General features: G+C 65.5%; 426 protein-coding genes, 6 tRNA genes and 1 pseudogene (2 of these 433 only partly in view). 181 read left to right on the top strand and 252 right to left on the bottom strand.

What is annotated here, in order from left to right; translation table 11 throughout:
* The 4 genes from ispG to ACED67_RS02925 form a co-directional block, all read right to left on the bottom strand.
* Positions 1–6: the 5' portion of a flavodoxin-dependent (E)-4-hydroxy-3-methylbut-2-enyl-diphosphate synthase gene (gene ispG / locus ACED67_RS02940; protein ID WP_395540034.1), read on the bottom strand. 1,119 nt of this gene lie to the left of the window's left edge; the window shows 6 of its 1,125 coding nt (coding positions 1–6); it begins with the start codon at positions 4–6; its stop codon lies off the left edge, out of view.
* Between the two features lie 173 nt (positions 7–179).
* Positions 180–1,388: a helix-turn-helix domain-containing protein gene (locus tag ACED67_RS02935; protein ID WP_395540033.1), complete on the bottom strand. Its 1,209-nt coding sequence runs from the start codon at positions 1,386–1,388 to the stop codon at positions 180–182.
* 133 nt (positions 1,389–1,521) lie between these two features.
* Complete coding sequence (hemA, locus tag ACED67_RS02930; RefSeq protein ID WP_395540032.1) at positions 1,522–2,751, bottom strand: 5-aminolevulinate synthase; 1,230 nt, start codon at positions 2,749–2,751, stop codon at positions 1,522–1,524.
* A gap of 129 nt (positions 2,752–2,880) precedes the next feature.
* Positions 2,881–3,279, bottom strand: coding sequence for a hypothetical protein (locus ACED67_RS02925; RefSeq protein WP_395540031.1), 399 nt, complete (start codon positions 3,277–3,279; stop codon positions 2,881–2,883).
* A 110-nt stretch (positions 3,280–3,389) separates the two neighbouring features.
* Here ACED67_RS02925 and ACED67_RS02920 point away from each other — a divergent pair, with 110 nt between their 5' ends.
* Both ACED67_RS02920 and ACED67_RS02915 read left to right on the top strand, forming a co-directional pair.
* Complete coding sequence (locus tag ACED67_RS02920) at positions 3,390–4,775, top strand: dipeptidase (protein WP_395540030.1); 1,386 nt, start codon at positions 3,390–3,392, stop codon at positions 4,773–4,775.
* An 11-nt stretch (positions 4,776–4,786) separates the two neighbouring features.
* On the top strand, positions 4,787–5,272 hold the full coding sequence (locus ACED67_RS02915) for a GNAT family N-acetyltransferase (RefSeq protein ID WP_395540029.1): 486 nt from the start codon (positions 4,787–4,789) through the stop codon (positions 5,270–5,272).
* Positions 5,273–5,324: 52 nt separating this feature from the next.
* Here the strand turns inward: ACED67_RS02915 and ACED67_RS02910 are convergent, their stop codons facing one another.
* From ACED67_RS02910 to ACED67_RS02875, 8 genes are all read right to left on the bottom strand, one after another.
* Positions 5,325–5,582, bottom strand: coding sequence for a DUF1344 domain-containing protein (locus ACED67_RS02910; protein WP_395540028.1), 258 nt, complete (start codon positions 5,580–5,582; stop codon positions 5,325–5,327).
* A gap of 358 nt (positions 5,583–5,940) precedes the next feature.
* Positions 5,941–6,017, bottom strand: a tRNA-Asp gene (locus ACED67_RS02905).
* A gap of 487 nt (positions 6,018–6,504) precedes the next feature.
* Complete coding sequence (locus tag ACED67_RS02900; protein WP_395540027.1) at positions 6,505–7,443, bottom strand: pirin family protein; 939 nt, start codon at positions 7,441–7,443, stop codon at positions 6,505–6,507.
* A 160-nt stretch (positions 7,444–7,603) separates the two neighbouring features.
* Positions 7,604–8,236 carry a VPLPA-CTERM sorting domain-containing protein gene (locus ACED67_RS02895; RefSeq protein ID WP_395540026.1) on the bottom strand — a complete coding sequence of 211 codons (633 nt, stop codon included), beginning with the start codon at positions 8,234–8,236 and terminating at the stop codon, positions 7,604–7,606.
* Positions 8,237–8,542: 306 nt separating this feature from the next.
* A tRNA-Val gene (locus ACED67_RS02890) sits at positions 8,543–8,618 on the bottom strand.
* A gap of 229 nt (positions 8,619–8,847) precedes the next feature.
* Entirely contained in the window at positions 8,848–9,858 is a 1,011-nt protein-coding gene (locus ACED67_RS02885) for a DUF4339 domain-containing protein (RefSeq protein ID WP_395540025.1), read from the bottom strand.
* A gap of 225 nt (positions 9,859–10,083) precedes the next feature.
* Positions 10,084–10,158, bottom strand: a tRNA-Val gene (locus ACED67_RS02880).
* Positions 10,159–10,182: 24 nt separating this feature from the next.
* Positions 10,183–10,563 (bottom strand): HU family DNA-binding protein, encoded by a 381-nt coding sequence (locus tag ACED67_RS02875; RefSeq protein ID WP_395540024.1) that lies wholly within the window; start codon positions 10,561–10,563, stop codon positions 10,183–10,185.
* Between the two features lie 228 nt (positions 10,564–10,791).
* Between ACED67_RS02875 and ACED67_RS02870 the strand changes: the two genes are divergently transcribed.
* The 3 genes from ACED67_RS02870 to ACED67_RS02860 are packed head-to-tail and all read left to right on the top strand — an operon-like array spanning position 10,792 to position 12,356.
* The gene (locus ACED67_RS02870) at positions 10,792–11,223 is read left to right on the top strand and encodes a tail fiber domain-containing protein (protein ID WP_395540023.1); all 432 of its coding nucleotides are present in this window, start codon (positions 10,792–10,794) and stop codon (positions 11,221–11,223) included.
* 57 nt (positions 11,224–11,280) lie between these two features.
* Positions 11,281–11,817, top strand: coding sequence for a dihydrofolate reductase family protein (locus ACED67_RS02865; protein ID WP_395540022.1), 537 nt, complete (start codon positions 11,281–11,283; stop codon positions 11,815–11,817).
* Complete coding sequence (locus tag ACED67_RS02860) at positions 11,814–12,356, top strand: TetR/AcrR family transcriptional regulator (RefSeq protein ID WP_395540021.1); 543 nt, start codon at positions 11,814–11,816, stop codon at positions 12,354–12,356. Before ACED67_RS02865 ends, ACED67_RS02860 begins: the two co-directional genes overlap by 4 nt.
* Before the next feature lie 48 nt (positions 12,357–12,404).
* Here ACED67_RS02860 and lon read toward each other — a convergent pair whose 3' ends face one another.
* A complete protein-coding gene (gene lon / locus ACED67_RS02855; protein WP_395540020.1) occupies positions 12,405–14,810 on the bottom strand; it encodes an endopeptidase La in 2,406 nt (801 codons plus the stop codon).
* A 291-nt stretch (positions 14,811–15,101) separates the two neighbouring features.
* On the opposite strand from lon, the gene ACED67_RS02850 reads away from it, so the two are divergent.
* Positions 15,102–16,223, top strand: a complete 1,122-nt coding sequence (locus ACED67_RS02850; RefSeq protein WP_395540019.1) for a hypothetical protein — start codon at positions 15,102–15,104, stop codon at positions 16,221–16,223.
* On the opposite strand, the gene ACED67_RS02845 is transcribed toward ACED67_RS02850, so the two are convergent.
* On the bottom strand, positions 16,220–17,308 hold the full coding sequence (locus tag ACED67_RS02845; RefSeq protein ID WP_395540018.1) for an alkene reductase: 1,089 nt from the start codon (positions 17,306–17,308) through the stop codon (positions 16,220–16,222). The genes ACED67_RS02850 and ACED67_RS02845 overlap by 4 nt on opposite strands.
* A gap of 109 nt (positions 17,309–17,417) precedes the next feature.
* Positions 17,418–18,548 (bottom strand): tRNA guanosine(34) transglycosylase Tgt, encoded by a 1,131-nt coding sequence (gene tgt, locus ACED67_RS02840; protein ID WP_395540017.1) that lies wholly within the window; start codon positions 18,546–18,548, stop codon positions 17,418–17,420.
* Positions 18,549–18,706: 158 nt separating this feature from the next.
* Here tgt and ACED67_RS02835 point away from each other — a divergent pair, with 158 nt between their 5' ends.
* Genes ACED67_RS02835 through ACED67_RS02825 form a run of 3 tightly spaced genes read left to right on the top strand, consistent with a single transcriptional unit; the run spans position 18,707 to position 23,899 of the window.
* Entirely contained in the window at positions 18,707–19,345 is a 639-nt protein-coding gene (locus ACED67_RS02835; protein WP_395540016.1) for a TetR/AcrR family transcriptional regulator, read from the top strand.
* 3 nt (positions 19,346–19,348) lie between these two features.
* Positions 19,349–20,551 carry an efflux RND transporter periplasmic adaptor subunit gene (locus tag ACED67_RS02830; protein WP_395540015.1) on the top strand — a complete coding sequence of 401 codons (1,203 nt, stop codon included), beginning with the start codon at positions 19,349–19,351 and terminating at the stop codon, positions 20,549–20,551.
* A 9-nt stretch (positions 20,552–20,560) separates the two neighbouring features.
* Positions 20,561–23,899: an efflux RND transporter permease subunit gene (locus ACED67_RS02825; RefSeq protein WP_395540014.1), complete on the top strand. Its 3,339-nt coding sequence runs from the start codon at positions 20,561–20,563 to the stop codon at positions 23,897–23,899.
* A gap of 4 nt (positions 23,900–23,903) precedes the next feature.
* On the opposite strand, the gene ACED67_RS02820 is transcribed toward ACED67_RS02825, so the two are convergent.
* The 13 genes from ACED67_RS02820 to ACED67_RS02760 form a co-directional block, all read right to left on the bottom strand.
* Positions 23,904–25,586 (bottom strand): hydantoinase B/oxoprolinase family protein, encoded by a 1,683-nt coding sequence (locus ACED67_RS02820; protein ID WP_395540013.1) that lies wholly within the window; start codon positions 25,584–25,586, stop codon positions 23,904–23,906.
* A gap of 74 nt (positions 25,587–25,660) precedes the next feature.
* On the bottom strand, positions 25,661–27,691 hold the full coding sequence (locus tag ACED67_RS02815; RefSeq protein WP_395540012.1) for a hydantoinase/oxoprolinase family protein: 2,031 nt from the start codon (positions 27,689–27,691) through the stop codon (positions 25,661–25,663).
* A 121-nt stretch (positions 27,692–27,812) separates the two neighbouring features.
* Complete coding sequence (locus ACED67_RS02810; protein WP_395540011.1) at positions 27,813–28,508, bottom strand: ABC transporter ATP-binding protein; 696 nt, start codon at positions 28,506–28,508, stop codon at positions 27,813–27,815.
* The gene (locus ACED67_RS02805) at positions 28,498–29,226 is read right to left on the bottom strand and encodes an ABC transporter ATP-binding protein (protein ID WP_395540010.1); all 729 of its coding nucleotides are present in this window, start codon (positions 29,224–29,226) and stop codon (positions 28,498–28,500) included. Before ACED67_RS02805 ends, ACED67_RS02810 begins: the two co-directional genes overlap by 11 nt.
* Complete coding sequence (locus ACED67_RS02800) at positions 29,223–30,164, bottom strand: branched-chain amino acid ABC transporter permease (protein ID WP_395540009.1); 942 nt, start codon at positions 30,162–30,164, stop codon at positions 29,223–29,225. Before ACED67_RS02800 ends, ACED67_RS02805 begins: the two co-directional genes overlap by 4 nt.
* Entirely contained in the window at positions 30,161–31,042 is an 882-nt protein-coding gene (locus ACED67_RS02795) for a branched-chain amino acid ABC transporter permease (RefSeq protein WP_395540008.1), read from the bottom strand. Before ACED67_RS02795 ends, ACED67_RS02800 begins: the two co-directional genes overlap by 4 nt.
* A 75-nt stretch (positions 31,043–31,117) precedes the next feature.
* Positions 31,118–32,389, bottom strand: coding sequence for a substrate-binding domain-containing protein (locus ACED67_RS02790; RefSeq protein WP_395540007.1), 1,272 nt, complete (start codon positions 32,387–32,389; stop codon positions 31,118–31,120).
* Positions 32,390–32,475: 86 nt separating this feature from the next.
* Positions 32,476–33,852, bottom strand: a complete 1,377-nt coding sequence (locus tag ACED67_RS02785; RefSeq protein WP_395540006.1) for a hypothetical protein — start codon at positions 33,850–33,852, stop codon at positions 32,476–32,478.
* A complete protein-coding gene (locus tag ACED67_RS02780; protein ID WP_395540005.1) occupies positions 33,849–34,430 on the bottom strand; it encodes an amino acid synthesis family protein in 582 nt (193 codons plus the stop codon). The genes ACED67_RS02785 and ACED67_RS02780 overlap by 4 nt, the downstream gene beginning before the upstream one ends.
* Positions 34,423–35,268 (bottom strand): UPF0280 family protein, encoded by an 846-nt coding sequence (locus ACED67_RS02775; protein ID WP_395540004.1) that lies wholly within the window; start codon positions 35,266–35,268, stop codon positions 34,423–34,425. Before ACED67_RS02775 ends, ACED67_RS02780 begins: the two co-directional genes overlap by 8 nt.
* The gene (locus ACED67_RS02770; protein WP_395540003.1) at positions 35,265–36,701 is read right to left on the bottom strand and encodes a 6-hydroxynicotinate reductase; all 1,437 of its coding nucleotides are present in this window, start codon (positions 36,699–36,701) and stop codon (positions 35,265–35,267) included. The genes ACED67_RS02775 and ACED67_RS02770 overlap by 4 nt, the downstream gene beginning before the upstream one ends.
* Positions 36,698–39,367, bottom strand: a complete 2,670-nt coding sequence (locus ACED67_RS02765) for a molybdopterin-dependent oxidoreductase (protein ID WP_395540002.1) — start codon at positions 39,365–39,367, stop codon at positions 36,698–36,700. Before ACED67_RS02765 ends, ACED67_RS02770 begins: the two co-directional genes overlap by 4 nt.
* On the bottom strand, positions 39,364–40,179 hold the full coding sequence (locus ACED67_RS02760) for an FAD binding domain-containing protein (protein WP_395540001.1): 816 nt from the start codon (positions 40,177–40,179) through the stop codon (positions 39,364–39,366). Before ACED67_RS02760 ends, ACED67_RS02765 begins: the two co-directional genes overlap by 4 nt.
* A gap of 137 nt (positions 40,180–40,316) precedes the next feature.
* Here ACED67_RS02760 and ACED67_RS02755 point away from each other — a divergent pair, with 137 nt between their 5' ends.
* Positions 40,317–40,745 carry a MarR family winged helix-turn-helix transcriptional regulator gene (locus ACED67_RS02755; protein ID WP_395540000.1) on the top strand — a complete coding sequence of 143 codons (429 nt, stop codon included), beginning with the start codon at positions 40,317–40,319 and terminating at the stop codon, positions 40,743–40,745.
* 89 nt (positions 40,746–40,834) lie between these two features.
* Positions 40,835–42,886 carry an oxidoreductase gene (locus ACED67_RS02750; protein WP_395539999.1) on the top strand — a complete coding sequence of 684 codons (2,052 nt, stop codon included), beginning with the start codon at positions 40,835–40,837 and terminating at the stop codon, positions 42,884–42,886.
* A gap of 40 nt (positions 42,887–42,926) precedes the next feature.
* Here ACED67_RS02750 and ACED67_RS02745 read toward each other — a convergent pair whose 3' ends face one another.
* Positions 42,927–43,715, bottom strand: coding sequence for a helix-turn-helix transcriptional regulator (locus ACED67_RS02745; RefSeq protein ID WP_395539998.1), 789 nt, complete (start codon positions 43,713–43,715; stop codon positions 42,927–42,929).
* Positions 43,716–43,789: 74 nt separating this feature from the next.
* Here ACED67_RS02745 and ACED67_RS02740 point away from each other — a divergent pair, with 74 nt between their 5' ends.
* On the top strand, positions 43,790–44,545 hold the full coding sequence (locus tag ACED67_RS02740; protein ID WP_395539997.1) for a nitrilase-related carbon-nitrogen hydrolase: 756 nt from the start codon (positions 43,790–43,792) through the stop codon (positions 44,543–44,545).
* Positions 44,545–46,632 carry an oxidoreductase gene (locus tag ACED67_RS02735; RefSeq protein ID WP_395539996.1) on the top strand — a complete coding sequence of 696 codons (2,088 nt, stop codon included), beginning with the start codon at positions 44,545–44,547 and terminating at the stop codon, positions 46,630–46,632. Before ACED67_RS02740 ends, ACED67_RS02735 begins: the two co-directional genes overlap by 1 nt.
* Before the next feature lie 52 nt (positions 46,633–46,684).
* Here the strand turns inward: ACED67_RS02735 and ACED67_RS02730 are convergent, their stop codons facing one another.
* A complete protein-coding gene (locus tag ACED67_RS02730; protein ID WP_395539995.1) occupies positions 46,685–47,077 on the bottom strand; it encodes a Fur family transcriptional regulator in 393 nt (130 codons plus the stop codon).
* 170 nt (positions 47,078–47,247) lie between these two features.
* Between ACED67_RS02730 and ACED67_RS02725 the strand changes: the two genes are divergently transcribed.
* Genes ACED67_RS02725 through ACED67_RS02705 form a run of 5 tightly spaced genes read left to right on the top strand, consistent with a single transcriptional unit; the run spans position 47,248 to position 52,061 of the window.
* The gene (locus ACED67_RS02725; RefSeq protein ID WP_395539994.1) at positions 47,248–48,183 is read left to right on the top strand and encodes a metal ABC transporter solute-binding protein, Zn/Mn family; all 936 of its coding nucleotides are present in this window, start codon (positions 47,248–47,250) and stop codon (positions 48,181–48,183) included.
* A 2-nt stretch (positions 48,184–48,185) separates the two neighbouring features.
* Complete coding sequence (locus ACED67_RS02720; protein WP_395539993.1) at positions 48,186–48,965, top strand: metal ABC transporter ATP-binding protein; 780 nt, start codon at positions 48,186–48,188, stop codon at positions 48,963–48,965.
* A gap of 10 nt (positions 48,966–48,975) precedes the next feature.
* The gene (locus ACED67_RS02715) at positions 48,976–49,809 is read left to right on the top strand and encodes a metal ABC transporter permease (protein ID WP_395539992.1); all 834 of its coding nucleotides are present in this window, start codon (positions 48,976–48,978) and stop codon (positions 49,807–49,809) included.
* Positions 49,806–50,984, top strand: coding sequence for a metal ABC transporter permease (locus ACED67_RS02710; RefSeq protein ID WP_395539991.1), 1,179 nt, complete (start codon positions 49,806–49,808; stop codon positions 50,982–50,984). Before ACED67_RS02715 ends, ACED67_RS02710 begins: the two co-directional genes overlap by 4 nt.
* 54 nt (positions 50,985–51,038) lie before the next feature.
* The gene (locus tag ACED67_RS02705) at positions 51,039–52,061 is read left to right on the top strand and encodes a TonB family protein (protein ID WP_395539990.1); all 1,023 of its coding nucleotides are present in this window, start codon (positions 51,039–51,041) and stop codon (positions 52,059–52,061) included.
* 82 nt (positions 52,062–52,143) lie between these two features.
* Here the strand turns inward: ACED67_RS02705 and ACED67_RS02700 are convergent, their stop codons facing one another.
* The 5 genes from ACED67_RS02700 to ACED67_RS02680 all read right to left on the bottom strand — a co-directional run bounded on the left by ACED67_RS02700 (position 52,144) and on the right by ACED67_RS02680 (position 60,640).
* Complete coding sequence (locus tag ACED67_RS02700; protein ID WP_395539989.1) at positions 52,144–53,352, bottom strand: ABC transporter permease; 1,209 nt, start codon at positions 53,350–53,352, stop codon at positions 52,144–52,146.
* Complete coding sequence (locus ACED67_RS02695) at positions 53,349–54,056, bottom strand: ABC transporter ATP-binding protein (RefSeq protein ID WP_395539988.1); 708 nt, start codon at positions 54,054–54,056, stop codon at positions 53,349–53,351. Before ACED67_RS02695 ends, ACED67_RS02700 begins: the two co-directional genes overlap by 4 nt.
* Positions 54,057–54,060: 4 nt before the next feature.
* A complete protein-coding gene (locus ACED67_RS02690) occupies positions 54,061–55,329 on the bottom strand; it encodes an efflux RND transporter periplasmic adaptor subunit (protein ID WP_395539987.1) in 1,269 nt (422 codons plus the stop codon).
* Between the two features lie 257 nt (positions 55,330–55,586).
* Positions 55,587–59,285, bottom strand: a complete 3,699-nt coding sequence (locus tag ACED67_RS02685; RefSeq protein WP_395539986.1) for a vitamin B12-dependent ribonucleotide reductase — start codon at positions 59,283–59,285, stop codon at positions 55,587–55,589.
* 455 nt (positions 59,286–59,740) lie between these two features.
* Positions 59,741–60,640 carry a DMT family transporter gene (locus tag ACED67_RS02680; protein WP_395539985.1) on the bottom strand — a complete coding sequence of 300 codons (900 nt, stop codon included), beginning with the start codon at positions 60,638–60,640 and terminating at the stop codon, positions 59,741–59,743.
* A gap of 161 nt (positions 60,641–60,801) precedes the next feature.
* Between ACED67_RS02680 and ACED67_RS02675 the strand changes: the two genes are divergently transcribed.
* Positions 60,802–61,722: a DMT family transporter gene (locus tag ACED67_RS02675; protein WP_395539984.1), complete on the top strand. Its 921-nt coding sequence runs from the start codon at positions 60,802–60,804 to the stop codon at positions 61,720–61,722.
* Between the two features lie 33 nt (positions 61,723–61,755).
* Positions 61,756–63,033, top strand: a complete 1,278-nt coding sequence (gene eno / locus ACED67_RS02670) for a phosphopyruvate hydratase (protein WP_395539983.1) — start codon at positions 61,756–61,758, stop codon at positions 63,031–63,033.
* A 54-nt stretch (positions 63,034–63,087) separates the two neighbouring features.
* Here eno and ACED67_RS02665 read toward each other — a convergent pair whose 3' ends face one another.
* Entirely contained in the window at positions 63,088–63,741 is a 654-nt protein-coding gene (locus ACED67_RS02665; RefSeq protein WP_395539981.1) for a ZinT family metal-binding protein, read from the bottom strand.
* Between the two features lie 149 nt (positions 63,742–63,890).
* Between ACED67_RS02665 and ACED67_RS02660 the strand changes: the two genes are divergently transcribed.
* From ACED67_RS02660 to rarD, 4 genes are all read left to right on the top strand, one after another.
* Positions 63,891–64,427 (top strand): pseudouridine synthase, encoded by a 537-nt coding sequence (locus ACED67_RS02660; RefSeq protein ID WP_395539980.1) that lies wholly within the window; start codon positions 63,891–63,893, stop codon positions 64,425–64,427.
* On the top strand, positions 64,424–64,843 hold the full coding sequence (locus tag ACED67_RS02655) for a cupin domain-containing protein (RefSeq protein WP_395539979.1): 420 nt from the start codon (positions 64,424–64,426) through the stop codon (positions 64,841–64,843). Before ACED67_RS02660 ends, ACED67_RS02655 begins: the two co-directional genes overlap by 4 nt.
* A complete protein-coding gene (locus ACED67_RS02650) occupies positions 64,836–65,729 on the top strand; it encodes a fatty acid desaturase (protein WP_395539977.1) in 894 nt (297 codons plus the stop codon). The genes ACED67_RS02655 and ACED67_RS02650 overlap by 8 nt, the downstream gene beginning before the upstream one ends.
* A gap of 68 nt (positions 65,730–65,797) precedes the next feature.
* Positions 65,798–66,694, top strand: coding sequence for an EamA family transporter RarD (gene rarD, locus ACED67_RS02645; protein WP_395539976.1), 897 nt, complete (start codon positions 65,798–65,800; stop codon positions 66,692–66,694).
* Here rarD and ACED67_RS02640 read toward each other — a convergent pair.
* The gene (locus tag ACED67_RS02640; RefSeq protein ID WP_395539975.1) at positions 66,691–67,668 is read right to left on the bottom strand and encodes a DUF808 domain-containing protein; all 978 of its coding nucleotides are present in this window, start codon (positions 67,666–67,668) and stop codon (positions 66,691–66,693) included. The two genes, rarD and ACED67_RS02640, sit on opposite strands and share 4 nt — an antisense overlap.
* 208 nt (positions 67,669–67,876) lie before the next feature.
* On the opposite strand from ACED67_RS02640, the gene gap (ACED67_RS02635) reads away from it, so the two are divergent.
* The 4 genes from gap (ACED67_RS02635) to ACED67_RS02620 all read left to right on the top strand — a co-directional run bounded on the left by gap (ACED67_RS02635) (position 67,877) and on the right by ACED67_RS02620 (position 70,477).
* Entirely contained in the window at positions 67,877–68,878 is a 1,002-nt protein-coding gene (gene gap / locus ACED67_RS02635) for a type I glyceraldehyde-3-phosphate dehydrogenase (RefSeq protein WP_395539974.1), read from the top strand.
* A gap of 9 nt (positions 68,879–68,887) precedes the next feature.
* A complete protein-coding gene (locus tag ACED67_RS02630) occupies positions 68,888–69,031 on the top strand; it encodes a hypothetical protein (RefSeq protein ID WP_395539973.1) in 144 nt (47 codons plus the stop codon).
* A gap of 91 nt (positions 69,032–69,122) precedes the next feature.
* Positions 69,123–70,124, top strand: a complete 1,002-nt coding sequence (gene gap / locus ACED67_RS02625) for a type I glyceraldehyde-3-phosphate dehydrogenase (protein ID WP_395539972.1) — start codon at positions 69,123–69,125, stop codon at positions 70,122–70,124.
* 185 nt (positions 70,125–70,309) lie between these two features.
* Positions 70,310–70,477, top strand: coding sequence for a hypothetical protein (locus tag ACED67_RS02620; RefSeq protein WP_395539971.1), 168 nt, complete (start codon positions 70,310–70,312; stop codon positions 70,475–70,477).
* Positions 70,478–70,529: 52 nt separating this feature from the next.
* On the opposite strand, the gene coaD is transcribed toward ACED67_RS02620, so the two are convergent.
* From coaD to ACED67_RS02605, 3 genes are all read right to left on the bottom strand, one after another.
* Positions 70,530–71,024, bottom strand: coding sequence for a pantetheine-phosphate adenylyltransferase (coaD, locus tag ACED67_RS02615; protein ID WP_395539970.1), 495 nt, complete (start codon positions 71,022–71,024; stop codon positions 70,530–70,532).
* Positions 71,025–71,132: 108 nt separating this feature from the next.
* Entirely contained in the window at positions 71,133–71,567 is a 435-nt protein-coding gene (locus tag ACED67_RS02610; RefSeq protein WP_395539969.1) for a CBS domain-containing protein, read from the bottom strand.
* A 76-nt stretch (positions 71,568–71,643) separates the two neighbouring features.
* Entirely contained in the window at positions 71,644–72,540 is an 897-nt protein-coding gene (locus ACED67_RS02605) for a LysR family transcriptional regulator (protein WP_395539968.1), read from the bottom strand.
* A gap of 94 nt (positions 72,541–72,634) precedes the next feature.
* Between ACED67_RS02605 and ACED67_RS02600 the strand changes: the two genes are divergently transcribed.
* Both ACED67_RS02600 and ACED67_RS02595 read left to right on the top strand, forming a co-directional pair.
* Complete coding sequence (locus tag ACED67_RS02600; RefSeq protein ID WP_395539967.1) at positions 72,635–74,134, top strand: CoA-acylating methylmalonate-semialdehyde dehydrogenase; 1,500 nt, start codon at positions 72,635–72,637, stop codon at positions 74,132–74,134.
* Between the two features lie 536 nt (positions 74,135–74,670).
* Positions 74,671–74,880 carry a YgaP family membrane protein gene (locus ACED67_RS02595; RefSeq protein WP_395539966.1) on the top strand — a complete coding sequence of 70 codons (210 nt, stop codon included), beginning with the start codon at positions 74,671–74,673 and terminating at the stop codon, positions 74,878–74,880.
* On the opposite strand, the gene ACED67_RS02590 is transcribed toward ACED67_RS02595, so the two are convergent.
* From ACED67_RS02590 to recA, 4 genes are all read right to left on the bottom strand, one after another.
* Positions 74,877–75,674 (bottom strand): class II glutamine amidotransferase, encoded by a 798-nt coding sequence (locus tag ACED67_RS02590; RefSeq protein ID WP_395539965.1) that lies wholly within the window; start codon positions 75,672–75,674, stop codon positions 74,877–74,879. The genes ACED67_RS02595 and ACED67_RS02590 overlap by 4 nt on opposite strands.
* Before the next feature lie 123 nt (positions 75,675–75,797).
* Positions 75,798–76,088, bottom strand: a complete 291-nt coding sequence (locus tag ACED67_RS02585; protein WP_395539963.1) for a DUF1330 domain-containing protein — start codon at positions 76,086–76,088, stop codon at positions 75,798–75,800.
* Between the two features lies 1 nt (position 76,089).
* Complete coding sequence (gene alaS / locus ACED67_RS02580; RefSeq protein ID WP_395539962.1) at positions 76,090–78,744, bottom strand: alanine--tRNA ligase; 2,655 nt, start codon at positions 78,742–78,744, stop codon at positions 76,090–76,092.
* A gap of 146 nt (positions 78,745–78,890) precedes the next feature.
* The gene (recA, locus tag ACED67_RS02575; protein ID WP_395539961.1) at positions 78,891–79,961 is read right to left on the bottom strand and encodes a recombinase RecA; all 1,071 of its coding nucleotides are present in this window, start codon (positions 79,959–79,961) and stop codon (positions 78,891–78,893) included.
* Positions 79,962–80,165: 204 nt separating this feature from the next.
* Here recA and ACED67_RS02570 point away from each other — a divergent pair, with 204 nt between their 5' ends.
* A complete protein-coding gene (locus tag ACED67_RS02570; protein WP_395539960.1) occupies positions 80,166–80,759 on the top strand; it encodes a hypothetical protein in 594 nt (197 codons plus the stop codon).
* 167 nt (positions 80,760–80,926) lie between these two features.
* On the opposite strand, the gene ACED67_RS02565 is transcribed toward ACED67_RS02570, so the two are convergent.
* From ACED67_RS02565 to guaB, 3 genes are all read right to left on the bottom strand, one after another.
* Entirely contained in the window at positions 80,927–83,212 is a 2,286-nt protein-coding gene (locus tag ACED67_RS02565; protein ID WP_395540462.1) for a hybrid sensor histidine kinase/response regulator, read from the bottom strand.
* A 164-nt stretch (positions 83,213–83,376) separates the two neighbouring features.
* On the bottom strand, positions 83,377–84,525 hold the full coding sequence (locus ACED67_RS02560) for an RsmB/NOP family class I SAM-dependent RNA methyltransferase (protein WP_395539959.1): 1,149 nt from the start codon (positions 84,523–84,525) through the stop codon (positions 83,377–83,379).
* Positions 84,525–85,973 carry an IMP dehydrogenase gene (guaB, locus tag ACED67_RS02555; RefSeq protein WP_395539958.1) on the bottom strand — a complete coding sequence of 483 codons (1,449 nt, stop codon included), beginning with the start codon at positions 85,971–85,973 and terminating at the stop codon, positions 84,525–84,527. The genes ACED67_RS02560 and guaB overlap by 1 nt, the downstream gene beginning before the upstream one ends.
* 133 nt (positions 85,974–86,106) lie before the next feature.
* On the opposite strand from guaB, the gene ACED67_RS02550 reads away from it, so the two are divergent.
* A complete protein-coding gene (locus ACED67_RS02550) occupies positions 86,107–86,811 on the top strand; it encodes a type 1 glutamine amidotransferase (RefSeq protein WP_395539957.1) in 705 nt (234 codons plus the stop codon).
* A gap of 24 nt (positions 86,812–86,835) precedes the next feature.
* Here ACED67_RS02550 and ACED67_RS02545 read toward each other — a convergent pair whose 3' ends face one another.
* Together ACED67_RS02545 and ACED67_RS02540 are read right to left on the bottom strand one after the other, a co-directional pair.
* On the bottom strand, positions 86,836–87,849 hold the full coding sequence (locus ACED67_RS02545; protein WP_395539956.1) for a TDT family transporter: 1,014 nt from the start codon (positions 87,847–87,849) through the stop codon (positions 86,836–86,838).
* Between the two features lie 94 nt (positions 87,850–87,943).
* Positions 87,944–88,732 carry a phytanoyl-CoA dioxygenase family protein gene (locus ACED67_RS02540; protein ID WP_395539955.1) on the bottom strand — a complete coding sequence of 263 codons (789 nt, stop codon included), beginning with the start codon at positions 88,730–88,732 and terminating at the stop codon, positions 87,944–87,946.
* A gap of 85 nt (positions 88,733–88,817) precedes the next feature.
* Between ACED67_RS02540 and ACED67_RS02535 the strand changes: the two genes are divergently transcribed.
* Positions 88,818–89,738, top strand: coding sequence for a LysR family transcriptional regulator (locus tag ACED67_RS02535; protein WP_395539954.1), 921 nt, complete (start codon positions 88,818–88,820; stop codon positions 89,736–89,738).
* Positions 89,735–90,697, top strand: coding sequence for an agmatinase (gene speB / locus ACED67_RS02530; RefSeq protein ID WP_395539953.1), 963 nt, complete (start codon positions 89,735–89,737; stop codon positions 90,695–90,697). The genes ACED67_RS02535 and speB (ACED67_RS02530) overlap by 4 nt, the downstream gene beginning before the upstream one ends.
* Before the next feature lie 74 nt (positions 90,698–90,771).
* On the opposite strand, the gene ACED67_RS02525 is transcribed toward speB (ACED67_RS02530), so the two are convergent.
* From ACED67_RS02525 to ACED67_RS02505, 5 genes are all read right to left on the bottom strand, one after another.
* Positions 90,772–91,857: an ABC transporter ATP-binding protein gene (locus tag ACED67_RS02525; protein WP_395539952.1), complete on the bottom strand. Its 1,086-nt coding sequence runs from the start codon at positions 91,855–91,857 to the stop codon at positions 90,772–90,774.
* 13 nt (positions 91,858–91,870) lie between these two features.
* Positions 91,871–93,484 carry an alpha-amylase family glycosyl hydrolase gene (locus ACED67_RS02520; protein WP_395539951.1) on the bottom strand — a complete coding sequence of 538 codons (1,614 nt, stop codon included), beginning with the start codon at positions 93,482–93,484 and terminating at the stop codon, positions 91,871–91,873.
* Between the two features lie 7 nt (positions 93,485–93,491).
* On the bottom strand, positions 93,492–94,631 hold the full coding sequence (locus ACED67_RS02515) for a carbohydrate ABC transporter permease (RefSeq protein WP_395539950.1): 1,140 nt from the start codon (positions 94,629–94,631) through the stop codon (positions 93,492–93,494).
* 13 nt (positions 94,632–94,644) lie between these two features.
* Positions 94,645–95,868: a carbohydrate ABC transporter permease gene (locus tag ACED67_RS02510; protein ID WP_395539949.1), complete on the bottom strand. Its 1,224-nt coding sequence runs from the start codon at positions 95,866–95,868 to the stop codon at positions 94,645–94,647.
* Positions 95,869–95,934: 66 nt separating this feature from the next.
* A complete protein-coding gene (locus tag ACED67_RS02505) occupies positions 95,935–97,281 on the bottom strand; it encodes an ABC transporter substrate-binding protein (protein ID WP_395539948.1) in 1,347 nt (448 codons plus the stop codon).
* 263 nt (positions 97,282–97,544) lie between these two features.
* Between ACED67_RS02505 and ACED67_RS02500 the strand changes: the two genes are divergently transcribed.
* From ACED67_RS02500 to ACED67_RS02490, 3 genes are read left to right on the top strand one after another with little or no spacing between them, the layout of a single operon-like run.
* Positions 97,545–98,570, top strand: a complete 1,026-nt coding sequence (locus tag ACED67_RS02500) for a LacI family DNA-binding transcriptional regulator (protein WP_395539947.1) — start codon at positions 97,545–97,547, stop codon at positions 98,568–98,570.
* Positions 98,571–98,591: 21 nt separating this feature from the next.
* On the top strand, positions 98,592–99,923 hold the full coding sequence (locus ACED67_RS02495; RefSeq protein WP_395539946.1) for a GH1 family beta-glucosidase: 1,332 nt from the start codon (positions 98,592–98,594) through the stop codon (positions 99,921–99,923).
* Positions 99,924–99,930: 7 nt separating this feature from the next.
* Positions 99,931–100,905, top strand: coding sequence for a glucokinase (locus tag ACED67_RS02490; protein WP_395539945.1), 975 nt, complete (start codon positions 99,931–99,933; stop codon positions 100,903–100,905).
* Here ACED67_RS02490 and ACED67_RS02485 read toward each other — a convergent pair.
* Positions 100,902–101,555, bottom strand: a complete 654-nt coding sequence (locus ACED67_RS02485; RefSeq protein ID WP_395539944.1) for an alpha/beta hydrolase — start codon at positions 101,553–101,555, stop codon at positions 100,902–100,904. The two genes, ACED67_RS02490 and ACED67_RS02485, sit on opposite strands and share 4 nt — an antisense overlap.
* Complete coding sequence (locus tag ACED67_RS02480) at positions 101,552–102,181, bottom strand: DNA-3-methyladenine glycosylase family protein (RefSeq protein WP_395539943.1); 630 nt, start codon at positions 102,179–102,181, stop codon at positions 101,552–101,554. The genes ACED67_RS02485 and ACED67_RS02480 overlap by 4 nt, the downstream gene beginning before the upstream one ends.
* An 80-nt stretch (positions 102,182–102,261) precedes the next feature.
* Here ACED67_RS02480 and ACED67_RS02475 point away from each other — a divergent pair, with 80 nt between their 5' ends.
* Positions 102,262–103,467, top strand: coding sequence for an MFS transporter (locus ACED67_RS02475; RefSeq protein WP_395539942.1), 1,206 nt, complete (start codon positions 102,262–102,264; stop codon positions 103,465–103,467).
* Positions 103,468–103,562: 95 nt separating this feature from the next.
* On the opposite strand, the gene ACED67_RS02470 is transcribed toward ACED67_RS02475, so the two are convergent.
* The 4 genes from ACED67_RS02470 to cysS form a co-directional block, all read right to left on the bottom strand.
* Positions 103,563–104,333 (bottom strand): squalene/phytoene synthase family protein, encoded by a 771-nt coding sequence (locus ACED67_RS02470; protein WP_395539941.1) that lies wholly within the window; start codon positions 104,331–104,333, stop codon positions 103,563–103,565.
* A 40-nt stretch (positions 104,334–104,373) separates the two neighbouring features.
* A complete protein-coding gene (locus tag ACED67_RS02465) occupies positions 104,374–104,814 on the bottom strand; it encodes a hypothetical protein (protein WP_395539940.1) in 441 nt (146 codons plus the stop codon).
* A gap of 11 nt (positions 104,815–104,825) precedes the next feature.
* On the bottom strand, positions 104,826–106,448 hold the full coding sequence (gene cimA / locus ACED67_RS02460; RefSeq protein ID WP_395539939.1) for a citramalate synthase: 1,623 nt from the start codon (positions 106,446–106,448) through the stop codon (positions 104,826–104,828).
* Positions 106,449–106,637: 189 nt separating this feature from the next.
* Positions 106,638–108,053, bottom strand: coding sequence for a cysteine--tRNA ligase (gene cysS, locus ACED67_RS02455; RefSeq protein ID WP_395539938.1), 1,416 nt, complete (start codon positions 108,051–108,053; stop codon positions 106,638–106,640).
* A gap of 272 nt (positions 108,054–108,325) precedes the next feature.
* Between cysS and ACED67_RS02450 the strand changes: the two genes are divergently transcribed.
* Complete coding sequence (locus ACED67_RS02450) at positions 108,326–108,811, top strand: hypothetical protein (protein WP_395539937.1); 486 nt, start codon at positions 108,326–108,328, stop codon at positions 108,809–108,811.
* A gap of 32 nt (positions 108,812–108,843) precedes the next feature.
* Here ACED67_RS02450 and ACED67_RS02445 read toward each other — a convergent pair whose 3' ends face one another.
* Complete coding sequence (locus tag ACED67_RS02445; protein WP_395539936.1) at positions 108,844–109,458, bottom strand: outer membrane protein; 615 nt, start codon at positions 109,456–109,458, stop codon at positions 108,844–108,846.
* A 211-nt stretch (positions 109,459–109,669) separates the two neighbouring features.
* Positions 109,670–111,472 carry an ABC-F family ATP-binding cassette domain-containing protein gene (locus tag ACED67_RS02440; protein ID WP_395539935.1) on the bottom strand — a complete coding sequence of 601 codons (1,803 nt, stop codon included), beginning with the start codon at positions 111,470–111,472 and terminating at the stop codon, positions 109,670–109,672.
* Positions 111,473–111,663: 191 nt separating this feature from the next.
* Between ACED67_RS02440 and ACED67_RS02435 the strand changes: the two genes are divergently transcribed.
* From ACED67_RS02435 to ACED67_RS02400, 8 genes are all read left to right on the top strand, one after another.
* Positions 111,664–113,712 (top strand): ASKHA domain-containing protein, encoded by a 2,049-nt coding sequence (locus tag ACED67_RS02435; RefSeq protein WP_395539934.1) that lies wholly within the window; start codon positions 111,664–111,666, stop codon positions 113,710–113,712.
* A gap of 52 nt (positions 113,713–113,764) precedes the next feature.
* Entirely contained in the window at positions 113,765–114,307 is a 543-nt protein-coding gene (locus ACED67_RS02430; protein ID WP_395539933.1) for a sigma-70 family RNA polymerase sigma factor, read from the top strand.
* Positions 114,304–114,960 carry an anti-sigma factor gene (locus ACED67_RS02425; protein ID WP_395539932.1) on the top strand — a complete coding sequence of 219 codons (657 nt, stop codon included), beginning with the start codon at positions 114,304–114,306 and terminating at the stop codon, positions 114,958–114,960. The genes ACED67_RS02430 and ACED67_RS02425 overlap by 4 nt, the downstream gene beginning before the upstream one ends.
* A 118-nt stretch (positions 114,961–115,078) precedes the next feature.
* Positions 115,079–115,621 carry a fasciclin domain-containing protein gene (locus ACED67_RS02420; protein WP_395539931.1) on the top strand — a complete coding sequence of 181 codons (543 nt, stop codon included), beginning with the start codon at positions 115,079–115,081 and terminating at the stop codon, positions 115,619–115,621.
* 426 nt (positions 115,622–116,047) lie between these two features.
* Positions 116,048–116,121: transfer RNA gene (locus ACED67_RS02415), tRNA-Gly, on the top strand.
* A gap of 27 nt (positions 116,122–116,148) precedes the next feature.
* Positions 116,149–116,442 carry a hypothetical protein gene (locus ACED67_RS02410; protein WP_395539930.1) on the top strand — a complete coding sequence of 98 codons (294 nt, stop codon included), beginning with the start codon at positions 116,149–116,151 and terminating at the stop codon, positions 116,440–116,442.
* A 95-nt stretch (positions 116,443–116,537) separates the two neighbouring features.
* On the top strand, positions 116,538–116,777 hold the full coding sequence (locus ACED67_RS02405; RefSeq protein WP_395539929.1) for a PA2433 domain-containing protein: 240 nt from the start codon (positions 116,538–116,540) through the stop codon (positions 116,775–116,777).
* 107 nt (positions 116,778–116,884) lie between these two features.
* A complete protein-coding gene (locus tag ACED67_RS02400) occupies positions 116,885–117,238 on the top strand; it encodes a RidA family protein (protein ID WP_395539928.1) in 354 nt (117 codons plus the stop codon).
* A 59-nt stretch (positions 117,239–117,297) separates the two neighbouring features.
* Here ACED67_RS02400 and pgi read toward each other — a convergent pair whose 3' ends face one another.
* The 11 genes from pgi to ACED67_RS02345 all read right to left on the bottom strand — a co-directional run bounded on the left by pgi (position 117,298) and on the right by ACED67_RS02345 (position 130,569).
* The gene (gene pgi, locus ACED67_RS02395; RefSeq protein WP_395539926.1) at positions 117,298–118,899 is read right to left on the bottom strand and encodes a glucose-6-phosphate isomerase; all 1,602 of its coding nucleotides are present in this window, start codon (positions 118,897–118,899) and stop codon (positions 117,298–117,300) included.
* Between the two features lie 11 nt (positions 118,900–118,910).
* Positions 118,911–119,585, bottom strand: a complete 675-nt coding sequence (gene pgl, locus ACED67_RS02390) for a 6-phosphogluconolactonase (RefSeq protein ID WP_395539925.1) — start codon at positions 119,583–119,585, stop codon at positions 118,911–118,913.
* Positions 119,585–121,036, bottom strand: a complete 1,452-nt coding sequence (zwf, locus tag ACED67_RS02385; protein ID WP_395539924.1) for a glucose-6-phosphate dehydrogenase — start codon at positions 121,034–121,036, stop codon at positions 119,585–119,587. Before zwf ends, pgl begins: the two co-directional genes overlap by 1 nt.
* Before the next feature lie 138 nt (positions 121,037–121,174).
* Positions 121,175–121,759, bottom strand: coding sequence for an HNH endonuclease (locus ACED67_RS02380; RefSeq protein WP_395540461.1), 585 nt, complete (start codon positions 121,757–121,759; stop codon positions 121,175–121,177).
* Between the two features lie 280 nt (positions 121,760–122,039).
* Entirely contained in the window at positions 122,040–122,825 is a 786-nt protein-coding gene (locus ACED67_RS02375) for an FAD binding domain-containing protein (protein ID WP_395539923.1), read from the bottom strand.
* A 12-nt stretch (positions 122,826–122,837) separates the two neighbouring features.
* Positions 122,838–125,210, bottom strand: coding sequence for a xanthine dehydrogenase family protein molybdopterin-binding subunit (locus ACED67_RS02370; protein WP_395539922.1), 2,373 nt, complete (start codon positions 125,208–125,210; stop codon positions 122,838–122,840).
* 59 nt (positions 125,211–125,269) lie between these two features.
* Entirely contained in the window at positions 125,270–125,752 is a 483-nt protein-coding gene (locus tag ACED67_RS02365) for a (2Fe-2S)-binding protein (RefSeq protein WP_395539921.1), read from the bottom strand.
* Positions 125,753–125,807: 55 nt separating this feature from the next.
* A complete protein-coding gene (locus ACED67_RS02360) occupies positions 125,808–126,344 on the bottom strand; it encodes an SRPBCC family protein (protein ID WP_395539920.1) in 537 nt (178 codons plus the stop codon).
* A gap of 81 nt (positions 126,345–126,425) precedes the next feature.
* Positions 126,426–128,618, bottom strand: coding sequence for a hybrid sensor histidine kinase/response regulator (locus tag ACED67_RS02355; RefSeq protein ID WP_395539919.1), 2,193 nt, complete (start codon positions 128,616–128,618; stop codon positions 126,426–126,428).
* Complete coding sequence (locus tag ACED67_RS02350) at positions 128,615–129,748, bottom strand: FIST N-terminal domain-containing protein (RefSeq protein ID WP_395540460.1); 1,134 nt, start codon at positions 129,746–129,748, stop codon at positions 128,615–128,617. The genes ACED67_RS02355 and ACED67_RS02350 overlap by 4 nt, the downstream gene beginning before the upstream one ends.
* Positions 129,749–129,870: 122 nt before the next feature.
* Positions 129,871–130,569, bottom strand: a complete 699-nt coding sequence (locus ACED67_RS02345; RefSeq protein ID WP_395539918.1) for a response regulator — start codon at positions 130,567–130,569, stop codon at positions 129,871–129,873.
* Positions 130,570–130,758: 189 nt separating this feature from the next.
* Between ACED67_RS02345 and ACED67_RS02340 the strand changes: the two genes are divergently transcribed.
* Complete coding sequence (locus ACED67_RS02340; protein ID WP_395539917.1) at positions 130,759–131,223, top strand: transglycosylase SLT domain-containing protein; 465 nt, start codon at positions 130,759–130,761, stop codon at positions 131,221–131,223.
* Positions 131,224–131,229: 6 nt separating this feature from the next.
* On the opposite strand, the gene ACED67_RS02335 is transcribed toward ACED67_RS02340, so the two are convergent.
* The 7 genes from ACED67_RS02335 to ACED67_RS02305 form a co-directional block, all read right to left on the bottom strand.
* Entirely contained in the window at positions 131,230–132,759 is a 1,530-nt protein-coding gene (locus ACED67_RS02335) for a trimethylamine methyltransferase family protein (protein WP_395540459.1), read from the bottom strand.
* Positions 132,760–132,906: 147 nt separating this feature from the next.
* Positions 132,907–134,532 carry an alpha-D-glucose phosphate-specific phosphoglucomutase gene (locus ACED67_RS02330; RefSeq protein WP_395539916.1) on the bottom strand — a complete coding sequence of 542 codons (1,626 nt, stop codon included), beginning with the start codon at positions 134,530–134,532 and terminating at the stop codon, positions 132,907–132,909.
* Positions 134,529–136,643 (bottom strand): glycogen debranching protein GlgX, encoded by a 2,115-nt coding sequence (gene glgX, locus ACED67_RS02325; protein WP_395539914.1) that lies wholly within the window; start codon positions 136,641–136,643, stop codon positions 134,529–134,531. Before glgX ends, ACED67_RS02330 begins: the two co-directional genes overlap by 4 nt.
* Positions 136,640–138,076: a glycogen synthase GlgA gene (glgA, locus tag ACED67_RS02320; RefSeq protein WP_395539913.1), complete on the bottom strand. Its 1,437-nt coding sequence runs from the start codon at positions 138,074–138,076 to the stop codon at positions 136,640–136,642. The genes glgX and glgA overlap by 4 nt, the downstream gene beginning before the upstream one ends.
* 80 nt (positions 138,077–138,156) lie before the next feature.
* Entirely contained in the window at positions 138,157–139,428 is a 1,272-nt protein-coding gene (glgC, locus tag ACED67_RS02315; protein WP_395539912.1) for a glucose-1-phosphate adenylyltransferase, read from the bottom strand.
* Between the two features lie 24 nt (positions 139,429–139,452).
* Entirely contained in the window at positions 139,453–141,627 is a 2,175-nt protein-coding gene (glgB, locus tag ACED67_RS02310) for a 1,4-alpha-glucan branching protein GlgB (RefSeq protein WP_395539911.1), read from the bottom strand.
* 37 nt (positions 141,628–141,664) lie between these two features.
* Positions 141,665–144,055, bottom strand: coding sequence for a glycogen/starch/alpha-glucan phosphorylase (locus ACED67_RS02305; protein ID WP_395539910.1), 2,391 nt, complete (start codon positions 144,053–144,055; stop codon positions 141,665–141,667).
* A gap of 279 nt (positions 144,056–144,334) precedes the next feature.
* On the opposite strand from ACED67_RS02305, the gene ACED67_RS02300 reads away from it, so the two are divergent.
* Positions 144,335–144,769, top strand: coding sequence for an RrF2 family transcriptional regulator (locus tag ACED67_RS02300; RefSeq protein ID WP_395539909.1), 435 nt, complete (start codon positions 144,335–144,337; stop codon positions 144,767–144,769).
* Between the two features lie 4 nt (positions 144,770–144,773).
* On the opposite strand, the gene ACED67_RS02295 is transcribed toward ACED67_RS02300, so the two are convergent.
* On the bottom strand, positions 144,774–147,158 hold the full coding sequence (locus ACED67_RS02295) for a heavy metal translocating P-type ATPase (RefSeq protein ID WP_395539908.1): 2,385 nt from the start codon (positions 147,156–147,158) through the stop codon (positions 144,774–144,776).
* A gap of 100 nt (positions 147,159–147,258) precedes the next feature.
* On the opposite strand from ACED67_RS02295, the gene ACED67_RS02290 reads away from it, so the two are divergent.
* From ACED67_RS02290 to ACED67_RS02280, 3 genes are all read left to right on the top strand, one after another.
* The gene (locus ACED67_RS02290; RefSeq protein WP_395539907.1) at positions 147,259–147,453 is read left to right on the top strand and encodes a heavy-metal-associated domain-containing protein; all 195 of its coding nucleotides are present in this window, start codon (positions 147,259–147,261) and stop codon (positions 147,451–147,453) included.
* A gap of 178 nt (positions 147,454–147,631) precedes the next feature.
* Entirely contained in the window at positions 147,632–147,763 is a 132-nt protein-coding gene (locus ACED67_RS02285; RefSeq protein WP_395539906.1) for a hypothetical protein, read from the top strand.
* A gap of 83 nt (positions 147,764–147,846) precedes the next feature.
* Positions 147,847–148,185 (top strand): TfoX/Sxy family protein, encoded by a 339-nt coding sequence (locus tag ACED67_RS02280; RefSeq protein ID WP_395539905.1) that lies wholly within the window; start codon positions 147,847–147,849, stop codon positions 148,183–148,185.
* 49 nt (positions 148,186–148,234) lie between these two features.
* On the opposite strand, the gene ndk is transcribed toward ACED67_RS02280, so the two are convergent.
* Positions 148,235–148,657 (bottom strand): nucleoside-diphosphate kinase, encoded by a 423-nt coding sequence (gene ndk / locus ACED67_RS02275; protein WP_395539904.1) that lies wholly within the window; start codon positions 148,655–148,657, stop codon positions 148,235–148,237.
* A gap of 206 nt (positions 148,658–148,863) precedes the next feature.
* Here ndk and ACED67_RS02270 point away from each other — a divergent pair, with 206 nt between their 5' ends.
* The 4 genes from ACED67_RS02270 (at position 148,864) to ACED67_RS02255 (ending at position 152,563) form a co-directional block, all read left to right on the top strand.
* Positions 148,864–150,711, top strand: coding sequence for an ABC-F family ATP-binding cassette domain-containing protein (locus ACED67_RS02270; protein ID WP_395539903.1), 1,848 nt, complete (start codon positions 148,864–148,866; stop codon positions 150,709–150,711).
* Complete coding sequence (locus ACED67_RS02265) at positions 150,711–151,172, top strand: DUF2267 domain-containing protein (RefSeq protein WP_395539902.1); 462 nt, start codon at positions 150,711–150,713, stop codon at positions 151,170–151,172. Before ACED67_RS02270 ends, ACED67_RS02265 begins: the two co-directional genes overlap by 1 nt.
* Positions 151,173–151,286: 114 nt before the next feature.
* Positions 151,287–151,919 (top strand): MarC family protein, encoded by a 633-nt coding sequence (locus ACED67_RS02260; protein ID WP_395539901.1) that lies wholly within the window; start codon positions 151,287–151,289, stop codon positions 151,917–151,919.
* A 71-nt stretch (positions 151,920–151,990) separates the two neighbouring features.
* The gene (locus tag ACED67_RS02255) at positions 151,991–152,563 is read left to right on the top strand and encodes a retropepsin-like aspartic protease family protein (RefSeq protein ID WP_395539900.1); all 573 of its coding nucleotides are present in this window, start codon (positions 151,991–151,993) and stop codon (positions 152,561–152,563) included.
* Positions 152,564–152,567: 4 nt separating this feature from the next.
* On the opposite strand, the gene ACED67_RS02250 is transcribed toward ACED67_RS02255, so the two are convergent.
* Together ACED67_RS02250 and ACED67_RS02245 are read right to left on the bottom strand one after the other, a co-directional pair.
* Positions 152,568–153,023 carry a DNA polymerase III subunit chi gene (locus ACED67_RS02250; protein ID WP_395539899.1) on the bottom strand — a complete coding sequence of 152 codons (456 nt, stop codon included), beginning with the start codon at positions 153,021–153,023 and terminating at the stop codon, positions 152,568–152,570.
* Between the two features lie 31 nt (positions 153,024–153,054).
* Positions 153,055–154,527 carry a leucyl aminopeptidase gene (locus tag ACED67_RS02245; RefSeq protein ID WP_395539898.1) on the bottom strand — a complete coding sequence of 491 codons (1,473 nt, stop codon included), beginning with the start codon at positions 154,525–154,527 and terminating at the stop codon, positions 153,055–153,057.
* A 153-nt stretch (positions 154,528–154,680) separates the two neighbouring features.
* On the opposite strand from ACED67_RS02245, the gene lptF reads away from it, so the two are divergent.
* The 6 genes from lptF to rsmA all read left to right on the top strand — a co-directional run bounded on the left by lptF (position 154,681) and on the right by rsmA (position 162,256).
* Positions 154,681–155,811, top strand: a complete 1,131-nt coding sequence (gene lptF, locus ACED67_RS02240; protein ID WP_395539897.1) for an LPS export ABC transporter permease LptF — start codon at positions 154,681–154,683, stop codon at positions 155,809–155,811.
* Complete coding sequence (gene lptG, locus ACED67_RS02235; RefSeq protein ID WP_395539896.1) at positions 155,808–156,905, top strand: LPS export ABC transporter permease LptG; 1,098 nt, start codon at positions 155,808–155,810, stop codon at positions 156,903–156,905. Before lptF ends, lptG begins: the two co-directional genes overlap by 4 nt.
* Positions 156,905–159,061, top strand: coding sequence for an LPS-assembly protein LptD (locus tag ACED67_RS02230; protein WP_395539895.1), 2,157 nt, complete (start codon positions 156,905–156,907; stop codon positions 159,059–159,061). The genes lptG and ACED67_RS02230 overlap by 1 nt, the downstream gene beginning before the upstream one ends.
* A gap of 77 nt (positions 159,062–159,138) precedes the next feature.
* Positions 159,139–160,383: a peptidylprolyl isomerase gene (locus tag ACED67_RS02225; RefSeq protein WP_395539894.1), complete on the top strand. Its 1,245-nt coding sequence runs from the start codon at positions 159,139–159,141 to the stop codon at positions 160,381–160,383.
* Between the two features lie 2 nt (positions 160,384–160,385).
* Entirely contained in the window at positions 160,386–161,357 is a 972-nt protein-coding gene (gene pdxA / locus ACED67_RS02220; protein ID WP_395539893.1) for a 4-hydroxythreonine-4-phosphate dehydrogenase PdxA, read from the top strand.
* A 65-nt stretch (positions 161,358–161,422) separates the two neighbouring features.
* A complete protein-coding gene (rsmA, locus tag ACED67_RS02215; RefSeq protein WP_395539892.1) occupies positions 161,423–162,256 on the top strand; it encodes a 16S rRNA (adenine(1518)-N(6)/adenine(1519)-N(6))-dimethyltransferase RsmA in 834 nt (277 codons plus the stop codon).
* 1 nt (position 162,257) lies between these two features.
* Here the strand turns inward: rsmA and ACED67_RS02210 are convergent, their stop codons facing one another.
* The 8 genes from ACED67_RS02210 to ACED67_RS02175 form a co-directional block, all read right to left on the bottom strand.
* Complete coding sequence (locus ACED67_RS02210; protein WP_395539891.1) at positions 162,258–163,169, bottom strand: DUF4167 domain-containing protein; 912 nt, start codon at positions 163,167–163,169, stop codon at positions 162,258–162,260.
* 255 nt (positions 163,170–163,424) lie between these two features.
* On the bottom strand, positions 163,425–164,267 hold the full coding sequence (prmC, locus tag ACED67_RS02205; RefSeq protein ID WP_395539890.1) for a peptide chain release factor N(5)-glutamine methyltransferase: 843 nt from the start codon (positions 164,265–164,267) through the stop codon (positions 163,425–163,427).
* Positions 164,264–165,319 (bottom strand): peptide chain release factor 1, encoded by a 1,056-nt coding sequence (prfA, locus tag ACED67_RS02200; RefSeq protein ID WP_395539889.1) that lies wholly within the window; start codon positions 165,317–165,319, stop codon positions 164,264–164,266. Before prfA ends, prmC begins: the two co-directional genes overlap by 4 nt.
* 124 nt (positions 165,320–165,443) lie before the next feature.
* Positions 165,444–165,884 (bottom strand): DUF1499 domain-containing protein, encoded by a 441-nt coding sequence (locus ACED67_RS02195; protein WP_395539888.1) that lies wholly within the window; start codon positions 165,882–165,884, stop codon positions 165,444–165,446.
* A complete protein-coding gene (speB, locus tag ACED67_RS02190) occupies positions 165,881–166,846 on the bottom strand; it encodes an agmatinase (RefSeq protein ID WP_395539887.1) in 966 nt (321 codons plus the stop codon). The genes ACED67_RS02195 and speB (ACED67_RS02190) overlap by 4 nt, the downstream gene beginning before the upstream one ends.
* A gap of 198 nt (positions 166,847–167,044) precedes the next feature.
* Entirely contained in the window at positions 167,045–168,463 is a 1,419-nt protein-coding gene (locus ACED67_RS02185; protein WP_395539886.1) for an aminotransferase, read from the bottom strand.
* Between the two features lie 156 nt (positions 168,464–168,619).
* On the bottom strand, positions 168,620–169,255 hold the full coding sequence (catB, locus tag ACED67_RS02180) for a type B chloramphenicol O-acetyltransferase (protein ID WP_395539885.1): 636 nt from the start codon (positions 169,253–169,255) through the stop codon (positions 168,620–168,622).
* Between the two features lie 199 nt (positions 169,256–169,454).
* Positions 169,455–169,856: a DUF6636 domain-containing protein gene (locus ACED67_RS02175; protein WP_395539884.1), complete on the bottom strand. Its 402-nt coding sequence runs from the start codon at positions 169,854–169,856 to the stop codon at positions 169,455–169,457.
* A 51-nt stretch (positions 169,857–169,907) separates the two neighbouring features.
* On the opposite strand from ACED67_RS02175, the gene ACED67_RS02170 reads away from it, so the two are divergent.
* A complete protein-coding gene (locus tag ACED67_RS02170; protein ID WP_395539883.1) occupies positions 169,908–170,360 on the top strand; it encodes a hypothetical protein in 453 nt (150 codons plus the stop codon).
* On the opposite strand, the gene ACED67_RS02165 is transcribed toward ACED67_RS02170, so the two are convergent.
* Positions 170,281–171,450 carry a M20 aminoacylase family protein gene (locus ACED67_RS02165; protein WP_395539882.1) on the bottom strand — a complete coding sequence of 390 codons (1,170 nt, stop codon included), beginning with the start codon at positions 171,448–171,450 and terminating at the stop codon, positions 170,281–170,283. The two genes, ACED67_RS02170 and ACED67_RS02165, sit on opposite strands and share 80 nt — an antisense overlap.
* Before the next feature lie 133 nt (positions 171,451–171,583).
* On the opposite strand from ACED67_RS02165, the gene mazG reads away from it, so the two are divergent.
* The gene (gene mazG, locus ACED67_RS02160; RefSeq protein ID WP_395540458.1) at positions 171,584–172,381 is read left to right on the top strand and encodes a nucleoside triphosphate pyrophosphohydrolase; all 798 of its coding nucleotides are present in this window, start codon (positions 171,584–171,586) and stop codon (positions 172,379–172,381) included.
* Between the two features lie 89 nt (positions 172,382–172,470).
* Positions 172,471–173,475, top strand: coding sequence for a Fe(3+) ABC transporter substrate-binding protein (locus ACED67_RS02155; protein ID WP_395539881.1), 1,005 nt, complete (start codon positions 172,471–172,473; stop codon positions 173,473–173,475).
* Positions 173,476–173,544: 69 nt separating this feature from the next.
* On the opposite strand, the gene ACED67_RS02150 is transcribed toward ACED67_RS02155, so the two are convergent.
* Positions 173,545–174,591 carry a beta propeller repeat protein gene (locus ACED67_RS02150; protein WP_395539879.1) on the bottom strand — a complete coding sequence of 349 codons (1,047 nt, stop codon included), beginning with the start codon at positions 174,589–174,591 and terminating at the stop codon, positions 173,545–173,547.
* A 123-nt stretch (positions 174,592–174,714) separates the two neighbouring features.
* Here ACED67_RS02150 and ACED67_RS02145 point away from each other — a divergent pair, with 123 nt between their 5' ends.
* A complete protein-coding gene (locus ACED67_RS02145) occupies positions 174,715–175,656 on the top strand; it encodes a nucleoside hydrolase (protein ID WP_395539878.1) in 942 nt (313 codons plus the stop codon).
* A gap of 4 nt (positions 175,657–175,660) precedes the next feature.
* On the opposite strand, the gene ACED67_RS02140 is transcribed toward ACED67_RS02145, so the two are convergent.
* The 6 genes from ACED67_RS02140 to ACED67_RS02115 all read right to left on the bottom strand — a co-directional run bounded on the left by ACED67_RS02140 (position 175,661) and on the right by ACED67_RS02115 (position 183,204).
* Positions 175,661–176,677 (bottom strand): ATP-binding protein, encoded by a 1,017-nt coding sequence (locus ACED67_RS02140; RefSeq protein WP_395539877.1) that lies wholly within the window; start codon positions 176,675–176,677, stop codon positions 175,661–175,663.
* Between the two features lie 60 nt (positions 176,678–176,737).
* Positions 176,738–177,550, bottom strand: coding sequence for a 5-deoxy-glucuronate isomerase (gene iolB / locus ACED67_RS02135; protein ID WP_395539876.1), 813 nt, complete (start codon positions 177,548–177,550; stop codon positions 176,738–176,740).
* 69 nt (positions 177,551–177,619) lie between these two features.
* Positions 177,620–178,516 (bottom strand): myo-inosose-2 dehydratase, encoded by an 897-nt coding sequence (iolE, locus tag ACED67_RS02130; protein ID WP_395539875.1) that lies wholly within the window; start codon positions 178,514–178,516, stop codon positions 177,620–177,622.
* Positions 178,517–178,526: 10 nt separating this feature from the next.
* Positions 178,527–180,353: a 3D-(3,5/4)-trihydroxycyclohexane-1,2-dione acylhydrolase (decyclizing) gene (iolD, locus tag ACED67_RS02125; RefSeq protein ID WP_395539874.1), complete on the bottom strand. Its 1,827-nt coding sequence runs from the start codon at positions 180,351–180,353 to the stop codon at positions 178,527–178,529.
* Positions 180,350–182,257, bottom strand: coding sequence for a bifunctional 5-dehydro-2-deoxygluconokinase/5-dehydro-2-deoxyphosphogluconate aldolase (locus tag ACED67_RS02120; RefSeq protein WP_395539873.1), 1,908 nt, complete (start codon positions 182,255–182,257; stop codon positions 180,350–180,352). Before ACED67_RS02120 ends, iolD begins: the two co-directional genes overlap by 4 nt.
* Before the next feature lie 122 nt (positions 182,258–182,379).
* Positions 182,380–183,204 (bottom strand): MurR/RpiR family transcriptional regulator, encoded by an 825-nt coding sequence (locus tag ACED67_RS02115; protein ID WP_395539872.1) that lies wholly within the window; start codon positions 183,202–183,204, stop codon positions 182,380–182,382.
* A gap of 77 nt (positions 183,205–183,281) precedes the next feature.
* Between ACED67_RS02115 and ACED67_RS02110 the strand changes: the two genes are divergently transcribed.
* Complete coding sequence (locus ACED67_RS02110; protein ID WP_395539871.1) at positions 183,282–184,412, top strand: Gfo/Idh/MocA family protein; 1,131 nt, start codon at positions 183,282–183,284, stop codon at positions 184,410–184,412.
* A gap of 48 nt (positions 184,413–184,460) precedes the next feature.
* Here ACED67_RS02110 and ACED67_RS02105 read toward each other — a convergent pair whose 3' ends face one another.
* The 3 genes from ACED67_RS02105 to ACED67_RS02095 are packed head-to-tail and all read right to left on the bottom strand — an operon-like array spanning position 184,461 to position 186,513.
* On the bottom strand, positions 184,461–184,979 hold the full coding sequence (locus ACED67_RS02105) for a gamma carbonic anhydrase family protein (RefSeq protein WP_395539870.1): 519 nt from the start codon (positions 184,977–184,979) through the stop codon (positions 184,461–184,463).
* Positions 184,976–185,608 carry a guanylate kinase gene (gene gmk / locus ACED67_RS02100; protein WP_395540457.1) on the bottom strand — a complete coding sequence of 211 codons (633 nt, stop codon included), beginning with the start codon at positions 185,606–185,608 and terminating at the stop codon, positions 184,976–184,978. Before gmk ends, ACED67_RS02105 begins: the two co-directional genes overlap by 4 nt.
* Before the next feature lie 11 nt (positions 185,609–185,619).
* Positions 185,620–186,513, bottom strand: a complete 894-nt coding sequence (locus tag ACED67_RS02095; protein WP_395539869.1) for a YicC/YloC family endoribonuclease — start codon at positions 186,511–186,513, stop codon at positions 185,620–185,622.
* 237 nt (positions 186,514–186,750) lie between these two features.
* On the opposite strand from ACED67_RS02095, the gene ACED67_RS02090 reads away from it, so the two are divergent.
* Positions 186,751–187,422, top strand: coding sequence for a PAS domain-containing protein (locus ACED67_RS02090; RefSeq protein WP_395539868.1), 672 nt, complete (start codon positions 186,751–186,753; stop codon positions 187,420–187,422).
* Positions 187,423–187,515: 93 nt separating this feature from the next.
* Here ACED67_RS02090 and ACED67_RS02085 read toward each other — a convergent pair whose 3' ends face one another.
* Complete coding sequence (locus ACED67_RS02085) at positions 187,516–188,886, bottom strand: class II 3-deoxy-7-phosphoheptulonate synthase (RefSeq protein WP_395539867.1); 1,371 nt, start codon at positions 188,884–188,886, stop codon at positions 187,516–187,518.
* Positions 188,887–189,100: 214 nt separating this feature from the next.
* Between ACED67_RS02085 and ACED67_RS02080 the strand changes: the two genes are divergently transcribed.
* On the top strand, positions 189,101–190,123 hold the full coding sequence (locus ACED67_RS02080) for a GlxA family transcriptional regulator (protein ID WP_395539866.1): 1,023 nt from the start codon (positions 189,101–189,103) through the stop codon (positions 190,121–190,123).
* Positions 190,124–190,160: 37 nt separating this feature from the next.
* Here ACED67_RS02080 and ACED67_RS02075 read toward each other — a convergent pair whose 3' ends face one another.
* Positions 190,161–190,565, bottom strand: a complete 405-nt coding sequence (locus ACED67_RS02075; protein ID WP_395539865.1) for a DUF805 domain-containing protein — start codon at positions 190,563–190,565, stop codon at positions 190,161–190,163.
* A gap of 100 nt (positions 190,566–190,665) precedes the next feature.
* A complete protein-coding gene (locus ACED67_RS02070; RefSeq protein WP_395539864.1) occupies positions 190,666–191,784 on the bottom strand; it encodes a PQQ-dependent sugar dehydrogenase in 1,119 nt (372 codons plus the stop codon).
* A 201-nt stretch (positions 191,785–191,985) separates the two neighbouring features.
* Here ACED67_RS02070 and ACED67_RS02065 point away from each other — a divergent pair, with 201 nt between their 5' ends.
* The 8 genes from ACED67_RS02065 (at position 191,986) to ACED67_RS02030 (ending at position 200,958) form a co-directional block, all read left to right on the top strand.
* Positions 191,986–193,176 (top strand): ABC transporter substrate-binding protein, encoded by a 1,191-nt coding sequence (locus tag ACED67_RS02065; protein ID WP_395539863.1) that lies wholly within the window; start codon positions 191,986–191,988, stop codon positions 193,174–193,176.
* 103 nt (positions 193,177–193,279) lie between these two features.
* Positions 193,280–194,071, top strand: coding sequence for an ABC transporter ATP-binding protein (locus tag ACED67_RS02060; RefSeq protein ID WP_395539862.1), 792 nt, complete (start codon positions 193,280–193,282; stop codon positions 194,069–194,071).
* The gene (locus ACED67_RS02055) at positions 194,064–194,777 is read left to right on the top strand and encodes an ABC transporter ATP-binding protein (RefSeq protein ID WP_395539861.1); all 714 of its coding nucleotides are present in this window, start codon (positions 194,064–194,066) and stop codon (positions 194,775–194,777) included. The genes ACED67_RS02060 and ACED67_RS02055 overlap by 8 nt, the downstream gene beginning before the upstream one ends.
* 1 nt (position 194,778) lies before the next feature.
* Positions 194,779–195,174, top strand: a complete 396-nt coding sequence (locus tag ACED67_RS02050) for a hypothetical protein (RefSeq protein WP_395539860.1) — start codon at positions 194,779–194,781, stop codon at positions 195,172–195,174.
* A complete protein-coding gene (locus ACED67_RS02045) occupies positions 195,174–196,178 on the top strand; it encodes a branched-chain amino acid ABC transporter permease (RefSeq protein WP_395539859.1) in 1,005 nt (334 codons plus the stop codon). The genes ACED67_RS02050 and ACED67_RS02045 overlap by 1 nt, the downstream gene beginning before the upstream one ends.
* A gap of 1 nt (position 196,179) precedes the next feature.
* Positions 196,180–197,526 (top strand): branched-chain amino acid ABC transporter permease, encoded by a 1,347-nt coding sequence (locus ACED67_RS02040; protein ID WP_395539858.1) that lies wholly within the window; start codon positions 196,180–196,182, stop codon positions 197,524–197,526.
* Between the two features lie 217 nt (positions 197,527–197,743).
* A complete protein-coding gene (locus ACED67_RS02035) occupies positions 197,744–200,164 on the top strand; it encodes a GcvT family protein (protein ID WP_395539857.1) in 2,421 nt (806 codons plus the stop codon).
* A gap of 191 nt (positions 200,165–200,355) precedes the next feature.
* Complete coding sequence (locus ACED67_RS02030) at positions 200,356–200,958, top strand: nucleotidyltransferase family protein (protein ID WP_395539856.1); 603 nt, start codon at positions 200,356–200,358, stop codon at positions 200,956–200,958.
* Here the strand turns inward: ACED67_RS02030 and ACED67_RS02025 are convergent.
* The 5 genes from ACED67_RS02025 to ypfJ form a co-directional block, all read right to left on the bottom strand.
* A complete protein-coding gene (locus tag ACED67_RS02025; RefSeq protein WP_395539855.1) occupies positions 200,955–204,278 on the bottom strand; it encodes a Hint domain-containing protein in 3,324 nt (1,107 codons plus the stop codon). The genes ACED67_RS02030 and ACED67_RS02025 overlap by 4 nt on opposite strands.
* Before the next feature lie 151 nt (positions 204,279–204,429).
* Positions 204,430–208,371: a Hint domain-containing protein gene (locus ACED67_RS02020; RefSeq protein WP_395539853.1), complete on the bottom strand. Its 3,942-nt coding sequence runs from the start codon at positions 208,369–208,371 to the stop codon at positions 204,430–204,432.
* A 286-nt stretch (positions 208,372–208,657) separates the two neighbouring features.
* Complete coding sequence (locus tag ACED67_RS02015; RefSeq protein ID WP_395539852.1) at positions 208,658–210,478, bottom strand: Hint domain-containing protein; 1,821 nt, start codon at positions 210,476–210,478, stop codon at positions 208,658–208,660.
* Positions 210,479–211,277: 799 nt separating this feature from the next.
* Positions 211,278–211,361, bottom strand: a tRNA-Leu gene (locus tag ACED67_RS02010).
* Positions 211,362–211,504: 143 nt separating this feature from the next.
* Positions 211,505–212,401: a KPN_02809 family neutral zinc metallopeptidase gene (ypfJ, locus tag ACED67_RS02005; protein WP_395539850.1), complete on the bottom strand. Its 897-nt coding sequence runs from the start codon at positions 212,399–212,401 to the stop codon at positions 211,505–211,507.
* Positions 212,402–212,537: 136 nt separating this feature from the next.
* Between ypfJ and ACED67_RS02000 the strand changes: the two genes are divergently transcribed.
* The gene (locus ACED67_RS02000) at positions 212,538–213,008 is read left to right on the top strand and encodes a disulfide bond formation protein B (RefSeq protein WP_395539848.1); all 471 of its coding nucleotides are present in this window, start codon (positions 212,538–212,540) and stop codon (positions 213,006–213,008) included.
* Between the two features lie 30 nt (positions 213,009–213,038).
* On the opposite strand, the gene ACED67_RS01995 is transcribed toward ACED67_RS02000, so the two are convergent.
* Positions 213,039–214,223, bottom strand: coding sequence for a deoxyguanosinetriphosphate triphosphohydrolase (locus tag ACED67_RS01995; protein ID WP_395540456.1), 1,185 nt, complete (start codon positions 214,221–214,223; stop codon positions 213,039–213,041).
* 99 nt (positions 214,224–214,322) lie between these two features.
* Here ACED67_RS01995 and ACED67_RS01990 point away from each other — a divergent pair, with 99 nt between their 5' ends.
* The 3 genes from ACED67_RS01990 (at position 214,323) to xth (ending at position 216,304) form a co-directional block, all read left to right on the top strand.
* Entirely contained in the window at positions 214,323–214,649 is a 327-nt protein-coding gene (locus ACED67_RS01990; protein ID WP_395540455.1) for a HesB/IscA family protein, read from the top strand.
* A gap of 96 nt (positions 214,650–214,745) precedes the next feature.
* Positions 214,746–215,465, top strand: a complete 720-nt coding sequence (locus ACED67_RS01985; RefSeq protein ID WP_395539846.1) for a hypothetical protein — start codon at positions 214,746–214,748, stop codon at positions 215,463–215,465.
* Positions 215,466–215,521: 56 nt separating this feature from the next.
* Positions 215,522–216,304: an exodeoxyribonuclease III gene (gene xth / locus ACED67_RS01980; RefSeq protein WP_395539844.1), complete on the top strand. Its 783-nt coding sequence runs from the start codon at positions 215,522–215,524 to the stop codon at positions 216,302–216,304.
* A 21-nt stretch (positions 216,305–216,325) separates the two neighbouring features.
* Here the strand turns inward: xth and ACED67_RS01975 are convergent, their stop codons facing one another.
* The 5 genes from ACED67_RS01975 to ACED67_RS01955 form a co-directional block, all read right to left on the bottom strand.
* Positions 216,326–216,682, bottom strand: coding sequence for an Mth938-like domain-containing protein (locus tag ACED67_RS01975; protein WP_395539842.1), 357 nt, complete (start codon positions 216,680–216,682; stop codon positions 216,326–216,328).
* 13 nt (positions 216,683–216,695) lie between these two features.
* Entirely contained in the window at positions 216,696–217,670 is a 975-nt protein-coding gene (gene secF, locus ACED67_RS01970) for a protein translocase subunit SecF (protein ID WP_395539840.1), read from the bottom strand.
* Positions 217,671–217,684: 14 nt separating this feature from the next.
* Entirely contained in the window at positions 217,685–219,352 is a 1,668-nt protein-coding gene (gene secD / locus ACED67_RS01965; protein WP_395539838.1) for a protein translocase subunit SecD, read from the bottom strand.
* A 10-nt stretch (positions 219,353–219,362) separates the two neighbouring features.
* Positions 219,363–219,698 carry a preprotein translocase subunit YajC gene (gene yajC / locus ACED67_RS01960; protein ID WP_395539837.1) on the bottom strand — a complete coding sequence of 112 codons (336 nt, stop codon included), beginning with the start codon at positions 219,696–219,698 and terminating at the stop codon, positions 219,363–219,365.
* Between the two features lie 161 nt (positions 219,699–219,859).
* Positions 219,860–220,810, bottom strand: coding sequence for an acyltransferase (locus ACED67_RS01955; protein WP_395539835.1), 951 nt, complete (start codon positions 220,808–220,810; stop codon positions 219,860–219,862).
* Between the two features lie 400 nt (positions 220,811–221,210).
* Here ACED67_RS01955 and serS point away from each other — a divergent pair, with 400 nt between their 5' ends.
* Together serS and ACED67_RS01945 are read left to right on the top strand one after the other, a co-directional pair.
* Positions 221,211–222,500, top strand: a complete 1,290-nt coding sequence (serS, locus tag ACED67_RS01950; protein ID WP_395539833.1) for a serine--tRNA ligase — start codon at positions 221,211–221,213, stop codon at positions 222,498–222,500.
* Between the two features lie 133 nt (positions 222,501–222,633).
* Positions 222,634–224,379: a glycosyltransferase family 92 protein gene (locus tag ACED67_RS01945; RefSeq protein WP_395539831.1), complete on the top strand. Its 1,746-nt coding sequence runs from the start codon at positions 222,634–222,636 to the stop codon at positions 224,377–224,379.
* A 30-nt stretch (positions 224,380–224,409) separates the two neighbouring features.
* Here the strand turns inward: ACED67_RS01945 and der are convergent, their stop codons facing one another.
* From der to ACED67_RS01920, 5 genes are all read right to left on the bottom strand, one after another.
* The gene (der, locus tag ACED67_RS01940) at positions 224,410–225,882 is read right to left on the bottom strand and encodes a ribosome biogenesis GTPase Der (RefSeq protein ID WP_395539830.1); all 1,473 of its coding nucleotides are present in this window, start codon (positions 225,880–225,882) and stop codon (positions 224,410–224,412) included.
* 60 nt (positions 225,883–225,942) lie between these two features.
* Positions 225,943–227,271: an outer membrane protein assembly factor BamB family protein gene (locus ACED67_RS01935; protein ID WP_395539828.1), complete on the bottom strand. Its 1,329-nt coding sequence runs from the start codon at positions 227,269–227,271 to the stop codon at positions 225,943–225,945.
* A gap of 47 nt (positions 227,272–227,318) precedes the next feature.
* The gene (locus tag ACED67_RS01930) at positions 227,319–228,005 is read right to left on the bottom strand and encodes a tetratricopeptide repeat protein (protein WP_395539826.1); all 687 of its coding nucleotides are present in this window, start codon (positions 228,003–228,005) and stop codon (positions 227,319–227,321) included.
* A gap of 96 nt (positions 228,006–228,101) precedes the next feature.
* Positions 228,102–231,461, bottom strand: coding sequence for a caspase family protein (locus tag ACED67_RS01925; protein ID WP_395539825.1), 3,360 nt, complete (start codon positions 231,459–231,461; stop codon positions 228,102–228,104).
* Between the two features lie 108 nt (positions 231,462–231,569).
* A complete protein-coding gene (locus ACED67_RS01920) occupies positions 231,570–233,483 on the bottom strand; it encodes an ABCB family ABC transporter ATP-binding protein/permease (RefSeq protein ID WP_395539823.1) in 1,914 nt (637 codons plus the stop codon).
* Between the two features lie 95 nt (positions 233,484–233,578).
* On the opposite strand from ACED67_RS01920, the gene ACED67_RS01915 reads away from it, so the two are divergent.
* Positions 233,579–233,971, top strand: a complete 393-nt coding sequence (locus ACED67_RS01915; protein WP_395539821.1) for an ArsR/SmtB family transcription factor — start codon at positions 233,579–233,581, stop codon at positions 233,969–233,971.
* On the opposite strand, the gene ACED67_RS01910 is transcribed toward ACED67_RS01915, so the two are convergent.
* Complete coding sequence (locus ACED67_RS01910; RefSeq protein WP_395539820.1) at positions 233,949–235,493, bottom strand: LysM peptidoglycan-binding domain-containing protein; 1,545 nt, start codon at positions 235,491–235,493, stop codon at positions 233,949–233,951. The genes ACED67_RS01915 and ACED67_RS01910 overlap by 23 nt on opposite strands.
* 107 nt (positions 235,494–235,600) lie before the next feature.
* Here ACED67_RS01910 and ACED67_RS01905 point away from each other — a divergent pair, with 107 nt between their 5' ends.
* The gene (locus ACED67_RS01905) at positions 235,601–236,152 is read left to right on the top strand and encodes an LOG family protein (protein WP_395539818.1); all 552 of its coding nucleotides are present in this window, start codon (positions 235,601–235,603) and stop codon (positions 236,150–236,152) included.
* Positions 236,153–236,280: 128 nt separating this feature from the next.
* Here the strand turns inward: ACED67_RS01905 and ACED67_RS01900 are convergent, their stop codons facing one another.
* From ACED67_RS01900 to ACED67_RS01870, 7 genes are all read right to left on the bottom strand, one after another.
* Entirely contained in the window at positions 236,281–236,880 is a 600-nt protein-coding gene (locus ACED67_RS01900; RefSeq protein WP_395539816.1) for a superoxide dismutase, read from the bottom strand.
* A 156-nt stretch (positions 236,881–237,036) separates the two neighbouring features.
* Positions 237,037–237,516, bottom strand: a complete 480-nt coding sequence (locus ACED67_RS01895; protein WP_395539814.1) for a hypothetical protein — start codon at positions 237,514–237,516, stop codon at positions 237,037–237,039.
* Between the two features lie 36 nt (positions 237,517–237,552).
* Positions 237,553–238,116, bottom strand: coding sequence for a sarcosine oxidase subunit gamma (locus ACED67_RS01890; protein WP_395539812.1), 564 nt, complete (start codon positions 238,114–238,116; stop codon positions 237,553–237,555).
* Positions 238,109–241,120, bottom strand: a complete 3,012-nt coding sequence (locus tag ACED67_RS01885; protein WP_395539810.1) for a sarcosine oxidase subunit alpha family protein — start codon at positions 241,118–241,120, stop codon at positions 238,109–238,111. The genes ACED67_RS01890 and ACED67_RS01885 overlap by 8 nt, the downstream gene beginning before the upstream one ends.
* Positions 241,117–241,440 (bottom strand): sarcosine oxidase subunit delta, encoded by a 324-nt coding sequence (locus ACED67_RS01880; RefSeq protein ID WP_395539808.1) that lies wholly within the window; start codon positions 241,438–241,440, stop codon positions 241,117–241,119. Before ACED67_RS01880 ends, ACED67_RS01885 begins: the two co-directional genes overlap by 4 nt.
* A 93-nt stretch (positions 241,441–241,533) precedes the next feature.
* Entirely contained in the window at positions 241,534–241,887 is a 354-nt protein-coding gene (locus tag ACED67_RS01875) for a hypothetical protein (RefSeq protein ID WP_395539806.1), read from the bottom strand.
* Between the two features lie 103 nt (positions 241,888–241,990).
* Positions 241,991–243,238: a sarcosine oxidase subunit beta family protein gene (locus ACED67_RS01870; protein WP_395539805.1), complete on the bottom strand. Its 1,248-nt coding sequence runs from the start codon at positions 243,236–243,238 to the stop codon at positions 241,991–241,993.
* A gap of 261 nt (positions 243,239–243,499) precedes the next feature.
* Here ACED67_RS01870 and ccmI point away from each other — a divergent pair, with 261 nt between their 5' ends.
* The 3 genes from ccmI to ACED67_RS01855 are packed head-to-tail and all read left to right on the top strand — an operon-like array spanning position 243,500 to position 245,450.
* Positions 243,500–244,732 carry a c-type cytochrome biogenesis protein CcmI gene (gene ccmI / locus ACED67_RS01865; RefSeq protein WP_395539804.1) on the top strand — a complete coding sequence of 411 codons (1,233 nt, stop codon included), beginning with the start codon at positions 243,500–243,502 and terminating at the stop codon, positions 244,730–244,732.
* Positions 244,729–245,214, top strand: coding sequence for a Holliday junction resolvase RuvX (ruvX, locus tag ACED67_RS01860; RefSeq protein WP_395539802.1), 486 nt, complete (start codon positions 244,729–244,731; stop codon positions 245,212–245,214). The genes ccmI and ruvX overlap by 4 nt, the downstream gene beginning before the upstream one ends.
* On the top strand, positions 245,211–245,450 hold the full coding sequence (locus tag ACED67_RS01855) for a DUF1289 domain-containing protein (RefSeq protein WP_395539800.1): 240 nt from the start codon (positions 245,211–245,213) through the stop codon (positions 245,448–245,450). Before ruvX ends, ACED67_RS01855 begins: the two co-directional genes overlap by 4 nt.
* Before the next feature lie 96 nt (positions 245,451–245,546).
* Here ACED67_RS01855 and ACED67_RS01850 read toward each other — a convergent pair whose 3' ends face one another.
* A complete protein-coding gene (locus ACED67_RS01850) occupies positions 245,547–246,362 on the bottom strand; it encodes a sulfite exporter TauE/SafE family protein (protein ID WP_395539798.1) in 816 nt (271 codons plus the stop codon).
* An 80-nt stretch (positions 246,363–246,442) separates the two neighbouring features.
* Positions 246,443–247,435: a tRNA dihydrouridine(20/20a) synthase DusA gene (gene dusA / locus ACED67_RS01845; RefSeq protein WP_395539796.1), complete on the bottom strand. Its 993-nt coding sequence runs from the start codon at positions 247,433–247,435 to the stop codon at positions 246,443–246,445.
* A 180-nt stretch (positions 247,436–247,615) separates the two neighbouring features.
* Between dusA and ACED67_RS01840 the strand changes: the two genes are divergently transcribed.
* Positions 247,616–248,668, top strand: a complete 1,053-nt coding sequence (locus ACED67_RS01840) for a PstS family phosphate ABC transporter substrate-binding protein (protein ID WP_395539794.1) — start codon at positions 247,616–247,618, stop codon at positions 248,666–248,668.
* Positions 248,669–248,925: 257 nt separating this feature from the next.
* Here the strand turns inward: ACED67_RS01840 and ACED67_RS01835 are convergent, their stop codons facing one another.
* The gene (locus tag ACED67_RS01835) at positions 248,926–249,519 is read right to left on the bottom strand and encodes a TetR family transcriptional regulator (protein ID WP_395539792.1); all 594 of its coding nucleotides are present in this window, start codon (positions 249,517–249,519) and stop codon (positions 248,926–248,928) included.
* A gap of 343 nt (positions 249,520–249,862) precedes the next feature.
* Between ACED67_RS01835 and surE the strand changes: the two genes are divergently transcribed.
* Genes surE through ACED67_RS01820 form a run of 3 tightly spaced genes read left to right on the top strand, consistent with a single transcriptional unit; the run spans position 249,863 to position 252,582 of the window.
* The gene (gene surE / locus ACED67_RS01830; protein WP_395539790.1) at positions 249,863–250,648 is read left to right on the top strand and encodes a 5'/3'-nucleotidase SurE; all 786 of its coding nucleotides are present in this window, start codon (positions 249,863–249,865) and stop codon (positions 250,646–250,648) included.
* Positions 250,645–251,331, top strand: coding sequence for a protein-L-isoaspartate(D-aspartate) O-methyltransferase (locus ACED67_RS01825; RefSeq protein ID WP_395539789.1), 687 nt, complete (start codon positions 250,645–250,647; stop codon positions 251,329–251,331). Before surE ends, ACED67_RS01825 begins: the two co-directional genes overlap by 4 nt.
* Positions 251,332–251,388: 57 nt before the next feature.
* Positions 251,389–252,582: a peptidoglycan DD-metalloendopeptidase family protein gene (locus ACED67_RS01820; protein WP_395539787.1), complete on the top strand. Its 1,194-nt coding sequence runs from the start codon at positions 251,389–251,391 to the stop codon at positions 252,580–252,582.
* Between the two features lie 84 nt (positions 252,583–252,666).
* Here ACED67_RS01820 and ACED67_RS01815 read toward each other — a convergent pair whose 3' ends face one another.
* From ACED67_RS01815 to ACED67_RS01795, 5 genes are all read right to left on the bottom strand, one after another.
* A complete protein-coding gene (locus ACED67_RS01815; RefSeq protein WP_395539786.1) occupies positions 252,667–253,941 on the bottom strand; it encodes a hemolysin family protein in 1,275 nt (424 codons plus the stop codon).
* Between the two features lie 112 nt (positions 253,942–254,053).
* Positions 254,054–254,854 (bottom strand): ATP-binding protein, encoded by an 801-nt coding sequence (locus ACED67_RS01810; RefSeq protein ID WP_395540454.1) that lies wholly within the window; start codon positions 254,852–254,854, stop codon positions 254,054–254,056.
* A gap of 62 nt (positions 254,855–254,916) precedes the next feature.
* Positions 254,917–255,798 carry a twin-arginine translocase subunit TatC gene (tatC, locus tag ACED67_RS01805; RefSeq protein WP_395539784.1) on the bottom strand — a complete coding sequence of 294 codons (882 nt, stop codon included), beginning with the start codon at positions 255,796–255,798 and terminating at the stop codon, positions 254,917–254,919.
* On the bottom strand, positions 255,795–256,460 hold the full coding sequence (gene tatB / locus ACED67_RS01800) for a Sec-independent protein translocase protein TatB (RefSeq protein WP_395539782.1): 666 nt from the start codon (positions 256,458–256,460) through the stop codon (positions 255,795–255,797). Before tatB ends, tatC begins: the two co-directional genes overlap by 4 nt.
* 27 nt (positions 256,461–256,487) lie before the next feature.
* The gene (locus ACED67_RS01795; RefSeq protein ID WP_395539779.1) at positions 256,488–256,694 is read right to left on the bottom strand and encodes a twin-arginine translocase TatA/TatE family subunit; all 207 of its coding nucleotides are present in this window, start codon (positions 256,692–256,694) and stop codon (positions 256,488–256,490) included.
* Positions 256,695–256,874: 180 nt separating this feature from the next.
* Here ACED67_RS01795 and ACED67_RS01790 point away from each other — a divergent pair, with 180 nt between their 5' ends.
* Positions 256,875–257,240, top strand: a complete 366-nt coding sequence (locus ACED67_RS01790) for a helix-turn-helix transcriptional regulator (RefSeq protein ID WP_395539777.1) — start codon at positions 256,875–256,877, stop codon at positions 257,238–257,240.
* A 52-nt stretch (positions 257,241–257,292) separates the two neighbouring features.
* The gene (locus tag ACED67_RS01785) at positions 257,293–258,663 is read left to right on the top strand and encodes a dipeptidase (RefSeq protein WP_395539776.1); all 1,371 of its coding nucleotides are present in this window, start codon (positions 257,293–257,295) and stop codon (positions 258,661–258,663) included.
* Between the two features lie 7 nt (positions 258,664–258,670).
* On the opposite strand, the gene ACED67_RS01780 is transcribed toward ACED67_RS01785, so the two are convergent.
* Both ACED67_RS01780 and ACED67_RS01775 read right to left on the bottom strand, forming a co-directional pair.
* Complete coding sequence (locus ACED67_RS01780; protein WP_395539775.1) at positions 258,671–259,756, bottom strand: ABC transporter ATP-binding protein; 1,086 nt, start codon at positions 259,754–259,756, stop codon at positions 258,671–258,673.
* Positions 259,757–259,825: 69 nt separating this feature from the next.
* Positions 259,826–260,608 (bottom strand): SDR family oxidoreductase, encoded by a 783-nt coding sequence (locus ACED67_RS01775; RefSeq protein ID WP_395539774.1) that lies wholly within the window; start codon positions 260,606–260,608, stop codon positions 259,826–259,828.
* Positions 260,609–260,770: 162 nt separating this feature from the next.
* Between ACED67_RS01775 and ACED67_RS01770 the strand changes: the two genes are divergently transcribed.
* A complete protein-coding gene (locus tag ACED67_RS01770; RefSeq protein ID WP_395539772.1) occupies positions 260,771–261,829 on the top strand; it encodes a Hint domain-containing protein in 1,059 nt (352 codons plus the stop codon).
* Here ACED67_RS01770 and ACED67_RS01765 read toward each other — a convergent pair.
* Positions 261,784–262,740: a hypothetical protein gene (locus ACED67_RS01765; protein ID WP_395539771.1), complete on the bottom strand. Its 957-nt coding sequence runs from the start codon at positions 262,738–262,740 to the stop codon at positions 261,784–261,786. The two genes, ACED67_RS01770 and ACED67_RS01765, sit on opposite strands and share 46 nt — an antisense overlap.
* Before the next feature lie 246 nt (positions 262,741–262,986).
* Between ACED67_RS01765 and ACED67_RS01760 the strand changes: the two genes are divergently transcribed.
* Entirely contained in the window at positions 262,987–264,585 is a 1,599-nt protein-coding gene (locus ACED67_RS01760; RefSeq protein WP_395539769.1) for a peptide chain release factor 3, read from the top strand.
* A gap of 71 nt (positions 264,586–264,656) precedes the next feature.
* Here the strand turns inward: ACED67_RS01760 and ACED67_RS01755 are convergent, their stop codons facing one another.
* Together ACED67_RS01755 and ACED67_RS01750 are read right to left on the bottom strand one after the other, a co-directional pair.
* Positions 264,657–266,009, bottom strand: a complete 1,353-nt coding sequence (locus ACED67_RS01755) for an esterase-like activity of phytase family protein (protein ID WP_395539768.1) — start codon at positions 266,007–266,009, stop codon at positions 264,657–264,659.
* Between the two features lie 128 nt (positions 266,010–266,137).
* A complete protein-coding gene (locus ACED67_RS01750; RefSeq protein ID WP_395539767.1) occupies positions 266,138–266,983 on the bottom strand; it encodes a transglutaminase-like domain-containing protein in 846 nt (281 codons plus the stop codon).
* 215 nt (positions 266,984–267,198) lie between these two features.
* On the opposite strand from ACED67_RS01750, the gene ACED67_RS01745 reads away from it, so the two are divergent.
* Together ACED67_RS01745 and ACED67_RS01740 are read left to right on the top strand one after the other, a co-directional pair.
* Positions 267,199–268,005, top strand: a complete 807-nt coding sequence (locus ACED67_RS01745; protein WP_395539766.1) for a hypothetical protein — start codon at positions 267,199–267,201, stop codon at positions 268,003–268,005.
* Positions 268,006–268,152: 147 nt separating this feature from the next.
* Positions 268,153–269,790 (top strand): DEAD/DEAH box helicase, encoded by a 1,638-nt coding sequence (locus ACED67_RS01740; RefSeq protein ID WP_395539764.1) that lies wholly within the window; start codon positions 268,153–268,155, stop codon positions 269,788–269,790.
* A gap of 116 nt (positions 269,791–269,906) precedes the next feature.
* Here the strand turns inward: ACED67_RS01740 and ACED67_RS01735 are convergent, their stop codons facing one another.
* From ACED67_RS01735 to ACED67_RS01595, 29 genes are all read right to left on the bottom strand, one after another.
* Positions 269,907–271,580 (bottom strand): ribonuclease J, encoded by a 1,674-nt coding sequence (locus ACED67_RS01735; RefSeq protein WP_395539762.1) that lies wholly within the window; start codon positions 271,578–271,580, stop codon positions 269,907–269,909.
* Complete coding sequence (locus ACED67_RS01730) at positions 271,577–272,350, bottom strand: type III pantothenate kinase (RefSeq protein WP_395539760.1); 774 nt, start codon at positions 272,348–272,350, stop codon at positions 271,577–271,579. The genes ACED67_RS01735 and ACED67_RS01730 overlap by 4 nt, the downstream gene beginning before the upstream one ends.
* Positions 272,351–272,369: 19 nt before the next feature.
* Positions 272,370–273,110, bottom strand: a complete 741-nt coding sequence (locus tag ACED67_RS01725; RefSeq protein ID WP_508436214.1) for a biotin--[acetyl-CoA-carboxylase] ligase — start codon at positions 273,108–273,110, stop codon at positions 272,370–272,372.
* Positions 273,100–274,536, bottom strand: a complete 1,437-nt coding sequence (gene nuoN, locus ACED67_RS01720; RefSeq protein ID WP_395539759.1) for an NADH-quinone oxidoreductase subunit NuoN — start codon at positions 274,534–274,536, stop codon at positions 273,100–273,102. Before nuoN ends, ACED67_RS01725 begins: the two co-directional genes overlap by 11 nt.
* A gap of 10 nt (positions 274,537–274,546) precedes the next feature.
* Positions 274,547–276,085: an NADH-quinone oxidoreductase subunit M gene (locus ACED67_RS01715; protein ID WP_395539758.1), complete on the bottom strand. Its 1,539-nt coding sequence runs from the start codon at positions 276,083–276,085 to the stop codon at positions 274,547–274,549.
* Between the two features lie 14 nt (positions 276,086–276,099).
* On the bottom strand, positions 276,100–278,313 hold the full coding sequence (nuoL, locus tag ACED67_RS01710; protein ID WP_395539757.1) for an NADH-quinone oxidoreductase subunit L: 2,214 nt from the start codon (positions 278,311–278,313) through the stop codon (positions 276,100–276,102).
* Positions 278,314–278,318: 5 nt separating this feature from the next.
* Positions 278,319–278,624, bottom strand: coding sequence for an NADH-quinone oxidoreductase subunit NuoK (gene nuoK / locus ACED67_RS01705; RefSeq protein ID WP_395539756.1), 306 nt, complete (start codon positions 278,622–278,624; stop codon positions 278,319–278,321).
* Between the two features lie 67 nt (positions 278,625–278,691).
* Positions 278,692–279,270 carry a hypothetical protein gene (locus ACED67_RS01700; RefSeq protein ID WP_395539754.1) on the bottom strand — a complete coding sequence of 193 codons (579 nt, stop codon included), beginning with the start codon at positions 279,268–279,270 and terminating at the stop codon, positions 278,692–278,694.
* Between the two features lie 45 nt (positions 279,271–279,315).
* Positions 279,316–279,924 (bottom strand): NADH-quinone oxidoreductase subunit J, encoded by a 609-nt coding sequence (locus ACED67_RS01695; protein WP_395539753.1) that lies wholly within the window; start codon positions 279,922–279,924, stop codon positions 279,316–279,318.
* A complete protein-coding gene (locus tag ACED67_RS01690; protein ID WP_395539751.1) occupies positions 279,921–280,331 on the bottom strand; it encodes a carboxymuconolactone decarboxylase family protein in 411 nt (136 codons plus the stop codon). The genes ACED67_RS01695 and ACED67_RS01690 overlap by 4 nt, the downstream gene beginning before the upstream one ends.
* Complete coding sequence (locus ACED67_RS01685; RefSeq protein WP_395539750.1) at positions 280,328–280,855, bottom strand: hypothetical protein; 528 nt, start codon at positions 280,853–280,855, stop codon at positions 280,328–280,330. The genes ACED67_RS01690 and ACED67_RS01685 overlap by 4 nt, the downstream gene beginning before the upstream one ends.
* Positions 280,856–280,864: 9 nt before the next feature.
* Positions 280,865–281,359: an NADH-quinone oxidoreductase subunit NuoI gene (nuoI, locus tag ACED67_RS01680; RefSeq protein WP_395539748.1), complete on the bottom strand. Its 495-nt coding sequence runs from the start codon at positions 281,357–281,359 to the stop codon at positions 280,865–280,867.
* A 5-nt stretch (positions 281,360–281,364) separates the two neighbouring features.
* Entirely contained in the window at positions 281,365–282,402 is a 1,038-nt protein-coding gene (nuoH, locus tag ACED67_RS01675; RefSeq protein ID WP_395539747.1) for an NADH-quinone oxidoreductase subunit NuoH, read from the bottom strand.
* Positions 282,403–282,412: 10 nt separating this feature from the next.
* On the bottom strand, positions 282,413–282,814 hold the full coding sequence (locus ACED67_RS01670) for a YNQ4 family lipoprotein (RefSeq protein ID WP_395539745.1): 402 nt from the start codon (positions 282,812–282,814) through the stop codon (positions 282,413–282,415).
* Between the two features lie 5 nt (positions 282,815–282,819).
* Complete coding sequence (gene nuoG, locus ACED67_RS01665) at positions 282,820–284,838, bottom strand: NADH-quinone oxidoreductase subunit NuoG (protein ID WP_395539743.1); 2,019 nt, start codon at positions 284,836–284,838, stop codon at positions 282,820–282,822.
* Between the two features lie 4 nt (positions 284,839–284,842).
* The gene (locus tag ACED67_RS01660) at positions 284,843–285,343 is read right to left on the bottom strand and encodes a DUF3291 domain-containing protein (RefSeq protein WP_395539741.1); all 501 of its coding nucleotides are present in this window, start codon (positions 285,341–285,343) and stop codon (positions 284,843–284,845) included.
* Positions 285,340–285,744, bottom strand: coding sequence for a DUF5333 domain-containing protein (locus ACED67_RS01655; RefSeq protein ID WP_395539740.1), 405 nt, complete (start codon positions 285,742–285,744; stop codon positions 285,340–285,342). The genes ACED67_RS01660 and ACED67_RS01655 overlap by 4 nt, the downstream gene beginning before the upstream one ends.
* Before the next feature lie 155 nt (positions 285,745–285,899).
* A complete protein-coding gene (locus tag ACED67_RS01650; RefSeq protein ID WP_395539739.1) occupies positions 285,900–286,274 on the bottom strand; it encodes a hypothetical protein in 375 nt (124 codons plus the stop codon).
* Positions 286,271–286,630, bottom strand: coding sequence for a hypothetical protein (locus tag ACED67_RS01645; RefSeq protein ID WP_395539737.1), 360 nt, complete (start codon positions 286,628–286,630; stop codon positions 286,271–286,273). Before ACED67_RS01645 ends, ACED67_RS01650 begins: the two co-directional genes overlap by 4 nt.
* Entirely contained in the window at positions 286,630–287,925 is a 1,296-nt protein-coding gene (gene nuoF, locus ACED67_RS01640) for an NADH-quinone oxidoreductase subunit NuoF (RefSeq protein ID WP_395539735.1), read from the bottom strand. The genes ACED67_RS01645 and nuoF overlap by 1 nt, the downstream gene beginning before the upstream one ends.
* A gap of 9 nt (positions 287,926–287,934) precedes the next feature.
* On the bottom strand, positions 287,935–288,165 hold the full coding sequence (locus ACED67_RS01635; protein ID WP_395540452.1) for a DUF5337 family protein: 231 nt from the start codon (positions 288,163–288,165) through the stop codon (positions 287,935–287,937).
* A 13-nt stretch (positions 288,166–288,178) separates the two neighbouring features.
* A complete protein-coding gene (locus ACED67_RS01630; RefSeq protein WP_395539734.1) occupies positions 288,179–288,973 on the bottom strand; it encodes a helix-hairpin-helix domain-containing protein in 795 nt (264 codons plus the stop codon).
* A gap of 37 nt (positions 288,974–289,010) precedes the next feature.
* The gene (locus ACED67_RS01625) at positions 289,011–290,285 is read right to left on the bottom strand and encodes an NADH-quinone oxidoreductase subunit E (protein ID WP_395539732.1); all 1,275 of its coding nucleotides are present in this window, start codon (positions 290,283–290,285) and stop codon (positions 289,011–289,013) included.
* Positions 290,285–290,728 carry a hypothetical protein gene (locus ACED67_RS01620; protein ID WP_395539730.1) on the bottom strand — a complete coding sequence of 148 codons (444 nt, stop codon included), beginning with the start codon at positions 290,726–290,728 and terminating at the stop codon, positions 290,285–290,287. Before ACED67_RS01620 ends, ACED67_RS01625 begins: the two co-directional genes overlap by 1 nt.
* A complete protein-coding gene (locus ACED67_RS01615; RefSeq protein WP_395539729.1) occupies positions 290,725–291,966 on the bottom strand; it encodes an NADH-quinone oxidoreductase subunit D in 1,242 nt (413 codons plus the stop codon). The genes ACED67_RS01620 and ACED67_RS01615 overlap by 4 nt, the downstream gene beginning before the upstream one ends.
* Positions 291,967–291,969: 3 nt before the next feature.
* Positions 291,970–292,398: a GFA family protein gene (locus ACED67_RS01610; RefSeq protein ID WP_395539728.1), complete on the bottom strand. Its 429-nt coding sequence runs from the start codon at positions 292,396–292,398 to the stop codon at positions 291,970–291,972.
* A complete protein-coding gene (locus ACED67_RS01605; protein ID WP_395539727.1) occupies positions 292,398–293,000 on the bottom strand; it encodes an NADH-quinone oxidoreductase subunit C in 603 nt (200 codons plus the stop codon). Before ACED67_RS01605 ends, ACED67_RS01610 begins: the two co-directional genes overlap by 1 nt.
* Before the next feature lie 4 nt (positions 293,001–293,004).
* A complete protein-coding gene (locus ACED67_RS01600) occupies positions 293,005–293,538 on the bottom strand; it encodes a NuoB/complex I 20 kDa subunit family protein (protein ID WP_395539726.1) in 534 nt (177 codons plus the stop codon).
* Entirely contained in the window at positions 293,529–293,894 is a 366-nt protein-coding gene (locus ACED67_RS01595; protein ID WP_395539725.1) for an NADH-quinone oxidoreductase subunit A, read from the bottom strand. The genes ACED67_RS01600 and ACED67_RS01595 overlap by 10 nt, the downstream gene beginning before the upstream one ends.
* Before the next feature lie 293 nt (positions 293,895–294,187).
* On the opposite strand from ACED67_RS01595, the gene ACED67_RS01590 reads away from it, so the two are divergent.
* The gene (locus ACED67_RS01590) at positions 294,188–294,604 is read left to right on the top strand and encodes a hypothetical protein (RefSeq protein WP_395539723.1); all 417 of its coding nucleotides are present in this window, start codon (positions 294,188–294,190) and stop codon (positions 294,602–294,604) included.
* Between the two features lie 87 nt (positions 294,605–294,691).
* Here the strand turns inward: ACED67_RS01590 and ACED67_RS01585 are convergent, their stop codons facing one another.
* Positions 294,692–295,924 (bottom strand): DegT/DnrJ/EryC1/StrS family aminotransferase, encoded by a 1,233-nt coding sequence (locus ACED67_RS01585; protein ID WP_395540451.1) that lies wholly within the window; start codon positions 295,922–295,924, stop codon positions 294,692–294,694.
* Positions 295,921–297,174, bottom strand: coding sequence for a TCR/Tet family MFS transporter (locus ACED67_RS01580; protein ID WP_395539722.1), 1,254 nt, complete (start codon positions 297,172–297,174; stop codon positions 295,921–295,923). The genes ACED67_RS01585 and ACED67_RS01580 overlap by 4 nt, the downstream gene beginning before the upstream one ends.
* Positions 297,175–297,305: 131 nt before the next feature.
* Here ACED67_RS01580 and ACED67_RS01575 point away from each other — a divergent pair, with 131 nt between their 5' ends.
* Together ACED67_RS01575 and ACED67_RS01570 are read left to right on the top strand one after the other, a co-directional pair.
* The gene (locus ACED67_RS01575) at positions 297,306–297,476 is read left to right on the top strand and encodes a hypothetical protein (RefSeq protein WP_395539721.1); all 171 of its coding nucleotides are present in this window, start codon (positions 297,306–297,308) and stop codon (positions 297,474–297,476) included.
* Between the two features lie 10 nt (positions 297,477–297,486).
* Positions 297,487–297,840 carry a hypothetical protein gene (locus tag ACED67_RS01570; protein ID WP_395539719.1) on the top strand — a complete coding sequence of 118 codons (354 nt, stop codon included), beginning with the start codon at positions 297,487–297,489 and terminating at the stop codon, positions 297,838–297,840.
* 32 nt (positions 297,841–297,872) lie between these two features.
* On the opposite strand, the gene ACED67_RS01565 is transcribed toward ACED67_RS01570, so the two are convergent.
* The gene (locus ACED67_RS01565; protein WP_395540450.1) at positions 297,873–298,553 is read right to left on the bottom strand and encodes an HAD-IA family hydrolase; all 681 of its coding nucleotides are present in this window, start codon (positions 298,551–298,553) and stop codon (positions 297,873–297,875) included.
* 117 nt (positions 298,554–298,670) lie between these two features.
* On the opposite strand from ACED67_RS01565, the gene glmU reads away from it, so the two are divergent.
* From glmU to ACED67_RS01540, 5 genes are all read left to right on the top strand, one after another.
* Positions 298,671–300,020: a bifunctional UDP-N-acetylglucosamine diphosphorylase/glucosamine-1-phosphate N-acetyltransferase GlmU gene (gene glmU / locus ACED67_RS01560; RefSeq protein WP_395539718.1), complete on the top strand. Its 1,350-nt coding sequence runs from the start codon at positions 298,671–298,673 to the stop codon at positions 300,018–300,020.
* Between the two features lie 5 nt (positions 300,021–300,025).
* Positions 300,026–301,843: a glutamine--fructose-6-phosphate transaminase (isomerizing) gene (gene glmS / locus ACED67_RS01555; RefSeq protein WP_395539716.1), complete on the top strand. Its 1,818-nt coding sequence runs from the start codon at positions 300,026–300,028 to the stop codon at positions 301,841–301,843.
* Positions 301,844–301,903: 60 nt separating this feature from the next.
* A complete protein-coding gene (locus tag ACED67_RS01550) occupies positions 301,904–302,455 on the top strand; it encodes a pyridoxamine 5'-phosphate oxidase family protein (protein WP_395539715.1) in 552 nt (183 codons plus the stop codon).
* Complete coding sequence (locus ACED67_RS01545) at positions 302,452–303,123, top strand: DNA alkylation repair protein (RefSeq protein ID WP_395539713.1); 672 nt, start codon at positions 302,452–302,454, stop codon at positions 303,121–303,123. Before ACED67_RS01550 ends, ACED67_RS01545 begins: the two co-directional genes overlap by 4 nt.
* A 71-nt stretch (positions 303,124–303,194) precedes the next feature.
* On the top strand, positions 303,195–303,968 hold the full coding sequence (locus ACED67_RS01540) for an L-fucose dehydrogenase (RefSeq protein WP_395539712.1): 774 nt from the start codon (positions 303,195–303,197) through the stop codon (positions 303,966–303,968).
* A gap of 24 nt (positions 303,969–303,992) precedes the next feature.
* On the opposite strand, the gene ACED67_RS01535 is transcribed toward ACED67_RS01540, so the two are convergent.
* Positions 303,993–305,891, bottom strand: coding sequence for a heavy metal translocating P-type ATPase (locus ACED67_RS01535; RefSeq protein WP_395539710.1), 1,899 nt, complete (start codon positions 305,889–305,891; stop codon positions 303,993–303,995).
* A gap of 137 nt (positions 305,892–306,028) precedes the next feature.
* Here ACED67_RS01535 and alr point away from each other — a divergent pair, with 137 nt between their 5' ends.
* From alr to ACED67_RS01470, 13 genes are all read left to right on the top strand, one after another.
* Positions 306,029–307,078 (top strand): alanine racemase, encoded by a 1,050-nt coding sequence (alr, locus tag ACED67_RS01530; RefSeq protein WP_395539707.1) that lies wholly within the window; start codon positions 306,029–306,031, stop codon positions 307,076–307,078.
* Positions 307,079–307,088: 10 nt separating this feature from the next.
* A complete protein-coding gene (locus ACED67_RS01525; protein ID WP_395539706.1) occupies positions 307,089–307,865 on the top strand; it encodes an MlaE family ABC transporter permease in 777 nt (258 codons plus the stop codon).
* Positions 307,862–308,608: an ABC transporter ATP-binding protein gene (locus ACED67_RS01520; RefSeq protein WP_395539704.1), complete on the top strand. Its 747-nt coding sequence runs from the start codon at positions 307,862–307,864 to the stop codon at positions 308,606–308,608. The genes ACED67_RS01525 and ACED67_RS01520 overlap by 4 nt, the downstream gene beginning before the upstream one ends.
* Before the next feature lie 9 nt (positions 308,609–308,617).
* Positions 308,618–308,995, top strand: coding sequence for a hypothetical protein (locus tag ACED67_RS01515; protein ID WP_395539701.1), 378 nt, complete (start codon positions 308,618–308,620; stop codon positions 308,993–308,995).
* A gap of 85 nt (positions 308,996–309,080) precedes the next feature.
* Positions 309,081–309,503 (top strand): paraquat-inducible protein A, encoded by a 423-nt coding sequence (locus tag ACED67_RS01510; RefSeq protein WP_395539700.1) that lies wholly within the window; start codon positions 309,081–309,083, stop codon positions 309,501–309,503.
* Positions 309,504–309,788: 285 nt separating this feature from the next.
* On the top strand, positions 309,789–310,331 hold the full coding sequence (locus ACED67_RS01505; protein ID WP_395539699.1) for a VPLPA-CTERM sorting domain-containing protein: 543 nt from the start codon (positions 309,789–309,791) through the stop codon (positions 310,329–310,331).
* 179 nt (positions 310,332–310,510) lie between these two features.
* Positions 310,511–311,512: an LLM class flavin-dependent oxidoreductase gene (locus ACED67_RS01500; protein ID WP_395539697.1), complete on the top strand. Its 1,002-nt coding sequence runs from the start codon at positions 310,511–310,513 to the stop codon at positions 311,510–311,512.
* A gap of 98 nt (positions 311,513–311,610) precedes the next feature.
* Entirely contained in the window at positions 311,611–312,969 is a 1,359-nt protein-coding gene (gene radA, locus ACED67_RS01495; RefSeq protein ID WP_395539695.1) for a DNA repair protein RadA, read from the top strand.
* A gap of 15 nt (positions 312,970–312,984) precedes the next feature.
* Positions 312,985–313,596 carry a CvpA family protein gene (locus ACED67_RS01490; RefSeq protein WP_395539694.1) on the top strand — a complete coding sequence of 204 codons (612 nt, stop codon included), beginning with the start codon at positions 312,985–312,987 and terminating at the stop codon, positions 313,594–313,596.
* Positions 313,597–313,606: 10 nt separating this feature from the next.
* Complete coding sequence (locus tag ACED67_RS01485) at positions 313,607–314,410, top strand: endonuclease/exonuclease/phosphatase family protein (protein ID WP_395539692.1); 804 nt, start codon at positions 313,607–313,609, stop codon at positions 314,408–314,410.
* Positions 314,411–314,555: 145 nt separating this feature from the next.
* Positions 314,556–316,031, top strand: coding sequence for an amidophosphoribosyltransferase (gene purF, locus ACED67_RS01480; protein ID WP_395539691.1), 1,476 nt, complete (start codon positions 314,556–314,558; stop codon positions 316,029–316,031).
* Positions 316,028–316,459: a DUF1284 domain-containing protein gene (locus ACED67_RS01475; protein WP_395539690.1), complete on the top strand. Its 432-nt coding sequence runs from the start codon at positions 316,028–316,030 to the stop codon at positions 316,457–316,459. Before purF ends, ACED67_RS01475 begins: the two co-directional genes overlap by 4 nt.
* A 140-nt stretch (positions 316,460–316,599) precedes the next feature.
* A complete protein-coding gene (locus tag ACED67_RS01470; protein WP_395539688.1) occupies positions 316,600–317,262 on the top strand; it encodes an SDR family NAD(P)-dependent oxidoreductase in 663 nt (220 codons plus the stop codon).
* A 4-nt stretch (positions 317,263–317,266) separates the two neighbouring features.
* Here ACED67_RS01470 and tspO read toward each other — a convergent pair whose 3' ends face one another.
* Both tspO and ACED67_RS01460 read right to left on the bottom strand, forming a co-directional pair.
* Entirely contained in the window at positions 317,267–317,710 is a 444-nt protein-coding gene (tspO, locus tag ACED67_RS01465; protein ID WP_395539685.1) for a tryptophan-rich sensory protein TspO, read from the bottom strand.
* 52 nt (positions 317,711–317,762) lie between these two features.
* Positions 317,763–318,299 carry an isopentenyl-diphosphate Delta-isomerase gene (locus ACED67_RS01460; protein ID WP_395540449.1) on the bottom strand — a complete coding sequence of 179 codons (537 nt, stop codon included), beginning with the start codon at positions 318,297–318,299 and terminating at the stop codon, positions 317,763–317,765.
* Positions 318,300–318,532: 233 nt separating this feature from the next.
* Between ACED67_RS01460 and ACED67_RS01455 the strand changes: the two genes are divergently transcribed.
* The 21 genes from ACED67_RS01455 (at position 318,533) to hypE (ending at position 338,766) form a co-directional block, all read left to right on the top strand.
* Positions 318,533–318,880, top strand: a complete 348-nt coding sequence (locus ACED67_RS01455; protein ID WP_395539684.1) for a hypothetical protein — start codon at positions 318,533–318,535, stop codon at positions 318,878–318,880.
* A gap of 151 nt (positions 318,881–319,031) precedes the next feature.
* Positions 319,032–320,321 (top strand): sensor histidine kinase, encoded by a 1,290-nt coding sequence (locus ACED67_RS01450; RefSeq protein ID WP_395540448.1) that lies wholly within the window; start codon positions 319,032–319,034, stop codon positions 320,319–320,321.
* Entirely contained in the window at positions 320,318–321,307 is a 990-nt protein-coding gene (locus ACED67_RS01445) for an NADH-quinone oxidoreductase subunit B family protein (protein WP_395539682.1), read from the top strand. The genes ACED67_RS01450 and ACED67_RS01445 overlap by 4 nt, the downstream gene beginning before the upstream one ends.
* Positions 321,304–322,737, top strand: coding sequence for a nickel-dependent hydrogenase large subunit (locus ACED67_RS01440; protein ID WP_395539679.1), 1,434 nt, complete (start codon positions 321,304–321,306; stop codon positions 322,735–322,737). Before ACED67_RS01445 ends, ACED67_RS01440 begins: the two co-directional genes overlap by 4 nt.
* Before the next feature lie 46 nt (positions 322,738–322,783).
* Positions 322,784–325,018 (top strand): carbamoyltransferase HypF, encoded by a 2,235-nt coding sequence (gene hypF, locus ACED67_RS01435; RefSeq protein ID WP_395539678.1) that lies wholly within the window; start codon positions 322,784–322,786, stop codon positions 325,016–325,018.
* A gap of 203 nt (positions 325,019–325,221) precedes the next feature.
* The gene (locus tag ACED67_RS01430; protein ID WP_395539677.1) at positions 325,222–326,307 is read left to right on the top strand and encodes a hydrogenase small subunit; all 1,086 of its coding nucleotides are present in this window, start codon (positions 325,222–325,224) and stop codon (positions 326,305–326,307) included.
* A 3-nt stretch (positions 326,308–326,310) separates the two neighbouring features.
* Entirely contained in the window at positions 326,311–328,110 is a 1,800-nt protein-coding gene (locus ACED67_RS01425) for a nickel-dependent hydrogenase large subunit (RefSeq protein WP_395539675.1), read from the top strand.
* Between the two features lie 12 nt (positions 328,111–328,122).
* Positions 328,123–328,695: a HupE/UreJ family protein gene (locus ACED67_RS01420; RefSeq protein WP_395539674.1), complete on the top strand. Its 573-nt coding sequence runs from the start codon at positions 328,123–328,125 to the stop codon at positions 328,693–328,695.
* A gap of 4 nt (positions 328,696–328,699) precedes the next feature.
* Positions 328,700–329,440 (top strand): Ni/Fe-hydrogenase, b-type cytochrome subunit, encoded by a 741-nt coding sequence (gene cybH / locus ACED67_RS01415; RefSeq protein ID WP_395539672.1) that lies wholly within the window; start codon positions 328,700–328,702, stop codon positions 329,438–329,440.
* A gap of 293 nt (positions 329,441–329,733) precedes the next feature.
* A complete protein-coding gene (locus ACED67_RS01410) occupies positions 329,734–330,348 on the top strand; it encodes a HyaD/HybD family hydrogenase maturation endopeptidase (RefSeq protein ID WP_395539671.1) in 615 nt (204 codons plus the stop codon).
* Positions 330,348–330,668 carry a HypC/HybG/HupF family hydrogenase formation chaperone gene (locus tag ACED67_RS01405; RefSeq protein ID WP_395539670.1) on the top strand — a complete coding sequence of 107 codons (321 nt, stop codon included), beginning with the start codon at positions 330,348–330,350 and terminating at the stop codon, positions 330,666–330,668. Before ACED67_RS01410 ends, ACED67_RS01405 begins: the two co-directional genes overlap by 1 nt.
* Before the next feature lie 3 nt (positions 330,669–330,671).
* The gene (locus ACED67_RS01400; protein ID WP_395539669.1) at positions 330,672–331,046 is read left to right on the top strand and encodes a thioredoxin domain-containing protein; all 375 of its coding nucleotides are present in this window, start codon (positions 330,672–330,674) and stop codon (positions 331,044–331,046) included.
* Between the two features lie 13 nt (positions 331,047–331,059).
* Positions 331,060–331,890, top strand: a complete 831-nt coding sequence (locus ACED67_RS01395) for a hydrogenase expression/formation protein (RefSeq protein ID WP_395539667.1) — start codon at positions 331,060–331,062, stop codon at positions 331,888–331,890.
* On the top strand, positions 331,887–332,657 hold the full coding sequence (hybE, locus tag ACED67_RS01390; protein WP_395539665.1) for a [NiFe]-hydrogenase assembly chaperone HybE: 771 nt from the start codon (positions 331,887–331,889) through the stop codon (positions 332,655–332,657). The genes ACED67_RS01395 and hybE overlap by 4 nt, the downstream gene beginning before the upstream one ends.
* Complete coding sequence (locus tag ACED67_RS01385; protein ID WP_395539662.1) at positions 332,654–333,571, top strand: hypothetical protein; 918 nt, start codon at positions 332,654–332,656, stop codon at positions 333,569–333,571. The genes hybE and ACED67_RS01385 overlap by 4 nt, the downstream gene beginning before the upstream one ends.
* Complete coding sequence (hypA, locus tag ACED67_RS01380) at positions 333,564–333,905, top strand: hydrogenase maturation nickel metallochaperone HypA (protein WP_395539660.1); 342 nt, start codon at positions 333,564–333,566, stop codon at positions 333,903–333,905. The genes ACED67_RS01385 and hypA overlap by 8 nt, the downstream gene beginning before the upstream one ends.
* 1 nt (position 333,906) lies before the next feature.
* Positions 333,907–334,794, top strand: a complete 888-nt coding sequence (gene hypB, locus ACED67_RS01375; protein ID WP_395539659.1) for a hydrogenase nickel incorporation protein HypB — start codon at positions 333,907–333,909, stop codon at positions 334,792–334,794.
* Positions 334,791–336,272: a sigma-54-dependent transcriptional regulator gene (locus ACED67_RS01370; RefSeq protein WP_395539658.1), complete on the top strand. Its 1,482-nt coding sequence runs from the start codon at positions 334,791–334,793 to the stop codon at positions 336,270–336,272. The genes hypB and ACED67_RS01370 overlap by 4 nt, the downstream gene beginning before the upstream one ends.
* 3 nt (positions 336,273–336,275) lie before the next feature.
* Entirely contained in the window at positions 336,276–336,557 is a 282-nt protein-coding gene (locus ACED67_RS01365; protein ID WP_395539657.1) for a HypC/HybG/HupF family hydrogenase formation chaperone, read from the top strand.
* Positions 336,554–337,690: a hydrogenase formation protein HypD gene (gene hypD / locus ACED67_RS01360; protein ID WP_395539655.1), complete on the top strand. Its 1,137-nt coding sequence runs from the start codon at positions 336,554–336,556 to the stop codon at positions 337,688–337,690. The genes ACED67_RS01365 and hypD overlap by 4 nt, the downstream gene beginning before the upstream one ends.
* Before the next feature lie 53 nt (positions 337,691–337,743).
* Positions 337,744–338,766, top strand: coding sequence for a hydrogenase expression/formation protein HypE (gene hypE, locus ACED67_RS01355; protein WP_395539654.1), 1,023 nt, complete (start codon positions 337,744–337,746; stop codon positions 338,764–338,766).
* Here hypE and ACED67_RS01350 read toward each other — a convergent pair.
* The 20 genes from ACED67_RS01350 to pyrH all read right to left on the bottom strand — a co-directional run bounded on the left by ACED67_RS01350 (position 338,763) and on the right by pyrH (position 360,381).
* Complete coding sequence (locus ACED67_RS01350; protein WP_395539653.1) at positions 338,763–339,635, bottom strand: dimethyl sulfoxide reductase anchor subunit family protein; 873 nt, start codon at positions 339,633–339,635, stop codon at positions 338,763–338,765. The two genes, hypE and ACED67_RS01350, sit on opposite strands and share 4 nt — an antisense overlap.
* Positions 339,635–340,375 carry a 4Fe-4S dicluster domain-containing protein gene (locus ACED67_RS01345; RefSeq protein WP_395539652.1) on the bottom strand — a complete coding sequence of 247 codons (741 nt, stop codon included), beginning with the start codon at positions 340,373–340,375 and terminating at the stop codon, positions 339,635–339,637. The genes ACED67_RS01350 and ACED67_RS01345 overlap by 1 nt, the downstream gene beginning before the upstream one ends.
* On the bottom strand, positions 340,372–343,173 hold the full coding sequence (locus tag ACED67_RS01340) for a molybdopterin-dependent oxidoreductase (protein WP_395539651.1): 2,802 nt from the start codon (positions 343,171–343,173) through the stop codon (positions 340,372–340,374). The genes ACED67_RS01345 and ACED67_RS01340 overlap by 4 nt, the downstream gene beginning before the upstream one ends.
* 232 nt (positions 343,174–343,405) lie before the next feature.
* Positions 343,406–344,152 (bottom strand): TSUP family transporter, encoded by a 747-nt coding sequence (locus ACED67_RS01335; RefSeq protein WP_395539650.1) that lies wholly within the window; start codon positions 344,150–344,152, stop codon positions 343,406–343,408.
* Positions 344,149–344,952, bottom strand: a complete 804-nt coding sequence (phnX, locus tag ACED67_RS01330; RefSeq protein ID WP_395539649.1) for a phosphonoacetaldehyde hydrolase — start codon at positions 344,950–344,952, stop codon at positions 344,149–344,151. The genes ACED67_RS01335 and phnX overlap by 4 nt, the downstream gene beginning before the upstream one ends.
* A complete protein-coding gene (locus tag ACED67_RS01325; protein WP_395539648.1) occupies positions 344,952–346,079 on the bottom strand; it encodes a TIGR03364 family FAD-dependent oxidoreductase in 1,128 nt (375 codons plus the stop codon). The genes phnX and ACED67_RS01325 overlap by 1 nt, the downstream gene beginning before the upstream one ends.
* Entirely contained in the window at positions 346,079–347,857 is a 1,779-nt protein-coding gene (gene xsc / locus ACED67_RS01320; RefSeq protein WP_395539647.1) for a sulfoacetaldehyde acetyltransferase, read from the bottom strand. The genes ACED67_RS01325 and xsc overlap by 1 nt, the downstream gene beginning before the upstream one ends.
* A 66-nt stretch (positions 347,858–347,923) precedes the next feature.
* A complete protein-coding gene (gene lpxB, locus ACED67_RS01315; protein WP_395540447.1) occupies positions 347,924–349,102 on the bottom strand; it encodes a lipid-A-disaccharide synthase in 1,179 nt (392 codons plus the stop codon).
* Positions 349,103–349,124: 22 nt separating this feature from the next.
* Positions 349,125–349,934: an LpxI family protein gene (locus tag ACED67_RS01310; protein WP_395539646.1), complete on the bottom strand. Its 810-nt coding sequence runs from the start codon at positions 349,932–349,934 to the stop codon at positions 349,125–349,127.
* Positions 349,931–350,737, bottom strand: coding sequence for an acyl-ACP--UDP-N-acetylglucosamine O-acyltransferase (gene lpxA / locus ACED67_RS01305; protein WP_395539645.1), 807 nt, complete (start codon positions 350,735–350,737; stop codon positions 349,931–349,933). The genes ACED67_RS01310 and lpxA overlap by 4 nt, the downstream gene beginning before the upstream one ends.
* 3 nt (positions 350,738–350,740) lie before the next feature.
* On the bottom strand, positions 350,741–351,202 hold the full coding sequence (gene fabZ / locus ACED67_RS01300; protein WP_395539644.1) for a 3-hydroxyacyl-ACP dehydratase FabZ: 462 nt from the start codon (positions 351,200–351,202) through the stop codon (positions 350,741–350,743).
* 115 nt (positions 351,203–351,317) lie between these two features.
* A complete protein-coding gene (locus ACED67_RS01295) occupies positions 351,318–352,040 on the bottom strand; it encodes an OmpH/Skp family outer membrane protein (protein ID WP_395539643.1) in 723 nt (240 codons plus the stop codon).
* A 1-nt stretch (position 352,041) separates the two neighbouring features.
* A complete protein-coding gene (gene bamA, locus ACED67_RS01290; RefSeq protein WP_395539642.1) occupies positions 352,042–354,390 on the bottom strand; it encodes an outer membrane protein assembly factor BamA in 2,349 nt (782 codons plus the stop codon).
* A 211-nt stretch (positions 354,391–354,601) separates the two neighbouring features.
* Positions 354,602–354,739 (bottom strand): hypothetical protein, encoded by a 138-nt coding sequence (locus tag ACED67_RS01285; RefSeq protein WP_395539641.1) that lies wholly within the window; start codon positions 354,737–354,739, stop codon positions 354,602–354,604.
* Positions 354,740–354,838: 99 nt separating this feature from the next.
* Positions 354,839–356,164: an RIP metalloprotease RseP gene (gene rseP, locus ACED67_RS01280; RefSeq protein ID WP_395539640.1), complete on the bottom strand. Its 1,326-nt coding sequence runs from the start codon at positions 356,162–356,164 to the stop codon at positions 354,839–354,841.
* A 2-nt stretch (positions 356,165–356,166) separates the two neighbouring features.
* Positions 356,167–357,354 carry a 1-deoxy-D-xylulose-5-phosphate reductoisomerase gene (gene dxr / locus ACED67_RS01275; RefSeq protein ID WP_395539639.1) on the bottom strand — a complete coding sequence of 396 codons (1,188 nt, stop codon included), beginning with the start codon at positions 357,352–357,354 and terminating at the stop codon, positions 356,167–356,169.
* Positions 357,355–357,367: 13 nt separating this feature from the next.
* Positions 357,368–358,165, bottom strand: coding sequence for a phosphatidate cytidylyltransferase (locus tag ACED67_RS01270; RefSeq protein ID WP_395539638.1), 798 nt, complete (start codon positions 358,163–358,165; stop codon positions 357,368–357,370).
* The gene (gene uppS, locus ACED67_RS01265) at positions 358,162–358,902 is read right to left on the bottom strand and encodes a polyprenyl diphosphate synthase (protein ID WP_395539637.1); all 741 of its coding nucleotides are present in this window, start codon (positions 358,900–358,902) and stop codon (positions 358,162–358,164) included. The genes ACED67_RS01270 and uppS overlap by 4 nt, the downstream gene beginning before the upstream one ends.
* Before the next feature lie 9 nt (positions 358,903–358,911).
* Entirely contained in the window at positions 358,912–359,475 is a 564-nt protein-coding gene (frr, locus tag ACED67_RS01260) for a ribosome recycling factor (RefSeq protein ID WP_395539635.1), read from the bottom strand.
* A gap of 171 nt (positions 359,476–359,646) precedes the next feature.
* Complete coding sequence (pyrH, locus tag ACED67_RS01255) at positions 359,647–360,381, bottom strand: UMP kinase (protein WP_395539633.1); 735 nt, start codon at positions 360,379–360,381, stop codon at positions 359,647–359,649.
* 154 nt (positions 360,382–360,535) lie between these two features.
* Here pyrH and miaA point away from each other — a divergent pair, with 154 nt between their 5' ends.
* The 6 genes from miaA to ACED67_RS01225 all read left to right on the top strand — a co-directional run bounded on the left by miaA (position 360,536) and on the right by ACED67_RS01225 (position 368,924).
* The gene (gene miaA, locus ACED67_RS01250; protein ID WP_395539632.1) at positions 360,536–361,411 is read left to right on the top strand and encodes a tRNA (adenosine(37)-N6)-dimethylallyltransferase MiaA; all 876 of its coding nucleotides are present in this window, start codon (positions 360,536–360,538) and stop codon (positions 361,409–361,411) included.
* Positions 361,412–361,578: 167 nt separating this feature from the next.
* Positions 361,579–362,382, top strand: coding sequence for an AraC family transcriptional regulator (locus tag ACED67_RS01245; RefSeq protein ID WP_395539631.1), 804 nt, complete (start codon positions 361,579–361,581; stop codon positions 362,380–362,382).
* Between the two features lie 268 nt (positions 362,383–362,650).
* The gene (locus tag ACED67_RS01240) at positions 362,651–364,297 is read left to right on the top strand and encodes an ABC transporter substrate-binding protein (RefSeq protein ID WP_395539630.1); all 1,647 of its coding nucleotides are present in this window, start codon (positions 362,651–362,653) and stop codon (positions 364,295–364,297) included.
* Between the two features lie 197 nt (positions 364,298–364,494).
* The gene (locus ACED67_RS01235) at positions 364,495–365,580 is read left to right on the top strand and encodes an ABC transporter permease (RefSeq protein WP_395539629.1); all 1,086 of its coding nucleotides are present in this window, start codon (positions 364,495–364,497) and stop codon (positions 365,578–365,580) included.
* A gap of 12 nt (positions 365,581–365,592) precedes the next feature.
* Complete coding sequence (locus tag ACED67_RS01230) at positions 365,593–366,756, top strand: ABC transporter permease (protein ID WP_395539628.1); 1,164 nt, start codon at positions 365,593–365,595, stop codon at positions 366,754–366,756.
* 89 nt (positions 366,757–366,845) lie between these two features.
* Entirely contained in the window at positions 366,846–368,924 is a 2,079-nt protein-coding gene (locus ACED67_RS01225) for a dipeptide ABC transporter ATP-binding protein (protein ID WP_395539626.1), read from the top strand.
* A gap of 99 nt (positions 368,925–369,023) precedes the next feature.
* Here the strand turns inward: ACED67_RS01225 and ACED67_RS01220 are convergent, their stop codons facing one another.
* The 5 genes from ACED67_RS01220 to fabD form a co-directional block, all read right to left on the bottom strand.
* On the bottom strand, positions 369,024–369,962 hold the full coding sequence (locus tag ACED67_RS01220; protein WP_395539625.1) for an arginase family protein: 939 nt from the start codon (positions 369,960–369,962) through the stop codon (positions 369,024–369,026).
* Positions 369,963–370,034: 72 nt separating this feature from the next.
* Complete coding sequence (locus ACED67_RS01215) at positions 370,035–370,526, bottom strand: DUF3592 domain-containing protein (RefSeq protein ID WP_395539624.1); 492 nt, start codon at positions 370,524–370,526, stop codon at positions 370,035–370,037.
* 115 nt (positions 370,527–370,641) lie between these two features.
* The gene (locus ACED67_RS01210) at positions 370,642–370,875 is read right to left on the bottom strand and encodes an acyl carrier protein (RefSeq protein ID WP_225029692.1); all 234 of its coding nucleotides are present in this window, start codon (positions 370,873–370,875) and stop codon (positions 370,642–370,644) included.
* A 169-nt stretch (positions 370,876–371,044) separates the two neighbouring features.
* Positions 371,045–371,782, bottom strand: coding sequence for a 3-oxoacyl-[acyl-carrier-protein] reductase (gene fabG, locus ACED67_RS01205; protein ID WP_395539623.1), 738 nt, complete (start codon positions 371,780–371,782; stop codon positions 371,045–371,047).
* 106 nt (positions 371,783–371,888) lie between these two features.
* On the bottom strand, positions 371,889–372,824 hold the full coding sequence (fabD, locus tag ACED67_RS01200; protein ID WP_395539622.1) for an ACP S-malonyltransferase: 936 nt from the start codon (positions 372,822–372,824) through the stop codon (positions 371,889–371,891).
* 159 nt (positions 372,825–372,983) lie between these two features.
* Between fabD and ACED67_RS01195 the strand changes: the two genes are divergently transcribed.
* A complete protein-coding gene (locus ACED67_RS01195) occupies positions 372,984–374,186 on the top strand; it encodes a cytochrome b/b6 domain-containing protein (RefSeq protein ID WP_395539621.1) in 1,203 nt (400 codons plus the stop codon).
* A gap of 85 nt (positions 374,187–374,271) precedes the next feature.
* Here the strand turns inward: ACED67_RS01195 and ACED67_RS01190 are convergent, their stop codons facing one another.
* The gene (locus ACED67_RS01190; protein WP_395539620.1) at positions 374,272–374,847 is read right to left on the bottom strand and encodes a YceI family protein; all 576 of its coding nucleotides are present in this window, start codon (positions 374,845–374,847) and stop codon (positions 374,272–374,274) included.
* A 360-nt stretch (positions 374,848–375,207) separates the two neighbouring features.
* Between ACED67_RS01190 and rpsF the strand changes: the two genes are divergently transcribed.
* The 3 genes from rpsF to rplI are packed head-to-tail and all read left to right on the top strand — an operon-like array spanning position 375,208 to position 376,482.
* Entirely contained in the window at positions 375,208–375,642 is a 435-nt protein-coding gene (gene rpsF, locus ACED67_RS01185) for a 30S ribosomal protein S6 (protein WP_395539619.1), read from the top strand.
* Between the two features lie 29 nt (positions 375,643–375,671).
* A complete protein-coding gene (rpsR, locus tag ACED67_RS01180) occupies positions 375,672–375,899 on the top strand; it encodes a 30S ribosomal protein S18 (protein WP_002720283.1) in 228 nt (75 codons plus the stop codon).
* A 13-nt stretch (positions 375,900–375,912) separates the two neighbouring features.
* Positions 375,913–376,482, top strand: coding sequence for a 50S ribosomal protein L9 (gene rplI, locus ACED67_RS01175; RefSeq protein WP_395539618.1), 570 nt, complete (start codon positions 375,913–375,915; stop codon positions 376,480–376,482).
* Positions 376,483–376,587: 105 nt separating this feature from the next.
* Here the strand turns inward: rplI and hisI are convergent, their stop codons facing one another.
* A complete protein-coding gene (gene hisI / locus ACED67_RS01170) occupies positions 376,588–376,947 on the bottom strand; it encodes a phosphoribosyl-AMP cyclohydrolase (protein ID WP_395539617.1) in 360 nt (119 codons plus the stop codon).
* Between the two features lie 61 nt (positions 376,948–377,008).
* Here hisI and ACED67_RS01165 point away from each other — a divergent pair, with 61 nt between their 5' ends.
* On the top strand, positions 377,009–377,458 hold the full coding sequence (locus ACED67_RS01165; protein WP_395539616.1) for an iron-sulfur cluster assembly scaffold protein: 450 nt from the start codon (positions 377,009–377,011) through the stop codon (positions 377,456–377,458).
* A 243-nt stretch (positions 377,459–377,701) separates the two neighbouring features.
* On the opposite strand, the gene ACED67_RS01160 is transcribed toward ACED67_RS01165, so the two are convergent.
* The 5 genes from ACED67_RS01160 to sciP all read right to left on the bottom strand — a co-directional run bounded on the left by ACED67_RS01160 (position 377,702) and on the right by sciP (position 383,368).
* Entirely contained in the window at positions 377,702–377,824 is a 123-nt protein-coding gene (locus ACED67_RS01160) for a hypothetical protein (RefSeq protein ID WP_395539615.1), read from the bottom strand.
* Between the two features lie 175 nt (positions 377,825–377,999).
* Entirely contained in the window at positions 378,000–380,081 is a 2,082-nt protein-coding gene (gene recG / locus ACED67_RS01155) for an ATP-dependent DNA helicase RecG (RefSeq protein ID WP_395539614.1), read from the bottom strand.
* Positions 380,082–380,088: 7 nt separating this feature from the next.
* A complete protein-coding gene (gene ligA / locus ACED67_RS01150; RefSeq protein ID WP_395539613.1) occupies positions 380,089–382,200 on the bottom strand; it encodes an NAD-dependent DNA ligase LigA in 2,112 nt (703 codons plus the stop codon).
* A 77-nt stretch (positions 382,201–382,277) separates the two neighbouring features.
* A complete protein-coding gene (ctrA, locus tag ACED67_RS01145) occupies positions 382,278–382,994 on the bottom strand; it encodes a response regulator transcription factor CtrA (protein ID WP_395539612.1) in 717 nt (238 codons plus the stop codon).
* Positions 382,995–383,089: 95 nt separating this feature from the next.
* Positions 383,090–383,368 carry a CtrA inhibitor SciP gene (gene sciP / locus ACED67_RS01140; RefSeq protein WP_395539611.1) on the bottom strand — a complete coding sequence of 93 codons (279 nt, stop codon included), beginning with the start codon at positions 383,366–383,368 and terminating at the stop codon, positions 383,090–383,092.
* Between the two features lie 136 nt (positions 383,369–383,504).
* Between sciP and mnmA the strand changes: the two genes are divergently transcribed.
* Positions 383,505–384,644 (top strand): tRNA 2-thiouridine(34) synthase MnmA, encoded by a 1,140-nt coding sequence (mnmA, locus tag ACED67_RS01135; RefSeq protein ID WP_395539610.1) that lies wholly within the window; start codon positions 383,505–383,507, stop codon positions 384,642–384,644.
* A gap of 48 nt (positions 384,645–384,692) precedes the next feature.
* On the opposite strand, the gene ACED67_RS01130 is transcribed toward mnmA, so the two are convergent.
* The 7 genes and pseudogenes from ACED67_RS01130 to ACED67_RS01100 form a co-directional block, all read right to left on the bottom strand.
* On the bottom strand, positions 384,693–385,805 hold the full coding sequence (locus ACED67_RS01130) for a cystathionine gamma-lyase (protein ID WP_395539609.1): 1,113 nt from the start codon (positions 385,803–385,805) through the stop codon (positions 384,693–384,695).
* 65 nt (positions 385,806–385,870) lie between these two features.
* Complete coding sequence (locus ACED67_RS01125) at positions 385,871–386,770, bottom strand: NAD(P)-dependent oxidoreductase (RefSeq protein ID WP_395539608.1); 900 nt, start codon at positions 386,768–386,770, stop codon at positions 385,871–385,873.
* 78 nt (positions 386,771–386,848) lie between these two features.
* Positions 386,849–388,279 (bottom strand): aldehyde dehydrogenase family protein, encoded by a 1,431-nt coding sequence (locus tag ACED67_RS01120; protein ID WP_395539607.1) that lies wholly within the window; start codon positions 388,277–388,279, stop codon positions 386,849–386,851.
* Between the two features lie 173 nt (positions 388,280–388,452).
* The gene (locus ACED67_RS01115; protein WP_395539606.1) at positions 388,453–390,006 is read right to left on the bottom strand and encodes a trimethylamine methyltransferase family protein; all 1,554 of its coding nucleotides are present in this window, start codon (positions 390,004–390,006) and stop codon (positions 388,453–388,455) included.
* Positions 390,003–390,853: pseudogene (locus ACED67_RS01110) on the bottom strand (isocitrate lyase/PEP mutase family protein). The gene ACED67_RS01115 and the pseudogene ACED67_RS01110 overlap by 4 nt, the downstream one beginning before the upstream one ends.
* Before the next feature lie 61 nt (positions 390,854–390,914).
* Positions 390,915–393,350: a GcvT family protein gene (locus ACED67_RS01105; protein WP_395539605.1), complete on the bottom strand. Its 2,436-nt coding sequence runs from the start codon at positions 393,348–393,350 to the stop codon at positions 390,915–390,917.
* 64 nt (positions 393,351–393,414) lie between these two features.
* Complete coding sequence (locus tag ACED67_RS01100) at positions 393,415–395,841, bottom strand: GcvT family protein (protein WP_395539603.1); 2,427 nt, start codon at positions 395,839–395,841, stop codon at positions 393,415–393,417.
* Between the two features lie 174 nt (positions 395,842–396,015).
* Between ACED67_RS01100 and ACED67_RS01095 the strand changes: the two genes are divergently transcribed.
* Entirely contained in the window at positions 396,016–396,921 is a 906-nt protein-coding gene (locus tag ACED67_RS01095) for a LysR family transcriptional regulator (RefSeq protein WP_395539602.1), read from the top strand.
* Here the strand turns inward: ACED67_RS01095 and ACED67_RS01090 are convergent.
* Entirely contained in the window at positions 396,918–397,841 is a 924-nt protein-coding gene (locus ACED67_RS01090) for a CehA/McbA family metallohydrolase (RefSeq protein ID WP_395539601.1), read from the bottom strand. The genes ACED67_RS01095 and ACED67_RS01090 overlap by 4 nt on opposite strands.
* A gap of 274 nt (positions 397,842–398,115) precedes the next feature.
* On the opposite strand from ACED67_RS01090, the gene ACED67_RS01085 reads away from it, so the two are divergent.
* Positions 398,116–398,397 carry an ArsR/SmtB family transcription factor gene (locus tag ACED67_RS01085; RefSeq protein WP_395540446.1) on the top strand — a complete coding sequence of 94 codons (282 nt, stop codon included), beginning with the start codon at positions 398,116–398,118 and terminating at the stop codon, positions 398,395–398,397.
* Between the two features lie 14 nt (positions 398,398–398,411).
* Here the strand turns inward: ACED67_RS01085 and ACED67_RS01080 are convergent, their stop codons facing one another.
* The 5 genes from ACED67_RS01080 to ACED67_RS01060 form a co-directional block, all read right to left on the bottom strand.
* Entirely contained in the window at positions 398,412–399,149 is a 738-nt protein-coding gene (locus ACED67_RS01080) for an SDR family oxidoreductase (RefSeq protein WP_395539600.1), read from the bottom strand.
* Positions 399,146–400,819: a glycosyltransferase gene (locus tag ACED67_RS01075; protein ID WP_395539599.1), complete on the bottom strand. Its 1,674-nt coding sequence runs from the start codon at positions 400,817–400,819 to the stop codon at positions 399,146–399,148. The genes ACED67_RS01080 and ACED67_RS01075 overlap by 4 nt, the downstream gene beginning before the upstream one ends.
* Complete coding sequence (locus ACED67_RS01070; RefSeq protein ID WP_395539598.1) at positions 400,816–401,619, bottom strand: hypothetical protein; 804 nt, start codon at positions 401,617–401,619, stop codon at positions 400,816–400,818. Before ACED67_RS01070 ends, ACED67_RS01075 begins: the two co-directional genes overlap by 4 nt.
* Before the next feature lie 343 nt (positions 401,620–401,962).
* Positions 401,963–402,038: transfer RNA gene (locus ACED67_RS01065), tRNA-Thr, on the bottom strand.
* Positions 402,039–402,081: 43 nt separating this feature from the next.
* Entirely contained in the window at positions 402,082–403,737 is a 1,656-nt protein-coding gene (locus ACED67_RS01060) for an ABC transporter permease (protein ID WP_395539596.1), read from the bottom strand.
* A gap of 103 nt (positions 403,738–403,840) precedes the next feature.
* On the opposite strand from ACED67_RS01060, the gene ACED67_RS01055 reads away from it, so the two are divergent.
* Complete coding sequence (locus tag ACED67_RS01055) at positions 403,841–404,713, top strand: hypothetical protein (RefSeq protein ID WP_395539595.1); 873 nt, start codon at positions 403,841–403,843, stop codon at positions 404,711–404,713.
* A 162-nt stretch (positions 404,714–404,875) separates the two neighbouring features.
* Here ACED67_RS01055 and ACED67_RS01050 read toward each other — a convergent pair whose 3' ends face one another.
* Positions 404,876–405,130: a DUF2312 domain-containing protein gene (locus tag ACED67_RS01050; protein WP_395539593.1), complete on the bottom strand. Its 255-nt coding sequence runs from the start codon at positions 405,128–405,130 to the stop codon at positions 404,876–404,878.
* 172 nt (positions 405,131–405,302) lie between these two features.
* On the opposite strand from ACED67_RS01050, the gene ACED67_RS01045 reads away from it, so the two are divergent.
* Complete coding sequence (locus ACED67_RS01045; RefSeq protein WP_395539592.1) at positions 405,303–405,518, top strand: hypothetical protein; 216 nt, start codon at positions 405,303–405,305, stop codon at positions 405,516–405,518.
* Between the two features lie 17 nt (positions 405,519–405,535).
* Here ACED67_RS01045 and ACED67_RS01040 read toward each other — a convergent pair whose 3' ends face one another.
* The 3 genes from ACED67_RS01040 to ACED67_RS01030 form a co-directional block, all read right to left on the bottom strand.
* Positions 405,536–407,383, bottom strand: a complete 1,848-nt coding sequence (locus ACED67_RS01040; protein ID WP_395539591.1) for an enoyl-CoA hydratase-related protein — start codon at positions 407,381–407,383, stop codon at positions 405,536–405,538.
* Positions 407,384–407,511: 128 nt separating this feature from the next.
* A complete protein-coding gene (locus ACED67_RS01035; protein WP_395539590.1) occupies positions 407,512–407,733 on the bottom strand; it encodes a hypothetical protein in 222 nt (73 codons plus the stop codon).
* Between the two features lie 46 nt (positions 407,734–407,779).
* Entirely contained in the window at positions 407,780–408,109 is a 330-nt protein-coding gene (locus tag ACED67_RS01030) for a TraR/DksA family transcriptional regulator (RefSeq protein ID WP_395539589.1), read from the bottom strand.
* Between the two features lie 210 nt (positions 408,110–408,319).
* On the opposite strand from ACED67_RS01030, the gene ACED67_RS01025 reads away from it, so the two are divergent.
* On the top strand, positions 408,320–409,195 hold the full coding sequence (locus ACED67_RS01025) for an MBL fold metallo-hydrolase (protein WP_395539588.1): 876 nt from the start codon (positions 408,320–408,322) through the stop codon (positions 409,193–409,195).
* 88 nt (positions 409,196–409,283) lie between these two features.
* Positions 409,284–409,709, top strand: coding sequence for a protein tyrosine phosphatase family protein (locus ACED67_RS01020; protein ID WP_395539587.1), 426 nt, complete (start codon positions 409,284–409,286; stop codon positions 409,707–409,709).
* Between the two features lie 5 nt (positions 409,710–409,714).
* On the opposite strand, the gene ACED67_RS01015 is transcribed toward ACED67_RS01020, so the two are convergent.
* The 10 genes from ACED67_RS01015 to ACED67_RS00970 form a co-directional block, all read right to left on the bottom strand.
* Positions 409,715–410,770, bottom strand: coding sequence for a FliM/FliN family flagellar motor C-terminal domain-containing protein (locus ACED67_RS01015; RefSeq protein ID WP_395539586.1), 1,056 nt, complete (start codon positions 410,768–410,770; stop codon positions 409,715–409,717).
* Positions 410,771–410,879: 109 nt separating this feature from the next.
* Positions 410,880–413,567, bottom strand: coding sequence for an ATP-binding protein (locus tag ACED67_RS01010; RefSeq protein WP_395539585.1), 2,688 nt, complete (start codon positions 413,565–413,567; stop codon positions 410,880–410,882).
* A gap of 3 nt (positions 413,568–413,570) precedes the next feature.
* Positions 413,571–413,852, bottom strand: a complete 282-nt coding sequence (locus tag ACED67_RS01005; RefSeq protein WP_395539584.1) for a hypothetical protein — start codon at positions 413,850–413,852, stop codon at positions 413,571–413,573.
* The gene (locus ACED67_RS01000; protein ID WP_395539583.1) at positions 413,849–414,241 is read right to left on the bottom strand and encodes a response regulator transcription factor; all 393 of its coding nucleotides are present in this window, start codon (positions 414,239–414,241) and stop codon (positions 413,849–413,851) included. The genes ACED67_RS01005 and ACED67_RS01000 overlap by 4 nt, the downstream gene beginning before the upstream one ends.
* 103 nt (positions 414,242–414,344) lie before the next feature.
* Positions 414,345–415,631: a helix-turn-helix domain-containing protein gene (locus ACED67_RS00995; protein ID WP_395539582.1), complete on the bottom strand. Its 1,287-nt coding sequence runs from the start codon at positions 415,629–415,631 to the stop codon at positions 414,345–414,347.
* Positions 415,632–415,733: 102 nt separating this feature from the next.
* The gene (locus ACED67_RS00990; protein ID WP_395540445.1) at positions 415,734–416,723 is read right to left on the bottom strand and encodes an ABC transporter substrate-binding protein; all 990 of its coding nucleotides are present in this window, start codon (positions 416,721–416,723) and stop codon (positions 415,734–415,736) included.
* A gap of 51 nt (positions 416,724–416,774) precedes the next feature.
* Positions 416,775–417,629: an ABC transporter permease gene (locus ACED67_RS00985; RefSeq protein WP_395539581.1), complete on the bottom strand. Its 855-nt coding sequence runs from the start codon at positions 417,627–417,629 to the stop codon at positions 416,775–416,777.
* Positions 417,626–418,492 (bottom strand): ABC transporter permease, encoded by an 867-nt coding sequence (locus ACED67_RS00980; protein ID WP_395539580.1) that lies wholly within the window; start codon positions 418,490–418,492, stop codon positions 417,626–417,628. Before ACED67_RS00980 ends, ACED67_RS00985 begins: the two co-directional genes overlap by 4 nt.
* Positions 418,489–418,755: a hypothetical protein gene (locus ACED67_RS00975; RefSeq protein WP_395539579.1), complete on the bottom strand. Its 267-nt coding sequence runs from the start codon at positions 418,753–418,755 to the stop codon at positions 418,489–418,491. Before ACED67_RS00975 ends, ACED67_RS00980 begins: the two co-directional genes overlap by 4 nt.
* A gap of 38 nt (positions 418,756–418,793) precedes the next feature.
* Positions 418,794–419,591 carry an ABC transporter ATP-binding protein gene (locus tag ACED67_RS00970; RefSeq protein ID WP_395539578.1) on the bottom strand — a complete coding sequence of 266 codons (798 nt, stop codon included), beginning with the start codon at positions 419,589–419,591 and terminating at the stop codon, positions 418,794–418,796.
* Between the two features lie 140 nt (positions 419,592–419,731).
* Between ACED67_RS00970 and ACED67_RS00965 the strand changes: the two genes are divergently transcribed.
* Both ACED67_RS00965 and ACED67_RS00960 read left to right on the top strand, forming a co-directional pair.
* Positions 419,732–419,947 (top strand): hypothetical protein, encoded by a 216-nt coding sequence (locus ACED67_RS00965; RefSeq protein ID WP_395539577.1) that lies wholly within the window; start codon positions 419,732–419,734, stop codon positions 419,945–419,947.
* A gap of 65 nt (positions 419,948–420,012) precedes the next feature.
* Positions 420,013–420,438 (top strand): cupin domain-containing protein, encoded by a 426-nt coding sequence (locus ACED67_RS00960; protein WP_395539576.1) that lies wholly within the window; start codon positions 420,013–420,015, stop codon positions 420,436–420,438.
* A 14-nt stretch (positions 420,439–420,452) separates the two neighbouring features.
* Here the strand turns inward: ACED67_RS00960 and hydA are convergent, their stop codons facing one another.
* Both hydA and ACED67_RS00950 read right to left on the bottom strand, forming a co-directional pair.
* Positions 420,453–421,904, bottom strand: coding sequence for a dihydropyrimidinase (hydA, locus tag ACED67_RS00955; protein ID WP_395539575.1), 1,452 nt, complete (start codon positions 421,902–421,904; stop codon positions 420,453–420,455).
* A gap of 88 nt (positions 421,905–421,992) precedes the next feature.
* Positions 421,993–423,243 (bottom strand): Zn-dependent hydrolase, encoded by a 1,251-nt coding sequence (locus ACED67_RS00950; RefSeq protein ID WP_395539574.1) that lies wholly within the window; start codon positions 423,241–423,243, stop codon positions 421,993–421,995.
* Positions 423,244–423,385: 142 nt separating this feature from the next.
* On the opposite strand from ACED67_RS00950, the gene ACED67_RS00945 reads away from it, so the two are divergent.
* From ACED67_RS00945 to ACED67_RS00935, 3 genes are all read left to right on the top strand, one after another.
* On the top strand, positions 423,386–424,042 hold the full coding sequence (locus tag ACED67_RS00945) for a TetR/AcrR family transcriptional regulator (RefSeq protein ID WP_395539573.1): 657 nt from the start codon (positions 423,386–423,388) through the stop codon (positions 424,040–424,042).
* A gap of 22 nt (positions 424,043–424,064) precedes the next feature.
* On the top strand, positions 424,065–424,520 hold the full coding sequence (locus tag ACED67_RS00940) for a heme-degrading domain-containing protein (protein WP_395539572.1): 456 nt from the start codon (positions 424,065–424,067) through the stop codon (positions 424,518–424,520).
* Positions 424,521–424,584: 64 nt separating this feature from the next.
* A complete protein-coding gene (locus ACED67_RS00935; protein ID WP_395539571.1) occupies positions 424,585–425,193 on the top strand; it encodes a TetR family transcriptional regulator C-terminal domain-containing protein in 609 nt (202 codons plus the stop codon).
* On the opposite strand, the gene ybiA is transcribed toward ACED67_RS00935, so the two are convergent.
* Positions 425,180–425,662, bottom strand: coding sequence for a riboflavin biosynthesis intermediates N-glycosidase (gene ybiA, locus ACED67_RS00930; RefSeq protein WP_395539570.1), 483 nt, complete (start codon positions 425,660–425,662; stop codon positions 425,180–425,182). The genes ACED67_RS00935 and ybiA overlap by 14 nt on opposite strands.
* A gap of 220 nt (positions 425,663–425,882) precedes the next feature.
* Between ybiA and ACED67_RS00925 the strand changes: the two genes are divergently transcribed.
* Entirely contained in the window at positions 425,883–426,188 is a 306-nt protein-coding gene (locus tag ACED67_RS00925; protein WP_395539569.1) for a hypothetical protein, read from the top strand.
* A 225-nt stretch (positions 426,189–426,413) separates the two neighbouring features.
* Here ACED67_RS00925 and preA read toward each other — a convergent pair whose 3' ends face one another.
* From preA to ACED67_RS00910, 3 genes are all read right to left on the bottom strand, one after another.
* The gene (gene preA / locus ACED67_RS00920; RefSeq protein ID WP_395539568.1) at positions 426,414–427,706 is read right to left on the bottom strand and encodes an NAD-dependent dihydropyrimidine dehydrogenase subunit PreA; all 1,293 of its coding nucleotides are present in this window, start codon (positions 427,704–427,706) and stop codon (positions 426,414–426,416) included.
* A 111-nt stretch (positions 427,707–427,817) separates the two neighbouring features.
* Positions 427,818–428,354: a DedA family protein gene (locus ACED67_RS00915; RefSeq protein WP_395539566.1), complete on the bottom strand. Its 537-nt coding sequence runs from the start codon at positions 428,352–428,354 to the stop codon at positions 427,818–427,820.
* Between the two features lie 66 nt (positions 428,355–428,420).
* A complete protein-coding gene (locus ACED67_RS00910; protein ID WP_395539565.1) occupies positions 428,421–429,734 on the bottom strand; it encodes an NAD(P)-dependent oxidoreductase in 1,314 nt (437 codons plus the stop codon).
* A 227-nt stretch (positions 429,735–429,961) separates the two neighbouring features.
* On the opposite strand from ACED67_RS00910, the gene accB reads away from it, so the two are divergent.
* From accB to aat, 3 genes are all read left to right on the top strand, one after another.
* Positions 429,962–430,462, top strand: coding sequence for an acetyl-CoA carboxylase biotin carboxyl carrier protein (gene accB, locus ACED67_RS00905; protein WP_395539564.1), 501 nt, complete (start codon positions 429,962–429,964; stop codon positions 430,460–430,462).
* 11 nt (positions 430,463–430,473) lie between these two features.
* Entirely contained in the window at positions 430,474–431,820 is a 1,347-nt protein-coding gene (gene accC, locus ACED67_RS00900; protein WP_395539563.1) for an acetyl-CoA carboxylase biotin carboxylase subunit, read from the top strand.
* 144 nt (positions 431,821–431,964) lie between these two features.
* Positions 431,965–432,624, top strand: a complete 660-nt coding sequence (aat, locus tag ACED67_RS00895; RefSeq protein ID WP_395539562.1) for a leucyl/phenylalanyl-tRNA--protein transferase — start codon at positions 431,965–431,967, stop codon at positions 432,622–432,624.
* Here the strand turns inward: aat and ACED67_RS00890 are convergent.
* Genes ACED67_RS00890 through ACED67_RS00880 form a run of 3 tightly spaced genes read right to left on the bottom strand, consistent with a single transcriptional unit; the run spans position 432,558 to position 433,827 of the window.
* Positions 432,558–432,974: a DUF2155 domain-containing protein gene (locus ACED67_RS00890; RefSeq protein WP_395539561.1), complete on the bottom strand. Its 417-nt coding sequence runs from the start codon at positions 432,972–432,974 to the stop codon at positions 432,558–432,560. The two genes, aat and ACED67_RS00890, sit on opposite strands and share 67 nt — an antisense overlap.
* Positions 432,971–433,456, bottom strand: a complete 486-nt coding sequence (mlaD, locus tag ACED67_RS00885; RefSeq protein ID WP_395539560.1) for an outer membrane lipid asymmetry maintenance protein MlaD — start codon at positions 433,454–433,456, stop codon at positions 432,971–432,973. Before mlaD ends, ACED67_RS00890 begins: the two co-directional genes overlap by 4 nt.
* The gene (locus ACED67_RS00880; protein ID WP_395540444.1) at positions 433,453–433,827 is read right to left on the bottom strand and encodes an NADH:ubiquinone oxidoreductase subunit NDUFA12; all 375 of its coding nucleotides are present in this window, start codon (positions 433,825–433,827) and stop codon (positions 433,453–433,455) included. The genes mlaD and ACED67_RS00880 overlap by 4 nt, the downstream gene beginning before the upstream one ends.
* A gap of 124 nt (positions 433,828–433,951) precedes the next feature.
* On the opposite strand from ACED67_RS00880, the gene ACED67_RS00875 reads away from it, so the two are divergent.
* A complete protein-coding gene (locus ACED67_RS00875; RefSeq protein WP_395539559.1) occupies positions 433,952–434,248 on the top strand; it encodes a DUF2218 domain-containing protein in 297 nt (98 codons plus the stop codon).
* A gap of 9 nt (positions 434,249–434,257) precedes the next feature.
* Here the strand turns inward: ACED67_RS00875 and ACED67_RS00870 are convergent, their stop codons facing one another.
* The 4 genes from ACED67_RS00870 to ACED67_RS00855 all read right to left on the bottom strand — a co-directional run bounded on the left by ACED67_RS00870 (position 434,258) and on the right by ACED67_RS00855 (position 437,467).
* Positions 434,258–434,641, bottom strand: coding sequence for a RidA family protein (locus ACED67_RS00870; RefSeq protein WP_395539558.1), 384 nt, complete (start codon positions 434,639–434,641; stop codon positions 434,258–434,260).
* Positions 434,642–434,718: 77 nt separating this feature from the next.
* On the bottom strand, positions 434,719–435,978 hold the full coding sequence (gene clpX, locus ACED67_RS00865; RefSeq protein WP_395539557.1) for an ATP-dependent Clp protease ATP-binding subunit ClpX: 1,260 nt from the start codon (positions 435,976–435,978) through the stop codon (positions 434,719–434,721).
* Between the two features lie 136 nt (positions 435,979–436,114).
* Positions 436,115–436,747: an ATP-dependent Clp endopeptidase proteolytic subunit ClpP gene (gene clpP / locus ACED67_RS00860; protein ID WP_395539556.1), complete on the bottom strand. Its 633-nt coding sequence runs from the start codon at positions 436,745–436,747 to the stop codon at positions 436,115–436,117.
* Positions 436,748–436,861: 114 nt separating this feature from the next.
* Positions 436,862–437,467 carry a CDP-alcohol phosphatidyltransferase family protein gene (locus tag ACED67_RS00855; RefSeq protein WP_395539555.1) on the bottom strand — a complete coding sequence of 202 codons (606 nt, stop codon included), beginning with the start codon at positions 437,465–437,467 and terminating at the stop codon, positions 436,862–436,864.
* Positions 437,468–437,639: 172 nt separating this feature from the next.
* Here ACED67_RS00855 and ACED67_RS00850 point away from each other — a divergent pair, with 172 nt between their 5' ends.
* From ACED67_RS00850 to ACED67_RS00835, 4 genes are all read left to right on the top strand, one after another.
* Positions 437,640–438,860: an ABC transporter substrate-binding protein gene (locus ACED67_RS00850; RefSeq protein WP_395539554.1), complete on the top strand. Its 1,221-nt coding sequence runs from the start codon at positions 437,640–437,642 to the stop codon at positions 438,858–438,860.
* 35 nt (positions 438,861–438,895) lie between these two features.
* Positions 438,896–440,503 carry an ABC transporter permease gene (locus tag ACED67_RS00845; protein ID WP_395540443.1) on the top strand — a complete coding sequence of 536 codons (1,608 nt, stop codon included), beginning with the start codon at positions 438,896–438,898 and terminating at the stop codon, positions 440,501–440,503.
* A complete protein-coding gene (locus tag ACED67_RS00840; protein ID WP_395539553.1) occupies positions 440,500–441,144 on the top strand; it encodes an ATP-binding cassette domain-containing protein in 645 nt (214 codons plus the stop codon). Before ACED67_RS00845 ends, ACED67_RS00840 begins: the two co-directional genes overlap by 4 nt.
* A gap of 137 nt (positions 441,145–441,281) precedes the next feature.
* The gene (locus ACED67_RS00835; protein ID WP_395539552.1) at positions 441,282–441,797 is read left to right on the top strand and encodes a CAP domain-containing protein; all 516 of its coding nucleotides are present in this window, start codon (positions 441,282–441,284) and stop codon (positions 441,795–441,797) included.
* 39 nt (positions 441,798–441,836) lie between these two features.
* On the opposite strand, the gene ACED67_RS00830 is transcribed toward ACED67_RS00835, so the two are convergent.
* Positions 441,837–443,636: a divergent polysaccharide deacetylase family protein gene (locus tag ACED67_RS00830; protein WP_395539551.1), complete on the bottom strand. Its 1,800-nt coding sequence runs from the start codon at positions 443,634–443,636 to the stop codon at positions 441,837–441,839.
* A 232-nt stretch (positions 443,637–443,868) separates the two neighbouring features.
* On the opposite strand from ACED67_RS00830, the gene ACED67_RS00825 reads away from it, so the two are divergent.
* The 8 genes from ACED67_RS00825 to lexA all read left to right on the top strand — a co-directional run bounded on the left by ACED67_RS00825 (position 443,869) and on the right by lexA (position 450,341).
* A complete protein-coding gene (locus ACED67_RS00825) occupies positions 443,869–444,456 on the top strand; it encodes an anthranilate synthase component II (RefSeq protein WP_395539550.1) in 588 nt (195 codons plus the stop codon).
* A complete protein-coding gene (trpD, locus tag ACED67_RS00820) occupies positions 444,453–445,466 on the top strand; it encodes an anthranilate phosphoribosyltransferase (RefSeq protein WP_395539549.1) in 1,014 nt (337 codons plus the stop codon). Before ACED67_RS00825 ends, trpD begins: the two co-directional genes overlap by 4 nt.
* Positions 445,467–445,631: 165 nt before the next feature.
* A complete protein-coding gene (locus ACED67_RS00815) occupies positions 445,632–446,192 on the top strand; it encodes a hypothetical protein (RefSeq protein WP_395539548.1) in 561 nt (186 codons plus the stop codon).
* Between the two features lie 34 nt (positions 446,193–446,226).
* Positions 446,227–446,922, top strand: coding sequence for a uracil-DNA glycosylase (locus ACED67_RS00810; RefSeq protein WP_395539547.1), 696 nt, complete (start codon positions 446,227–446,229; stop codon positions 446,920–446,922).
* A gap of 98 nt (positions 446,923–447,020) precedes the next feature.
* Entirely contained in the window at positions 447,021–447,833 is an 813-nt protein-coding gene (gene trpC / locus ACED67_RS00805; protein WP_395539546.1) for an indole-3-glycerol phosphate synthase TrpC, read from the top strand.
* 4 nt (positions 447,834–447,837) lie between these two features.
* On the top strand, positions 447,838–448,326 hold the full coding sequence (gene moaC / locus ACED67_RS00800) for a cyclic pyranopterin monophosphate synthase MoaC (protein WP_395539545.1): 489 nt from the start codon (positions 447,838–447,840) through the stop codon (positions 448,324–448,326).
* A complete protein-coding gene (locus ACED67_RS00795; RefSeq protein ID WP_395539543.1) occupies positions 448,323–449,486 on the top strand; it encodes a molybdopterin molybdotransferase MoeA in 1,164 nt (387 codons plus the stop codon). Before moaC ends, ACED67_RS00795 begins: the two co-directional genes overlap by 4 nt.
* 165 nt (positions 449,487–449,651) lie before the next feature.
* Positions 449,652–450,341 carry a transcriptional repressor LexA gene (gene lexA / locus ACED67_RS00790; protein WP_395539542.1) on the top strand — a complete coding sequence of 230 codons (690 nt, stop codon included), beginning with the start codon at positions 449,652–449,654 and terminating at the stop codon, positions 450,339–450,341.
* 23 nt (positions 450,342–450,364) lie between these two features.
* Here lexA and ACED67_RS00785 read toward each other — a convergent pair whose 3' ends face one another.
* A complete protein-coding gene (locus ACED67_RS00785; RefSeq protein ID WP_395539541.1) occupies positions 450,365–452,479 on the bottom strand; it encodes a ComEC/Rec2 family competence protein in 2,115 nt (704 codons plus the stop codon).
* A gap of 163 nt (positions 452,480–452,642) precedes the next feature.
* On the opposite strand from ACED67_RS00785, the gene gltX reads away from it, so the two are divergent.
* Positions 452,643–452,744 carry the start of a glutamate--tRNA ligase gene (gltX, locus tag ACED67_RS00780; protein ID WP_395539540.1) on the top strand. It continues 1,308 nt past the right edge of the window, so the window shows 102 of its 1,410 coding nt (coding positions 1–102); the start codon lies at positions 452,643–452,645; its stop codon lies off the right edge, out of view.

Raw genomic sequence — 452,744 nt, 5'->3', positions numbered from 1 at the left:
GGTCATGGCGCGGAACTCCGTCTGGAAGCTGCGCGGACCATAGTCCCGCGGCCGGTCAACGGCAACCGGGCGACGCCAAAGTCAGCAGAAGGTGAAACGGCCCCCTGCCCCTTCACCGATGTTCAAACGCTCTCTGGGGTCCCGGCTGCACGGCGCAGCCGCGGCATATGGCCAGCCAGTCAGGGCGCGACGGTTCCTGCCGAGGCATCGGCGGTCATATAGGTCGCCAGATCGCCATCCTTGGCCATATCGGCCAAAGTGAACTTTTGCGACAGCGCCTCGGGCGAGAGCGCGATGTCCTTGACCACCTGCGCGCCCGGCGCGGCGGGGCCATAGGTCTGGCCATTCACCACGAAATAGACCGAACCGGAATTGCCGGTGCGGAAGACGGCGGCGCTTTCCAGCGGCGGCACGGCATAGCGTTCGCCCGCATCGAGGATCTTCTCGAGCAGCACCGTGCCATCGGCGGAACTGACCCGCACCCAAGAGGGGCGCACGGCCAGAACCTCGACGCCCGGCTTGGCATCGGCCACCACTTGCACATCGGTTCCCAGCGCTTCGGCAAGGGCCGCGTCGATTGCGCCTTCGCCCGAAGCGGCGGTTTCGGACGGAACAGGGCCACGATCGGGCTTGATCGCGGCGATCGGCCCGTCACGCGACACCAGGACCGGCACGTCCAGCGCCTGCGGTCGATAAAGCCGGTCCATCAGATCGCCATTTTGCGCCGTGGCATCGGCCAGCTTCTCTTCGGTCTGCCCTTCGGTCGCGGGTGCAGCCGGGCGCGGCGCGGTGGCCGGCGTCAGCGGATCGATTTCGGCAACCACGACCGGGGCCTCATCCACGGGGGCAAGCTGGACACGCTGCACTTCGCGCAGGATCGACCAGCCGCCATAACCCAGCGCGCCGACCAGCACGGCCAGAACGGCCAAGGACCCAACGGCCGCAGGTTCGATCCGGCTCAGCCAGCTTTCGCCGCGCGGCACGAAGGCGGCATTGGGATTGGCCAGAGGATCGGCGAATTCAACCCGCGCCCGCGCTTCGCGCACCCGCTGCGGTGACGCGGCAGCGGCCATGCCATGGGCGACGGTGAAATTGGCTTCATTGCAGAAACGCGCAAAGGCCCAGTCCGGGTCCATGCCCAGATAGCGTGCGTAAGAGCGCACATAGCCCGCGACGAAGCCCGGCGTCTCGAAGGCCGAGACATCGGCATTCTCGATAGCGGCGATATAGGTGGCCTTGATCTTCAATTCGCGCTGGACGTCCAGAAGCGACTTGCCCAGCGTGGCCCTTTCGCCGCGCATGACATCGCCCAACCGCAGTTCGAAATCGTCGAAGCCCTTTGGCTTCTCCTCTTCCGTTGCGTGAGGTTTGGACCTCCAGCCGATCATCAGAACCCTGTCCCCTTGGCGCCTGTTTTTGTGGCCCGTCGCTTGGCGCGAGTCGCCCCCAAAGCGACTCACCCGGGCTTGGTATTGCGTTTACGCTAGCACAGGGCAAGGCCCTTTGCACATGCGAGAAACCTCAGGCCGAGGCCTCGGCGCGATTCAGCGCACAATGCTGCCAGAGCGCATCCATCGCCTTCACCAGCGTATCGATCTCTTGCGGACCATGCACCGGCGAGGGAGTGAAACGCAGCCGCTCCGTGCCGCGCGGCACGGTCGGGAAATTGATCGGCTGGACATAGATGCCATAGTGATCCAGCAGCATGTCCGACAGCATCTTGCAATGGATGGGGTCGCCGACGTGGACAGGCACAATATGCGAGTTTTCGTCGATGATCGGCAGGCCCAGACCCTTGAGCCGCAGCTTCAGGATCTTTGCCTGGGTCTGGTGCTTTTCACGCAGGGCGCGGCCGCCCTCGCCCTTGAGGAAGCGCACCGAAGCCGCAGCCCCCGCGGCGACCGTGGGCGGCAGCGAAGTGGTGAAGATGAAGCCCGGCGCATAGGACCGGATCGCATCCACCATCTTCGCAGATGCAGCAATATAGCCCCCGAAAACGCCGATGGCTTTCGCCAAAGTCGCGTTGATCAGGTCGATGCGGTGCATCTGCCCGTCGCGCTCGGCCACCCCTGCGCCACGGGGGCCGTACATGCCGACGGCATGAACCTCGTCGATATAGGTCAGGGCGCCGAACTCCTCGGCCAGATCGCAGATTTGCTTGATCGGCCCGAAATCGCCATCCATCGAATAGACCGATTCAAAGGCGATCAGCTTTGGCGTTGCCGGATCGTCGGCTTCCAGAAGCGCCCGCAGATGCGCCAGATCATTGTGGCGGAAGATCCGCTTCTCGCCACCGCCGCGCCGCACACCTTCGATCATCGAGGCATGGTTCAGCGCGTCGGAATAGATGATCAGCCCGGGAAAGATCGCCCGCAGGGTCGAAAGCGTCGCGTCATTGGCGATATAGGCGCTGGTAAAGACCAGCGCGGCCTCCTTGCCATGCAGATCGGCCAGCTCGGCCTCAAGCCGCTTGTGATAGACCGTGGTGCCCGAGATGTTGCGCGTGCCGCCCGAACCCGCGCCCGTCGCGTCCAGCGCCTCATGCATCGCTGCCAGCACCACGGGATGCTGGCCCATGCCCAGATAGTCATTGCCGCACCAGACGGTGATCTCTTTTTCGGTCCCGTCCGGACGGGTCCAGACCGCATGAGGGAACTGACCCTGCCGACGCTCGATGTCGATGAAGGTGCGGTAGCGCCCTTCCTCGTGCAGCCGGTTCAGCGCAAGATCAAGCTGGGCCTCGTAATTCATCCGGTCGTCTCCTGGCGTATACGCTTGGGCTGACCTAGCCCCTTCCTCGCATTGTGGCCTTGATATGCGTCAAATCCGGGCGCAAAGGCAGGGGACGAATTGTCACCCCCCGTCCTCTTCTATCCCCTCTCAGGGGGCCGGGGCAATCTCAAGAACGGTCACACAGGCCGCGCCTTCCTTGCGCGCCGCCTCGCAGCCCTTCAGCGCCGCGTCGCGCGCCTCTTCGGCACTGGCCAGCCCGGCGATCGCCACGGCCGAAGCGACGGGCTTGCCCTCGCGGATGAAGCCCTCGTCCGGGGCCGCGGCCATGGCGGCAAAGCCCTTGGCGGCATCCGGCACGAAAATCGCCAGCGCCTGCTCATTGGTCATCACCAGCCGCAGCGTCGTCAGTTCCTCGGGCGTAAGGAAGGGCTGGACATGCAGCGTGATCGCCGATCCGGCCAATGCACCGGTTTCGACCGGCACCTCCTGTGCCTGCGCCGCCGTGATCCCCGCGACAAACGCGCCCATCACCAGAATTGCCCGCATCCGAAATCCTCCGTGCCGTTCTCTCCCCTCCCTACCCCAAGCCGCCCGCTCTGGACAGTCCCCGGCCGCCTGCTAGGCTGACCGCCGCATAACAAGATGGAGAGCGCGCCATGTCCGCCAACCCGCAACTCGACCCCGTCCTCGCCCGCATCGACGCCGATCTGCCGCAGGCGCTGGATCGGCTGATGGACCTTCTGCGCATCCCCTCGATCTCGACCGATCCGGCCTACAAGCCCGATTGCGCCCGCGCCGCCGACTGGCTGGTCGCGGATCTGAAGGGTCTGGGCTTTGACGCCCGCGCCGCCGCAACGCCCGGCCATCCGATGGTCGTGGCCCATGGTGGCGAAGGCCGGCGCCATATCCTTTTCTACGGCCATTACGACGTGCAGCCGGTCGATCCGCTGGCGCTCTGGACCCGCGATCCCTTTGACCCGGCCATCGAGGACGGCCCGAAAGGCAAGGTGATCCGTGCCCGTGGTGCCTCGGATGACAAGGGCCAGCTGATGACCTTCATCGAGGCCTGCCGCGCCTGGAAAGCCGTCCATGGCAGCCTGCCCGGCAATCTGACCATCTTCCTGGAAGGCGAAGAGGAATCGGGCTCGCCCTCGCTGATCCCCTTCCTTGAGGCGAACAAGGAAGAGCTGTCCTGCGACCTTGCCCTGATCTGCGACACCGGGCTTTTCGACAGCGCCGTGCCCGCGATCACCACCATGCTGCGGGGCCTGTGCAAAGCCGAGTTCACCATCCGCGCCGCCAGCCGCGACCTGCATTCCGGCATGTATGGCGGTCTGGCCCGCAACCCGCTGCATGTGATGTCCAGGCTGCTTGCTGGCCTGCATGACGAGACGGGCCGCGTGCAGGTGCCGGGCTTTTATGACGATGTCGAGGAACTGCCTGAAAGCCTGCGCGCCCAGTGGCAGGCGCTTGCCTTCGACCATGGCCGGTATCTGGGCGATGTCGGCCTGTCGGTTCCGGCGGGCGAACAGGACCGCACGCCCTTGGAAAAGATCTGGTCGCGGCCCACGGCCGAAGTCAACGGCATGTGGGGCGGCTATACCGGCGCCGGGTTCAAGACCGTTCTGCCCTCCGAGGCCCATGCCAAGGTCTCGTTCCGCCTCGTCTCGCACCAGGACCCGGTGAAAATCCTCACCGCCTTCCGCGCCTGGGCCGAGGCGCAGATGCCGCCAGACGTGACCATCACCTGGCATGACGGGGTGGAAGGCGCGCCAGCTTCGGTCATGGCGATCTCGGACCCGGCATTCGAAGCGGCGCGTCAGGCCCTGACCGACGAATGGGGCCGCCCGGCGGCCTTTGTCGGCGCTGGCGGTTCGATCCCGGTCGCAGGCTATTTCAAGTCGATCCTCGGCATGGATGCAGTGTTGATCGGCTTTGGCCGCGACGATGACCAGATCCATTCCCCGAACGAGAAATACGATCTTGCCAGCTTCCATCACGGCATCCGCAGCTGGGCGCGCGTGCTGGCGCGGATCGCGTGATGGCGGTGCAGATGGATTCAGCGAGTGTTGATGTCGGGATGATTGGCGTGGCGCAGCAATGCGAAATCCGCTGGATCGCGGCGGGCGACAAGCCTGCCTTCCTGGGCCTCTGGCGGCACTATCTCGATTTCTACGACGTCACCCTGACGCCCGATGTGACCGAGGCGACTTGGCAGCGCCTGCTCGATCCCGCCTCGGCTTTGGGCGGGAGGGTGGCGCTGCGCGAGGGGCGGCTCGCCGCTTTCGCGCTGCATGTCAACCATGCCTCGACCTGGGTCACGGGGGATGACTGCTATCTGGAAGACCTTTTCGTCGATCCCGCGCTGCGCGGATCGGGTCTCGGCCGGGCGCTGATCGACGATCTGATTGCGCTGGCCCGCGCGCGGGGCTGGCAGCGCCTGTACTGGCACACAGCGCAGGACAATGCCCGGGCGCGGCGGCTGTATGACAGCTATGTTCTGAGCGACGACCATATCCGCTACCGCATCGCGTTGTGATGCAATGAAAAGGGGGCCCGGAGGCCCCCTTTCCCGCAGCATGTGCATGGTGTCAGCTCGCGGCCTTGATCGTATCGATCTGATGCTGCGTGCCGACCAGCGTCCAGGTCAGCGTCACCTTCTCGCCCACCTTGAATTGATCCGCCTTGTCGCCCTTGGGCAGGACATAGACCGAGCCATCGGCCAGCGTGATCGTCATCGCCGCCGGATCGATCGCCTTGATGGCGCCCGAGGCCTGCATCGCGCCGGCCAGTGCGGCAGTGGCGGTCAGTCCGGCCAGGGCCAGGGCGGAAAACATGCGGAATTTCATGATCGTTCCCCGAATTGGGGCCGGTGGCACGCAGCCGTTCCGGCCTTCCTCCTGCACGGGACGCCGGGCCTGTCGCGTCGGCGGTCTGGCATCTCGGCGCGACCACCCGGCAGGCTCTGTACCGTGCGAGGCAGAAGCTAGCGCGGCGGCGCGAGTCGCGAAATCCCCCCTCCGTCGGGCTTGATCTGCCGCGAGGCGGCGGGAGAACGGCGTGAGGTTTTCGTGATCACCTAAGTGAGGGCAGGCAGGTTAAGAATGTGTGAATCCCTCGCTGGCAAGCCATTGAAATCACACAATGAAGCCTAATGTCCCTGCGTGGGACAATCCGGGCGGATCATGTTTCAAAGGGGAAGGAAAGTGGCGCGGTTGACGGGGCTCGAACCCGCGACCCCCGGCGTGACAGGCCGGTACTCTAACCAACTGAGCTACAACCGCACATCCCATCCCGGCTGCCCGGGCGTGGGGGGCTAGATACGCGGGGGGGCGGGCGCCGTCAAGCGCGGGAACGCCAAAATAATCAGTCCCGCGAAAATTCCCTGCGCTCCGGTCCCGCGCGGTGCCGTGACGGCGAAAAGCGCGGCCATTGCGCCCGCCGCCTTGCGGCCTTCGGGCACGCGAGAGCCGTGCTTGCGTGCGTGCCAGAGGCGCCGGGGACGCGTGGAGCGAAGGCGGCGACAAGCCCCCCGAATCCACCGGGAGGCGCGCGATCCCGGCGCAAGAGGCCGCTCATTGGGGCCGCCGTGGGGCGACAGGATCGGCGCGCCCTGCCCGCCAGCCGCGCCGTCGATGACGATACCGTTCGCGTAGATGCGGAAGCCGCAGGCTCTTCGGCCCGCCGTCCCGCTTTATCCAGGCGCAAAATACGCCGCAACAGAGGCCTGCGTAGCCCTCATCGGCGGCAGCGCCCTCTCCGCCCCGACCCCTACTTCTCCGGCGCCGGGATGAATTCGCCATCATCCCCCGGCGGCAGACGGAATCGCCCATGTTGCCAGTCGCCCGCGCGCCAGGCTTCTTTGGCGGCGTCGATCTTCTCGCGCGAGGAGGCGACGAAATTCCACCAGATGAAGCGCGGTCCGGCCATTGTAGCCCCGCCCAAGAGCATCACCCGCGCGCCCTGCGCCCCGGCCCGCACCGAAACCCTGTCACCCGGACGGAAGACCAGCATCCGCCCCGCCTCGAAGGTCTGGCCGCCCTGGCTGACCGTGCCTTCCAGCACATAGACGCCGCGATCTTCATGGTCATCAGGCAGCGGGATCGCCGCGCCGGGGGCCAAGACCGCATCGGCATAGAAGACTTCCGAGGGCATCTCGAGTGGCACTTTCTCGCCCCAGGCCGTTCCGAGGATCAGCCGCACCTGCTTGCCCTCACCCTCCAGTTCGGGCAGCGCCTCGCGCCCCACATGGATAAAGCCAGCCGCATCCTCTTCGCGGGCCTCGGGCAGCGCCAGCCAGGTCTGCAGGCCGAACATCGACAGGGGCGCCTTGCGCGCCTCGCCATCGGTGCGTTCGGAATGGGTGATCCCCTGCCCCGCCATCATCCAGTTTACCGCGCCCGGCTCGATCCATTGGTCCGTGCCCAGGCTGTCGCGATGATGCAAGCGGCCCTTCATCAGATAGGTCACGGTGCCAAGGCCGATATGCGGATGCGGCCGCACATCGATCCCCTCGCCTGTCAGGAACTCGGCCGGGCCCATCTGGTCGAAGAAGATGAAGGGGCCGACCATCTGACGCTGGGCCGAAGGCAGAGCGCGGCGCACCTCGAATCCGCCCAGATCGCGCGCGCGCGGCACGATCACGGTCTCGATCGCATCGACCTGATCGCCGATCGGAATGGTGGGGTCGAGAATGGGATTCCAGCTCATCGCAGCCTCCTGTCATCTGCCCCCAAAGATCGTGCGCCAGCGCAGGAAAGACAATCGTCATCTCCGCACATAGCCTGCGCATCTGGGCCAAAACCAAAACAGGCAGCCCGGGGGCTGCCTGTCTATGGTCATTCAATAGGATCGTTCTATCGGATCAGGATCAGGCAGCCTTGCGGCGACGCAGAGCGGCAAGCCCGGCGAGACCACCCAGCAACAGCGCACCGCCAGCGGGCAGCGGCACCGGCGAGGGCGGAGTTTTACCATCGTCATAGGTCAGTTTGATGTCGTCAATCAGGCCAGTGCCTGCGCAAGCAGGGCCGTTCTTCTTCTTCTTGTCGTCATCGGGCGGGCAGGACATGATGAACTGCACCCACTTGATACCCTGGAAGAAGGGGTTCCCACTCACATCAGCGACCTGGCCGTCATCGTTGTGGCCGTAGACCGCATCGAGAAGGGACAGGCTGCCCTTGTCGGTCGTCACCAGCATATCATCGCCCTTGCCGATGAGCAGGAACCAGAAGGACTTGATGGAGAACGTCATAGAAGCCACAATGGAAAGCTCGGCCGGTCCCTGAGTATTGACCTTCAGGCACGGCTTCATCGACTCGGACCCGTTGCACTTCGAGTCATTCACAACCCCAGGCGTGTCCTCGTCGAACGAAAACGGAGCGATGACATAGGGCTTGTCATCGAAAGTCACGGTCATATCGACCGGCGCGGCGTGAACTGCCGCCGCCCCCGCCATGAGGGCCGCAGAAAAAACTGTCGGCGCGGCAAATTTGAAATTCATCATTGTGGCTACTCCTGGCACACAGAGCGTCTATAAATTCCTTCCTCCTATAGTCGCATAGGACGCAATCCAGATCAAATTGCGTCACAGTTTGGCCATATTTTTGCAGCCCTGCGCATACTTCCAACCTTTCAGTACAACCCAAAATTGCGCCGACCTTGCAGTAAGCGAACAATGCCTCTCGCGGTTTCCAAATCATCGACAATCCTGCACCGGGCTGCGGCGCGAATCACTTGCGACGGGCATTGCCGTAAGTGGTCAATAGGGTACGTGAGCGTTACCCTGGACAGATCGACACGGTTTGGAGGATGGTGGGTGGTGAGGGGCTCGAACCCCCGACATTCTCGGTGTAAGCGAGACGCTCTACCAACTGAGCTAACCACCCGACGCATCGCGAGATAGCGCTCTGACGCCCGTGATGCAAGCCCGCCTCGGGCCGGTGCAGCAGGGCCGTCCCAATCCCGTCCGGGCCTTGCCTCAACAGTCTGGCGCACGCGCTTGACGGTGCGGGGGATGGATCAGGATGCGTGCTTGCAGCCCGGGCAAATCCACTGCCCGCAACGGCAAGGCCCCGGCCCTTGCGGACCGGGGCTTTCGTGCCGAAGCGGGGCCTGTCAGGCAGTCAGGCGCGTCCATTCGCTGCCATCGACGATCAGCGTTTTGCCATCAATCACCTGCACGACGAAACTGTCCGTGCCGGTATTGACCTGGGCGGGAAAGCCCATCGACGGGATCGAGACATAGGTGGTGGCGATCACCGTCACTTGGCCCTGCCCGTTCGGTCCTTCCTCCACGGTCCAGCGACCCGCCGTGCTGACCACGATCTCGACCGGATAGGCACCCATGCCCGGAACGACGGCGAGGATCGTGCCATTGGCAGTGTAGGTCCCATCGGGGTTGAAGACCTGGATGATCTCGGCATCGCCCATGCCGAGACCGTCGACCGGGATCATGCCGTCGATCTCCCAGGTGCCGGGCAGCGCCGCCGCGACAGTGACAGGCGCAGGCACCGGAGCGGCAACCGGCGCGGCCGCAGGGGTCTTGCCCTCGTCCTTGCCGGTGCCCAAGGCAGCCGATTTCGGCGCGGTCTCCAAGAGCTTGTCCAGCTCCGCCACATCCGCGGCCTTGATCCAGTTGGCCATACCCTCGGTCCAGACCAGGGATTCTTCGGTGAGCGTGCCCTTTGCCACCATCTCGCGCAGCTCCGCCTCATCCAACGGGCCGACGGGCTTGCCGTCGATGCCGACATAATAGGCGGGCATCTGCGGCAGCGGGGGCGGCGTCACCTCGACCGGCAGGGCGGGCGGCACGGCGATCGGCGCGACAAGCGCGGGAACGATCACGGCAGGCGCTTCCGCAGGGGTTTCGGCGGCGGGTTCGGTTGCGGCGGCGACCACCTTCAGCGTATCGCCCTTCTCATCCGCCTTGGCCGCATCGGCGATGATCGCCGGGGCGCCCAGAACCGGCGTGACCACGCCGATGACAGCCGGGGCCTCTGCCACAGGGATCGCGCCGTCCATATCGCCCGCAGGCCGCTGGGCGCCGATATCAAGCGCAAGAGACGGGGTGCCAAGCACAGCGGCAATGGCGAAAACCGAAGCGCGAAGGGTGTATGCAACTTTCATCTGATCCTCTCCTGTGTGTCGATTGCCCCGCTGTTCCGGTGGGGCGGTAAAGCTGTGGAGAGAGAGATGCGCCGGTCGGGGGATTCCTTCAAATGACAAGGGCTGTCATCTTTCGGGCGCCGTGCAATCCGTTGAACCGACTATGATTTTTTACCGAAGAATCGAAAGGGCCGGTCCTGATTTCGCAGAGCCGGCCCCCTGATCCAGCCATCTGGCCGGAAAGAATGGTGGGCGATAACGGATTTGAACCGCTGACATCTTCGATGTGAACGAAGCGCTCTACCGCTGAGCTAATCGCCCGAACCTGAATTCGGTGCGGTGCTTCTAGCTATCCTCGCCGTCCTCTGCAAGAGGCTCATGGACATGTTTCGCGCGATGTGCGCCGCGTCTGACTTTCATCGTCAGATGCGCCGCGCCGTCCTTCTCGGTGGTGCGGGTGATGCGGGTGCGGCCGAAGCCCGGAAGGTTCATGTCCTCGCCCTTGGCCATGGCATCGCCCAGGACCTTGAGCGTGGCCTCGACCATCTCCTTCACGTCCTTACGCTTGCCGCCCGTCGCTTCGGTGACGCGGGTCACCAGGTCCTTGATCTTGAGGCCCGGACCCTTCTCCGCCACTGCTGGCGGGTTGGCTTGCGCTGCCTCGGGGGAAGCCGCGGGGTCGGCTTCGGCACTGGCTTTGGCTGCGCTCGATTTCTTGGTTGCCATCGGAAAGGTCCTTCTTTTCCGGCTTTTTCGGAAAGATTATCGACGCTCTGGAAGCAAAGCCACAGGAAACATGCTTCTGTCTCCGGCCGCGCAACCCGATCTGTCTGGAAAGACTTGATCGGCGCGGTCTTCGCCGCAAAACTGGCCAATGGCACGCCATCCGCATCGTCGGACCACGCGCCCGCCGGATTTCAGCACAACACCTGTTGCCTATAGGGGAGAGAATACATGAAGAAGTCGCTGTACTTGTCTTCGGCCCTGGTTCTGGGCGTCCTGTCGCACCCCGTCAGCGCGGGCGGAATGGCCGAACCGGTGATGGAACCCGAGGTGGTGCGCAGCGAGACAGCCTTGTCGGGCAGCCATGATTTCCTGGTGCCCCTGATGGCGTTGATCATGTTTGCTGCGGCCGCGAGCAATGGCAATGCCCCCGTTCCCGTGGTCAGCGACCGGCGCTGCAAGACGGATATCCGTGCGGTCGGCATGACGCCGCAGGGCCTCGCCCTTTATCACTGGCGCTATCCGGGCCTTGACGGGGTTTGGCAAGGCGTGATGGCCGACGAGGTCGCCGTCCGCCGCCCCGAGGCGCTGGTCCGGCTTCCCTTCGGCATCAAGGCGGTGGATTACCGCCGCCTCGGCCTGGAGTCGCGCCGCGTCACCTGAGGCTTGCTTCGCCGCACCCTCCCTTTATTATACTATGTATATTAAAGGGAGGGTGCCGTGACAGGGGGCTACGTCTTCATCGCGACCAGCTTGGACGGGTTCATCGCCCGGCAGGATGGCGACATTTCCTGGCTGCTCGCCCGCGACGATCTGGCCGAGGATCATGGTTTTGATCCCTTCATCGGCCGGATGGACGCGATGGTGATGGGGGCGGGAACCTGGGCGGCGGTACAGGAACTCGATCCCTGGCCCTATCCGGTTCCTGTCCTTGTCCTTTCGCGCCGTCTTGCCGGACAGGCGCCCCCGGCACGGCTGGAAGGCAGGGTCCGGTTCGTGGATCTTGCACCCGAGGCCGCGATGGAGATGCTGGCGGCCGAAGGGGCGCAGCGCGTCTATGTCGATGGCGGCCAGGTGATCCGCAGCTTTCTGCGGAAAGGCCTGATCGCCGAGATCATCCTGACCCAGGTGCCGGTCCTCTTGGGTCAGGGCTTGCCGCTGTTCGGCCCCCTGCCCCACGACATCGACCTGAAGCTGCTGGCCAGCCACGCTTTCCCCTCGGGCCTGGTCCAATCGCACTATCGGGTGGCGCGATGACATCGCGCGGGCGCCCGCGCAAAGAGGGGCGCGAAGACCTGCCCGACCGCATCCTCGCCACGGCCCTTGCGATCCTTGATGCCGATGGTTGCGAAGGACTGACCCTGCGGCGCCTCGCGGCGGCGCTTGGCCTGACGCCCATGGCGCTGTATCACCACCACGCCGACCGCGCCGCCCTGATCCGCGCCCTGGCTGACCGCGCCTATGCGGGCGTCGACGCCCCGGCAGAAGGGACGGCCCGGCAACGCCTTGCCGGGCTGATCGCCGCCTATCATGCGGCGGTCCAGGCCCACCCTGCCCTGACGCTGGAGATCTTCCGCGACCCCGCCGCCTTTCCCGCTGAGGCGCAGCGCATCACCGACCGGCTGGAGAACCTGCTGCGCGAGGCAGGGCTCCATGACCCCGCCGTGCTGGCCTGGCGCGATATCCTGATCGACTTCACCCATGGTGCCGCTCTGGCGCTTGCCGCCCATCCGGGCGCCACAGCCACCCCCGGCGCGCTTGATCACCTTCTCGCCGCCCTGCCCCTTGCGCAATGAAAACGGGCGGCCCCGAAGGACCGCCCGCTTCAACGCTTTCCTGGAGGATCAATGCGCGATCTGCGCCGGGGCCTCGCCCCCTGCCTTGCGGGCGGCGGCTGCGGCTTCCTCGGCCGCTTCGTCCCAATCGACCGGCTCGGGCTGGCGCACCAGCGCCTGGGCCAGAACCTCGCGTACATGCGTGACCGGAATGATCTTGAGCCCGGTCTTCACGTTCTCGGGGATTTCGGCCAGATCCTTGGCATTCTCCTCGGGGATGAACACCGTCTTGATGCCGCCGCGCAGGGCTGCCAGCAGCTTCTCCTTCAGGCCGCCGATCGCCATCGCATTGCCGCGCAAGGACACCTCGCCCGTCATGGCAATGTCCTTGCGTACCGGGATCCCGGTGATCACCGAGACGATCGAGGTCACCATGGCCAGACCGGCCGAAGGCCCGTCCTTGGGCGTCGCGCCATCCGGGACGTGGACATGGATATCCATCGTCTCGAACTTGGGCGGCTTGACGCCAAGCTGCGGGCTGATCGAGCGGACATAGCTCGACGCCGCCTCGATCGATTCCTTCATCACCTCGCCCAGCTTGCCCGTGGTCTTCATCCGCCCCTTTCCGGGCAGTTTCAGCGCCTCGATCTGCAACAGATCGCCCCCAACACTGGTCCAGGCCAGACCCGTCACCACGCCGACCTGATCCTCCTTCTCGGCCAAGCCATAGCGGTGGCGCTGGACACCAAGGTATTCCTCGGCCTTTTCCGGCGTGACATCGACCTTCTTGGTCTTGCCCTTCAGGATATCGGTCACCGCCTTGCGCGCCAGCTTGGCGATTTCGCGCTCAAGGTTCCGCACCCCGGCTTCCCGCGTATAGTAGCGGATCACATGGGTCAGCGCCTGGTCCGAGACCACGAATTCGCCCTTCTTCAAACCATTGGCCTTGACCTGCTTGGGCAGGAGATGGCCCTTGGCGATCTCGCGCTTCTCGTCCTCGGTATAGCCCGCGACCGAGATGATCTCCATCCGGTCAAGAAGCGGGCCCGGCATGTTGTAGCTGTTGGCCGTGGTGATGAACATCACGTTCGACAGGTCGTATTCCACTTCAAGATAGTGATCGACGAAGGTCGAGTTCTGTTCTGGATCCAGCACCTCCAGCAGGGCCGAAGCCGGGTCACCGCGGAAATCCTGCCCCATCTTGTCGATTTCATCGAGCAGGATCAGCGGGTTCGTGGTCTTGGCCTTTTTCAGCGACTGGATGATCTTGCCGGGCATCGAGCCGATATAGGTCCGCCGGTGGCCGCGGATTTCCGATTCATCACGCACGCCGCCCAGCGAGATGCGGATGAATTCGCGCCCCGTCGCCTTTGCGACCGAACGGCCAAGCGAGGTCTTGCCCACGCCGGGCGGGCCAACGAGGCACAGGATCGGGCCCTTGAGCTTGGTCGACCGCGCCTGCACGGCGAGATATTCGACGATCCGCTCCTTGACCTTGTCCAGACCGTAGTGATCGGCATCGAGCACCTTCTGCGCGGCGCCCAGATCCTTCTTCATGCGGCTTTTGACGCCCCAGGGCACGCCCAGCAGCCAGTCAAGGTAGTTGCGCACCACGGTCGCCTCAGCAGACATCGGCGACATGGTCTTGAGCTTCTTGACCTCGGCCTCGGCCTTCTCGCGAGCTTCCTTGGACAGTTCGGTCTTGCGGATGCGCTCTTCCAGCTCGGCGACCTCGTTCTGGCCCTCCTCGCCATCGCCCAACTCGCGCTGGATCGCCTTCATCTGTTCGTTCAGGTAATACTCGCGCTGCGTCTTCTCCATCTGGGTCTTGACGCGCGACTTGATCTTCTTCTCGACCTGCAGGACCGACAGTTCGCCCTGCATCTGGCCATAGACCTTCTCAAGCCGTTCGGCGACGGTCAGCGTTTCCAGAAGCTCCTGCTTCTGCGCGACCTCGATGCCCAGATGCCCCGCGACCAGATCGGCCAGACGCGCCGGTTCGCGCGTTTCGCTGACCGCCGACATCGCCTCTTCGGGGATGTTCTTCTTCACCTTGGCATAGCGTTCGAATTCCTCACCCACGGCGCGGACCAGCGCCTCAACCGAGGCGCTATCGCCGGTCTGTTCGTCCAGACGAACGGCATTCGCCTCGAAGAAAGAGGGGTTTTCCAGGAATTCGGTGATCTTCACGCGGGCCTTGCCCTCGACCAGCACCTTCACGGTGCCATCGGGCAGTTTCAGAAGCTGGAGAACATTGGCCAGCACGCCGACGCGGTAGATCCCGTCGGCTTCGGGGTCATCGACCGTGGGGTCGATCTGGCTGGACAGCAGGATCTGCTTGTCATCGGCCATCACCTCTTCCAGCGCCCGCACCGATTTCTCGCGACCCACGAACAGCGGCACGATCATATGGGGGAAGACCACGATGTCGCGCAGCGGCAACACGGGGAAGCTGGAGGACAGGGGTTCGTTCATCTTGTCATCCTTCATAGGCGGCAGACGGGACCGGACCCCGACCATCGGCAATCCGGTCGTCCCCGCGGACTGATTAACTTGTGTACCCGCATCGGGGGTTTCAAGCGCGGCCCGGGACGCGGGACCCGGGCCTTGGTCTTGGCCCGCCAATGTGAACCTGCGCGCTTGCCGCTGCAAGAGTGGATCGTCACACGGGGTTGATGCCGGGTCGGGGTAACCATCCTTGCCAGCCCTCGTGTCGGCCGTCACCTTACGGTCGAACTTGTCATCGCGACCAAGATCGAGAAGCTGATGCCGCAAGACCCGTTTTCCCCGCTGTGCCGCCGCGAGATCCTTGCCGGGCTCGCCGCGTTTCCCCTGGTCGCGGCTTGGTCCGCCGACCGCGTTGCGGCGCAGACCGGCGCGCCGGCGGGCTCTCTCCTGACCGACCTGGGGCTTTTGCCCGAAGCGGTGTTGCTGCATCCCGGCCCAAACGCACCTCCGTGGGAGATCGCCTGGGGCGATCCAGAGACCTGCGGCGCGCTTGGCCTGGGCGCGAAAGGCCCCTTCCCGTCGTGGTCGCGCTTTCAGACCGGCTTCGCACTCGATTCTCTTGCCGCAGGGTTTGACGGGGGATGGGCGCGGACGATCGGTGCCACGGCGGCGCAAATGCGCCGTTTCGTGACCGTTGCCGCGCCGCCGGTCACCGGCGCGATCCTCGAACTTGTGCCCGCTGCGACAATGGCGGTCGGGCCTGCCCTGGCTGCGCGGGGCATCGCGGAAACCACCGTGCAGGGCGTAACCGCCTGGGCGCGGGGTGAAGACAACGCCATTTCGCTGGCGCTGCGCTATCTGGCCGATCCTTTCGGCGGCGCGATCGGCAAGTCATCGCGGGTTCGACTGGAAGGCCAGCGCTTGATCCAGGCTTCGGAATGGCCGCTCCTGGCTGGGCTTGCAGGTGCGGCGGGACCGCAGGGCCATGCCGATCTCGCCGCCCTTTGCGCGGCGCTGGAAGACCCCGCCTTTGCCGGCGCCCGGCAGGTGCAGGCCATCGTCCTCACCGATCAGGCCTCGCTCTCGGCAGAACCTGCGGGAGCGGGGCTCCTGCCCTGGAGGTTGGGTATTTTCGTGGATCTTTCCGATGGGAAGACAGACCACACCGCCGCCGTCTTCAGCTATGCGACCCGCGCCGAGGCCGAAGCGTCCGCCCGCCGCCTGACCGCCGCCTGGCCTGACGCGCGAAGCCGGATGGTCGAGAGCGCATTCGAAACGCGCCTACCGCTCAAGGCGATCCGGGTGACCGGCGATACCCCCGCGATCCTGACCTTTCATGCCCACGGAGAAAACGGCGGCGACCCGGGTTTTGGCAACCCGAGCTACCGTTTTCTCCTGCAGGCCCGCCAGGCGCGCGACCTTGCGCCCTTTGGGCTTTAGGCGCTGACCTCGGCCAGGGTCGGATAGTCGGTGTAACCTTCGGCGCCACCACCATACAGCCCCTCGGTCGGCAGGGGGTTCAGCGGCGCATTCGCCGCCAGACGCTCGGCCAGATCGGGGTTCGAGATATACAGCTTGCCGAAAGCGACGGCATCCGCAGCCCCAGAGGCAACTGCCTTCACCGCCGTCTCGCGCGTGTAGCCGTTGTTGGCGATCCAGACTCCCTTGAACCGTGCCCGCAGCGCCTCGATCCCCCCCGCAGGCCAGTCGCGCGGGCCGCCGGTCTGGCCCTCGACCACGTGAAGGAAGGCGATTCCGACCGCGTTGAGAATGTCCATCACCGCGCCGAACAGGGCGGGCGTGTCGCTGTCAATGCCGACATTGTTGGCGTTCGACCAGGGCGAGAGGCGGATGCCGGTGCGGTCGGTGCCGATCTCATCGGCCACCGCCGTCACCACTTCGCGCAGGAAGCGGGTGCGGTTGGAGATCGGACCGCCATAGCCATCGGTGCGGGTGTTCGAGGTGTCGCGCAGGAACTGGTCGACCAGATAGCCGTTCGCGCCGTGGATCTCGACGCCGTCAAAGCCCGCGCGGATCGCATTGGCGGCAGCCTTGCGGTAATCCCGCACCGTCGCGGCAATCTCGGCCTCGCTCAGCGCACGCGGCGCGCCGGTTTCCAGAAACTGGCCGTTGACGAAAGTGCGCGAACCCGCCGGAATGGCGGAGGGTGCGACCGGAGTGCCGCCATCCAGAAGGTCCGGGTGGCTGATGCGGCCCACATGCCAGAGCTGGATCACGATCCTGCCGCCCGCCGCATGGACGGCATCGGTCACCTTCTTCCAGCCCTCGACCTGTGCGTCCGAATAGATGCCGGGCGTGTCGGCATAGCCCTTGCCCTGCGGCGATATCTGCGATCCTTCGGTCACGATCAGCCCGGCCCCGGCGCGCTGGCGGTAATATTCCACATGCAAATCGCCCGGCACATCGCCCGCATAGGCACGGTTTCGGGTCAGGGGGGCCATGACCACCCGGTTCTTCATTTCGATCTTGCCCGCCTTGAGCGGTGTGAAAAGCGTGTCGGACATTGAACGTCTCCCGTTGGGTTGGAGACATGACCTAGGCGCTGCCCGGCGCCGGGCAACCCCGGCCACTGTGCAAAGCCGCCCTGCACCCTGTGCAAGGCTAAAGGCGAGACTAAAGGGGCTCGATATCGCCTTCGGCGCGGCGGGCATGGAAGGCCGCGACATGGGCCTTGAGGTTGCCGGACGCGATGGCCGCGCGCAGGCCGGACATAAGCTCTTGATAGTAATGCAGGTTATGCCAAGTCAGCAGCATCGAGGCGATAATTTCCTGTGCTTTGAAGACATGGTGCAGATAGGCGCGGCTGTAATTGCGGCAGGCCGGACATTTGCAGTTTTCGTCCAAGGGCCGCGGGTCGTCCATGTGACGGGCATTCTTGATGTTGACCTGACCGCGCCGGGTCCAGGCCTGACCGGTGCGGCCCGAGCGGCTGGGCAAGACGCAATCCATCATGTCGACGCCGCGCTCTACCGCGCCCACGATATCGTCGGGCTTGCCGACGCCCATCAGGTAGCGTGGCTTGTCTTCGGGCAGAAGGCTGGGTGCATAGTCGAGCACGTCGAACATCGCGGCCTGCCCCTCGCCCACCGCCAGCCCGCCGATGGCATAGCCGTCAAAGCCGATCGAGCGCAGTTCCGCCGCCGATTCCGCCCGCAGCTCGCGGGTGACGCCGCCTTGCATGATGCCGAACAGCGCATGGCCGGGCCGGTCGCCAAAGGCTTGCCGCGACCGCCGCGCCCATCGCATCGACAGCCGCATCGACTTTGCCACGGTTGCCTCGTCGGCGGGCAGTGCGGGGCATTCGTCGAAACACATCACGATGTCGCTGCCCAGAAGTGCCTGGATTTCCATGCTGCGCTCGGGCGTCAGATGGTGCTTCGAGCCGTCGATATGGCTGGAGAAGACAACGCCCTCCTCGGTCAGCTTGCGCAGAGGTCCCAGGCTCATCACTTGGAAGCCACCGGAATCTGTGAGGATCGGCTTCTGCCAGTTCATGAACTTGTGCAACCCGCCCAGCCGGGCAATGCGTTCGGCGGTCGGGCGCAGCATCAGGTGATAGGTGTTGCCCAGAAGGATATCGGCCCCGGTCGCGGCCACACTGTCGGGCAACATCGCCTTGACGGTCGCCGCCGTGCCCACGGGCATGAAGGCGGGGGTGCGGATCTGGCCACGCGGCGTGTCGATCACGCCGGTGCGCGCCTTGCCATCCACTGCCGCCACGCGGAATCCAAAGCCCTTGGCCATTGACGACCCTCCTGCCGAAACCGCCCGTTCCTGCACCAATCGCAGCGAAATGCCAAGGGCGCACAGCTTTCGTACCTACAGAAAGCAGGAAGGACTTGACGCAATGTAAAAACCGTGTACTTGCGTGAATGAACGTTCATTCCCCGCCTGCGGCCGCCATGACCTTTCCCTCTCCGATAAGTCCGGCCCATGTCGGACCCGTCCACAATCCCGTGTCCGACCGCTCGGCCGAGATTCTTGGCCGGATCCGTGAGGTTTTTGCCGAAAAGGGGTTCGACGGGGCCTCGATGCAGGATCTGGCCCGGGCTGCGGGGATGAGCGTGGGGAATTTCTACCGCTATTTTCCCTCGAAAGCCGCCATCGTCGAAGGCATGGTCGCGCTCGACATTGCCGAGATCGAACAGAAATTCGCCGAGATCCGCACCGCGGACGACCTGATGGGCGCCGTGCGCGGCAAGATCGCCGGAGAAGTTTGCACCCGCCACAAGGACAAGGGGCGGCTCTGGGCCGAAATCGGGGCCGCGGCGCATAGGAAGACCGAAGTGGCGGCGATTTGCGGCGATATGGAGAACCGCATCTGCGCCAATATGTTGGGCGTCTTCGCGCGCGTCTCGGGCCTGTCCCCGGAAGCCTGTCACCAGCGCTTCGGCGCCCATGCCCGTTTTGTCGTGATGATGGTCAAGGCCGCGGCCACCCGTCAGAGCGATGCCCTTGAGCCCGACCTGAACGCCTTGATTCTGCAAAGCATCAACCGCGTGCTTGATGATGTAACCGACGCCGCTTCAGAAAAGAGCTGATCCATGCGCCCGTATTTCCAGGTTTCCGTTTCTCTTGCCGCCCTGCTCGCCGTCATGCCCTTGCCTGGCCCCGCCCTGGCCGAAACCGCCGCTGCCGCCGAGACCTCGCCCGCAGCCGCATCGGCCCCGGTTTTGCCCGCGATCACCGTGGCCTCGGTGGCGACGCGCCACATGGTCGCCCGCGTGATCGCGACCGGTTTCGTCAATCCGGTCGAACAGGTGAATGTCCAGCCGCTGATCGAGGGCCAGCCGATCGAGCAGCTTCTGGCCGATGTCGGCGATGTGGTGACCGAGGGGCAGGTGCTGGCCATGCTGTCGAACAGCACGCTTCTGCTGCAAAAGGTGCAATCGGCCGCCGCGCTGGAATCGGCCAAGGCAACCATCGCCCAGGCCGAAGCGCAACTGACCGAGGCAGAGTCTTCGGCGGCCGAGGCGCAGCGCGTGGCCGAACGGACGAAGAAACTGGCCGATAAGGGCACGGCGACGCAAGCCGCGCTTGATACAGCCGGCGCCAATGCGGTGGCCGCCACGGCCCGGGTTTCGGTCGCGCGCCAGTCGCTCGAAGCCGCCCGCGCCCAGGTCGCGCTTTACGAGGCGCAGATGGCGAATGTTGAGCTGCAGCTGACCCGGACCGAGGTGAAGGCGCCCTATGCCGGGCGGATCACCGCGCGCAACGCCACCATCGGCGCCATTGCCACGGCGGCGGGCAGCCCGATGTTCGCGATCGAAAAGGACGGGGCGCTGGAATTGTGGGCCGATGTGGCCGAGGCCGATATCCTGCGCCTTTCCCCCGGCCAGATGGCCGAGCTGAAGGGCGTCGGCACGCCTGCCGGGCTGACCGGCACGATCCGTCTGGTGGAACCCGTCATCGACAGCCTGACCCGGCTGGGCCGTGCGCGGATCTCGATCGCGGCCGAGACCGGGCTGCGCGCGGGCATGTTCATCGAGGCGGATGTGGTCGTCGCGGAACATGACGCGCTGGCCGTTCCGGTCACGGCGGTCAGCGCCCAGGGCGGCGAGCAGACCGTTCTGCGCGTCATGGACGGCGTCGTAGAGCAGGTCGCGGTCAAGCTTGGCATCCGCGAAAGCGGCTGGGTCGAAGTGACCGAGGGCCTGTCCGAAGGCGATCAGGTCGTCGCCAAGGCCGGCGCCTTCGTGCGCCCCGGCGACAAGATCAATCCGGTCCTGTCGGACCTTGGCAATTAAGAGGGCGAGATGAACTTTTCCGCCTGGGCCATCCGCAATCCGGTCGCGCCGCTTCTCGCCTTCTTCATGCTGCTGCTGATCGGCTGGCAATCGTTCAACACCCTGCCCATCACACGTTTCCCCAATATCGACGTGCCGATCGTCTCGATCGCCGTCGCCCAGCCGGGTGCCGCCCCGGCCGAGATCGAAACCCAAATCACCAAAGAGATCGAAGATGCCGTCGCGGGCATCACCGGAGTCAAGAACGTCACTTCGACTGTCTCCGATGGGCTCTCGACCACCGCGGTCGAGTTCTACATGGAGATTTCGACCGACAAGGCAGTGCAGGACACCAAGGATGCCATCGACCGCATCCGGGGCGATCTGCCCGGCGATATCGAGGCCCCCATCGTTGCCCGCGTCGATGTCGAAGGCGGCGCCATTCTGACCTATTCGGTCTCTTCGCCGGGCATGACGCTTGAGGAATTGTCGTGGTTCGTCGATGATACGATGACGCGGGCCCTGCAGGGCAAACCGGGCATCGGGCGGGTAGACCGCTATGGCGGGGCCGACCGGGAAATTCGCGTCGAGCTCGACCCTGTGAAACTGGGCAGTTATGGCATCACCGCGTTGGCGGTCAGCCAGCAGCTTGCCTTGACCAATGCGAATGTCGGCTCGGGCAAGGCCGAGATCGGCCTGGGCGAACAGTCGATCCGCACCCTGGGCAACCAGGACACTGCCGCCGCGCTGGCCCAGGCGACCATCGCACTGCCCTCGGGCCGTCATGTCCGCCTGTCGGATCTGGGCGAGATCATCGACAGCTACGAAGACCCCAAGAGCTTTGGCCGCACCGATGGCGATCCCGTCGTGATGATGGCGGTCTTCCGCTCCAAGGGCGCGTCCGAGGTTTCGGTGGCCGAAGTGACGGCAACCGTCGTCGATGACATCCGCGCCAAATATCCAGACGTGACCGTCACCCTGGTGGATGATGCGGTCTACTACACCCATGGCAATTACGAAGCCGCGCTGGATACGCTGATCGAAGGAGCGCTGCTGGCCGTTCTGGTGGTCTTCATCTTCCTGCGCAACTGGCGTGCAACCCTGATCTCTGCCGTCGCCCTGCCCCTGTCGGCCATCCCCACCTTCTGGGTCATGGATATGGTGGGCTTTTCGCTGAACCTCGTTTCCTTTCTTGCCTTGACCTTGGCGACGGGGATTCTGGTCGACGATGCCATCGTGGAAATCGAGAACATCGCCCGCCACATCCGAATGGGCAAGACCCCCTACCGCGCGGCCATCGAGGCGGCAGACGAGATCGGCCTTGCCGTCATCGCCACCACCTCGACCATCGTCGCGGTCTTCGTTCCGGTCTCTTTCATGCCTGGAATTCCCGGGCAATATTTCCGCCAGTTCGGCATCACCGTCGCCGTCGCGGTGCTGTTCTCGCTGCTTGTCGCGCGGCTCATCACGCCAATGATGGCGGCCTATCTGATGACCGCCAAGGACAAGGGGCATGGCGAGCTGAAGGATGGGGCCTTCATGCGCGGCTATCTGTGGTTGGTGAGGAAATCCACCGCTGTGCCGCGCCTGTTCGGCTCTCGCTTCCGCTTCCCCGCCTATTACCTGACCCTGGTCGTGGCCATTGGCGTGGTGATCGTTTCGGTCGGGCTAATGCTGCAAGTTCCCGGCAACCTTTTCCCGCCTGATGACGAAAGCCGCTTCTCGATTTCCGTCGAGTTGCCGCCCGGCTCGACCCTGGCCGAGACCGACCGCACGACCGAGGCGATGCGCAATGCCATCAAGGATATTCCGGGAATCGAGAATGTCATCGTCGTGGGCGGCAGCTCGCCGCTGGGTGACCTTGATGTACGCCGCGCCGATATGCGGATCCTTCTCGAAAAGCGCGACGTCTCGCTGGAACGGCGGCTGGTCGAGGTTGCAAGCGGCATCCCGCTTCTGCGCGACTGGATCCATATCCCGCCCTCGACGACGCGAACCCAGCCGCAGGTTGAGATCGAGGCCGAAGTTCTGAAGCGTCTTGCGACAATCCCCGATATCCGCGCCTTCAAACTGGGCGGTCCCGGCGCGGGCGGTCGGCCCGTCTCCTATAATGTCCTTTCGGCCAGTGATGGCGATCTGGTCGCGGCAACGACGATGATCGAACGCGCTTTGGTGGGTGAGCCGCTTCTGTCGAACGTCTCGACCGAAAGCACCCTGCCGCGCCCCGAAGTCCAGATCACGCCGCGTCTGGAAGAGGCCGCGCGGCTGGGTGTCACCACACAGGCCATCGCGGCCACCGTGCGCGTTGCGACCATCGGCGACGGTGACGCCTCGCTCGCGAAGCTCTCGGTCGACAGCCGCCAGATTCCGGTGCGGGTGCAGCTCGAGGATACGTCGCGCGAAAGTCTGGAACGGCTGGCGGCGCTCCAGGTCATTACCGCCTCGGGCAAACTGGTGCCGCTGTCGGCCGTGGCCGAGATCACGCTGTCCGAAGGTCCGGCCACGATCAAGCGCCTGAACCGCCAGCGTGTCGCCACGGTGGGCGCCGACCTGCCGGTGGGCGTTCCGCTGGACAGCGCCACAGCGCGGTTCGAGGAGATCGTCTTCGGCAATGCCGAAAAAGGCATCCCGCCCCTGAAGCTGCCCGCCTCGGTCACTGTCAAGCCCTCGGGCGATGCCGAAGTGCAGGCCGAACTGGTCACGAGCTTTGGCAATGCGATGCTGATGGGCCTTTTCCTGGTCCTGTCGGTGCTGATCCTTCTCTTCCGGTCGCTGATTCAGCCCTTCACCATCCTCTTTTCGCTGCCGCTGGCCATCGGCGGCGTGGCGGCGGCGCTGATCATCACCCAAAACCCGATGTCCATGCCGGTCATGATCGGTCTTCTGATGCTGATGGGCATCGTGACCAAGAACGCGATCCTGCTGATCGACTTCGCGATCGAGATGCGGGCGCGCGGGATGAACCGGATCGCGGCCGTCGTCGAGGCCGGGCACAAGCGGGCGCGGCCGATCGTGATGACCTCGATCGCCATGTCGGCAGGGATGCTGCCCTCGGCTCTGGGCGTGGGCGAAGGCGGCACCTTCCGCGCGCCCATGGCGATTGCGGTGATCGGCGGCATCATCATGTCGACGGTACTGTCGCTGGTCGTGGTGCCGGCCTTCTACCTGATCATGGACGACCTCTCGCGTGCGCTGGGCTGGGTCTTCGGAAGGATGATCGGCAAGAAGGACGAAGAGGCGGTGCCGCCCTCGGCCGAAGAGCTGGTGGCGCGGCTGCGCTCGGGTGACGACCGGGCAGCGCTGCTCAGCGCGCGGATCGGCGCGCTGGAAGACCGTCTGTCCGGGCGCAAGGTCCAGGCCGCCGAATGACGCCTTAGCCCGGCGGCCAAAGCCGCCGGGCCTCTTCCGCATTATAGCGACCCAGCCGCACATCCTCGGCCACCAGCGCCGGATCGCGGCCCTCGGGCGCGCCATAGCCGCCGCCGCCCGGCGTGCGCACCCGCACCCGGTCGCCCGCCTGCAAGACGATATCCTGCGCCTTGGACAGATGCTCGGGCACCAGAACCGGCTCGTCTTGCCGCATGATCTCCACCCGGTTCACCGCGCCATCGCCGCCGCCCAGCACGCCCTGCGGCCCGACCCGGCCATGATCCATGACGAAAGAAGCGCGCGCCGTGCCACGCAGCAGCTCGATCTCGTAATCCAGCCCGAAGCCGCCCCGCATCCGCCCTGCCCCGCCCGAGCCTTCATGCAGCGCGTAGCGCCGGTAAAGAACCGGGTATTTCTGCTCCATGATCTCGACCGGCGGCGCCTTCGAGATGCCTATCGTGGAACAGCCATTGGAAATGCCGTCGCCCCCGGCAAAGCCGCCATAGCCGCCGCCCGAGATCTGATACATCACATAGCCCGCCCCGGTTTCGGGGTCGGTCCCGCCCAGACCGAAATTTCCGCTTGTCCCGGCCGGTGCGGCCGTTACCCGCTGCGGGATCGCCTGAACCAGCGCGGCAAAGACGGCTTCCGCGATGCGCTGGCTGACCTCGGCCGCGCAACCCGAAACAGGTCTCGGATAGTGGGCGTCGAGGAATGTGCCCTCGATCCCCGTCACCTCCAGGGGTTCAAAGGCTCCGGCGCTGATCGGCACATCGGGAAAGACATGGCGTACGGCCAGATAGACCGAAGACAATGTGGTCGCCCGGACCGAATTCATCGGCCCCGCGCAGGGCAGCGACGACCCGGAAAAGTCGAAGGTCAACCGCTCGCCCGCGCGGCTCATGGTCAGCGCAATGGTCAGCGGCTCGTTCACAACCCCGTCGCTGTCGATCATCGCCTTGGCCGTGTAGCTTCCCTCCGGGATCAGCCCCACCATCGCCCGCATCTGCCGCGCCGCCAGATCGCGCATCCGCGCCACCGCCTCGCTCACGGTGGTGTCGCCGTAGCGATCCATCAGCGCGGCCAGCCTGTCAGCCCCGACCATCAGGGCACTCGCTTGCGCCTTCACATCGCCGATGCGCTGGTCGCTGACCCGGATGTTGGAACAGATGATCGCCCAGATCTCGGCATCCAGCACACCCTTCTTGAACAGCTTCACCGGCGGCAGACGCAGCCCTTCCTGTTCTGCGCTGATCGCACTGGCGGAAAACCCGCCCGGCACCATGCCGCCCGTGTCCGGCCAGTGCCCGGTATTCGACAGCCAGCACCAAATCTTGCCTTCGCGCCAGACCGGCATCGCAAAGCGCACATCCATCAGATGCGTGCCGCCCAGATAGGGGTCGTTGACGATATAGATGTCGCCCGGCTCGGGCGCTGCCGTCACCCCTGCCGCGATGCGCTGGATCAGGGTTCGGGTGGAGAACTGCATCACGCCAACAAAGACCGGCAGGCCCTTCGAGCCCTGCGCGATCAGGCTGCCATCCTCGGCGCTGTAGATCCCGTCCGACCGATCATCCGCCTCGGCGATCACCGGCGAAAAGGCTGCGCGCGAGAAGGTCAGGTCCATCTCGTCGCAGACCTGCTGCAACCCCGCCTGGATCACCGTCAATGTCACCGGATCGATCATCGTCCCGCCTTTCTTTTCCGCTCAAATATCCCGCAGGGGGCCGGGGGGGCGCGAAGTCCACTGGCTTGGCGTTTTCAGCCCCGAACCGCCACGATCAGATTGCCGTCCTTGTCCGACGTCACCCGGCAGCCCGGCTCCACCACCAGCGTCGTGTCCATCTGCTCGACGATGGCGGGGCCGGAGAGGTCCAGCGCCAGCGGCAGGTGATCGCGCCAATAGATCGGCACGTCTTGCCAGCCGCCGTCAAACCAGACCTGGCGCATCTCCTTGACCTCGGGCATCGCTTTCCGCCCGGCCGGGTCGATCAGGCGCGACAGGTCCAGCTCGGCCCGCCGCCCGGTCACCGAGACATTCAGGTTCATCACCGAGGCACGGATTTCCGGCAGATCCACCCGGAAGCGGGCATGATAGGCCGCCTCGAACAGCGCCTGCATCTGGCCCTGCGTCGGAGAGGCCGAAGGCAGGGTCACGCGCAGAAGATGGGTCTGCCCCAGGAACTGCATGTCGGCCGAAAACTCGGCCTTCACGTCGCGCACCTCGACGCTCTCCGCGGCGATCAGCTTGCGCCCTTCCGCCTCAAGCGCCGACAGAAGCCTGGCGACCTCCCCCATATCCAGCGCATCCAGAGGCCGGTTAAGCGTGCGCACGAAATCGTGCCGCAGATCCGCCACCACGCAGCCCAGCGCATTGGTGATCCCGGGTCGCGCCGGAACCAGAACCTTCGGCACGGCGAGTTCCCGCGCCAGGGCGACGGCATGCAGCGGCCCCGCCCCGCCAAAGGCGAAAAGCGCGAAATCGCGCGGATCGGCCCCCATCGAGATCGACACCATCCGAACGGCCCCCGCCATATGGGTATTGGCGATCCTTACCACTGCTTCGGCGGCCTCCTCGACACCCAGCCCCAAAGGCCGCGCGATCTGCGCGTCCATCGCCATCCGCGCCGCCTCGGCGGCCTGTCCGAACCGGCTGGCGGGCAGGCGCCCCAGGATCAGGTTCGCGTCCGAGATCGTGACCTTCGTGCCGCCGCGCCCATAGCAGACCGGGCCGGGATAGGAGCCGGCGCTTTCCGGCCCGACCCGCAGCATGCCGCCCTCATCGACCCGTGCGATCGACCCGCCGCCCGCGCCGACGGTGCGCACATCGACCATCGGCACATGGATCGGCATGGCATATTCCACCTCGATCTCGTTCGAGACCGGGGCCACGCCGCCGCGGATCATGGCCACATCGGTCGATGTGCCGCCCATGTCATAGGTCAGAAGGTCGGGCATCCCAGCCCGCCGCCCGGTCGCCACCGCCGCCATCACCCCCGAGGCGGGCCCCGACATCACCGTTTTCACCGCCTCTTTTGCCACATGCTGCGCGGTGACCATGCCGCCATTACCGTTCATGACCAGAAGATCGCGCGCATAGCCGCGCTGCGCCAGCTCGCCCGCCAGCCGCGAGATATAGCGCTCCAGCACCGGCTGGACGCTGGCATTCACCGCCGCCGTCACCCCGCGCTCATACTCCCGGGCCTCGGACAGAAGCGCATGGCCCAGCGTGACATAGGCGTTCGGCCACAGTTCGCGCGCAATCTCGCCCGCGCGCAGTTCATGCGCCGGGTTGGCATAGGCGTGCAAAAAGTGGATCACCAGCGCCTCGCAGCCAGCTCGCTGCAGCGCGGCGGCAGATTCACGAAAAGCCTTTTCGTCAAGCGGTGCGATCACCCGCCCGCGCGCATCCATCCGCTCTGGCACTTCCAGCCGCAGGTCGCGCGGAATGATCGGCACGAAGCGGCCCGCCATGCCATAGGCTTGCGGCCGGGTGCGACGACCCAGTTCCAGAACATCGCGGAACCCTGCGGTGGTGATGATGCCGGTCCGGGCAAGCTGGCGCTCCAGCACCGCATTGGTCGTGGTCGTGGTGCCATGGACGATCAGATCCAGTGCGGCAAGATCAGCCGTCCCCGCCGCCTCGAAGGCCGCCAGGACCCCGCCTGCCTGGTTCGGCAGCGTGGTCGGCACCTTGGCCAGCCGCACCGCGCCCGAGGCGGGATCGAAAATCACAAGGTCGGTAAAGGTCCCGCCGACGTCCACGCCGGCCACCAGCCCTGCTCGCGTCACGCGCCTGCCTCCGTCCTGGCCGAGCCGCGGCTTCCGCTAAGAAGCCTGCTCCGCGTCTTTGAAGCCACCGAGGCGGGGCTTTCGAGATACCCGCCCGCACCCCGTCCTGCCGGGCCCATCCCTATACCCCCACATATTCCGCAAATTGCCGTGCCCCGGGCGTCAATGCCCCGGCGTCGACGATTTCCTCGACCTTGCCATGCGCCATGAAGGCAACGCGGTCCGCCATTTGCAGCACTGCATCGGCGCGCTGCTCGACCAGAACCACCGCAACGCCCTCGGCCTTCAGCCGCAGCATCGCGTCGCGGATGAGCTGGATCATCGAGGGCTGCAACCCTTCGGTCGGCTCATCCAGAAGCAGAACTTTCGGCTCAAGGCACAGCGCCCGGCCGATCGCCAGCATCTGCTGCTCCCCTCCCGACAGCGTTGCCGCCATCTGTGCCAGCCGTTCGCCCAGCCGCGGAAACATCTCCAGCACCCGCGCCCGAACCGCAGCGCGGTTGCCGCGCAGCAATCCGCCGATCGCAAGGTTTTCCGCCACGGTCAGCGGCCCGAACAGCCGCCGCCCCTGCGGCACCCAGGCGAGACCCAGCCCGGGAACCTTATGGGCGGGCTGGCCCGAGACCTCGACGCCATCCAGGGTGATCCGTCCGGCGCAGGGCAAAAGCCCCATCAGCGCTTTCATCAGTGTTGTCTTGCCCGCGCCGTTGCGCCCCATCACGCAGGTCACCTCGCCCGGCTTCGCGGTGAAATCCACCCCGCGCAGCACCGTGACTGGCCCGTATCCCCCCGTCAGTCCCGTCACCTCAAGCGCCAAGATAGGCCTCCTGCACGGCCCTGTCGGCGCGCATTTCGGCAGGTGTGCCGCACGCAAGAACCGTGCCAAAATTCAGGACGGTGATCCGGTCGGCCGCGCCCATCACCACATCCATATTGTGCTCGATCATCAGGACCGCGACCTCGGGCACCAGCGATCGCACCAGCGCCATGAAACCGGCGATTTCGCCCGCCGCAAGACCCTGGGTCGGCTCGTCCAGGATCAGCACGCGGGGCTTCAGCGCCAGGCCCATGGCAACCTCCAAGAGCCGCTGATGACCGTAGCTCAACTCTCCCGCCATTTGCGCGCGGTGGTGCTCAAGCCCCACCTTGCCCAGTGCTGCCGCCACGGCGTGGCCCAGGGCCGCCTTGTCGCCGCGCAGCGCCCCCACCGAGTCGCGCCCGCCCTGCACCGCAAGCGCCACATTGTCGAAAACCGACAGACCGGGGAAGATCGAGGTGATCTGGAACGTATAAGCCAGCCCCTGCTTGACCCGGGCCTGGGCTGAAAGTCGGGTGATCTCGTCCCCATCCAGGAAGATTTGGCCCGATTGCACCGGGATGCGCCCGGACAGCAGCGATACGAAGGTGGTCTTGCCCGCCCCGTTCGGGCCGATCAGGCCATGGACCTCGCCGGGCGCCAGATCGAAATCCACGCCGTCGACGGCGCGCAGACCGCCGAAATGCCGCACAAGGCCACTTGCTTGCAACAGGCTCATGGCAGGTCCCTCCAGAAGCGGGCGCGAACCCAACCAAGCACGCCTTTCGGCGCGAACAGGATCAGCACCACCAGCGCTGCCCCGACAAGAAACAGCCAGGCCGAAGTCAGTTCGGCCGCGAGCTCCACCAGCCAGAACATCGCGGCCGCCCCCAGAAGCGGCCCAGAGACCACGCCGGCGCCCCCCATCAGGACATAGAGCATCGGCAGGATGGAATACTGGATCTCGGCAAATCCCGCCCCGGCATAGCCGAACAGGATCGCCCAGGCCCCGCCGGCGAGCCCTGCATAGGCGCCCGAGATCACCAGAACCAACAGCTTCACGCGATAGGGATTGTAGCCTAGAAGGCGCGAGCGTTCCTCATTCTCGCGCATCGCCACCATGACCCGTCCAAACCGCGACCGCACCAGCGCCAGACAGATCAGCAGCCCGATCGAGAACAGTGCCCAGGCCACGAAATAGCGCGGCCCGTCCTTCGACAGTGCCTGCCCGGCCAGCTCGCGGCTGGCCGCGGGCAATGCGAAACCCTGATCGCCACCGGTCCATTGGTTGAAATAGATGAGCACCAGGTGGAAGGCCTTGGCGAACATCAGCGTCACGATCATGAAGCTGACCCCCGCCGTCCGCAGCGCCAGAAGCCCGGTCAGCCCCGCCATGGTCGCGCCGCCAACAAGCGACAAGAGAAGGGCCGGCCCCGCCCCCAGGCCGTAATGCCAGGCGGGCAGCGCGCCCGCGAACATGCCTGCGGCGAAGAACAGCGCATGGCCCAGGCTCAGAAGCCCGGTATAGCCGAAGGCCAGATTGTAGCCCGTCGCGAACAGCGCCAGCACCATCACGCGGGCCAGATTGGTCGCGTGATAGGGCGGCAAGACATATTGCAGCGCGAAAAGCACCGCCAGAAGCGCCAGATGGGCTGCCCAGATCGCGCGTCCGTTCATCTCTCGCGCCCTCCGAACAGACCCTGCGGGCGGAAGACCAGAACCAGCGCGACCAGAAGCGTTGCAAGGATCTTGGCCAGCGTGGGCGAGAAGAACATGCTGATCACCCCGTCCGACAGGCCGATCACCAGCGCTGCGACCACCGTGCCGCGCAAGCTGCCCAATCCGCCGATGATGACGACAATGAAGGACAGAAGCAGCGGATCATGTCCCATCAGGTAATGGGCCTGCTGGATGGGCACGATCAGCACCGCCGCCACCGCGGCCAGGGCCGCGCCGATACCGAACACCGCCATATAGACCAGATCGACATTGATCCCGAAAGCCTGCGCCACCTCGCGGTCAACCTGCGTGGCCCGCATGACAAGGCCCACCTTGCTGCGCGTCATGAACAGCCACAGCGCCAGCAAGACCAGCGCCGCCGCCGCCACCACGAAAAGCTTGTAGCCCGAATAGCCGAACCACGGCAGTTGCAGACGCCACTCAAAAGGCGCCGCGACGGGCCGGGCATCGGGGCCATAGAGCGTCAGCGCCGCCTGCTGGATCATGTAGAGCAGCCCGATCGTCGCCACGATCGTCGCTTCGGGGTCATAGTTCAGCCGTCGCAGCACCAGACGGTCCGCCAGCGCCGCCAGCGCCGCCACCGCGATCGGCGCGACCAGCAGCGCCACCAGGAACGCGGCCCAGGCTGGTCCCGGCACCAGCGTCGTGACGAACCAGGCGATCACCGCGCCCAGCATGTAGAACTCGCCATGCGCGACATTGACGACACGCATCACGCCAAAGACCAAAGACAGGCCCGAGGCCGCCAGCGCCAGCGCGGCGGCGGTCACAAGCCCCTCCATCAGGGCAAGAAGAAGAAAGGGTCCAAAAGCCATGTCATCAGCCGTAGGGCGGGGGTCACCCCGCCGCGAAAGAGCGGCGGGGCCGAAGTTTCAGGCTGTGATGCGGGATCAGAAGGACTGGGTGGTGTAGTCCACCGCATCCTCGTACAGTCCGTCCGCCATCGTCGTGGTATGGACCTTCACCAGCTTGCCCGACTGGATCTGGCTGATGTTCTGCACGCCGAAGACCTGATGGGTCTTGCCGTTGAAGACCTTCGCGCCCTGCGGCCGCTCGATTCCATAGGGCAGATCGGACATCGCCTCCATCGCCTCGACCAGTTTCTGGCGGTCGGCCGGGCCGGTATATCCCGCGCTCTCCATCGCGGCCTTCAGGAAGTACAGCGTCTCCCAGCACGAGAACATATGCGAATAGGTCGCCACATCCTTGGCATCGCTGACGCTGGTGCCATTGTCATCGACCCCGACGGCGCTGCGATAGGCCGCTTCATGTTCGCCCGCATCGGTGGGCTTGGTGCGCGGATGCGCCTCCCAGAAATGCGTGCCCTCCAGGAATTCCAGCCCCGGCGTCGCAGTGTCCACCGCTTCGAGCGAGTCGACAAAGCCGAAAAGCTGCGGCTTGGCCCCCGAGCCGTAGAACTCGCCCAGTTCCTTGACGAAGGTCAGCACCGCCGGGCCGACCATGACGTGATAGAGCACCTCGGTATCCGCGGGGATCTGCGCGAAATAGCGGGTGAAGCTGGTCTCGGTGGGCGGAATGGCGATCTGCGACAGAACCTGCCCGCCCTGCGCTTCGATCGCTTTCGAGAAGAAGTCGCGATGGTCATAGCCGAAGGCATAATCCGGGTAGAACATGGTGACTTTCTTGCCCAGATTGGCCGCAACCCAGGGCGCCATGCTGGAAATCTGACTGCGCACATCGGTGATGCCCGGTTGCAATGTCCAGCGGTTCAGGGCGCCGCTCGCGACATGATAGCCTTCCGAACAGACCAGATAGGGCACCTTCAACTCGGCCGCGCGCGGGGCCGAGCCCATGACGACATGGCTGAACAGCGTGCCCATGACGATGTCGCAGCCGTCCGATTGGGTCAGCTTGTCGACCACTTCCGCCCCGCGCTTGGGGTCGGTCGCGTCATCCTCGAACAGGATCTCGACCGGCCGCCCGGCGATGCCGCCCGCCTCGTTGATCGCCTTCAGAGCCGCCGTCGCCGTGCGTTCATACCAGCGCCCGTACGAGGCGCCGATGCCGGTGCGGTGAAGCTGGAAGCCCAGCTTGATCGGGCTGGCCTGGGCGCCGGCCACGGCGGGCAGCATCCCGGCAAGGACCCCTGCGCCTGCCCCTTTCAACAGGCTGCGGCGGCTGGGCATAAGTAGGTTCGTCATCTCGGTCTCTCCATGTTGGGGCGGGTTGCTTCTAGCGGCAACTCCGCGGGCTGGTCTGTAAGTGCGCGAATGAACTGGACAAAATGTCACCCCGCCTTGGCCGTGGACAAAAGCCAGAGGCCAAGGATCGTGTAGCCGACCATCAAGCCGGTCAGCGGCAGATGCGCCCGCAGCCGCGATGCGCCCTCTCCGGCCAGCTTCAGCGCCAGCACCACGGCCAGAAGATGCGCGGCAAGGATCGCGGTGAACTGGAAGGCATAGATCAGCGGCATGATCCGCGGATCGGTGAGGAAACCGAAGGAAACATAGAAGGGCGGCAGGCCAAGCCAGCTTTCGCCGCTGAACAAGGGATCGTTCAGCGCGGCGAGCGTGTATTGCCCGGCGGTGAGCAGCATCACCAAATAATGCGCCGCATGGTAGCCCGCCGCGATAGCCAGGAACGAAAGCGCCACCGGTCCCGCGGCCAGCCGCCCCGCCCGGATCACCCCCAGGATCAGGGCCAGCGTCACCACCCAGACGGCAAGCAGGCCCAGCGTATTGGCCATCATAACCGCAGACCGTCCGGCGGGTTCCAACGGGTTCTCGCCGATCAGCGCCAGCCACCAGAAGGTCTCGGCCAGCCCGTCAAAGGTCAGGGCCGCCAGCGCCAGCGTCACGAAGACCACCGCCGAGGTCGAGAGCGGCGCCATCCGCAGCACCTGCGCGCCCGGAAAGCCCGCGCAAAGCTGCGCCCGGTCGCCGCGAGATTCGATCCAAAGCGGCGAGACCCGCGAGATCATTGTGAAAAGAACGGTCAGAAACTCGCCCCGTTCCAGGAAGGCCTCGCCCTCGAGCACAGCCAGAACGAAGATCACCGCCCAATAGGTCAGCGCCAGCTTGGCCAGCACGGCCGGATCATCGGGATAGAGCGAGACGCTCTGAAACCAGGCGAAACCAGCCAGGCCCAGAACCGCAGGCCAATGTCCGCACCGCGAGAGGCCGATCCCCCGCTGCCGCCGCAACAGCGCCCGCGCAATTCGTACGGGCCCGGCCCAGGGCGTCACCACGGCCCAGAGATTGCCGCAGAGCATCGAAGCCAGCGGCAGCGCGATCCAGACCCCCGTCCAGAAGACCAGCGTCATCAGATTGTGCATCGGGTCGCGATTGCCAAGGAGGCCGACCAGAACCAGGCCCAGAAAGGCCAGGAAGGACAGATAGGACGTGACGGTGGTCAAAGCGCCCGGCCTGATCTCCGCCAGCTTGTGCGATACAAATTCTGGCAGCCGCCCCGACAGCGCCCCCACAACCGCGGTCAGCGCCACTGTCAGCGCGGCGGCGGTGATGTAGGTGTCGGTCGGCAAGGTCAACAGCACCGAGGGCGGCAGGGCGCAGGCCTGCGCCAGACCCGGCACCAAGGCCGCCGCCGGGCAGGCAAGACGGGCAAGGCCCCGAATTTTCAATGAAAATTCGTACGCTTCGCTCACCGCAGCCCGTCCTCCCCCTTCACATCGCCGATCTCCAGCCCGCCCATCCGGCTGTGCACCCGCCCCCCCCGCGCCATGGCCAGGGCGAACAGAACCTCATTGGCGCGCGGCCCATCCTCGCAAGCCAGCGTGATCACGTCGAAACGCGAGCGCACATAGGCCGCGTTCAGATGGCCCAGCGGCACGTCCAGCGTCGATCCCATCCCGCCGACCTTCATGGCAGAGGGAACGATGGCGCGGCATTCGCCCAGCCGCTCGCGCATGCCGTAGCCGCCCGAGACATGCCAGATCGCACCATGCTCGTGCTCGCCATTCTCGCCGACGATGGCACCCTTGCCATAGGCGTCAATCCCCGCCCGTCCGCCAAGTGACACCACCAGCCGGTCGGTCAGCTCCAGCGCCAGCGGCTTCAGCGCCTCCATCGCCGGTTGCAGCTGTGGCTCATAGCGACCCGCAAAGGGATTGGCGCAGATCGCATAAATCGCGCCGCGCAACACTGGCACGGCGGGCGCGGGGCCGCCCTCATGGCGGATCTCCTCGATCTGGCAAACGATCTTTCGGATGGCGAAATCAGACATATTCCCTCGTCTCCCTGTGGGCGGACAGCAGCCCGCCCCCCGTCGCAACGCTTTCACCCTGAAGGAAAAGCGCCGCCCCTTCAATCAAACCGCGCGCCCGGAACCCTTCGGCTGCCGCCAGCCCCGCCCGCAAGGCCATGCCGCGTTCGCCCGGCGAAAGTTCCGCCACGCCGACCGTCACCGCCCGGGCACCCAGATCGCTGTCGGCCTGCACCTCCTGCGCCGGTCTGCGGCGGATGCCGGGATGGCCCGGCAGATCGACCGCATTGGCAATCATCGTGGCCGCCGCATCGGCCATGGCGGCGGTGCGCGCCAGAACCGTCACCGCATCGGCGATGCCAAGCGAGAAGCTGCGCCCGCGCCAGCCCGAAGTGGCGATGCCGCGTACTGCATCAGATGCGGCGAGGGACACTCGGTCCAGCCCGCCCGTCACGGCCAGAGCGCAGGTCAGGCTTTCGGCTGGCTCCAGATGCAGCGCGATATCGCCGCCATTGTTCACATAGGCCCGCGTGATCCCCGGCCCAGTCAGCGCCTCCAGCACCTCTTCGGCCACCGCCCCCGCCACCGCCGCCATGGGGGTAAGGAAGGCTGGCCGATAGGGCGCGACTGCCGCGGCCATGCGCCGGGCAATCTTTCCGCCGAAAAGACCGGTTTCGCTGCGCAGCATGGGCAGTTCCGCGACCAATTCATCCAGCACCGTCGCGAAGCGCGCTGCGGCGCGGGTATGGGCCGCCCGCACGGCATCTGCCGCGCCAAACCCCTGCGCCACAATATCAATCGGCCCATGCTGCAAGTGCAGCCTTCCGTCGGGCAACAGGGCTGCAACGGCGCCGCTCATCGCACGGGCCAGCTTTCCAGCCGCGCGGCGGTCGGGTATTCGCCACCTTCGGCCACGGATCGTTCAAGGCTGCGGATCGCTGCCTCATGGCCGCCCATCGCCAGATATTCGGCGCGCGGCAGGGTGAATTCCAGCGGTGCCACCAGCGCCGGGGTCGGGACATAGCCGAAAGCGCCCTTCGGCAGGTCAAGCACGTCGACCATGAAGGTAATGCCGCCCCCCGGCCAGACGTAACATTCCGCCCCGCCCGAGGTCAGACGCGTGACACCGCCCTGCACCGAGCGCGTCAGCCGCACCGGGTTCTTCGCCACGCCCGCGCGCAAGGACCCGCCCGCGCCGCCGACGAACAGCACCGTGCAGAGCGAGGGTTCGCAATTCTCGTCGATCAGCGCGACCGTATCGCGCAGCGCCTCGGGCAAGGGCTGCTGCACCGGTTTCAGCGCCTCATCCAGCACGTAATAGGCATGATCCTCGCCCGTGGTCGACACCATCAGCAGGGTCAGTCCCGGTCTTGCCCCCTTCTTTTCCTGCCAGTCGCCCAGGATCTCCAGCGGATCGGTAAGCCTCGTGCCCCCCCAGCCCAGCCCCGGCTCCGAAACGCGGAAATAGCGGCCGGGGGTAGAACGATGACCCTTGATCCTGATCCCCGTCGGCTCCCAGCCCAGAACCTTCCCGGCCTGATGTTCCGAGACGACACCGGTGATGTGGTCATCGACCACCACCACCTCATCCACCAGCCCGCGCCATTGCGCCGCGAACATGCCGATCGTGGCCGAGCCGCAGCCGACCCGCATCCGCCGCTCGGACCGGCCATCGACGATGGGCGCCTGCCCTGCCTGCACCACAACCCTGGCGCCGCCCTCGATCTCCATCTCGACCGCCTCGCCATTGCACAGGGCCAGCATGGCGGCGCAGGTGATGCGACCTTCGGGCTTTGATCCGCCGGTCAGGTGATGCACACCGCCCAGAGACAGCATCTGGCTGCCATATTCGGCGGTGGTGACATGGCCGACAGGTTCGCCCTGCACCCGCACCACCGCGCCTTCCGGGCCAAGGAAACGGTCGGTGTCGATCTTCACCTTGACGCCGCAATAGGAAAAGATCGCTTCGGTGACCACAGTCACCATATCGGCCCCCGCCACCTGCGACGAGACGATGAAGGGCGCGGGCTTGTAATCGGGATAGGTGGTGCCCGAGCCGATGCCGGTGACGAATGTGTCGGGCGGCACCGTTTCGCCATCCCAATCGGCGGCGGCAAAGGGGACGATGCGCTGGCCGCCGGTCAGGGCATGGGACAGCAAGACGACAGGATCGGTGCGCACGATCCGGCCCGCCTCATTGGCATAGCGGTCGCAGGCCCCGGTCTGGCCCGGCGCGATGTAGCACATCACCGGGCAGGCATCGCAGCGGATCTTCTCGGATGCGTCACTCATCGGGCAGCCTCCATGGCCGCAAGGATGCGGTGCGGCAGTGCCGGAACGCGGGTCAGCGTGGCGCCCGTCGCGTGCCGGATCGCGTTCAGGATCGCCGGGGCGGTCGGGATCAGCACATGCTCGCCCAGACCCTTGGCGCCGAAAGGCCCTTCGGGATCGGGAATTTCCAGGATCAGGCTTTCGATCCTTGGCACATCGCCTACGGTCGGGATCAGATAGTCATGCAGGTTCTCGGTGCGGCCGGCGAGGTATTCCTCCATCAGCGCAAGGCCGATGCCCTGGGCAATGCCGCCCTCGATCTGGCCTTCGACAAGGGTCGGGTTGATCGCGCGTCCAAGGTCATGCGCGGCGGTGATCTTGTCGAGCGTCACCGTGCCAAGCGCCAGATCGACCGTGAGCGCGACGATCTGCGCGCCATAGCCGTAGACGGCGTAGGGCTTGCCCTGGCCATCGGCATCAAGCCCGGTGGTGGGCGGGTCATAGCTTTCCTCGACCGAAAGCGCATAGCCGCGCGCATCCCTTGGCAGGGCGGCAAGGTCGATTTCGCGCCGGGTCGCGCCGTCGCGCAGGACGATCTTGCCAGTGTCAGGCACGATCTGCGCTCCCGGCCCGGCATTTCCCATCCGCAGGATCGCCGCCCGAAACGCCGCCCCCGCCGCCTGGGCCGCCCGGCCCGAGACATAGGTCTGGCGCGAGGCGCTGGTCTTGCCGGCGTCCGGCGTGATCGCGGTGTCGCCACCCAGGATATGCAGCATCTGCACCGGAACGCCCAAAGCCTCGGCGGCGATCTGCGGGATCACCGTGCCCGACCCCTGGCCGATATCGGTCGCGCCCTGATGCAGCACGATCCTGCCCTCGGCCGTCACGCCCATGCGCATGGTCGACGGATTGGGCAATCCGGTATTTCCGCAGCCATACCAGCAGGAGGCGATGCCGACGCCCCTGCCCTTCGCCTGCCCCGCCCAGGCCAGCGCCGCCTGCCAATGGGGCTGCAGCGCGGTCAGGCAAGGCGCGATGCCGGTGGCCTGCAAGATCTGCCCCGTCGCCGTCGCCTGGCCGTCGCGCAGCGCATTTCTCAGCCGGAACTCCAGCCGGTCCAGCCCCGCCTTCTCGGCCAGGCGATCATAGAGCGTCTCCTGCCACAAGGCACCCTGCGGCACGCCGAAGCCGCGGAACGCGCCGGAAACCGGGCCATGCGTATGGACCGCGCGCGCCCGCGCATGGATGGCGGGGGTGTAATAGGGGCCGGAGACATGGACCGGCACGCGGTTCGCCACTGTCGGCCCCCAGCTTGAATAGGCGCCGGTGTTGAAGCGGCCCTCGAATTCCAGCCCGGTGATCCGCCCTTCGGCATCGCAGCCGATCCGACCCGTCATCTCGGCCGGATGGCGCTTGGTGGTCGAGGCCATGCTTTCCGCGCGCGTATAGATCATCCGCGCCGGGCGCCCCGTCTTCAGCGCCACCAGCCCGATCAGAGGTTGCAGCGACAGGTCCAGCTTGGAGCCGAACCCGCCGCCCACAGCCGAGGGAATGATCCGCACCCGGTCGGGCGGCAGGCCCAGAATGGCGGCGGTGTCCTCGCGATCCATGCCCGGCGCCTGGGTGCAGGCGCGGATCACCAGGGTCTCGCCCTCCATCCAGGCGACGCCCGCCTCGGGTTCGATATAGGCATGTTCGACGAAAGAGGTCTCGAACTTGCCTTCGACGACATGGGCCGAAGCTGCCAGCGCCGCCGCTACATCTCCGCGCCGAACCACGCCTTCGATGAGCAGATTCCGCGCCCGGTTGCCATGGATCAGCCCGGCGCCCGGCGCCTCGGCCTCCGCCGGTGTCAGCAGCGCGGGCAAGGGCGCCCAGTTGATCGGGAAATCGGCAAGGTCCGGCTCGGCCTCGGCATCGAAAGCCACGATCGCCACGCATTCCCCGCGGAATCTTGCGGGACTTTCCGCGATGGCGGGCTGGTCGGCGAAGGGCGGAATGACGGAAAAGGCGTTGCGCCCCGGAATATCGGCAGCGGTCCAGACCCCGGCCAGGCCGGGCCGCGCCGCGAAAGCGGCAAGATCGCCGAAGGTGAAAGCGGCATGGGGATGGGGCGAGCGGATGGCGCACACCCGCAAGGCCCCGTCCGGCGCATGATCCGCGCCAAAAACATCGCCCGCCACCTTGGCCGCGCCATCCAGCCGTTGCACGCGTGCGCCGATGCCGGTTGCCTCGGGCTGCGTCCCGCCCTCGGTGTCGCAGATCGCGGCCAGGATCTTGCGATAGCCTGTGCAGCGGCACAGAACGCCACCCAAGGCCTCCTGCGCCTCTGCCTCGGACGGGGCAGGATTGCGTGCCAAAAGCTCGGCCCCGGCAAGCAGCATTCCCGGCGTGCAGATGCCGCATTGCGCCGCGCCATGGCGCAGGAAGGCCGCACGCAGCCGGGTCAGTTCCGGCGTCTCGCCCTCGACCGTCACCACATCAGCCCCGGCGACGCGCCCCGCCGGCATCAGGCAGGCGCAGACGGTGCGGCCATCGACCAAGACCGTACAGGCGCCGCAATCGCCCGCATCGCAGCCGACTTTGGTGCCACGCTGGCCCAGCCTTTCGCGTAGAACCTCGCTCAGCCGCTCGCCGCCCGGCGCTTCGACCGCTACATCCTGACCATTGAGCCGGAAGCGGATCATGCCAGCCGCCCGACCGCACGGCGAATCAGCTCGGCGGCGGCCTGTGCGCGGTATTCCGCGCTGGCCCGCACATCGGCAATTGGCGAAAGCCCCGCCGCCACCCGTGCCGCATCGACCCGCCCTACTGCTCCCGCCACGGGGCCGAGCAAGGCCCCTTCCACCAAAGGCAAACGCCGCGCCACCGGCCCGCAGGCCCCGACGGCCACCCGCGCCGCCGTGACCTGCCCCTCCAGTACCTCAAGCCGAACGGCGACCATGGCGATAGAGATCACCAGATAGGCGCGCGCACCCAGCTTCTCGAACCGCGACCGCCCTGCCAGCGCCGATTGCGGCAGATGCAGGGCGACCAGCACTTCGCCCAAGCGCAGGTCAACCCGGCGCGGACCCAAAAGGAAATCGGCCAGCGGCAGGCGACGGGTGCCACCAGGCCCTGCCAATTCGACTTGGGCCTCGAGCGCCAGAAGCGGCGGCACGCCATCGGCGGCGGGCGAGGCATTGCAGAGATTGCCGCCGATCGTGCCCGCATTCTGGATCTGCCGCCCGCCGACCTGAAGCGCGGCCTCCTGCAGGGCGGCGCAGGCCGGAGGCAGGGCCGCAGAAGCGATCTCGGACCAGGTGGTACAGGCGCCGATCCGCAATCCGTCCCCGGCGCTGATGCCGCGCAGCTCGGCCAATCCGGCGATATCCACCACCGGCCCCGCCAGCCGCGCCCCTGCGCCGGGATAAAGATCCGTCCCCCCGGCCAGCAGCCGCGCGCCCTGGCCCGCAAGGTCCAGGGCCTCGGTCAGCGTCGCGGCTTGGTGATATCCCATCCCTGGCCCCGGCAAGATCATTCGTGTGCAAACAAGCTGTGGCCGACTCGTGGCTTCTGTCAACGCTTCTCTCTGCGCATTCGGCGCAGCGCGGATGATTCTTGCCAAAGCCTGCCCCACGCGTCTATCTGCACAGTATGGCCAAACCCGATCCTGCGCTTTGCTATCTGCTCGATGACCAGATCGGCTTTGTCCTGCGCCGGGTCACGCAGCGCCATATCGCGATCTTCTCCGACCGCATCCCCGAAGTCACCACCACCCAGTTCGCGGTGCTTGCCCGGCTGTCGCAGCTTGGCCCCCTGTCGCAGAACCTGCTGGGCCGCGAGACGGCGATGGATGCGGCCACGATCAAGGGCGTTGTCGACCGGCTGGTGCGCATGGGGCATGTCACCACTGCCCCCGATCCGCAGGACCGCCGCCGCCTGACCGTCGCGCTGTCCGCCCAGGGTGGCGCCCTTTTCGCCCGGCTGAAGGCTGCGGCGCTTGAGATCAGCGACGAGACGCTTGGTCCCCTGACTGTCGAGGAGCGCCAGCAGCTTCTTCGCCTCCTCCTGCGCCTGACCTGAAACCGACCCCCGTGGGTCGCATCCGGCCAGTCTGCGCCAGCCCCAGCGACTAGTCTGTTCCGACACGTCCAGATTCCAAGGCCAGGCCCATGACCCGCGCGTCCAATGACCCCCTTCTGCAACCCTATCAGCTTGGTCCGCTGACGCTGCGCAACCGGATCATGACCACCAGCCACGAGCCGGCCTATACCGAAGACGGGATGCCGAAGGATCGCTACCGGCTCTATCATCTCGCACGCGCCAAGGGCGGCGTCGCCATGGTGATGACGGCCGGATCGGCAAGCGTCAGCCGCGACAGCCCGCCCGCCTTTGGCAATGTGCTTGTGTGGAAGGACGAGGTCGTGCCGTGGATGAAGCGGCTTGCCGATGATTGCCACGAGGCCGGGGCAGCGGTGATGATCCAGATCACCCATCTTGGCCGCCGCACCCGATGGGACAAGGGCGATTGGCTGCCCGTCCTGGGCGCCGGCCCCGCGCGCGAGCCCGCGCATCGCGCCTTCCCCAAAGTGGCCGAGGATTGGGACATCGCCCGTGTCATCCACGACTATGCCGATGCCGCAGAACGGATGAAGGTCGCCGGTCTCGATGGGATCGAGTTCGAATGCTACGGGCATTTCATGGACAATTTCATCAGCCCTCTGACGAATGCCATGCCCGAAGGCCCCTATGACGGCTCCTCGCTGGACAACCGCCTGCGCTTTGCCTTCGAGGTGCTGGAAGCCTGTCGCAAGCGCGTTGGCCCCGGCTTCCTGATGGGAATGCGCTATGTCGCGGACGAGGCCGAGCCGGGCGGCATCCCGGTCGAGGATGGCGTCGAGATGGCACGGCGCTTCAAGGCATCCGGCCTTGTCGACTTCGTCAATATCATCAAGGGCCGTATCCATACCGACGCGGCGCTGACCGAGGTGATCCCGGTTCAGGGCATGCGATCGGCCCCGCATCTGGACCTTGCGGGCCGCATCCGCGCCGAGGTCGGCCTGCCCACCTTCCACGCCGCCCGCATCCCCGATGTGGCCACGGCGCGCCATGCCGTCGCCAATGGCCTCTTGGATATGGTCGGCATGACCCGCGCCCATATCGCCGACCCGCATATCGTGCGCAAACTCGCCGAGGGCCGCGAGCACGAGATCCGGCCCTGCGTCGGCGCGACTTATTGTCTGGACCGGATCTACCAGGGCGGCATGGCGCTCTGCATCCACAACCCTGCGACCGGGCGGGAAGAGACGATGCCGCATGACATCGCGCCCGCCGCCGAGAAAAAGAAGATCGTCATTGTCGGCGCGGGTCCGGCGGGGCTCGAGGCGGCCCGCGTCGCCGCGGCGCGCGGCCATGCGGTGACGGTTTTCGAGGTTGCCGACCGGCCCGGCGGCCAGATCCGCCTGACCGCTCAGACCAAGCGACGGTCGGAAATGATCGGCATCATCGACTGGCGGATGGAGCAATGCCAGGCGGCGGGCGTCGAGTTCCGCTTCAACACCTGGGCCGAAGCCGCCGATGTGCTGGCCGAAAAGCCGGATGTGGTGATCGTCGCCACAGGCGGCTTGCCGCAACTGCCCGAACTCGCCTCCGGCGCGGACAGGGTTGTCACCGCCTGGGACATTCTCTCGGGCGATGTGCGGCCTGGCCAGAACATCCTGCTTTACGACGATGCGGGCGATCACGCGGCCTTGCAGGCGGCAGAGGTCCTGGCCGCGTCGGGCGCCAGCGTGGAGGTGATGACCCCCGACCGTGCCTTCGCGCCCGAAGTCATGGGCATGAATCTCGTGCCCTATATGCGGGCGCTGCAATTCGGCAAGACGCGCTTCACCGTGACCTATCGGCTGAATGCGGTGCGGCCCGAGGGCAACCAACTGACCGCCGTAGTCGGCTCGGACTATCTGCTCGATCGCAGCGAGACGCGCAGCTTCGACCAGATCGTCGTGAACCATGGCACCGCCCCGAATGCGGACCTGTATTTCGAGTTGAAGCCGCTGTCGGAAAACCTTGGCGCGGTGGATTATGAGGCGCTGATCGCCGGGCAGCCCCAGCCGGACGGCAAGGGTCCGCGCGGTTTTCGCCTGTACCGCATCGGCGATGCGGTCGAAAGCCGCAACACCCATGCCGCGATCTATGACGCCCTGCGGCTGGTCAAGGACATTTAGGGTGAGACGATTTTGTTGATCAATGCCAGTATCTTTCCGTTCATCTCTCGCGCAGCATCGGAAGCATCAGGGCGAAAAGTTCAGCCTGGCTCGACAGGCCGCAGCGGGCATAAAGCTGACGCCGAAAGACCTTGACCGTCTGCGCGCTGACGCCCAGCCGCAACCCGATCGAGGCGGTGGAATGGCCCTGAAGGATCAGCAGCGCGACCTCGGCCTGGCGCGGCGTCAGCGCGATGCCCCGGCTGGCCAGCGGCCGCAACAATCGCGCGCCAAGATCCGCCCTGCCCCCGGTCTTTGCGGCAAGTCCCGACCAATGACGCGCGGCCAGCGCGATCACGACCGGCGCCAGACGCTCGCAGGTCTCGATCTCGCGGGCCGCAAAGGGTCTGCCGGATGTGGCATCGCGGCCAAGGCACAATGTCAGCGACACGCCCTCTGCCGGACGGACCAGGAAGGCCAATTCGTCGATCAGCGTGGTTTGGCGATAATATTCGGTGAAGTAGCGGCTGCGCTGGAAGGCGTCGGGCGCGATGTCGCGCAGCCGGTAGGGTCCGGCGGCGGCGCCGCTCAGATGTAGCTCGTGATAGGGGTCCAGCAGATAAGCCCCTGCCAGATAGTCGCTTTCCAGCCGTGAAAACACCTGCGGCCTGCGGCTTTGCCGCAAAAGCACTTCGGGCGGTCCGGCATCACGAAAGGCCAGCAGGATGAGGTTGTCAGGCGCGGCCAAGGTTTGCAGCCAGCTCGCAAGGGCGCCGGGAAAGCCCGTTCCGCCAAGCGCGCTGATGGCCAGGGCTAACTTTGACTCTTCGGTGTCGGACCAAGGCTGCATGATACCTCTGCAGGGGTATATACCCCCAGTATTAACTCACATAGGCTGATCTGGCCAAGACCGGGGGTATAACGATGAAACTGGCGCTGTGGCAGGGCGTCTCGCCCCTCTCCGACCTCGACCTGGCGGTCGATCAGGCCGAACGCGCCCTTCGCGCGGCCGGGGCGCTAGGCGCGGCGGCGCTGGTCCTGCCCGAGCTTTGGCTGCCCGGCTACAACCAGCCGGATATGGCGCAAAAGGGCCTGACCCACGACAGCGTCTTCCTCGCCCGACTGGCCGCGGCCGCCCGCGCCGCAGGCTGCGCGCTGGTCATGGGCTATGCCGAACGAGAGGGCGCGCGCCTGTACAACAGCGCCATCGCCTTCGGCCCGCAGGGCGAGACCCTGGCCCATTACCGCAAGATACAGCTTTACGGCCCGCGCGAGAAGGCGCTGTTCACGCCGGGCGATCAGTATTCCACTTTTTCGCTGAGCGGCGAAACTACAGCGCTTCTCATCTGTTACGATGTCGAGTTCGCACCGCATGTGAAGACTTTGGCCGATCAGGGTGTGCGTGTCATCCTTTGCCCCACGGCGAATATGCAGCCGTTCACCCATGTGATCCGCCACTCCATTCCGGCCATGGCCGCGAACCATGGTCTCACCATCGTCTATGCCAATTTCTGCGGCAGCGAGGGCGATCTCACCTATCTCGGTGGCAGCCTGATCGCCGGTCCGCATGGCGAGGTTCTGGCCCAGGCGGGCGAGACCCCGGCCCTGCTGGTCGCCGAAATCCCCGCGCGCGATGCGGCGCGGCTTTCCACCCAATCCGCAGACCTGAGGCTTCCGTGATGCGCGCACCCGCCCATGACATCCTTTTCACCCCGATGCAGATCGGCCCCAAGACGGCGAAGAACCGCTTTTACCAGGTGCCGCATTGCAATGGCGGCGGCTATCGCGACCCGTCTGCCGTGGTGGAAATGCGCCGGACAAAGGCCGAAGGCGGCTGGGGCGTGATCTTCACCGAACAGACGGAAATCCACCCGACCAGCGAGATCACCCCCTTCATCGAACAGCATCTCTGGGATGACCGCGACATCCCGGCGCTGGCCCGCATGGCCGAAGCGATGAAATCCCACGGCGCGCTGGCCGGCATCCAGCTCGCCTATTCCGGCATCAACGGCCCTAATCTCTATTCCCGCGAAGTGCCCCTGGCCGTCACCGGCGGCCCGATCCTGACTTTCACTTCCGATCCGGTCCAGGCCCGCACGATGGACCTTGAGGACATCCGCAACCTGCGCCGCTGGTTCCGCAACGCCTTCCGCCGCAGCCAGACCGCGGGCTTCGACCTTGTCTGCCTCTATGGCGCGCATGGCTTTGGCATCCTGCAACATTTCCTGTCGCGTGCCACCAACCAGCGCAGCGATGCCTATGGCGGTTCGCTGGAAAACCGCGCCCGCTTCCTGCGCGAAGTGGTCGAGGATTTCCGCGAGGAGACCAAGGGCGCAATGGCCCTCACCCTGCGCCTGTCGCTGCACGAAGCCGGGGCGCTGGGTTTCTCCAACACCGAGTTGCGCGATTTCATCGCCATGCATGCGGATCTGCCAGATCTCTGGGACCTTGCCCAAGGCACATGGGAGGCTTGTTCCGGCACCTCGCGCTTCACCCCAGAAGCCGCGCAAGAGGACCTTGTCCGCGGCATCAAGGCGCTGACATCGAAACCTGTTGTCGGCGTCGGCCGCTTCACCTCCCCCGACGAGATGGTGCGCCAGATCAAGACCGGCGTGCTGGATTTCATCGGTGCCGCCCGCCCCTCGATCGCCGATCCCTTCCTGCCGAAGAAGGTCGAGGAAGGCCGCTACGAAGACATTCGCGAATGCATCGGCTGCAACATCTGCGTCACGGGCGACATGACCCAGGGCATTAGCCGTTGCACCCAGAACACCGCCTTCATGGAGGAATGGCGCAAGGGCTGGCACCCCGAACGCAGCCACGGCAAGGGCGCATCGGAGCATGTGCTGATCGTCGGCGCCGGCCCTTCGGGCCTTGAAGCCGCCCTGCAAGCCGCCAAACGCGGCTATCGGGTGACACTGGCCGAAGCCTCCTCCACCCTTGGCGGCCGGGTCAGCAAGGAACGCGCCCTGCCCGGCCTGTCCGCCTGGGGGCGCGTCGCCGATTATCGTACGGGCCAGCTTCTGCCCATGGCCAATGTCCAGATCTACCGCGATTCTGCCCTGACCGCCGAAGACCTTCTGTCGCTTGATGCCCAGCACATCGCGATCGCGACGGGCGCGACCTGGCGCGGCGATGCCGTCGCCCGGCTGCACCTTGCGCCCATCCCCACCGATCCGGCCATGCCTGTCTTCACCCCGGATGACCTGATGAGCGGGCATTTCCCGCAAGCCAAGCGCGTTGCCCTTTACGATGATGACCATTTCTACATGGGCTCTGTTCTTGCCGAGCTTCTGGTCGCCAAGGGATGCGCCGTCGATTTCATCACCCCCGCCGTCAAGGTGGCGGAATGGGCCGACAACACGCTGGAGCAGGCCCGCATCATGCGCCGCCTGCTGGAGATCGGCGTGACCGTCCATACCTCCAAGGCCCCCGAGGCCATCGGCGCGCATGAGATCACGCTCGGTTGCACCTGGACCGGCACGACCTCCACCCTCCCCGCCGATGCCCTGGTCTATGTCACCTCGCGCCGCCCCAATGACGGGCTCTGGCATCAGGCCATGGCGCTCGATTGGCAGGGGGCTGGGATCAAGACGTTGCACCGGATCGGCGATTGCGCCGCCCCCGGGCCGATCGCCTGGGCCACCTATGCCGGCCGCGCCTGGGCCGAGGCGCTGGACGCCCCGGAACAGGGCCTGCCCGGCGACGTGCTGCCCTTCCGGCGCGAAATCGCGGAACTCTTGCCGGCACAGGCCCTTACGCCCTGAGGCTCATCCGATGTGGCAAGCTCCGCCTCTGGCGGGCGCGCCAGCATCGCCCCTATTTCTTGCGGCAATACAGCTCCATCCGGTGATGGACGATCTCATAGCCCATCTCCGCCGCGATTTGGCGCTGCAATTCCTCGATCCGGTCATTGTGAAACTCGATGATCGCGCCGGTGTCGACATCGACGATATGGTCGTGATGCGAGCGGTCGGCGACCTCGAACCGCGCGCCACCCGATTCGAAGGAATGGCGCTGGACCACGCCCTCCCGCTCCAGCACCGACAGCGTGCGATAGACCGTGGCCAGAGAAACCGTGTCGTCGATCCCCTGCGCCCTGCGATGCAGCTCTGCGGCATCCGGGTGGTCGGCTGCTTCGGTCAGCACACGCAGCAGCGCCTCACGCTGGCGCGTCACCCGCACACCGCCATCGCGCAGCGCCTGGGTCATTCTCTCGGTCTTGTCGGCACGTAGTCTCATACCCGTTACTACCACGCCCCTTCGCAACTGAAAACCCGCAGATGCGAATCAATGCTGCGCTGTCGGGTGTTGCGAAGCTACTTGCAAATGCTTCTCATCTGCATGTAACCTGTTCCGGTAACCGAAAAGAACAGCCAGGCATGATCCCCCACCGCCCCCTATCCCTTCTTGCAGCCCTGACGCTCTCCCTTCCCTTTGCCACGCCGCTTGCGGCGCAAGAGCCCCTGAAGGTGCTCGCCACCGTCGGCATGATCGGCGACATCGCCGCCCAGGTCGGCGGCGAATGCACCCAGGTCACGACCCTTATGGGGCCGGGCACCGACCCCCATCTTTTCACCCCCGCCCCGTCCGACCTGCGCGCCTTGCAGGGCGCCGAGATCATCCTTTACGGCGGGCTTCATCTCGAGGGACAGCTTGGCGAGGTTCTGGCCAAGCTCGGCCAAAGTCGTCCGACCGTGGCGGTCTCGGAAGGCGCCGTCCCCGAGGAGCGGCGCCTCACGGCTAAGGATCTGCCCGACCCGCATGTCTGGATGGATCCGGGCTTGTGGAAAGGCACCGTCCCGGTGATCGCCGCCGCCCTCACCGAAGCGCGCCCCGATTGCAGCGCGGCCATCGCCAGCAATGCCGCCGCGATCGAAGCGCGGATCCAGGCGCTCGACGACTGGGCCAAGACCTCGCTCGCCACCATCCCTGAAGCCCAACGCACGCTCGTCACCGCCCATGACGCCTTTGCCTATTTCGGTCGAGCCTTCGATCTGCATGTCGCGGCGATCCAGGGCATTTCCACCACATCGGAAGCCGCCATCGCCGATATCGACGCCGTGGCCGATACGGTCGTTTCGGCAGGCGTCCCTGCCGTCTTCGTTGAAAGCACGGTGAACCCGCGCACCATCGAGGCGTTGTTGCAGGCCGTCGCGGCCAAAGGCGGCGTGGTCAGGATCGGCGGCCAGCTCTATTCCGATTCGATGGGGGCCGAAGGCAGCGAAGATGGCAGCTATATCGGCATGATCCGCCACAATGTGACCGTCATCACCGAGTCGCTGGGCGGCACCCCCGCCCCCTGGCCGGAAGGTTGAGCATGACCACCCCCGATGCCCCCCTGCACGAACCCCATCTTGCGCTGCATGTCGAGGATCTGACCGTCGGCTATGGAGGCGCGCCGGTTCTTCTTGATGCCGATATCGACATTCCGCCCGGCGTCATGGCGGCCATCGTCGGCCCGAACGGCTCGGGCAAAAGCACTTTGCTGAAATCCTGCCTAGGCCTTGTCCGCCCCGCCGCCGGCCATGTCCGCTTCTTCGGCCAGCCGCTGGCCCAGGCGCGGGCGCGCGTCGGCTATGTCCCGCAACGCTCGACCGTCGACTGGGATTTCCCGACCACGGTCATCGACGTCGTCACCATGGGCCTTTACGGCCGACTGGGCCTGTTCCGCCGCCCCGGCCGGCTCGAGCGCGAAAAGGCCCTCAAGGCGCTGTCCGACCTTGGAATGCTCGACTATGCCGACCGCCAGATCGGCCAATTGTCGGGCGGCCAGCAGCAGCGCGTCTTCATCGCCCGCGCCCTGGTGCAGGAGGCCGACCTCTATTTCCTCGACGAGCCCATGGCCGGGGTGGATGCCACGACCGAGGCGGCGATCATCGCGATCCTTCAGCGCCTGCGCGATGCGGGCAAGACCGTGGTCGTCGTCCATCATGATCTTTCCACCGTCAAACGCTGGTTCGACTGGCTGATCATGCTCAACCGCCGCGTCGTGGCGCAGGGCCCCGTCGCCACCACCTATACGCGCGACAATCTCCGCGCGGCCTATGGTGGGCAATTGGCCGTTCTCGACCCCGCCGATCACGGGCTTGGACCATGAGGGCGCAGCCATGAGCCCGCTTCTGACCGTCGCGCTTGGCACGGCGCTTCTCGGCGCGCTGGCGGGCGCGCTTGGCCCCTTCGCCGTCTTGCGCAAGCAAAGCCTGATGGGGGACGTCCTGTCCCACGCCGCCCTGCCCGGCATCTGCATCGGCTTTCTGGTCGCGCAAGAGCGCAGCCTTCCCGCCCTGCTGACCGGCGCGCTTGTTGCCGGTCTGATCGCCGCCGGGCTGATCCAGCTCATCCTGCGCTTCACCCGGATCAAGCCCGATGCCGCCATGGGTATCATCCTCTCCACCTTTTTCGCCCTTGGTGTCGTCCTGCTGAGCCATATCCAGCATTCCGGCGGCGCGGCGCAGGCAGGGCTGTCGAGTTTCCTGTTCGGGCAGGCCGCCGCCATGCTGGCCTCTGACGTGACACTGCTGTCATCCCTTGCCGTTCTGACCCTGATTGTCCTTGCAACCTTCTGGAAGGACCTCAAGCTCGTCGCCTTCGACCGCGATTATGCCCGCGCGCTCGGCCGCCCTGTCGCCGCGATGGAAAGCCTTCTGGCCGCCATCACCGCCATCGCCATCGTCGCGGGGCTTCAGGTGGTGGGCGTCGTGCTGATGGTGGCGCTGCTCATCGCCCCCGCCGTCGCCGCCCGGCAATGGGTCGAGGGGCTCTTGCCCATGGTCCTGCTCTCGGCGCTCCTGGGCGCCGGTGCGGGCGTCTGCGGTGCGCTGCTCTCCTCCACTGCGCGCGGCCTTGCCACCGGGCCGGTGATCGTGCTGGTCGCGGCGGGGCTTGTCCTGCTGTCGATCCTCTTCGCCCCGCGCCGCGGCCTGGTCTGGAGGCGCGCATGACCGCCTTCTTCGCCAACCCGGATGCGATGATCCTGCTGACGGGGCTTCTGGTCGCGCTGGCCGCCGCCCTGCCCGGCTGCTTCCTTGTCCTGCGCGGATCATCGCTGATGACCGATGCCATCAGCCACGCCATCGTCTTCGGCATCGCCCTGACCTGGCTCGCCACCGGCTTCATCTCCGGTCCGATCCAGATCGCCGGGGCCGCAGCGGCGGGCCTGCTAACCGTGCTGCTGATCGAGGCGCTGACCCGCACCCGGCGCCTGAACAACGATGCCGCCATGGGCCTTGTCTTCCCGACACTTTTCGCCGCCGGGGTGCTGATCATCAACCTCTATGCCCGCGAGATCCATCTCGACACGGATACGGTGCTGCTGGGCGAGATCGCCTTTGTCTGGCTCGACACGACCCAGATCGGCAGTATGGATATCCCGAATGCGGTCCTCAGCCTTAGTGTCTTCGCCGCGCTCAACCTGGGCTTCGTCCTTCTGTTCTGGAAGCCGCTGAAACTCGCCGTCTTCGACCCGGATTTCGCGATCCTGCAGGGCCTGCGCCCCGGCGCTGTGCTGGGCGGGCTTTTCGCGCTGACCTCGGCCACGGCCGTCGCCGCCTTTGATGCGGTGGGCGCGATCCTGTTTGTCGCTTTCGTTATCGTTCCGCCCGCCACGGCCTATCTGCTGACCCAGCGCCTGTCCGTCATGGTCACGCTCGCAGCGTTGATCGGCATGGCCTCGGCCCTGACGGGTCAGCAGGCGGCGCTGGTGCTGGACGTCTCGATCGGCGGCATGATGGCGCTGATGACCGGGGCTTTCTTCGCGCTCGCGCTGGTCGCGGCGCCGGGCAAGGGCGTGATCGCCACGCTTCTCCGCCGCCGCAATGACCGTCTCTCCTTTGCCTGCCGTACGCTGGTGACGCATCTGTACAGCCATGCCGACGGGCCGCGCGTCGATGAGGAGAATGCCGTGACCGCGCTGGAAAGCCATCTCCGCTGGTCGCGGCGCCAGGTGCGGCCGGTCGTGCTGCGCGCGCTGGATGAAGGGCTGGTGCGGCGAGAAGGGCCGATGCTGGTCCTGACCGAGATGGGTGCCGCCCTTGGGCGCGAGACCGTCGCCTCTGTCGCCCCGCTGATCCCGCCCAGACCGCAGAGTGATACCCAGCCTGTTCCGCCCGGCGCTTGACAAGCGGGCATCGGCCAGCGCAGGCACAGGGCGGCATCGCGGGGGACAAGACGGATGAGCCAGACTTGGGCCAAGGGGCATTTCCGGGCGGATCGCTCCGCCCCGCCCCCGCCCTTGCGCGCCCTGCGTCTTGATCCGCCCACCGCTCCTCCACCGCCTCTTGCCGTTCTGCCCAGGCCGCCGACGGGAGCGGCGGCGAAAATCGCAGCCCGCCGCCGCCGCGTGCCCTGGGCGGCGCTGGCATCATCGGGCCTGCTCCATGCCAGTGCTGCGCTGGCGCTGGCCATTGCGGCACCCTTCTCCGGTCTCGGCTCGGCGGGCGAGGATGGCCGGTCCCTGCACAGCCTGCCGGTGCCCCCGGCCATGACGGTCGAAATCCTGACCCAAGCCGATCTCTTGCCCGCCACGCCGCCACCGGCGCCGGTTCTCGACCTGCAACCCTTGACGACGCCACTGGTCGAGGAGCCCGCCGCCACTTTCGCGGCGGCCGCCCTGACCGCGCGCCCGGGGGACAGCCTGCCGCCGCGCATGGCCTCGCTCGACCCCGAGTCCGCCCCGGTCGGCGATCTGCCGCCACCCGCCCCAGTCGTCAAAACCCCTGCCAAACCGAAGCCCGAAGCCAAGCCGGCCCCCCAGGCCGCCAAACCTGCAAAGAAGACCGGCGAGAAGGCGGCCAAGGCCTCCGCCGAACCGGCCCCCGCCCCACCCGCCGCCAAGGCGTCGGGCACGGGCAAGGGCGGAACCGCCGGACAGGGCGGCAGCGCCGGGGCCGGTCTGTCCAAGGCCGAGATTGCCGATTTGAAGGCCGCATGGGGTGCCAAGGTTCAGGCCCGGGTCGAGCGGCGGCAAAGCTACCCCGCCGAAGGCGGCGGTGCCTCGGGCATCGTGAAGCTGCAGCTGACCGTCGCGCCGTCCGGCGCGCTTCTGGCGGTGTCCGTCACCGCATCCTCCGGCTTCGCCGCCCTTGACCGCGCCGCGCTGCGGGCCGTGCAAGGCGCGGCACCCTTTCCGAAAGCGCCCAAGGGCCTGACCGAGCCGGGCTATCGCATGGCGCTGCGTCTGCGGTTCAACGGCTGAGGAAAACCTTGCCAAAGGGTTAACTCCGCCGGGTCAACCCGTTGAAATCGCTTGACCCACCACCCTGTCCCACCGTGGGACATTACTGGTGGCGCAGCGCCTCGATCGGGTCCAGCCGGGCGGCGCGCCTTGCCGGGAAATAGCCGAAGACCACGCCCACCACCGCCGAGAAGGCAAAGGCCAAGGCCACCACCATCGGGTCCGGCGTGAAGGGAATCGCCATGAACCGCCCCGCCCCCCAGGCCAGTCCCAGCCCGACGACGATCCCCACCACGCCCCCCAGAAGCGACAGCACCACCGCTTCGACCAGGAACTGGGTCAGAACCTGCCCGCCCGTGGCCCCGATCGCCAGGCGGATGCCGATCTCGCGCGTCCGCTCGGTCACCGAGACCAGCATGATGTTCATGATCCCGATGCCGCCCACCAGCAGGCTGACCGCCGCGACCGAGGACAGCATCCCCGACAGGACCGAATTGACCGAGTTCAGCATCGAGGCCACTTCCTTCATGTCGGTGACCGAAAAATCATCAGCATCGCCCAGCCCGATCCGCCGCCGCTCGCGCATGAGATCCTGAATCTGGACGATCGCCGCCGCCGTGTCGCCGCCCTTGGTCAAGGCGATCTGGATCGAGTTCACATCCTCGTCCCCGTTCAGCCGCCGCTGCACCAGCCGCACCGGCATGACCACCAGATCGTCCTGGTCCTGCCCGAAACTGCCCGCGCCCTTGGGCGTCAGCAGCCCCACCACCTCGCAGGAAATCTGCTTGACCCGGATCTGCTGGCCGACCGGATCAGCCGCCCCGAACAGGTTTGCCCGCACCGTCTGCCCTATCAGGCAGACCGCCGCGCCCGCGCGCACTTCCGAAGCGGTGAAATTGCGCCCCCCGGCGAAGGACCAGTTCGAAACCTCCGCCCAGGTCTCGGTCGATCCGGTGATCGAGGTCGTCGTATTGGCATTGCCATAGACCACCGTGGCTGAGGCGGTGGAAATCGGCGCCACGGCCCGCGCGACGGGCAATGTCGCCACGGCTTCGGCATCGCGCAGGGTGAAGCGCCGGGTCGGCGTGCCGCCCGACGGCGGGCCGAAACCGCGCTGGCCGGGCCGCAGCACCACGATATCGGAACCAAGACTTTCGACACTGGCCGAAACCTGGGCCGACGACCCCTGCCCGACCGTGACCATGGCGATCACGGCCGCCACCCCGATCACCACGCCAAGGATGGTCAGAAAGGACCGAAGCTTGTTGCGGAAGATCGACCGCAGGGCCAGACGCATCGCTTCCAGGATCATGCCGCGCCCTCCTGTCGCGTTTGCGTATCGCTGACGATCTTGCCATCGGTGAAGATGACCAGCCGTCGCGCATAGGCCGCGATGTCGGCCTCATGCGTGACCATGACGATGGTGATGCCCTGACTGCGGTTCAGCTCTTGCAGCAGGACAAGAATCTCATGGCTGCGTTGGCTGTCGAGATTGCCGGTGGGCTCGTCCGCCAGGATCACCATCGGATCGCCCGCCAGCGCCCGCGCGATCGCGACGCGCTGCTGCTGCCCCCCCGAAAGCTGCGAAGGCTGGTGATGCTCGCGCCCCTGCAGCCCGACCTGCGCCAGCGCGGCGCGCGCCTTTGCGCTGCGCTCTGCCGATGCCATTCCCTTGTAGATCAGCGGCAGTTCCACATTTTCCTGTGCCGAGGTGCGCGGCAGCAGGTTGAAGCCCTGAAAGACGAAGCCCAGATAATGCCGGCGCAGCAGCGCCAGCGCATCGGGCGCGAGGCCCTGGACCGGCACGCCCTCGAACAGATAGTCGCCCGCGCTTGGCCGGTCGAGGCAGCCGATGATGTTCATCGCCGTCGATTTGCCGGACCCGGAGGGGCCCATGATCGCCACGAACTCGCCCCTGCGGATCACCAGATCCACCGCGTCGAGCGCCCGCACCAGCGCCTCGCCCTCGCCGTAAAGCCGCGAGACGGCGCGAAACTCGATCAAGGGCGCCTCCATCGCCCTAGCCGCCCGCGCTTTGCGACAGGATGACCTCGTCGCCTTCGGACAGTTCTTCCGAGCTTACGGCGATCTTGCTGCCATCGGTCGCGCCCGGCGTGACCGCGACCCGCATTGGCGCACCGTCTTTCAGCACATAGACGCCCGAGCCATTGCTCGCCCCGCGATTGCCGCCCGAAGATGGCCGCGCCGGCAGGATGTAGCCCAAAAGCCCGCTGCCCGACCGGCTTGCGTTCTGGGTCACCGGCGGCGCATAGCGCAGCGCGGCGGTGGGGACGAGAAGCACATCCGCCTGCTCGGCGACGGTGATTGTCGCCGTTGCGGTCATTCCCGGGCGAAGAAGCAGCTTGTCATTCGCCACGCTGAGGACCGCGGTATAAGTCACGACGCCTTCGGTATCATCCGGGGCATAGCGCAGGCTGGTGATCACGGCCTCGAACTTCTGGCCCGGATAGGCATCGACGGTGAACGTCGCCTTCTGGCCAACAGCGACACGGCCGATATCGGCCTCGTCGACCGAGACCTGAAGATCCATCCGCGCCAGATCCTCGGCCAATGTGAAAAGGACTGGCGCGTTTAGCGTCGCGGCGACGATCTGGCCCTTTTCGGCAGCGCGGTTCAGCACGATCCCCTTGATGGGTGAGCGGATATCGGCCTTTTCCAGATCGGCTTTCTGAAGAGCCAGATTGGCCTCGGCCAGCGTGACATCGGCCTGGGCCGACTCCACCGCCGCCAGCGCGCGGTCATGCGCGGCCTTGGCCGAGATATAGACGCTGCGGGTCGACAACCCGCGCTTGTCGAGCGCCGAGGCGCTGTCCAGCGCATCGGCTGTCTCGCTGACCGTCGCTTCTGCCGAAGCAAGCTTGGCCTGCGCCGCGATCAGCTGCGCCTCGGCATTCGACACCTGCGCCTTGAGCTTGGTGTCATCGAGCTTGGCCAGAACCTGGCCCTCGGTCACCTCGTCATTGAAATCGACATCGACCGAAAGCAGCGTGCCGGACAATTCCGAGGAAATATCGACCTGTGTCGTTGGTTGCACCGTGCCGGTGGCGACCACCGTCACCGTCAGCGCGCCTTTTTCCACCATGGCCGTGTCATAGCGGACCGGCGCCGCGGGGCGGTTGGTGTAATACCAGCCCCCCGCGACAAGGGCCGCGACGATCAGGATCAGCCAGAGCCAACGCCGCCCCCTGCGGCGGGTCTTGATCTTGCCCAAAGCGGCAAGCTCGGGGCGCTTGACGTTGGCGGCAGAAGGCGAGGTCGTTTCGGGCACGGGCGGTCTTTCCGGTCTGGTCCAGCGTTACACGCAACGGGCGGCCGGTTCCGTCGGCGCCCTGCGGACTATAGGCGGCAGCGCCGGGACGGGAAATCACGAAGCGGGCAGTGTGGGTGGGGTTTTCCGTGCCTGTGGCGGGCCGCTGGGGGCAGCCCCCCGCACCCCCTGTGGAGTATTTGGGCCAAGGGGAAGCAGCAATGGAGAAGGGCGGCAGGATTTCTCCTGCCGCCCAGGTTCGAAGTGTCGCGCTGTGATCAGCTACACCCTGTCGTCGAACCGCAGGTGTTGCATTTCAGGCAGGTGCCGTTGCGGACCAGGGTGTAATTGCCGCAATCCGCGCAGCTGTCGCCGGTATAGCCCTGCATCTTCGCCTTGATCCGCGCATCCGCAGCCCCCAGCGCCGAGAGTGACGCGCCGTCCGCGAGGCCCGCGCTGCGCGCGGTTTCCGGCACCAGCACGTTCAGCGCCGTGGCGGTATCCGTTCCGGTCGCTAGCGCGGTCGCGCCCATGCCGCCGCCGATGCCCCCCCGGAACACCATCAGCTCTTGCGGCAAGCGCTTGCGCAGATAGCCGGTCGAGGAGATCGACTTCAGCAGCTCGACCGATTTGGTCGCTGCCGCCTCGCTGACTTCGCTCACGTTGCGCTTGCCTTCCTCGTCGCCGCGGCCAAGATCGTCAAAGGCATGACCCTTGGGCGCAACATGGGCCAGATCGGTGCGGTCGAGATAGCTGATCGCCAGTTCGCGGAAGATGTAGTCCAGGATCGAGGTCGCGTTTTTCACGCTGTCATTGCCCTGCACCATGCCCGCCGGCTCGAACCGGGTAAAGGTGAAGGCTTCCACGAATTCCTCAAGCGGAACACCGTATTGCAGGCCGACGCTCACCGCGATTGCGAAGTTGTTCATCATCGCCCGGAAGCCCGCGCCTTCCTTGTGCATGTCGATGAAGATTTCGCCCAGCGAGCCGTCCTGATACTCGCCGGTGCGCAGATAGACCTTGTGGCCGCCGACGATGGCCTTCTGGGTATAACCCTTGCGCCGCTCGGGCAGCTTTTCGCGATGCGATTTGATGATCTCCTTGACGATCACCTTCTCGACGATCTTCTCGGCGATGACCTGGGCCTTTTCCTGCGGCGTACCGGAAGCGAGGATTTCCTCGGCCTCTTCGTCATCCTCGATCAGCGCGGCCGCCAGCGGCTGCGACAGTTTCGAGCCGTCGCGATAAAGCGCGTTGGCCTTGATGCCCAGCGACCAAGACAGTTCATAGGCTGCCAGCGTTTCGGCGATCGAGGCCGAGTTCGGCATGTTGATCGTCTTGGAGATCGCGCCCGAGATAAAGCTCTGCGCGGCGGCCATCATGTAGATATGGCTGGCAACCGACAGATAACGCTTGCCTTTCTTGCCGCAGGGGTTGGCGCAATCGAAGACCGAAAGATGTTCGGGCTTCAGGAAGGGTGCGCCTTCCAGCGTCATCGTCCCGCAGACATGATCGTTCGCCGCATCGATCTGGGCCTTGGTGAAACCAAGATGGCGCAGCAGATCGAAGGTGGGGTCGTTCAGCTTTTCCGAAGGAATCCCTAGGGTTCCCGTGCAGAATTCAGCGCCCAGTGTCCACTGGTTGAAGACGAAGCGGATGTCGAAGGCGGTCGGCAGCGCGGCCTCGATCTTCTCGATCTCGCGCGGGCCAAAGCCATGGCCGACCAGCGCGGTATGGTTCACGCCCGGCGCCTGCGCCAGCGAGGCATGGCCCACGGCATAGGCCACCATCTCGGCAACCTGATGACCGGGGTAACCCAGCTTTTCCAGAGCTGCCGGAACCGATTGGTTGATGATCTTGAAGTAACCGCCACCAGCCAGCTTCTTGAACTTCACCAGGGCGAAATCGGGCTCGATCCCGGTCGTGTCGCAATCCATCACCAGGCCGATCGTGCCCGTCGGCGCGATCACCGTGGTCTGGGCATTGCGGTAGCCGTGTTTCTCGCCCAGGGCCAGCGCCTCGTCCCAGATCGATTTTGACAGTGCCACAAGGGTTTCTTCGGGGCAGTTCACCTGGTCCAGCGCGACCGGGTTCACGTTCAGCGCCTCATACCCTTCGGTATTGCCCCAGGCGGCGGCGCGGTGGTTGCGGATCACCCGCAGCATATGCTCGCGATTGCGGGCATAGCCGGGGAACGGACCCAGCTCCTGCGCCATCTCGGCCGAAGTGGCATAGGCCACGCCGGTCATGATCGCGGTCAGCGCCCCGCACAGCGCCCGGCCCTCGATCGAGTCATAGCCAAGGCCCATGTTCATCAACAGACCGCCGATATTGGCGTAACCCAGGCCAAGGGTACGGAAATCATAGGAAAGCTGGGCGATTTCCTTGGACGGGAACTGCGCCATCATCACGCTGATTTCCAGCGTCACCGTCCACAGGCGCGAGGCATGGACATAGGCCTCGGCATCGAAGGCACCGTCCTTCCAGAAGGTCAGCAGGTTCATCGAGGCCAGGTTGCAGGCGGTATCGTCGAGGAACATATATTCCGAGCAGGGGTTCGAGCCCCGGATCGGCCCGTCTTCCGGGCAGGTGTGCCAGGCATTGACGGTGTCATGGAACTGGATGCCCGGGTCGGCGCAGGCCCAGGCGGCATGGCCGATCTGCTGCCACAGGTCACGCGCCTGCACGGTCTTGGCGATCTTGCCATCGGTGCGGCGAACCAGCTCCCAGGGGAGGTCCTCGCGGACGGCGGTCAGGAAGGCGTCGGTCACGCGGACCGAATTGTTCGAGTTCTGCCCCGAAACGGTGACATAGGCCTCGGAATCCCAATCGGTGTCATAGGTGGGGAATTCGATCGAGGCATAGCCCTGGGCCGCATATTGCAGCACGCGGTTGGTATAGGTGTCGGGGATCATCGCCTTCTTGGCGCCGCGGATCGCCGCTTTCAGCGCGGCATTCTTGGCCGGATCGCAAGCGTCATCGCCATTGCCATCCCAGGTGCGGATCGCCGTGAAGATCTCGTTCAGCTTCAGCTCGTGCGCCTTGGACCCGGCGACCAGCGAGGCGACCTTCTGTTCTTCAATGACCTTCCAGTTGATGAACTGTTCGATATCCGGGTGATCCATGTCGCAGATCACCATCTTGGCGGCCCGACGCGTGGTGCCGCCCGATTTGATGGCTCCGGCCGCACGGTCCCCGATCTTCAGGAAGCCCATGAGACCGGAGCTTTTGCCGCCGCCCGACAGCTTCTCGCCCTCTCCGCGGAGCGATGAGAAATTGGTGCCCGTGCCCGAGCCATATTTGAACAGACGCGCCTCGCGGACCCAAAGATCCATGATGCCACCCTCGTTCACCAGATCGTCCGAGACCGACTGGATGAAGCAGGCATGGGGCTGCGGATGTTCATAGGCGCTGTCCGACTTGGTCAGAACGCCGGTCTTGTGATCAACATAGAAATGGCCCTGCGACGGGCCGTCGATGCCATAGGCCCAGTGCAGGCCGGTGTTGAACCACTGGGGCGAATTCGGTGCCGCCATCTGGCGCGCCAGCATGAAGCGCATCTCGTCGAAATAGGCGCGGGCGTCGGCTTCGGTCGAAAAATAGCCGCCCTTCCAGCCCCAATAGGCCCAGGCGCCGGCCAGACGGTCAAAGACCTGCTTGCCCGAGGTCTCGCCGACAAAGCGCTGATCGACCGGCAGTTTCGCCAGCGCGTCCTCATCGGGGACCGAACGCCACAGAAAGTCCGGCACGCCCTTTTCGCGCACTTTCTTGAGGATCGCCGGAACCCCCGCCTTGCGGAAGTATTTCTGCGCAAGCACGTCGGAGGCGACCTGGCTCCAGCCCTCCGGCACTTCTACCGCGTCGTTCTTGAACACGGTCTTGCCATCCGGGTTGCGGATTTCCGACGTGGTCACCGAGAACGCCAGGGCGCCATAGGCCCCCGTCGCTTCGGTGGTGAACTTGCGCTCGATCTTCATGACCCCTTGTCCCTTCCGCTCAGGCCGCCATTCGGCGCGCCGGTTGATTTCTTGCCCGAACCGACGGTGGCGCAGCGACAAGACGACCTGCCCGGGCCACGCTTTGTGGTCAGGGGTTTGGCACCGTTGATACGGGTGCCAGCGGATGCTTCGTTGCTGTCGCCATCCGCACTAGATTTAGTGTCTCGCCGGATCGCTTCGTCAAACTGTCGTATTCGCCCGGCGGACTCAAACCCTTTTTTTGCGCATCCGACAGATTTTCCGGCTTGACGGCGCCGTGTTGGAAATGGGCTACACCCGGATGCGGCCACTATATCTTGTGGGTAGCCTTGTGGACAAACTTGGAGTGAATTCTCAACTCCGTGGATTTTCCCAAGCTATGGGCCGCCTTGGGGCGGGTGCCTCATGCCTTGGGTGAAGCTGGGGGCGAATCCGTTCTGGGTCGGATCGCGATTCTAGCTGCCCTCATCCACCCGCCGCGCCGGTGCCCGATTGATCAGCACTATCCCGATCGCCACCAAACCGACCGCGCCCAGGATCGAGGGGGAAAGCGACTCGCCCATCAATGCCCAGCCCAACAAGACCGCAAGCACCGGGGTCAGGAACGAGAAGGACGCGACGGTCGCAGAAGGATAGACCGACATCAGCCAGAGCCACGAGATGAAGCCGCCGCAGACCACCACCGCAGATTGAAACACCAGACCGGCCAAATGGATCGGTTGCAGGTCGCGGATCAGTGGTCCGAAGAAGGGCGCCGCCAAAAGCAGGATCGGGGCCGAGACCAGCACCATCCAGAACAGCTGCATCTCTGGCCCTTCCGCCCGCATCACCGGGCGGCGCGCCACGAAGGCCGTGCCCGCCCAGCCCCAGGCCGCACCGAGCGCACAAAGATCGCCGATCAGGCTGCCGCCCTCGCCCGGGCCGCGCGACAGGATCGCCCAGGCGCAGCCCGCAAAGGCAAGGCCCAGGCCAAGGGCGGTGTTGGGCGTCACCCGTTCGCCCAAACCGAAATGCGCCAGGATCGCGAACCAGACCGGCATGGAATACATGATGACCGAAGCCCGTCCCACCGTTGTCAGGTCAAGCGCCACGAAAAGGAACAGGAACTCGGCGGCGAAGATCGCGCCGATCAGAAGCCCCTGACCCAAGGCCGCGCGATGCAGGCGGGGCGGCCGCCCGCGCAGGCGCAGCCATAGCCAGAGGCAGGCCACCGCCAAGGCAGACCGCAATCCCGCGAAGAACACGGGTTGCAAGCCGGCATTCACCAGCTTCACCACGATCTGGTTGAACGCCAGAAGCAGCTGCACGCCCAGAAGCATCGCCAGCCCCGCACTGTCCAGCCTGTCCTTGCCCATCTGTCCCTCCTGCCTTTCCCGAGGCTTATCGCCCAGTACCGCCGAGCGCCACTTGTCCGAACCCGACCGTGAAGGTCGCGGATGGGGTTACGTCCGGGCGCGCTGCCCGATATGCAGGGCGGGCTGTGCCTCATGGTGCCGCATTGGCAGGGAGGGGCGGCATGACAACGGCGGTTACGGGGGCGGCATCGGGCGAGAATGCCCGGGCGGCGCTGTGGATGCTTCTGTCGATGGCCGGATTCGCCGTCGAGGACCTGTTCCTGAAGCGCGCGACGGTCGACCTTCCTCCGGGCGAAGTGCTGATCATAAACGGGATTGCCGGAACACTGGTCTTCGCGCTTCTCGCCCTTTCGCGGCGCGAGCGGGTTTTCTCGACCGAAGCGCTCAAGGGCGCTGCGCTTGTGCGCAATCTTGGCGAGGCCTCGGCGGCCTTTTTCTACATCATCGCCCTGGCGCTGGCGCCGCTCGCGCTGGCTTCGGCCTTGCTGCAGGCCCAGCCGCTGATCGTGACCCTGGGCGCTGCCCTGTTTCTGGGCGAGGCCGTGGGATGGCGGCGCTGGCTGGCCGTGAGCGTAGGCTTCCTCGGCGTGCTGGTCATCCTGTCGCCCTGGCAGGGCGGTTTTCACATCGCGGGCGTGGCAATGATCTTCTGCGTCATCACGCTGGCCGCGCGCGATCTGGCCACGCGCCGGATGAAACCCTCGCTCGGCACGTTCAGCGTCTCGGCCTGGGGCTATTTTGCCACCGTTCCGGCGGGCGGTCTTCTCATGGTCATGCAGGGTGACGCCTTCATCCTGCCCGCCCTGCCCGCGGCCCTGAACCTGGGCGGCGCGCTTTTGACAGGCCTCGTCGCCTATTATGCCATCGTCCATGCCATGCGCATCGGCGAGGTTTCGGCCATTGCGCCGTTCCGCTACTCGCGTCTGGTCTTTGCGGTGGCGCTTGCGGTGATCTTCCTGGGCGAGCGACCCGAAGCGCATGTCCTGATCGGCTCGGCCATCGTGGTCGCCTCGGGCCTTTACGCCTTCGCGCGTGAACGTAAGCGAAAGGCGGCGCTTTCCTTGCAGGCCAAGGGCGGCTAAACGGGGGCAAATCCAGCGCTCCGTGAGGTCCCCATGAGCACGATCATCGACATCCACGCCCGCGAGATCCTTGACAGCCGGGGCAACCCGACGGTCGAGGTCGACGTGCATCTGGAAAGCGGCGCCATGGGCCGCGCCGCCGTACCCTCGGGCGCCTCCACGGGCGCGCATGAGGCGAATGAGCGCCGCGATGGCGACAAGGGCCGCTATATGGGCAAGGGCGTGCTCGAGGCGGTGGCCGCCGTCAACGGCGAGATCGCCGAAGAGCTGGTCGGCTACGACGCGACCGAACAGGTCGGCATCGACCGCACCATGATCGAGATGGACGGAACGCCGAACAAATCGCGCCTGGGCGCCAATGCCATTCTGGGCGTCTCGCTGGCGGTGGCCAAGGCGGCGGCGGAATATTCGGGCCAGCCGCTGTATCGTTATGTCGGCGGCACCTCGGCCCGTATCCTGCCTGTGCCGATGATGAACATCATCAATGGCGGGGCCCATGCCGACAATCCGATCGACATCCAGGAATTCATGATCATGCCGGTTGGCGCCAGCGACATCCGCGAAGCGGTGCGCATGGGGTCGGAAGTTTTCCACACGCTGAAGAAAGAACTCTCGGCGGCGGGCCATGGCACCAATGTGGGCGATGAGGGCGGCTTCGCGCCGAATCTGAAATCCTCGCGCGTGGCGCTGGATTTTATCCTCAAGGCGATCGAAAAGGCCGGCTACAAGCCCGGCGATGACATCTGCCTCGCGCTCGACTGCGCCTCGACCGAGTATTTCATCGAGGGCAACTATGTCATGGCCGGCGAGAAGAAGACGCTGAGCCCGGCGAAGAACGTTGATTACCTGGCGCGACTGGTCGCCGATTATCCGATCATCTCGATCGAGGACGGCTGCGCCGAGGATGACTGGGAAGGCTGGAAGCTTCTGACCGACAAGCTGGGCAAGAAGGTGCAGCTGGTGGGCGACGATCTCTTCGTGACAAATCCGCGCCGTCTGGCCGAAGGGATCAAGAAGGGCGTCGCCAATTCGATGCTGGTCAAGGTCAACCAGATCGGCACCCTGACCGAGACGCTTCAGGCCGTCGATATGGCCCATCGTGCGGGCTATACCAACGTCATGTCGCACCGCTCGGGCGAGACCGAGGATTCGACCATTGCCGATCTGGCGGTGGCCACGAATTGCGGACAGATCAAGACCGGCTCGCTGTCGCGTTCGGACCGGATGGCGAAATACAATCAGCTCATCCGCATCGAGGAAATGCTGGGTGAGACGGCGGAATTCGCCGGTCGCTCGATCCTGAAGGGCTAAAGGTCCCGTAGCGCTGCTCCGGAGGCGGGCGCCGTCGAGGCGCCCGCTTTGGGGTCAATGCGCCAGCATCTCATGCACAATATCGCCCCCGCTTAGCGCGCTGGGGTAATAGGTCGGCCAGTTCGTCAGCTCGGTCAGCAGCTGGGCGCGGTCGTCGCCGCAGTAAAGGTGATAATGCCCCGCGGCCTGCGGCGCGATGGCATGATCCGAGAACTGGATAACGGGAGGGGCCGCCGCATCGCCAGCCGTCTTCTTGAAGACATAGCGCACGCCCCGATTTCCCTTTTCATAGGTCAGAACCTCGTGGCCATCCTGGGCGTAGGTGCCGGTCACAACCGCATCGCCGCTGTGAAAGGACACGCTGTCGCCCTGGATGACGATGCGGTCGACCTCGGTCTTGTAGCCGATCTCGTAATAGGCCTTATAATCCTCGGCCGATTTATCGCCTTTCTGGGCCTTGGCCTGCATCACCGGGTCCAGAGTGCCATCCTTCAGCAGGGTATAGACGGATTGCCAGTCGCCCGCCCAGTCCGCCAGGCTGCGCGGCTGGATTTGGCTGTCCTCGAAATAGCCTGCATAAACCTGCTTTTCGGCTTCGGACATATGGTGGTGATCGTGGCCGGCTTTCGCGGTCTCGGCCTGAGCCACGGGTCCAAGCGCAAATGTGACGGCCAGGATCATGAGTGAGAGTGACGTCGGTGTCCGCATCGTGTTTTCCTATTCTGCATCAGTGATTCATATGTAATAACATATCATATTAAGGATGGAGGTAAACAGCTGCCGAGCCGGTCGCAACCCGGGCTTGCCTGGAACCAGATTCGTTTTGCACAAACCCTCGGCCCGTGGCAGCTAGGGCCATGACCCGCCTGATCCTGCTGAACAAACCCTATGACATGCTGTGCCAGTTCACAGATGGCGAAGGACGCGCGACCCTCGCCGATGTGCTACCGGTCAAGAGCGTCTATGCCGCCGGACGGCTGGATCGCGACAGCGAGGGGCTGGTGATCCTGACCGATGACGGGCGGTTGCAGGCCCGCATCGCCGATCCGAAGCACAAGCTGGAAAAGACCTATCTCGCGCAGGTCGAGGGGGCGCCGGGGCCAGATGCCTTGGCGGCGCTGTCGGAGGGCGTGATGCTCAAGGATGGCATGACCCGCCCTGCCCGCGCCCGTCTGGTCGATACGCCCGTATGGCTTTGGCCGCGAACCCCGCCGATCCGTGCGCGCAAGTCCGTCCCGGATGCCTGGATCGAACTGACGCTGCGCGAAGGCCGCAACCGGCAGGTCCGCCGCATGTGCGCGGCGGTCGGCCTGCCCTGCCTGCGGCTGATCCGCTGGCGGGTGGGCGACTGGACGCTTGAGGGCCTGCCGCCGGGGGCCTGGAGGGATGCATGACCACCGCTGAACGCATCATCGCCGAATTGGGCCTTCAGCCCCACCCCGAGGGTGGTTGGTATCGCGAGACCTGGCGCGGGCCAGAGATTGGCGGCCGGGCCAGCGGCACGGCGATCCTGTTTCTGCTCAAGGCAGGAGAGTGCAGCCATTGGCACCGCGTCGATGCCGACGAGATCTGGCTTTGGCATGCCGGTGCCGCGCTGACCCTGTCGATGGGCGAAAGCCGGGCCACCGACTACCGCCTTGGCCCCGCCATTCTGGCAGAGGAGCGGCCGCAAATCATGGTACCCGCGGGTCATTGGCAGGCGGCCCGCTCGCGCGGGGACTGGACGCTGGTTTCCTGCACGGTCTCGCCCGGCTTTCGCTTCGAGGGCTTTGAGCTTGCCCCGCCGGGCTGGGATCTGCCGCATGGCTGAGACGGGTCACAAGACCTTCCTCGCAACCTTTCCCGCCGAGGAGAAGGCGGTGCTGACCGCGCGGTCGGATGCGGCGGGCCTGCGGCATTTGGCCGGGCATCTGGGGCTGATCGCCCTGATCTCGCTGCTGATCCTGCTGCGGGTGCCGCTCTGGCCGCTCTTGCTGCCGGTGCAGGGCGTGCTGCTGGTCTTCCTGTTCACCCTGGAACATGAATGCACCCACAAGACGCCCTTCGCCTCGGAACGGCTGAACGAGGCGGCCGGGAGGGCTTGCGGGCTAGTGCTGGTCCTGCCCTTCGAGTGGTTCCGCTATTTCCATCTGGCCCATCACCGCTGGACCAACCTGCCCGGCAAGGATCCCGAACTTGACAGTGATAAGCCCGCGAGTTTGCGGGCCTGGACCTGGCATGTCTCGGGCCTGCCCTATTGGAATGCGGGGATCGCGCTGCTCTGGTCGCAGGCCCTGGGCCGGGTGCAGGCGCCCTATCTGCCCGAAGCCGCCCTGCCCCGGATGCAGCGCGAGGCGCGCATCCTGCTGGCGCTCTATGCCCTGGCGGTGGCCTCGCTGCTCTTCTCCCCGGCGCTTCTCTGGCTCTGGCTGGTTCCCGTTCTGCTAGGGCAGCCCTTGCTGCGGCTTTACCTTCTGGCCGAGCATGGCGATTGCCCGCAAGTGGCCGACATGTTCCTCAACACGCGCACCACATTCACCACCCGGATCGTCAGGTTCCTCGCCTGGAACATGCCCTATCACGCCGAGCATCACACCTATCCGGCAGTGCCCTTCCATCAGCTTCCGGCACTGCATCAGCGGATGAAGGCGCATCTCAAGGTCACGGCCGATGGCTATGCGGAATTCACCCGCGATTACCTGACCCGCCGGCGCTGAGCTGCCATTGTAAGGGGCACAAGTTTACCGTGGCGCCGCCCGGCGCAGCACTCTAGACCCGAGGCATCATGGCCGAGACCACCTCCCCCCCGATGCAGGGCGACACGCGCGCCGGTTTTCTTTATGCCCTGTCGGCCTATCTGCTTTGGGGGTTTCTGCCGCTTTACATGAAGCTCGTAGCGCATATTCCCGCGAGTGAGGTCGTCGCGCATCGGGTTGTCTGGTCGGTTCCCGTGGCGGTGGCCTTGCTGGCCTGGCGCGGCCGTACCGCCGATCTGCGCGCCGCGCTGCGCAGCCCGCGCATGTTGGGCATGGGGGCGATGACCGCGGCCCTGATCAGCGTCAATTGGGGCATTTATGTCTGGGCCATCGGCTCGGGTCATGCGCTGGACGCGGCCCTTGGCTATTACATAAACCCGCTTTTCTCGATCCTGCTGGGCGCGCTTCTCCTGGGCGAGCGGCTGCGCGGCCTGCAATGGGTCGCCATCGCGGGCGCGGCCATCGCGGTCATCATCCTGACGGTGGAAAGCGGCAAAGTGCCGGTGGTTGCCATCGGTCTGTTCGTCACCTGGGGGTTCTACGCCTATCTCAAGCGCCGGCTTCCGCTGGGGCCGAACCAGGGTTTCGCGCTGGAAGTACTGATCCTGCTGCCCTTCGCGCTGGCCTACATGATCTGGCTGGCGGCGAATGGCGAAAGCCATTTCCTTCAGGGCAATATCGCGGACGATCTGCTGCTTCTTGGCCTGGGCCTTGTGACGGCTGTGCCGCTGATCCTTTACGCCAATGGCGCCAAGGGCCTGACATTGTCGAGCATCGCGATCATGCAATACATCGCCCCGACGATGATCTTCCTGACGGCGGTCTTCCTGTTCGGCGAGCCGTTCAGCGCGGGCAAGCTTCTGGGCTTCGTCTTCATCTGGGCCTCTCTTGTAGCCTATCTGACCGCCGTGCTGCGCCGACGCTAATGTGCCTCGGCCTTGCCGCCGGTCAGACTGGCCCAGAGCGGCGCGATGACCCGCGTCGCGACCGGGATCAACAGCAATCCCAAGGCCAGCCCGGCGATCCCATCCAGCGCTGCCGTCACCAGCCATTCAACGGCCCCCTGCAAGCCGCCGGGCATCGCCTGGGCGATCGTCACCGCAATCGCGTGGATCGTCTCATAGGGCCAGGGCCAAAGATGCGTGACCTCAAGCCCGTGCAGGATGATGCTGCCGCCAACCCAGAGCATCGCCGCCGTGCCGACAGTGGACAGGACGGCCAAGAGCTTTGGCATGCCGCGCACGAGCCCCCGCCCCAGCCCGCGCAGGACGCCGCCCTTCGCTTTGGCTGCCAGATGCAGGCCGACATCGTCCATCTTCACGATCAACGCCACCGCGCCATAGACCGCGACCGTGATCATGGCGCCAACAATGGCCAGAGTCAGCGCCTGCAACCAGAAACTCGGGCTTTCGATGGTGGACAGGGCAATGGTCATGATCTCGGCCGACAGAATGAAATCGGTCTTGATCGCGCCCGCGACTTTTTCTTCCTCGAGATGCGCGGCATCCTTCGGGTCGAAATCCGATGCGACGGCCTCATCCGAATGGGGTGCCAAGGCATGAAACAGCTTCTCTGCACCTTCGAAACACAGATAGGCCCCCCCCAGCATCAGCAGTGGCGTGATCGCCTGAGGCAGAAAATAGTCTAGTGCCAGAAGACACGGCAGAAGGACGATCAGCTTGTTCCTGAGCGAGCCCAGCGAGATTCGCCAGATGATCGGCAATTCCCGGTCGGCCGAGAAACCGTGGATGTACTTGGGCGTCACCGCCGCATCGTCGATGACAACGCCTGCGGCCTTGGCACCGGCCTTGGTGGCGGCGGCGGCGATATCGTCAACAGAAGCCGCCGCAACCTTTGCAATCGCCGCCACATCGTCCAAGAGCGCCAGAAGTCCACTCATCTCACTGCTTCCCCTTGAAAACCAATCTCGAGTTAATCACCGGCTAAAGATTCTGCAAAGCAGCGACGACGGTTAGCGCAAACATGCCAGGTTTGCGCTAACAACATGAAATCACGTCGTTTTCAGGCTTTGAATACTCCGGGATACACATTAGATAACCGATCATCCCTTGAAGAGTTCCTGAAAAGCCAAGCCCGGAGCGCAGCCCATGACCATCACCGTCGGCATCAACGGTTTCGGCCGGATCGGCCGCTGCACCCTTGCCCATATCGCAGAATCGAACCGCAACGATGTGCAGGTGGTGGCGATCAACGCCACGGGGCCGGTCGAGACCAACGCGCATCTTCTAAAATATGACTCGGTCCACGGCCGCTTTCCCGGTGTGGTGAAGGTCACCGATGGTCAATTGGATCTGGGCCGCGGCCCGATCCGCATGATGTCGACCTATGATCCGCAAGAGCTTGACTGGCAGGGTGTGGATGTCGTGCTGGAATGCACCGGCAAGTTCAACGACCGCGACAAGGCAGCCGTCCATCTGGGCCGTGGCGCCAAGCGCGTTCTGATCTCCGCCCCCGCGAAAAACGCCGACAAGACCGTGGTCTATGGCGTGAACCATCGCGCGCTGACCGCCGAGCATCTGGTTGTCTCGAACGGGTCCTGCACGACCAACTGCCTCGCTCCGCTGGCCAAGGTGCTGAATGACACGGTGGGTATCGAATCCGGCATCATGACCACGATCCATTCCTATACCGGCGATCAGCCCACGCTCGACCGCCGGCACAAGGATCTGTATCGCGCCCGCGCCGCCGCCATGGCGATGATTCCCACCACCACCGGGGCCGCCAAGGCGCTGGGCGAAGTTCTGCCCGAGCTGAAGGGCAAGCTGGATGGCAGCTCGATCCGGGTGCCGACGCCGAATGTCTCGGCCGTCGACCTGACCTTCATCGCGGGCAAGACCGTGACTGCTGAAGAGATCAACCAGATCATCCGCGAGGCCTGCGCCGGGTACATGGGCATGGTGATGGCCTATGATCCCGAGCCCAAGGTCTCGATCGACTTCAACCACACCCCGCAATCCTCGATCTTCGCCCCCGACCAGACCCGCGTCGTCGGCCGTTCCGTTCGCGTGCTGGCCTGGTATGACAATGAATGGGGCTTCTCCTGCCGGATGGCCGATGTGGCGGGTGTGATGGGGCGGCTCCTCAACTAGGAGGACACCTTGACCGACCGCGTTGCCCTGATCCTGGCCCTGTTGATCCTGGCAGGGATCGCGGTCGATTTCGCCGTGACGGGCGGCGAAAGCCTGCTTTTCCTTGTGCGCAAGTTCTTCGGAATGATGGACATGCTGGAATTCTGGGACTGACCCGGGCAGACTGGGCTTGCTTTTCCTGCGCGGCTGGCGTTGTTAGCGCTATCACCGCGTTCCGCGATCCAGCAAGCTTCGGAGGAAGACCATGGTCGTCAAGGTTGCCATCAACGGGTTTGGCCGCATCGGCCGCAACGTCCTGCGCGCGATCATCGAATCAGGCCGCACCGACATTCAGGTCATCGCGCTCAACGATCTTGGCCCGGTCGAGACGAACGCGCATCTCCTGCGCTTCGATTCTGTTCATGGCCGCTTCCCGGCTGACGTGACCACCGGGCCCGACTGGATCGACGTGGGGCGCGGCGCAATGCAGGTGACGGCGATCAAGAATCCCGCCGATCTGCCCTGGGGCAATGTCGATATCGTGCTGGAATGCACGGGCATCTTCACCTCCAAGGAAAAATGCCTGGCGCATCTGGAAAATGGCTCCAAGCGGGTGCTGATTTCGGCTCCGGGCGAGGGGGCCGACAAGACCATCGTCTATGGCGTGAACCACGGCATCTTGACCAAGGACGATTTGGTCGTCTCGAACGCGTCCTGTACCACCAATTGCCTGTCGCCCGTCGCTAAGGTGCTGAATGACGTCATCGGCATCGAGAAGGGCATGATGACAACCATCCACAGCTATACCGGCGATCAGCCGACGCTGGACACGATGCACAAGGATCTGTATCGCGCCCGCGCCGCCGCCCTGTCGATGATCCCGACCTCGACCGGCGCGGCCAAGGCGGTGGGGCTGGTGCTGCCCGAGCTTAAAGGAAAGCTCGACGGTTTTGCCATCCGCGTTCCGACGCCCAATGTCTCGGTCGTGGATCTGAAATTCCTTGCAAAGCGCTCGACCAGTGTCGAAGAGATCAACGGCGCAATTCAGGCGGCGGCGGACGGCCCGCTCAAGGGCATTCTGGGTTACACCAAGTTCAAAAATGTCTCGTCCGACTTCAACCACGACCCGCATTCCAGCGTCTTCCACATGGATCAGACCAAGGTGATGGATGGGACTTTCTGCTCGATCCTGTCTTGGTACGACAACGAATGGGGCTTTTCGAACCGCATGGCCGATACCGCCGTTGCCATGGGCAAGCTGATCTGAGGCAATTCGCGTTTTATGGAGAATTCGATCAGGGGCGTCTGCGGGCGCCCCTTTTCTTTTCAGGACAAGCTATGCATTGGGTGCAACGCCGCAGTGCAGCATAGTCTCTTGTTTGCGCTAACCGGAGGGCGCATATCCCTGTCATGCAAAGGCCATCCGGGCCCTTGCACGAAAGGACGAAGACGATGCTGACGATGTTTGAAGACTGGAAAGAAGCCGCCCGCAAGCGCCGGGCCTATCGCCGTACCCGCGACGAGATCGCCAATATGCCGCGGAGTGTCGCGCTGGATCTGGACATTTATCCGGGTGATGCCGAGAAGCTGGCGATGATCGCGATCTATGGCCGCGGCTGATCCGCGCCGCAGATCCGATGGATGACACAGGGGGCCCTTCGGCCCCCTTTTGCTATTTGCCGTAGCGGTCTTTCAGCGCCCGCACCACAGGCGGAGTGACGAAGCGCGAGACGTCTCCACCCAGCCGCGCGATCTCCTTCACCAGTTTCGAGGCAATGGCCTGACGTCGCGCATCCGCCATCAGGAACACCGTCTCGACCGAAGAATCCAGCGCCCGGTTCATGCCAACCATCTGGAATTCATACTCGAAATCCGCCACCGCACGCAGGCCGCGGATGATGATCCCGGCGCCCACATCGCGCGCGCAGTCGATCAGCAGGTTCTCGAACGGATGGACGACGATCTCGCCCCCGGTCACCGCCGTGATGGCCGCGCATTCCGCCTCCACCATCGCGACCCGCTCTTCCAGCGCGAAAAGCGGCCCCTTGTCGCGGTTGATCGCCACGCCGATCACCAGCCGGTCGACAAGTGCCATGGCACGCTGGATGATGTCGACATGCCCCAATGTGATCGGGTCGAACGTTCCGGGATATAGACCGATGCGCATGGAATTCCCCCCTGCCACGCCTCAGCAGCAGGCACACGCAACAATATTGCGCCAAGACATGCAAGGGCGTTTTCGCCGCAGCGCGGAAGGCCCTTGCTGTCCCGGGGGTCAGAACCCCTTGATCATGCCTTCCAGCGCATCCTTTTCGGCATGGAGTTCCTCAAGCCGTGCCTTGACCACATCGCCGATCGAGATCAGTCCCACCATTACCCCGCCCTCGATCACCGGCATGTGGCGAAAGCGCCCGTCCGTCATCTTCTGCAAAACCGCATCGGTCTGATCGGCCCTGGCACAAGAGACCAGCTTGGCGGTCATCACCGTGTCGACCGCGTCGGACAGGCAGGCCGGCCCGCGCTTGCCCAGCTCTCGCACGATATCGCGCTCGGATAGGATTCCTGCCGCATACTTGCCATCCGCGGATACGACCACGGCCCCGATGCGCTTCTGTGACAGAAGCGTCACTGCCTCGGTCAAAGTGGCTTTGGGCGGAATGGTGATCACCGCCTGTTCGGGTTTCGATTTCAGGATCTGGCCGACAAGCATGGGTCCTCCTCCGCATTCCCGTCTTGTCAGATCAAGCGTCCGGCCACGACCCGAGTCTGTCAAGCCCTCCTTTCGTTCAAGCCCTTGATTCGAGGCGCACGATTTCGCTGCGGCATTCGCGGATCAGCGCTTCGGCGAAGCGGGCCAGCCGGGCGACCCGCGTGTCTTCGGCATGACGGATCAGCCAGAAGCTGCGGCTCAATCCGATCACGTCAGGCAGGACCCGCAGAAGTTCGGGCGCGGCGGCAAGGGCAAAGTCATGCACCACGCCCAGGCCCGCCCCCTGACGGAGAAAGTTGAGCTGCACCGAGACCGAGTTGGATGAGAAGGACACCGGCGGCGAGCCGATTTCGGCCAGATAATCCAGTTCCTTGTCGAAGATCAGGTCGGGGATATAGCCGACGAAGCGGTGGTTTTGCAGATCCTGCGCGTCGGCTACCGGATGCTCGGCCAGATAGGTTCGGCTCGCGGCGAGATGGAGCTGATAATCCGCCAGTTTCTGCACGGTCAACCGCCCGGTTTCCGGCCGCGACACGCCGATCGCCATGTCGGCCTCGCGCTTTGACAGGTTGAAGACGCGCGGAAGGGCCACCAGTTGCACCTCAAGGCCGGGATTGTCACGGCTGATCCGCGCGATCACCTGCGGCAGCAGGTAGTTGGCGCAACCATCAGGGGCGCCCAGGCGCACCTGCCCAACCAACCCCTCGCCCGGCCCCGCTGCCCCCGACAGGCTTTCGCTGGCGGCCAGCGCCGCCGCCTCAGCCCTTTCGGCATGGGCAATCAGCCGCCCGCCCGCATCCGTCAGCACATAGCCCTGCGGGCTTTTGACGAAAAGCCGCGCCCCCATCGCCTCTTCCAGCCGCGCCACGCGGCGGCCGACGGTCGCCGGATCGATCCGCAGCAGCCGCCCTGCCCCCGACAGGCTTTCGCTGCGCGCGACGGCAAGGAAGACGCGCAGATCATCCCAATCCATATTGCATTCCTGCAAAACCCTTTTGCCAGATTGCCGCTTTGTCTGGCAAATCCGCAAGGGTAAAACCGCCGCAACCTATCGGAGGAGATGCGTCATGCAAGAGATCGGTCATTGGATCAACGGCAAGCGGGTGGCGGGCAATTCGGGCCGCTTCGCGGATATTTACAACCCCGCTACCGGCGAGGTTCAGGCGCGTGTTGCGCTGGCAAGCCAGGCCGAATTGGACGATGCCATCGCCAAGGCCGCCGTCGCCCAGGCCGGTTGGGCCGCGACCAACCCGCAGCGCCGCGCGCGCGTGATGATGGCCTTCGGCGCCCTGATCAACAAGAACATGGACAAGCTGGCCGAGCTGGTCAGCCGCGAACATGGCAAGACCCTGCCCGATGCACGCGGCGATGTGCAGCGCGGGCTGGAAGTGGTCGAGGTCTGCATGGGCGCGCCCGCCATGCTCAAGGGCGAATACATGGATTCGGCCGGCCCCGGCATCGACCTTTACGCGATGCGCCAGCCGCTGGGCGTGGTCGCCGGCATCACGCCCTTTAACTTCCCCGCCATGATCCCGCTGTGGAAGATGGCCCCCGCCATCGCCAGCGGCAATGCGATGATCCTGAAACCGTCCGAGCGCGTGCCCTCGACCGCGATGCTGCTGGCCGAGCTGTTCCAGGAGGCCGGTCTGCCCGATGGCGTGCTTCAGGTGGTCAATGGCGACAAGGCGGTGGTCGACGGGATCTTGAATCATCCGGTGATCCAGGGCGTCGGTTTCGTCGGCTCGACTCCTATCGCGCAATATATCTATGGCCGCGCCGCAACCAACGGCAAGCGGGCACAATGCTTTGGCGGTGCGAAGAACCACATGGTCATCATGCCGGATGCCGATCTCGACAAGGCGGCGGATGCGCTGATCGGCGCGGGCTTTGGCGCAGCGGGCGAACGCTGCATGGCGATCTCGGTCGCGGTGCCGGTGGGCGAGAAGACCGCCGATGCCTTGATCGAAAAGCTGGTGCCGCGGATCGAGAAGCTGAAGGTCGGTCCCTACACGGCGGGCGACGATGTCGATTTCGGCCCCGTCATCACCAAGGCCTCGCAGGATCGCATCCTGGGCCTGATCGATTCCGGCGTGGAACAGGGCGCGAAACTGGTCATCGACGGCCGCGGCTTCAAGCTGCAGGGCTATGAGAACGGCTTCTTCGTCGGCCCTTCGCTCTTCGACAATGTCACCGCCGATATGGAGATCTACAAGCAGGAGATCTTCGGCCCCGTCCTCAGCCAGGTTCGCGCCAAGAGCTATGACGACGCGCTGAAGCTGGTCATGGACAATGAATATGGCAATGGCACCGCGATCTTCACCGCCGATGGTGACACCGCGCGCGATTTCGCCAGCCGGGTGAATGTCGGCATGGTGGGGATCAACTTCCCGATCCCGGTGCCGCTGTCCTACTTCTCGTTCGGTGGCTGGAAACGCTCGGCCTTCGGCGACCTGAACCAGTATGGCCCCGATGCCTTCCGCTTCTATACCAAGACCAAGACCGTCACGGCGCGCTGGTTCTCGGGTATCAAGGAAGGGGCCAACCTGAACTTCAAGGCGCTCGACTGAGCTTCCGCGCGGGAGTCAAACGATCACGGCGGGGCATTGCCCCGCCGTTTCAATTTCTTCGGCCTTTGGCGTCAGCGGCGCTGGGGATTCTGCCCCTGACCGCCCTGCTGTTCCCCGCCGTGCTGCTGGCCGGGGCGGCGCTGGGGCTCCTGCTGCTCCTGCTGGCGCCCCGGGGCACGCTCGGGTTGCTGGTGCGGGTCGCGCACCTGCGGCTGCCGCGGATCGCGGGGTTGTTCTCTGGTCGGGTCTCTGGGGTCGGCCATCCTGATATCCTCCATGGGTTAGGGTTGACCTGACACGTCTTCGTCGCGCCAGAGCCATGACATTGGCCCTGACCCGCAGCATTTCCAGACCTGCCTCTCCACGCGGTTCATCCCCGGCGCCGTGCCGCCGTTAGGGTCAGGGTTCCACGGCGGGTTCCCGCAGGAGCCGGGCGTTCCCTGCGTCCGACCGATCACATCTACGACAAACAATCATCTATGAATATGATGTGAACAGGCGTAAGATGCGTCCAGTTCGTCTTGATGGAGGCAGACATGTTCAAGACCAATGTGGGTGGAATTGACCGCATCCTGCGCATTGTCATCGGCCTCGCCCTGATCGCCTGGTTCATCTTCGATCAAGGCAGTGGTTTTTGGCACTGGGCCAAGCTGATCGGTATCGTGCCGTTGCTGACCGGCCTTATGTCGACCTGTCCGCTTTACTCGATCCTGGGATTTTCGACCTGCCCGGTGAAACAAGCCTAAGCGGCAGAAGCCAGGCGGCAGGGATAGAAATCCTCGACCAACACGCCGCCGCGATCATCGAAACTGCAAAAACTGGCCGACGGAATTTCGGTCCAGTTGCCCTCGTCGGATTCCAGCGGCTCCGACACCACGGCCATGCCTTGCCGCGTGTCTGACCAGCGGTAATAGAGGCTTGGTGCCAGATCGTCCGTCGCATAGCGCACGGCGTAAAGCTGCTTGCCATCCGACAAGGCTGCCGTCATGCGCAAATGCGGCGCGGCGCCCTTTTCGCGTGCCAAGCGAATGAACCGTGCCGCCGCCCGCTCCAAAGCGCTGCGCGGATCATGATCCAGCCCTTCGGCCACGGCGACCAGGAACAGCGCCTCGCTGTCGGTCGCGCCGCGACGGTTGGAATAAAGCGCGTCGGGGATCATCATGTCGGCATCGCGGCGGAACCGGTCATACCCGCCGATCTGGCCGTTATGCATGAAGCTCCAGATCCCATGGGTGAAGGGATGGCAGTTGTTGCGGCTGGTTGCCGTGCCGGTCGAGGCCCGGACATGCGCCAGGAACAGGGGCGAGCGGACCTGCGCCGTCAGGCTGCGCAGGTTCGGGTCCGACCAGGCAGGCATGATGTCGCGATACTGGCCCGGTTCGGGCCGTCCGTCATACCATGCGATGCCGAAGCCATCGGCATTGGTTGCGGTATGGCATTGCGTGGCGCAATGGCTTTGATGGATCAGGCTGTGGCCCGGGCGGGACACGATTTCCTCGAGGAAGATGCGCTTGCCGATATAGGCCGCCCAACGGCACATGATATCCCTCTTTGCCCGCAGGCTCTGGCCATTTGTAACAGAAAGGCCGCCCCAAAGGTAGCGGGCGGCCCTTCGAATGCGTTGAAATCCGCGCGAGAATCCGCCGGGGGCTGAAACAATCGGCTAGTCCAGCGCCTCGACCACCACCAGATCGCGTTCTGCCGCGCCCTTGGCATGTTCCAGCGCCGACTGATACTCGGGCGAATTGTAGCAGGCCACCGCCGCCTCAAGACTCGGGAAGCGGGCCAGCACGTTGCGCGGCCGGTCGCGGCCCTCAAGCTGCACATAGCGGCCGCTGCGCGCCAGGAACTCGCCGCCATGCGCGGCGATAGCTGTGGTCGCGCCCTTGGCGTAGAGCGCATAGGACTCGGGGTTGGTCACCTCGACATGGGCAATCCAAAAGGCAACTGGCATCTCATCCTCCCATCGCGGCTTCCGCCGCCTTGATCGCGGCCTCGGCCTGGCCGATATCGGCCCCGCCCGCCTGCGCCAGATCCGGGCGACCACCGCCGCCCTTGCCGCCCAGGGCCTCGGCCGCGGCCTTGACGAGCGTCACCGCCGAAAGTCGGTCGGTCAGATCGGCCGTCACCCCAGCCGCGACGGCGGGCTTGGCGCCGGTATCGGCGATCAAGAGCACCGCGCCCGACCCGATCCTCGCCTTCATCTCATCGACCAGTGCGGGTAGATCCTTGCCCGAGACACCGGACAGCACCTGAGCAATCAGCTTGATGCCGTTGATTTCCTTGGCATCCGGGCCCGCGCCCTTGCCGCCCATCGCCACTTCGCGGCGCAGCTGCGCAACCTCGTTCTGCAGGGCGCGCCGTTCATCGAACAAGGCCTTCACGCGGTCGACCACTTCCGTCACCGGCGCCTTCAGCGCCAGCGCCACTTCGGCCAACCGTGTATCCTGAAGCCGCAGATGATCCAGCGCCGCCTGACCTGTCAGCGCCTCGATCCGGCGGACACCGGCGCTCGACGCAGAATCGCCGAGAAGAACAAAAGCGCCGATCTCGCCCAGTCGCCCGACATGCGTGCCGCCACACAGTTCGATCGAATAGGTCTTGCCATCCGTGCCCTTGCCCGAGCCGTCCTGCACGCCCATCGACACAACGCGGACCTCGTCGCCATATTTTTCGCCGAACAGAGCCTGCGCCCCCAGCGCGCGCGCATCATCGGGCGCCATCAGCCGGGTCTCGACTGCGCCATTCTGGCGGATATAGCCGTTCACCTCGGCCTCGACCTTGGACAGTTCCACCGGCGACAGGGCCGCATTATGGGCAAAGTCGAACCGCAACCGGTCGGGCGCATTCAAGCTGCCGCGCTGCGCGACATGGCTGCCCAGGGTTTCGCGCAGCGCCTCGTTCAGCAAATGCGTCGCCGAGTGATTGGCGCGGATCGCGCCGCGACGCTTGTGATCGACCTCGAGCTTTGCGGGCTGACCCTTGAGAATGCTGCCTTCGGTGACCCTGGCGATATGAAGGAAGACCCCGGCGGCCTTCTTGGTGTCGGTCACTTCGGCAAGGCCGGTATCGGTGCGGATCCAGCCTGCGTCGCCGGCCTGACCGCCCGATTCTGCATAGAAGGGGGTCTGGTTGACGACGATCTGCACGCTCTCGCCCATGGCGGCGCTGCCGATGGCCGCACCATCGCGCACCAGCGCCTGGATCACGCCCTCGGCGCTTTCCGTGTCATAGCCCAGGAATTCGCTGACTCCATTGGCCTCGGCCAGCTCGAACCAGATTTTGGCGTCCTTGGCTTCACCCGTACCGGCCCAGGCCGCCCGCGCCTTGGCGCGCTGCTCGTCCATCGCCTTGTCGAAGCCCTGCACATCAACCGCCCGGCCCTTTTCGCGCAGCGCATCCTGCGTCAGGTCCAGCGGGAAGCCGTAAGTGTCATACAGCTTGAAGGCCGCCGCGCCGGGCAGGTCGCCGCCTTCCGGCAGGCGCGACAGCTCGTCATCCAGAAGCTTCAGCCCGCGGTCCAGCGTCTGCTTGAACTTGGTCTCTTCGGTCTTCAGCGTTTCCTCGATCAGCGCCTGGGCGCGCGGCAATTCGGGATAGGCCGCCCCCATTTGCCGCACCAGCGCCGGGACCAGCCGGTACATCACCGGGTCCTGCGCGCCCAGCATATGCGCATGACGCATCGCCCGCCGCATGATCCGCCGCAAGACATAGCCTCGCCCTTCGTTCGAGGGCATGACCCCGTCGGCGATCAGGAACGAGGTCGAGCGCAGATGGTCGGCGATCACGCGATGATGCACCTTGCCCGGACCATCGGGGTCGGAACTGGTCGCATGGGCCGAAGCCTCGATCAGGCTGCGCATCAGATCGGTGTCGTAATTGTCGTGCTTTCCCTGCAGCAATGCGCCGATCCGCTCCAGCCCCATGCCAGTGTCGATCGACTGCATGTCCAGCGGGCGCATCGAGCCATCCGCGAACTGCTCGTTCTGCATGAAGACGTTGTTCCAGATCTCGATGAACCGGTCGCCGTCTTCCTCGGCCGAACCGGGCGGGCCGCCCCAGATATGGTCGCCGTGATCGTAGAAGATTTCGGTGCAGGGACCGCAGGGGCCGGTCGGGCCCATGCGCCAGAAATTATCGTCGCTGGCGATGCGGATGATCTTGTGCTCGGGCAGGCCCGCGACGCGCTTCCAGATCCCGGCCGCCTCGTCATCGGTGTGATAGACCGTGACAAGAAGCCGATCCTTGGCCAGGCCGAAATCCTTGGTCAGCAATTCCCAGGCATAGGTGATCGCCTGTTCCTTGAAATAGTCGCCAAAGCTGAAATTGCCCAGCATTTCAAAGAACGTATGGTGGCGCGCCGTGTAACCCACATTGTCCAGGTCATTGTGCTTGCCACCGGCACGAACGCATTTCTGCGCCGTGGTCGCGCGCTTGTAATCGCGCATCTCGACCCCGGTGAACAGGTTCTTGAACTGCACCATGCCCGAATTGGCGAACATCAATGTCGGGTCGTTGCGCGGCACGAGCGGGCTGCTCTCCACAACCCGGTGCCCGTTGCGCGCGAAGAAATCAAGGAAGGTGGAACGGATGTCGTTCAAGGACGGCATGGGAGGGCGGCCTTCTTGGCGAAAAACTGATCGCGTTCCATGTAACGGCGGGGATGCGCCCTGTCCACGGGCTTTGCGGGCCCAAGCGAAACGGCCGGAAGGTTCCCCTTCCGGCCGCAAGGAATTTCGGGTCGCAATGGCCCGGATCAGGCGTCGTCTTCCTCGACCACCTCACCGTCGGCCATGTGGAAATCCAGTCCATTGGCCGCGCGGATCTTGTCTTCGATCGAAGCGGCAACCAGAGGGTTGGCCTTGAGGAAAGATTTGGCATTTTCGCGGCCTTGGCCGATGCGCTCATCGCCATAGGAATACCAGGCGCCCGACTTCTCCACGACACCGGCCTTGACGCCGATATCGACCAGTTCGCCGGTCTTCGAGATGCCCTCGCCATACATGATGTCGAACTCGACCTGCTTGAAGGGCGGCGCGACCTTGTTCTTCACCACTTTCACCCGGGTCGTATTGCCGACCACTTCCTCGCGGTCCTTGATCGCGCCGATGCGGCGGATGTCCAGCCGCACGGATGCGTAGAATTTCAGCGCATTGCCGCCAGTCGTGGTTTCGGGGCTCCCGAACATCACCCCGATCTTCATGCGGATCTGGTTGATGAAGATCACCATGCAATTGCTGCGGCCGATGCTGGCGGTCAGCTTGCGCATCGCCTGGCTCATCAGGCGGGCCTGGGCACCGACGGTCGCGTCGCCCATGTCGCCCTCAAGCTCGGCCTTGGGCGTAAGCGCGGCGACCGAGTCGACCACGATCAGGCTGACCGCGCCCGAGCGCACCAGCGTATCGACGATCTCCAGCGCCTGCTCACCCGTGTCGGGTTGCGAAATCAGCAGCTCGTCCAGATTGACGCCCAGCTTCTTGGCATAAAGCGGGTCCAGCGCATGTTCGGCATCGACAAAGGCGCAGACGCCGCCCTTCTTCTGTTCTTCCGCCACCACATGCAGCGTCAGCGTGGTCTTGCCGCTGCTTTCCGGCCCGTAGATTTCCACGATGCGGCCCTTGGGCAGACCGCCGATCCCCAGCGCGATATCAAGGCCCAGCGACCCGGTCGAGGTCGCCTCGATCTCCATCACCGGGTTGTTTTCCCCCAGCTTCATGATCGAGCCCTTGCCGAACTGCCGTTCGATCTGGGCCAGTGCGCTTTCCAGCGCCTTCTGCTTGTCCATGTCCCGCTTGCCCCCGAGCTCGAAAAGGTTCGCCACTGCCATTGTCGTCTCCCTTATTCCACAGCCGCCCAAGGCGGGCAATCCTAGCCCATGTTCCCCGTGTGTTCACAGTCTTATGCGGACAAAACCGGAACATATCAAGTAAATTGTCGCAAAATCAGCTTTTGCGCGATTCCGTTAAAGGATAGTTTATGCCGCCATGGAAAACCGGGCCGCCAAGGGCCGGAACGCGGAAAAGGGGCAGGAATGCTGGTATTCTGGGAAGAGCGGCTGGTCTTTCTGGCCACGCCGAAGGCTGGCTCGACCGCCCTGGCGATGGCGCTCGAATCACTGGCCTCGGTTTCGATCCAGCGCCCGCCTGTCCTCAAGCATACGACCGTCCACCGCTACCGCCGCTTCTTCGGGCCCTATCTCGAGGCCGCCTCCAAGGCCGATTGGACCGTGGTCGCCATGATGCGCGAGCCGCGAGATTGGCTGGGGTCATGGTATCGCTTTCGCTCGCGCGAGGATCAGCACGATCCAGACCGCTCGACGCGCGGCATGAGCTTTGACGATTTCGTCCGTGCCTGGTGCCAGGAGCCCCGGCCCGCCTTTGCCGATGTCGGCAGCCAGGCGCGCTTTTTGCGGCCACGGCAGGGCCTGGGGGTCGACCGGCTGTTCCGCTATGAGGAGATCGACACTTTCGTCGATTTCCTGGAAGACCGGCTGGGCTGCGAGATCATCCTGCCCCGTGTCAATGTCTCGCCCAAAGGTGCGACCGAGCTGTCGGCCGAGACCGAGGCCCTGCTGCACCAGGTCGCAGCCGAGGATTTCGAGCTTTACGCCTCTTTGGCGCCCTGAAAAGGCGCGGCGCCAGCGCGACTTGTCGCGCGGTCGACGCCCATTGGGCTGGACCTTGCGGGCTGATGCCGCCGCGCATTCTACGGTGACGCCCGGCACCGAGCACTCGATCTCGCCTTCCCCGACCTGGCGGCCGGGACCGGCGCATACCGACCTGACAGTCGTGATCAGTGCAATTGTCCCTGCACTGTCGTGGTCAGATCATTGAGCGAGAAGGGTTTCGCGAGGAAGACCGAATTCGGAATGCGCGCCTGGTCTTCGGCAAAGGCCTCCTCGGAATAGCCCGAGACGAAGACCACTTTCACATTTGGCCGGGCTTCAAGGGCCTGCCGCACCCAGGATGGGCCATCCATCCCAGGCATCACCACATCTGTTACGAAGATGTCGACCTCAAGCCCCGGATCCTCAAGCGTCTTCAGCGCCATTTCGGCATTTTCCGCCTCCAGCACCGTATAGCCGCGCAGCCGCAGCGCACGGCTGGCAAAGGCGCGCACCGGCGCTTCGTCTTCGACCAGCAGGACAACGCCTTCGTCTTTGCGCGCCATGACGCGTTTGGTGTCGCGGGCAGTGGCTTCCCGGGCGACCGTGCTGTCGGCTTCGGTTATCTCATGCACGGGAAAGTGCAGTTCGAAACAGGTGCCTTTCCCGACTTCGCTGGTCACAAAGACATAGCCGCCCGATTGCTTGACGATGCCATAGACCGTCGACAGGCCAAGGCCCGTGCCCTCACCCACCCGTTTTGTGGTGAAGAAGGGTTCGAAAATCTTGTCCAGTCGATCCGGTGGAATGCCGCTGCCCGTGTCGATCACGCGGATCACCGCATATTCGCCGGGCGGCAGAATCACCTTTTCTCGCGGCGTCGGCTCATGCAGGGTCACGGCTTCGGTCTCGATGCGGATCGTGCCGCCTTCGGGCATGGCGTCGCGCGAATTGACCACCAGATTCATCAGCACCTGTTCCAGCCGCCGCCGGTCGGCCCGGATCGGCCCCAGAAGCGGATCATGCGCCAGTTTCAACGAGACCCTTTCCCCCACCAGCCGGTTCAGCAGATGGGTCAGGTCCGACAGCACGTCTTGCAGATCCAGCCGCGTCGGCTTCAGGGTCTGCTTGCGTGAAAACGCCAGAAGCTGGTTGACCAGGGCGGCCGCCCGGTTGGCGTTCTGCCGGATCTGCTCAAGATCCGAATATTCGCTGTCGGCCCGGCCATGGCGAAGCAGCAAAAGATCGCAATGACCCGAGATCGCGGTCAGCAGATTGTTGAAATCATGTGCGATCCCGCCCGCAAGCTGGCCGATGGCCTGCATCTTCTGGCTTTGGTTGAACTGCGCTTCGAGCTTCTTGAGCGCCGAGGCATCCGAAAGGGTTGCCAGAGCGCCGGGCCGCCCCAGCTCGACGATTCGGCGCAATTGCACTTGCAGGAAATTCTCTTCGCCGCCTTGCCGGACATGCAGAACCTCGGATCCGGCGGGCAGGCGTTCCTCGATGATATCGGTCAGCCAGTCCTGCACCGGGCGGCCCAGATCCTCGAACAGCTCATGGAAGGACAGGCCGGTCAGAGGTTCATTGCCCAGCAACTCGCGCGCCGCACGGTTGGCACTGCGCAAATGGCCGTCAGGGGCGAATTTCATCAGCGCGACAGGCAGGCTTTCATAATCGGTCGGCAGATCGTCCTGGTCCTTGGCTTCGGGCGCGGGCAGCAGGAACAATTCACGGCGGTCCCCTGCCCCCTCAACCTCGGCCACGATGGCGCGGATCGGTCCGGTGACGGACGATACCTGCACCTCTTCGCCCGAGCTGAACCGTGGCTGCACGAAGATACGATCCAACCGCTTGGGTCTTTCGCCCAACAGGCGCCGCATCGCCTCGTTCGAGAACAGCACCACGCCGTTGCGATTGGCGACCACCATCGGCAGGCTCAACCCCTCGGCGCCCCGGCCGGTCGGGCTGCGGTCCTGAAATTCTTCAAGCCGCCACAGAAAGCGCCGGTCCGCAACCCGATGCACCGAGAGCCGCAGATGGCCGCGGCGCGTGACCACATCCTCGCGCGCGGCGCCCATATTGGCGGCGCGAGATTGCAGCCGGAACAGCACCGCCGAGGGCGAGGCGAACTGCTCATGCAGCACGGCCACCAGAGTGGCGGCGGCATTCTCGCCAAAACGGGTCATCGCTGCGGCATTGCGAAACAGGATCTGTCCAAGCTCATCCGTGGTGAAGCAGGGCGAGGCGTCTTCGCCCACCAGATGTTGAAGCTGTTCGCCCAGCAGCGTTTCCCGTCGCCGGTCAAGGATGCCGATCAAGCGCAGGCCAAGGGCGATCAGCAGCAGCGCAAGCCCCGTGCCGCCCAGAAGGTAGCGTTGCGCGGGATCTTCGGTGGCAAGACCCAGGCCCAGGCTGACCGCCGCAGCAGCAACCAGCCAGGAGGCGCGACCTGAAATTCCACGCGCCGCGGCCATCACCGACCTGACTTCCTGGTCCGCCCCGATCACCCAAACCTCCGTCCGGGGAATCGACCTCCCCGCGGTCAATAGGCCGTGCAATTCGTTAACTGTGACTTAACTTGGTCGGAAAAACAGCCGGAAGTTGACAGCGCCATCTGAAAACATGGCGCGGTTGCGGTCTAGTCCCGCGACAGCAGGGCCAGAAAGAAACCATCGCCGCCCTGAAGCGGCGTGAAGCGCTGCTGCATCGTGCAGCGCCAGGCCGCATTGGCGGCGAGGAAATCAGAAATCCGGTCCTCGTTCTCGGCCCGAAAGAAGGAGCAGGTGGCATAGGCCAAGGTGCCCCCAGGTCCCATCATTGATGCGGCGCGGTTCAGGATCTGGGACTGCAAGCCTTGCAATTCCTCCAGCCGCGCGGGCGTCAGTCGCCATTTCCCTTCGGGGTCGCGCCGCCAGGAGCCGGAGCCCGAACAGGGCACATCGGTCAGGATCAGATCGTAGGGCGCCGTTTTCTCAGGCGCTTCGGTCAGCGTGACCTTCACACCGGCTCGTTGCGCCCGGGCGGGCAGATCGGCCATCCGCCGCGCCGCGATGTCATGCGCGAAGGCCTTGATCCGCGCCCGCGCCGCCATGGCAAGCGTCTTGCCTCCGCCCCCGGCGCAAAGGTCCAGAACCTTCATCCCGTCGCGCAGCGGCAGCGCCTCGACCACCGCCTGCGAGGCGGCATCCTGCAACTCCACCATCCCCTCGGCATAGGCGCGCGAAGCCTGAACCTTGCGCGCCCCGCCCGTCACTTCCAGCGCTGCCGCCGCCAGCGGATGCGGCATGGCCTCGATGCCGTCTTCGGTTAGCGCCGCAAGGGCCGCGGCCGGCGAAGCCTTGCCCAGGTTCACCCGCAGCACCACCGGCGCGCGTTGCCGCATTGCGGCCAGAACGGCATCGCAGTCCGGGCCAAGCGCTGCGCGCAGCGGCGGCAAAAGCCAATCCGGCACATCCAGCGCAGCGGCCCCTTCGGCCGTATGACCGGGCTCGTCGCCGACAGGCGCCGGCCCATGGGCCGTACCGTCAAACCACAGGGCCGGGTCCAATCCCGCCGCCCTTGCCGACCCGAGCACCAACCCGCGCCCCGACATCGCGCCGCCAAGCGCGGCAAAGGACCGCTTGCAGCGCAAGGCATCGAACACCAGATCGCGGACCGCCGCCCGGTCGCCCGACCCGGCATAGCGCGAGGCGCGGCCCCAGCCTGTCAATGCCTTCTCCGCCGGTTCACCAGCCAGGATGCGGTCGAGCACCGCAATGGCAGCGGCGGCCCGCGCGGCGGGGGTCATCACATCACCCGGTAATTCGGGCTTTCGCGGGTGATCTGCACGTCATGGACATGGCTTTCCTTCAGCCCGGCCCCGGTGATCTTCACGAATTGGCAATTCGCGCGCATCTCGGCCACGGTGGCGCAACCGGTATAGCCCATCGCCGCGCGCAAGCCGCCGACCATCTGGTGGATCACCGCCTGGGCCGAACCTTTATAGGGCACCTGCCCCTCGATCCCCTCCGGAACCAGCTTGTCCGAGCTGGCTTCCTTCTGGAAATAGCGGTCGGCCGAACCGCGCGCCATGGCGCCGATCGACCCCATGCCGCGATAGGCCTTGAAGCTGCGGCCCTGCCACAGGATCACCTCGCCGGGGGATTCATCAGTGCCCGCGATGGCACTGCCGACCATGGCGCAGGAAGCCCCCGCCGCGATGGCCTTGGCGAAATCGCCCGAATACTTGATGCCGCCATCGGCGATGACCGGAATGTCGCCCGCCGCGCGGGCCGAATCCATGATCGCGGTCAGCTGCGGCACGCCCACACCGGCGACGATGCGCGTGGTGCAGATCGAGCCGGGGCCGATCCCCACCTTTACCGCATCCGCCCCAGCGCCGATCAGCGCGCGCGTCGCCTCGGCCGTGGCCACGTTGCCCGCGACGACCTGCACCGTGTTCGACAGTTTCTTGATCCGCTCGACCGCGCGGGCCACGCCTTCCGAATGGCCATGCGCGGTGTCGATCACCACCATGTCCACGCCCGCCTCGATCAGCGCCTGGCTGCGCTCGAACCCGGCATCGCCGACGGTCGAGGCCGCCGCCACGCGCAAGCGACCCAGTTCATCCTTGCAGGCATGGGGGTTCAGCACCGACTTCTCGGTATCCTTCAGGGTCAGCAGACCGGTCAGATGACCGGCACCATCGGTGACCAGAAGCTTCTCGATCCGCCGCGCCTTCATCAGGCTGATCGCCTGGGCCCGGTCGACCGGCTCTTTCAGCACGGCCAGATTGTCGGCGGTCATCATCACCGAGACCGGCGTGCGGTCGTCCGAGGCGAAGCGCATGTCGCGATTGGTGACGATGCCGACCACGCGGCCTTCGCCATCGACGACCGGGAAGCCGGTGATGTTATAGCGCTCCATCAGCAGCTTGGCATCGGCAAGCGTCTGATCGGCGCGCAGCGTGATCGGCTTGTAGACCACGCCGGATTCGAAGCGCTTGACCCGGCGCACTTCGGTCGCCTGCTGCTCGAGGTCAAGGTTGCGATGGATGACGCCGATCCCGCCGGCCTGGGCCATGGCGATGGCCATGCGCGCCTCGGTCACCGTGTCCATGGCGCTGGACAGCAAGGGAATGTTCATGCGGATCGACTTGGTGACGAAGGTCGATGTATCGGCCTCGGACGGCAGCACCGAGGATGCAGCCGGAACAAGCAGGACGTCGTCGAAGGTAAGCGCCTCGCGAATCTCCATGGGTCTCTCCTTGGGGATCATCGTTTGGCGGTTCCCTGTTTCACCTTGGCCGCCCGGGCGCAAGGGGGAAGCTGCATCTTGGGCTTGAAAGCTGCCCTGCCCCATGCTGATTGTGCCGCAACAGGGGCCGGGGATGTCACCGATGCATGTCACGATTGTCGAAAACACGCGGGTCACCCATCATGGCCAGGTCGGCGTGGCCCTGCATGAAGCTGCGGCCCGGATCGATCTGGTGAAACCCTGGGCGGGACAGGTCCTGCCCGCCCGGCTGGAAACCGACGCGCTGGTCGTCTTTGGCGGCGAGCAATCGGCGCGGGATGACCACAGCCACCCCTATCTGCCCCGACTGGCAGGGCTGATGGCCGAGACAGCCGCCTCGGGCAAGGCCGTGCTGGGCATCTGCCTTGGCGCACAGGTCTTTGCCCGCGGCCTTGGGGCCGAGAACATCCTGGGCGCCGCGCCGGAATTCGGCTGGTGCGACGTGGCGCTGACCCCCGATGGCGCCGACGATCCCCTGACGGCGACCCTGCCCCCGGATTTCCCGATCTTTCAATGGCATTCCGACACGTTCAGCCTGCCGCCCGGGGCGACGCGGCTGGCCGGATCGGCGATGGCGCAGAACCAGAGCTTCCGCTTCGGCCGCGCAGGCTATGCCACACAGTTCCATTTCGAGGCGTCCCGTGCCGTGGTCGAGGACTGGAGCCGCACCTTCCCGGATCTGGTGGAAAGCCTGTCACCCGGCTGGCATCAGGCACGCCTCGCCATGGCGGCCCAGCGCGGTGCTGCGGCCGATGCGCATGGCCTGGCGCTCGCGCGGGCTTGGGTCGGGATGGTCTGATCCCGCGCCCTTGGCGCGGCCGGATCAGGCCGTCGCCGCGTTGGTCTTCGCGGCAAGCCGCCCGCTCGGCCAGTCTTTCAAGACCAGCCAGGCAATCCAGGGCACGGCGATCAGCGCCACGCCCAGCACCCCCATGCCAAGGCTCGCCAGCCCGCCGGTCTGACGCAACAGCGCCGTGGCCAACGCGGCGATGGGAAAGCTGAATGCACCCCAAAGCGGCGTGATCCCCGCCGCGCAGATCCAGCGCGCGGCCGAGGCCAGCGCCAGCGCGATCACGATCGCCATGGTCGCAAATCCCGCCTCAAGATGCACTTGCCCGGTAAGCGCCGCGGCCGTGGCGAACAGGCAGGCGGGCGCCAGATGGATGGCCAGCATCGGGCGCAAGGGCGCGGGCGGTGCGCCGCGCAGAAGCTGCGCCAGGCTCGCGCCCCAAATCGCCAGCGCGACAGGGATCGTCGCCCAGATCAGCCCCCGCGCCAGCGCCTCTTGCCCCAGAAGCGCCGCAGGGGGCGCCCCCAGGATGAAGCCGGTGAAGAGGATATGCCAGCCCGGGTTCACCCCGCGCGCCTCGCGCGGCAGATCGGCCAGGACCGCGACCGCCAGGACCGCGAGCAGAAAATGCAGCACCAGCCCGGTCCAGAGCAGCGCCAGCGCCGCCCCGGGCGCGAATGGTCCCAGGACAACAGCTGCCGTCATGACGCTGCCGGTGCCCGCCGCCAGCGCCGCCCGACCCGGCATGACCCGCATATCCTCAAGGATCACCCCGGGGCGCCGACAGAGCTTGACCAGATAGCCGAAAATGCCAAAGGCCCAAAGGCCAAGCACCAGTCCCGCCACAAGATCGGCCGCCGCAAGCGGCAAGCCCAGCCGCTCGAACCCCAGCCGCATCGCACCGGCCAGACCCAGAAGGCCAAGCAGGACTGGAAAGATCGCAGGCGGCACCCGCGCGAAGACGGGCAGTCGCCGCGGCGGAAATTCGGGCGGCGGATAGGTTGGTGGACGGCGACGAATAGGTTCGGGGGCTGGGGACGGGGCCATCGGGGCTTCTCCTTGCCGCGCCAGACCATCCGATCCCGCGCGCCGCCGCAAGAGCGGCAAGATGCCGCCTGCGGTTGTGCGCCGATGGCGCCTTTCAGACCGCCAGTTCGGGGAACCAGTCCGTCCGCAGCCTTTGGCCCGGCTGCATCCCATGGCCCGGGAAAGGCGGCGAGCAGGGCCCGGGCCGTTCAACATAACGCGCGTCATCCCCCACCAGGCGCAGCGAAAAGGCCCGGCGCCGGTTCGCGCTGATATTGCCGCGCGCGCCATGCAGGGTGCGGAAGTTGAAGGCCACGGCGTCGCCCGGCTCCATCTCCCATTCCATCACCCGCATCCCCTCGGCATCGGGGTCCGGCACCGGCATGTAATCGTGATCGCCCGGATAGAAGCTCGTCTCCGCCATCCAGCGCGTCGGCAGAACATCCTTCTCCCACAGATGGCTGCCAGCGACGCAGCGCAGGGACGCCTCCTTCACCGGGTCGAGCGGCGACCAGAAGCTGACCGTCTGCCGCCCCTCGACAAAGTAGTAAGGCCCGTCGCTGTGCCAGGGCGTCGGCTTGGTCGTACCGGGTTCCTTGACCAGGACATGATCGTGGAAAAGCTGCACGCCTTGCGATCCCATCAGCTCCGCCGCCACCCGCGCCACGCCGGAATTGAAGATCGCGTCGCGAAATTCCGGGATGCGCTGCCAGCTGCAATAATCGTCGAAGAACTTCCCCGCCTCGCCGGGCTTGAGGTTGACCATCTGGAAGGTCGGGTCGGCCATGTCGGCCTCGACCCCGCGGCGCAGCACCTCGACCCAGTCGCTCCACAGGCCCTTGATCAGAACCACGCCATCGCGGGCATAGGCCTCGCGCATCTCATCCGTCACTTGCACCGCCATCAGGGGTCTCCTTTGCCATTGCCAAAGCTGTGGCTCAGATCAATCATAGATTCCAATAATGATGTTTGAAGTGTTGGATAAGGAAATGCTATCTCTCACGCTACGCCAGCTTGTCTATGCCACGGCCATCGCCCGCCATGGCGGCATGACGGCCGCCGCCCAAGCCCTGAATGTCAGCCAGCCCGCCCTCTCGGTCGCCGTGGCGCAGCTTGAGGCGCAGCTTGGTCAGGCCCTGTTCCTTCGCCAGCCGGGCCGCATGTCGCCCAGCACCTTCGGCGCGGCCTGGCTGGCCGAAGCGGAGGCCCGACTGGCCGATCTGCGCCAGCTGATGCGTGGACCGGGCGAGACCGCCCCCGTGCCTATCGCGGTGTTTGATGACCTTGCCCCCGGCTTCCTTGCGCCCCTCATGGCGCGCCTGCCGCAAGAAGGCCTGACGCTCGCTCCTCAGGTTCTCGGATTCGACGCCTTGGCCGAAGCCCTTCTGCGCGGCGAGGTGGCGCTGGCGCTGACCTGGGATCTGGGTCTGCCGCCCGCCATTGCACGCTCGCCCGTGTCGCGCGTCGCGCCCCATGCCGTGCTTCCCCCAGGCCACCCGCTGGCGCAGCGTGACAGCCTGACCCTGGCAGAGCTGGCCCCCGAGCCGCTGGTTCTGACCGACCAGGGCCTGTCCATCGCGCATTTCCGATCGCTTTTCGCCTCGCGCGGCTTGCAGCCCCAGATCTCGCATCGCTCGGCCTCGCTTGACCTGATGCGCAGCTTCGCCGCCAACGGTCTGGGCATCGGCCTCAGCTACACCCGCCCTGCACCCGCGCAAAGCCATGATGGCCGCCCACTCGTCACCCGCCCGATCCGCGATGCCGGGGACGAGGCGATCGTTCTGGCACGGCTGACGGACAATCCGCTTTCTCCCGCTGCGCGACGTCTCTCGGAACGGCTGCCTTCGCTCTTGCCGCTGCTTGCGCGGCCCCCCAACATCGCCGCGATGCCAGATGAGGGGGAATCATGAGCGGTGGGAATGGCTATGAGACGGGGCGGCTGAACCTGCCCTTCGTCGGGATCTCGACCTTCGGCAAGCGGCCCTATGTGGCGGACTGGTCGGCGATCAAGGCCGATGCCGCGATCCTTGGCGCGCCTTTCGATTTCGGCACCCAGTTCCGCGCCGGCGCCCGCTTTGGCCCCCGCGCCATCCGCGAAGCCTCGACCCTCTTCTCATTCGGCCATGCCGGGGCTTATGACCATGAGGATGACTGCACCTATCTGGGTTCCGATGTCAGCATCGTCGATATTGGCGATGCCGATATCGTCCATACCGATACCGAGAAAAGCCACGCCAATATCGAGATCGGCGTCCGCGCCATCCTGGATGCGGGCGCTCTGCCCGTGGTGCTGGGCGGGGACCATTCGATCAATATCCCCTGCATCCGCGCCTTCGAGGGCCGTGGCCCGATCCATATCCTGCAGATCGACGCCCATCTTGATTTCGTCGATGTCCGCCATGGTGTGCGCCATGGCCATGGCAACCCGATGCGCCGGGCGGCCGAAAAGGACTATGTGACCGGCATCACCGCGCTTGGCATCCGCAACGTGTCGTCAACCGCCAAGGATGGCTACGATGCCGCGCGCGCCATGGGCGACGACATCCTGTCGGTGCGGCAGGTGCGCAAGCTGGGGGTCGAGGGCGTGCTGGCCCGCATCCCCAAGGATGCGAGGCTTTACGTGACCATCGACATTGACGGCTTCTGCCCCTCGATCGCGCCCGGAACCGGCACGCCCTCGCATGGCGGCTTTCTCTATTACGAGGTGCTGGAAATCCTGCAAGGCGTCGCCCGGCGGCATGAGGTGGTGGGGCTGGATCTGGTGGAGGTGGCGCCGGACTACGACCATTCCGGCTCGACCTCGATCCTTGCCGCGCAGGTGCTGCTGAACTTCCTGGGCTTCATCTTCCACGCCCGCAAGGGCGGGTGACGTCCCCCGGTTGCGCACTCCGGGGGCGGCGCCCCCGGGACCCAGGCGTATTTCGCTAAGATGAAAGGCGGAGATCAGCGATAGAGCAGCGATCGACCATTGGCGAAAAGATGGACCTTGGCCGGGCTTGCCCCTAGCCGCACGGTCTGGTGGCGCAGCTCGGGCCGGATGCCCGGCAGCTTGGCGATGACCTGCTGTCCCTCGGCATCCTTGGCAAGATAGAGCAGCGTTACTTCGCCCAGGGCTTCGGTGATCTCGACACTGCCCTCGAAAATCGCGTCTCCGGTGGTCTCGACCAGATCTTCCGGCCGCACCCCGAGCTTGACCTGTCGGCCCTTGTCCGCAGCCTGGGTCGGCACATGCGACCGGGCCATGCCGCCATTGGCGAGCTTGATCACCGTCTCGGCCCCGGTTTCCACCACTTCGCCCGGCGTCAGGTTCATCGCCGGGCTGCCGATGAACTGCGCCACGAATTCATTCTCGGGACGTTCATACAGCTCCAGCGGCGTGCCCACCTGCGCGATGCCGCCACCGGCCAGCACCACGATACGGCTGGCAAGCGTCATCGCCTCGACCTGATCATGGGTCACATAGATCATGGTCGAATTGGGCATTTGCTCTTTCAACTGCGCGATCTCGATCCGCGTCGCCACCCGCAGCGCGGCGTCGAGGTTGGAAAGCGGCTCGTCAAAGAGATAGACCTTCGGATCGCGCACGATCGAGCGCCCGATCGCCACCCGCTGCCGCTGTCCGCCCGACAGCGCCTTGGGCAGCCGGTCGAGATAGGGCGTCAGTTGCAGGATCCGCGCCGCCTTGTCGATGGCGGCGTCGATCTCGGCCTGCGGCTTCTTCGCGATCTTCAGCGCGAAGGCCATATTGTCGCGCACGGTCATATGCGGATAAAGCGCATAACTTTGAAAGACCATGGCGATGCCGCGCTGTGCGGGCGGCACATCGTTCATCCGCACGCCGTCGATCGAGAAATCGCCGCCGGTGATGCGTTCCAGCCCCGCGATCATCCGCAGAAGGGTGGATTTGCCACAGCCCGAAGGGCCGACAAAGACGATCAGCTCGCCCGTCTTGATGTCGAGGTCGATGTTCTTCAACACCTTGACCTCGCCATAGGCCTTCTCAACGCCCGTCAGAAGCAGTTCCGCCATCGTCCCGTCCCCCTCAAGCCTTTCGCGCCAGGGCGAAGCCCCAAGCCGGCAGATCAACGCCCTGCCCCGCTGCCGCCGTTCCACCCAGTTCGCCTGCCAGCGCCTGCCAACGCCCCTCCGGCAGCGTCACCCGCGCCGTATCCGGCCCAAGGTTGAAGGCACAGAAGATCGCCTCATCGCCGCTGCGCGAGAACCAGGCGACATCGCCCTCCACCGTCACAGCGGACATGGCGCCAAGCGCCAGCACCGGATGCGCGCGACGAAAGGCCAGCACGGCGCGGTAATAGGCCAGCATCGACCCCTCGCCCTGCACGGCCACCGCCTTTGGCAGATGCGCGGGCGAGACCGGCAGCCAGCCGCGCGCCGCCGTGGTGAAACCGCCATTGGCATTGTCCTGCACCCAGGGCATCGGCGTGCGGCACCCGTCGCGGCCCTTGAACTCGGGCCAGAACTCGATCCCGTAAGGGTCCTGCAAATCCTCGAAGTCGATCTCGGCTTCGGGCAGGCCCAGCTCCTCGCCCTGATAAATGCAGATCGACCCGCGCAGGCAGGCCAGCAGCACCAGATACATCCGGGCGGCCTGATCACTCAGCCCCCAGCGCGTGACATGGCGCACGACATCATGGTTTGAATAGGACCAGCAGGGCCAGGCATCCGGCGCTTCGGCGGCAAGCTGGTCAAAGGTCGCCTTCAGATCGGCCGCCCCCAGCCGCGCCGGTTGCAGCAGCTCGAACGGATAGCACATCTGCACCTTGTCGCCGCCCGACGTATAATGTGCCATGATCTGCAAGCCGCGCTCGCTGTCGCCCACCTCGCCCACCGCCGCCGCCCCATAGGGCGCGATCAGGGCGCGGAACCGGCGCAGGAAGGCCAGGTTCTCGGACTGCGACTTGTCGAACAGATGCATCTGGTGGTTATAAGGGTTCACCTTGGGCGCGGTGCGGTCATTGCGCATCTCCACGGGCAAGCCCGGATTATCGCGCAGATGCTTGTCGTGGAAGTAGAAGTTGATCGTATCCAGCCGGAACCCGTCGACCCCGCGCTTCAGCCAGAACTCGGTGGCGTCCAGAACCGCCTGCTGCACGGCCGGATTGTGGAAGTTCAGGTCGGGTTGCGAGGTCAGGAAGTTGTGCAGGTAATATTGCTCGCGCCGTGCATCCCATTGCCAGGCGGAACCGCCGAAGATCGACAACCAGTTCGTCGGCGGCGTGCCATCCAGCTTCGGGTCGGCCCAGACATACCAGTCGGCCTTGGCATTGCTGCGATTCTTGTGGCTCTCCAGGAACCACGGGTGACGGTCCGAGGTATGCGAGATCACCAGGTCGATCATCACCCTGATGCCCAGGTCATGCGCCCGCGCCACCAATGCGTCGAAATCGGCCAATGTGCCGAACATCGGGTCGACATCGCAATAATCGCTCACGTCATAGCCGAAATCCTTCATCGGGCTCTTGAAGAAGGGGCTGATCCAGATCGCATCCGCGCCCAACTTTGCCACATGCTCCAGCCGCTGGGTTATGCCCGGAAGGTCGCCGATCCCGTCGCCATTCGAATCCTGAAAGCTGCGCGGATAGATCTGGTAGATCACCGCGCCGCGCCACCAGTCAGGGTCTTTCGTCACGCTCATAGCCGTCTCACTTCACCGAACCAGCCAGAAGCCCGCGCACCAGGAACCGCTGCATGGAGAAGAACACCAGAAGCGGCACCGCGATGGATACGAAGGCCGAGGCCGAAAGAATTTCCCAGTCGCCCCCGCGCGACCCCATCAGGTTGACAAGGTTGCCGGTCAGCACCTGCTGATCATTGCCGGTGCCAAGGAAGACCAGCGCCACCAGAAGGTCGTTCCAGGTCCAGAGGAACTGGAAGATCGCGAAAGAGGCCAGCGCCGGGAAGGACAAGGGCAGAATGATCCGGGTGAAGATCTGGAAATCAGTGGCGCCGTCGACCTTGGCGTTCTCGATGATATCCCGGGGCAGGCCGACCATGTAATTGCGCAGCAGATAGATCGCCAACGGCAGGCCAAAGCCGGTATGGGCCATCCAGATACCCAGATAGCCTTTTCCGATCCCCAGCCAGTTGTGGAATTGCAGCAGCGGGATCAGCGCAAGCTGCAAGGGCACGACCAGTAGCCCGACGACAAACGCAACCAGCAGCGCGCGGCCCGGGAACTCCATCCAAGCCAGCGCATAGGCCGCGAAGGCCGCCACAAGGATCGGGATGATCGTCGCCGGAATCGCCACGGTCAGCGTGTTGAGGAAGGCCTGACCGATCGACTGCCCTACCATAGGCGAGGAGATGACATTGGTATAGTTCCGCGTGGTGAATTCCGGCGGCGTCGAGGCGGTGGTAAACACGCGGGGCAGCCGCATATCCGCCATGGTCGCGGGCGAGGTCAGGCTGAAATCGCCATTCTCCTGCACCGTCAGCTTCAGCCCGTCATTCAACTCGGCCGTAGCGCCCGGTGCATAGGCCTCGGGCTCGCGCGAGGATGTGCCCCATTTGCTGACTGCGCCACCCTTTCCACCGTAAAGATTGCCCTCTATCGCGAAAAGTCCGTCCTTCTGTGTCTCATCGCCCTCGATGCGGATCGCGGGCTGCTGGCTTTCCTGCGTGGCCAGCGACTGCCACCAGCCGGACGAGGTGATCTGGTCGGTGGTGCGGAAGGAGGACACCAGAAGGCCGAAGGTCGGCACGACCCAAAGCACCACCAGGGCCACGACCGCGATTTGCACGGCCCAGGTCAGGGCGGGTTTCTTGCCGGCGATGCTGTCCATGCCCCAGTTCCCCCTACCGCATTTCCTTGCGCGCGTTCCACACGTTCCAGATCAGGATCGGCGTCACGAGCAGCATGATGATCATCGCCGCGGCCGACCCCATGCCCCAGTCCAGGGCGCGGAACAGCTTGTCATACATGTAATTGGCCAGAACCTGCGTCTCCCACTGGCCATTGGTCATGGCCAGCACGATGTCGAAAACCTTGAGCACGGTGATGGTGATCGTGGTCCAGACGACGACGATCGTGCCCAGGATCTGCGGTACCTTGATCTTGAAGAAGATCTGGAACGGATTCGCGCCATCCAGGATCGCGGCCTCGATCGTATCTTCCGGCACGCCGCGCAGCGCCGCCGACAGGATCACCATGGCGAAGCCGGTCTGGATCCAGACCAGCACCGCCATCAGGAAGAAGGAATTCCAGTAGGGGAGCTGCAACCAGGCCTGCGGCTGGCCATAGGGCAGCGTCGCCGTGGCGATGCCGTAAAGCCAGGTCGCCAGCTCATAGCCCAGGAACAGCGCGACCAGCCCGCCGATCACCCGTCCGGCCGTGACCAGCCCGCCCGCGCGACGCCCCGACCACAGAGGCCGCGCGACCAGAAATCCTACATACAGGATGCCCAGCATCAGCGCCAGGATCAGCAGGAAGGGCAGAAGCCGCAGCATGAGGAACGACCCCACCCCGCCCTCGGCCTTGAGCCACAGCGCGTTCAACAGCCCGATCTGCGGCAGGTTGGCATCGCGGGTGTCATAGATCAGCTTGAAGATCACAGAGGCGCCGACGAAGGAAATCGCCATCGGCATGAAGATCAGCGATTTGGCGATATTGCCCCAGGCGATCCGGTCGGTCAGCTGCGCCGCCAGAAGCCCGAACCCGGTCGCGGCGGCAGGCACGACGATCAGCCACAGCATGTTGTTGCGCAGCGACTCCGCGAATTTCGGCTCGGCGAACATCTTCTGGTAATTTTCCAGGCCGGAGAAGGCGCCTGACTTGTCATGCAGCGACAGCCAGAAGGTTGCGAAGACCGGATAGGCCAGATACAGGCACAGCGCGATCAGCGCGGGGGCAAGGAACAGCCAGGGCCGGATCATATTGGCGCGGTTGATGTTGCGCCCCGCCTGCGGTCCCCGCGCCGGGAACAGCACTTTGTCGAGGACCAGGTTCGACGCGTAGAAATAGCCCACGCAACCGCCCACGCCGAATAGGATCACCAGAACCGCCTGTAAGGCAGGATGCATCGTCCCCTCCCCCCGTTTTGCTGCAAGAACGGCGCGGCCCGCGCCCCGACAGGCCGCGCAGCGCGCTTATTTGGGCCAGCTGGCCTGGATCGCGTCGGCAACCTCTTGCGCCGACTTGCCGCCGACGAAATCGACCATGCCGGTCCAGAACGACCCGGCCCCCACCACGCCCGGCATCAGATCCGAGGCATCAAAGCGGAAGGTGGTGGCGTTCAGCAGGATCTCGCCCATCTTCTTCATGGTCGGATCGCCATAAAGATCGGCATTCACCGTCTTCATCGGCGTCAGGAAGGATTTCTGCGCCATCCAGACCTCATGCGCGATCGGCGTCTTGAGGAATTCGATGAAGGCGCGGCTTGCCGGCGTGTCCTTGGTGATGAAGGCCAGCGTCCCGGCGCCAAGCACGGGCTTGCCCAGATCCTTGCTTTCATAGGCCGGCATATAGAAGAAATCGGCATCGGTGCCGACCTTGGTGCCTTCGGGGAAGAACGAGGGCACGAACGACGCCTGATGGTGCATGTAGCACTGCGGCGGCGAGGTAAACAGGCCCTTGGGGCTGTCGCGGAAATCGGTCGAGGCCACGGCCGAAGCACCGCCCGCGACAAAGGTGTCATTCTTGGCGAACCAGCCGAATTCGTCGATCGCGCCCACAACTTCGGGGCTGTTGAACGGCAATTCGTTCGACACCCATTTGTCATATACATCGGGCGCCTGGGTGCGCAGCATCATGTCCTCGACCCAGTCGGTCGCGGGCCAGCCGGTTGCGCCGCCCGAGCCCAGGCCGATGCACCAGGGCGTGCCACCATCGGCGACGATCTTCTCGGTCAGCGCCTTCAGCTCTTCCATCGATTGCGGCACTTCATAGCCCGCATCCTCGAAATTCTCGGGCACGTACCAGACCAGCGATTTCACGTCGATTTTGTAGGGGAATGCGTAAAGCGCCTTTGTCCCGTCCGGGCCGGCATAGGAGCCAAGCCCTACCCAGCTTTCGCCTGCGGCGTAATTCGATGCCAGCCAATCCTGCGTCTCTTGCCCCAGCGGAGAGACAAAGCCCTTCTTGACCAGATCGGCGATCAGACCAGGCTGCGGCAGGATGGCGATATCGGGCGGACTGCCCGCCTCGGTGTCGATGACGATCTGCTGTTCGTAATTCTCAGAGGAGGAATAGTTGATCTTCACCCCGGTCGCGGCGGCGAAATAGGCGAAGACCGATTCCGCCAGAACCTGATCCTCGCCCCGCCAGGGGCCGAAGATGGTCAATGTCTGACCGTCCAGGTTGTTCGCCTCGTCAAAGCTTTTGTAGCTGTCCCAGTTGAAGGCGCCTTCGCCCACCGGAAAGACCAGGTCCTGCGCCCCGGCGGCGCCTGACAACAACGCCAGCGCAGCTGCGCTGGCGGCAAGCGACTTCCTCATCTCATCCTCCCCTTCGCCCGCTCCTCTTGCGGGGCAGCTTCTCCTGCGACACTCCGACTCTGGTCAATGTTCAGAATCGTTTTCAAACCGCTTTGGATGATCGACACTTGCCGATCCGCCCCTGTGAGTCAAACCAAAACCGGCCATTCGCAGGTGCAGAATAGCGATTTGGCAGGTGCAGCGCTGCCAAGCTTTGCCTTTGACATGCCGCGCCCGCCTAGTAAGGTCAGCGCAATTGAAACCGTTTTGAGCGCGCGGCCCCCATGAACCTCAAGGAACTCGCCACCAAACTGGGCCTCTCGCCCACAACGGTGTCGCGCGCGCTGAATGGCTATCCCGAAGTGAACGAGGCCACGCGCGCGCGCGTCATGGCCGCCGCCAAACGCCACGACTATCGCCCGAACGCCCGCGCCATTCGCCTGGCGACGGGCCGTGCGATGGCCGTGGGCCATGTCATCCCGATCGCCACAAGACATGAGATCGTGAATCCCGTCTTCGCCGATTTCATCGCCGGCGCGGGCGAGATCTACAGCCGCAACGATTATGACATGGTTCTTTCGGTCGTGCCCGACGATCAGGAAGGCGCGACCTATCGCGCGCTGCGCGCCAAAGGGAATGTCGATGGTGTCATCGTCCATTCCCCGCGCATGGATGACGCGCGCATTCCTCTTCTCCACGGGATCGGCCTGCCCTTCGTGGTCCATGGCCGTGCCTCGGGTTGCACCCTGCCCTATCCCTGGATCGACGTGAACAACCGCCGCGCCTTTCAGCGCGCCACCGAGTTTCTGCTCGACCTGGGCCATCGCCGCATCGCTTTGGTCAACGGGCTGGAATTCATGGATTTCGCCATGCGCCGTCGCAAGGGCTATGCCGATGCGCTGTCAGAGCGCGGCATCGAGGCCGACCCCGCCCTGATGAGTTCCGAGGAAATGACCGAAGGCTCGGGCTATCGCATCGGCAAGCGGATGCTGGCGCAGACAAACCCGCCCACCGCTTTTCTCGCCTCGTCGATGATCTCGGGCATGGGTCTGCGCCGCGCCGCCGAGGAACGCGGGCTGAAACTTGGCCGCGACATCAGCGTGATCATCCATGACGACGACCTGTCCTATATGAAGAATGGTGAGGATGTGCCAATCTTTACGGCGACAAGATCGTCGGTGCGCGAAGCGGGCCGCCTGGCGGCACAGATGCTCCTGGATCTGATCGCCGCGCCCGGCACCGAAGCGCCGTCGCGCCTGCTTGAAGCCGATCTGATCATCGGCCAGTCCACCGGCCCCGCGCCCCCCTGACCCTTCGGGAAAGGTCCCGCCATGCTGCCCGCGCGTTCCCAGTTTCCAGACGGCTTCGTCTTTGGCGCTGCAACCTCTTCTTACCAGATCGAGGGCCATGGGTTCGGCGGCGCGGGCCGCACCCATTGGGATGATTTCGCCGAGACGCCTGGCAATGTGGTCCGTGCCGAAACCGGCGCGCGGGCCTGTGACCATTACCACCGCTGGCCACAGGACCTTGACCTGATCCGCGATGCCAATCTGGATGCCTATCGCTTCTCCGCTTCCTGGGCGCGGGTTCTGCCCGAAGGGCGCGGCGTGCCCAACCCCGACGGGCTGGATTTCTACGACCGGCTTGTCGACGGCATGCTGGAACGCGGGCTGAAACCCGCGCTCACGCTGTATCACTGGGAACTGCCCTCGCCGCTGGCCGATCTGGGCGGCTGGCGCAACCGCGACATCGCGGGCTGGTTCGCCGACTATGCCGAAATCCTCTGCCGGCGCATTGGCGACCGGATCTGGTCAGCGGCTCCGATCAACGAGCCCTGGTGCGTGGCCTGGCTGTCGCATTTCCTTGGCCTCCACGCCCCCGGCCTGCGCGACATCCGGGCGACGGCCCGCGCGATGCACCATGTCCTTTTGGCCCATGGACGTGCCATCCAGGCGATGCGCGCCTTGGGGATGCCGAACCTCGGGGCGGTCTGCAACCTCGAATGGGCCGATCCCGCCGATGCCTCGCCCGAAGCGGCACTGGCAGCTTCCCGCTATGACGCGATCTACAACCGCTGGTTCCTGGGCGGAATCTTCAGGGGCGAATATCCCGAACCGGCGCTCGCTGGCCTGCTGCCCCACATGCCACCCGGCTGGCAGGACGACATGGCGACAATCGCGACCCCGGTCGACTGGTGCGGGCTGAACTACTACACCCGCAAACTGATCGGCCCCGATCCCAGCCCATGGCCGCATCTTGCCGAAGTCGAAGGCCCGCTGCCGAAAACCCAGATGGGTTGGGAGATTTATCCGCAGGGCCTTGAGAATTTCCTCCTGCGCACCGAGGCGGAATATTCACGGGGCCTGCCGATCTATATCACCGAAAACGGCATGGCCTCGGGCGAGGCGCCGGTGGTGGACGAAACGGTGGACGACCCCGAGCGGACCGATTACCTGTCGCTGCATCTTGCCGCCGCCCGCCGCGCCATCGACCGGGGTGTCAACCTTCAGGGCTATTTCATCTGGTCGCTTCTCGACAATTACGAATGGTCTCTGGGCTACGAGAAACGCTTCGGCCTGGTCCATGTCGATTTCGACGGCTTGAAGCGCACCCCCAAGTCCTCGTATCACGCGCTGAAGCGGGCGCTTTCCCGCAACGGATGAGGTCCCCATGGCGCTGAACCTTCTGGCCGATATCGGCGGGACCAATACCCGCGTGGCGCTGGCCGAAGGCGCCGCGGTGCGCGCCGACGCGATCCGCCGCTATCCCAACGCCGAATACAAGGCGCGCGGTCAGGACATCGCCCAAATCCTCCGCGACTATCTGGCCGTGACCGGCGCCGAGGTGCAGGGCGTCTGCGTCGCCGCCGCCGGTCCGGTCGAGGATGGCGTTGCACGGATGACCAATCTCGACTGGGAGATGGATGCCGCCAAGCTGACAGCCGCCTCCGGCGCGCGGCGGGTGGCGATCCTCAACGACCTCCAGGCCCAGGGCCATGCCCTTGGTCACGTGGCCGCCGCCAACCTGCGCCCGGTGATCGAAGGCCCGCAAAAACCCGGCGGCTCGATGCTGGTGGTGGGCCTGGGCACCGGCGTCAACGCCGCTCCCGTCCATGGCCATGGCGCGGGCCGTGTCGTGCCTGCCTCGGAATGCGGCCATGTCAACCTGCCCGTGCGCACCGAGGAAACCTTCCGGCTGATGCGCTTTGTCGAGGCGCTGCTGGCCGCGCGCGGCGAGGTGCCCCATTGCGGCACGGAAGAGGTGCTCGCCGGACGAGGCCTGGGCAATCTCTACGCCTTCGCGGCCTCTGAAGCGGGCGTGCCGGGGGGCCTGCAATCGGCCGAGGTGCTGCGCCTTCTGGAAGCGGGCGACCCGGTCGCCAGCCATGCCGCACGGCTGTATGTCCAGATCCTGGCGCAGATGCTGGCCGATCTGGCGCTTATCCACCTGCCCTGGGGCGGGCTTTACCTGATCGGCGGCATGTCCCGCGCCATGACGCCGCATTTCGCCCGGTTCGGCCTGACCGAGACCTTCCGCGAAATGCGCCGGGTCGACCTGCTGACCAAGGATTTCTCGGTCACTGTGGTCGAGGACGACTATGCCGCCCTGACCGGCTGCGCAGCCTGGCTCGAGGCGCTGGCCTAGGCCGGAAGCCGGTCTTTCAGGAAACTCAGCGCCGCGCCCAGCCCGTCGGGTGCGATGCCATGGCCGGTGCCCTTCATCACATGGCCATAGGTTTCGAACCCGGCGGCCACCAGCGCATTCCCCGCGGCCGCCATGTCCTGGAACGGCACGACCGGGTCTTGGTCGCCATGGATCAGCAGGATCGGCGGCTTGACCTTCAGGTCCGAGGCCAGCCGCTCGGGCGCGATCAGCCGGCCCGAGATCGCCACCACCCCGGCCACGGCTTCGGCCCGGCGCGGTGCGACATGAAGGCTCATCATCGCGCCCTGCGAAAAGCCGATCAGCGCCAGGGCTGAAGCGGTCAGGCCGGTCTCGGCCAGACGTGCATCCAGAAAGCCGTTCAGATCGTCCGCCGCCGCAAGCAAGCCCTCGCGCGCCGCCGTTTCGGACGATCCGTCCAGCCAGGGGATCGGAAACCACTGCCGTCCGAACGGATTGCCCTGGCAGGGGTCTGGCGCATCGGGCGCAAGGAACTGCACGCCCGGCAGATGCGGCGCCAAGGCATCGGCCAGACCCAGAAGATCGGCCCCGTCCGCGCCATAGCCATGCAGGAAAACCACCAGCGCCTTCGGGGCTTCGGCCCCTTTGCGCCCGAACTGCAACTCTCTCATCTGATCCCCTCGCGGCTTTTCACGACACGGTAGTAGGCCCAGAGCGCGCGGGCCGCAACCGAACGCCAGGGCGTCCAGGCCTCGGCCATGAGGCGCAACTCTTTCTCGCTTGGCCGCTGCGGCAGATCGAACAGCGCCCGCGCCGCCTCTTGCAAGGCAAGATCGCCCGGCGCGAAGACATCGGCGCGGCCAAGCGCGAACATCGCATAGATTTCCGCCGTCCAGCGTCCGATCCCCGGCAGCGCGACCAGCACCGCCACCAACTCGTCATCGGGCACGCCGCGCAGGCCGTGAAAATCCACCCCCGCCTGCGCCAGCGCCCGGGCATAACGAATCTTCTGCCGCGACAATCCCGCCGCTCGCAGCGCCTCGTCTTCGGCCATGGCGACCGCCGCCTGATCGGTCAGCCCGGCCGCATCGAGCCGCGCCCAGATGGCCCGGGCCGAGGCGGTCGAGACCTGCTGGCCGACAATCGCATCCAGCAGGGCTGCAAAACCATCGGCCCGGCGCCGCAGCGGCAAGGGGCCCAGCTCTGGCAGGATGCGGGCGAACTCCTTGTGCCGCGCGGCCAGCCAAGCCGCGCCTTCGGCGACATCCTCGTCACCCTGAATGATCCGTCCGACCATGCGTCCCCGCGCTGCGATGCAACCACTGCCTCGTCGGGCCCCCCTTGCGAAAGCCCCGCCAAACCCCTACCCCATGGCCCATGTCGGACGCCATCGCCAAACGCAACGTCGCTGTCCTCGTGGCCGCGCAGGGGATTCTCGGCGCGCAGATGCCGATGATCTTCACCATCGCAGGTCTGGCCGGGCAATCCCTGGCACCAAACCCCTGCTGGGCCACCCTGCCCATCACCATGACCGTTGTCGGCTCGATGCTGACCGCCACGCCGATTTCGGCCTTCATGCAGCGCTTTGGCCGGGCCGCAGGCTTTGCCTTGGGCGCGGTGGGCGGGGCGATCGGGGCCGCGATCGGCGCTTGGGGGCTCTACAGCGGGTCTTTCGTGCTTTTCTGCCTCGGGGCTCTTTTGACTGGCAGCTACATGAGCGCGCAAGGCTTCTACCGCTTCGCCGCCGCTGACACTGCCTCCGAGGAGTTTCGAGCCAAGGCGATTTCCTGGGTCATGGCGGGCGGGCTTCTGTCGGCGGTGATCGGCCCGCAACTGGTGAAGCTCACGGCGGATGCCTATGTGGTTCCCTTCCTGGGCAGTTATCTGGCGGTGATCGTCCTGAACCTTCTGGGCATGGGGCTGTTTGCCGGGCTACGCATCCCGCGCCCGCGCCCGCCTGCCCCGGGCAGCGATATCGGCCGCTCTCGTGGCGCCTTGCTCCGCAACCCGGTCATTGCGGTCGCGATGATTTGCGCCACCGTTTCCTATGCGCTGATGAACCTTGTCATGACCTCTTCGCCGCTGGCCGTGGTCGGCTGCGGTTTCGACAAGTCTAATGCGGCGGATGTGGTCACGGCCCATGTTCTGGCCATGTATATTCCCAGCTTCTTCACCGGCCATCTGATCGCCCGTTTCGGCGCCGAGAAGATCATCGCCCTTGGTCTGGCCATCCTCGCCTGTGCCGGTGCCGTCGCCATGTCGGGCGTGCAGCTTGAGAATTTCTTCGGCGCGCTGATCCTGCTTGGCATCGGCTGGAATTTCGGCTTCATCGGCGCGACGACGATGCTGACGGCCGCCCAACGGCCCGAAGAGCGCGGTCGCCTTCAGGGCCTGAACGACTTCGTCGTCTTCGGCGGCGTCACCCTTGCGAGCCTCTCCTCGGGCGGGTTGATGAATTGCTCGGGCGGCAGTGTCGAGGTGGGCTGGCAATTCGTGAATATGGCGATGGTGCCCTTCCTTGTCCTTGCCGGGGGCGCGCTGATCTGGCTGTGGCTGCGCCCGCAAGAGTTTCGGACGCGCTGAGGCGGCGAAAGGGTTAAGGTTTTCTGAATCCGAAAAATCAACTCATTGATTCAGAACGAATCTCCCTCCTGTCCCTGCGTGGGACAGGGCCAGGCCTAGAACCGCCCCGTCACTGACTGCCACAACAGCTGCCCGCGCCGCGAAAATTCGGACAGGGCCAGCCGCCCCTCGGCCACGGCGCGCGGATCGGCTGCCGCCTGGGCCAGCAAGGACCCTGCCTGCCAGCCCGCCAGGAGCGCCGGGGCCAGCCCCTTCGGCAGCGTCTTGCGGCCCGTCCGCGCCTCGGCCAGCCGGGCAAGCCCCCGCCGCGCCAGCGCCGCCACCTCCACGCCCGCTGGCAGCGGCTGCCGCCCCCGCGCTTCCAGTTCCGGCACGGCTTTCAGAAATCCGGCCAGCCCGGCAGCCCAGCCCATGGCGCGGAAAACCGGCTCTGTCCCGTCCGGCGCGCCAAGCGCCCGGCCCGCCAGCACCATCAACCCGCCGCCGGTGGCATCCAGATAGTCGTCCAGCGCCTCGGGCCCGTCAAAAGGCGCCCGCCAGCAATCCCAGCGCCGCGCCGCGACCAGCCTGTCCAGCAGATCGACCGGCAAGCCCGCCTCCTGCACCAGATCATGCAGCGGCCCGGCCACTTCATGCGCCTTGGCCGGGCCACCTGCCCCCGCCGCCTCGACCACATCGCGCCACCATTGCAGCCGCATCTCGGCCACCAGCGGCTCTTTCGCCACCCAGGGCGCGCGCGCCACCTCAAGGTTGAAGGCATAGAGGGGGAAAAGGGCCGCCCGCGCCCAGACCGGTGCCGCCATGACCGCAAGGAAACGGTCAGGGTCGCCACGTTGGACAAGAAGGGCGCAGGCTTCGAGACTCATCCCTCGCAGATAGCGCAGGGCCGTGCCATGGGAAAGCGGCTCATCGCGCCGCGATCATGGCCCGCAATCTGCCAAGGAAGTCGATCACCACCGGATCGGGGCAGCTCGCGCTCAGCCCGTCGAAACCGCCGGCCGCCGGGTCCAGCCGGACGCCATCCATCCCATAGTCCGGGCAGGCGGCAAGGGTGCGGCGCTGGCGCTGTGCCACTTTGGGGCCTTGCTTGGCGGCATAGGCCACAAGCTCCGCATAAAGCCCTGGCCTCCCCAGAACCGCATGTTGCGATGCCCCCTCCCCGAAGGGACCGCTTGTCGCGGTGACGACCTTGTCGTCGACATAGACCGTGACCGTGGAACTGCCCGAAAAGCTGCCGCCGCTGAAGATCTCGATCCGCGCCAGGCCCGGATCACCCGGCGACTGGCCCCCGGGCCCGACGCAGCCAGCCAAAGCCAGCACCCCTATCAGAGCCCTCAGTCGCGCCATCTCGCCCCCTCTCAGACCGCCGCCCCGTCGCGGATCAGCTTCCACTGGATCGCATCCAGAAGCGCCTCGAAACTGGCATCGACGATGTTCGGGCTGACGCCCACCGTCGACCAGCGCCGCCCCTGGCCATCCTCGCTGTCGATGATGACACGGGTCACTGCCTCTGTCCCGCCTTGGGTGATCCGCACCTTGAAGTCGACGAGCTTCATATCGTCGATCGCCGCCTGATAAGGGCCCAGATCCTTGGCAAGCGCCTTGGACAATGCGTTGACCGGGCCGCGGTCGCTGCCCGCCTCATCGACCGAATCCGAGACCGACATCATCTTCTGCCCGTCGATGGTGACCACGACCACCGCTTCCGACAGGCTGACGACGCGGCCCTGCCGGTCCTTGCGGCGCTCGACCGTCACGCGGTAGCGGTCAACCTCGAAGAACTCCGGGCAAAGGCCCAGTTCGCGCCGCGCCACCAGCTCGAAGCTCGCCTGTGCGCCGTCATAGGCATAGCCCTGGTCTTCGCGCGCCTTCACCTTGTCGAGAATGGCCGAGAGGCGCGGATCCTTGGGATCGACCTCCAGCCCCGCCGCCGCCAGCCGCGCCCGCAGGTTCGACTGGCCCGCCTGATTGCTCATCGGAATCAACCGGGCATTGCCCACAAGGTCCGGGTCGATATGCTCATAGGTCGTCGGATCCTTGAGGATCGCGCTGGCATGAAGCCCCGCCTTATGCGCAAAGGCGCTCGCGCCGACATAGGGCGCCGACCGCAGCGGCACGCGGTTCAGGATATCGTCCAGCATCCGGCTGGCCTTGACCAAGCCTTGCAAGGCGTCATGCGACACGCCCGTCTCGAAGCGGCTGGCATAGGGGGCCTTCAGCAGCAGCGTCGGGATCAGGCTGATCAGATTGGCATTGCCACAGCGTTCACCCAAGCCGTTCAGCGTGCCCTGGATCTGCCGCGCCCCGGCCTCGACCGCGGCCAGCGAATTGGCGACCGCATTGCCGGTATCGTCATGGCAATGGATGCCCAGCCTTTCGCCGGGGATGCCCGCGGCGATCACTTCGGCCACAACCCGGCCGACTTCCGAGGGCAAGGTGCCGCCATTGGTGTCGCACAGGACCACCCAGGCCGCGCCCTCGTCCAGCGCGGCCCGCAGGCAGGACAGGGCATAGGCTGGGTCGGCGCGGTAGCCGTCGAAGAAATGCTCGGCATCGAACAGGGCTTCGCGGCCAAGACCGCGGAGATGGGCAAAGGTTTCGGCGATGGCGTCGCGGTTTTCCTCCAGCGTCACGCCCAGGGCGGTGGTGACATGGAAAGGATGGGTCTTGCCGACCAGGCAGACGCTGGAGGTTCCGGCATTCAGGACGGCGGCGAGAACGTCGTCATTCGCGGCCGAACGCCCCACCCGCTTGGTCATGCCGAAGGCGGTCATCTTTGCCCGCGTCTGCGGGGCGGTGGCGAAGAAGTCGCTGTCGGTCGGATTGGCGCCCGGCCAGCCGCCCTCGATATAATCCACCCCCAGAGCATCGAGCGCGAGGGCGATCTGCGCCTTTTCGGCCGCCGAGAACTGGACGCCCTGGGTCTGCTGGCCGTCGCGCAGCGTGGTGTCGAAGAGGGAGAGGCGGGTGCGGGCGGTCATGGCGGGTCCGGGCAGGTGTCCCACGGTGGGACAGGTTGCGGAGGATGGAAAATCAAGGGCTTGGGTCAGGCGGATTCATGAAGCATTAACGATTGGAGCCGCCTGGCCGCAAATTCCTGCGAAGGAATTTGCAATTTTCTTCGAAGAAAATTGACCGGAGTTTTCGAAAACTCCGGATTGCGCGGGGGGTCATGGCAGTAGCGCCTTCGCCTTGCGGATGTCAAAGTTCGCACGAAGGCTCCCCGTCGCACCTTGTCCAACAGACGCTTTTGTAGCCTTTAACTCCACACCAGCCTCCTGAGCAGCGTTCCGCAAAGCGTCCGCACTTGCGAAGTCTCGATTTCCTCGCAGAGACGCCCACTTGCGCGCGATAGCTGTCGCAATTTGCAACGCTTCTTCACCGACGGCCCAACCAACAGCACCGGCTGAAGGCGCATAGTTGAAGAACCCGAGCAGCTTGGCGCTAGCCAGAAGCTTGGCGCCCTCACCTTGTTTTCGCAGCGCGTAGAGACGCGTCAACGCTGCAGGTGTATTCAGATCGTCCGCAAGCGCCGCGACGACTTCATCGTCAGGTCCCACAGGATCAACGCCACGCGTCGTTTCAAGGAAGCTGAGCAGGGCCTCGTGTGCCTGCCGGGCCTTCTCCGCCGTCCAGTCCATCGGGCTGCGGTAATGCGTGCTCAACAGGACGAAGCGGATCACCTCGCCCGGGATGCCCTGCTCAAGCAGGTCCCGCACCGTGAAGAAATTGCCCAGCGACTTGGACATTTTCTTGCCCTCGACCTGCAGCATCTCATTGTGCAGCCAGACTTTCGCGAAGGCCCCATGCGGATGGGCGCAGGCGCTTTGAGCGATTTCATTCTCATGGTGCGGGAATTGCAGGTCCAGCCCGCCGCCATGAATGTCGAAGCTTTCGCCCAGAAGCTCATAGCTCATCGCCGAGCATTCGATATGCCAGCCGGGGCGGCCGCGGCCCCAGGGGCTGTCCCAGCCCGGCAGATCGGCATCCGACGGCTTCCACAGCACGAAGTCCATCGGGTCTTCCTTGAAGGGCGCGACCTCGACCCGCGCGCCTGCGATCATGTCATCGACCGACCGGCCCGACAGCGCGCCGTATTCGGCATAGGAGCGGACGCGGAACAGGACATGCCCCTCGCGGGCATAGGCATGGCCCTTGGCGATCAGGCTTTCGATCATGGCGATCATCGCGCCGATGAATTCGGTGGCGCGCGGCTCGTGGTCCGGCCGCAGCGCGCCTAGCGCGTCCATGTCGGCGTGATACCAGGCGATGGTTTCCTCGGTCCGCTCGCGGATCAGCTCTTCCAGTGTCTCGGTGCGGCCCAGGGCCTTGCGGCGCTGCGCCTCGGCGTTGATCTTGTCATCGACGTCGGTGAAGTTGCGCACATAGGTGACGTGATCGGCGCCATGGACATGGCGCAACAGGCGGTAGAGCGTGTCGAACACCACCACCGGCCGGGCATTGCCCAGATGCGCCCGGTCATAGACGGTCGGCCCGCAGACATACATGCGCACATCCTGCGGGTTCAGCGGGGTGAAGACCTCTTTCCTGCGGGTCTTCGAATTGGTCAGGCGGATCGAAACCATAAGCCAGTCCTTCGCGCATGCGGGCAGTCCCGCGCGGGGCCTAGGCTTTGTCAGGAAGACATGACGAAAGCGCCCGCGCGACCGAGGTCAGCGGGTAATGCAGCAGATGCGGATGTTGCGCAATGTCGTCATGGCGGCGGGCTTATACCAGCGGCGGGCAGCCGCAAAGCGAAATCTACGGTCCCGCCCTTGCGCGAGTTCGGGCAAGGCCACCTTGCGGGGGCGCGCGATGCGGCGCAGGCTGGGCCTGTGCCGCCACGGAGCGAAAGATCATGGCTTCCCCTGCCCCACTTGCCGCCGCCTGCCTTGTTCTTGGCCTTGCCGCCGCGACCGCCGAGGCCAGGTCTCCGCGAGACTTGATCTTTGGTGGCGAAGAGGCGTGCTATCTGCGCAGCTATTCCATCGCCCATCTTGCGGGCCATCCCGCGCAGCGGGTGCGCTGGATCGCGCTGGCGCCGAGACCCGAGGAAAGCGATGCGCGCTTTCAGGCGGTGACCCTGTCCCTGCGCCTGCGCGGCGCGGACGAGATCTACAGTTCGGTCGCCTATTGCGAGAACGAAGGCGGCCAGATGTATTGCGAGATGGAAGGTGATGGCGGTGCCTTCAGCCTTGAACCGCGCGAAGGCGCGGTGCTGGTCAAGGTGTCCAGCCTTGGCATGGCGTTCGAGGGCGCGCAGGATTTCATCGAGATTTCCGGCGTCCAGGGCGATGACCGCAGCTTCCTCTTGTCGCTGGATATGAAAAAGCCCTGCCCCTGACGGGACAGGACTTTCTTCGTCAACTCTAGCGCTTAGAAGCGGTAGTTCACGCGCGCCGAGAAGGTGGTGGCGTCAAGATCGACACCGCTATTGTCGAAATTGTCGAACTTGTGCTGCAGGATCTCGCCGCCGACCGTCCAGGTGTCGTTCAGGGCATGTTCCATGCCCACACCGTAGAAATAGCCGTTATCCGTGGCGCCCGTGCCGCCCAGGGTGGCGTCGGCCCAGGCACCGCCTGCGGTCGCATAGACGAGATTGCTGCCGAGGTCCGCACCGGCCATCAGCTTGAGGCGGGCGACCGAATCCAGCGAACCGGCTGCGCCGCCCGGGCCAAGATCGACATTCGAGGTGTCATATTCGCCTTCGACGCCGAGGACGGTCTTGCCGAGATCCCAGCGATACCCGGCATGGATACCGCCGATCATGCCGTTGCCGTCGGCACCGGCGCCGTTCGAGCCGATATCCGCATAGCCAAGTTGCGCACCGCCATAGAACCCGCCCCAATCGGCCGAGGGGGCGACGACCGCCACCGGCGCCGGGGTGATGACGGGTTCTTCAATGGCCTGCACCGGGCCACCGGCGAGGGCCGGCAGGGCCAGCGGAAGGGCCAGGGTCGAGGTCGCCAGAATGGCTGCAAAGCGTTTCATGTCACTCTCCTTCGTTTCGGGTCCCGCTTCCAACTTAGGAACTGCTCGGTTCCGGCGCGGGACTTCCGGGGTAAACTGTGGGAGTGCGGCGAGGTTCCCGCAACCGGGCGTCACCCCGCTGTGATGGCGCTGTGAAGTCTTGTGTGCAGGTGCAGCATGAACTGGCCGATGGCCACGGCTGCTTCAGCGGAAAGGGGCCGATGCCGTCGCGTCAGGCGCGTTCGGCCAGCGCGAGCCAGTCTTCCTCGGCCGCCGCCAGGGCGGCCTGGCGTTCGGCCAGACCCTCGCTCGCCTTGCGGAACTTGACCGGCTCGGCGGTGAAGAGATCGGGCTGGGCAAGGAAGTCGGACAGTTTGGCGATCTCGGCCTCCAACCGGGCGATCAGCGCCGGCAGGTCGTCAAAGCGTTTGCGTTCCGTGAAGGACAGGCCCTCGCCCCTGGTCTTCGGCGCGGTCTCCTGCTTCAGCTTCGGCGCGGAAGTCACCGGCCTTGCGTCATCTTCCGGCGCAGGGCGCTGTGCGGCATAGTCCGACCAGCCGCCCGGATAGACCATGGCCTTGCCGTCGCCTTCCAGCGCCACGGTGGCCGTTGCGATGCGGTCGATGAAATCGCGGTCATGGCTGACCAGCAGGACGGTTCCGTCAAACTCGCCCAGGAGATCCTGCAACAGTTCCAGCGTCTCCACGTCAAGGTCGTTGGTCGGCTCGTCCAGGATCAGCAGGTTCGCGGGCCGCGCCATCAGCTTGGCCAGAAGAAGCCGCGCCTTCTCGCCGCCCGACAGGCTGCGCACCGGGGCGCGGGCCTGGGCCTCGTCGAAGAGGAAGTCCTTGAGATAGGCGACGACATGGCGGTTCTGGCCGCGCACCAGAACCTGATCGGTCGCGCCGGAAATCGCCATCAGCGGATCTCCGGTCAGGTTTTCCCACAGGCTGGCATCGGCATCCAGGGCGGCGCGCGTCTGGTCGAAGACGGCGATCTCAAGGTTCGTGCCAAGCGAGACAGTACCGGAATCCGGTTCAACTTCGCCGGTCAACATCTTGAGAAGCGTGGTCTTTCCCACACCATTCGGCCCGACGAAGGCCACGCGGTCGCCGCGCAGGACACGCAGATCGAAATCCTTGACGATCAGCTTGTCGCCGAAGCGTTTGGTCAGGCCTTCGGCCTCGATCACCTTGCGGCCCGAAGTCGGCCCCGCCTCGAATTCCAGCGCGGCCGTGCCCTGGCGGCGGATCTGGCTGCGGCGCTCCTCGCGCAGCGCCGCCAGCGCTCGCACCCGGCCCATATTGCGCTTGCGCCGTGCCGAAATGCCCTCGACCGCCCATTTCGCCTCGGCCTTGATCTTGCGGTCCAGCTTGTGACGAGCCTCGTCCTCTTCGGCCCAGACCTGTTCGCGCCACTCCTCGAAGCCCTCGAACCCGGCCTCGCGGCGGCGCACTTCGCCCCGGTCGATCCACAGCACGGCGCGCGACAGGGCCCTGAGAAAGGCGCGGTCGTGGCTGATCAGGACGAAGGCGGTGCGGGTGCCGCGCAATTCCGCCTCAAGCCATTCGATGGCCTGGATGTCGAGATGGTTGGTCGGCTCGTCCAGAAGCATCAGTTCCGGTGCTTCGGCCAGAAGCTTCGCCAGCGCCGCGCGCCGCCGTTCGCCGCCCGAGGCGGTGGCGACCGGCGCTTCGGGGCGGAATTTCAGCCCCTCGGCCACGACCGACAGGCGGTAGCCCTCGCCCTCGGGCAAGGCAGAGGCGGCATAATCGCCCAGTGTCGCAAAGCCCGACAGGTCGGGGTCCTGTTCCATATAGCCCACGGTCACGCCTTGTGGCACGACGCGGGTGCCACGGTCGGGTTCCACCAGCCCGGCCATGACCTTCATCAGCGTCGACTTGCCCGAGCCGTTGCGCCCGACAAGCGCCAGCCGGTCGCCCGGCTGCACGGTCAGCGAAAGCCCGTCGAAAACCGGATTGCCGCCGAAGGTCAGCGAGATGTCGGAAAGCTGGAGAAGGGGTGCGCGCGCCATGCCGGGCAGCTAGGCCCGCCGCAGGCCAAGGTCAACTGCCCGCCGCTTCATCGCGGCGAAAATACTGCGCCGAAGCCCCGCCAGGTCGAGCACCGCGCTGTTCGCCGCCGCAACCCGCACCCCATCTGCCGCAAACGTCCTTGCAGGCGCCGCCCCACGGCCTAGAACAAGGGCAGGAACGGGAGACGGACATGGCCGAGGACGCGCTGGTAATCTTCACCCCCTCGGGCAAGCGGGGCCGCTTTGCCCTTGGCACCCCGGTGCTGACGGCCGCGCGCCAGCTTGGCGTCGATCTCGATTCGGTCTGCGGCGGGCGCGGGATCTGTTCGAAATGCCAGATCACCCCCGGCTATGGCGAATTCCCGAAGCATGGTGTCACCGTCGCGGCGGATGCGCTGAGCGAATGGAACGCGGTGGAAGACCGCTACAAGCGGATTCGCGGCCTGCTGGATGGCCGCCGTCTGGGCTGCCAGGCCAAGGTCATGGGCGATGTGGTCATCGACGTGCCGCCGGAAAGCCAGGTCCATAAGCAGGTGATCCGCAAATCCGCGACCGAGCGGCATATCGAGATGGACCCGGCCACCCGCGCGCTTTACGTCGAGGTGGAAGAGCCCGACATGGAGGAACCCTCGGGCGACTTCGAACGGCTGGCCCGCGCGCTCAAGGCGCAATGGGGCATCGAGGCCATCGACGCCGATCTGACCGTGCTGCGCCGTTTGCAGCCGGTTCTGCGCAAGGGCGAATGGAAAGTCACGGTGGTCTTGAACCGTGGCAATCATGACGCGGCGCATCGGGTGCTGGACATCTTCCCGGGCTTTGACGAAAGGCCGCTTCTGGGGCTGGCGGTGGATCTGGGATCGACCACCATCGCGGCGCATCTGTGCGATCTGCGCGACGGGCGGGTGCTGGCCTCCAGCGGGCTGATGAACCCGCAGATCCGCTTCGGCGAAGACCTGATGAGCCGGGTCTCCTATGCGATGATGAACCCCGGCGGCGATGTGGAAATGACCCGCGCCGTGCGCGAGGCGCTGAACACGCTGTCGGGCGAGATCGCGGGTCAGGCCGGCGTGGCGGCCGAGGCGATCTATGAGATGGTCCTGGTCTGCAACCCGGTGATGCACCATCTGTTCCTGGGCGTCGATCCTGTGGAACTGGGCCAGTCGCCCTTTGCGCTGGCGCAATCCTCCAGCCTGTCGCTGGACACGCGCGAGGTTGATCTGACCGCGCTGAACCGCAATGCCCGGCTGTACGTGCTGCCCTGCATTGCGGGGCATGTCGGCGCGGATTGCGCCGCCGTCGCCCTGTCGGAAGAGCCGCAGAAGTCGAAGGACATGGTGTTGATCGTCGATGTCGGAACCAATGCCGAGATCCTGCTCGGCAATGAGGACCGCGTGCTCGCCTGTTCCTCGCCCACCGGCCCGGCTTTCGAAGGCGCGCAGATTTCAAGCGGACAGCGCGCGGCGCCGGGGGCGATCGAGCGGGTGGAGATCGATCCGGTGACCAAGGAGCCGCGCTTCCGGGTCATCGGCTCGGATTTGTGGTCCGACGATCCGGGCTTTGCGGCGGCGACCGCCGTGACCGGAATCACCGGCATCTGTGGCTCGGGCATCATCGAGGCGGTGGCCGAAATGCGATTGGCCGGTTTGGTCGATGCGGGCGGGCTGATCGGCGGCCCCGAACAGACCGGGACGCAGCGCTGCCTGCCCTATGGCCGGACCCATTCCTATCTGCTGCATGACGGCCGCGCCGAGGGCGGACCGAAGATCATGGTGACGCAGGGTGACATCCGCGCCATCCAACTTGCGAAATCGGCTCTCTATGCCGGGGCGCGGCTGCTGATGGACGAGATCGGGGTTGAGAAGGTCGACCGGGTGACGCTGGCCGGGGCCTTTGGCGCCCATATCAGCGCCAAACACGCGATGGTTCTGGGGATGATCCCGGATGTGCCGATGGAGAAAGTGACAAGTGCGGGCAATGCCGCGGGCACGGGCGCGCGGATCGCGCTGCTGAACCGGGCCGCGCGCGACCAGATCGAGGATGTGGTCCATCACATCCACAAGGTCGAAACCGCGATCGAGCCGCGCTTCCAGGAACATTTCGTCAATGCGAATGCGATCCCGCATGCGGTCGATCCTTTCCCGGAACTGCGCAAGATCGTCAGCCTGCCCGAGGTCAGCTTCAATACGGGCGGCAGCGGCGGCGAGGGGCGCGGGCGGCGGCGGCGGCAAGAGGCCGGCTGAGCGGGCCGTGTAAGGGCTTGCCCGCACGGGGCTTTCGCGACAGGATCGGCGCATGGAGGACCCCGTCGCTGATCTTCTGCACCGCTGTGCCGCGCGCGACCGCGCGGCCTTTTCTGCGCTTTACCGCGAAACATCGGCGAAACTTATGGGCGTCCTGCTCCGTATCCTTGGGCGCAGGTCCGAAGCGGAGGACGCCTTGCAGGAGGTGTACACAAGGGCATGGCTGCGGGCCGGGCGGTATGACGCGCAAAAGGGGCGCGGCATGACCTGGCTGATCGCGATCGCGCGCAACCATGCCATTGACCGGCTCCGCGCCCGCCGCCCCGAGGCCGAGGAGGCGGGCGAGGATCGGCTGGCCCAGTTGGCCGATGCCACGCCGCGCGCCGAGGCCCGTCTGGTGGCGCTGGGAGAAGTGGCGCGGATGCGCGACTGCTTTGACCAGTTGGAACCCGACCGGGCCGAGGCGGTGCGCGGCGCCTATCTGGTCGGCCTGTCCTATGCCGAACTTGCCGCGCGCCATGCGGTGCCGCTGAACACCCTGCGCACCTGGCTGCGGCGCAGCCTTCTGCGCCTGCGGGAGTGTCTGGACGCATGAGCGACACCCCTGCCCTGCCCCCAGACGACGAAAGCGATGCCCTGGCCGCGGAATATGTGCTGGGCGTGCTGGACCTGCCGGAACGGCTTTCTGCCGAGGCGCGGGCGCGGACCGATGGCGCCTTCGCGGCGCGCGTGGCGCGCTGGGAGAACCGCTTCGCGCCGCTGAACGAGGGCTATGACGACGTGCCTGCGCCGCCCGAACTTTTCGCGCGGATCGAGGCGCGGCTTTTCCCGCGCGCATCGGCACAGCGCGGCGGTTGGCTGGGCTGGGCGCTTGGCGGGCTTGCGGTCGCGGTGGCGGTGCTCGCCTTCGTCTTCCTGCCGCTGTTGCAACCGGGCCCCGAGCGTCTGGCGCGGCTTGCGACAGAAGATGGCGCAACGGCCTATGAGGCGACCTGGGTTGAGGGCGACATGACCGTGACCCGCGTCGCAGGCACTCCGGCCCCGCAGGGCCAGGTGCATGAGCTGTGGCTCATACCGCCGGGCGGCGCCCCTGTATCGCTGGGCCTGCTGGAAGCCGCGCCGCTGACCCTGCCAGGCCCGCGCCCGCAGGCGGGCTGGACCCTTGCGATCACGCTTGAACCCGCAGGTGGCAGCCCTATCGATGGCCCGACCGGGCCAGTGGTGATGTCGGCCGAGATCGGCACCTGATCACGGCTGCGTGAAACTTGTCAGATTTCGCCGTTCGCCTGAAACTCCCCCGAAAACCGCCTCGTAACTGCGGGCACAACGGCAGGATGGTCCTGCCGGTCAACGGGAGAGAGACCTGATGAAAGCCCTTCGCCTTGCCGCCATTCTGGCCCTGACCGCCTCGACCGCCTTTGCCGCCAATCCCGATGTCGGCGGAGCGCCGATGTATGAGAACAAGAACATTGTCGAGAACGCGGTGAACTCGGCCGATCACACGACGCTGGTCGCCGCAGTGCAGGCCGCAGGCCTGGTGGAGACGCTGTCGGGCACCGGTCCCTTCACCGTTTTTGCGCCGACCAATGAGGCCTTTGCCAAGCTGCCGGCCGGTACGGTGGAAAACCTGCTGAAGCCGGAAAACAAGGAAATGCTGACCAAGATCCTGACCTGCCATGTGGTCGCGGCCGATGCGATGGCGGCGGATATCGAGAAGATCGTGGCCGATGATGGCGGCAAGCACGTCATCAAGACCGTGGGCGGCTGCGAATTCACCGCCATGGCCAAGGATGGCAAGGTGATGATCGAGGACGGCCAGGGCAATGTTGCCAATGTCACGATTGCCGATGTGAAGCAGTCGAACGGCGTGATCCACGTCATTGACACGGTTCTGCTTCCCGCGATGTAAGTCCCCAGCCCGCGCGAAGCGAAAGGCGGTTGACGGTCCCTCGCCGGCAGCCGTTTCCCTCTGCCCGCCACGCCGTCTCTCCAGACCGCGCTGACCGCAGGACGGTCCATCATCGCCCTGGCCGGGGTTGGCTCGAACGGGGGATAGATCGACATTCGCCGCAAGCCTGGGAACGTGCGCGCAGCTTTGGCGCGCGCCGTGCCGTAGCATCCGCCCAAGACCGAGATCGGCCCGATACGCGCTGCCCTCTGCACAGGCTTCTGGAGCGATTCCGTTGCCCGAAGACTATGTTGCCGCCGAACGGGCGCTTTTCCTGACCGATCGCTAACAGCCGCAGATCACGCTGACGAAACCCTGCACCCGACCCCGGGCGGGCGGCGCGAGGCGCTTGACGCGCCGCCCGGCATGGCATACCTCAGGCCGCACGCGGGTGTAGCTCAATGGTAGAGCAGAAGCTTCCCAAGCTTACGACGAGGGTTCGATTCCCTTCACCCGCTCCATCCCCCGGACAGTACAGGAACAGGCCGATGCGTCCTGCTTTGCTTGCCCTTTTCCTTTGCAGCGCAGGCCCGGCACTGGCCGAAACCCTGCCTTTCGAGGGGAAATGGGACTGCGAGGTCGGCACTTTCACCTTCACCGGCCAGATCTACGATCCTGGCGGCGATCCGATGGACATCCTTGACGCGACGCAGGAAGACGGCGTCTGGGTCCTGACCTTTGCCGATGACTATCAGATCTCGCTCGAGATGAATGCCGACGGCACGATGGGCTGGTATTCGCCGATCTCGGGCGACAGCTTCCTGTGCAAGCCGCTGCCCTGAGCGTATTGGCCTGATGGCGGGCTTTGTGCGGCCCGGGTTCCGGCCTATGCTGCGCGCCGCAGGCCTTTCGCCCGCGATGATGGGGAGGATATGCCATGAAGAAGCTGTTTTCGACCGCCGCCATCGCTTTTGTGCTGGCTGGCCCGGCGCTTGCGACGCAATGCCCGATGCTGATGGGCCAGATCGACGAGGCGTTCAAGACCACGAGTGTTGACGAAGCAACCAAGGCCCAAGTCATGACCCTTTATGAAGAAGGCAAGGCGGCGCATGAGGCAGGCGATCACCCGACCTCGGAAGCCAAGCTGCACGAGGCCATGGCACTCTTGGGCATGTGATCGGGCAGGCCCGCAAAGCCACAGCGGGGGGACGGCAGTGCGCCGCCCCTTTCGCGCCGCAAATCTGGCCGCTAGAAGGGGCGCGGCAGAACAGAAGGAGCCCTGATATGACCACCGACATCACCCGCTACGGCACCGGCCCCCGCATGTCCGAAGCTGTGGCCTATAACGGCATCCTCTGGGTGGCGGGCCAGGTCGGCAACGCCAGCGACCCGGTGGGTGAGCAGACCAAGCAATGCCTCGCCGAAGTCGACCGCATCCTGGCGGGCGCAGGCATCGACAAGGCCCGCATCCTTTCGGCGCAGATCTGGCTGGCCGACATGGCGGATTTCCCTGCTATGAACGCGGTCTGGGACGCCTGGGTGCCGCAGGGCCACACCCCCGCACGCGCGACCGGCGAGGCCAAGCTGGCCACCCCCGACTACAAGGTCGAGGTCATCGTGACCGCTGCGCTGAAGTAAGCGATCCTGCGACGAAGGATCAAGAAGGGGGCCCTGTGGCCCCCTTTGTCATTGGCGCCCTAGCCGCGCAGGAACGCGACGAGCGCCGCGGTGGAGCCATCCTTGCCGTCCGTGCTTGCGCGCCCTTCCAGCACAGGTTCGAGGGCCAGCGCCAGTTCCTTGCCCAGCTCCACCCCCCATTGGTCATAGGAGTTGATGCCCAGGATCACGCCCTCGACGAAGACGCGGTGTTCATAAAGCGCGATGATCTGACCCAAGGTGAAGGGGGTCAGGCTGTCATAGGCCAGCGTCGTCGAGGGGCGGTTGCCGGGAAAGACGCGGTGGCGGGCCTGACGTTCAAGCTCCGCCCCGGTCGCGCCCTTCTTCGCCATGATCGCGCGGGCTTGGTCAAGATTCCGGCCCCGCAGCAGCGCCTCGGATTGCGCCAGGCAATTGGCCATCAGCAACCTGTGCTGATGCGCAAGGTCGGGTTCGTGGCCGCGGCGCGCGATCAGGAATTCGCAAGGCACGACGCGGGTGCCCTGATGGATCAGCTGGTAGAAGGCGTGCTGGCCGTTCGTGCCCGGCTCGCCCCAGACCACGGGGCCGGAATTCACCGGCAGGTCGGACCCGTCCAGCGCCACGCTCTTGCCATTCGATTCCATCTCGAGCTGCTGGAGATAGGCCGGCAGGCGCGACAGGCGCTGGTCATAGGGCAGGACGGCGCGGGTGGCATGGCCGCAGCCCTGATTGTGCCAGATGCCGACAAGGGCCAGCATGACGGGCATGTTCTGCACCAGGGGTGCGGAGAGGAAATGCTGGTCCATGGCACGGCCGCCCGCCAGGAAGCCGTCGAAATCCTGCGGGCCGACCGCGATCATCAGGCCAAGGCCGATCGGCCCCCACATCGAATAGCGCCCGCCGACCCAATCCTCGAAGCCGAAAACACGGGCAGCGTCGATGCCGAAGGCGGCAGTCTTGTCGGCAGCGGTCGAGACGGCGGCGAATTGCGCGGCGGGATTGGCGACCTTTTCCGCCATCCAGCGCCGCGCTGTTTCGGCATTGGTCATGGTCTCGATCGTGGTGAAGGTCTTGGAGGCGACGATGACCAGCGTCGTCTCGGGGTTCAGCCCCTGAAGCGTGTCATGGATATGCGCGCCGTCGACATTCGAGACATAGTGCAGCCGCGGCCCGTCATGGAAAGGCGCAAGGGCCAGCGTCGCCATGGCCGGGCCAAGATCCGACCCGCCGATGCCGATATTGACCACATCGGTGATGGGGCCGCCCTGCCCCATGAAGCGACCCTTCCGCACATCCTCGGCGAAAGCGTAGGCTCGGGCACGGGTGGCGCGGACCTCGGGCAGGACATCGGTGCCGTCGACCTTGATCACGGCTTCGTCGCCCGCGCGCAGGGCGACATGCAGGACGGCGCGGCCCTCGGTCTCGTTGATCTTCGCGCCTTCGAACATGGCCTTGCGCCGATCCGCCACCCCGGCGGCGTCGGCCAAAGCAACGAGGATGTCGCGCGCCTCGCTATCGATGCCGGTCTTGGCATAGTCGAGCAGCATTCCATCCGCCGTCACCGAGAATTCGGCGGCGCGGTCGCCTACAGCGAAAAGATCCAGGATGGGCCGGTCGGCAGTGGCTTTGGCATGGGCGACAAGCGCATCCCAGTTCGTCATGGCGGCAGTTCCTATTCGGCCCAATGGACAGTGGCGTTGGCGAGCACCGCCTTGACCGGCGCCTCGCTGGCGGACAGGCCCTGCGCGCGCTCAAGCGCGGCGCGCTTTTCCGGGCCGGTGATCAGGATATGAATGTTCATCGCGCCCGCCAGCACCGGCGCGGTCAGCGTGACGCGCGGCTCGCCCGCGGCTTCGGCCCGCATCGCCAGAAGCAGCGGCGCATCGGCGGCCAGCGCTTCTTCCAGCCGGTCGGCGCCCGGGAAAAGCGAGGCCGTGTGCATGTCGGTGCCCATGCCCAGCAGCAGGACCGAGATCGGCAGATGCGGCCTGATCCCCTCGGCCAGCGCCTCGAGCGCTGGTTCGGGGGTGGTGAAGCCTTCACGGTGCAGCGGCACGAAGTTTGCCGCGGCCGCGCGACCGCGCAGCAGGCGCTGACGCAGGAGGCGGGTGTTCGACCGCTCGCTGGTCTCGTCGACCCATCGCTCGTCATTCAGGAAGATCGCGACATTGGCCCAGTCGATATCCACCCCAGACAGCGTATCGAAGATCGGCCCCGGCGTGGTGCCGCCCGGCACGCAGAACGAGGCCCTGCCATCGCGGCGCAGGAAATCGGCCAGTTGGCCGGCAATCCGGTCGGCAAGGCCCAGATACATGAATTCCCGATCCGGGTAGGTTACCAGTTCCATCACTTGATCTCCCGCCAGCGTCGCCCGTCGCGATGCATCAGCATCAACGCATCTTCCGGGCCGGACGTTCCGGCGTCATAGGGCTGCGGACGGTCGCCCCGCGCTTCCCAGCCTTCGATGATCGGGTCGGTCCAGGCCCAGGCGGCCTCGACCTCGTCGCCACGCATGAAAAGGGTCTGGTTGCCGCGGATCACATCCATGATCAGCCGTTCATAGGCATCGGGCACCTCGGCCGCCTCTGGCCCAAGCGCGGTCGCAAAGGACATGTCCAGCGGCACCTGGGTGAGCCGCATCCCGCCCGGCCCCGGTTCCTTGATCATGACCATCAGGTGCATCCCTTCGTCGGGTTGCAGGCGGATCACCAGAACATTCTCGCGCCAGCCCTCGGCATCGTCAAAGATCGAATGGGGCGGCTCGCGGAAGGTGACGGCGATCTCGCTGGCGCGGGCGCGCAGACGCTTGCCGGTGCGCAGATAGAAGGGTGTGCCCTTCCAACGCCAGTTCGAAATCGCGACCTTCAGCGCGATGTAGCTTTCGGTGCGGCTGTGCGGGTTCTCGGAATCCTCCAGATAGCTGCCCTCGCCGCCGCCACCAAGATATTGACCCCGCACGATATCCTGCGGCTGCACAGGGTCGAGCGCGCGGATGACCTTGAGCTTTTCGTCGCGCACGGCATCGGGGTCGAAGTGATAGGGCGGCTCCATCGCGATCAGGCAGAGAAGCTGCATCAGGTGGTTCTGAACCATGTCCCGCATCGTGCCGGATTTGTCGTAATAGGCGCCGCGCCCGTTCACGCCCACCGTCTCGGCGACGGTGATCTGGACATGGTCGATATATTCCGACTTCCACAACGGCTCGAACAGGATATTGGCGAAGCGCACCGCCATCAGGTTCTGCACCGTCTCTTTGCCAAGGTAATGGTCGATCCGGTAGATCTGGCTTTCGGTGAAATGCTTGGCCAGCGTTTCGTTCAACGCGCGCGCCGAGGCGAGATCACGACCGAAGGGCTTTTCCACCACGATGCGGGCATCTGGCCCGGCAATGCCATTGTCGGTCAGGCGCAGGGCGATGTCGCCGAACAGGGCCGGCGCGACCGAGAAGTAATAGGCCTGCACCACATCGGAGCGCATGGTTTCCTTGAGCTGCGACCAGCCTTGCGTGCCCTTGGCGTCGATGGCGACATAGGACAGGCGCTGGAGGAAGGCGGCGAGCGCCTCTTTGTCCTGCGCGGCCTTGGGCATGAATTCCGCCACAGCATCGGCCACCAAGGCGCGAAACTCGTCATCGCTGTGTTCGGCCCGCGCGGCGCCGATGATGCGGGCCTCGGGCGGCATCTGCCCGGCCTGGAACCGGCGGAACAGGCCCGGCAGTATCTTGCGGCGGGCGAGGTCGCCAGTGCCGCCGAAGATCACCAGATCGAAAGCCTCGACCGGAATGACACGCGCGACCATGGGTGGCTCCTCGGGATGTCTGTTAGCGCTAACAGTGGCTTTCTAGCGCGAAGCCACTGCCCTGTCCAGCACAGCTTCTAGCACCTTTGGAGCCAGGGCCAAAGGCCAGGGACGTTACAGAAGCCAGGAGCGCCGACGTCACGCCTCCAGTTCGGCATCCCAATAGAGGTAATCCATCCAGCTGTCATGCAGGTGGTTCGGCGGAAAGCGGCGGCCATGAGCCTGCATTTCCTCGGCGGTCGGAGGACGCGCCGGGCGGCGCAGCGTCAGACCGGACTGGCGCAGGGTCTTGTTGCCCTTTCGCAAATTGCAGGGCGAACAGGCGGCGACGACATTTTCCCAGGACGTGATCCCCCCGCGCGAGCGCGGCACGACATGATCAAAGGTCAGATCGCCCTTCGATCCGCAATACTGACAGCAGAATTCGTCCCTCAGAAAAAGATTGAAGCGCGTGAAGGCCACGCGCTTCTGGGGTTTGACGAATTCTTTCAGAACCACGACGGAAGGTATCCTGAACTCTTGCCGTTGACTGCGCACCACATGGTCATATTCGGCGACAATCTGCACCCGATCGAGGACGGCGGCCTTGATCGCCTCCTGCCAGGGCCAAAGGCTGAGCGGATAGTAGCTGAGCGGCCGGTAGTCGGCGTTCAGCACCAGCGCGGGAAAATGCTTGAGCGCGGCGGGATCGCGTACGAACTGGGTCCTGAAATCGCCGTCCATTGCCGTCCGATACTCCGCTCTTGCCCGCAGCGGCCGGAACATCCGTCCGGTCTCCTGCGCCCGATGGCCCGAGGGCCGGGAACCCACCCCCGATAGGCTGACTATATCTGGGCCAAAGCCCCACGCAACCCCCCAGCATCTGTGGCACGACCGCAAGGGGCTTGGGTGCCACCTTTGTGAGATTTGGTGTCAGTCGCATGACAATCTACAGGCGGCGCTGCCAAATATGTCAAAAGCCCGGGGGGTGACCCGGGCCTTTGCTTGGTCATGTCAGTCGATTTCAGGCGGCGGCGACGGCGCGCTTGGTCAGAACCTTGATCAGATTCGCCCGGTATTCCGGGGTGCCATGCAAATCGCCCATCAGGGTTGAAGGATCGACGCTGAGCCCGTCAATTGCAGCAGCCGAGAAATTCTTCGACAGCGCGGCTTCGGCCTCTGACCAACGGAAAACGCCATCCGCCCCGGCTCCAGTGACCGCGACGCGCACACCCGAGGGGTATTTCGCCACGAAGACCCCGGTCAGGGCAAAGCGGCTCGCGGGCTGCTCGAACTTCACATAGGCGGCCTTTTCGGGGATCGGGAAGACGACTTGGGTAACAATCTCGCCTTCTTCCAGCGCCGTGGTGAAGAGGCCCTGGAAATACTCATCGGCGGCGATACGGCGCTTGTTCGTCACCACCGTCGCGCCCGAGGCCAGGACGCCCGAAGGGTAGCAGGCCGCCGGGTCGTTGTTGGCGATCGAGCCGCCCACCGTGCCACGGTTGCGCACGGCAGGGTCACCGATACCACCGGCAAGCTTCGCCAAAGCCGGATAGGCCGAGGCCGCCTCTTTCGCGACAACCGCATGAGGGGTGGCGGCGCCGACTGACAGGTTGCCGCCTTCCGCCTTGACACCCTTCATCGCGGCGATGCCGGTCAGGCTGACCAAGGTGGTCGGCGCGGCCAGGCGCTGCTTCATGGTGGCGATCAACGTCTGGCCACCGGACAGGGCCTGCGCCCCTTCCTGTGCCAGTGCCTTGACGGCCTCTTCCACCGAGGCGGGTTTGACGAAATCGAAATTGTGCATGATTTGCCCTCCTCAGCCCTGCATGGCCTGCCAGACCCGCTTGGGCGAGACCGGCATGTCAATATGCGTCACGTTCTTGTGGCCACCGCGGCGCAGCGCGTCGACCACGGCGTTGACCACAGCGGGCGGCGAACCGATGGCCCCGGCCTCGCCGCAGCCCTTCACACCCAGCGGATTGTGGGTACAGGGCGTATTGCAGCTGTGATCGACCGTGTAGAACGGCACGTCATCGGCGCGCGGCATGGCATAGTCCATGAAGCTGCCCGACAGAAGCTGCCCGCCCTCGTCATAGGTGGTGTTCTCCAGCAGCGCCTGGCCGATGCCCTGCCCGACGCCGCCATGGACCTGGCCCTGGACGATCAGCGGGTTCATCACGTGGCCGAAATCATCCGCGGCGGTGAAGCTGCAAATCTCGACCCTTCCCGTGTCGGGATCGACCTCGACCTCGCAGGCATAGGCGCCTGCCGGGAAGGTGAAGTTGCCCGGATCGTAGAAGGCCGATTCCTCAAGCCCCGGCTCCAGCGTTTCCAGCGGGTAGTTGTGCGGGACATAGGCCGAGAAGGCGATTTCGCCAAAGGTCTTGGCCTTGTCGGTGCCCGCGACCTGGAACTTGCCGTCTTCAAAGGTGATGTCGCCTTCCGCGGCTTCCAGCATATGGGCCGCGATCTTCTTGCCCTTGGCGATGATCTTGTCGACTGCCTTCACCATGGCGGTGCCGCAGACCGCGAGGCTGCGCGAGCCATAGGACCCCATGCCGAAGGGGATTTTCGAAGTGTCGCCATGGACGATCTCGACCGAAGCTTCCGGGATGCCCAGCTTGTCGGCCACGATCTGCGCGAAGACCGTCTCATGGCCTTGGCCGTGGCTGTGCGCCCCGGTCAGGACCGAGATATTGCCGGTGGCGTTCACCCGTACCGTCGCGGCGTCATACAGGCCGACGCGGCTGCCCAGCACGCCCACCAGATGCGAAGGCGCGATGCCGCAGGCTTCGATCCAGGTCGAATAGCCGATGCCGCGCAGCTTGCCCTTGGCCTTGGACACCGCCGCGCGCTTGTCGAAGCCCGCGATGTCGCCCAGCTCGATCATCTTGTCGAGCGTGGCGTGGTAATTGCCGGTATCATACACAAGGCCGACCGGCGTGGTGTAGGGGAAGGCGCCGGGGTCGATGAAGTTCTTGCGCCGGATCTCGATCTTGTCGAGCCCAAGCTCATCGGCTGCCTTGTCGATCACCCGCTCGATCGAGAAGGTCGCTTCCGGGCGGCCTGCGCCGCGATAGGCATCGACCGGGGCGGTGTTGGTGAAGACGGTCTTCACGTTCACATAGACCAGCGGCGTCTTGTAGGGACCCGCCATCAGCGTGCCATGCAGGAAGGTCGGCGTCGCGGTCGAGAAGTTCGACAGATAGGCGCCGACATTGGCCAGCGTCTCGGTGCGCAGCGCCAGGAAGGTGCCGTCCTTGTCCAGCGCAAGCTGGATCTTCGTCACATGGTCACGGCCATGGGCATCCGACAGGAAGGCTTCCGACCGGGTCGCCACCCATTTCACCGGACGTTTCAGGTGCTTGGCCGCGGCCAGCACAGCCGCCTCTTCCCCGTAGTGATAGATCTTCGAGCCGAAACCGCCGCCCACATCGGGCGCAATCACGGTCAGTTTGTTCTCCGGGATGCCCATCACGAAGGCCGCGATCAGCAGGCGGTGCAGGTGCGGGTTCTGCGAGGTGGTGTAAAGCGTGTAGTCCTCGGTCCCGGGGTTGAAATCGGCCAGCGAGGCGCGCGGCTCCATCGCATTCGGGACAAGGCGGTTGTTCACCAGCTCCAGAGTGGTGATATGCGGCGCCTTGGCGAAGGCCGCGTCGACGGCGGCGCGGTTGTCCTCGATCCAGCCCCAGTCGAAGCAGAGGTTGTCGGGGATCTCGTCATGCACGCGGTTCGATGGGTCGGCGATGGCGGCGGCCATATCGACGATGGCGGGCAATTCCGTGATGTCGGCCTCGATCGCCTCGGCGGCATCGCGGGCCTGTTCCTCGGTCTCGGCCACGACGACCGCATAGGCATCGCCGACATGGCGCACCTTGCCATGGGCCAGCACCGGACGCTTCGGCTCGCGCATCGGCGTGCCGTCACGGCTGTTGATCAGCCAGCCCGCAGGATTGCCGCCCATGGCGGCGAAATCTTCGCCCGTCATGATGCACAGGACGCCCGGCATGGCGGCGGCCGCGGTGGTGTCGATCTTGTTGATGCGGCCATGGGCCATGTCACTGCGGGCAAAGGCGGCATAGGCCTGGCCCCGCAGGTTTATATCGGCCGTGTAGCGGCCCTTTCCGGTGAGGAACCTGATGTCCTCGCGGCGCTTCATCGGAGCGCCAATGCCCGTATCCTTCGGCATGAAATCCTCCCTGGCGGCCCGTCCGTTCGCGCGGCGGGCGATGTGGCGTGGTGTGGCGGTCAGGCCGGAATGGCCGAGATGTCCTGGCCCGAGGCCTGGAGCACCGCCTTGACGATGTTGTGATAGCCCGTGCAGCGGCAAAGGTTGCCCTCGAGCCCGTGGCGCACTTCTGCCTCGGTCGGCTTGGGGTTGTTGGCCAGAAGCGCCGCCGAAGCCATCACCATCCCCGGCGTGCAGAAGCCGCATTGCAGCCCGTGGCAATCCTGGAAGGCCTGTTGCAGCGTCGACAAGGAACCGTCGGCATTGGCCATGCCCTCGATCGTCTTGACCTCGGCCCCGGCGGCATCCAGCGCGAAGACCGCGCAGGACTTCACGGCCTTGCCATCCAGATGCACCGTGCAGGCGCCGCACTGGCTGGTGTCACATCCGACATGGGTGCCCGTGAGGCCCAGCCCTTCGCGCAGGAACTGGACCAGAAGGGTCCTGCCCTCGACCTCGCCCGAGACGGACTTGCCGTTCACGGTCATCGTGACTTTCGTCATATTACTCCTCCCTTGGAATCCCTGGGTCAGTGCGGCGGTTCATGCGTCGGGCGGTTCAGCCGCCGATCAATCGCTTGAACCATCCTTTCTTCTTCTCGGGTGACTCGGCAATGGCTTCGTCATCTTCTGCCTGCGCCGATCCAGCCTCGGCCGGGCCTTCGACAGCGGCCTGAAAGCGCGTGAAGAAATCGTCGGCCATCTTCTTGGCGAAACTGTCGATGATGCGGCTGCCAAGCTGGGCAATCTTGCCGCCGACATTTGCATCGACGTCATAGGTCAGCTTGGTCCCGGCGCCCGAAGGCTCCAGCGTCACCACCGCGCCGCCCTTGGCGAAGCCGGCGACGCCGCCCTTGCCCTCGCCCGAGATCTTCACCGATTTGCCCTCGACGATATCCGACAGCGTCACCACGCCGGTGAATGTGGCCGAGACCGGGCCGACCTTCTGCTTCACCGTCGCCTCATAGCCATCGGCGATCGAGCCGGTCATCGATTGGCAGCCGGGAATACACTCCTTCAGCACCTCGGGGTCGAGGATGGCGGACCAGACCAGAGCGGGCGGTGCCGCGATCTCGCGGGTATCGGTAAGTTTCATGCGAGTCCTCCCAAGCGTTGCGGCCAGCCTAACGAGACCGCGCCGATGCTGCCATGATGCCTTGGTCGTAGGATGACCGGTTCAGATTTTCGCCAGAACCTGTTGCAACTCCTGCGTCTCGATCGGTTTGAGGATGACCCCGATCCCGGCTGCCGCAGCAGCGCTGGCCAGATCGGGGCTGCGGTCGGCGGTGATCAGCCAGACCGGCAAGGGGCCATGCAGGGCACGGAACTCGACCAGGAAGCTCAGGCCGGTGCGCCCCGTGCCAAGCTGGTGGTCGGCGAGGATCAGGTCGGGCAGGATGCCGATCTCCTCGATCAGCGCCAAGGCCTCTTCACCAGAACCGGCCTCGATCACCGTCAGACCCCATTTTTCGAGAAGCAGGGTCAGGGCAGCGCGCAATTCGGCATCATTCTCGACCAGGAAGGCGATCTTGTCCTGCGCATCGGGGCGCGGCAGCGGCCGGTCGGGCGCTATCTCGACCGGGGGGGCGGCAAGCGCCCGATCAAGCCGCAAGGCAAAGCAGGTGCCCTGCCCCAGCGTCGAAAACAATCTAAGCTCATGGCCAAGAAGCGCACAGGCGCGGTCGACGATGGCGAGGCCCAGGCCCATGCCTTCGGAAGCCGAGGCGCGGGCATTCAGGCGGTGGAATTCCTTGAAGATGTCGCGCTGCGCCTCCGGCGGGATGCCGGGCCCGGTGTCGCGCACCTCCAGCCTTATGGCGCCGCGGTCCCGGCGCGCGCCCACGAGGACGCGTCCGGTTTCGGTATAGCGGATCGCGTTGGAGATCAGGTTCTGCAGGATGCGGCGCAGATAGGCGGGGTCGGTTTCGACCACGGCTGCGCTCGGCATGACTGTCAGCGCCAGGCCCTTGGCGGCGGCAAGGGGGGCGAATTCCTCGGACATGCGGCGCAGCAAAGGGTCCAGCGACACCGGTCCGACGCTGACCGCCGCCTTGCCGGATTCCAGCCGCGAGATATCCAGCAGCGCGGCCAGCAGCCCCTCGACCGATTGCAGCGCGTTCTGCGCCTTGTCGAGCGAGAGCCGCGCCCCTGGGTCAAGCCTTTCGTCGGCAATGGACGAGATATACAGCTTGGCCGCCGACAAGGGTTGCAGAAGGTCATGGCTGGCAGCGGCGACAAATCGCGAGCGGCTGGCATTGGCGCGTTCGGCGTCGGCCAGCGCATCCTGCAATTCCAGCGTTCGCTCGGTCACCCGCGCCTCGAGCGTTTCATTGGCCCGCGACAGCGCCGCCAAAGCCTCGCGCTCGCCGGTGACATCGGTGAAGCTGATCACGAAACCCGCATCGGGCATTTCCTGCGCGAAACAGTCGAGGATCAGCTCTGTCCCGCGGCGCAATTCGAAATGCAGCGCCCCGCGGCCCGATCCGCCCGCGACCCAGGCCAGGATCGCCGCCTCATCCGCGCCGCCGCCCAGTTGCATCTGCGCGCCGATCCGGGCGAAGATCGTCTCGAACCCCGTGCCCATGCGTGTGCCACCCGCAGGCAGAGCCAAAAGCTCGGCCAGGCGCCGGTTCCAGCCTGCCAGCCGGGCAGAGGCATCAAAGATCGCCACGCCCTGGCTGATATGGTCCAGCGTGGCGCGGATCATGCGGGCCTGATCGTCCAGGAGCCTCCCGCGCTCGTGCCGCTCGGCGCGGATGATGTCGGTCACATCGGTCTGAAGGATCACCGTGCCGCCATCAGCAGTGCGATGCTCCGAGACCTGAACCCAGTGATCGGCATCCATGCGGACGTTGAAGATGACGTGACGGTCCTGATGCCGTCGCAACCGGGCCACCGCCCAATCGTCGGGCGTCAGGTCATGCGGCAGCGACAGGAAGGCAGAGCGGGCGACAAGACCGACATAGTCGGCAAAGGTGATGCCGGCGCGCAGGCTGGCGCGGATGTCGGGCATGTGCATTCCGAAGCGCGAATTGCACATGACGAGATTCTCATCCACGTCGAACAGCGCAAAGCCTTCCTGGATCGTCTCGATCGCATTGGCGAGGTTGTTGCGCGCGGCCTCCGCCTCGCGCTTGGCCTCGCCCAGCCTTGTATTCGTGCTGTTCAAGAGATCCAGCGCATGGCCCAGTTCACGCGTGCGGGCGCGGACCTGATCTTCCAGCATCGCTGCGCGCTGGAACTGCGCATAGGCAGCACCGGAATCGTCGGTCACCTGCTCGACCCGGCGCATCAGCACTTCGGCAATGGTCAGAAGCTTCTCGGCCCGCCGCTCGGGGCTGTCGGAAGGGTCGATCAGCGCTTCAATCATGCTCGGGCGTCCTCCAAGTTCTCCTCGGGCGGATACAGGGCCACACCGGTCATGGTCTGGTTGACATGCATGGAATTCATCTGCTCGCCATAGGTCGAGAAACCCGTCACCGCATGGTCGCGCAACAAGGCCGAGACCGCGCCATAGCGCTGCTTTTCCTGCGCTTCCATCCGGCGCAGGATGCAATCGCAGGCAAGGATGGCGGCAGGGGTGCCGCCTTCGGAAAGACCGGTCAGCGCAGCCTCCAGATGCACCGCCATGTCCTGCGGTTCGGCCAGGGTCAGCACAAGCCCCTCGTCAATAGCCGAGAAGAAAACCAGATCCCCATTCGGCGCCATGCGCTGGATCGCCCGGACATGGTGCTTGCCGCCGATCCGCACGACAACCGGATGGGCCGCAAAGGTGAAGGTGGTCAGCTGCCCCGGATCCTTGCCCAGAAGCCGGGCATATTCGCGCGCCGCCGGTTCGGCATTGATGCGGCGGACGATGCGGTTGGCAGGGTCGGCCTCGGTCACCACCATGCGCCTTTCGGTCGGAACAAGATGATCCAGACTGAAGACCTTCACCCGGCAGGACGTCCGCACCAGAGTCAGCACAGCGGCGCCCTGCCGGAAAGCTCCATTCGACAAGACGAACGTTTCCAGAAACCGCGTGCCGTCGCCCGCCGATCCGCCGAAAAGCGGCATCGGGCCAAGGCCGGGGCCAAGGGCGGCGGTCAACTCATCCTCGCGGATCGACAGGCCATCGACCATCAGGAAGGCGAATTCGCTGTGCCAGCCCGGATGCGCCCCCGCCAGGGCGGCGCGGCTGCGGATCATGGTGCCGATCAGATCCTGCGCGTCGATCCGGGACAGGTCGATGGTCAGGCTGTCCGTGGCGAAAGCCCCCGTCGGCAGGCCAAGCGCGACGATCTCGCCCTCGACATAGCCGGAGGCACCGATTTCGCCGGCAGTGGTGCAGCCGATCACGGGTGTCTCGCCAAAGGCTGCGGGCAGGCTTGCGGCCAGGCGGTCCAGATCGGCTTCGGGCGAGACAAACAGCATGATCGTCGCGAAGGGTCCGGGGCCAAGCGCGCGGGCGAGCTGTCTTGCTGCATCCGGCGCACGCGCGTCGCAATGCGCGCGCGGCATGACGGCGGACGCCCCAAGGGGCGGTCCGGCGCCCTGGCGCGGGCCCTGGTCTTTCATCACGGACATTCCTCCCCCTGCCGCGATCCTCTCCTGCCGCCCTTGGCCCGGCGGCGGGGCGCGCCTCAGCCCCCTTCCGGCATCAGGCTGGCGAAATGGGTCTCGCGGGCCAGAAGCACCGCCTGCGTCCGGCTTTGCACCCCAAGCTTGCGCATGATCGCGGTGACATGGGCTTTCACCGTCGTCTCAGCGATGGACAGCTCCCAGGCGATCTGCTTGTTCAGCATCCCCTCGCAGATCAGCTGCAGGATCCGCGCCTGTTGCCGGGTCAGGAGCGCCAGCCGTCCGATCGCCTCGTCCCTGGGCCCCGGCCGCGCATCGGGTGCCGCATCATAACCTTCCGGCAGGAATCGTTGCCCGCGCGCGATCTGCTCCAGCGCGGCGCGGAACATATCGCGCTTGGCATGTTTCGGCACGAAGCCGGCCGCCCCTGCCGCCAGGCAGGCGCGGATCACCCGGTTTTCAGCAAGCGAGGAGACCACAAGCACCGGCACGCCGCCCGCCGCCTGGCGCAGGCGGATCAGTCCGTCCAGCCCGTCGACGTCCGGCAGGTTCAGGTCCAGCACCACAAGATCGGGCGGTGCGGCGGAATCAAGGCGCTTGAGCGCGAGATCCAGCCGGTCCGCCGTCTCGACCGCTTCGATCCCGGCTATGGCGCGCAGGGTCATCGCCAGCGCATCGCAGTAAAGCGGGTGATCGTCCACGATCAGCGCAGAACGCAGCGGGCGGAAGGGGATCGGATCGGTTGACGAAGTGGGAGCCATGGGAAGCGCCGGGTCTATGGGGTCTGGGGCAAAGCCTAGCGCGGTCCGGGCCCTGCCACCAGTGGACTTAGGTGGCAGGCCGCGCAGCGCCCTTGGCTGGCTTTCGCAGACTTGCATCGCCCAGGCTTGCCGCCCCCGGTCTGCCCGGCCTAGAAAGCATGACCGCTCCAGCCTTACGGACCCAGCGCCATGCCATTGCCCCGCCGTCATCTCCTTCTCGCCGCCCTGCCCCTTGCGCTCGCCGCTTGCGGGGCGCCAAGGCAGCGCGAAGAGGATCGTACCGGGCTGCATGGCGGAGAGACTCCGCAGATGCGCGCGCTGATCCGCAAATATGCGGCCCTGTACGACATGCCGGAAAGCCTGATCCACCGCGTCGTCCAGCGCGAAAGCGGCTATAATCCCGCCGCCCGCAATGGCCCCTACTATGGCCTGCTGCAGATCCATCCACGCACCGCCCAGACCATGGGCTATGATGGCCCGCCCGAAGGTCTGCTCGATGCCGAGACCAACCTGAAATATGCTGGCAAATACCTGCGCGGGGCCTGGCTCGTGTCGCGCGGCGACCAGGATCGCGCGATCATGTGGTATTCCAAGGGCTATTACTACGAGGCCAAGCGCATGGGCATTCTGCGCGAAACCGGCCTTGTACGCTGAGGCAGCCTAGTACCAGGCATCTGCCATCTCGGACTTGCGCCGCGCCACGAAGTCAGCCAGCGCCTCGGCCTTGTCGATGGCCAGGGGCGGCGCCTCGTAGTCGCGCAGCCGTTGCTTCCAGGCCCGGTTCGCCCGCGTCGCCGCATCGGCGCTGCCCGCCGCTTCCCATTTCTCAAAGGGCTCGTTGTCGGCCATGCCCGAATCCCAGAAGGCGGTCTCGTAATTCGCCATCGTATGGCTGCAACCGAAGAAATGGTTGCCTGGTCCCACTTCGGCGAAAGCATCGACCGCAAGCTGGTTGTCATCAATCTTGATGCCGTCAAGATAGCTGTGCAACGCGCCGCAAAGGTCGTCATCCAGCATGAACTTCTCGTAGGACATGCTCAGAAGCCCGTCCAGAAACCCGGCCGAATGCAGGATGAAGTTGGCCCCGCAATGAATGGCGGCCAGCATCGACATCGTGCCTTCGGTCATGGCCTGGGCGTCGGGCAGTTTCGACGTGGTGAAATTGCCCGAGCAGCGCAGCGGCAGGTTCAACCGCCGCGCCAACTGGCCGATCGCCATGCTTCCGATCGCGGGTTCCGGCGTGCCGAAAGTGGGCGAGCCCGATCGCAGCGACATCGAGGACAGGAAATTGCCGAAGATCACCGGCGCGCCTTTGCGCTCCAATTGGGTCAACGCACATCCGGCCATGGTCTCGGCGAGGCTTTGCGCGATGCCGCCCGCGCTGGTCACCGGCCCCATGGCGCCGCCCAGGATGAAGGGCACGACCACCGCCGCCTGATTGGCCCGCGCATAGGCACGCAGGGACCGCGTCATGGTGCCATCCCAGACCAGGGGTGAGTTCACGTTCACATTGCCAAGGATGGTGCAATTCGCATCGACGAAATCGGCGCCGAACAGGATACGGCACATCTCGATACTGTCTTCGCTGCGCTCCTCGGCGGTCACCGAACCCATGAAAGGGCGGTCCGAAAGCTCGATATGCGCCATGACCATGTCGAGATGGCGCTTGTTCACCGGAATATCGGTCGGCTCGCAGATCGTGCCGCCGGAATGGTGGAAGTTCGGGCTTGCCTGCGCCAGCCGGATAAAGTTGCGGAAATCCTCCAGCGTGCCGAAGCGGCGGCCGCGGTCAAGATCCATGACGAAGGGGCTGCCATAGGCGGGTGAGAAGACGACGTTCCGGCCGCCGATGCGCACCGAATGGGCCGGGTTGCGGGCATGCTGGGTGAATTCCGCCGGCGCCGAGCGCAGGATCTCGCGCAGCATCCCCGGCTCGAACCGGACCAGCAGCCCCTCGATCTTTGCCCCCGCCCGCTTCCAATGGTCCAGCGCCACCGGATCGTCGCGGAACTCGATCCCGGTTTCGGCCAGGATACGGTCGGCAGCCGCCTCGACTTTCAACAGGTTCTCTTCCGAGAGGATGTCATAGGTCGGGATGTTGCGGGTGATATAGGGTCGTCCCACCCCCGGACCCTTGCGGCTGCGTTCCGCCGTCCGTGCCTGCCGCCCGCTGCGCCGTTGTTCGTTCATCGCCGCTCCCCCCGCTGACAGGACCATCAAAACCGATCCGTACGGATAGTCCCGCACGGAACCGACTCCTGAAGGCCTGAATTCACCTTCATCTCGGCTCAAACACCTTCGGGGCGCCGGGGGGTAGACAGCCCCCAAGGACCAGTCTCAGGTCACCACATCCGGCGCATTGCGGCCGGTAAAGCCCGCGATCCCCGCAATCGCATGGGCGGCCGCGATCACCGGAGCGAGCGCGGATTGCGGCTCTTCTTCCAGCTCGTCCGGTCCGGTGACGAAGCGCTCGACATACAGGCGCAGTGTCGCGCCTTCGGTGCCTGTTCCCGACAGGCGGAACACTGCGCGAGAGCCGCCATCGAACAGCACCCGCACCCCCTGCTTGGTCGAGACCGAGCCATCCACGGGATCGGTATAGGCGAAATCGTCGGCATGGCTCACCACCAGCCCGTCATAATCCATGCCCTTCAGCGCCGAGAGCTTGCCGCGCAACGCCGCCATCATCGCATCGGCGCGGTCGGTCGGGATCGCCTCGAAATCGTGGCGGCTGTAATAGTTGCGGCCATAGCGATGGAAATGTTCGCGCAGGATCTGCGCCACGCTTTCCTTGCGCACCGCCAGGATGTTCAGCCACAGAAGGATCGCCCAAAGCCCGTCCTTTTCGCGCACATGGTCCGAGCCGGTTCCGAAGCTCTCTTCGCCGCAGATCGTCGCGCGACCGGCATCCAGCAGGTTGCCGAAGAACTTCCAACCCGTCGGGGTTTCATAATGATGCAGCCCCAGCGCCTCGGCCACCCGGTCGGCGGCGGCGGAGGTGGGCATCGAGCGCGCGATTCCCTTCAGCCCCGCCTTGTAGCCGGGCGCGAGATGGGCATTGGCCGCCAGCACGGCCAGACTGTCGGAGGGCGAGACATAGATCCCGCGCCCGACCACCATGTTGCGGTCGCCATCGCCATCCGAGGCGGCGCCGAAGTCGGGCGCGTCCGGCCCGAACAACTCGTCCATCAGGGCCTTGGCCCAGGTCGGGTTCGGGTCGGGATGAAGACCACCGAAATCCGGCAGGGGCACGGCATTGACCACCGTCCCCGGCGCGGCACCAAGGCGCTTTTCAAGGATCTCAACCGCATAGGGCCCGGTGATGGCGCACATGGAATCCATGCGCATCCGAAAGCCGCCCGCGAACATCGCCCTGATCGCGGAAAAATCGAAAAGGCTTTCCATGAGCGTTGCGTAATCCGCCACGGGATCGACCACATCGACCTGCATCCCCGCCAGTTCTTGCCGGCCAAGGCGGGCCAAATCCACGTCTTGCGCCTCGGCAACGCGGTATTCAGTGATGGAGGTCGTGCGGGCATAGATCGCCTCGGTTACCGATTCCGGGGCGGGACCACCGTTCGGCATGTTGAACTTGACGCCGAAATCCTCATTCGGGCCGCCCGGGTTGTGGCTGGCCGACATGATGATGCCGCCATCGGTCTTCATCAGCCGGATCAGGTGGCTGGCGGCAGGGGTCGACAGCAGCGCCCCCTGTCCCACGATCACCCGCGCCGCGCCATTGGCCGCCGCCATGCGCAGGATCACCTGCGCGGCGCGGTCGTTGAAATAGCGCCCGTCGCCGCCCAGGACAAAGGTCTTGCCCTTGCAGTCCACCACGTCGAACAGCGACTGGACGAAATTCTCCAGATAGTGTCGGCCCATGAAGACCGGCGTCTTCTTGCGCAACCCGCTGGTGCCGGGCTTCTGGCCCGCGATCGGGCTGGTGGCGACGGTGGTGATCATTGGTCTTCTCCCTTGACCGGCGCGGGCTCGGCCCGCAGCAGCAGCACTGATTGCGCCGGAACCTCGTCCGGGGCTGGCCCCTCGGTCAAGTCCGGTCGCGTCGTATCGAGGATCAACTGCCAGCCCGGCGCGGTGGCGGGCAACGCCAGGGGGACGGCCGGGCCACAGTTGAACACGGCGAAAAGCGCGTCTTCATCCGGGCGCTCGCCCTCGGCAGCATGGCGCAGTTCAACGCAAAGGCAACGGAAGGCCGGATCGTGCCAGTCCTGCGGGCTGGGTTCGCGGCCATCGGGGCGGTGCCAGATCACGTCTCGCAACCCATCCTGCGCGCGTTCGCGGGCGTGCAGGAAACGGCGCTGGCGCAGGATCGGCGTCTCGCGCCGGATCGCCGCCAACCGCGCGATGAAACGCGCCAGCGCGGGATCGGCCCCGTCCCAATCCAGCCAGCTGATCGCATTGTCCTGGGCGTAGGCATTGTTGTTGCCGCCCTGGCTGTGGCCCAGCTCATCCCCCGCCAGGATCATCGGCACCCCTTGCGACAGGAACAGTGTCGCCATCAGGTTGCGCTTGCGCAACGCGCGGGCGGCCAGAACCCCGGTCTCGGTTGTCGGCCCCTCGACCCCCAGATTGTCGGAATGGTTCTCAGAATGGCCGTCACGATTGTCTTCGCCATTGGCCCAGTTGCGCTTGACCGTGTAGCTGACCAGATCTTCCAGCGTGAACCCGTCATGGGCTGTGATGAAATTCACCGAGGACGTCGCCGCCCGCCCCGAATGGTCGAACTTTTCCGCACTGCCCAGCAGCCGGGCCGCCAGATCGGCGGTCATCCCGGCATCGCCCTTCCAGAACCGCCGCACCCCGTCGCGATAGCGGTCGTTCCATTCGATGAAAGGATGCGGATAGGCACCCAGCTGATAGCCGCCGGGCCCGATATCCCAGGGCTCGGCGATCAGCTTGACCTGAGCCAGAACCGGGTCCTGACGGATCGCGTCGAAGAAGCCGCCATTGGGGTCGAAGCCGCCCGCCTCGCGCCCGAGCACGGTCGCCAGATCGAAACGGAACCCGTCGACATGGCCGACTTCGACCCAATAGCGCAGGCTGTCCATCACCATGCGCAGCACCATCGGCTGCGCCAGGTTCAGGGTGTTGCCAGTGCCGGTATCGTTGACATAGCTGCGCCCGCCATCGGCAAGCCGGTAGTAGCTGGCATTGTCGAGCCCCCGGAAAGACAGGGTCGGCCCGAACTGGTCGCCTTCGGCCGAATGGTTGTAGACCACGTCGAGGATGACCTCGATCCCCGCCGAATGCAGCCTTCGAACCATGGTCTGAAAATCACGCATGCCGCCCCGGCCCAGATAGCGCGGCTCGGGCGCGAAAAATCCCAGCGTGTTGTAGCCCCAGTAATTGCTAAGTCCCTTCTGGGTGACGAAACGCTCATCGGCAAAGGCCTGGACGGGCAGCAATTCCACCGCCGTCACACCCAGCTTGAGGAAATGATCCAGCATCGCGTCCGAGGCGAGACCCGTGACCGTGCCGCGCTGTGCCTTAGGGATGCCCGGGTGCTTCATCGTCAGCCCGCGGACATGCGCCTCATAGATCACCGTCTCAGCGCGCAAGCGGCGGGGAGGCAGATCATTGCCCCAGGAATAGGCCGGATCGGTGACGACGGCCTTGGGCACGGCAAAGGCATTGTCGCGCGTGTCGAAGGACAGATCGCCGCGCGACGAGCCGATACGATAGCCCATCAGCGCATCGGACCATTTCAGCCGCCCCTCCAGCGCGCGCGCATAGGGGTCCAGCAGCAGCTTGTTCGGGTTGAAGCGGTGGCCCTGTTCGGGCGCATAGGGGCCATGGACGCGGTAGCCATAGACCGTCCCCGCCGACAGCCCGCCGACATGGACATGCCAGATATCACCATCGCGGTCGCGCAGCGGAATGCGGTGCCTTTCCTGCCGACCATCATGCGAAAAGAGGCACAGCTCCACCTTCTCGGCATGGGCGGAAAACACGGCGAAGTTGACGCCATGCCCCGTCAGCGTCGCGCCCATGGGCCAGGGGCGGCCCTGTTCGACCGCGTGGCTTCCCGACCCAAGATCGGGCGGGCGGCTCACCCCCGGATATCCGCGTAAAGCCCGGCATAGGCGGCGGCGCTGGTCTCCCAGCCCACCGGCTGCGCCATGGCATTCTTCACAAGCCGGGCCCAGAGCTTCGGCTCGGCGTGAAGCTGCAAGAGCCGCCGCAACGCCTGGCCAAAGGCCAGCGCATCGGTGGGCGCGAAAGTGACGCCCGTGGCCACCCCGGCCCCCAGCGCGGCGGGCGAGGCATTGATCACCGTATCGGCCAGCCCGCCCACCGCCGCGACGACGGGGATCGTGCCGTACCGCAGGCCATACATCTGGGTCAGGCCGCAAGGTTCAAACCGCGACGGCACCAGAACCGCGTCACCGCCCTGGAACAGCCGGTGGCTCAGCGCCTCATCATAGCCGATCCGAACCGTGACCCGCCCGGCAAAGCGCCGCGCAAGATCCTGCACCGCCCCTTCCAGTTCCGGCGCGCCGGACCCCAAGACGATCACCCCGCCGCCGCCAGCCACGAAATCCGGCACCACGGCGGGCAAAAGGTCGATGCCCTTCTGATCGGTCATGCGGCTGACGACGATGGCCAAGGGGCCTGGCACATCAAGGCCGAATTCCGTAGACAGCGCCGCCCGCGCTGCGGCCTTGCCCGCCATGGCCTTGGCGGAATAGGCAAACTCCCCTTCGTTTTCCGGCGACCAGACCTTTGTGTCCACGCCATTCAGGATGCCCTGCACCACCGAAGCACGTTCGGCGATGACGCCCTGCAACCCCATGCCGAACTCGGGCCGCATCAGCTCGGCCGCATAGGTGGGCGAAACGGTGGTGATGCGGTCCGCCGTCACCAGCCCCGCTTTCAGCATGGAAATCCCGCCGTAATATTCCAGCGCATGAGAATTGAAGGCCGCGCCGGGCAGGCGCAGATCGGCCAGAAGCGCCGCAGGCGCCCAGCCCTGGAAGGCGATGTTGTGGACCGTCATCACCGAAGCCACGCCGCCCGCGCCGTGATAGGTCAGATAGGCTGGCGCCAGCCCCGCCTGCCAGTCATGCGCATGCAGGACATCGGGTTTCCACCCCTCAAGCCCCTCGCGGGCGATCCGCGACCCAACCCAGCTCAGAGCCGCGAAGCGCTGCGGGTTGTCCGGCCAGTCGCCGCCTGCGCCCGTGTACGGACCGCCGATCCGGTCATAGAGATGCGGCGCATCCAGCGCGAGGATCGAGATGCCCTCGACCTCGCCCGCCAGAACCCGCCCTTCGCCGCCCCAGAGATCCTCTTCGCGCCAGACCTCTGGCCACTCGGCCACCAGCGGGCGCAGGGCTCGATAGGCCGGGATCAACACCTTCATGTCCCAGCCCAGGGGTTTCAGCGCCCCCGGCAGGGCGCCCACGACATCGGCCAACCCACCGGTCTTGATCAGCGGCACGCATTCCGAGGCAACCGAAAGAACCCGCCCCTTGATCGTCGCCATGTCTGCGCCCCTTCATCCTGGCCCAACTGTCCCGGGGTCCTGGGGGCAGCCCCCCGGGATCGCCCGCCGGGAGACAGGCCTCAGCCCAGGGCCTTTGCCCGCGCGTCCAGCATCGCCTGGGTGATCAACACGATCCCCCCTTCGCTGCGCCGGAACCATTTCTCATCTTCCACCGGATCGGCGCCGACGACCAGACCCTCGGGAATGGTTACCCCGGAATCTATGACACATTTTGTAAGTTCCGCCTTGCGGTTGACCACCACGCGCGGCAGCGCCACCACATTGTCGAGCATCGAGAAGGAGTGGGTGCGCACCCCGGTGAACAACAGCGAATTGCGCACCTCTGAGCCCGAGACGATGCAATCGCCCGAGACGAGCGACGACACGGCCGAGCCGCGCCGCCCATCCTCGTCATGGATGAACTTTGCGGGGGGCACGATCTCGGAATAAGTCCAGATCGGCCAGGAATTGTCGTAGATATCCAGCTTGGGGACGAAATCGGTCAGGTCGATATTGGCCTGCCAGAAGGCGTCGATCGTGCCCACGTCGCGCCAATAGGGCTCATCCTCCAGCCCGCTCGTCACGCAGCTGTCGGCGAAGCGATGCGCCATGGCCTTGCCGTTCTTCACGATATGCGGAATCAGGTCATTGCCGAAATCGTGACTGGAATTCTCGTCCACCATGTCGCGCAGCAGAAGGTCGCGCAGGAAGGCCCAGTCGAAGACGTAAATTCCCATCGAGGCCAGGGCGTGCTTGGGGTCGCCCGGAATCGACGGCGGATCCTTGGGCTTTTCCAGGAAATCGGTGATGCGCATGTTCTTGTCGACATGCATCACCCCGAAGGCCGTCGCTTCCATGCGCGGCACGGTCAGGCAGCCGATGGTCACATCGGCCCCGTTCGAGACATGCTCTTGCAGCATGATCTCGTAATCCATCTTGTAGATATGGTCGCCCGCCAGGATGACCACATATTTCACCCGGTAGCTGTCGATGATGTCGATGTTCTGCGCCACGGCATCGGCGGTGCCGCGATACCAGTTCACCTCGTCCATGCGCTGGCTGGCGGGCAGGATGTCGAGATATTCGTTGCGCTCGGCCCGGAAGAAGTTCCAGCCGCGCTGCATGTGGCGGATAAGGCTATGGGCCTTGTATTGTGTGGCAATCGCCATCTTGCGGATGCCCGAGTTCAGCGCGTTCGACAGGGCAAAGTCGATGATCCGGGTCTTGCCGCCGAAATAGACCGCCGGTTTCGCCCGCCGGTCGGTCAGTTCCTTGAGCCGCGAGCCGCGCCCCCCTGCCAGCACGAAGGCCATGGCCTGCGAGGACAGACGTGTGTTCACCCTTGCCTTCATCTTTACCCCCTGCGCGTGGACCCCTTAACGATCCTGAATGAAAAACACTGTGGACAGCGGCGGCAGCACGGCCAGCGCCGATTGCGCGCGGCCATGATGCGGCAGGTCCTCGGACATGATACCGCCCAGATTGCCCCGGTTGCCGCCGCCATAGGCTGCGGCATCGGTGTTCAACGCCTCGCGCCAGCGCCCCGGCGCGGGCAGGCCAAGGCGATAGCTGCGCTCGACCGGGGTCATGTTGACCGCAACCACCACCATCAGGTCGCCCGGATCCCCCTTGCGGAGAAAGGCATAGACCCCGGCCTCGGCATTATTGGCCTCGATCCAGTCAAAGCCTTCAGCCCGGCAATCGTTGACATGCAGCGCGGGCGTCTCGCGGTACAGCCGGTTCAGATCGCGGATCAGCGTCTGCACACCCTGATGCGGCGCAAGGTCGAGCTGGTGCCAGTCGAGGCTTTGCTTGTGGTTCCATTCCGCCCCTTGGGCAAACTCTTGCCCCATGAACAGAAGCTTCTTGCCCGGATGGCCCCACATGAAGCCGTAAAATGCCCGCAGATTTGCGAACTTCTGTTCAGCATCTCCGGGCATCTTGCCCAGCATGCTACCCTTGCCGTGCACGACCTCATCATGGCTGATCGGCAGGATGTAATTTTCCGACCAGGCATAGACCAGGCCAAAGGTCATCTGGTGGTGGTGGAACTTTCGATAGACCGGATCGCGCGCCATGTAGGACAGGACATCGTTCATCCAGCCCATGTTCCACTTGAAACCGAAGCCCAAGCCCCCCCAATTCGCCGGGCGGCTGACGCCCGGAAAGGCGGTGGATTCCTCGGCCACGGTCAGGATGCCGGGACATTCGCCATAGGTCGTGATGTTCATGTCGCGCAGCATGGCAATGGCTTCGTAATTCTCGCGCCCGCCATCGCGGTTCGGGATCCACTCGCCCGCCTTGCGGCTGTAGTCGCGATAAAGCATCGAGGCCACCGCATCGACGCGCAGCCCGTCGACATGATACTCCTCAAGCCAGTACAGCGCGTTGGAGACGAGGTAATTCTTCACCTCGGTCCGGCCGTAATTGTAGATCAGGGTGTTCCAATCCTGATGGAAGCCCTCGCGCGGGTCCTGATGTTCATACAGCGCGGTGCCGTCGAACTGTGCAAGGCCATGGGCGTCGGTCGGAAAATGGCCCGGCACCCAGTCAAGGATGACGCCAAGCCCCTTGCGGTGCGCGGCATCGACAAAGGCGCGGAACTCCGAGGGCGTGCCATGGCGGATCGTTGGCGCGAACAGACCGACCGGCTGGTAGCCCCAGCTTCCATCGAACGGATATTCGGAAACGGGGAGGCATTCGATATGCGTGAAGCCCATATCGGCGACATAACCGACCAGTTGTTCCGCCAATTCCGCGTAAGACAACATCCGGTCGCCCGGCGCCCGGCGCCAAGACGCCAGATGAACCTCATAGACCGAAATCGGCGCCGAGACCGCATGGCGTGCCGCGCGGCTGTCCATCCAGCCCTGATCGCCGAATTCCCCGTCGATCCGGCGCACCACGCTGGCATTGGCGGGCGGATGTTCGCTGCCGAACCCGACCGGATCGGCCTTGAGCGGCATCAGCGCGCCGCCCGGCCCCCGGATTTCGTATTTGTAGGTCGCGCCTTCGCCCAGACCGGGGATGAAGATCTCCCATATTCCGGTCGGCCCGCGCCGCCGCATCGGGTGGCGGCGTCCGTCCCAGATGTTGAAATCGCCGACGACCGAGACCCGTTCGGCATTCGGCGCCCAGACGGCGAAATGCACGCCCTCGGCCCCTTCATGGCGCATGACATGGGCGCCCAGCACCTGCCAGAGTCGCCGATGCGTGCCTTCACCCAGGAGATATTCGTCCATCTCGCCCAGCACGGGACCGAATCGGAACGGATCTTCGAAGCTCCATTCCGTGCCCCCACCTTCCGCGCGCAGGACATAGGCCGCCTTGCGCTTCATCAGATGGGTAAACAAGCCGGGTAGGCCCGGATAGGAAACCGCTTCGGCTTCGGCCTTGCCCGTCACGACGAAGAGCCGCTCCGCGCCCGGCACGAAGGCCGTGACCAGCGTGCCCCCAGCCCGCTTCTGCGGGCCAAGCACGGAAAATGGATCGCCATGGCGGCCCTCGGCAATCGCCCGGGCTTGCCCCGGGTCGAGCGGCAGCTCGTCCATCCCTTCCTCCCCTGCCCGGGCTCTACCGACGCACTCCCTAAAGCGCCGGCGTCACGTCCCAGACATCCTTCATGTAACTGCGGATCGTACGATCCGACGAGAAGAATCCGCTGCGCGCGGTATTCATCGCCGCCATTCGTTCCCAACGCTTCATGTCCGCAAAGGCGGCATCCACCCGGCCCTGCGCGGCGTGATAGGCATCGAAATCCGATGAGACGAGGAAATAGTCATGGTGCCAGACGCCATGGACGATGCCGTGATAGCGGCCCGGCTCGTCGGGCGAGAAGCGGCCCTCGGCGATCATCTGAAGCACATCCTGCAATTCCGGACTCGCCTCGATCGCAAGACGCTCATGCTCGGGCACCAGACGGCGGGCGCGGACCTCGTCGGCGGTCAGGCCGAACAGGAAGAAGTTCTCTTCGCCGACTTCCTGAAGAATTTCCACATTCGCCCCGTCCAGCGTGCCGATGGTCGGCGCCCCGTTCATCATGAACTTCATGTTGCCGGTGCCCGAGGCTTCCTTGCCTGCGGTCGAAATCTGTTCCGACAGGTCCGCCGCCGGGATCAGCCGTTCGGCCATCGAGACATTGTAGTTCGGCGGATAGAGGATCTTGAGCATGTCGCCGGTCTTGGGGTCGTCGTTCACGACCGCGGCGACATCGTTGATCAGGCGGATGATTTCCTTGGCCACCGCATAGCCCGGCGCGGCCTTGCCGCCAAAGATGCGGACGCGCGGAACCGGGTTCTTGATCACGCCTTCCCGCAGCTTGTGCCAATGCGCGATGCATTCGAGGATGTTCAGAAGCTGGCGCTTGTATTCGTGGATGCGCTTGATCTGCACGTCGAACAGCGCGTCCGGGCTGATCTGGATGCCGAAATCCTTGGCAATCCAATTCGCGACCCGCACCTTGTTCAGCCGCTTGGCAGCAGCGAATTTCTCGGCAAAGCCCGTATCACCGATATGCGGCTCGATCCCGCGCAGCCGGTCGAGATCGTCCTCCCAGCCTGGCCCGATGGTCTCGGTGATCAGCCCGGCGAGCGGACGGTTGCACATCTTCAGCCAGCGGCGCGGCGTCACGCCATTGGTTTCGTTGATGATCCTTGGGTGCAGGGCTTCCAGTTCTGGGAAGAGATTCTGCTTCACCAGTTCGGAATGCAGCGCCGAAACCCCGTTCACCTTATGCGCCATGATGAAGGCCAGCTCGCCCATCCGCACCTCATGGTGCTTGACGATGCCCACATAATGCGGACGCGACGGATAGGCGCCCTTGTGCCAGGCGTCGATGCGCTCGACGATCTGCATGTGGCGCGGCAGGACGTTGCCGAAGGTGAAGGTCGCCCATTTTTCCAGCGCCTCGGGCAGAAGCGTATGGTTCGTATAGCCCAGGCAGGCGCGCGAGACGTCAAGCGCCTCGGTGAAATCCATGCCATGTTCGTCGGACAGAAGCCGCACCAATTCCGGCCCCGCGATGGCGGGATGCGTGTCGTTCATCTGGATCGCGACGTGTTTCGGCAGGGCCTTCAGGTCGCGATGGGCGGCAAGGTAGCGGCGCAGAATGTCCTGGAGCGCCGCAGAGGTCAGCAGGAATTCCTGCTTCAGCCGCAACTCCTTGCCCTGATAGGTCGTATCATCCGGGTACAGCACCCGCGACAGCGTCCGTGCCAGCGTTTCCGGTTCGGCGGCGGCGGCGTAATCGCCGTGATTGAAACGGTTGAGGTCGAATTGCGTTGTAGGCTTGGCGGCCCAAAGCCGCAGCGTATTGGCCCATTTGCCCTGCCAGCCGATCACCGGCGTGTCATGGGCTTCGGCCAGAACCGTCTCGCCCGGCAGCCAGACCTCGCGCCCGTCACGCATCACGACTTCGCCCTTGAAGCCGATCGTGTAGGCGCTTTCGGGGCGCGGAAACTCCCAAGGATGGGCCTGGCTCAGCCAGTCTTCCGGGGTTTCCACCTGCCGCCCGCCTTCAAAGCGCTGGCGGAAGAGCCCATGCTCATAGCGGATGCCATAGCCATAGGCCGGGCACCCGAGCGTCGCCATGCTCTCCATGAAACAGGCGGCCAGCCGGCCAAGCCCGCCATTGCCGAGCGCGGCGTCGGGCTCGTCGCGAATGATCTCGCGGATGTCCTGGCCATAGTCGGCCATGGTTTCCGCCGCGATGTCGTATAGGCCAAGATTGACCATGGCATCCTCGATCAGCCGCCCGATCAGGAATTCCATCGACAGATAGTAGACGCGCTTGCGGTTCTCGTCCCAGGTGCGCCGGGTCGAGGTGAACCACGGCCCGACGATGCGGTCGCGGATCGAATACGAGAGCGCCATGCGCCAGTCATAGATGCTGGCATTGGGCGCATCCTTGCCAAGCGTGAAGGTCAGATGCCGCAGGACATCGGCTTTCAGCACATTCGGGGTCAGGCTCTGGTCGGTCACGTGGGGCCCTGTCGCTAAGTCGAATGCCGAAAAGCCTACGCCTGTCCTTTCCGGGGTCAAGGACCATTGCTGCCTTGCAGCATAGCCCGGGCCGGAAGTGAGCAAACGCTCAACTGTCGAGCAATGTTACCGCAAACATGGCCGCTGTCTACCGGCTTGTGCGGGTTTTGCGTCCGGGTGCCTGGCAGTGCGGAAAAAAGGCGACATCTGATCCATATCAAGTCGCGAACGGGTCGGCTCTGGCAGAGAAAGGTATCTTAGCCAAGGGAGACTCCCCGGATGCGTATGACCACCCGCACCAGCCTTGCGATGAAGACCCTGATGTTCTGCGCCGTGAACGAAGGCCGGATCGTGCGCCGTTCCGAGATTGCGGCCATCTATGACGCCTCGGAAAACCATCTCGCCCAGGTGATTCACCTGCTGGCCCAGAAAAAGTTCCTTCGCACGATCCGGGGGCGGTCGGGCGGCTTGATGCTGGGCAGGCCAGCCGCGAAAATCACCGTGGGCGAGGTTTTCCGCGCCTTCGAGCGCGTGTTGCCCTTTGCCGAATGTTTCTCGAGCGATCACGACACCTGCCCGCTTTCGGGCAATTGCCGGCTGTACTGCCTGCTGGATGATGCACTTGATGCCTTCTATGACCGGCTCGATCGCATGACGATCGCGGATCTGGTGGGCGGCAATGTCGAGGTCGGGCGAATCCTTCACGTGGCCTGAGCGCTCAGATCACCGGGCGCAGAAAGCGCAGGCGCAGCGCGTTCGCCAGAACCATGACGGAAGACAGCGCCATGGCGCCCGCTGCCAGCATGGGCGAAAGCTGCGGCCCGCCAAAGGGCACCAGCAGGCCTGCGGCGACGGGGATCAGCAGGGTGTTGTAGCCAAAGGCCCAGGCAAGGTTCTGGCCGATATTGCGCAGAACGGCGCGCGACAGGCGCAGCGCCGTGGCGACCGCCAGTGGGTCGCCGCGCATCAGAACCACATCGCCCGCCTCGATGGCGATATCCGTCCCCGTGCCCATGGCGATGCCCACCTCGGCTGCCGCAAGGGCCGGGGCATCGTTGATGCCGTCGCCCACGAATGCCCCACCGGATGCGCGGATCAGGGCCAGCTTTTCTTCGGGCATCAGCCCGGCATGGACCTCGTCCACCCCAAGCCGCCCCGCCACCGCCTGCGCGGCGCGCGGCGTATCGCCCGACAGGATCGCAGCGGTCACACCCAGCTCCCTCAGCGCGGCGACCGCGCGCGCGGCTGTCGGGCGAAGCCTGTCGGCGACTGTGATCACCCCCTGCAGGGTGCCGTCCCGAGCCACGAACAGGACGCTTTCGCCCTGCCCTGCGGCCTTGTCCGCGATTAGCCTCAGATCATCGGGAATGGTCTCGAACATCCGCGCCGCGCCGACTGCGATCTCGGCCCCCTCGACATTGGCCCTGGCCCCCATCCCGGGTGTCGCGGCAAAGCCTGTCGCCGCAGGCGGGTTCGGACTTGCCGCCAGCACGGCCGCGGCCAAGGGATGTTCGCTGCCCTGCTCGACCGCTGCCGCCATCGGCAGCACCCAATCCGGGCCGTGATGACCCGTCACCGCCGGATGGCCTTCGGTCAGAGTTCCAGTCTTGTCAAAGCCGATGCGCTTTACCGAAGCCAGCCGCTGGAGCGCCTCGCCGCGGCGGAACAGCACCCCGAGTTCTGCCGCCCGCCCGGTGCCGACCAGGATCGAGACCGGCGTCGCCAACCCCATCGCGCAGGGACAGGCGATGATCAGGACCGAGACCCCCGCGACCAGCGCATGAGCAATATCGCCGGTGGCGAACAGCCTGGCCGCGACCGAGAGCACGGCAATCGCCATGACCGCCGGCACGAACCACAGAGTCACGCGGTCCACCAGCGCCTGCACCGGCAGCTTCGATCCCTGCGCCTCGGCCACTAAGGCGGTGATCCGGGCCAGAACCGTGGCGGCGCCGACCGCCGAAACCTCGACCACCATGGCCCCGGTGCCGTTGATCGTACCGCCCGTCACCGTGTCACCCATCGCCTTCGCGACGGGCAGCGGTTCGCCCGTCAGCATGGATTCGTCCACGGCAGAACCGCCCGAGACGACACGGCCATCTGCTGGAATCCGCTCACCCGGGCGCAGCACGATGCGCATGCCCGGCATCAGGGCCCCAAGCGCGATCTCCTGCCCGTCTTCCAGCCTGGCGCTTCGCGGCTGCAGCCCGGCCAGCCGGGCAATCGCCGCCCCCGCCTGCCCGCGTGCCCGCGCTTCCATCGCGCGGCCCAGCAAGATCAGCGCCACGATCACCGCCGCCGCCTCGAAATAGACAGCGCGCGAGGCTTCAGGGATCAGGTTCGGAGCAAACAGCACCAGGGTCGAAAAGACCCAGGCCGCCAGCGTGCCCACCGCGACCAGGGCGTTCATGTCGGGCGCGCCGCGCAAAAGCGCCGGAATCCCTTTGCGGAAGAATATCTGCCCCGGTCCGGCCAGCGCCAGGGTCGCCAAAGTGAATTCCATCAGCCACAAGGGGCGCTGGCCGATAAGCCCATAGATCCAGTGGTGAAAGGGCGGATAGAGATGCCCGCCCATTTCGGCCACAAAGACCGGCGCGGCCAGGAGGCAGGCCAGGACCGCCTTCTGCCACAGGCGTCGTTCCTCCGCGCGCGGATCGGCAGGCTTCGCCTCGGCCAGAGGCTGCGCCGCGAAACCGGCCCGCGTCACCGCTGACGCCAGCCGGGCGGGATCGGCAGGCTCCCACAGCGTCACCTGCGCCCGGCGCAGGGCCAGATTGGCGGTTGCCGAAGCCACGGCCGGATCGGCGCGCAAGACACGTTCGACACGGCCCGTGCAGGAGGCGCAGGTCATGCCCTCGACGGACAGCTCCATCACCTGCGGCCTGACCGGATAGCCGATCTTCCCCAACGCTTCGGCCATCTGCGCCCGTGTCGCCGGCGCATCAAAGCTTACCATGGCCGTGCCGGTGCCGAAATTGGCACTGGCGCTGTTGACGCCCGGCAGCGCCTTCAAGGTGCGCTCGACACGGGCCACGCAGGAGGCGCAGCTCATCCCGTCGAGCTGAAGATGCGCTGTTTCGTGGAACTTTGCGGGGGCTGTCATGGTTGTCTTCCCGAGGGCTCCCGCCTGGCGGCACTTGCCATTCCGGGCCTGCTCTCCACATATGCAAGAATGAAGATAGGAACAAGCCGAGGAGGCTTAGATGGTCACGCTTTCCGTTCCAGACATGAACTGCGCCCATTGCCAAGCCAGCGTCGAGTCCGCGCTCAAGCCGCATACCAGCAAGGTCGAGGTGGATTTGCAGGGCCGCAAGGTCCATGCCGAGTCGCTGACCGAAGTGGAAAAGCTGCTCGAGGCCCTGTCGGATATCGGCTTTCCGGCCAGTGTAGAGCGCTGATGCAATCCGTGGCGCGCCGCCGAGACAGGCAATTCGTGTAAAAGCTGTGTCTTATGCCGCACATGTGAACAGTGTCGCCGCATTGGTGCCCTTTCCCTGACTTGCCGATGCCCAACATGCGGGTCAAATGGAGAGACAGGCAAAAATGACGCCATCGGCGCAGTCACGGAGAAATCAAATGGCCAAGGCCATTACCAGTCAGCAGCAACAGGGCGGCGCCCAGACGCCCCCGCAGCAGCCCAGCCAATCCGGCTCGACCCCGCCCCAGCAGGGTGGCCAGCCGATCTTCAAGGACTGGGCGTCGATCTGATCGCCCTTTCCTGACAGAGACAGCCTTGCCGAAACGCGGGGTCAGCCCATAGGCTGGCCCCGTTTTGTTTTCCGGACCTTGTCATGACCACGCCCATTTCTTCGATCCCCAATCTTGGCCCGGCCAGCGAGGCGGCCTTTGCCCGCGCCGGGATCACCAGCGCCGAAGATCTGCGCGCCCTTGGTCCCGACGCGGCCTATCTGCGCCTGCTGCGATCCGGCTCTGCGCCGCATTTCATCGGCTTTTATGTTCTGGTGATGGGGTTGCAGGGTCGTCCTTGGAACGATTGCAAGGGCGAAGAGAAAAAGGCCCTGCGGGCACGGTTCGACGCGCTCAAGGCGGAATATGCCGGATCAACGGAAAAGGGCCGCTCGGATCTCGAGGCGGCCCTTTCATTCTTTGGCGTGGTCGAGCGGCGCTAGGGGCAACTTCCTTGGAATGAAGTTGCTCCGGCCCTGCGCGAGAGCCGGCTCAGCCGACCAGTTCGAGACCCGAGAAGAAGAAGGAGATCTCGCGCGCAGCCGAGACTTCGCTGTCCGAACCATGGACCGAGTTCTCGCCCTTCGACAGAGCGAATTCCTTGCGGATGGTGCCATCGGCGGCCTGGGCCGGATCGGTCGCGCCCATCACTTCGCGGTTCTTCGCGATGGCGCCTTCGCCTTCAAGCACCTGTACCACGACCGGCTCGGACGCCATGAACGCGCAAAGCTCACCATAGAAGCCGCGCTCCTTGTGCTCGGCATAGAATTCGCCGGCCTGGGCGGGCGACAGGTGGATGCGCTTCGAAGCGACGACGCGCAGGCCGGCCTCTTCGAATTTGGCAACGATCTTGCCGGTCAGGTTGCGCTTGGTCGCATCGGGCTTGATGATCGACAGGGTGCGTTCGGTGGCCATGAGCCTCTCCATTTTCCGTTCGGGGCCCGTCCGGGGCCATGTGTTCCGGCGCGGCTGCTAGCATGGCGGGGCAACGATGAAAAGATGGCGCTCGGCGTCGGGCATGGCCGCGATCCGGCGCCGCGGGCGGAATTTTCGCCGCACCGGGGCTTTGCAGCAGGCCGGTCGATTGACCTTGGCGCGGCGCTGCGGCATGGCCTTCGCCCATGCTGCGCATTGATGACATCACCTATTCGGTCGAGGGCCGCCCGCTCATGCAGGGTGCTTCGGCCACGATTCCCACCGGCCACAAGGTCGGCATCGTCGGCCGCAACGGCACCGGCAAGACCACGCTCTTCCGCCTGATAAGGGGCGAGCTGTCGCTGGAAGGCGGGTCGATCACCATTCCCGCCCGCGCCCGCATCGGTGGCGTCGCGCAAGAGGTGCCGTCCTCCGATGTCTCGCTCATCGACACGGTGCTGGCCGCAGATACCGAACGCGCCGCCCTGATGGCCGAGGCAGAGACCGCCACCGACCCCCATCGCATCGCGGAAGTGCAGGCCCGGCTGACCGATATCGACGCCTGGTCAGGCGAGGCGCGCGCGGCCTCGATCCTGCGCGGCCTTGGCTTCGAACCTGAGAAGCAGCTTATGCCCTGCTCCGCTTTCTCGGGCGGCTGGCGGATGCGGGTTGCCTTGGCGGGCGTGCTGTTCTCGCAGCCCGACTACCTGCTTCTCGACGAGCCGACCAACTATCTCGATCTGGAAGGCGCGCTCTGGCTGGAAAGCTATCTGGCAAAATATCCGCATACCGTCCTGATCATCAGCCATGACCGCGGCCTTCTGAACCGAGCGGTCAATGCGATCCTGCATCTCGAAGATCGCAAGCTGACGCTCTATTCCGGCCCCTATGACACCTTCGCGGAGACCCGCGCCGCGCGTCTGGCCGTGGCCGAGGCCGAAAACCGCCGTACCGAGGCGCGCCGCGCCCATCTGCAAAGCTTCGTCGACCGCTTCCGCGCCAAAGCGAGCAAGGCCCGGCAGGCCCAATCGCGTATCAAGATGATCGAGAAGCTGAGTTTTGCCACGACGCCGCAAGAGGCCGCGCTGGCGAAATTCTCCTTCCCCGAGCCGGAAGAACTGTCGCCTCCGATTCTGACGCTGGATGGGGTTTCGGTCGGCTATGGCGGCCCGCCCATCCTGCGGCGTCTGTCGCTGCGTGTGGATCAGGACGACCGCATCGCGCTTCTCGGCCGCAATGGTGAGGGCAAGTCGACGCTCTCCAAGCTTCTCGCAGGCAAATTGCAGGCAGAAGCGGGCAAGCTGCACCGCGCGGGCAAGCTGCGCATCGGCTATTTCGCCCAGCATCAGGTCGACGAGCTGCATATCGACGAAACGCCGATCCAGCATGTCCGTCGCCTGCGCCCCGACGAGGCCCCTGCCCGACTGCGCGCCCGGCTGGCAGGGTTTGGCCTTATGGCGGATCAGGCGGAAACGCTGGTCGGAAAGCTGTCGGGCGGCCAGAAGGCGCGGCTTTCGCTTCTGCTGGCCACCATCGACGCCCCGCATCTTCTGATCCTTGACGAGCCGACCAACCACCTCGACATCGAAAGCCGCGAGGCCCTGGTCGAGGCGCTGACCGAATATTCCGGCGCGGTGATCCTGGTCAGCCATGACATGCATCTTCTCTCGCTGGTGGCAGACCGGCTGTGGCTGGTCAAAGGTGGCGAAGTCACGCCCTATGCTGACGATCTGGAAAGCTATCGCAAGCTGCTGCTGACCTCGGACGAAGAGGCCAAGCCCGCGACGAAGCCGGTGGAAAAACCCAAGAAAGCGAGCCGCGACGAGGTTCTTGCCCTGCGCGCCGAAGTCCGCCGCTGCGAGGATCGCCTGGGCAAGCTGAACGAGATGCGCGACAAGCTGGCGAAGAAACTGGCCGATCCCGAGTTATACGAAGATGCACGCAAGGGCGAGCTTGAGACTTGGAACCGGAAATATGCCGAACTGATGCAGGGTCTCGACAAGGCCGAGGCGCTGTGGCTGTCGGCGCAGGAGGCGCTGGAGGCTGCCGGCTGATGCCGATGCCCTGGACCTATCGCCAAGCGACCCGCGAATGGCAGGCTTTTCTGGCGGATGCGCGGGAAGCCATGTCTCTTGAAAGCGACAATGCCGCCTATACGGCGATCGAGGGCGTGCTGAAGGCCTTCCGCCGCCGACTTACCCCTCAGGAAGCGATCGATTTCGCGCAGATCCTACCATCGGTGATCCGGGCCTTGTTCGTGGCCGACTGGCGCCTGGATGAGGGGCCGGTGCCAGCGGGCAATCGCAGGGACTGGACGGCGGAAGCACGGGCCTTGCGGCCCCATCACAATCTGACGCCTGAAAATTGCATCGAAGCCACGGCGCTTGCCCTGCGCCAAGCGGTTCTGCGCGAGGCTCTGGATCGGGTCCTGGCGCGACTTCCCGCCTTCGCAGCCGAGTTCTGGGCGCCGCCGACAGACGTGGATCCGGCCGGGCTGGGGCCCGGAATTGTTTAAACCGCGCCCTCTTTTCACCCCCTAACTCCTCTGAAACCGGAAAACGGCAAGAGTTGCGCGACCGCCCCCTTGGCGCGCTAGGCAGACGCAATTGGGAAGGATAGGTTTGATCCCATGCCGGAAACCGCTTTCCTCATCACCGCCTTCGCCACGCTGTTCGTGGTGATCGACCCGCCTGGGCTGGTGCCGATGTTCATCGCGCTGACCCGCGGCATGTCGGACGAGAAGCGGGTGGCCATGGCGCGGCGGGCCTGCCTGATCGCGGCGGCGCTGCTGACACTGTTCGGATTGTTCGGCGAGGCGATCCTGGGCTTCATCGGCATTTCCATGTCGGCCTTCCGCATTGCGGGTGGGATTCTTTTGTTCCTGACCGCGCTTGACATGCTGTTCGAACGGCGTACCCAGCGGCGTGAGGGTCAATCCGCCGAGCCGGACCACGACCCTTCGGTATTCCCGCTTGCCACCCCCCTGATCGCCGGTCCCGGCGCGATAGCCACGATGATCCTGCTGGTCGGGCAGGCCGAGGCCATGGGGGGCGCGGCCTGGACCGGCGCGGCCGTGGTGATCGGTCTGATGCTGGTGATGATGGTGGTGACTTGGGCCTTCCTGCTGGCCTCGCCGCCCCTCGAGCGGATGCTGGGCCGCACCGGCGTAATCGTGATCACCCGGCTTCTCGGCATGTTGCTGGCCGCCCTGTCGGTGCAATTCGTCATCGACGGCGTCAAGCAGACCGGGCTGATCGGATGACGCTGCTGGCCGGCCCCCTTTGCGGTGCAGCCACCCGCCCCCATATCGGTTGAAACGGCAGGAGTGCGGGTTTGGACGGCGATTACGGGCGGTTGGTTTATCTGGGGGTGCTTCTGGCGGCGGTCATCGGGGTCGTGCTGCTGGAATATCGTCACCGCCTGGGGCAGGCCCTGCGCGGATTGATGACCTGGGGGCTAATCTTCCTGGGCGTGCTGGCGGGCTATGGCATGTGGGGCGATATCCGCCAGGCGGTGATCCCCAGCCAAATGGTCACTGCGACGGGCGAGCTGACGCTGCCCCGCGCCCGCGACGGGCATTTCTACGCAACGCTGACCGTGAACGGCCAGAAGATCGAGTTCCTTGCAGATACCGGCGCCACCAACATGGTCCTCTCGCAGGGCGACGCAAAACGCGTGGGCATAAACCCGGACGATCTGGTCTATATGGGTCAGGCCTCGACCGCCAATGGCGTGGTGCGCACGGCGCGGGTGGCGCTGGATACGGTCGAGCTGGGGCCGTTCGAGAACCAGAACTTCCCGGCCTATGTGAATGACGGCGAGATGGACGGCTCCCTTCTGGGCATGGATTACCTGCGCCAGTTCCGTATTGAGATCGACGGCGACAAGATGGTGCTGCGCCGCTAGACAATCAGCCCGGCGCGACGCCGGTCTTCTGGGCCTTCAATTCCCATCTGCCGCTTTCGTCGGAATGGTATTGCGCGGTCAGCCCGGCCTCGGTCACCGCTTTCCATTGCGAGCGGGCCGAGGCAAGTTGCGCCGGATCGGCGCCTTCAAAAAGCAGCCAGGTCCGTTCCATCTGCGCGGCTTCTGCAAGATCGACCGCCATCGACCCCAAAAGGCAGACCGCCCGCGCCCCATTGACAGGGGCGCCTGCGCCCAGAAGCACGGGCTGATCGGCATCTTGCGGCCCGCCCTCGCGGCCATGCGGCAGGAAGCCGTTTGCTGGCGTCATCCACAGCGCGTCATCCAATTGGTCGAGCCGCAGGGAGTCGGCCGCGCGCACCATCACGCGCCAGCCCTGGGCCAGCGCGCGGGAAAGCTGGGTCTGGGCGGTCTCCTCGACCGTCAGACGGGTCAGCTGCATGAAGACGACCGTGCCAGGCATCGGGACGATGTCACCCCGCCTCGAACTTGTCGCGGATCAGCCGGTCCAGCGCCATGACGCCCCAGCCGGTCGCGCCCTTGGGCGCAAGGGTGCTGTCTGTCTTGAGCAGCGCCGTGCCTGCGATGTCGAGATGGATCCAGGGCGTCTCGGGCTTGACGAAGCGTTGCAGGAACTGCGCCGCCGTCACCGCCCCGCCATCGCGGCCACAGGAATTCATGATATCGGCGACCCGGCTTTTCAACTTGGCGTCATAGCCATCGCCCAGAGGCATCCGCCAGGCGCCCTCGCCCTCGGCCGCCGCTGCCTTGAGGAAGGCAGTGCACAACGCGTCGTCATTGGAAAAGACGCCCGTGTTCTCATGCCCCAGCGCCACGATGATCGCGCCGGTCAGGGTGGCAAGGTCGATCATCCCGGTCGGCTTGAAGCGTTCCTGCGCGTACCAAAGCACATCGGCCAGAACCAGCCGCCCCTCGGCATCGGTGTTGATCACCTCGATTGTCACGCCCTTCATCGAGCGCACAACATCGCCCGGACGCTGCGCCCGACCATCGGGCATGTTCTCGACCAGGCCCACCAGCCCGACGACATTGGCCTTGGCCTTGCGCAGCGCCAGCGCGCGCATGACGCCCGCCACGACGCCCGCGCCGCCCATGTCCATCGTCATCTCTTCCATTCCAGCGGCGGGCTTGATCGAGATGCCGCCCGTATCGAAGCACACGCCCTTGCCGACCAGCGCAAAGGGCGCCTCGCCCTTCTTGCCGCCATTCCATTGCATCACCACGACCTTGGACGGGCTTTCCGAGCCCTGCCCCACGCCCAGAAGCGCGCGCATCCCCAGCTTGGCCAAGTCGGCCTCTTCCAGAATCTCGACCTCGAGCCCCAGTTCCTGCATCGCGGCCAGGCGGGCGGCGAAATCGTCCGTGGTCAGCACGTTTGCGGGTTCGTTCACCAGGTCGCGGGTGAAGAAGACGCCTTCCGCCACAGCTGCCATGGGGGCTGCCTGCGCCGCCACCGCTTCGGGATTGGCCACCATCAGCGTCACGCCGCCAACCGGCTTGGCCGGGGCGGATTTGTGAATCTGGAAATCATAGGCGCGCAGTGCCAGGCCATAGGCGATCTCGGCCGCGCGGGGATGGCCCTCGGCCAGAACCAGCAACGGCGCCTCGCCATGGCTTTTGCCAAGGCTGGCGCCCGCCTTGCGGGCCTGCGCCGCATCGGCCTTTTTGCCCAGGCGCACCAGATGCAGCGCCGTCGCTGCAAGGCCGGTCGGGAAGGCCAGATCCAGCGCCTCGCCCTCTTTGAGCGCCTGAAAGGCCGGTGAAGCCACGGCCCGCGCCAGCGCACCGCGGGTCAGCTTGTCCAGCCGCTTGAGCGGAGCCGAAAGCGTCGCGCCGGTATCGGCAAAGACCGCGAGGCGACCGGTATGGAGCGCCAAGACCTCGGCGTCGACGGGTTGGAACTGGATCTGGACAGGTTGCGACATGCGTGTGCCTTCATCTGTGGGCCCGGGGCGCGGCTGCCCCTTCTATCGGCGGCAAAGCTAGCGCCGCCCCGCCACCTTGGCCAGATATGAGTTTTCCACCCCCGCGAATTCCGCTAGGCTCCGCCGCAACATCTGGTGTGGGACTGACGGCGCGTGGCAAGATTCGACCGATATCTGTTGTCGCATTTGCTGGCGCTTTTCGGCTTCTTCTCGCTCGTGCTGGTCGCGGTCTATTGGGTCAACCGCGCGGTCGGCCTGTTCGACCAGTTGATCAGCGACGGGCAATCGGCGCTGGTCTTCCTGGAATTCTCGCTGCTGACATTGCCCAATGTGATCCGGCTTGTCCTGCCGGTCTCGGCCTTCGCGGCCTGTCTTTATGCGATCAACCGCTTGATGCAGGAATCCGAGCTGGTGGTGATGCAGGCGACGGGCTTTTCCGCCTTTCGCCTGGCCCGCCCGGTGCTGTGGTTCGGTGCCATCGTCGTCGCCATGCAGCTTGTGCTGCTGAATTTGCTTGTTCCGATGTCGCAAGCGCGGCTGGCCGACCGCAGTGCCGAAATATCCGAGAATGTCACCGCGCGTTTCCTGAACGAGGGGCGCTTCATGCACCCGTCCAAGGGCATCACGATCTATATCCGCGAGATCACCCCCCTGGGCGAGTTGAACGACCTGTTCCTGTCCGACGAGCGCAGCCCGGACGAGCGGGTGGTCTATACCGCGCGCAAGGCGCTGCTGGTGCGGGGCGAGGCCGCGCCGCGCCTCGTGATGCTGGATGGCGCCGCGCAGCGGCTGTCGCGAGACGAGACCCGGCGCATCGCCCTGACACGGTTTTCGACCTTCACCATGGATTTGGCTGGGGTGGTCGGCGCAAAGGATGCCCGCAAACGGCAGATGAAAGAGTTGACCACGGCCGAACTGATCTCGGCCGATCCCGGGCTGATCGCGGCCACGAAGGAGACGCCGGGCGCCTTTCGGGCCGAAATCCATACACGGATCGCAGGATCGTTTCTGGGCCTCGCCGCACCTCTTCTGGGCTTTGGCTTCCTGATGCTGGGGGGCTATTCGCGTTTTGGTCTGTGGCGGCAGATCGCGGGGGCCGTGATCGGGCTGATCCTGCTTCAGATGGTAAACACGGCAACCAGCGGTGCGGTCCTGCGGAATGACAGCCTTTGGGCGTTGAATTATGCGGCTCCCGTGCTGGGCACGGTGGCCGGGCTGGCGCTTCTTTGGCTGGCGCAGAGGCCAAGGCGACTGCGCCAGGCGACTGCGGAGACCCTGGCATGACATTGTCGTTTTACATCGCCCGCCGTTTCCTGTGGACGGTTGGACAGGTCTTCCTGGTCTTCTTTGGTATCCTGATGCTGATCGACATGATCGAGCAGTTGCGACAGTTTTCCGGCGCAGGCGCGGGGATCATGGAGGCCGCGCATCTGTCGCTGCTGAATGTGCCCGAGACGCTTTACCGCATCCTCCCGCTGATCCTCATCATGGGGTCGATCGCGGTCTTCCTGGGCCTGGCGCGGTCTTCGGAACTGGTCGTCGTGCGCGCCGCCGGCCGGTCCGGCCTGCGCTTTCTGGTAACGCCTGTATTGGCCGCGCTGGCAATCGGCCTTTTCGCAGTGGCGGTGCTGAACCCGCTCGTCGCGGCGACATCCAAAGCCTATGACGATCTCCGCGCCCGCTATCTGGGCGCGGATGGCTCGGTGCTCTCCGTCTCCGACTCCGGGCTCTGGCTGCGCCAGGGAGGCGAATATGGCCAGACCGTCATCCAGGCGCAGCGGGCCAATCCCGATGGGACCGAGCTGTTTGACGTGTCCTTCCTGACCTTCGGCAAGGATGGCACGCCCGCGACCCGGATCGAGGCGAGCCAGGCCCGGCTGACGGCGGGCGCCTGGCTGATCGACCATGGCAAGATGTGGGACCTGACGGCCCCGAACCCCGAGCTGGGCGCGGTGATCTGGCCCGACGGCACGCGCCTGCCCTCGGATCTGACGGTCGAGCGAATCCGAGACAGTTTCGGCACACCCGCGGCGGTGCCGATCTGGCAATTGCCGTCCTATATCGCCGGGCTGGAACGCGCGGGCTTCTCGGGCCGCAGCTACCAGCTCTGGTTCCAGATGGAACTTGCGCAACCCTTGTTGCTGACCGCGATGGTTCTGGTTGCCGCGGGCTTCACGATGCGGCATGTCCGCTTCGGAAATATCGGCCAAATGGTGCTTTACGCTATGCTTTCGGGCTTTGCCCTGTTCTTCCTGCGCAACTTCGCCCAGGCCCTGGGCGAAAACGGCCAGATTCCGATCCTTCTGGCCGCCTGGGCGCCCCCCTTGGCCGCAGTGATGCTGGCGCTTGGCCTGCTTCTCCATCTGGAGGATGGCTGATGCTGCGCCGCCGTCTTGCCCTTCTGACTGCGGGCTTCCTTGCCCTGTCCGGCCTGACCCTGCCCGCCGCCGCCCAGGAAAAGGCGACGCTGGTCTCGGACCGGCTGGAGATCACCGGCGCGAATGAACTGGTCGCCTCGGGCGCCGTCGAGATCTTCTACCAGGGCCAGCGCCTGCGCGCCTCGCGTCTGATCTATGACCAGAAGGCCGACCGGCTGCGGATCGAGGGGCCGATCGTCCTGACCGATGCCAGCGGCAACACCATCCTTTTCGCCAGCGAGGCCGATCTTGCTGCCGACATGCGCGAGGGCATCCTGAGCAGCGCGCGGCTGGTCCTGAATCAGCAGCTCCAGATCGCCGCCAATCAGGCCATGCGGATCGACGGGCGCTATACGGCGCTCGATCAGGTCGTGGCCTCGTCCTGCAAGGTCTGCGAAGGCAGTCCGACACCGCTGTGGGAAATCCGCGCCCGTCGCGTGGTGCATGATCAGGAAGCGCGGCAGCTTTACTTCGACCAGGCTCAGTTCCGCGTCGCGGGACTGCCGATCTTCTATGTTCCCCGTCTGCGGATGCCCGACCCGACGCTCGAGCGGTCAAGTGGCTTCCTGATGCCGGTGATCCGCACGACCTCGGATCTCGGTTTTGGGCTGAAGATTCCCTATTTCCAGACCATCGGCCCGGACAAGGACCTGACGATCACCCCCTATCTGACCGCCAAGGGCAGCCGCACCGTGGAACTGCGCTACCGCCAGGCCTTCACGACCGGGGCGATCGAAGTGAACGGTGCCATTACCCGCGACAAGCTTCTGCCGGGCGATACGCGGGGCTATGTCTTCGCCACTGGCGCCTTCGATCTGCCCGACAATTTCAAGCTGACCTTCGGGCTGCAGGCCGCATCGGACAATGCCTATCTGCTGGATTATGGCTATTCGGACACGGACCTGCTAGACAGCCGGATCGAGCTGTCGCGCACCCGTCGCAATGGGTTTTTCTCGGCCCGGGTGGTCAGCTTCCAGACCCTGCGCGACGATGAGGATAATGACACGATCCCATCGCTGATGACTGATGTCACCTTCCACCGCCGCTTCTCGCTGGGCGCGCTGGGGGGCGAAGGCGGTTTCCGCTTGCAGACCCACAGCCATCTGCGCACCTCGGACAGCCCCTTTGACGGGCCGGACCCCGATGATATCGCCGATGGCCGCGATGTCAGCCGGATCTCGGCCCGCGTCGACTGGCGGCGCAGCTTCATTCTGCCGATGGGGATCGAAGCCACCATTCTGGGCGAAGCGCAGGCCGATGGCTATACGATCGGCCAGGATGCGATCTATGGCGGCGATAGCAGCCGCACCCATGCGGCGGCCGGGGTAGAGCTGCGCTGGCCCTGGGTGAAAACCGTGGCTGCCAGCGGCGCGACTCATGTGATCGAACCGGTGGTGCAGCTGATCTGGGCCAAGCAGAATGGCGGGCTGATCCCCAACGAGGATTCGGCGCTTGTGGAATTCGACGAGGGCAACCTTTTCTCTCTCGACCGCTTTCCTGGCGCGGATGCGGTCGAAGACGGCCGCCGGGCCAATATCGGCCTGACCTGGACACGTTACGATCCGTCGGGCTGGAATCTTGGCCTGACGATCGGTCGTGTGCTGCGCGAGAAGGATTTCGGGCAGTTCGGCACATCCTCGGGCCTTGGGGGTGACAATTCCGACTGGCTGGCAGGTCTTTCGGTCGATTGGCAGAACGGCTTTGTCGCGAGTGGCCGAGTGGTGCTGGATAACGATTTCTCGTTGACAAAGGGCGAGATGCGGCTGACGCTCAACCGCGACAAGCTGGCGCTGGCGACTTCGGCGATCTGGTCGGTGGCCGATCCGCTGGAGAACCGTCCCGATCCCACGCGCGAATTTGCCTTCGACGCGCGCTGGCGGGCCAATTCTGCGCTGACCGCCAAGCTTTCCGGCCGCTATGACTTTGTCCGCGATCAGGGCACCCTGGCGGGCTTTGGTGTGGAATACCGCAATGACTGCGTGGCGGTCGACTTTTCGCTCTCGCGTCGCTTCACTTCCTCGACTAGTGTAAGCCCGACGACGGATTTCGGCCTTTCGGTCGATCTGATCGGCTTTGGCGGCGGCAAGACGGCGGGTCCGTCGCGGCGCTGCTACTAGACATGAACCCCCGGCGCGGGCGAGACCGGGGGTACAGCAAGAGACCGGAACGGCAGATGGCAGGCGGCAGGATTTCGATGCAACCCAAAGCAAAAACTCCGGCGGGTCGCGCCGCGCTTGGCCTTGGCCTGATGCTTGCAATGGGCCTTGCGCCCCTTCCCGCCGCGATGGCGCCGATGGCCCCTGCTTTGGCGCAGGACCTGTTTGCCCCCCGCCTCTTTGTGGGCGACCGCGTCATCACCGGCTATGAGGTGATGCAGCGCGCGATGTTTCTGAAAATCCTGCGCGCGCCCGGCGATCCCGAAGAAGAGGCGCTGAAGGCGCTGATCGATGACAAGTTGCGGCTGACCGAGGCGAAACGTCTGAAGATCACGCTGTCGGAAAAGGAACTGACCGACGGGATGAGCGAATTCGCGAGCCGGGCGAATCTGACCAGCGAGCAGCTTGTCGCCGAGCTGGCCAAGGTCGGCGTTGCGGCCGAAACCTTCCGCGATTTCGTTTCGGCCGGCCTGTTGTGGCGCAAGGCGGTGCGCCAGCGCTATGTCGGCCAGGTGCCGATTTCCGAAGCCGATGTGGACAAGGCGCTGGCCAATTTTTCCCGGCCCAAGGCGTTGAAGGTGCTGGTCTCGGAGCTGGTGATTCCGGCGGAACAGGGCCGCGAGGATGAAGCGATGGCCTTGGCCATGCGCCTGTCCAAGGAGATCCATGGCGAGGGCGCCTTTGCCGCTGCCGCCTCGCGCTATTCGGCCGCCCCGACGGCGGCCAAGGGCGGGCGGCTGGACTGGTTGCCGCTGGCGAACCTGCCCGGCCAGATCGCCGGTCAGGTGCTGGCCCTTGGCCCCGGCGATGTATCGGCACCGATGGCGGTTCCGGGCGCGGTCGTGCTGTTCCTTTTGCGCGACGTAGCAAAGGACGAGACCGCCGAGCCCATCACCGTCAACGTGAAATGGGCCGAGTTCCTGCTGCCAGACGATCCGGCCGAGATCGCCCGCGTCAAGTCCGAGGTCGATCAGTGCAACGATCTTTACGGCCAGGCCAAGGGCCTGCCCGAGGACCGGCTGACCGTCTCGAGCGCGACCATGGCCGAGATCCCGCAGGATGTCGGGCTGGAATTGGCGAAGCTGGACCTGAACGAGATCTCCACCGCCCTGACCCGCAGCGGGTATCGCCGCCTGCTGATGCTCTGCTCGCGTGAGCCGGTCACCGAGTCGCTGCCGACGCGTGACCAGATCAAGGAGCAGGTCCTGAACCTCAAGCTCGAGGGTCTGGCCGCGAACTATCTTGAAGAGTTGCGGATGGCGGCGATCATCCGCGAACCGTGAACATGCTGCGTCCCGTCGCACTGACGGCGGGCGATCCTGCCGGAATCGGGCCGGAGCTTGCGGTGAAGGCGCGCACGGCTTTGGGCGCGGACCTGCCCTTCTTCTGGATCGGCGATCCGCACCACTTGCCGGAAGGCGCGCAGATTGCGGAGATCGGGCATCCGGCGGATGCGATTGCCGTGCCGCCGTCCCTGCTTCCCGTCCTGCCCCTGCGCTTCGCCGCCCCGGCCTCGCCCGGCGCGCCGGTTCCGGCCAATGCCGCGGGCACCATCGCCGCAATCGACCGCGCCGTCGCGCTGGTGCAGGCAGGCGAGGCTTCGGCCGTCTGTACCCTGCCGATCACCAAGAAGGCGCTCAAGGATGGCGCGGACTTCGCCTTCCCCGGCCATACCGAATATCTCGCCCATCTTGCCGGGGTGGATCGCGTGGTGATGATGCTGGCCTGCCCCGAGCTGCGGGTAGTGCCGGTGACGATCCATATCCCCGTCTCCGAGGTGCCCGCGGCGCTGACCGAGGCGCTGCTGGAAGAGACGATCCGCATCTCCCGCGACGGGCTGATCCGCGATTTCGGCCTGTCGCGCCCCCGTATCGCCGTGGCGGGGCTGAACCCCCATGCGGGCGAAGGCGGCGCGATGGGCTGGGAAGACGAGCGGATGATCCGCCCGCTGCTGGACCGGCTGAAGGCCGAAGGCTTCGATCTGCGCGGGCCGATGCCAGCCGACACGATGTTCCATGCCAAGGCGCGGGCGGGCTATGACGCGGCGATCTGCATGTATCACGACCAGGCGCTGATCCCGATCAAGACCATCGACTTCGCGGGTGGTGTCAATGTGACGCTGGGCCTGCCCTTCGTGCGGACCTCGCCCGATCACGGCACGGCCTACGACATTGCAGGCAAAGGCGTGGCGGATGTGTCAAGCACGCTTGCGGCGCTGCGTCTGGCGCGCGATATGGCGGCGGCGCGCGCGGGGTGATCCGCCCGGGGGCTCTGCCCCCGGCCCCCCGGAGGATTTGGACCAAGATGAACGAGGGGCGAAGCATGGCCACGATCGACGGTTTGCCGCCCCTGCGCGAGGTCATTGCCGCGCATGATCTGGTGGCGAAGAAGCAGCTCGGACAGAATTTCCTGCTCGACCTGAACCTGACAGCAAAGATCGCGCGATGCGCGGGCGATCTGTCGGGCTGCGATGTGCTGGAGGTCGGCCCCGGCCCGGGCGGTCTGACCCGCGGCCTTCTGGCCGAAGGGGCACGGCGGGTGGTGGCGGTCGAGATGGACCCGCGCGCCCTGCCCGCGCTGGAGGAGATCGCGGCGCATTATCCGGGGCGGCTGGTGCCTCTGCTGGGCGATGCGCTGAAGCTGGATGTGGCGGCGCAGCTGTCTGCCCCTGTGAAAGTCGTGGCGAACCTACCCTATAATGTCGGCACCGAGCTTCTGATCCGCTGGCTGACCCCCGCGAGCTGGCCACCCTTCTGGGACAGTCTGACGCTGATGTTCCAGAAGGAAGTGGCCGAACGCATCGTGGCAAAGCCCGGCAGCGACCGTTACGGACGACTGGCGCTGCTGGCCCAGTGGCGGGCCGAGCCGAAGATCGTGATGCATCTGCCGCCCGAAGCCTTTACCCCCGCCCCCAAGGTCCATTCCGCCGTGGTGCATCTGAAGTGTCTTGAGGCGCCGCGCTATCCCTGCGACGGCGCGGTGTTGCAGCGCATCACGGCCATGGCCTTCAACCAGCGCCGCAAGATGCTGCGGTCCTCGCTCAAGGCTCTGGGACCAGATGTCGAGGAAAAGCTGCGGGCCGCAGGGATCGCCCCCACGGCCCGTGCTGAAGAGATCTCGCTGGAAAGCTTCTGCGCGCTGGCGCGGCTTTACTGACTTATTCGGCAGCTTCCGACGCATCTCCCGAAGGTGCCGCTTCGGCCGCAGCGGCAGGCTTGCGCGTGCGGCGCGGCTTTGCGGCCTTGGGTGCGGCTTCGGCTACGGCTACGGGTTCCGCCGGGGCAGCGGGCGCTTCGGCCGCAGGCTCGACCGAGGCGGGAGCGGGCGGAACCGGGGCAGCGGCGGGCGCTTCGACCGGCGCGGCGCCGGTGATGAAGGCGGGCAGCTCGGGCTGCGCCTCGGGCTGTTCGGCGCGGCGACGCTCGTCCCGGTCGCGGCGGAAATCACGGTCGCGACGCTCTTTGCGTTCGCCTTGCGGACGATCGCCTTGGGGACGCTCGCCCTGGGGACGGTCACCTTGCTGGCGGTCGCCCTGGGGCCGATCGCCCTGGGGACGGTCTCCCTGCGGCCGATCCCCCTGAGGCCGGTCGCGGCGACGGGCTTCCGGGGTCTCGACAAGCCCGCTGTCGCCGCCTGAGGGTTCCATTCCCTCGACCGAGGGTTGGTCCTGCGCGCCGGGATCGCGGAAATCGCTGCGGTCATTGCGGTCGCGGTATTCGCCGCGCTCGCGATAGTCGCGGTTGCTGCCATTGCCATTGCCGTTGTTGCCAGCGCCACCGTTCTGATTGAACTGCTGCTGACGGGCCTCCTGCTCGGCGGCCAGCTCGCGCTGCGCCTCGGCCAGCATCCGGGTGTAATGCTCGGCATGCTGAAGGAAATTCTCGGCCGCCACGCGGTCATTGCTCAGCTGGGCATCGCGGGCGAGCATCTGGTATTTCTCGATGATCTGCTGCGGGGTGCCGCGCACCTTGCCTTCGGGGCCGGAGCTGTCGAAGACGCGGTTGACGATGTTGCCGAGGGTGCGCGGGCGGTTCTGGCTGGAACGCGAGCGTTTCTTGGAAGAGCGCATCTGTGCCTTTGATCAATGCGATCCGCCTTTGGCCCATCGAACCGGCCGACAGAAGCGGCCAACGGGAGAGCAAGGCGGGATCAGGTTGATACGGCGGTCGGGACAGGGAAGGCGCCAGAAGCCAGCCGCATGAGATGGTCTAAATCACGCGCGGACCTGTGTGGCAAGGAGATTCTGGGACAAATCGGCGAATAACGCGGAAAATCGCGGGGCTCTTGCCAAGGGGTCACGCCCGGAGCGGCTGGGCCTGCGGCATCACGGCGCGCGGGCGGCGACCACGCGGTCCCTGCCGTCAAGATCGGGCAGGATGCGACTATCGACAAGGCCGACCCTGCCCAGAAGCGTGGCGACCGCCTGACCCTGGGTCGGGCCGATTTCCAGAAGCACCCGCCCGCCCGAAGCAAGCAGGGTTGGCAGGCCTTCCGCGATGGCGCGATAGGCGGTCAGGCCGTCAGCCCCGTCGGTCAGGGCCTGGCGCGGTTCCCAGTCGCGGACTTCGGGGGCAAGACCCTCCATCTCGGCGCTGGCGATATAGGGCGGGTTCGAGACCACAAGATCGAAACGGCCAAGCCCATCGGCCCAGCCCGGTTCGGTCCAATCGAGACGGCGGAACTCGGCGCGGTCCTGGACCGAAAGGCGAAGGGCATTCTGCCTTGCAACCTCGAGCGCCGCTTCTGAACTGTCACCGCCGATCCCGGTCGATCTGCCGGTTTCCAGCAGGCAGGTCAGCAGGATGCACCCCGTCCCTGTTCCAAGATCCAGCATACGGTCGAAGCGCGCCGACAGGGCCTCGATCACCAGCGTTTCCGTATCCGGGCGCGGGTCGAGCGTGTCGCTCGTCACCAGGAACGGATAGCTCCAGAACCAGCGCAGACCGGTGATTTGAGAGACCGGCTGACGGGCTTCGCGGGCATCCACCGCGCGTTCGAAGGCCGCGACTTGTGCCGCAGTCAGCGTGTTGGGCAGATCGCGGATCAACAGGTCGGTGCCGATCCGCAGGACATGGGCAAGGAGAATCCGGGCGTCGCGGACCGGGTCTTCCACCCCTGCCGCCCACAGGCGCGGGATCGCCGCGCGCAGCGCCTCGGCGCCGGTCATGCCTCCATCTCGGCCAGTTTCGCCGCCTGATCATGGGCGATCAGCGCATCGACCACCTCGGTCAGGTCGCCCTGAATGATGCGGTCAAGCGCATAGAGCGTAAGGTTGATGCGGTGATCGGTCATCCGGCCCTGCGGGAAGTTGTAGGTGCGGATGCGTTCGCTGCGGTCGCCCGAGCCCACTTGCGATTTGCGGTCGGCGGCACGCTCGCTGTGGATGCGCTCCCGTTCCATCTCGTAAAGGCGCGCGCGAAGGACCTGCATGGCGATGGCGCGGTTCTGGTGCTGCGACTTTTCAGACGAGGTGACGACCGTGCCGGTGGGAATATGGGTGATCCGCACGGCGGAATCGGTGGTGTTGACGTGCTGGCCACCCGCGCCGCTGCTGCGCATCGTGTCGATGCGGATGTCGGAGGCGGGAATGTCGATATCGACCTCTTCCGCCTCGGGCAGGACCGCGACGGTCGCGGCAGAGGTGTGGATGCGGCCCTGGGCTTCGGTTTCCGGCACGCGCTGGACACGATGGACGCCGGATTCATATTTGAGGCGGGCATAGACGCCCTCGCCCTGAACATGGGCAGTGAATTCCTTGAGCCCGCCAAGTTCCCCGGATTGTTCGGAAATTACCTCGAACTTCCATCCCATCGTCTCGGCGTAGCGCTGATACATCCGGGCAAGATCGCCCGCGAACAAGGCGGCCTCGTCGCCGCCGGTGCCGGGACGGATTTCCAGGATCGCGGGCCGCGCGTCAGCCGCATCCTTGGGCAGAAGCGCGATGCGGAGACGATCTTCCATCGCGGGGATGGCGTCTTTCAGGCGGGGCAGCTCGTCCTCGGCAAGCGCGCGCATCTCGGGATCGGCCAGCATGGCCTCGGCATCCGACAGATCGGTCAGCGCCTGGCGATAGGCGGCAATTTCTTCGGCCACCGGCTTCAGCTCGGAATATTCGCGGCTAAGCGACGCGATCTCGGCCGGGCTGGCGCCGGCATTGAGCTTGGCCTCGACGAATTCGAAGCGCTGGGTGATCTGGGCGAGTTTGTCTAGCGGAACCATGGGCGGTTGTCTGGCGCGGATCGGGAGACCGGTCAAGAGGAGGAAAACCCGTGGCTTAGTCCTTTGCCATGGGACCTGAACCCGCGGCGGCCCCGGGCCTATGGCGCTTGCGCCAAGCAAGGGCCTAGAGGCGCGAGAGCCAGTCGGTCAGGCGGGCGGCGTTGACGCCGAAATCCGAACGGCCAAAGCGGAGCCGGGCATAGAGACGCAGGCCATCGGGATGCGCCTCGGCGGTGGTGTAATCGGGAAAGCCCCAGAGCGCGGAGCGGGTGATCCAGGTGATGCGGTCCGTCGCGGGGCTGCCCGCAAGGCGCGTGGTGCGGGCGGTGGCAAGGGCGATGGCATCGAGTCTCGCGAGCAGATCTTCGGTCCCGCCACGCTGAGAAGAGATGCGAAGAACGGCAGCGCCTTCAAGGGCTTGCACCCTGTCGCTCGGCAGGTCCCGGAACAGCGCCTCGGGCGGCGAGACATGCCAGAGGGCGGGGTCCGAAGGGGCGAAGCGGATGTAACCCGCCCCGCCTGCCGCCAGCAGCACCACCGTCGCGAGGATGCCGCGGGCGCTCATCTTTGTGTCTTTGCCCAGTGATAGAGGCAGATCAGCTCATAGGCGACATGGGCGCCAGCGATGGCGGTGGCACCCGTGGTGTCATAGGGCGGCGAGACCTCGACAATGTCGCCGCCCACCATATTGACACCGGCAAGATCGCGCAGCATCGCCGCTGCCTGCCAGCTTGCCAGCCCGCCCCAGACCGGGGTGCCGGTGCCGGGCGCGAAGGCAGGATCGAGACAGTCGATGTCGAAGGTGACATAGGTCGGCTTGTCGCCGACGATGTCCTTTGCCTTCGCCACCGCTGCTGCGACGCCTTTTTCATGCACTTCGCGCGCGTCGATGACATGGACGCCGAGGTAGTCTTCGGTGGTGGTGCGGATGCCGATCTGGACCGAGCGCTTTGGGTCTACCAGCCCGGTCTTAACCGCCTTGTAGAGCATCGTGCCGTGGTCGATGCGGGTCAGGTCGTCATCGGGCCAGAGGTCGGAATGCGCGTCGAAATGGATCACCCCCAGCGGTCCGAACTTTTCGGCATAGGCCTTGAGGATGGGGAAGGTGATGTAGTGATCGCCGCCAAGGGTGACGGTTCCGGCGCCTGCGGCGAGGATTTTGCGGATGTGATCGGTCAGGATTTCGGGGAAATCCGCCACTTTCGCATAGTCGAAAGCAAGATCACCGTAGTCGATAATATTCAGCTCTTCCAACGGGTTGGTTGGCCATCCATGCGGGGGATCATAGGGCTGGAGACTGGAGGCCTCGCGGATGGCGCGGGGGCCGAAGCGGGTGCCGGTGCGGTGCGTCACCGCCTGATCGAAGGGAACGCCGGTCACCGCAAGATCGACGCCGGTCAGGTCTTTCGTATAGCTGCGGCGCAGGAAGGAGGTTGCTCCTCCGAACGCGTTTTCAAAGGCATAGCCGCGCAGGCCCTTGCGGGTGAAAGCGGTGTCGACCTGCGTCTTGGCATCTTCCAGGGGCATGGGAATTCTCGGGATACAGAAGGCGCGCTGTCATTGCCCCCCAGGCCGGACAGCCCCGGAAAGGACCGTCTTCCGTTTGTCTTCCAAACGTCTTCCGATCGTCTTCCAAAGGTCTTGCCGTTTTCGCCAAACGGGGCCGGAGACGCGCGGATCCGGGTCCGGGCAAGGAAGCCTGCCCGGAGCCCTTTGTCAACCGCCTCAGCCGATGCGATGGCCTTCGCGGACCAGTTCGTCCGTCACCTGCCGGATGGCACGGTGCAGCGTGTCGGCGATCTGGTCAGCCTGCGTCTCGGTCAGGGTCAGCGGCGGCGACATCACGTTGAGGTGGCCGATCGGGCGGACCAGAAGGCCCATCGCCTCGGCGGCGTTGGAGATGCGCTTCGATTCGTTCGCGCCATCGGGCAAGGGTTGCTTGGTCGCCTTGTCGGCCACGTTCTCGACGCAGAGCATCAGGCCCCTGCCCCGGACCTGGCCGACCAGCGGCAGATCCTCGAGCGGCTTGAGCCTGTCCTGAAGATAGGCGCCGACGCGGGCAGCGTTCGCGAGCAGATCCTCGCGTTCCATGATCTCGATCACCTTGAGGCTGGCGGCGCAGGCGACCGGATGGCCGGAATAGGTGAAACCGCTGGTGAACCAGCGCCCCCCCACCTGCGCCATCGCCTGCCAGATCCGGTCGGAGAAGATCACCGCGCCAAGGGGCACATACGCGGCCGACAGGCCCTTGGCACAGGTGATCATGTCGGGGATGACGCCGAACTCGGCCTCGGCGGCGAACCAGTGGCCAAGGCGACCGAAAGCGGTGACAACCTCATCGGCGATGAACAGGATGTCATGCTGACGGCAAAGATCGGCCATGCGGCGCAGATAGCCTTCGGGCGGCAAGATCACCCCGCCCGAGGCCTGGATCGGCTCGGCGAAGAAGCCGCCGATGCGGTCTGCGCCGATGCGGGCGATCAGGGCCTCAAATTCGGCGACCAGCGCATCGCAGAATGCGGCCTCGCTCATGCCTTCGGGGCGGCGATAGGGATCGGGGCAGGACAGGTGATGGATGCCATCGGTCTTGTAGCGGAATTCCTCGACCCGGTCGCCGGGGCGCTTGCCGATGGATTGGGTCAGGAAGGTCGCGCCGTGATAGCTGTTCTCGCGCGCCACGATATCGGTCTTTTGCGGGCGGCCCATGGCGTGCTGGTAATACCAGACCATGCGGGCGGCGGTGTCGACGGCGGTCGAGCCGCAGGTGGTGAAATGGACACGGTTCAGATCGCCCGGCGCGCGGGCGGCGAGTTCGGCGGCCAGACGCGCCGAAGGGCCATTGGTCATGTCGACGAAGGTGTTGCAGAAGGCCAGCTGCTCGGCCTGTTCGGCCATGGCCTGCGCCACTTCCTTGCGACCAAGGCCGATATTGGTGCACCACATGCCGCCCACGGCATCGAGATAGCGTTTCCCCGACGCGTCCCAGAGCCAGGCGCCCTCGCCGCGCTCGATCACCAGAGATCCTTCGGCTTCGAAGGGGCCGAAATTGGCCCAGGGGTGCAGGACATGTCGACGGTCCATCTCCCACAGGGTTTCGGGCGACAGGTTCGAGGCGGGCCGGGCCAGGGCCTGGGGGGCGGTCATGGGGAATCTCCCTGATTGAATCGTCAGTCAGAATACTCTAACCGTTTGATCAAATCTGCGCCAGCCCTGCCGTGCATCCAAAACCTGCGGCCGGGACGGATCGGGGGGGCAAAGCCTGATCTGCCCCCCGAGGCCCGGCCCGAGGCCTTCGGCACCTTACATCTTGCGGATATGATCGCGCCAACGCGCGTACAGCGCCTCGACCGCGCCGCTGGTCAGAAGCGGCATAGCCGCGCGCAGTTGGTCCTCGCTCCAGTCCCACCAGCGCATTTCAAGCAGCAGATCGACAGTCGGGGGATCGAACCTGCGCCGGATCTCGCGTGCAGGATTGCCGCCGACGATCGCATAGGGCGCGACATCGCGGGTCACCAGGGCGCGGGTGCCGATCACCGCGCCATCGCCGACCGTGACCCCCGGCATGATGATCGCCTCTGAGCCGATCCAGACATCGTTGCCGATCACCGTATCGCCCGCGGGCAGAAACCCGTTCTCGGCGCCTGCAAAGGCCGGGATCTCGGGCATCCAGAAGAAGGGAAAGCTGCTGATCCAATCCTGCCTGTGGCCCTGATTGCCGGCCATGATGAAGGCCGCGCCCGAACCGATCGAGCAGAAACTGCCGATCACCAGCCGGTCCACGCCCGGATCGGGCAGCAGATAGCGGGCACAATCGTCGAAGCTGTGGCGGTGGTAATAGCCGGAATAATAGCTGTAGCGCCCGACCAGGATGTTGGGATTGCGGACCTGCCGGTCCAGTGTCACGCCCAGAAACGGGCTTTCGAAGGCATTTTCCATTTGCATCTTTCAGGGAAGAAGACTGTCCGCCCATAGGCGAACCCCGCACGCCGCCAGGGGGCGGCGCGGTGATGCCCCGGCCAGTGGCGCGGGACCGTCTTCAGATGCTTCGGTGCGTGGCCTTCACGGCGGGCCTTCCCTGTGCGGCAAGCGGAACCTACCCCAGCCTAGCCGATCCGGCGACCGGTGCAAACAGGCGCTAGAACACGGATTGCTTGGCCTTGGCGACCTTGAATCCATGGCCCAGTCCATTGGTGCAGGTCATGCCCGACTTTTCCGAGGTGCAGGTATAGGCGCCCAAGCTGAAGGACTTGCCGTAATCCAGCACAAAGCCGTTCGGATCGGCCACCGTATCGCCGACGCAGGCGACATAGCCCTTGCCCTGCGCATCCACCGCGAAGGCCGGGCCCCATTCCAGATCGCAATCGGCCGGGCGTTTGCGGAAGCTGGGGGTATACTCGAAAATGTCGCAGCGCGCCTCGGAGAAAGAGCCGGTCATGATCGCGCAATGGATATTGCCCGAGGGCGAATGGAAGGCGACGTAATCATCGGCCAGGGCCGGGGTAGCGACGAAGGCGCAGACGAGTGAGAGGACTTTCACGGAAAACTCCTGCAAAATGCGGCGGGCGGAATGGCGCGAAGGATCGGATCGATGCGGAGATACGTCAAGCCAGCCCTTGCCTATCTGGCGCCGGTCTTTGCGCTGGCCTTCGTTCTGGGCGTGCTGCGGACGTTGTGGATCGCGCCTCGGATCGGCGTGCTGATGGCGGTGGCGGTGGAAGTGCCGCTGCTTCTGCTGTGGTCCTGGGCCGTGGCGGGGCGCGTCCTGCGGCGCTGGCCCCTGCCCTTGCCGGACCGGATCGCCATGGGCGTGCTGTCCTTTGCGCTGCTGATGCTGGCCGAAGCCGGGCTGGCGCTGGCGACCGGCCAGACCCTGAGCGGCTTTCTGGGCGGCATGGTCACGCCCGCGGGCGCGCTGGGGCTGGCGGGGCAGCTTGGTTTCGCCGCCCTGCCCGCCCTGCGCGTCACTTGGCCGCCAAGGGCTGCGCGCGTTCGACCAGACGGGCGAAGAAGCTGGCGCCGATGGGCGCGGCCTCGTCGTTGAAATCGTAAGCCGCATGGTGCAAGCCCGCACCGGGGCCGGTGCCGAGGAAGAGATAGGCGCCGGGCCGGGCCTCGAGCATATAGGAGAAATCCTCGCTGCCCATCTCGCGCGCGGCATTGCCGTCGACGGCATCCGCGCCGGACACTTCCTGCGCGACGGCGGTGGCGAAGGCGGCCTCGTCCTCGTGGTTGATGGTGGCGGGATAGCCCCAGTCATAATCCACCTGCGCCGTGACGCCGAAAGCAGTGGCGGTGCCTTCGACGATCTCGTGGAAGCGCTTTTTCAGCAGGGCGCGGACATCGGGTTTGAAGCAGCGGATGGTGGCGGCGAACATGCCATCTTCCGGGATGATGTTCGAAGCCGTGCCGGCGTGGATCATGGTGACCGAGATCACCGCCTCATCCAGCGCATAGACATTGCGCGGGATGATGGTCTGGACGGCCTGGACCATAGCGACCAGCGCCACGACCGGGTCGACGGTTTCGTGCGGGGTGGCGCCGTGGCCGCCGCGGCCGGTCACCTTCACATAAGCCGTGTCGACGCTGGCCATCAGCGGCCCGGGCGTGGTCTGGAAATGGCCGAAGGGCACGTTGGGGGCATTGTGGATGCCATAGACCTGGGCGATGTCGAAGCGGTCCATCATGCCGTCCTGCACCATGGCCTGACCGCCGCCGCCATCTTCCTCGGCGGGCTGGAAGATCAGGGCGACGCGGCCGGTGAAATTGCGCGTCTCGGCCAGGTATTTGGCGGCGCCCAGCAGCATGGTGACATGGCCGTCATGGCCGCAGGCATGCATCCGGCCCGGCACCTTGCTGGCATGGGGCGCCCCTGTCATCTCCTCGATCGGCAGCGCGTCCATATCGGCGCGCAACCCGATGGTCGGGCCGGGCCCCTTGCCGTTCAGGATGGCGACGATGCCGGTCTGGCCGATGCCCTCATGCAGCTCGTCCACGCCGATCTCGCGCAGCCGCTGGGCGATCCAGGCGGCGGTCTCGTGGCAGTCGAAGGCGAGTTCGGGATATTGGTGCAGATGCTGCCGCCAGCCCTTCATTTCCTCGGCATATGAGGCGATACGGTTGAGGACGGGCATGATCGGAACTCCTTGGATCGGTCTGGCCGGAGAAAACAGGAAATCGCGAAGGGCCGCAATGTCAGAACCCCACCTTGACCGCGCGGAAAGCGACCGTCTGGTCCATACGCCCGTCTCTTCCCCCGAGGCGGCGATGGCGCGGTTGCTGGAAATCATGGCGCGGTTGCGCGATCCGGCAGGGGGCTGCCCCTGGGATCTTGAGCAGGATTTCGCCACCATCGCCCCCTATACGATCGAAGAGGCGCATGAGGTGGCCGATGTGATCGAGCGGCAGGCCTGGGGCGAGTTGAAGGGCGAACTGGGCGATCTTCTGTTCCAGACCGTCTTTCACGCCCGCATGGCCGAGGAGGCGGGGCTTTTCGGCTTTGCCGATGTGGCCGGGGCGATTGCAGACAAGATGGTGGCGCGGCATCCGCATGTCTTTGGCGCGGAATCGCGCGACAAGACGCCCGAGCAGCAGACCAGGGATTGGGAGGCGCTGAAGGCGCGGGAGCGCGGCGCGCGCGCCGGCGTGCTGGACGGGGTGGCGCTGGGACTGCCGGCGCTGGCCCGGGCGGTGAAGCTGCAGAACCGGGCGGCGCGGGTCGGGTTCGACTGGCCTTCGACCGATGAGGTGGTGGCGAAGCTTGTGGAGGAAGCGGGCGAGCTGGCCGAGGCCCGCGAGACGCTGACCGAGGCGGAAGTGGCTGAGGAATTCGGCGATCTTCTGTTTGTGATCGCCAATCTCGCGCGGCATCTGAAGATCGATCCCGAAGCCGCCCTGCGCGCCGCGAACCAGAAATTCACCCGCCGCTTCCAGCGTATCGAGGCCCTGCTGGCCGAAGGCGGCACGACCCCGGCGCAATCCGACCTGGCCGAGATGGACGCCTTGTGGAACCGCGCCAAGGCCGAGGAAAAGGCCGCCAAGGCGGCTGCGGCAGAGCGTCGCTGATTTTCCCAAGTGTTTCACTCAGGCATTGACCGCACCCCGCGCGGCGGTTTATGCATCGCCACGACAAAGCCTGACAAAAGGACTCAACCATGCGTCGCCTCCTTCTTGCCCTTTCGCTGACCACCGCCCTGCCCGTCGCGGCGCTGGCGGAAGAGGTGAATGTCTATTCCCATCGCCAGCCCGAGCTGATTCAGCCGCTGGTCGATGCCTTCACCGCCGAAACCGGCATCGCGGTCAATGTGGCCTTTGTCGACAAGGGCATGGCAGAGCGTCTGGTGGCCGAGGGCGACCGTTCGCCCGCCGACCTGATCCTGACCGTCGACATCGCGCGCCTGTTGCAGATCGTCGATGCGGGCGTCACGCAGGAAGTGAAATCGGACGTGCTGGAGGCCAATATCCCGGCCAATTTCCGCGACGAGGCCAATCACTGGTTCGGCCTGACGGCGCGGGCGCGCATCGTCTATGCCAGCAAGGACCGGGTGAAGGATGGCGAGGTCACGACCTATGAGGATCTGGCCGATCCGAAATGGAAGGGCCGGATCTGCATCCGCTCGGGTCTGAACGACTATAACGTGGCGCTGGTCTCGGCCATGCTGGCCCATCACGGCGCCGATTACACCAAGACCTGGCTTGAGGGCCTGAAGGCCAATCTGGCGAAGAAGCCCGATGGCGGCGACCGCGATCAGGTCAAGTCGATCGCGGCGGGCGAATGCGACATCGGCATCGGCAACACCTATTACATCGGCCAGATGATGAACGATCCCGAACAGCGCCCGGCGGCGGAAACCGTGCGCATCGTGTTCCCGACCTTTGAAGGCGATGGCACCCATCTGAACATCTCGGGCGTTGCGATGACGAAATCGGCCCCGAACCATGATGCGGCGCTGAAATTCATGGAATGGCTGTCTTCGGACGAGGCCCAGAAGATCTATGCCGAGACCAACAACGAATATCCGGTGAAACCGGGTGTGGCGCGGTCGGAGCTGGTGGCGAGCTGGGGCGAGTTCACCCCCGACAGCAAGAGCCTGACCGAGATCGCCAAACTGCGCCCCGAAGCGCTGAAGCTGATCGAGACGGTCGATTTCGACGGCTGACGGCCCTCTGCTCCCTGAGGCTGCAAGTCGAGACTACCCGTCGATGGCCCGTGCCCCTGTGGCACGGGCCTATTGCATGAACTCGACCGACAGGACCGTGGGCAAATGGCGGGCGGCTTCCCGCCAGGTTTCGCCCTCATCCGCGCTGACGAAGACCGAGCCGGAATTGGTGCCGAAGGCCACGGCGCAGGGCGTGCCGCGGCTGACCGACAGGCCCTGCCGCAAGACGGTGAAGAAGCAATCCTGCGCGGGCAGGCCCTGCCCCTTGCCCTGCCATGTCTCGCCGCCATCGGTGCTTTTCCACACCAGCGCGCGGCCATCCAGCGGGTAGCGCCCGATCGCATCGCCATTCAGCGGAAAGACCCAGAGTGTGCCCTTGTCGCGGGGGTGTGCGCCCACGGGGAAGCCGAAGGTCGAGGGCAGGCCCTCGGTGATCTCCTCCCAGACCGCACCGCCATCGCGACTGCGATAGACGCCCTGATGGTTCTGCATGTAGATCAACCCCTCGGCCGCGCCGAAGGCGAGGTTGTGGACGCAGGAAAAGATCTCGTCCTCCTGGCGGAATTCATTGCCATCGCCCCAGTCGCGCGGCAGCGCGCCCGCCGGACCGGGCCGGTTGCCGCGCCGGTTGCGCATCTGCCAGCTTTGCCCGCCATCGCGGCTTTCGAACACGCCCGCCGCCGAAATGCCGACCCAGAGCCCGCCCTTGCCATCCGACAGGATGGTGTGCAGCGTCAACCCCGCCGCGCCGGGCATCCAGGTGTCTGCTCCGGGCTGGTCGGTCAGCGCGTCGAGCCTGCGCCAGCTTTCGCCGCCATTCAGGCTTTCGTAGAGATAGGCGGGTTTCGACCCCGCCAGCAGGCGGTCGCCGTCATAGGCGACCGACCACATCTGCTCGGCGCCCTCGAACGGACCTTGCGACAGGGTCCAGTCGCCGCCCTGCCGCCGCCAGATGCCGCAGCCGAACCATTTGCCGCCGCCCGCCGCAAAGACCTGATCGCCGCGCCCGATGGCATGGTTGATCGGCCAGCCCTGACAGAAAGGACCCGTCAGCCGGAAATCCGGGCCTTCAAGGATGAACAGGCCCTTGGTGGTACCGACCAGAATATCCGCCATGCGCAATCCCTCCGGTTACTCGGGCCAGCTTACACCCGAATCCGCTTCTGTCAGCGCGCTTTGCGGCGGCTGGACAGTTCGGCGCCGATCCGTTTGAGTGCCTGCGAAGAAGGAGCAGCTGACATGACCCACCGCCGCAAGATCATCATCGACACCGACCCAGGCCAGGACGATGCCGTGGCGCTGCTTCTGGCGCTGTCGGCGCCGGAGCGGCTGGAGGTGCTGGGGGTGACGGCGGTGGCGGGCAATGTGCCGCTGGCGCTGACCCAGCGCAATGCGCGGGTGATCTGCGAGCTGGCGGGCAGCTCGGTCCCGGTCTTCGCGGGCTGCGACGCGCCCCTGAAGCGCGATCTGGTGACCGCCGAACATGTTCATGGCAAAACCGGCCTGGACGGCTGCGACCTGCCGGAACCCGCGCGCCCGCTGCGCCCCGAACATGCGGTGGAGTTCATCATCGAGACGCTGCGGCGTGAGGCGCCGGGCACGGTGACGCTGTGCCCGCTGGGCCCGCTGACCAATATCGCCACCGCCTTCCAGCGCGCGCCGGATGTGGTGGGCCGCGTGGCCGAGATCGTGTTGATGGGCGGGGCCTATTTCGAGGTGGGCAACATCACCCCGGCGGCCGAGTTCAACATCTATGTCGACCCGGAAGCCGCTGAGATCGTGTTCAAATCCGGCGTTCCGCTGGTCGTGCTGCCGCTGGATGTGACGCATAAGGCCCTGACTTCGCGCGCCTGGGTCGAAGAGATGCGCAGCCTGGGCACGCCGGTTGGCCGTGCGGTGGCGGGCTGGACCGATTTCTTCGAGCGGTTCGACACGGCCAAATATGGCAGCGAGGGCGCGCCGCTGCATGACCCCTGCGTGATCGCCTATCTTCTGGCGCCGGACCTGTTCTCGGGCCGGCATATCAATGTCGAGATCGAGGTCAACAGTCCGCTGACCCTGGGCATGACCGTCGCCGACTGGTGGCGGGTGACCGACCGCCCGGCCAATGCGCTCTTCCTGGGTGATGTGGATCGCGACGGGCTGTTCCGGCTCTTTTCAGACCAGATCGCCCGGCTATAGGCCCCTAACCTTCGGGCAGGATCACGGAAAACACCGAACCTTCGCCGCGTTTGCTGTCGATCTTCAGCCAGCCGCGATGGCGGTTGACGATATGCTTGACGATGGCAAGACCCAGGCCCGTGCCGCCTTCAGCGCGCGAGCGGTGGGTGTCGACGCGGTAGAAGCGTTCGGTCAGGCGCGGCAGGTGGATGGGGTCGATGCCTTCGCCACGATCGGCCACATCGACGCGCAGGACCGGGCCGCGATAGCTGGTCTCGCGGCGGATCTCGACCCGGACCTCCTGGCCGCGCGCGCCATATTTCACCGCGTTTTCCAACAGGTTCAGGAAGACCTGGGTCAACTGGTCGGGATCGCCCGTCACCCAGACCGGCGCTTCGGCCCCGGCTATGGCGATGCGGCTGTCCTTTTCCTCGGCGGCCGAACGCACGGTTGCGGCGACCGATTTCAGCACCCCCGCCAGATCCACCGCCTCGCGCGGGCGGACGCGCTCCTCCGCCTCGACCCGGCTGAGCTGCAAGAGGTCGCGAACAAGGCGGTTCATGCGGCCCGCTTCGCGCTCCATGATCGCCAGAAACCGCTCGCGGGCATTGGCATCATCCTTGGCACTGGTGCGCAGGGTCTCGATGAAGCCCATCATCGCGGTCAGGGGCGTGCGCAATTCATGGCTGACATTGGCTACGAAATCGCGGCGCATCTGTTCGGCCTGGGTCTCGGTGGTGATGTCGCGCAAGACGCAGAGCGCTTTGGTCGCCCCCTGCAAGGGGGTGACATGGGCGCGGTACTGGCTGTCATCGGAGAGGCGCAGCAGGGCCTCGCGCGCGCCCTCGCCCGCCAGGACCTGAGCCACTGCCTGCAAAAGATCGGGCGCGCGCAGAACGAGCGCCAGGCTGCGCCCCAGCGCCGCCTCGCCCAGAACGGCCTGCGCCGCCGGATTCAGCGCCAGCACCCGTTCGTCCGCGCCCAGGATCAGCGCCGGCAGCGGCACACCGCCCAGAAGCTCTGCCTCGACCGTGGCGTCCATGATCCTCTCCGCACCTTCTGCGCGACCCGTCTAGCCTGCGGGGCCGCGTGGCGCCAGAGGTCAGGCCTTGTTGTCGCGCTGCCAGATCCAGTCATGGTCGGGATCATTGGCGAAGCGCCATTTGCGCAAGGGGCCGGCCATGACGTTCAGATAGTACATTTCATAGCCATAGGGCGCGCCGCAGGGGTGGTGGCCGCGCGGCACCAGCACGAGATCGTGGTTCTTCACCGCCATGGTCTCGTCGAGGCTGCCATCCTCGGTATAGACCCGCTGCACGCCAAAACCCTGGGCTGGGTTGAGCCGGTGGTAATAGGTCTCTTCCAGATAGGTCATGCGCGGAAAATCGTCCTCGTCATGGCGGTGGCTGGGATAGGAAGACCAGTTGCCCGCGGGGGTGAAGACCTCGGTCACCAAGAGGCTGTCGGCCACCTCGCGCGCTTCCATGGCGATATTGTTGATATGGCGGGTATTGGCCCCCTGCCCGCGTGGTGTCAGGGAAATACCTTCCGGCCCAAGGCGTTGTGCGGCGAAGTTGCCCTTGCCGGGGGCGGTGCAGACCGCCAGCGTGCAGGGCGTGGTCGCCACCGCGCGCCAGTCCGAACCGTTCGGGACATAGAGGCAATGCGGCGGCGTCTTTTCAAAGACATCCATCCGCTCGCCCATGACGCCCCAATCCTGCCCGGCAGCGGTGATCTGCGCCTTGCCCTCGACCAGGACCAGGATCGCCTCGCGGTCACCGGTCGGCTCCTCGGCCACATTGCCCGGCTCCAGCCGATACAGACCGAAGCCGACATAGGACCAGCCCGCGTCTTCCGGCGTCAGGTCATGCACCTTGCCGCGCGTCCCCTTCGGCTTTCGCAGCAAATCCGCCATTCCTTGCCCCTTCATCCTGGCAAATATATCCCCGGGCTCCGGGGGCAGAGCCCCCCAAGTCAATGGATTTCAGATCAGGCCCGCCACCTTGGCCTGCCGCTTCAGCGTCGCCAGACCCAGCGTCTGATACAGAAGCGGGTTGCGGATCTTGGGGTCCTGCTCGGCCTCGATCACGATCCAGCCGTCATAGGAAGCGTCCGCAAGCTGTTGCAGAAGCGGCGCAAAATCTATGGCGCCGTCCTGATCGCCCGGCACGGTAAAGGCCCCGGCGACCACGCCTTGCAGGAAGGACAGGCCCTCTTTGCGCACCTGCGCCACCACATCGGGGCGGATGTTCTTGGCGTGGAAATGGCGGACACGGCCGATATGCCGGGCCAGAACGCTGGCCGGATCGCCGCCGCCAAAGGCGCAATGGCCCGCATCGAACAACAGATGCGTATGCGGCCCGGTCGCGGCCATCAGCGCGTCGATCTCCTCGGGGCTTTCAACGATGGTGCCCATGTGGTGATGATAGACCAAGGTCACGCCCTGCGTGGCAAGATAGGCGGCGAAGCCTTCGAGTTTCCTGCCGAATTCCACCATTTCGGCTGCGGTCAGCCGGGGTCGGTCATTCACCGGCTTTTTCGCATCGCCATGGATCGCGTTCGATGTCTCGCAGACGATCATCACCTTGCAGCCATTGTGTTTCAGCTTGGCAAGGTGCTTCTGGCACGCGGCGATCTCATCCTCGACCGAGCGGGTCAGCAGCTCGACCGAATACCAGCCCGAGATGAACTTTAGCCCGTAAGAGGCCAGCAGCGCGCGCAATTCCTCGGGGTCATCCGGCCAGCGATGGCCATTCTCGATGCCGTCAAAGCCGATCTGGCGGCCCGCCTCATCCAGAATGCGGGTGGTCGGGATATCCGCCCCGATCGACTGGTCGTCGTCATTGGCCCAGGCGATGGGATTGGTGCCGAAAAGGATCATGTCATCTGCCTCAATTGACAAGCCACTGGGCCTTGACGGCCCGCTCATAGCCTTCGCGCGCCGCGCGCACTTCGCCCCGGGTCGAGACCTCGGGTACGGCGACATCCCACCAAGTGCCGCCCGCGCCGGTGCCGGGGGCGGGATCGGTGTCGATCACGATCACGGTCGGCAGGCGGGCGGTTTTGGCCTTCTGCATCTCGGCTTCCAGCCCGGCAATGCCTGACACCTTGACGGCCAGCGCGCCCATGCTGCGGGCATGCGCAACAAGATCGAGCTGCAAGTCATTGACGTGGAACGAATCGTCCAGAAGATTGTTGAAGGGCGCGCCGCCGGTCGCCTGTTGCAGCCGGTTGATGCAGCCATAGCCGCGATTGTCGGTCAGCACGACGGTGAAGGGGATGCCCATCATCACCGCCGTCGCCAGTTCGGAATTGGCCATCATATAGGACCCGTCGCCCACCATGCAGACAACGTCGCGTTGAGGCTGGGCCATCTTGATGCCCATCGCGCCCGCGATTTCATAGCCCATGCAGGAGAAGCCGTATTCCATGTGATAGCCGCCCTGCGCCGCGCGCCACAGCACCTGCAGCGCGCCCGGCATGGTGCCTGCGGCCGACATGATCAGCGACTGCTTGCCCATGTTTCGGCTGACCGCGCCGATCACCTGGGCGTCCGAGGGAAGCTGATTGCCTTCGGGCGCCGCAAACAGGCCGTCAGTGGTGGTGAACCACGCCCTGCGTGCGGTGAAATCCGGGTCGGCGAAGCGCTGCGCGCCAAGGGCGGCGCTGATCTTCTCGATCGCGACTTTCGCATCGGAAACAAGCGGTTGCGCGCCGCGCTTATGGGCGTCGAAGCCGTGGATATTGATCGAAAGAAGCTTGCGTCCCGGGGCGGAGAACACCGTCCACGACCCGGTGGTGAAATCCTGGAACCTTGTGCCGACGCCGATGACCAGATCGGCCCTGGCCGCCAGCGCATTGCCGCAGCCCGTGCCGGTGACGCCGGGCGACCCAAAATGCAGCTCTTCCTCCCAATCCACGGCACCTTTACCCGCCTGGGTTTCGACAAGCGGGATGTTGTGGCATTTTGCGAAATCCAGCAGCGTCTGCTCCGCGCCGGAATAGATCACCCCGCCGCCCGCGACGATCAGCGGCGCCTTCGCCGCCTTGATCGCGGCCACGGCCTCGGCCAGTTCCTGGGCATCGGGTTCCGGGCGGCGGAAGGACCAGACCCTGGGGGCGAAGAATTCCTCGGGGTAATCATAGGCTTCCGCCTGGGTGTCCTGGCAGAAGGCCAGACAGACCGGACCACAATTTGCCGGATCGGTCAGGACGCGAAAGGCGCGCGGCAGGGCGGTGAGAATGTGTTCGGGCCGCGAGATTCGGTCAAAATAGCGCACGACCGGGCGGAAGCAATCATTGGCGCTGACGGTCGCGTCGTCGAAATCCTCGATCTGTTGCAGCACCGGATCGGGGGCGCGATTGGCGAAGACATCGCCCGGCACGAAGAGGACCGGCAGGCGGTTCACATGCGCCACGGCGGCGGCGGTGACCATATTGGTCGCGCCCGGCCCGATCGAAGAGGTCACGGCCATCGCGCGGCGGCGCTTGCTTGCCTTGGCAAAGGCGATCGCCGCATGGGCCATGGTCTGTTCGTTCTGGCCGCGCCAGGTGGGCAGATCTTCCTTGATGCCATGCAGCGCCTCGCCGATCCCGGCGACATTGCCATGGCCGAAGATCGCCCAGACACCCTCGATCACGCGGTGTCCCTCGGGCGTGCGCTGCGCGGCGATGTATTTCACCATGGCCTGCGCGGCAGTCAGTCTGATCGTGGTCATGCGGCCATCTCCCCGGCCCGGCGGGCCTCGTCCCAGATGCGGCAGAGCCGCGCGTATTTGGCTTCCATCTGCGCCACCGCCTGCTCCGAAGAGATGAGCCCTGCGAGCCAGGCCCTTGCGGCTTCGGCGAAAATCGTGCGGCCCACGGCAAAACCCTTGACCAGATCATGACCGGCGGCAAGGCGCAGCGAGACGGCAAGGTCTTCTTCCGGCGCATCGAGACCAAGCACGACAATGCCGCGGACATGCGGGTCGTTTTCGGTGATGGCGGCGCAGGCCTCGACCCAGGCGGCGTCGGTGGTAAAGGGTTCCAGCTTCCACCAGTCGGGGTAGATGCCGATTTCATAGAAGCGGCGGATCAGCCGGGCCGAGGTCCGGTCATCGACCGGGCCGACCTTGGAAGGGATGATCTCGAGCAGCATCTCAAGCCGGTTGCGGCGGCAGGCGTGGAACAGCCGGATGAGCGTGTCTTCCTGCGCGGCGCGGGTGGCGGCGTCATCGTCGGGGTGGCAGAAGCACAGAACCTTGACGACATGTTCCAGCGGCCATTCCGACAATCCGCCAAAATCAGGACCGATCTCGGGTTCCAATGTCAGGGGACGCGAACCCGGCCATTCGACCGGATGGCCGATCCAGAGCCCGGTTCCGGCGGCGGCAAAGAGCGCATCCCGCCCCAAGCGGCTGTCGCAGAGGATGCCGTAGCCGGGCTTGCCCCCCTGAACCTTCAGCGCGGCCTCGAGGCAGAGCGATTTGAATTCACCGATCTTCTCCGGGCTTGCGCCCTCCATCGCCTCAAGCTGCATGCGGTGGTCGAAGGCAAAGACCCGCATGGTGGACCAATCCTTGTGGCGGTTGGTCGCCCAATGGATTTGTTCCAGCGCCGCATCCTTGCGCAAGGCGGGGGTCTGGACGCCGCGTTTCAGGAAGAACTGCAGTTCCTCCCAACTGGGATAGGCCGGGGTGCAGCCGTGGCGGCTGACGGCGAAGGCACCGCAGGCATTGGCATAGGTCAGCGCGCGCGGCCAGTCTTCGCCGTCGAGCCAGCCTTTCAGCAGGCCCGACATGAAGCCATCGCCCGCGCCAAGCACGTTGAAGACCTCGATCGGGAAACCGGGTCCGGACTGGCCATCGTCAAGACTGTCGGGGATGGCGCTTGTGAAGGCGACGGCCCCCATCGGACCGCGCTTGCAGACCAGCGTGGCCTTGGACACAGCGCGGACGGCGCGCAGGGCGGTGATCGTGTCGGTCGAGCCGCCGGCGATGTGGAACTCTTCCTCAGTGCCGACGATCAGGTCGAAAAGATGAAGGGTAGTCTGAAGTTGCGCGGTGACTTTCGTGCTTTCGATGAAGCGGTTCTCGCCATCGCCATGGCCGGACAGGCCCCAGAGATTCGGGCGGAAATCGATGTCGAGCGCGGTCTGGGCACCATGTTTGCGGGCCAGGGTCAGCGCCTTGAGCATGGCGGCGGCGGTGCGGGGATGCGACAGATGCGTGCCCGTGGCGACAACCGCGCGGGAGGAGGCGATGAACCCCTCGTCGATATCGTCTTCGCACAGCGCCATGTCGGCGCAGTTTTCCCGGTAGAAGATCAGCGGAAACTGCTTGTCGTCGCGGATGCCCAAAAGCACCAATGCGGTCAGCCGGTCGGGATCAGTCTTGACGCCGCGCACATCCACGCCTTCGCGGGCCAGTTCCTCGCGGATGAAGCGACCCATATGTTCGTCGCCGACACGGGTGATCAAAGCGGATTTCAGCCCGAGCCGAGCGGTTCCCGCAGCCATGTTGGTGGGGCTGCCGCCTATGTATTTCTGGAAGGACCCCATATCCTCTAGCCGACCGCCCACCTGTGCGCCGTAGAGGTCCACCGAGGACCGGCCGATGGTGATCACATCAAGCGTCTTCATGCCCGCCCTCCCCGGCCTGGCGCCCTGCCCCCTCCCGGGCAGAGACTCAGGGTCGCCCCTGCTTTTGGAATTTTTATTCCATTATCTTGCGCAGGGAAAGCGGTTTTTCGACGGTCGTCTTTTCAGCCCCCGCGGGCGGACCCGACCGCGACGGCAAGCGAGATCGCCATGGCGATGGTGGCCGACAGCGAGCGGAACGCGCCGAAATCCACCTCGGGCACCATGAGCAGGGCACTGGCGTTGCGAGCAAGCGGGCTGGTGGCGCGGTCCGTCAGCGCGACGACAGGCAGGCCCCGGTCGCGGGCATCCTGCGCGAGCGAGAGGGTTTCCTCGGAATAGGGGGCGAAGGTGATGGCGATGACCGCATCGCCGGGTCGCAGGGCGAAGCGATGGTCCAGCTTGCCGACCCCGTCATGCAGCATGGCTGGAACCTGCATTTTCTCAAACACATAGACAAGATAGCAGGCCACTGGAAAGGCACGGCGGAAGCCCACGACATGCACGGTTTCGGCCTTGGCAAGTGCCTGAACGGCGGCGGTAAGCGCCGCTTCGTCGACCGATTTCGCCAGGGCTTCCAGCGAGGCGTGGCCCGCCTCGACAAATTCGGCCAGAAGGGCCGCAGGGCTGCCCGATCCGCTGTCCTTGAGGTTCTTCAGCCGCGTCGAATAATCGGGCCATCCGGGGGCATAGGCCTCGCGGAACAGCTTCTGCATCTCGGAAAAGCCGGAAAAGCCCATGATCTGGCAGAAACGCATCAGCGCCGATGGCGGGACATCGGCCCCGGCGGCCAGTTCGGCCACAGTGGAGACGGCGATCCGGTCGGTATGGGCGGCGATATGTTCGGCGCATTGGCGCAGACGCTTGGGCAGATCGTCCAGAACCGCGGAAAGCCGGTCACGGAATTCCTCGACCGTGGCGGGGGGCGTCTGGGGGGCGGCGTCTTCCATCGAATATCCCTTGACAGCAGGGGGCGGGTTCAGGCTAGCACGCATGGAACAAATATTCCAACAGGAAAGGCTGGATCATGGCGAGGCTGGGCGTTGGATTGATCGGCACGGGCTTCATGGGCAAGACCCATGCGCTTGCCTGGCGCAACGTCAAGGCGGTGATGGGGGATGCGGGCGCCTCTGTGGCCGTGCCGCACCTGGCCCTGCTGTGCGACACGCCCGACCGCGCGGCCGGAGTGGCGGCGCAATTCGGCTTTGACCGCGCGACGAGCGACTGGAAAGCCCTGTGCGCCGATCCCGCGGTGGATGTGGTCTCGATCACCACGCCGAACGGGCTGCACCATGAGATGGCGCTGGAGGCGCTGCGCAACGGCAAGCATGTCTGGTGCGAAAAACCGATGGCCCTGACGCTTGCCCAGGCCGAAGACATGGCGGCTGCGGCCAAGGTCGCGGGCAAGGTCACGATGGTCGGCTACAATTACCTGCGCAACCCCGCCTATACCCATGCCCGAAAGCTGATCCATGAGGGCGTGATCGGGCGCGTTGTGCAGTTCCGCGGCTGGGTGGATGAGGATTATCAGGCCGACCCCGATCTTGAATGGAGCTGGCGGGCGAAACTGGCCGATGCAGGCCTGGGGGCGCTTGGCGATATCGGCTCGCATCTCGTGAGCCTTGCCCGCGGGCTGGTGGGCGAGGTGGAAAGCCTGATCGCCGAGATGCAGACCATCCATGAGACCCGCCCCCTGCCCGGCGGCGCGGGCCGCGCAGCGGTGGAAAACGAGGATGCAGCCAGCGTGATCCTGCGCTTCGCGGGCGGGGTTCAGGGCAGCATGGTGATCTCGCGCTCGGCCTGGGGGCGCAAGTCGCGGCTGGGCTTCGAGGTGCATGGCACCAAGGGCATGGTGATTTATGACCAGGAGCGGATGAACGAGTTGCAGCTTTACGTGAACGAGGGCGACAAGGCGGTTCAGGGGTTCAAGACCATCCTGACCGGCCCGGCCCATCCGCCCTATGGCGCCTTCTGCCCGGCGCCGGGCCATCAGCTGGGCTTCAACGAGCTGAAAGTGATCGAATGCGCCGCGCTCATGCGGGCGATTGCGGGCGAGACGGCGGATATGGATTTCGCGGAAGCCCTGAAGATCGAGCGGGTGATCCACGCGATTGCCGAAAGCGCACGGGCGGGCGGCGCGCGGGTCAGCCTGCAATAGGCAAACTCCGTCGAAGGAGTTGCGAGTCCTTGGGTCAGGGTTTGCGCGCTAAAGCGGCTTCAGCCCGGCCCGGAACCGCGCCGCATTGGCGCGGTAGCCCTCTGCCGATTTCAGAAGCCGCGCGCGGGCCGCGTCGTCCAGAACCCGGACCACCTTGCCCGGGCTGCCCATGACCAGGCTGCCATCGGGAATTTCCTTGCCCTCGGTGATCAGGGCGCAGGCACCGATCAGGCAGCCCTTGCCGATCTTCGCCCCGTTCAGCACGGTCGCGCCCATGCCGATCAGGCTGCCCTCGCCGATGGTGCAACCATGCAGCATGGCTTTGTGGCCGATGGTGCAATGGGCACCGATCACCAGCGGATAGCCCATATCGGTGTGCAGGACGCAGTTTTCCTGGATGTTCGTGGCCTCGCCCACGTCGATCCATTCATTGTCGCCACGCAAGGCCGCGCCGAACCAGATGCCCACGCCGGCCGCAAGCCGCACCCGGCCCATGACATGCGCCCCGGGCGCAACCCAGGCGTCGGGGTCGATCTCGGGGGCGATTCCGTCCAGTTCATAGATCATCTTGCGTCGAACTCCGTGTTCAGGGCGCGGACAAAGCCGGTCAGGCCGGGCTGGCGGTTGCGCTTCAACCGCTCGGCAGTGACGATGGCCTGAAGGTCGGCAAAGGTCGCCTCGACCTCATGGTTCACCAGCACATAGTCATATTCCAGCCAGTGGCTGATCTCGTCACGGCTTTTGGCCATGCGCCCGGCGATGACCTCGTCGCTGTCCTGGCCCCTGCCCCGCAGCCGCCGTTCCAGCTCGGCAATCGAGGGCGGCAGGATGAAGACCGAGACCACATCGTCGCGCATCGCCTGCTTGATCTGCTGGCCGCCCTGCCAGTCGATATCAAAAAGCGTGTCGCGCCCCTCGGCCATGGCCTTTTCGACGGGCGCGCGCGGGCTGCCGTAGAAATTGCCGAAAACCTCGGCATGTTCCAGCATCCCCCCGGCCTCGATCAGCCTGCGAAAGCCGTCATGGTCATGGAACCAGTAATGGACACCATGTTCCTCGCCGGGGCGCGGCTTGCGGGTCGTCGCCGAGACCGAGAAGCGGATGGTCGTGTCCCACTCCATCAGCCGCCGCGCCATGGTCGATTTGCCCGCGCCCGAGGGCGAGGAGAGGATCAGAAGAAGGCCGCGTCTGGGCATATCCGGCATGGTCATTCCACGTTCTGCACCTGCTCGCGCATCTGGTCGATCACGGTTTTGAGGTCAAGCCCGATCCGGGTCAGATCCAGATCGCCTGCCTTGGACAGAAGCGTGTTCGCTTCGCGCAGGAACTCTTGCATCAGGAAATCGAACTTGCGGCCAACCGGCGCGGTTTCGGCCAAAAGGGCGCGCGCGGCCGCGACATGGGCGTCAAGCCGGTCCAGTTCTTCCGTCACATCGGCCTTGACCGCCATCAAGGCCAGTTCCTGCGCGACACGGGTCTCGTCGAACCCGTCGCCATTGGCGAGAAGCCGGGCCATGCCGTCACGCAGGCCCTGCGCCGCCTTGTCGCGCCGGGCATCGGCCTGTGCGCGGGCCTCGGCGGCGAGCGTGGCGATCGTGTCGATTTGTGCAGCGATGACCGTCTGCAACGCCCTGCCCTCGGCCGCGCGCATGGCGTGAAACTCGGCCAGAAGGGCCGGAAGATCGGCCAGAATGGCGGCACGCAGGGGGGCGGTATCTTCCTCGGCTGCGGATTGTTCCAGCACCCCGCGCATGGCGAGGACATCGGCGGAGGTGGGCTGGGCCAAAGTCACGCCCGCCGCCATTGCCGCCTCTTCCACCTCGGCCAGCGCCCGCAGCACGCCCGCCAGTACCCCGGGATTGATCCGCGCGCCGTCGACCGGCGCGCCCTCGCGCGCGGCCTTGAGGGACAGGCTGACATTGCCGCGACCCAGCGCCTTTTGCAGTTCGGCCCGCAGCGCGGCCTCGAGCCCGTCGATCCAGTCGGGCACGCGCAAGCGCAGCTCTAGCCCCTTGCCATTGACCGAGCGGATGTCCCAGAGCCAGCCGTGCCCGGCACCAGAGGTCCGGCGTGCCGCGAAACCCGTCATCGAAATTGTCATCAGATCGGCCTCTGCTTTCTATCGCTGCGGGAATTTACCATTTGTCGAGATTTTCGCCCGAATCCGAACGATCCAGATTATGTTCATTTCATGGCAATCAAGGTTGCCGCCGCCTTAATTCCGCCACGCCAAGCGCGACTGGCCCCGGTCGGGGGTCTGACCGGACCTAGCAGAGCGGGAGGGGCGCGGCAACACGACCGGGGTGTGACCGGTGGCATCGGCTCGGGAGAGACAGCGATGGTTTTGACGTTTCTGGGCGGCAAGGGCCGGGGCAATGGATCAACGACCGGGGCCAGGGCCTTTCGCGAGTTGCAGCTGGTGCGCGGGTATTGGCAAGGGCTGCGGGCCGAGCATGGCACGATCCCGCCCCGCCGCGCCGTCGATCCGCGCGGTCTGGCGATGGCTTTGGACCATGTCTTCGTGGCCGAGAAGATCGGCACCGGTCTGATCCGGCTGCGCATCGCCGGGATGGGCCTGACCGATCTCGCGGGGCTGGACATGAAGGGCCTGCCCCTGTCGACCATCTTCCTGCCCGAAGCGCGGCTGCGGCTGGCCCAGGTGATCGAGCGGGTCTTCGCCCTGCCGGTGGCGGCGGAATTCCATCTCGAGGCGGAGCGGACCATTGGCCGCCCGGCGCTGGAGGGGCGGCTTTTGTTGCTGCCTTTGACTTCGACCGGGCCGATTTGCGATCTGGTGCTGGGCGTGTTGAAGACCGAGGGCCAGATCGGCCGGGCACCGCGCCGGTTCGACATTGCGCGGGTGATCGAGGAGCGGCTGGTGCTGCCGGGGAGCGAGGTCGAGGCCCCGGCCCGTCCGCTTGCCCCGGCATTTGCCGAGGACCCTGCCCCGCTTGCGCCCCATCCCGCCAAGGGCCGTGCCCATCTGCGGCTGGTCCATTCCGTCGATTGACCCGCCCGACGGCCCGCAACCTGCGCCCGAATGAAAGACGCCGCCGCGGCCCTGTTGGGCTGCGGCGGCGTTGATTGATTCCAGCGACCCCGCTTAGAGGGCGACGCGACGGGCGCTGTCGCGCTGGCGGGTCAGCTCTTCGGCGACCAGGAAAGCCAGTTCCAGCGATTGCGACGCATTCAGACGCGGGTCGCAAGCGGTGTGGTAGCGATCCGACAGATCCTCATCCGTCACGGCCCGCAACCCGCCGGTGCATTCGGTCACATCCTTGCCGGTCATTTCGAAATGCACACCTGCGGGCACGGTGCCTTCGGCCTGATGCACGGCGAAGAATTCGCGCACTTCGCGCAGGACCGAGTCGAAGGGACGCGTCTTGTAGCCGGTCGAGGACTTGATCGTATTGCCATGCATCGGGTCGCAGGACCAGACGACCTTGGCCCCCTCTTCCTGCACGGTGCGGATCAGCCGCGGCAGGTGATCGCCGACCTTGCCCGCACCGAAGCGCGCGATCAGGGTCAGGCGGCCCGGCTCGTTTTCCGGGTTCAGCTTGGCCATCAGGATCTTGAGATCCTCGGCCGTGGTGGTCGGGCCGCATTTCAGGCCGATGGGGTTCAGCACGCCCCGGCAAAACTCGACATGGGCGCCATCGGGCTGACGGGTGCGGTCACCGATCCAGATCATATGGCCCGAGCCCGCCACGGGCTGGCCAGTGATCGAGTCGATCCGGCACAGCGCCTCTTCGTATTCCAGAAGCAGCGCCTCGTGGCTGGTGTAGAACTCCACGCTGGCCAGTTCCGGCGCGGTGACCGACGAGACCCCGGCGGCATTCATGAAGTCGAGCGCGTCGGAAATGCGGTTCGACAGCTCGCGATAGCGTTCGGCCTTGTCATGTTCGGCAAAGCCCAGCGTCCAGGCGTGGACCCGGTGGATATCGGCGAAGCCGCCCGTGCTGAAGGCGCGCAGCAGGTTCAGGCTGGCGGCGGCCTGGGTATAGGCCTGCAGCATCCGTGCCGGATCGGGGGTGCGCGCTTCGCGGGTGGCTTCGAAGCCGTTGATGATATCGCCCTTGTAGGAGGCCAGCTCGACGCCATTGATCATCTCGGTCGGGGCAGAGCGCGGCTTGGCGAATTGCCCGGCCATGCGGCCGACCTTGATGACCGGCACCTTCGCCGCAAAGGTCAAGACGACCGCCATTTGCAGCATGACACGGAACGTGTCGCGGATATTGTCGGCCGAGAATTCGGCGAAGCTTTCGGCGCAGTCACCGCCCTGGAGAAGAAAGGCCTTGCCCTCGGCCGCGAGCGCCAATTGCTTCTTCAGCTTGCGCGCCTCGCCGGCAAAGACCAGCGGCGGATATTTCGACAGCTGCGCCTCGGCCTGCGCCAGGGCGCCGGCATCGGGATAATCGGGCATCTGGATGCGCGGTTTCGCGCGCCAGTCGGTCTTGGTCCAGCCCTTGGTCATGGCAGCCTCCAAAGCGGCAAGTCTAAGGTCGTTTGCGGTAACAAAGCCGCCCTATACAGATCCCGGCGACCGGATGCAAAGGGCTTTGCCCCAAAGCGCAACAGGCTTGCAACAGAAGGTGATCAAAGCCGACAGATGGATGACGTTTTCGCCCCTTGCGAGTGACAGGATTTTGGCGTTCGATGCCGTCAAACGACAAGACAGGTCGCAAAACATGCCCAGCCCCGAGCGCAAGGCCAGCCATGCCACGCCCCAACAGGCGCAGCGCCGCTTTGTCTTCCTGCTGCTTGACCATTTCACCATGCTGGCTTTCGCCAGCGCCATCGAGCCCCTGCGCATCGCCAACCGGGTGATCGGACGGCCCGCCTATATCTGGGCGCTGGCGGGCGAAGGGGGCGAGACGGCCACCTGCTCGAACGGTACCTCCTTCAAGCTGGATATCGGGCTTGAGGAAATCGAGCGCGACGATGTTCTGCTGGTCTGCGGCGGCATTGACGTGCAGCGGGCGACGACACGGGGCGTGCTGAACTGGCTGCGGCGCGAGGCGCGGCGCGGGGTGACGGTGGGTGGCCTGTGCACCGGCGCCTATACGCTGGCGCGCGCAGGGCTTCTGGATGGCAAGAAGGCGACGATCCACTGGGAAAACCAGGACGGATTCCTTGAGGAATTCGAGGAGGTGCGCCTGACGAAATCGGTTTTCGTGATGGACGGCAACCGCTGGTCTACGGCGGGGGGCACCTCGTCGCTGGATCTCATGCTCAAGGTGATCGCCGCAGATCATGGCGAGGAAGTCGCGAATACCGTGGCGGACCAGTTGATCTATTCCTCGATCCGCACCGACCAGGACACGCAGCGCCTGTCGATCCCGACGCGGATCGGGGTGCGGCATCCGAAGCTGTCGCAGGTCATCCAGATGATGGAAGGCAATATCGAAGATCCGATGTCGCCCGCCGATCTGGCCGAGGAAGTCGGCATGTCGACCCGGCAATTGGAACGGCTGTTCCGGCGCTATCTGAACCGCAGCCCCAAGCGCTATTACATGGAATTGCGTCTGCAAAAGGCGCGCAACCTGCTGATGCAGACGGATATGTCGGTGATCAACGTGGCCCTGGCCTGCGGCTTTGCCAGCCCGTCACATTTTTCGAAATGCTATCGCAGCCATTACAACACCACCCCCTATCGCGAGCGTGGCACCCAGGGCATTCCCGGGGCGATCGCGGTGCGGCTGTCGATCTGACGGGATGCGCGGCCCGCAGGCCGCGCAAGGTTTTGCTTCAGGCCAAAGGATCGGGGCCGAAGCGGTTGTCGCCGGTGTTGCCCTTCTGGCAGAAAAAGACCAGCAGGATGATGGCACCCACGAGCGGAATAAGCGCGATCAACAGCCACCAACCCGAACGATCCGTGTCATGCAGGCGGCGAACGCCGACGCCGATGCCCGGCAAGAGGTTGATCAGCATCCAGATGATGCTCAGCGGCCCTCCGGCAAAGGACGCCGCCATCGAACCATCGCCCATAGCCATCATGCTGCTGCCAAGGCCCAACTGGACCTCGATGAAGCCGATGATGACCGACACGATCAGGTTGAACAGAACGAACCACCAGTACTCCGACCGAGGCGCCCGGTCGCGGAAGTTGACGTAATTTCCGTAGACGTGTTTGACGGCCTGCATGAAATCCATGTCTGTCTCCTACCCCTTCTGGAAAGGTGGGATCAGACTACCACATCTTGTGGCGCTCGCGAAGCCGTGATCAGTGCGTGAACACGCTGGCCCGGTTGCCTCAGCCCTCGGCCGGGGCAAGGCGAAAGACGGCGCCGGCCCCTACCGACAGGAACCAGATCGACCCGTCGGGCGCCTCGGCCACGTCGCGGACGCGGAGGGTCTCGGCACTGCTCAGCCGTTCCTCAGCCCAACCGGTCTGGGCGGCGCTGTCGGGGTCAAGCCGCGCGAGGAAATCGCTGTTCAGCGAGCCGGTGAAGACATCGCCCTTCCAGGTGGGCACCAGGGCGCCTGAATAGACCATCAGGCCCGAAGGCGCGATGGAGGGATCCCAATAATGCAGCGGCTGCTCCATCCCGTCCCTGGCAGTGCCCTCGCCAATCGCATCGCCGCCGTAATTCACCCCGTATGAGATGACCGGCCAGCCATAATTGCCACCCTGTGCCGGGGCGTTCACCTCATCACCGCCCTGCGCGCCATGTTCCACCGTCAGAAGCCGCCCCGACAGGTCCAACGCCGCACCCTGAAGGTTGCGGTGGCCGATGGACCAGATTCCGGGCCGCCAGCCCTTGACCGCGACGCCGGGCGTGCCGTCGGCGTTGAGCAGCACAACCTTGCCGATGGCATTGCCGCCATCCTGCGCCGCCAGTCCCTCGGGGCCTGTGCCGCGGTCGCCGGTGGTGACGAAGACCTGGCCCTGCGCGGTCTCGACCAGGCGCGAGCCGAAATGCCGCCCGCCCTCGGCCGCCTCGGCCAGAAAGACCGGCGTAAGGTCTTCCAGTGCCGTGCCATCGGCGGAGAGCGTGCCGAAACCGGCTGCGGTTGCGGACCCACCCTCGACCGGCGCGGCCCAGGTCAGCCAAACCCGGCACGAGGTTTCGAAATCGGCCGGGACCATCACATCCAGAAGCCCGCCCTGCCCTTCGGCATAGACGTCCGGCAGGCCCGAGACCGAGACCGCGCCAGATGCATCGGCCAGGAGCAGCCGCCCGTCCCGCTCGGTCACCAGGAAACGGCCGTCGGGCAGGAAGGCAAGGCCCCAGGGCTCTTCCAGCCCGTCTAGCACCGCCGTCACGTCCATCGTCCCCGCTGAAGTCTCAAGCGTTTCAGCATTGGCGATGAGGGGCCATGTCAGGCCAAACGGGGTGAAGACAAGCGCAAGCGCCGGGGCGAGACGCATCAGGAGATCCTTCCGGTTGTGGTCTGGGCAAGATTGGTCGCCATAGGCGCGCTGCCAAGGCGGAATGGCGCATCTGACGGGCTTGTGACCGGCAGAGAGCGCCGCTGCGCCCCGCCTAAGTGTGTGTTGAAGGCGCTTTTCTTTTCAAATGCACCCCTCTAGGCTCATCACAGGATTGCGATCCAATCAGGGAGACAGACAATGAAAAAACTGCTGCTGGCCACGTCGGCCTGCGCGCTTCTGGCGGGCGCCGCCCACGCCGAAGACGTAAAGCTTGGCATTCTGATCGGCTTCACCGGCCCAATCGAATCGCTGACGCCGAACATGGCTGCCGCTGCCGAACTGGCGATGACCGAGGCCAATGCGTCGGGCGCCGTGGCGAATGGCTGGAACTTCGTGCCGGTCCGGGCTGACTCGACCTGCGGCGACGCCGCCGCTGCGACCGCCGCTGCCGAGCGTCTGATCACCTCGGATGCCGTTCATGGCATCATCGGCGCCGACTGCTCGGGCGTGACCCGCGCCGTGCTGACCAACGTGGCGATGCCCAATGGCATGGTGATGATCTCGCCCTCGGCCACCTCGCCCGCGCTGACCCAGGACGAGGACAATGGCCTCTTCTTCCGCACCGCGCCCTCGGATGCGCGCGAAGGCGAAGTCGCCGCCGACATCCTGGTCGAGAAGGGCGTGAAATCGGTCGCCATCACCTATACGAACAACGATTTCGGCAAGGGTGAATCGGAATTCATCGAGAAGTTCTTCAAGGAAAAGGGTGGCAACGTCACCATCAATGTCAGCCATGAAGACGGCAAGGCCGACTATTCGGCCGAAGTCGCGGCTCTGGCCTCGGCGGGTGGCGATGTGCTGGTCGTCGCGGGCTATCTGGATCAGGGCGGCAAGGGCATCATCCAGGCCGCGCTCGACACCGGTGCCTTCTCGACCTTCTACCTGCCGGGCGGCATGATCGGCGACTCGCTGCCGCAGGCCATCGGCCCGGCGCTGGACGGCTCTTACGGCGACATCGCCGCTTCGGATGCCGAAGGCAACGTCATCCTGAAAGACATCGCCGCGGCCCTGCCGACGCCCTTCGACAGCACCTCGGCCTATGCATCCGAATCCTATGATGCGGCGGCGCTGTTCATCCTGGCGATGCAGGCGGCGGGTTCGACCGATCCCAAGGTCTACAAGGACAAGGTGATGGAAGTCGCCAATGCGCCGGGCGAGAAGATCAACCCCGGCGAATTGGGCAAGGCGCTGCAGCTGATCGCGGAAGGCAAGGACATCGACTATCAGGGCGCGACGGGCGTCGAAATGGTCGATCCGGGTGAAGCCGCTGGCCGCTACCGCGAGATCGTGATCAAGGACGGCAAGGTCGAGACGGTCAAGTATCACTGACCCGGCCGCGCGAGGCATGAAACTTCCGGCCCGGGCTTGACCCGGGCCGGATGCAAAAATAAGCCGTCGGGCAAAAGAACCGGCAACGGCATTCGGGGACGCTATGATCAGGGTTGAAAACCTGCACCGCCATTTCGGCGGCTTTAGAGCCGTTGACGGCGCAAGCCTTGAGATCCGCAAGGGCACGATCACCGGTTTGATCGGGCCGAATGGCGCGGGCAAGACCACGCTTTTCAACGTCATTGCCGGTCGGCTGCCGCCCACGTCGGGCCGCGTCTTCATGGGCGATGAGGATATCACCGGCCTGCCGCCGCATGACCTGTTCTCAAAAGGCCTGCTGCGCACCTTTCAGATCGCACATGAGTTCGGCTCGATGACGGTGCGCGAGAATCTGATGATGGTTCCGGGCGACCAGTCGGGCGAGAAGCTGTGGAACGCCCTGTTTCGCCGGGGCGCTGTTGCCGAGGAAGAAGCGCGGGTCCGCGCCAAGGCCGATGAGGTTCTGGACTTCCTGACCATCAGCCATCTGGCGGATGAGAAGGCGGCGAATATCTCGGGCGGGCAGAAGAAGCTTCTCGAACTGGGCCGGACCATGATGGTCGATGCCAAGATCGTCTTTCTGGACGAGGTCGGCGCCGGGGTGAACCGCACGCTTCTGAACACGATCGGCGAGGCGATCGTGCGGCTGAACAAGGAGCGTGGTTACACGTTCTGCGTGATCGAGCATGACATGGATTTCATCGGCCGTTTCTGCGACCCGGTGATCGTGATGGCAGAGGGCAAGGTTCTTGCCGAAGGCACGGTCGATCAGGTCAGGAATGACGAGCGGGTGATCGAGGCCTATCTGGGCACCGGATTGAAGAACAAGGTCATGGAGGAGCACAGCCATGGCTGAACCCTTCCTGATCGGCGAGGCGATGACCGGCGGCTATGGCGCGGTCGATATCCTGCATTCCTGCACCCTGGCCGTCGAGCCGGGAGAGATCGCGGTGATCGTCGGCCCCAATGGCGCCGGAAAATCGACGGCGATGAAGGCCGTCTTCGGCATGCTGAAGCTGCGCCAGGGGTCCGTGCGGCTGGCGGGCGAGGACATCACCCAGCTTTCCCCGCAGGCGCGGGTGCGCAAGGGCATGGGTTTCGTGCCGCAGACCTCGAACATCTTCACCACCATGACGGTGGAAGAGAACCTCGAGATGGGGGCTTTCATCCGCACGGATGACACCATCGCCGAGACGATGGGGCAGGTCTATGATCTCTTCCCGATCCTGAAACAGAAACGCCACCAGAAGGCGGGCGAATTGTCGGGCGGCCAGCGCCAGCAAGTCGCGGTCGGTCGCGCGCTGATGACGCGACCGCGGCTCTTGATGCTGGACGAGCCCACGGCGGGCGTCTCGCCCATCGTGATGGACGAATTGTTCGACCGCATCATCGAGATCGCCCGCACCGGGATTTCCATCCTGATGGTGGAACAGAATGCAAGGCAGGCGCTGGAGATCGCACATAAGGGCTATGTGCTGGTCCAGGGCGCGAACCGCCATACGGATACGGGTAAGGCGCTGTTGGCCGACCCGGAAGTCCGTCGGTCGTTCCTGGGGGGATGAAATGACGCCCCGCTTTACCCCGCTCGCCGCGCTGGCCGCTGTCGCAATGCCCGTCCCGGTGCTGGCCGAAAGTTATGTCTGCACGCTGGCCGCCATGTGCAACACCGAAAGCGCCACATGCAGCACCGAGGCTGGCACCGAGAACCCGCCCTTCCGGCTGATCATCGCCGAGGACGGCAAGAGCGCGCACCTGACCACCACAGCCGAGGGGGTAGACCTGACCTTGCTTGACCAGACGGCGCTGGGGCGCAGCTTCCTGTTGCGGACCGGCGAGACCGGCATCGGCATCCTGACCCTTGCCGCGGATGGCGCGTTGGCGGCGGTGTCGAACGAGCACACTTCGGGCGGGCTGATCGGCACCGCCACCCAGGGCACATGCGCGGCGGAGGCGGGCTGATGGATCTTCTGAACGCCCTGACGGCCTTCGCCAATTTCATCCTGGTGCCCGGTCTTGCCTATGGCAGCCAGCTTGCGCTGGGGGCGCTGGGGATCACGCTGATCTTCGGCGTGTTGCGCTTTTCCAACTTTGCCCATGGCGACACCATGGCCTTTGGCACGGCTTTCGTGATCCTGTTCACCTGGTGGTTCCAGTCCTTGGGCATCACCGCCGGGCCCTTGCCCACGGCGCTTCTGGCCCTGCCCTTCGGCATCCTGGTCACCATCGCCATGCTGCTGGCCACCGACCGCGTGGTCTATCGCTTCTATCGCAAGCAGAAAGCCAAGCCGATCATCCTGGTCATCGTGTCGACCGGCGTCATGTTCGTGATGAACGGGCTGGTGCGGATGATCATCGGCACGTCCGAGAAGAATTTCGTCGATGGCGCGCGCATGGCGTTGACCCCGCAGGACTTCAAGGCCTGGACCGGACTGACCGAGCCCCTCGCGATCAAGACTACCGCCGTCGTCTCGGTCGTGGTGGCGGTGATCTGCGTCGTTTTCCTGTTCTGGTTCCTGCAAAAGACCCGCACCGGCAAGTCGATGCGCGCTTTCGCCGACAATGAGGATCTGGCGCTTCTGTCCGGCATCAACCCCGACCGGGTGGTCATGGTGACCTGGATTATCGCCGGCACTCTGGCCTGTACCGCAGGCACGCTCTACGGCCTGGACAAGAGCTATCGCGTCTTCGTCTATTTCGGCCTCTTGATGCCGATGTTCGCCGCCGCCATCGTCGGCGGCCTCGGCTCGCCCCTGGGCGCCATCGCGGGGGGCTTCATCGTCGCCTTTTCCGAGCTGCTGGTCACCAATGCCTGGCGCAAGATCCTGGGCTATCTGGTGCCGCCCGACTGGCTGGGCGACGGGCTGTATCAGGCGCTGTCGACCGATTACAAGGTGGCGGTCAGCTTCGTCATCCTGATCATCGTTCTGCTGTTCCGCCCGAACGGCCTGTTCGGAGGCAAGTGACATGACCCGTTCCCTCCCCGTCGATCCCGCCAGCCGCACCCGCCGCAACCTGCTGATGTTCGCGGGCGTGGCAGTGCTGTTCCTGCTGACCGGCCTGTTCCAAAGCTGGAACCTGTCGCTCAACATCCTGAACCTGGCGCTGCTTTCGGCGATCATGGCGATCGGGGTGAATATCCAATGGGGCTATGCGGGCCTCTTCTCGACCGGGATCATGGGTTCGGTCGCACTTGGCGGGCTGGCGGTCGTGCTGGTCTCGGGCGCGCCGGTGCCACAAGCTTGGGAAGGGGGCTTCCAGTCGGGCGCGCCCCGCATCCTTTCGGCGCTCGTCTTCGCCGCCTTCGCCATCTTCCTGGCCGGGCGGCTCTATCGTGCCCTGCCCCGTCCGCGCCTGCGCGCTCTGGCGCTGACCGCCTTTCTGATCCTGGCCTTCTTCATCTATCGCGAAATCCTCGACCCCGCTGTTCTGGCGGTCGAGGCCTTCAACCCGACCCAAGCCGGCAATATCGGCGGACTGGGCCTGCCCTCGCTCTGGGCCTGGCCCATGGGCGCCCTTCTCGCCGCCGCCGCCGCCTGGGTGATCGGCAAGATCGCGCTTGGCCTGCGCGAGGATTATCTGGCCATCGCCACGCTTGGCATTGCCGAGATCGTGGTCGCGGTGATGAAGAACGAGGATTGGCTCGACCGTGGCGTGAAGAACCTGGTCAACCTGCCCCGGCCCTGGCCCGTACCGCTGGAAGTCGATCTTCAGGCCAATCCGGCCTATCTGGATCTGGTGAATGGCATGGGTCTCGACCCGGTCGCCACCTCGACCATCTTTGTCAAATTGCTCTATGCGGCCTTGTTCGGCGGGCTTCTGGTCTTGCTGATCTGGCTGACCGAGAGGGCACTGAACTCGCCCTGGGGCCGCATGGTCCGCGCCATCCGCGACAATGAGGTCTCGGCTGCAGCGATGGGTAAGGATGTGAAGTTCCGCCATCTGCAAATCTTCATCATCGGCGCCGCCGTGGTCGGGCTGGCGGGGGCCATGCTGACCTCGATGGAAGGGCAGTTGACCCCGTCCAGCTATGTGCCGCTGCGCTTTACCTTCCTGATCTGGGTAATGGTGATCGTGGGCGGCTCGGGCAACAACTGGGGCGCGGTGCTCGGCGGCTTGCTGATCGGCTGGCTGTACCTTGCCGTCGAGTTCCTAGGCCCGCAGCTGATGGATGCGCTCACCGCGAGCCTGCCTCCGGGTGATCTGAAGGCGCGGTTGCAGGAAACGGCGGCGCATATGCGGCTTTTGACGCTGGGCGTGGTGCTTCTTCTGGTACTGCGCTTCGCGCCCAAGGGGCTTATTCCGGAAAAGTAGCGCCCTTCGACGGGCCGCACCCGAGCGCGTTAAAGGTCACGCCACTGGTTCTTGCGCCAGTGGCGTTTTCGTTCGGTTTGCCTGTGGCGCTTGCACACCGAGATACTCGGTCAAGGCGTCTACGCCAATTAGCGACATATCTTGTCGCAAAATCTCATGCCCTCGGCCCGCGCTGCGGCCAATCTGCCTGCAATCCTGCAGATGGAGTCTTGCGCAGATGAAAACCCATGCCCGCGTGGTGGTGATCGGCGGCGGTGTCGTCGGCTGTTCGGTCCTCTATCACCTGACCAAGCTCGGCTGGTCCGATGTCATGCTGATCGAGCGGTCGGAACTGACCTCGGGATCGACCTGGCACGCGGCGGGCGGCTTTCACACGCTGAATGGCGACACCAATATGGCGGCGCTTCAGGGCTATACGATCCGGCTGTACAAAGAGCTGGAGGCGATCACCGGCATGTCTTGCGGGTTGCACCATGTCGGCGGCGTGACCCTGGCCGACAATCCGGCGCGGTTCGAACAGCTCAAGGCCGAACGGGCCAAGCACCGCTACATGGGCCTCGATACCGAAATCGTCGGCCCGCAAGAGATCCTGAAGCTGACCGAGGGGCTGGTGAATCTCGAAGGCATCATCGGCGGGCTTTACGACCCGCTGGATGGCCATCTGGATCCGTCGGGCACCACCCATGCCTATGCCAAGGCGGCGCGGATGGGCGGGGCAGAGATCGTGCTGCACAACCGTGTGCTCGAGACCAACCCGACCAAGGATGGCTGGGAAGTCGTGACCGAAAAGGGCACCGTGACCTGCGAGCATCTGGTCAATGCCGGCGGCCTGTGGGCGCGCGAGATCGGGGCGATGGCGGGGGTCTACCTGCCGCTTCTGCCCATGGCGCACCAGTATCTGGTTACCGATGATGTCCCCGAAATCATGGAGATCCTGAAAGCGGGCCGCGAATTCCCGCATGTGATGGATCCGGGCGGCGAAAGCTATCTGCGCCAGGAAGGCCGCGGCTTCTGCATCGGCTTTTACGAAAAGCCCTGCGAGCCCTGGTCGCTGGACGGCACACCTTGGACCTTTGGCCATGAGCTGCTGAACGAGAATTTCGACAAGATTGAAGAGTCGGTCGCCTTTGCCTATCGCCGCTTCCCGGTGCTGGAACGCTCTGGCGTCAAGCGGGTGATCCACGGCCCCTTCACCTTTGCTCCCGACGGCAACCCGCTGATCGGCCCGGTGCAGGGCCTGCGCAATTACTGGTCGGCCTGCGCGGTCATGGCAGGTTTCAGCCAGGGCGGCGGCATGGGTCTGGCGCTGGCGCAATGGATGATCGAGGGCGAGGTCGAACGCGATCCGCGCGGCTTCGACGTGTCGCGTTTCGGCACCTGGACCTCTGCGGGCTATACCGTGCCCAAGGTGATCGAAAACTACCAGATGCGCTTCAACGTGTCATATCCGAACGAGGAACGCCCGGCCGCGCGGCCCTTCCGCATGACACCGATGTATGATGTCTTCGACGGGATGAACGCGGTCTGGGGCCAGCAATACGGGCTGGAAGTGGTGAACTACTTCGCCCTGCCCGGCGAGCCGCGCCATGAGACGCCGACCTTCAAACGCTCGAATGCCTGGGAGGCGACATCGCAGGAAGTCCGCGCCCTGCGCGAAGGCGTGGGCATCAACGAATTGCAGAATTTCGGCAAGTATCTGGTCAAGGGGCCTGGCGCGCGGGCCTGGCTGGACAAGATCATGGCGGGGCGGATTCCGAAGCCCGGACGGCTGTCGCTGACGCCCATGCTGGCCCAGTCCGGCAAGATCATCGGCGATTTCACCGTCTCCTGCCAGTCGGAAACCGAATTCCAGCTGACCGCCAGCTATGGCGCCCAGGGCTGGCACCAGCGCTGGTTCGACGATCATGCCACGCCGGGCGTGACGGTCGAGAACATCTCGGACAGCCGCTCGGGCTTTACGATCGCGGGCCCCGGCGCGCGCGATCTGCTGGCCAAAGTGACGCGGGCCAATGTGTCCGCCGACGCCTTCAAGTTCATGGATGTGAAGAAACTGACCGTCGGCATGGCGAATTGCATCGTGCAGCGCGTCAGCTATACCGCCGATCTGGGCTATGAGATCTTCTGCGACATCCATTCGGTGCGCCACCTCTGGGATGTGCTGATGGCGGCGGGCAAGGATATGGGCATCCGCCCCTTTGGCATGCGCGCGATGATGAGCCTGCGGCTGGACAAATGGTTCGGCAGCTGGGGCCGCGAATTCAGCCCCGACTACACGCCCGCCGAAACCGGGCTTGACCGGTTCATCGCCTGGAACAAGAGCGCCGTCTGGATCGGCAAGACCGCAGCCACGGCGGAAAAGGCCACCGGCCCGAAACGCAAGCTGGTGACCATGGTGGTCGATGCCAAGGATGCCGATGTCGTCGCCTGGGAACCGATCTGGCTGGATGGCGCTGTGGTGGGCTTCTGCACCAGCGGCGGCTTCAGCCACTGGACCGGCAAGTCGGTGGCGCAGGGCTTCATTCCGGCGGATCGCGTGAAGGACGGGCTGGAACTGGAGATCGAGATCCTGGGCGAGAAGCGGAAAGCCAAAGTGCATCTCGAGCCAATCTGGGACGATGGCGGGCGGATGCGGGCCTAACTGCTCGAAGCGGCGGTATCAACCCACTCATCCCATTGAGAAATCAGATGCCGGGCCAAGCCCGGCATTTTCGTTGAAACTACTTTTCGCTAGAATTTGGACCAAGCCTCGCTGCGCGGCATCTGCGGAGTTTGCGCTGCTTGGACCTATGGACAGGTGAACCCACACGGCTTTCATGGCATGAAGCTGCCATGACCCTATCAGCCCACCCGATGACCATCCTGATCCTCGCCGCAGGCGCCTCGTCGCGGATGCGGGGGGCGGACAAGCTGATGCAAGATGTGGATGGCCTGCCCCTGCTGACTCATGTCATCCTTGCGGCACAGGCCACCGGCCTGCCGGTTCTCGTCGTGCTTCCCCCCGATAGACCGGGGCGGCTGAGCGCGCTCATCTCCACCGGCGTGCCGCATGTCATCGCGCAGGAGGCGGCGCTCGGCATGTCGGCCAGCCTCAAGGCCGGAATCGCCGCCCTGCCCGCTTCTCATGCGGTGATCCTGCTTCTGGCCGATCTGCCCGAGATCACCACTGACGATCTGACGCGGATCGCGCTGGCCCATGAAAGAGACCCTGACGCCATGCTGCGCGGGGCCGCCGATGGCACGCCGGGCCATCCGGTCGTGTTCCCGGCCGAATTACGCGCGGAACTGCTCGCCTTGACCGGCGATGAGGGCGCTCGATCGGTCTTGCACCGTCATCGCGACCGGCTGCGTCTGGTGCCGCTGCCCGGTGCCCATGCGACGACCGATCTTGACACGCCCGAGGACTGGGCCGCGTGGCGCGCCGCGCGCGGCTAGGCCGCGAGCAGCACCCGCGCCTCATGCGCCTTGAGCGTAAGCCGCGCCGACGGGAAGGCGACCTCGGTCTGGCAAAGCTCGGGGAAGAGTGTCAGAATCTCCTCGCGCCGCGCCTCGTCGAGCCCGTCGACCATGCGCTGCGCCGGCTGGAAGCTTTCCGACCAGGCCCCGTCCGCCAGCACGATCTCGTGCCGCTCGAACATGACATGGACATAGCTCACGCCCAGCGTCCGCTCTTGGGTGATGCCGGGCTGGCCCACCAGATGCACCGCCGCGACCAGAACCTCGGCCTCGCCGAAGAGCATTTCGGCGCGTGCGCCTTCGATCAGCATCCGGTGCTGCGGCGAGACCAGCATCTCGCGCGCCGGAACATTGGGACCCAAGGCACCAGCGGCGATGCGCACAGGGCACAGCGCCGGATTGACCACAAGCTGCGCCAAGTTCAGATCGCGCTGTCCAACCCACTCTACGGGCTGCAATCCGCCATCGCGCGTCATCACCAGATCACCCTTGCGCAAGGTTTCGACCGCCACCTCGCCCCGCGCCGTCCTGATCAATGTGCCGGGGGTGAAGCAGGGGATGATGGTCTCGATATCGGTAAAGGACATCGTGCCGATGACGGCGCCGAACTGATCCAGGAACTCGACATAGCCATTCTCGGGATTCGACGGATCCTTGTGGATATTGGTCAGCGCCTTGCCCCAGTCGCGCAGGTCCAGCACGTCGAAATCATCGCCCGTGCCCCCCCCGGTGACCGTGTCGCCAATACCGCCATAGATCGTGTCGCGGTCTGCTCCGCCGTCGATCAGCGTGCCGCCGCCACCGCCATAGAGGGCATCGTTGCCCGCTCCGCCATACAGCGTGTCCAAGCCCGCATCGCCATACAGGCGATCGTCCCCATCGCCGCCCTCGAGATAGTCATTGCCGAGGCCGCCATAGAGCGTGTCATTGCCGCCCTCGCCATAAAGGCGGTCATTGTCGGCCCCGCCATAGACCTGGTCATTGCCCAGCCCGGCCCAGATCCGGTCATTGCCGGCATCGCCATAGATCAGGTTGTCGCCGGTCGCGCTGCCTGCGGCCTGATCGTCGATCAGATCGTCGCCCGTGCCGCCATAGACCGTATCGTCCCCGCCGCCGAAATAGATCGTGTCGGCGCCGTCGCCGCCATACAGCAGGTCGTGGCCCGCCCCGGCATCCAGCAGGTCATTGCCGTCATCACCAGACAGCGTATCGTCACCGATGCCGCCAATCAGCGTGTCATCGCCCGTCCCGCCAAAGAGTAGATCGTTCTCCGACCCGCCATCCAGCGAGTCATTGCCTTCGTCGCCATATAGCCTATCGACCCCGGCGCCACCGGTCAGAAGGTCATCGCCGATGCCGCCATAAAGCAGGTCATTCTCGGTGCCGCCATCCAAGCTGTCATTGCCATCGCCACCGTAGAGGCTGTCGACGCCCTGACCGCCGAACAACTGGTCATGGCCCGTACCGCCGTCGAGCGAGTCATTGCCGTCTCCGCCCAGAAGGCTGTCGTTCCCGGCCCCGCCAAAGAGGAAATCGTTCTCCGACCCGCCATCCAGCGAGTCATTGCCCTCATCGCCATATAGCCTGTCGACCCCGGCGCGACCGGTCAGAAGGTCATCGCCGATGCCGCCGTAAAGCAGGTCATTCTCGGTGCCGCCATCCAAGCTGTCATTGCCATCGCCACCGTAGAGGCTGTCGACGCCCTGACCACCGAACAACTGGTCATGGCCCGTACCGCCGTCGAGCGAGTCATCGCCGTCTCCGCCCAGAAGGCTGTCGTTCCCGGCCCCGCCAAAGAGGAAATCGTTCTCGGACCCGCCATCCAGCGAGTCATTGCCCTCATCGCCATATAGCCTGTCGACCCCGGCGCCACCGGTCAGCCGGTCATCGCCGATGCCGCCGTAAAGCAGGTCATTCTCGGTGCCGCCATCGAGGCTGTCATTGCCGGTGCCACCATACAGCGTGTCATTGCCCGCATCGCCGAAGAGCTGGTCATTGTCGGCGCCGCCATCAAGGCTGTCATCGCCAGTGCCGCCGTAGATCGTGTCATTACCGATTCCGGCGGTGACCGTGTCATTTCCCGCCCCCGCATCGACGTAGTCATTGTCGAGCGGCGTGGCCCGGAACTGGATGTCCGACACATAGATCAACTGGCCGGAGGCGTAGCTATTGTTGTAATCGATGGTAAAATATGCCACCGGCCCCGGAATGGTGACCAGCGCGGAGCCCGCAGCCGTCGTTGCGGAATCCGAGGTGTTGCCGGCGGTGATCGTGTTTCCCGAGACCGTGTCATTGCCGGACGGCGTGATCGTGACCGGGATCAGGTTGCCATTCGCATCATAGGCCAGGATCGTGATGACGTCCTGCCAACTGCCGCTCGACATGTCGATGTCGTTCAGGCGGAACTGGACATTGGTCACAGTGTTCTGAAATCCGCCCTGCGGCGCGGCGGAAAAGTCGATCCGCGTGGTCGAGGTGTCGCCCGCCCCGGTCCCGGCGAGATAGAGATTCGAGGTCGTGCTGAAGCTCTCGCCCGAGCCGACATAGACGGCAGAGCTGCTCTCGATCGAAGCTTCTGTGCCCGCACCGTCATTCGTGTAGGTCATCTTGACGATGACGCCGCCCGTATCCTGGCTGACCCCGCCCGAAATATCCTGCTCGTCGGCGCCAGCAAGACTCCAGTTCATGTCCAGATTGACGGGCCCGGTCGTGTTCACCCCGGCCGTGATCGAATCCGCGCCATCGCCGCCATAGATCGTGTCGCTGCCCGAACCGGCTGTGATCGTGTCGGCGCCTGCGCCGCCGTCGATCACGTTGTCGCTGGCATTGCCGGTGATGCTGTCGGCAAAGCCGGTGCCGATGACATTCTCGACACCCGATATCGTATCGACATCGCTGGTGCCGATGCTGGCACTGCCGGTTTGCAGGTTGATCGTGGCGCCCGATCCGCCGTAGCTGTAATCGACCGTATCCGCGCCATCACCGCCGACAATGGTGTCATTGCCGGCATCGCCCTTCAGCAGGTCGTTGCCCGCGCCACCGTCCAGGCTGTCATTGCCATCGCCGCCATAAAGGCTGTCATTGCCATCGCCGCCGAAGAGCCGGTCATTGCCGGCCTCGCCCAGAAGGGAATCGTCGCCCGCCTGACCATCAAGACTGTCATTGCCGGTGCCGCCATAGACCGTGTCATTGCCTGCCCCGGCATTGACCGTATCCTGTCCGCCATAGGCATAGATCTCGTCATTGGCCGAGGTGCCATTGAGCGTGTTGTTGCCGTTGGAGCCGGTGACTGTCGCCATGATGCCTGGTCATTCGATTTTGCCTTTCATTCGAATTAACCTTGCTGAAAGGCGGCATCAGGGCGGGAATGGGGTATATTCACAGGGTTTGTTCTGCCTCGGCCCGGAAATTGCGCCAGACCAGCCGTGATTGTGGCAGCGGGCGCCACAATCACGCCATGAACAGTGCCGCAACCTCGCGCCGCTTCAGGGAAGGCCGCGCGGCGGGAAAGTTGAGGCTGAACTTCAATTGCGGAAACAGCGCCAATAGCTCATCGCGCTGGTCGTCATCCATGCCGGTCAGCGTCAGCTCTCCCGGCTGATAGCTTTCCGTCCAGGCGCCATTGGCGCGGATGATCTCGTGATGATCGAACAGCAGGTGAAAGTAGGTCACGTCTTTTGGCACTTCGCGCGTGACGCCATGGCGACCTTCCAGATGGGCGGCCGCGACCAGGACTTCGTGATCGCCGAACAAAAGCTCGGCCCGGCTGGAGGACAGAAGCATCCGGTGCTGCGGCGAGACCACAAGGTCACGGGTGGGCAGGTCCATACCCAAGGCCCCTCGTGCAATGCGGATCGGCCGGAACTGCGGCGCCTCGGCCAGCTCTGCCGCCGTCAGGCTACGATGACCGATCCAGCGGATCTGCTGGTAGCCACGGTCGCGGGTGATCACCCGGTCGCCTGCCCGCAGCGCCTCGATCCCGATATCGCCAAGCGCCGTCGCGATTCGCGCGCCAGCCGTGAAGCACGGCAGGACGACATGCTCGATATTCTGGAAACGAAGCGTACCGATCACATCGCCTGAACCGCCCAGGAACTCGACCGTGCCATTCTCGGGATTGGCGGCATCGTACAGGATGCGCGCCGCCTGCTGCGTGAAGCCGCTGAGGTCGAGCGTGTCCTGATCGGTCCCGCCCTCTCCGCCGTCGATGGTATCGCCAATTCCGCCCGTCATCCGGTCGGCATCGTCACCGCCCATCAGCAGGTCATTGCCTTCGCCCCCGTCAAGGTGATCCGCGCCGGTGCCGCCATAGACCGTGTCGTCGCCCCACCCCGCCAGGACCGTGTCGTCGCCAGCTCCGGCCTCGATACGGTCGTCATCGTTGCCATCGGGATTGTCCGCGTGATCCACCCGGTCGCCCTCGGGATCGCCTAGATAATCCGTGTCGATCAGATCGCCCTGAGCCGTGCCCTCGACGATGAAATCGGGGGGCTCTGGCACACCGGGCGGGATGCCCATCGCCGCCAGCGCGCCCGGAAGGTTGATCTCGGCCGGACTGATGCCCAGAAGCGTGATCTGTTCGCCCTGCGGGAAGATCAGGATCGCGTCGCCGGTGCCATCGCCGTTCGTGTCGGTGACGATCACATCGTCGGTGGTGACGGGATGGCCTTCGGCATCGGTCAGGTCGCTGACATCCAGCAGATCCTGGCCGGTGAAGCTGCCATCGGCTTGGGCGATCGGCGCTTCGAACCCCTGCACGACATCGCTGCCCATCTCATCGGCCAGGACGACCAGATCCTGCGCGCCATCGCCTGTGCCAAGGTCGATCAGGTCATTCCCGGCGCCGCCGATCAGCGTATCGGCGCCCGCGCCGCCCTTGAGCGTGTCGTCACCCGCCTCGCCCATAAGACTGTCATCGCCGCTGCCGCCCTGGACCAGATCATCGCCCAGCCCCGCCAGTACCGTGTCATTGCCATCGCCCGCCAGGATGACATCGTCATCGGGCGCGGCGCCCGGCAGGCTTGCATCGCCACCATCGACCACATCGCCATGGGGATCGCCCGTATAGGACGCGTCGATCAGATCACTGCCGTCGGTGCCGGTGACGATGCCATCGGGCGCCTGGACCGGCACGCCATCGACGAACAGCTTCTCGATGCCGTAGAAATGCATCACGCCGCCGTCGAGGAAATAGGCCGTGCCGTTCTCGGGGTTCAGCGGGTCCCAGTCGATGCGGTCGACATCGGCAAGGAACAGCCGGTCGTCATCGACCCCGGTCGAGACCTCTTCGCCGCCTTCGACATAGTCGCCCGCGCCGCCGTAAAAGGTGTCGGCATCCTCTTCGCCCAGCATCGTGTCATTGCCGGCCCCGCCATAGAGCGTGTCGCTGCCGACAGAGCCGTGCATCTCGTCATCGCCGTCTTCGGCGTACAGAATGTCATTGCCCGCGACGCCATGCAGCATGTCATTGCCGCTGCCGCCATAGAGCGTGTCGTCGCTCAGCCCGCCATAGACCTGATCGTCGCCTTCGCCGCCGAAGACACTGTCATTGTCAGCGCCACCATAGACGCTGTCATTGCCGATCCCGCCATAGACCGCATCATTGCCTGCGTCGCCGCGCAGGAAATCGTCGCCCTCACCGGCGTAAAGCGTGTCGTTTCCGGCGTCGCCCTGCATGTAGTCATTGCCAAGCCCGCCATACAGTGTGTCGTTGCCGCTGCCACCATACAGGTTGTCGCGCCCGTCATTGCCGAAGACCGTGTCATTGCCGCCGCCCGCGAAGACCTCGTCATCGCCGGTTCCGGCATCGATCAGATCGGCACCTTCGCCGCCCGCGATATAGTCATTGCCGCCAAGCGTGTTGATCACCACGCCACCGCTCGACGCCCCGGCACTGACATTGTCGCCGCTATCGCTGGTCTCCAGCGCCTCGATCCCGGTGAAATTTCCCCCGGAATTGCCGCCGACAAAGCCAAAGCTGCCCGAACCGTCGCCGCTGAAATTGACCTGCACGCCGCCGCTGCCAAGATCGGTCAGGACGAGCTTGTCCTTGTCACCCGCTTCTTCGCCTGCATCGACCGTGGTGAACCCCGCATCCGAGGCAATGAGGATCCGGTCATTGCCTGCGCCGCCATAAAGCGTGTCGTTGGCCGGGCCGCCTGCTCCGCTGCCCGGGCCACCTGCCGAAAGCGTGTCATCCCCCGCGCCGCCATAAACCAGATCGTCGCCCGCGCCGGCCTGGACCAGATCATTGCCATCGCCCGCAAGCACGGTGTCATTGTCGCCATCGGCGCCGTCGATCGCGTCGCCCTGACTGTCGGTGAAACCCGGCCCGATCGTATCGGCACCCGCCGTGCCATCGACAAGGCCATCCGGCAGATCGGTCGCGACGCCATCCACCACCAACCGCTCGATGGCGCTGAAGGTCAGGACCGAGCTGTCGTTGAAAGTGACCGTCCCCGCCCAATCGCCGCCATAGCTGACCGAAGCAACGTCATTGACGACGAGCGTGTCTTGGCCGGCGCCGCCATCAACCGTATCTCCCCCACCGCCGACAATCTGGTCGCGGCCCGCGCCACCGTGAATCTCGTCCGCGCCAAGTCCGCCGTCCAAACTGTCATCGCCGGCGCCGCCGAGCAGGCTGTCATTCCCATCGCCACCCAGGATGGTGTCATTGCCGTCACCGCCATCGACCGTGTCGTCATCCCCATCATAGAGCGCCGGAGGATTGGTATCGACCGCCAGCGCATAAACGGTTCCCCCGCCCGCACCGTCCTGCGATATGTTCTCGACCTCGAGCGTCGTGAAAGGCAGATGGATCAGCAGCACGGCGGGCGCGGGTGCCGGCAGCGCCGCAGCATCCGACACCAGTGCTCCGGTCCCGTCGATCACCGTGCCAGTCGCGCCGGGGTCGAAGCTGACAACCCCCGCCGCAAGCGCGAGGTTGAGATTCAGCGCCACGCCGTCGATCCAGATCACCATTTGGTCGCCGGGGGCGATGCCGGCGAAACTCAGCTCTGCGCCGGCGACTTCCTGGCTGAAACTGTGGAGATGGCTCTCGGTCGCATCGGCGTTGTTGCCCAGCCGGTATCCGGCCATGTCCCAGCCGCCATCGACCGTCACGGTCGCGCTGTCGACCGTGCCGCTCGCACTGGCGACACTGTGGCTGAAATCGGCATTGCCATTGGTTCCGGTCAGGCTTTGCGTTTGCCCGGTCAGCACCGTGTATTCGGCCGAGGCGGCATAATCCGGCCCGGCGCTGATGATGTCATCGCCTGCCCCGCCCGAGAGGCTGTCAGAACCGCGCCCGCCTTCAATCAGGTCGTTGCCGCCGCTGCCAGCAAGCGTGTCGGCCCCGTCGGCGCCCGTCAGCGTCACATCCTCCGCGGCCATCGATCGACCCCTTGCCCCGTTCCCCGCGCCCCCGCCTTTTGGCGTCGCGCCAAGCCAGAATCCGCCACCTCTTTCGTTGCATTCACCACGAAAGAGACATCAATCCCCTCGATAGGCCCGAATTCTGGCGACCAAGCGGGGTGAAGATGGCGCCGGAGCGGTCAATTGCGGCGAAACTCGGGCCGGCCTGCCGGGCGAAAAAATAGAAAAAGGGGCCCGGACGGACCCCTTTTCCCTTGCGGCCCAGCCTCCCGCGGGAGGCCTGGGGGCCGCGCTGCATAACCGTCTATTTGTTCAGAATCTTGGCCTCATGCTTCTTCAGCGTACGCCGCGCCGCCTGATAGCCGCTAATCCCCACCGCCGTCTTCAATTCGGGGAACAGCTCGTAGATCTCGCTGCGCTGGCTGTTGCCCAGACCCTTCAGCGAATAGTCGCCGGGCTGGAAGCTCTCGGTCCAGGCGCCATTCGACAGGACGACCTCATGGCGGTCGCAGAGGAAATGGATATAGGTCACGCCGATCGAAGCCACCGAATGCACCCCCGGCGATCCGATCAGGTGCTTGGCCGCGACCAGAACCTCATGCTCGTCAAAGTAAAGCTGGGTGCGGTCATTGGCCACCAGAACCCGATGGTTGGGCGAGAGCATCATGTCCTGTTCCGGCAGGCCGTTGCCCAGGCTGTGCGCCTTGATCAGGACCGGCTGAAGATGCTTGTGCAGGCGCAGATGTTGCCCCGACAGCGTCTTGTGACCGAGCCAGCGGATTTCCTGGATGCCATTGTCGCGGGTGATGACCTTGTCGCCCACTTTCAGAGTCTCGACCAGAACCTCGCCGCGCGGTGTCGCGATCAGCGTGCCGGGCGTGAAGCAGATCGGCGGGATCACGCTCTCGATATTGATGAAGTTCAGCGTCCCGGTCGTGTTGCCGTCGCGATCAAGGAAGGTGACCGTGCCATTTTCCGGGTTGGCCGGGTCATAGTCGATGGTCAGCGGCCCGGCCCCGGACAGGTCAAGCGTGTCGTGATCGCTGCCATCCTCGCCCCCGTCGATGACATCGCCGATGCCCTCCGCCTGGCTGCCGACGACGAAGACATCGCGGTCTGCACCGCCGTGAAACTGGTCGGCATCGGTGCCGCCCCGGATCACGTCATTGCCATCGCCGCCATAGATCGTGTCCTGGCCCGCATCTCCCGACAGCGTGTCATCGCCGCTTTCGCCATAGATCAGGTCATTGCCTGCGCCACCCGAAACGGAATCGTCGCCATCCTGGGCCCAGACCGAGTCATCGCCCGCGCCCGCTAGAACCGTGTCATTACCCGCCCCCGCGACGACGCGGTCGTCATCCGGCCCGTCGCCAGGCACGCGCGCGTCATTGGCGTCGATCCGGTCGCTGTCCCCGGGATCGACATAGCTTGTGTCGATAAGTTCCGCTCCATCCGTGCCGCGCACGATCCCGTCGGCCGCAGGCTGAAAGCAGTTGTCGACGGAATCCGACAGCGAGAAGAACGCGACCGTGCCGTGAAAATACTGGTCCAGATTGTTCAACGCCGCAGGATCGCTGTCCGACTGGTCGGTGCCGATCATCCAGGGCTGGCTCTGGTCCGCCATGTCCATCGTCAGTCCCGGCGGAACGCTATCACCATGGCTGGCGCCTGTGGTCTGATTGTCGATCAGCAGATAGCCATCCGTGCCGGCCTCGTTCCAGGAATAGGACAGGTTGATCGTATCGCCGGGCCTGTAGAAGCCCGCGCCCGTCGTGAAACTGACCGGGGAGCCTCCGGTCTCATGCGTGATGGTGATCGCACCATCGGGCAGAATCTCGATCCGGTAGCTGGCCTGATGCGCGCCCGCGGAATCGCGCGACAGCACGGTTTGCGGCGCGGTGATGCCGCCCGAATCCGGCGTGAAATTGATTTCCAGCGTGCCGGCCGCCATCTGGAACTGCGGCGCCGGATAGATCTTGGCGAAATTGCCTACACCATCTAGGTGCAGATCGCTTCCCGACACCGAAGCGCCACCCATATAGATGCCATTCTGGATGCCGTTCATCGGGGCGTCGTCGACCACATCGCCGGCATCATTGAAATTATACAGCGCAAAAACCGGCATACAACTTAACCTCAGTCTTGCGGAAAGGCCGGAGCCAGGCCGCGTCTCGACACACAAACCCGGCAGGCCGGGCCACATATCGCTCGCGGCGCATCGAAGCGGCGCCGGGCGATGGCGGACCGGACGAATGCGGTGACGGGGCAAAGGGGGCATGCGGTCCTGAACCGGGACCATCCGCTTGCCTGCGCGGCTATCTGCCCGGCAGGCCGGGACCGGCAGCTCCTTCGCAACCCGCGTCGCGCCCTGCGGCGCGTCACCAACATACGACCGCCCCCACGGCCCATACGTCAAAGTTGACCCATCTTGGATAGCTTTGATTTTACACAACGGGAAGAGGAAAACGGCAGGAATGTGTCTGCCAAACAGGTGCCCTGGTCCGCCCACAGGCCCGGTTTTGCGATAGAATTCGCTGCGCCAATGTGCTGATTGTTTCGTAAACCGGATTGAATGCACAAGCTACATTCCGGACCAACTCCGGCATATAAAATGATCTGCGAGAAAAAGCGCCAAAGGCCGACGATTTCTGCCCTGCGCCGCTTGCTGATCGTTTCGAGACTGTTGACGCCGGTCTCACTGCTCTGCGCGCGTCTGATCCCGGAAAAATACCGGCGAATTTGTGTTCTGCCGCAAGCCGAATGTTCTCAGAAAGCTATCAATTTATGAAACTTATCCTCTTTGACGACGCGGAACGCCCCGCCTTTCGGCAATCGTATCCGGGGTGCCGAATCAACACGTTGCCACAGGAGAACTTGGGCGCCGTAAAGGGCCGTCGCGGCATGCGGTAGGAAGAAGGAAGAGCTGGTGCGGGTGGTCGGACTCGAACCGACACTCCTTGCGGAAACAGAGTTTGAGTCTGTCGCGTCTACCATTCCGCCACACCCGCACAGTCTGGGCTTGCCTGGTAGCACCGCGATGCGTTCGCGGCAGCAAGCGCGTTCCTTCTACAAGGAGGGAACGCGCCTGTTCAAGCCCTTAGGATCGGCTTTCCGTCGGATCACGCAAGCTGCCCGGTTCTTGCACCGCAGTTCAAAGGTCGCGCGCCTCGAAGGTGTTGCAATTGTCGATCCGGCCCGAATTCAGCCCGATCTGGAACCAGCGCACTCGCTGCTCCGAAGTGCCATGGGTGAAGGTATGGGGCATGGGCCGCTGCCCGGCATTGCGCTGCAAGGTGTCATCGCCGATCTGGCGCGCGGCATTCACCGCCTCTTCGAAATCGCCGTTCTCGATCGTGCCCAAAGTCTGATGCGCCTCGCGCGCCCAGATACCAGAAAGGCAATCGGCCTGAAGTTCGATCATCACCGAGATCTGGTTCGATTCCGTCTCCGACACCTGCGACCGGATCTGGTTGGCCTGGGCCAGGATGCCCAGCTCGTCCTGCACATGATGCCCTACCTCATGCGCCACCACATAGGCGGCGGCGAAATCGCCATGGGCGCCAAGCCGGTCGCGCAGAGTCACGAAGAAGGACGTGTCGAGATAGACCTTCTTGTCCGAGGGGCAATAGAACGGCCCGGTCGCTTCGGAGGCACCACCGCAGGCCGATTGCGTACCGTCCTTGAACAGGACAAGCGTGGTGGGCGTGTACCGGCGGTTCAACTGTTCTGCAAAGACCTTGGTCCAGATCTCTTCGGTATCGCCCAGCGTCACGGCGACAAACTCGCCTGCGTCCTTGTCGGCCTGGGTCAGCTCGGCGGGTTCGGAATAGCTGCCACCGCTGTCCATCGGCCCGCCCGGCCCCAGAAGCTGGCTTGGATCAATGCCAAGGAAAAGCGCGATCACGATGATCGCGACCGCGCCAAGACCACCCACCGCACCGGTGCGCCCAGTGACGACCCGCCCCCCCGGCATCCGGCCGAAACCGCCACCGGATTGCGACCGCCTGTCCTCGATATTCTGGCTTTGCCTGCGCCCGCGCCATTCCATGGCTTCGTCCCCCGATCACAACATGGTGCAAACTCTAGCGCCATGCGGGCGGTTCCCGAAAGGGTGTATCGTCGGGGCTTTTCCCCGCTTTTTGCCGGGCCTATGGTCGGGCCGACGAAAAGGATAGGGCTGGATCATGGAAATCAACCGCAGGATGGCGACATTGATCGCGGGGCTTGGCTCGGCGGCGATGCTGGCGGGCGCTTTCGGCTTCCAGATCATCGGTGGCCTCTCGCCCTGCCACCTGTGCCTCCTGCAACGCTGGCCCCATGCGGCGGCGGTACTGATCATGGTTCTGGCGCTCGCGACCAACTGGCGGCTCTGGCCCTGGCTCGGCGCGATCGCCGCGCTGATGACAGCCGGGATCGGCGTCTTCCACGCCGGGGTGGAACTGGGCTGGTGGGAATATATCTCGAGCTGCACGCAGGGCTCGATCCAAGGCCTGTCGGCCTCGGACCTGCTTGACCCGACCAAAGCCCTGCCGACCGCCCCGCGCTGCGACCAGATCCCCTGGAGCTTCGCAGGCATTTCGATGGCCGGCTGGAACGCCATCATCTCTTTCGGCCTGGCGCTGGTCTGGCTGTTCGCGGCGACCCGCCGGGACTGAGCCGATTATTCACCGAAGATCAGCGCGCGGTCAGCCGCCAAACAGCCGCGCATGTTCCTGGATCGCGAAGCGGTCGGTCATGCCCGCCACGTAATCGGCAACGATCCGCGCCAGCGCCGTCTCGTCCGTGGCATTCGCCACATCCTCGTGCCATTCAGGCGGCAGAAGCGCAGGCTCGCGCAGGAACAGCGGAAACAGGTCATCGACCACCTGCGTCACCCGCGCCCGCACCTCCATCACCGAAGGCGCGCGATACATGCGGTGGAACAGGAAGCTGCGCACCGCCTTCAATTCCTGGAACAAGGGCTTCGAGAAACGGATGACCGTCGTGCCCATATGGCGGATCTCGTCCACCGATTTCGGCTGCGCCGCGGCCAGCCGGTTCTGCGCCACGGCGATCACATCCTCGACCATGCGGCCAAAGACCCGCCGCAGCGCCTCATGGCGCCGCCGCATCTTCTCCAGCCCTGGATAAAGCGCGTCGACCTCTTCGAAGGCCGGGCCGGTGACGGGCAATTCCATCAGATCGACCTCGTCGAACAGGCCCGAGCGCAGCCCGTCATGCAGATCATGATGCGAATAGGCCACGTCATCGGCAATCGCCGCCACCTGCGCCTCGGCGCTGGCATGGGTGTCCAGCTCAAGATCCCAGGCTGCATTCACTTCAGCCAAAGCATAGGGCAACGGCCCGTCATGCTTTTTGTCGGCATTGGGGCCGGTGACGGGGCCATTGTGCTTGGCGATGCCCTCCAGACACTCCCAGGTCAGGTTCAGCCCGTCAAAATCGGCATAGTGCCGTTCCAGCCGCGTCACGATCCGCAGCGCCTGGGCATTGTGGTCGAAGCCGCCATAGGGCGCCATCAGCCGCTCCATCGCGTCCTCGCCGGTATGACCAAAGGGCGTGTGGCCCAGGTCATGCGCCAGCGCGATCGCCTCGGCCAGATCGGTGTTCAGGCCCAGCACGCCCGAAATCGTCCGTGCCACCTGTGCCACTTCGATCGAATGGGTCAGCCTTGTGCGGTAATAATCGCCTTCGTGTTCGACAAAGACCTGGGTCTTGTGCTTCAGCCGCCGGAAGGCGCTCGAATGGATGATCCGGTCGCGGTCGCGCTGGAACGGGCTGCGAAAGGATGACATGCGTTCGGCATGAAGCCGCCCTCGCGAGGCATCGGGCAGGCAGGCGAAGGGCGCGAAGGCTGCGGTCTGGGAAAGGATGTCGGGCAGGGTCGGCCTCGGCTCTGGTCGTCTTGTCTGGGATCAGCGCCCCCCCTATATTCGACCAAGCCCCAGAAGGATACGGGAACAGCCATGGAACTGACCCTTCCCCCCAAAGTCACCGACCGCGCCTTTGCAAGGCTGGCCGAGATCGCCGAGATCACCGGCGAGGTCAAAGCCCTGCGCGTCGGCGTCTCGGGCGGTGGGTGTTCGGGCTTTCAGTACGACATCCGTCTCGATGACGCGGCAAGCGACGATCTTGTCCTGCAAAAGGACGGCCAGACCGTTCTGGTCGATCCGGTTTCGCTGCCCTTCCTGCAAAATGCCGTGATCGACTTCTCCGACGAGTTGATCGGCGCCCGTTTCGTGATCGAAAATCCCAATGTCGCCTCGTCCTGTGGCTGCGGCACCTCATTCTCGATCTGACGCGGGTTCACGCGGGCAAAATTGCTGCGTCGCAGCAAGAATCGTGCTAGGGGTTCCGCAAGCCCGTAATGTGGCTTGTCAGGATGGGAGAGCACGATGATCGTCCTTCTCCTCGGATCGGGACTGCCCGCCCTGCGTGCCGCACAATGGCCGCGGGCGCGGTTCGACCGCATCGTCGCGATCAACAATGCCTGGCGGGTGCGCCCCGACTGGGATGACATGATCCATCCCTGGGATTTCCCGGCGGACCGCCTGCCCCAGCCCGCCCCTGGCCAGCGCCTGATCACCGAGGATGATTTCGTCCCGGCGCAGAACGCCCATGGCGGTTTTGTCTATGCGGGCGCAACAATGGCCTTCACGGCGGCCTATTGGGTGCTTGAGGCGCTGAAGCCCCGCGTCATCGCGCTGATGGGCTGCGACATGGTCTATCCGGCAACGGGACCGACGCATTTCTACGGCACCGGCACGCCGGACCCTTTGCGCCAGGACATCACTCTGCGCTCGCTCGAGGCGAAAAGTGCCCGTTTGCGCATCCTCGCCGCCCGGCGCGGCACGGCTGTGGTCAACCTTTCGACCGGACCCACGCGCCTCGCCCTGCCCCGTGCCACCCCGGCAAGCCTGCCAAATTGCCAGCCCCTGCCGGTCTGGAACATGATCGCCGATCAGGCCATCTCGCGCGAAGCAGAGCTGGACTATGCCACACCCACCGGACGCTACTGGGAAAACCTGTCGCGCTACGACACGACCGAAATCGACCGCCTCGATGCGCTCTGGCTGGCCGCCGGTCAGATTCCCGCCGCCCGCCGCCTGCGCTGACGGTCTTTCCCTCGCCGGGGGATGCCACTAGTCTGGCGCCAACGAGAGGGACCGCCATGAAGATCGCTACCTTCAACATCAACGGCATCAAGGCAAGGATCGAGGCGCTGCCGCGCTGGCTGACCGAGGCCCAGCCCGATGTGGTCTGCCTGCAAGAGATCAAAAGCCAGGATGACAGTTTCCCGCGCGAGATGTTCGAAGACATGGGCTATCGCGTCGAAACCCATGGTCAGAAAAGCTTCAACGGAGTGGCGATCCTGTCAAAACTACCGCTTGAGGATGTGACACGTGGATTGCCAGGCGATGACAGCGACGAACAGGCGCGCTGGATCGAGGCGACGGTGATCGGTCCCGCCCGTGCCGTGCGGGTCTGCGGCCTGTATCTGCCGAACGGCAACCCCGCGCCAGGCCCGAAATACGATTACAAGCTGGGCTGGATGGCGCGGATGGAAGCACGGGCGCGCGTGTTGCTGGCCGAAGAAATGCCGGTCGTCTTTCTGGGCGATTACAACGTGATTCCTCAGCCCATCGACGCGACCAAGCCCGAGGCCTGGCTGGAGGATGCGCTGTTCCTGCCGCAAAGCCGTGCCGCGCTGCGCCGCCTGCACTGGCTGGGCATGACCGACGCCATCCGCATCCGTGATCCGCGCCCGGGCCTCTATACCTATTGGGATTACCAGGCCAATGCTTGGGAACGCGGCAACGGCATCCGCATCGACCACCTGCTTCTGTCGCCGCAGGCGGCGGACCTTCTGGACGAGGCCGGGATCGACAAGCAGGTCCGCGCGGGCGACAAGCCCTCGGACCATGTGCCTGCCTGGGTCGCGCTCGCCGCCTGAGCGTCCGGCAACCGCGCGGGCTTAGCCGACCGGCAAGACCGCCAGGGCGATGCGGCGCCCCTCGGACAAAAGCACGTTGTAGGTCCGGCAGGCGGCGGGTGAATTCATCACCTCGACCCCGATCCCAACCTCTTCCAAAGCGGCACGAAACTCTGCGGGCGCATGGGCAATCTCCTTGCCCATGCCAAGGAACAGCACGTCGATCCTGCCCGCGAGGGCCAACGGCGCCAACACATCCTCCAATCCACCCCAGGGCCCGGCATCCCAGGGGGTGATCAGGCAGGCACCGTGCAGCACCTGCCCGCCGATGCGGAAGAAGTCCCGACCATAGCCCTCGACCGGCCTGGCCGTGTCATAGCTGATCTCGGTCAGGCGCATTCCCCGCCCCCGTTCAGGCATCAACCTTGGCGAATTCGTCGGGTGTGGCCGATTTCTTCGGCTTGTCGCCGCGATCAACGCCCAGGAAAAGCACGATGTTCTTGGCCACATAGAGCGTCGAATAAGTGCCGATCACCACGCCGAACAGCATCGCGAACACGAAACCGCGGATCACGTCGCCGCCGAAAATGAACAGGACCAGAAGCGACAGGAAGGTCGTGGTCGCCGTCATGATCGTCCGGCTCAGGGTCTCGTTCGCGGTGAGGTTCATCATCTCGCGCAGGGGCATGGACTTGTATTTGGCCAGGTTCTCGCGCAGCCGGTCGAAGATGACGACCGTGTCATTCACCGAATAGCCCAGAATCGTCAGCAGGGCCGCCACGATCGACAGGTCGAACTTCAACTGGAACAGCGCGAAGACACCCACAGTGACGATCACGTCATGGATCAACGCAGCAACGCAGCCGACCGCGAACTGCCATTCAAAGCGCATCCAGACATAGACCAGGATGCCCGCCGAAGCCGCGGCGATCGAGAGAAGCGCCTTCCAGATCAGTTCGCCCGAGACCTTGGGTCCGACGGATTCGACCGCCGGAAAGGTGATCGCCGGATCAAGCTGGGTCAGCGCGGCTTCCAGCGCGGCGATGGATTCGGGCGTCACCGCCTCTTCGCCTTCTTTCGGCCCGATGCGGATCTGCGCGACATGCTGGTCGGCGCGGAACGAGGGATCATTGACTTCAGTGATCGTGACATCGCTCAGATCCAGCTTGGCCAGAGCTTCACGATAGGCACCGACATCGACCACCGTGGTGCTTTCGGTGCGGATGGTGGTACCGCCCTTGAAATCGATGCCCAGATTCAGGCCGACAGTCAGGACCAGGATGATCGACACGACCGAAGCCAGGACCGATACCCCGAAGGTCAGGAACTGCCACCTGAAGAAGTCGATCTTGGTGTGGGTGGGGACAAGTTTCAGACGCCAGGCCATGAGTATTCTCCCCCTTAGACCACGATTGCCTTGGGCCGGCGCCAGCCCAGGTAAAGCTCGATGATCAGGCGTGTCACATAGACGGCGGTGAACATCGAGGTGAGAATGCCGATCGAGGTCGTCACCGCAAAACCGCGCACCGCGCCAGAGCCGATGAAGAACATGATCAACGCGACCAGAAGCCCGGTGATGTTCGAATCGAAGATCGCCGAGAAGGCTCGCTCGAACCCGGCATCCATCGCTCGGCCCGGCGACATGCCGGCACGAAGCTCTTCGCGCACACGCTCAAAGATCAGCACATTGGCATCAACCGCCATGCCCATGGTCAGCACGATCCCGGCGATGCCCGGCAGCGTCAGGGTGGCACCGATGCTTGACAGGATCGCCACCAGAAGCACCAGGTTCACCGCCAGCGCCAGGACCGCGAAAGTCCCGAACAGGCCGTAAGAGGCGATCATATAGCCCGCAACCGCGACAAGGCCGATTACCGCGGCGAGCTTGCCGGCCGCGATCGAATCCGCACCAAGCTCGGGCCCGATGGTCCGCTCTTCCAGGAACTCCATTTTCGCGGGCAAGGCGCCCGCGCGCAGAAGGACCGCCAGCTCCGTTGCCTCTTCCACCGTGAAACTGCCGGTGATGATGCCTGAACCACCCGCGATATGCGACTGGATCACCGGCGCCGAGATCACCTCGCCGTCCAGCACGATGGCGAAAGGCGCACCGATATTGGCGGCGGTGTAATCCCCGAACTTGCGTGCGCCGGTGCCGTCGAACCGGAAGCTTACCGCGGGGCGGTTGTTCTGGTCGAACGAGGGCTGCGCATCGGTCAGTTCTTCACCCGAAACGACCGGCGTCTCCTCGATGACATAGTAGACCCCCTTCTGCTCGCGGGACGGCAGAAGAAGATTGCGCGCGCCGGGGCTTTCATTCGCATTGGTGGTGGTGCGCACCACCGGGTTGAAGGTCAGCTTCGCGGTGGTGCCGATCAGACCTTTCAACTCGGCCGCCGAGCCGATGCCCGGCACTTGGATCAGGATACGGTCCGTCCCCTGGCGCTGGATGGTCGGCTCGCGCGTCCCCGCCTCGTCGACCCGGTTGCGGATGATCTCAAGGCTTTGTTGCATGGTCCGGTCGTCGGTGGCGCGCTGTTCGGCTTCGGACAGGGTGATCACCATGTCGGCGCCATCGGCGGTCACGTCCAGCGTCGATTGCCCGACGCCGGTCAGGGTGATGACTGGTTGCGACAGTTTCTGCACTGCCTCGATCGCCGCGGCCATGCCCGAAGGCTCTGACAGCGTCACCCGCAGCGTGCCGTCCGGCGCCGGCGCGCGGCGCACGGCCCCGACCTGGTCGCGCAGATCACGCATCGCGTCGCGCACCTCGGGCCAAAGCGAGTCCATCCGTGCCTTGTAAACATCGGCCAGTTCGACCCGGCCAAGAAGATGCGCCCCGCCCCGCAGGTCTAGTCCCAGATTCATCAGCGATGAGGGCAGCCAATTCGGCCACGCGGCCAATGCCACATCCTGTTCGGATGTGGCCACGCCATTGGCCTTCTCGATCTCGGCCACAGCATCGTTATGTAACTCGACCCTCCCGTAGAAGGCATTTGGCAGCGAGGCCAGCACGCCCCATAGGCAAACCAGACCGATCAGGAGGCGCTTCCACAGCGAGGAACGGGTCATGTCAAAAGCCTCAGGCGGCAGCAGGTTCGGTCTTGTTCAGCACATTCACGATGGTGTGCCGCAGAACCTTGACCTTCACGCCATCGGCGATTTCCACCTCGACCATGCCGTCTTCCTGCACCTTGGACACTTTGCCCAGGATGCCGCCCTGCGTGACCACCTGATCACCCCGGCGCAGCGCTTCGATCATCGCCTTGTGCTGCTTCATCTTCTTCTGCTGCGGGCGGATCATCAGGAAATACATGATCCCGAACACCAGCACCATCGGGATGAGGAACGAGTTCAGGATCGACGGCGCACCGGCGGCGGTGCCTGCGGCCTGGGCGAAGGCGGGGGTTGCAAACATCTGTGGTCCTCTTTCAGCGTCGCGGACCATGTAAGGGGTTTTGTGCCGCGATGCCAGAGGGGCGGTTTCACCGCGACAAGAATAGGCACGCAGAACACTGTGGCCATTCGGCGATGCGCGGCCAGATCGCGGCTTTGTCCCGTTTCAGGGGGGCAAAACGGTCAGGCCAGCCGTCTGGCAAGCGGCAGTTGCAACAGAACCGCCGTGGCGAAGAAGGCCCCGCCAAAGGACACCAATGCCAAAAGAGCCTTGGGCAGGTCCGGTCCAAGGAACTTGTAGGCCAGAAGCGTGAAGAAGGGATGCATCAGATAGATGCCAAAGGCATGGCTGCCCAGCCACAGCGCGCCCCGAGCCGACGAACCGTGCAACGGCAGGCGGCGCAGCGCTTCGAAGGCCAGCGCCGAAAGGATCATCTGGACCGAGGCAAGACCCGGCACAACCGCCCAGCTGGCCGCACTTGCCAAGACGGCGCCTGCCAGGGTGAGCCTTCCCGCACCAAGCCGCAGCGCCAGCGCATGCAGCACACCCCAAAGATAGATCGGCAGCGAGAAAGACCATTGCGGGAACGGCTCTGGCAGCAGATGGCCGTCCAGCGGCCCTGCTCCGGTTTGCACCGCAACCAGAAGCGCTGACAGCACGACCAGACCCGCCGTGGCGCGGATCAGAGCCGCGCGCGAGACGATATCTCTCGCAAGGCCAGGCACGAAAAGCAGCGCCAGCATTGCTGCGGGCAGAAACCAAAGATGGATTGCGGGTCCGATCAGCAGACTGAACGGCTCGGACAACAGCCGGAACGGGTTGTGTCCCACGACGTCATGCAGCACGCGGAAGATCACGCACCAGATCAGCCAGGGCACCAGGATGCGCCGGGCGCGCGCCGCCCAGAAGCCCGGTCCGGGCGCTCGCTGATATGATCCGACAGCCAGGTAGCCCGTCATCACGAGGAACAGACCAAGAGCCGTATACCCCGCCTGGGCACCAGGGGCGCCGGCATGGGCCCAGACGATTCCGAATGCGGCCAGGAAACGGCCAAGGTCCAGCGCGGCGATGCGGGTTTGCGGGCGGACATTCTCCTTGACCAGCCCTGCAGGGACGCATGCCGGCGCCGTCACAGATGCCCCGTCGGCATGCGACACCGCTGCAGCGCCCGCGCCCTCGGCGAACCCATTTCCTGCGGTGCCTACGAGCGATCGTCCCATGCTGCCCGAGACCAGCCTACCCTCCCTGCAACGCCCGGACGCATCCGCGGCGCGTGTTCCATTTCACACGGTCAACCCCGCGGTATCGCCCCGGTGCGGTCCGCGCAACCTGCCTGCTGCGAACGGATCGTTTCCCGGATGGCAACCGCTGCCGCATCGTGGCGGCGAAGAAGTTTACAAATCGTAAAATTCAAGAATCAAGTCATTGATTTCTATGCGATGACACGACTGTCCCACGATGGGACAACTCCCCTTCCCCCGTCTCGCCCCATCTGGCATAAGGCGCCGACACTCTGTTCGGGGGCAGCGCGCCATGCACGATATCAAAGCGATCCGCGAAAATCCCGCCGCCTTCGATGCGGCGCTGGCCCGACGTGGTCTGCCCGCCGCCTCGCCGGAACTGCTGGCCCTGGATGCCGACCGCCGCGCCAAGATTCAGGCCGCCGAGACCGCCACCGCCGAACAGAACCGCGCCTCGAAAGAGGTAGGCGCCGCCAAGGCCCGCGGCGATGACGCAGAATTTGAACGCCTGCGCGCCCTCGTGGCCGAGAAGAAGACCCAGATCGGCCTTCTCACGGCCGAAGCCGATGCCGAGGATGCCCGCCTGCGCGACCTTCTGATGCGCATCCCCAATCTTCCCCTGTCCGAAGTTCCCGAGGGCGCCGACGAGGACGACAACGTCGAAATCCGCCGCTGGGGCGCGCCGCGCGACTTTGACTTCACCCCGGTCGAGCATTTCGACATCGCCGGCGTCAAACCCGGCATGGATTTCGCCATGGCCGCCAAACTGTCGGGCGCGCGTTTCGTGGTGCTGAAAGGCGCGGTGATCCGCGTTCACCGCGCGCTGGCGCAGTTCATGCTGGACACCCATATCACCGAACACGGCCTGACCGAGACCTGGACCCCGGTTCTGGTCAAGGAAGAGGCGATGTATGGCACCAACCAGCTGCCCAAATTCGCCGAGGACAGCTACCAGACCACCAACGGCTGGTGGCTGATCCCGACCAGCGAGGTCACCCTGACCAACTCCGTCGCGGGCGACATCCTGGACGAGACAGTCCTGCCGATCCGCATGACCGCCCATACCCAGTGCTTCCGATCGGAAGCGGGTTCGGCGGGGAAGGACACCACCGGCATGCTGCGCCAGCACCAGTTCGAGAAGGTCGAGATGGTGACGATCTGCACCCCCGACACCGCCCTGGCAGAGCATGAGCGCATGACGAAATGCGCCGAGGCGATCCTTGAAAAGCTGGGTCTGCCCTATCGCACCATTGTTCTGTGCACCGGCGACATGGGCTTTGGCGCGCAGAAGACCCATGACCTTGAGGTCTGGCTGCCGGGCCAAAACCGCTATCGTGAGATTTCTTCTGTCTCGACCTGCGGCCAGTTCCAGGCCCGCCGCATGAACGCCCGCTTCCGGCCTGCGGGCGGCAAACCCGACTTCGTGTCCACGCTGAATGGTTCGGGCCTTGCGGTCGGTCGCTGCCTGATTGCCGTGCTGGAAAACGGCCAGCAGGCGGATGGCTCGGTCGATCTGCCGGTGGCGCTGCATCCCTATCTGGGCGGCAAGACCCGGATTTCGCCCGAAGGCACGCTGGTCTGATCCCGGCGCGGCTTGACCGCGCCCCGCGCGCCTGTGCATAGTTTCGCCCAAGGAAACAACCGGCCGTCAAGGCCGGGTTTGCCCGTTGCGACGTCCGCCACAGCGGCGCGATCGGGGGCCAGAGGTCGAGCCGATGCTGCAGTATGACGAGATCCTTACCACCTCGGGTATCAGGGTTCCCTTTGTCCCGTCGATCATAACGCCCAAGATAGAACGCCCCATGCGCAACAACCGCTATGAGGGCGGCGAATGTGCCAGTCTGCGCCGTCTCCTTCGGCCTGGCGACCGGGTGCTGGAACTCGGGTCCGGGGTGGGCTTGCTCTCGACTGTCGCCGGGCTGATCCCGGGCATAGAAAGCGTCACCACGATCGAGGCCAATCCCGACCTGATCCCGCTGATCCGCGAGACCCATCGCCTGAACGGCATCAGCAATGTCGATCTGCGCAACGGCGTGGCGACCGCCGAAGACGGGCCGGAGATCGACTTCTACCTCCGTCCCGATTTCTGGGCCTCCTCCATGGAACCCGACAGCCGCGCCTATTCCCGCAAGGTCAGCCTGCGCCGCTGGGGTCTGAAAGAGCTGATCGCCGAAGTGAACCCCACGGTCATCGTCTCGGATATCGAGGGCGGCGAAATGGGACTTTTCGACGGGGCCGACCTGTCGGGCGTCCGCGCCATGGTGGTCGAGTTCCACCCCAAGGTCTATGGCGAAGACGGGCTGGCCCGCATCCTTGCCACTCTCGCCGCCAGGGGCCTGACCCTTGCCGCCGAGAACAAGGCGGAGTCGACCGTCCAGCTTCTGGAACGGGCGACGCCGCCCGTCGCCCTGCCCTTTCCGCCGCGCGATTTCCGGTCCTGGCCAATTGCCGAACCACGCGTCTTCGTCGCCACCTGCATGAAGGATGAAGGGCCGTTCCTCCTGGAATGGCTGGCCTGGCACAAGGCGATGGGCGTCACCAACATCACCGTCTTCACCAATGATTGCAGCGACGGCACCGACCTGCTGCTGGACCGGCTTGCCGATCTTGGCCATGTGCAGCACCTGCCCAACCCGGCGCTCTTGCAACAAAGTCCGGCCTTGCAGCCCATCGCACTGGCCTATGCCCATCACCTTCCGGCCATGCGCCAGGCCGATATCTTCATCTCGATGGATGTCGACGAATTCCTGAACGTGAGGGTCGGCGACCAAACGCTGAACGCCCTGTTCGCCGCCACCGGCGCCTTTGACGTGATCTCGGTCTCCGAGGTCAACCATGGTTGCAACGGCCATGAACATTTCATGCCCGGCTGGATGACGGAACTGTTCCCCGGCCACCAGACCTTGACCCCCGGCAAGTTCAAGTCGCGGCGCGGGGTCAAGTCGATCGTGCGCCTGTCCGAAAAGGTCGAGAAGCTGCGCAATCATCGGCCAGACATGCGGACCGATCTGGGGCCGCTGCGCTGGCTGGACGGTGCAGGCCGGCCGACCGGGCATTTCATGGCGGATCGCGGTGAGAACGGCCATGACTGCCGAGGCAGCTATGGCCTTGTCCGGCTGGAGCACTTTCCGCTGCGCTCGCTCGATAGCTATCTGGCCAAGATGTATCGCGGCGATGTGGTGGTGACGGGCAAGCAGGTCAGCCGCACCTATTGGCGCCAGCGTAACAGGATGGAAGAAATTTCAAACGGTTATGACGCGCAGCTCAAGCGCGCCAAGGTCTGGCACAAAACGCATCTTGCCAAGGACAAGATCCTGATGGGGCTGCATGAGGCGGCCTGCGCAGCCCATGCGGCGCGGATCGCGGCACTGGTGCAGGAGCCGAGTTTCAAAGAGCGCCGCGACTGGGCGCTGCGCGAGGCCTGGGTCACCGGGGAGGAAGCGGCCGCAGCGGCCGAATAGCCAGCCGGGTTTGCGACGAAAACCCGCCCATCAATCCTTGCCGGTGTTCTTTTCCTTGTGCTTGCGCAAGCGGCTTGGCGTGTGGAACTTGCGCTCCTTCCAGGGGTTCTGGTCGCCCTGGCCGCGGAAATACAGTCGGATCGGCGTGCCCGGCATGTCGAAATGGTCGCGCAGGCCGTTGACCAGATAGCGCTTGTAGCTTTCCGGCAATTCGTCGGGCCGCGAGCATTTCACCACGAAACCTGGCGGGCGGGTCTTGGCCTGGGTGATGTAGCGCAGCTTGATCCGGTGCCCGCCCGGCGCCGGCGGCGGATGCGCCTCGGTCATCGCGCCCAGCCAGGAATTCAGCCGGGCCGTCGGCACCCGCGCATTCCAGGTGTCATGCGCGCGCACGATCGCGTCATGCAGCCGGTCCATGCCCCGCCCCGTGCGGGCTGATACGGTCACCAGCGGCGCGCCGCGCAACTGCGGCAGCAGGCGGTCGAACATCTCTTTCAGCTCGGCCAGCTTTTCCTGCTTCTCTTCCTCGAGATCCCATTTATTGACCGCGACAACGACGGCACGGCCTTCGCTTTCGGCAAAATCGGCGATGCGAAGATCCTGGGTCTCGAAGGGGATTTCAACATCCAGCAACACGACCACGACTTCGGCGAACCGAACCGCGCGCAGCCCGTCGGCGACCGACAGCTTTTCCAGCTTCTCGGTCACCCGCGCCTTCTTGCGCATCCCGGCCGTGTCCCAGATGCGCACCGGCGTGCCCATCCAGTCAGCCTTGACCGAGATTGCGTCGCGGGTGATGCCCGCTTCCGGCCCAGTCAGCATCCGGTCCTGGCCTAGAATGCGGTTCACCAGCGTGGACTTGCCCGCATTGGGCCGCCCGATCACCGCGATCTGCAGGGGTTTCTGCGGCGTCGGGCGATGGGCCAGTGCATCCGCCTCCAGTTCCGCCTCTTCTTCCGACAGGTCGACCTCGACCGCAGGCGTCATCTCGGCATCGCGCGCCTCGAATTCAGCCTCGAAGGGCCGTAGCGCGGTGTAAAGATCGTCCATCCCTTCGCCATGTTCGGCGGAAAGGCGGACCGGCTCGCCCAGACCCAGCGCATAGGCCTCGAGCGCGCCGGCATCGCCCGCCTTGCCCTCGGCCTTGTTGACGCCCAGGATCACCCTCGCGCCCTTCTTGCGCAGGATCTCGGCGAAGGTCTCGTCCGAAGGCGTCACGCCCACCCGCCCGTCGATCAGGAACAGGCTGACATCGGCCATGTCCACGGCGCGTTCGGTCAGCCGCCGCATCCGGCCCTGAAGCGAGTCGTCGGTGACTTCCTCAAGCCCCGCCGTGTCGATCACGGTGAAGCGCAGATCGAAAAGCCGCGCATCGCCTTCACGCAGATCCCGGGTTACGCCGGGCTGGTCATCGACCAGCGCAAGCTTGCGCCCGACCAGGCGGTTGAACAGCGTGGACTTGCCGACATTGGGCCGCCCGACAATGGCTAGGGTAAAGGACATGATCACGCCTTCAGGAAGGGGCCTGCACGAAAGGAAGCGCCCCCTTACACCGCCGAGGCCCTAGCGGAAAGCCAGAAGTTGTCCCTTTTCCGAGACGACATACAATGTCCCCCCGGCGACAGCGGGTTGCGTCGCCGCGCCGCCCGGAATCTCGGTCGAATAGACCAGCTTGCCATCGACAGGCGAGAAGGCCCTGAGCAGCCCGTCAGACGAGGCGACCCAGATCCGCCCGCCCGCAAGGACCGGCCCGTAATGGGCATAAATCGCCTTGCGGCGTACGACCTTCCGGGTCGGCTCGTAATAGGGCAGGTCAATGGCCCAGACCGGATTGCCGCTGGCGGCATCCAGCCGCACAAGCTGCGCCTCGTCGGTCACGACGAAGACAGACCCACCCGCCACGACCAGCGGCCCCAGCGCGCCTTCATCTGCCGACCATATCGGCTTGCCGTTCGAGGCGTCGATCGCATCGGTCCGGCCCGCTGCGGTGCCCGCATAAAGCACGCCCCCCACAAGCGCTGCATCGCCGGTCACATCGAAATTCGAAGCATAGGCCCGGCCCAGACGTTTGCCCGCAAGCGAAGCCTGCCAGATCTTCGTCCCGCCGCCGATGCGAAGCACAGCCATCAGATCGCCGGCATTCGAGGGAAAGATCACCGCGCGATCGGCCACGGTCGGCGCCGAGCTGCCCAGATAACCCGCCTTGCCGGGCGAGCCGAAGACCTGCCATTGCACCTTGCCATCGGCAGCGCCGATCGCCCAGGCCGAGCCGTCGCGGCCCGAAACATAGACCACGCCATCGGCCACTGCGGGCGCGCCCACAGCCGGAGCATCGACCTTCTGCCGCCAGATCACCGCGCCGGAGGCCGCGTCCATCGCGACAACCTCGCCATAGACGGTCGTGGCGAAGACCCGCGCGCCATCGGTCGCAAGCCCGCCGCCCGAGGCACCGCCGCCACGATCGGCATTCGCAGAGAGGTCAGCCGACCACAGGGCGGCGCCTCCGGTGGAAACGGCGGTAACGGTCGCCCCGGAATCCATCGCCAAGACCCGCCCGGCCGCAACCACCGGCGCGGCGGCGACGCGATTCTTGCGGCTCGAGCCAGCGCCCACCGACGTGGACCATATCAGTTGCGGCGCGGAAGAGAGCGCCGCATGAGGGGCGGCATGACGGGCATTGCCGCCGCGCTGGGCCCAGTCTGCATTGGCCTGCACCCCCGGCAGCGAGATCGCCGCTCCGGCAGGCGCCGAAGGCACCACCGGTTCGACGCCCACCGCATCGCGGATCGAGACGCGCTCGCCAGGAAGGATGACTTCCTTTTCCTGGCATGCCGCAAGAAGCCCGGCCGCCGCAAGGCCCGCCACCCAGAGTTTCGCCTGTCTGACCGTCACTTGCTCTGCCCTTCCCCGGCTTTCATCCCGGCCACGCGCCAAGGTCCTCAGCCGCCCGAGGGCGCGGCTTCCGCCGGCGCCTCGGCAGGCGCCGCTTCGGGCACGCCGCCCAAAGCCGTGATCACCTGTCCGACCCGCGATTTCAGCGCCGCCGTTGCATCGCTGGTCTGGGTCAGCGCCTGAAGCGCGGCAACCGCCTCTGAGGTCTTGCCCTCTTCCAGAAGCAGATAGGCCAATTGCTCGGCCGCCAGCGCCCGATATGGCCGACCAGCGACCGCAATGCCTTCCAGAGCGGCGCGTCGATCAGCCAGCGGCTGATCCGCCCCGGCAACACCCACGCGACGCAACACGGCCAGGTCACGATAGACAGGTGCCAGCGAGCCATCGGCCAGCACCCGGTCCAGCGCAGCCAAGGTCGCCGTCTTGTCCTGCGCGGGGTCCGCCGCCTCAATCAGCGCAAGGATGACCGACTGGTCGCCATCCGCCGAAACCGCAGCCAGAGCGGCCCGGCGTTCCTCGGGCGTGCCCATGTCGTAAGAGTCGATTACCGCATCGCCAAAGGCCTCGGCGCGGGATTCGGCCCTAGCCTTCAGGATCTGGTTCGTCGCCGTGCCGCCAACGATGCCAAGGATGACGACGATGCCGATCCAGCCATATTTGCGGAACAAGCCATAAAGCCGGTCGCGGCGGACCTCTTCGGTGACTTCGTCGATGAAACTGTCGGGATTGCTCAACGCCCTGGCCCTTGATGTCCGTTCGTCCCGTCTTACAGGGATTCCGTCGGGGTTGCCAAGCCCCGCGCCCCGCCTGCGCGCAACCAGCCGCCGGGACTATTGGATGCCAAGCGCATTGCGGTAATTCGTCATCCATTCCAGATAGCTGTCCGAGGGCAATCTCCCTTCGGCCTGAAGCTGCTCCAGAAGGCTCAGCGCCTCGCGATACAGGGTCGAGCGGTCATCGTAATAGCTGGCGGTCCGATCCAGCGCGGTGACAAGGTCGATCACGTTCCAGGCATCGCTCTGGTCCTGTTGGTGGACCCAGCGCAGAATGCCCAAGGCCTGCTCTTCCAGCGGGCGGCCCTGATCGAAGTTCTTTTCGAAGTAATAGGTGTCGGCCAGCTTTTGCAGCGCAAAAGCCAGGGCGCGCTGGTCGGGCAGGCTGCCCGGCTTCTGCCCGGCCAGCCATTGCCGCATCGAAACGGCATTGGTCAGCTCGTTGCGCGCGGCGGGATAGTTTTGCAGGGCATTGTAGGTGTCGCCCATCCGTTCCAGCGCAAGCGTGTAGTCCAGGGCCAGCGCGGTGTCGTAGGGATCGGCCGAGACCAGCGCATATCCGGCTGCGCCCATCGCCTGAAAGGCCGCCAGCGCCCCCTCAAGATCGCCCGCCCCCTTCAGCGCATCGCCCAGCCGGTTCGCAGCCACCACCTTGTCGCGCAGCGTCTCCTTGTCATTCGGGCGCAGCGCCAGCATCCGCTCCACCACCGCCACCGAGGCCTGTCCCACCGGCACCGCCGTGGCGTAATCGCCCGTTTCCATCAAAGCCGCGACATACTGGTTCTGGGCAATCGTGGTTTCGCGCAGCGTGTCGAAATCCTCAGGCGCAGCGTTCAGGCTTTCTTCGCGCAGAGCGACCGCCTCGGCCATCAGCGGCAATGCCCCGGCCTGATCGCCCTTGCCACGCAGCAGCTCGGCCATCTGCAACAGGGTGAAGGTCACGTCGCGGCGGTAGAGCGGCACAGTGGGGTCGGCCGCCGCGGTCTGGCGACGCAAATCCAATACCGTCTTGTGCACATCAAGCGCCTTGTCCACCTCGCCCATGGCCGCCAGGGTCAGCGCCACCTTTTCATAGGCCACCCCCAGATCGCGCTGCCGCGGCAGGTTCGAGGGATCAAGCGCGACGATCGCCAGACGGGTATCGCGGCATTTCTCATAATAATCCAACGCCCCAGCATACTCGCCCTCGCCATAGTACAACTCGCCGATCCGCTCGTAGCTGACCGAAAGATCACGGGCCCATTGGCTGTTATTGGGGTCAAGCGCGACAAGCTTTTCGCGCAGGTCCAGCGCTTGCTGATGGCTCATCACCGCCGAACCCACGTCACCCATCGCGGCATAGATGTCGCCGATCCGTTCATAGGTCACCGAACTGTCGCGCTGACGCATCCGGTTGGTCGGGTCGAGCTTTGACAGATCCTCGCGGATGTTCAACGCCTCGAGATAGGAGGCCAGCGCGGAATCAAGATCATTCTCGGCGATCATCATGTCGCCAAGCCGCTCATAGGCGACAGAAAGATCACGGCGGAATTCCTGGTCGGTGGGAAATTCATCGACAAGCTGCTGGCTGATCCGCATCGCCACATCAAAGGCGACACGGGCGCTTTGATGATCGCCCATGGCGACATATACGTCGCCGATGCGTTCCTGAGTGTAGCTGACATCTCTAAGATAGGTGATGCGCGTCGGGTCGCTGTCCAACAGCTTCTGCGCGATCGCCAGCGATTCCTGATAGGCCGACAGGGCGCCTTGATAATCAGCAAGCGCGAAACGCACTTCGCCCAGCTTGTTGCGGATCACCTCGCGGTCACGCTGAAGATCGGGGTCGTCAGGGTTCTGGTCGCTTTGCCATTGGCTGAATTCGAAGGCGTTCATGAAGGCTTCTTCAGCCTCTTTCAGATAGCCCTGCTGTTGCAGGACCGAGCCGACCGAATTCAGCGCCCAGATCAGCTCGCGCGTCCAGCCCAGATCCATCGGCTCGGCCTTGGCCTGGGCCTTCAGGAACTCGGCCCGTGTCATCGCTGCGCCCAAGGCGCCATAGGTATTGCCCGCGACCATGTAGAGATCGCCCAGATCCTGCAACGCGACCGCATAATCCATGCGCGCCTGCCGATCCGGCAGTTGCGTCTCGACCTCGGCGAAAAGCTCGACCGCCTTGGTCAAGTCGCCGATGGCCAGGTCATAGCGCAGGTCAGTGCGGGCGGCATTGGCGTTCAGGACATGGGTCGACGCTTCCGACAGGGTACGCGCGATGAAGTTGTTCTTGATCGCCGAACGCGCCTGGCTGTCGATCTCGGCCGCTTCGGTCAGAAGCGATCGCGCCTCATCCACCGCGCCCAGCGAGAGCTGCTCTTCCGCCTTGGCGCGCAACTCGGCCACCCGGGGATCGTCACTGGCGTATTTCACCAACTCGCCCTGGAAAGCCGCGTAGGAGCGCGCCGCCTCTTCCAGCATCCGGCGGCGCTCTTCCGGCGTCTGGCCCGTCAAATCACCCGAAATCACCGCGGCATAAAGCGGCGCAAGCGGCATGTTGTTGGCTTTGGCGACCGACTCCACTTCGGACCGCAGTTCAGGCGTCAGACCTGCCATCGCAAGCAGAAGCTGGTCGCGCTCCGGCAGATCGCCCTCTTCGCTGATGAACACAAGTTCCGGCAGACCGCTTTCGATATAGGGAAGCTGCTGGCCGCGCGAACGGTCATAGACATCCTGCTGCACCAGAGTCAGCGCGGATTTCAGCTCCACCCCCTTGGTGCCGAAATGGCGCAGAAGCGCGCTGGTGAAGGGCGAGTTCTCGCCATCGCCGTCGCTTGCGGTTTCGTTGGGTGCGGCGGCAAAAGCGAAGAGCACCCCATCCGACCGACCGATCCGACCCAGACCCGGCACGGGTTTCGGCGCTTCGGGCGGGTCGTCGGACAGCGGTTTCGCGCTGCGCCCGTCGGCTGTGCCGCCCCCGGCGGCGGCGAAAGGATCGTCGCGGCAGGCATCGAGCAGCATGATGCCGACCGGCGCCACCTCATCCAGCACGTTCTGGATATCGGCCAGCGGCAGACTCGTCTCGGCCAGCTTTTCTGAAGATGTCGCCTCGGCATCGGTCGGCAAGAGGTAGTTCACACCGTTCAGCGCCACGCCATGACCGGCAAAGAAGACCAGCGCCACATCCGCTCCGGTCGCGTCGTCCTTGAAATCCTCAAGCGCGCGCTTCATCCTCTTGAGATCACGGTCGACGGCGAGCGTCACCTCGAAGCCCAGCCCGTCGAGCAATTTCTCCATCGCGCGGGCATCGTTGACCGGATTGTCCAGGGTGCGGACATTCTTGTAATCGTCAACCCCTATGACCAGCGCGACCCGCCGCTCGGCCAGGGCGGCGGTGGCGAGGCCAAGAAAGACCAATATCGTAATGAAAACGCGGCGCAGCATCGCGTTAACCCTGGTTTCGACAATGGCGCAATTCTGGCTGCGCAACCCGGCACGGTCAAAGGAAAAAAGCCGTCATCCGCCCTTAGGGATCCCGATCCGGGGTAAGGTTTACCCGCCGACCGGAATGGTGCGATATCGATCCTGCTGCCGTTCGATCGAGAATGGCTCGGCCTTGCCGCCGGGCAGATCGGCCAACCGGCTGGCGAAATCCTCGTCCACCTGACGCGCCCACATCTCGGCATAGACGCCGCCACGGGCGAGCAATTCCTCTTGCGTGCCGCGTTCGATGACCTGACCCTCCTCCATCACCAGGATCTGGTCGGCGTCGGCAATGGTCGACAGGCGGTGGGCGATGACGATCACGCTGCGCCCCTGCCCCATTTCGGCCAGGCTTTCCTGGATCGAACGTTCGGTCTGGCTGTCAAGCGCGCTGGTCGCCTCGTCCAGGATCAGGATCGGCGGATTCTTCAACAGGGTGCGGGCGATGCCGACGCGCTGCTTCTCGCCGCCCGAGAGCTTCAGGCCGCGCTCGCCCACCTTGGTTTCATAGCCGTCAGGCAGACGGCTGATGAAATCATGGATGCGAGCGGCCCTGGCGGCGGCGATGATCTCTGCCTCGGTGGCGTTATCCTTGCCATAGGCGATGTTGTAGCGGATCGTATCGTTGAAAAGCACGGTGTCCTGCGGCACGACGCCGATCTTGGCATGAAGGCTGGTCTGCGTCACATCGCGCAAGTCTTGCCCATCAATGCGGATCGCCCCCGCGCTGACATCATAGAAGCGGAACAGAAGCCGCCCGATGGTGGATTTTCCGCTGCCTGAATGGCCGACCAGCGCCAGTTTCTGGCCGGGCTTCACTGTGAAGCTCAGCCCTTTCAGGATCTCCCGCGCGGGTTCATAGGCGAAACGGACATCGTCAAACGTGATCTCCCCGACCGTAACCTGCAAGGGTTTGGCATCGGGCGCATCGACCACTTCGGCAGGCTGGCCCAGCAGGCCGAACATCTCGCCCATATCGACCAGGGCCTGACGAATCTCGCGATAGACCGTGCCAAGAAAACCCAGGGGCATGGTGATCTGGATCATATAGGCATTGACCATGACGAAATCGCCCACCGTAAGCGTGCCCGCCATCACCCCGCGCGCCGCCATGACCATGACGATCACAAGTCCCGTCGTGATCAGGAAGGCCTGGCCCGCATTCAGCGCTGACAGCGACAGGCCGGTCTTGACCGCCGCCCGCTCATAGCGCTGCATCGCCATGTCATAGCGCGCCGCTTCCCGCGCTTCGGCGTTGAAATACTTGACGGTTTCATAGTTCAGCAGGCTGTCGATGGCCTTCTGGTTGGCGTCAGTGTCCTGATCGTTCATCTCGCGCCGGATTTTCACCCGCCACTCCGTCACTTTGAACGTGTAGGTGACATAAAGCGCGATGGTGACGACGACGACCGCCGAGTATTGCCAGCCGAAGACCACGGCAAAGATGATCGAGACCAGGGTCAGCTCAAGGATCAGCGGTCCGATCGAAAACAGCATGAAGCGTAGCAGGAAGTCGACACCCTTCACACCGCGCTCGATGATCCGGCTCAGGCCCCCGGTTTTGCGCGTGATGTGATAGCGCAGTGACAATTCGTGGATATGGCTGAAGGTCTCCAGCGCCAGTTGCCGCAGCGCCCGCTGTCCCACGCGCACGAAGACCGCATCGCGCATCTCGCCAAAGACCACCGCGCCCAGCCGTGCAAGGCCATAGGCCACGGTCAGCCCGACGGCGCCATAGATCAGAACCCAGCCCGGGTCGGTGCCGGTCTCGGAACTGAGCGAATCCACCGCGAGCTTGTAAAGATAGGGCGTGACGATCGAGACCGCCTTGGCCGCGATGAGGAAGAGCATCGCATAGATGACCCGGCGCTTCACCCAGGGATGCGCCTCCGGCCAGAGATAGGGCAGCACCCTAAGGATGGTCTGCATCCCGCTTGACGGTTTATCAGGCATATCGGCAGAGGTCGCGGTCGAACGGCGCATTTCGGTCCTGATCGGGGGCTAAGGCAGACACGGCACGGTTGCCTTGCGCGACCGGACGGGCTACAACATTTCAACGATACATGAATAGTTGAACGATGGACCGAAGTAAAGCCCTCGCCGCCCTGTCCGCCCTGTCTCACGGGGATCGGCTGGATCTTGTCCGCCTGCTGGTGCGGCAGGGCGATGACGGCATGGCCGCAGGAGAGATCGCGCGCAGCCTTGGCCTTTCGGCCTCGCGCCTGTCCTTCCACCTCTCTGCGCTGGAACAGGGCGGGCTGATCGGCGCCCGGCGCGAAGGGCGCAATGTGATCTATTCGATCGATGCCGGTGGTCTTGGCCGGATCATCGCCTACCTGCTGAACGACTGCTGCATGGAACATCCCGAAGTGATGGCCTGCTGCCGCCGCAGCGAAGGGCACGAATCCCCGCGCCTGCGTCCAAGGGGCTTCGAAATGCCCACCGACGCTAATTCCCGGTCGGAATCGTGAAGATCTGGCCGGGATAGATCAGATCCGGGTCGCGGATCGCCTCTTTGTTGGCCTCATAGACCTGCACGTAGCGGATGCCCTCGCCCATCTGTCCCTCGGCGATGGCCCAGAGCGTATTGCCCGGCTGGACCGTGACCGTCACCACCGGCGGCGCTGACGGAGCGGCAGGCGCCGCGTCGGCAGCGGGCGCAGCGGCCGGAGACGGGCCGGTTCCCGACCCGGCCATATCCGCGCCGGGCGCCGCTGGCGGCTCGGCGGCATCCGGCGATGCGGCAGCCTCAGGCGCCTCGGCCACAACCGCAGGCGCGGCAGAATCCTCGGCGCCTGGCGCTTCGGCAAGAGGCGTGGCTTCCGGTGTCGCGGCGGGTGGCGCTTCTGCGGGATCGGCATTCGCTTCAGCCCCAGCCTCCGGCGCGGGTTCCGGCGCGGCGGCAGGAGCCTCTGCCACCGCCTCTTGCGCCGGTTCAGGCGGGACGGCGGGTTCGGCGGTCGCGTCCGCCTCAGCCCCCGACGCTTCGCCGGACACGGCAGCCCCGGGCGCCTCTCCTGCCGCCGCCGCCAGCGCCTCCAGCGTTTCGCGCTTGAACGGGGTCTCGAAGCGCGAAGTCACCAGCCCCATATCATCGACCTGATCGGCACGCAGCGTGTAGACACCGGGCGCGGTCTCGGCGAGCGTCGCCAGCCACTTACCACTGTCGGGCACGGCCACATCTTGGATCGGCTTGTTGTCGAGGTAAAGCCGCACCACGGCCCCCGGTTCGGCGGACCCGCCCAGTTGCACCGCGCCGGCAGCCGTATAGGAAATGGTCTCGATCGTCACCGCCGCGACCTCGCCCGGCGCGGCGGGTTCGGAAGTGGATGGCACCGCAGGGTCGTGTAAGACCGTTGCGCCCTCTTCCGTCAGCATGAGCGCTGCGGGCGCTTCGGCGTCCGGTACGGCCGCCGCACCATCGGATGCGGCAGGGGCCTCGGCGGTTGCCGAAGCAGCGGGCGTCGCCGCAGCACTGGGCGGCGCGGCAATCGGGCCAAGCGCGACGGTCTGGGTCGAGACGATTTCGGTGCCATTCTCCAACACCATGACCAGCGACATCAGGCTGGGCGCCGGGTTCGGCGCAAGCGTGGCGACGACCGCGAACTCTCCACCACGCGAAGCGGTCGTCTCCGCCACGGCCAACCCATCGACCAGTACCTTCACCAGCGCCCTGGGCTCTGCCGTACCCGCGATGGTCGCCCCACCATCCGGGCCGACCAGCCAGGTCCCGATCTGCGGCGGCGCGGGCTGTGTCTCGGTGGGGGTTGCGGCGCTTTCGGCAAGGGTCGGAGCGGCCGATGGGGACACCGAAGGGGCTGCGGCAACTTCGGCCGTGGTCTGGCTTGCCACCGGGGCCGAAGCCCCCTGTTCCGGTGCCGGTTCGGGCCTGGTCGCGTCGAAGACCAGCCAACCGATCCCCGCGATGACCACAGCCCCCGCACCCACGATCCCCGCCCGCGCGCCCGCGCCGAGAGAACCCCATCCCACCATCGCGTTCCCTTCCCATCCCCGCTGCGGTTCTTGGCCCCTGCCGCAGCTTACATCCTGCAAGGAACCCCGATATCAGGGCACAAGGCAACAGGAATCGGGACATTCGCATGACCACGCATTCGATCTGCGTCTTCTGTGGCTCGCGGCCCGGCCGCAACGCCGCCCATGTCGTTGCGGCCGCTGGGCTTGGCCGCGAAATCGCGACACGCGGCTGGCGGCTGGTCTATGGCGCAGGCGATGTGGGTCTGATGGGCGAAGTCGCGCGCGCGGCGCAGACCGCTGGCGCCGCGACATTCGGCGTCATCCCGACACATCTGGTTCGGGCCGAAGTCGGCAAGCGCGACCTGACAACCTATGTCGTCACCGAAGACATGCATGAGCGCAAGAAGGTGATGTACATGAACTCGGACGCGATCGTCGTCCTGCCCGGCGGTGCGGGCAGTCTGGACGAGTTCTTCGAAGTGCTGACCTGGGCGCAGATCGGGCTGCATGGCAAGCCGATCATCCTTCTGGATCAGGACGGCTATTGGCAGCCGCTGCTGGCGCTGATCGACCATATCATTGCTGAGGGCTTCGCCGCGCCGACCCTGAAAGACCTGTTCTCCTCGGCCCCCGATCTGCCCGGCCTTATGAGCCAACTCGAGGCGGCGCTGGACTAAGACAGCGCTGGACCAAAGCGCGCTCCTTCGTCCAGGGACCGACACGCGCGGTCAATGCGGTCCCCATCCAGAAAAGCAAAAGGCCCCGCGTTCGCCGCAGGGCCTTTCCTGTATTCTTGTCGCAAGGCTTACAGCTTGGCCGCCACGGCTTCCCAGTTGACCAGCTTGTCGAGGAAGTTGGTCAGGTAGGCCGGGCGCTTGTTGCGGAAGTCGATGTAGTAGGAATGCTCCCACACGTCGCAGCCCAGAAGCGCGGTCTGGCCGAAGCACAGCGGGTTCACGCCATTCTCGGTTTTGGTGATCTTCAGGCTGCCGTCCTTGTCCTTGACCAGCCAGGCCCAACCCGAGCCGAACTGGCCCGCGCCAGCGGCGCCGAAGTCTTCCTTGAACTTGGCGACCGAGCCGAAAGCCTCGGTGATCGCCTTTTCCAGCGCGCCGGGCATCTTCTTCTCGCCCGGTCCCATCACTTCCCAGAACAGGTTGTGGTTCCAGTGCTGCGAGGCGTTGTTGAAGATACCGCTCTGCGCCACCGCGCCGGCCTGGTAGGTGCCCTTGACGATGTCCTCAAGCGACTTGCTTTCCCATTCGGTACCGGCGATCAGCTTGTTGCCATTGTCAACATAGGCCTTGTGATGAATATCGTGGTGGAATTCCAGCGTCTCCTTGGACATGCCAAGCGGCGCCAGCGCGTCATGGGCATAGGGAAGATCGGGAAGGGTGAAGGCCATGGTCCTGCTCCTGTTCGGATGATGGGCTGAGGGTGAATAAGGGCCTTCACAGGGCCAAGGTCAACCCTGCAAGCGCCGCTGCACGGGTTAACCTTCAACTGAGATACAGGTTCCCGCCGAGCAACCGCCGCACCGTGGCCGCTGGTCGCCGCCCGATCAGGCCTTCACCTTCTGGCATTTGCCATTCGCGTTGAACTGGTTGCTATATCCGGCCGGATTGGCCGAGAATGTGGCCTGAAGATCGGCCTTCATCACTGTCAGCCGGTAAACCATCGTGGTGTATTGCATCGACCGATTGCGAATCTTTACCTTCCACATAAAGGTCGTGCGTTTGGCATTGTCGGTTTCGATCGTGACCGGCTGCGGTCCGCCAAGAAATTTCTGCAACACCCCGTCGACCGCCACGGCCTCGCCTTTTTCGGGATCATGCGTCACATAGGTTTCCGGGGGAATCCAAGTGTTTACCTCGCCTGTTTGCGTCTTGCATTTGTAAACGACGGGCTGGGCGAAAACCGGGGTTGCGAAAGAGGCAACCAGCAACAGGGCAAACAAGCGACGCAAGGACATGGGGCTACCTTTCACAACTGGCCTGGAACCGACCATTGGAAAGTCCGGCGATTCCGTCAAGCGGTTCATTGCCGCTTGACGTCTGCTTGAAGAAAACCCGTTCCGTCAACCCAATTCCGATCCCGGTTGGGCGGAATGGCTCAGGAGCCCCATCACATAGCCCGCGACCGAACGGAAGGCGACGACTGTATAGCCGCCCTCCGCCGCCCAGAACGCCGCCGCGGCCTGTGCCAGACGCGAGCGGCGCAATTCGCCCGGTGCCAGCGCGTCCAGATCGGCGGGCGTCAGCTTGCGCAATACCTGATCGGCCTTGGCACCAGCGACATGGAAGACGCAGCGGGCATCCGAGACATCGGCGGCCAGGAAATGCTGGCCCTTCAGCCCCGCCTCCAGCGCGGCCATCGCGGTTGCGACTTGGGCATAGGGCAGGATCAGCAGATATTCGTCCGGGCTCATCCAGCCGACGCCACGGCCACCGGAGGCAGGGCCATCCCAGACCATCTGCCGCGCGGCGGGCAGGCTCAGGCCCACCGCCGCCTTCACGGCCTTATCAAGCCCCTTGGTGCCCGGCTTGGCCCGCAGCGTGATCATGCCCCAGGGACCAAGCTCGCGCACCGCGGCGAAACCGTCATAGCTGGCGCCACCCAGCGCCGAGACCGGATCAGACATCCTGCTTCTCCCCCTTGGGATCGTAGAAGACCGGGTTCACCACCCGCGCCTTGACCGTGCCGCCCCCTTCGGCGGTGAACTCCACCACTTCGCCCATCCGCGCCGGACCCTTGTACAACAGGCCCATGGCGATGCCCTTGCCCAGGGTCGGCGAATGATAGGTCGAGGTGACCCGGCCCTGCACATTGCGCTGGCCATTGGCGTTCATCCCCGCCGCCGGAACATAGGCCCCATCGGCGATGACCGACCCGTCCAGCGTCTCGAAGCCCACCAGCTTCCAGCGGTCGGGGCTGGCCAGATAGGTTCGCTCCTGCCCGCGCTTGCCGAGGTAATCGGCCTTCTTCTTCGAGATCGCCCAGTCGAGGCCCAGATCCTGCGGGATCACCGTGCCATCGGTTTCGTCGCCGATCATGATGAAGCCCTTCTCGGCCCGCATCACATGCATCGCCTCGGTGCCATAGGGCGCCACGCCATGCGCCGCGCCCGCCGCCAGAAGCTTGTCCCAAAGCGCGCGGCCATGGCTGGCCGGGACCGCGATCTCATAGGACAATTCGCCCGAGAAGGAGATGCGGTGGACCCGCACCGGCACGCCATCCAGCTGGCCTTCCACGAAAGTCATGAAGGGCAGCGCCTCTTTCGACACATCAATGCCCCCCAGCGCCTCCAGCACCAGCCGCGCCTTCGGTCCGGCCACCGCGATCTGGGCATATTGCTCGGTCACATTGGCGGTGAAGACCTTCCAGTCCCACCATTCGCATTGCAGCCAGTCTTCCATCCAGCCGTGAATGCGGTCCGCCCCGCCCGAGGTGGTGTGGCAAAGCCAGGTATCCTCGGCCAGACGCACGACGACGCCGTCGTCCGACAGGAAGCCCTGCTCGTTGCACATCAGCCCGTAACGGCATTTGCCGACCGGCAGCGAGGACATGACATTGGTGTAAAGCATGTCGAGGAAGCGGCCCGCATCCGGCCCCTTGACGATGATCTTGCCCAGGGTCGAGGCGTCCAGCAGCCCGGCATTCTGCCGCACGTTCAGGATTTCCCGGTGCACGGCCTGGGCATGGGTCTCGCCCGAGCGCGGATAGCAATAGGGCCGACGCCACAGGCCCACCGGTTCCAGATAGGCCCCCTGCGCCTCGTGCCACCCTTGGATCGGCGTGCGGCGCAGCGGTTGGAAAATATCGCCCCGCGCTTCGCCCGCCAGCGCGCCCAGCGTCACGGGCGTATAGGGCGGGCGGAAGGTGGTGGTGCCGACGGCGGGAATGTCTTCGGCCCGCGCCCCGGCCAGAATGGCCAGACCGTTGATGTTCGACAGTTTGCCCTGATCGGTCGCCATGCCCAGCGTCGTATAGCGCTTGGTATGCTCGACGCTTTCATAGCCTTCGCGCGCGGCAAGCTGCACGTCGCTGACCTTCACGTCATTCTGGTAGTCGAGCCACATCTTCGCCTTCAGCGCCGGACCCGCGCCCTGCGGCATGATCCAGACCGGCTCCATCGGCGCCTCTTCGACCGCCTCGCCACGGCCAAGCGGCGAGGTGCCCCCTTTGCGCCCCAGCGCCTTGACCGCGGCAAGCCCGGTCTCGACAGCATCGGCCAGGGCCTCGGCCCCCGTCATCGCGCCATTGGCGGCACCGGCGGCCAGAACCATCGCGCTGCCGTCATGAGTCAGCGGCGGGCGGGCCGGATCGGGGCGGAACATCGCGTGCTTGCGATCCCAGGTCAGCTTGCCGCCGCAATGGCTCCACAGGTGGACGACAGGGGACCAGCCGCCCGACATGGCGACAGCGTCACAGGCAATCTCTTCCAGAACCGCGCCCTCTCCGGCCTGCAGGCCGAGGGCGACACCGGTCACACGCTTGCCGCCCTTGACCTTGATCACGGCCTTGCCCGCATGGATCGGGATGCCCAGGGCGCGCGCCTTGGCGGGCAGCGCCCCAGTGACCTGCACGCGCGCGTCGATCACTGCGGCGACCTCAAGCCCGGCCTCCTTCAGAGCGATCGCCGTGCGATAGGCATCGTCATTATTGGTCACCACAACCGTGCGATCGCCCGGCGAGACCGCCCAGTTCACCACATAGTCGCGCACCGCGCCCGCCAGCATCACGCCCGGCAGGTCATTGCCCGCGAAAGACAAGGGCCGCTCGATCGCGCCAGTCGCGGCGACGATCTTGGCCGCCCGAATGCGCCAGAGGCGCTTCTTCGGCCGACCGTCGCCCGGCGTATGGTCCGCGATCCGCTCTTCGGCCAGCACATAGCCGTGGTCATAGACCCCCGCCGCCATGCAGCGTGCCTTGAGCGTCACATTCTCCATCGTGCCAAGAGCTTGAAGCGTGGAGTTGATCCAGGCTTCCGCCGGGGCGCCATCGATCACATCCCCATCGACCGGCGCGCGGCCGCCCCAATGCGGCGATTGCTCGAGCACCATCACCTTCGCACCCGAGGCCGCGGCAACCCGCGCCGCCTGCAGACCCGCGATGCCACCGCCCACGACCAGCAGGTCGCAATGGGCATAGGCCTGTTCATAGCGGTCGGCATCGGCCTCGGTCGGGGCCTTGCCCAGACCGGCCGAGCGGCGGATGACGGGCTCGAAGACATGTTTCCAGAACGCACGCGGATGGATGAAGGTCTTGTAATAGAAACCCGCAGGCAGGAAGCGCGCGGCATAGTTGTTCAACACTCCCACGTCGAAGTCCAGGCTGGGGAAGTGGTTCTGGCTCGCCGCCGCCAGCCCGTCGAACAATTCCGTCGTGGTGCTGCGCTGGTTCGGCTCGAACCGGCCGCCCGCGCCCATGTTGACCAGCGCGTTCGGCTCTTCCGCACCGCTGGCGACGATGCCGCGCGGGCGGTGATACTTGAAGCTGCGCCCGACAAGCATCTGGTCATTGGCCAAGAGGGCCGCCGCCAGCGTATCGCCCCGGAAGCCACGCATGCGCTTGCCGTTGAAGGTGAAATCCATCGCGGCGCTGCGGTCGATCAACCGCCCGCCCTTTGCCAGACGCGTGCTCATTTCCAGCCCTTCCACTCTGGCCGTTTCGCCTTGATCTTCTCTATCAGTTCGGCAGGCGGTTCGGAGACCTGCGCCGGGTAGGTGCCGAACACCTCGAGCGTGGCCGTACAACGCGCCGCCAGGAACCACTTGCCGCAGCCATAGGCATGGCGCCAGCGTTCGAAATGCACGCCCTTGGGGTTCTTGCGGGCGAACATGTAATCCTCGAACTCTTCAGGCGAAGAGCCCGGACCGAAGCGTTTCAGATGGGCCTCGCCGCCGGGCGCCAGCTCGGTCTCCTCGGCCTTCACCCCGCAACAGGGGCATTCCAGGATCAGCATGGGCGGACCTCCGTCGGTGCGGTTTGGACATGGAAAAGGGCGGGCAGCCGAAGCCACCCGCCCGAAAGCGCGGAAACGCTATGAATCGTCAGATCAGTTGCTGGCCGGCGGAGCGGCAGGTTCGGTGCCGCCGTCGGCCGGGGCAGCTTCAGGAGCGGCCGGAGCGGTCTCGACAGGAGCCGCAGCATCTGGCGCCGGAGCGGTTTCAACCGGGGCAGCGGCGTCGGGTGCAGCCGGGGCTTCGATGGTGACATTGTTGGTGTCAGTCGGTGCGGTGCCGCTCGGCGCGGGGGCATCGGCGCCCGAGAGGACGGCCCAGACGATGACAAGAATGGCAACCGCAAGGGCGCCAAGGATGAAGGCCGTCGAACCGCCGCTGGACGAGGTGCTCGGCACTTCGCGGACGGTGTCACGGACATAGGTGTTGTGGTTCGTATGGTCGGACATGTGACTGTCTCCGTGCAGAATGACATCTGCACCACCAACACCTGCCCGTCCGAACGGTTCCCGCAGGCCCGCCGCATGGCAGATATCCGCCGAAACCCGCGCATCAGTGGGCCACACCCGCCGCGACGGATTCGTCGATGAACTGGCCTTCCTTGAAGCGCCACATGCTGAATTCCGCCGCCAGCGGCCCAGGTTCGCCCCGCGCCATCAGATCGGCCATCGCCCAGCCCGAACCCGGGATCGCCTTGAACCCGCCCGTGCCCCAGCCGCAATCGATGAAGCAATTGCCCAGCGGCGTCTTCGAGATCAGGGGCGACCGATCGCCGGTCATGTCGACGATCCCGCCCCATTGCCGCAGCATCTTGAGGCGGCTGATCATCGGGAAAGTCTCGATCAGCGCGCGCAGGGTTTCCTCGATATGATGCCATGACCCGCGCTGGGTGAAATTGTTGAACCCGTCCGTGCCGCCGCCAATGACAAGTTCACCCTTGTCGGATTGCGACATATAGCCATGCACCGTGTTGGCCATGACCACCACGTCAAGGCAGGGCTTGATCGGCTCCGACACCATGGCTTGCAATGCCACCGCCTCGAGCGGCAGGCGGAAGCCCGCCATTTCGGCCAATTGGCCCGAATGGCCCGCGACCACGATACCCAGCTTCTTGCAGCCGATATAGCCCCTGGTCGTGTCGACCCCGGTGACCACGCCGTTTTCCGAGGTCACGCCCTTGACCTCGCAATTCTGGATGATGTCCATGCCCATATCGGAGCAGGCCCGCGCATAGCCCCAGGCCACCGCGTCATGCCGCGCCGTGCCGCCCCGCGCCTGATACAGCGCGCCAAGCACCGGATAGCGCGGCCCCTCAATATTCATGATCGGGACAAGCTGCTTGACCCGCTTTGCATCGATCCATTCGGTCGCGACGCCTTGCAGGGTATTGGCATGGACCGTGCGCTGATAGCCGCGCACCTCATGATGGGTCTGTGCCAGCATCAGAAGGCCGCGCGGGCTGAACATCACGTTATAGTTCAGATCCTGGCTCAGCGTCTCGTACAGCTGAAGCGCCTTGTCATAGATCGCGGCCGAAGGATCCTGCAGATAGTTCGAGCGGATGATCGTGGTGTTGCGGCCAGTATTGCCGCCGCCCAGCCAGCCTTTTTCGAGGATCGCGACATTCTTGATGCCGTGGTTCTTGCCCAGGTAATAGGCCGTCGCCAGACCATGGCCACCCGCCCCCACGATAATCGCGTCATAGTGCTTCTTCGGCTCGGGGCTGCGCCAAGCGCGCTCCCAGCCGGTGTGATAGCGCATGGCCTCGCGGGCGATGGCAAAAACCGAATAGCGCTTCATCCTGAAACCTCCGGGTCGCTGAGGGACGCGGGCGGCCGCGTCTTGGGACAGAGTCGCGAACCGCGCCCCTGCCTGCCCTGTCATGGAACGGGACCTGTTTATAACCCGGCCTTGGCGCGGCACAATCGGGATAAATGCGACATGACCCGCTCTGGTCCGACATCGGCTGGTATCCCCCACGGGCCTGCGGCGAATGGGCCCTTTTGCTGACGGCCTGCAGCCTATAGATCAGGGCGGAACCGGGGCCGCGAGGGCAGGACGATGGAAAACATGGCCTTCTGGTCGATCGCCGCGCTTCTGTCTCTGGGCGTTGCCGCGCTGTTGATCGCGTCCAGTCTGCGCGCCCGTGCCGCAGCGACGGCAGGGACCGCCGACCAAACCGGCCGCGCCCAGGATATCCAGGTCTATCGAGATCAATTGGCCGAGGTGGATCGCGATCTTGCCCGCGGCACGCTGGATGCCTCTGAAGCGCAGCGCACCCGCACCGAAATCGCCCGCCGCCTGCTCGAAGCCGACCGCAAGCAAGGCACGACTGCGGCCACTGGCGCTGCGGGCGGCTGGATCGCGGCCGGCCTGATCGCGCTGGCCGTGGCGGGGGCGGTCGTGCTGTACAACCGCATCGGCCTGCCCGGCTATCCCGACCTGCCCATCGCCGAACGTCTGGCCGAGGCCGACGCCGCGATGCAAACCCGGCCCAGCCAGGCCGACTGGGTCGCCCGCCTGCCCGCCCCCGCCCTGCCCCAGCCCGATGCCGAATTCACAGCGCTGATGGAGAAGCTGCGCGACGCCGTCGACCCCGCCACCGCGACCGATCTGCGCGGCCTCGATCTCCTCGCGCGAAACGAAGCGGCGCTTGGCAATTTTGATGCCGCCCTCGCGGCGCAGACCCGGCTGATCGCGGTCAAGGCCGACAAGGCCAGCGCCGATGACCATGCCGCCCTTGCCGAAATCCTGATCACCCAGGCCCAGGGCTATGTCAGCCCTGAGGCCGAGCAGCAGCTGTTCCGTGCGCTCCAGATCGATCCGAAGAACGGCCTCGCCCGCTATTATGCCGGGCTGATGTTCAGCCAGGGTGGCCGCTTCGACCGCGCGATGGCGTTGTGGGGCCCCCTGCTGGAGGACAGCGCTGCCGATGCGCCCTGGCTTGGCCCGCTGCGTGCCCAGATCGAAGAGGTCGCGAGTCTGGCGGGCATTCCCTTCTCCCTCCCCCCCCTGAAGGGTCCCACGGGCGCGGATGTCGCCGCCGCGCAGGACATGAGCGCCGAAGACCGTCAGGCGATGATCGAGGGCATGGTGCAGCAGCTCGCTGACCGCCTTGCCACCCAGGGCGGAAGGCCGGAAGAATACGCCCAGCTCATCACCGCTCAGACCGCACTTGGCCGCATGGACGAAGCCAAGGCCACGCTGGCCAAGGCCCGCGAGATATTTGCCGGCCAGCAAGGACCGCTCGCGACGCTCAACGAGGCCGCGCTTGCCGCCGGGATCGCACCGTGATCTGCGCCGGGCTGGAAGATCTTGCCCCCCTCCTGCCGCGCGCGGGCGCGCTGGCCGGGCTGGACTTGGGCGAGAAGACCATCGGCGTCGCCCTGTCGGACCTGCGTCGCTCGGTCGCCACGCCCGCGACCGTCATTCGCCGGGTGAAATTCACCCAGGATGCCGCCGCACTTCTGGAAATTCTGACCACGCGCGAGGTCTGCGGCATCATCCTTGGCCTGCCCCTGAACATGGATGGCAGCGAAGGTCCGCGCGTGCAATCGACCCGCGCCTTTGCCCGCAATCTGGAAAAACTCTCGCCCCTGCCGATCACCTATTGGGATGAACGCCTCTCGACCGTCGCGGCGGAACGGGCGCTCCTAGAGGCGGATACGTCGCGCAAACGTCGCAAAGAGGTGATTGACGCCGTGGCGGCGGGCTACATTCTGCAAGGCGCGCTGGATCGGCTGGCGCGGATGGATGAGGATCGGGCCGGATCGTGAAGGACGATATCTGGAAGCGCGACGAGGTGCAGAGCCCCTGCATCAAGCTGTGCGTGGTCCATCCCGAAGCCCGCATCTGCGTCGGCTGCCACCGCAGCCTCGATGAGATCGCGCGCTGGTCGCAGATGACCTCTGACGAACGCATCGCCGTGATGACCCAGTTGCCGGCCCGCAAATCGCAGCTGACCCAACGCCGCGGGGGAAGGGCCGCCCGTCTGGAACGGCGTGACGGCTGATCCGCTGGGGTCTCCGCGCGCCCTGAAATCCCTCCGCACAGGATGAAGCTCATGGCGCTTCGTCATGCCTAACGCCTCTCCACAGAGCGTCCGGCCTTACAGGAAGACCTTGCGCAGCATGTTCAGCGCGACCAGCGTCAGGAAGACCGCGAAGGCGCGCTTCAGGGGCTTGGGGTTCATCGCATGGGCCAGCTTCACCCCCCAGGGCGTGGTCAGCAGCGTCGTTCCGATCACCACCAGAAAGGCCGGCCCGTTCACCGCCCCCAGCGTATAGGGCGGCGCGCCTTCGGCCGGCACCAGCAGGAAGCCCGCCACCGCGGGCACCGCGATCAGGACGCCGAAGCCCGAGGCCGTGGCGACCGCCCGATGGATCGGCATCGAGAACAGCGTCATCAGCGGCACGCCGAACGTGCCGCCGCCAATCCCCATCATCGCCGAGCAGAAGCCGACGGCCGAAGCCAGGGCCCCGCGCAAGGGCTCGCCCGGCATCGCGGCGCCCAGACGCGCGCTGTCCCGGCCAAAGGCCATCCAAAGCCCGGCAAGACCCGCCAGCACGCCGAACACCGCCTGCAAGGCCTGCGACGACACGCGCGCCGCGACAAACACACCGATCGCGGCCGAAATCACCAGCCACGGCCCCCAGCTTTTCAACACAGCCCAGTCGACCGCGCCCTTCCGGTTGTGCGAGGCGACAGATCGCAACGAGGTGACGACGATCGTGGCCAGCGATGTCGCGACGCAGACCTGCATGATCTGGCCGCCGCCATACCCCAGCGCGTCAAAACAGTAGAAGAAGGCGGGCACCAGAACGATGCCGCCGCCGACCCCCAGCAGGCCGCCGACCACGCCCGCGAATCCGCCGATCGCGACAAGGGCAAGGATCATCTGCCAATGGGACAGGATTTCGGCCATGGTCTGCGCTCCGCGTCTTGGGTCGGGCGCCTTAAAGCCGATGAGGACGGCAAAGGCCAGAGCCGGCGCGTCTCGGGCCGTCAGGCCGCTTCTGCCGCACCCTCGATGCGGGCCAGCGCCGCAAGAAGCTCTGCCACACCCGCATCCTCGCGCGTGCCCTCGGTCGACAGAACCTGCCGCCAGCCGCGGGCACCGGGCAGGCCATGGAACAGGCCCAGCATGTGCCGGGTGATCTGATGCAGCCGTCCGCCAGCCGCCAGATGGGCCTCGACATAGGGGATCATCGCGCGCACCACATCGATCCGCGTAGGCGCATGGTCCAGCCCCCAAAGCCTGTCCGCGCCGATCAGGACAGCGCCCGGATCGTGATAGGCGGCCCGGCCCAGCATCACCCCGTCCAGGCCCGAGGACAACAACTCGCGCACCTGCGCAAGCGAGGTCACGCCGCCATTGAGACAGATCGTCAGCTCGGGAAACTGCCGCTTCATCGCCAGAACCAGCGGATAATCCAGCGGCGGGATCTCGCGGTTCTCTTTCGGCGACAGGCCCTGGAGCCAGGCTTTGCGGGCATGGATCACCACATGGCGCACCCCTGCCGCGACCATGGCCTCAAGAAACTGCGGCAGGGCCTCTTCGGGGTTCTGATCGTCGACCCCGATCCGGCATTTCACCGTCACCGGCACATCGGCCTGATCCTGCATCGCCTTCACGCAATCGGCCACAAGCCGCGGTTGCTGCATCAGCACCGCGCCGAAACAGCCGGACTGCACCCGGTCCGACGGACATCCGCAATTCAGGTTCACCTCGTCATAGCGCCAGTCCCGCGCGATGCGCACGGCTTGCGCAAGATCAACCGGATCAGACCCGCCCAGTTGCAGCGCGACCGGATGTTCGGCAGCGCTATAGTCCAGCAACCGCGGTTTCGGCCCGTGCAGAACGGCGGGCGCGGTGACCATTTCGGTGTACAACATCGCCCGGTGCGTCATCAGCCGGTGGAAATACCGGCAATGACGATCGGTCCAGTCCATCATCGGGGCGACGGAAAGGCGATGACTGTCGACGATCGGCGTCACGGGGGCGGACCTCGGGGTCAGGGAAGGCGGACTGCCTAGCGCAAACCCCGCGGAATTTCCAGCCCGGCAGAAATTATCGGTCGTCATGTCCTTGTTACAAATCTGCAAGGCTCACGTCACAGAACCGTCCTATCCCCTGCCCCAGGCCGACTCGCCGGCCCTGACACCCAGGAGTGATCCATGAAATCCGTGAAATTCACCGTCTCGGCGCTTGCGCTCGTGGCCGCTGCCACCGCCGCCGAGGCCCGCGACCAGATCCAGATCACCGGTTCCTCGACCGTGCTGCCCTATGCCACGATCGTCGCCGAAGCCTTTGGCGAGAACTTCGACTTCCCCAGCCCCGTCGTCGAAGGTGGCGGTTCAGGCGCCGGCCGCAAGAAGCTTTGCGAAGGCGTGGGCGAAAACACGGTCGACATCGCGAACTCCTCGTCGCGCATCTCGCAATCGGACATCGATCTGTGCAAATCCAATGGCGTGGACGAGATCATGGAAGTCCGCATCGGCTATGACGGCATCGTCTTCGCTTCGGATGTGAACGGCGCAGACTTCGCCTTCACCCCCGCCGATATCTACGCAGCCCTCGGCGCCAAGGTCGCCAAGGATGGCGCTCTGGTCGACAATGCCGCTGCCACCTGGGCCGACGTGAACGCGGCCCTGCCGGCCCAGAACATCCTGATGTTCATCCCCGGCACCAAGCACGGCACCCGTGAAGTTTTCGACCAGAAGGTGCTGGAAGCCGGCTGCGAGGCCACCGGCGCGCTGGATCTGTTCAAGGCGACAGCCGAAGGCGCGGACGACAAGGAAAAAACCTCTGCGGCCAAGAAGATGTGCCTTGAGCTGCGCAAGGACGGCAAGTCGGTCGATATCGACGGCGACTATACCGAGACCCTGGCGCGTCTGGATGCTGACAAGAATGCCGTCGGCGTCTTCGGCCTGGCCTTCTATCAGAACAATACCGACAAGCTGAAAGTCGCGACCATGTCGGGCGTCGTTCCCTCGGTCGAGGCGATCGCCTCGGGCGACTACCCGGTCTCGCGCCCGCTCTACTTCTACGTCAAGAAGGCGCATCTGGGCGTGATCCCCGGCCTGAAGGAATACATCGAGTTCTTCGTGTCGGATGACATGGCTGGCCCGGAAGGCCCGCTTGCGGCCTACGGCCTTGTCTCGGACCCGGAACTGGCGGCGACCCAGGCGGCGGTTGCGGCGGAAACCCCGATGGGCCCGCTGCAATAAGCGTCCCGACACTCCCTGTCGGAAAGGGCGTCCCTTGCGGGCGCCCTTCTTCTTTTGCGGGATCGCTATGGCGCTGGCGCGATCCGGCAACCGGCTGCGCATTGCGCCCCTGACCCGCAGCCCCCGACGCCGCGCCGATCCGCTGTCACGAAGATGCGTCGGCATCGCTTCGCGTCTTGGGGAATCTCCTCCCGGCCTTGCCCCTTCGCGCCCCTTCAGGCCCATCGAGGCGGCAGCCGGCGGCGGAAGACCTCCCGTCAGGCGGCCAGTCCCGGCGTGTCGCCTGCACGGCTTGTCTCTGGCGCAGCGTCTGCGGTCGGGGCTGCCACCGAAGGGACAGAAGACTCAGCCCGGGGCGGCGCGGGCGCAGCGCTTGCACCTGTCGCGCTACGCCGCCGCTCCGCGGCGATACGCTGCAGGCAAAGCGCCACGCCAATATCCTCGCGCGCCCAAAGACGCAGCGCGCACTCCAGGCCCACCGGCACGACATCGGAGCCCTGCACTCCTGGCTCCTGGCCCGGATCTGATCCGGCGCGGCTCCGTCGCCGGGGACCGGCCCGCGACGATCCATCACTGCAATGATGAAGGTCGCGGCCCTGCATTGCTTGCTTGGCCTCCGCGTTGCAACGATGCGCAAGGACCATGATCGCGTAGATGCGATGCTCCCACCAGGCAAGCACTGCGTCGCGCCAGGCATTGCGGTCGCGAAAATGCCAGTAGAAGGACCCTTTCGATACGCCCAGAGATCGCGCCACCGCTTCAACGCGAAATCCGGGTGCCCCGCGTGTTGCCAGCGCCGCCGCCCCGGCCGCGATCCAGTCTTCCCGCCCGAGTTGCCGCACCAATCGCATTTCCGGCCCTTTCGATCAGCTGTGCCAGACCCAAGGGCCGATCTTGACCTGATAGACCTTGCGGCAAGGTTAACCGCTTGCCGTCCACCCGCGCCCGTGCTCGTACGGACCGGCCGCACGTATGGCCCATACGATGGTATGGTCCCTCCGGCAGAAGGGACCAGCCAAACCTGGTCTGGCCGGGCTGGCGTGACGCGAAGGCAGGGCAGTGCGAGTTGTGCCCTCCTGCCGCGCAGCGGGCGCCAAAGGGACAAACGCCCTGAAAATCCCTTGCAATGCTTGAAGCCCGCGCTGGCCTCGTCTAAGCAGAAACTGGGACAATCAGGTCCTTTTCGGGGACGGTATGCGCATTCTCATCACCAATGACGACGGCATCAACGCGCCGGGCCTGCAAGTGATCGAGGAAATCGCCACTGCCATCGCCGGGCCCAAGGGCGAGGTCTGGACCGTCGCCCCCGCCTTTGAGCAATCGGGCGTCGGGCATTGCATCAGCTACACCCATCCGATGATGATCGCCCAGCTTGGCCCGCGCCGCTATGCCGCCGAGGGCAGCCCGGCCGATTGCGTCCTGGCCGCGATCTATGACGTGTTGCAGGGCGCCAAGCCCGATCTGGTGCTTTCGGGCGTCAACCGCGGCAACAATGCCGGCGAGAACGTGCTGTATTCGGGCACGATCGGCGGCGCGATGGAAGCCGCGCTGCAAGGCATCCCGGCCATCGCCCTGTCGCAATTCATGGGGCGGGAAACCGATGCCCTGGACGACCCGTTCGAGGCCGCCCGCGCCCATGGCACAGGAGTCGTGCGCCGCCTGCTCGACCATGGCCTGTGGACCAATGACGACTACCGGCTTTTTTACAATGTCAACTTTCCGCCCATCGCCGCCGCCGCCGTCACCGGGATGGCCGTCGCGCCGCAGGGCTTCCGCCGCGACAGTTCCTTCTCGGTCGAGCCGCATATCTCGCCCTCGGGACGCAAGTTCCTGTGGATCAAGGGCGGCCCGCAGCACAGCCCCACCCTGCCCGGCACGGATGTGGCGGCAAATCTTGAAGGCAAGATCGCCATCACCCCCATGCGCGCCGATCTCACCGCGCATGACCTGATCGGCGATCTGCGGGAAAGGCTTGCATGACCGGCCCCGCAGGCGAGGACCACGGGCGGGATGACGATCTGCCGGCCACGCTGGCCGAGCGAAAGATGCGTTTCCTCTTCGCGCTGCGCTCGCGCGGGGTGACCGATGCCCGTGTGCTGACCGCGATGGAAAAGGTCGATCGCGGCCGCTTCGTTCGTGGCATCTTCGCCGCCCGCGCCTATGAGGACATGCCGCTGCCCATCGCCTGCGGCCAGACCATCAGCCAGCCTTCGGTGGTCGGGCTGATGACCCAGGCGCTGAACATTGGCCCCCGCGATACCGTGCTCGAGATCGGCACCGGATCTGGCTATCAGGCCGCGATCCTTGCCCAGCTTGCGCGCAGGGTCTATACGGTCGACCGGTGGAAACGCCTGGTGCGCGAGGCGCAAGAGACGTTTTCCGCCCTGGGTCTGGTCAACGTGACCGCGATGACGACCGATGGCTCCTTCGGCCTTCCCGATCAGGCGCCCTTCGATCGCATCCTGGTGACCGCCGCCGCCGAAGACCCCCCTGGGCCTTTGTTGCAGCAATTGAAGCCCGGCGGAATCATGGTCTTGCCGGTCGGCCAGTCGGACGCGGTGCAGCATCTGATCAAAGTGACCCGCACCGAACGCGGTTTCGACTATGACGAACTTCGTCCGGTGCGCTTCGTTCCTCTGGTCGAAGGGCTGGGGAATGAGTAGACTCAACGCAACGCCGGGGCCAACCCGGGCGGCTGACAAGGGCAAGAGGCGGACCAGATGACGATTTCCCCCGTATTCCCGGGCACCCGAACCCAAGGCCAGGCGGCGCGGCTGCCCAGGCTCGTGCTGGCCGTATCGGTCCTGACGCTGGCCGCGGCCTGCGTCAATGGCGGCAACAACAAGTTCGACTGGGATCTGCGCGGTGGCGCGGGCAATACATCGGAAGAGGTGCGCCAGGCCACCGCCTCACGCCCCGTCGCCGATGCCAATGGCATCCTCTCCTATCCCGGCTATCAACTGGCCGAGGCGCGGCGCGGCGAAACCGTCGCCAGCCTGGCCGCGCGGTTGAGCTTGAACCCGGCCGAGGTTGCCCGGGCCAATGCCTTGCAGGTCAATGATCCGCTGCGCGCGGGCGAGTTGCTCTTGCTGCCAAGCCGCGTCTCTGCCGCCCCGCAACCCGTCGCGGGCGCCGCCGCCGGGCCGGTCGACATCACCGCCATCGCGACCACGGCGCTTGACAGCGTCGGCAGTGGCGCGCCCGCCGCTTCGCCCGCAGCCGCCGGCGGCGGCAAAGAGCCGGTCCGCCACACGGTCGCGCGCGGCGAGACCGCCTTCACCATCGCGCGGGCCTACAATGTCTCGGCCAAGGCGCTGGCCGAATGGAACGGGCTCGACGCCGATCTGACGGTGCGCGAAGGTCAGACCCTGATAATTCCGGTCGCCACCGCCCCGGCCCCGAACCCCGAGCCGGTGCCGACCCAACCCGGCGCCGGCAGCCCCACGCCCGAGCCGCCCTCGGCCAAGGAACCCCTGCCCGACGAAAAGACCCAGCCCGCGGCACAGAAGCCCAAGGACACACCAGCCTCGCCCGATCTGGGCAAGCAGGCGACCGGCGCTTCTGCAACGCGGCTCGCCATGCCGGCGCAGGGTTCGATCATCCGCGGCTATGACAAGAAAAAGAACCAGGGCATCGACATCGGCGCCGCAGCGGGTTCAGCCGTCGTCGCCGCCGAGGGCGGCACCGTCGCCGCGATCACCAAGGATACCGAGCAGGTGCAGATCGTGGTGATCCGCCATGCCGACAACCTGCTGACGGTCTATGCCGGGGTCGATGGGCTGACGGTCAAGAAGGGCGACAACGTCAAACGCGGCCAGAAGATCGGCGTGGTACGCGCGGCAAGCCCGTCCTTCCTGCATTTCGAGGTGCGCAAGGGTGTCGACAGCCTCGACCCGATGACCTTCCTGAAATGAGGCTTTGGGTGCGCCGCGAGCGCATCCGCAGCCTATCGCAAGAATTGTAGGGGGAGCGCGCCGCCGCGCCCCCCTTTGGTCGCGTCAATCGCCCAAACGGCTGACCAGAACCTTGTCGATGCGCAGACCGTCAAGGTCTACGACCTCGAAGCGCAGCCCCGCCGCGTCGAACACTTCGCCCAAGGCGGGCATATGGCCCAACTGGTGCAAGACAAGCCCTGCAACCGTCTCATAGCCGCCCGAAAGCGCGCGCGGCAGGGCCATGCGGTCGGTGAACTCGTCAGCCGGCATCCAGCCCGCCACCAGAAGAGAACCATCCGACCGCGTCACCAGCGCGGGCTCATCGGCATCCGACGCGGCTTCGGCCCCGGTGATCGCCTCAAGCACATCGGTGGTGGTGATGATGCCTTCAAAGCTGCCATATTCATCATAGACCAGCGCGATATTGTCCGGGGTCTTCTGCAAGACTTCGATCACGTCCAGCGCCTCCATCCGGTCCGAGATCACCGGCACTTCGCGCACCAGCCCCGCCACATCCACCGCCTCGCGCCGCGATACCGCCTGGAAGACATCGGCCAGCCGCAAGACGCCCAGAACCTCGCCCTCCGCGTTCATCACGGGCATCCGCGGCCGGGCGATCCGCCGCATCACGGCGATCGCTTCGGTCGAGGACGCCTCATAGGGCACCATTTCAACCTCCTGACGGGGCGTCATCAGGGCGCGGGCGGTGCGGTCGGACAGGCGCATCACGCCCGAGATCATCTGACGCTCCTCGGTTTCCAACACACCGCCTTCATGGGCCTCGGCCAGAAGCACATGGACCTCTTCCTCGGTCACCTTGTTCGCGCTTACCTCGCGCTGGCCCAGAAGCCAGAGCACCAGCTTGCCCGACTTGTCGAGGAACCACACGACCGGCGCCGCAACCACCGAAAGAAACCTCATCATCGGGGCCACGCGGATCGCGACACCCTCGGCATTGCGCAGCGCAAGTTGCTTCGGCACCAGCTCGCCCACGATCAGCGAGACATAGGTGATCATCACGACCACGCCACCGACCCCCAGCGTCTTCGACAGGTCAAGCCCCACTCCCTGCGCCTGCAGCCACAGCGCCAGGCGTTCGCCCAGTGTGTCGCCCGCCAGTGCCCCTGACAGGATGCCCACCGCAGTGATACCGATCTGCACCGTCGAAAGGAACCGGCCAGGGTTTTCGCCCAGCAGCAGGGCCATCCTTGCCCCCCGGCTCTTGCTCTCCAGCGACTTTAGTCGTGCCGGACGGGCCGAAACGATGGCCAGTTCCGACATGGCAAGCACGCCGTTCACGACGATAAGTGCCAGAATGATCAGCACTTCGGTTAACATGGGACTCCTTCCGCGGGGGAAGGCCCCCGGCTTGCGTGGGGGAAAACAGCAAAGCGGGCCTCTTGCCCGCAGCGCCTTCGGGGCCTGCTTCGTCGACTTCGGGTCTTGGCTTTCACGGCGCGACCCTCACGCCTTCGCGCGCGGCAAGGTCGCAGAAGAACTGCCAGGCCACCCGGCCCGAGCGCGCCCCGCGCGTGCGCATCCATTCCACCGCCTCTGCCACCATACGGTCGTCGGGTACGTTCACCCGATGCGCCGCACAATAGCCGCGGATCATGTCAAGATATTCATCCTGCGAACACGGATGGAAGCCCAGCCACAGCCCGAAGCGGTCGGACAAGGAAACCTTTTCCTCCACAGCCTCGGACGGGTTGATCGCGGTCGAGCGTTCATTCTCGATCATGTCGCGCGGCATCAGGTGGCGCCGATTGCTGGTCGCGTAGAACAGCACATTCTCGGGCCGTCCCTCGATCCCGCCATCCAGCACCGCCTTGAGGCTTTTGTAATGCTGGTCGTCATGGCTGAAGGACAGATCATCGCAGAACAGCAGGAAACGCTGCGGCGCGCCGCGCAGATGCGCCAGCAACCGCGTGACCGAGGGCAGATCCTCGCGCGACAGCTCGACGATCTTCAATTCATGGCCTTCGGCGCAGACCTGGGCATGGACCGCCTTCACCAGGGACGACTTACCCATCCCGCGCGCGCCCCAGAGCAGCGCATTGTTCGCAGGCAGGCCAGCGGCGAAATGCCGGGTATTGTCAAGCAGCGTATCGCGCGAACGATCGACGCCGAGCAAAAGCCCGATCTCGACCCGCGACACCTTGGCCACCGGCTCCAGCCGGTCTGGCGCCGTATGCCAGGCAAAAGCCGAAGCCCCCGAGAAATCGGGGGCCTTGGCCGGCACCGGAGCCATCCGCTCAAGCGCCGCTGCAATCCGTTCCAAAGCTTCGGTCAAGCCGACTCAGTCCTCGTCCATCAGTCTTCTTCGACGTCCACCCAGGTGCCGTCGGCCCGCATCTCGGCCTCGCGCTTCTTCTCGATCCGCTTGATCAGGAAGATCGACACTTCATACAGCGGATAGACGGCGAAGAACAGGATCAACTGCGACATGATATCGGGCGGCGTCACCAGGGCCGCCACGAAAAGGATCAGCACGATCGCATATTTCCGCGTCCCTTCCAGACCCCGCGCAGATACCAGCCCCGCCTTGCCCATCAGCGTCAGCAGGACGGGAAGCTGGAAGCACAGACCGAAAGCCAGCATCAGCTTCAGGCTGATATCCAGCGTCTCGTTCACTTTGCCCTGAAAGACGATATCGATCCCCGCTGTCGAGGCCTGCTGCGTGATTTCGCTGACCGGCGCGTCCTTCAGCCCCGGAATCAGCGCGGTCAGCAGCGAGGAACTGTCGGCAAAGCCCAGGAAGAACTGCATCGCCATCGGTGTCACGATGAACTGGGCAAAGCCCGCCCCCACCATGAACAGCACGGGTGAGGCGATGAGGAAGGGCAGGAAGGCCTGTTTCTCGCTGCGGTAAAGGCCCGGCGCGATGAAGCGCCACAGCTGATAGCCGATCACCGGGAAGGCCAGCATCAGCCCGCCCACCATCGAGATATGCATCAGCGTAAAGAAATACTCCTGCGGAGCGGTGTATTGCATCACGGGGTTGGGGTTGCCCAACCTGCGCATCGCCAGCTCGATCGGATGCAGAAGGAAGTTGAGGATTTGCTCCGAGACGAGGAAGCACAGGATCATCGCCACAAGGAAAGCGGCAACCGACCAGATGATGCGGTTGCGCAGCTCGGCCAGATGCTCGACCAGCGGGGCGGCGCTTTCGTCAATCTCGTCCTTGGTCGTCATGCCGTCTCACCTGCGGGTTTTTCCGCCTTCTTCCGCACCCTGCCCGGGCTGCGTGTTGCGACCGGCGCGGCACTGGCCGTCACCTCCGCCGCGACCCGTGGCTTGGCCAGCGCGGCGGCTTTCGTCGCGGCCTTTGCAGTGGTCTTCGCTGCGGCCGTCTTTGCGGGCTTGGCGGGCGCCTCGGCGATGGGCGCGGCCTTGGCCGCCTTGATCGCCTGAACCTTCTCGTCCGAAGCCGCCTTGCGCGCCGCAACCTTTTCGGCCAGCGCCGCCGTCTCGGGCCCGACGGCCGCCGCTGCCGGAGCCGCCGCCTGCGCCACCGCTGCGGGCATGGGGGAAGGCACGACGGGCTTGACCGGCGGGATCGTTGGCTTGGCCGCGTTCTTCAACGGATCCCATTTCTCGAAACGGTCCGCCGCCGATTTCACCGCATCCAGCCCCAGAGCCGAGGGGTTGGTCACGGCCTTCAGGTCGTCGGTCACGTCCTTGACGCCCGACTCTTTGGCCGCCTGCTCCATGGCGCGGCTGAACTCGCGTCCCATGGCGCGGATCTTGGCGGTGAACCGCCCCAGCTCCCGGAACATGCCGGGCAGATCCTTCGGGCCGATCACCACAAGGGCGACAACCCCGACGAGCAGCATCTCAGACCAGCTGAAATCCATCTTCGATCTCCGGCAGGTCTTGCGCGCTTAGACTTTTTCCTTCTCGGGCGTCACGTCCTTGGCGCCGTCGGCACTGGTCTTCTCGATCTCGTCGGTGCCATCCTTGATGCCCTTCTTGAAGGCGGTGATGCCCTTGCCGACTTCGCCCATCATATTGGCGATCTTGCCGCGGCCGAACAGAACCAGAAGGACGATCGCAATCAGCAGAAGCTGCATGGGACCCGGAGCGTGCATTGTCTTCTCCCTTTCAAGCACCGCAGCATGGCGGTGGAACAGCATGGATTACCAATTCCCTAGCGCCATTGCGCCTGTCCTTCCAAGGCCCAAAACCGCTGGCCCCTCCAGGCAACTGACAGTATTTTGTCAGTAGGGCGGGCTTCGCCCCGCCGCATGCCATGACCCAGTGACCCAGAAATGTCCCGCGACACCCGCCTTTATGACCTTGTCCAGATCCTGCGCGACGGCCGGCTGCACACCGCCGCCGAGCTGGCCGACACGCTGGGCGTCTCGCCCCGCACCATCTGGCGCGACATGGCGATGATGGCGGCCACCGGCCTGCCCGTTTCGGGCGAGCGCGGCCTTGGTTATATCCTGCGCTCACCGCTTCTGCTGCCGCCGACCATGCTGACCCCGGACGAGCTGGAGGCGCTGAATGCCGGGCTTCGCCATGTCGAGGCGACCGATCCCACGCTGGCCCGCGCCGCGAAAACCCTGTTGAACAAGATCGCAACGCTTCTGCCGCAGGTCACGATCGCCGAAGACCCGCTCGACGGGCTTTGATGCTTTCCTTCACCGCGCCGCCAGTCCAACCTGCCGGGAAAAGGAGAGCGCTATGTCCGACTGGGAAGAGTACCTGTCCGCCAACCAGAACCGTTTCATCGACGAGCTTCTGGCTTTCACCCGCATCCCCTCGGTCTCGGCCAAGCCCGAGAACATCCCCGATGTCCGCGCCGCAGCCGATTGGGTCGCCGCCCGTCTGAGCGCAGCCGGGGCCGAGAATGCCAGGGTCTATCCGACCGAAGGCCACCCGGTCGTCTGCGCCGACTGGCTTCACGCCGGTGCCGACAAGCCCACGCTCCTGGTCTACGGCCATTTCGACGTCCAACCGGCCGAGCCTTTCGACCTCTGGACCACCCCCCCTTTCGAACCCGAAATCCGCGACGGCAAGGTCTGGGGTCGGGGAGCTTCAGACGACAAGGGCGGGATGCTGATCCCGATCCTGTCCTTCGAGTCCTTTCTGAAGACCCGCGGAAAACTGCCCGTCAATCTTAAGTTTTTCTTTGAGGGCCAGGAAGAGATTGGCTCGCCTGACCTGCCGCCCTGGGTCGATGCGAACCGGGGGCTTCTTGAAGCCGACATGATCTTTTCCGCCGATGGCCTGCAATGGGCGCCCGGAGTGCCGCAGATTGTCGAGGCCCTGAAGGGGCTCGTTTCTCTGGAAATCACCGTTCAGGGTCCGCGATCCGACCAGCATTCCGGCATGGTGGGGGGCGGTATCGCCAATCCAGCCCTGGCGCTGGCGCATATCCTTGCCGGCCTGCGCCGCGAGGACGGGCTGATCACCGTTGAGGGGTTCTATGACGATGTGATCGCCCTTGATGACGCCGCACGCGCGGCGCTGGACCGCGTGCCTTACCCCGACGACCAGCTTCTGTCCGAAACCGGCAGCCCTGCGCCCTGGGGCGAACCCGGCTATACGACGCAGGAACGCATCTTCGCGCGGCCCACGCTGGATGTGAATGGCCTGACCTCGGGCTGGCAGGGCGCGGGCACCAAGACCGTGCTTCCGGCCCTTGCCAGTGCCAAGATCACCTGCCGTCTGGTCGCCGCCCAATCGCCCGAAAAGATCTTTGACGCGATCCGCGCCCATGTCGAAAAGCACTGCCCGCCCGGCGTCAGCGCCAAGGTGATCCGCAACCCCGGCCGGGCCGATCCGTTCCTTGTGCCCGCCGGTCACAATGCCAGCAGCGCCGCCGCCGAGGTTCTGACCGAGCTTTACGGCAAGGCGCCGCTGCGCACCCGCGTCGGCGGTTCGATCCCGGTCATGACCACGCTTCTCGACACGCTGGGCGTTCATGCCGTGATGTTCGGGTTCAGCCATGGCGACGAGAACCTGCACGCCCCGAACGAATTCTTCCGGCTGGATGAATTCCGGCGCGGGCAAACGGCTTACGGTCGGCTGTTCGAGCGGCTTGGCAAGTAGCGGCGCGCTACTTCACCGCGAAGACGAAACACCGGTCCCGCCGGATCATCAGCCACAGCGCGGTGCCCGGTCGGGGCAGGAAAACCCCCGGCACGCTGGCGGTCAACTTTGACCCATCGAAATCCATGCGGAAATCCACCAGCGATTCCCGCCCCAGATAGCGGGCCCGCTGCACCACGCCGCGCGCGGGTGTGCCATCCTGCGGCGTCGGGTTCGGCCCGCGCCCCGCCCGGTCGAAATCGATCTTCAGATGCTGGGGGCGGATCACGATCTCGACCTCGCCGCCATCCACATGACCCGGCGTCAGGAAATCGCCAAAGGGCGTGATGGTCAGCGCCCCTTTGGAAACGCCCCGGATCACGTTGATATCGCTGAAAAATGCCGCCGCCGCCCGATCCACGGGCGCGTTGTAGACATTATAGGGCGCGCCCATCTGTACGATATGGCCGCCGCGCATCAGCGCGATCTCATCGGCCATGCGCATCGCCTCATCCGGCTCATGCGTGACCAGCACCACCCCGGCACCCTCTTCTTTCAGGATATCCAGCGTCACATCGCGGATCCCGTCGCGCAACCGATTGTCGAGGCCGGAGAACGGCTCGTCCATCAGCATCACCCGCGGCCGCGGCGCCAATGCCCGGGCCAGCGCCACGCGCTGCTGCTCGCCGCCCGACAATTCATGCGGATGCTTGGGGCCGAAACTCGCCAGATTCACCCGCTCCAGCAACTCGCCCACCCGCGCCGCCTTGGCCGCCCTATCCCCGGTCAACCCGAAGGCCACGTTCTGCGCCACGGTCAGATGCGGGAACAGCGCGAAATCCTGAAACATCAGCCCGACGCCGCGCGCCTCGGGCGGCAGATGCACCCCCGGCCCCGCGACCATCCGCCCGTCGATGCGCACCGTCCCGGCATCTGCCCGCTCGACCCCGGCGATCATCCGCAAGGTGGTGGATTTGCCGCAGCCCGACGGCCCCAGAAGGCAGGTCACCTGCCCCGGCGCCACCGAAAGCGAGACCTGATCCACCACCGGCCGCCCGCCAAAGGCGCGGGTCAGGCCGGTGATCTCCAGCCGGGGCGGTGGCATCTGGCTCATGGCATTCCCGTCTAAAACTGTCGGGATCAGGGCCTAGCAGCCCGAACCGCCCCCGGCAAGCCCGGGACCTCACATGGTCGTGTTGGTGGCACCGCCATCCAGCAGGATGTTCTGCCCGACGATGAACCCTGCCTGTTGCGAACACAGGAAGGCGCAGGCCGCGCCAAACTCTTCCGCCGTGCCATAGCGCCCGACCGGGATCTGCGCCCAGCGTTGCGCGCGGGCCTCCTCTTCCGAGATGTTCTGCGCCCGCGCCGCGCCCTTGTCCAAGGCAACCGCCCGGTCCGTCGCATGCATTCCGGGCTGCAAATTGTTGATCGTCACGCCTTTCGAGGCCACTTGCCGCGCGGTCCCAGCCACGAACCCGGTCAGCCCCGCCCGCGCCGAGTTCGACAGGCCCAGCACCGGCACCGGCGCTTTCACCGAAACACTGGTGATATTGACCACCCGTCCCCAGCCGCGGTTCATCATGCCGGGCAGCACCGCCTGCATCAGCGCGATCGGCGTCAGCATATTGCCATCCAGCGCCTTGATGAAATCGTCCCGGCTCCAGTCCGACCACATGCCGGGCGGCGGGCCGCCCGCATTGGTCACCAGAATATCGACCTGCGGCCCGGCGGCGGCCAGAACTTCGGCCCGACCGTCCTCTGTGGTGATGTCGCAGGCCACCGTCGTGACCATCACGCCATGCGCTGCGCGGATCGCCGCCGCCGTCGCCTCCAGCGCTTCGGCCCCCCGCGCGCAGATTACCAGATCCACCCCGGCTTCGGCCAGCGCTTCGGCGCAGCCGCGCCCCAGCCCTTTCGACGCCGCGCAGACGATTCCCTTCTTGCCCCGCAGACCCAGATCCATAAACGCCTCCTTATCCTGTCCCCAAGACCCTAGCCGCCGCGGCCCCCGGCGACAATCCGTGCCGCTCCCGGCTGCCGTTTCCGTGCCAGAAGCGAAGCACCCCACCGGTTTGACCTCGCCCGGCAGGATTTGCTACGCTCCGAAGATCAGGGGTGGGGACCCATGACTTTCCTGACGGAGTTCCGCTTTCGCATGCCGGATGCGCCCAGACAGACCCTGCCCCACCATACAGCGCAAGTCTTTGTTGCGGATGATCTTTATGTTGCCATCGGCGTCAATTCCGGCGATGGGCTGGACCTTCCCGATAGCGTTGTCGCGGGCGATATCTACAAGCTCGACCCCGTCGGACAGGCCCTGCGCCTTGTCCTCATCCCCGCCCGCCCGGGCCAGCTGCCCGCCATTGCCGAGGGTTCGTCGCTGGGCCGCCCCGGTGACCCGATCCGCACCGCCGCCCGCTACACCTTCATGTCATCCGAAGGCGACCGGGTGGAACTTCTTCTTCTCGATGTGGCGGGCAGTCTTTGCGCCCTGCCCCTGTCGCCGATCAGCAGCCGCGACGACTATACGCTCTTGCAGATCGACACTGACCCGCAAGAAGTCACGCTGGCCGACCTGATCTGCGTTTCCTTCGCGCGCGGCACGACGATCACGCTCGCCACCGGAGCGCAGATGCCGATCGAGCGGCTCGCCCCCGGCGACCGCATCCTGACCCGCGACCATGGCGCGCAGCCCCTGCGTCTGCTGGGCCGGGCCACGCTGCGGGCGCAGGGTGCCTTCGCCCCCGTGGTGATCCCGGCCGGAACCCTGGGCAATACCGGCGATCTGATCGTCAGCCAGCATCACCGCATGTTCCTGTATCAGCGCCAGCGATGCACCGGGCTGGCCACGTCGGAACTTCTGGTGCAGGCCCGCCATCTGGTCGATGACGAGACCGTCTACCTCCGCGACGGCGGCATGGTCGACTGGTTCAGTCTGATCTTCGACCGGCATGAGATCATCTATGCCGAGGGCATCCCCGCCGAAAGCCTGATGGTCAATGACGCCACCGTCAGCCGCCTTCCCGCCCAGATCGCGGCCGACGTGAAGACCCGTTTCCCCGGGCTGGCCCAGGTCCAGCATTTCGGCACCGAGGCAGGACGGCACTTTCTCCAGGAGATCGGGCCCGACGCCCTGTATCAGCCGTCCCGCCGCCAGAAGCTCCAGGGGAAAGCCGGGCGCTGATCCCGCGCCGTCTCGGGCCATAGCGCCTCGCGGATCACCCGCGCGGGCACCGCCTGGTTCCACATCGCCGTGGCCTCCGGCACGGGCACATCGGTCCCGATCAGCGGGTCCAGCACCCGCGACATCATGCCAACCAGCCGCAACTCGCCGTCTTCCTCGACCGCAAGAAGCGATGAACTGGCTCCGGGCGAGGCATCGCAATCGGTGTAGAGCGGTTCCCAATCCTCGGATCGCTGCTGGTAGCGGCAGCTTTGCCAGGACCATTGCCAACCATTCTCGCGCACGAAGCGTCCATCCATGCCGATCACCACAGCCTCGCCGGAAAACCGGCCCGCCTTGGCAAAGGGGATCGTTCCGCGCGGCTCTCCCGCGCCCCAGCTGCCTTCGGGCATGGCGTGTGTTGAGACATCTTCGGTCAGGTAATAAAGCACCCAGTCCGATTTCGTGCCCATCATCCATTCGCTGCCATCGTAATTCACCGGATCCGGCTCAAGCAGATATCCGTCCCGCACGAAATCTGCCCCCGCATTCTCGGGCAGGGCATAGGCGGCATTGGGGAAGAACTCGGCCAGGGCATCGCGGTCGCAATATTCCTCGCCCTTCCACCGCCCGGCAACCAGATGACGCGAGGTCAGGATCGCATCACGCCCCTTGTGACGGATCAGGATGGCATTGCTGCCCCGCTCGCAATCCTCGATCCAGATCCAGCCCACCCGGTTCGCGGCCGTCAGGACCAGCCGTTCAAGCGCGCTCAGATCCCCGGCCGGACGTTCGCGCAAGAGCTGAAGCGGCTGGCGGTCGCCATTGTCGGTGAAATAGGCGGCGGGAATTATCTTCTCCGGCCCCTCGGCCCGCGCCGCACCGCCCAGCAGCGCTGCCAAAACCAGACCCGTCGCAACTGCCCTCACCATCGCACGCTCCGTCACCCGTGACACGACGGACCCGAAGGCCCGGGAAAAGGGTCGCAATCCCTTGCCCGCATGGCAACCGCCAATGGCCGCCTCGGCGGCTCTTCGCGTTCACAATCTTAACAGATGGTAAAATTGGAATCGGAAGCCCCTGATTTTGTTGTCCCCTAGCCTTGTCTCACCGTGAGACATCTCTCCCTCGCGCGCCCCCGTGGACGGGCGCGCGCCTTTGCGGTATGAGGCCGGGCCATGCTGGACAACACCGCCCCTCTTCCGCCCGAAATCGCCCGCCGCCGGACCTTTGCGATCATCTCGCATCCCGATGCCGGCAAGACCACGCTGACCGAAAAATTCCTTCTCTTCGGCGGCGCGATCCAGATGGCGGGTCAGGTCCGCGCCAAGGGCGACGCGCGGCGTACGCGCTCGGACTTCATGAAGATCGAGGCTGACCGCGGCATCTCGGTCTCCGCCTCGGCGATGAGCTTCGAATACCGCCAGTTCCGCTTCAACCTGGTCGACACGCCCGGCCACTCGGATTTCTCCGAAGACACCTATCGGACCCTCACCGCCGTTGACGCCGCGATCATGGTGATCGACGGCGCCAAGGGCGTCGAAAGCCAGACCCGCAAACTTTTCGAGGTCTGCCGTCTGCGAGACCTGCCGATCCTGACCTTCTGCAACAAGATGGACCGCGAAAGCCGCGACACTTTCGAGATCATCGACGAGATCCAGGAGAACCTGGCCATCGACGTGACGCCGGCAAGCTGGCCCATCGGCATGGGGCGCGATTTCATCGGCGCCTATGACCTCCTGCATGACCGGCTAGAGATCATGGACCGCGCGGACCGCAACAAAGTGGCCGAGTCGATCAAGATCTCCGGCCTCAACGACCCCAAACTGGCCGAGCACGTTCCCGCCGACCTGCTCGCCAAGCTGCGCGAAGATCTGGAAATGGTCCGCGCCCTGTTGCCGCCCTTCGATCGCAACCAGTTCCTCCACGGCGCCCTGACGCCGATCTGGTTCGGCTCGGCCATCAACTCTTTCGGCGTGAAGGAACTGATGGACGGAATCGGCGAATACGGCCCCCAACCGCAGCCGCAAAAGGCCGCCGAGCGTCAGGTGGACGCCAGCGAAAGCCCGGTGACGGGCTTCGTCTTCAAGGTCCAGGCCAATATGGACCCCAAGCACCGCGACCGTGTGGCTTTCGTCCGCCTCGCCTCGGGCCATTTCGAACGCGGCATGAAGATGTTCCATGTCCGCTCGAAAAAACCCATGGCAGTGACGAATCCCGTCCTCTTCCTCGCCGCCGACCGGGAACTGGCGGATGAGGCTTTTGCGGGCGACATCATCGGTATCCCGAACCATGGCCAGCTCCGCATCGGCGATGCACTGACCGAGGGCGAGGCGCTGCGCTTCACCGGCATCCCCTCCTTCGCGCCGGAACTCCTGCAATCGATCCGCGCGCTCGACCCGATGAAGGCGAAGCATCTGGAAAAAGCCCTGAACCAGTTCGCCGAGGAAGGCGCGGCCAAGGTTTTCAAGCCGATGATCGGATCGGGCTATATCGTCGGCGTCGTCGGCGCGCTGCAATTCGAGGTTCTGGCCAGCCGGATCGAGCAGGAATATTCCCTGCCCGTCCGCTTCGAGGGATCGAACTTCACATCGGCCCGCTGGATTTCCGGCGACAAGTCGGAAATCGAGAAGCTGGTGAACGTGAACAAGCAGCATATCGCCACCGACAGCGATGGCGATCTGGTCTTCCTGACGCGGCTGCAATGGGACATCGACCGCGTGGTGCGCGACTATCCCGGCGTGAAGATGACGGCCACCAAGGAAATGATGGCCTGACCGCGCCCTCGGCCTTCGGCGCCTCCGCGGCAGCTTGCCGAGGAGGCTCTAAGGCAGAGACGGGGCGCCGCTTACTTCGCCGACAGGAACTCCGGCACTTCCAGCAGGATCGCCTCATTGTCGGCGGCCTTGTCCAGCTGGCGGCCCGAGCTGTAGGGCAGGTTGTTGTCGTTCCCGACCATGATATGGGTCTCGTCCACCCGCATCACGTCTTCGATGGTGAAGAAGGGAAAGGTAAGCTTGCCCGCCAGGTCGCGCTTCGCTGCCGTTTCCAGCCGCGCCTTGCCGTCCGGGTCCTGGATGTCCATCAGGTCGATATGGCCGATCCGGCGCACGAACCCTTCGGCATCCAGGCTGGAAGTGTCGACCATGACGATGCGCTTGACCAGCGCCGGAGCGGGGAAGCAGTCCGGTGCGGCATCGCCTGCGCATTTCAGGCTCGGATCGCCCTCGCCATTGTCGCGTTCGATGATCATGGCGCGGCTGTCATCGACAAAGTTGAAATCGCCAATTGCGGTCGCGCCTCCGGCCAGGGCGAATTTGAAAGACTGGCCGGTCCATTCCCCCCTGGCCGGATCAAAGGCCAGCGACCACAGGAAATTGCCGGCAGGCTTGCCATCCTCGCCCAGCAGCGGCTTTTCGAACAGAACCCACAAGAGACCCGTGCCCGGTTGCAGCGCCATACCCTCGTATCCACCCGACCGCTGCACGGTCCAGTCCTTGCCGGGCACCGAGGTGGCCGAAATGCCGGGCGTGTCCGGCCCCTTGAGCTGGGTGCCGTCCTTCATCGTCGGATAGACCGCCAGCACGGTGCCATCCATGGCCACACGCATGAGATAGGGGCCGAATTCCTCGCCGATCCAGAATTCGCCGTTCAGGTGTTGGATGGATTCGAGATCGAAATCGGCGCCGGTCAGATAGCGGCTTTCGCTGCCTTCATAGGCGATGCGGAAGGGCACTTTGAAATCTGGATCGCGCAGGAAAATCGTCTGGGCCAGCGCCATCGCGCCCGTGTCCCAATTCGGCACCATCTTGTGCAGCATCAAAAGCGCATCGGGGCTGTTGGCTTTGGTGCCAAAACCATTGTCGGTCAGCATCCAGACCCCGCCATCCTCGGCACGGTTCATCGCATAGCCGGAAAAACCCTGCACCGGCTGGCCGTTGAACGGCAGGCTGATGCCGGTCGCGCGCTTGCCATGGGCGGCACCCGTGTCGCCCATCACCGTTTCAAGGGTACGGATCGGTTCGGTGCCGGTGAACTTGCCCGAGATCTTCGCATCAGCAGGCGCATCCTCTGGCGCCGGGGCCAGGGTCAGGGCGGGCAGGACCGCATGACCCGCGAGCTTGGCCGGGAAGACCGGCTCATCCGCCAGCGCAGGCATGGCGCAAAGCGCGGAAGTGGCAAGGATCAGGGACAGGCGCATCGGATTCTCCTTCGCTGCGTATTTCTCCCGGCCGACCTAGGCAGGGGATGCAACGAGACGGCGACGCCCCAGCAACCGGAACGCAACGCGACGCTGAAGTTTTCGTGTCCGAAGGGTGACGCCGCTGGTCAGGCGGCGGTGCGGGCGCTGTCGGGCGGAACTTCGTCGGTCCAGACCTTGAATCGCTGCAGGACATGCGGACCAAAGCTGTTGATCAGGGGCACATCCGTCGCATCGCGGCCACGCGCCACGACCACACGTCCGACGCGCGGCCTATTGTGGCGGGCATCGAACGTGTACCAGCGACCGCCGTCCGGCCCTTCCAGCCAGACTTCGCACCAGGCCGAAAAATCCATTGGATCGGGCATGGCGGGCACCGCGATGTCACCCAGATACCCGTTCACATAGCGCGCCGGAATGTTCATCGCGCGGGTCATGGCCAGCATCAGATGGGCAAAGTCGCGGCAGACGCCGACCTGTTCCTCATGCGCTTCGGACGCCGTGCGCGTAGAGCGGGCATGGCCATAGCCGAACTGAAGCCGGTCATGGACATAATCGGCAATCGTCTGCACCCGCGCCCAGCCGCGCGGGGTGGTGCCGAACAGGCTCCAGGCGAGCGGGCTCAGCACATCCGTCTCGCAATAGCGCGAACCGACCAGATACTGAACCACATCCGCCGGAAGCCGCGCGATCTCCATCTCGCGCGCATCCGGCTGAACGATGTCGGGCAAGCCGGTATCCGAAATCACCGCATCGCTGCCGAAGGTGAATGATCCGGCTGGTGCGGTGAAGCGGCGGCAATGGTTGCCGAAGCCGTCTTCATAGGTCTCGACCGGAACATCCGGGGCCGTCCAGACGCGTTCGGGCGCGTGCAGATCGGCGGCGCGCTCCGGGTGGACCGCCAGAAGGCAGACCAGATGGGTTGCCTGTTCGCAGATGATCTCGATCTCATGCCCGATGCGGATATCCATCATGCCCCCATGTCCAAACCAGATCGCAAGACTGGACATCCGGTCGACCGGTCGCCTCGATCGTCCTTCCCGCCACCCGCTTTCACCGGATCAACGGTGATCGGCCCGCCCCGGTTCCCGTCGCGCAGCTTGACCCCCTGTGCTGCGGCCCCTACCCTGTCCACCCCGCCCGGCCCAAGTTCCGGCCCGCGACACGACCCAAAGGGACTGCGCCCGCCATGCCGAAACGATCCGACGCGCCCCCTGCGCGCCCCTTGCCCGAACCCCTACCGACCTATGACGGCGCACCGGACATGCTTATCGAGGCCTGGAAAATCCGCCGCCGGGCCCTGACCCTTGCCCCGGGTGAGGCGCTGCCTCGGCTGGATGTCGACCTGAAGGCCCTGCTTGCCGCCCGCGTCCCGGAAGAAGCGCCGCTGTCGCCCAAGGCCTCGGCCCATGCCACCAAACGCCACGAGATCCGCCGCGAAATGGTCGGCTATACCGAGCTTGCCGCGCTCAACGCGCTTTTGATCGCGCATCTGCGCAAGAAGCGGCATCCGCGCCAGGCCCGCCGCCTGTTCCTGCGCATCTGGCAGGAAGAGCCCGACGCGCTGCTGGCAGAATTGCCGCCGCGCTGGCTGATCTCTTCTGTCATCACCTTTGGCGAACATGGCTGGAACGAAGGCCAGCGCCGCGTCGGACTTGCGATGAACATGCTCTTCTCGCTGATGAAACTGTACGAATTCGAGCGGCTTTTCTCGGGCAAGGCTGCCGATGCCGCGTTTCCCCTGCGCCGCCGCGCGCGCAATGACCTGCCGCTCGACATGCCGGGCTTCTCGCTTCTGCAGGGGGGGCTGGACATCAACCTTCTGGCGCAGGTCTGGGAAATGGCGCGCGATGAGCCCGTGGCGGGTCGCATCGCCTGCCACCTTCTTGAGCAGTTGAACCACGACCCGCGCAGCCTTTTCCGCCGCATCGCGCTGATGCGGGCCGATCTTGTGGAAAGGCGGACGGAAAAGGCCCTACGCCCGGCGGCGCAATAGGCGAAATCCTGCGTCAAACTTGACCTTGCGCGCGCCATCCTGTATCGGCCACGCAGGGCCGCTACGGCCTCTTGACGCCGGGGCGCCCGGAAAGATGCGTCCCAACCAACCCGCGCGCGGCCCGATGCCGCGCTTGACAGGACGCATATGACCAAGTTTTCCGACCTCGCGCTCGACCCGCGCGTGCTTCAGGCCATCACCGAAGCTGGCTACGAAACCCCGACGCCGATCCAGGCCCAAGCCATTCCCGAGGCGCTGACCGGCCGCGACGTGCTGGGTATCGCCCAGACCGGCACCGGCAAGACCGCCTCTTTCACCCTGCCGATGATCACCATGCTGGGTCAGGGCCGCGCCCGCGCCCGCATGCCGCGCAGCCTGGTGCTCGCGCCGACCCGTGAACTCGCGGCCCAGGTGGCCGAGAATTTCGACGTCTATGCCAAGCACACCAAGCTGACCAAGGCGCTGTTGATCGGCGGCGTGGCCTTTGGCGAGCAGGACAAGCTGATCGACCGGGGCGTCGACGTGCTGATCGCGACGCCGGGCCGGTTGCTGGACCATTTCGAGCGCGGCAAGCTCTTGCTCACCGGCGTGCAGATCATGGTGGTCGACGAAGCCGACCGGATGCTCGACATGGGTTTCATCCCGGATATCGAGCGCATCTTCCAGCTGACGCCCTTCACCCGGCAGACCCTGTTCTTCAGCGCCACCATGGCGCCGGAAATCGAGCGGATCACCAACACCTTCCTGACCAATCCCGCCAAGATCGAGGTCGCGCGTCAGGCCACCACCTCTTCGACCATCGAGCAGAAGCTTGTTGACTTCACCCCCACCCGCAAGGATCGCAGCTTCACCGAGAAGCGGGCCGTTCTGCGCGCCCTGATCCGCGGCGAGGGCGAAAGCTGCACCAATGCAATCGTCTTCTGCAACCGGAAGATGGATGTGGATGTCGTCGCCAAATCTCTGAAATCGCACGGTTTCAACGCAGCCCCGATCCATGGCGATCTGGACCAGTCGCAACGGATGCGCACGCTGGATGCCTTCCGCGACGGCTCGCTGCATATCCTGGTCGCGTCCGACGTCGCGGCACGGGGCCTTGATATTCCGGCCGTCAGCCATGTCTTCAACTTCGACGTTCCCTCGCATCCCGAAGATTATGTGCACCGCATCGGCCGCACCGGCCGCGCAGGGCGCCAGGGCCGCGCCTTCACCATCTCGGTGCCCTCGGACAGCAAATATCTCTCCGCCATCGAAAGCCTGGTGAAGCAGCCCATCCCGCGCGGCACCCTGCCCGAAGGGCTGGACCTGGCCTCGGAAGGCAGCGACCGGCCGCGCAGCGAACGGTCCGACCGGGGTGAGCGCGGCAGCAAAACCTCGCGCGACCGCAACCGGGGCCGCGAACGCCCGCGCGCCGAACATGGCGAAGTGGCCGCCATGGTGCCGCTGGACGTGCCCGCCATCACCGCCCCGGTCGAAGCCGAAGCCCCCCCGGCCCCGCGCCGCGAGGAAGAGCGCCGGACTGGCCGGGACCGTCGCGAAGGCCGCGAGGATCGCCGTGAGCCGCGCGAAGACCGTCGGGAAGGCCGCGACCGCCGGGAAGATCGGCGCGAGGACCGCCGGGACGAGCGCCGTGACGAGCGCCGCGATGGCCCTGCCGTCATCGGCATGGGGGACCATGTGCCAGATTTCATCCTGCGCAGCTTCGCCATCGCTCCGGCTCCGGTTAGCGCCGAACCTGCCGAAGACGAGGCTCCGGCCACCCAGCCGGAACACGCGACCGAAGACTGATCGCCGCAGAATGTCGATATGGAAAGGGGCCTCGCAAGGCCCCTTTTTTCATCCTGCGCGCCCGGCGGAAAGGCCCGGCGCCCGTAAGTTTTGTCGAGAAACCGCCCCTGCCCCGCCTATTCGGCGACCAGACGGCTCAGCACAACCGTCACTTCCGGCTTCTTGCCGATTTCTTCCATCGCGACCTGGCGAACGATCTTGCGGATTTCCTCATCCATCTTGTCGTCGTCCTTCAAAACTTTGCGGCCTGCGCGCTCCATCCATTCGCCCAGCTCGGCTTCCATGGTCTCGTTGAGCATCCGTCCGCCCAGTCCGGTCTCGGTCAGGCCCGACAGCTCGACCCAAGGCTCGCCCATCGGCTGATCGCCTTCGTCCAGGATCACCGTCACCAGCGCATGGCCGTTCAGCGCCATGCGGATACGGTCGCGGATCACCCCGTCCATCGCCCCGATCAGCACGGTGCCATCCAGATAGATGCGGCCCGTCTCGATATGCTCGACCACGCGCGGCACTTCGCCCGAAAGGTCCAGCATCATGCCATTCGTCGCCACGATGCCCGGAATCCCCGCCTCGGTCGCGATGCGGACATGTTCTTTCAGATGACGGTGCTCGCCATGCATCGGCACCAGCATGTCGGGCAAGAGAAGGCGATGGACATGTTCCAGATCGGGCCGGTTGGCATGACCCGAGACGTGATACAGCCCATCCGTGTCGTCATGGACGGTCACGCCCATTTCCGAAAAGGCGTTCCAGATGCGGATCACCGATTTCTCGTTGCCGGGGATGGTACGCGAGGAAAACAGGAAGCTGTCGCCTTCCCGCATCTCGAAGCCCAGATACTTGCCGCGCGACAGGGCCGCCGCCGCCGCCCGCCGCTCGCCCTGGCTACCGGTGACGAGGAGCATCAGGTTGCGACGCGGCACGTCCAGCGCCTCCTCGGGCGTGACGGTGCGCGGGAACTGGGTCAAGACCCCCGTTTCCTGCGCCACGGCCAGCATGCGTTTCATCGACCTGCCCATGACGCAGACCGTGCGATCCGCCGCCACCGCCGCCTCGGCCAGCGTCTTCAGCCGCGCCACGTTGGACCCGAAGGTGGTGGCGACGAACATACCCGGCGCCTTTCCGATCAGCGCGGCCAGCGGCTCGGCCAAAGTCGCCTCGCTGCGACCCTGATGGGTGGAAAAGACATTGGTCGAATCGCACATCAGCGCCTTGACCGGCTTCTCGGCGGCCAGCGCCTCCCAGGCGGCATCGTCCCAGGCCTCGCCCACGACCGGGCTGCGATCCAGCTTGAAATCGCCCGAATGGACAATACGGCCCGCCGGCGTGTCGATGACCAGGGCCGCCGATTCCGGGATCGAATGGGCGAGCGGCACGAATTGCACCTTGAACGGCCCGGCCTCGATCACCGCCGGGCGCGGTTCGACCGTGGTCACCGCATCGCGCGGCAGGCCCGCCTCTTCCAGCTTCAAGCGGCCCAAGGTGGCGGTGAAGCGGCGGGCATAGACCGGCTTCTTGAGTTGCGGCCACAAATGACCCAGGGCACCGATATGATCCTCATGGCCATGGGTGATGAAGATCGCCTCAAGCCGGTCGACCCGCTCCACAAGCCAGGCCATGTCGGGCATGATCACCTCGACCCCCGGCGCGCTGTCCATATCGGGGAAGGTCACGCCCATATCGACCAGGATCAGCCTTTCCTTGCCGGGCGCGCCATAGCCATAGACATAGGCGTTCATCCCGATCTCGCCCGCGCCGCCAAGGGGAAGATAGATCAGCCGGTCTGTCATGCGTTTTCCTTGTTGAAGCGATGAATCACGGTCAGCCCGTGCATCGTCAGATCGTCCTCGATGGCATCGAACAGCACATCCGTCGTGCCGAACAGCACGGCAAGCCCGCCCGTGCCGATGATCTTCATCTCGCGCTCGCGCTCGGCCTTGATCCGCGCGCAGATTTCCTTGACCAGCCCGATATAGCCGAACCAGATCCCGGCCTGCATGCAGGCCACGGTATTGGTGCCGACCACGCCTTGCGGGCGCGAGACATCGACATGCGGCAGGGCGGCGGCGGCGCTGTGCAACCCTTCCAGCGAAGTGTTCACGCCGGGCGCGATGACGCCGCCGACATAGGCCCCGTCATCCTCGACGACGTCGAAGGTTGTCGCCGTCCCGAAATCCACCACGATCAGATTGCCGCCATGGCGATCGAAAGCGCCCGCCGTATTGACCAGACGGTCCGGCCCCACCGCGGTTCCGGCATCCACCCGAGGCGGCACAGGCAGAAGGCAATCGGGCTTGCCCACCACGAAGGGGCGGCAGTTGAAATAGCGATCGGCCAGCACACGCAGGTTGAAGACCACGCGCGGCACCGTGGACGAGATGATCACCGCATTGATCTGGGCGTTGATGTGCTGATGTTCCATCAGCGTGGTCAGCCAGACGAAATACTGGTCCGCCGTGCGCTGCCATTCGGTCGAGGTCCGCCAAGTGCCGAGGAACCGGGTTCCGTCCCAGATGCTGAAGACCGTATTGGTGTTGCCGCAGTCGATGGCGAGAAGCATATCCCCTCCCTGTGCCCCGCTAGAAGAACACATCGGCCGCCGGGATAGCAACCGGACCCGAGGCCATGCGCAGGATCAGGTTGCCCTCGGCATCCACCGTTTCAAATGTGCCCTCGCGGGTCTCATTGCCGGTCCGGGCGCGGATCGGCTGGCCAAGCCGCGCGGCATTGGAGAGCCAATCGTCACGCAGCGCGGCAAAACCTCCTGCCGCCAGCGCCGCTTCGCGCGCGGCAAAGGCCGGGGCCAGCGCGTCGAGAAAGGCTTCGGGCGTGATCCGCAACCCCGTCTCTTGCAGGATCGAGACGGGGGGCACGGCCCCGGGCTCGACCGCCGACAAAGGCGGCGCGCCGATCAGGTTCACGCCAATACCGATGCACAGGACCGGCCCCGAGGATTCCAAGAGGATCCCGGCGACCTTGCCCTCGTTCAGCAGCACGTCATTGGGCCATTTCAGAGCGAAGACCTGGGGAAGGCCGGTCAAAGCGACGAAGGCATCGCGCAGCGCCAGCGCGGCGGCAAAGCTGCGCAGGGCGATCTGCGCCGCTGGCCCGTCGACCCGCATCGCCAGAGAGCCGTAGAAATTGCCCGGCGGCGACGCCCAAGGCCGCGCCCGGCGCCCCCGTCCTGCCGTCTGTTCCCGTGCGACGATCCATAGCGGCAGATCGCCCGGCGCGGTTGCGGCGCGGCGGAAGCCCTCGGCATTGGTCGAATCGACCGATGCCAGCAGCACCCGCCCCGCCTGGGCCATCTCAGCGGACAAGGGCTTCGGCCGCGACCCGCGCCACCGGCTCGATCCCGAACAGGTTCACCACGCCCAGCAGCATGACCGCGGCCACCGCCACCATCAGCGCCCATTGCACCGGCACCATCCGGCTTTCGACCGGCTCGGTCGGGCTGCCGAAATACATGAAGAAGACGATGCGCAGATAGTAGAAGGCACCGATGACTGAGGCCACCGCCCCCGCCACTGCCAGCCAGACCATGCCTGCATCGACCGCGGCCTTCAGGACGTAGAACTTCCCGAAGAAGCCGACCATGGGCGGCACGCCCGCCAGCGAGAACATCAGGATCAACAGCGCCAGCGCCTTCAGCGGCTCGGTCTTCGAGAACATGTTCAGCCCGGCAATGTCGGTGACCGGGCGGCCATCGCGCTCCATCGACAGGATGAAGGCGAAGGTGCCGACATTCATCGTCACATAGATCGCCATATAGACCAGCATGGCCTGCACGCCCTCGACCGTGCCGGTCGAAAGGCCGATCAGCGCATAGCCCATATGCGCGATCGAGGAATAGGCCATCAGCCGCTTGATGTCTTTCTGCCCGATCGCCGCCACGGCGCCCAGGAACATCGACACCACCGCCAGCGCCGCCAGAACTTGGCCCCATTGGCCGGGAATGGCACCGAAGGCATCCTGCGCCAGCCGCGCGATCAGCGCCATGGCGGCAACCTTGGGCGCGGTGGCGAAGAAGGCGGTCACTGGCGTGGGCGAGCCTTCATAGACATCCGGCGTCCACATGTGGAACGGCGCGGCCGAGATCTTGAAGGCCAGACCGGCCAGCATGAACACAAGGCCGATCAGCAGCCCCAAAGGCAATTCGCCGCCCAGGGTCGACAGGATGCCCGAGAAGAGCGTCGTCCCGGCATAGCCATAGACCAGCGAGGCGCCGTACAGGAGCAGGCCCGAAGACAGCGCGCCAAGGACGAAGTACTTCAGACCGGCCTCGGTCGACTTGACGGAATCCCGGCGCAGCGCCGCAACGACATAGAGAGCCAGCGACTGCAGCTCGAGTCCCATGTAGAGCGCCATCAGGTCGCCCGCGGAAACCATCATGCACATGCCCAGAACGGCCAGCGTGACCAGGATGGGGAACTCGAACCGCAGCAGCCCGCGGCGCGACATGTAGGATTCCGACATCATCAACACGGCGGCCGAAGAGACGAGGATGATGATCTTCGCGAAGCGGGCGAAAGGATCATCGACGAACATGCCGCCAAAGGCCGCGCGTTCGCCGCTGGAGGACAGCCCGATCCACAGCGCCAGCGCGACGAACAGCCCCGCCGTGGCCCAGGTGATCGACGAGGCCAGCTTGTCCTTGCCGGTGTACACCGCCCCCAGAAGCGCCAGCATGGCGAAAAGGGCCAGGATCACCTCGGGCAGGACGGTGTTGAAATCTGCGGAAGTCATGGTCCGGTCCTCAGTGCAGGGCCACTTCGGCATCCCCGGCGGGGATGGCGGCGTGGTAATCGGTGACAAGCTGGGCAACCGTCGGACCGATGATATCGGTCACGGCCTTAGGATAGACGCCCAGGATCAGGGTCATGGCGATCAGCGGCGCGAAGATCGCCTTTTCGCGCGCCGTCATGTCGGTGATCGATTTGAGCGCTTCCTTGATCAGATCGCCCATGACGACGCGGCGATAAAGCCACAGCGCATAGGCCGCCGACAGGATGACGCCCGTGGTCGCGATCGTGGCGATCCAGGTGTTGACCTGGAAGATTCCCATCAGCGTCAGGAACTCGCCGATGAATCCGCTTGTGCCCGGCAGGCCCACATTCGCCATGGTGAAGAACATGAACACCATCGCATAGCGCGGCATCCGGTTCACAAGGCCGCCATAAGCGTCGATCTCGCGCGTGTGCATCCGGTCATAGATCACGCCGACGCAGAGGAACAAGGCGCCCGAGATGAAGCCATGCGACAGCATCTGGAAGATCGCGCCGTCGATGCCCTGCTGGTTCGCCGCAAAGATACCCATGGTCACGTAACCCATATGGGCGACCGAGGAATAGGCGATCAGCTTCTTCATGTCGCTTTGCGCCAGCGCCACAAGCGAGGTGTAGACGATGGCGATGGCCGACATCCAGAACACCAGCGGCGACAACAGATCGGACGCAACCGGGAACATCGGCAGCGAGAAGCGCAGGAAGCCGTAGCCGCCCATCTTCAGAAGGATCGCGGCCAGAACCACGGAACCTGCGGTCGGCGCCTGAACGTGGGCGTCGGGCAGCCAGGTATGGACCGGCCACATCGGCATCTTCACCGCGAAACTGGCAAAGAAGGCCAGGAACAGCAGTGTCTGCATCCCGCCGACGATGGTGAAGCCCGCGACGCCGATCGTCTCATGCGCGAAGCCATGGGTCAGCAGCTTGGCGATGTCGGTGGTACCGGCATCCCAATACATCGCGATCATCGCGACCAGCATCAGCACCGAGCCGAGGAAGGTGTAGAGGAAGAACTTGAAGGCCGCGTAGATGCGCTCCTTGCCGCCCCAGATGCCGATGATCAGGAACATCGGGATCAGACCGGCCTCGAAGAACAGGTAGAACAGCACCAGATCCAGCGCGCAGAACACGCCCAGCATCAGGGTTTCCAGCACCAGAAAAGCGATCATGTATTCCTTGACGCGGGTCTCCACCTCCCAGGCCGACCAGATCACCAGCGGCATGAGGAAGGTGGTCAGCATCACGAAGAGGATCGAGATGCCATCGACGCCCATCTTGTAGGAGAAGCCAAGGATCCAGGGCTTTTCCACCACGAACTGGAAGCCGGTATTCGACGGGTCGAACTCGGCCAGCAAGAACAGCGAGGCAAGGAAGGTCACGATGGTGGCGAACATCGCCAGCCATTTGGCGTTCTGCCTGGCGGCGGCGTCGTCACCGCGCAGGAACAGGGCCAGGATGGCAGCCGCGACCAGCGGCAGGAAGGTGATGATCGAGAGAAGTTGCTGTGCCATTGATCCCGCGCCCCTTACCTGGCGCCGCCGAAAAGGGTCATCCAGGTGACGAGGATCACGATCCCCAGCACCATGGCGAAGGCATAGTGGAACAGATATCCCGACTGCGCCCTGCCTGCGAGGCGGGTGAAGAAGGGAATGATCCCCATCGCCACCCCGTTGATCGTGCCGTCAATGATGGTGCCGTCGCCCTTTTTCCACAGGAACCGGCCCAACCATTTCGCGGGCCGCACGAAGACCCAGTCGTAAAGCTCGTCGAAATACCACTTGTTCAACAGGAACAGGTAGAGCGGACGCTGCGCCGCAGCCAGACGGCCCGGCAGGTCGGGACGCTTGATGTAGAACAGCCAGGCCACGACAAAGCCGATCAGCATGGCGACGAAGGGCGAGACCTTGACCCATTTCGGCGCTTCATGTGCCTCGTGGATCACATGATTGTCGGCCGCTATATAGATCGCGCCTTTCGGGGCGACGGCGGCCTGTGCCCCCTCGATGCCATGCTCGACTGTTGCCTCGGCCGCAGCGGCTTCGGTCTCGGCCGCTTCGGTGGCGACCGGCGCGGTGGCGGCAGGTTCGGTTGCAGCCGTCTCGGTCGCGACCCCTGTGGCCGGAGCGGCTTCGGTCGCGTGCTCGGCGGTGGCTTCACCATGCTCGGCCACGGCTTCCATGCCGAACCAGCTCCGCAGCTTGGCCTCGTCACCGAAGAACACGTTGTACCACAGCATCCCCGAGAACATTGCCCCCAGGGCAAGCACGCCCAGCGGGACCAGCATGACCATCGGGCTTTCATGCGGCGTATGCTCGCCATGGCCGTGGTCATCGTGGCCGTGGCCGTGATGGCCGTGGCCATGACCCTGCGCGCGGCTTTCACCGTAGAAGGTCAGGAACATCAGGCGCCAGGAATAGAAGCTGGTGAAGCAGGCCGCGATCACCAGAAGCCAGAAGGCGTACATGCTGCCGCCCGCAAAGGCGCTTTCGATCACCGCATCCTTCGACAGGAAGCCGGCAAAGCCGAAATGGGTCAGCGGAATGCCGACGCCGGTGATGGCCAGCGTGCCGATCATCATCGCCCAGAAGGTCAGCGGGATCTGTTTGCGCAGCCCGCCATAGTTCCGCATGTCCTGCTCGTGATGCGTCGCATGGATGACAGATCCGGCGCCCAGGAACAGCATCGCCTTAAAGAAGGCGTGGGTGAAGAGGTGGAACATCGCCACCGAATAGACGCCCGAGCCTGCGGCGACGAACATGTAGCCCAGCTGCGAACAGGTCGAATAGGCGATGACGCGTTTGATGTCATTCTGCACCAGACCCACGGTCGCCGCGAAGAAGGCGGTCGTGGCGCCCAGAACGGTGATGAAGGCCGTCGCGGCGGGCGCGAATTCATAAAGCGGCGACATCCGGCAGACCAGGAACACCCCCGCCGTCACCATGGTCGCGGCATGGATCAGCGCCGAAACCGGCGTCGGGCCTTCCATCGCGTCGGGCAGCCAGGTGTGCAGGAGCAGCTGCGCCGATTTGCCCATCGCGCCAATGAACAAAAGGACGCCGATCAGGTTCGCGGCATTCCACTCGCCCCAGAGGAATCCAAGCGTGGTGTTCTGCAAGGCGGGCGCGGCGGCGAAGATATCGTCGAACTTGACCGAGTCGGTCAGATAGTACAGCGCGAAGATGCCAAGACAGAAGCCGAAGTCACCGACCCGGTTCACCACAAAGGCCTTGATCGCGGCGGCATTCGCCGAGGGCTTGCGGTAGTAGAAGCCGATCAGCAGATAGGACGCGACGCCCACGCCTTCCCAGCCAAAGAACATCTGGATCAGGTTGTCCGATGTTACCAGCGTCAACATGGCGAAGGTGAAGAAGGACAGATAGGCGAAGAAGCGGGCCTTGTAATGCTCGCCCTCATGCCAGTTCTCGTCATGCGCCATGTAGCCGAACGAATACAGATGCACCAGCGCCGAGACCGAGTTGACGACAACCAGCATGATCGCGGTCAGCCGGTCGATGCGGATCTGCCAGGCGCTGTCCAGGCTGCCCGACTGCACCCAGTCGAGAAGGTGGATATGCTGGGTCTCGCCGTCGAAGGTCAGGAAGATGATCCAGGACAGCGCGGCAGCCAGGAAGACCAGCGAGGTGGTCAGCACCTGTCCCGCACGCTCGCCGATGATGCGCCAGCCAAAGCCGCAGATAATGGCCCCGATCAGAGGAGCAAGAAGGATGATCGTCGCCATGTCCCTTAGCCTTTCATCACATTCACGTCCTCGACGTCGATCGTTCCGCGGTTGCGGAAGAAGACGACAAGGATCGCCAGGCCGATCGCGGCCTCGGCCGCGGCCACCGTCAGCACGAAGAGGGTGAAGACCTGCCCCACCAGATCGCCCGAATAGGACGAGAAGGCGACGAGGTTCAGGTTCACGGCCAGAAGCATCAACTCGATCGACATCAGGATGACGATCACGTTCTTCCGGTTCAGGAAGATCCCGAAAATGCCGATGACGAACAGCGCCGCCGCCACCGTCAGGTAATGTTCAAGTCCGATCATCGTTCAGTCCCTCGTGGCCTGCTGGCCTTTTCGTTTCTCGGTGGGGTGGAACCCCACCCTACCCATTTCATTTGGGCGGATCGTCCACAACGGTTACACCAACCAAATCCCGCAGTGCCTTGATGTTCTTCGGATCTGCCCAGAACTCTTGGCGTGCTTTTTCTTCTGCTAGCTGTTCAGCAGTCTTGTCTGGCCAGGACCGAGCGACCTTCGGGTAGAACTTCCTGCACTGCTTTGCAGTGTCCTTGTCGTCAGAATAAATCTGGATCAACCGAGGTTTGTAACCTCTGTCGCTGACCATTTTCCAAAGTCCGTTGACGTCGGACAGGCCCCTTTGCTTTCGGAACGTCTCAACATCCTCTTGAAGCAGCTTTTTTTCCATGAAGTCTGCGTATTGATCGACCGTAACTGCTCGGCCGTTCGCGCAGCGAACCAGCGCCAATCCGTACCCGAACGAGCCCGTGTCGGTGGATGTGGTGGTAGAAAAGCTGATCAAGCCATCACCTTCATCGAGAACCGGCAGCGAAGTTGTACAGCCGTAGTCGCAGCGGAATTCCGAGCCGGGCTCCACGCAGGCCGCCACCCCAAGTACAACAAAACAAAGAAGAATTCGAGGCTTGAATGTCGCTGCGATCAGCGACAACATTTTCCTCCGACCCAAGCTGAAGCACGAAGAACTCGTCATGGCCCATCACAGCCCCTGCCCCGGTTTCACGTCCTTCAGCTCCATCGCCTTGGCCGGGTCGCGCCACATCTGGGCCAGCACGTTCTGGCGCTTGATGTCCTTGCGGTGGCGCAGCGTCAGCAGGATCGCCCCGATCATGGCGACCAGCAGGATCATGCCCGCGGCCTGGAACAGATAGATGTACTTGTCATAAAGCAGCAGGCCCAGTGCACGGGCATTGTCAGTGCCTTCCGGCAGCGGCGCCGCATGCAGCGCGCTAGCGCCCTCGGCCGTGGTCCAGGCGCCAAGGCCCATCGAGATCTGCATGATCAGCACCACGCCGATCAACAGGCCCAGCGGCATGGCGCGGGCCATCTCGCCCTTCAGCGCGGCGAAATCGACGTCCAGCATCATCACGACGAACAGGAACAGCACCGCCACCGCGCCGACATAGACGATCATCAGCAGCATGGCGACGAATTCCGCCCCCATCAGCACCATCAGCCCCGAGGCCGACAGGAAGGTGAGGATCAGCCACAGGACCGAATGAACCGGGTTACGGGCGACCGTGACCATGAGCCCCGCGACGACCGCGATCACTGCGAAGAGGTAAAAGGTGTAATCGGCGACCGTCATGGGGTTCCATCCTTCTTTTCGGCAAAGACGGCCTGTGCGGCCTCCAGCGCCTTCTGCATGGCGGGCAGGCCGCCGAACATGCTCATCTGCCAGATCACCTCGGCGATCTCGCGTTCCGTGGCCCCGGCTTCCAGCGCATGGCGCACGGTCAGTTTCAGCTGCGGCTCGGCCTGGGCACCCAGCACCGTCAGCGCCGCGATGGTGACCAGAAGCCGTGTCTTGGAATCCAGCCCTTCGCGGTTGAAGGTCTTGCCGAACCACATTTCCATCATATTGGCGGGCATGGTCGGGAAGATCTTGTCAAAGCCCCCGACCTGCAGGTTTTCCAGCGCCGGGTTGAAGGCGCGCATCATCTCCTGACCGCTTTCCATCATCTGCTGGATCATCTTGGCATAGGCCTCGGTCATTGCCCCGGCCCCTTCGTGCAAAGGAAGTAATTCACATTGGCCCAATCCATGGTCGAGGTGGTCATCACCCCGGGATTGGTCGGCGTCTGTTCGCCGCCCATGACATAATCGGGCGAGGTCAGAAGCCGCACCTGGCCACCCGCCACCCAACCCTCGGGACAGGCGGCGCTGCCTTTGACCAGGATCACCGCATCCGCGCCCAGATCGCCCGCGCCCGCGCTGCCCTGCGGCCCGGGTTCGCCCTGCGGGCCCGCCGGGCCGACGGCGCCCTGCGGCCCCGGCTCGCCCTGCGGCCCGCCCGGACCCGAAGGCCCTGCCGGACCCTGTGTCCCTTCCGGCCCTGCCGGACCCGAGGGCCCGGCCGGCCCTGCATCCCCGCGCGGACCGATGGCCCCCTGCACACCCGCCGGACCTTCCGGCCCTCCCGGACCAGGCGCACCCGAAGAAAGGCCGGTCAGCAGCCCGATGCCCAGCACCGCGGCCCCTGCCACCCCTCCGAAAAGCGCGCTTTCGATCCGGCTCATGCCCCGTCCTCAGCGATAGGGAGCGTCAAGCTCAAGGTTGCGGGCGATCTCGGCCTCCCAGCGGGCGCCGTTCGCCAAGAGCTTCTCCTTGGTGTAGAACAGCTCTTCGCGGGTCTCGGTCGAGAATTCGAAATTCGGCCCTTCGACAATCGCATCCACCGGGCAGGCTTCCTGGCAGAAGCCGCAATAGATGCATTTCGTCATGTCGATGTCATAGCGCCTGGTGCGGCGGCTGCCATCCTCGCGTGGCTCGGCATCGATGGTGATCGCCTGGGCCGGACAGATCGCCTCGCAGAGCTTGCAGGCAATGCAGCGTTCCTCGCCATTGGGATAGCGGCGCAGCGCGTGCTCGCCCCGGAAGCGAGGGCTGAGCGGCCCCTTTTCATGCGGATAATTCAGCGTCGGCTTCGGCGCGAAGAAGTATTTCATGCCCAGGGCGAAGCCCTTGATGAAATCCACCATCAGGAAATAGCGCGTGGCGCGGGTCCAGTCGATATTTGCCATTTGCCTCAGCCTCCGATGGCCCAGCGGGCCCAGAAGCCGCCGAGAACTTCAAATTTCGCCAGGAACGCCACGATCACCACCCAGCCCAGCGACAGGGGCAGGAAGACCTTCCAGCCGATCCGCATCAGCTGGTCATAGCGGTAGCGCGGCACGATGGCCTTCACCATGGCGAACATGAAGAACCAGGCCCACATCTTGGCCACCATCCACCACCAGCCATCGGCGATGCCCGGAATGGGCGACAGCCAGCCGCCGAAGAAGAAGACTGACAGCAGCGCGCACATCAGGAAGATGGCGATATATTCGCCCGCCATGAACAGCAGGTACGGGGTCGAGGAATATTCCACCATGAAGCCCGCGACCAGTTCCGATTCCGCTTCGGGCAGGTCGAAGGGCGGGCGGTTGGTTTCCGCAAGCGCCGAGATGAAGAACATCACCAGGACCGGGAAATGCGGCAGCCAATACCAGCCCAGGATGCCATAGCCGGTATCCTGCGCGGCGACGATGGCCGACAGGTTCATCGATCCGGTCGAGATGATCAGACCGATGATGATCAGCCCCAGCGAGACCTCGTAGGAAATCATCTGCGCGGCGGACCGCAGCCCGCCCAGGAAGGCATATTTCGAGTTCGAGCCCCAGCCGCCCATGATCACGCCATAGACCTCGAGCGAGGAGACGGCGAAGACGAACAGGATCGCGACGTTGATATCGGCCAGCACCCAGCCTTCGTCGAAGGGGATCACCGCAAAGGCCAGAAGCGCCAGCACGAAGGACAGAAGTGGCGCCAGGAAATAGACCGCCCGGTCCACGCCCGCGGGCACGACGATTTCCTTGACGACATATTTCAGCGCGTCGGCGAAGGTCTGCAGCAGGCCCCAGGGACCAACCACGTTCGGCCCGCGCCGCATCTGCACCGCCGCCCAGATCTTGCGGTCGCCATAGACCATGAAGATCAGCGACCCCATGACGAAGGCGACCACCGCAAGGCTTTGCAGGATCAAGAGGACCGCCGTCCCGAAGGTTGTGTCGAAAAATCCGTCCATCTGCCGTCCCTTAAACCGTCGGTATGCCCAACTCGCCGCAGTTACGCACCGTCACTTCGGCGTCAATCGTTCTTGTCCCCCGTGGCAGGGCCGCCGAGATCAGATAGACCGCGTCGCCCTTCCACAGATCGCCTGACTTGCCCACCTGCGTCCGCACATGACGCGCGAACCCGAACCCCCGGATCAGCGCATATTGGGCGGCCGCGCAACGGCCATAGTCCTCGACATCCGCCTCACTCCGCGCGCCCGTCATGGCCACGCGGAAATTCACCATCTCGCCGTCCAAGAGGATCGTCTCGATCCCTTTGTATTCGACGCGTTGCGGACCTGTAGTCCGCTCCTCGCCCCCGGCGCAAGCCCCGACCGTCGCCACGATCGCAATCGCCTGTGCAAGGACCAGGCCCTGACGCATCCCGGTTACTCGGCCGCCATTTTCGGCGCGACTCGCGCCTTGGCCATGGCGGAAAGCTCCGCCATCACGGCGCTGGCACGCGCCACCGGGTTGGTCAGGTAGAAGTCCTTGATCGCGTTGCGGAAGTTTGCCTTGCCCGGCGCCCGCACCTCAAGCGCCGTCCAGGCGTTCTCTGCCACTTCGTCAATCCGCGCCAGATGCGGATGCGCCGCCACCAGCGCCGCCCGCAGCCCGGCCAGGCTGTCCCAGGGCAGCTGCGCGCCCAGTTCCGCCGACAGGGCCCGCAGGATCGCCCAGTTCTCCTTGGCCTCACCCGGCGCGAAACCAGCGCGGAAGGCCAGCTGGGGCCGCCCCTCGGTGTTGACGAACAGGCCGTTCTCCTCGGTCCAGGCGGCGCCCGGCAGGATCACATCGGCGCGGTTCGCGCCACGATCGCCATGGCTGCCCTGATAGATCACGAAGGGACCGGCGGCGATTTCCACCTCGTCCGCGCCCAGATTGTAGATCACCTCGGCCCCTTCGGTCGCCGCCGCAAGGCCGCCCTCGGTCACCGCGCCCACATCCATCGCACCCACCCGGCTGGCCGCCGTGTGCAGGACCAGAATCTTTGCTTCCTGCGCCTCGGCAATCGCCATGGCATGGGCCAGAACCGCCTCGCCATCGGCCTCGTTCAACGCACCCTGCCCCACGATCACCACGCCCGGACCCTTGCCCTTCTCGCGACGGGCCAGGTCCAGATGCTGGACCAGCGCGGCCCGGTCAGTACCGAAGTGATGATAGTCATAGGTCAGATCGGCGGCCTCGCCGATCAGCCCGACCACGGCACCATTGGCCCAGGCCTTGCGGATGCGCGCGTTCAGCACCGGGCTTTCAAGCCGCGGATTGGTGCCGATCAGGAGAACGCCCTTGGCAGCGTCGATATCTTCAATCTTGGCAGTGCCAACATAGCCCGAACGATTGCCGACGGGCAGCCGCGCGCCATCGGTGCGGCACTCGACCTTGCCGCCCAGAGCTTCGACCAATTGCTTCAGGCTGTAGACCGCCTCGACCGGGGCCAGATCGCCGACCAGACCGACCACCTTCTTGCCCTTTATCGCGGCAGCCGCCTTCTCCAGCGCCTCGCCCCAGCTCGCCTTCCGCAGCCTGCCGTTCTCACGCACATAGGGCGTGTCCAGCCGCTGGCGGCGCAGACCGTCCCAGATGAAGCGGCTCTTGTCGGAAATCCATTCCTCGTTCACGCCGTCATGGTTGCGCGGCAGGATGCGCATGACTTCGCGGCCCTTGGTGTCGATGCGGATGTTCGACCCCAGCGCATCCATCACGTCGACGGATTCCGTCTTGGTCAATTCCCAGGGCCGGGCGGTGAAGGCATAGGGCTTCGAGGTCAGCGCGCCGACTGGGCACAGGTCGATGATATTGCCCTGCAGGTTCGAATTCAGCGTCTCGTTCAGATAGGAGGTGATCTCGCTATCCTCGCCGCGCCCGGTCTGGCCCATCTGGGTGATACCGGCAACCTCGGTGGTGAAGCGGACGCAGCGGGTGCAGGAGATGCAGCGCGTCATCTTGGTCTCGACCAGCGGGCCGAGGTTCAGGTCTTCGCTCGCGCGCTTCGGCTCGCGGTAGCGGCTGAAATCGACGCCGTAAGCCATGGCCTGATCCTGCAGGTCGCATTCGCCGCCCTGGTCGCAGATCGGGCAGTCGAGCGGATGGTTGATCAGCAGGAATTCCATCACGCCCTCGCGGGCCTTCTTGACCATCGGGCTGGTGGTTTTGACCACCGGCGCCTCGCCATTCGGGCCGGGGCGCAGGTCGCGCACCTGCATCGCGCAGCTTGCGGCGGGCTTGGGCGGGCCGCCCACCACCTCAACCAGACACATCCGGCAATTGCCGGCGATCGACAGCCGCTCATGGTAGCAGAAGCGCGGAATCTCGATCCCGGCAACTTCGGCCGCCTGGATGATGGTCATCGCGCCATCGACCTCGACCTCGATGCCGTCGATATTGATCTTCTTGAGGTTCGACATCCCGCTACTCCGCCGCGTGTCTGGCGCAACCATGGTCTCTCCACAGCCGCGCCTCTTTCAGATACGACCAGCCGAAGGCCCGGTCGCTGTCTCCGTTGGCCTGCAGATGCGCAAGCCGCTCCAAAGCCTCGTCCAATGTCGGCCTGTGCCCGGCGGGCACCCACCACATGACGAAATGCATGCGTCCCAGAACCTCGAACCATTCCGCCCGCCGCTCATAGAACGCGCGATGCACGGTGTTCCAGACGAAATGCTCCAGCGTCTCGACGCTTTCCCAGACCGTCAGGTTCGTCACGAACTGCGGATCGCCCTCGATCTTCGCCTCGGTATTGCCCGTGCCCGGTTCGCCCGAGCCTTCCATCATCCAGACGAAACCCGGCATGCGCTTGCCCAAGCCGTTGACCCGGTCCAGCGCGGCCATGAACTCGGCCACGCGCGGGTCGTCCGTGGGCGCCAGCAGGCGGCCCACGTTCAACTCGGCCAGATGCATACCGGCTGGCGTCATTTGCTGCTCCGCAACAGGCTGCCGACCAGCGTGCCCTTGGCGATCTCGGCCTCGCCCACCGCGCAATAGCTTTGCGGGTCGCCCTCGACCGCGCCTGCGGCCTTGAGATAGGCGTCAGCCTCGGCCTTGAGGCGGTTCTTCTCGGTCCGGCTTTTCAGGAAAGCTTCGACCTCGTCGCGCTTGTAGCCCTTGTCCAGCGCGTATTGCTTGAGATCCTCGACCTTCGACCAGACCACGAACATGCGGGCCGAGATGGTCGGGCAGGTCTTGCGGATCACGTCGCCGATGCGGCCGGCGCGCAGGCTGTCATTGATGTGCTTTTCCTGGTTCAGCGGCTCCATCGCCAGGGCGGGCGCGGCAAGACCGGCCGAAAGGGCCAGGGTCAGAAGAAGTCGTTTCATGGCAGAAGCTCCGTGTGCTGCTCTGCCCGCAGACACCGGGGCTGCCCCCCGCGCGCCCGGGCCGGGGCATTCTGCCAAAAGCGCAAGCCCATGGGAAAGCACGACCCCGTGCTGTTGCGAAGCGCCGCGCAGGCTGAAATCTTTCGTGAAAGCCGTCATGCGCAGGCCCCCCGGAACAGCCAGGCGCCCGCCGCCTGGTAGCCGCCGATGGCGGTTTCCTGAAAACGCCCGCCTGCCGCAAGGCAACCCTCACGCGCCGCCTTCTTGGCCAGCGCGCCCTCGTCGAAGGCCATTCGCCCTGCCGCCCGCGTCACCGCCACGGCCTGGCCCGCCACGGGCTTTGCCCCCGCCGCTGTCAGCATCAGCCCCGGCGCATCCGGCACCACGCGGGCGAGGAACGCCTCGGTCCCGACCATGACCTGGTGATCGCCCGACCGTGCCTGTCCGTCCCGCGACGCAACCGAAGGCGCCACGCAGGCCGCGAGCGCCAACGCCGATGCAACAGGGGCCAGACGCACGGGCACGGTCATTTACAGCCCCCCGCCACGGTCCAGCTGCCATCCGCCGCCAGCATCGGCGGCAATCCGTCGTCAAAGCTCAGCCCGACCTCGTGGCACGCGTCGCGGCCCAGTTCAGCCACGACATAGCCCTGATCGGCCATGCTTTCCCCATCCGTGCGGCGCAGCCGCAGATCGGCGGGGGCATTGTCCTTCTGGCTGACTTCGGCGGTATAATCCGTCCCGGCAACCGCCAGCGGCACCGCCACATAGCCCGGATCCACCGCCTCGGCTTCGCCCGCCCCTTCCGTCTTGACAGGCTCGCCCTCGGCCCGGGCGGGCAAACCGCCGGGCATCAGGAAAGCCGCAAGAAGAAGGGCACGCAGCATCACTCGGCCGCCACAGCCGAGATACGGCCGGTGCGCTTGGCCTTGATCCGGTCCTCGATCTCGTCGCGGAAGGCCCGGATCAGGCCCTGGATCGGCCAGGCCGCCGCATCGCCAAGGGCGCAGATCGTATGGCCCTCGACCTGCTTGGTCACCGACAGAAGCATGTCGATTTCCTCGACCTCGGCCTCGCCCTTCACCAGCCGGTCCATGACCCGCATCATCCAGCCCGTGCCTTCGCGGCAGGGCGTGCACTGGCCGCAGGATTCGTGCTTGTAGAATTTCGACAGCCGCCAGATCGCCTTGATCACATCGGTCGACTGATCCATCACGATCACCGCCGCCGTGCCCAGGCCCGAGCGCTGCTCGCGCAGCCAGTCGAAATCCATGATCGCATCGTCGCATTGCGACGCGGTCAAGAGCGGCACCGACGACCCGCCCGGGATCACCGCCTTGAGGTTCTTCCAGCCGCCGCGCACGCCGCCGCAATGCTCTTCAAGCAATTGCTTCAGCGGGATCGACATCGCCTCTTCGACGACGCAGGGCGCATTCACATGGCCCGAAATGCCGAAGAGCTTGGTCCCGGTGTTGTTCGGCCGCCCGAACGAGGCGAACCATTCCGCGCCTCGGCGCAGGATCGTCGGCACGACGGCGATGGACTCGACGTTGTTCACCGTGGTCGGGCAACCATACAGGCCCGAGCCCGCCGGGAAGGGCGGCTTCATCCGCGGCATGCCCTTCTTGCCCTCAAGGCTTTCCAGAAGGGCGGTTTCCTCGCCGCAGATATAGGCGCCCGCGCCGTGATGCAGGTAGCAGTCGAAATCCCAGCCCGACTTGGCGGCATTCTTGCCCAGAAGCCCCGCGTCATAGCATTCGTCGATCGCCGCCTGCAGCGCCTCGCGCTCGCGGATGTATTCGCCGCGCAGATAGATGTAGCAGGTGTTCGCCCCCATCGCGAAACTGGCGATCAGCGCCCCTTCGATCAGCGTATGGGGGTCATGCCGCATGATCTCGCGGTCCTTGCAGGTGCCCGGCTCCGACTCGTCGGCATTGATCACCAGATAGGACGGGCGGCCATCCGATTGCTTGGGCATGAAGGACCATTTCAGCCCAGTCGGGAAGCCCGCGCCGCCGCGCCCGCGCAGACCCGAGGCCTTGACCTGCTCGATGATCGTGTCGCGGCCGCGCTGGATGATCTCGGCTGTGCCATCCCAATGGCCGCGCTTCATAGCGCCTTTCAGGCTGCGGTCATGCATCCCGTAAAGATTGGTGAAGATCCGGTCCTGATCCTTGAGCATCTTACTTCCTTATCCCCGGCGCGCGCGCCAGATCTGGTAGGTCACGACCAGCGCCCAGAAGAACGCGGCCAGGGCGGCGAAGTCGAAGAGGAAGGCATAGCGGGTATCCCACCCGAAATGCCCGCCCAGCCATTGCGCGCCCATCCAGCCCAGCATGGTCACGGCGATGACGATGGCGACAAGGCGTGCCTGCCCTGCCCATCTGTCCTTCTCCGGCCCCTGCCCTTGCGGCTTGCGCATCTTCGACTTCACCTCAGTAGTCATTGGTCTTGGCGCGTTCGCGGAACGCCTCAAGCCCGTCCGTCACGATGATCTTCGCCTGCGCGACCCAGCGGTCGCGGGCGATGCGGCCCTTGAAACGGGCCATCTCCCCGTCGATCCAGGCCACGTCCTGGTCGGTCCATTCGGCAATCTGGTCGAAATGCCAGACGCCCATGCCGTTGATCTGCGCTTCCAGCGCCGGGCCGATGCCCTCGATTTCCTTGAGATCGTCAGCCTTGCCACCACGCGGCGCGGCAAGCTTGGACGGGCCGTCATAGGGCTTTGCCTTGGCCACCTTGGGCTTGGGCGCGGCTTTCGCCTTTGCCGGCGCGGCCACCTTGGGCTTGACTGCCGCCTTGGCCCGCGATGCGGCTGCGGGTTTCGGCGCAGGGGCCGCCGCGTCCAAGGGCGCGCTGATGGCCACAGGCTCCGCAGCCCGTTCTGGCACAGGCGCAGGTTCTGGCACAGGCTCTGGCGCGGGGGGCACAGGCGCGGCCGCCGTCGTCATCTCGGGCGGGGCGGGCGGGTTCGGCGTCGAGAAAGGCATGGCGGGGGCAACGGACGGGGCAGCTTCCGGCTGGTCAGGCGCGGATGCGCCCGCGAATTCCACCGGTTCCCGGCCAGCGAAGACCACGGCCAGCAGCAGGACGATCACCGCCACCACGATCCCGATCAGCACCGCAAGCCAGAAACCGTGATGCAGGGCCAGTTTGGCCAGAACAAAGGCAAGCAGACCGCAGACTGCGGCCCAGACATAGCGGCTGTTCGAGGACTTGGCTGCGGTCATTCGCGCTTACTCCCTTCCCTGATCCGTTAGCCTTCCCTTACGCCTCGCCGCGACCGATCCGCTCGGCCTCGGCAATCGAACCGCCCGCCGCCAGATGTTTCGCCTGCGCAACCCAGCGATCGCGGCTCACGCGGCCCTTGAACCCCTCAAGATTCTCATCGACCCAGGCCACTTCCGCGGGCGTCCAGGCGGCGATCTGGTCAAAATGGTAAAAGCCCAGCCGGTTGCACAAAGCCTCGAGCTTGGGGCCGATGCCCCAGATCAGCTTAAGGTCATCGGCCTTGCCGCCGCGCGCCGCCGCCAGGGCGGCAGGCTTCTGGCCAGCCTCGACGGGCGCAGCCGCCGGAACCGCTGCCTTGGCTTTTGCCGTCGTCGCGGGCGTGATCGGCGTGCCTGCGGCAGTCGCCGCCTTGCCCTTGGGCGCCGGAGCCTTGGCTTCGGGCGTCGCGGCGGGCGTCGCCTCGGGGGCATTGCCATCGGTCTCGGGCTTGCCCGTCGATTTCGCCGGGGCCTCCTGGACGGTCACGCCCGTCTCATCCGCCTTGGCCCGTTTGCCGGGCGTCGGCTCGGCCCCGGGGGCCGCCGCCTTCTTCGCCGCTTCCGGCTTGCCCAGCCAGGGCGTCGAAAGCGGCACCTCGGTCCCGTCGATCCGCTTGACGCTGTCGCCGATATCCACGGCCAGCTGTGCCGAAGCGTTGTATTGCTTGCGACCCGACTCGAATTCCTTGAGCGAGGTCAGCCCGGTCAGCGGCTCGGCGGCATAGCGGCCATTCTGTGGCCCCGGCACCGGCACTTCGCCCGTCGAGAAGCGCCCGATCAATTCGCGCAGCTTCTCGGCGGTCAGGTCTTCGTAATAATCCTTGCCGATCTGGGCCATGGGCGCATTGGCGCAGGCGCCCATGCATTCCACCTCTTCCCAGCTGAACTTGCCATCGGCCGACAGCGTATGCGGCGTCTTGGAGACCAGTTCCTTGCAGACGGCGATCAGGTCCTCGGCGCCGCAGATCATGCAGGACGTCGTGCCGCAGATCTGGATATGCGCGACCGTGCCAACGGGTTGAAGCTGGAACATGAAGTAGAAGGTCGCCACTTCCAGCACGCGGATATAGGCCATGCCCAGCATCTGCGCGACATGCTCGATGGCGGGGCGCGACAGCCAGCCTTCCTGCTCCTGCGCCCGCCACAGAAGCGGGATCACCGCGCTGGCCTGACGGCCCTCGGGATATTTGGTGATCTGGCCCTTGGCCCAGGCGAGGTTCGCGGGCGTGAAGGCAAAGCTTTCGGGTTGGACCGGGTGAAGACGGCGCAGCATTACAGTTTTTGTCCTTCAGCACATGTCAAGGAGAAGGTGTCGGCATTCTGGGCAGCTATGCTCGCAGAAATCTGCCTCTCGTTCGCGACCATAACGGTCTGCATCGACGAAAAGCACTTCTCCAGACCCTCTTTCGGGAAGTCTGTCAGTCCCAGTTCGATATAGGCCACGATCCGCCGGCCAGACATCGAGATCGGCACATCCCTGGTCCTGGCATAGGTGCCCAGAGAAAAGAGTTTGCCGAAGCCGGTGGCCGGCTTCTTGGTCGTCCGCTCAACCTGCAGCGCGCATACGACGTGATCGGCATTGCGAACGTCCAACTCCGTGCCCAGCGCCGCTTTCGGGAAAGCGCACGTCAACTCGGAATAGATCAGGCTCTCATCGGCCCAAGCGCCCGTGGCAAAGCCCACGGTCGCCGCGCAAAGAGCGGGCGAAGCTTTCACCGATCTACCTCCCCGAACACGATGTCCATCGTGCCGATGATGGCGGACACATCGGCCAGCTGGTGGCCCTTGCAGATGTAGTCCATGGATTGCAGGTGCAGGAAGCCCGGGGCGCGGATCTTGGCGCGGTAGGGCTTGTTGCTGCCATCGGCGACCAGATAGACGCCGAATTCCCCCTTCGGGGCCTCGACCGCGGCATAGACCTCACCGGCCGGCACGTGGAAGCCTTCGGTGTACAGCTTGAAGTGATGGATCAGCGCTTCCATCGAGGTCTTCATCTCGCCCCGCGGCGGCGGCGTGATCTTGCCCCGCGCCAGGATATCGCCCTGCCCTTCGGGCGCGCGCAGCTTGGCCAGCGCCTGTTTGATGATCCGGGTCGACTCGCGCATCTCGGCCATGCGGCAGAGATAGCGGTCATAGCAGTCACCGTTCTTGCCGACCGGGATCTTGAAGTCGAACTCGTCATAGCATTCATAGGGCTGCGCCCGGCGCAGGTCCCAGGCCAGGCCCGATCCGCGCACCATGACACCGGAATAGCCCCAGTCCTGAATGTCCTTCTCGGTCACGATGCCGATATCGGCATTGCGCTGCTTGAAGATGCGGTTCTCGGTCAGAAGCCCGTCGATATCGTCCAGCACCTTGGGGAAATGATCCGCCCAGGCGTCGATATCATCCAGAAGCGCCGGCGTCAGATCCTGATGCACGCCGCCGGGTCGGAAATAGGCGGCATGCAGCCGCGCCCCACAGGCCCGCTCGTAGAAGATCATCAGCTTCTCGCGTTCCTCAAAGCCCCAGAGCGGCGGCGTCAGCGCCCCCACGTCCATGGCCTGGGTCGTCACGTTGAGCAGATGGTTCAGAACCCGGCCGATTTCCGAATACAGAACGCGGATCAGGCTGGCCCGGCGTGGCACCTTGACCCCGGTCAGCCGCTCGATCGCCAGGCACCAGGCATGTTCCTGGTTCATCGGCGCCACATAGTCCAGCCGATCAAAATACGGCAGGTTCTGCAGATAGGTGCGGCTTTCCATCAGCTTCTCGGTGCCGCGATGCAGCAGGCCGATATGCGGATCGCAGCGTTCCACGATCTCGCCATCCAGCTCCAGCACCAGACGCAAGACGCCATGCGCCGCCGGGTGCTGCGGCCCGAAGTTGATGTTGAAATTGCGGATGCGCTGTTCGCTCGTCTCGATGTCCATCGAGCCGTCGTCATAGGTGTTGCGCCGGATATCCCCGTCCATCGGTCAGTTCCCTCCTTCGGGACTGGAGGCGTATTGCGCCATGAACTCGGCCTCGGTCATGGTGGTGGTCGCCCCCGCCAGCGCATAGCTGCCGGGCTTGCAATCGATGAAAAGCTCATGGGTGACCGGATAGCGGCCCGGATCGGCAAAGGCCTGCACCGAGGCAAAGGCCATCTTGCCATCGCGCGACAGCCAGGCCAGCGACGAGCCGCAGCGCGAACAGAAGGCGCGCTCGCCCCATTCGCTCGACTGGTAGCGGCTCACCGGCGCATCCGCGGCAAACTCAAGACTGCCCGAGCAGTCGGTGACGATGAACATCCCGCCCGAGAATTTGCGGCACATGCTGCAATGGCAGACGCCCGCCGCCGCTTCCGCGACATCCGCGGTGAAGGTCGAGGCGCCGCACAGGCAGGTTCCGGTCTCCTGCGCCATCACTTCGCCGCCTTCTGATCGCCGGGCAGAATGTATTCCGCCCCTTCCCAGGGGGACATGAAGTCGAACTGCCGGTATTCCTGGACCAGTTTCACCGGCTCATAGACCACGCGCTTCTGCGCCTCGTCATAGCGAACCTCGACATAGCCCGTCGTCGGGAAATCCTTCCGCAGCGGATGGCCGCGGAACCCGTAATCGGTCAACAGGCGCCGCAGGTCCGGGTGGCCCGAGAACAGGATGCCGAACATGTCGAAGACTTCGCGCTCGAACCAGTTCGCGCTGGGATGCAGCGGAATGATCGAGGGCACCATCTCATCTTCGCGCACCGCCACTTTCACGCGGATGCGCTGGTTCCGGTACATCGACAGGAAGTGATAAACCACGTCAAAGCGCGCTGCGCGCTCCGGGCGATCGATCGCGGTGATATCGACCAGCGACGAGAACCGGCAGGCCGTGTCGTCGCGCAGAAATTCGATCAAGCCTTCCAGCTCCGACCGTGCCGTGGTCACGGTCAGCTCGCCGAAGGCGACCTCAGAGGACAGCACGGCATCGGGGCGCTTCAGCGCGATCAGGCCTGCAAGTTCATTCAGGGCTTCGCTCATCGCCTTACCTCACCAAAGTGCCGGTGCGGCGGATCTTCCGCTGCAATTGCAGGATGCCGTAAAGCAGCGCCTCGGCCGTGGGCGGGCAGCCCGGCACATAGACGTCGATCGGCACCACGCGGTCGCAGCCGCGCACCACCGAATAGCTGTAATGGTAATAGCCGCCGCCATTGGCGCAGGATCCCATCGAGATCACATAGCGCGGCTCGGGCATCTGGTCATAGACCTTGCGCAAGGCCGGGGCCATCTTGTTGGTCAAAGTGCCCGCGACGATCATCAGGTCCGACTGGCGCGGCGAGGCGCGCGGCGCGGTGCCGAAGCGTTCCAGATCATAGCGCGGCATGGCGACATGCATCATCTCGACGGCGCAGCAGGCCAGGCCGAAGGTCATCCAGTGCAAGGACCCGATCCGCGCCCAGTTGATGATGTCCTCGGTCGAGGTCAGCAGAAAACCCTTGTCCTGCAACTCGCGGTTCAGGGCCTGGACCGCAACCTCATGGTCGCCGCCCGCATGGTTCGCGGAAGTGCTCACTCCCATTCCAGGGCCCCTTTCTTCCATTCATAGGCGAAGCCCACCGTCAGCACGGCCAGGAACACCATCATCGACCAGAAGGCCACCATCGAGATCTCGCCAAAGGCGACCGCCCAGGGGAAAAGGAAGGCCACTTCCAGATCGAAGATGATGAACAGGATCGAGACGAGGTAGAAGCGCACGTCGAACTTCATCCGCGCATCGTCAAAGGCGTTGAACCCGCACTCATAGGCGCTGACCTTTTCGGGGTCGGGATTGCGCACCGCGATCAGCGCGGCGGCAAGGATCAAGACAAGACCCAGGCCCACCGCAATCGCAAGAAGAATGAGGATGGGCAGATACTCTCGGAGAAGCGCGTCCACGAGATGCTCCTTCAGCTGGCGACAGCGAGCTGCGGGCCCGACAAGGCCCGCTATGTACTCTGGTTTCGTTTAGCGCGCGCCCCGGTCGGGGTCAACGCAGCCCGAGGGCTTTTCGCGGCATCGCGGCAACGGAATTCGCGGCAACCGCGCAGGTTTCCGTCCCGCGCCTGGGGCGCATGCCGTGGTCCGGGGCAAATGCGGCAGGCGCGACTCGGCAGGCCGGGAAAACCGCACCTTGACCGGCGGGCCGCAACCGCATTGCCTTGGCGCATCGAAGATGTACCGAGATCGCCATGTCCAAGCTTCCCGCCCTGCTCCTGCTCTGCCTCGCCCCCCTGCCTGCCCTGGCGCAGGACTGTCCTGTCGATCCCCAGGCGGTCGAGGCCGCCATTGCCCGGCTCGAGCCACGCTATGGGATGGTCCTGTCGGATATCGGCTGCGACGCCCCCACCGTTCCGGCGCATGTGATGATGTGCGACACCGGTGAAGGGCCGAACCCGCTTTTGTGGCGCATGGGGCGGCTCGACGATCTGGCCTGGGTCTATGCGGTCGAGAATGCCTCCGGGCAGGAGATCGACCTGATGAACCCGCCGCGCGACGACGCCTTCCTTGCCGCCCGCGATGCCTGCACCGATGCCGCCTGCCTGTGCCAGGCGCTGATCGGGCATACCAATGACAGCCTCGGCGGCATGTCGCCCTATCCGCAATAGGTCAAATTCCTACCACAAGGTTAATTCGACCAGCTCAAGCTGTTGAAATCCTTGATACAGGCACCCTGTCCCCGCGTGGGACAGCGGTCAATCCGCCAGCGGCGCCGCTACATTTTCCACCGTCTCGGCCTGGCCCACCGCCAGCACCTCGGCCCGGATGATCCGCGCGATCAGCGCCACATCCTCGGGACTGAAGGTTAGGGGCAGCCGCATGTCGATCAGCCCGGCCAGCACGCGGTCGGTCTGCGGACAGGGCTGCGGCTTGGCATAGGCCCAATGTTCATAGCGGCTGGTGAAGGCAACCGGCTCGGGCGCGCCGAACCATTTCATCTCCACCCCCCGCGCCGCGCAGCGGGCGACCAGCGCATTGACCCGCGCCGCCTCCCAGCCCGGCAGCAGGAATTGGAAGGACGAGCCCATGTAGCGCTCTTCCTCGGGCCGCGGAATCAGCCGCAACCCGGGCGTCGCCGCCAGCCCCGCCTCCATCCCGCGATAGAGGGTCGCCCAGCGGTCGCGCCGCTCGGCCAGCATCCCGATCTGCGGCCGCAGCACCGCCGCGCGCAGATTGTCCATCCGGCCCGATACATTCGGCACCTCAAGCCTCAGCCGCCGGAACACCTCTTCCCCCGGCGCGGCGCGATGCCGACCATAAAGCATGTAGCTGCCCGAGAGCAGGATCATCCGCGCCGCCATTTCGGCATCGTCGGTGACCAGAAGCCCGCCCTCGCCCGAATTCATATGCTTGTAGGTCTGGGTCGAATAGCAGCCGATCAGCCCGTGCCGCCCACTTGGCACGCCCCGCCATTCCGCCCCCATCGTATGGGCGCAATCCTCGATCACCGTCACGCCCAGATCGCCGCAGATCGCCATCAGCCGGTCCATGTCGCAGACATGCCCCCGCATATGCGACAGAAGCAGCAGCCGCGCGCCAGAGGCCTTGGCCTTCAGCACCAGATCGTCCAGATCCAGCACCAGATCCTCGGTCACCTCGACCAGCACCGGATGCCCGCCCGCGGCCGCGATCGCCCCGGGCACCGGCGCAAGGGTGAAGGCGTTGGACAGAACCGGCTCGCCCTGCTGTACCCCGCAGGCCCGCAAGGCGCAGCCCATCGCATAGCCGCCCGAAGCCACAGCCAGGCAATAGCGCGCCCCGGTGAAGGCGGCGAATTCCTCTTCCAGAAGCGCCGCCTCGGCAATCTCGCCCGGCGCGGTGTTGTAGCGGTGCAGCCGCCCATGGCCCATCACGGCCAGCGCCGCCGCGATGCCCGCCTCGGGGATCGGCTCCTGCTGGGTGAAAGCGCCGGTAAAGCGCTCCATCAGTGATCCTCCCGCCGGGTCAGGGCGACGAACATGACCAGCGCCACAAGGATGAACGCGCCCGCCACGAAAAACGCCATGCCCGGCGACTGCCAGTCCCGCCCCTCGGCCATGAAATGCGCGAAGATCTGGCTGAACACGATGGTCCCCGCCAGCATCGCGATATTGGTGATGGCCGAGATGCCGCCCTGCAACTCTCCCTGCGCATCTTCGGGCACTTTCTTCGACATCATCGCCGTCATCATCGGATGAACGAACCCCTCCGGCCCATGCACCAGCATCAGCACGACGACGAAACTCAGCCCCGTCGCAAATCCATAGCCGGTGCAGGCCAGAACCGCACAGACCAGGCCGATCAGTGCGGTCCGATATTCGCCAAACGCAGCGACGAAGCGCCCGGTCAGCCCGCCCTGGAACCCGGCCATGATCAGGCCGAAAATCGCCAGCGTCAGCCCGACCATCCCCTCGGACCAGCCGAACCGCGCGATGCCCCAGAAAGCCCAGATCGCCGGATAGACCGAGGTGGCGAAAAAGAACATGCCCAGCACCAGGCACATCGGCAAGACGCCCGGATAGGTCGCGAAGACGCGGAAGGCGCCGAAGGGATTGGCGCGCCACAGTTCAAAGGGGCGGCGGTTTTCAGGCGCCAGCGTCTCGGGCAGCACGAACCAGCCATAGACGAAATTGATCATCGACACGGCCGCGGCCACATAGAAGGGCACGCGCGGGCCGAACTCTCCCAACAATCCGCCAAGTGCCGGCCCGATCACGAAGCCCAGACCGAAAGCCGCGCCCATCAGGCCGAAGGCCTTGGCCCGTTCCTCGGGTGCCGTCACATCGGCGATGAAGGCATTGGCGATCACCCAGCTTGACCCGCAGACCCCGGCCAGCACCCGCCCCACGAACAGCCATTCCAGATTGGGCGCCAGCGCCGAGAGCAGGAAATCCGCGCCCAGCCCGAAGATCGCCAGCAACAGCAAGGGCCGCCGTCCGAAACGGTCGGCAAGATTGCCCGCCAGTGGCGCACAGAAGAACTGCGCCAGCGAGAAAGCCGCGAACATCCAGCCGCCAATCGCCGCCGCCCGGTCGATACCGACATGGCCGACATCCTCGATCAGCTTGGGCAGGACCGGCATGATGATGCCAAAGCCCACCATGTCCAGAAACACGGTGATAAGGACAAACGTCACCGCATGGCGCGAACGCCCCGCTGGGGTGGGCTGGGCGGAAAGGGGCGCGGGGTCGGAGGTCATGACGGCGCAAGCTATTCTCGGGCGCGAGGGCTGTCAAATGATCCTCTGATGACGGGATTTGTCACGGGCAGTCGCCCGATCCGCGGGCTATTGCCTTGGCATCGAAACGATATCTGCCGAAAGACAAGTCCATGCGCCTGCCCCAGCTTCTTGCCCTTGCCGCCGTGACCGCCCTTGGCCTTGGCTTCGGCCTGCCCATGCCCGCGCCGCAAGCGCCCCAAGATGGCGCGCCGCGCCTGTCCGCCGCCAAGGCCGAACCTGCCGCCCCGCGCGATCTGCGCCCGCTGAAATTCTCGCTGTAAGGAGCCCGCGATGACCCGCTTTCTGACCACCGCCGCCGCCGTTCTTGGCCTCACGCTCGCGGCCAGCCTGCCCGCCCGCGCCGATCTGGTGATCGAAGGCCGCGCCGCCCAGGCGCTGCATTGCTCGGCGCTGCTCTATATCGTCTCGGACATGCTGTACGAGGGCGGCTACCTGACCCGCGCCGACCGCGATTGGGCCCAGACCGGCGCGGCGCAGATGTTGGCCTATGTTCCCGGCACCAATGACCAGAAGGTCCAGGCCATGCAGCAGCGCTTCAACAAGATCTTCCGCAGCCGCAGCCTGCCTCAGCTTCTGAACGAATTCGACAAGACCGCGCCCTGGTGCGCCAAGACCTTTCTCTGACCCGCCATTTCAGCAGGACTTTGCCCCAAAAGTCATTTGAGCAGCCGGGCCGCCAACGCGGGCAAATCCGCAAAGCGGTCCAGCAAAGCCTCGGGCCGGAGGCGTGCGATCCCCTCGCCCTCCGGCCCGAAGGTGACCAGCGCGCAGGGCACGCCCACCGCCCGCGCCGTCTTGGCATCGGTCTCTGTATCGCCGATCAGCATCGAACGCCGCACGTCGCCCCCGGCCTGCGTCACCGCCGCGACATAGGGCGCGGGGTCGGGCTTGCGGGTCGGCAAGGTGTCGGCCCCGATCATCGCCCCGAACAACCCCCGCACACCCAGCCGCTTCAGCAGCTCTTCGGCCAGGGCGGCGGGCTTGTTGGTGCAGATCGACACGGCATGGCCGCTGGCACGCAGCGCCTCGACCGCCTCGACCGCGCCCGGGTAAAGCCTTGTATGGGTGTCGATCCCCTCGGCATAGGCCACCAGAAGGCGCGGATACCAGTCATCGACCTGGCGCTCATCCACGTCACCCTGGCGCGAAAAGCCCAGCCGCAGCATGGCGCGGCCGCCATGAAAGGCGGTCAGGCTGTCGGCCCGCGTCAGCAGATCGCCCGCGCCCATCTGACGGAAACAGGCATTGGCCGCCGCCAGAAGATCGGCGGATGTGTCAGCAAGCGTGCCATCCAGATCAAAGACCACGCATTTCGCGCCGGATTTCTGCTCTTGCAACATGCCGCAACCCTTGGTGAAACCCGCCCCCTTGGCGAGTGCCTGCCCCCCGCGTAGAACGGGGCCAAAGGAAAAGCCACCCCGGCCCAGCCGGGGAAGGAAAAAGAAAGGGGCAGTATGCCGGTTTCGCTGATCATCCTGGCCGCGGGTCAGGGCACGCGGATGAATTCCGAACGCCCGAAGGTTCTGCACAAGCTGGCTGCCGCCCCGCTTTTGCACCACGCCATGGCGGCGGCGCGCGCCCTTGATCCGGCCCGGACCGTGGTCGTCGCGGGCCATGGCGCCGAAGCGGTGGCCAAATCGGCCCGCGCCTTTGACGAAACCGCCGAAATCGTCTTGCAGGACGAACAGCTTGGCACCGGCCATGCCGTCGCACAGGCCGCGCCGCTTCTTGCAGACGCGCCCGGCGAGGCGATCGTCCTTTACGGCGACACGCCCTTCATCCGGGCCGAGACGCTGGAAGCCATGCTCGAGGCGCGGGCGCGCCATGCCGTCGTCGTCCTGGGTTTCGAAGCCCGCGATCCCGGCCGCTACGGTCGCTTGATCCTGGATGGCGACAGCTTGGCGCGCATCGTCGAATATAAGGATGCGTCAGATGCGGAACGCGCCGTAACGCTTTGCAATTCCGGCGTGATCTGCGCCAGTGCCAAGGATCTTTTCACCCTGGTCGCCGATCTTTCCAATGACAATGCGGCGGGCGAATATTACCTGACCGACATCGTCGCCCTAGCCCGAGCGCGTGGCTTGTCGGCAGGCGTGGTAATCTGCGACGAGGCCGAGACGCTGGGCATCAACACCCGCGCGCAACTGGCTGAGGCGGAGGCCGAATTCCAGCGCCGCGCCCGCGCCGAGGCGCTGGAGAACGGCGTCACCCTGACCGCGCCCGACACCGTCTTCTTCGCGCTTGACACTTTCATCGGCCGCGACGCGGTGATCGGCCCCAATGTGATCTTCGGCCCCGGCGTCACCATCGAATCCGAAGCCGAGATCAAGGGCTTCTGCCACCTGGAAGGCGCCCATGTCTCGCGCGGGGCCGATGTCGGCCCCTTCGCCCGGCTGCGGCCCGGGGCGGAACTGGCCGAAGACGTTCATGTCGGCAATTTCGTCGAGATCAAGAACGCCATCCTCGACGAAGGCGTGAAGGTCGGCCACCTGACCTATCTGGGCGATGCCCATATCGGCGAGCACACGAATATCGGCGCGGGCACCGTGACCTGCAATTATGACGGCGTGATGAAGCACCGCACGGTGATCGGCAAACGCGCCTTCATCGGTTCGGACACGATGCTGGTCGCCCCGGTGACTGTGGGTGACGGTGCGCTGACCGGCTCGGGCTCGGTGATCACCGAGGATGTGCCGCCCGAAGCCGTTGCCATCGGCCGCGCCCGGCAGGTCACCAAACCGGGTCTCGCCACCAAACTCATGGACAAACTGCGCGCCCTCAAGGCTGCGAAACAGAAGGGATAATCCCCATGTGCGGAATCGTCGGCGTTCTGGGCAATCACGAGGTCGCCCCCCTTTTGGTCGAGGCGCTCAAGCGACTGGAATATCGCGGCTATGACTCGGCCGGGATCGCCACGGTGAATGGCGGCAAGCTGGATCGCCGCCGCGCCGTGGGCAAGCTGGTGAACCTGTCGGACCTGCTGGTCCATGAACCGCTGGCCGGGAAATCCGGCATCGGTCATACCCGCTGGGCCACCCATGGCGCGGCGACCGTGAAGAACGCCCACCCGCATCGCGCCGGGGGTGTCGCCGTGGTACACAACGGAATCATCGAGAATTTCCGTGACTTGCGCGCCGAACTTGAAGCCTCGGGCTACGTGCAGGAATCCGAGACCGATACAGAAACCGTGGCTTTGCTGGTCCGCCGCGCCCTGGATGGCGGCGCCACCCCGGTCGAGGCCGCGCGCGACACGCTGAAACGCCTGCACGGCGCCTTCGCGCTGTGCTTCCTGTTCGACGGGCAGGACGACCTGATGATCGCCGCCCGCAAGGGCAGCCCGCTTGCCATCGGCTGGGGCGAGGGTGAAATGTTCGTCGGCTCCGACGCCATCGCGCTGGCGCCGATGACCGACCGCATCACCTATCTGGAAGAGGGCGACTGGGCCGTCGTGACCCGCAAGGGCGCCGAAATCTTCGACGTTCAGGACCGCCGCGCCAACCGGCCCGAAACCCGCGTGCAGCTCGATGCCACCCGCATCGAGAAAGCCGGCTACAAGCATTTCATGGCCAAGGAAATCGCCGAACAGCCCGTCGTCCTGGCCGATGCGCTGAAGCATTATGTCGGCGGCGACGCCAGCCTGCGCCTGCCCGAGGGCCTGTCCTTCAAGGGGATCGAACGGATCACGCTGGTCGCCTGTGGCACCGCCTCCTATGCCTGCCATGTCGCGAAATACTGGTTCGAACAGATCGCGGGCCTGCCCGCCGAAATCGACGTGGCCTCGGAATTCCGCTATCGCGACCCGGTCCTGTCGGACCGCGCCATGGCCGTTTTCGTCAGCCAGTCGGGCGAAACCGCCGATACGCTCGCCGCGCTGCGCCACGTGAAGGAAAAGGTCGCGCAGGTCGTGGCGGTGGTGAATGTTCCCACCTCCTCCATCGCGCGCGAGGCCGATCTGGCCCTGCCGATCCTTGCCGGGATCGAGGTCGGCGTCGCCTCGACCAAGGCCTTCACCTGCCAATTGACGGTCCTTGCCCTGATGGCGCTCAAGGCGGCGCAGGATCGCGGCGTGATCACGCCCGAACATCTCGCTCAACGGCTTGAGGAACTTCGCGCCCTGCCAGGGCTGATGAACGCCGCCCTTGGCCTGTCGGATGTGGTGGCCAAGGTGGCGAAGGATCTGGCCAAGGCGCAGGACATCCTTTTCCTGGGGCGCGGCCCGATGTTCCCTCTCGCCCTGGAAGGTGCGCTGAAGCTGAAGGAAATCAGCTATATCCACGCCGAAGGTTATGCATCGGGCGAACTGAAACACGGCCCGATCGCCCTGATCGACGCGCAGGTCCCGGTCATCGTTCTGGCCCCGAAGGATGCGCTTTACGAGAAAACCGTCTCGAACATGCAAGAGGTCATGGCCCGCAACGGCAAGGTGCTGCTCCTCTCCGACGCGGCGGGGATCGAGACCGCTGGCCAGGGCACCTGGAAGACGCTGACTTTGCCGGAGGTCGCGCCGGTCTGGGCGCCGATCCTTTACGCCATCCCGGCGCAGCTTCTCGCCTATCACACCGCCATCGCCAAGGGCACCGATGTCGACCAGCCGCGCAACCTGGCGAAATCGGTGACGGTGGAATAGCCGCCTCCCCTTGCCCCTGCCCCCGGACCGGCGCATTTTGCGCCGGAACGGAGCACCCAGATGGCCAAGCAATTCCCTGCCTTTACCCAGGATCAGATCGCCTTTGTCGCAGCCCAGCCGGTCTATTTCGTCGCCACCTCCGCCCCGGGCGCGCGGATCAACCTGTCACCCAAGGGTATGGACAGCCTGCGCATCCTGGGCGCGAACCGGCTGATCTGGGCCAATGCGACCGGATCGGGCAACGAGACTGCGGCGCATCTGCCGCTTGATCCGCGCATGACGGTGATGTGGTGCAGCTTCTCCACCCGCCCGCTGATCCTGCGCGCCTATGGAACGGCGCGCGTCCTGCACCGTGACCATGCCGAATTCGCCGCGCTGGCCGCACTGCTGCCCGACCTGCCCGGCCTGCGGCAAATCTACGATCTTGCGGTCGATCTCGTGCAAACCTCCTGCGGCTATGCCGTCCCCACGATGGAAAACGCCGCCGAACGCCCCGTCCTGCGCAACTGGGCCATCGGCAAGGGGCCGGATGGCCTTGCCGAGTATTGGGACACGCGCAACCGCGCCAGCCTCGATGGTCTGGCGACAGGGATCGAGGCCAATCTGTCATGACCCCGCTCGATCAGCTTCTGGCGCTGGAAGATGCCGGCCGCGCCGCCACGGCGGCCGACTATCACAAGGCCCCGCGCCGCTATCTCGGCCTTGCCGTGCCGCAGGTCGAAGAGCTGGTCGCCACCTGGCGGGCCGAGCGCGACATTGCGGGCCGCGTGGCGCTGGCGGCGGAGCTTTGGGACAGCGACATCCATGAGGCCCGCATCGCGGCGGCCAAACTGCTGACCCAGGCGCGGATGCAGCCCGATGACGCGGTCTGGGCGCAGTTCCTGTCCTGGGTGCCGCAATTCGACGCCTGGGCCATCGCCGATACCGCCTGCGACGTCGGCAGCCGCCGCCTGCTGGCCGATCCCGGCCGGATCGACACGGTCGAAGGCTGGACCCGGGATGAAAACAAATGGGTGCGCCGCGCGGCGCTGGTCGTCACCCTGCCCTGGGCCAAGATGGCCTTTCCAAAAGAGCCGGACCTCGCGATCCGCGCCCGCGTTCTGGGCTGGGCGGCGGGCTATGTGCCGGATCGCGACTGGTTCATCCAGAAATCCGTGGCCTGGTGGCTGCGCGACCTGTCGAAGCACGATGCTCAGGCGACCCGCGCCTTCCTGGCCGAACATGGTCCGGCGCTGAAGGCCTTCGCGCGCAAGGAAGCCGCGAAACATCTGCGCGACTGAGCCTTTCCAACGCGGCCTTCCCAAGCCCCGCGCGCCGCGCCATTCTGGCGCTGGCAGCGGGGAGGCATGGCATGGATCTGGGGCTGACGCACAAGGTGGTCCTTGTGACCGGGGGTGGCGCGGGCATAGGCGGGGCGATCTCGCTCGCGCTGGCGCAGGAAGGCGCGGTGCCCGTCATCTTGGCCCGCTCGGCGCCCAAGCCTGAATTTCTGGCAGAGCTGACCACGCTGTCGCCCCGCGCGGGCTGGGTGCAGGCCGAACTGTCCCGCGACGAAGACTGCCGCCGGGCGGTTGCGGAAACCCGCACCCGTTGGGGCCGCATCGACGCGCTGGTGAACAATGCCGGCACCAATGACGGGGTCGGGCTCGAGGCCGGTCCTGCCGCCTTCCGTGCCTCGCTCGACCAGAACCTGCTACATTACTATACGCTGGCCCACCTCTGCCTGAATGATCTCAGGGCGGCCAAGGGCGCGGTCGTGAACATATCCTCGAAAACCGCCCTGACCGGGCAGGGCAACACTTCGGCCTATGTCGCGGCCAAGGCGGCGCAACTGGGCCTGACGCGGGAATGGGCGGCGGCGCTGGCGCCGGACGGGGTGCGGGTCAATGCCGTGATCCCGGCCGAGGTGATGACGCCGATGTATGCCCATTGGCTGGAAAGCTTCCCCGATCCCGAGGCGCAATTGTCAAAGATCGCCGCCCGCATCCCGCTGGGCCGCCGCATGACCCTGGCCGAGGAAATCGCCGCGACCGTGGTTTTCCTCCTGTCCGACCGCGCGGGCCATACGACCGGGCAATGGCTGTTCGTCGATGGCGGCTATGTCCATCTCGACCGCTCGCTCTAGGTCGGGGTCCACTCCGACTTGCAGCTATCCCTTGCGGATCGGGTCGGCCAGCAGCCGCAGCCCGTTCAGCACCACCAGCAGCGTGCCGCCCTCATGGCCCAGCACGGCCAGTGGCAGGGGCAGCTCGAAAAACGCCCCGCCGATGACCAGCACGACCATCGCGCCCAGCGCGAAGACAAGGTTCTGCCGGATCACCCGCGCCGCCCGCCGCGCCAGCCGCCGCGCATCGGCCAGCTGCGCCATATCTTCGGCCATCAGGGCCACATCCGCCGCCTGAAGGGCGACCTCCGACCCCGCCGCCCCCATGGCGATGCCGACATCTGCCCGCGCCAGCGCCGCCGCATCATTGACCCCGTCGCCGACAAAGGCCACCGGCCCCTCTGCCGCCATCGCCTCGACCAGCCGCACCTTGTCGGCGGGCAGAAGACCGGCCTCGATCTCGTCCGGCTTCAATCCCAGCGCCCCGCCCACCCGCAGCGCGACCGGCCGCCGGTCGCCGGTCATCATCACCACGCGGCTGACCCCCGCTTCGCGCAGCGCAACCAGCGCCGCGGCCGAGCTTTCGCGCGGCGCATCGGCCACGGTCGCCGCCCCAAGGATCACTGCACCCCGGCCCAAGAGGACCAGCGTCTCCTCGCCGCTTTCCAGCGCGGCAAGGCGCGGCTCCATCGCCGCACCCATCCGCGCCGACAGCCGCGCATTGCCCGCCCAGAGCGCGCCTTGGTCATCGACCCCGGTGATGCCCTCCGACGGATGCGATTTCACCTCGCGCACCAGCGCAGGCCGCAACCCGCGCGCCGCCACCGCCCGGCGCAGCGCGGCGGCGATCGGATGTTCGCTCTGCGCCTCGATCCCCGCCAGCAGGGTCAAAAAGCGATCCTCATCGCCATCCAGGGCGATCAGGTCGGTCACCTCGGCCCGTCCCGTGGTCAGCGTGCCCGTCTTGTCGAAGGCAAAGGCGCGCACCTCGGCCAGCCGCTCCAGCGCAGCCCCGCCCTTGAACAGCACGCCCCCGCGCGCCGCCGCCGACAGGGCCGACAGGATCGCGGCGGGAACCGAGATCACCACCGCGCAGGGGCTGGCCGCGACCAAAAGCGTCGCCGCGCGGTACAGCGCCTCGGACGGCGCGCGGCCCAGCGCCCAGAAGATGAAGAAGGCCAGCACCGACCCCGCCAGAACCGCCACCGTGTAGCGTTGCCCGAACCAGTCCGAGAAGCGTTCCGACGGCGCCTTGGCCGCCTGCGCCTCGGTCACCAGCCGGATCATCCGCGCCACCGTGCTGTCGGCCAGCGCACGGGTCACCTCGACCACCAGCACCCCGTCCAGATTGACGCAAGCCTCATGCACCGCCGCGCCGGGTTCCTTGTGCACCGGGGCCGCCTCGCCGGTGACGGTCGATTCGTCCATCCGGCCCGTGCCCTCGACCACGCGGCCATCGACCGGAACGCGCGCGCCGGGGCGAAGCACCACATGATCGCCCGGCTTCAGGCTTTCGACCGGCACTTCGGTCACACCCTGCGGCCCCTGCAACAGCGCGAATTCCGGCCGCAACTGCATCAGCGCCTCGACCGCCCGCCGCGCCCGGCCCATCGCCCGATGCTCCAGCGTGCCCGAGATCGAGAACAGCGCCAGCAGCACCGCCCCTTCCAGCCCGGCACCGACCGCCAGCGCCGCCAGCGCCGCCGTGACCATAAGCAGGTCGATATCCAGAACATGGCCCTGCCAAAGCTCGCGCAGCGCGCGCAGCAGGGGCGGCACCCCGCCCGCCAGATAGGCCAGCGCCAGCGCCGCCCAGTAAAGCCCCGGGGGAAGCGGCTGAAGATATTCGTGCAAACCCACCAGCAGCAGACCCAGAAAGGTCAGCCCGGTCAGCGCCATATCCTCGACGCCGTCGCCGCCATGGGAATGTTCCTGTCCCGCCATGCCCCCTTCGTCGCCGGTCGCAGGACTTCTTGCAAGCCGCGATCTGTCGCATCCCGGCCCGCATCTGCCTTTCGCCCGCCGCCAATGCCTTTCCCCCCTTGACCCGGCCCCCCCGCCTGCCGACAAAGGCCCCCATCATGGCAACAGCATCCCTTTCCATCGACCTCGACGCGATCACCGCCAATTGGCGCGCGCTTGACCGCCTCTCCGGCCCCGGCGTGCAGACCGCGGCCGTCGTCAAGGCCGATGCCTATGGCCTTGGCGCCGCCCGCGTCGTGCGCGCCCTGGCGCAGGTCGGCGCCCGGCGCTTCTTCGTGGCCCTGGCCGAGGAAGGCGCCGCGGTGCGTCAAGCGCTTGGCCCCGGCCCGCAGATCAACATCCTCTCGGGCCACATGGCGGGCGACACCGAGATGCTGCATGACCTCGACCTGACGCCCATGCTCAACAGCCTTGAGCAGATCACCCGCCATCTCGAGGCGCTCCCGGGCCACCCGTTCGGCGTGCAGCTTGACACCGGCATGAACCGTCTGGGCGTGGAGCTGGCCGAATGGCAGGCCGTGGCCCCGATTCTGCTCGAGGCCGATCCGGTCATGCTGATGTCGCATCTCGCCTGCGCCGACGAGCCGGATCACCCGATGAACCTGCGCCAGCTCGAGATGTTCCACGAGATGACCGATGGCACTGGCCTGCCGCGCAGCTTTGCGGCGACGGGCGGCATCCTGCTTGGCCCGCAATACCATTTCGACCTGACCCGCGCCGGCATCGGCCTTTACGGCGGCCGTCCCTTCGACCTGTCGCAGCGCGTCGTCACGCTGTCGCTGCCCGTGATCCAGACACGCGAGGTCGCCGCAGGCGAGACCGTGGGCTATGGCAATGCCTGGGAGGCGGAAACCCCCGCCATCATCGCCACCGTCGCCGCGGGCTATGCCGACGGACTGCTGCGCGCGCTTGGCAACGGCGCGGTCCTCTGGGATGGCGACACGCCCTGCCCCCTGGTGGGCCGTGTTTCCATGGATCTGATCACCGTCGATGTGACCCACCTGAAGGATATCCCCAGGACGCTCGATATCCTCGGCCCGCATCAGTCCGTCGACGACATCGCCGATGTCGCCGGCACGATCGGGTATGAGATCCTCACCTCGCTTGGCCCCCGCTACACCCGCCGCTACACCGAGGCACGCGGATGAGGGCACGCGGATGACCTCTGCCCTCGCGGCTTTGGGCCGCCCGGTGCTGGCGGCATTGGCCGCCGTCGGCCGCGTCGTCCTTTTCGCGCTGGACGCGCTGAGCCATCTGCTGCGCCCGCCCTTCTATGGCCGCGAGTTTCTGGCGGCGGTCATGCAGATCGGCTGGTTCAGCCTGCCCGTCGTCGCCATGACCGCGATCTTCACCGGCGGCGCGCTCGCCCTGCAAATCTATGCCGGCGGCAACCGCTTCGGCGCCGAGGCGGTGGTGCCGCAGATCGTCGCCATCGGCATGGCGCGCGAGCTTGGCCCGGTTCTGGGCGGGCTGATGGTCGCGGCCCGCGTCGCCAGTTCCATCGCCGCCGAGATCGGCACGATGAAGGTGACCGAACAGATCGACGCTCTGGTGACGCTCTCGACCAATCCGATGAAATACCTCACCGTGCCGCGCCTTCTGGCCGCCACCCTGACCGTGCCGGTTCTGGTCGCGGCGGGCGATTCCATCGGCATCATGGGCGGCTGGCTGGTCGGCATCACCCGGCTCGATTTCAACTCGGCCACCTATCTCAAGAACACCGTCGATTTCCTTGAGGTCTGGGATATCGGCTCGGGTCTTGTGAAGGGTGCGGTCTTCGGCTTCATCGTCGCGCTGATGGGCTGCTATCACGGCATGAACTCGGCCCGCGGCGCCCAAGGCGTCGGTGCCGCCACCAAGGCCGCCGTCGTTTCGGCCTCGGTCCTGATCCTCGCCGCGAACTACCTGCTGACGGAGGTGTTCTTCTCGGCATGATCGAGCTTTCCGGCGTCCACAAGGCCTTCGGGGCCAACCGCGTCCTGCAGGGGGTCGACCTGACCATCCCGCGCGGCGAAAGCATGGTCATCATCGGCGGCTCGGGCACCGGCAAATCGGTGCTGCTGAAATGCATCCTCGGCCTCGTCACCCCTGACAGTGGAAAGATCACGCTTGACGGCCAGGATGTGACCACGACCGACCGCGACGCGTTCCTCGCCCGCTTTGGCATGCTGTTCCAGGGCGGGGCGCTGTTCGACTCGCTGAAGGTCTGGGAGAATGTGGCCTTCCGCCTGCTGCGCGGGGCGCTGAAACGCCCCCGGGCCGAGGCGCGCGAGATCGCAGTGGAAAAGCTGCGCCGCGTCGGCCTCAAACCCGAAACCGCCGATCTGTTCCCCGGCGAATTGTCGGGCGGGATGCAGAAACGCGTGGGACTGGCCCGCGCCATCGCGGCCGAACCCGAGATCATCTTCTTCGACGAACCGACGACCGGCCTCGACCCGATCATGTCCGGCGTCATCAATGATCTGATCCATGAGATCGTGACCGAGATGGGCGCCACGGCCATGACCATCACCCATGACATGACCTCGGTGCGCGCCATCGCCACGCGGGTCGCCATGCTGCATGGCGGGGTGGTCCGCTGGACCGGCCCCGTCGCCGAAATGGATGCAACGCCAGATCCTTACGTCCAGCAATTCATCCATGGCCGCGCCGAAGGCCCGATCCCCTCCGTGCGCTAGGGGGCCGGGATGGACAGCCCCTTCCTCGCCCATCTCCTGACCCCCTCGCCGGTGATGCACTGGCTCTTGCTGACCCTGCCTCTGACCATCACGCTTTCGGGCATCTTCGGTGCGGTCGAGGGGGAAAACGGCAACCGCCGCCTCGCGGTCTTTGCCGCCCTGATGACGGTCTGGCTGTTCCTGCCCCTGCCCTATGGCGACCCCCAGATCGCGGCGGTGGGCGAGATGGTGTCGATCCTCGGCTGGTTCCTTCTCGTCGGCGCCTGGGCGCGCCATGTCTGGATCGACCGCCCCGCCCCGGTCTGGGTCCATGCCCTTGTCATCACCCATCTGATCGCCATCGCCATCGCCTGCATCGTCGCCCTGATCCGCGCCCTTCTCGCCTGATCCCCTCCCCCCGGCCCCAACGACGGCGGCAAGGCCGGGACCGCGCCCCCTTGACCCCGGGCGCTCCGCTTGCCACCTAACCGCCATGCGCGCGCTGAACCTCGCCCTGCTTGTCCTTTTCCCGATCGCCTGGTTCGCGCCGCTGATGCGGGCCGCGCTGCTGCCCATCTTCGGGATGGACGAGATTTCCGTGATCACCGGCTTGCAAAGCCTCTGGGCCAGCGATGCCGCTCTGGCCCTTCTGGTCACCTTCCTCGCGATCTTCGCGCCCTATGCCAAGACCATCGGCCTCGCGCTTCTCCAGTTCGGCCTCCTCTCGCCCCGCGCGCTCCCGGCCCTGCACGTCCTGGGCAAGCTCGCCATGGCCGATGTCTTCCTCATCGCGCTCTACATCGTCATCGCCAAGGGCGCGGGCCATGTCACGGTCGAGACCGCCTGGGGTCTCTATCTCTTCACCGCCTGTATCCTCGCCTCTCTGGCGCTCAGCTGGGCCGATCGCCGCGTTTGATGGCTTGCCCGGCCACCCTCTCCCGTAGAATCACGCAGGCGTGACCGGCACCGCAGGATCACAACCCTAGCGAATTGAACGCAGGGTCGAAGATGGTTTTCCAGCGGAAAAGGCATCATTTGGCCGGATCGTTTCCGGGCCAGAAACCGGCCCGGGGGAAATCGCCCGATTTCATGGCGAAACGCTTGGGAAAACCGACTTTTTCGGGATACGACTGTGGCAAATGTTGACAGGTACCGGGTGCGGACCTACCGTCAACTCCATTCAATTTTAGGGAGATTAGACATGTCGAAAGCCGCCATAGCTGCCTGTGCCTTTGTCCTGTCGGCCTTTGCGGCCAATGCCTCGCCGGTTGCTCCCGGTGACAGTGTGGACTTCAGCCTCGACAGCAACGGATCCCCGCAGATCACCAGCACCTTCACTGCTGGAAACGGCGTGGATTATTCCATCGGCTACCATACTCTGGACGTCAATGTCGGCGGCACCAATCAGCTTCTCCTGACCGTTTCGCCCGGCTCCTACTGCGGCGTCTTTTGCGCTGGTGGTGTCGCCTCCTTCGTTCTGAGCGGCCTTGACTTCGTGGGCGGCGAACTTCTCACTGGCTTCACCGTCACCGGTGCCGCGTCGATCTTCCAGAGCTTCACGATCCTTGACGGTCACTCGATCGCCTTCAACTTCTCGGATTCTGGCTTCTCCACGAACAACGACATCTTCGTGCAGGGCAATTTCATCACCGCTTCCCCGGTTCCGCTGCCTGCCGGTGCCGCGCTGATGCTGACCGGACTTGCGGCTCTGGGCGGCCTGCGCCGCTACCGCCGCGCCAAGTAAGCCGCCTCAGGCTTCACCACAGATTTGCGGGGCCCGGTCGTGCCAGTGACCGGGCCTTTCGCATTTCTCGCCCTGTCCTGGCACCTGCCAAAGCATAATCCGCGCTTGCGCTGCGCCGCGGCGCACCTACATGACAGCACAGCCTCACGCGCGCCTGCCCAAGAACCGAAAGTCGCCCCATGTCCGCGCCGATCCCCCTATCGCTCCTTGATCTCGTCCGCGTCCGCGAGGGCCGCGATGCCTCGGACGCGCTGACCGAGGCGCAGGACACCGCCGCCCATGTCGATGCCCTGGGCTACACCCGCTACTGGGTGGCCGAGCATCACAACATGGAAGGCATCGCCTCTGCCGCCACCTCGACCGTGCTGGCCCATGCCGGGCAAAGGACAAGCGGCATCCGCCTGGGCGCGGGTGGCGTCATGCTGCCCAATCACGCGCCCTATATCATCGCCGAGCAATTCGGCACGCTCGCCCGCATTTTCCCCGGCCGCGTCGATCTGGGCCTGGGCCGCGCCCCCGGCACCGATCAGGCGACCGTGCGGGCGATCCGCCAGAACCCGATGCAATCCGAGGACTTCCCCCAGGATGTGGTCGAGCTGATGCATTGGTTCGAACCCGCCCAGCCCGGCCGCGTCCAGGCCTGGCCCGCGCCGGGCGCCCAGATCGCCTTCTGGATGCTGGGCTCCTCGCATTTCGGCGCCATGCTCGCGGCGGAACTGGGCCTGCCCTATGCCTTTGCCAGCCATTTCGCGCCCGATTACCTGATCGAGGCGCTGCACCTGTATCGCAGCCGCTTCAAACCGTCGAAATTCCTCGCCCAGCCCTATGCTTCCGTCGGCGCCCATGTGATCTGCGCCGAGACCGCGGCCGAGGCCAGGCGCCTTTTCACCACCACGCAGATGAGCTTCTGCGGCATCATCCGCAACGACCGCCGCCTGTCGCCACCGCCGATCGATGACATCGCCACCTATTGGCGGCCGGGCGAAGAGGCGCATATCGGGCGAATGCTCTCCTGCGCGGTCGTGGGCGATCCGGCCCAGGTGCGCGCCGGGCTGCAAAAGCTTCAGCAGGACACGGGCGCCGATGAGTTCATCCTCGTCAGCGACATCTTCGATGTCGAGGCCCGCCGCCGTTCCCTGGCGCTAACCGCCGAAGCCTGGGGCCTGACCCCGCGCGCCTGACGCCGCAAACGCCCGATTCTTCGCCGAAAAATCGGGCCTGCCCTTTCGGTTGCAGGGGCGTCACCCCGCCCCTATGCTCCGCGCCGAAAGGACCCGTCATGGCCAAAGCGCAAGCCAGCTTCACCTGCACCGCCTGCGGCGCGTCCTTCCCGAAATGGTCGGGCCGCTGCGATGCCTGCGGGGCGTGGAATTCCATCATCGAGGAAGCGCCGCTCTCCTCCGGTCCCAAATCCCTTGGTGCCAAAGGCCGCACCGTGCCCCTGACCGACCTTTCGGCCAGCGAACCGCCACCGCCCCGCGCCGCCTCGGGCATCTCGGAACTGGACCGCGTCCTGGGCGGCGGCCTTGTCCCCGCCAGCGCCATCCTGGTCGGCGGCGATCCCGGCATCGGCAAATCGACGCTTCTCTTGCAAGCCGCCGCCAGCTTCGCCCGCCAGGGCCTCTCCTGCCTCTACATTTCGGGCGAGGAAGCCAGCGCCCAGGTTCGGATGCGCGCCCAGCGCCTCGGTCTGGCCGAAGCCCCCGTCCGCCTGGGCGCGGAAACCAATCTGCGAGACATCCTGACCACGCTCGATGCCGAACGACCGCGCCTCGCCATCATCGATTCGATCCAGACCATGTGGCTCGATTCGGTCGAGGCTGCTCCCGGCTCGGTCAGCCAGGTCCGCGCCGCCGCGCATGAGCTGGTCACCTTCGCCAAGAAGCGCGGCGTCGCGGTGATCCTTGTCGGCCATGTCACCAAGGACGGCCAGATCGCCGGGCCTCGCGTCGTCGAGCATATGGTCGACACCGTGCTTTATTTCGAAGGCGAACGCGGTCACCAGTTCCGCATCCTGCGCGCGGTGAAGAACCGCTTCGGCCCGGCAGACGAAATCGGCGTTTTCGAGATGACCGGATCGGGCCTCTCCGAAGTGCAGAATCCCTCGGCCCTGTTCCTGTCCTCGCGTGACACACCCGCGCCAGGCGCCGCCGTCTTTGCCGGGATCGAGGGCACCCGCCCCGTCCTGACCGAGATCCAGGCCCTTGTCGCGCCCTCCACGCTCGGCACACCGCGCCGCACTGTGGTCGGGCTCGATTCGGGCAGGCTTTCCACCATCCTGGCCGTGCTCGAGGCCCGCGTCGGCATTCCCTTCGCCGGATTGGACGTTTTTCTCAATGTCGCGGGGGGCTTGCGCGTCAATGAACCCGCCGCCGATCTGGCGGTGGCCGCCGCCCTTCTTTCGGCGCGCGAAGATATCGCGATCCCGCCCGACATGGTGCTTTTCGGGGAAATCTCGCTTTCCGGCGCGTTGCGCCCGGGATCGCAGACCGAAAACAGGTTGAAAGAGGCCGCGAAACTTGGTTTCACACAGGCGGCCCTGCCCCGGGGGTCGCGCTCCGGCGCGGCATCGGGAATGCGGCTGCGCGAGATGGCCGACCTGACGGCTTTCACAGGCGAAATGTTCGGAGCGGGCTAGGCCCCGGGAGAAACCATGGACAACTTCACCGCGGTCGACGGCGGCGCGGCGCTGATCATCCTTCTGTCGGCGATCCTCGCCTATTCCCGTGGCCTCGTGCGCGAGCTGATGGCCATTGTCGGCTGGATCGGCGCGGCCGTCCTGGCCTTCATCTTCGCCCCGTCCGCCGCCCCCCTGGTGCGGGAAATCCCCGCCGTGGGCGATTTTCTGGCCGACAGCTGCGAACTCTCCGCCGTCGCGGCCTTTGCCGGGGTCTTCGCCATCGGCCTGATCCTCGCCGCGCTCTTCACCCCGCTCTTCGCCAGCGTGGTGCAACGCTCTGCCCTTGGTGGCATCGACCAGGCGCTCGGCTTCCTGTTCGGCGTATTGCGCGGCGTTCTGCTGATCGCGGTCGCCTTCATCGTCTATGACCGCGCCCTCGCAAACCAGTCGGTCCCGATGATCGACAATTCTCGCACCGCCAAGGTCTTCGCCAATTTCCAGGCCTCGATCGACGCCGCCATCCCGACCGATGCGCCCGGCTGGATCGTCGCGCGCTACAATGACCTGACCGCGATCTGCACCCCGCAAGAGACGGCACCCGCTGCCGTCGCCCCCGCCGCGCCGACGCCGACCCCCGGCAACTGATCGCGTCCCGGTGCGGATCCTCTGCCTGAATTGCTGGGGCGGGCGGATCCATCCCGGACTGATCGCCTATCTTGGCGGCTCCGAGGCCGATGTCCTTTGCCTGCAGGAAATCGTCCACGGTCCCGACGCACCCGAGGGCTGGCTCGACTACCGCGATGGCGACACCCGCCTGCCGCAGCGCGCACGGCTCTATGACGAGATCGCCGCCGCCCTGCCCGGCCATCGCGGCGCGTTCAGCCCCGCAGCCCGCGGACCGCTCTGGCGGGGCGATCAGCCCTTCCAGACCTTCTGGGGCCTGGCGAGCTTCTGGCGGCACGATCTGGTCCTGACCGGCATGGCCCAGGATTTCGTCCATGGCGCGTACAACCATGACGGCTATGGCCCGCATCCGCGCGCCCGCACCGGCCTTGCGATGCGGTTGTTCGAGCCTGCCCTGGGCCGACATGTCACCATCGGCCAGATGCACGGGCTGCGGGATCCCGCCTCCGGCAAGACCGACACGCCCGAGCGCGCGGCACAAGCCGAACGATTTGCCGCCCTGGCCCGCGGCCTCGCGCAGCCCGGCGACGCACTGGTCCTCTGCGGTGATTTCAATGTCGAGCCGGACAGCATGACCTTGCGGCACCTGGCCCGGCCCGGCCTGACCGAACTGGTCACGGCGGGCGGTTTTCCCGGCACCCGGAACGCGCTCTATTCAAAACCCGGCCGCCATGCCGATTACATGCTGGTGGATAACGCGACACCTGTCCGGCATTTCGACGTCGTGACCTCGCCCGAAATCTCGGACCATTGCCCGCTGGTGCTTGAAATCTGATCCATGCGGCACAGGGGCGCCCGCAACCGTCCCTGTGCTGCGCTGCACAGCAGCATTGTCGTGACAGGGAGGTGACATTCCCCCCGAAGCGCACTATCTGGGGCGCAACCCGCCCGTAAGGCCGCTTTTAGGATTCGGAGTGCCCATGCGCCGCTTCCCCGCCCACCCGTTCGACCCCCTTCAGGATGGCGACAAGCTGAAAGAGGAATGCGGGATCTTCGGCGCCATCGGCGTCAAGGATGCCGCCACTTTCGTCGCCCTCGGCCTGCATGCTCTGCAGCATCGCGGCCAGGAGGCCGGCGGGATCGTCAGCTACGACCCGGCCGAAGGTTTCAACTCGGCCCGCCGCTTCGGCTATGTCCGCGACAATTTCACCCGCGCCGATGTGATGGAAACCCTGCCCGGCACGCTGGCCATCGGCCATGTCCGCTATTCCACTGCCGGGTCCAAGGGCGCCACCGCCATCCGCGACGTGCAGCCCTTCTTCGGCGAATTCGCCATCGGCGGCTGCGCCATCGCCCATAACGGCAACCTGACCAATGCCGCGCGCCTGCGGAAGGACCTGATCGAGCGCGGCGCGATCTTCCAGTCCTCGTCCGACTCGGAATGCATCATCCACCTGATGGCGCGCTCGATGCAGAAGACCCAGGCCGAGCGCCTGAAAGACGCCCTGCGCCTGGTCGAAGGCGCCTTCTCGGTCATCGCCATGACCCGCACCAAGCTGATCGGCGTCCGCGATGCCCTGGGCGTCCGCCCCATGGTCCTGGGCCGGGTCGGCGATACCGGCTGGGCGCTGGCCTCGGAAACCTGCGCGCTTGACATCATCGGCGCCACCTTCGAACGTGAGATCGAACCCGGCGAGATGGTCGTCATCGAAAACGGCGTGGTCAGCTCCTCACGCCCCTTCGCCCCGTCCAAATCGCGTTTCTGCATTTTCGAGCAGGTCTATTTCTCGCGCCCCGACAGCATCATCGGCGGCCGCTCGGTCTATGAAACCCGCCGCCAGATCGGGGTGGAACTGGCGCGCGAAGCCCCGGTCGAGGCCGATCTCGTTTGCCCCGTACCCGATTCCGGCACCCCCGCCGCCATCGGCTATGCCGCCGAATCCGGCATCCCCTTCGGCCTGGGCATCACCCGCAACCAGTATATGGGCCGCACCTTCATCGAGCCGACCGATGCCATTCGCAATATGGGCGTCCGGCTGAAGCTGAACGTCAACCGCGCGCTGATCCGCGGCAAGCGGGTGATCCTGGTGGACGACTCGGTCGTGCGCGGCACCACCAGCCGCAAGATCAAGGACATGATCCTTGAGGCCGGCGCGGCCGAGGTCCATTTCCGCATCGCGAGCCCCCCCACCGCCTGGCCCTGTTTCTACGGCGTCGATACGCCCGAACGGTCCAAACTCCTGGCTGCCACCATGTCGGAAGACGAGATGCGTGACTGGATCGGCGTCGACAGCCTGAAATTCGTCACGCTCGACGGCCTGTACCGCGCCGCGGGCGAGGCGGCGGGCCGCGACCCCAAATCGCCGCGTTTCTGTGATGCCTGCTTCTCGGGCGATTACCCGGTCGCCCCCAGCGACAAGCTGGCCGAGGGTTTCGAGATGAAGGCCGCCGAATGACGGCGCCGGGGGGGCCGCTGCGCTACCGGCCCCACCATTTCCTGTGCTCGCTTGGGTTTCAGGGCAAGGGCTATTCGCCCGAGTTCACCGCCAACATGACCGCCATCGTGCTGGGCCGCCTGCGCGCCCCTCGGGGCGATGCGACCGAAATCACCGTCATCGCCGCGCTTGACGACATCTGCGCCCCCTGCCCGAAACGTCGCGGCAGCGCCTGCGCCTCGCAAGAGCAGATCGACCGTCTCGACCAGGCCCATGCCAGCGCCCTGTCCCTGCGCCCCGGCGACCGCCTGACCTGGGGCGAGGCCAAGGCCCGAATCCGCCGGTCCGTCCCCGCCGGCAGCCTTGCGACCCTCTGCGCCGGCTGCCAATGGGAACCCTATGGCCTGTGCGAGGCCGCGCTGTCCGCGCTGCATCGGGACTCGGCCTGATCCCCAGCCCCGCCCCGCGGGCCGCGCGACAAGCCGCCGCCCGCCCCCGGCCTTGCCCTTTCATCTTGGCTCAAATACTCCGCAGGGGTCCGGGGCGCGCGCGCGCTGCCCCCGGCGCGACGCCACAGGAAAGCTCTGCCATGCCCCAGAAGATCGCACTCGTCACCGGCGCCTCGCGCGGCCTGGGCTATGCCCTGTCCCAGCAGCTTTGTGCCCGCGGCTGGCATGTCGTCGCCGTGGCCCGCACCGTCGGCGGGCTTGAGGATCTGGATGACCGGGTCAAGGCCCTCGGCCTGCCCGGCGCGGGCGATCTGACCCTCGCGCCGATGGATGTGACCAATGAAGACGCGATGCGCCATCTCTGTCGCTCGATCCATGACCGCTGGGGCGGGCTTGGCCTCTGGGCCCATACCGCCATTCATGCCACGGCCCTGTCGCCCGCGCCCTCGATCGACATGAAGGATCTCGACAAGTCCATCGCCACCAATCTGCGCGCCGCCTCTTTCCTGATCGGCATGGTCGATCCCCTGCTGCGCGCGGGCGAAGGCAAGGCACTCTTCTTCGACGACCCGCTGCCCGGCCAGCCCTTCGCCGCCGCCTATGGCACGACCAAGGCCGCCCAGATCGCACTGGCCCGCGCCTGGCAGGCGGAGACGCGCCGCACCGGCCCGCAGATCGAAATCCTCAGCCCCGCGCCGATGCCGACCGCCGTTCGCGCCCGCTTCTATCCGGGCGAAGACCGCAAGCCCCTGGCCGACCCCGCCGCAGAAGCCGGGCGTCTCCTCGACCTCGCCGGGGCCTAGGGCCTCAGCGGTTCAGCCGCCAGACCGCGTGGTTCAGCGCCAGCGCCACGCAGAGCCAGGCCAGATAGGGCAGCAGCAACAGCCCGGCGATCCAGTCCAGGCCAAAGGCCGCGATGACCAGCGCGGCCACAACCAGCCACAGCAGGGCCAGCACGGCAAGGCCCAGCCCCATGCGATGCGCGCCGAAGAAAACCGGTGTCCACAGCGTGTTCAGCGCGATCTGCGCCGCCCAAAGCGCCAATGCCGTGCCGCTGCCCGGCAGCCCGGCCAGCCGCGCGCTCGCGATGGCGATCAGGATGTAGAGGATCGGCCAGACGATCGGAAAGGCCCGGTTGGGCGGCGTCCAGTCCGGCTTGCGCAGACCCTCATACCAGGGACCGGGCGGGAACAGCACGCCGGTCGCGCCCGCGGCCGCACAGGCCAGAAGGAAGATCAGGAACAGGGTCATCGCAGCACCTCCGGCTTTGCCCCCCAGGAAATAGGCAGCCCGGCGCCTTCTGTCAGCCCCCGAACCCCGCCGGGCCGCCGAAGATGCGGTCCAGATGCTCGGTCAGATAGATGCGCAGCCAGGGCGTATAGGCCCCGGGCCTGTCGCGCAGATCGGCCAGCAAGGCGGGCAGCGCGATCCAGCGCGTCTCGGCCACCTCGGTCGGATTGCGGCGGATCGCCAGATCCGGCCCGGCCTGCGCCAGGAAGACATCGACCAGCTCATGCTCGACCAGCCCACCGCCCACATCGGCGCGATATTCCAGCCGGTCGGCCAGAACCGGCGCCAGCCCGGTGATCCCCAATTCCTCTTCCAACCGCCGTGAGGCGCAGGCATCCGGCGCCTCTCCCCAATGCGGATGGGTGCAGCAGCTGTTCGTCCACAGAAGCGGCGTGTGATACTTGCCCGCCGCGCGTTGCTGCAACAGCGTCTCGTCGCCCCGCAGCACAAAGACCGACACCGCCGGATGGCGCAGCCCGCGCTGATGCACTTCCAGCTTGCCGAGCGGCTGCAACCGCCCGTCGACCCAGGCCGGGATCGCCGCGTCCAACCCTGCCTGCCCGCCCATCAGCCGCGTCCTCTGCCCGTCTCGCCCGTCGCCACTCTACCGTCGATAGTCAGCCGCGCCCCCCGCCGCAAGACCCCGGTGGTCGCGCCGTCGGCGCTAACCCGCTGTTAACCGCCCCTGCGCCAGCATGAAACCTGCCAGACGTTGGGAAGACGTTCGGAAGACGTTTGGAAGACATCAGAAAGACGCCGTTCTTGGCCCAAGGGAGAAGCCCTATGCACCTGATCCACCCCGCTGATGAGCTTGCCGATATCCGGGCCGACATCGCCCGGCTCAAGCTGCGCGAGGCCGAATTACGCGCCCTGATCCTCGCCAGTCCGCAACCGATGACCCAGGGCCGCTGGTTCCGCGCCGAGGTGGTGGAACGCCGCGCCCGCCACCTGAATCCCGCTTCCCTTCCCGCCTCGATCCGCAACGATCCCTTCTATTGGCAAGACCGCGTGACCCGCGCCGTCACATGCATCGCCGTTCACCCCCGCCTCGCGCCCCGCCCCGGCTGGCCCATCCAGCGCGGCACCAACGCGGCACCCTTGCCGCCCCAAGGCCAGGCATCGCTTCACTAAAGTGTTGAAATAAAACGCAACGCGGCCTCGGGCCGCAGCCCCTATGCAACCCGGTCGCGCGCGCCTATCCTTGCCAGCAGGAGGCAAGGCGCAAGTGACCCCGCATCATCACCCAAAGGATCAAGGCCAGATCACCGCCCGCCCGGCGGCGATGCCGGAAGAAGCCTGGGCCGAGGTGCTGTCGGCGGTCGACCGCACCTATGCCGATCTGGTGGACTATCAGGAGCAGCTCGAGCGTCAGAACGCCCGGCTGCAAGAGATGCAGGCCTTCCTGACCTCGATCCTCGCCTCGGTCTCGGATGTGCTGATCGTGCTCGACCGCGCGGGCCGCATCGAACAGGTCTCTGCCTCGCTTCTCGCCCGCAGCGGCGCCCGCGCAGCCGCGCTGACCGGCCAGGACGTCGCAAGCCTCGTCCCGCCCGAAGACGCCCCCCGTCTCTCCGACGCTCTGGATCGCCTGCGCGCCGACCGTCGCCCGACCGTTCTGGAACTATCGCTGGTCACACCGCAAGGCCCTGAACCGCTTGAGCTTTCTGTCGCCCCCCGCCTTGACGACCGGGGCCGCGTCGCGGGGTTCGTGCTGACCGGCCGCCCCTTGGGCGAATTGCGCCGCGCCTATGCCGAGCTGACCGAAAGCCATGACGCGCTGAAATCGGCGCAAAGCCTGCTGGTCCGCAACGAAAAGCTCGCCTCGCTGGGCCGCCTTCTGGCCGGGGTGGCGCATGAGCTGAACAACCCGATCAGCTTTGTCTATGCCAATGCCCATGCGCTTGACCGCTATGTTGGCAAGTTCGAGACCTATTTCACCCGCGTGCAGGATGGCGCCGAACGCGAGGAACTGGTCGCGCTGCGCGAAAGCCTGCGCCTGGACCGCGAGATCACCAATCTGCGCCAGGCCACCCAGGGCGCCCGTGATGGCGCCGAGCGGGTGCGCGACATTGTCGAGGATCTGCGGCGGCTGTCCTCGGATGGCACGGGAGAGCGCGTGGCCTTCGATCTGGCCGAAACGGCGCGCACCGCCGCCTATTGGGTGCTGCGCGGCGCGAAAGACGCCCCCGCCCTGACCATCGAGGGGACCGCCCCGCTGATGGCCTGGGGCCGCCCCGGCCATGTCCAGCAGATCGTGATGAATCTCGTTCAGAATGCCGTCGACGCGGTCGAGGGGCGCGACTCGGCCTCGGTCACGCTGACGCTCTCCGCCGAAGACAATCGCGCCAGCCTGACTGTCGCCGACAGCGGCCCCGGCGTCCCGCCCGACCTGCGGGCCTCGATCTTCGATCCGTTTTTCACCACCAAATCGGTCGGGCATGGCACCGGGCTTGGTCTGTCGATCAGCCTGAAGATCGCCGAGGAACATGGCGGCCACCTGTCGCTTCTGGACCGGCCCGGCCCCGGCGCTTCCTTCCGGCTTGACCTGCCCGTAAGCGGAGAGACGGCATGAATCTTCTCTGGCTGCAAGCCTCGGGCTGCGGCGGCTGCACCATGTCGCTGCTCTGCGCCGAAGGCCCCACCGCTGTCGAAGCACTGACCGATGCCGGGATTACTCTTCTCTGGCACCCCGCTTTGTCGCGCGAGACCGGGGCCGAAGCCTTGTCCCTGCTGCAAGCGGTCGAGGCGGGTGAAATCCCGCTGGATATCCTTTGCGTCGAAGGCGCCATCGCCCGGGGGCCGCGCGGCACGGGGCGGTTCCAGATGCTCTCGGGCACCGGGCGCAGCCTGATGGACTGGACACAATCTCTGGCCGCGCGGGCACGGCATGTCGTGGCGGTCGGCACCTGCGCGGCCTATGGCGGGGTGACGGCGGCGGGGGGCAATCCTTCGGATGCCTGCGGGCTGCAATATGATGGCGCGCATCCCGGCGGCCTTCTGCCCACCAGCTTCCGCGCCGGCGCAGGCCTGCCAGTGATCAATGTCGCAGGCTGTCCGACCCATCCGGGCTGGGTGACCGAAACCCTCATGCTGCTGGCGGCGGGGGCGATGGCAACGGGTGATCTGGACGGGCTTGGCCGCCCGCGCTTCTATGCCGACAATCTGGTCCATCACGGCTGTCCCAAGAACGAATTCTATGAATACAAGGCCTCGGCCCGCACCTTGTCGGATCTGGGCTGCATGATGGAGAATCTTGGCTGCATCGGCACCCAGGCGGTGGGCGATTGCAACATCAGGCCCTGGAATGGCGAAGGCTCCTGCACGCGGGGCGGCTATCCCTGCATCAACTGCACCGCCCCCGAATTTGAGGATCCGCGCCACGCCTTCACCGAGACGCCCAAGATCGCGGGCATCCCCGTGGGCCTGCCGACCGACATGCCCAAGGCCTGGTTCATGGCGCTGGCCTCGCTGTCTAAGGCTGCCACGCCCGACCGTATCGGCCGCAATGCCGTGGCCGACCGCATCGTGGTGCCGCCGACGCTCAGGGCCAAGAAATGACCGATAGCCCCGCGCGCCTGGTCGTCGGTCCCTTCAACCGGGTCGAGGGCGATCTGGAAGTCACGCTGGACGTGCAGGAGGGTCGGGTGGCTTCGGCGCGGATCAACGCACCGCTCTATCGCGGATTTGAGTCCATGCTGGAAGGTCGCGATCCGCGCGATGCGCTGACCATAACGCCGCGCATCTGCGGCATCTGCTCGATCAGCCAGTCGGCGGCGGCGGCGCGCGCCCTGGCCGATGCGATGGGGCTTGTGCCCGAGCCGCAGGGCGCGCGGGTGGCCGCCCTGATCCATGCGGTCGAGAATATCGCCGACCACCTGACCCATTTCCACGTGTTCTTCATGCCCGATTTCACCCGGCCCGTTTATGCCGACCGGCCCTGGCATGGCCGCATGCTGGAGCGTTTCACCGCCGCCACCGGCTCGGCTTTGACCCGTGCCGTCGCGGCCCGGGCCGCGCTGTTCCACATCCTCGGGATGATGGCGGGGAAATGGCCGCATACCCTGGCGATCCAGCCGGGCGGCGTGACCAAGGCGCCCACGGCGCGCGACAAGGCCCGGATCCAGGCGACCCTGCGCAGCTTCCGGCGCTATCTGGAAGAGGTGCTGTTCGGCGCCCCGGTCGAGGCCTTTGCCGATCTTGCTTCGGTCGCGGCGCTGGAGGGCTGGAGCGGCGGCGACGTGGCCCTGTTCCTCGAAGCTGCCGCCGATCTGGATCTGGCGGCTCTTGGCCGCGGTTCGGGGCGCTACCTGTCTTTCGGGGCCTATCCGATGCCGGAAGGCCCGATTTTTGCGCGCGGCATCTGGGATGGCGCCCTGCGCGCCTTTGACCCGGCGGCGATCCGCGAGGACATATCGCATGCCTGGATGCTGGGCGAGACACGCCATCCCTCTCAGGGCGAGACACGGCCCGATGAAGACATGGCCGCGCCCGCCTATAGCTGGTGCAAGGCGCCGCGTCTTGACGGGCTTACGGTAGAGACGGGCGCATTGGCGCGTCAGGTGGTGGATGGCCATCCGCTGGCCCTGGCCCTGGCGGCCGAGGGCGGCGTGCGGGCACGGGTGGCGGCGCGGCTTCTGGAAATCGCCCGAACCCAGCTCGTGATGGAAGAGCTTGCCGCCGGGATCCGGCCCGAGGAAAGCTTCATGGCCCGCGCCATCCTGCCGCGCGAGGGCGCGGGTATGGGTCTGGTCGAAGCCGCGCGCGGTGCCCTTGGGCATTGGCTGACCATCGAACGCGGGCGCATCGCGCGCTATCAGATCATCGCGCCGACGACCTGGAACTTCTCGCCTCGCGACGCGGCGGGCATGCCGGGTCCGGTCGAGGCGGCTTTGGAAGGCGCGCCAGTTCGCGCAGGAGAGGTCACGCCGGTTTCGGTTCAGCATATCGTGCGCAGCTTCGATCCCTGCATGGTCTGTACGGTGCATTAGGGATGGCCAGGGGCTCCGCCCCGGACCGCCGGAGTATTTTGCCAGGATGAAGGCTTTATCCATTCGCGTCAGAGGCCAAGTGCAGGGGGTCGGCTTCCGACCCTATATCTGGCAATTGGCGCGGGAATTCGGGCTGCGCGGCCGCGTGTTGAACGACCCGGAAGGGGTGTTGATCGAGGCGGCTGGGCCGGGGCTGGACGGGTTTCTGGACGCCCTGCCCCACCGCGCCCCGACGCTTGCCCGTGTGGATGCGGTCGAAGTCTCGGACTTCAGCGGCGCCCTGCCCGAGAAGTTCGAGATCGCCGCCTCGCGCGGGACGGGCGCCGAGACGCGGGTCACGCCCGATGCCGCGACCTGCCCGGACTGTCTGGCGGAAATCCGGGACGAGGGGCGGCGACGCGGCTACGCCTTCACCAATTGCACCCATTGCGGGCCACGTTTCACCATTCTGCACGGCCTGCCCTATGACCGGGCGCAGACCACGATGGCCGGCTTCACCATGTGCCAAGACTGCCGGGCCGAATATGCCGATCCCGCCGACCGGCGCTTTCATGCCCAGCCGGTGGCCTGCCCCGCTTGCGGTCCCCGCCTGTGGTTCGAGGCGGCGGGCCGAGAAGTCCCGACCGATCCCATCGCGACAGCGGCGGCGCTTTTGCGCGTGGGCAGCATCCTTGCCGTCAAGGGCCTGGGCGGCTTTCACCTGGCTTGCGATGCGCGGAATGTCGGGGCCGTCGCGCTGCTGCGCGCCCGCAAGCGCCGCCCCGGAAAACCTTTTGCGGTGATGGCGCGCGAGGCGGATCTGGCCATGATCGTGCAGGCAACCGACGCCGATCTTGCGCTTCTGCGCGATGCCGCCGCGCCGGTGGTGCTGATGCAGGGAACCGGCGCCCTGGCCGAAGGGATCGCACCCGGCATCGACACGCTGGGGGTGATGCTGCCCTATACGCCGCTGCACCACCTGCTGCTCGACGCCTTCGGCGGGCCGCTTGTCATGACCTCGGGCAATCTCTCGGGCGAGCCGCAGGTGATCGGCAATGACGAGGCGCGGATCAAGCTTTCGGCCTTTGCCGACGGCTTTCTGATGCATGACCGCGACATCGCCCGACGGCTGGACGACAGTGTCGAACGGGCCATGCCGCCCTTGGTGTTGCGCCGGGCGCGCGGGCGCGTGCCGGGGACGCTGCCCCTGCCGCCGGGCTTTGAGGACACGCCGCAGGTCGTGGCCTATGGCGGGCAGATGAAGGCGGCGATCTGCCTTTTGAAGAACGGCCAGGCGCTGCTGGGCCATCACCTTGGCGAACTGGACGAAGCCCTGACCTGGGACGCTTTCCGGCAGGCCGATGCCGATTATGCCGCGCTGTTCGACCATCGGCCGGCGCTGGTGGCGGTAGACCTGCACCCGGATTATCGCGCCACGCGCCACGGGGTTACGCGGGCCGAGACCGAGGGGCTAAAGTTGCATCGCATCCAGCATCACCATGCGCATCTGGCCTCGTGTCTTGCGGAAAATCGCTGGCCCCTGGACGGCGGCAAGGTGGCGGGCATCGTGCTGGATGGCACCGGACTGGGCCCGGATGGCACGGTCTGGGGCGGCGAGCTGCTTCTGGGCAATTATCTAGGCTGTGCGCGCCGCGCCTGGCTGAAGCCCGCCCCCTTGCCCGGCGGCGACCGGGCGGCGGTCGAACCCTGGCGCAATGCGCTGGTGCGGCTGGACCAGGCCGGGCTTTCCGACTGGGCAGATACGCTGTTCCCCGCGCAGAACCGGGCGCTTCTCCGGCAGGCAATAGCGGCGGGCGTGAATGCGCCGATGTCCTCCAGCGCCGGGCGGCTTTTCGATGCAGTGGCGGCCTGCCTGGGCCTATGTCCCGCGCGCCAAAGTTATGAGGGGGAGGCCGCGATGCGCCTGGAAGCGCTCTCGACCGCTGCAATGCCCTGGCCCTTCGATCTTGACGGTGGAGAGATAGACCCAGCACCGGGATTTCGCAGCTTTCATGCCGGGCTTTGGCCCGATCTGGCCAGCACGGCAGGCGGATTTCAAATCGGCCTCGCGCAGGCCTTCGCACACCCGGCGCGCGCCCTTGTCGAGACAGGCGAGGCGCAAGCCATCGCGCTGTCGGGCGGGTGTTTCCAGAACGCCGCACTGCTTCATCACACGCTCCAAGCGCTGGAAGGCCTGCCCGTGCTGTTCCATCGCAGCACCCCCGCGAACGACGGCGGACTGGCGCTGGGTCAGGCCGTCATTGCAGCGGCGCAGCATAATCTTGCTGCGGAAGCTTCGTGACCGGCTGCGCGGAAAGCCGGTTAGCATGCGACCGCATACCGCTTTATGGTTTCCGGCCATCACTTTGAAATTTAAAACAAAAAGACATTCCCGCGTCGGGGCGGAATCCCTTTGTTTGGCCCTGCCCGGCCTGCTTCCCTAGGGCTTGGAAAGGTGCGTTCCGTCACGCGCCGCCCAGGGGAATGGGAAAGGGAGGGCCAGCTTTGAGCCAGATCGAGACCTTCTACGAGGTCATGCGCCGCCAGGGGATCACCCGGCGCAGCTTTATGAAATACTGCTCGCTCACGGCATCCGCCCTGGGCCTTGGCCCGGCCTTCGTGCCGAAAATCGCCAATGCGATGGAGACCAAGCCGCGCACGCCGGTGATCTGGGTCAACGGGCTGGAATGCACCTGCTGCAGCGAAAGCTTCATCCGCGGCGCGCATCCGTTGGCCAAGGACGTGGTCCTGTCGATGATCTCGCTGGATTACAGCCACACGCTGATGGCCTCGGCCGGCCACGCGGCCGAGGCGGCGCTGGCCGAGACGATCGAGAAATACAAGGGCAACTACATTCTCGCTGTCGAAGGCAACCCGCCGCTGAACGAGGACGGGATGTTCTGCATCGTCGGCGGCAAGCCCTTTGTGGAACAACTGAAATGGGCGGCGAAGGACGCCAAGGCGGTGATCAGCTGGGGCGCCTGCGCCAGCTATGGTTGCGTTCAGGCCGCGGCCCCCAACCCGACCCGCGCCACCCCGGTGCACAAGGTTATCACCGACAAGCCGATCATCAAGGTCCCGGGCTGCCCGCCCATCGCCGAGGTCATGACCGGCGTTATCACCTATATGCTGACCTTCGACCGGCTTCCTGAACTGGACCGTCAGGGGCGGCCGGCGATGTTCTACGGCCAGCGTATCCATGACAAGTGCTATCGCCGGCCCCATTTCGACGCGGGCCAGTTCGTCGAGGCCTGGGACGATGAAAACGCCCGCAAGGGCTATTGCCTGTACAAGATGGGCTGCAAGGGGCCGACCACCTACAATGCCTGCTCGACCGTGCGCTGGAACGAGGGCGTCTCGTTCCCGATCCAGTCGGGCCATGGCTGCATCGGCTGTTCGGAAGACGGGTTCTGGGATCAGGGCAGTTTCTACGACCGGGTGACCGACCTGACGCAATTCGGGGTCGAGGCCAATGCCGATCAGGTCGGCCTGGCGGCGGCCGGTGTGGTGGGCGGCGCGGTGGCGGTGCATGCCGCGATTTCCGCGCTGAAACGCGCGCAGAAGAAGACGCAAGAAAAGGTCGAGGGTTAAGCAATGACGATCAACACGCCGAACGGCTTTACCCTTGATACCAGCGGGCAGCGCGTCGTCGTCGACCCGGTCTGCCGGATCGAAGGCCATATGCGCTGCGAAGTGAACGTGGATGAGAACAACATCATCCGCAACGCGGTGTCGACGGGCACGATGTGGCGCGGGCTTGAGGTGATCCTGAAAGGCCGCGACCCGCGCGATGCCTGGGCCTTTACCGAGCGGATCTGCGGCGTCTGCACCGGGACGCATGCGCTGACCTCGGTCCGCGCGGTGGAAGACGCGCTGGGGATCACCATCCCCGACAATGCGAATTCGATCCGCAACCTGATGCAGCTGGCGCTGCAGATCCATGACCATGTGGTGCATTTCTACCATCTGCATGCGCTGGATTGGGTCAATCCCGTCAATGCCTTGAAGGCCGATCCCAAGGCCACGTCTGAACTGCAGCAGATGGTCGGGCCGAACCACCCGCTGTCCTCTCCGGGCTATTTCCGCGATGTGCAGAACCGGCTGAAGGCTTTCGTGGAATCGGGCCAGCTGGGCATCTTCAAGAACGGCTACTGGGACAATCCGGCCTATCTGTTGCCGCCCGAAGCCGATCTGATGGCGACGACCCATTATCTGGAAGCGCTGGATCTGCAGAAGGAAATCGTCAAGATCCACACGATCTTCGGCGGCAAGAACCCGCATCCCAACTGGCTGGTGGGCGGCGTGCCCTGCCCGATCAACGTCCATTCCACGGGTGCTGTCGGCGCGATCAACATGGAGCGGCTGAACCTCGTCTCCTCGATCATCGACGAGGGCCTGGCCTTCATGCGCAACGTCTATATCCCGGACGTGGCGGCGATCGGCAGCTTCTACAAGAACTGGCTGTATGGCGGCGGACTGTCGGGCAAGTCGGTGCTGGCCTATGGCGACATTCCCGAACATCCGAACGATTTCTCGGCCGAACAGCTGCATCTGCCGCGCGGCGCGATCATCAACGGCAATCTGAACGAAGTGCATGATGTCGACATGCGCAATCCCGACGAGATCCAGGAATTCGTCGACCATTCCTGGTATCAGTATACCGGCGCCGAGGCCGGCAAGGGCCTGCATCCCTGGGATGGCGAAACCGCGCCACATTTCGAACTGGGGCCGAATGCCAAGGGCACGCGCACCAATATCGAACAGCTGGACGAGGCGGCGAAATACAGCTGGATCAAGGCGCCGCGCTGGAAGGGCCATGCGATGGAAGTGGGGCCCCTGGCCCGCTATATCGTCGGCTATGCCAAGGGGCATGAAGACATCAAGAACCAGGTCGACAGCTTCCTGGGCCAGATGGGCCTGCCCCTGACCGCGATCTTCTCGACTCTGGGCCGCACCGCCGCGCGGGCGCTGGAATCGGAATATTGCGGGCGTCTGCAGAAGCATTTCTTCGACAAGATGATCGCCAACATCAAGAATGGCGACCAGTCCACCGCCAATGTGGCGAAATGGGATCCAAAGACCTGGCCGAAGGAAGCCAAGGGCGTGGGCGCGACCGAAGCGCCGCGCGGCGCTTTGGGCCACTGGATCAAGATCAAGGACGGCCGGATCGAGAATTACCAATGCGTCGTGCCGACGACCTGGAACGGCAGCCCCCGCGACACTGCCGGAAATATCGGCGCTTTCGAGGCCAGCCTGATGGATACCAAGGTCGAACGCCCTGAAGAGCCGGTCGAGATCCTGCGGACCATTCACAGTTTCGACCCCTGTCTGGCATGTTCCACCCATGTCATGTCGCCCGATGGCCAGGAACTGGCCCGGGTCAAGGTCCGCTGAGGAGGAACCCCGATGAAGAAACTTGCTTTCACCGCTGCCGCCACCCTGATCGCAGGCCCCGCACTGGCGCATACCGGCCATGGCGACGCTTCGGGCTTCCTGCATGGGCTGGAACATCCGATCTTCGGCATGGATCACCTTCTGGCCATGCTGGCCGTGGGCCTGTGGTCAGGCTTCGTGCTGCCGCGCGCCTTCTGGGCGGGGGCTGCCGCCTTCATGGGCGCCATGGTGCTGGGCGCTGGCCTTTCCTGGTCGGGGATCGGCTTTCCCTTCGTGGAAGCCGTCATTACCGGCTCGGTCCTGGCCTTCGGGCTGCTGGTCCTGGTCAGCCGCCGCGGCCAGTCGCGGGCGCTGACCGGCGCCGCCCTGGCCGCCATCGGCGCCTTCGCGTTGGCCCATGGCCATGCCCATGCGACTGAGGCCGTGGGCAATGCCCTGCCCTATCTGGCGGGTTTCCTGACCGCGACGGCGGCGCTGCATCTGACCGGGATCGTGCTGGCCCGTTCTGTCGCGACACGTCCGCTGGTCCAGCGTGCCCTGGGCGCGGGCGTGGCGCTGTCGGGCCTCTGGATGATGGCGGGGTGACGCGATGGCCAGCTCCAGCACCAACATCGCCGCCAGCGACCTTGCGCCGGAAGACACGGCCACGGTCAGCCGCCAGACCTCGGTCTATGTCTACGAGGCCCCGGTCCGCATCTGGCACTGGATCAATGCCGCGGCGATCCTGACGCTGTGCGTCACCGGCTATTTCATCGGCTCGCCGCCGCCCTCGATGCAGATCGCCGAGGCCACGCATCAATTCGTCTTCGGCTATATCCGCTTCGCGCATTTCGCCGCCGGCATGGTGCTGACCTTCGGCTTCCTGGGCCGGATCTACTGGGCCTTCGTCGGCAATCACCACGCGCGGCAGCTCTTCTACGTGCCGTTCTGGAAGGGTGAATACTGGCGCGAGCTGCTGGACGAGGTGAAGTGGTATCTCTTCATCGCGCGCGAGCCGAAGAAATATGTCGGCCACAATCCTTTGGCGCAGCTGGCCATGTTCTTCTTCATTACGCTGGGCGTCAGCTTCATGATCGTGACCGGCCTCGCGCTTTATGCCGAAGGCGCGCAGGAGGGCAGCCTGACGCATGACCTGTTCGGCTGGGTCCACGGCCTGACCTGGAACAGCCAGCGGCTGCACACGCTGCATCATCTGGGCATGTGGTGGATCGTGATCTTCATGATCGTGCATATCTATGTGGCGATCCGTGAGGATATCATGTCGCGCCAATCCATCGTCTCGACCATGATCTCGGGCCACCGCACCTTCAAGGACGACCGTCCCGAGTGATCCTGACGTCAGGCGCAAGACCGGGGGCGGACCGCAGGGTTCGCCCTTTTGCATCTGGTCCATATCTTTTCAGATCATATTGCATTATGGAAATTAGGTATCCACCTAGAGATTTGTTAATTCGCCCATTTTTGTCGCATTCCCAAATATTTGCGGCCAGTTCGGCAAGCTTTTCGAAAAGCTACATTTCACCCTGCACCTGATGCTCTGGAAATGTGACGATCAGTTTCATCAAGGGGCGGCAAGCCCCTGACCGGCCCGAAGAGGGGCCACGATGACGGCGGGAGGGGTCGATGAAGGTACTGGTCCTCGGGATCGGCAATGTGCTCTGGGCGGATGAAGGCTTCGGCCCCCGCTGCGTCGAAGCCATGGCTGAGGCCTTCGCCCTGCCCGATCATGTCCGCCTCCTGGATGGCGGAACGCAGGGCCTTTACCTGCTGCCGTTCCTGGAAGAGGCCGAGGCGATGCTGGTCTTCGACGCCATCGATTACGGCCTGCCGCCCGCCACGATGAAGGTCGTGCGCGACGGCGAAGTGCCGGCCTTCATGGGCGCCAAGAAGATGAGCCTGCATCAGACCGGCTTTCAGGATGTGGTGGCCACGGCGCAGCTGATGGGCTGCTGCCCGGCAAAGATGACGCTGATCGGCGTGCAGCCGGTCGAGCTGGAAGATTTCGGCGGCGGGCTGCGGCCCGCGGTGGCGGCCTCGATCGCGCCTGCGCTGGAGATCGCCCGGGCCGAGCTGGCCAGCTGGGGCATCGCCATCGCCCCGGGCCGCACCGAGACCGACGATCTGGCCGATGCCGCGCTGCGCCGCGACGCCTATGAACAGGGCCGGCCCTCGGAAGATCAGGCCTGCCGGCTGGGCGATATCCGCTTCTTCCCCGCTGCCAAGGCCGAGACGGTCTGATGTGCCTGGGCATTCCGCTGCTGCTGCAATCGGTCGATGGCATCGTCGGCCAGGCGCTGGACGGCGACCTGCCGGCGCTGGTCGATCTGTCGCTGACGCCCGAGGCGCGGCCCGGCGACTGGGTGCTGACCTTCTTGGGCGCCGCGCGCGAAGTGATCGGCGAAGATGATGCGCAGAAAATCCGCGCCGCCCTGGGCGGTCTGCAATCCTTGATGCTGGGCGGCGATCTGGGCGCGGCCTTTGCCGATCTGGAACAGCGCGGCCCCGAACTTCCCCCCCATCTGCAGGCGGCGCTGGCCGCCGGCCAGACCACAGGTTGACCCATGCACCCGCTTCTGACCCGCCTGATCACCGAATTGAACTGGCCGCATCTGACCGATCCGGGCTCGGTCGAGGCGCATCTGGCCACGCCCGGCATTCATTGCCTGTTCATCCCCGGCGATCCGGTGCGCAATCTGGAAACCGCCGATGCCGCCGTGATCCTGCCCGAGCTGCAGATCGCCTTCCAGCGCAGCTTCGACTGCGCGCTGGTGGGCGATGCGATCGAGGCGAAACTGCGCGAAGCGCATGGTGTGCTGAAGACACCCTCGTTCCTGTTCTTCTCGGAAGGCCGCATGGTCGGCGCGGTCGCCCGGATCCGCGACTGGGACGATTACATGGCCCGCATCCCCTATATCCTCGGCCTCGCCTCGGTCTAAGAAAGGCATTCCCATGGTTTCCCCCTTTACGCTTCCGCCCACCGGCTTCGGCCCCGGCAGCCAGCCCGATCCCGAGGGCGAGCTGCAATACATGTCCATGCCTTCGGGCATGCGCACCTATTCGGCCCATGTGCCGGAAGTGACCGATCCCGCCGTTGCCGCGCCCGTTCTGGCACTGCTGGAAGACATGGCCCGTGCCTGCGCCCGCACGAAAACCGGCACGGTCGCGGAATTTGACCTGTCGGGCCTGTCGCCCGCCCAGCGCGCGCTGATGGCCGATACTTTGGGCACCGGCGAAGTGGCGATGAAGATCCGCGGCATCCCGGCGCTGTCGGTGCAGGAATCGGTCTTTGCCGGGGTCTGGTCAGTGGCGGGCATGGGCCATGACCGGGTCGAGGTCGGCCCGGTGCCGCAGGCCGCCCTGTCGCGCGCCCATATCCCCCATCGCCCCGCTTTGCTGATCGCCGCGCCCAAACCCGGCGCGCTGGCCAATGGCCCGGCGATCCTGACCGAGCTTCTGGACCGGTCCGCCCGCTGGCAGCCCGGCGACGAGGCGCATGTGATCAACCTGTCGCTTCTGCCGCATACCGAGGCCGATCTGGCCTGGCTGGCCGAGGCGCTGGGCGAAGGCGCGACGACGATCCTGTCGCGCGGCTATGGCAATGTGCGCGTCACCGCCACGGCGCTGGCACGGGTCTGGCGGGTGCAGTTCTTCAACTCGATGGACACGCAGATCCTCGACACGTTCGAGGTCACCGACATGCCGATGGTCGCCGCCGCCGCGGCCGAGGATTTCGACGACAGCGAGGCCCGCATCCTTGACGTCTTGAAGGTGATCGCATGACCACGCCCGGTTTCGAAGGCAGTTTCCTGGGCGCGCAGGACAAGATCAGCCCGCTCGCCATCATGGAATGCAAGATCTGCTGGACGCCCTATGACCCGGCCGAAGGCGATGACAGCCGCCAGATCTCGCCCGGAACCGCCTTCCTGGCCTTGCCGGAAGACTGGACCTGCCCCGGCTGCTCGGCCCCCAAGGCGCAATTCCTGGTGCGCGAAGACCCTGGCGCCCTTTCGGCGCAGGTCGCCGCCGAAATTGCCCGTCGAACCGGCCTGCTGACCGCCGATTTCCGCGAGGTCTTCCATTCCAAGATGCGCGACCTGCCGATGGTCAATCAGGCGCTTCATGTCGAGGCGGTGGGGTTCCAGCCCCATGACCAAGGCATACTCGGCGTGCTGATCGCGCCCTGGTTCATGAACCTTGTCCTCCTCCCGAATGAGGACCGCCCGGCCCTCAAGGCGGGCGAGAAGGAGATGATCCTCTTCCCATCGGGCGAATATGAATTCATCCACAACACGCGCGAGATGACCGGCCCCTACCTGGCCTGCTCGCTCTTCTCGCCGATGGGCGATTTCACCTCGCAATTGCAGGCGGTGGATGTGGCCCGCGCCGTGATGGCGGAACTGTTCAAGTCTGAAAACCGAAGCGAAACCGATCGCGCCGCAGATATTCGCGCTGCCGCCGAGGCCGCCGCCGCACCGCCCGAGGCTGCGCTTGCGCCGGATGCCGCCCCCAGCCGCCGCCGCCTGATCACCGGAGGATTGTCCGAGTGATCCACCCAGCGCCCCCCACGATCATGGCCTCCTCGCATGCGCCGGGGGGCGCGGTCCTTGTTCTTTCGCGCCATGGCACCCGGCTGGTGCCCACAATTTCTCTGCCCGCGCCGCTGCCCCTCGCCCCTCTGCTCGTCGGCAAAACCGCGCCTCAGGCCGCAGCCCTGCTGCCACGCCTCTTCGCCCTGTGCCGCATGGCGCAGGAAACCGCTGCCTGCCTGACGCTGGGCCTGCCCGCGCCCGATCCCGCGGCGCTGTCCGCCGAAGTGCTGCGCGACCATATGATCCTTCTTTGCGCCACGCTGCCCCGCGCCGCGCGCCTGCCGGGGGGGCCTCTGCCCGCCGATCCGGTCTCCTTCCTTTGCGGCCCGGCGGGACAATTGCCCGACACGCTGGCCGGATTGGAAAGGCTGACGCCAAGCCAGCCCGTGCTGGCGACCCTCTTGCATTTCGGCGCGGGCGAGGCCTGCACCGCCGCCCGGCCTGCGCCGCAGGCCGACACCGTCTTTGCCGGTCGGGCGCTCGAGAATTCTCCCGCCGGTCGGCAATCCCACCATCCGCTCCTGCGCGATATCGAGGCGCGGCTGGGCCGGGGACCCCTGTGGCGCTATGCCGGGATCCTCGCCGATGCCATGGCGGCGCATGACGGCCGCCTGCCCCGGTCGCAGCTGGCCCATCGCACCGCCCTTGTTCCGGCCGCCCGTGGCACCTATGCCCTGCGTCTTTCCACGCAAGAGGGCCGCGTCACCTCTGTTGCCCGCGCCACGCCGACCGATCACCTGCTGGCGCCCGGAGGCGCGCTTCTCTCGGCCCTGTCCAGCCTGCCTGCGGCGAAATCCGCCCTCGCGCCCCTGATCCTCGCGTTGCATGATCCCTGCATACCGGTCGCGCTGAAGGAGGCCCGTGATGCATGAGATGAGCCTTGCCGAAGGCATCCGCCAGATCGTGATCGACCAGTCGCGCGCCCATGGCTTTGCCCGCGTCAAAAGCCTGCGGCTGGAAATCGGCCGTTTCGCCGGGGTGGAAAAGCCGGCGCTGGAATTCGCCTTCGACGTGGTGATGCGCGGCAGCCCGGCCGAGGGCGCGGCGCTGGAAATGCTCGACCTGCCGGGCCGCGCCCGCTGCTTCGACTGTATGAAACTGGTGGAAATCGAAGATCGCCTCGCCCCCTGCCCGCTTTGCGGCTCGGGGAAGCTGCTGCCCGAGGGCGGCGACGAGATGCGGATCAAGGATATGGAGGTGATCTGACATGTGCACGGTTTGCGGCTGCGCCGATACGCCCCGCTTCGAGGGCGTGGTGAAGGAAAAACTTCCCTTTGGCCATGTCGATGCCGGCAAGGGCCATGGCCATTCCGATGGTCATTCCCACCCCCACGCCCAAGATCACCATCACGCGCACGGGCATGCGCATCGCCGCGACCACCATCACTATGGCACTGGCGCGGCCGGCGTCTCGGTGCCCGGCATGACCCAGGCGAGACTGATCGAGGTCGAAACCTCGATCCTGTCAAAGAACGATGCGCTTGCCCAAGGCAATCGCCGCCTCCTGAAGGCGCAGCAAGTGCTTGCGCTGAACCTCGTCTCCTCGCCCGGCTCGGGCAAGACCACGCTTCTGTGCAAAACGATCAAGGCCCTGGGCGATGTGCCGCTGGCGGTGATCGAGGGCGACCAGCAGACCAGCGCCGATGCCGACCGTATCCGCCAGACGGGCGCACGGGCCATCCAGATCAACACCGGCAAGGGCTGTCATCTTGACGCGCAGATGGTCGGCCATGCCATAGACGATCTGGCCCTGGCGCCGCAGAGCTGTCTCTTCATAGAGAATGTCGGCAACCTCGTCTGCCCCGCTGCCTTCGATCTCGGCGAAGACGCCAAGGTCGCCATCCTTTCGGTGACCGAAGGCGAGGACAAGCCGCTGAAATACCCCGACATGTTCACCGCCGCGCAGGTGGCGATCCTGAACAAGCTCGACCTTGCCCCGCATACGGACGCCGACCTTGACGCCTATGAGGCGAACCTGCTGCGGGTGAACCCCGGTCTGACCATCTTCCGCCTCTCGGCCCGCACGGGCGAGGGCATGGAGGCCTGGCTCGACTGGCTGCGCGGCCAGCTCGCGGACAAACGGGTGCCTGGATGACCGCCCCGCGTCCCGTCCTCCTGCTGGTCGATGACGAACCGCATTCGCTTCAGGCGATGCGCATGGCGCTGGAGGATGAGTTCGACATCCTGACGGCCCCCGATGCCGCTGCCGCTCTGTTGGCGATGGAGGAAGACTGGGTCCAGGCAGTGATCTGCGACCAGCGCATGCCGGGCCGCACCGGCGTCGATTTCCTGACCGAGCTGCGCAGCCGCTGGCCCGAGGTCGTGCGCATCATCATCACCGGCTATACCGACCCTGCCGCCATGGCCAATGCCATCAACGAGGCGGGCATCCACCAGTTCATCACCAAGCCCTGGCATCCCGACCAGCTTCTCATGGCCGCCCGCAATGCCGTGCGCCTGTTCCAGCTTGCCCGCGAAAACGAACGCATGGCGCTGGAAATGCGGCTTCTCGCGACGACCCAGGAAAGCAAACTTGACAAGCGCCGCCGCGCGCTGCGCGAGGGGCTGGGCTTCGAGACCATCCTGCGCTCGCGTCAGAGCCCGATGAACACGGTGGTCGAACAGGCCCGGATCCTGTCCACCTTCGACGTGCCCGTGCTGCTGACAGGCGAACCCGGCACTGGCAAGGCCCGCCTTGCCCGCGCCATGCATCTGGGGTCCCTGCGCTCGGACCGGCCCTTCCACGCGCTGAATCTCGCGGGCATCCCCGATGACCTGCTTGCTGTCGAACTTTTCGGTGCCAAGCGCGGCGTCCTGCCCGGCGGGGTCAACAAGATCGGCCTGGCGCAAAAGGCCGACCGTGGGACGCTGTTCCTGGGCGGGGTGGAACATCTGTCGGCGGCGATGCAGCTTGCCCTGAACCGGCTGGCAAGCGAAGGCACCTTCACCCCGGTCGGCGGACAGGAGGTGCAGGTGACCAACCTACGCCTGATCGCCGCCGCGGCAACCGATCTGGGACGCCTGATCGCCGAAGGCAGCTTCCGCCCCGACCTCGCCTTTTCTCTCGCGGTGGGCGAGATCGCCCTGCCGCCCCTGCGCGCCCGGCGCGGCGATGTGGCGATCCTGGCCGAGCATTTCCTGATGGAGCTGGCAAACCAGCACGGCAAGACCGCGCATGGCTTCGAACCCGCCGCGCTGGAGTTTCTGGAGGGCTGGGACTGGCCCGGCAACCTGCGCGAATTGCGCAACGAGGTGACGCGGATGCTGATCTTCGCGCAAGGCCCGATGTTGGGGGCCGAGCTGATCAGCCGCGCCATCCTTCAGGCCCCGCCGTCGGAAGCGGGCGCCGACCGGGTTCCGGCCGACGTGCTGATGGCGGATGGCTCACTCAAGGACCGGGTAGAACTGGTCGAGATGCGCATCCTGCGCGAGACGCTGACCCGCCACCGCTGGAACAAGAGCCGCGCCGCGGCGGAACTGGGCCTGTCACGCGTGGGCCTGCGGGCGAAACTGGACCGTTACGGCATCGCCGACCCGTCGGGCCGCGCCCCAGTTGACGAAGAGGAGGAATAGGCCATGTGTCTGGGAATTCCGGGAAAGATCATTGCCATCACCGATGCCGACAGCCTGATGGGCATGGCAGAAATCTCGGGCGTTCGCCGCGAAGTCTCGCTGGCCCCCGTTGCCCTGGGGCCGCTGGAGGATCTGATCGGCCAATGGGCGCTGATCCATGTCGGCTTCGCCATGGCGATCATCGACGAGGATGAGGCAGCAAAGACCCTGCAAGCGCTCGCCGATCTGGGAGAGGCGCAGGAAACGCTTGAACAACTCGCCGCTGCGGAAAGGGCGCTCGCATGAACTTCACCTCCGAATTCCGCGACCCCGCCGCCGCAAGGCGCCTGCTGGATGCCATCGCTGTCACCTGCGAACGGCTGGGGGCGAGCAAGCAGAAGCCCGTGCACATCATGGAAATCTGCGGCGGCCATACCCATTCGATCTTCCGCTACGGGCTCGACAAGCTGGTGCATGAAGGCGTGGGATTCATCCACGGCCCGGGCTGCCCGGTCTGTGTCCTGCCGATGAGCCGGGTCGACGAATGCGTCGAGATCGCCGAAGGTCCGGGCGTGATCTTCTGCACTTTCGGCGATGCAATGCGGGTGCCGGGAACGAAACGCAGTCTCATGCAGGCCAAGGCGTCCGGCGCAGACGTGCGTATGGTCTATTCGCCCTTGGATGCGCTGGCGCTGGCGCGCAAGAACCCCGACCGCGAAGTGGTGTTCTTCGGCCTGGGGTTCGAGACCACCACCCCGTCGACCGCCTTCGCCATCCAGGCCGCCGCGCGCGAGGGGCTGACGAATTTCAGCGTCTTCTGCAACCACATCACCGTGCCCGAGCCGATCAAGGCCCTTCTCGACGATCCCGACATGGTGCTGGACGGCTTCATCGGCCCCGGCCATGTCTCGATGGTGATCGGCATCCATCCCTATGATTTCATCGCCGCCGACTATGGCAAGCCCATTGTGGTGGCCGGGTTCGAGCCGGTGGACCTCTTGCAATCCGTATTGATGGTGCTGCGCCAGATCGAGTCCGGCGACGCGCGGGTGGAAAACCAATATGCCCGCGTCGTGCCCGAACATGGCAACCCCGCCTGCCTCGCGGCCATGACGGATGTCTACGAACGCCGCCCCACATTCGAATGGCGCGGACTGGGCGAGATCGACGCCTCGGGCCTGCGCATCCGCCCCAGCTACGCCGCCTGGGATGCCGAAGAGAAATTCGGCATCGGCTATGCCACCGGACGGCGTCAAGTCGCCGAACCCGAAGGCTGCGCCTGCGGGGCGGTGATGACCGGCAAAATCAAGCCCACCGCCTGCCCGCAATTCGGCCGGGGCTGCACGCCGGACATGCCGCTCGGCGCGTTGATGGTGTCTTCCGAAGGAGCCTGCGCGGCCTATTGGCAGTATGGCGGCGCGCGGATGGCGGCGGAGTGAGCTGGCTCTTGCGCGAAAATTAGCGCCCCTGAACGACAGAACGGAGTGAGAAAATGGCCCTGCGTGATCAGCGGGTGACGATGGCCCATGGCGGCGGCGGACGCGCGATGCGCGACCTGATCGACGAGGTCTTCACCAGTGTGTTCCAGCCGCCCGGTTCCGAGGATCAGGCACGCCTGATGGATGAGGCCCTGCGAGCGCCCGGAGCGCGTCTCGCCTTCACCACCGACAGTTTCGTGGTGACGCCGCTGGAATTTCCCGGCGGCGATATCGGCAAGATCGCAGTCTGCGGCACGGTGAACGACCTCGCCGTCGGCGGCGCACGTCCCCTCTGGCTTTCCGCCGCCTTCATCATCGAGGAAGGCTGCGAGATCGCGCTTCTGCGCCGCATCGTGGCCTCAATGGCCGCCGAGGCCAAGGCGGCGGGCGTGCGGATCGTGACAGGCGACACCAAGGTCGTCGAGCGTGGCAAGGGCGACGGCGTCTTCATCACCACATCTGGGATCGGCGCAATTCCGGCAGGCTTAAATCTTGGCGCCGAAAAGATTGTGCCAGGTGATCTTGTCATCGTCAATGGTGTGCTGGGCGATCATGGCGCCGCGATCCTTGCCGCGCGGGGCGATCTCGCCCTCTCGACCGATCTCGCCTCGGATTGCGCCGCCCTTGGCCATCTGATGCAGGCCGCTCTTGCCGCCGCCCCAGGCATCAGCGCCGCGCGGGATTGCACCCGTGGCGGCCTTGCCTCTTCGCTGAACGAAATGGCCGCCGAAGCGCGCCTGGCGATCGAGATCGTCGAAGACCTTCTGCCGCTGCGGGAAGAGGTCAAGGGCGTCTGCGAAATCCTCGGTCTCGATCCGCTCTACCTTGCCAATGAAGGCCGCCTCGTCCTGTTCTGCCCGGAGGAGCAGGCCGAGGCCTGCCTGGCGGCCCTGCGCAGCCGCCCGGAAGGCGAAGGCGCGGTGATCGTGGGCCGGGCCATGGCCGGAGAACCGGGCCGCGTCACCATGCGCACGGTCTTTGGCGGCAGCCGCATCGTCGACATGCTGGTGGGCGAACAGCTTCCCCGGATCTGCTAGCGCTTGCCGTAATAAAGCCCGACGACGTGCTCGGCCTCGGCAAAGAACAGCCAGCGGGCCGCGAAAGCGCCGATCAGATGCGAGACCGTGGCAAGCAGGGCCGCCAGATGCACCGGCAAGAGCGCCAGAAGAAGCGCGGGCAACAGGCAGGCGAAGATCACGGCGATCCCCCGCAGCTTTTGCGCATGGCGGCGGCCGACGACATGAATCATCTCGCGCAGCAAGTAGTTCCCGGCGGTATGGGCAGGCTCGAAAACCGTGGCCTCGCCCAGCCGGCCCAGCCCCGTCGCCGTGCCGATTGTCTGCCCGGCTTTCGCGAATGCGCCGTCCCCCACCCGCCAGCCCGCGATCAGCACCAGCGCCAGAAGCGCGCAAAACGCATAGGCCCAGGGCAGGCGCACCGCCAGAATGGCCGCGCCCGTCGCCGCGAAGCACAGGAAGGTCACCGGCACCAGCCAGTGGTTCCAGCGCGGCACCGTGCGCAACTGGGCATAGATCATCGAGGTGCAGAGGATGGTGGCAACGCAAAGCGTCGCCCCCAGCATGCCCAGCCAACGCCCGAACCCCAGACCCAGCCAGTCCGACAGCGCCATCGGCGCCAGCGTCACCAGCGCCAGGATCGAAGTCACCCCCTCGCGCGACAGCCAGCTTGACCGCCATTGCGAAAAGGCCCGCCAGGCGCGCTCGGGATGACCCAGATGGAAGGTAGAGGCGAGAAGCCCGATCACCGCCAGCGCATAGCCAAGCCCCCAGCAGACAAAGGCCCCCCAGCCCGAAACCGTCAGGGAACCAAGCGCCAGAAGGGCGAGAAAACCGAAGCCAAGACCCGAGAGTACGGTGAAAACGATGACGGAAGGCGCCGGATGCATCAGATCTTCCCCAGAACCCGGTCAAGCCAGCCCGCGAAACCGGTGGCCTTGATGTCCAGCAAGGGTGCCAGCGGCGCTTCGGCGGCTGGTCCCTTTTTGCGCGGCGGCAGGTAGCGGTTCACGGGCCTGGTCTTCAGATCGGGCATCAGCGCATAGCCGCCGCGTTCCGCCGACAGGCGGCTGACCGCGCTGTCCGGGTCCGCGAAATCGCCGAAATGCCGCGCGCCGGTCGGGCAGGTGCGCACGCAGGCCGGTTCACGATCGTCTTCGGGCAGGTTGTCATTGTAGATCCGGTCGACGCAGAGCGTGCATTTCTTCATCACCCCCTGATCGGCATCCATCTCGCGCGCGCCATAGGGACAAGCCCAGGCGCACAAGCCGCAGCCGATACAGGCATTCTCATTGACCAGAACGATGCCATCCTCGGCCCGCTTGTAGCTGGCTCCGGTCGGGCAGACGGTCACACAGGGCGCATCCTCGCAATGCAGGCAGGAGCGCGGAAAGGTCACCACCTGCGGCGCGGCCTGGGCCACCTGCACCTGATAGGAATGGACCCGGTTCAGAAACGTGCCCGATGGCTTGGCCCCATAGGCATCCTGATCCGAAAGCCCGCCCACCTGCCCTGCCTCCCTGTCGTTCCAGCCCTTGCAGGCGGTGACGCAGGCCTGACAGCCGACACAAGTGTCCAGATCGATGACGAGGCCGAGCTTCTTCTCGGTCGCTTGCGGCAGAAGCGTCATTTGTCGGTCCCCAATCCGAGTTTTCGCCGGAACCGCGCCGTCAGGCCCACGCGCGGCGGATCGCCCAGGGCCGGGAATTGCGGCTTGGCCTCATTCCGCGGCCCGACCCGCTTGATCCGCACCTTCTGGTCGAACCAGGCGGCCTGCCCGGTCACCGGATCGGAATTCGATACCCGGCCCTCGCCCGGCAGCAGCTCCGAAATCAGATGGTTCAACAGAAACCCCTCCACCGCCTCCGGCGCATCGGGCGCCAGCGCCCAGGCTCCCTTGCGCTTGCCGATCGCATTCCACGTCCAGACCGTCTGTGGGTTCAGCGCCGCCATATGCGCCACCGGCACCTCGATCTCTCCGGTCGGGCTGGTGACGCGCGCATAGTCGCCGGGCTGGAAGCCCTGACCCTGCCAGATCACCGTGGGCAGATAGAGGACATTGCGCCCCTTGATCTGACGCAACCAGGCGTTCTGGCTGCCCCAGGAATGATACATGTCCATCGGGCGCTGCGTCAGCGCATGGATCGGATAGTCTTCGCCCGCCGCCTCGCCCTGCGGCGGATACCATATGGGATAGGGCGACATCGCCTGCCGCAGTCGCGCGCGCAGATGCTCGGGCGGCTGGCGCGGGCCCATACCCTCGGCCGCAAGCTGAAAGCGACGCAGTGGCTCGGACCAGAGCGAGAAGAGGTAGGGCTGCGGCGTGTCGTAAAGGCCCAGGTTCACGGCCCAATCCTGATAGGCGGCGTTCCAGGGCTTCATGAAGGCCGCGCCCTCGGGGATATGGGCCTGATAGAAGGCACCATTGGCAATGTAGCGCTCGATCTGCTCGGGGTTCGGCGCGCCACGCCCCTCGCCCTCGCCATTGCCACGGAAGCCCATCAGCGGCCCCACGCCGGGACGGCGCTGGTGATTCACGATGTAATCGGCATAGTCGCAATATTTCGCGCTGCCATCCTCGTTCACCATTCCCGGCAGGCCGAGACGCGCACCAAGATCCAGCAGCACCGACTGGAAGCCGCGCACCGCGCGGTCCGGCTCCACCACCGGCCAGCGGATCGAATCCCCCGCAGCTTCGGGCTCGGAAATCGGCCGATCCAGCAGGCTGATGCAATCATGCCGTTCCAGATAGGTCGTGTCGGGCAGGATCAGGTCGGCATAGGCCACCATCTCCGACGCATAGGCATCGGAATAGATGATGCGCGGGATCACATAGTCGTCACCCTCTTTCGCGGTCAGCATCTCCATGACCTGGGCGGAATTCATGCTGGAATTCCACGACATATTGGCCATGTAGAGCAGCAGCGTGTCGATCCGGTAAGGATCGCCGGCGGCGGCGTTGGGAATGACCATATGCATCAGCCCATGGGCCGAAAGTGGCGCTTCCCAGGAAAAGCCCTTGTCGATCCGTGCCGGGCTGCCATCGTCCTTCAGGCACAGGTCGGCGGGCGAGCGGACATAGCCCAGATGCGGGCCCGACAGGGGTTTGCCGGGCGTGGTCACGAAATGCGGCGTCGGATGGGCCTCGACCGGCTTCGGATAAGGTGGCTTCAGTCGATAGCCGCCGGGCGCCTCGACGCTGCCCAGGAAGACCTGCAACAAATGCAGTGCGCGGGCGGTCTGGAAACCGTTCGAATGGGCGGAAATCCCGCGCATGGCGTGAAACGCGACCGGGCGGCCCTGCATCGCCTCATGCGCATTGCCGCGGAAATCCACCCAGGGGCGCGGCAGGGTGAAGGCGCGCTCAAAGGCCGCCGCCGCCAGTTCGGCCGCCAGCGCCCGGATGCGGGGGGCCGGGATGCCGCAGCGTTCGGCCACCGCCTCTGGGGCATAATCCGGTTTCAGATATTCCTCGGCCAGATGCTGAAACACCGTCCGGTTGCCCAGATATTCGGCGCCCAGATCCGGCTGCACCCCCTTGCCATCCCAGGGTGCGGGCATGGCGCTGCGGCGGTCGATCACGAAAGGCTGGCTTTCGGCATTCTTGACGATCAGCCCCTTTTCCTCGCCCTCGGCCCCGTTCACCAGGAAGGGCGCGTTGGTCCATTGGGCCAGATAGTCCAGATCGACCTTCCCCGCTTCCAGCAGGCAATGCACCAGAGCCAAGATGAACAGCCCATCAGTGCCCGGCGTGATGCCATACCAGTCATCCGCCACCGCAGAATAGCCGGTGCGGATCGGATTGACCGAGATCACCCGGATGCCGCGTTCCTTGAGCCTGCCGATGCCGATCTTGATCGGATTGCTGTCATGGTCCTCGGCCACGCCGAACATGACGAACAGCTCGGTCCGCTCCCAATCCGGCTGGCCGAATTCCCAGAATGCGCCACCAATCGTATAGATGCCGCCCGCCGCCATGTTCACGCTGCAAAACCCGCCATGGGCTGCGTAATTCGGCGTGCCGAAGGCCTGAGCCCACCAGCCGGTCAGGCTCTGGCTCTGGTCGCGGCCGGTGAAGAAGGCGAACTTTTCAGGCGCAGTCTCGCGCAAGGGCTTCATCCAGGACACCGCGGTCTGAAGCGCCTCCTCCCAGGAAATCTCCTCGAAAGCACCCGATCCGCGCGGGCCTACCCGACGCAGCGGCGCGCGCAGGCGCGAAGGCGCGGTGACCTGCATGATCCCCGAGGCTCCCTTGGCGCAAAGCACGCCCTTGTTGATCGGGTGGTCGCGATTGCCCTCGATATAGCTGACCTTGCCGCTGGTCAGATGCACGTTGATCCCGCACCGACAGGCGCACATGTAGCAGGTGGTCTTGCGGACCTCGTCCGAGACCGGCGCTTGCGTCAAGACGCGTGGCTCTGCTGTCATTCCTGCCCTCCCCGGGCTTTCCTTGGCCTGGCTGGCCCGCAGTCTGCCGTTCCAACTGCCTGCCCGCAAGAGGATGAAAATCTCCGAACAACCGGCATATTGGCGGACCATGTTCCACCATGATCCGGACGAACGGAACAAACACCCCAGACCATCACCCAGTCGCAATTACCCTGCGGTGTGGTCTGGAGAGAGGTAAAGCCCCTCTGACGACGCGAAAGGGCGCGTCACCTCAGATCAGAGCCTTGCCCAGCCCCAGCGCGGCAAGACCGGCCAGAAGCAGGATGGCGAAGCGGCGGAAATCCTTGGGATCGGTGCCGAAGAAATGCCGCCCGCCGACCCAATTGCCCAGGAAGGTCAGCGGCAGCGCCCAAAGCGCGGCCCAGAGCGTGTCCCAGCTGACCAGCCCCGCCCAGAAATAAAGCGGCGCGGAGTAGAGGTCGAGAAGCGGGAAATAGGCGATCAGCGTCGCGCGAAAGACAGAGGCGGGCATCGGCTGGGCGGCAAAGAAGGCCGCGAGCGGCAGCCCGCCCATGCCCGGCGCGTTGGCAAGGCCCGAGACGAGACCCGCCAGCAGATTGCTCGGCCCCCGCACTTCCTGCCGCAGCTTCCAGCCCGCCAGCAGCACCACGCACATCAGAAGCACATAGCCCGAAATCACCGCCTTGGCGGCCGATTCCGAAATCCCTGTCAGCGCCCAGAGGCCCAGCGGCAGCCCGACCGCTGCCCCCGCCAGAAGGAGCCACACCCGCCGCCAGTCGATCGACGGCCCCGCCCCCCTGCCCGCCTGCAGCGACATCGCGGTCTCCAGCAGCACGACCACGGCGACGAAATTCAGCGGATTGGTCACCAGCCCCGAAGCGGCGATGACAATGGCCGAATAGCCAAAGCCGGAATAGCCGCGGATATAGGCGGCGACAAAGATCGCCACCGCCATCCAGATCGCTGCCCCTGTCGACAGATCGAAAGGCAGGGTCAAGGCCGTTCGCCCCGCGCAAGCCGCCCCTCGATGGCGTCAATCACCGGGTCGATCTCGGCCACGGTATCGATCACATAATGCGCCCCGCTGGCGACCAGCTTCGCCACGGCCACCGCACGCTTGCGGGCAAACTCCTCGGGCGGAAGGGCGGCGGTTTCCTCGGGCGAATGGCCAAAGGCATTGCCGGTCAGGGCGACGCCCACCGTCCAGCTTCCAGCATTCAGCCCCTCGGCGATGCCGACCTCGGTATCATCGACCTTCACCACGGCATGGGCGGGCCAGACACCCAGGTCCAGAAAGGTGCGATACATCATCAGCGCCGAAGGCCGCCCCTCGGCCAGATCGCCGGCGCAGACCAGATTGTCCGGCACATAGCCCTGTCGCGCCGCTTCGGGCAGCACCCGGGCCATGATGTCGCGGGTATAGCCGGTGGTCGAGCCGATCTTCATCCCCCGCATCCGCAGCCGCTCGATGGCCGGAACCGCTCCATGGATCATTTCGCAGAAATCGGTCACCGCCTCGACATTCATCGGCACGAAGACCTCATAGACGCGATCGATCGCCGCCTCATCCGGCGTCGCGCCTTGCGCCTTTTCCCAGGCGGCAGCGATGCGCGGCTGCGCCATCAGCGTCTTGATATGGTCGCGCTTGGCCATGCCCATCGGTCCGCGCGCCTCGGCGATGGTGATCTCGACGCCGAAGCTCTGGAAAGCCTTGACGAAGACCCCCATCGGCGCACGCGAGCCATGGTCGATCACGGTGCCCGCCCAGTCGAAGACGGCTGCTTTCAGATGGCCCATCAGGCTTTCCCCCAGAATTCTTCAATCGTTTCCTCGCCGATGGCGAAGCTTGTCGAGGCGCCGGTGCCAGAGGTGACGATCACCAGCTTGACGCCCTCGGCCACATCCTCGCGGATCATCAGCCGGTCGGGCAGGCTGGCATAGGTGCCGGTCCAATGTTCGGCGACCATCGCGCCCGGCAGGCGCAGGACTCTGTGCATCTCTTGCAGGATCAGCTCATCCACCCGTGCCCGGTGGAACGGCGAGGGTGACCATTCATAGTGGTGGCTGTCGCCGACGATCAGCCCGCCATCCGATCCCTGCACCACGATGAGATGAATGCCCTCATCCAGCCAGTCCTGCTGTTCCGCCCGAAGCCGCGCCTTCAGCGCCGCCGCCTCGGGCAGTTCCGACCAGCCGAGATAGCGGATCAGCGACTGATCCGACATGATCGCGCCGGGCAGGCGGCACCCGTCCTGCGGGGTGACTTTCAGCATGTGCAACCGGCATCGGGTTATGCCCAGCCGGTCGATCACCTCGGGGAACAGCGTGCGCAGGTCGTCGCCGGGGCAGACCACGACGCGTACCGCCTCGATCACCCCGCTGGTCGTCAGGACACGGCCCGGCTCTACCGCCTTGACCAGCGTACGACGGCGGATCTCGACCCCCTTCGCCGCCTTGAGCCAGGCCGCCAGCTTCGGAATGGCATGGCGACTTTCCACCCGCCGCTCATGCGGCGACCACAGCGCCCCCTGCCAATCCCGATCCGCCAGGATCGCCCCGTGGCGCGCTTTCAACTCTGCCGCCGAAAGAAGCGCACAATCCGCCCCCATCGCGGTGTCGCGAAACGCCTCGAGCACCGCCATCGCCTCGGGCCGCTGGGCGGGCACAAGTGTGCCCTGATGCTCGATCGGAATCCCTGCGTGCGGCGCGACCTCGGCCCAGACATCACGCGACCGCATCGCCCGCCGCCAGCACTCGCCCGATTGCTGCCCCGTCACCGTGACAAAGCCGAAATTGCGGACGGAAGCGCCAATCGCCTCGGCCTCGCGGTCCAGAACCACGACCCTCAGCCCTCGCCGCACGGCGGCGAGCGCATGGGCCAGGCCCAGGATCCCCGCTCCGACGATGGCCAGGTCGTAGACCATCACGCCCCCGCTTGCGGGCGCATATCGGCAGCCGAGATACCCGCCACCTCGACCGGTTTCTTCATCGCGTCCCGGCGGAAGGGCTCGCCCAGCTCCTGGTTGATCAGCGCCTCGATCAGCGTGGTCTTGCCATGTTTCATCTGGTCGTCCAGCGCCTTTGCCAGCGCATCGCGCAACTCGTCCATCGTCCGCGCCACCACGCCCTGCAGGCCACAGGCCCGTGCGATCCCGGCATAGGAAACCTCGGTATCCAGCTCGGTGCCAACGAAATTGTCGTCATACCACAGGGTCGAGTTGCGCTTTTCCGCGCCCCATTGGTAGTTGCGGAAGACGATCTGTGTCACCGCAGGCCATTCCTTGCGGCCAATAGCAGTCAGTTCCGTCACCGCGATGCCAAAGGCCCCGTCGCCCGAAAAGCCAACGACCGGCACGTCCGGGCAGCCGATCTTGGCACCGACGATCGAGGGCAACCCATAGCCGCAAGGCCCAAACAGGCCCGGCGCCAGATATTTCCGACCCGCCTCGAAGGACGGATAGGCATTGCCGATGGCGCAGTTGTTGCCGATGTCGGACGAGATGATCGCCTCTTTCGGAAGAACGCTGGTGATCGCGCGCCAGGCCATGCGGGGCGACATCCATTCCGGCTTTGCGGCCCGGGCGCGTTCGTTCCAGGTCGTGCCCGGATCGTCCTGCTCGTGATCCATGGACGAGAGTTCCTGTGCCCAGCGGCTTTTCGTCGTGGCGATCCGCGCCTTCCGCTCGTCACGACCCGCGTCCCCGGCTGTCGCCGACAGCTTCGACAACAGGCTTTCCGCAACCTTCTTCGCGTCGCCCACGATGCCGACCGCGACCTTTTTGGTCAGACCGATCCGGTTGGGGTTGATATCCACCTGGATCAGCGCGGCGTCCTTGGGCCAATAATCGATGCCATAGCCCGGCAGGGTCGAGAACGGGTTGAGCCGCGTTCCCAGCGCCAGCACGACATCGGCCTTGGCAATCAGCTCCATCGCCGCCTTCGAGCCGTTATAGCCCAAGGGACCCGCGAAGAGCGGATGCGAACCGGGGAAGGCGTCATTGTGCTGGTAGCCGACGCAGACCGGCGCATCCAGCCGCTCCGCCAGCTTCATGCTGGCCGGGATCGCGCCGCCCAGCACCACGCCCGCGCCATTCAGGATGACCGGGTTCTTCGCCTTGGACAGCAGCTCCGCCGCTTCGTCCAGCGCCTCCGCCCCCCCCGCGGGGCGTTCGAATTCCACGATGCGCGGCAGCTCGATGTCGATCACCTGGGTGAAGAAATCGCGCGGCACATTGATCTGGGCCGGGGCGCTGGCACGGCGGGCATTGATGATGACGCGGTTCAATACCTCGGCCATGCGGCTGGGGTCGCGCACCTCTTCCTGATAGGCCACCATATCCTTGAACAGCGCCATCTGTTCCACTTCCTGGAAGCCGCCCTGCCCGATGGTCTTGTTCGCCGCCTGCGGCGTAACCAGCAGAAGGGGCGTGTGATTCCAGTAGGCCGTCTTCACCGCCGTCACGAAATTGGTGATCCCCGGGCCGTTCTGGGCAATCGCCATGCTCATCTTGCCGCTGGCGCGGGTATAGCCATCAGCCATCATCCCGCCCGAGCCTTCATGCGCGCAATCCCAGAAGGTGATGCCTGCCTTGGGAAAGAGGTCGGAAATCGGCATGAAGGCCGATCCGATGATGCCGAAGACATGTTCGATCCCGTGCATCTGAAGGACCTTGATGAAGGCTTCTTCGGTGGTCATCTTCATGGCGTCACTCCCTGATCCGTCTTGTGCAAGCTTCTACCGCCGCACCGGATCAAGGCTTAGGGCCAGTCAGTCTGCCGCAATAGAGCCAGTCTTGCCCGCCCGCGCCAGCGCCGCCAGCACCGAGCGCGCGGCCCGCACTCCTGGTGCCTCGCCGCCGCGGCCAAGCCGGTCCATGGTCACCGCCATCGCCTCGCCCTGCGCGCCCGGCCCCTGGTCCAGAAGGCCCGACAACGCGGGGGCGATCTTTTCGGGCGTGCAATCGCGCCCGATGAATTCCGGCACGCTGCGGGTTTCGGACACAAGATTGACCAGCGTCACCGTATCCACCCGCACCATGCGCCGCATCAGCCACAGCGTGACCGGCGCCATGTCATAGGCGATGACCATGGGGCAGGCCTGCGCCGCCAGTTCCAGGCTGACCGTGCCCGAGGCGGCCAATGCCGCATCCGCCGCCGCAAAAGCAGCTGTCCGCGTGTCCACATCGGGCGCGGTCAGGATCACCGGCCGTCCCGGCCAGTCCTGCGTCGCGGCAGCGACCTCTTCGGCCAGATGGCGCGGCGTTGGCAAGACGACGCGCAGCCCGGCATGGCGCGTGGCGAGCAATCTCAGCGCGCCCCCGAAAGGCGTGAGCAAACGCCCGATCTCGGATCGGCGCGAGCCGGGCAGCGCGACGACCAGCGGCGCATCAGCGGCAATGCCCTGGGCCTGCCGGAAGGCCGCGGCCTGGGCAGCGGTCGCCACCGGCTCCGACACCACCGGATGCCCCACGAAATCGCAACTCATCCCTGCATCGGTCATGTAAGGCGGCTCGAAGGGCAAAAGCGCCAGCACATGGTCGATGACCCGCGCCATTTTCGCCGCCCGGCCCGGCCGCCAGGCCCAGACCGAAGGCGCGACATAATGGATCGTCGCGATCTCGGGCCGCGCGGCCCGCACCAGCGCGGCCGCGCGCAAGCAAAAATCGGGGCTGTCTATGGTGATCAGCGCCGCAGGATTCGCTGCCATCGCCGCCTCTGCCGCCTGTACGATCCGGCGCTTGAGGTGGAAATACTTGGGCAGCACTTCAGCCAGCCCCATGACCGACAGTTCCTCCATCGGGAAAAGGCTCTCCAGCCCCTCCGCCTGCATGGCTGGCCCACCAATCCCGGCAAAGATCACTCCCGGCACCAGGGCCTTGAGCCCGGCCATCAAGGCAGCACCCAGACGGTCACCCGAGGGTTCACCGGAAATTAGAAACAGGGTCAGGGGGGCGGTCACAACGACCGGCTCACGGCTTGCGCGCCCAGAGGAATAGTCCCGCCTCGTCAGCCGCCGCCTTCATCGCGGGCTGGTCCAGGCAGATCACCCCGCCGGCCTCCCAGGCGATGCCTCCAAGACCTGCCTTCGCGGCGGCGGCCACGGAGGCGGGGCCAAGCGTGGGCAGGTCGATACGGCGGTCCTGCAAGGGTTTCGGCGCCTTGTAGAGCAGGCCCTTCCCGGCCTGGGCGGGCGGGCGCAGGCCCTCGGGCAGCGCCGCGACCTGCGCGAGCATCGCATCGGTGCCAGCAATGGTCTCGGTTGCCAGGCAGATGCCCTGCGCCACGACACAGCCCTGCCCGACATCGACCCGGCCCAGGGCCTCGGCAATTGCCGAAGCCCGCGCCGCATCGGCCTGATCGCGCGGCGTCAGGCTGCCCGCAAGCAGCCCCTCGCCCGGCACCAGCGCAGGCGCGATCTCGGCCGCCCCGGTGACGGCAAATCCCTCTTCCTCGAACAGCGCGATCACCTCGCGCAGCGTCGCGTCATCGCCCTGCGCCAGCGTGTGCATCAGGCGCGGCACGATCTGCGCCGTGGCCGGATCGAACAGCGCCGGGTCCAGCCGCGGCCGCCGCACGGCCCCGGCAAACGCCACCTGCGTCACGCCCGCATCGTGCAAGGCATTGAAAAAAGGATAAAGTCTCTCGATGCGGAAAGCCAGGTCCACCGCCAGACCTTCCGGCGCAAACCCCTCCATCGCCGCAACAAAGGGCCGCGCGAGCAGGTTCGCCGCCAGCGCCGCGGGCAGGGCCCCTGCCCCCGCGATCAACGCCAGTGTCATTTGGCGCCTTTCGGCGTCAGGAAACTGCGGTCGCTATCGGCCAGGATGAAATCCGCGATCTCGCGCACCAGCGGATTGTCAGAGTCCTCGGCCAGCTTGCGCGCACGGTCGAGGAACGCCCCATCCTCTTGCGCCAGCGTCTGGTAGGCGGCGCGCAGCGCGGCGATTCCCGCCCGGTCGACGCCCCGGCGCTTGAGACCCACCAGGTTCAGCCCGTCCAGCTCGCCACGCGGCGCCTGCACAAGTCCATAGGGGATCACGTCATTCGTCACCATGGTGACGGCGCCGATGATCGCGCCCTGCCCGATCCGCACCCATTGATGCACCCCCGACAAGCCGCCGACGATCACATCGTCGCCCAGGACGCAATGGCCCGCGATGGCGACATGGTTGACCAGGATCACCCGGTTGCCGATCTGGGCATCATGGCCGACATGCGCCCCGGTCATGATCAGGCAATCATCGCCCACCCGCGTCACGCCGCCGCCGCCCTCGGTGCCCAGGTTCAGCGTCGCACCCTCGCGGATGCGGCAGCGCGCGCCGACGACCAGCCGGGTCCGTTCACCCTTGTATTTCAGGTCCTGCGGCACTTCGCCGACCGTCGCGAAGGAGAAGATGGTGGTCTCGTCGCCGATCTCGGTCCAGCCGGTGACCACGGCATGACTTTTCACCGTGACGCCCCGGCCCAGCGTGACCTCGCCGCCGACATAGGCGAAGGGGCCGATCATGCAATCAGGACCGATGGTGGCGCCGTCCTCGACAACGGCCGAGGGATGGATGATCGCGGTGCCGTGGATCTTCATGCCTCAGGCTTTCGGCAGATCGAACATGGCGGTGAAAGTGGCCTCGCAGGCCAATTCGTCGCCGACCATGGCGCGGCCTTCGAATTTCCACACCTTGCCGCCGCCGCGCAGCGCCTTGACATGCAGCTCCAGTAGATCGCCCGGCACGACCTTGCGGCGGAATTTCACCCCGTCGACGCCCATGAAGAAGACCTTGGCATTCTTGTCGACGAGATCCATCGAGAGGCCCACGAGCACCCCCGAAGTCTGCGCCATCGCCTCGATGATCATCACACCGGGAAAGATCGGCATGCCTGGGAAATGGCCCTGGAATTGCGGCTCGTTGAAGGTGATGCACTTCACCCCGACGCAGCCCTCGTTCAGCACCACATCCTTGACCTTGTCGATCAGAAGGAACGGGTAGCGATGGGGGATGATCCGCTGGATCAGATCAAGATCGGCTGATGTGACGGCACCTGTATCCACGTTGCGCGTCCTCCCTTGGGCTTGCTGTCTGCAATCCTGCTATCAAGTTGAAACCGGGCGGGCAAGTTCCCCGAGCGCGCGGCGCGGCAGTCGCTGCCGCCCGGACCGCGCCATATCAAGGCGTTGCGGGTGCCGTCGGCTGCGGTGTGGGCGCCGGTCCCTGCAACAGCGGTTCTGGCGGTTCGGCCGGCGTCGGCGTCAATTCGGCAGGCGCGGCATCCAGCTCCTCGGGTGGCAGGTCCGGCAAAGCGATATCCATCCGCGCCACGGCCTCATCGGTGATGTCCAGCGACGAAAGCGACAGGATGATCGCATTATCCGCAAGGATCGCGACTGCCCCCGTATCCCGAAGCAGATCGGCCAGAACCGGAACCGCGCTTTCGAAGAATTTCTGCCGGGTTTCCTCCAGGTGGCGCGTAACCGCGCGCGACTTGGCGTCCTGCGCCGCCCGAATCTCTTCGACCTTGGTGTCGAAGGCATTGGCCAGCGGGGTAAATTCCTCGGGCTTCAGATTGGCGCGGCGGGTCGTCAGGTCGCGTTCCTCGGCCTCGAGCGCGGCCTCGATCTTGCGATTCTCGGCAGAGAGGGCCGCCGCTTCCGCTTCGGCCCGGGCAAGTGCCGCCTTGCCATAGGCGGAACTGCGGAAAAAGCGCTCCTGATCCAGCGTGACGATGGGCGAAGGCAGCGTCGCGGCCGGGGCTTCGTCGGGCGTGGGCGCCACACTCTCTTGCGCCGCCACTTGCAGAGGCAGCGCCGCGATCATGGCCAGCAGCACAGAACCGCAGATGCGCCTTGCCCGGGCTAGCCGGGCAGAGGCGCGGCGCGCCAGCGGCCCCATCTCAGAACTTGGTCGAGATCGCCAGGTCGAAGCTCTGCTCTTTGTCATAGTCTTCCTTGACCAGAGCCTTGGAGAAGTTGAAGCGCAGCGGCCCGAGCGGCGTGTCCCACAGGAAGGACAGACCCACCGCGACACGCGGCTTGAAGCCGTCATCGACCGTAGCCCCACCCAGTCCCATCGTGTCGTCCAGACTCCAGACCGTGCCGATATCGGCGAAGACGCCGCCGGTGATGCCGTATTCCTCGGGCAGGCCCAGGGGGAAGTCGGCCTCGAGACGGGCAACCGCGAACATATTGCCGCCCAGAGCGTCCGAGTCGGTGCCGTCGCGCGGTCCGATCCCATTCGGCTCGAAGCCACGGATCTTGCCACGGCCGAAGAAGCGATCCGTCACACGGGTGCCGGTATCGCCAAGGTCATGGATCATCCCACCCTCGAAGATCGCGCGCAGCGTGACTTCCTCGTTCCAGACCTTGCGCTCGGCCACGGCAAGCGTCGTGGCGGTCAGGAACTTGGTGTCGCCCCCCAGCCCGCCCATTTCCAGGCCGAAGCGCAGAAGTATGCTCGAATCCGGGTTCAAACCCGTGATCCGATTGTCGAACTGGTAGTTGAGCCCAATCGCGCTCGAGATCAGCGATCCCTGCGCCTCTTCGCGCTGGATGATCGGCGAGTCGCCGGAATAATCCGACAATTCGTTCTGCGAGATGCTGTAGCGGACATTGATGCTCGACTGCTCGGTCAGCGGGAAGCCGAGACCGAAGCCAAGGCCGATGTCCTTGGTATTGTAGAGTGCGTCCTGATTGTCGGTCGTGGTGTAATTGCCCGACACGTTGAATTGCAGGTCGCGGCCCAGAAGCGCCGGCTCGGTGAAGCTGAAGGACGAGTTCTGGTTATCCGTCCCGGACGAGATCGACAGCGCGATGGACTGTCCGCGCCCCAGGAAGTTCCCCTCGGAGAAAGACAGGTTCACCCCGGTTCCGCCCGAGACCGAATAGCTCAGGCCAAAGCCCAATGACCCGGTCGGCTTTTCCTGCACATCGACATTGACCACGACCTGGTCGGGCGACGAGCCCGGATCGGCATTCACCTGCGCATCAGAGAAGAAGCCCAGTGCGCGGATGCGTTCGGCCGACTGACGGATTTCCCGCGGATTGAAGGGGTCGCCTTCTGCCGTGCGGAACTGGCGGCGAACCACTTCGTCCAGCGTGGTCGCGTTGCCCTCGATATCGATGCGCTCGACAAAGACGCGCTTGCCGCGCACCACGGCGAATTCGACATTCATGCGCTGGTTGCGGTCGTCGCGCGTGAAACGCGGCTCCACCCGAATGAAGTTCAGGCCCTTCTTCAGCGCCAGATTCTCCATCCGGGCAACGTTGTTGTCGATCAGGGCCGGATTGAAGGTCTGGCCGGTCTTGATCTTCTGGACGGCCGCGAACTCACTCGCGTCCAGGCCCTCGACCTCTGACACGGTCGTCACATTGCCGATTGCGTAGGGCAGGCCCTCACGGACTGTGAAGGTCACGAAAGATGCGTCCCGCTCGCGCGAAACTTCGGCCGAAGCGTCGAGAACCTGAAAGTCGATATAGCCACGCGAGAGGTAGAAATCCCGCAGCATCTGCTTGTCGACTTCCAGCCGTTCGGCCACGAAAGTGTCGCGCTGGATCAAGGCCCGCAGTGCGCCGGCCTGCTTGGTCTGCAGGACCTGGCGCAGGCGGCGGTCAGAAAAGTCGCGGTTGCCGATGAAGGACAGACGCTCGACCTCAACGACCTTGCCTTCGGCGATCTCGAAGACCAGATCGACCCGGTTGCCGTCGCGCTTGATCAGCTTCGGTTCGACCGTCGCCGCCATGCGGCCGCGGACGCGGTAGACCTCGGCAATGGCGGCAGCGTCGGATTCGGCGGTGGTCGGATTGAAGACGCGGCGGGTCTGCGACTGGACTAGGGCGGCCAGCTCTTCATCCTTGATCCGCTTATTGCCCTCAAAGCTGATCGCGTTGACGAAGGGGTTTTCCTTGACCTTGATGACCAGGGTAGATCCCTGCGGCAAAACTTCGACCGTCTCGAACAGGCCAGAGGCGAAAATCCGCTGATAGGCGTCGTTCAGCGCACCCGCCGAAACCTCTTGCCCGCGGGCGATTCCGGCATAGGCGATGATCGTCGAAGCATCGACACGCTCGTTCCCCTGCACCTGCACATTGGAGAAAGCAAAGCTCTGAGCGAAAGCCGGAGAGATATAGGGCGCGGAAACCCCTGCCAGCCCTAGAAAAACGGCGGCGGCTGCAACTTTGGTGACGGGAAGGCGACCGGCTCCGGTCTTCCCCCTGCGCGCTTTGAAACCAACTGCCTTGCGCATGCTCTGCCCCACCGTGAAATGCTCTTTTGGACTGAGTAGCCGGAAAGGCCAGTCTTGTCAAAAGGCTGCGGTCCCGTTCGAGAAGTTTGGCAGATATGGTGTTCCCCTGGCCACTCCGGGAGAAAACCCGCCCTGGATGTCCAAGAATGACCGCAGGTGCCGCCCGAGGCAGCACAGCCAGATCAGGCCGAAGGCAGAAAACCCGGCGGGATCAGTGGCCCACCAAGGCGGTGCCCAGGAAAGCCCCGGCCAGAAGGCCAAGGATGACCGTGCCAACCGTGAACAGACGGTCGGCATTCACGTTCAGCAGAAGCGTGATACCCGGAAAGCGGCGCTGGACAAGTTGCATGGCGAAGGCCTCATTCTGATGGCCCCCTGCTACGCGTCGATTGCGGCGGGAAAATGACCCATACAGCCAGAACGCGAAAAATCCGCGCGAAGCACGCCGTCAGACGCAGGTGACGTCCATCAGCAGCGCGAAGGCCATCAGCGACAACAGAAGGGTCAGCCCCACCGTCATCAGCCCGCGCAGCGCGCCGTCCGAAGGCGGCTTGCCCGTGACGGCTTCCCAGGCGTGGAAGACCAGGTGCCCGCCATCCAGAACCGGGATCGGGAACAGGTTCAAGATCCCCACCCCCAGCGACAGGACGGCCAGCATGGTGAAGAAAGTCGACAAGCCCTGCTTCGCGGCATCGCCCATGACCTCGGCCATGCCGATCACGCCCGACATGTTGCAGGTCGAGATGCGCCCCGCCACCATATGCCAAAGCCCCGAAAAGGTGGTGACGACCATGTCGCCCATCTGACGTGCTGACAGTCCCAGCGCCTCGACCACGCCGGGATTGCGCGTCGCCATGTCGAAGGTCAGGCCCGAGGTCAGGCCCAGCAACCATTTCGTCTCGAAGCCCACGCCATCCTCGGTCGGAACATCGCGGCGGCGCGGGGTCAGCGTGACATCGAAGGTGCTGCCATCGCGCCAGACGGTCAGCGGGACGGGCTTGCCCTCGGAATTGAACACGACATTCTGCAAATCGGTAAATGTCACCAGATCGCGGCCATCGGCGCGCAGGATCACGTCACCCGCCCGCAGCCCTGCATCGACAGCGGCAGATTTGACCTGGACGCTCGACACCAGCGCCGGTTGCAGATTCGGCGTGTCGAGCACCACATCCTGCCCGTCGCGCCGCACGGTGGCCGCGACCGAAGACGTGCCGGGCAAGGCCTTGATCGCGGCGGCAAAGGCCTCGCTATCGGGGGTGGGCTGGCCGTTCAGGGACAGGATCACATCGCCTTCCCGCAGCGTCTGTTCCTGCGGAATGGGTTTCAGCTTGCCGACGGTCGGCTCGTCCTGCGCGATACCCATGGTCAGGATCAAACCCAGCAGCACTGCGAAGGTCAGGATGAAATTCGCCGCCGGTCCGGCGGCCACGGTTGCCGTCCGCGCCCAAAGCGGCGCGCCCGCCATCGTATGCCGCTTCTCCTCGGCCGAGAGGCCCGGCCGCAACTCATTCGTCACCGAAGAGGCGTCGGCATCGCCCAGGAATTTCACGTAACCACCAAAGGGAATCGCGGCGATCTGCCATTTGGTGCCACGCTTGTCCGTGCGGCTGGCCAGAACCGGGCCAAAACCCAGCGAGAAGACCTCGGCATGGATGCCAGACCATCGCCCGACGATGTAATGGCCATATTCATGGATGGCGACGATGATCGACAGCGCGATCACGAAGAAGACCGCCGACCAGACGCCGCCGCCCAGCATCCCCAGAATATCCATGCCTAACCGCCCTTTCGCCGCCGCGCTTCGGCGGCTTCACCCGCCCTGATCCTTGCCAGATGGTCCATGGCCAGCACGTCCTCAAGCCCGAATGCGGGTTTTTCAAGGCCGCCCGCCGCAGAAAGCAGCGTGAGCACGTCCTCGACCACGCCGGCCATCTCGGCAAAACCGATCTGGCCCGCCAGAAACCGATCCAGCGCGATCTCCTTGGCGGCGTTGAAGGCCGCCCCCGCCAGTCCGCGTAGCCGCATCACCTCACCCGCCAGCCGCAATGCCGGATAGCGCGCCGGATCCGGGGCGCGGAAGGTCAGCTGCGCCAGCGCCGCGAGATCCAGCCGCGCGACCGGCAGCGCCGCGCGCTCGGGCCAGTTCAGCGCAAAGCCGATCGGGTGGCGCATGTCGGGCGCGCCCAGATGCGCCATCACCGCCCCGTCTCGGAAACCGACCATGGAATGGATGATCGATTCCGGGTGAATGATCACCTCGATCTGTTCGGGTGCCACACCGAAAAACTCGCGTGTTTCAATGACCTCCAGCGCCTTGTTGAACATCGAGGCCGAATCGATGGTGATCCGTTGTCCCATGGCCCAGTTCGGGTGGGCCAAGGCATCGGCGACGGTCGCCTGCGCCAGCCGCTCGAGTGGCCAGTCGCGCAGCGCCCCGCCCGAAGCGGTGAGGATGATGCGCTCGACCGTCTCGATCTTCTCGCCCATCAGCGCCTGGAAGATCGCCGAATGTTCGCTGTCGACCGGCAGGACCCGTCCGCCATGGGCTTGCTCCGCCGCCATCAGCAACGGCCCCGCCGTCACAAGGCTTTCCTTGTTGGCCAAGGCCAGCGTCGCCCCCTGTTCCAGCGCCGTCAGTCCGGGCACCAGCCCGGCCGCGCCGACAATCGCGCTCATCACCCAATCGGCTGGCCGCGCCGCCGCCTCGGCCAAAGCCGCCTGACCCGCCGCCACAGCGATGCCGCTGCCCGAAAGCGCCGCCCGCAACTCCGGCAAACAGGCGGCTTCGCCGCAAATCGCGATCTCGGCCCGCAGCGCCTGCGCGATCTCGGCCAGCCGCGCCACATTGCGCCCGCCCGTCACGGCGACGGTCTCATAGGCTGCAGGCCCGCCCGCGCGCAGGATCAGATCGACCGTCTGCTCGCCGACCGAGCCGGTGGCGCCGAAGATGGAAATCCGCCGCATGGCCTGCCTCTCCTCAGGGCGCGCCCAAGAGCATGACCAGCGGCACCAGCGGTTGCAGCGCCACAACGAAAAGGACCGCGCCCGCAAGGGCATCGAAACGGTCCATCACCCCGCCATGGCCAGGGATCAGGTTCGAGCTGTCCTTCACCCCCGCACGGCGCTTGATCCAGCTTTCGGCAATATCGCCCATCTGCCCGGCAAAGGCGACAAAGGGCGACAGAACCGGAAGAAGCCAGCTGCCATGCCCCGCGAGCCAGAACCCCAGCCCGACAAGGAAGGCCCCCGCCCATCCCGCGATGGTGCCCGACCAGGTCTTCTTCGGGCTGATCGCCGGCCAGAATTTCGGCCCGCCCAGGGTTCGACCGGCGAAATAACCCGCAACATCAGACATGATGACGACGCCCAGAACCCAGAGGAACAGCGCCGGACCCGCCTCGTCGCGGATCACAAAGATCCCGTGGCCCGCCGCCAGATAGGCCAGCGCCAGAAGCCCGGTCGCCGCAGGCAGGATGCGCGGGGTCAGCGCGACGGCAAGTGCCACTGGCGGAAACAGGATCCAGGCCGGAGAATTGTCGATCCCCTCGTCCACTGCCAGCATCAGCCCGGCGGCAAGCCCAAACACGACCGGCAGCCAGGCCGGACCGCCCCGCCCGGTCATCCTCGCCAATTCCCAGATCATCAGCCCGATCAGCAGCGACAGAAGCCCAAGGAACAGCCGCCCCCCGATCCAGATATGCACCGCCCCGATCACGATCAGCACCGCCGCCGAGATGAGCCGCGGCCGCAAATCTGCCCAGCGGTCAGACGTCATTTCAGCACCCCGCCAAAGCGACGCTCGCGATTGCCAAAGCGGGCGAGGATTGCGCCCAGTTCGGCCGGGCTGAAATCGGGCCAGAGCGTCTCGGTGAATTCATATTCGGCATAGGCCGCCTGCCAGGGCAGGAAATTCGAGGTCCGCGTCTCGCCGCTGGTGCGGATCACCAGATCGGGATCGGGCAGTTGCGCCGTGTCCAGCCGGGCCGAAAAGGCCGCATCGGTGACATCGGCCGGGTCAAGCCGCCCATCCGCCGCCTCGCAGGCAATCGCCCGCACCGCCCGCAGGATCTCGTCCCGGCCGCCGTAATTGATCGCGACCGTCAGGTTCAGCCGCGTCAGATGCGCGGTCTTCGCCTCGATCCCCGCCATCAGCCGCTGCAATTTCGGATCCAGGCGCGAGCGGTCGCCGATGAAGCGCATCCGTACACCTTCGCGCGCCATGCCCTCGGCCTCGCGCTGGATATAGCGGGCGAAGATCGCCATGAGGCCCAGAACCTCTTCGGTCGAGCGCTTCCAGTTCTCGGTCGAGAAGGCGTAAAGCGTGAGCCAGCTGATCCCCAGATCGGGTGCGGCGCGGACGATTTCTTTCACCCGCTCGGCGCCCTTGCGATGCCCCACCAGCCGCGGCCAGCCGCGCATCTGCGCCCAGCGGCCATTGCCATCCATGATGATGGCGACATGGCCCGCCTGACGGGCTGGCACAACGGGGGCAGAGGCGGAGGCGAAAGCCATGCGCGGTGCCTAGACCTGCATGATTTCTTGCTGTTTCGTCTCAAGCGTCTGGTCGACCAGCTTGATATAGCGGTCAGTCATTTCCTGCACCGTGTCTTCCCAGAACTTCTGGTCGTCTTCCGGCAGGCCGTTGCCCTTGGCCTTCTTGATCTGGTCCATGCCGTCGCGGCGCAGGTTGCGCACCGCGACGCGGGCATGTTCGGCATATTGCGCGGCGACCTTGGTCAGCTCGCGGCGGCGCTGTTCGTTCAGCTCGGGAATCGGCAGCATGATGATCGTGCCATTGAGCTGCGGGTTGATGCCAAGGCCCGACTCGCGGATCGCCTTCTCGACCTTCGACACCATGCCCTTGTCCCAGACGTTGATGGTGACCATGCGCGGCTCGGGCACGTTCACCGTGCCAAGCTGGTTGATCGGCGTCATCTGGCCATAGGCCTCGACATGGATCGGCTCCAGCATCGAGCCCGAGGCGCGCCCGGTGCGCAGCGAGGCGAATTCGGTGCGCAGGCTGGCGATGGCGCCTTCCATGCGGCGGGTGAGGTCGTCAGTGTCGAGTTCGAAATCGTCAGACATGTTCATGTCCCCTTGGCATTTCGCCCCCTTCTAGCGAGGGTCGGCGGGAAAATCAAAGCAGCTAAGCCGCAGGTGTCGTGCAGGTGGCGTGATGAGACGATTTCTTCCAAGAAACCGCGCCTGAACCTTCAAAGGCTCTGGCCCGGCTTTCTCGAAAACCTCCGGGCACGCTCAGCCCTCGACCCGCGTATAGGTCCCCTGCCCCGCAAGGATGCCGCGGAAGCCGCCGGGCTCGTCCAGCGAGAAGACGATGATCGGCAGGCTGTTGTCCCGCGCCAGCGCGATGGCGGTGGAATCCATCACGCCCAGGTGCTTTTCCAGGCACTCGTCATAGGTCACGGTCTCGTAGCGCTTGGCATCGGCGAATTTGCGCGGGTCCTTGTCATAGACGCCGTCCACCTTGGTGCCCTTGAAGATCGCTTCGCAGGCCATTTCATTGGCGCGCAGCGTCGCCGCCGTGTCGGTGGTGAAATAGGGGTTGCCGGTGCCGGCGGCGAAGATGCAGACCCGCTTCTTTTCAAGATGGCGCACGGCGCGGCGGCGAATATAGGGTTCACAGACCTGATCCATCGGAATGGCGCTGATCACGCGGGTGAAGACGCCGATCTGTTCAAGCGCCGATTGCATGGCGAGCGCGTTCATGACGGTCGCCAGCATGCCCATGTAATCGGCGGTCGTCCGCTCCATCCCTTGGGCCGAACCCGCCAGGCCGCGGAAGATATTACCGCCGCCGATGACGAGGCAAATCTCGACACCCAGATCATGGACCGATTTCACCTCGGCCGCGATGCGCTGCACCGTTGGCGGGTGCAGCCCGTAACCCAGATCGCCCATCAACGCCTCGCCCGAGATCTTGAGCATCACGCGACGATATTTCACCGGCGCGGCGGCGGCTGGGCTGGACATGGGAAACCCCCTGATTTGGGCTGGGACTTGGATTGCGGCGCAAAATGTCGGAAAACGCCCCGGGGTTCAACCGGGGAACGACAGGCCCGGTGCCGCAACGCCCGCTACAACACCCGGGGGCCTCGCTCCCGCGCGCCGGGATATTTGGGCCAGGATGACAACAGAGGGAAGCCTCGCCGCGATTTCGCGCGAAAAACCGGTGCTGATCGCCGGGCCGACGGCCAGCGGCAAGTCGGCGCTGGCGATGGCGATCGCCGCCCGCGACGGACGGATCATCGTCAATGCCGACGCGTTGCAGGTCTATGACTGCTGGCGCATTCTGACCGCGCGGCCAAGCATCGCGGATGAGGCCGCGCTGCCCCATGCGCTGTACGGCCATATCGAACGAACAGAGAGCTATTCGGTGGGCCATTGGCTGCGCGAGGCGACGAAGCTGCTCGACCAACCCATCGTCATCGTCGGCGGCACCGGGCTTTATTTCAGCGCCTTGACCAAGGGCCTGGCAGAAATTCCGCCCATCCCGCCCGAGATCCGCGCCCGGGGCGACGCCTTGCGGCTGGCCGATCTGCCCGCGATGGTCGCCGCCCTTGACCCGGTCACCGCCGCCCGCACCGACCTGCGCAATCCCGCGCGCGTCCAGCGCGCCTGGGAAGTGCAAGAAGCCACAGGGCGCAGCCTGTCCAGCTGGCAGGACGGCACGGGCGCGCCCCTCTTGCCTCTCGAGTGCGTCGAGGCACTTGTCCTGCGCCCTACGACTCCCTGGCTCGACGCGCGGATCGCCAGACGTTTCGAGACGATGATGGACGAGGGCGCGCTGGACGAGGCCCGCGCCGCCCTCCCCGGATGGGACCCGAGCCTCCCCTCGTCACGCGCCATCGGGGCGCCGGAACTGATCGCTCATCTGACAGGCGATCTTTCGCTTGATGCGGCGATCGCCGCCGCGAAATTGGCCTCGCGCCGCTATGCCAAGCGCCAAAGAACATGGTTCCGCTCCAAAATGGCCGATTGGCGCGAGATTGTCCCCGGATAGACGACAAATCAGCAGCGCTTGACCGGCACGATCCCGACTTGCCCCCAGGCTTGTACACAGGTTTCGCACCACCTGTGGATAACTTTCTTGACCTTGCCATCTTTTCGCTTTGGTTTGCGTGGCATGGACAAGTAACTTGAAGTCTCAGTTGAACGGACGACCTGCCCATGCCGGATCTCTCTTCGCTCTCGCAGCTTCGCCTTGTGGCAATTCCCCGCCTCGCGGCCGGCGGACGCTGGCGGGTCGAGGCGATGCGGGCCCTGTCCGAGCCCTGTTTCCTGTGGTTCACCAAGGGTCAGGGCCGGATCACCGTGCAGGGCCAGACGCGTGGCTACACGGCGAACAATGCGATCTATATCCCCGCCGGAGTGATGCATGGGTTCGAGGCAGGCCCGCAGGTCTTTGGCACGGCCGTCTTCTTTGGGCGCGATTGCGACGTCACCCTACCCGTGCAGCCCCTGCATCTGCGCATCCGCGAGGTTCATGCCCAGCAAGAGTTGAACATCCTGCTCGACGCCATCCTGCGCGAGATGACCTCGGACGTTCCGGCCCATGACCGCGCCACGCGGCACTATCTGGGGCTGATGGGGGTCTGGATCGAGCGTCAGGCCCGCAAGGCCGAGGCCGAGAGCCAGCCCGTCCGTCCCGATGCGACCCGCCGCCTTGTCGCGCGCTATACCGAGCTTCTGGAGCGCGACTTCCGCAGCGGTCATGGCGTCGCCGATTTCGCGGCCGAACTGGGCGTTACCCCCACCCATCTGACCCGCTGCTGCAACAGCGCCTGCGGCCGGCCCGCCAGTGCCTTGCTCCAGGACCGCCGTATCTTCGAGGCGCGGCGTCTGCTGACCGAAACCCGCCTTCCCGTGCGCAAGATCGCCGAAGATCTGGGCTTCAACTCGGCGGCCTATTTCACCCGCGCCTTTCAGCACCTGACCGGCCGCTCTCCCACCGATTTCCGCCGCGCGCCTTGACCTCGGCCGCCAGGGGCGGCAAGTTTAGGCAGCGACAAGGGGGCGTCGTTTATCGGCAAGCGATGTCGCGAACGCCCAATGACCTGTCTGATATGGCCGTTGACGTCGGGGCCGAAAAGATGCGCAATGGCATTGGATCGGACGGCAGCCATCCGGCATCAAGCCCGGGCTTCGGAACAAACCCGAAGGACAATCGGCGCAGCCTTTTCGCATGAATGTCCGGCGCCCACGCCGGCATAACCCGTGCCTGACAGGGAGACAGAAAGACATGCACCACAAGATCGAGGCGACGCCCGTTCATCCGGCCGCCCGTATGTACGCCGAGGAATGCCGCACGGGCGCGTTGAGCCGCCGCGAGTTCCTGGTGCGCACCTCTGCACTGGGCGTTTCGGCCGCTGCGGCCTATGGCCTTCTTGGCCTCGCCGCACCTGCCCAGGCGCAGGAGACCCCAGTCGCCGGCGGCACACTGCGGATGTCGATGGAGACCAAGGGTCTCAAGGATCCGCGCACCGCCGACTGGAGCCAGATCGCCAACTTCACCCGTGGCTGGCTGGAATATCTGGTCGAGTACAACAATGACGGCTCGCTGCGCGGCATGCTCCTGGAAAGCTGGGAAGCCAATGCCGACGCTTCGGAATACACGCTCAAAGTCCGCCAGGGCGTGAAATGGTCGAATGGCGACGATTTCACCGCCGAGGACGTGGCCAACAACATCACCCGCTGGTGCGACGGCAATGTCGAGGGCAACTCGATGGCCGGCCGCATGTCGAGCCTGATGGATGCCGAGAAGAAAACCGCCAAGGAAGGCGCGATCACCGTGGTCGATGCCTCGACGGTCAAGCTGGTGCTGAACGGCCCCGACATCACCGTGATCGTCGGCATGGCCGACTATCCCGCCGCCGTGGTTCATAAATCCTACGACAATGGCGACCCCTCGGTGAACCCGATCGGCACCGGTCCCTACAAGCCGGAAACCAACGACGTCGGCGTCAAACAGGTTCTGGTCAAGGCCGATCAACCCTGGTGGGGCACCGATGTCTATGGCGGGCCCTATCTCGACCGCATCGAGTATATCGACCTTGGCACCGACCCGTCCGCCGATGTGAACGCCGCCGCCTCGGGTGAGATCGATGCCACCTACCAGTCGGTCGGCGAATTCATCGAACAGCTCGATGCGCTTGGCTGGACCAAGTCCGAAGCCGTCACCGCCGCCACGATCGCGGTGCGCTTCAACCAGGATGCCGAGGAATACAAGGATGTGAATGTCCGCAAGGGCCTCATCTCCTGCGTCGACAATAACGTCGTGCTCGAGCTTGGCTATTCCAACCTGGGCACCGTGGCCGAAAACCACCATGTCTGCCCGATCCACCCGGAATATTTCAAACTTCCGCCGGTCGTGACCGACCCTGCCGCCGGCAAGGCCGCAATCGAGGCGGCGGGCATGATCGACCACGAGTTCGAGCTGATCTCGCTCGACGACGCCTGGCAGGCGGCAACCTGCGACTCTGTCGCCGCCCAGATCCGTGACGCCGGCATCAAGATCAAGCGCACCGTTCTGCCGGGTTCGACCTTCTGGAACGACTGGCTCAAATACCCCTTCTCGGGCACGGAATGGAACATGCGCCCGCTGGGCGTCCAGATCCTCGCGCTCGCCTACCGCTCGGGCGAGGCCTGGAACGAAGCCGCCTTCTCGAACGCGGAGTTCGACGAGCTGCTCGGCAAGGCCATGGCAATCGAGGATGCCGCCGAACGGTCGAAGACGATGGAGCGGCTTGAGCAGATCATGCAGGAGCAGGGCGTTCTGGTGCAGCCCTACTGGCGTTCGATTTACCGCCACTTCGATCCCAAGGTGAAGGGCGCCGACATGCATGCGACCTTCGAACACCACCAGTACAAGTGGTGGATCGCGGCCTGATCTCTCTGGCCTCAGCCTGTTTCTGGGGGAAGGGTGCACCCTTCCCCCGCCCCGACACGCCTGTTTCGTCACCTTTCCTTCGGCTGCGCTCTCCCCGACCCGTCCCGGTGCCGCTTGGCGACCGGGTTAGACGGGGCGTTTTCGGTTGCAGGCCGGGCTAACCGTCATTCTCCCATCCACGCGGGAACAAGGAAGCCATGTCCTCATTCATCCTGCGCCGCATCGGCGTGATGCTTCTGACAGCGCTTGCGCTGACCTTCATCGTCTTCATGCTGACGAACCTGCCGCCCAACCTGGAAAAGCTCGCGAAATCCGAAGGCTCTGTGCGCATGTCGGACGAGGCGGTGGAGAGCTGGCTCAAGAACAACGGCCATTCCGGGCCGATGCTCAGCCGCTACGGACAATGGCTGGGCGTCGTGCCCGGCTGGGTCGTGACGGCCGAGGATGGCTCGGTGCGCGGCCGCTGCATCACCACGGGACTGACGCCCGAGACCGCGCCGCGCTTTTGCGGCATCCTGCAGGGCAACTGGGGATGGTCCACCGTCTTCAAGCAGCCCGTCAGCCAGGTTCTCGCGCGCAGCCTGGGCCATACCGGGCTTCTGATGCTCTGGGTGATGATCGTCATGGTCCCCACCGCTCTGGCCCTGGGCGTCCTGTCCGGCATGCGTGAGGGCAGCCGCACCGACCGGGCGCTCTCGACCTTTGCCATCGCTTCGACCGCGACGCCGGAATATGTCTCGGGCGTCATCTTCATCGCCCTTCTCGCCTCGGCCACGACCGGCATATCGCCCATGCTGGCCGATGCCGGGCTGATCTCGGGCAAGACGCTGTTCCAGGGCACCGCGACCAGCGCCATGGATGGCATCACCTTCTGGAACTTCGCGTTGCCGGTCATGACCATCGCACTTTATGGCATCGGCTATATCGCCCGGATGACCCGCGCCTCGATGACCGAGGTCATGTCGCAGCAATATATCCGAACCGCGCGACTGAAAGGTGTGGGCTTCCGCCAGGTGGTGATGAAACACGCGCTGAGAAATGCGCTGATCGCGCCCTTCACCGTGATCATGCTGCAATTCCCCTGGCTTCTGAACGGCGTCGTGATCGTCGAGACCCTGTTCAACTACAAGGGCTTCGGCTGGACGCTGGTTCAGGCCGCCGGCAATAACGACATCCAGATGCTTCTCGCCTGCTCGGTCGTCGCGGTCTTCGTCGTCCTCGTGACGCAGCTGATCTCGGACATCGGCTATGTCTTCCTCAACCCGCGCATCCGCCTGTCGTAAGGAGAGACAAAGATGGAAGAACTCTCCTGGGGCAGCATCATCGCCCGCGCCGTCTGGCAATTCGCCCCGGTCTGGCTGGCCATGGCGATCGTCTTCGCCGTCTCGATCCGCTTCAAACGCAGGCTTGGCCTCTACGGCAAACTTTTCGACAGCAATGCCGGCATGGTCGGCTTTGCCATTGTCCTCTTCTGGATCTGCACCGCCTTCTTCGCGACGCTGATCATCACGCATGACCCGCTGGCGCAGCTGTCGGGCATGAAGAATGCGCTGCCCGGCGTGCCGGTCAAGAACCCGGCCGAGGGCGTCTACCCCTGGTATCTCTTCGGCGGCGACGCGCTTGCCCGCGATGTCTTCTCGCGCATGGTGATGGGCGCGCGCGATGTGTTGAAAATCGCCCCGGCGGCGACGATCTTCGCCTTCATGGTCGGCGTGACGCTGGGTCTGCCAGCCGGCTATTTCGGCGGCAAGCTCGACACGTTCCTCTCCTTCCTCGCCAATCTCGTTCTGGCCTTCCCGGTCATCCTGCTGTTTTACCTTCTGGTGACGCCCGAGATCGTCCAGACCGGCATCCCGATGTATTTCGCGGCGGTCCTGTTCCTGTTCCCGATCGTGTTCTTTGTCGTCCTTTTCGACTCGCGCTTTCGCACCAACCCGCCGCGCCGGAACCTCTATGTCGGCGTGACGCTTGCCCTGGGCCTCTGGGCCTATGCGGGCCTTGCCTTCAACGCCGACCCGATCGGCGTCTTCGCCATGGACCCCAACCTGCTCAACGTCTTCGTGGCGGTGGTCTTCGTGAACTCGCCCGGCGTCTTCCGCATCGTCCGCGGCTTGGTGATGGACATCAAGTCGCGCGACTATGTGGCGGCAGGGCAGACCCGCGGCGAAAGCCCATGGTACATCATGCTGTGGGAAATCCTGCCCAATGCCCGCGGGCCGCTGATCGTCGACTTCTGCCTGCGGATCGGCTATACCACCATCCTGCTCGGCACGCTCGGCTTCTTCGGACTCGGCGTCTCGCCCGAAAGCCCGGACTGGGGCTCGACCATCAATTCTGGCCGCAAGCTTCTGGCGCTCTTCCCGCACCCGGCCCTTGTGCCCGCGCTGGCCCTGATGAGCCTTGTCCTCGGCCTCAACCTCCTTGCCGACGGCTTGCGCGAAGAAAGCCTGAAAGACTGATGCGCGCCGCCCTGCCCTTCACTTGTTCCTAAATATCCCGGGGGTCCGGGGGCTGGCCCCCGGTCCCGACCTCGCCAAAGGAAAACGCCATGGAAAGCTGGGACCCGTCGCAACCGATCCTCGAGATCGACAATCTCTCGATTTCTTTCTTCACCCGCCTGCGTGAAATTCCGGCGGTGATGGATTTCTCCTGCAAGGTCATGGCCGGCGAGGCCATGGGCCTTGTGGGCGAGTCGGGCTGCGGAAAATCCACCGTCGCGCTCGCGGTCATGCGCGATCTTGGAAAGAACGGCCGCATCGTCGGTGGCACGATCAAGTTCAAGGGCCGCGACATCACCAATCTGAACGAGAATGAGCTGCGCAAGATCCGTGGCTCGGAAATCGCGATGATCTATCAGGAGCCGATGGCCTCGCTGAACCCGGCGATGAAGATCGGCGCGCAACTGGCCGAGGTGCCGATCATCCATCAGGGCATGGACAAGGCCGCGGCCTGGGCTCTTGCCCGCCAGATCGTCGCCGATGTGCGCCTGCCCGACCCCGACCGGATGCTGAACTCCTACCCCCACCAGCTTTCCGGCGGCCAGCAGCAGCGCATCGTCATCGCCATGGCGCTGATGGCCAAGCCCGCACTTCTGATCCTGGACGAGCCGACCACCGCGCTTGACGTGACGGTCGAGGCCGGGATCGTCGATCTGGTCAAGGATCTGGGCCATAAATACGGCACGTCGATGCTCTTCATCTCGCACAACCTCGGCCTTGTGCTGGATGTCTGCGACCGGCTTTGCGTGATGTATTCCGGTGAGGCGGTGGAAACCGGCAATGTGGCCGAGGTCTTCACCGAAATGCGCCATCCCTATACCCAGGCGCTCTTCCGCTCGATCCCGCTGCCCGGCGCCGACAAGAATTCGCGCCCCCTGATCTCGATCCCCGGCAATTTCCCCCTGCCGCATGAACGCCCGCCGGGCTGCAATTTTGGCCCGCGCTGCGATTATTTCGAGAAGGGCCGCTGCGACGCGCATGAGATCGCGATGGATGCGGTGCCGGGCGACCGCCATGCCACGCGCTGCCTGAAATGGCAGGAGATCGACTGGGACGCCCCGCCCAAGGCCCGCAAGGTCCGCGAGAAGGCGCCGGTCGGGCGGCTGGTGCTAAAGATGGAAGACCTGCAAAAATACTATTCCATCTCGACCGGCGCCTTCGGCGGCGGAATGAAGAAGGTGGTGAAGGCCAACGAGACCCTCTCCTTCGAGGCGCATGAGGGCGAGACCCTTGCCATCGTGGGCGAATCGGGCTGCGGCAAATCCACCTTCGCCAAGGTCCTGATGGGGCTGGAAACCGCCACCAGCGGTTCGATCATGCTGTTTGACGAGAATGTCCAGTCCACGCCGATCCAGAAGCGCGGTGCCGATACGGTGTCGAAGGTGCAGATGGTGTTCCAGAACCCCTTCGACACGCTGAACCCATCGATGAACGTGGGTCGGCAGATCATCCGGGCGCTGGAGATCTTCGGCAAGGGCAGCTCGGATGCCGACCGTGAACAGAAGATGCTGGAACTTCTCGATCTGGTGAAGCTGCCCCGCGCCTTCGCCGACCGCATGCCGCGCCAGCTTTCGGGCGGGCAGAAGCAGCGCGTCGGCATCGCCCGCGCGTTTGCGGGCGGGGCCAAGGTCGTCGTCGCGGACGAGCCGGTCTCGGCGCTGGACGTCTCGGTCCAGGCCGCCGTCACCGATCTGCTGATGGACATCCAGCGCGAGAATAGGACCACGCTTCTCTTCATCAGCCACGATCTGTCGATCGTGCGCTATCTCTCGGACCGGGTGATGGTCATGTATCTTGGCCATGTGGTCGAGATGGGGACGACCGAACAGGTCTTCTCGCCGCCCTATCACCCCTATACCGAGGCGCTGCTCTCGGCCGTGCCGATCGCCGACCCGCATGTCACCAAACAACGCATCGTGCTGGAAGGCGACATCCCCTCGGCGATGAACCCGCCGCCCGGCTGCCCCTTCCAGACGCGCTGCCGCTGGAAATCGCAGGTGCCTGGCGGCCTGTGCGAGAAGGAGGTGCCGCCGGTGCAGAAGCTGGAAGGCGGTCATCAGGTCAAATGTCACCTGAGCCGCGAAATCCTTGCCAAGATGGAGCCTGTCATCAAGATCGCCGCCGAATAGCGGCTCCGCCTCAGCCCCGCCGGCACAGCGTGAGCGGCGGGCCCGCCAGCCCGGCCCTGCGCCGGTCCGGTCGCGCCATCGCCAAAAATGGGATCTCCCTCATTCCTGCCGCGCCACGATCCCCATCACCGCCGCCAGAAGCTGCGCGGCAACCGTCGCCCCCTGCCCGTCAATGTCGCGTTCGGGCATGAATTCCACCATGTCGAACCCCGCGATCCGCGCCTTTTCCGCAACGCCCGCAATCAGCTCCAGCACCTGCCAATAACCAAGGCCCCCGGCCGTACGCCCGATGACCGCGGGCATGACCGAAGGGTCCAGTGCGTCAAGGTCCAGGCAGATGATCACCTCCGCCCCCTCGGGGATCAGGTCGACCGCGCGGCCCACGCCGCCGCGCACCGCCTCGCCCGCGGGCACGAACTCTACTCCCCAGTCCAGCGCATCCTGCAGATCGCCTGGCCGGGCGCTGCCGATGCCCCGGCAGCCGACCTGCACGATCCCGGCGACATGCGCCATCTCGCTGGCGCGCCGCATGGTGGACGACAGCCCCAGCCGCTCGCCCCCCACCTCGTCGCGCCAGTCGATATGGGCGTCGATCTGCAGGATATGGACCTGGCGGTCGCGCGCGCCGAACGCCTCGATCATCGGGATCGGCAGGCTGTCATCGCCGCCGATCAGCAGGGGCACCGCGCCGCGGTCCAGCACCTGGCTCACCGCACCGAAGATCCGCGCCCGGTTGCCCACCGGATCGCCCTCGTCCTGCGGCAGATCGCCAGCATCGACCGCGCTGATGCCCTCGGGCAGCACCGGCCCGCCCAGATCGAAATTCACATGATGAAGGTTCGCGGCATAGACCGCCGCCGCTGCCCGGATCGCCTCTGGCCCGCCCGCGCAATAAAAGCCGACCGAAGGATAGGGCGTGCAGCCATCGGCCCCGATCACCGCCATCTGCGCGCTCATCCGCGACAGGTCGCGGCATTTCGGCAGGCCGAGAAAGGTCTCGACCGCGCCCGCCCCGAACATCGTGCCCAGCATCGCCATCTGCCGCTCTCCTCTGCCATGGGCCCACCTTGCCGTCCCGGACAGGTACATGACAAGCGCCGGATAGTGCCTCTATCCGCGCAGGCGTCTTTTCGCCCCAAGCCCGCGCGCCAGAAACCACATCCCCCAGGCACTGCCCAGGCCGAAGGCCAGAAAGGCGACCGAACCGGCCGAGACGCCGCGCACCAGCACGGCAACCGAGGGATCGTCCGGCGACACCCAGGCCGTCACCTTTTCGCCCTCTGGCCAGGCCGCCGCCCGTTCGCGCATCTGCGCCTCCGGCCCCAGCCAGATATCCGTCCAGTGAATGCGGCGCCCCGTATAGTCCATCCCATCAAGCCGATAGGCATAGGCGAAATCCCAATGCAGGATGCGTTGGCTTGTCGGAGCGGCGGATGCCGCAGCGACGCTGCTGACGGTGAACGCAATCGTCAGGTCGCTTTGCGTGATCACCGCCGGCACCGCCCGCCAGCGATAGCTTTGCGCCTCGGACCACAGGCCCGCCAGCGCCCATATCGCGACGCCCAGACCTGCAAGAAGGATGACCGTCAGAAAGCTTCTCACCCTTGTCCCCAAGCCCCCGGCAGATATTGGATCACCCGCGGCCCGTGACAAGACGCCAAAACAAAAGGGGCGCCGAACCGGCACCCCTTCCGCTTCCCATCGGGGAAGAAATGGCTCAGGCGGCTTTCGAGATGAACGAAACGGCGTCGCCGAAGGTCTGGATGGTTTCGGCGGCGTCATCCGGGATCTCGATGCCGAATTCTTCCTCGAAGGCCATGACCAGTTCAACGGTGTCCAGCGAATCCGCGCCCAGGTCGTCGATGAACGAGGCGTTCTCGGTCACCTTTTCCGCTTCGACGCCCAGATGCTCGACAACGATCTTCTTCACGCGCTCGGCGATATCGCTCATTTTCGTCCTCTACCTTCGTTACGGGGGTTTCCCCCGGGCCTGATGTCACGCGGCCCGAACCGGGGCGCAATCTGCCGGGAAAGCCCCGGATTCTGGCGCGCGCTATAGCACAGCGCCGCCCCATGGCAAACGCTTTCCCGCATGACATCGGGAAAGCGGCGGCCTTTGCCTAGATCATGGCCATACCGCCATTCACATGCAAGGTCGCACCGGTGACATAGCCCGCTTCCGGTGCGGAAAGGTACAGGACCGCCGCCGCGATCTCGGCCGGCGTCCCCATCCGGCCCGCCGGTACCGCGCCAAGAATCCCCGCGCGTTGCGCCTCGTTCAGCTTGTCGGTCATCGCCGTCTCGATGAAGCCGGGCGCCACACAGTTCACGGTGATGCCCCGGCTGGCCACTTCCGCCGCCAGCGATTTCGACATGCCCACCATCCCGGCCTTCGAGGCGGCATAGTTGACCTGCCCGCCATTGCCGGTCTGGCCGACGACGGAAGAGATATTCACGATCCGCCCCCAGCGCGCCTTCATCATGCCGCGGATTGCAGCGCGGCACAGCCGGAAGGTTGCGGTCAGGTTCACATCGATCACCGCCTGCCAGTCGGCATCCGACATGCGCATGGCCAGACCGTCCTTGGTGATCCCGGCATTGTTCACCAGGATATCCACCGATCCCATCGCATCGGCAGCTCGCTTCACCAGACCCTCAACCTCCTCGGGCACCGAGAGGTTGCAGGGCAGCACATGCGCCCGCCCGCCCAGTTCCGCGGCCAGCGCCTCCAAGGGCTCGACCCGCGTGCCCGACAGCCCGACCGTCGCCCCGGCCCCATGCAGCGCCCGCGCGATCTCGGCACCGATCCCGCCCGACGCCCCGGTCACCAGCGCGCATTTCCCCGTCAGATCGAACATGACCGACACTCCTCTGTCTTCTGTTCCCAAATATCCCGGGGTCCGGGGCAGAGCCCCGGGGGCCTGTCAGCGCGCCCCCGCCCCCGAGTCTTCACCGAAGGATCGTTTAGCCCCTGGCCGCAACGACGTCTTCGGGCGTCAAGATCGCGCGCAGGACCACATCGCCGCCGACGATGCGCTTGACCATGCCCGACAGGGCCTTGCCCGCGCCAATTTCCCAGAATTCCGTCACGCCCGCCGTCTGCATCCACATGACACTTTCGCGCCAGCGCACCGAACCGGTGATCTGCGCGACCAGAAGGTCGAAAATCCGGTCCGGCTCGGTCACCGCCTCGGCGCGGACATTCACCACCACCGGGACGCTGGGCTTCGAGATCACCACCGCCGACAGCGCCTCGGCCATCTTGTGGGCGGCGGGCTGCATCAGGGCGCAATGGAACGGTGCGCTGACCGGCAACATCAGGGCGCGCTTGGCCCCGCGCGCCTTGGCGATCTCGACCGCGCGCTCGACCGCGCCCTTGTGGCCCGATACCACAACCTGCGCCGGATCATTGTCATTCGCCGCCTGGCAGACCTCGCCCTGGGCGGCCTCGGCGGCGACCTCCATCGCAGCAGCGAAATCCAGGCCCAGCAAAGCCGCCATCGCGCCCACGCCCACCGGCACGGCCTCCTGCATGGCAAGGCCGCGGATACGCAACAGCCGCGCCGTGTCGGACAGACTCAGCGCGCCCGCCGCGCACAGGGCGGAATATTCGCCCAGCGAATGCCCGGCGACGAAATCGACGTCTTTCTCGACCGTGATCCCCTCGGCCGCCAGCGCCGCCAGAATCGCCATCGAGGTCGCCATCAGCGCCGGCTGCGCGTTCTGGGTCAGCGTCAGCTCGGCGATATCGCCCTCCCAGATCAGCGCCGAAAGCTTTTCGCCCAGGGCGGCGTCCACTTCGTCATAAACGGCCTTTGCCGCCGGATAGGCTTCGGCCAAGGCCTTGCCCATGCCCACGGTCTGCGCCCCCTGGCCCGGAAATATGAATGCGCGGCTCATCCCTGCCCTCTTTTCTCTTCCTGTTCCCCCCGGAATAGCGAAGCCCGCCCCAGGCCGCAATCGTCCCGCGTCCGCGCCGCGCACATCACATGTGCCTGAGCGATCATTCCGCGGCGCAGAAACCCTGCTACCTTGCGCGGGAAATCATCGGAGCCCCCTATGCCCGCCGACACCGCCCTGACCAACACGGAAACCCGCTACGGCCTTGTCGCCCGCAGCCTGCACTGGTTGGTAGCGCTGCTGATCTTCGCGAATGTTCCGCTGGGCCTGATCGCCAGCGACCTGCCCTATGACACGTCCGAGGCGCTGGCGCGGAAAGCCTGGCTCTTCTCGCTGCACAAGACCATCGGCCTCACGCTCCTCGCGCTCGCTCTGCTGCGCATCCTCTGGGCGCTGTCACAGCCCCATCCGGTCGCGGTACACCCGGAAAAACGGCTTGAGACCTTCCTCGCGGCCCTTGTCCACTGGCTTCTCTATTCGGCGCTGATCATCCTGCCGCTGTCGGGCTGGGTGGAACATGCCGCGCTCGACGGCTTCGCGCCGATCCTCTGGCCCTTCGGCCAGGGCCTGCCCTTCGTGCCGAAATCCGAAGCACTGGCCGCCATCGCCGGGGCGATCCATTGGCTCTTCACCAAGATCCTGCTGGTGACGGTGGCGCTGCATGTCCTGGGTGCGCTGAAACACGCGCTCATCGACCGCGACGGCATTCTTGCGCGCATGACGCGCGGCACCCCGGCGGGCACGCCCGGCGTGCGGGGTGCGAAAACCGGCCCCGCCCTTCTGGCCGCTCTGATCGTGATCGCCGCCGGTTTCGGTGCGGGGATGCTGGGCGCCAGCCGCCCGCAAGCGCCCGCTGCTAGCGCCCCTGCCAGCACCGCAACCGCCACCGGCAACTGGCAGGTACAGGAAGGTAAGCTGACTTTCTCGCTCGCCCAGATGGGCCAGAGCGTCGAGGGCAGTTTCGCCGGCTGGACCGCCGACATCGCCTTCGATCAGGCGACCGGAACCGGCAAGGTAACGGTGCAGATCGACACTGCCTCGCTGCACCTCGCCGCCGTCACCGAACAGGCCAAGGCGCCCGAATTCTTCGATGTCGCGGCCTTCCCCACCGCAACCTTCAAGGCCGATATCACCCCTGCAGGCGAGACCTTTACCGCCGCTGGCACCCTTACGCTGCGCGGGGTGGAAAAGCCCGTCACCCTGCCCTTCACGCTGAGGATCGACGGCGACACTGCAATCATGACTGGCGAAACCCGGCTGGACCGCCGTGACTATGGCATGGGGCCCAGCTATCCTGATGAGGCGACGGTGGGCTTTCCGGTGACCGTGAAGATCGCGCTCACCGCCAAACGCCAGCCCTAAGCGGCTGCCGCGCGCGGCGCCATGAGAACGCAAAGGAAAAGGCCGCCGGAACGCCCGGCGGCCTTCGTTCATTCTGCAAGCGGGATCACTCGACCTTGCCGGCCTCGATCGAGATTTCCAGCGCCACCTCATCGCTGATGAAGGGCGCAAAGCTGCCCAGCCCGTAATCGCTGCGCAGAAGCGTGGTGGTGGCCGAGAAGCCGGTCCACATCTTCTTCTCCATCGGGTGCTCGCCATACTGGTTCTGCACCGCATCCAGCACGACCGACTTCGTCACGCCGTTCAAGGTCAGATCGCCAGTGATCTTCGCGGTCTTCTCGCCCGTCACCTCGATGCCGGTCGATTTGAAACTCACCATCTCGTCATCTGCCGCATCGAAGAAATCGGCGGACATGAAATGATCGAACCGTGCCTGCCAGCCGGTCAGCATCGACTTGACCGGGAAGGACACCTCGACCGAGGACGCCGCCGGATCGGCTTCGTCGAACTGGACCTGCCCCTCGATGCCGCCGAACATTCCATAGCCGGTCGAATAGCCCAGATGGTTGTAGCTGAAGACGATCTGGCTGTGGCCGGGGTCCAGCACAAAGGCTTCGGGTGCGGCGAAAGCCGGGGCCGAGACCAGAATTGCGGCGGCCAGGGCCGGGGCGATGCGGATCATTCGTCAGTCCTCTCAAGATGTTGCCTGTGATAATATCAGGCTGCCCGCCATGCTGCGGCGCGGCAATCCGGCAGAACCGAACAGCGGATGCGCGGTCACGAACATCACATCCGCGCCAGATCGCCCGGGTGCTGCTTGACCCTCAAACACTGGCGCCCCATGGCTTTTCCGCCGCGTCGCCGCGCCCCGAAGGCCCGCTTTGACGGCCCTCGCTGCCCGCCCTTGCATCCCGGCTCGAAATCCGTATAAGGCCGCATCCTTTCCGCATTGACCCATGAACCGGCGATGCCTCTCGTGGACGGGCCGCGGAATGGCCATTTACCCGTCCTTTGAAGCCGCCCCGAGACGAAGGACGACCGCATGCCGCTTTACGAGCATGTTTTCATCGCGCGCCAGGATCTGTCGAACACCCAGGCCGAAGGCCTGATCGAACATTTCTCCACGGTGCTCAAGGACAATGGCGGCAACGTCGTTGAACACGAGTACTGGGGCGTCAAGACGATGGCCTACAAGATCAACAAGAACCGCAAGGGCCACTATGCGCTTCTGAAATCCGATGCCCCGGCCAATGCCGTGCTCGAGATGGAGCGTCTGATGCGCCTGCATGACGACGTCATGCGCGTTCTGACCATCAAGGTCGAAAAGCACGCCGAAGGCCCGTCGGTCCAGATGCAGAAGCGCGACGAGCGCGAGCGCGGCGACCGTGATGGCGATCGCGGAGACCGTGGCGATCGCGGCGACCGTGGTGATCGTGGTGGCGACCGGGGCGGTTTCGACCGTCGCGAGCGTCGTTGATCCTCAGGCTGTAGAAAGGTTCCAGAACCATGGCGAACAAACCGTTTTTCCGCCGCCGCAAGGTTTGCCCCTTCTCGGGCGACAACGCTCCGGCGATCGACTACAAGGACACGCGTCTGCTGCAGCGCTACATCTCCGAGCGCGGCAAGATCGTTCCGTCCCGCATCACCGCCGTCTCGGCCAAGAAGCAGCGTGAACTTGCCGCCGCGATCAAGCGCGCGCGTTTCCTCGCCCTGCTCCCCTATGCCGTGAAGTGAGGAGATCAGACCAATGCAAGTGATCCTTCTTCAGCGCGTGGCCAAACTTGGCCAGATGGGCGAAGTCGTCAACGTCAAGGACGGCTACGCCCGCAACTTCCTGCTGCCCCAGGGCAAGGCACTGCGCGCGAACGACGCCAACATCAAGTCGTTCGAAACCCGCAAGGCCCAGCTCGAGGCTACGAACCTCGAGACCCGCAAGGAAGCCGAAACCATCGCCGAGAAGCTCGACGGCCAGACCTTCATCGTGATCCGCTCGGCCTCCGAGGCCGGCGCGCTTTACGGTTCGGTCACCGCGCGTGACGCTTCCGAAGCGGCCACCGCCGCCGGCTTCACCGTGGCCCGTGGTCAGGTCGAGATGGACAAGCCGATCAAGGACCTCGGCATCCACACCATCACCGTGGTGCTGCACCCGGAAGTCGCGGCCAAGGTCAAGCTGAACGTCGCCCGGTCGGTCGAAGAGGCCGAGCTGCAGGCTTCGGGCAAGTCGATCCAGGATCTGGCGGCCGAAGCCGAAGCCGCCGCGGAATTCGAGATCGCCGAGCTGTTCGACGATATCGGTGCCGCTGGCAACGACGAATAAGCCCCCCTTCCGGGACAGGCTTTTCAGGAAACCGCGCCCTTCGGGGCGCGGTTTTGCTTTGCGGGCACGGCGCCGCTTCGGCCCGGCTTGCCCGGAATCTGCGGCTCAGACGATGGGCTCTGCGATCACCGCTTCCGAGCCGTCGCGCAGCGCGGTGTAGAAGCAGGAGCGGCGATTGGTGTGGCAGGCGGGGCCTTCCTGGCTGACCAGCGCCAGCAGGCAATCGCGGTCACAGTCGATGCGCAGCTCGACCAGGGTCTGAACATGGCCCGAGGTCGCGCCCTTGGCCCATAACTCCCCGCGTGAGCGGCTCCAATATGTGACCTGCCCGGTTTCCAGCGTATGGGCCAGCGAGGCGGCATTCATCCAGGCCATCATCAGGACCTCGCCCGAGGCATGATCCTGGGCGATGCAGGGGATCAGCCCGTCGGCATTGTACTTTAGGCTTGCCGGGTCGAAAGCCATCTCTCTCTCCTTGGCGCGGCGGGGGCGCGGGATTACATAGGGGGGCGCGGAGGGCATGTCCATGAGCGACGCCGATCTTGTCAAACTCTATTCCGGGCGCATCCTGGCGCTGGCGGCGGATATTCCGCTGACCGGGCGTCTGCCTGCGCCTGACGGATCGGCGCGGCGACGATCGCCCCTGTGCGGATCAACCGTGACGGCCGATCTGGTGGTCCGCGATGGCCGTGTGGCCACGTTCGCGCAGGATGTGAAGGCCTGCGCCTTGGGGCAAGCTTCGGCTGCCGTGCTGGGCGGCGTGGTCATCGGGCGCAGCCGGGCCGAGCTGGAAGCCGCAAGGGACGCGCTGCGGGCCATGCTGAAAGAGGCCGGGCCAGTGCCCGCGGCGCCGTTCGAGGGCTATGAGGTACTGCTGCCTGCGCGGGACTACAAGAACCGCCATGCCTCGATCCTTCTGGCACTGGAGGCGGCCTGCGAGGCCTTCGAGGCGGCCGAAAAGGCGAAGGCGGTCTGACGACAAGGCCCCTGTCCCACGCAGGGACAGCACACGACCCTATTTGTTTCAATCACTTAGCTTCTCGATTTCACACATTCTTAACCTTCGCCGCCAACAGCCCCAATAAAAAAACCGCCGCGCACCGGGACAGGTGGCGGCGGCAGTGGCGTGTCTGGGGCGCGTTGGGGCGCATCCGGAAGGCCGGGACAGGCAGGGGATGCACGCGCCTGGGGAACAGACCGCAGGCAGAAACCGAAAGGGTTAGGCGGCGCCGGGCAGCGCCAGCGTGACGTAAAGAACGGCGAAGAGCACCGCGAGACCCAAGACATCCTCAAGGATCGAGCTGTCTTGGCGGGTGGTCAGGGCTTTCAGGCGGTGCATCATGGCATGTCTCCGTTCCTTGTTGCCTGATTGTTCTCATAATGGTTAACGTGTGGCAAGAACTTTTTGCAAACATTTCGGAAATTTTAGAGAACATCCGGTTCCCTGTCGGAATTTCCCCCGCCCGTCCTCCGCGCCCGGCACAGAAACGCGCAAGCCGGGGCCCCGGCCCGGCGGCCTAACCGACGGACAGAAGCCGGATCGCCCGATCCTGATCCAGGAGCCACAGCAGCAATCGCGCCGCCTTGCCGCGCGGGCTTTCCAGCGCGGGATCGGTGGTCAGAAGCGCGCGCGCATCGGATTGCGCCACCGCCATCAGCGCCGATTGCCGTTCCAGATCGGCCATGCGGAACTTTGGCAGGCCGGATTGCGCCGTGCCGATCAGATCACCCGCCCCGCGCAGGGCCAGGTCTTCCTCGGCGATGCGGAAGCCGTCCTCGGTTTCGCGGATCACCTTGAGCCGCCGCTCGCCGCCCTCGGTCAATGGCGGCTGGTAGAGCATAAGGCAGGTCGATTCCGCCTCGCCCCGCCCGACGCGGCCCCGCAACTGGTGCAGCTGCGCCAGGCCGAAGATCTCGGCCCTTTCGATGACCATGATCGTGGCCGCGGGCACGTTCACGCCCACCTCGATCACCGTCGTCGCGACCAGAACCTGAGTCTCGCCCGCCAGGAAACGTGCCATGGCGGCATCCTTCTCGGCGGGCGGCATCTGGCCATGTACCAGCCCGACCCGCCCCTCGCCCAGAGCGGCACGCAGATGCTGAAAGCGCTCGGTGGCCGAGGCGAGATCCACCGCTTCGCTTTCCTCGACCAGCGGGCAGACCCAATAGGCCTGGCGCCCCTCGGCCACCGCCTTGCGCAGATGACCCACCACCTCGTCGATGCGGGCGACCGGCAGCACGGCGGTGCGGATCGGCTTGCGCCCCACCGGTTTCTCATCGAGCACCGAGACATCCATGTCGCCGTAGCTGGCCAAGGCCAGGCTGCGCGGGATCGGCGTTGCGGTCATCACCAGTACATCCGCCGCCTGCCCTTTCGCCCCCAATTCCATCCGCTGCGCCACGCCGAACCGGTGCTGTTCGTCGATCACCGCAAGCCGCAGATCGGCGAAATCGACATCCTTCTGAAAGACAGCATGGGTGCCGATCAGCACGGCGATGCGGCCTGCGGCCAGATCGGCAAGCTTTGCCGCCCGGTCAGGCCCCTTGTCGCGCCCGGTCAGGATCTCGACCCGCACCCCCGCCGCCTGCGCCAAGGGACCAAGGCTTTCCAGATGCTGCCGCGCCAGGATTTCGGTCGGCGCCATGAGCACTCCCTGCCCCCCGGCCTCGACCGCGACGAGAAGCGCAAGGAAGGCGACCAGCGTCTTGCCCGCGCCGACATCGCCCTGCAAAAGCCGGTTCATGCGCTGATCCGACGCCATGTCGACAGCAATTTCGGCAATGGCGCGGCTCTGGGCGCCGGTCAGCGCATAGGGCAGGCTTTTCAGCACCTTGGCCTGAAGCAGGCCCGTGCCAAGGCTGGACTGGCCCTTGCCACGGCGCATCCGCGCCCGGGCGAGCGAGAGCGTCAGCTGATGAGCGAACAATTCATCATAGGCCAGGCGCTGGCGGGCGGGATGGGTGAAGGACATCACCTCCTCGGGCGCGTGGGCCTGAACCAGCGCCGGTTTCCAATCGGGCCAGCCCTCGCGCGCCTTCAGCCCAGGGTCGATCCATTCGGGCAGATCGGGCGTGCGGGCCAATGTCGCCGCCACGCCCTTTTGCAGCAGGCGCTGGGTCACACCGGCAGTCAGCGGGTAGACCGGTTCCCAGGCGGGGAGATCCCCGGCCTCTTCGACACGCAGCACATGGTCGGGATGGACCATCTGCGCCACACCGTCGAACAGTTCGACCTTGCCCGAGACCAGGCGGCGCTGGCCGGTCGGCAGCAGCTTTTGCAGATAGTCGCCCCGAGCATGGAAGAACACCAGCGCCCATTCCAGCAGCGGGTCGCGGACATGGATACGGTAAGGGCCGCCCTTGCGCCGCGGCGGAAAATGGGCGCCGACCTCGACCTCGACCGTCAAGGTCGTGGGCGGGATCACGTCGCGAACGCTTGTCTTGCGACTGCGGTCGATGCCGCCCGTGGGCAGAAGGAACAACAGGTCCTTCGGCCGCGTAACATCAAGGCCCGCCAGCGCCTGCGCGGTCTTGGCGCCGATGCCATCAAGGGTTTCCAGCCCCGCAAAGAGCGGAAAGAGTATCTCGGGGCGGCTCATCCCCGGCTCATGCCGCGCCGATCAGGGCAAGCCACTGGTCCTCGTCGATCACCTCGATGCCCAGCCTTGCCGCCTCCTTGGCCTTGGAGCCCGCGCCCGGCCCGGCGATCAGCAGATCGGTCTTGGCGCTGACCGAACCCGCGACCTTGGCGCCCAGAGCCTCGGCCCGGGCCTTGGCCTCGGCCCGGGTCATCTTTTCCAGCGTGCCGGTGAAGACAAGGGTCTTGCCCGCGACCGGGCTGTCCGTGGCGGCGCGGGCGACGGGCTGGACATCCAGTTCCGCAACCAGCGCGTCGATGGCAGCGCGTTCGGCTTTGTTGGCGAAGGCTTCGGTCAGGCTGGTGGCCAGCGTATCGCCGACGCCGTCGATGGCGGTCAGCTCGGCCCAGGCGTCATTGCCGGGGGCGGCCTGGGTCAGCGCGGCCTCAAGCGCGGGCCAGGCGCCATAATGGCGGGCGAGAAGCCCGGCCGCCGCCTCGCCCGCATGGCGGATGCCAAGGGCGAAGATCAGGCGGTCCAGGGGAATGCGGCGGCGCGCCTCGATCGCGGCGAACAGCTTCTTGGCGGAAGTCTCGCCATATCCGTCACGATTCTTGAGTTTCCTCAAAGGGTTGGCAGCATCGCGCGCGGCAAGGGTGAAGATGTCGGCGGGCGTTCGGACCGGCAGGTCGGCGTCGTTGAAGAACATCTCGATCTGCCGGGCGCCCAGGCCTTCGATGTCAAAGGCGCCGCGGCTGACAAAATGCTTCAGCCGCTCGATGCCCTGGGCGGGGCAGATCAGCCCGCCGGTGCAGCGGCGCACGGCATCGCCTTCGGCGCGATGGGCGGGGCTGCCGCATTCGGGGCAGGTCTGCGGGAAGATGTAGGGCCTGGCAGTATCGGGGCGGCGGGCAAGGTCGACATCGGCGATCTTGGGGATCACATCGCCGGCACGATAGACCTGCACCCAGTCGCCGACGCGAATATCCTTGCCGTCCCGGATCACCTCGCCGCTGGCGCTGCGCCCGGCGATGTAATCTTCATTGTGCAGCGTGGCATTGGACACGACGACGCCGCCCACGGTGACCGGGGTCAGCCGCGCGACGGGGGACAAGGCCCCGGTGCGGCCGACCTGAATGTCGATCGCCTCGAGCCGGGTCCAGGCCAGCTGGGCGGGAAACTTATGGGCGATGGCCCAGCGTGGGGTCGAGGAGCGGAAGCCCAGGCGCTGCTGAAGCGCCAGATCGTCGACCTTGTAGACCACGCCATCGATGTCATAGCCCAGCGTTGCGCGCTGCGCCTCGATCGTGCGGTAATGGGCCAGCATCGCCGCGGGCCCGTCGCAGAGGACAGTAAGCGGGTTGGTCTGGAACCCCATCTCGGCCAAGCGCCGCAGCGCGCCGGATTGGGTGGCGGCCAGCGGTTCGGACAGCTGGCCCCAGGCATAGGCGAAGAAGCGCAGCGGGCGGCGGGCGGTGATGGCGGCATCGAGCTGGCGCAAAGACCCGGCGGCAGCATTGCGCGGATTGGCGAAGGGCTTCTCGCCGCGTTCCGCCTGACGGGCGTTGAGCAGGGCGAAATCCTCATGGCTCATATAGACCTCGCCGCGCACTTCCAGGATCTTGGGCGCGCCGGAGAGAGTCTGGGGGATATCCTTGATCGTCAGGGCATTGGCGGTGACATTCTCGCCCACCTCGCCATCGCCCCGCGTCGCGGCCTGAACCAACCTTCCCTGTTCATAGCGCAGCGAAAGCGACAGCCCGTCGATCTTCGGCTCGGCCGTGTAGGACAGCGCGCCAGTCAGGTTCAGATAGCGCCGGACCCTGTCATCGAAATCGGCGACATCGCCATCTTCGAAGGCGTTTTCGAGACTGAGCATCCGCACCGCATGGGTGACCTTGCCGAAGCCCTCGGCCAGCGCGCCGCCGACCTGGTCGCTGGGGCTGTCCACACGTTTCAGGCCCGGGAAACGCGCCTCGATCGCGGCATTGCGGGTTTTCAGCGCGTCATACTCGGCATCGGTGATCTCGGGGGCATCGCGGGTGTGATAGGCGTCATTCGCCGCCGCGATCCGTGCTGCCAGATCGGCCAGTTCGGCCCGGGCTTCGGCCTCTGTCAGATCCCCGACCGCTTTCGTCATGCCCGCCCCCTTGCGCCTTCCGCGCGAAGGTTAGGCAAGCCATCGGCCAAGGTAAAGCCGCCGCGCGACCGGGCCGCTCAGGCGCTGGCAGCGAGGCGATGCACCGGCTTGTCGCCCTGCGCGGGGTCGCGCAGCACATAGCCGCGGCCCCAGACCGTCTCGATATGGTTTTCGCCCCCAGTCGCCTCGGCAAGCTTCTTGCGCAATTTGCAGATGAAGACGTCGATGATCTTTAATTCCGGTTCATCCATGCCGCCGTAAAGATGATTGAGGAACATCTCCTTCGTCAGCGTCGTGCCCTTGCGCAGAGAAAGCAGTTCGAGCATCTGATATTCCTTGCCGGTAAGATGCACGGCTTTGCCTTCGACCTCGACCGTCTTTGCATCGAGATTGACGGTGATGGTGCCCGTGCGGATGACCGACTGGCTATGGCCCTTTGACCGGCGGATGATCGCGTGAATACGCGCCACCAATTCCTCGCGGTGAAACGGCTTGGTCAGATAGTCATCGGCGCCGAAGCCGAAACCGCGCAGCTTGTTCTCGGTATCGTCCGAGCCCGACAGGATGAGAATCGGCGTTTCCACCCGTGCGAGGCGGATCTGGCGCAGGACTTCGTGGCCAGACATGTCGGGCAGGTTGAGATCCAGAAGAATTAGATCGTAATCATAGAGCTTGGCGAGATCGATGCCGTCTTCGCCCATATCGGTGCAATAGACGTTGAGATTGGCATGGGTAAGCATCAATTCGATGCTGCGCGACGTGGTCGGGTCATCCTCAACAAGAAGAATACGCATCTGGGAAACTCCGCTCCTGGCCCTTCATCGTTAACGGGATAGGGGGGCAATGGTTAACTTTGCGTTACTGTGCCTGAGCGCGACCATAAAACAATCTAAAGTTGACGATACTTCTGTATCGAGGTGACTTTCAGGGCCTTTTCGCCATGGGTTTCGACAGCCTGGCGCCACAGGGTGAATTCTTCTTCCGACAGGGAATAGCGTGAAAGCGCCTCGGATTGGGCGATTAGCCCGTGCACCACCGCCTTGACGACAATGGCCTTGCGGCTGGCGACCCAGCGCCGCGTCTCAGGCGGTGGCAGGTCTGCCCGCGTGAGGATGCTGCCGTCCGGCAAGGTCACCTGGCGCGGCCCGTCAACGCGTTTCAGATACATGGGCGAAAACCTCACTCCGTTTCCGGGAATTTCGGGACGATGGCCCAAGCAACTTAAGCAATGCTGAAAGCCGGGGTTGAGGATAGCGTGGATTTTCCTATATTCCGGGCTACTCCTTTTCCCCCGGATTCCTGCCATGCCGCGCGACCTGCCCCTCAACTCTTTGGGCCTGCCCAAACCGCCTTCCGAGACGCGGGTGGTGGTGGCCATGTCTGGCGGGGTCGATTCCAGCGTGGTCGCGGCGATGCTGAAGGACGAGGGCTATGATGTCGTCGGCGTCACGCTGCAACTTTACGACCATGGAGCGGCGCTGGCCAAGAAGGGCGCCTGCTGCGCCGGGCGCGACATCCATGATGCCCGCCGCGTGGCCGAAACCATGGGTTTCCCGCATTATGTGCTGGATTACGAGAACACCTTCCGCGAGGCGGTGATCGAGGAATTCGCCGAGGCCTATCTGGCGGGCGCGACGCCGGTGCCCTGCATCCGCTGCAACGAGCGGGTGAAGTTCAAGGATCTGCTGGCCACGGCGCGCGACCTTGACGCCGATTGCATGGCGACGGGCCATTACATTCAGCGCAAGATGGGCGCGGGTGGGGCCGAGCTGCATCAGGCCGCCGATCCGGTGCGCGACCAAAGCTATTTCCTGTTCCCGACCACGCCGGAACAGCTGGATTTCCTGCGCTTTCCGCTGGGCCATCTTGCCTCCAAGGCCGAGACACGGGCCCTGGCCGCGCGCTATGGCCTGCCGGTGGCCGACAAGCCCGACAGCCAGGATATCTGCTTTGTCCCGAACGGCAATTATGCCGCGGTCATCGAGAAGCTGCGCCCCGGCGCGGGCCAACCCGGCGAGATCGTCGATCAAAGCGGAACCGTGCTTGGCCAGCACAATGGCGTGATCCATTACACGATCGGCCAGCGCCGCGGCCTGGGCATCGGCGGCCTGGGCGATCCGCTTTACGTCATCCGACTTGATCCCGTGACGCGGCAGGTCGTGGTCGGCCCCAAGGCCGCGCTGTCTACCCGCGTCGTGCCGCTGCGCGAGATCAACTGGCTTGGCGACGAGCCCTTCGACTCGCGCCCCGAATGGCATCTTGAGGTCAAGGTCCGCTCGACCCGGGCGCCGCGTCCGGCGATCATCCGGCCCCTCTCGGCCACCGAGGCGGAGGTCGAGCTGATCGCGCCGGAAGAAGGCGTCAGCGCCGGGCAGGCCTGCGTCTTCTACGCGCCGGAAGGCGGCCGCATCTTCGGCGGCGGCTGGATCTGGAAAGGGCGCTGAGCCGCGCCCGGCCCCTTCGGTCGTCACGAAATCCGGACTCCGTTTGCCTTACCCCTGGGCAGGCAGCGCGTCGCGGATCGCCGCCCACAACTCATCGACCGGCTCGATCCCGACCGACAGGCGGATAAAGCCTTCCGCCACCGCATCGCCCCAGCGCGCGCGCCTTTCGGCCGAGGAATGGGTGCCGCCGAAGCTGGTGGTCTGTTCCAGCAGCGGGCAGCGGGCCAGGAAGGCCTCGGCGATCTCGGCATCGGCCAGCTCGAAGACGATCAGGAAACCGCCATTCGCCGCCTGTGCGCACGTGACGCCATAGGAGCGATCGCCCTTCAGGCCGGGATAGCGCAGGTTCTTCACCGCCGGATGGGCGGCAAGGCGGTCGGCCAGAACGGCGGCGCTGGCGCACATGCGCGACAGCCGCAGTTCCAGTGTCTCAAGCCCGCGATGGACGAGGAAGGCCTCGAACGGCCCCGGTATTGCGCCCGACATGCGCCGCCAATCGCGCACCCGCGCGACAAGGGCCGGGTCGCGCGACGCGACATGGCCGAAAAGCACATCGGAATGGCCCGAAGGCGCCTTGGTGTCGGCGGCGACGACCATATCGCAGCCAAGGTCGAGCGGGCGCTGAAGATAGGGGGTCATCGTGGTGTTGTCGGCGATGACCCGCGCCCCCGCTGCCCTGGCCCGCGAAACCGTGGCGGTGATGTCGACGGCGTCAAGGCCAGGATTTGACGGCGTTTCCAGATAGACCACATCCACGCCGGTGAAATCGGCAGTCGCGAAATTTCGGGTCGGCAGCTCGGTGACGGTCACGCCGAAAGGCGCCAGGAAGCCCTGCGACAAGACCCGGGTGACGTAATAGCCGTCCGCAGGCACCACCAGCCGCGCGCCCTGTTTCAGCGAGGCGAAAAGGGCGGCGGCGATCGCGGCCATGCCCGAAGGGAAGCTGACGCAATCGGCCTCTTCCAGCAGCGCCAGTTGCGCCTCGACCGCTTCCCAGGTCGGCAATCCGTTGCGGCCGTAGAAATGACCGCCCGCCTGCACATGCGGGAGGTGAAAGGTCGCTGTGGCGGTGATGGGCGGCACGGCGGGATCGCCCTGTGACAGCCCCGCCTTGCGATGATGCAGCAGCCGCGCGGCGCGGTTCAGGCTGTGGTCGTCCATGGGCAAGGCCCTTTCCCCGGCTGGTCCGATTTTCGTCGAAAACCAGTATGGCGTCCGGCAGCACCTTATTCCAGCCGCGCCGGAAAGCCCTCGGCGCGCAGATCGGTGCCCAGCGCATCTTCCAGCAGCTTCACGATCTGCGTCGATTGCGCCCCACCGCCATAGACCGCCTTACCCTTGAGAAAGGTCTGCGCCGTCTGCGCCGCAAGATCCAGCGGCACGCCGAATTCACGGCCGAAACCCATGGCGAAGCCCAGATCCTTCAGCGCCAGATCCATGGTGAACGCGATGTCATAAGAGCCGTTGAGAATGAGCTGGCCCTCGGTCTCATGCACGAAGGATGTGCCCGAGGAGGCCGCGATCGCCTCCCAGGCCGTCTTGAGGTCAAGCCCGCCGCGCTTGGCCAGCATCAGCGCCTCGCCATCGGCGACCAGATGGATGAAGGCCAGCATATTGGTGATCACCTTGATCACCGCCGCGCTGCCCAGAGGACCCATGTGAAAGATCTTGCCGCCCATGGCTTCAAGCGCCGGGCGGTGCAGATCGTACAGATCCTGCTCGCCGCCGACCAGAACCGTGATCTCTCCCCGCGCGGCCAGATGGACCCCGCCCGTCACCGGCGCCTCGAGCATCCGCACGCCGCCGACACGGGCCAGCCCCGCGAGACGCTGCACATCATCCCGGCCCAAGGTCGAGTTTTCGATCCAGGTCGCCCCCGGGGGCAGCACCGTCATCAGCTCGGCGAGCACCGCCTCGGAAGCGGCCGGGCGCGGCAGGCAGGTGAAGACATGGTCGACGCTTTCGGCCAGTTCGGTGACCGATCCGGCCACTCGCGCGCCCAGCGCGCGGTGCCGTTCGGCCAGGGCAGGATCGCGGTCATGGACCACAACCTCATGCCCCGCCCGGATCAGGCTGGCGGCCAGATGCCCGCCCAGATTGCCGAGCCCGATATAGCCATACCGCATCACGTCCCCCCGTAGACCGATTTCCAGCCGGAAACAGGAACCGGAATTCGCGGGAATTCCGGCTCCCTGTCGCTGCCGTCAGGCGCCCCAGCCGACGATGCCCTTGACCTCGCAGAAGTCATGGATGCCCCAATCGGCATATTCGCGGCCATTGCCCGATTGCTTGTAGCCGCCGAAGGGGGCCGAGGTGTCCCAATCCGGGTAGTTCAGGTTCACCGTCCCCGCCCGCAGGCGGCGCGCCACGGGTTTGGCATCTTCGACCGGACCGGCGATATAGGCGGCAAGGCCATAGACCGTGTCATTTGCTTGCTGCACGGCATCGTCGATGCTGTCATAGGGCTGGATGGCAAGGACCGGCCCGAAGATTTCCTCTTTCGAGATGGTCATCGAATTGACCACATCGCCGAAGACGGTCGGGCGCACGAACCAGCCGCGGTTCAAATCCGCCGGGCGGCCCACGCCGCCGGTGACCAGCGTCGCCCCTTCGTCGATCCCGGCCTGGATTAGCTTTTGCACCTTGTCGAACTGCATCTTCGAGACCAGCGGGCCAAGGACCGTGTTCTCGTCGCGCGGATCGCCGGTGACAATCGCCTCGGCGGCTTCCTTGGCGGCAGCCAGCGCCTCGGCCTGACGGCCGCGCGGCACCAGCATCCGGGTCGGCGCGTCGCAGGACTGGCCGGTGTTCGACATCACCGCGGTGACACCCGCCTTCACCGCCTCGGCGATATCGGCACTCGGCAGGATGATGTTGGGCGACTTGCCGCCCAGTTCCTGCGCCACGCGTTTCACCGTCGGCGCGGCGGCGGCGGCGATGGCCGTGCCTGCCCGGGTCGAGCCGGTGAAGGAGACCATGTCCACCTCGGGGTGTTCCGACATGCGGGCGCCCACTTCTGGGCCTGCACCGTTCACCAGGTTGAAGACGCCCTTGGGCACGCCCGCATCATGCAGGACCTGCGCGAAAAGCACGCCCGACAGCGGCGCGATTTCCGAGGGTTTCAGCACCATGGTGCAGCCCGCGATCAGCGCGGGCGCGACCTTGCAGGCGATCTGGTTCATCGGCCAGTTCCAGGGCGTGATCAGTGAGCAAACCCCGATGCCCTCATAGACGATACGGGTCGAGCCGCGCATATATTCCCAGACCATCTCTTCGCCGGCCTTGATGGTGGCTTCCATATGGACCTGCCCGGCCCAGGCCTGCGCGCCGCGCGCCCAGGTGATCGGCGCGCCCATCTCGGTCGACATGGCCTGGGCGAAATCCTCATAGCGCTCGTTGTAGATCTCGAGGATCCGCTTCACGAGCGCGATGCGCTCAGCCGGGGGCGTTACCGTCCAGGCATCGAAGGCCGCGCGGGCGGCCAGGATGGCGCGGTCGGCATCCTCGCGGTTGCCAAGGGCGACCTCGCAGACGATTTCCTCGGTCGCGGGGTTTTCCACCCCGATCCGAGTCTTGGACAGGGGCTCGACCCATTCCCCGTTGATGTAGAATTTGGTCATGTTCTGCGGGATCATCGGGTGTCTCCTTGCCTTGTCTGAAGGCGCCGCGCGGCCCCTTGTTCGGGGTCAAGTCTGCGGCGGCGGATGCGCATTTGCAAGCCGCCGCCGGGGATCACATTGGTCGGAAACCGGCAGGCGATTGCCATTCCGCGACCTGCCGGAAAGGGTTTTCCCGGCAACCCTCCGCGCTAGCGGAAGTAGATGTTGAACCGCGCCCGGATCGCGCTGTCGATTTCTGGATCGACCATGCAGCCCGCCTTGGCCAGGATTTCGTTCTTGCGGGCGATGGCACGGTCAAGAAGCTGCGGCTTTCCGGCCTCGACCCATTCCTTCGGGCTCATCCGGTTGCCAAGGGTGGGATAGACATATTCGGTCTGCATCAGCTTGAGCGTCTGGTCCGAACCGAGGTAATGGCCCGGCCCGCCCAGACAGACCTCTTTCATCGCCTCGATGCTGGTCGAATCCTCGGTCACATCGATGCCGCGCACCAGCCGCATGACCTGGCCCAGAATGTCGTCGCCCAGGACCAGGCTTTCCAGCGAAAAGCCCAGCAGCGAGGCGTGCATCCCGACCGACTCGTAGCACATGTTCAGGCCCGCCAGACCGGCAAGGGTATTGGTGATCCCCTGTTCCCATCCGGCCTGCATATCGGGCAGCTTGCTGTCGGAAATGCCGCTCGCGGCCCCGCCCGGCAGCCCGTAGAACCGGTGCATCTGCGCGCAGCCCGCCGTCAGCAGCGCCTGTTCGGCCGAGCCGCCCGACATGGCGCCGGTGCGCAGATCGCTGACGAAAGGCCAGGTGCCAAAGATCGCGGGCGCGCCGGGCCGGATCGCATTGACATAGACCACACCCGCAAGGCATTCCGCCACCGCCTGCACGATGGCCAGCGCGATCGGCGCGGGCGCCGTGGCCCCGGCCTGCCCAGCACTGAGAAGAAGCATCGGCATGCCCTGCCGGACGCATTCTTCCATCACCCGGCAGCTTTCCTCGGCGAATTTCATCGGCGGCACGACGAAGCAGTTGGAATTCGACACGAAAGGCCGCGCCCGCCAGGCCTCCTCGCCGCCCGCCACCATATGCAGCATCTCGAAGGCATCGGCGACATGGGCCAGATCGAAGATCGAGGTGCCGACATGTTTCGTCGTGCCCGCAAGGCAGGCATAGAGCGTGTTGAGGTCCATCTCCTTGTTGTCGACCACGTCGCGGCACACCATGGTGCGCTGGTAGAAATGGACATTGTCCAGGTTCTGCACGATCCGCGCGGCGTCATAGAGATCCTGCGAGGTCGACTCGCGATACTCGTTCTTCTCCAGATCGACGATATGGACCGCCGCGCCGGCCGTGCCGAAATGCACATTGGTGCCAGACAGATGCAGGTCGTATTTCGGATCGCGCCCGGGCAGGGTGATGTCGCGCGCGGCCTTCGCCAGCATGTCCTCGACCAGGGCGCGGGGAAACCGGATGCGTCCGTCATCGCCCAGGATCGCCCCGGCGCCGGTCAGGATCTCCACGCCCGAGGCGGGGGCGTTCGACAGGCCGATTTCTTCCAACGCCTGCAGGGCGCTTTGGTGGATCTTTTCCACCCCCGCCGGGTCCAGCGGCTGATAGCGCCCGCCCTTCATCCCCGGCCGGATCGGCCGCACATCGTCGGCAAGAGGGGCCGCGCGCATCGCCACCCGCGCCTGCCGTCCGCCAGACCGCCTTGCCCGCGAGGGCGCGCACGCCTCGTCAAGATCGCTCATTCCCGATACTCCCTATCGCCGCGCCCCGCCCCCTGGCGCAACAGCGCGTCCACCTGATCGCCCGGCATCGCCCCCGCCAGACCGGCGAAAGACCCCTGCCCCAACATGCCCACCATCGCGTCGCGGATCGCCGCATGCGTCGCCCGGGCAATCTGGCTGCCGGTCGAGATGCGCCGCACCCCCATCGCCGCCAGTTCCGCCACGCTCAGCGCCTTCAACGGCCCCGCCGCAAGCGCATTCACCGGCGTCGTCACCGCAGCCAGCACCTGCGCCAGTTCGGCCCTGCCCGGCGGCACCGGCAGATAAAGAAGATCCGCCCCCGCCGCCTCGTAGCCCTGCAGCCGCGCGATGCCCTCGGTCAGATCATAGGCCCCGTTCATCACCCCGTCGGCCCGGGCGCAGAAGACGAAGGGCCGCCCAAGTGCCCGCGCCGCCGCCGCCCCGGCCCGCACCCGTTCGACCGCCAGGGCGCGGTCATAGGCCGGATTGCCAATGACCATCCGCGTGTCCTCGACCGAAATGCCGGACAGGCCGACCTCGGCCGCCAGCCGCACCGTCTCAGCCACCGTGTGGGGTCATCGCCGAAGCCGTTCTCGAAATCGCCCGAGACCGGCAGGTCCGTCGCCGCCAGAAGATCGCCCGCATGGGCCAGCGCCTCGTCGCGGCTGACCCCGCCCATATCCGGGCGGCCCAGAGTGAAGGCATGGGCGGCGGACGATGTCGCCAGCGCCCGCGCGCCCAGGGCCGCCATCATCCGCGCCGATCCCGCATCCCAGGGGTTCGGGATGACGAAACAGCCGCTCTGGTGCAACTGCCAGAAAGCGTCATGCCGTTCCAAGATCCTCACGTCGCCCTCCCTTCTTCAGTTCACAAATATCCCGGGGTCCGGGGCAGAGCCCCGGGGCCGATCACTGGCGCACCCGATCCGATTTCGGATCATGCATCGGCACCAGACTTGCCACCGCAGCATGCCGCCGACCGGCCACCTCGATTTCGTAGCGCGAGGCCAGCACCTCTTCTTCGGATTGCCCGGCGCAGGGCACATAGCCCATGCCCACCGCGCCCCCCAGGAAATGCCCATAGGCCCCCGAGGTCACCGGCCCGACGATCTTGCCGTCCCGCACCACCGCCTCGTTGTGGAACAGGAGCGGTGCGGGATCTTCCAGCCGGAACTGCACCATCCGCCGCGACAGCCCCGCCTCCTCCCGGCGCAAGACCGCCTCGCGGCCAATGAAAGCCGGTTTCCTGCGGGAAACGGTGAAGCCCAACCCCGCTTCCAGAACATGATCCTCGTCCGTGATGTCATGGCCCCAATGGCGAAAGGCCTTTTCGATCCGGCAGCTGTCCAATGCGTGCAAGCCGCACAGCGTCAAATCCGGGGCCGCCTGCATCAATGCCTCGAAGACATGGGCGGTCTGGTCCGCAGAGACATACAGCTCCCAGCCAAGTTCACCGACATAGGTCACCCGATGCGCGCGGGCGAGACCCATGCCGATCTCGATCTCCCGCGCCGTGCCAAAGGGATGCGCGGCATTGCTGAAATCGTTCGGAGAGACACGCGACAGCAGCTCGCGTGCCTGCGGGCCCATCAGGCAAAGCACCGATTCCGCCGCCGTCACATCGGTCACGACTGCGAATTCCTCGCCCAAATTCGCGCGCAGCCAGGCCAGGTTGCGCGTCAGCGTCGCCCCCGGCACCACCAGAAGATAGGCCGTCTCCGAAAGCCGCGTGACGGTAAGGTCGGCCTCTATCCCCCCGCGATCGTTCAGGAACATCGTATAAACGATCCGTCCCGCCGCCACATCCATCTGCGCCGAACAGACCCGGTTCAGGAAAGCGCAGGCATCGCGGCCCTCGACCCGGATCTTGCCGAACGAAGTCATGTCGAACAGGCCCGCGCGTTCGCGCACCGCCAGATGCTCGGCCTTCTGGTTGTCGAACCAGTTCTGCCGCCCCCAGGAATAGCGGTATTCCCGCTCTTGTCCGGGCTTCGCGAACCAGTTGGCCCGCTCCCAGCCCGCCACTTCGCCAAAGACCGCGCCGCGCGCCGCCAGATGGTCATGGATGGGCGAGCGCCGCACCCCCCGCGCCGTCGCCATCTGGCGATAGGGGAAATGGTCGGCATACAAGAGGCCCAGCGTCTCGCCGACCCGTTCCTTCAGATAGCGGCGGTTCTTCTGGAAGGGCTGCGCCCGGCGGATGTCCACTTCCCAAAGGTCAAAGGGCGGCTCGCCCTCGGTGATCCAATGCGCAAGCGCCTGCCCGGCGCCGCCCGAGGATACGATGCCGATGGAATTATACCCCGCCGCGATCCAATAGCCGCGCAGTTCCGGCGCCTCGCCCAGATAATAGCGGTCGTCGGGGGTAAAGCTTTCCGGCCCGTTGAAGAAGGTGTGGATGCCCGCCGTCTCGAACAGGGGCAGGCGGTTGGTCGCCATTTCAAGAATCGGCATGAAATGCTCCCAATCCTCGGGGAGCGTGTCGAATTCGAAATCCGGCCGGATGCCACCCATGCCCCAGGGTTTCGCCTTGGGCTCAAACGCGCCCAGCATCATCTTGCCGGCATCCGACTTGTAATAGGCGCATTCATCCGGCACGCGCAGCACCGGCAGATCGCCCAGCCCGGCCACGGGCTCGGTCACCAGGTAGAAATGCTCGCAGGCGTGAAGGGGCAGCGTGACGCCGTTCTGTCCGGCCAGATCGCGCCCCCACATGCCACCGCAATTGACCACGACATCGGCCGCGATATGCCCCACCTCGCCGCCAAGGTCGTAATCGACCCCCGTCACCCGGCCGCCGGCCGTGGTCACCTTCGTCACCAGGGCGCCTTCAAATATCTTCGCCCCCCGTTGCCGCGCGCCCTTGGCCAGCGCCATGGCAATGTTCGCGGGGTCGCATTGCCCGTCCAGCGGCAAGGCCACCGCACCGACGACGCCGTCAATGTTCAGATGGGGATATTTCGTCTTGGCCTCGGCGGGCGAGATCTCATGCACCTCGACATCGAAGATCCGCGCCACCGTGGCCTGGCGCAGCAGTTCCTCGTGCCGCTCCTTCGTGAGCGCGACCGAGATCGAGCCCACCTGCTTCATGCCGGTCGCCACCCCGGTTTCGGCCTCGAGGCCGCGATAAAGATCGGCCGAATATTTGGCCAGCCGGGTCATGTTGGCCGATCCGCGCAACTGGCCGATCAGCCCGGCGGCATGCCAGGTCGTGCCCGATGTCAGGCGCTTGCGCTCGAGCAGCACCACATCCGTCCAGCCCGCCTTGGCCAGGTGATAGGTCACGGAACAGCCCGAGACCCCCCCGCCGATCACCACCGCCCGCGCTGTATTGGGAATGGCCATCCCCTGCTTCCTTCATCTTGGCAATATATTCCGGGGGTCCGGGGGCAGAGCCCCCGGACGCTTGTCACGCGCGCAGGCGCTCGTTCTTCGGGTCCCAGGCGGGTTCATCCGCCAGCACTTTCGCAGCCACGCGGGCGCCGAAAATCTCGACTTCCAGCGCCGTGCCTTCGACGGCCAGATCGCTGCGCACCGTGCCCAGCGCCAGGAGCTTGCCGGTGCGGTAGCCCATGGCGCAGGACGTGACCTCGCCCGCCACCTGATCCCCGGCCCAGACCGTCGCCATATAGGGCGCGTCGAAATCGCTGGCTGCCAGTTCCAGCGTGACGAAGCGCTTCGTCACCCCACGCTGCTTTTCGGCGGCAAGGGCGGCCTTGCCGGGGAAGTCGTGGTTCCAGTCGATGAACCGCTCCAGCCCGGCTTGCAGCAAGGTGTAATCGGTCGACAGATCGCCCTTCCAGGCGCGATAGCCCTTCTCGATCCGCAGCGCGTTCAGCGCCTGCATGCCGAAGGGCACCCCCCCCCCGGCCAGAAGCGCGTCATAGATCGCGGGCGCATCGGCGCGGCTGCAATGGACCTCCCAGCCCAGCTCGCCTGCGAAGGACACCCGCACCAGCGCGCAGTCCCGCCCGGCCATCTTCGCCCGGTCCTGCACCGACAACCAGGGCAGCGACAGGTCGGCCTTGGCGATCCCGGCCAGCAGGTCGCGCGACTTCGGCCCGGTGACGATGAAGCATTCGACCTCGGCGGAATGATCCTCGATCACGCAGCCCTCGGGCAGGCCTTTGCGCAGGACATCGGCATCATGCCATTGCGCCACGGCGGCGGTGATCAGCCCGACCGCATCGTCGCCATGCACCATGCAGGACATCTCGGTCACGGTCCGGCCCTTGTCATCGGCGAAATACACCAGGCCGATCCTGCCCTCTTTCGGCAGGCGCGAGGCGGTGAGGCCCGACACATGCGCCCGCGCGCCCGGCCCCTTGACCATCAGCCGGGTAAAGCCCGGCAAGCACAGCACCCCCACGCCATCGCGCACGGCGGCGCATTCCTCGGCCACGCGCAGCTGCCAGGGTCCGTCGCGCCGCCAGGTCTGCGTCGCCTCCCAGGAAGTATCGTCCCCCGGCTTGGCGAACCATTCGGCCCGCTCCCAGCCATTATAGGGCGCCATCTGGCCGCCCAGCGCCTTCACCCGGTCATGCACGGCCGAGACCCGGCGGTCGGGGGCCGCGGGCCAGCGGGCATGGGGGAAATGCATGCCGTATTCGTGGCCATAGACCTCCATTCCCTTCTGCACGCAATAGTCGGGGTCGGTATAGGCGGTGAAGCGGCGCGGGTCGCAGGACCACATGTCCCATTCCGTCGCGCCCTCGGTCACCCATTCCGCCAGCACCTTGCCCGCGCCGCCGGCCTGGCAGATGCCAAAGGTGAAGACGCAGGCCTCATAGGCATTGGGCACGCCGGGCATCGGCCCGATCAGCGGATTGCCATCGGGCGTATAGGGGATCGGGCCGTTGATCACCTTGGACAGTCCGGCCTTTTCCAGAAGCGGCACCCGCGCCATGGCGTCGGCGATATGCCATTCCAGCCGCTCCAGATCGTCAGGGAACAGCTGGAAGCTGAAATCCTCGGGGAAAGGATCATCCGGCGTCACCCAATGCGCCCGGCAATTCGCCTCATAAGGGCCAAGGTTGAAGCCGTTCTTTTCCTGCCGCAGATAATAGGATGAATCCACGTCGCGCAGCAGCGGCAGCTTGTGCCCGACCTGGGCCGTCCACTGTTCCAGTTCGGGCACGGTGTCGAACAGCATGTATTGATGGCTCATCACCATCATCGGCAGGTCGCGGCCGAACCATTTGCCGACCTCGCGCGCGTAATAGCCCGCCGCATTGACCACGATCTCGGCCCGCACCTCGCCCTTGGGCGTGGAAATCAGCCACTCTCCCTTCTCGCGCCGCACGCCAGTCGCCGGGCAGAACCGTTCGATCCGCGCGCCCATGGCCCGCGCGCCGGTGGCCAGCGCCTGCGTGAGCTGCGCGGGGTCGATATCGCCATCATAGGGGTCATAGAGCGCGCCGGTCAGGTCATGCGTCTCGAGGAAAGGGTATTTCGAGCGGATCTCATCCGGCGCCAGGATGCCCAGATCCATGCCCTGATACCGCCCCATGCCGACGACGCGCTGGAATTCCTGCAAGCGCTCCTGGCTATGGCCCAGCCGGACCGATCCGGTGACATGGTAGTTCATCGGATAGCCCACGGCCTCGCCCAGACCGCGATACAGCTGCGCCGAATAGCGTTGCATGTTCATGATCGACCAGCTTGACGAGAAGGTCGGCACGTTGCCCGCCGCATGCCAGGTGGAGCCTGCGGTCAGTTCGTTCTTTTCCAGAAGGATACAGTCGGTCCAGCCCGCCAGGCACAGGTGATACAGCGCCGAGACGCCCACCGCCCCGCCGCCAATGATCGCGACCCGCGCGTTTGCAAACTCGGCCATTCTCGCCGCCCTCCGTCCAGACTCCGCCGCCACTATCTGCCGCTGCCCCGCGCCGTTCAATTCGGCTGGGCTACGTCCTTTGATCGAAAATTTCGATTACATCTTCGTTTCCGTCCAAATATTCTCGGAAGGTCCGGTGGCCGAAGCGCGCCGGGGTCAGCCAGGGGGCAAGCCATGCAAATCGACCTGATCGAGACCTTTCTCGACCTGATCGAGACCCGCAGTTTCAACCGCACCGCCGACCGGCTGGGCGTCACGCAATCCACCGTCTCGGCGAGGATCAAGGCGTTGGAACAGGCGCTCAACGCCGCGCTGCTGCGCCGCTCGCGCGCCGGCACGGAACTGACCACCGAAGGGCTGCGCTTCGAGACCCATGCCCGGATGCTGCGTCAGGAATGGGTGGCCGCGCGCCGCGCGGTCGCGCCGACGGGCGAGGCGGCGCTGACCCTGCGGCTGGGCATCCAGAACGATCTGGCCAGCACCTTCCTGGCCCGCTTCATCGCCGAGGCGCGCCGGGCCCTGCCGCAGACCTCGTTTTACATCGAGCCCGATTATTCGCAGCAGATGGCCGTGGACCTTGTCATCGGGGCCGAGGATTTCGCCCTGCTTTTCACGCCGAAACCCCATCCCGACCTGCACTTCGAATCGGTGGGAGAGCTGACCTGCCGCCTTGTCAGCTCTTCGGCGACGCGGCTGAACCAGATCGCGCCGCAGGACACGATCTTTGCCCATTTCTCGCCCGCCTTCGAACGCGACCATCGCAGCGCGACGCCGCTTCTGGCCCAGGCACCACTTTCCGTCGGCCAGTCGCAGACCGTCGCCGCCCTGCTGCGCGAAATGGGCGGCAGCGGCTATGTGATGGAAGACGCCGCCCGCGCCCTGGTGGCGACAGGCAGGTTCCGGCTCGTCGAGGATGCGCCGCGCCTGACCCAGACGGTCTATGCCGCCGTCCATCTGCGCAACCGCACGGCGCGGTTGCACCGCCGCCTGATCCGCATCGCCGCCGACCTTCTGTCAGGTTCGGCCCGCAACCGCGTCGGCGGCGGGCCGGAGCTGCCATCAGTGGCAGATCGGACCTAGCGCCAGATCGGGTTGGACCAGGCCCGTTTGCCCGCAGCGTCGATCACCGAGACCCGCAGCCAGGGCGAGTTGCGGAACCGCTCCAGCGGAATCTCGGCGCGGGTCATCGAATGGCCATGCACCGATTTCGCCGCCGTGCCCTTGCCCATGACCACCGCCGAAACCACGGCCGAGGATTCGACGACAATCCTGTCACCTTCGATCCGCACGTCGCGCAGTTCCGGCCCCTGGGAGGCGTAGAAATCGCCGCGCTTCAGCGCCGCCAGCAAAGCCTCGGGCTCGTTCGCCTCGGATTTCACCATCACCCAGCCGCCGAAATGGTCGGGCTCGTAGAAATGCGCATCATCGGTCGCGATCAGGGTCAGCTTGCGGCCCTCGGTCAGCAGCAGGTCGGCGATCGAAAAGCCGTCGGGCCGGTCGCAGCCATTGGCGCAGCCATGGTTGTAGATCTCGACCGCATGGGCGGCGGTGATGCCGCGGGCGTCCTCGAGCGTCAGGCCGGACCATTGCGGATGGGCGATGGCGACAAAGGCCCCGGCGGCCACGGCGCGGGCGGCGATGTCGGCCCCCGATTCCATCCCCTCATGCACACCGAAATCCGGGCTGTTCGGCGGGGGGAAATCGGCAGGCAGGCCCACGGCCAGGATATGCCACAGCTCGCCATTCGCCATGGCACCGGAATGAAGCTCGGCCCCGAGGATCGTAGTGAAGCCATTGGTGCGGAAGGGCACGGTGTCGACGATCGGATAATCATAAGCCCCGATGAAATGGTCGGTCAGGGCCAGGAAATCATAGCCCTCGTCGCGATAGCGGCGGCAGACTTCTTCGGGTTTCAGCACCCCGTCCGAGCGGGTGGAATGGGTATGCAGGTTGCCGCGCCAGAAGCGGCCGGGGGCGGTGAAGGCGGAAAGACGGGTCATGTGCAGGCTCCTTGGCGGGTCGCCGCCATGCTTGCCGCGAGTTCAGGCGCACGGCAAGGGGCCTCAGAAAGGACCAGACGGCGAAGTCTTGCCCGGGCGCGAGCCAGCCTTGCGGAACCCTCGCCAAACCCTATCATTCCTGCTATTGAATGTGTTCTCCGCCTACCGTCTTTCCTCAAGGCCTTCTGTCATGTCGCTTGAACACCCCGACGCCCTGCCGCAGACCGGCTCTGCCCCGGATACCGAGCCCTGCGGCCAGATTCCTGCGGACGAGATGCTCGTCCGCGCCACTGCGGCGGCTGGCTTCCTGAAGGCGCTGAGCCACGAAGGGCGGTTGATGATCCTGTGTCACCTGTCCTCGGGCGAGAAATCAGTGACCGAACTGGAGCAGCTTTTGGCGTCGCGTCAGGCGGCGGTCAGCCAGCAATTGGCGCGGTTGCGGCTGGAGGGCCTGGTCGCGACGCGGCGTGACGGCAAGACGATCCATTATTCGATCCAGGACCCCAAGGTTCTGCGCACCATTACCCTGGTCTATGACATGTTCTGCCGCCCCTAGAGCGGAAAGCCCGGTCAGCCCCGGCCAAGGAAGGGCATGTCGCGCGCCATGATCGTGGCGAAGGGCATGTTCACATCCGGCGGCAGGCTGGCCATGTGCAGGACCGTGCGTGCCACATCCTCGACCGGCATCACCGGTTCCTTGCGGATGCTGCCATCGGCCTGCGGCACGCCGTCCTGGAACCGCGCCGCCATATCGGTCAGCGCATTGCCGATGTCGATCTGGCCGCAAGCGATGCCGAAGCGGCGGCCGTCCAGCGCGAGGGTCTTGGTCAATCCGCTTACCGCGTGTTTCGACATCGTATAGGGCGCCGATCCGGGGCGTGGCGCATGGGCCGAGACCGAGCCGTTGTTGATGATGCGCCCGCCCTGCGGCTCTTGCCGCCGCATCTGGCCAAAGGCCGCTCGGGCGCAGAGGAACATGCCCGTGATGTTAGTCTGGCACAGGCGCAGCCAGTCCTCGACCGCGATCTCGTCGATGGGCCGACCGGGCAGGGACATGCCCGCATTGTTGAACAGCAGGTCCAGCCGCCCCCAGTCGGCCGCGATCCTGGCGAAAGCCGCGTCCACATCGCTCGGCAGGCCCACATCGCCCGGCAGGATCAGTGCCGCGCCGCCCGCCGCCGTTTCCTCAAGCGCCTCGGCACGGCGGCCAATGAGCGCGACCTGCCAGCCCGCCTCCCGCAGCAGGCGCGCCGTGGCGCGGCCAATGCCCGCCCCCGCGCCGGTGATCAGGGCTGTCTTTGCAGTCATCGCGGCACCTCTTCGGCAAGATCGTATTTCAGGAGCCAGAGCAGGATGCGCAAAAGCGCCCGGCCCGGCAATTGCGTGGCTCGGCCCAGCTCCGCCGCCTCGGCCCCGGCCTCGCCCGCAGCATCCAGCGCGTCCAGCACCCGGGCGACATGCGCGGGCGCCTCGAACACCCGCTTCACCCCGGCATAGTCCCGCAAGGCGAATGTCGTCGCCAGATCGGGCCGGTCATGGCGCAGACTGGCGCGGAATCGGCGGGACGTGTCGGGGCCGCTGCGGCTGGGATAGGCCGCGAAGAATGCACCCGGCGCAGGTGCCGGTGGCAGACGCAGCGGGTCGAGCGGTAACGGGGCCGCGCCCGTTTCCCGCGCCCGCGCCAGCATTGCCGCCTGCTCGGCCCAGAGCGCCTGATATTGGGGAATCACCACCGACCAGTCGTAATGCCCCCTTGCCCGCGCCCGACCCGCCGCCCCCATGCGCGCCCGCAACCCCGCATCGCTGCCCAAGGCCACCAGTGCCGCCGTCAGGGCCCGCAGATCCACACGGGTCAGAGCCGAAAGCTGGCTGAGATATTGCACATAGCTGTCCGTCCCGCCGAAATGGCGCTGGCCCAGATAACCGGTCAGATCGGCACGCGGCCCTTCGGTCGGCACGCGGATGCCCACGTCCTCGGTCACTGTGTCGCGCATCCCGTCCCAATCGGTCACGATCAGCGGCAGGCCCGCCGCCATCGCCTCGACCGGGGCAAGACCAAAGGTCTCCTGCACATTGTCGATCGGGAAAAGGAATATCTGCGCCGCCGCAAGCGTGGCCTTGCGCGCCGCCGCCTCGCCACCATCGAGGATGTGAAAGCCCACCTCGGGCATCATGCCCCGCGCGCCCTCGGCAAAGACCTTGCGGGCGTAATCGTCTCGAAACTGGCCGCAGAGCAGCAGATGGAACCGCAGCCCGGTCTGGCGTTGCGCGCGGGCGAGCGACAGGTACAGCGGCAGCGGATCGAATTTCTCATGCGGGGTCAGGCGGGCGATGATGGCGCAGGCGATCTCGCCCTCGCCGATGCCCAGCCGCGCGCGCAGCGCGGCGCCCGCCCCGGCATCCGGGGTGAAATCACCGCAATGAACGCCCAAGGGCAGCACCGGCAGCAGCGGGAGCGGCGGGACCTGGCCCTGAAACCGCGCGGCAAGGAAGGCGTCGGTCGCCTCCATCTGCGCCTCGATCGAGGCTTTCACCGCGCGCGAGGTGCAGATCACCGCGTCCCAGGGCTGTTGCGGTGCGCAGCGCAGGTCGTACATACCCTGCATCACCGCCTTGGTCGCTGTGGTATGGGTGATGCCGCAGATCGCATGGGCGGCCCCGCCCCAAGGCGCGCGCCGCCAGCATTCGGTCGCGAAATTGGGGCTGGGATAGCTGATCACGTCGACCGGCGCGATCCGGGCCGAAGCGTCCAGCCGCACCCCGCGGATCGGACGGGTGACGCCCTGGCGCGCCGCGAAGGCGCGGAAATGCTGTTCGTCGCCTGGACCATGGGTCAGGCAGACGACTTCCTCGGCTACGGCATGGCGCAGAAAACCGCGCAGAAAGCTCTCGCCCGCGACGCGGCGGCCATTGATGCCCTTTTCCGCCGGATCATAGCCGTCGGGCGCATACCAGATCGCGGCATTGGCCAGGGTCATGTCCGATGCTCCATCCACAGCCAAGGCGTCGGCGCGGATCGCCATTCCCAAAGAAGAAGAAGCCGGTCGAGATCCGACAGGCTTTCGGCCCAGTCGGGCAGGCGGTCCACGGCAAGCCTGCGGTCAATCCGGGTGACGCGATGGCTGGCGGCGAAGCGGGCGGTCAGGGCATTGGTCAGGCCGGGATGCAGGCCTTCATGCACCTCGACCAGAATGTCCGCCGCCAGAAGCCCGGGCGCAGCGATGGGGTTCAGGAGCTCGGCCTCGCCCCCTTCGATATCGCACAGGATCACCGTGGGCTGGCCCAATGCCAAGGCAAAATCGCCATGGTCAATGGCGCCGCCAATCTCGACCCGATCCGCCACGCCATTCGCCGCCGCCAATGCGCGACACAGCGCCTGGGCGCGAGGCGAGATGTCGCGCGCGAGGATCCGGCTTTGCGCCATGCGCCGGGCCAGACCCACGGCATAAAACCCCTCGGCGCAGCCGATATCGATCACCAGCGGATAGGCGCGGGCGATGATCGTCTCGATCACCGGATCGAGGCTCGCCTCATAGGCTCCCAAAAGACGTGCGGCGCGGGCGCCCTCGGCGGCGCGGACCGCATAGTCCATGCCTGCGAATGGGCCGGACGGGAGGCGCGTGCCGCTGTGATGGACCACCGTATTCGCCAGAAGCTGCGCCCGCCATTTCGCCAGAAAGCGCAGGGTGCGGTGCAGCGCTTCGGGGCTGGCCGGGGCGGTGGCCAGCCGTTGCAGCTCGGCCATGGCCTTGCGTGTCAATTCCGTGGGTTCCGCCATGCCGCCCCTGCCCTTCGCCGCCATGGTTAGGCAGGATGGCGGCTTGCGTAAAGGCCCCGCCCCGCCGCCCGGGCTGGCCCAGGCTGCGCGATCTGTCCCGCGCCAGGATCGGATCACCGCCCAGCCGCGGGCGCCGCCACGCCAGCAGGACAAGCGGAGCGGAGGGAGATTTGTCCTAGACCCGGCGAAGACGGCCCAGCTTCAGGGCGCGGGCGATGCACCTGCCATGGCTGCCGCCCGGGTGGTTCTCGACCGACCCATCGAAGGAGTGCAGCCACAATGTGGAGGCATATATGGTCGCAGCAAAAATTTCCATTAAATATTTGATATTAATAAAGAAATTTGGTGCCCCCAGAGGGACTCGAACCCCCGACCCTCTGATTACAAATCAGATGCTCTACCAGCTGAGCTATAAGGGCAGCGCGCCTCCAATACTCCAGGCCGGGGGGGGCCCGCAAGGGTTTAGGCGCGGTTGGTGCGGGCCAGGACCGCCACGGCGGCCAGGCCGATGCCCATGACCAGAAGGGCGGCGGGGGCGGCTTCGGACAGGCGTTCCAGCGAGGCCAGCTCGAAGACCCGGGTCGAGAGTGTGTTGTAGTTGAAGGGCCGCAGCAAAAGTGTCGCGGGCAACTCCTTCACGCAATCGACAAAAACCACCAGCAGCGCCGTCAGGACCGAGCCCCGCATCATCGGCAGATAGACCGCGCGCAGAGCGCCGCCCGGCCCCCGGCCCAGCGAGCGCGCCGCCATGGGCAGAGAGGGCGAGACCCGGCCAAAGGCGCTTTCGACCGCGCCCTGCGCCACGCCGAAGAAGCGGACCAGATAGGCCAGACCCAAGGCAAAGGCGGTACCAGTGATCATCAGACCGGGATCGCTGCCGGTCAAAGCCTCGATCCCGTCAGCAAGACGGTGGTCCAGCGCGGCCAGGGGGATCAGCAGGCCGACCGCAAGCACCGCGCCGGGCGTGGCATAGCCCAGCGTCGTCAGCGGCAGCAGCCAGCGGCCGGCGGCATGGCCCGACAGACGCAACCCATAGACCGCCAGCAGCGCCGCAGCCACCGTGGCCAGCGACGCCAGCCCTGCCACCAGAAGCGTGTTCTTGAGCGCCACCAGAAGCCCCGGCGCAAGCCATTGCGCCGGCGCCTCCGACGCATGGAACAGCATTACGCCCACCGGCAGCAGGAAGCCGCAGGCAAAGGGGAAAAGGCACAGGGCAAAGGCGATCCATCCCTGCCGCCCCTGCAACTGCGTCCGGGCGATCGGGCGTTGCGACCGGCCCACGCGATGAAAGCGCGCATTGCGCCGCGACACCCGCTCAAGCGCGACCAGCGTGACGATCAGGCCGAGCAGCACGCAGGCGATCTGCGCAGCCCCCCCGGCATTGCCGCCATCCAGCCATGTCGAGAAAATCCCCGCCGTCAGGGTCTGCACCCCGAAATACGAGATCGAACCATAATCGGCCAGGGTCTCCATCATCGCCAGCGCAACGCCCGCCGCAATGGCGGGCCGCGCCATAGGCAGGCCGACACGGCGGAACAGGCCCCAGGGTCCCTGCCCCAGCGCGCGGGCGACCTCATAGGTGCAGCCCGATTGCTCGCGAAAGGCCGCTCGGGCCAGAAGGTAGACATAGGGATAGAGCGCTGCCGACAGAACCAATCCCGCGGCCCAGAGCGAGCGGGTCTCGGGAAACCAGTAGTCGCGCGCCGAAGTCCAGCCCATCGCCGCGCGCAGGGCCCCCTGCACCGGCCCGCCGTAATCCAGCACATCGACCAGCGCATAGGCCCCGACATAGGCCGGGATCGCCAGCGGGAAGAGAAGCGCATGATCCAGCCAGCGCCGCCCCGGAAAATCATACATGCTGACCAGCCAAGCCGCACCAGTGCCGATGCAGGCGGTCAGCCCCGCCACCATCGCCATCAGAAGGAAGGTGGTGCGCAGATAGCGCGGGAGCACTGATTGAGCCAGATGGGGCCAGATATTCTCGGTCGGATGGAAGGCGATCCACACCACCGACACGACCGGCGCCAGCACAAGCGCCGCAATCAGAAGGGCGCCAAGCGACCACAGGTCCAGGCGCAGCGAGAGGCGACGGGGAAGTTGACGGATTTGCTCAGACATCGTTGCCGCGACCTACAGGAAAGCGGTGTATCTGTAAAGAAAACGCCGTATAGTGAGGAAAATGGCCGATCCGGCCCAACAAGACCCGAGCAGGCCCCGATCCATGCGCATCGTCTATCACCTGGGCGCCCATTGCACCGATGAAGAGCGGCTGGTCCGCTGCCTGCTGAAGAACCGCGGGCTTCTGGCACAGCAAGGCATCGTCGTGCCCGCGCCGACTCGATACCGGAAACTGCTGCGCGACACCGCGGTGCAGCTCAAGGGCGGCGCTGCCACGGTCGAGACCCAGGCGCTGGTGCTGGAACAGATCATGGACGAAGATCTGGCCCAGCGCTTGGTCCTGTCCTGGGACAGTTTCCTGTCCTTTCCGCAATGGGTTCTGCGCGGCCAGATGTACAGTTTCGCGGGCGAGCGCATCCGTGCCTTCACCCGGATCTTCCCCGAGATCGAGGCCGAATTCCATCTGGCGATCCGCAACCCGGCGACTTTCCTGCCTGCTCTGTTCGAGAAGCAGAAAGGCAAGACCTATGAGGAATTTATCGAAGGCTCTGACCCTGCCGCCCTGCGCTGGTCCGATGTCGTCGGCCAGATCCTGCGCCAGAACCCGGGCGTGCCCTTGGTGATCTGGTGCGACGAGGATACGCCTCTGATTTGGCCAGAAGTGTTGCAGGCGGTCTCGGGCCACGACGATGCCATCGAGCTTGAGGAAACCGACGAGCTTCTGTCCGGCATCATGTCGCCCGAGGGGATGGCCCGTATGCAGAACTATATGGCAACGCATCCTGCCGCGTCGATCCAGCAGCGCCGCCGCATCGTTTCGGCCTTTCTCGACAAGTTCGCGCTGAAGGACAAGGTCGAGATGGAATTCACCCTGCCCGGCTGGACCGAAGAGATGGTGGCCAGGATGACCGCCCGTTATGCCGAGGATGTGGCACTGATCTGCCAGATGGCCGGAGTTACCTTCATCGCGCCGTGAATGCGCCGGGTGTCGCCCAAGCCATGCCCGACCTGTCCCGCAGACAGCAGGCTCGCGCAGCCTGCGATGCGTCTGGCCCGACGCGATAACGATGCATCGGACGCAAGGCCTGCAGCGGCGGACGGGGCCCGGGCGCGGAGCGCGACCAGAGCGCCCCCGGCCTTAGGACATGCCCAGCGCGGTCTTGTACATTTCGAGGACGGCTTCCTCTTCGGCGATGTCATCGGGCTTTTTCTTGCGCAGCGCCACGATCTTGCGCATCGCCTTGGTGTCGTAGCCCCGGCCCTTGGCCTCAGCCATCACTTCCTTCTGCTGTTCGGCGATGTCCTTCTTCTCGGCTTCCAGCTGTTCGAAGCGTTCAATGAACTGGCGCAGCTCGTCTGCGGCGATACCGTAGCTGTCAGTTGCGTCGGCCATGGCGGCCCTCCTTGCTGTTTCACCGGATCAGGCCGTCGCAGATAGCGCGGCCCCGCCCGCCGCTTCAACCCCCAACTTCAGCCCCGCCCATCCCGATCTTCGCTTGCGTGGCAGGCGGGCAGCCGTTAGCCAAGAAGCGGGGGAAGGACGAACGAAAAGAAGGAATCCGCACATGCAGGCCATGGTCTGGGTTGGTACCCTTGTGTCGCTGGTCGGCGTCGCGGGCCTGTTCTATTGCGTGATGCGCGCCCTGCGCGTCCGCCGCGCGGGTCTGCCCGACGAGGGGATGCGGTCAGAGTTGCAGCGCGTCGTGGTGATCAACATGGGCGCGCTGGCGGTTTCGGCCATGGGGCTGATGCTGGTCGTTCTGGGTATCTTCCTCGGCTGACGCCATCCCGCTCGGCGTCAGTTCCGGTCCAGATCGGCAAGCCGCCGCCCCTCACCGATCATCCGGTCGATCAGCGCGCAGGGTTGCCACAGCGCATCCTCTTCCATCCAGCCATGCATCTCGGCGCGCAGGACCATGAGGCCGCGCTGCGCCGCCTGATGCATCGGCCCGCCACGCCAGCGCGGAAAGCCGAAGCCCTGCACTAGGATATGGTCGACATCCGATGGCCGCCGTGCGACGCGCGCATCGAGCATCCGCATCGCCTCATTCACCTGCGCCGCAAGCCAGCGGTTCAGGACCTCGACCTCCCCCATGCCCCGCATCGGCGCGGGCGCCTCTGGATCGGGCAGTTCCGGAAACGGGGCGCCGAACCCGTCCAGCGCGATCTCCAGCCGCCGCTTCGGCACGCCCAGCGCAAGCATCCGCGCCAGTGCCGCGCGCCCCGCCCCGGCCACCCGCCGACCCAGGATCGGCATCTTGCCCACCAGAACCGGCGGCAGGTTCAACCGGCGCAGAAGCTGCACCGAGGCCGCCACCTGTTCGGAATCGGCCGCTTCCGGCAGGGCGAGTTCGGAAATCCGGGCCGAAGGCGCCAGCGCCAATCCGAGCGTGCCTTCCGCCCCGCCCAGCACCAATTGCGGCACCGCGGGCAGAAGCCGCGTCATCACGACGAGATCGGGCCCCGCCCCGGCATGGATCGCCAGTCCCGGACCTGCCGGGCCGCTGCGCGCCAGCACGGTCGCATCCGCGAAGCCTGAAAGCCGCGCCCAGTCGGCATCCTTTTGCGCCGGGGCGAGACGCCCGGCCCGCATCTCGGCCTCTTGCCGTTCGGCCACCCAGCGCATCCCGGCGGCCAGGCGCGGCTTTTCGGCATCGACCCAGCTGACCTTGAGCCCGCGCCCGAGCGCGATCAGCGCCACCGGGGCCATCTGCGGCGCCGCACCGATCAGCGCCAGATGCGAAATCCCCTTCGGCGCGGCCTTGGCCACTGCGGGCGGCAAGGAGGCCGCCCGCCGTTCGGCCTGGGCGGCGGCGATCAGACCATGGCTTTCCTCTGTCTCGGCCAGATCGTCAAAGGCGACCTCTTCCAGCGCCAGACCATTCTCGAAGGGCAGGTAAAGCGCTGCATCAACGCAGTCGATGATCCGCGCCGGCGCTGGCAGGATGCCACGCGCCGCCTCTTGCCGGGCTGCCGTCACCGCCTCCTGCCAGCCGGCCACATCCTCAAGCCCCTCGGTCCGTGCCGCACCGGGGCGCGGTTGCGGCATGGCGAAGGCCCGCGCGATGGCCGCGGGCAGCGGGTCTTCGCCTGCAACCATCTGGTCGATCAGCCCCAGCGCCAGCCCTTCTTCCGCGGCAACTGGCCGCCCCGAGAGCAGGATGTCCAGCGCCTCGGCCGCGCCCACGATACGCGGTAGGCGCTGCGTGCTGCCGCCCTGCGGCGGCAGCCCAAGCCCCGCCTCGGGAAAGATCAGCCTCGCCGTCTCGGTCGCGACGCGGGCATGGGCGGCAAGCGCAAGCTCTGCCCCCGGCCCCACCGCCGCGCCCGACAGGGCGACGACGACCGGCAGGGGCAAGGCGTCCATGGCCTGACACAGCACCGCAAGCGAGGGTGCTCCCGGCGCGGCCGGGGCCTCGCCCGCGTCAATCGAGGTCGCCGCCGAGAAATTTCGCCCAGCCCCCGCGATCACCACGCCGCGCAGGCCCGGTTGCGCCGCTTCGGCCAGCGCCTGCATCATCGCCCGCCGCATCCCCGGCGTCAGTGCATTGCCCGGCGGATTGTCGAAGGTGATGACCAGAACCGCATCTTCCGGCCCTGCCCGTTCAGTATTGACTGTGCCGCCAAGGCCCCCCGTCGCGGTCATTTGCCCCCCGCCCTGCGGCCCTCACCGGCCGACTTGCGCGAAGTTAACAAGCAAAAGCCATGGCTTGGCAAGGCTTTGCCGGGAAAAGCCGGGCAAAAGGCCGACATCGCCGCTGCCGCGCGACCCGGTCAGACCGGCATATTGTCGAAACTGGCCTCGACCCGCGCTTCATCGGCCAGGCGGCGCGCCTCGGCCTCGGGCTGGGCAAGCGTCAGCCCATGGCTGGGCAACAGCGCGGCGAGCGACAGGATTTCGGTCTGCAACGTCGCCCAGGCCGCCGCCTGACTTGCCAGCGCCAAATCGTTCAGCAAGCCGCCGACCGCCAGAGAGTCCGATTTTTCCTTCTGCATCTCTACATCCCCCCTGTTCCTGACGTAACCTCTCCGGCATGGCCCCTTAGGCCGCGCAGGACCGGCAGAGCGGCGTCCACGGCAGCACGTCCAGCCGCGCCGCCGCGATCTCGGCACCGCATCTGACGCAGAAGCCGTATTCGCCAGCGGCAAGACGCGCCAGCGCCGCCTCAATCATCCGAAGCTCCTGCTGGCTTGCGACGCTGGAGGCCTCAAGCACCTCGTCACCCTCACGCTCGACCGCCATCTCTTCCCAATCGGGATCATTGTGCGAATCGAGTTCGGTCTCGATGGCCGCCAGCCGTCCGACCAATTCGTTGCGCCGCGCCTCAAGCGCCGCCTTGCGGGCCGAAAGCGGGTGGATATCTGCGCTCATCCGATCCTCCTGTCTGGCGGCGATCTTTGGCCATTGCCGCACCCTGCGCCTTGATGCAGGTCAAGCATCATCGGGTAAACACATTCAAGACTTGCTATCTGTTTCATTACCGCCTAGCCTGCCCCCAGATTAAGGCCAGGGATGGCACACTCCGCCCGAAGGGCCCGCAGCACCGCTGCAAGGTCAGGCACAGCGCAAGAGGATATGACCATGTCGGAAACCGACCTTCACCCCGAAGTGCACGCTTTTTTCGACGAGGCCACCAATACCGTGACCTATGTCTTGCGCGACCCGCAGGGCAGCGCCTGCGCCGTCATCGATTCCGTACTGGATTTCGACTATGCCTCGGGCCGCACCGACACGCGCTCGGCCGATCAGGTGGTCGCCTTCGTGCGGGAAAAGGGCTGGCGGGTCGATTGGCTTCTGGAGACCCATGTCCATGCCGACCACCTTTCCGCCGCGCCCTATCTGCAAGACCGCCTTGGCGGCAAGATCGGCATCGGCGACCGCATCACCGTGGTGCAGGACACGTTCGGCAAGATCTTCAACGAGGGCACCGAATTCCAGCGCGACGGCAGCCAGTTCGACCAGCTTTTCCGCGAAGGCGATGTCTTCCAGATCGGCCAGCTGCGCGGCGAGGTGCTGCACACGCCCGGCCACACACCCGCCTGCCTGACCTATGTCATCGGCGATGCGGCCTTTGTCGGCGACACGCTGTTCATGCCCGATTACGGCACGGCGCGCTGCGATTTCCCGGGCGGTTCGGCCGAAGATCTGTGGGATTCGATGCAGAAGATTCTGTCGCTGCCCGACACGACACGGATCTTCGTCTGCCACGATTACAAAGCTCCGGGCCGCGACAACTTTGCCTGGGAAACCACCGTGGCCGACGAAAAGGCCCGCAATGTCCATATCGGCGGCAAGAGCCGCGACGAGTTTGTCGCCATGCGCAAGGCGCGCGATGCCACGCTCTCGATGCCCAAGCTGATCGTGCCCTCGCTGCAGGTGAATATGCGCGCGGGCCAGATGCCCGAGGCCGAGGACAATGGCACGGTGTATCTGAAAGTGCCGGTCAACCGCCTGTGACCCCATACAGGCGGGGTCTTCCGCCCACGCCCCGCAGCGCTTAGTCTGCGGACCCGAAAACCAGCTTTTGCCAGACAGGACGCCGCCCATGGACATCCGCCCGCTGACCGACGATTACGCCGTCTCGCCGCAGATCGAGCCCTCCGACCTCGCCGCGATCAAGGCCGCAGGCTATACGACCGTGATCGACAACCGCCCTGATGCCGAGATCCCGCCCCATCTGCACACGCCGGTGATGCAGGCCGCGGCCGAGGCGCTGGGCCTGACCTTTGTCGCGAACCCGGTGATCGGCGGCGCGCTGACCATGGCCAATGTCGAAGCCCAGGCCCAGGCACGGGCCGAAGCCAAGGGGCCGGTCTTTGCCTATTGCGCCAGCGGAAACCGCTCGTCCATCGTCTGGGCGCTGACCGAGGCCGGCAATCGCCCGGTGGACGACCTGATCGCGACGCCTGCCCGTTTCGGCTATAACCTTGAGCCGCTGCGCGGCCAGATCGCGGCGCTGGCCGAACGCTGAGGCGCCTATCCGGTCGCCAGAAAGCGCTGGGCAGGGTCGAAAGCGGCGGGGAACCCCGCCTCTTCACCGCATTGCCCGAAATCCAGCCCCTGCGCCATGTCCAGCACCCCGGGATCGAAGCCCGTGTCCATCGCGGGCGCGGATGCCGGTTCTCCGGACTCGCCCGCAGCCCCGCCGTCGCTGGCCTCGATATCGGCCAGGCGTAACGCCCGCATCCCGCGATGCTGGCCCAGCCGCGCAAGCCCGAGCGGCCGCCCGTCAATGCCGACCAGCGTGATCTTCTCCAGCACAGCCCCTGTCAGCGTCAGCACCTGCCCCGCCTCCAGCGCCATGACGTCGCACAGCGGCAAGGTCACGCGGGCGATCACCGACTCAAGCACGCAATCCGCCGCCATCACCGCCTCGCCCAAAGCGGCGGCAAAGCCCGCGCCGCTTTCGCGCGGCGGCGTCTTTCCGCCGCGACGAGCCACCGGACGGGCGGCCTTGCCCTCGGCCGGCAGGGCAAGGATCACCTGTCCCTTGCGCCCAGCTTCGCCCAGCGACAGATCGGTCAGAAGCACGCGATAGGGCTGGTCGTCCAGCAACAGGCCCAACGGGCGCGGGTCTTCCAGGAAAGAGGCATAGCGAAACCCGCCCGCCCATTCAAAATCGGCCTCTTCGGCCAGAATCCCCTCAAGCTCGATCAGCGCGCGGTCCAGGATGCCGGTCACCATGGCCGCATCGGTGCGGGTCGGGCGGCGCTGCGCGGGCGGCTGCGCCGCAACCTTGCCGATGGTCTGCATCTCGATCAGCGCCGCCAGAAGGTCGGGCGACAGCGCGACCATGCCCAGCCCGCCCCCGGGCCCGTCCAGCAGCACGATCATCGCCCGCTCGGGCGGCAGGTCCAGCAACTCGGCCAGGCCCCGCCGCGCCAGGCGCAGCCCGGTCACCTCGACATGCAGGCCGATCCCGTCGCGGCAGGCGCGCGCGAAGGCCAGCCGCCAGCCCTGATCCGCCCCCGGTCCCCCTTCATGGCCCGAGGCGGCCCCGCGCGCCAACTTGCGCCGGATGATCTCGCTCATATCCGCGGCCCGTCCTGCCCCATCGCGCGGCACCACTATGCGCCTGCGCGCCCAGCCTAGCCATCGCCCCCTTGCAGAAGGGTTAATCCGGGCACGTCGCCCGCCCGTCTCAGGCCGGGTGCATTTCCAGCCGTAGCGGAAGCATGATGCGGAACGCAGCCCCACCCTGCCCCGGCAGATAGGCGATGGTGCCGCCTAGATTGGCCACCAGTTCGCGGCAGATCGCCAGGCCCAGCCCGGCGCCCTTGGCCCGCATCTCACCCGGCAGCCGCGCGAATTTCTCGAAGATCACCGCCTGCGCAGCGCGCGGGATGCCCTTGCCATTGTCGGCGATGTCGATGCGCACCCGCCCTGCCCGCATCCGCACGGTGATGCGGATCTCGGGTGCATCGGCCTCGCAATATTTCCGCGCGTTCGAAATCAGGTTGATGAAGACCTGGGTCAGCCGGTCGGCATCGGTGCGGAGGAACAGGTTCTCCGAGGCAAGGTCGCGCCAGATGACAAAGGTCTTTTCCGGCTTCACCTGTTCCGAGGCCTGGATCGCCCGGTCGATCATCTCGCGCAGATTCGCCAGCCCCAGGGCAAGCTGCACCCGGCCGCTTTCCAGCACCGAGAGGTCAAGAAGATCATCGAGAAGCCGGGTCAACCGCTTGGCCTCGTCATGGATGATGCGGCCGTTGCGCGCCACCATCTCGGGCGGCAGGTCGCCCTCGGACAAGATCTCGGAAAACGCCCGGATAGAGGTCATCGGCGTGCGCAGCTCATGGCTGATCTGGCTGAGGAAGGCATCCTTCTGCACCGACAATTGGGTCAGCTGGTCATTTGCCTCGCGCAGAGCGGTCGCGGTGCGGGCCAGTTCCTCGCGCTGCGCCTCGAGCTGGGCCGAATATTCCAGGATCTGCGCGGTTTCATGCGCCACGCTCATCAGATCTTCGACCGTCACGGTCTCGCGCCCGACAAGCTTCGAGATCATCGCATGGGCGGTGGCCGCGCCCACCGAACCCGACAGCCGCGCCTCAAGCGCCGCCAGAAAGGCAGGCGTCGGATCGGGCAGGATCGAACTTTTCTTGCCCTGCCGCCGCGCCGCCTCTTCAAACAGCGACTGCGCCGCCTCGTCGCCCAGGATACGCTGCGCCATGGCCAGAAGATCCTCGGGTTCGGCCGCCCCGCCGCCCCAGCGTTCCGGCCCGACCGGCCCGTCGAAGATATTGACGAAAGCCGCGCCTTGCAGCCGCTCGACCGGGCCGGGAAAGGTCAGGACGGAAATCAGGAAGAAGGCCGAGGCATTCAGCAGAAGCGACCAGAACAGCGCATGGATCAGCGTGTCCATGTGATCGGTGCCGAACAGCGCCTCAGGGCGCAGCCAGGCGATGCCCCAGGGCCCCTCGGCCAGAAGCCGGGCCGAGAAGACGGCATCCGGCCCGAAAGAGGGCAGGAACAGCGCATAGGCCCAGGTCACGAAGCCTAGAACCAGACCCGCCGCCGCCCCGGCCCGCGTCGCGCCGCGCCAGAAGATGCCGCCCAGCATGGCGGGCAGGAATTGCGCCACGCCGGCAAAGGCGATCAGCCCGATGGCCGCCAGCGCCGTCGAGCCACCCGAAAGGTGGTAGTAGCCATAGCCCATGGCCAGGACGAGACCGATCGAGACCCGCCGGGCATTCAAGACCAGCCCCCGAAGATCCTGCCCCAGCCCCTCGGCCCGGCGCAGCCGCAGCCACAGCGGCATGACAATGTGGTTCGACACCATGGTCGCCAGTGCGATCGCCTCGACGATCACCATCGAAGTGGCGCTTGAGAAGCCGCCCAGAAAAGCCAGCATGGCCAGCGCACCCTGCCCCTCGGCCAAAGGCAGCGTCAGGACAAACATGTCGGGATTCGACCCGGCGGGCATCCGTTCCAGCCCCACCACCGCGATCGGCACGATGAAAAGGCTCATCAGCATCAGATAGGCCGGAAAGGCCCAGCTTGCCCGGGCAAGCTGGCCGTCATCGCTGTTCTCGACCACCATGACCTGAAACATCCGCGGCAGGCACAGGACAGCCGCGCCGGCAAGGAAGATCAGCCCCGCCCAGCGGCCCGGCTGCATGTCCCATTGCGCGATGGGCGAGGCGTCGATCCGCGCGACAATGCCCGAAAGCCCGCCGCCCAGCCCCCAGACGACGAAAGCCCCGACCGCCAGCAGCGCCACCAGCTTCACCACCGCTTCGACGGCGATAGCGGTGACGATGCCATGATGCTGCTCTTTGGCATCCAGATTGCGGGTGCCGAACAGGATGGTGAACAGCGCCAGCCCGCCCGTCAGCCAGATCGCCGTCAACTCTGTTGCGGGCGGCGGAGTCTGCGTCGGACCCGAGACGGCGAAAGCCTGAAACGAGAGAACGACCGATTGCAGCTGCAAGGCGATATAGGGCGTGGCCGCGATCACGGCCATCACGGTCACGATCACCCCCAGCAGGTTCGATTTGCCGAAGCGGCTGGAGATCAGATCTGCAATCGAGGTGACGCGATGCTGCCGCCCGATCCGCACCAGCTTGCGCAAGACCCACCACCAGCCGATGAAGACCAGCGTCGGGCCGAGATAGATGGTGACGAATTCCAGCCCCGAGCGCGCCGCATAGCCGACGGCGCCATAGAAGGTCCAGGCGGTGCAGTAGATCGACAGGGACAGCGTATAGACCATGGGCGAACGCAGCCAGCGCAGCCGCCCCAGCCGCGCCCGCCCCTCGACCCAGAATGCCACGCCGAAGAGAAAGATCACATAGGCCAGGCAGGCAAGAACCAGCAGGTTGAACGGCATGGCTCAGTCTTCCGCCTCGTCCGGCTCGTCATCGCGCCCAGCCGTGTCCTGCCGCGACAGACCCCGGGCAAACGCCGCCGCCGTTGCGATCAGCAAGACCCAGTTGACGAAGAAATAGACGACATCCCCCGACAGGCTGCGCGCGCCCTCGCCCGGCGGCGACCACAGGACGGGCACGATGAACAGAAAGGCACCAAAGACCGGCAGCAGCCGCGCCGCATCGCGCAGGCGGCGGCGGCGATAGGGGCGTGGGGCCAGGAACAGCGGACGGGCGGGGCGCTTCATGCCGCTCCGGGTGTGGTGGCAGCGGGGGCGGTCAGCGCCCGCACGGCCGCCCGCATCTCGGCATTCGAGAAGGGCTTGGCCATGAAATGGCTGGCCCCCGCCCGTACCGCCGCCTCGCGATCGCGCGGATGGCCGCGCGCCGTCAGCATCAGCACCGGAAGGTCGGCCGTTGCGGGATCAGCGCGCAGCGCGGCCAGCAGGTCAAGGCCCGACAGGCCGGGAAGCTGCTGGTCAAGGATCACCAGCGCCGGTGCAAGCCGACGCACTGCGGCAAGGGCCTCGGCCCCCTCGGCCAGATGGATGACGTCCCAGCCGTCGCGCGTCAGTATGAAACCGATCGCCTCGGCGATATGCGGCTCGTCCTCGACCAGTAGGACATGTGGCGCCATGCCTGTCCTGCCCCTCCCATGGCTCCGTGTCGTCACTGTTCCACAAACTCCACCCGCCTGTCAAAATTCCTGCGCGCTTGGGACCTGCGGCTTTGGTCGCGTTCTACTGTGCCTCGCGCAGGATCGAGGGTTCGCGCCGCGCGGGGCACGCGGCCTGCGCGCAGATCCGGCAGGTTGAGCCGACCGCCAGGACGGGTCGGCCCGGCGCGGCATCGGGCAGGATCAGCATCGCCGCCTCGCGCAGATCGGGACCGGCAAAGCCAAAGGGCTGGCGCGCCTCGCAAAAGGCCAGCGCCCGGAAGGTGCCGCCCGCCGGGCCCGCGGTTTCCAGCCGCGCTTCCACCGGCAGGCCGGGCCGGGCAAGGGCCGCGTAAAGCGGCCAGAGCGGACAGGCCGCCCCAAAGCGCGGCAGGGCAAAGCCCTCGGCGGGCTTGCGGAAGATCAGCGTGCCCGAAGCGTCGCAGGCCACCAGACCCGCCGCCGCGCCGGGCCAGAGGGCGATGCGCCGCATCGCCGCCAGAACCCCGCTGCCAAACCGCGCCGCGATCCGGGCCGGATCGGGGCCAAGCTCGGCCAGCGCCTGGGCAAAACCTGCGCGTGGCAAAAGCGCGGCGTCCTCACGCGCCTGTGCGAGCCTTGCCCCGGCAAGCGCACGCGCCGCACTCGAGGCCAGACCCGCGATCTCGTCGCGCAGGCCCGCCATGCCATCGGGCAGATCGGCCTCGGCCAGATGCCAGCCCCGCGCCGCCAGCCAGCCCTCGGCCTCGTCCTGAGGCGTCGCGAGCCCCTCTTCCGGTTCGGTCTCGGTCCGGTCGAGATAGGCCACCAGCGCCTCGGCCCCCTCGGCCAGCCTTTCGCTATCCGCATAGAGGTTGCGGTGAAAGCGCGCGCGCCAGTCAGGATCAAGGTCTTCCGTCTCGGCCAGGATCGCTGCGGTCGCCCTTACCCCGGACAAGGCCGACAAGAGTTCATGCAGAGCCGCCGAAAGGTGCGGGTCGTGGCTCATCCGGTCGTTCAGCGCTGCGAAGGCGCGTTCCAGCGCTGCCACCCGGCCCTGCAGCCCGCCCGCCAGCGCCGCCCATCCGGGGTAGCGCGCGATCAGCTCGTCGATCCGGTCAAGCTCCGCCCCCGCCGCGGGCAGGGCCGCCGCCGCCGCCCGCAGATCTTCAGCCAGGGCCCCCGCGGTCGCCTCGCCCAAGGCTGCGGGCTCGAGCCCCAGCGCCGCCGCAAGCCGCGCCAGCACAGGCGGCGTGACATTGCGCCGGTTGTGTTCGATAAGGTTGAGATAGCTCGCCGAGACCCCCGCCGCCGCCGCGAGATCGGCCTGCTTCATTCCCGCCGCCAGACGCCGCTCGCGCAGCCTTGTGCCGACCAGTGCCGAAAGCGCCATGGCGATCCTCCCCGACACGATGCTTTACAACGGCAGAAAAGATTTACAACAAAATGAAAAGGGGGCCATGAAGGCCCCCTTTCCCGCGGTATCTCCGGTCGATCAGGGCGCCAGGGCCTTGTCGCTGATGTCATGGGTCCAGGCCATGCCCTCGGGCGTCTTGGTGATGGCCGGGTTCTCGGGCGAGACGGCGGCCAGAAGCGAGGCGACCGTCGCGTCGTAATCGGCCGGGTCCAGCGCGCCGGTGCCGCCCGCGGTCAGCTTGGCGACTTCGCTCATCATGTATTTCTGATGATCCAGCGTCTGAGCGCCCGATTCGTCATTGTCGATCACGATCTGGGCCGCCTCATCCGGGTTGGCCTCGGCATATTTCCAGCCCTTCATCGAGGCGCGGACGAACTTGACCATGGTCTCGGCGAAGGCCGGGTCCTTCAGCTTGTCTTCCATGACATAGAGCCCGTCTTCCAGCACCACGACGCCCTGGTCGCGATAGGAGAAGGTGGTCAGCTCTTCCGGCTTGATCCCCGCATCCATGACCTGACCATATTCGTTATAGGTCATCACCGAGATGCAGGCCGCCTGCTTCTGCAACAGGGCCGAGACGTCGAAAGCCTGTTTCAGCACGGTCACGCCACCGGCCGAACCATCGGTCGCCAGACCCAGCTTCGCCATCCAGGCATAGAACGGGTATTCGTTCCCATAGAACCAGACACCCAGGGTCTTGTCCTTGAAATCGTCGGTCGTCTCGACGCCCATATCCTTGCGGCAGGTGATCTCGAGCCCGCCATTCTTGAAGGGCTGGGCGATGTTGACCAGCGGCACGCCACGTTCGCGCGCGGCAAGGGCTGCCGGCATCCAGGTGGTGATGACATCGGCCTGGCCCGAAGCGATCACCTGTTCCGGTGCGATGTCGGGGCCGCCCGGCTTGATGGTGACGTTCAGCCCCTCTTCCTCGTAAAAGCCCTTGTCCTTGGCGACATAATAGCCCGCGAACTGGGCCTGCGTGACCCATTTCAGTTGCAGCGTCACATCCTCGGCGTTTGCCGCGCCCGCCATCAGGGCCAGAAGGCCGGCGGTCAGCAGTTTCTTCATCATCTCACCTCCATGTTGCCGCCCGGGCGTTCCAGCGCCCGGATCAGGGTTTCAGTTCCGTTGCGAGGGGTGCCAGAAGGTCACCCCCTTCTCGATCAGGGCAATGAGCCCATAAAAGGCCGAACCGGCCAGGGCCGCCACCGCAATCTCGGCCCAGACCAGTTCCAGGTTCAAGACACCGGCGGCGGTCGAGATGCGAAAGCCCATGCCCACGACCGGGCTGCCGAAATACTCGGCAACGATGGCCCCGATCAGCGCCAGCGAGGCCGCGATTTTCAGGCCGTTGAAGACGAAGGGCATGGCGGCAGGCAGGCGCAGCTTCCACAGGCTTTGCCAGTAGCTGGCGCCCCAGGTCGCCATCAGGTCGCGCTGCATCCGCTCGCTTGCCGCAAGCCCGGCCACGACATTGACCAGCATGGGAAAGAACACCATCGCCACCACGACCGCGGCCTTGGATTGCCAGCCGAAACCGAACCACATCACCAGGATCGGCGCGAGGCCGATGATCGGCAGGGCGGCGACGAAATTGCCGATCGGCAGCAACCCCGCGCGCAGGAAGGGCACCCGGTCGCAGATCACCGCCGTCACCATCGCCGCGCCGGTGCCGATCAGAAAGCCCGACAGCGCCCCCTTCAGCACGGTCTGCACGAAATCAGCCCAGAGAATCTCGGTCGAGACCGCGATCCGCGCCGCAATTGCCGTGGGCGCGGGCAACACGACCGGCTCGACCAGACCGGCGCGGCTGGCAGACTCCCACAGAACCAGCAGCGTGAAGCCGAAAAGCAGCGGCACGAAGGCCCGGCCCAGCCCGCTGCGCCCGGCGCGCGATCCGGCGATGGCCACGTTCAGCGCCCAGGCCGCCAGCCAGAAGGCCAGCCCCAGCGCCAGGATCAGGCCCGCGCTCATGCCCTCACCCCCATCTTTGCATTGGCAAGACGCTCAAGCCAGGCCACCGCGACGATCAGCAGCCCGGCCAGCATGGCGCTGGCAAAGAGCGCGGCCCAGGTGATCAGCGGCTCGCCATACTGGCTGCCGATCAGCATCCGCGCCCCCAGCCCCTCGACCGCGCCGGTCGGCAATTCGCCGACGATCGTGCCGACCAGCGCCGCCGCCACAGCCACTTTCAGCGAAGCGAAGAAATAGGGCATCGAGGCCGGCAGGCGCAGCTTGCGGAAGGTCTGCATCTCGCTCGCGCCCCAGGTCTTCAGCAGGTCAAGCTGCATCTGGTCGGGCGCGCGCAGCCCCTTCACCATGCTCACCAGCACTGGGAAGAAAGAAAGATAGGCTGCGATGATCGCCTTCGGGACCTCGCGCCCGTCGATGCCGACCTTGTTCGACACCGCCAGGATCATCGGCGCGATGGCGACGATGGGCACGGTCTGGCTGATGATCGCCCAGGGCATGACCGAAAGGTCCATGACACGGAAGCGCACGATGGCCAGGGCCAGCCCGACCCCCAGCACGATCCCCAGCGCAAATCCGAACATCGTGCCGCGGAAGGTGATGAAGCCGTGATAGACCAGACTGCGCTTCGAGGTCACCGCCTGCGCCGTCAGCCCCTCCCACAGCTTCGCCGCCACCTGATGCGGCGGGGGCAGAAGCGGGCGGTCCTGCGCCATGGTGGCCGGGATCAGTTCGGCCAGCGTCACCGTGCGCCCCTCGCGCGCGGCCTGATCATAGACCCAGGCCGAATTCATCCAGACCGTGGCCAGATACCACAGGACGAGGATCCCCAGCAGAACCGCCAGAACCGGCAGGGCGCGCTTCATTTCGGCTTCTTCCTGTAGTCCTTGCCCTTGCTCAGGCCCCATTCGTTGACCCGGTGGTGATTGCGCTTGAGCCAGATCCAGTCGGCCCAGATGCCAAGCCCCGCAACGAGCAGAAAGAACAGGGGCACCAGCGGCACCAGCGGCCCGCCCCCGGTGGTGACCAGCCTGGCATGAAAGGCGATGGCGATCACGGCCAGAAGCGCGGTCAGAAGCGTGGCGCGGATGCGCCAGGCCCTGCCCAGCCAGGGGGGAAGCTCATCCATGCCGCGCCCCCGAAAACTTTCCACTGACAAGACAGACCTCATTCATCGGAATGCCCCGCCCGCAGCCCCTCGCGCACGCGATGGGCGATCTCTATGAAGTCGCGGCTGTCGCGAATGTCCAGCGGCCGCTCGCGCGGCAAGGGGCTGTCGATCACATCGGTGATCCGCCCCGGACGCGGCGACATCACCACGATCTTGGTCGACAGATAGACCGCCTCGGGGATCGAATGGGTCACGAAACCAATGGTCTTGCCCGTCCGCGCCCATAGCTTCAGCACTTCCTCATTCAGCCGGTCGCGCACGATCTCGTCCAGCGCGCCAAAGGGTTCGTCCATCAACAGGATATCCGCATCGAAAGCCAGGGCGCGGGCGATGCTCGCCCTTTGCTGCATGCCGCCGGAAAGCTGCCAGGGAAATTTCTTGCCGAAGCCCGACAGTTCCACCAGGTCCAGCACCCGTTCCACGCGCTGCGCCTGTTCGTCCTTGGAAAAGCCCATGATCTCCAGGGGCAGCCGGATATTCCCCGCGATCGTCCGCCAGGGATAAAGCCCCGCCGCCTGAAAGACATAGCCATAGGCGCGCTTGCGGCGCGCTTCGTCGGGCGTCATCCCGTTCACCGTCAGCGTGCCGCCGGTCGGGTGTTCCAGCGCCGCGATGCAGCGCAGGAAGGTGGTCTTGCCGCAGCCGGAAGGCCCGATAAACGAAACGAAATCGCCCTTGCCGATGGAAAGATTGACATCCTTCAAGGCCTGCACCGGCCCGTCGGCGGTCTGGAACACCAGGTTGAGCCCCTTGGCCTCGACGACCGGCGGGGCGATGTTCAAAGTGTCCTTCATGCGCCCTGCTTTCCCTGCCGCCCGTTTCGCTGTCGTCTTGCCGTCATGCCACCGCCACCCAGCTTTCATCGCACCGTCGCGAGGGCCTGTCACCCTGCCCGCAATTCCCTGATCGCCAAACCAGCCCCCGGAGTGTGACCATGCAGATGACCACCGCCTTCGCCCCCTCCGCCGCCGATCTGGAAGATGTCTGGTTCGACCTTGGCGGGGCGATCCTGACCTTTGGCCCGCGCGATGGCGGCGCGGAAGAGGATTTTGAGGAAGACGAGCAGGATTTCGAGACCGAGGAAGATGGTTTCGCCGACGAGGCGGAAGACGATCTCGCAGACGTGAACCAGGAAGACGCAGCCGCCTGATTCCCTCGGCAGCTTCGCCGCCCCATGCTATCCTGACGCGGCCCCAAGACAAAGGAGGCCGCGCCATGCCAGACCCCGACCCTGCCCCGGAATGCCGCAAGATCCGCCCGTCCACACGCTACGCCAGCAAGCAGGGCTTCACCTATGACGCCGGAATCGCCGCCGAAACCGTGGGTTCCCGTGCGATCTGCATGCATCTTCTGACCATCCCGCCCGGCGGCCGCGCCCGGGCGCACAAGCACGCCACCCATGAGACGGCGATCTTCCAGACCGAGCGCCGCAGTGTCATGTTCTGGGGCGAGCGCCTGCAACACCGGATGGAGGCCGAGGCCGGCGATCTGATCTACATCCCCGCCGACATGCCGCATCTGCCGTTGAACCCCGGCCCCGGCCCCTGCACGGCCGTCATCGCCCGCACCGACCCGAATGAGCAGGAAAGCGTGGTCCTTCTGCCGGAGCTGGAACATCTGGTGCCGCAAGACGCCTCCTGATCACACGCCGACCGTCACACGCCCGTCGCCGGGATGCCCGCGCGCGAGATCGGGCGCGGGTTCGTCACCGCCTTCCAGGTCGACAGCGCCTTCGAGACCGCCCCGTTCGGGTCGCGGGCAATAAACTTGCCATGCCCCTCGGTGCTGGTCAGGGCGCCATCGGTCACGGCGACATGGCCGCGGCTCATGACATAGCGCGGCAGGCCCTTGACCGTCTTGCCCTCGAACACGTTGTAATCGATCGCCGATTGCTGGCTTTGCGCCGTGATGGTCTTCTCTTTCTCCGGGTCCCAGACCACCAGATCGGCATCGGCACCGACCAGCACCGCCCCCTTCTTCGGATAGCAGTTCATGATCTTGGCGATATTGGTCGAGGTCACGGCGACAAATTCGTTCATCGTGATCCGCCCGGTATTGACACCATAGGTCCACAGCATCGGCAGCCGGTCCTCAAGCCCGCCCGTGCCATTCGGGATCTTGGTGAAGTTCCCGACCCCGGTCCGCTTCTGCTCTGTGGTGAAGGCGCAATGGTCGGTGGCCACGCAGGACAGCGTGCCGCTGGCCAGCCCCGCCCAGAGCGAATCCTGATGCTTCTTGTCGCGGAACGGCGGCGACATCACCCGCCGCGCGGCATGGTCCCAGTCGGGATTGAAATATTCGCTCTCATCCAGCGTCAGATGCTGGATCAGGGGTTCGCCCCAGACCCGCTTGCCATTCATCTTGGCCCGGCGAATGGCCTCATGCGCCTCCTCGCAAGAGGTATGGACGACATAGAGCGGCACCCCCGCCATGTCGGCGATCATGATGGCGCGGTTCGTGGCCTCGCCCTCAACCTGGCTCGGGCGCGAATAGGCATGCGCCTCCGGCCCGGTATTGCCCTCGGCCAGCAGCTTGGCCGACATTTCCGCCACCAGATCGCCATTCTCGGCATGGACCAGCGGTATCGCCCCCAGCTCTGCGCAGCGCCTGAACGAGGCGAACATCTCGTCGTCATTCACCATCAAGGCGCCCTTATAGGCCATGAAATGCTTGAAGGTGTTGATGCCACGGCCGACCACGGCCTTCATCTCGTCGAACACCTGCTCGCCCCACCAGGTGACCGCCATGTGGAAACTGTAATCGCAATGCGCGCGCGCGGTCTTGTTGTCCCAGATCTTCAGCGCATCCAGCAGCCCCTGCCCGGGCGAGGGCAGCGCGAAATCGACCACCATCGTCGTCCCGCCCGCCAGCGCCGCGCGGGTGCCCGAATCGAAATCATCCGCCGAATAGGTGCCCATGAAGGGCATCTCCAGATGCGTATGCGGGTCGATCCCGCCGGGCATCACATAGCAGCCCGAGGCATCCAGCACCTTGTCGCCCTTCAGCCCATGGCCGATGGCGATGATCTGGCCATCCTCGACCAGCACATCGGACTTGTAGGTCAGATCTGCGGTCACGATGGTGCCGCCCTTGATGACTGTGCTCATACCGCTCTCCCCGGCAGATCGCCCTGCCCTTCATCTTGGTTCAAATATCCCACGGGGTCCGGGGGTGTGAAACCCCCGGGGCCTGCCCTCAGGACACCACCTCAGCCACCTCAAGCACTGCATGCAGCAGCACGTCGGTCCCCGCCGCCGCCCATGCCGGCGTGATCTCTTCCGCCTCGTTATGGCTCAGCCCGCCCACGCAGGGGCACATGATCATCGTCGTGGGTGCGACACGGTTGATCCAGCAGGCGTCATGCCCCGCGCCCGAAACGATGTCGCGATGCGAATAGCCCAGGGCTTCGGCCTTGGCCCGCACCACGGCCACCAGTTCCGGCGCGAAGGTGACGGGGTCGAAATGGCCGACCGGCTCGATCGAACAGCCAAGGCCCAGTTCGGCCGCCACCGCATGGGCGGCGCGTTCGACCTCTCCACGCATCGCATCGAGCTTGGCCTGTTCGGGGCTGCGGATATCGACGGTGAATACCACCTTGCCGGGAATCACGTTGCGCGAATTCGGGAAGACCGTCACCTGCCCCACCGCGCCCACAGCGTTCGGCTGATGCGCCATGGCGATCTGATGCACCCGCTCGGTCACCCGCGCCATGCCCAGGCCCGCATTGACCCGCATGTTCATCGGCGTCGAGCCGGTATGCGCATCCTTGCCGGTCAGGGTGACTTCCAGCCACCACAGGCCCTGGCCATGGGTGACGACGCCGATCTCCTTCCCCTCGGCCTCCAGGATCGGCCCCTGCTCGATATGCAGCTCGAACATCGCCTTCATCTTGCGGGCGCCGGTCTTCTCCTCCCCGACCCAGCCGATCCGCTCCAGCTCGGCGCCAAAGACCTTGCCCTCAAGGTCTGTCCGCGCCTTGGCATAGTCCTCGGTATGGATGCCCGCGAAGACACCAGAGGCCAGCATGGCCGGGGCAAACCGCGCGCCTTCCTCATTGGTCCAGTTGGTCACCACGATCGGGTGCCGCGTCTTGATCCCCAGATCGTTCAGGCTGCGCACGACCTCAAGCGCGCCCAGCACCCCCAGCACGCCGTCGTATTTGCCGCCCGTCGGCTGGGTGTCCAGATGGCTGCCCATATAGACCGGCAAGGCATCTGGATCGGTGCCCGGACGGGTCATGAACATGTTGCCCATGGTGTCGACGCCCATGGTCATGCCGGCGGCCTCGCACCAGGACTGGAACAACCTCCGCCCCTCGGCATCGGCATCGGTCAGGGTCTGGCGGTTGTTGCCGCCCGCCACGCCCGGCCCCACCTTGGCCATCTCCATCAGGCTGTCCCACAGCCGCTCGCCATTGATCCGAAGGTTCTCACCCGGCGCCGTCATCGCTCGTCTCCCTGTCTGGCCGGAGCGTCTTGACCGCACCCCTTGCCGCGACTCGTTTTCTGACCGTATGGTCAAGAGACACGCGACCACAACCTGACCATTCGGTCAACGAGAATCCCCTCTCAACCGAGACGGACCCTTGATGGACGACGCCGCGCCCGCATCGCCTGACACATCCCGTTCGCGCCCTCGCCGCACCCATATACGGCGCGAGAATGAGCGGCTGATCCTGCAGGCCGCGGAAAAGGTCTTTGCCGAGGCAGGTTTTGGCGGCGCGACCATGCAGCTCATCGCCGATATGGCGGGCCTGCCCAAAGCCAATTTGCACTACTATTTCGCCACCAAGGAAGACCTCTACCGCCGCGTGGTCGAGAACATCTTCACCATCTGGCTGCGCGCCGCCGACACATTCGACCGCGCGCCCGACCCGGCAACGGGCATCGGCGCCTATATCGAGGCCAAGATGCGCATCTCGCGCGACCACCCCTTCGGCTCCAAGGTCTGGGCCTCCGAAGTGATGCATGGCGCGCCGGTCATCCAGGACTATCTGGAGACCACGCTGCGCAGCTGGACCGAGGGCCGCATCGACGCCATCCAGCGCTGGATCGACGAAGGTCGCATGGCGCCCATCGACCCGCGCCACCTTCTCTACATGATCTGGGCCATGACCCAGCATTATGCCGATTTCGGCCATCAGATCGAAACGCTGAATGCCGGAAAACCGTTGAACGACCGGCAATGGAAGGCCGCAACGGCCAGCATCAAGGCCGTGATCCTGCGCGGCATCGGCGTCGTCTGACACCAAGGAAAAGGACTGAGAGATGGATTCCAAGGCCCTTGCCGCAGAATATGACGCGCTGATCCTGCCACGGTTCACCGAGGTCGAAGCGCTGGAACTGGGCCGCCTCCTGACCGCCATGGCGCTCAAGGATCTGGCCCCGGTGGTGATCGACATCCGCAGCCCCGACCGCATTCTCTTTCACGCGGCCCTCCCCGGCTCGGCCCCGCTCAACGACCGCTGGATCGCGCGCAAATCGGCCACGGCGCTCTTGTTCCAGCTGCCTTCGCTGCTGGTCGGCCAAAGGAACCGCGACAAGGACGAGACCCTGGCCAAGCACGGCCTGTCGCTGGACAGCTATGCCGATCACGGCGGCGCCGTGCCGATCCGCGTGACCGGCGCGGGGGTCGTCGCCTGCGTCACCGTGTCGGGCCTGCCGCAGGTCGAGGATCACCAGCTTGCCATGCGCGGCCTTGCCGCCCTGCTGGCGCATCTCTGACCTGCGCCATTTGACCGCAGCCGCCCCTGCCGCTTTAATGGGCAGATCAAGACCGGAAGACCATATGACCGTCCAGCGCAGCCGTATCCAGAAGAAGAACCGTGAAGCGATCCTCGAGGCGGCGCTTGACGTCTTTTCCTCGCAAGGCTTCCGCGGCGCCACGCTGGACCAGATCGCCGAGGCGGCGGGCCTGTCGAAACCGAACCTGCTCTATTATTTCCCGTCGAAAGAGGCGGTGCACAATGCCCTTCTCGCCGGGCTGCTGACCACCTGGCTCGATCCCCTGCGCGCGATGAAACCCGAAGGCGAGCCCGTCGAGGAAGTTCTGGCCTATGTGCGGCGCAAGCTGGCGCTGTCGCGGCATTTTCCGCGCGAGAGCCGGCTCTTCGCCAATGAGATTCTGCAAGGCGCCCCCCGGATCATGGCCGCGATCGAGGGCGATCTGAAAACCCTGGTCGATGCCCGCGCCGCGCTTCTGTCGCGCTGGATGGATGACGGGCGTCTGGCCCGCGTCGACCCGGTTCACCTGATCTTTTCGGTCTGGGCGCTGACCCAGCATTACGCCGATTTCGACGTTCAGGTGCGGGCCGTCCTGGGGCCTGGACATGACCCCTATGCCGAAGCAGGGGGATTTCTGGATACGCTGTTCCGGCGGTTGCTCACGCCGGGGTAAGATTGTCGCGTCTGTGAGGCCGTCCTTTTCGCAATTCCTCGCGAACCGCCATGAGCATTTTTCCAAGCTTGTTCAGCCCCGTCCCATCGGGACCGATGCCCCAATAGGCATCCATCGGGGCATTCTCGGCGATCATCCGCTCGCCCGTCGACAAGAGCAGTTCCGCAAGCTTTTCGTGGGTCATGAACTTGGTCCGGACGGCCTCCAACATGATGCCGTCTTTGACCTCCTCCCAATCCGGGCGCAAAGGCAAATGGCGCGTCATGCCCAGCGCCTTGGCCTCTTTCGGCTTTCCCACGCGCCGGATTTTCTCGCGATAGGTCTGGTCTGCGAATTTCTGCGCCTGGAAATAGTGTTCGACGGTCGGCCACCATGCACCTTCCAGTGCAACGCCATACGGTGCAAAGTTGGAAAACTCGGCATAGGCATCGGTTTGGGCGTAGAAGAACACTGCGTCTTGCGGGAACACGGGATACCCCCAAATGAAAATCTGCGTCGAACCTGATGCCGTAGCGGGCCTGCGCAGCGCTCCAAGACCGCGCCACCTCCGGTCGGGCCATTCTGGGCGAAGCCAGTCCCGTAGACCCGACGTCATTCGCTCGAATTGTAAAGGCAATTCTGTGGGCAAGACTGTGGCGCTTGCGTAAGATCACGTCTCGTGGGGGTACTTTGGGCTAATGGTGACGGACATGGGAGTCTTCTCATCCGTCCTGCCAACGGTGCAGACGTTGGGAACATCGCCGCAACTGTCGGCAGGGCACATTCTCGGGGGCGGCAGCGCCCTTCACAATGGCGGGCGGGCAGAAACTGCCGCGACGCCTTACACCTCGCGGCCGGTGCAACCGGCCGCGGGCCTGGCCGAAGCGGTCGGGTATCTTGCGGAAGAAAGCTATCAGGTGGAATCCGCCCGCGCCCGGGCCGAAGCCGCCCAGCGCGCCTATCTGGTCGCCAGCCTGATGGAAGGCCGCAACCCGCTGTTCGATCCGGTCCCCTGATCCGGCGGGGCTGTCCCCCAGGTCGCAGGGCGGGGTCGTCCCCGCCCCCTGCGCGACTGCCCGGGGCCGGCCCACACTGCGCCTGCATGGCGGGTGGCCCCCACCCTGCAGGCCGCCCGACCCGGCCCCCCTGATCGCCAGAGCCCTAAGAAATCGTTAACAGCACCAGGTCAAGCCATTGAAATATATTGACCTCACGCGCTGTCCCATCGTGAGACAGGCCCATCACTCCGCCGCCATCGGATTATTCGGGTGGGTCGTCCAATTGGCATAGTCACCCACCTTGCGTCCGGTGCGCGGGTCGACCGCGCCCTTCTCCATCGGCACCATGGTGATGCAATCATCCACCGGGCAGACATTGACGCACAGGTTGCAGGCCACACATTCATCGTCCTTGACCGTGAACACCCGCCCCGGCCCCATGGCGATGGCCTGGTGGCTGGTATCCTCGCAGGCGGCATAGCAGCGGCCGCATTTGATGCAGGCGTCCTGGTCGATATGGGCCTTGGTCACATAGTTCAGGTTCAGGTCCTGCCATTCGACGAAATTCGGCACGGCCCGGCCCACCAGTTGCGGCAGGCTCATCTTCTTTTCGTCCAGATATTGCGACAGGCCCGAGATCATCTCCTGCACGACCTTGAACCCATAGGTCATCGCCGCCGTGCAGACCTGCACATTGCCGCAGCCCATGGCCATGAATTCGGCCGCATCGCGCCAGGTGGTCACGCCGCCGATGCCCGAGATCGGCAGGCCCCGCGTCTCGTCATGCCGGGCGATCTCGCCCACCATGTTCAGCGCGATCGGCTTGACCGCCGGGCCGCAATAGCCGCCATGGCTGCCCTTGCCGTCGATCATCGGGAAGGGCGAGAAATTGTCGAGATCGACATTCGTCACCGATTTGATTGTGTTGATCAGGCTGACCGCATCCGCGCCGCCCCGCTTGGCCGCCATGGCGGGCGGCAGGATCGAGGTGACATTGGGCGTCAGCTTCACGATGCAGGGCAGTTTCGAATAATGCTTCACCCAATGGGTAACCATCTCGATATATTCCGGCACCTGCCCCACGGCCGATCCCATGCCGCGCTCCGCCATGCCATGCGGGCAGCCGAAATTTAGCTCGACCCCGTCCGCGCCGGTATCCTCGATCCGCATCAGGATGTCTTTCCACGACTCCTCGTCGCAGGGCACCATCAGGCTGATCACTAGCGCCCGGTCGGGCCAGTCGCGTTTGACCCGGCGGATTTCCTCAAGGTTCACCTGCAAGGGCCGATCCGTGATCAGCTCGATATTGTTCAACCCGAGAAGCCGCCGGTCCGCGCCCCAGATCGCGCCATAGCGCGGCCCCGAGACATTGACGATGGGCGGCCCTTCGGCGCCGAGCGTCTTCCACACCACCCCGCCCCAGCCCGCCTCGAAGGCGCGCACAACGTTGTATTCCTTGTCGGTCGGCGGGGCGGATGCCAGCCAGAACGGGTTCGGGGACTTGATGCCGATGAAATTGGCGGACAGGTCAGCCATGGCGGGCCTCCTTGGCGAGGGCTGGGAGAAGGGAATCAAGAAGAGCGCCCGGGCGATGCCCGCGCGTCAAACGGGGATCGCCCCGCGCTGCCGGATCGAAAGATCGATGGCTCAGCCGGTGAAGTAGGACCAGATCCAGCCGATCAGATAGCCGCCGACCTCGCCAACCTTGGGCACGGCCCAGGCCCAGACCAGGCAACCCAGCGTGTTCCAAAGAGCGAAAGACGCAAAGCCCATCCGGCTCATGCCCGCCATCAGAAAGACGACGGGGCGCAGGAAGGTGACGAAATGGCCCAGGAAAACCGTGGCGGCGCCGTATTTCTGAAAGAACACATTCGTCTTGGCCACCCATTCGGGATGGTTGCGAACCGGCCACATCCGCAGGATCGCATCGCCATATTTCAGGCCGAGCCAGTAGGACCCGAAAGAGCCGATCATCGCGCCGACAACCGCCCCCAGGAAGATCCCGGTGAAGCTCAGCGCCCCCGCGGCTGCCAGGGCGCCCGTCGCCACCAGAACGGCCGTCGAGGGCAGGACGATCGACAGGAAGGCCGTGTTCTCGCCGATCGAGAACACCAGGATGATCCAGGGCGCCCAGGCCTGATTGGCTTCGATGAAGCCGATGATAGTGTCGATCCAGCCGCTCATATGCACCTCTTGCCCGCGACGGCATAGGATGCGTCCGCAGCATCTGGCAAGGGGAAAGCGCGGCCATCACGCGCCCATAAGCGCGATGTGTATGGCCTCGGCAGCATCCCGCCCCTCGGCCACGGCGGTCACGGTCAGATCCTCGCCCCCCGCCGCGCAATCGCCGCCGGCCCAGACGCCGGACGGCAAGACCCCGAGCTTCGCCCCGGCCTCAAGCCCGGCGGGAAGGTCGGCAAGGGTTTGGCCGATGGCCTTGAACACCTGATCGGCTTTCAGCGTGAAGCCCTGATCCAACAGCTTCAACCCGCCTGCACTCTCTTCGGTATAGGCAAACTCCACCGCCTCGGCGCGGCCCGCGCCGGTCACGCGCAAGGGGGCGGCATTGTGGATGATCCGCACGCCAGCCTGCACGGCATGGTCCTGCTCATCGACCGAGGCCGACATCTTCTCGCGCCCGCGCCGGTAGACGATGGTCACGTTCTCGGCGCCCAGAAGTTTTGATTGCACCGCCGCGTCGACCGCCGTCATGCCGCCGCCAATCACCACGACATCGCGGCCCACGGGCAAGCTGGCCATATCAGTGGTCTGACGCAGCTCGGCGATGAAGTCGACCGCATCGCGCACGCCCGTCAGGTCTTCCCCCGTCGCCCGCAAAGCATTGACGCCCTGAAGGCCGACACCCAGGAAGACCGCATCATGGCTGACGCGCAGCGCCTGCAGCGTCACATCGCGTCCGACATCGACCTCAAGCCGCAGCTCGATACCGCCAATGGTCATAAGCCAGTCGACTTCTTTCTGCGCAAAGCCGCCCACCGCCTTGTAGCTGGCGATGCCATATTCATTCAGACCGCCCGCTTTGGGCCGCCGGTCATAGACGGTGACGGCATGGCCCTTAAGCGCCAAACGATGGGCGCAGGCAAGACCTGCAGGCCCCGCGCCGACCACGGCAATCTTCTTGCCCGTGTCGGCCGCACGGGTGAACGGATGACCCTGTGCCATGGCGACATCGGTCGCATAGCGTTGCAGGCGCCCGATCTCGACCGGCTTGCCCTCGGCCACTTCCCGCACGCAGACCTCTTCGCACAGCGTCTCGGTCGGGCAGACGCGGGCGCAGATGCCGCCCAGGATGTTCTGGCTCCAGATCGTCTTGGCTGCCGCTTCGGGCGTGCCTGTGGCGATCTGGCGGATGAAGAGCGGAATGTCGATCGAGGTCGGACAGGCCGTCATGCAGGGCGCGTCATGGCAGAAATAGCAGCGATCGGCCGCGACATGCGCCTCATGCGCGTCGAAAGGCGGCGTATGATCGCCGAAATTCGCGGCAAGCTGGTCGGCGGGCAGACGTGCGGGCGCGATTCCCGGCGTCAGCGGGCTATTGGTCATTGCGGCTCGGGCCTCCCTGGCTCTGGCTTCTTTGGAATCAGCGTCTCACAGGGTCGATATTTTATCAAACGGTAAATTTTCGCCGGAGATCTTTTCGCCGCCGCGCCCGAACGCTTTCCCGCGATTGCCGCAGGAATGGGCGCTTTTCACCCTGCGCGCCCTGCCCTATAAGCACTCAATCCCGCCGGCCTGCGGCCTGGCCACGCAAAAGACCAATCGAGGATGGCATGAGCAAGAACTCTCCCGACGCCGACGTCGCCTTCATCTCGGCCCTTGCCGAACTTCTGAACAAGAACGAGTTGACCGAGATCGCGGTGAAACGCGAATATGGCGAGGATGACAGCCTTGAGGTCCGCGTGGTGAAGCAGGCGACCGTCGTCGCCGCCCCTGCCTACGCGCCCGCGCCTGCTTATGCCCCGGCGGCCCATGCCGGCGCTGCCCCTGCCGCCGCCGCACCTGCCGCAGCCGCCGTCTCGGAAGACCCGAGCCAGCATCCGGGCGCCGTGACCTCGCCCATGGTGGGCACGGTCTATCTGGCCGCGGAACCGGGCGCCGCCCCCTTCGTCACCGTGGGCGCGACCGTGGCCGAGGGCCAGACCGTGCTGATCATCGAGGCGATGAAGACGATGAACCACATCCCCGCCCCGCGCGCGGGCACCGTGAAGCGCATCCTGGTCGATGACGCGAGCCCGGTCGAATATGGCGCGCCCCTGATGATCATCGAATAAGGGCCGCTGCCATGTTCGAGAAAATCCTGATCGCGAACCGCGGGGAAATCGCGCTGCGGGTGATCCGCGCCTGCCGCGAGATGGGGATCCAATCGGTCGCCGTCCATTCCACCGCCGATACCGACGCCATGCATGTGCGCCTGGCCGACGAATCCGTCTGCATCGGCCCGGCACCCTCGTCGGAAAGCTATCTCAAGAAATCCGCCATCATCTCGGCCTGCGAGATCACCGGCGCGCAGGCCGTGCATCCGGGCTATGGCTTCTTGTCGGAGAACGCCAGTTTCGCGCAGGCCCTGGAAGACCATGGCCTGACCTTCATCGGCCCATCGGCGGAACATATCCGTATCATGGGCGACAAGATCACCGCCAAGGAAACCGCCAAGGCGCTGGGAATTCCGGTTGTGCCTGGCTCGGATGGCGGCGTGCCCGATGTCGAGGCTGCGCTGAAAGTGGCCGGTGATATTGGCTATCCGGTCATCATCAAAGCCACGGCAGGCGGCGGCGGCCGCGGCATGAAAGTTGCGAAATCGGCCGACGAGCTCGAGGTCGCCTTCCGTACGGCGCGGTCCGAAGCCAAGGCCGCCTTCGGCAATGACGAAGTCTATATCGAGAAATACCTGCAAAAGCCGCGCCATATCGAGATCCAGGTCTTCGGCGATGGCAAGGGCCGCGCGGTTCATCTGGGCGAACGCGACTGTTCGCTCCAGCGCCGCCACCAGAAGGTGTTCGAGGAAGCCCCCGGTCCTGCGATCACGCCCAAGATGCGGTCCGAGATCGGCAAGATCTGCGCCGATGCCGTGGCGAAGATCAACTATATCGGCGCGGGCACGATCGAGTTCCTGTACGAGGACGGCAAGTTCTACTTCATCGAGATGAACACCCGCCTTCAGGTCGAACACCCGGTCACCGAATACATCTTCGGCGTCGATCTGGTACGCGAACAGATCCGCGTCGCTTCTGGCCTGCCCTTGTCCTTCAGCCAGGACGAGCTGGAGATCAACGGCCACGCCATCGAAGTGCGCATCAACGCCGAGAAACTGCCGAACTTTGCCCCCAACCCCGGCAAGGTTCGCATGTTCCACGCGCCGGGCGGCTATGGGGTGCGGATGGATTCGGCGCTGTATTCCGGCTATTCGATCCCGCCCTATTACGACAGCCTGATCGGCAAACTGATCGTCCATGGCCGCGACCGGCCCGAGGCGCTGTCGCGCCTGCACCGGGCCTTGTCAGAGCTGGTGGTCGACGGGATCGAGACCACAGTGCCGCTGTTCCACGCGCTGCTGGCCGAACCCGACATTCAGGCAGGCGATTACAACATCCACTGGCTGGAAAAATGGCTCGCCGCGCAGTTCGGCTGAACCGGGCGATTTCGTTGCGGCCCCCTGCTGCGGCCGCCCCTCGGAGGGGTTTTGCGCCCCTCCGACCTCTCCTGCAGAGTATTCCAGCCGCGGTGAGGGTGCAAAGCCAGGCAGCTTGCCCGTCACGTTGCCACGGCTGACGTGATGGACCCCGAAGCGATCACCCCCGAAATCCTGTTGAACGCCTATGCCATGGGGATCTTTCCCATGGCCGAGGGACGCGACGTCGCCGAAGTCCACTGGGTTGACCCCAGGCAGCGCGGCATCCTGCCATTACAAGGATTCCACATTTCCCGCAGTCTTTCGCGCCGAATTCGGCGCTGGAATTACACTATTCGAACAAATAGCGATTTTGGAGGGGTTGTGCACGCCTGCGCCGAGCGTGACGAGACCTGGATCAACGCGCCGCTCTTTGCCCTGTATCAAAAGCTGCACGATTTGGGTTTCGCCCACTCGGTCGAAGTCTGGTCAGAGGGCCGGATGGCGGGCGGTGTCTTCGGCATCGCGCTTGGCGGCGCTTTCTTTGGCGAGTCAATGTTCTCGCGTGAGACCGGGGGGTCGAAAGTGGCCCTTGCCTATTGCATCCACCGGCTGCGGGCGGGCGGTTTCGCCCTGTTCGACACCCAGTTCCTGACGCCGCATCTGGCAAGCCTGGGCGGGATCGAGATTCCGCGCACCGCCTATCGCCGCCTTCTGCAAGACGCCCTGGCACTGGACGCGACGTTCTTTCCGGACGGCTACTGTCCGTCGCCTTCCGTTGTGGCATCGTCAGGCGCATCCGGCGCAACTTCGGGCGGCTCATAGCCCGGCACCACGCAACGCAGCACCCAGACGTCGTAGCGCGGGTGGTCCAGCGCGGAAAGCGCGGGCGAAGAGGCCAGCATCCAGCCGGTGAAGACAGGACCGTCGCGGGTAGAGTCAAGAATGGTCAGATGCGCCTCAGCTTCGGCGGCCGGGTTGTCGCTGGGATAGCGGCAGGCATCGAGCTGGATGGTCAGCCGTCCGTTGGTGGCCGACTGGCCAAGTTGCAGCTCGACATCGCCGGTCTGATTGGTCAGCTTGTCCAGCCAGCGCACCACCCCGCCCTGCGCATCGGAATAGCCCTGCGCCAGCGACGGGGCGGCGCTGAGAAGAAGAGCCGCAAGCGCCTTCATCCGCCGCTCTCCGCGCTGCCGGCATCGACGGGCTTGTCGGATTGGCCGCCGACGAATTTCATCAGCAGCGAAATCAGGCTGACCGCACCCTGGGTATCCTCAATCTCATCGCCCGGCGTCAGATTGTCGGGCGCACCACCCGGCACGATCTCGACGAAATTGCCGCCCAGCAGACCCTCGGAGGAGATCAGGATCGCGCTGTCGGCCGGAAGCTGGATGTCCTGGCGCAGCATCACGGTCGCATCGGCCATGAAGGTCTGCGGGTTCAGCACCAGGTTGGTGATCGTGCCGACCTTGACGCCCGCCAGCCGCACATCCGAGCCGACCGAAATTCCGTCGACCGACCGGAACGAGGCCTTGAGCGGATAGCTGGCGCCCGAGGATGCGGTCAGCCCCGCGCCCTGCGCCGCGTAAAAGGCGAAAGCGCCGGCAAGGGCCAGCACGGCCGCACCGGCCGCGACTTCGGCGGCGAAACGGCTCATTCCGGCTGCCAGGCCTCATAATCGCGCCGCGGCGCCGGTTCGGCGCGGCGGATCGAGCCCGGCGGCGCATAGGCCAGATCGGTGCCGGTCAGGTTCTCTTGATGGGGCGCTTCCCAGGGCTTGTGCGCCAGCGGCGCCTCATTCGGCGGCTGGTCCCAGGTGTGGTGCAGCCAGCCATGCCAATCGGGCGGCACGCGGCTGGCCTCCATCTCGCCGTTGAAGATCACCCAGCGGCGCTTGCCATCGGCGGTGCGATAATAGGCATTGCCCTGTTCATCCTCGCCGACTTTCACACCCTTGCGGGCCGTGAATATCTGGGTGTTCAGCGTCTGGCTGTTCCACCAGGTCAACAGGCGCTTGAGGAAATACATCGGCCATGCCTCCATCTCGTCCGCCTCCTTATACAAGCCGGGCAGGCAAGGTCCAGTGCAAGCCATGCGGCGCGACGGAAATCCGCAGGGCATCCGTTGAAAACAGAAGCGAAAGGATCAAGGCATGATCACCACGACAGGCCATTATACCAGCCCCAGGGCCTCGGGCTATCTGCAGCAGCTCTGCAAGCATTTCGCCCACAAGATCGCGGTCGAATTCGATGAGGTTTCAGGCAAAGCGGAAATGGGCTTTGGCCGCTTCGAGGCCAAGGCCGGGCCGGATCGCCTGACCGTGCAGCTTTGGATCACCGACCCCGCCCTGCTGGATCAGGCCCGGCATGTCATCGACAAGCATCTGGCGATCTTCGCCCATCGCGAGGGGTTCGAGACCCTGGACTGGACCGCCCCCGTCGCGGCCTGACAGCAGCGGTCAGCCGGGCAAAAGCGCCGTCACCTCGATCTCGATCCTGTGACGGCTGTCGATCAACCCGGCCTCGATCATCGTCGCCGCCGGAGGATTGGCGGCGAAGGTCGCCGACAGGAGCGGCCAGCAGGGTTCGAAATCCCTGCGGTCGGGCAGGATGTAATGCACCCGTACGACATCGGCGAAACTGGCCCCCGCCTGGGCCAGCGCATCGCCGATGATCTTCAACGCAAGGGCGCATTGCTCGGTCGCGCTTTCAGGGATCAGGCCCGTCGCGTGGTCGGTCCCGGTCGTGCCCGAGACATGCACCCAGCCCCCCGCCACCACAGCGCGGCAATAGCCGATCTTCGGCTCCCAGGTCGATCCGGTCGATATGCGGCGGATGGTCATGGCCTTCCCCTTCTGGTCAATGAAAAACGCCGCCCCCGAGCAGGAGCGGCGCGATGTTTCTTCACCCCGGCATGGTCTCAGCCCGCCGCGGTTTCCTTCTTCTTCGTCTCGGTATGCACCAGAAGCGGCTTCGCCCCGTTGTTCACCGCCTCATCCGAGACCACGACTTCCGAGACATTGCCCATGCCGGGCAGTTCGAACATCGTGTCGAGAAGGATGTCTTCCATGATCGACCGCAGGCCGCGCGCGCCGGTCTTGCGCTTGATCGCGCGCTTGGCGATGGCGGTCAGCGCCTCGGTCGAGAAGGTCAGCTTGACGCCTTCGATCTCGAACAGGCGCTGGTACTGCTTGACCAGGGCGTTCTTCGGCTCGGTCAGGATCGTCACCAGCGCCGCCTCATCCAGATCTTCCAGCGTGGCGACAACCGGAAGACGACCGACGAACTCCGGGATCAGACCGAATTTCAGCAGATCTTCCGGCTCCAGTTCTCGGAACAATTCGCCCGCGCCGCGTGCCTCGGGATCCTTGACCTCGGCGCCAAAGCCGATGCCGCTTCCCTTGCCGCGCTGCGCGATGATCTTTTCCAGACCGGCAAAGGCGCCGCCGCAGATGAAAAGGATATTCGTTGTGTCCACCTGCAGGAATTCCTGCTGCGGATGCTTGCGCCCGCCCTGCGGAGGTACGCTGGCAACGGTGCCTTCCATGATCTTCAAAAGCGCCTGCTGCACGCCTTCCCCGCTCACGTCGCGGGTGATCGAGGGGTTGTCGGACTTGCGGGTGATCTTGTCGACCTCGTCGATATAGACGATGCCGCGCTGCGCGCGTTCGACGTTATACTCGCTGGCCTGCAGCAGCTTGAGGATGATGTTCTCGACATCTTCGCCCACATAGCCCGCTTCGGTCAGCGTGGTCGCATCGGCCATGGTGAAGGGCACGTCCAGAATGCGCGCCAGCGTCTGCGCCAGAAGCGTCTTGCCGGTGCCGGTCGGGCCGATCAGCAGGATGTTCGATTTCGCAAGTTCCACATCCTGCTTGGTCGAATGGTTCAGCCGCTTGTAATGATTGTGCACGGCAACCGACAGCACCCGTTTGGCATGCATCTGGCCGATGACGTAATCGTCCAGCACCTTGCAGATCTCGCGCGGGGTAGGAACGCCATCCGAGGATTTCAGTCCCGAGGCCTTGGTTTCCTCGCGGATTATGTCCATGCAAAGTTCGACGCATTCGTCGCAGATGAAGACGGTTGGCCCGGCGATCAGCTTGCGGACCTCATGCTGGCTCTTGCCGCAGAATGAGCAGTAAAGCGTGTTCTTGCTGTCGCTCGAATTGGTAGCCATCCGTTGCCCTCTGCCGTCCGCCGCGCCCGTCGCGCGGCCCCCTGCCCGTGCCAGTTGCCCGGAAGTCTAGGGCAAGCCCCAGACCTCCACAATGTCAAAACGCCCTTGGCACCCCTGCCAGCCGGGCGGTGCGGCCCTACTTGCCCGCGTCTTCTGCTTTGCCGCGATCGGCGAGAATCTCGTCGATCAGGCCCCAGGCCTTGGCATCTTCGGCCGACATGAAGTTGTCACGCTCCAGCGCGGCCTCGACCGTTTCGTAATTCTGCCCGGTGTGTTTCACATAGATTTCATTCAGGCGGCGCTTCAGCTTGAGCGTTTCCTGGGCGTGAATCCATATGTCGGTCGCCTGGCCCTGATAGCCGCCCGAGGGCTGGTGCACCATGACGCGGCTGTTCGGCAGCGAGAAGCGCATGCCCTTCTCGCCGGCGGTCAGCAGCAGCGAACCCATCGAGGCCGCCTGGCCGATCACCAGAGTCGAGACCTTGGGCTTGATGTATTGCATCGTGTCATAGATCGACAGGCCCGAGGTCACCACGCCGCCCGGCGAGTTGATGTACATCGAGATTTCCTTCGAGGGATTCTCGGCCTCTAGGAACAGAAGCTGGGCGCAGATCAGGCTCGACATGCCATCATGCACGGGACCCGCCAGGAAGATGATCCGCTCCTTCAGCAGGCGTGAATAGATGTCATAGGCGCGCTCACCGCGGCTGGTTTGCTCGACCACCATCGGCACGAGCGTGTTCATGTAAGTGTCGATCGGATCGCGCATCTGGACTGCCTTTGCCACTTGAGGGACAGCGTTATCGCCGGAAGGTTTCGAGAGTCTTAGTAGCGCGCCGCCGGGGCTGCAAGGGCAGGCGATCCATAGCGTCGGCCCGCGTGCCTATCGCAACAGCTTGCGCGCAACCAGGATGCGGGCGCAGGCGGTGACAAGGCAAAGCGCACCAAATATCCCGGCAAGGGTCGAAAAACCCGCTGGCCACAGGCAGAAAAGCACGAAGAAGCCAATGGTTTCCGCGCCTTCCATCAACCCGGCGATGTAGTACAGCGACTTCTGGCCCTGCACCTCGGTTTTCAAACCACGCTTCTCTGCCATGATGGCAAAGCCCAGGAAGGAAGCGGCATTGATGTAAAAGGAAAACAGCAGGAAGGCGGCAGGAAGGGCGTTAGATGGTTCGCGCAGCGCGAAAGCCAGGGGGATCGCGCCATACAGCGCAAAGTCGCAGGCAATGTCCAGAATACCGCCGAAATCGGACTTGTCCCGCGCCCGCGCCACCGCGCCGTCCAATCCGTCGGCCAGCCGACCGGCCAGAAGCGGCGCCAGCGCCACCCAGCCCGGCGCGCCAAGGGCGATCAGCACCGCCGCCGCGAGACTGAGCGCCAAACCGGTAAGCGTCACCGCATCCGCCCCGATTCCGCGCCCGGCCAGGGCCCGGCCTGCGAGATCCAGCGGCGGGTCAATCAGTCTGCGCAGAGGGCCGTCAAGCATGGCTTCGGGTTTTCCTGTCATGTCGTTACGCGCAAAGCAGACAATAAAACGTGCACGCACGCACATGTCATCCCTGCCAAGTTAAGATTGCCTCGGCCCCGTTTTCCTTCGTATCCCTAGGTGAACAGACGCGCAAATGCCCCGCGTGCAACCTTGAGCCAGCGAACACAAGTTGCAGATACAAAGACGCCATTTCCTGGGGGCCTTCGCCGCCGCTGCCACGCTTCCCTCCCTGCCCCCCGCCGCCCGGGCATCGGAAACCTGGGATGCGCTTCTGGCGCGCGCCCGCGGCCAGACGGTCTGGTGGCACGCCTGGGGCGGCGATCCGAAAATCAACGACTTCATCACCTGGCTGGGTGAACAGGCGCAGACGCGGTACGGGATCGCGCTGAAACATGTCAAGCTGTCCTCGACCGCCGAGGCCGTCGCCGCCGTCCTGGCCGAGCGCGACGCGGGCCGCATGACCGGCGGATCGGTGGACCTGATCTGGATCAACGGCGAGAACTTCGCCGCGATGCGTGCGGAAAACCTGCTCTTTGGCCCCTTCGCCGAAAGACTGCCGAACTGGTCTCTTGTCGACACCACCGGCAAACCCGCGGTCGCCACCGACTTCACTTTGCCGACCAATGGCTATGAAAGCCCCTGGGCCATGGCCCAATTCGTCTTCGAATATGACACGGCCCGCCTTGCCGTGCCGCCCCGGAACATGGCCGCGCTGCGCGACTGGATCATCGCGAATCCCGGTCGCTTCACCTATCCGCAACCACCCGACTATCTGGGCGTCACCTTTCTCAAGCAGATCCTCTACGCCACGATCGCCGAGCCCGCACTTTTGCAGGCCCCTGTCGACCCGACCGCCTATGACGGCCTGGTCGCACCGCTTTGGGACTGGATCGCGGCGATCACGCCCGCGCTGTGGCGGGCGGGGCAGGCCTTTCCGCCCAGCGAGGCCGCTTTGGGCCAGTTGCTGGCCGATGGCGAAATCGACATCTCCTTCGCGTTCAATCCCGGCCGCGCCAGCGCAGAAATCGCCGCTGGCACGCTGTCCGACACGGTGCGCACCTTCACGCCGTCTGGCGGCACGATCGGCAATGCAAGCTTTCTGGCCATTCCCTTCAACGCGTCCGCGCCTGAGGGCGCACAGGTGATCGCCAATCTGGTCCTGTCACCCGACGTGCAGGTCCGCGCCCAGGACCCGGCCATCCTGGGCTTTCAGACAGTGCTCGATCTTGGCCGCCTGACGCCCGAGGATCGCGCGCGTTTCACCGCACTTGATCTGGGGGTCGCGACGCTGGGTCCCGACGCGCTTGGCCCGGCCCTGCTTGAGCCCCATGCAAGCTGGGCCACAGAGCTGGCCCGCGACTGGCAGGCGCGCTACGGGACCGCCCGTTGATCCTGCGCATCGCGCCTGTTCTGGTGCTCTCCGTCATGGTCTTGCCTGTTGGAGCCGGACTGCTGGGCACGATCGGGCCAGCGCTGCGTCCCGGAGCAGTTGACGCGCTTTTGGCCTGGCCCGGCCTGGCGCGGGCCATGAGCCTGTCGTTTGCCACGGGACTTGCAAGCACCGTCCTCGCGCTGGTCGTCGTGGTGCTGATCCTCGCCACCCTGTCCGACAGCCGGGCCTTCGCGGCATTGTGCCGCCTGCTCTCGCCGCTTCTCGCCCTGCCCCATGCCGCCGCGGCCCTGGGACTCGCCTTCCTGATTGCGCCATCGGGCTGGATCGCCCGAGCGCTGTCGCCCTGGGCGACCGGCTGGACCACGCCGCCTGACGCGCTGATCCTGAACGATCCGCTCGGCCTGTCCCTGACTCTGGGCCTGGTGGCCAAGGAGGTTCCCTTCCTGCTGCTGATGGCCCTCGCCGCCCTTCCGCAAACCGACGCACCAGCGCGCAAACTGCTGGCAGCGAGCCTTGGCTATGGCCGTGCGACGGGCTTCGTCTTCACCATCCTGCCCGCGCTCTATCCTCTTTTGCGCCTGCCCTGCCTGGCGGTTCTTGCCTATGGCATGACCACCGTCGAGATGGGAATGATCCTTGGCCCCGGCCTCCCGCCACCCCTTTCCGTACAGATCTCGCTCTGGTCGGCCCAAGCAGACCTGGCCACGCGCCCGCTGGCCGCCGCCGGTGCGCTGGTTCAGCTTATGCTTGTGGCGGCGGCCATGGGTGTTTGGCTTCTGGCCGAGCGCGCCACGATCCACCTTCTGCGTTGCGCGGCCCTGTCGGGGATCCGTGCCCGATTCCTTGACGCCCCGCTTGCCGCCCTGGCGCTGACGTTTGGCGCAGGGCTCGGCAGCGCGCTGGCGCTTGGACTTGCCGGACTGACGCTCTGGTCCTTTGCCGGTCTGTGGAGCTTTCCCGACCTGCTGCCGCAGACCCTGTCTTTCACCACCTGGCAGCGGGCCGCGACGGGCCTGACCGCCACGACCCTGACCACGCTGGCGCTTGCGCTGGCCAGCGCCAGCGTCGCGCTGGCTTTGGTCTTCGTCTTGCTCGAGGCCGAGGCGCGGCAGGGCCACCGCCTGGGCCTTCCGGCGCAGGCGATCGTGTGGCTGCCGCTGCTGATGCCGCAGATCGCTCTTCTCCCGGGACTACAACTGCTGACCTTGCAGCTTGGCGCAGGCGGTGCCGCTGCTGTCTTCGCGGGACATCTGGTTTTCGTGCTGCCCTATGTCTTTCTGTCGCTTTCCGCACCCTTCCGCGCCATTGACCCGCGCCTTGCCACATTGGCCGCGAGCCTAGGTGCCAGCCCGAACCGCCGGTTCTGGCAGGTGCGCCTGCCGTTGCTCCTGCGTCCCGCCTTGACCGCGCTCGCCGTCGGACTGGCTGTGTCGGTCGGCCAGTACCTGCCGACGCTGCTTCTGGGCGGCGGGCGCGTGACCACGCTTACGACCGAAGCGGTCGCCCTATCTTCTGGCGGCAACCGGCGGCTGATCGGCGCATATGCCCTGCTGCAAATGCTGCTGCCGACCGCAGGATTCGCGCTGGCGATCCTGGTTCCAGCTTTGGTCTTCCGCCACCGCAAAGCCATGCAGCGATGAGTGCTGGCTTGTATATGCGCGATCTGCGGATCGCGGCTCCGGGCGCCGCGGCGCCCTTCGTACGGATTGACGCCCATGTGCCGCCAGGACAGGTCCTTACCGTCATGGGGCCCTCCGGGTCCGGCAAATCCACCCTGCTCGCCGCCCTCATCGGCAGCCTGCCCCCGGGCTTTCGCCTCTGGGGCGGCATCGCGCTGAACGGTCGCGACGTGACCGACCTGCCGACCGAAGCCCGGCGCATCGGGATTCTCTTTCAGGATCCGCTGCTTTTCCCCCATCTTTCCGTCGCCGGAAACCTTGCCTTCGCCCTGCCACGCGGCCTACGCGGTGGTGCCCGTGCCGCGACGATCGAGGCGGCGCTCGAGGAAGCCGGGCTCGGCGGCTTCGGCCCACGCGATCCCGCAACCCTGTCAGGGGGGGAGCGGTCCCGCGTCGCTTTGATGCGCACACTTCTGGCGGCGCCCGAGGCTCTTCTGCTGGATGAGCCCTTCGCGCGGCTCGATGTCGCGCGGCGTGCCCAGATCCGCGCCTTCACCTTTGACACGGCAAGGGCGCGCGGGCTTCCGGTCGTGCTTGTCACCCATGACCCGCAGGATGCCGAGGCCGCCGCAGGACCGCTCGTACCCCCCTTCGGGCACTGAATCATCGGAGGCTCGCGGCAGGCAATCCGGCCAAACTGGTCCAGCCGCCCCGAAATTGCCTAGAAATCGTCGCATCCTTTCCCCGCGCGCCGGACAGGATGACGGGCATGACCCTCGGCTGCCACCGGAGTAGTTCCATGCCCAAAACCGCTCGCCTGCGCCTAGCAGTGCTTTTGTCCAGCCTGCTCTTGGGCGTGACCCTCTCCGCGCAAGGCGCCCATGCCGCCGGCGGTGGCGGCTGCGCCCTTCCGGCCAATACCGCGACGATGCGCGCAGAACTTCTCAAGGGCATCAATGCCGAGCGGACCAAGCGCGGCCTCGCGCCGCTGCGCCTGAACGCGGCGCTCGACAAGGCGGCCCAGGGCCATGCCTGCGACAATGCCAAGCGCCGTTCGGTCAGCCACGACTCCTCGGATGGCAGCAAGCTGCAGCATCGCCTTCGCCGCGTGGGATATGACTACCGCACCGCCTCCGAGAATACCGGTCGGGGCTTCGGCACGCCCAAGCGCGCCGTGGAATGGTGGATGAACTCGCCCCATCACAAGGACAACATGCTGATGCGCGAAACGCGCGACATCGGCATCGGAATCGCCCTGTCGCCTGCACCGGAAAACCGGCTGCATTGGGTGATCGACATGGGCAAGTCCGACTGACGCAAACGGTATGGCGCGCCGTCGCGCGCCACAGCCAGCCTAGGGCTGTGCCATCACCGCCGTCACGGGGGCCAGCGCCACAGTGCCCGCGCGGCCCTCGACCGTCCATTCCAGCAACGCCGCCACCGTTTCCGGCCGCGCATGACCGATGACCGTGACATGCCCCTCCTGCGCCGCCTTGAAGGCGGCGCGATCCAGATAGCGGCGGATGACGGGGGCGGCCTCGCCCTCGGCATCCAGAGCGCGGAAGGCGACGGTCGCAGGAATTTCGGCCCGACGCGCCACCTGATCGGCGGCGTTCAGCCCCTGGTCCCAGGTCACCAGCCCCAGGCCCTCGGCCTCGATCACCGGCACGACCAGCGACGCCATGCCCCGGTCGTTCTGGAACACGCGATCCGGCGGGTCCAGCACCGCCACCGCTTGCGGCAGCGCCTGTTGCATAGACTGGAACGCCACCTCGACATCGGATGCCGCAGCCCCCTTGGGCAATCCAGAGGCCAGCATGAGCACCTCCTGATCCGCCGCACGATAGATCTCGGCCCGTTCGGCCGCACCAGCCGCCAGGGGATCAAGCGCGAAGCTGACCGGGAAAGGCAGTTTCGCCAGCGCCGCCCGATCCAACGCCGGATCGCCGTCATCGATCAGGATCACGGCAAACAGCGGTTTGCCCGTCGGATTGTCAAAGGCCCGTGCATTCCGCGCGACCGGCCGCACATCGGGTGCAGCCTCAGCCCCGGCCTCGTCGCCGATCCGGGGCAGCCGGTCCGAGACGATGCCGTCCGCCCCGGCCTTATCGGCCGCCTGCTCCTTGCCGCTGTCGATCAGCGAGGGGACGCTCGGCAGCGTCGTCCCCTCTCCCACCACGATCCTGCCCACATCGCCCGCGGAGGGCGGTGCAGGGGCCCCATCGGGAACGACGATTTCGGGCGCCGGTCCGGGCGTCTCATCGACCGCCTCGCCGTTCTGGTCGGGCGGCAGCACCGCTTCCGGGCCATCCTTGGCGATCTGCGCCAACATGGCTTCTTCCTCGGGCGTCAGCGGCGGCAGACCGGGCGGTACGGCGGCATCGGGCGCCGCGTCCCCTGCGGGGGACGGTTCGGCGAGGGCGCGGCTCGCCGGATCGGGAAGGACCACCGGTGCAGGTTCGGGCACCGGCGCCGTGACAGCGCCTTCGCCGAGCGCGGGCGGCGCAAGGGTTTCCGGCGGGGCAACCGCCATAGCGGCGCCGGCGGCGGGCGCTTCCGCAGGTTGCGCCAGCGGCTCGGGCGCCGCTTCCTTGCCCGGCGGCGACAACTCCGTCGGCGGATTAGGCTGCACGGGTGGGGCAGACGCTGCGGGTTGGGCCGGGGCTTCGGCCAGGGCGGGCGCGGAAGGCGCGACCGGAACGGCTCCTTCGGCAAGGGGCGGTTCGGGCGCGAGTGCCGCCTGATCATCCGGCACCGGCGTCGGCTTGGCGTCGTCAGGGGTCGGCTGCGGGGCTTCGGGTTGGCCGGGTTCGGTCGTCGGATCGGGTTGAACGGCGGGCGCACGCGTCGGTACGGAAGGTTCGCCAGCGGAACTTGGCGCCGCGTCTGGACCCTCGCCATCCGCAGCCGGGACGGTTGAGGGTTCTGCCGTCGGTGCGGGCGACGGCCCTACTGGGGCCGCCGGCGCGGCTTCGGGCATCGGCGTCGCCGTGGGTTCGGGCGCCGAAGCAGGCGCGGATAGGGCAGGTTCTGAACCCGGCAGCGCGGGCGGCGGCAGCGCACGCGGCCCCGGCGCCATGATTGAAATCAGCGCCAAAACACCCGTGCCCACAAGCGCGCCCAAGCCCGCGCCCAAGAGGAACCTGCCGATCACTTCCGCCTCCGTCCTTGCCCCGAACCCTTGCGCCCAACGGCCAATTCCGCCCGACCTGCGCCCGGCGGCTCGCGGGTTGGCCCCGCTTTGCGACCGGTCCGGCCCGGATCGCGCCCCGCTATCGCGTGCCGCCACCTTGACCTTTCCGCCCTCTGCGGACCATGTATAGCGCGACAAGCGCCGCCCTTCACCCCCTTTTCCTGCGGGGTCCGGCAAGATAAGGCCAAGCGACATGCTGCTTCTGATCGACAATTACGACAGCTTCACCTGGAATCTGGTGCATTACCTCGGCGAACTTGGTGCCGATGTGCAGGTCCATCGCAACGACGCGCTGCAAGTGCAGGATGCGCTGGCCATGCGGCCCGAAGCCATCGTGCTGTCGCCAGGCCCCTGCGATCCCGCCGCCGCCGGCATCTGCCTGCCGCTGACCAAGGCCGCGGCCGAAGCGGGCGTGCCGCTTCTGGGCGTCTGTCTGGGCCATCAGACCATCGGCGAGGCATTTGGCGGCAAGGTCGTGCGCTGCCACGAGATCGTCCATGGCAAGATGGGCATGATGCACCATTCCGGCAAAGGCGTCTTCGCGGGCCTGCCCTCGCCCTTCGAGGCAACGCGATACCATTCGCTGGTCGTGGATCGCGACAGCCTGCCCGCCAGCCTTGAAATCACCGCCTGGCTGGAAGACGGCACCATCATGGGCCTGCGCCACCGCGAAAAACTGGTCGAAGGCGTGCAGTTCCACCCAGAATCCATCGCCTCGCAGCATGGCCACCAACTTCTGCGCAATTTCCTGCAAGAAGCCCGCGTCAAGGTGCCCGCATGAGCGACCGGCTGCGCCCGCTGATCGGCATCGCCGCCGAACGCCCGCTGTCGCGGATCGAGGCCGAAACTGCCTTCGAAGCCCTCTTCGAAGGCGAAGGCACCCCGGCCCAGATGGGCGGCTTCCTGATGGCCATCCGCACCCGGGGCGAGACGGTCGATGAATATGCCGCCGCCGCCTATGTGATGCGCTCGAAATGCAATCCGGTCCGCGCGCCCGAGAGTGCGATCGACATCGTGGGCACTGGCGGCGACGGCAAGGGCACGCTGAATATCTCGACCGCGACCGCTTTCGTCGTCGCCGGCGCGGGCGTCCCGGTCGCCAAGCACGGCAATCGCAATCTCAGCTCGAAATCCGGTGCCGCCGATGCGCTGACGGCCATGGGGCTTAATGTCATGGTCGGCCCGGATGTGGTCGAGAAATGCCTGGCCGAAGCCGGAATCGGCTTCATGATGGCGCCGATGCACCACCCCGCCATCCGCCACGTCATGCCGGTTCGGGCCGAACTGGGCACCCGGACCATCTTCAACATCCTTGGCCCCCTGACCAACCCGGCGGGCGTCAAGCGACAATTGACCGGCGCCTTCTCGGCAAGGCTGATCCGGCCCATGGCCGAAACCCTGCTGGCCCTGGGCTCGGAAAAGGCCTGGCTCGTCCATGGCGGCGACGGTACGGATGAGCTGTCCATCGCCCTGTCCAGCAAGGTCGCGGCTTTGGACAGGGGCGAGATCACCGAGTTTGATGTCCATCCCGAAGACGCGGGCCTGCCCGCCCATCCGTTCGAGGCGATCATCGGCGGCACACCCGAGGAAAACGCCGCCGCTTTCTGCGCCCTTCTGGATGGCGCGCCGGGCGCCTATCGGGATGCGGTGCTGTTGAACTCCGCCGCCGCGTTGGTGGTGGCCGACAAGGCGGCCAGCCTCAAGGAAGGCGTGGCGCGCGCTGCCGAGAGCATCGACAGTGGAGCAGCCAAAGCCAAGGTCGCGGCGCTGATCGCACTGACCACGGTCTGAGCCGCTTTCTCAGCCATGTGACGAAAAGGGGCAACAGTCGCAGCAGGATAGCGTCAACCGGCAGGGTCCGGATTGCAGCGCCCGCCGCCGGAATGCTATTGGTTGTTCAGCAAGCGATGCGACGCGCTATTCCTAGCGTGTCTCTTTCATGAAAGTGCCCGACCCGTGAAATTCCGCCCCGCTCTCGCCGCCGCTGCCCTCCTCGTTGCCACGGGTAATGCGGCCCTTGCCGATGGCACCTTCTTTCAGGTCGATATCGCCGGTCAGACCCAAACCGTGGTCGCAAGCGGTGTCTGGGGACGCTTTGGCGCAGAAGTCGCGGCGTCGAAATACGAGGGCGGTCATGACACGGGCGCCGCGCTCAGCTTTGGCATCCCCCTTGGTTCGGCCACCCTGCGGATTGGCCCCTCGATCGGCTGGTCCGATGACAGAGGCACCCAGACGGGCGGCAAGGTCGCACTGGAGAATTACAGTCCCACCAGCTTTGGCGGCCTCTATGCGCTTGGTTTCTACAACACGGTCGATGACGCCTGGTTCCTGCTTGGCCAGGTCAGCCATGGTGCCAGCGGTTTCGGGCTCGAGCTGTCGCGCGGCGGCAGCGACAATTACCACGAAACCACGGTTGCCCTGCAAAAACGCCTCGGCGGCGGCGATCTAAGCCTGCGCGGCGGGTACAAGTTCGACAGCGAAGAGGCTTTCATCGGCTTCTCGGTCAACACGTTCTAGCCGCCGCCCCGCGCCCGCAGCCCAAGGACGTACCATGACCATGGTTCCCGAACCGCCGGCAAGCTGGTCGGACCTGCCCTTCTTCACGAGCCGATGGCCCGCTCTGCGCGAACGGCTCGCCGCGGCGCCCGATTGGCAACCCCGGGATCCGTTCCGCGCCCTGCGCCTGACCCCGCGTCCTGCCGTCCGAGTGGTCATTCTGGGCCAGGATCCCTATCCCACGCCCGGCCGCGCCACCGGCCTTGCCTTCTCCTTTCCGCCGGACGAGCGTCCTCGCGACAGCCTGAAGAACATCCTCACCGAACTCGCCGCCGATATCGGCGCCGGGAAACCGGATGGCGACCTGACATCCTGGGCCGAGCAGGGCATCCTTCTGCTGAACACCGCGCTGACCGTGCCTCTTGGCCAATCCAACGGCCATAAAGGCTGGGGTTGGGAAACCCTGACTGCCCAGATCCTGGACGCCACCGCCACAGACGGCCCCCGCGCCTTCCTTCTCTGGGGCGCGCCCGCGCAAAAGCTCTGCGCGAAACTGCCCCGCGACGGACATCTCTTTCTCGAAAGCCCGCATCCCTCGCCCCTCTCGGCCTATCGCGGCTTTTTCGGCTCGCGCCCTTTCTCGGCCATCAACTCCTGGCTTGAAAGCCGCGGTGAGCCCTTGATCGACTGGACCCGTCCTGCCGCCCCGCCTGACGCCTTCCCTTCGCCGCCGCTCCGCGCTAAGTCCTGAAGCGAAGCCCTTCATCTTGGCGGAAATATCACCCGGCGGCTCCGGGAGTGTGGAAACCCGGAGGCTCGCAGAGCGAAGACCGCCCGAAAGGACAGCGCATGACCACGATCCTCGACCGCATCAAGGCCTACAAGCTTGAGGAGGTCGCTGCCCGCAAGGCCGCCCGCCCGCTGGCCGAGCTCGAGGACGCCGCCCGCGCCGCACCTGCCCCTCGCGGTTTCGCCCGCGCCCTGACCGACGCCGCTCAGACCGGCTATGGCCTTATCGCTGAAATCAAGAAGGCCTCGCCCTCGAAAGGCCTGATCCGCCCCGATTTCGACCCGCCCGCGCTGGCCCGCGCCTATGAGGAAGGTGGCGCCACCTGCCTGTCGATCCTAACCGACACGCCCTCTTTCCAGGGCGCCGATGAATATCTGACCCAGGCCCATGACGCGACCGCGCTGCCCTGCCTGCGCAAGGATTTTCTCTACGACCCCTATCAGGTCGCCGAGGCCCGCGCCCTGTCGACCGATTGCATCCTGATCATCATGGCCTCGCTTTCCGACGAACAGGCCGTCGAACTCGAAGCCGCAGCGATGGAATGGGGCATGGATGTGCTGATCGAAGTGCATGACCGCGCAGAGCTTGAGCGTGCCCAGACCCTGAAATCGCCGCTGATCGGCATCAACAACCGCAATCTCCACACATTCGAGGTCACGCTCGACACCACACGCCAACTGGCCCGGCTGGTGCCGGAAGACCGCCTGATCGTCGCGGAAAGCGGCCTTTACACCCCGGATGACCTTGCCGATCTGGCCCGTTTCGGCGCGCGCTGCTTCCTGATCGGCGAAAGCCTGATGCGGCAGGACGACGTCGCGGCCGCCACCCGCACCATCCTGACCAAGCCCCTCACCGCACAAGGCGGGATCTGACGCCATGGCGAACCCCTCCGGCCTCACCCATTTCGACGCCCAGGGGGCCGCGCATATGGTCGATGTCTCCGACAAGCCGGTGACCGCACGCAGCGCGACGGCCGAGGGTTTCGTCGTGATGACGCCCGAGACGCTGGCCCTGATCACTTCGGGCCAGGCGAAGAAGGGCGACGTTCTGGGCGTAGCGCGGCTTGCCGGAATCATGGGGGCGAAACAGACCTCCAGCCTGATCCCGCTGTGCCATCCGCTGCCCATCACTAAGGTCGCGCTGGACCTGACGCCCGATCCCGTGCGCCCGGCCATCCGCGTCGAGGCGACCGTCAAGACCGGCGGCCAAACCGGGGTCGAGATGGAGGCGCTGACCGCCGTCACCGTGGCCTGCCTGACCATCTATGACATGGTGAAGGCGGTCGAGAAATCGATGCGGATCGAAGGGATACGCCTTCTCGTCAAGGAAGGCGGCAAGTCGGGCCGCTATGAGGCCCAGCCATGATCCCGGTCGAGGAAGCCGCCGCCCGTCTGCTCGCCCTCGCCCGGCTGCTGCCGGCCGAATCTGTGCCTCTGTCGCAAGCCGCGGGCCGCTGGATGGCCGAACCCGCCCTTGCCCGCCGCGACCAGCCGCCCTTCGACACCTCGGCCATGGACGGATACGCCGTCCAGGGCGATCCCAAACCGGGCGACAGCTTCACCGTGATCGGCGAGGCCGGGGCCGGCCACCGCTATGCCGGAAGCCTCGCCGCCGGTCAGGCCGTGCGCATTTTCACCGGCGCGCCTGTTCCCGCTGGCGCAACCCGCGTGGTCATTCAGGAAGATGTGCGCCGTGACGGCGACAGGATCACCCTGACCAGCACAGACAGCGGCGCCAATATCCGCCTGCGCGGCCAGGATTTCCCGGCTGGTGCGGCCCTCGCGCCGCGCCGCCTGCGCCCGGCCGACCTTGCCCTTCTCGCCGCGATGAACCTGCCGCGCGTCTCGGTCGCGCGCCGCCCGGTCGTGGCGCTGATCGCCACCGGGGATGAGCTTGTGATGCCCGGCGAAGACCCCGGCCCCGACCAGATCATCGCCTCCAACGCCTTTGCGCTTCAGGCAATGGCCCGGGCCGAGGGGGCGGAGGCGCGGCTGATGCCGATCGCCCCGGATCGCCCCGAGGCGCTGCGCGAAGCCCTGTCCCGCGCCGCCGATGCCGACGTGATCGTCACGATCGGCGGCGCCTCGGTCGGCGATCATGATCTTGTCGGTCGCGTCACGCAGGAGATGGGCCTCGCCCCCGCCTTCTGGAAAATCGCCATGCGCCCCGGCAAACCGCTGATGGCGGGCCGTCTGGGCGACGCGATCCTGCTGGGCCTACCCGGCAACCCCGTCTCGGCCATCGTCACCGGGCACCTTTTCCTTTTGCCCTTGCTGCGCGCCCTGCAAGGCGACCCCGCCCCCCTTCCCCAGCCGCTGACCGCGACCCTGGCCGCTGATCTCCCGGCCAATGGCCCGCGCACCCATTACATGCGCGCACGCCGGACCGGGCAGGACATCACGCCCTTCGACAAACAGGACAGCGCGCTTCTCACGATCCTGACCGAAGCCAATGCCCTGCTGATCCGCCCGATTTCCGCCCCTCCGGCACAGGCCGGAGAGAGCGTCCCCTACCTACCCCTCTGAGCCTGCCCTTCACCTCGCCCGAAATACTCCCGGGGGTGCGAAGGCCGGCGGCGTCGCGCGACATATCCACAGGCGTACCGCCAAAAGTCTTGACACAAACCGGGAACACGGGCAGAACATTGCGTTAACGATTATGACCAAGACCCAGAAACGGGGGCCGGGCCGATGTTGACGCGCAAACAGCTTGAACTTCTGACCTTCATCAAGACCCGGACCGAGGCGGATGGCGTGCCGCCCTCGTTCGACGAGATGAAAGAGGCGCTGGATCTGCGCTCGAAATCCGGTATCCACCGGCTGATCACCGCGCTGGAAGAGCGCGGCTTCATCCGCCGTCTTGCCCATCGCGCCCGCGCCTTGGAAATCATCAAGCTGCCCGAGGCGATGGAAAAAGCCGCGGGCTTCGCGCCCAAGGTGATCAAGGGCGACAAGGTCGATCCGCCGCGCGACGCAATGCCCGTCACCACCGTCCATGCACTGGAACTGCCGGTGATGGGCCGCATCGCGGCCGGCGTGCCGATCGAGGCGATCTCGGAAGTCTCGCATCATGTCGCGGTGCCCGGCTCTATGCTCTCGGGCCGGGGCAATCACTATGCGCTTGAAGTCAAAGGCGATTCCATGATCGAGGCCGGGATCAACGATGGTGACATCGTGGTGATCCGCGAACAGGACACCGCCGAGAATGGCGATATCATCGTGGCTCTGGTCGAAGATCACGAGGCGACGCTGAAGCGCTTCCGCCGTCGCGGCGGCATGATCGCGCTGGAAGCGGCGAACCCGGCCTATGAAACCCGCGTCTTCCCGGATTATCTGGTGAAGGTTCAGGGTCGCCTTGTCGGGCTGATCCGCAGCTATTGACCGCACGGCGGGGGAACCCCGCCCTACGGCGCCGCCTGGGCCAGTCGCAGCGGCTCTGGCAGCAAGCCTGCGATCAGCGCTGAGTCCATCGGTTTTCCCGACCAGATCCGCCCGCCCTCGCGCGCCGCTTCGACCGTGATTGCCTGTTCGCTGACCCGCAGCGCCAGAGGCCCGGTCTGGGCCAACAGGCGCTGATCGATCACCCGGCATCCTTCCGGCGCCGCGCCCGGCGCAAGCGCCACTGCGATCACCACCAGATCATGCCCGGCGCAGGCAGCAGGCAGCGCCGCCTCGGCCCCCTTGCCCGACAGCGCCACCCCCGTCAGCCCGGCAAAGGCGAATGCGCGCGCGCCTTTCGGCCCGGTGAAACCTGGACGCGCCGCCGCCACCTCCTGCGCGACCAGATCGCCGTCATTCTCCAGCCAGTTCTGCGCGGCAAACCCGCCGCCCTTCGCCGCCGACAAGGCCCGCCCCTCCGGCCCCATCATGCCCAGCAGCCGTCCATCGCCCGAGATCAGCAGATCGGGACGCGCCTCAAGCGGCCAGATCGCCAGAGCCATGATCACGGGTGCCAGCCCAGCCAGCCTTGCCCGGCCGGGCCAAAGGATCAACCACAGCGCGCCCAGAGCCAGCACCGCCAGTACCCCCTGGCCCGGCGCGGCGATGCCGGTGACCGAGCCTTCCATTCCCGCCACCCGATAGGCGACGGCAAGAATCCAGTCGCAGCACAGGCCCATCGCCCAAAGGGGCAGCCCCGCAAGACCAAAGGGCGCCAGCAGCACGGCAAGCGCGCCTAGCGGCATCACCACACCCATCACCGGCACCGTCAGCAGGTTGGCGACGAAACCGTAATCGGTGAAGCGGTTGAAATGCGCCGCCGCGAAGGGTGCGGTCGCGACGCCCGCGATGGCGGAACTGGCGATCAGCGTGAACGCGGGCAGGGTCCAGCGCGGCCAGCGCCCCAGCATCACGCCCCGGTCCAGCGCCTGAAACCCCGCCACCAAAGCCACCGTCGCCGCCATCGACATCTGGAAACCCGGCGCCAGCAATACCTCCGGCTGCCACAAGAGCAGCACCGCCGCCGCCAGCGCCGCCGAGCGCAGCGTGATCGCCCGCCGGTCCAGAAGCACCGCGCCCAGCATCACACAGACCATCACGAAGGCCCGTTCGGTCGCCACATTGGCCCCGGACAGAAGCAGATAGAACAGCGCCACCGCCAGCGACACCACGGCCGAGACCTTCTTGGCGTGAACCCGCACCGCCAGCACCGGAACCGCCGCAATCGCCGTGCGCAGAAGCATGAAAACGAAACCCACGAGGAAAGCGAGATTCATCCCCGAAATCGCCAGAAGATGGGCAAGCGAACTGTCGCGCAGCGCCTCGACCGTGGCCTGGCTTATCCCGGACCGGTCCCCTGTCATCGACCCCGAGGCAAAGGCCCCCGCTTCGCCCGGAATCGCCGCCTTCATATAGGCCGACAGATAGGCGCGCAGCCGCCCGATCCAGGCCTCGCCACGCCCCGGCGGTTCCAGCAGCATGACCGGGTTGCGCGTGTAGCCCACCGCCCCCAATCGCTCGAAATAGGCCATGCGGCGGAAATCGAAGCCTCCCGGCTCGACCGCGCCCTCCGGCGCGGCCAGGGATGCGGTGACCATCACGGTTTCGCCCGGCTGCGGATCATGCATCGGGTCGCCATGAAGCGACACGCGCACCCGCAGCGGTGTGCGGGCGGGAGGCAGGTTTTCCAGCACCACCTGGTCCAGCGTCATCCGCAGCGCATCCGAGCCGGACCGATCGATTTCGATCACCCGGCCCTCGACCGGGCCGAAATAGCGGAAGGTCAGCATGGGCGCGTCCTGCCATTGCGCCCGCAGACCGGCGGCCAGAAACCCAAGCGCCAGCGCCGCCGCAAAGCCGCCCAAGGGCCGCAACAACTCTGCCCCGCGCCGAAGAAGCGCCAGGCCCAGAAGAAAAAGCCCAAGACCCGCGGCATAGGCCGCAATACCCGGCTCATGCGGCCAGCCGAACCAGGTGCCGATGCCGATGCCGATCGCCACGGCGGCAAAGGGGAACAGTTCCCCGCGCGCCGCCTGCACGGCCCGCAACGGCCCCAGCAGCCCCCGTGCGATTTGGTCCACCCCGACCGACACCTTGCCCTTCCCCCCGCCTCCCGTCTAAATGCGCGCCAAGTGCCCCGCGCTTGAACACCGCGCCCCACCATTGCGCCTTGATGCCGTCCGGCCCGCGCCGTTTCGCGCCCCAGCCTGCCGCGTCATGGTTTCCGAAAGGTTAACTTCGTCCATGGCCGCCGAGATCGTCACCCGCTTCGCCCCCTCTCCGACGGGCTATCTTCATATCGGCGGCGCACGAACCGCGCTATTCAACTGGCTCTTCGCCCGCGGC

This window comes from Neotabrizicola paludis, from assembly GCF_044142105.1.
GTDB lineage: Bacteria > Pseudomonadota > Alphaproteobacteria > Rhodobacterales > Rhodobacteraceae > Pseudogemmobacter.
The sequence above is the reverse complement of the archived record's forward strand: the minus strand, read 5'-3'. Positions and strand labels throughout refer to the sequence as shown.

Coding starts and splice junctions, on each gene's coding strand:
- ACED67_RS02935 (WP_395540033.1), bottom strand. CDS start 1,388: ATGATCGGCTGGAGGTCCAAACCTCACGCAACGGAAGAGGAGAAGCCA.
- hemA (WP_395540032.1), bottom strand. CDS start 2,751: ATGAATTACGAGGCCCAGCTTGATCTTGCGCTGAACCGGCTGCACGAG.
- ACED67_RS02925 (WP_395540031.1), bottom strand. CDS start 3,279: ATGCGGGCAATTCTGGTGATGGGCGCGTTTGTCGCGGGGATCACGGCG.
- ACED67_RS02920 (WP_395540030.1), top strand. CDS start 3,390: ATGTCCGCCAACCCGCAACTCGACCCCGTCCTCGCCCGCATCGACGCC.
- ACED67_RS02915 (WP_395540029.1), top strand. CDS start 4,787: ATGGATTCAGCGAGTGTTGATGTCGGGATGATTGGCGTGGCGCAGCAA.
- ACED67_RS02910 (WP_395540028.1), bottom strand. CDS start 5,582: ATGAAATTCCGCATGTTTTCCGCCCTGGCCCTGGCCGGACTGACCGCC.
- ACED67_RS02900 (WP_395540027.1), bottom strand. CDS start 7,443: ATGAGCTGGAATCCCATTCTCGACCCCACCATTCCGATCGGCGATCAG.
- ACED67_RS02895 (WP_395540026.1), bottom strand. CDS start 8,236: ATGATGAATTTCAAATTTGCCGCGCCGACAGTTTTTTCTGCGGCCCTC.
- ACED67_RS02885 (WP_395540025.1), bottom strand. CDS start 9,858: ATGAAAGTTGCATACACCCTTCGCGCTTCGGTTTTCGCCATTGCCGCT.
- ACED67_RS02875 (WP_395540024.1), bottom strand. CDS start 10,563: ATGGCAACCAAGAAATCGAGCGCAGCCAAAGCCAGTGCCGAAGCCGAC.
- ACED67_RS02870 (WP_395540023.1), top strand. CDS start 10,792: ATGAAGAAGTCGCTGTACTTGTCTTCGGCCCTGGTTCTGGGCGTCCTG.
- ACED67_RS02860 (WP_395540021.1), top strand. CDS start 11,814: ATGACATCGCGCGGGCGCCCGCGCAAAGAGGGGCGCGAAGACCTGCCC.
- lon (WP_395540020.1), bottom strand. CDS start 14,810: ATGAACGAACCCCTGTCCTCCAGCTTCCCCGTGTTGCCGCTGCGCGAC.
- ACED67_RS02850 (WP_395540019.1), top strand. CDS start 15,102: ATGCCGCAAGACCCGTTTTCCCCGCTGTGCCGCCGCGAGATCCTTGCC.
- ACED67_RS02845 (WP_395540018.1), bottom strand. CDS start 17,308: ATGTCCGACACGCTTTTCACACCGCTCAAGGCGGGCAAGATCGAAATG.
- tgt (WP_395540017.1), bottom strand. CDS start 18,548: ATGGCCAAGGGCTTTGGATTCCGCGTGGCGGCAGTGGATGGCAAGGCG.
- ACED67_RS02835 (WP_395540016.1), top strand. CDS start 18,707: ATGACCTTTCCCTCTCCGATAAGTCCGGCCCATGTCGGACCCGTCCAC.
- ACED67_RS02830 (WP_395540015.1), top strand. CDS start 19,349: ATGCGCCCGTATTTCCAGGTTTCCGTTTCTCTTGCCGCCCTGCTCGCC.
- ACED67_RS02825 (WP_395540014.1), top strand. CDS start 20,561: ATGAACTTTTCCGCCTGGGCCATCCGCAATCCGGTCGCGCCGCTTCTC.
- ACED67_RS02820 (WP_395540013.1), bottom strand. CDS start 25,586: ATGATCGATCCGGTGACATTGACGGTGATCCAGGCGGGGTTGCAGCAG.
- ACED67_RS02805 (WP_395540010.1), bottom strand. CDS start 29,226: ATGAGCCTGTTGCAAGCAAGTGGCCTTGTGCGGCATTTCGGCGGTCTG.
- ACED67_RS02800 (WP_395540009.1), bottom strand. CDS start 30,164: ATGAACGGACGCGCGATCTGGGCAGCCCATCTGGCGCTTCTGGCGGTG.
- ACED67_RS02795 (WP_395540008.1), bottom strand. CDS start 31,042: ATGGCTTTTGGACCCTTTCTTCTTCTTGCCCTGATGGAGGGGCTTGTG.
- ACED67_RS02790 (WP_395540007.1), bottom strand. CDS start 32,389: ATGACGAACCTACTTATGCCCAGCCGCCGCAGCCTGTTGAAAGGGGCA.
- ACED67_RS02780 (WP_395540005.1), bottom strand. CDS start 34,430: ATGTCTGATTTCGCCATCCGAAAGATCGTTTGCCAGATCGAGGAGATC.
- ACED67_RS02775 (WP_395540004.1), bottom strand. CDS start 35,268: ATGAGCGGCGCCGTTGCAGCCCTGTTGCCCGACGGAAGGCTGCACTTG.
- ACED67_RS02770 (WP_395540003.1), bottom strand. CDS start 36,701: ATGAGTGACGCATCCGAGAAGATCCGCTGCGATGCCTGCCCGGTGATG.
- ACED67_RS02765 (WP_395540002.1), bottom strand. CDS start 39,367: ATGATCCGCTTCCGGCTCAATGGTCAGGATGTAGCGGTCGAAGCGCCG.
- ACED67_RS02760 (WP_395540001.1), bottom strand. CDS start 40,179: ATGGGATATCACCAAGCCGCGACGCTGACCGAGGCCCTGGACCTTGCG.
- ACED67_RS02755 (WP_395540000.1), top strand. CDS start 40,317: ATGGCCAAACCCGATCCTGCGCTTTGCTATCTGCTCGATGACCAGATC.
- ACED67_RS02750 (WP_395539999.1), top strand. CDS start 40,835: ATGACCCGCGCGTCCAATGACCCCCTTCTGCAACCCTATCAGCTTGGT.
- ACED67_RS02745 (WP_395539998.1), bottom strand. CDS start 43,715: ATGCAGCCTTGGTCCGACACCGAAGAGTCAAAGTTAGCCCTGGCCATC.
- ACED67_RS02740 (WP_395539997.1), top strand. CDS start 43,790: ATGAAACTGGCGCTGTGGCAGGGCGTCTCGCCCCTCTCCGACCTCGAC.
- ACED67_RS02735 (WP_395539996.1), top strand. CDS start 44,545: ATGCGCGCACCCGCCCATGACATCCTTTTCACCCCGATGCAGATCGGC.
- ACED67_RS02730 (WP_395539995.1), bottom strand. CDS start 47,077: ATGACCCAGGCGCTGCGCGATGGCGGTGTGCGGGTGACGCGCCAGCGT.
- ACED67_RS02725 (WP_395539994.1), top strand. CDS start 47,248: ATGATCCCCCACCGCCCCCTATCCCTTCTTGCAGCCCTGACGCTCTCC.
- ACED67_RS02720 (WP_395539993.1), top strand. CDS start 48,186: ATGACCACCCCCGATGCCCCCCTGCACGAACCCCATCTTGCGCTGCAT.
- ACED67_RS02715 (WP_395539992.1), top strand. CDS start 48,976: ATGAGCCCGCTTCTGACCGTCGCGCTTGGCACGGCGCTTCTCGGCGCG.
- ACED67_RS02710 (WP_395539991.1), top strand. CDS start 49,806: ATGACCGCCTTCTTCGCCAACCCGGATGCGATGATCCTGCTGACGGGG.
- ACED67_RS02705 (WP_395539990.1), top strand. CDS start 51,039: ATGAGCCAGACTTGGGCCAAGGGGCATTTCCGGGCGGATCGCTCCGCC.
- ACED67_RS02700 (WP_395539989.1), bottom strand. CDS start 53,352: ATGATCCTGGAAGCGATGCGTCTGGCCCTGCGGTCGATCTTCCGCAAC.
- ACED67_RS02695 (WP_395539988.1), bottom strand. CDS start 54,056: ATGGAGGCGCCCTTGATCGAGTTTCGCGCCGTCTCGCGGCTTTACGGC.
- ACED67_RS02685 (WP_395539986.1), bottom strand. CDS start 59,285: ATGAAGATCGAGCGCAAGTTCACCACCGAAGCGACGGGGGCCTATGGC.
- ACED67_RS02680 (WP_395539985.1), bottom strand. CDS start 60,640: ATGGGCAAGGACAGGCTGGACAGTGCGGGGCTGGCGATGCTTCTGGGC.
- ACED67_RS02675 (WP_395539984.1), top strand. CDS start 60,802: ATGACAACGGCGGTTACGGGGGCGGCATCGGGCGAGAATGCCCGGGCG.
- eno (WP_395539983.1), top strand. CDS start 61,756: ATGAGCACGATCATCGACATCCACGCCCGCGAGATCCTTGACAGCCGG.
- ACED67_RS02665 (WP_395539981.1), bottom strand. CDS start 63,741: ATGCGGACACCGACGTCACTCTCACTCATGATCCTGGCCGTCACATTT.
- ACED67_RS02660 (WP_395539980.1), top strand. CDS start 63,891: ATGACCCGCCTGATCCTGCTGAACAAACCCTATGACATGCTGTGCCAG.
- ACED67_RS02655 (WP_395539979.1), top strand. CDS start 64,424: ATGACCACCGCTGAACGCATCATCGCCGAATTGGGCCTTCAGCCCCAC.
- ACED67_RS02650 (WP_395539977.1), top strand. CDS start 64,836: ATGGCTGAGACGGGTCACAAGACCTTCCTCGCAACCTTTCCCGCCGAG.
- rarD (WP_395539976.1), top strand. CDS start 65,798: ATGGCCGAGACCACCTCCCCCCCGATGCAGGGCGACACGCGCGCCGGT.
- ACED67_RS02640 (WP_395539975.1), bottom strand. CDS start 67,668: ATGAGTGGACTTCTGGCGCTCTTGGACGATGTGGCGGCGATTGCAAAG.
- gap (WP_395539974.1), top strand. CDS start 67,877: ATGACCATCACCGTCGGCATCAACGGTTTCGGCCGGATCGGCCGCTGC.
- gap (WP_395539972.1), top strand. CDS start 69,123: ATGGTCGTCAAGGTTGCCATCAACGGGTTTGGCCGCATCGGCCGCAAC.
- ACED67_RS02620 (WP_395539971.1), top strand. CDS start 70,310: ATGCTGACGATGTTTGAAGACTGGAAAGAAGCCGCCCGCAAGCGCCGG.
- coaD (WP_395539970.1), bottom strand. CDS start 71,024: ATGCGCATCGGTCTATATCCCGGAACGTTCGACCCGATCACATTGGGG.
- ACED67_RS02610 (WP_395539969.1), bottom strand. CDS start 71,567: ATGCTTGTCGGCCAGATCCTGAAATCGAAACCCGAACAGGCGGTGATC.
- ACED67_RS02605 (WP_395539968.1), bottom strand. CDS start 72,540: ATGGATTGGGATGATCTGCGCGTCTTCCTTGCCGTCGCGCGCAGCGAA.
- ACED67_RS02600 (WP_395539967.1), top strand. CDS start 72,635: ATGCAAGAGATCGGTCATTGGATCAACGGCAAGCGGGTGGCGGGCAAT.
- ACED67_RS02595 (WP_395539966.1), top strand. CDS start 74,671: ATGTTCAAGACCAATGTGGGTGGAATTGACCGCATCCTGCGCATTGTC.
- ACED67_RS02590 (WP_395539965.1), bottom strand. CDS start 75,674: ATGTGCCGTTGGGCGGCCTATATCGGCAAGCGCATCTTCCTCGAGGAA.
- ACED67_RS02585 (WP_395539963.1), bottom strand. CDS start 76,088: ATGCCAGTTGCCTTTTGGATTGCCCATGTCGAGGTGACCAACCCCGAG.
- alaS (WP_395539962.1), bottom strand. CDS start 78,744: ATGCCGTCCTTGAACGACATCCGTTCCACCTTCCTTGATTTCTTCGCG.
- recA (WP_395539961.1), bottom strand. CDS start 79,961: ATGGCAGTGGCGAACCTTTTCGAGCTCGGGGGCAAGCGGGACATGGAC.
- ACED67_RS02570 (WP_395539960.1), top strand. CDS start 80,166: ATGCTGGTATTCTGGGAAGAGCGGCTGGTCTTTCTGGCCACGCCGAAG.
- ACED67_RS02565 (WP_395540462.1), bottom strand. CDS start 83,212: ATGGCCGCGGCGCGTGGAATTTCAGGTCGCGCCTCCTGGCTGGTTGCT.
- ACED67_RS02560 (WP_395539959.1), bottom strand. CDS start 84,525: ATGACCCCCGCCGCGCGGGCCGCCGCTGCCATTGCGGTGCTCGACCGC.
- guaB (WP_395539958.1), bottom strand. CDS start 85,973: ATGGAGATTCGCGAGGCGCTTACCTTCGACGACGTCCTGCTTGTTCCG.
- ACED67_RS02550 (WP_395539957.1), top strand. CDS start 86,107: ATGTCACCGATGCATGTCACGATTGTCGAAAACACGCGGGTCACCCAT.
- ACED67_RS02545 (WP_395539956.1), bottom strand. CDS start 87,849: ATGGCCCCGTCCCCAGCCCCCGAACCTATTCGTCGCCGTCCACCAACC.
- ACED67_RS02540 (WP_395539955.1), bottom strand. CDS start 88,732: ATGGCGGTGCAAGTGACGGATGAGATGCGCGAGGCCTATGCCCGCGAT.
- ACED67_RS02535 (WP_395539954.1), top strand. CDS start 88,818: ATGCTATCTCTCACGCTACGCCAGCTTGTCTATGCCACGGCCATCGCC.
- speB (WP_395539953.1), top strand. CDS start 89,735: ATGAGCGGTGGGAATGGCTATGAGACGGGGCGGCTGAACCTGCCCTTC.
- ACED67_RS02525 (WP_395539952.1), bottom strand. CDS start 91,857: ATGGCGGAACTGCTTCTGACGGGCGTTGAGAAGGCCTATGGCGAGGTC.
- ACED67_RS02520 (WP_395539951.1), bottom strand. CDS start 93,484: ATGAGCGTGACGAAAGACCCTGACTGGTGGCGCGGCGCGGTGATCTAC.
- ACED67_RS02515 (WP_395539950.1), bottom strand. CDS start 94,631: ATGGACAGCATCGCCGGCAAGAAACCCGCCCTGACCTGGGCCGTGCAA.
- ACED67_RS02510 (WP_395539949.1), bottom strand. CDS start 95,868: ATGCATCCTGCCTTACAGGCGGTTCTGGTGATCCTATTCGGCGTGGGC.
- ACED67_RS02505 (WP_395539948.1), bottom strand. CDS start 97,281: ATGAGGAAGTCGCTTGCCGCCAGCGCAGCTGCGCTGGCGTTGTTGTCA.
- ACED67_RS02500 (WP_395539947.1), top strand. CDS start 97,545: ATGAACCTCAAGGAACTCGCCACCAAACTGGGCCTCTCGCCCACAACG.
- ACED67_RS02495 (WP_395539946.1), top strand. CDS start 98,592: ATGCTGCCCGCGCGTTCCCAGTTTCCAGACGGCTTCGTCTTTGGCGCT.
- ACED67_RS02490 (WP_395539945.1), top strand. CDS start 99,931: ATGGCGCTGAACCTTCTGGCCGATATCGGCGGGACCAATACCCGCGTG.
- ACED67_RS02485 (WP_395539944.1), bottom strand. CDS start 101,555: ATGAGAGAGTTGCAGTTCGGGCGCAAAGGGGCCGAAGCCCCGAAGGCG.
- ACED67_RS02480 (WP_395539943.1), bottom strand. CDS start 102,181: ATGGTCGGACGGATCATTCAGGGTGACGAGGATGTCGCCGAAGGCGCG.
- ACED67_RS02475 (WP_395539942.1), top strand. CDS start 102,262: ATGTCGGACGCCATCGCCAAACGCAACGTCGCTGTCCTCGTGGCCGCG.
- ACED67_RS02470 (WP_395539941.1), bottom strand. CDS start 104,333: ATGAGTCTCGAAGCCTGCGCCCTTCTTGTCCAACGTGGCGACCCTGAC.
- ACED67_RS02465 (WP_395539940.1), bottom strand. CDS start 104,814: ATGGCGCGACTGAGGGCTCTGATAGGGGTGCTGGCTTTGGCTGGCTGC.
- cimA (WP_395539939.1), bottom strand. CDS start 106,448: ATGACCGCCCGCACCCGCCTCTCCCTCTTCGACACCACGCTGCGCGAC.
- cysS (WP_395539938.1), bottom strand. CDS start 108,053: ATGGTTTCGATCCGCCTGACCAATTCGAAGACCCGCAGGAAAGAGGTC.
- ACED67_RS02450 (WP_395539937.1), top strand. CDS start 108,326: ATGGCTTCCCCTGCCCCACTTGCCGCCGCCTGCCTTGTTCTTGGCCTT.
- ACED67_RS02445 (WP_395539936.1), bottom strand. CDS start 109,458: ATGAAACGCTTTGCAGCCATTCTGGCGACCTCGACCCTGGCCCTTCCG.
- ACED67_RS02440 (WP_395539935.1), bottom strand. CDS start 111,472: ATGGCGCGCGCACCCCTTCTCCAGCTTTCCGACATCTCGCTGACCTTC.
- ACED67_RS02435 (WP_395539934.1), top strand. CDS start 111,664: ATGGCCGAGGACGCGCTGGTAATCTTCACCCCCTCGGGCAAGCGGGGC.
- ACED67_RS02430 (WP_395539933.1), top strand. CDS start 113,765: ATGGAGGACCCCGTCGCTGATCTTCTGCACCGCTGTGCCGCGCGCGAC.
- ACED67_RS02425 (WP_395539932.1), top strand. CDS start 114,304: ATGAGCGACACCCCTGCCCTGCCCCCAGACGACGAAAGCGATGCCCTG.
- ACED67_RS02420 (WP_395539931.1), top strand. CDS start 115,079: ATGAAAGCCCTTCGCCTTGCCGCCATTCTGGCCCTGACCGCCTCGACC.
- ACED67_RS02410 (WP_395539930.1), top strand. CDS start 116,149: ATGCGTCCTGCTTTGCTTGCCCTTTTCCTTTGCAGCGCAGGCCCGGCA.
- ACED67_RS02405 (WP_395539929.1), top strand. CDS start 116,538: ATGAAGAAGCTGTTTTCGACCGCCGCCATCGCTTTTGTGCTGGCTGGC.
- ACED67_RS02400 (WP_395539928.1), top strand. CDS start 116,885: ATGACCACCGACATCACCCGCTACGGCACCGGCCCCCGCATGTCCGAA.
- pgi (WP_395539926.1), bottom strand. CDS start 118,899: ATGACGAACTGGGATGCGCTTGTCGCCCATGCCAAAGCCACTGCCGAC.
- pgl (WP_395539925.1), bottom strand. CDS start 119,585: ATGGAACTGGTAACCTACCCGGATCGGGAATTCATGTATCTGGGCCTT.
- zwf (WP_395539924.1), bottom strand. CDS start 121,036: ATGGTCGCGCGTGTCATTCCGGTCGAGGCTTTCGATCTGGTGATCTTC.
- ACED67_RS02380 (WP_395540461.1), bottom strand. CDS start 121,759: ATGGACGGCGATTTCAGGACCCAGTTCGTACGCGATCCCGCCGCGCTC.
- ACED67_RS02375 (WP_395539923.1), bottom strand. CDS start 122,825: ATGCACAATTTCGATTTCGTCAAACCCGCCTCGGTGGAAGAGGCCGTC.
- ACED67_RS02370 (WP_395539922.1), bottom strand. CDS start 125,210: ATGCCGAAGGATACGGGCATTGGCGCTCCGATGAAGCGCCGCGAGGAC.
- ACED67_RS02365 (WP_395539921.1), bottom strand. CDS start 125,752: ATGACGAAAGTCACGATGACCGTGAACGGCAAGTCCGTCTCGGGCGAG.
- ACED67_RS02360 (WP_395539920.1), bottom strand. CDS start 126,344: ATGAAACTTACCGATACCCGCGAGATCGCGGCACCGCCCGCTCTGGTC.
- ACED67_RS02355 (WP_395539919.1), bottom strand. CDS start 128,618: ATGATTGAAGCGCTGATCGACCCTTCCGACAGCCCCGAGCGGCGGGCC.
- ACED67_RS02350 (WP_395540460.1), bottom strand. CDS start 129,748: ATGCCGCGCGCGCATTGCGACGCGCGTGCGCCGGATGCAGCAAGACAG.
- ACED67_RS02345 (WP_395539918.1), bottom strand. CDS start 130,569: ATGGCTCCCACTTCGTCAACCGATCCGATCCCCTTCCGCCCGCTGCGT.
- ACED67_RS02340 (WP_395539917.1), top strand. CDS start 130,759: ATGCCATTGCCCCGCCGTCATCTCCTTCTCGCCGCCCTGCCCCTTGCG.
- ACED67_RS02335 (WP_395540459.1), bottom strand. CDS start 132,759: ATGAACGAACAACGGCGCAGCGGGCGGCAGGCACGGACGGCGGAACGC.
- ACED67_RS02330 (WP_395539916.1), bottom strand. CDS start 134,532: ATGATCACCACCGTCGCCACCAGCCCGATCGCGGGCCAGAAGCCCGGC.
- glgA (WP_395539913.1), bottom strand. CDS start 138,076: ATGGCGACGATCAAGGGGCGGGTTCTTTCGGTTGCCTCGGAATGCGTG.
- glgC (WP_395539912.1), bottom strand. CDS start 139,428: ATGAAGGCAAGGGTGAACACACGTCTGTCCTCGCAGGCCATGGCCTTC.
- glgB (WP_395539911.1), bottom strand. CDS start 141,627: ATGGACGAGCTGCCGCTCGACCCGGGGCAAGCCCGGGCGATTGCCGAG.
- ACED67_RS02300 (WP_395539909.1), top strand. CDS start 144,335: ATGCGTATGACCACCCGCACCAGCCTTGCGATGAAGACCCTGATGTTC.
- ACED67_RS02295 (WP_395539908.1), bottom strand. CDS start 147,158: ATGACAGCCCCCGCAAAGTTCCACGAAACAGCGCATCTTCAGCTCGAC.
- ACED67_RS02290 (WP_395539907.1), top strand. CDS start 147,259: ATGGTCACGCTTTCCGTTCCAGACATGAACTGCGCCCATTGCCAAGCC.
- ACED67_RS02285 (WP_395539906.1), top strand. CDS start 147,632: ATGGCCAAGGCCATTACCAGTCAGCAGCAACAGGGCGGCGCCCAGACG.
- ACED67_RS02280 (WP_395539905.1), top strand. CDS start 147,847: ATGACCACGCCCATTTCTTCGATCCCCAATCTTGGCCCGGCCAGCGAG.
- ndk (WP_395539904.1), bottom strand. CDS start 148,657: ATGGCCACCGAACGCACCCTGTCGATCATCAAGCCCGATGCGACCAAG.
- ACED67_RS02270 (WP_395539903.1), top strand. CDS start 148,864: ATGCTGCGCATTGATGACATCACCTATTCGGTCGAGGGCCGCCCGCTC.
- ACED67_RS02265 (WP_395539902.1), top strand. CDS start 150,711: ATGCCGATGCCCTGGACCTATCGCCAAGCGACCCGCGAATGGCAGGCT.
- ACED67_RS02260 (WP_395539901.1), top strand. CDS start 151,287: ATGCCGGAAACCGCTTTCCTCATCACCGCCTTCGCCACGCTGTTCGTG.
- ACED67_RS02250 (WP_395539899.1), bottom strand. CDS start 153,023: ATGCAGCTGACCCGTCTGACGGTCGAGGAGACCGCCCAGACCCAGCTT.
- ACED67_RS02245 (WP_395539898.1), bottom strand. CDS start 154,527: ATGTCGCAACCTGTCCAGATCCAGTTCCAACCCGTCGACGCCGAGGTC.
- lptG (WP_395539896.1), top strand. CDS start 155,808: ATGACATTGTCGTTTTACATCGCCCGCCGTTTCCTGTGGACGGTTGGA.
- ACED67_RS02230 (WP_395539895.1), top strand. CDS start 156,905: ATGCTGCGCCGCCGTCTTGCCCTTCTGACTGCGGGCTTCCTTGCCCTG.
- ACED67_RS02225 (WP_395539894.1), top strand. CDS start 159,139: ATGCAACCCAAAGCAAAAACTCCGGCGGGTCGCGCCGCGCTTGGCCTT.
- pdxA (WP_395539893.1), top strand. CDS start 160,386: ATGCTGCGTCCCGTCGCACTGACGGCGGGCGATCCTGCCGGAATCGGG.
- rsmA (WP_395539892.1), top strand. CDS start 161,423: ATGGCCACGATCGACGGTTTGCCGCCCCTGCGCGAGGTCATTGCCGCG.
- ACED67_RS02210 (WP_395539891.1), bottom strand. CDS start 163,169: ATGCGCTCTTCCAAGAAACGCTCGCGTTCCAGCCAGAACCGCCCGCGC.
- prmC (WP_395539890.1), bottom strand. CDS start 164,267: ATGACCGGCGCCGAGGCGCTGCGCGCGGCGATCCCGCGCCTGTGGGCG.
- prfA (WP_395539889.1), bottom strand. CDS start 165,319: ATGGTTCCGCTAGACAAACTCGCCCAGATCACCCAGCGCTTCGAATTC.
- ACED67_RS02195 (WP_395539888.1), bottom strand. CDS start 165,884: ATGAGCGCCCGCGGCATCCTCGCGACGGTGGTGCTGCTGGCGGCAGGC.
- speB (WP_395539887.1), bottom strand. CDS start 166,846: ATGCCCCTGGAAGATGCCAAGACGCAGGTCGACACCGCTTTCACCCGC.
- ACED67_RS02185 (WP_395539886.1), bottom strand. CDS start 168,463: ATGACCGCCCCCCAGGCCCTGGCCCGGCCCGCCTCGAACCTGTCGCCC.
- catB (WP_395539885.1), bottom strand. CDS start 169,255: ATGGAAAATGCCTTCGAAAGCCCGTTTCTGGGCGTGACACTGGACCGG.
- ACED67_RS02170 (WP_395539883.1), top strand. CDS start 169,908: ATGCGGAGATACGTCAAGCCAGCCCTTGCCTATCTGGCGCCGGTCTTT.
- ACED67_RS02165 (WP_395539882.1), bottom strand. CDS start 171,450: ATGCCCGTCCTCAACCGTATCGCCTCATATGCCGAGGAAATGAAGGGC.
- mazG (WP_395540458.1), top strand. CDS start 171,584: ATGGCGCGGTTGCTGGAAATCATGGCGCGGTTGCGCGATCCGGCAGGG.
- ACED67_RS02155 (WP_395539881.1), top strand. CDS start 172,471: ATGCGTCGCCTCCTTCTTGCCCTTTCGCTGACCACCGCCCTGCCCGTC.
- ACED67_RS02150 (WP_395539879.1), bottom strand. CDS start 174,591: ATGGCGGATATTCTGGTCGGTACCACCAAGGGCCTGTTCATCCTTGAA.
- ACED67_RS02145 (WP_395539878.1), top strand. CDS start 174,715: ATGACCCACCGCCGCAAGATCATCATCGACACCGACCCAGGCCAGGAC.
- ACED67_RS02140 (WP_395539877.1), bottom strand. CDS start 176,677: ATGGACGCCACGGTCGAGGCAGAGCTTCTGGGCGGTGTGCCGCTGCCG.
- iolB (WP_395539876.1), bottom strand. CDS start 177,550: ATGGCGGATTTGCTGCGAAAGCCGAAGGGGACGCGCGGCAAGGTGCAT.
- iolE (WP_395539875.1), bottom strand. CDS start 178,516: ATGATCCTTTTCGGCACCAATCCCATCGCCTGGGCCAATGACGACGAC.
- iolD (WP_395539874.1), bottom strand. CDS start 180,353: ATGACCACGATCAGACTGACTGCCGCGCAGGCCATGGTGAAATACATC.
- ACED67_RS02120 (WP_395539873.1), bottom strand. CDS start 182,257: ATGAAGACGCTTGATGTGATCACCATCGGCCGGTCCTCGGTGGACCTC.
- ACED67_RS02115 (WP_395539872.1), bottom strand. CDS start 183,204: ATGGAAGACGCCGCCCCCCAGACGCCCCCCGCCACGGTCGAGGAATTC.
- ACED67_RS02110 (WP_395539871.1), top strand. CDS start 183,282: ATGGCGAGGCTGGGCGTTGGATTGATCGGCACGGGCTTCATGGGCAAG.
- ACED67_RS02105 (WP_395539870.1), bottom strand. CDS start 184,979: ATGATCTATGAACTGGACGGAATCGCCCCCGAGATCGACCCCGACGCC.
- gmk (WP_395540457.1), bottom strand. CDS start 185,608: ATGCCCAGACGCGGCCTTCTTCTGATCCTCTCCTCGCCCTCGGGCGCG.
- ACED67_RS02095 (WP_395539869.1), bottom strand. CDS start 186,513: ATGACAATTTCGATGACGGGTTTCGCGGCACGCCGGACCTCTGGTGCC.
- ACED67_RS02090 (WP_395539868.1), top strand. CDS start 186,751: ATGGTTTTGACGTTTCTGGGCGGCAAGGGCCGGGGCAATGGATCAACG.
- ACED67_RS02085 (WP_395539867.1), bottom strand. CDS start 188,886: ATGACCAAGGGCTGGACCAAGACCGACTGGCGCGCGAAACCGCGCATC.
- ACED67_RS02080 (WP_395539866.1), top strand. CDS start 189,101: ATGCCCAGCCCCGAGCGCAAGGCCAGCCATGCCACGCCCCAACAGGCG.
- ACED67_RS02075 (WP_395539865.1), bottom strand. CDS start 190,565: ATGGATTTCATGCAGGCCGTCAAACACGTCTACGGAAATTACGTCAAC.
- ACED67_RS02070 (WP_395539864.1), bottom strand. CDS start 191,784: ATGCGTCTCGCCCCGGCGCTTGCGCTTGTCTTCACCCCGTTTGGCCTG.
- ACED67_RS02065 (WP_395539863.1), top strand. CDS start 191,986: ATGAAAAAACTGCTGCTGGCCACGTCGGCCTGCGCGCTTCTGGCGGGC.
- ACED67_RS02060 (WP_395539862.1), top strand. CDS start 193,280: ATGATCAGGGTTGAAAACCTGCACCGCCATTTCGGCGGCTTTAGAGCC.
- ACED67_RS02055 (WP_395539861.1), top strand. CDS start 194,064: ATGGCTGAACCCTTCCTGATCGGCGAGGCGATGACCGGCGGCTATGGC.
- ACED67_RS02050 (WP_395539860.1), top strand. CDS start 194,779: ATGACGCCCCGCTTTACCCCGCTCGCCGCGCTGGCCGCTGTCGCAATG.
- ACED67_RS02045 (WP_395539859.1), top strand. CDS start 195,174: ATGGATCTTCTGAACGCCCTGACGGCCTTCGCCAATTTCATCCTGGTG.
- ACED67_RS02040 (WP_395539858.1), top strand. CDS start 196,180: ATGACCCGTTCCCTCCCCGTCGATCCCGCCAGCCGCACCCGCCGCAAC.
- ACED67_RS02035 (WP_395539857.1), top strand. CDS start 197,744: ATGAAAACCCATGCCCGCGTGGTGGTGATCGGCGGCGGTGTCGTCGGC.
- ACED67_RS02030 (WP_395539856.1), top strand. CDS start 200,356: ATGACCCTATCAGCCCACCCGATGACCATCCTGATCCTCGCCGCAGGC.
- ACED67_RS02025 (WP_395539855.1), bottom strand. CDS start 204,278: ATGGCGACAGTCACCGGCTCCAACGGCAACAACACGCTCAATGGCACC.
- ACED67_RS02020 (WP_395539853.1), bottom strand. CDS start 208,371: ATGGCCGCGGAGGATGTGACGCTGACGGGCGCCGACGGGGCCGACACG.
- ACED67_RS02015 (WP_395539852.1), bottom strand. CDS start 210,478: ATGCCGGTTTTTGCGCTGTATAATTTCAATGATGCCGGCGATGTGGTC.
- ypfJ (WP_395539850.1), bottom strand. CDS start 212,401: ATGGAATGGCGCGGGCGCAGGCAAAGCCAGAATATCGAGGACAGGCGG.
- ACED67_RS02000 (WP_395539848.1), top strand. CDS start 212,538: ATGGAAATCAACCGCAGGATGGCGACATTGATCGCGGGGCTTGGCTCG.
- ACED67_RS01985 (WP_395539846.1), top strand. CDS start 214,746: ATGATCGTCCTTCTCCTCGGATCGGGACTGCCCGCCCTGCGTGCCGCA.
- xth (WP_395539844.1), top strand. CDS start 215,522: ATGAAGATCGCTACCTTCAACATCAACGGCATCAAGGCAAGGATCGAG.
- ACED67_RS01975 (WP_395539842.1), bottom strand. CDS start 216,682: ATGCGCCTGACCGAGATCAGCTATGACACGGCCAGGCCGGTCGAGGGC.
- secF (WP_395539840.1), bottom strand. CDS start 217,670: ATGGCCTGGCGTCTGAAACTTGTCCCCACCCACACCAAGATCGACTTC.
- secD (WP_395539838.1), bottom strand. CDS start 219,352: ATGACCCGTTCCTCGCTGTGGAAGCGCCTCCTGATCGGTCTGGTTTGC.
- yajC (WP_395539837.1), bottom strand. CDS start 219,698: ATGTTTGCAACCCCCGCCTTCGCCCAGGCCGCAGGCACCGCCGCCGGT.
- serS (WP_395539833.1), top strand. CDS start 221,211: ATGCACGATATCAAAGCGATCCGCGAAAATCCCGCCGCCTTCGATGCG.
- ACED67_RS01945 (WP_395539831.1), top strand. CDS start 222,634: ATGCTGCAGTATGACGAGATCCTTACCACCTCGGGTATCAGGGTTCCC.
- der (WP_395539830.1), bottom strand. CDS start 225,882: ATGTCCTTTACCCTAGCCATTGTCGGGCGGCCCAATGTCGGCAAGTCC.
- ACED67_RS01925 (WP_395539825.1), bottom strand. CDS start 231,461: ATGCTGCGCCGCGTTTTCATTACGATATTGGTCTTTCTTGGCCTCGCC.
- ACED67_RS01920 (WP_395539823.1), bottom strand. CDS start 233,483: ATGCGCCGTTCGACCGCGACCTCTGCCGATATGCCTGATAAACCGTCA.
- ACED67_RS01915 (WP_395539821.1), top strand. CDS start 233,579: ATGGACCGAAGTAAAGCCCTCGCCGCCCTGTCCGCCCTGTCTCACGGG.
- ACED67_RS01910 (WP_395539820.1), bottom strand. CDS start 235,493: ATGGTGGGATGGGGTTCTCTCGGCGCGGGCGCGCGGGCGGGGATCGTG.
- ACED67_RS01905 (WP_395539818.1), top strand. CDS start 235,601: ATGACCACGCATTCGATCTGCGTCTTCTGTGGCTCGCGGCCCGGCCGC.
- ACED67_RS01900 (WP_395539816.1), bottom strand. CDS start 236,880: ATGGCCTTCACCCTTCCCGATCTTCCCTATGCCCATGACGCGCTGGCG.
- ACED67_RS01895 (WP_395539814.1), bottom strand. CDS start 237,516: ATGAACCGCTTGACGGAATCGCCGGACTTTCCAATGGTCGGTTCCAGG.
- ACED67_RS01890 (WP_395539812.1), bottom strand. CDS start 238,116: ATGTCTGATCCGGTCTCGGCGCTGGGTGGCGCCAGCTATGACGGTTTC.
- ACED67_RS01885 (WP_395539810.1), bottom strand. CDS start 241,120: ATGAGCACGCGTCTGGCAAAGGGCGGGCGGTTGATCGACCGCAGCGCC.
- ACED67_RS01880 (WP_395539808.1), bottom strand. CDS start 241,440: ATGCTGATCCTGGAATGCCCCTGTTGCGGGGTGAAGGCCGAGGAGACC.
- ACED67_RS01875 (WP_395539806.1), bottom strand. CDS start 241,887: ATGTCCGACCATACGAACCACAACACCTATGTCCGTGACACCGTCCGC.
- ACED67_RS01870 (WP_395539805.1), bottom strand. CDS start 243,238: ATGAAGCGCTATTCGGTTTTTGCCATCGCCCGCGAGGCCATGCGCTAT.
- ccmI (WP_395539804.1), top strand. CDS start 243,500: ATGGAAAACATGGCCTTCTGGTCGATCGCCGCGCTTCTGTCTCTGGGC.
- ACED67_RS01850 (WP_395539798.1), bottom strand. CDS start 246,362: ATGGCCGAAATCCTGTCCCATTGGCAGATGATCCTTGCCCTTGTCGCG.
- ACED67_RS01840 (WP_395539794.1), top strand. CDS start 247,616: ATGAAATCCGTGAAATTCACCGTCTCGGCGCTTGCGCTCGTGGCCGCT.
- ACED67_RS01835 (WP_395539792.1), bottom strand. CDS start 249,519: ATGCGATTGGTGCGGCAACTCGGGCGGGAAGACTGGATCGCGGCCGGG.
- surE (WP_395539790.1), top strand. CDS start 249,863: ATGCGCATTCTCATCACCAATGACGACGGCATCAACGCGCCGGGCCTG.
- ACED67_RS01825 (WP_395539789.1), top strand. CDS start 250,645: ATGACCGGCCCCGCAGGCGAGGACCACGGGCGGGATGACGATCTGCCG.
- ACED67_RS01820 (WP_395539787.1), top strand. CDS start 251,389: ATGACGATTTCCCCCGTATTCCCGGGCACCCGAACCCAAGGCCAGGCG.
- ACED67_RS01815 (WP_395539786.1), bottom strand. CDS start 253,941: ATGTTAACCGAAGTGCTGATCATTCTGGCACTTATCGTCGTGAACGGC.
- ACED67_RS01810 (WP_395540454.1), bottom strand. CDS start 254,854: ATGGCTCCGGTGCCGGCCAAGGCCCCCGATTTCTCGGGGGCTTCGGCT.
- tatC (WP_395539784.1), bottom strand. CDS start 255,798: ATGACGACCAAGGACGAGATTGACGAAAGCGCCGCCCCGCTGGTCGAG.
- tatB (WP_395539782.1), bottom strand. CDS start 256,460: ATGGATTTCAGCTGGTCTGAGATGCTGCTCGTCGGGGTTGTCGCCCTT.
- ACED67_RS01795 (WP_395539779.1), bottom strand. CDS start 256,694: ATGCACGCTCCGGGTCCCATGCAGCTTCTGCTGATTGCGATCGTCCTT.
- ACED67_RS01790 (WP_395539777.1), top strand. CDS start 256,875: ATGTCCCGCGACACCCGCCTTTATGACCTTGTCCAGATCCTGCGCGAC.
- ACED67_RS01785 (WP_395539776.1), top strand. CDS start 257,293: ATGTCCGACTGGGAAGAGTACCTGTCCGCCAACCAGAACCGTTTCATC.
- ACED67_RS01780 (WP_395539775.1), bottom strand. CDS start 259,756: ATGAGCCAGATGCCACCGCCCCGGCTGGAGATCACCGGCCTGACCCGC.
- ACED67_RS01775 (WP_395539774.1), bottom strand. CDS start 260,608: ATGGATCTGGGTCTGCGGGGCAAGAAGGGAATCGTCTGCGCGGCGTCG.
- ACED67_RS01770 (WP_395539772.1), top strand. CDS start 260,771: ATGACTTTCCTGACGGAGTTCCGCTTTCGCATGCCGGATGCGCCCAGA.
- ACED67_RS01765 (WP_395539771.1), bottom strand. CDS start 262,740: ATGGTGAGGGCAGTTGCGACGGGTCTGGTTTTGGCAGCGCTGCTGGGC.
- ACED67_RS01760 (WP_395539769.1), top strand. CDS start 262,987: ATGCTGGACAACACCGCCCCTCTTCCGCCCGAAATCGCCCGCCGCCGG.
- ACED67_RS01755 (WP_395539768.1), bottom strand. CDS start 266,009: ATGCGCCTGTCCCTGATCCTTGCCACTTCCGCGCTTTGCGCCATGCCT.
- ACED67_RS01750 (WP_395539767.1), bottom strand. CDS start 266,983: ATGATGGATATCCGCATCGGGCATGAGATCGAGATCATCTGCGAACAG.
- ACED67_RS01745 (WP_395539766.1), top strand. CDS start 267,199: ATGCCGAAACGATCCGACGCGCCCCCTGCGCGCCCCTTGCCCGAACCC.
- ACED67_RS01740 (WP_395539764.1), top strand. CDS start 268,153: ATGACCAAGTTTTCCGACCTCGCGCTCGACCCGCGCGTGCTTCAGGCC.
- ACED67_RS01735 (WP_395539762.1), bottom strand. CDS start 271,580: ATGACAGACCGGCTGATCTATCTTCCCCTTGGCGGCGCGGGCGAGATC.
- ACED67_RS01730 (WP_395539760.1), bottom strand. CDS start 272,350: ATGCTTCTCGCCATCGACTGCGGCAACACCAATACGGTCTTCAGCATC.
- nuoN (WP_395539759.1), bottom strand. CDS start 274,536: ATGACTTCCGCAGATTTCAACACCGTCCTGCCCGAGGTGATCCTGGCC.
- ACED67_RS01715 (WP_395539758.1), bottom strand. CDS start 276,085: ATGGCACAGCAACTTCTCTCGATCATCACCTTCCTGCCGCTGGTCGCG.
- nuoL (WP_395539757.1), bottom strand. CDS start 278,313: ATGGCGACGATCATCCTTCTTGCTCCTCTGATCGGGGCCATTATCTGC.
- nuoK (WP_395539756.1), bottom strand. CDS start 278,624: ATGATCGGACTTGAACATTACCTGACGGTGGCGGCGGCGCTGTTCGTC.
- ACED67_RS01700 (WP_395539754.1), bottom strand. CDS start 279,270: ATGTTGTCGCTGATCGCAGCGACATTCAAGCCTCGAATTCTTCTTTGT.
- ACED67_RS01695 (WP_395539753.1), bottom strand. CDS start 279,924: ATGACGGTCGCCGATTACACCTTTTACCTCTTCGCAGTGATCGCGGTC.
- ACED67_RS01690 (WP_395539751.1), bottom strand. CDS start 280,331: ATGACCGAGGCCTATGCCAAGATGATCCAGCAGATGATGGAAAGCGGT.
- ACED67_RS01685 (WP_395539750.1), bottom strand. CDS start 280,855: ATGAGCCGGATCGAAAGCGCGCTTTTCGGAGGGGTGGCAGGGGCCGCG.
- nuoI (WP_395539748.1), bottom strand. CDS start 281,359: ATGGCAAATATCGACTGGACCCGCGCCACGCGCTATTTCCTGATGGTG.
- nuoH (WP_395539747.1), bottom strand. CDS start 282,402: ATGGACGGATTTTTCGACACAACCTTCGGGACGGCGGTCCTCTTGATC.
- ACED67_RS01670 (WP_395539745.1), bottom strand. CDS start 282,814: ATGCGTCAGGGCCTGGTCCTTGCACAGGCGATTGCGATCGTGGCGACG.
- nuoG (WP_395539743.1), bottom strand. CDS start 284,838: ATGTCGAACCTCAAGAAGATCAATATCGACGGCATCGAGGTCGAGGTC.
- ACED67_RS01660 (WP_395539741.1), bottom strand. CDS start 285,343: ATGACGCCAGCCGGTATGCATCTGGCCGAGTTGAACGTGGGCCGCCTG.
- ACED67_RS01655 (WP_395539740.1), bottom strand. CDS start 285,744: ATGAAACGACTTCTTCTGACCCTGGCCCTTTCGGCCGGTCTTGCCGCG.
- ACED67_RS01650 (WP_395539739.1), bottom strand. CDS start 286,274: ATGACCGTGCCCGTGCGTCTGGCCCCTGTTGCATCGGCGTTGGCGCTC.
- ACED67_RS01645 (WP_395539737.1), bottom strand. CDS start 286,630: ATGCTGCGTGCCCTTCTTCTTGCGGCTTTCCTGATGCCCGGCGGTTTG.
- nuoF (WP_395539735.1), bottom strand. CDS start 287,925: ATGCTCAAGGATCAGGACCGGATCTTCACCAATCTTTACGGGATGCAT.
- ACED67_RS01635 (WP_395540452.1), bottom strand. CDS start 288,165: ATGCGCAAGCCGCAAGGGCAGGGGCCGGAGAAGGACAGATGGGCAGGG.
- ACED67_RS01630 (WP_395539734.1), bottom strand. CDS start 288,973: ATGACCGCAGCCAAGTCCTCGAACAGCCGCTATGTCTGGGCCGCAGTC.
- ACED67_RS01625 (WP_395539732.1), bottom strand. CDS start 290,285: ATGCTGCGCCGTCTTCACCCGGTCCAACCCGAAAGCTTTGCCTTCACG.
- ACED67_RS01615 (WP_395539729.1), bottom strand. CDS start 291,966: ATGGACGGGGATATCCGGCGCAACACCTATGACGACGGCTCGATGGAC.
- ACED67_RS01610 (WP_395539728.1), bottom strand. CDS start 292,398: ATGGCGCAGGAGACCGGAACCTGCCTGTGCGGCGCCTCGACCTTCACC.
- ACED67_RS01605 (WP_395539727.1), bottom strand. CDS start 293,000: ATGAGCGAAGCCCTGAATGAACTTGCAGGCCTGATCGCGCTGAAGCGC.
- ACED67_RS01600 (WP_395539726.1), bottom strand. CDS start 293,538: ATGGGAGTGAGCACTTCCGCGAACCATGCGGGCGGCGACCATGAGGTT.
- ACED67_RS01590 (WP_395539723.1), top strand. CDS start 294,188: ATGTCCAAGCTTCCCGCCCTGCTCCTGCTCTGCCTCGCCCCCCTGCCT.
- ACED67_RS01580 (WP_395539722.1), bottom strand. CDS start 297,174: ATGACCTCCGACCCCGCGCCCCTTTCCGCCCAGCCCACCCCAGCGGGG.
- ACED67_RS01575 (WP_395539721.1), top strand. CDS start 297,306: ATGCGCCTGCCCCAGCTTCTTGCCCTTGCCGCCGTGACCGCCCTTGGC.
- ACED67_RS01570 (WP_395539719.1), top strand. CDS start 297,487: ATGACCCGCTTTCTGACCACCGCCGCCGCCGTTCTTGGCCTCACGCTC.
- glmU (WP_395539718.1), top strand. CDS start 298,671: ATGCCGGTTTCGCTGATCATCCTGGCCGCGGGTCAGGGCACGCGGATG.
- glmS (WP_395539716.1), top strand. CDS start 300,026: ATGTGCGGAATCGTCGGCGTTCTGGGCAATCACGAGGTCGCCCCCCTT.
- ACED67_RS01550 (WP_395539715.1), top strand. CDS start 301,904: ATGGCCAAGCAATTCCCTGCCTTTACCCAGGATCAGATCGCCTTTGTC.
- ACED67_RS01545 (WP_395539713.1), top strand. CDS start 302,452: ATGACCCCGCTCGATCAGCTTCTGGCGCTGGAAGATGCCGGCCGCGCC.
- ACED67_RS01540 (WP_395539712.1), top strand. CDS start 303,195: ATGGATCTGGGGCTGACGCACAAGGTGGTCCTTGTGACCGGGGGTGGC.
- ACED67_RS01535 (WP_395539710.1), bottom strand. CDS start 305,891: ATGGCGGGACAGGAACATTCCCATGGCGGCGACGGCGTCGAGGATATG.
- alr (WP_395539707.1), top strand. CDS start 306,029: ATGGCAACAGCATCCCTTTCCATCGACCTCGACGCGATCACCGCCAAT.
- ACED67_RS01525 (WP_395539706.1), top strand. CDS start 307,089: ATGACCTCTGCCCTCGCGGCTTTGGGCCGCCCGGTGCTGGCGGCATTG.
- ACED67_RS01520 (WP_395539704.1), top strand. CDS start 307,862: ATGATCGAGCTTTCCGGCGTCCACAAGGCCTTCGGGGCCAACCGCGTC.
- ACED67_RS01515 (WP_395539701.1), top strand. CDS start 308,618: ATGGACAGCCCCTTCCTCGCCCATCTCCTGACCCCCTCGCCGGTGATG.
- ACED67_RS01510 (WP_395539700.1), top strand. CDS start 309,081: ATGCGCGCGCTGAACCTCGCCCTGCTTGTCCTTTTCCCGATCGCCTGG.
- ACED67_RS01505 (WP_395539699.1), top strand. CDS start 309,789: ATGTCGAAAGCCGCCATAGCTGCCTGTGCCTTTGTCCTGTCGGCCTTT.
- ACED67_RS01500 (WP_395539697.1), top strand. CDS start 310,511: ATGTCCGCGCCGATCCCCCTATCGCTCCTTGATCTCGTCCGCGTCCGC.
- radA (WP_395539695.1), top strand. CDS start 311,611: ATGGCCAAAGCGCAAGCCAGCTTCACCTGCACCGCCTGCGGCGCGTCC.
- ACED67_RS01490 (WP_395539694.1), top strand. CDS start 312,985: ATGGACAACTTCACCGCGGTCGACGGCGGCGCGGCGCTGATCATCCTT.
- purF (WP_395539691.1), top strand. CDS start 314,556: ATGCGCCGCTTCCCCGCCCACCCGTTCGACCCCCTTCAGGATGGCGAC.
- ACED67_RS01475 (WP_395539690.1), top strand. CDS start 316,028: ATGACGGCGCCGGGGGGGCCGCTGCGCTACCGGCCCCACCATTTCCTG.
- ACED67_RS01470 (WP_395539688.1), top strand. CDS start 316,600: ATGCCCCAGAAGATCGCACTCGTCACCGGCGCCTCGCGCGGCCTGGGC.
- tspO (WP_395539685.1), bottom strand. CDS start 317,710: ATGACCCTGTTCCTGATCTTCCTTCTGGCCTGTGCGGCCGCGGGCGCG.
- ACED67_RS01455 (WP_395539684.1), top strand. CDS start 318,533: ATGCACCTGATCCACCCCGCTGATGAGCTTGCCGATATCCGGGCCGAC.
- ACED67_RS01450 (WP_395540448.1), top strand. CDS start 319,032: ATGCCGGAAGAAGCCTGGGCCGAGGTGCTGTCGGCGGTCGACCGCACC.
- ACED67_RS01445 (WP_395539682.1), top strand. CDS start 320,318: ATGAATCTTCTCTGGCTGCAAGCCTCGGGCTGCGGCGGCTGCACCATG.
- ACED67_RS01440 (WP_395539679.1), top strand. CDS start 321,304: ATGACCGATAGCCCCGCGCGCCTGGTCGTCGGTCCCTTCAACCGGGTC.
- hypF (WP_395539678.1), top strand. CDS start 322,784: ATGAAGGCTTTATCCATTCGCGTCAGAGGCCAAGTGCAGGGGGTCGGC.
- ACED67_RS01425 (WP_395539675.1), top strand. CDS start 326,311: ATGACGATCAACACGCCGAACGGCTTTACCCTTGATACCAGCGGGCAG.
- ACED67_RS01420 (WP_395539674.1), top strand. CDS start 328,123: ATGAAGAAACTTGCTTTCACCGCTGCCGCCACCCTGATCGCAGGCCCC.
- cybH (WP_395539672.1), top strand. CDS start 328,700: ATGGCCAGCTCCAGCACCAACATCGCCGCCAGCGACCTTGCGCCGGAA.
- ACED67_RS01410 (WP_395539671.1), top strand. CDS start 329,734: ATGAAGGTACTGGTCCTCGGGATCGGCAATGTGCTCTGGGCGGATGAA.
- ACED67_RS01405 (WP_395539670.1), top strand. CDS start 330,348: ATGTGCCTGGGCATTCCGCTGCTGCTGCAATCGGTCGATGGCATCGTC.
- ACED67_RS01400 (WP_395539669.1), top strand. CDS start 330,672: ATGCACCCGCTTCTGACCCGCCTGATCACCGAATTGAACTGGCCGCAT.
- ACED67_RS01395 (WP_395539667.1), top strand. CDS start 331,060: ATGGTTTCCCCCTTTACGCTTCCGCCCACCGGCTTCGGCCCCGGCAGC.
- hybE (WP_395539665.1), top strand. CDS start 331,887: ATGACCACGCCCGGTTTCGAAGGCAGTTTCCTGGGCGCGCAGGACAAG.
- hypA (WP_395539660.1), top strand. CDS start 333,564: ATGCATGAGATGAGCCTTGCCGAAGGCATCCGCCAGATCGTGATCGAC.
- hypB (WP_395539659.1), top strand. CDS start 333,907: ATGTGCACGGTTTGCGGCTGCGCCGATACGCCCCGCTTCGAGGGCGTG.
- ACED67_RS01370 (WP_395539658.1), top strand. CDS start 334,791: ATGACCGCCCCGCGTCCCGTCCTCCTGCTGGTCGATGACGAACCGCAT.
- ACED67_RS01365 (WP_395539657.1), top strand. CDS start 336,276: ATGTGTCTGGGAATTCCGGGAAAGATCATTGCCATCACCGATGCCGAC.
- hypD (WP_395539655.1), top strand. CDS start 336,554: ATGAACTTCACCTCCGAATTCCGCGACCCCGCCGCCGCAAGGCGCCTG.
- hypE (WP_395539654.1), top strand. CDS start 337,744: ATGGCCCTGCGTGATCAGCGGGTGACGATGGCCCATGGCGGCGGCGGA.
- ACED67_RS01350 (WP_395539653.1), bottom strand. CDS start 339,635: ATGCATCCGGCGCCTTCCGTCATCGTTTTCACCGTACTCTCGGGTCTT.
- ACED67_RS01345 (WP_395539652.1), bottom strand. CDS start 340,375: ATGACGCTTCTGCCGCAAGCGACCGAGAAGAAGCTCGGCCTCGTCATC.
- ACED67_RS01340 (WP_395539651.1), bottom strand. CDS start 343,173: ATGACAGCAGAGCCACGCGTCTTGACGCAAGCGCCGGTCTCGGACGAG.
- phnX (WP_395539649.1), bottom strand. CDS start 344,952: ATGGGCCATCTGAAAGCAGCCGTCTTCGACTGGGCGGGCACCGTGATC.
- ACED67_RS01325 (WP_395539648.1), bottom strand. CDS start 346,079: ATGGTCTACGACCTGGCCATCGTCGGAGCGGGGATCCTGGGCCTGGCC.
- xsc (WP_395539647.1), bottom strand. CDS start 347,857: ATGAAGATGACCACCGAAGAAGCCTTCATCAAGGTCCTTCAGATGCAC.
- ACED67_RS01310 (WP_395539646.1), bottom strand. CDS start 349,934: ATGACACTGGCGTTGATCGCGGGGGCAGGGGCCCTGCCCGCGGCGCTG.
- lpxA (WP_395539645.1), bottom strand. CDS start 350,737: ATGAAGATCCACGGCACCGCGATCATCCATCCCTCGGCCGTTGTCGAG.
- ACED67_RS01295 (WP_395539643.1), bottom strand. CDS start 352,040: ATGGGGCCGCTGGCGCGCCGCGCCTCTGCCCGGCTAGCCCGGGCAAGG.
- bamA (WP_395539642.1), bottom strand. CDS start 354,390: ATGCGCAAGGCAGTTGGTTTCAAAGCGCGCAGGGGGAAGACCGGAGCC.
- ACED67_RS01285 (WP_395539641.1), bottom strand. CDS start 354,739: ATGCAACTTGTCCAGCGCCGCTTTCCGGGTATCACGCTTCTGCTGAAC.
- rseP (WP_395539640.1), bottom strand. CDS start 356,164: ATGGATATTCTGGGGATGCTGGGCGGCGGCGTCTGGTCGGCGGTCTTC.
- dxr (WP_395539639.1), bottom strand. CDS start 357,354: ATGCGGCGGATTTCCATCTTCGGCGCCACCGGCTCGGTCGGCGAGCAG.
- ACED67_RS01270 (WP_395539638.1), bottom strand. CDS start 358,165: ATGACGTCTGACCGCTGGGCAGATTTGCGGCCGCGGCTCATCTCGGCG.
- uppS (WP_395539637.1), bottom strand. CDS start 358,902: ATGGCTTTCGCCTCCGCCTCTGCCCCCGTTGTGCCAGCCCGTCAGGCG.
- frr (WP_395539635.1), bottom strand. CDS start 359,475: ATGTCTGACGATTTCGAACTCGACACTGACGACCTCACCCGCCGCATG.
- pyrH (WP_395539633.1), bottom strand. CDS start 360,381: ATGTCCAGCCCAGCCGCCGCCGCGCCGGTGAAATATCGTCGCGTGATG.
- miaA (WP_395539632.1), top strand. CDS start 360,536: ATGACAACAGAGGGAAGCCTCGCCGCGATTTCGCGCGAAAAACCGGTG.
- ACED67_RS01245 (WP_395539631.1), top strand. CDS start 361,579: ATGCCGGATCTCTCTTCGCTCTCGCAGCTTCGCCTTGTGGCAATTCCC.
- ACED67_RS01240 (WP_395539630.1), top strand. CDS start 362,651: ATGCACCACAAGATCGAGGCGACGCCCGTTCATCCGGCCGCCCGTATG.
- ACED67_RS01235 (WP_395539629.1), top strand. CDS start 364,495: ATGTCCTCATTCATCCTGCGCCGCATCGGCGTGATGCTTCTGACAGCG.
- ACED67_RS01230 (WP_395539628.1), top strand. CDS start 365,593: ATGGAAGAACTCTCCTGGGGCAGCATCATCGCCCGCGCCGTCTGGCAA.
- ACED67_RS01225 (WP_395539626.1), top strand. CDS start 366,846: ATGGAAAGCTGGGACCCGTCGCAACCGATCCTCGAGATCGACAATCTC.
- ACED67_RS01220 (WP_395539625.1), bottom strand. CDS start 369,962: ATGGCGATGCTGGGCACGATGTTCGGGGCGGGCGCGGTCGAGACCTTT.
- ACED67_RS01210 (WP_225029692.1), bottom strand. CDS start 370,875: ATGAGCGATATCGCCGAGCGCGTGAAGAAGATCGTTGTCGAGCATCTG.
- fabG (WP_395539623.1), bottom strand. CDS start 371,782: ATGTTCGATCTGACGGGGAAATGCGCGCTGGTGACCGGGGCGTCGGGC.
- fabD (WP_395539622.1), bottom strand. CDS start 372,824: ATGAGCCGCGCATTCATATTTCCGGGCCAGGGGGCGCAGACCGTGGGC.
- ACED67_RS01195 (WP_395539621.1), top strand. CDS start 372,984: ATGCCCGCCGACACCGCCCTGACCAACACGGAAACCCGCTACGGCCTT.
- ACED67_RS01190 (WP_395539620.1), bottom strand. CDS start 374,847: ATGATCCGCATCGCCCCGGCCCTGGCCGCCGCAATTCTGGTCTCGGCC.
- rpsF (WP_395539619.1), top strand. CDS start 375,208: ATGCCGCTTTACGAGCATGTTTTCATCGCGCGCCAGGATCTGTCGAAC.
- rpsR (WP_002720283.1), top strand. CDS start 375,672: ATGGCGAACAAACCGTTTTTCCGCCGCCGCAAGGTTTGCCCCTTCTCG.
- rplI (WP_395539618.1), top strand. CDS start 375,913: ATGCAAGTGATCCTTCTTCAGCGCGTGGCCAAACTTGGCCAGATGGGC.
- hisI (WP_395539617.1), bottom strand. CDS start 376,947: ATGGCTTTCGACCCGGCAAGCCTAAAGTACAATGCCGACGGGCTGATC.
- ACED67_RS01165 (WP_395539616.1), top strand. CDS start 377,009: ATGAGCGACGCCGATCTTGTCAAACTCTATTCCGGGCGCATCCTGGCG.
- ACED67_RS01160 (WP_395539615.1), bottom strand. CDS start 377,824: ATGATGCACCGCCTGAAAGCCCTGACCACCCGCCAAGACAGCTCGATC.
- recG (WP_395539614.1), bottom strand. CDS start 380,081: ATGAGCCGCCCCGAGATACTCTTTCCGCTCTTTGCGGGGCTGGAAACC.
- ligA (WP_395539613.1), bottom strand. CDS start 382,200: ATGACGAAAGCGGTCGGGGATCTGACAGAGGCCGAAGCCCGGGCCGAA.
- ctrA (WP_395539612.1), bottom strand. CDS start 382,994: ATGCGTATTCTTCTTGTTGAGGATGACCCGACCACGTCGCGCAGCATC.
- sciP (WP_395539611.1), bottom strand. CDS start 383,368: ATGTATCTGAAACGCGTTGACGGGCCGCGCCAGGTGACCTTGCCGGAC.
- mnmA (WP_395539610.1), top strand. CDS start 383,505: ATGCCGCGCGACCTGCCCCTCAACTCTTTGGGCCTGCCCAAACCGCCT.
- ACED67_RS01130 (WP_395539609.1), bottom strand. CDS start 385,805: ATGGACGACCACAGCCTGAACCGCGCCGCGCGGCTGCTGCATCATCGC.
- ACED67_RS01125 (WP_395539608.1), bottom strand. CDS start 386,770: ATGCGGTATGGCTATATCGGGCTCGGCAATCTGGGCGGGCATCTGGCC.
- ACED67_RS01120 (WP_395539607.1), bottom strand. CDS start 388,279: ATGATCCCGCAGAACATGACCAAATTCTACATCAACGGGGAATGGGTC.
- ACED67_RS01115 (WP_395539606.1), bottom strand. CDS start 390,006: ATGAGCGATCTTGACGAGGCGTGCGCGCCCTCGCGGGCAAGGCGGTCT.
- ACED67_RS01105 (WP_395539605.1), bottom strand. CDS start 393,350: ATGGCCATTCCCAATACAGCGCGGGCGGTGGTGATCGGCGGGGGGGTC.
- ACED67_RS01100 (WP_395539603.1), bottom strand. CDS start 395,841: ATGGCCGAGTTTGCAAACGCGCGGGTCGCGATCATTGGCGGCGGGGCG.
- ACED67_RS01095 (WP_395539602.1), top strand. CDS start 396,016: ATGCAAATCGACCTGATCGAGACCTTTCTCGACCTGATCGAGACCCGC.
- ACED67_RS01090 (WP_395539601.1), bottom strand. CDS start 397,841: ATGACCCGTCTTTCCGCCTTCACCGCCCCCGGCCGCTTCTGGCGCGGC.
- ACED67_RS01085 (WP_395540446.1), top strand. CDS start 398,116: ATGCTCGTCCGCGCCACTGCGGCGGCTGGCTTCCTGAAGGCGCTGAGC.
- ACED67_RS01080 (WP_395539600.1), bottom strand. CDS start 399,149: ATGACTGCAAAGACAGCCCTGATCACCGGCGCGGGGGCGGGCATTGGC.
- ACED67_RS01075 (WP_395539599.1), bottom strand. CDS start 400,819: ATGACCCTGGCCAATGCCGCGATCTGGTATGCGCCCGACGGCTATGAT.
- ACED67_RS01070 (WP_395539598.1), bottom strand. CDS start 401,619: ATGGCGGAACCCACGGAATTGACACGCAAGGCCATGGCCGAGCTGCAA.
- ACED67_RS01060 (WP_395539596.1), bottom strand. CDS start 403,737: ATGTCTGAGCAAATCCGTCAACTTCCCCGTCGCCTCTCGCTGCGCCTG.
- ACED67_RS01055 (WP_395539595.1), top strand. CDS start 403,841: ATGCGCATCGTCTATCACCTGGGCGCCCATTGCACCGATGAAGAGCGG.
- ACED67_RS01050 (WP_395539593.1), bottom strand. CDS start 405,130: ATGGCCGACGCAACTGACAGCTACGGTATCGCCGCAGACGAGCTGCGC.
- ACED67_RS01045 (WP_395539592.1), top strand. CDS start 405,303: ATGCAGGCCATGGTCTGGGTTGGTACCCTTGTGTCGCTGGTCGGCGTC.
- ACED67_RS01040 (WP_395539591.1), bottom strand. CDS start 407,383: ATGACCGCGACGGGGGGCCTTGGCGGCACAGTCAATACTGAACGGGCA.
- ACED67_RS01035 (WP_395539590.1), bottom strand. CDS start 407,733: ATGCAGAAGGAAAAATCGGACTCTCTGGCGGTCGGCGGCTTGCTGAAC.
- ACED67_RS01030 (WP_395539589.1), bottom strand. CDS start 408,109: ATGAGCGCAGATATCCACCCGCTTTCGGCCCGCAAGGCGGCGCTTGAG.
- ACED67_RS01025 (WP_395539588.1), top strand. CDS start 408,320: ATGTCGGAAACCGACCTTCACCCCGAAGTGCACGCTTTTTTCGACGAG.
- ACED67_RS01020 (WP_395539587.1), top strand. CDS start 409,284: ATGGACATCCGCCCGCTGACCGACGATTACGCCGTCTCGCCGCAGATC.
- ACED67_RS01015 (WP_395539586.1), bottom strand. CDS start 410,770: ATGAGCGAGATCATCCGGCGCAAGTTGGCGCGCGGGGCCGCCTCGGGC.
- ACED67_RS01010 (WP_395539585.1), bottom strand. CDS start 413,567: ATGCCGTTCAACCTGCTGGTTCTTGCCTGCCTGGCCTATGTGATCTTT.
- ACED67_RS01005 (WP_395539584.1), bottom strand. CDS start 413,852: ATGAAGCGCCCCGCCCGTCCGCTGTTCCTGGCCCCACGCCCCTATCGC.
- ACED67_RS01000 (WP_395539583.1), bottom strand. CDS start 414,241: ATGGCGCCACATGTCCTACTGGTCGAGGACGAGCCGCATATCGCCGAG.
- ACED67_RS00995 (WP_395539582.1), bottom strand. CDS start 415,631: ATGGCGCTTTCGGCACTGGTCGGCACAAGGCTGCGCGAGCGGCGTCTG.
- ACED67_RS00990 (WP_395540445.1), bottom strand. CDS start 416,723: ATGAAGAAACTGCTGACCGCCGGCCTTCTGGCCCTGATGGCGGGCGCG.
- ACED67_RS00985 (WP_395539581.1), bottom strand. CDS start 417,629: ATGAGCGCGGGCCTGATCCTGGCGCTGGGGCTGGCCTTCTGGCTGGCG.
- ACED67_RS00980 (WP_395539580.1), bottom strand. CDS start 418,492: ATGAAGCGCGCCCTGCCGGTTCTGGCGGTTCTGCTGGGGATCCTCGTC.
- ACED67_RS00975 (WP_395539579.1), bottom strand. CDS start 418,755: ATGGATGAGCTTCCCCCCTGGCTGGGCAGGGCCTGGCGCATCCGCGCC.
- ACED67_RS00970 (WP_395539578.1), bottom strand. CDS start 419,591: ATGAAGGACACTTTGAACATCGCCCCGCCGGTCGTCGAGGCCAAGGGG.
- ACED67_RS00965 (WP_395539577.1), top strand. CDS start 419,732: ATGCAGATGACCACCGCCTTCGCCCCCTCCGCCGCCGATCTGGAAGAT.
- ACED67_RS00960 (WP_395539576.1), top strand. CDS start 420,013: ATGCCAGACCCCGACCCTGCCCCGGAATGCCGCAAGATCCGCCCGTCC.
- hydA (WP_395539575.1), bottom strand. CDS start 421,904: ATGAGCACAGTCATCAAGGGCGGCACCATCGTGACCGCAGATCTGACC.
- ACED67_RS00950 (WP_395539574.1), bottom strand. CDS start 423,243: ATGACGGCGCCGGGTGAGAACCTTCGGATCAATGGCGAGCGGCTGTGG.
- ACED67_RS00945 (WP_395539573.1), top strand. CDS start 423,386: ATGGACGACGCCGCGCCCGCATCGCCTGACACATCCCGTTCGCGCCCT.
- ACED67_RS00940 (WP_395539572.1), top strand. CDS start 424,065: ATGGATTCCAAGGCCCTTGCCGCAGAATATGACGCGCTGATCCTGCCA.
- ACED67_RS00935 (WP_395539571.1), top strand. CDS start 424,585: ATGACCGTCCAGCGCAGCCGTATCCAGAAGAAGAACCGTGAAGCGATC.
- ACED67_RS00925 (WP_395539569.1), top strand. CDS start 425,883: ATGGGAGTCTTCTCATCCGTCCTGCCAACGGTGCAGACGTTGGGAACA.
- preA (WP_395539568.1), bottom strand. CDS start 427,706: ATGGCTGACCTGTCCGCCAATTTCATCGGCATCAAGTCCCCGAACCCG.
- ACED67_RS00915 (WP_395539566.1), bottom strand. CDS start 428,354: ATGAGCGGCTGGATCGACACTATCATCGGCTTCATCGAAGCCAATCAG.
- ACED67_RS00910 (WP_395539565.1), bottom strand. CDS start 429,734: ATGACCAATAGCCCGCTGACGCCGGGAATCGCGCCCGCACGTCTGCCC.
- accB (WP_395539564.1), top strand. CDS start 429,962: ATGAGCAAGAACTCTCCCGACGCCGACGTCGCCTTCATCTCGGCCCTT.
- accC (WP_395539563.1), top strand. CDS start 430,474: ATGTTCGAGAAAATCCTGATCGCGAACCGCGGGGAAATCGCGCTGCGG.
- aat (WP_395539562.1), top strand. CDS start 431,965: ATGGACCCCGAAGCGATCACCCCCGAAATCCTGTTGAACGCCTATGCC.
- ACED67_RS00890 (WP_395539561.1), bottom strand. CDS start 432,974: ATGAAGGCGCTTGCGGCTCTTCTTCTCAGCGCCGCCCCGTCGCTGGCG.
- mlaD (WP_395539560.1), bottom strand. CDS start 433,456: ATGAGCCGTTTCGCCGCCGAAGTCGCGGCCGGTGCGGCCGTGCTGGCC.
- ACED67_RS00880 (WP_395540444.1), bottom strand. CDS start 433,827: ATGTATTTCCTCAAGCGCCTGTTGACCTGGTGGAACAGCCAGACGCTG.
- ACED67_RS00875 (WP_395539559.1), top strand. CDS start 433,952: ATGATCACCACGACAGGCCATTATACCAGCCCCAGGGCCTCGGGCTAT.
- ACED67_RS00870 (WP_395539558.1), bottom strand. CDS start 434,641: ATGACCATCCGCCGCATATCGACCGGATCGACCTGGGAGCCGAAGATC.
- clpX (WP_395539557.1), bottom strand. CDS start 435,978: ATGGCTACCAATTCGAGCGACAGCAAGAACACGCTTTACTGCTCATTC.
- clpP (WP_395539556.1), bottom strand. CDS start 436,747: ATGCGCGATCCGATCGACACTTACATGAACACGCTCGTGCCGATGGTG.
- ACED67_RS00855 (WP_395539555.1), bottom strand. CDS start 437,467: ATGCTTGACGGCCCTCTGCGCAGACTGATTGACCCGCCGCTGGATCTC.
- ACED67_RS00845 (WP_395540443.1), top strand. CDS start 438,896: ATGGTCTTGCCTGTTGGAGCCGGACTGCTGGGCACGATCGGGCCAGCG.
- ACED67_RS00840 (WP_395539553.1), top strand. CDS start 440,500: ATGAGTGCTGGCTTGTATATGCGCGATCTGCGGATCGCGGCTCCGGGC.
- ACED67_RS00835 (WP_395539552.1), top strand. CDS start 441,282: ATGCCCAAAACCGCTCGCCTGCGCCTAGCAGTGCTTTTGTCCAGCCTG.
- ACED67_RS00825 (WP_395539550.1), top strand. CDS start 443,869: ATGCTGCTTCTGATCGACAATTACGACAGCTTCACCTGGAATCTGGTG.
- trpD (WP_395539549.1), top strand. CDS start 444,453: ATGAGCGACCGGCTGCGCCCGCTGATCGGCATCGCCGCCGAACGCCCG.
- ACED67_RS00810 (WP_395539547.1), top strand. CDS start 446,227: ATGACCATGGTTCCCGAACCGCCGGCAAGCTGGTCGGACCTGCCCTTC.
- trpC (WP_395539546.1), top strand. CDS start 447,021: ATGACCACGATCCTCGACCGCATCAAGGCCTACAAGCTTGAGGAGGTC.
- moaC (WP_395539545.1), top strand. CDS start 447,838: ATGGCGAACCCCTCCGGCCTCACCCATTTCGACGCCCAGGGGGCCGCG.
- ACED67_RS00795 (WP_395539543.1), top strand. CDS start 448,323: ATGATCCCGGTCGAGGAAGCCGCCGCCCGTCTGCTCGCCCTCGCCCGG.
- lexA (WP_395539542.1), top strand. CDS start 449,652: ATGTTGACGCGCAAACAGCTTGAACTTCTGACCTTCATCAAGACCCGG.